The sequence below is a fragment of the Prochlorococcus sp. MIT2302 genome, assembly GCF_059772385.1.
In genome coordinates this window covers 1-454,257 of the sequence record NZ_CM186285.1, presented here as the reverse complement: position 1 = coordinate 454,257, position 454,257 = coordinate 1, and the positions used below count along the sequence as shown (strand labels likewise).

523 protein-coding genes, 6 tRNA genes, 1 other RNA gene and 1 pseudogene are annotated in these 454,257 nt (G+C 33.7%); 256 read left to right on the top strand and 275 right to left on the bottom strand.

Annotated features, from left to right (window positions below; translation table 11 throughout):
* The first annotated feature begins 600 nt into the window (after positions 1-600).
* From AC6EI2_RS02655 to AC6EI2_RS02610, 10 genes are all read left to right on the top strand, one after another.
* Positions 601-771: a DUF4278 domain-containing protein gene (locus tag AC6EI2_RS02655; RefSeq protein WP_498462869.1), complete on the top strand. Its 171-nt coding sequence runs from the start codon at positions 601-603 to the stop codon at positions 769-771.
* A 366-nt stretch (positions 772-1,137) separates the two neighbouring features.
* The gene (locus AC6EI2_RS02650; RefSeq protein ID WP_498462868.1) at positions 1,138-1,314 is read left to right on the top strand and encodes a hypothetical protein; all 177 of its coding nucleotides are present in this window, start codon (positions 1,138-1,140) and stop codon (positions 1,312-1,314) included.
* A gap of 164 nt (positions 1,315-1,478) precedes the next feature.
* Positions 1,479-1,748, top strand: coding sequence for a hypothetical protein (locus AC6EI2_RS02645; RefSeq protein ID WP_498462867.1), 270 nt, complete (start codon positions 1,479-1,481; stop codon positions 1,746-1,748).
* A gap of 153 nt (positions 1,749-1,901) precedes the next feature.
* Complete coding sequence (locus tag AC6EI2_RS02640; protein WP_498462866.1) at positions 1,902-2,453, top strand: nitroreductase family protein; 552 nt, start codon at positions 1,902-1,904, stop codon at positions 2,451-2,453.
* A 263-nt stretch (positions 2,454-2,716) separates the two neighbouring features.
* A complete protein-coding gene (locus AC6EI2_RS02635) occupies positions 2,717-3,049 on the top strand; it encodes a DUF1499 domain-containing protein (RefSeq protein WP_498462865.1) in 333 nt (110 codons plus the stop codon).
* Between the two features lie 78 nt (positions 3,050-3,127).
* Entirely contained in the window at positions 3,128-3,301 is a 174-nt protein-coding gene (locus AC6EI2_RS02630) for a hypothetical protein (RefSeq protein ID WP_498462864.1), read from the top strand.
* 567 nt (positions 3,302-3,868) lie between these two features.
* Entirely contained in the window at positions 3,869-4,072 is a 204-nt protein-coding gene (locus tag AC6EI2_RS02625) for a hypothetical protein (protein WP_498462863.1), read from the top strand.
* A gap of 5 nt (positions 4,073-4,077) precedes the next feature.
* The gene (locus tag AC6EI2_RS02620) at positions 4,078-4,341 is read left to right on the top strand and encodes a hypothetical protein (RefSeq protein ID WP_498462862.1); all 264 of its coding nucleotides are present in this window, start codon (positions 4,078-4,080) and stop codon (positions 4,339-4,341) included.
* A 1-nt stretch (position 4,342) separates the two neighbouring features.
* Positions 4,343-4,522 (top strand): hypothetical protein, encoded by a 180-nt coding sequence (locus AC6EI2_RS02615; RefSeq protein ID WP_498462861.1) that lies wholly within the window; start codon positions 4,343-4,345, stop codon positions 4,520-4,522.
* A gap of 237 nt (positions 4,523-4,759) precedes the next feature.
* A complete protein-coding gene (locus tag AC6EI2_RS02610; RefSeq protein WP_498462860.1) occupies positions 4,760-4,918 on the top strand; it encodes a DUF8642 family protein in 159 nt (52 codons plus the stop codon).
* A gap of 603 nt (positions 4,919-5,521) precedes the next feature.
* Here the strand turns inward: AC6EI2_RS02610 and AC6EI2_RS02605 are convergent.
* The 6 genes from AC6EI2_RS02605 to AC6EI2_RS02580 form a co-directional block, all read right to left on the bottom strand.
* Positions 5,522-5,656 (bottom strand): hypothetical protein, encoded by a 135-nt coding sequence (locus AC6EI2_RS02605; RefSeq protein WP_498462859.1) that lies wholly within the window; start codon positions 5,654-5,656, stop codon positions 5,522-5,524.
* A gap of 45 nt (positions 5,657-5,701) precedes the next feature.
* Positions 5,702-5,893, bottom strand: a complete 192-nt coding sequence (locus AC6EI2_RS02600; protein WP_498462858.1) for a hypothetical protein — start codon at positions 5,891-5,893, stop codon at positions 5,702-5,704.
* A 90-nt stretch (positions 5,894-5,983) separates the two neighbouring features.
* Positions 5,984-7,459: a polysaccharide deacetylase family protein gene (locus AC6EI2_RS02595; RefSeq protein ID WP_498462857.1), complete on the bottom strand. Its 1,476-nt coding sequence runs from the start codon at positions 7,457-7,459 to the stop codon at positions 5,984-5,986.
* A 197-nt stretch (positions 7,460-7,656) separates the two neighbouring features.
* Entirely contained in the window at positions 7,657-8,217 is a 561-nt protein-coding gene (locus AC6EI2_RS02590) for a CIA30 family protein (RefSeq protein ID WP_498462856.1), read from the bottom strand.
* A 518-nt stretch (positions 8,218-8,735) separates the two neighbouring features.
* A complete protein-coding gene (locus tag AC6EI2_RS02585) occupies positions 8,736-8,999 on the bottom strand; it encodes a hypothetical protein (RefSeq protein ID WP_498462855.1) in 264 nt (87 codons plus the stop codon).
* A gap of 375 nt (positions 9,000-9,374) precedes the next feature.
* Complete coding sequence (locus AC6EI2_RS02580) at positions 9,375-9,692, bottom strand: hypothetical protein (RefSeq protein WP_498462854.1); 318 nt, start codon at positions 9,690-9,692, stop codon at positions 9,375-9,377.
* A gap of 217 nt (positions 9,693-9,909) precedes the next feature.
* Here AC6EI2_RS02580 and AC6EI2_RS02575 point away from each other — a divergent pair, with 217 nt between their 5' ends.
* Positions 9,910-10,134, top strand: coding sequence for a hypothetical protein (locus AC6EI2_RS02575; protein ID WP_498462853.1), 225 nt, complete (start codon positions 9,910-9,912; stop codon positions 10,132-10,134).
* On the top strand, positions 10,118-10,348 hold the full coding sequence (locus tag AC6EI2_RS02570) for a hypothetical protein (RefSeq protein WP_498462852.1): 231 nt from the start codon (positions 10,118-10,120) through the stop codon (positions 10,346-10,348). Before AC6EI2_RS02575 ends, AC6EI2_RS02570 begins: the two co-directional genes overlap by 17 nt.
* A 22-nt stretch (positions 10,349-10,370) precedes the next feature.
* Here AC6EI2_RS02570 and AC6EI2_RS02565 read toward each other — a convergent pair whose 3' ends face one another.
* Positions 10,371-11,900, bottom strand: a complete 1,530-nt coding sequence (locus AC6EI2_RS02565; RefSeq protein WP_498462851.1) for a phytoene desaturase family protein — start codon at positions 11,898-11,900, stop codon at positions 10,371-10,373.
* 97 nt (positions 11,901-11,997) lie between these two features.
* Positions 11,998-12,759, bottom strand: a complete 762-nt coding sequence (locus AC6EI2_RS02560; RefSeq protein WP_498462850.1) for a PAP/fibrillin family protein — start codon at positions 12,757-12,759, stop codon at positions 11,998-12,000.
* A 583-nt stretch (positions 12,760-13,342) separates the two neighbouring features.
* On the opposite strand from AC6EI2_RS02560, the gene AC6EI2_RS02555 reads away from it, so the two are divergent.
* Entirely contained in the window at positions 13,343-13,960 is a 618-nt protein-coding gene (locus tag AC6EI2_RS02555; RefSeq protein WP_498462849.1) for a hypothetical protein, read from the top strand.
* A 75-nt stretch (positions 13,961-14,035) separates the two neighbouring features.
* Here AC6EI2_RS02555 and AC6EI2_RS02550 read toward each other — a convergent pair whose 3' ends face one another.
* On the bottom strand, positions 14,036-14,362 hold the full coding sequence (locus AC6EI2_RS02550; RefSeq protein WP_498462848.1) for a hypothetical protein: 327 nt from the start codon (positions 14,360-14,362) through the stop codon (positions 14,036-14,038).
* Between the two features lie 173 nt (positions 14,363-14,535).
* Between AC6EI2_RS02550 and AC6EI2_RS02545 the strand changes: the two genes are divergently transcribed.
* Entirely contained in the window at positions 14,536-15,123 is a 588-nt protein-coding gene (locus AC6EI2_RS02545; protein WP_498462847.1) for a rhomboid family intramembrane serine protease, read from the top strand.
* A gap of 91 nt (positions 15,124-15,214) precedes the next feature.
* Here AC6EI2_RS02545 and AC6EI2_RS02540 read toward each other — a convergent pair whose 3' ends face one another.
* From AC6EI2_RS02540 to AC6EI2_RS02500, 9 genes are all read right to left on the bottom strand, one after another.
* On the bottom strand, positions 15,215-15,475 hold the full coding sequence (locus AC6EI2_RS02540; protein WP_269613056.1) for a hypothetical protein: 261 nt from the start codon (positions 15,473-15,475) through the stop codon (positions 15,215-15,217).
* 135 nt (positions 15,476-15,610) lie between these two features.
* Positions 15,611-15,814, bottom strand: coding sequence for a hypothetical protein (locus AC6EI2_RS02535; protein WP_498462846.1), 204 nt, complete (start codon positions 15,812-15,814; stop codon positions 15,611-15,613).
* 51 nt (positions 15,815-15,865) lie between these two features.
* Positions 15,866-16,078 carry a hypothetical protein gene (locus AC6EI2_RS02530; RefSeq protein WP_498462845.1) on the bottom strand — a complete coding sequence of 71 codons (213 nt, stop codon included), beginning with the start codon at positions 16,076-16,078 and terminating at the stop codon, positions 15,866-15,868.
* A 206-nt stretch (positions 16,079-16,284) separates the two neighbouring features.
* Complete coding sequence (locus AC6EI2_RS02525) at positions 16,285-16,440, bottom strand: hypothetical protein (protein WP_498462844.1); 156 nt, start codon at positions 16,438-16,440, stop codon at positions 16,285-16,287.
* A 29-nt stretch (positions 16,441-16,469) separates the two neighbouring features.
* A complete protein-coding gene (locus AC6EI2_RS02520) occupies positions 16,470-16,661 on the bottom strand; it encodes a DUF8681 family protein (protein WP_498462843.1) in 192 nt (63 codons plus the stop codon).
* A gap of 181 nt (positions 16,662-16,842) precedes the next feature.
* The gene (locus AC6EI2_RS02515; protein WP_498462842.1) at positions 16,843-17,034 is read right to left on the bottom strand and encodes a hypothetical protein; all 192 of its coding nucleotides are present in this window, start codon (positions 17,032-17,034) and stop codon (positions 16,843-16,845) included.
* A 266-nt stretch (positions 17,035-17,300) separates the two neighbouring features.
* A complete protein-coding gene (locus AC6EI2_RS02510; protein ID WP_158466706.1) occupies positions 17,301-17,501 on the bottom strand; it encodes a hypothetical protein in 201 nt (66 codons plus the stop codon).
* Positions 17,502-17,564: 63 nt separating this feature from the next.
* On the bottom strand, positions 17,565-18,482 hold the full coding sequence (locus AC6EI2_RS02505; protein ID WP_498462841.1) for an AEC family transporter: 918 nt from the start codon (positions 18,480-18,482) through the stop codon (positions 17,565-17,567).
* 156 nt (positions 18,483-18,638) lie between these two features.
* The gene (locus tag AC6EI2_RS02500) at positions 18,639-18,860 is read right to left on the bottom strand and encodes a hypothetical protein (protein ID WP_498462840.1); all 222 of its coding nucleotides are present in this window, start codon (positions 18,858-18,860) and stop codon (positions 18,639-18,641) included.
* A gap of 105 nt (positions 18,861-18,965) precedes the next feature.
* On the opposite strand from AC6EI2_RS02500, the gene AC6EI2_RS02495 reads away from it, so the two are divergent.
* Positions 18,966-19,277, top strand: coding sequence for a DUF3764 family protein (locus tag AC6EI2_RS02495; RefSeq protein WP_498462839.1), 312 nt, complete (start codon positions 18,966-18,968; stop codon positions 19,275-19,277).
* A 741-nt stretch (positions 19,278-20,018) separates the two neighbouring features.
* On the top strand, positions 20,019-20,216 hold the full coding sequence (locus tag AC6EI2_RS02490) for a DUF8647 family protein (RefSeq protein WP_498462838.1): 198 nt from the start codon (positions 20,019-20,021) through the stop codon (positions 20,214-20,216).
* 120 nt (positions 20,217-20,336) lie between these two features.
* Here AC6EI2_RS02490 and AC6EI2_RS02485 read toward each other — a convergent pair whose 3' ends face one another.
* The 3 genes from AC6EI2_RS02485 to AC6EI2_RS02475 form a co-directional block, all read right to left on the bottom strand.
* Complete coding sequence (locus tag AC6EI2_RS02485; RefSeq protein WP_498462837.1) at positions 20,337-20,840, bottom strand: hypothetical protein; 504 nt, start codon at positions 20,838-20,840, stop codon at positions 20,337-20,339.
* Between the two features lie 610 nt (positions 20,841-21,450).
* Complete coding sequence (locus AC6EI2_RS02480) at positions 21,451-22,089, bottom strand: SOS response-associated peptidase (RefSeq protein ID WP_498462836.1); 639 nt, start codon at positions 22,087-22,089, stop codon at positions 21,451-21,453.
* A 57-nt stretch (positions 22,090-22,146) separates the two neighbouring features.
* Positions 22,147-23,007 (bottom strand): PD-(D/E)XK nuclease family protein, encoded by an 861-nt coding sequence (locus AC6EI2_RS02475; RefSeq protein WP_498462835.1) that lies wholly within the window; start codon positions 23,005-23,007, stop codon positions 22,147-22,149.
* Between the two features lie 716 nt (positions 23,008-23,723).
* Between AC6EI2_RS02475 and AC6EI2_RS02470 the strand changes: the two genes are divergently transcribed.
* Both AC6EI2_RS02470 and AC6EI2_RS02465 read left to right on the top strand, forming a co-directional pair.
* Positions 23,724-23,924, top strand: a complete 201-nt coding sequence (locus AC6EI2_RS02470) for a hypothetical protein (protein ID WP_498462834.1) — start codon at positions 23,724-23,726, stop codon at positions 23,922-23,924.
* Positions 23,925-24,364: 440 nt separating this feature from the next.
* Positions 24,365-24,883 (top strand): hypothetical protein, encoded by a 519-nt coding sequence (locus AC6EI2_RS02465; RefSeq protein ID WP_498462833.1) that lies wholly within the window; start codon positions 24,365-24,367, stop codon positions 24,881-24,883.
* Positions 24,884-24,996: 113 nt separating this feature from the next.
* Here the strand turns inward: AC6EI2_RS02465 and AC6EI2_RS02460 are convergent, their stop codons facing one another.
* On the bottom strand, positions 24,997-25,293 hold the full coding sequence (locus tag AC6EI2_RS02460) for a hypothetical protein (protein WP_498462832.1): 297 nt from the start codon (positions 25,291-25,293) through the stop codon (positions 24,997-24,999).
* 70 nt (positions 25,294-25,363) lie between these two features.
* Positions 25,364-25,531 carry a hypothetical protein gene (locus tag AC6EI2_RS02455; protein WP_498462831.1) on the bottom strand — a complete coding sequence of 56 codons (168 nt, stop codon included), beginning with the start codon at positions 25,529-25,531 and terminating at the stop codon, positions 25,364-25,366.
* 127 nt (positions 25,532-25,658) lie between these two features.
* Here AC6EI2_RS02455 and AC6EI2_RS02450 point away from each other — a divergent pair, with 127 nt between their 5' ends.
* Both AC6EI2_RS02450 and AC6EI2_RS02445 read left to right on the top strand, forming a co-directional pair.
* Positions 25,659-25,814, top strand: coding sequence for a hypothetical protein (locus AC6EI2_RS02450; protein WP_269605837.1), 156 nt, complete (start codon positions 25,659-25,661; stop codon positions 25,812-25,814).
* Between the two features lie 358 nt (positions 25,815-26,172).
* Positions 26,173-26,418, top strand: a complete 246-nt coding sequence (locus AC6EI2_RS02445) for a hypothetical protein (RefSeq protein WP_498462830.1) — start codon at positions 26,173-26,175, stop codon at positions 26,416-26,418.
* A gap of 143 nt (positions 26,419-26,561) precedes the next feature.
* On the opposite strand, the gene AC6EI2_RS02440 is transcribed toward AC6EI2_RS02445, so the two are convergent.
* Positions 26,562-26,696 carry a hypothetical protein gene (locus AC6EI2_RS02440; protein ID WP_498462829.1) on the bottom strand — a complete coding sequence of 45 codons (135 nt, stop codon included), beginning with the start codon at positions 26,694-26,696 and terminating at the stop codon, positions 26,562-26,564.
* A 194-nt stretch (positions 26,697-26,890) separates the two neighbouring features.
* Here AC6EI2_RS02440 and AC6EI2_RS02435 point away from each other — a divergent pair, with 194 nt between their 5' ends.
* Complete coding sequence (locus AC6EI2_RS02435) at positions 26,891-27,052, top strand: hypothetical protein (protein ID WP_413390657.1); 162 nt, start codon at positions 26,891-26,893, stop codon at positions 27,050-27,052.
* A 62-nt stretch (positions 27,053-27,114) separates the two neighbouring features.
* Positions 27,115-27,375, top strand: a complete 261-nt coding sequence (locus tag AC6EI2_RS02430; protein ID WP_498462828.1) for a hypothetical protein — start codon at positions 27,115-27,117, stop codon at positions 27,373-27,375.
* Between the two features lie 12 nt (positions 27,376-27,387).
* Here the strand turns inward: AC6EI2_RS02430 and AC6EI2_RS02425 are convergent, their stop codons facing one another.
* Both AC6EI2_RS02425 and AC6EI2_RS02420 read right to left on the bottom strand, forming a co-directional pair.
* Positions 27,388-27,585, bottom strand: a complete 198-nt coding sequence (locus tag AC6EI2_RS02425; RefSeq protein ID WP_498462827.1) for a hypothetical protein — start codon at positions 27,583-27,585, stop codon at positions 27,388-27,390.
* Between the two features lie 8 nt (positions 27,586-27,593).
* Positions 27,594-27,758 carry a hypothetical protein gene (locus tag AC6EI2_RS02420; protein WP_269605828.1) on the bottom strand — a complete coding sequence of 55 codons (165 nt, stop codon included), beginning with the start codon at positions 27,756-27,758 and terminating at the stop codon, positions 27,594-27,596.
* 208 nt (positions 27,759-27,966) lie between these two features.
* Here AC6EI2_RS02420 and AC6EI2_RS02415 point away from each other — a divergent pair, with 208 nt between their 5' ends.
* Positions 27,967-28,377 (top strand): MAPEG family protein, encoded by a 411-nt coding sequence (locus tag AC6EI2_RS02415; protein WP_498462826.1) that lies wholly within the window; start codon positions 27,967-27,969, stop codon positions 28,375-28,377.
* Here AC6EI2_RS02415 and AC6EI2_RS02410 read toward each other — a convergent pair.
* The 9 genes from AC6EI2_RS02410 to AC6EI2_RS02370 form a co-directional block, all read right to left on the bottom strand.
* Complete coding sequence (locus AC6EI2_RS02410) at positions 28,354-28,635, bottom strand: hypothetical protein (RefSeq protein WP_498462825.1); 282 nt, start codon at positions 28,633-28,635, stop codon at positions 28,354-28,356. The two genes, AC6EI2_RS02415 and AC6EI2_RS02410, sit on opposite strands and share 24 nt — an antisense overlap.
* A gap of 15 nt (positions 28,636-28,650) precedes the next feature.
* Entirely contained in the window at positions 28,651-29,499 is an 849-nt protein-coding gene (locus tag AC6EI2_RS02405) for an LOG family protein (protein WP_498462824.1), read from the bottom strand.
* Between the two features lie 93 nt (positions 29,500-29,592).
* A complete protein-coding gene (locus tag AC6EI2_RS02400; RefSeq protein WP_498462823.1) occupies positions 29,593-29,934 on the bottom strand; it encodes a DUF1330 domain-containing protein in 342 nt (113 codons plus the stop codon).
* An 88-nt stretch (positions 29,935-30,022) separates the two neighbouring features.
* The gene (locus AC6EI2_RS02395) at positions 30,023-30,433 is read right to left on the bottom strand and encodes a DUP family protein (protein ID WP_498462822.1); all 411 of its coding nucleotides are present in this window, start codon (positions 30,431-30,433) and stop codon (positions 30,023-30,025) included.
* A gap of 68 nt (positions 30,434-30,501) precedes the next feature.
* A complete protein-coding gene (locus AC6EI2_RS02390; protein WP_498462821.1) occupies positions 30,502-30,747 on the bottom strand; it encodes a hypothetical protein in 246 nt (81 codons plus the stop codon).
* Positions 30,748-30,874: 127 nt separating this feature from the next.
* Positions 30,875-31,009, bottom strand: a complete 135-nt coding sequence (locus AC6EI2_RS02385; protein ID WP_011294994.1) for a hypothetical protein — start codon at positions 31,007-31,009, stop codon at positions 30,875-30,877.
* A gap of 33 nt (positions 31,010-31,042) precedes the next feature.
* Positions 31,043-31,219: a hypothetical protein gene (locus AC6EI2_RS02380; RefSeq protein WP_498462820.1), complete on the bottom strand. Its 177-nt coding sequence runs from the start codon at positions 31,217-31,219 to the stop codon at positions 31,043-31,045.
* Complete coding sequence (locus AC6EI2_RS02375) at positions 31,220-31,414, bottom strand: Signal peptidase I (RefSeq protein WP_498462819.1); 195 nt, start codon at positions 31,412-31,414, stop codon at positions 31,220-31,222.
* A 713-nt stretch (positions 31,415-32,127) separates the two neighbouring features.
* Positions 32,128-32,358 (bottom strand): TIGR02450 family Trp-rich protein, encoded by a 231-nt coding sequence (locus AC6EI2_RS02370; RefSeq protein WP_011823827.1) that lies wholly within the window; start codon positions 32,356-32,358, stop codon positions 32,128-32,130.
* A 471-nt stretch (positions 32,359-32,829) separates the two neighbouring features.
* Between AC6EI2_RS02370 and pstS the strand changes: the two genes are divergently transcribed.
* Positions 32,830-33,801: a phosphate ABC transporter substrate-binding protein PstS gene (gene pstS / locus AC6EI2_RS02365; RefSeq protein ID WP_498463451.1), complete on the top strand. Its 972-nt coding sequence runs from the start codon at positions 32,830-32,832 to the stop codon at positions 33,799-33,801.
* A 117-nt stretch (positions 33,802-33,918) separates the two neighbouring features.
* Entirely contained in the window at positions 33,919-34,098 is a 180-nt protein-coding gene (locus AC6EI2_RS02360; RefSeq protein ID WP_498462818.1) for a hypothetical protein, read from the top strand.
* 41 nt (positions 34,099-34,139) lie between these two features.
* On the opposite strand, the gene arsJ is transcribed toward AC6EI2_RS02360, so the two are convergent.
* The gene (gene arsJ / locus AC6EI2_RS02355; RefSeq protein WP_498462817.1) at positions 34,140-35,402 is read right to left on the bottom strand and encodes an organoarsenical effux MFS transporter ArsJ; all 1,263 of its coding nucleotides are present in this window, start codon (positions 35,400-35,402) and stop codon (positions 34,140-34,142) included.
* Positions 35,403-35,411: 9 nt separating this feature from the next.
* Positions 35,412-36,437 carry an ArsJ-associated glyceraldehyde-3-phosphate dehydrogenase gene (locus AC6EI2_RS02350; protein WP_498462816.1) on the bottom strand — a complete coding sequence of 342 codons (1,026 nt, stop codon included), beginning with the start codon at positions 36,435-36,437 and terminating at the stop codon, positions 35,412-35,414.
* Between the two features lie 138 nt (positions 36,438-36,575).
* Here AC6EI2_RS02350 and AC6EI2_RS02345 point away from each other — a divergent pair, with 138 nt between their 5' ends.
* Together AC6EI2_RS02345 and AC6EI2_RS02340 are read left to right on the top strand one after the other, a co-directional pair.
* Positions 36,576-36,905: an ArsR/SmtB family transcription factor gene (locus AC6EI2_RS02345; RefSeq protein ID WP_269617054.1), complete on the top strand. Its 330-nt coding sequence runs from the start codon at positions 36,576-36,578 to the stop codon at positions 36,903-36,905.
* Between the two features lie 149 nt (positions 36,906-37,054).
* A complete protein-coding gene (locus AC6EI2_RS02340) occupies positions 37,055-37,213 on the top strand; it encodes a hypothetical protein (protein WP_498462815.1) in 159 nt (52 codons plus the stop codon).
* Between the two features lie 225 nt (positions 37,214-37,438).
* Here AC6EI2_RS02340 and AC6EI2_RS02335 read toward each other — a convergent pair whose 3' ends face one another.
* The 3 genes from AC6EI2_RS02335 to AC6EI2_RS02325 form a co-directional block, all read right to left on the bottom strand.
* Entirely contained in the window at positions 37,439-37,576 is a 138-nt protein-coding gene (locus AC6EI2_RS02335; RefSeq protein ID WP_011294966.1) for a hypothetical protein, read from the bottom strand.
* Between the two features lie 107 nt (positions 37,577-37,683).
* The gene (locus tag AC6EI2_RS02330) at positions 37,684-37,860 is read right to left on the bottom strand and encodes a hypothetical protein (RefSeq protein WP_498462814.1); all 177 of its coding nucleotides are present in this window, start codon (positions 37,858-37,860) and stop codon (positions 37,684-37,686) included.
* 2 nt (positions 37,861-37,862) lie between these two features.
* Entirely contained in the window at positions 37,863-38,039 is a 177-nt protein-coding gene (locus AC6EI2_RS02325; RefSeq protein ID WP_011295188.1) for a hypothetical protein, read from the bottom strand.
* A 165-nt stretch (positions 38,040-38,204) separates the two neighbouring features.
* On the opposite strand from AC6EI2_RS02325, the gene AC6EI2_RS02320 reads away from it, so the two are divergent.
* The gene (locus tag AC6EI2_RS02320) at positions 38,205-38,312 is read left to right on the top strand and encodes a high light inducible protein (protein ID WP_498462813.1); all 108 of its coding nucleotides are present in this window, start codon (positions 38,205-38,207) and stop codon (positions 38,310-38,312) included.
* A gap of 149 nt (positions 38,313-38,461) precedes the next feature.
* A complete protein-coding gene (locus AC6EI2_RS02315; protein WP_187146463.1) occupies positions 38,462-38,617 on the top strand; it encodes a high light inducible protein in 156 nt (51 codons plus the stop codon).
* 391 nt (positions 38,618-39,008) lie between these two features.
* Here the strand turns inward: AC6EI2_RS02315 and AC6EI2_RS02310 are convergent, their stop codons facing one another.
* Positions 39,009-39,269: a hypothetical protein gene (locus tag AC6EI2_RS02310; RefSeq protein ID WP_498462812.1), complete on the bottom strand. Its 261-nt coding sequence runs from the start codon at positions 39,267-39,269 to the stop codon at positions 39,009-39,011.
* Positions 39,270-39,559: 290 nt separating this feature from the next.
* Entirely contained in the window at positions 39,560-39,772 is a 213-nt protein-coding gene (locus tag AC6EI2_RS02305) for a hypothetical protein (RefSeq protein ID WP_498462811.1), read from the bottom strand.
* 515 nt (positions 39,773-40,287) lie between these two features.
* On the opposite strand from AC6EI2_RS02305, the gene AC6EI2_RS02300 reads away from it, so the two are divergent.
* Entirely contained in the window at positions 40,288-40,464 is a 177-nt protein-coding gene (locus tag AC6EI2_RS02300; RefSeq protein ID WP_269605792.1) for a hypothetical protein, read from the top strand.
* A gap of 117 nt (positions 40,465-40,581) precedes the next feature.
* Entirely contained in the window at positions 40,582-41,085 is a 504-nt protein-coding gene (locus AC6EI2_RS02295) for an alternative oxidase (protein ID WP_498462810.1), read from the top strand.
* A gap of 54 nt (positions 41,086-41,139) precedes the next feature.
* Here the strand turns inward: AC6EI2_RS02295 and AC6EI2_RS02290 are convergent, their stop codons facing one another.
* From AC6EI2_RS02290 to AC6EI2_RS02280, 3 genes are all read right to left on the bottom strand, one after another.
* On the bottom strand, positions 41,140-41,409 hold the full coding sequence (locus AC6EI2_RS02290; RefSeq protein WP_498462809.1) for a hypothetical protein: 270 nt from the start codon (positions 41,407-41,409) through the stop codon (positions 41,140-41,142).
* Positions 41,410-41,504: 95 nt separating this feature from the next.
* Entirely contained in the window at positions 41,505-41,687 is a 183-nt protein-coding gene (locus tag AC6EI2_RS02285; RefSeq protein ID WP_498462808.1) for a DUF3764 family protein, read from the bottom strand.
* A 377-nt stretch (positions 41,688-42,064) separates the two neighbouring features.
* Entirely contained in the window at positions 42,065-42,280 is a 216-nt protein-coding gene (locus AC6EI2_RS02280; protein WP_498462807.1) for a hypothetical protein, read from the bottom strand.
* An 876-nt stretch (positions 42,281-43,156) separates the two neighbouring features.
* Here AC6EI2_RS02280 and AC6EI2_RS02275 point away from each other — a divergent pair.
* Both AC6EI2_RS02275 and AC6EI2_RS02270 read left to right on the top strand, forming a co-directional pair.
* Complete coding sequence (locus tag AC6EI2_RS02275) at positions 43,157-43,297, top strand: hypothetical protein (RefSeq protein ID WP_181414027.1); 141 nt, start codon at positions 43,157-43,159, stop codon at positions 43,295-43,297.
* Positions 43,298-43,561: 264 nt separating this feature from the next.
* Positions 43,562-43,732 carry a hypothetical protein gene (locus AC6EI2_RS02270; RefSeq protein WP_498462806.1) on the top strand — a complete coding sequence of 57 codons (171 nt, stop codon included), beginning with the start codon at positions 43,562-43,564 and terminating at the stop codon, positions 43,730-43,732.
* 36 nt (positions 43,733-43,768) lie between these two features.
* Here the strand turns inward: AC6EI2_RS02270 and AC6EI2_RS02265 are convergent, their stop codons facing one another.
* Positions 43,769-43,906 carry a hypothetical protein gene (locus tag AC6EI2_RS02265; RefSeq protein WP_498462805.1) on the bottom strand — a complete coding sequence of 46 codons (138 nt, stop codon included), beginning with the start codon at positions 43,904-43,906 and terminating at the stop codon, positions 43,769-43,771.
* A 225-nt stretch (positions 43,907-44,131) separates the two neighbouring features.
* Positions 44,132-44,425, bottom strand: a complete 294-nt coding sequence (locus AC6EI2_RS02260; RefSeq protein ID WP_498462804.1) for an MTH1187 family thiamine-binding protein — start codon at positions 44,423-44,425, stop codon at positions 44,132-44,134.
* Positions 44,426-44,751: 326 nt separating this feature from the next.
* Between AC6EI2_RS02260 and AC6EI2_RS02255 the strand changes: the two genes are divergently transcribed.
* Positions 44,752-44,892 (top strand): hypothetical protein, encoded by a 141-nt coding sequence (locus tag AC6EI2_RS02255; protein ID WP_498462803.1) that lies wholly within the window; start codon positions 44,752-44,754, stop codon positions 44,890-44,892.
* A gap of 50 nt (positions 44,893-44,942) precedes the next feature.
* On the opposite strand, the gene AC6EI2_RS02250 is transcribed toward AC6EI2_RS02255, so the two are convergent.
* The 3 genes from AC6EI2_RS02250 to AC6EI2_RS02240 form a co-directional block, all read right to left on the bottom strand.
* On the bottom strand, positions 44,943-45,299 hold the full coding sequence (locus tag AC6EI2_RS02250) for a hypothetical protein (protein ID WP_498462802.1): 357 nt from the start codon (positions 45,297-45,299) through the stop codon (positions 44,943-44,945).
* Positions 45,300-45,493: 194 nt separating this feature from the next.
* Positions 45,494-45,640: a hypothetical protein gene (locus tag AC6EI2_RS02245; protein ID WP_498462801.1), complete on the bottom strand. Its 147-nt coding sequence runs from the start codon at positions 45,638-45,640 to the stop codon at positions 45,494-45,496.
* Positions 45,640-46,326 (bottom strand): hypothetical protein, encoded by a 687-nt coding sequence (locus AC6EI2_RS02240; RefSeq protein WP_498462800.1) that lies wholly within the window; start codon positions 46,324-46,326, stop codon positions 45,640-45,642. The genes AC6EI2_RS02245 and AC6EI2_RS02240 overlap by 1 nt, the downstream gene beginning before the upstream one ends.
* Positions 46,327-46,416: 90 nt before the next feature.
* Between AC6EI2_RS02240 and AC6EI2_RS02235 the strand changes: the two genes are divergently transcribed.
* The 8 genes from AC6EI2_RS02235 (at position 46,417) to AC6EI2_RS02200 (ending at position 48,593) form a co-directional block, all read left to right on the top strand.
* The gene (locus AC6EI2_RS02235; RefSeq protein WP_498462799.1) at positions 46,417-46,692 is read left to right on the top strand and encodes a hypothetical protein; all 276 of its coding nucleotides are present in this window, start codon (positions 46,417-46,419) and stop codon (positions 46,690-46,692) included.
* Entirely contained in the window at positions 46,680-47,312 is a 633-nt protein-coding gene (locus tag AC6EI2_RS02230) for a DUF938 domain-containing protein (RefSeq protein WP_498462798.1), read from the top strand. The genes AC6EI2_RS02235 and AC6EI2_RS02230 overlap by 13 nt, the downstream gene beginning before the upstream one ends.
* An 87-nt stretch (positions 47,313-47,399) precedes the next feature.
* On the top strand, positions 47,400-47,672 hold the full coding sequence (locus AC6EI2_RS02225) for a small RNA NsiR4-regulated ssr1528 family protein (protein ID WP_498462797.1): 273 nt from the start codon (positions 47,400-47,402) through the stop codon (positions 47,670-47,672).
* 253 nt (positions 47,673-47,925) lie between these two features.
* On the top strand, positions 47,926-48,033 hold the full coding sequence (locus AC6EI2_RS02220) for a high light inducible protein (RefSeq protein ID WP_011125327.1): 108 nt from the start codon (positions 47,926-47,928) through the stop codon (positions 48,031-48,033).
* Positions 48,034-48,053: 20 nt separating this feature from the next.
* Positions 48,054-48,173: a high light inducible protein gene (locus AC6EI2_RS02215; protein ID WP_011294968.1), complete on the top strand. Its 120-nt coding sequence runs from the start codon at positions 48,054-48,056 to the stop codon at positions 48,171-48,173.
* On the top strand, positions 48,173-48,319 hold the full coding sequence (locus AC6EI2_RS02210) for a high light inducible protein (protein WP_269615540.1): 147 nt from the start codon (positions 48,173-48,175) through the stop codon (positions 48,317-48,319). Before AC6EI2_RS02215 ends, AC6EI2_RS02210 begins: the two co-directional genes overlap by 1 nt.
* A complete protein-coding gene (locus AC6EI2_RS02205; protein WP_498462796.1) occupies positions 48,319-48,468 on the top strand; it encodes a high light inducible protein in 150 nt (49 codons plus the stop codon). Before AC6EI2_RS02210 ends, AC6EI2_RS02205 begins: the two co-directional genes overlap by 1 nt.
* Positions 48,468-48,593 (top strand): high light inducible protein, encoded by a 126-nt coding sequence (locus AC6EI2_RS02200; protein ID WP_498462795.1) that lies wholly within the window; start codon positions 48,468-48,470, stop codon positions 48,591-48,593. Before AC6EI2_RS02205 ends, AC6EI2_RS02200 begins: the two co-directional genes overlap by 1 nt.
* Before the next feature lie 409 nt (positions 48,594-49,002).
* Here AC6EI2_RS02200 and AC6EI2_RS02195 read toward each other — a convergent pair whose 3' ends face one another.
* Both AC6EI2_RS02195 and AC6EI2_RS02190 read right to left on the bottom strand, forming a co-directional pair.
* Entirely contained in the window at positions 49,003-49,203 is a 201-nt protein-coding gene (locus AC6EI2_RS02195) for a hypothetical protein (RefSeq protein WP_498462794.1), read from the bottom strand.
* Positions 49,204-49,241: 38 nt separating this feature from the next.
* Entirely contained in the window at positions 49,242-49,496 is a 255-nt protein-coding gene (locus AC6EI2_RS02190) for a hypothetical protein (RefSeq protein ID WP_498462793.1), read from the bottom strand.
* A 706-nt stretch (positions 49,497-50,202) separates the two neighbouring features.
* On the opposite strand from AC6EI2_RS02190, the gene AC6EI2_RS02185 reads away from it, so the two are divergent.
* The 4 genes from AC6EI2_RS02185 to AC6EI2_RS02170 all read left to right on the top strand — a co-directional run bounded on the left by AC6EI2_RS02185 (position 50,203) and on the right by AC6EI2_RS02170 (position 53,295).
* Positions 50,203-50,805 (top strand): NAD-dependent DNA ligase, encoded by a 603-nt coding sequence (locus AC6EI2_RS02185; protein WP_498462792.1) that lies wholly within the window; start codon positions 50,203-50,205, stop codon positions 50,803-50,805.
* 140 nt (positions 50,806-50,945) lie between these two features.
* The gene (locus AC6EI2_RS02180) at positions 50,946-51,122 is read left to right on the top strand and encodes a hypothetical protein (protein ID WP_498462791.1); all 177 of its coding nucleotides are present in this window, start codon (positions 50,946-50,948) and stop codon (positions 51,120-51,122) included.
* Positions 51,123-52,182: 1,060 nt separating this feature from the next.
* The gene (locus AC6EI2_RS02175; protein WP_011293945.1) at positions 52,183-52,539 is read left to right on the top strand and encodes an AbrB family transcriptional regulator; all 357 of its coding nucleotides are present in this window, start codon (positions 52,183-52,185) and stop codon (positions 52,537-52,539) included.
* 540 nt (positions 52,540-53,079) lie between these two features.
* On the top strand, positions 53,080-53,295 hold the full coding sequence (locus AC6EI2_RS02170) for a hypothetical protein (protein ID WP_498462790.1): 216 nt from the start codon (positions 53,080-53,082) through the stop codon (positions 53,293-53,295).
* 517 nt (positions 53,296-53,812) lie between these two features.
* On the opposite strand, the gene AC6EI2_RS02165 is transcribed toward AC6EI2_RS02170, so the two are convergent.
* Positions 53,813-54,214, bottom strand: coding sequence for a DCC1-like thiol-disulfide oxidoreductase family protein (locus tag AC6EI2_RS02165; protein ID WP_498462789.1), 402 nt, complete (start codon positions 54,212-54,214; stop codon positions 53,813-53,815).
* Positions 54,215-54,502: 288 nt separating this feature from the next.
* The gene (locus tag AC6EI2_RS02160; protein ID WP_498462788.1) at positions 54,503-54,670 is read right to left on the bottom strand and encodes a hypothetical protein; all 168 of its coding nucleotides are present in this window, start codon (positions 54,668-54,670) and stop codon (positions 54,503-54,505) included.
* A gap of 230 nt (positions 54,671-54,900) precedes the next feature.
* Between AC6EI2_RS02160 and AC6EI2_RS02155 the strand changes: the two genes are divergently transcribed.
* The 3 genes from AC6EI2_RS02155 to AC6EI2_RS02145 all read left to right on the top strand — a co-directional run bounded on the left by AC6EI2_RS02155 (position 54,901) and on the right by AC6EI2_RS02145 (position 57,148).
* Positions 54,901-55,134 (top strand): hypothetical protein, encoded by a 234-nt coding sequence (locus AC6EI2_RS02155; RefSeq protein ID WP_498462787.1) that lies wholly within the window; start codon positions 54,901-54,903, stop codon positions 55,132-55,134.
* 141 nt (positions 55,135-55,275) lie between these two features.
* Positions 55,276-56,568, top strand: coding sequence for a DUF2130 domain-containing protein (locus tag AC6EI2_RS02150; RefSeq protein WP_498462786.1), 1,293 nt, complete (start codon positions 55,276-55,278; stop codon positions 56,566-56,568).
* A gap of 37 nt (positions 56,569-56,605) precedes the next feature.
* Entirely contained in the window at positions 56,606-57,148 is a 543-nt protein-coding gene (locus AC6EI2_RS02145) for a GIY-YIG nuclease family protein (RefSeq protein WP_498462785.1), read from the top strand.
* A 52-nt stretch (positions 57,149-57,200) separates the two neighbouring features.
* Here the strand turns inward: AC6EI2_RS02145 and AC6EI2_RS02140 are convergent, their stop codons facing one another.
* The 5 genes from AC6EI2_RS02140 to AC6EI2_RS02120 form a co-directional block, all read right to left on the bottom strand.
* A complete protein-coding gene (locus tag AC6EI2_RS02140; protein ID WP_498462784.1) occupies positions 57,201-57,560 on the bottom strand; it encodes a DUF7326 family protein in 360 nt (119 codons plus the stop codon).
* 259 nt (positions 57,561-57,819) lie between these two features.
* Positions 57,820-58,125 carry a DUF8620 family protein gene (locus AC6EI2_RS02135; protein WP_498462783.1) on the bottom strand — a complete coding sequence of 102 codons (306 nt, stop codon included), beginning with the start codon at positions 58,123-58,125 and terminating at the stop codon, positions 57,820-57,822.
* Positions 58,122-58,250, bottom strand: coding sequence for a hypothetical protein (locus AC6EI2_RS02130; protein ID WP_498462782.1), 129 nt, complete (start codon positions 58,248-58,250; stop codon positions 58,122-58,124). Before AC6EI2_RS02130 ends, AC6EI2_RS02135 begins: the two co-directional genes overlap by 4 nt.
* Before the next feature lie 74 nt (positions 58,251-58,324).
* Positions 58,325-58,576, bottom strand: coding sequence for a hypothetical protein (locus tag AC6EI2_RS02125; RefSeq protein ID WP_498462781.1), 252 nt, complete (start codon positions 58,574-58,576; stop codon positions 58,325-58,327).
* Between the two features lie 99 nt (positions 58,577-58,675).
* The gene (locus tag AC6EI2_RS02120; RefSeq protein ID WP_498463450.1) at positions 58,676-59,722 is read right to left on the bottom strand and encodes a potassium channel family protein; all 1,047 of its coding nucleotides are present in this window, start codon (positions 59,720-59,722) and stop codon (positions 58,676-58,678) included.
* A gap of 151 nt (positions 59,723-59,873) precedes the next feature.
* On the opposite strand from AC6EI2_RS02120, the gene AC6EI2_RS02115 reads away from it, so the two are divergent.
* Complete coding sequence (locus AC6EI2_RS02115) at positions 59,874-60,095, top strand: hypothetical protein (protein WP_498462780.1); 222 nt, start codon at positions 59,874-59,876, stop codon at positions 60,093-60,095.
* A 131-nt stretch (positions 60,096-60,226) separates the two neighbouring features.
* On the opposite strand, the gene AC6EI2_RS02110 is transcribed toward AC6EI2_RS02115, so the two are convergent.
* Positions 60,227-60,394 (bottom strand): translation initiation factor IF-2 N-terminal domain-containing protein, encoded by a 168-nt coding sequence (locus AC6EI2_RS02110; protein ID WP_498462779.1) that lies wholly within the window; start codon positions 60,392-60,394, stop codon positions 60,227-60,229.
* Positions 60,395-60,490: 96 nt separating this feature from the next.
* Here AC6EI2_RS02110 and AC6EI2_RS02105 point away from each other — a divergent pair, with 96 nt between their 5' ends.
* From AC6EI2_RS02105 to AC6EI2_RS02095, 3 genes are all read left to right on the top strand, one after another.
* Positions 60,491-60,676 carry a hypothetical protein gene (locus AC6EI2_RS02105; RefSeq protein WP_498462778.1) on the top strand — a complete coding sequence of 62 codons (186 nt, stop codon included), beginning with the start codon at positions 60,491-60,493 and terminating at the stop codon, positions 60,674-60,676.
* A 433-nt stretch (positions 60,677-61,109) separates the two neighbouring features.
* A complete protein-coding gene (locus AC6EI2_RS02100; RefSeq protein ID WP_498462777.1) occupies positions 61,110-61,325 on the top strand; it encodes a Nif11-like leader peptide family natural product precursor in 216 nt (71 codons plus the stop codon).
* Positions 61,326-61,640: 315 nt separating this feature from the next.
* A complete protein-coding gene (locus tag AC6EI2_RS02095) occupies positions 61,641-61,973 on the top strand; it encodes a hypothetical protein (protein WP_498462776.1) in 333 nt (110 codons plus the stop codon).
* 257 nt (positions 61,974-62,230) lie between these two features.
* Here the strand turns inward: AC6EI2_RS02095 and AC6EI2_RS02090 are convergent, their stop codons facing one another.
* Complete coding sequence (locus tag AC6EI2_RS02090) at positions 62,231-62,974, bottom strand: MBL fold metallo-hydrolase (RefSeq protein ID WP_498462775.1); 744 nt, start codon at positions 62,972-62,974, stop codon at positions 62,231-62,233.
* Between the two features lie 304 nt (positions 62,975-63,278).
* Between AC6EI2_RS02090 and AC6EI2_RS02085 the strand changes: the two genes are divergently transcribed.
* From AC6EI2_RS02085 to AC6EI2_RS02070, 4 genes are all read left to right on the top strand, one after another.
* The gene (locus AC6EI2_RS02085) at positions 63,279-64,001 is read left to right on the top strand and encodes an SDR family NAD(P)-dependent oxidoreductase (RefSeq protein ID WP_498462774.1); all 723 of its coding nucleotides are present in this window, start codon (positions 63,279-63,281) and stop codon (positions 63,999-64,001) included.
* Between the two features lie 105 nt (positions 64,002-64,106).
* Positions 64,107-64,799, top strand: a complete 693-nt coding sequence (locus AC6EI2_RS02080) for a Type 1 glutamine amidotransferase-like domain-containing protein (RefSeq protein WP_498462773.1) — start codon at positions 64,107-64,109, stop codon at positions 64,797-64,799.
* 514 nt (positions 64,800-65,313) lie between these two features.
* Complete coding sequence (locus AC6EI2_RS02075) at positions 65,314-66,501, top strand: fatty acid desaturase (protein ID WP_498462772.1); 1,188 nt, start codon at positions 65,314-65,316, stop codon at positions 66,499-66,501.
* A 102-nt stretch (positions 66,502-66,603) separates the two neighbouring features.
* Positions 66,604-66,783, top strand: coding sequence for a Nif11 family protein (locus AC6EI2_RS02070; RefSeq protein WP_498462771.1), 180 nt, complete (start codon positions 66,604-66,606; stop codon positions 66,781-66,783).
* 29 nt (positions 66,784-66,812) lie between these two features.
* Here the strand turns inward: AC6EI2_RS02070 and AC6EI2_RS02065 are convergent, their stop codons facing one another.
* Both AC6EI2_RS02065 and AC6EI2_RS02060 read right to left on the bottom strand, forming a co-directional pair.
* Complete coding sequence (locus tag AC6EI2_RS02065) at positions 66,813-67,064, bottom strand: hypothetical protein (protein WP_498462770.1); 252 nt, start codon at positions 67,062-67,064, stop codon at positions 66,813-66,815.
* A gap of 142 nt (positions 67,065-67,206) precedes the next feature.
* Positions 67,207-67,365, bottom strand: coding sequence for a hypothetical protein (locus tag AC6EI2_RS02060; RefSeq protein WP_498462769.1), 159 nt, complete (start codon positions 67,363-67,365; stop codon positions 67,207-67,209).
* An 813-nt stretch (positions 67,366-68,178) separates the two neighbouring features.
* On the opposite strand from AC6EI2_RS02060, the gene AC6EI2_RS02055 reads away from it, so the two are divergent.
* Positions 68,179-68,349 (top strand): hypothetical protein, encoded by a 171-nt coding sequence (locus AC6EI2_RS02055; RefSeq protein WP_498462768.1) that lies wholly within the window; start codon positions 68,179-68,181, stop codon positions 68,347-68,349.
* Between the two features lie 29 nt (positions 68,350-68,378).
* Here AC6EI2_RS02055 and AC6EI2_RS02050 read toward each other — a convergent pair whose 3' ends face one another.
* Positions 68,379-69,416 carry an NmrA/HSCARG family protein gene (locus AC6EI2_RS02050; RefSeq protein ID WP_498462767.1) on the bottom strand — a complete coding sequence of 346 codons (1,038 nt, stop codon included), beginning with the start codon at positions 69,414-69,416 and terminating at the stop codon, positions 68,379-68,381.
* Between the two features lie 225 nt (positions 69,417-69,641).
* Between AC6EI2_RS02050 and AC6EI2_RS02045 the strand changes: the two genes are divergently transcribed.
* Positions 69,642-69,842, top strand: coding sequence for a hypothetical protein (locus tag AC6EI2_RS02045; RefSeq protein WP_498462766.1), 201 nt, complete (start codon positions 69,642-69,644; stop codon positions 69,840-69,842).
* A gap of 30 nt (positions 69,843-69,872) precedes the next feature.
* On the opposite strand, the gene AC6EI2_RS02040 is transcribed toward AC6EI2_RS02045, so the two are convergent.
* Positions 69,873-70,274 (bottom strand): hypothetical protein, encoded by a 402-nt coding sequence (locus AC6EI2_RS02040; RefSeq protein WP_498462765.1) that lies wholly within the window; start codon positions 70,272-70,274, stop codon positions 69,873-69,875.
* A gap of 259 nt (positions 70,275-70,533) precedes the next feature.
* Here AC6EI2_RS02040 and AC6EI2_RS02035 point away from each other — a divergent pair, with 259 nt between their 5' ends.
* A complete protein-coding gene (locus AC6EI2_RS02035; protein ID WP_498462764.1) occupies positions 70,534-70,734 on the top strand; it encodes a hypothetical protein in 201 nt (66 codons plus the stop codon).
* Between the two features lie 287 nt (positions 70,735-71,021).
* The gene (locus AC6EI2_RS02030) at positions 71,022-71,171 is read left to right on the top strand and encodes a hypothetical protein (protein WP_269612944.1); all 150 of its coding nucleotides are present in this window, start codon (positions 71,022-71,024) and stop codon (positions 71,169-71,171) included.
* A gap of 62 nt (positions 71,172-71,233) precedes the next feature.
* Here AC6EI2_RS02030 and AC6EI2_RS02025 read toward each other — a convergent pair whose 3' ends face one another.
* The 6 genes from AC6EI2_RS02025 to AC6EI2_RS02000 all read right to left on the bottom strand — a co-directional run bounded on the left by AC6EI2_RS02025 (position 71,234) and on the right by AC6EI2_RS02000 (position 74,911).
* Positions 71,234-71,839 carry a uridine kinase family protein gene (locus tag AC6EI2_RS02025; RefSeq protein WP_498462763.1) on the bottom strand — a complete coding sequence of 202 codons (606 nt, stop codon included), beginning with the start codon at positions 71,837-71,839 and terminating at the stop codon, positions 71,234-71,236.
* Positions 71,840-71,911: 72 nt separating this feature from the next.
* Positions 71,912-72,052 carry a hypothetical protein gene (locus AC6EI2_RS02020; RefSeq protein ID WP_498462762.1) on the bottom strand — a complete coding sequence of 47 codons (141 nt, stop codon included), beginning with the start codon at positions 72,050-72,052 and terminating at the stop codon, positions 71,912-71,914.
* A 99-nt stretch (positions 72,053-72,151) separates the two neighbouring features.
* Positions 72,152-72,379 carry a DUF2862 domain-containing protein gene (locus AC6EI2_RS02015; protein WP_498462761.1) on the bottom strand — a complete coding sequence of 76 codons (228 nt, stop codon included), beginning with the start codon at positions 72,377-72,379 and terminating at the stop codon, positions 72,152-72,154.
* Positions 72,380-72,420: 41 nt separating this feature from the next.
* Positions 72,421-72,711, bottom strand: coding sequence for a DUF1330 domain-containing protein (locus AC6EI2_RS02010; RefSeq protein ID WP_498462760.1), 291 nt, complete (start codon positions 72,709-72,711; stop codon positions 72,421-72,423).
* A 191-nt stretch (positions 72,712-72,902) separates the two neighbouring features.
* The gene (locus AC6EI2_RS02005; RefSeq protein WP_498462759.1) at positions 72,903-73,130 is read right to left on the bottom strand and encodes a DUF6447 family protein; all 228 of its coding nucleotides are present in this window, start codon (positions 73,128-73,130) and stop codon (positions 72,903-72,905) included.
* Between the two features lie 44 nt (positions 73,131-73,174).
* Positions 73,175-74,911 (bottom strand): ABC transporter ATP-binding protein, encoded by a 1,737-nt coding sequence (locus tag AC6EI2_RS02000; RefSeq protein ID WP_498462758.1) that lies wholly within the window; start codon positions 74,909-74,911, stop codon positions 73,175-73,177.
* Between the two features lie 38 nt (positions 74,912-74,949).
* Here AC6EI2_RS02000 and AC6EI2_RS01995 point away from each other — a divergent pair, with 38 nt between their 5' ends.
* From AC6EI2_RS01995 to folP, 3 genes are read left to right on the top strand one after another with little or no spacing between them, the layout of a single operon-like run.
* Positions 74,950-75,168: an RNA-binding S4 domain-containing protein gene (locus AC6EI2_RS01995; protein WP_498462757.1), complete on the top strand. Its 219-nt coding sequence runs from the start codon at positions 74,950-74,952 to the stop codon at positions 75,166-75,168.
* A gap of 13 nt (positions 75,169-75,181) precedes the next feature.
* A complete protein-coding gene (gene tpiA / locus AC6EI2_RS01990) occupies positions 75,182-75,922 on the top strand; it encodes a triose-phosphate isomerase (protein ID WP_498462756.1) in 741 nt (246 codons plus the stop codon).
* A gap of 40 nt (positions 75,923-75,962) precedes the next feature.
* Positions 75,963-76,742: a dihydropteroate synthase gene (gene folP / locus AC6EI2_RS01985; RefSeq protein ID WP_498463449.1), complete on the top strand. Its 780-nt coding sequence runs from the start codon at positions 75,963-75,965 to the stop codon at positions 76,740-76,742.
* Positions 76,743-76,749: 7 nt separating this feature from the next.
* On the opposite strand, the gene AC6EI2_RS01980 is transcribed toward folP, so the two are convergent.
* On the bottom strand, positions 76,750-80,763 hold the full coding sequence (locus tag AC6EI2_RS01980; protein ID WP_498462755.1) for a magnesium chelatase subunit H: 4,014 nt from the start codon (positions 80,761-80,763) through the stop codon (positions 76,750-76,752).
* 111 nt (positions 80,764-80,874) lie between these two features.
* Between AC6EI2_RS01980 and dapB the strand changes: the two genes are divergently transcribed.
* Genes dapB through AC6EI2_RS01960 form a run of 4 tightly spaced genes read left to right on the top strand, consistent with a single transcriptional unit; the run spans position 80,875 to position 83,753 of the window.
* Positions 80,875-81,723 carry a 4-hydroxy-tetrahydrodipicolinate reductase gene (dapB, locus tag AC6EI2_RS01975; protein WP_498462754.1) on the top strand — a complete coding sequence of 283 codons (849 nt, stop codon included), beginning with the start codon at positions 80,875-80,877 and terminating at the stop codon, positions 81,721-81,723.
* A gap of 12 nt (positions 81,724-81,735) precedes the next feature.
* The gene (locus tag AC6EI2_RS01970; protein ID WP_498462753.1) at positions 81,736-82,383 is read left to right on the top strand and encodes a DUF8619 family protein; all 648 of its coding nucleotides are present in this window, start codon (positions 81,736-81,738) and stop codon (positions 82,381-82,383) included.
* A gap of 33 nt (positions 82,384-82,416) precedes the next feature.
* Positions 82,417-83,529 (top strand): FAD-dependent monooxygenase, encoded by a 1,113-nt coding sequence (locus AC6EI2_RS01965; protein WP_498462752.1) that lies wholly within the window; start codon positions 82,417-82,419, stop codon positions 83,527-83,529.
* Between the two features lie 14 nt (positions 83,530-83,543).
* A complete protein-coding gene (locus AC6EI2_RS01960; RefSeq protein WP_498462751.1) occupies positions 83,544-83,753 on the top strand; it encodes a DUF2949 domain-containing protein in 210 nt (69 codons plus the stop codon).
* Here the strand turns inward: AC6EI2_RS01960 and AC6EI2_RS01955 are convergent.
* Positions 83,750-84,268: an adenine phosphoribosyltransferase gene (locus tag AC6EI2_RS01955; protein WP_498462750.1), complete on the bottom strand. Its 519-nt coding sequence runs from the start codon at positions 84,266-84,268 to the stop codon at positions 83,750-83,752. The two genes, AC6EI2_RS01960 and AC6EI2_RS01955, sit on opposite strands and share 4 nt — an antisense overlap.
* A gap of 81 nt (positions 84,269-84,349) precedes the next feature.
* Here AC6EI2_RS01955 and AC6EI2_RS01950 point away from each other — a divergent pair, with 81 nt between their 5' ends.
* From AC6EI2_RS01950 to AC6EI2_RS01935, 4 genes are all read left to right on the top strand, one after another.
* Complete coding sequence (locus AC6EI2_RS01950) at positions 84,350-84,940, top strand: DUF3038 domain-containing protein (RefSeq protein ID WP_498462749.1); 591 nt, start codon at positions 84,350-84,352, stop codon at positions 84,938-84,940.
* Positions 84,941-84,949: 9 nt separating this feature from the next.
* The gene (locus tag AC6EI2_RS01945; RefSeq protein ID WP_498462748.1) at positions 84,950-85,558 is read left to right on the top strand and encodes a DUF4335 domain-containing protein; all 609 of its coding nucleotides are present in this window, start codon (positions 84,950-84,952) and stop codon (positions 85,556-85,558) included.
* 194 nt (positions 85,559-85,752) lie between these two features.
* Entirely contained in the window at positions 85,753-86,418 is a 666-nt protein-coding gene (locus AC6EI2_RS01940) for a methyltransferase domain-containing protein (protein ID WP_498462747.1), read from the top strand.
* Positions 86,419-86,455: 37 nt separating this feature from the next.
* Entirely contained in the window at positions 86,456-86,764 is a 309-nt protein-coding gene (locus tag AC6EI2_RS01935) for a TlpA family protein disulfide reductase (protein WP_498462746.1), read from the top strand.
* A gap of 7 nt (positions 86,765-86,771) precedes the next feature.
* On the opposite strand, the gene AC6EI2_RS01930 is transcribed toward AC6EI2_RS01935, so the two are convergent.
* The 3 genes from AC6EI2_RS01930 to AC6EI2_RS01920 form a co-directional block, all read right to left on the bottom strand.
* Positions 86,772-87,020 (bottom strand): hypothetical protein, encoded by a 249-nt coding sequence (locus tag AC6EI2_RS01930; RefSeq protein WP_498462745.1) that lies wholly within the window; start codon positions 87,018-87,020, stop codon positions 86,772-86,774.
* A gap of 31 nt (positions 87,021-87,051) precedes the next feature.
* Entirely contained in the window at positions 87,052-90,546 is a 3,495-nt protein-coding gene (gene mfd / locus AC6EI2_RS01925; RefSeq protein WP_498462744.1) for a transcription-repair coupling factor, read from the bottom strand.
* Positions 90,547-90,609: 63 nt separating this feature from the next.
* Positions 90,610-91,278: a hypothetical protein gene (locus AC6EI2_RS01920; protein WP_498462743.1), complete on the bottom strand. Its 669-nt coding sequence runs from the start codon at positions 91,276-91,278 to the stop codon at positions 90,610-90,612.
* Between the two features lie 86 nt (positions 91,279-91,364).
* On the opposite strand from AC6EI2_RS01920, the gene AC6EI2_RS01915 reads away from it, so the two are divergent.
* The gene (locus tag AC6EI2_RS01915) at positions 91,365-92,087 is read left to right on the top strand and encodes a TerC family protein (protein WP_498462742.1); all 723 of its coding nucleotides are present in this window, start codon (positions 91,365-91,367) and stop codon (positions 92,085-92,087) included.
* Here AC6EI2_RS01915 and fmt read toward each other — a convergent pair.
* From fmt to AC6EI2_RS01870, 9 genes are all read right to left on the bottom strand, one after another.
* Positions 92,084-93,094, bottom strand: coding sequence for a methionyl-tRNA formyltransferase (fmt, locus tag AC6EI2_RS01910; RefSeq protein WP_498462741.1), 1,011 nt, complete (start codon positions 93,092-93,094; stop codon positions 92,084-92,086). The genes AC6EI2_RS01915 and fmt overlap by 4 nt on opposite strands.
* Positions 93,091-94,479, bottom strand: a complete 1,389-nt coding sequence (locus AC6EI2_RS01905) for a TldD/PmbA family protein (RefSeq protein ID WP_498462740.1) — start codon at positions 94,477-94,479, stop codon at positions 93,091-93,093. The genes fmt and AC6EI2_RS01905 overlap by 4 nt, the downstream gene beginning before the upstream one ends.
* Positions 94,480-95,889: a TldD/PmbA family protein gene (locus AC6EI2_RS01900; protein ID WP_498463448.1), complete on the bottom strand. Its 1,410-nt coding sequence runs from the start codon at positions 95,887-95,889 to the stop codon at positions 94,480-94,482.
* A gap of 166 nt (positions 95,890-96,055) precedes the next feature.
* Complete coding sequence (locus AC6EI2_RS01895) at positions 96,056-96,535, bottom strand: DUF2996 domain-containing protein (RefSeq protein WP_498462739.1); 480 nt, start codon at positions 96,533-96,535, stop codon at positions 96,056-96,058.
* A 69-nt stretch (positions 96,536-96,604) separates the two neighbouring features.
* On the bottom strand, positions 96,605-97,147 hold the full coding sequence (locus AC6EI2_RS01890; protein WP_498462738.1) for a hypothetical protein: 543 nt from the start codon (positions 97,145-97,147) through the stop codon (positions 96,605-96,607).
* A complete protein-coding gene (locus tag AC6EI2_RS01885) occupies positions 97,144-97,752 on the bottom strand; it encodes a flavin prenyltransferase UbiX (RefSeq protein ID WP_498462737.1) in 609 nt (202 codons plus the stop codon). Before AC6EI2_RS01885 ends, AC6EI2_RS01890 begins: the two co-directional genes overlap by 4 nt.
* 5 nt (positions 97,753-97,757) lie before the next feature.
* The gene (locus AC6EI2_RS01880; protein ID WP_498462736.1) at positions 97,758-100,055 is read right to left on the bottom strand and encodes an RNB domain-containing ribonuclease; all 2,298 of its coding nucleotides are present in this window, start codon (positions 100,053-100,055) and stop codon (positions 97,758-97,760) included.
* 80 nt (positions 100,056-100,135) lie between these two features.
* A complete protein-coding gene (locus AC6EI2_RS01875; RefSeq protein WP_498462735.1) occupies positions 100,136-100,429 on the bottom strand; it encodes a TMEM165/GDT1 family protein in 294 nt (97 codons plus the stop codon).
* On the bottom strand, positions 100,426-100,788 hold the full coding sequence (locus tag AC6EI2_RS01870; protein WP_498462734.1) for a TMEM165/GDT1 family protein: 363 nt from the start codon (positions 100,786-100,788) through the stop codon (positions 100,426-100,428). The genes AC6EI2_RS01875 and AC6EI2_RS01870 overlap by 4 nt, the downstream gene beginning before the upstream one ends.
* A 306-nt stretch (positions 100,789-101,094) precedes the next feature.
* Here AC6EI2_RS01870 and psb30 point away from each other — a divergent pair, with 306 nt between their 5' ends.
* Entirely contained in the window at positions 101,095-101,178 is an 84-nt protein-coding gene (gene psb30 / locus AC6EI2_RS01865; RefSeq protein WP_071813363.1) for a photosystem II reaction center protein Ycf12/Psb30, read from the top strand.
* Between the two features lie 4 nt (positions 101,179-101,182).
* Here psb30 and recJ read toward each other — a convergent pair whose 3' ends face one another.
* Positions 101,183-103,072 (bottom strand): single-stranded-DNA-specific exonuclease RecJ, encoded by a 1,890-nt coding sequence (recJ, locus tag AC6EI2_RS01860; RefSeq protein WP_498462733.1) that lies wholly within the window; start codon positions 103,070-103,072, stop codon positions 101,183-101,185.
* A 61-nt stretch (positions 103,073-103,133) separates the two neighbouring features.
* Here recJ and AC6EI2_RS01855 point away from each other — a divergent pair, with 61 nt between their 5' ends.
* Together AC6EI2_RS01855 and AC6EI2_RS01850 are read left to right on the top strand one after the other, a co-directional pair.
* On the top strand, positions 103,134-103,895 hold the full coding sequence (locus AC6EI2_RS01855) for an HAD-IA family hydrolase (RefSeq protein ID WP_498462732.1): 762 nt from the start codon (positions 103,134-103,136) through the stop codon (positions 103,893-103,895).
* Complete coding sequence (locus tag AC6EI2_RS01850) at positions 103,882-104,211, top strand: DUF565 domain-containing protein (protein WP_498462731.1); 330 nt, start codon at positions 103,882-103,884, stop codon at positions 104,209-104,211. The genes AC6EI2_RS01855 and AC6EI2_RS01850 overlap by 14 nt, the downstream gene beginning before the upstream one ends.
* 5 nt (positions 104,212-104,216) lie before the next feature.
* Here the strand turns inward: AC6EI2_RS01850 and rpmF are convergent, their stop codons facing one another.
* On the bottom strand, positions 104,217-104,396 hold the full coding sequence (gene rpmF / locus AC6EI2_RS01845; RefSeq protein ID WP_498462730.1) for a 50S ribosomal protein L32: 180 nt from the start codon (positions 104,394-104,396) through the stop codon (positions 104,217-104,219).
* A 171-nt stretch (positions 104,397-104,567) separates the two neighbouring features.
* Here rpmF and ftsH (AC6EI2_RS01840) point away from each other — a divergent pair, with 171 nt between their 5' ends.
* On the top strand, positions 104,568-106,304 hold the full coding sequence (gene ftsH / locus AC6EI2_RS01840) for an ATP-dependent zinc metalloprotease FtsH (RefSeq protein ID WP_498462729.1): 1,737 nt from the start codon (positions 104,568-104,570) through the stop codon (positions 106,302-106,304).
* Positions 106,305-106,314: 10 nt separating this feature from the next.
* Here the strand turns inward: ftsH (AC6EI2_RS01840) and AC6EI2_RS01835 are convergent, their stop codons facing one another.
* The gene (locus AC6EI2_RS01835; RefSeq protein WP_498462728.1) at positions 106,315-106,911 is read right to left on the bottom strand and encodes a peroxiredoxin; all 597 of its coding nucleotides are present in this window, start codon (positions 106,909-106,911) and stop codon (positions 106,315-106,317) included.
* Positions 106,912-107,034: 123 nt separating this feature from the next.
* Between AC6EI2_RS01835 and AC6EI2_RS01830 the strand changes: the two genes are divergently transcribed.
* The gene (locus AC6EI2_RS01830) at positions 107,035-107,448 is read left to right on the top strand and encodes a hypothetical protein (RefSeq protein ID WP_498462727.1); all 414 of its coding nucleotides are present in this window, start codon (positions 107,035-107,037) and stop codon (positions 107,446-107,448) included.
* Between the two features lie 119 nt (positions 107,449-107,567).
* On the opposite strand, the gene AC6EI2_RS01825 is transcribed toward AC6EI2_RS01830, so the two are convergent.
* The 4 genes from AC6EI2_RS01825 to AC6EI2_RS01810 form a co-directional block, all read right to left on the bottom strand.
* A tRNA-Met gene (locus AC6EI2_RS01825) sits at positions 107,568-107,641 on the bottom strand.
* Between the two features lie 680 nt (positions 107,642-108,321).
* Positions 108,322-108,864: a pyridoxamine 5'-phosphate oxidase family protein gene (locus AC6EI2_RS01820; protein ID WP_498462726.1), complete on the bottom strand. Its 543-nt coding sequence runs from the start codon at positions 108,862-108,864 to the stop codon at positions 108,322-108,324.
* A 133-nt stretch (positions 108,865-108,997) separates the two neighbouring features.
* The gene (locus tag AC6EI2_RS01815; RefSeq protein WP_498462725.1) at positions 108,998-109,138 is read right to left on the bottom strand and encodes a hypothetical protein; all 141 of its coding nucleotides are present in this window, start codon (positions 109,136-109,138) and stop codon (positions 108,998-109,000) included.
* Positions 109,139-109,153: 15 nt separating this feature from the next.
* Positions 109,154-109,360 (bottom strand): hypothetical protein, encoded by a 207-nt coding sequence (locus AC6EI2_RS01810; protein ID WP_498462724.1) that lies wholly within the window; start codon positions 109,358-109,360, stop codon positions 109,154-109,156.
* Between the two features lie 136 nt (positions 109,361-109,496).
* On the opposite strand from AC6EI2_RS01810, the gene AC6EI2_RS01805 reads away from it, so the two are divergent.
* Together AC6EI2_RS01805 and AC6EI2_RS01800 are read left to right on the top strand one after the other, a co-directional pair.
* A complete protein-coding gene (locus AC6EI2_RS01805) occupies positions 109,497-109,652 on the top strand; it encodes a hypothetical protein (protein WP_498462723.1) in 156 nt (51 codons plus the stop codon).
* A 504-nt stretch (positions 109,653-110,156) separates the two neighbouring features.
* Positions 110,157-110,291, top strand: coding sequence for a hypothetical protein (locus tag AC6EI2_RS01800; protein ID WP_498462722.1), 135 nt, complete (start codon positions 110,157-110,159; stop codon positions 110,289-110,291).
* 1,221 nt (positions 110,292-111,512) lie between these two features.
* Here the strand turns inward: AC6EI2_RS01800 and AC6EI2_RS01795 are convergent.
* Positions 111,513-111,692 carry a hypothetical protein gene (locus AC6EI2_RS01795; RefSeq protein WP_498462721.1) on the bottom strand — a complete coding sequence of 60 codons (180 nt, stop codon included), beginning with the start codon at positions 111,690-111,692 and terminating at the stop codon, positions 111,513-111,515.
* Between the two features lie 249 nt (positions 111,693-111,941).
* Here AC6EI2_RS01795 and AC6EI2_RS01790 point away from each other — a divergent pair, with 249 nt between their 5' ends.
* Positions 111,942-112,118: an RNA-binding protein gene (locus AC6EI2_RS01790; RefSeq protein WP_498462720.1), complete on the top strand. Its 177-nt coding sequence runs from the start codon at positions 111,942-111,944 to the stop codon at positions 112,116-112,118.
* 7 nt (positions 112,119-112,125) lie between these two features.
* Here AC6EI2_RS01790 and AC6EI2_RS01785 read toward each other — a convergent pair whose 3' ends face one another.
* Both AC6EI2_RS01785 and AC6EI2_RS01780 read right to left on the bottom strand, forming a co-directional pair.
* Complete coding sequence (locus AC6EI2_RS01785; protein ID WP_498462719.1) at positions 112,126-112,626, bottom strand: tRNA (cytidine(34)-2'-O)-methyltransferase; 501 nt, start codon at positions 112,624-112,626, stop codon at positions 112,126-112,128.
* Complete coding sequence (locus AC6EI2_RS01780) at positions 112,623-113,180, bottom strand: bifunctional adenosylcobinamide kinase/adenosylcobinamide-phosphate guanylyltransferase (RefSeq protein ID WP_498462718.1); 558 nt, start codon at positions 113,178-113,180, stop codon at positions 112,623-112,625. The genes AC6EI2_RS01785 and AC6EI2_RS01780 overlap by 4 nt, the downstream gene beginning before the upstream one ends.
* Before the next feature lie 133 nt (positions 113,181-113,313).
* On the opposite strand from AC6EI2_RS01780, the gene AC6EI2_RS01775 reads away from it, so the two are divergent.
* Positions 113,314-113,931: a cofactor assembly of complex C subunit B gene (locus AC6EI2_RS01775; RefSeq protein ID WP_498462717.1), complete on the top strand. Its 618-nt coding sequence runs from the start codon at positions 113,314-113,316 to the stop codon at positions 113,929-113,931.
* On the opposite strand, the gene lptC is transcribed toward AC6EI2_RS01775, so the two are convergent.
* The 5 genes from lptC to rpmG are packed head-to-tail and all read right to left on the bottom strand — an operon-like array spanning position 113,917 to position 117,941.
* Positions 113,917-114,576: an LPS export ABC transporter periplasmic protein LptC gene (gene lptC, locus AC6EI2_RS01770; RefSeq protein ID WP_498462716.1), complete on the bottom strand. Its 660-nt coding sequence runs from the start codon at positions 114,574-114,576 to the stop codon at positions 113,917-113,919. The genes AC6EI2_RS01775 and lptC overlap by 15 nt on opposite strands.
* Positions 114,576-116,126: a methionine--tRNA ligase gene (gene metG, locus AC6EI2_RS01765; protein WP_498462715.1), complete on the bottom strand. Its 1,551-nt coding sequence runs from the start codon at positions 116,124-116,126 to the stop codon at positions 114,576-114,578. The genes lptC and metG overlap by 1 nt, the downstream gene beginning before the upstream one ends.
* 58 nt (positions 116,127-116,184) lie before the next feature.
* Positions 116,185-117,471, bottom strand: a complete 1,287-nt coding sequence (locus tag AC6EI2_RS01760; protein ID WP_498462714.1) for a ribonuclease catalytic domain-containing protein — start codon at positions 117,469-117,471, stop codon at positions 116,185-116,187.
* A gap of 23 nt (positions 117,472-117,494) precedes the next feature.
* Entirely contained in the window at positions 117,495-117,716 is a 222-nt protein-coding gene (rpsR, locus tag AC6EI2_RS01755; RefSeq protein ID WP_011293874.1) for a 30S ribosomal protein S18, read from the bottom strand.
* 27 nt (positions 117,717-117,743) lie between these two features.
* Positions 117,744-117,941: a 50S ribosomal protein L33 gene (rpmG, locus tag AC6EI2_RS01750; protein WP_498462713.1), complete on the bottom strand. Its 198-nt coding sequence runs from the start codon at positions 117,939-117,941 to the stop codon at positions 117,744-117,746.
* A 116-nt stretch (positions 117,942-118,057) separates the two neighbouring features.
* On the opposite strand from rpmG, the gene pheT reads away from it, so the two are divergent.
* Positions 118,058-120,532, top strand: coding sequence for a phenylalanine--tRNA ligase subunit beta (pheT, locus tag AC6EI2_RS01745; protein WP_498462712.1), 2,475 nt, complete (start codon positions 118,058-118,060; stop codon positions 120,530-120,532).
* Positions 120,533-121,588: 1,056 nt separating this feature from the next.
* Here pheT and AC6EI2_RS01740 read toward each other — a convergent pair.
* Positions 121,589-122,626, bottom strand: a complete 1,038-nt coding sequence (locus tag AC6EI2_RS01740) for a molecular chaperone DnaJ (RefSeq protein WP_498462711.1) — start codon at positions 122,624-122,626, stop codon at positions 121,589-121,591.
* Between the two features lie 183 nt (positions 122,627-122,809).
* On the opposite strand from AC6EI2_RS01740, the gene AC6EI2_RS01735 reads away from it, so the two are divergent.
* The gene (locus AC6EI2_RS01735; RefSeq protein ID WP_498462710.1) at positions 122,810-122,989 is read left to right on the top strand and encodes a hypothetical protein; all 180 of its coding nucleotides are present in this window, start codon (positions 122,810-122,812) and stop codon (positions 122,987-122,989) included.
* A gap of 16 nt (positions 122,990-123,005) precedes the next feature.
* Here the strand turns inward: AC6EI2_RS01735 and AC6EI2_RS01730 are convergent, their stop codons facing one another.
* Entirely contained in the window at positions 123,006-123,845 is an 840-nt protein-coding gene (locus tag AC6EI2_RS01730) for an ATP adenylyltransferase family protein (RefSeq protein WP_498462709.1), read from the bottom strand.
* Between the two features lie 510 nt (positions 123,846-124,355).
* Here AC6EI2_RS01730 and AC6EI2_RS01725 point away from each other — a divergent pair.
* Positions 124,356-124,583: a DUF8667 family protein gene (locus tag AC6EI2_RS01725; protein ID WP_269625503.1), complete on the top strand. Its 228-nt coding sequence runs from the start codon at positions 124,356-124,358 to the stop codon at positions 124,581-124,583.
* Between the two features lie 43 nt (positions 124,584-124,626).
* On the opposite strand, the gene metH is transcribed toward AC6EI2_RS01725, so the two are convergent.
* Both metH and AC6EI2_RS01715 read right to left on the bottom strand, forming a co-directional pair.
* Entirely contained in the window at positions 124,627-128,175 is a 3,549-nt protein-coding gene (gene metH, locus AC6EI2_RS01720; RefSeq protein WP_498462708.1) for a methionine synthase, read from the bottom strand.
* 68 nt (positions 128,176-128,243) lie between these two features.
* The gene (locus AC6EI2_RS01715; RefSeq protein WP_498462707.1) at positions 128,244-129,158 is read right to left on the bottom strand and encodes a branched-chain amino acid transaminase; all 915 of its coding nucleotides are present in this window, start codon (positions 129,156-129,158) and stop codon (positions 128,244-128,246) included.
* A gap of 72 nt (positions 129,159-129,230) precedes the next feature.
* Here AC6EI2_RS01715 and cobN point away from each other — a divergent pair, with 72 nt between their 5' ends.
* Positions 129,231-133,004, top strand: coding sequence for a cobaltochelatase subunit CobN (gene cobN, locus AC6EI2_RS01710; protein ID WP_498462706.1), 3,774 nt, complete (start codon positions 129,231-129,233; stop codon positions 133,002-133,004).
* Positions 133,005-133,009: 5 nt separating this feature from the next.
* On the opposite strand, the gene AC6EI2_RS01705 is transcribed toward cobN, so the two are convergent.
* From AC6EI2_RS01705 to AC6EI2_RS01690, 4 genes are all read right to left on the bottom strand, one after another.
* Entirely contained in the window at positions 133,010-133,669 is a 660-nt protein-coding gene (locus tag AC6EI2_RS01705) for a PHP domain-containing protein (protein WP_498462705.1), read from the bottom strand.
* A 10-nt stretch (positions 133,670-133,679) separates the two neighbouring features.
* Positions 133,680-134,216 (bottom strand): menaquinone-dependent protoporphyrinogen IX dehydrogenase, encoded by a 537-nt coding sequence (hemG, locus tag AC6EI2_RS01700; protein ID WP_498462704.1) that lies wholly within the window; start codon positions 134,214-134,216, stop codon positions 133,680-133,682.
* Positions 134,217-134,349: 133 nt separating this feature from the next.
* A complete protein-coding gene (gene uvrC, locus AC6EI2_RS01695; RefSeq protein WP_498462703.1) occupies positions 134,350-136,272 on the bottom strand; it encodes an excinuclease ABC subunit UvrC in 1,923 nt (640 codons plus the stop codon).
* Positions 136,273-136,290: 18 nt separating this feature from the next.
* Positions 136,291-136,773 carry a flavin reductase family protein gene (locus AC6EI2_RS01690; RefSeq protein ID WP_498462702.1) on the bottom strand — a complete coding sequence of 161 codons (483 nt, stop codon included), beginning with the start codon at positions 136,771-136,773 and terminating at the stop codon, positions 136,291-136,293.
* 67 nt (positions 136,774-136,840) lie between these two features.
* On the opposite strand from AC6EI2_RS01690, the gene coaD reads away from it, so the two are divergent.
* Positions 136,841-137,317, top strand: a complete 477-nt coding sequence (coaD, locus tag AC6EI2_RS01685; protein WP_498462701.1) for a pantetheine-phosphate adenylyltransferase — start codon at positions 136,841-136,843, stop codon at positions 137,315-137,317.
* On the opposite strand, the gene AC6EI2_RS01680 is transcribed toward coaD, so the two are convergent.
* Genes AC6EI2_RS01680 through dapF form a run of 4 tightly spaced genes read right to left on the bottom strand, consistent with a single transcriptional unit; the run spans position 137,314 to position 141,233 of the window.
* Positions 137,314-138,549 carry a D-alanyl-D-alanine carboxypeptidase gene (locus AC6EI2_RS01680; protein ID WP_498462700.1) on the bottom strand — a complete coding sequence of 412 codons (1,236 nt, stop codon included), beginning with the start codon at positions 138,547-138,549 and terminating at the stop codon, positions 137,314-137,316. The genes coaD and AC6EI2_RS01680 overlap by 4 nt on opposite strands.
* 4 nt (positions 138,550-138,553) lie before the next feature.
* A complete protein-coding gene (locus AC6EI2_RS01675) occupies positions 138,554-139,174 on the bottom strand; it encodes a DUF1995 family protein (RefSeq protein ID WP_498462699.1) in 621 nt (206 codons plus the stop codon).
* Between the two features lie 10 nt (positions 139,175-139,184).
* Complete coding sequence (locus AC6EI2_RS01670) at positions 139,185-140,366, bottom strand: cysteine desulfurase family protein (protein WP_498462698.1); 1,182 nt, start codon at positions 140,364-140,366, stop codon at positions 139,185-139,187.
* A gap of 12 nt (positions 140,367-140,378) precedes the next feature.
* Positions 140,379-141,233 carry a diaminopimelate epimerase gene (dapF, locus tag AC6EI2_RS01665; protein WP_498462697.1) on the bottom strand — a complete coding sequence of 285 codons (855 nt, stop codon included), beginning with the start codon at positions 141,231-141,233 and terminating at the stop codon, positions 140,379-140,381.
* Positions 141,234-141,368: 135 nt separating this feature from the next.
* Here dapF and leuS point away from each other — a divergent pair, with 135 nt between their 5' ends.
* Entirely contained in the window at positions 141,369-143,957 is a 2,589-nt protein-coding gene (gene leuS, locus AC6EI2_RS01660; RefSeq protein ID WP_498462696.1) for a leucine--tRNA ligase, read from the top strand.
* Here leuS and AC6EI2_RS01655 read toward each other — a convergent pair.
* Entirely contained in the window at positions 143,950-145,557 is a 1,608-nt protein-coding gene (locus tag AC6EI2_RS01655; protein WP_498462695.1) for a glucose-6-phosphate isomerase, read from the bottom strand. The two genes, leuS and AC6EI2_RS01655, sit on opposite strands and share 8 nt — an antisense overlap.
* A 283-nt stretch (positions 145,558-145,840) precedes the next feature.
* Here AC6EI2_RS01655 and purN point away from each other — a divergent pair, with 283 nt between their 5' ends.
* A complete protein-coding gene (gene purN / locus AC6EI2_RS01650; RefSeq protein WP_498462694.1) occupies positions 145,841-146,539 on the top strand; it encodes a phosphoribosylglycinamide formyltransferase in 699 nt (232 codons plus the stop codon).
* Here the strand turns inward: purN and argC are convergent.
* On the bottom strand, positions 146,523-147,602 hold the full coding sequence (gene argC, locus AC6EI2_RS01645; protein ID WP_498462693.1) for an N-acetyl-gamma-glutamyl-phosphate reductase: 1,080 nt from the start codon (positions 147,600-147,602) through the stop codon (positions 146,523-146,525). The two genes, purN and argC, sit on opposite strands and share 17 nt — an antisense overlap.
* Positions 147,603-147,689: 87 nt before the next feature.
* Between argC and ribBA the strand changes: the two genes are divergently transcribed.
* Complete coding sequence (gene ribBA / locus AC6EI2_RS01640; protein WP_498462692.1) at positions 147,690-149,375, top strand: bifunctional 3,4-dihydroxy-2-butanone-4-phosphate synthase/GTP cyclohydrolase II; 1,686 nt, start codon at positions 147,690-147,692, stop codon at positions 149,373-149,375.
* 31 nt (positions 149,376-149,406) lie between these two features.
* Here the strand turns inward: ribBA and AC6EI2_RS01635 are convergent, their stop codons facing one another.
* From AC6EI2_RS01635 to dnaK, 5 genes are all read right to left on the bottom strand, one after another.
* Positions 149,407-149,844: a peptidylprolyl isomerase gene (locus tag AC6EI2_RS01635; protein ID WP_498462691.1), complete on the bottom strand. Its 438-nt coding sequence runs from the start codon at positions 149,842-149,844 to the stop codon at positions 149,407-149,409.
* An 84-nt stretch (positions 149,845-149,928) separates the two neighbouring features.
* Positions 149,929-150,861, bottom strand: coding sequence for an N-acetylmuramic acid 6-phosphate etherase (gene murQ / locus AC6EI2_RS01630; protein ID WP_498462690.1), 933 nt, complete (start codon positions 150,859-150,861; stop codon positions 149,929-149,931).
* Positions 150,858-151,250, bottom strand: a complete 393-nt coding sequence (locus tag AC6EI2_RS01625; protein WP_498462689.1) for a DUF3110 domain-containing protein — start codon at positions 151,248-151,250, stop codon at positions 150,858-150,860. Before AC6EI2_RS01625 ends, murQ begins: the two co-directional genes overlap by 4 nt.
* 56 nt (positions 151,251-151,306) lie before the next feature.
* Positions 151,307-152,233 carry a DnaJ domain-containing protein gene (locus AC6EI2_RS01620; protein WP_498462688.1) on the bottom strand — a complete coding sequence of 309 codons (927 nt, stop codon included), beginning with the start codon at positions 152,231-152,233 and terminating at the stop codon, positions 151,307-151,309.
* Positions 152,217-154,217, bottom strand: coding sequence for a molecular chaperone DnaK (dnaK, locus tag AC6EI2_RS01615; protein ID WP_498462687.1), 2,001 nt, complete (start codon positions 154,215-154,217; stop codon positions 152,217-152,219). Before dnaK ends, AC6EI2_RS01620 begins: the two co-directional genes overlap by 17 nt.
* Before the next feature lie 150 nt (positions 154,218-154,367).
* Here dnaK and pstC point away from each other — a divergent pair, with 150 nt between their 5' ends.
* Genes pstC through pstB form a run of 3 tightly spaced genes read left to right on the top strand, consistent with a single transcriptional unit; the run spans position 154,368 to position 157,087 of the window.
* The gene (gene pstC / locus AC6EI2_RS01610; RefSeq protein ID WP_498462686.1) at positions 154,368-155,321 is read left to right on the top strand and encodes a phosphate ABC transporter permease subunit PstC; all 954 of its coding nucleotides are present in this window, start codon (positions 154,368-154,370) and stop codon (positions 155,319-155,321) included.
* Positions 155,322-156,236: a phosphate ABC transporter permease PstA gene (pstA, locus tag AC6EI2_RS01605; protein ID WP_498462685.1), complete on the top strand. Its 915-nt coding sequence runs from the start codon at positions 155,322-155,324 to the stop codon at positions 156,234-156,236.
* A gap of 23 nt (positions 156,237-156,259) precedes the next feature.
* Positions 156,260-157,087, top strand: a complete 828-nt coding sequence (gene pstB / locus AC6EI2_RS01600) for a phosphate ABC transporter ATP-binding protein PstB (RefSeq protein WP_498463447.1) — start codon at positions 156,260-156,262, stop codon at positions 157,085-157,087.
* Positions 157,088-157,126: 39 nt separating this feature from the next.
* On the opposite strand, the gene AC6EI2_RS01595 is transcribed toward pstB, so the two are convergent.
* Positions 157,127-157,213 (bottom strand) — tRNA-Ser (locus tag AC6EI2_RS01595).
* A 214-nt stretch (positions 157,214-157,427) separates the two neighbouring features.
* On the opposite strand from AC6EI2_RS01595, the gene AC6EI2_RS01590 reads away from it, so the two are divergent.
* The 8 genes from AC6EI2_RS01590 to psaK all read left to right on the top strand — a co-directional run bounded on the left by AC6EI2_RS01590 (position 157,428) and on the right by psaK (position 163,371).
* Complete coding sequence (locus tag AC6EI2_RS01590) at positions 157,428-158,294, top strand: inositol monophosphatase family protein (RefSeq protein ID WP_498462684.1); 867 nt, start codon at positions 157,428-157,430, stop codon at positions 158,292-158,294.
* 42 nt (positions 158,295-158,336) lie between these two features.
* Positions 158,337-159,512: an ATP phosphoribosyltransferase regulatory subunit gene (locus AC6EI2_RS01585; protein ID WP_498462683.1), complete on the top strand. Its 1,176-nt coding sequence runs from the start codon at positions 158,337-158,339 to the stop codon at positions 159,510-159,512.
* Between the two features lie 129 nt (positions 159,513-159,641).
* Positions 159,642-161,546 (top strand): molecular chaperone HtpG, encoded by a 1,905-nt coding sequence (gene htpG / locus AC6EI2_RS01580; RefSeq protein ID WP_498462682.1) that lies wholly within the window; start codon positions 159,642-159,644, stop codon positions 161,544-161,546.
* A 45-nt stretch (positions 161,547-161,591) separates the two neighbouring features.
* Complete coding sequence (rpmB, locus tag AC6EI2_RS01575; RefSeq protein ID WP_498462681.1) at positions 161,592-161,828, top strand: 50S ribosomal protein L28; 237 nt, start codon at positions 161,592-161,594, stop codon at positions 161,826-161,828.
* Between the two features lie 18 nt (positions 161,829-161,846).
* The gene (locus AC6EI2_RS01570; RefSeq protein ID WP_498462680.1) at positions 161,847-162,398 is read left to right on the top strand and encodes a peroxiredoxin; all 552 of its coding nucleotides are present in this window, start codon (positions 161,847-161,849) and stop codon (positions 162,396-162,398) included.
* The gene (locus AC6EI2_RS01565) at positions 162,391-162,699 is read left to right on the top strand and encodes a DUF2499 domain-containing protein (protein WP_498462679.1); all 309 of its coding nucleotides are present in this window, start codon (positions 162,391-162,393) and stop codon (positions 162,697-162,699) included. Before AC6EI2_RS01570 ends, AC6EI2_RS01565 begins: the two co-directional genes overlap by 8 nt.
* Positions 162,696-163,040 carry a DUF3593 domain-containing protein gene (locus AC6EI2_RS01560; RefSeq protein ID WP_498462678.1) on the top strand — a complete coding sequence of 115 codons (345 nt, stop codon included), beginning with the start codon at positions 162,696-162,698 and terminating at the stop codon, positions 163,038-163,040. Before AC6EI2_RS01565 ends, AC6EI2_RS01560 begins: the two co-directional genes overlap by 4 nt.
* A 70-nt stretch (positions 163,041-163,110) precedes the next feature.
* On the top strand, positions 163,111-163,371 hold the full coding sequence (gene psaK, locus AC6EI2_RS01555) for a photosystem I reaction center subunit PsaK (protein WP_498462677.1): 261 nt from the start codon (positions 163,111-163,113) through the stop codon (positions 163,369-163,371).
* Between the two features lie 73 nt (positions 163,372-163,444).
* Here psaK and dxs read toward each other — a convergent pair whose 3' ends face one another.
* Positions 163,445-165,331, bottom strand: a complete 1,887-nt coding sequence (dxs, locus tag AC6EI2_RS01550) for a 1-deoxy-D-xylulose-5-phosphate synthase (protein ID WP_498462676.1) — start codon at positions 165,329-165,331, stop codon at positions 163,445-163,447.
* A gap of 119 nt (positions 165,332-165,450) precedes the next feature.
* On the opposite strand from dxs, the gene ilvA reads away from it, so the two are divergent.
* From ilvA to AC6EI2_RS01535, 3 genes are read left to right on the top strand one after another with little or no spacing between them, the layout of a single operon-like run.
* Entirely contained in the window at positions 165,451-166,995 is a 1,545-nt protein-coding gene (gene ilvA, locus AC6EI2_RS01545; protein ID WP_498462675.1) for a threonine ammonia-lyase, biosynthetic, read from the top strand.
* Positions 166,996-167,043: 48 nt separating this feature from the next.
* Positions 167,044-167,550 carry an SMC-Scp complex subunit ScpB gene (scpB, locus tag AC6EI2_RS01540; protein ID WP_498462674.1) on the top strand — a complete coding sequence of 169 codons (507 nt, stop codon included), beginning with the start codon at positions 167,044-167,046 and terminating at the stop codon, positions 167,548-167,550.
* 24 nt (positions 167,551-167,574) lie between these two features.
* Positions 167,575-167,877, top strand: a complete 303-nt coding sequence (locus AC6EI2_RS01535; protein WP_158466549.1) for a YggT family protein — start codon at positions 167,575-167,577, stop codon at positions 167,875-167,877.
* Between the two features lie 8 nt (positions 167,878-167,885).
* Here AC6EI2_RS01535 and AC6EI2_RS01530 read toward each other — a convergent pair whose 3' ends face one another.
* A complete protein-coding gene (locus AC6EI2_RS01530; protein ID WP_498462673.1) occupies positions 167,886-168,215 on the bottom strand; it encodes a nucleoside triphosphate pyrophosphohydrolase family protein in 330 nt (109 codons plus the stop codon).
* A gap of 78 nt (positions 168,216-168,293) precedes the next feature.
* Between AC6EI2_RS01530 and pyk the strand changes: the two are divergent.
* The 3 genes and pseudogenes from pyk to ftsH (AC6EI2_RS01515) form a co-directional block, all read left to right on the top strand.
* A pseudogene (pyk, locus tag AC6EI2_RS01525) lies at positions 168,294-169,718 on the top strand (pyruvate kinase); the annotation flags it as partial.
* Positions 169,719-169,756: 38 nt separating this feature from the next.
* Positions 169,757-170,986 (top strand): ABC transporter permease, encoded by a 1,230-nt coding sequence (locus AC6EI2_RS01520; RefSeq protein ID WP_498462672.1) that lies wholly within the window; start codon positions 169,757-169,759, stop codon positions 170,984-170,986.
* Positions 170,987-171,129: 143 nt separating this feature from the next.
* Complete coding sequence (ftsH, locus tag AC6EI2_RS01515; protein WP_498462671.1) at positions 171,130-173,055, top strand: ATP-dependent zinc metalloprotease FtsH; 1,926 nt, start codon at positions 171,130-171,132, stop codon at positions 173,053-173,055.
* 3 nt (positions 173,056-173,058) lie between these two features.
* On the opposite strand, the gene clpP is transcribed toward ftsH (AC6EI2_RS01515), so the two are convergent.
* Positions 173,059-173,649 carry an ATP-dependent Clp endopeptidase proteolytic subunit ClpP gene (gene clpP, locus AC6EI2_RS01510; RefSeq protein WP_498462670.1) on the bottom strand — a complete coding sequence of 197 codons (591 nt, stop codon included), beginning with the start codon at positions 173,647-173,649 and terminating at the stop codon, positions 173,059-173,061.
* Between the two features lie 83 nt (positions 173,650-173,732).
* Between clpP and psb29 the strand changes: the two genes are divergently transcribed.
* A complete protein-coding gene (gene psb29 / locus AC6EI2_RS01505) occupies positions 173,733-174,332 on the top strand; it encodes a photosystem II biogenesis protein Psp29 (protein ID WP_498463446.1) in 600 nt (199 codons plus the stop codon).
* A gap of 143 nt (positions 174,333-174,475) precedes the next feature.
* Here the strand turns inward: psb29 and petN are convergent, their stop codons facing one another.
* Entirely contained in the window at positions 174,476-174,577 is a 102-nt protein-coding gene (petN, locus tag AC6EI2_RS01500) for a cytochrome b6-f complex subunit PetN (protein ID WP_071841048.1), read from the bottom strand.
* 105 nt (positions 174,578-174,682) lie between these two features.
* Here petN and AC6EI2_RS01495 point away from each other — a divergent pair, with 105 nt between their 5' ends.
* On the top strand, positions 174,683-174,985 hold the full coding sequence (locus tag AC6EI2_RS01495; RefSeq protein ID WP_498462669.1) for a DUF2103 domain-containing protein: 303 nt from the start codon (positions 174,683-174,685) through the stop codon (positions 174,983-174,985).
* A 336-nt stretch (positions 174,986-175,321) separates the two neighbouring features.
* Here the strand turns inward: AC6EI2_RS01495 and AC6EI2_RS01490 are convergent, their stop codons facing one another.
* The gene (locus AC6EI2_RS01490; RefSeq protein ID WP_498462668.1) at positions 175,322-175,591 is read right to left on the bottom strand and encodes a hypothetical protein; all 270 of its coding nucleotides are present in this window, start codon (positions 175,589-175,591) and stop codon (positions 175,322-175,324) included.
* Between the two features lie 224 nt (positions 175,592-175,815).
* Between AC6EI2_RS01490 and AC6EI2_RS01485 the strand changes: the two genes are divergently transcribed.
* Positions 175,816-176,160, top strand: coding sequence for a hypothetical protein (locus tag AC6EI2_RS01485; RefSeq protein WP_498462667.1), 345 nt, complete (start codon positions 175,816-175,818; stop codon positions 176,158-176,160).
* Here the strand turns inward: AC6EI2_RS01485 and AC6EI2_RS01480 are convergent, their stop codons facing one another.
* Both AC6EI2_RS01480 and AC6EI2_RS01475 read right to left on the bottom strand, forming a co-directional pair.
* Positions 176,161-176,310, bottom strand: a complete 150-nt coding sequence (locus AC6EI2_RS01480; RefSeq protein WP_498462666.1) for a hypothetical protein — start codon at positions 176,308-176,310, stop codon at positions 176,161-176,163.
* 34 nt (positions 176,311-176,344) lie between these two features.
* Positions 176,345-177,994: a glycosyltransferase family 39 protein gene (locus AC6EI2_RS01475; RefSeq protein ID WP_498462665.1), complete on the bottom strand. Its 1,650-nt coding sequence runs from the start codon at positions 177,992-177,994 to the stop codon at positions 176,345-176,347.
* A gap of 149 nt (positions 177,995-178,143) precedes the next feature.
* Here AC6EI2_RS01475 and AC6EI2_RS01470 point away from each other — a divergent pair, with 149 nt between their 5' ends.
* Positions 178,144-178,341, top strand: coding sequence for a DUF8635 family protein (locus AC6EI2_RS01470; protein WP_498462664.1), 198 nt, complete (start codon positions 178,144-178,146; stop codon positions 178,339-178,341).
* 300 nt (positions 178,342-178,641) lie between these two features.
* On the opposite strand, the gene secF is transcribed toward AC6EI2_RS01470, so the two are convergent.
* The 6 genes from secF to rsmA all read right to left on the bottom strand — a co-directional run bounded on the left by secF (position 178,642) and on the right by rsmA (position 184,467).
* A complete protein-coding gene (gene secF, locus AC6EI2_RS01465; protein ID WP_498462663.1) occupies positions 178,642-179,607 on the bottom strand; it encodes a protein translocase subunit SecF in 966 nt (321 codons plus the stop codon).
* Between the two features lie 24 nt (positions 179,608-179,631).
* Positions 179,632-181,122: a protein translocase subunit SecD gene (gene secD, locus AC6EI2_RS01460; RefSeq protein ID WP_498462662.1), complete on the bottom strand. Its 1,491-nt coding sequence runs from the start codon at positions 181,120-181,122 to the stop codon at positions 179,632-179,634.
* 2 nt (positions 181,123-181,124) lie between these two features.
* On the bottom strand, positions 181,125-182,063 hold the full coding sequence (locus AC6EI2_RS01455; RefSeq protein ID WP_498463445.1) for a pyruvate dehydrogenase complex E1 component subunit beta: 939 nt from the start codon (positions 182,061-182,063) through the stop codon (positions 181,125-181,127).
* Between the two features lie 245 nt (positions 182,064-182,308).
* A complete protein-coding gene (locus AC6EI2_RS01450; RefSeq protein WP_498462661.1) occupies positions 182,309-182,671 on the bottom strand; it encodes a DUF3082 domain-containing protein in 363 nt (120 codons plus the stop codon).
* The gene (ispE, locus tag AC6EI2_RS01445; protein ID WP_498462660.1) at positions 182,658-183,617 is read right to left on the bottom strand and encodes a 4-(cytidine 5'-diphospho)-2-C-methyl-D-erythritol kinase; all 960 of its coding nucleotides are present in this window, start codon (positions 183,615-183,617) and stop codon (positions 182,658-182,660) included. The genes AC6EI2_RS01450 and ispE overlap by 14 nt, the downstream gene beginning before the upstream one ends.
* Complete coding sequence (rsmA, locus tag AC6EI2_RS01440) at positions 183,595-184,467, bottom strand: 16S rRNA (adenine(1518)-N(6)/adenine(1519)-N(6))-dimethyltransferase RsmA (RefSeq protein WP_498462659.1); 873 nt, start codon at positions 184,465-184,467, stop codon at positions 183,595-183,597. The genes ispE and rsmA overlap by 23 nt, the downstream gene beginning before the upstream one ends.
* A gap of 111 nt (positions 184,468-184,578) precedes the next feature.
* Between rsmA and AC6EI2_RS01435 the strand changes: the two genes are divergently transcribed.
* The 5 genes from AC6EI2_RS01435 to AC6EI2_RS01415 all read left to right on the top strand — a co-directional run bounded on the left by AC6EI2_RS01435 (position 184,579) and on the right by AC6EI2_RS01415 (position 187,749).
* Positions 184,579-184,944, top strand: a complete 366-nt coding sequence (locus tag AC6EI2_RS01435) for a hypothetical protein (protein WP_498462658.1) — start codon at positions 184,579-184,581, stop codon at positions 184,942-184,944.
* 13 nt (positions 184,945-184,957) lie between these two features.
* Positions 184,958-185,395 (top strand): 23S rRNA (pseudouridine(1915)-N(3))-methyltransferase RlmH, encoded by a 438-nt coding sequence (locus AC6EI2_RS01430; RefSeq protein WP_498462657.1) that lies wholly within the window; start codon positions 184,958-184,960, stop codon positions 185,393-185,395.
* 64 nt (positions 185,396-185,459) lie between these two features.
* Positions 185,460-185,906 carry a LexA family protein gene (locus tag AC6EI2_RS01425; RefSeq protein ID WP_498462656.1) on the top strand — a complete coding sequence of 149 codons (447 nt, stop codon included), beginning with the start codon at positions 185,460-185,462 and terminating at the stop codon, positions 185,904-185,906.
* A 2-nt stretch (positions 185,907-185,908) separates the two neighbouring features.
* Complete coding sequence (locus tag AC6EI2_RS01420; protein WP_498462655.1) at positions 185,909-187,186, top strand: Y-family DNA polymerase; 1,278 nt, start codon at positions 185,909-185,911, stop codon at positions 187,184-187,186.
* Between the two features lie 104 nt (positions 187,187-187,290).
* Positions 187,291-187,749 carry a DUF8637 domain-containing protein gene (locus tag AC6EI2_RS01415; protein ID WP_498462654.1) on the top strand — a complete coding sequence of 153 codons (459 nt, stop codon included), beginning with the start codon at positions 187,291-187,293 and terminating at the stop codon, positions 187,747-187,749.
* A 13-nt stretch (positions 187,750-187,762) separates the two neighbouring features.
* On the opposite strand, the gene AC6EI2_RS01410 is transcribed toward AC6EI2_RS01415, so the two are convergent.
* The gene (locus AC6EI2_RS01410; RefSeq protein ID WP_498462653.1) at positions 187,763-188,062 is read right to left on the bottom strand and encodes a hypothetical protein; all 300 of its coding nucleotides are present in this window, start codon (positions 188,060-188,062) and stop codon (positions 187,763-187,765) included.
* A gap of 25 nt (positions 188,063-188,087) precedes the next feature.
* A complete protein-coding gene (gene dnaG, locus AC6EI2_RS01405; RefSeq protein WP_498462652.1) occupies positions 188,088-190,115 on the bottom strand; it encodes a DNA primase in 2,028 nt (675 codons plus the stop codon).
* A 48-nt stretch (positions 190,116-190,163) separates the two neighbouring features.
* Between dnaG and AC6EI2_RS01400 the strand changes: the two genes are divergently transcribed.
* Genes AC6EI2_RS01400 through AC6EI2_RS01380 form a run of 5 tightly spaced genes read left to right on the top strand, consistent with a single transcriptional unit; the run spans position 190,164 to position 192,950 of the window.
* Positions 190,164-191,066 carry a DMT family transporter gene (locus AC6EI2_RS01400; protein WP_498462651.1) on the top strand — a complete coding sequence of 301 codons (903 nt, stop codon included), beginning with the start codon at positions 190,164-190,166 and terminating at the stop codon, positions 191,064-191,066.
* Positions 191,063-191,449: a cAMP phosphodiesterase gene (locus tag AC6EI2_RS01395; protein ID WP_498462650.1), complete on the top strand. Its 387-nt coding sequence runs from the start codon at positions 191,063-191,065 to the stop codon at positions 191,447-191,449. The genes AC6EI2_RS01400 and AC6EI2_RS01395 overlap by 4 nt, the downstream gene beginning before the upstream one ends.
* Before the next feature lie 37 nt (positions 191,450-191,486).
* Positions 191,487-192,161, top strand: a complete 675-nt coding sequence (ruvA, locus tag AC6EI2_RS01390; RefSeq protein WP_498462649.1) for a Holliday junction branch migration protein RuvA — start codon at positions 191,487-191,489, stop codon at positions 192,159-192,161.
* A gap of 51 nt (positions 192,162-192,212) precedes the next feature.
* Positions 192,213-192,482, top strand: a complete 270-nt coding sequence (gene rpsO / locus AC6EI2_RS01385; RefSeq protein ID WP_269610248.1) for a 30S ribosomal protein S15 — start codon at positions 192,213-192,215, stop codon at positions 192,480-192,482.
* 27 nt (positions 192,483-192,509) lie between these two features.
* Positions 192,510-192,950, top strand: coding sequence for a PAM68 family protein (locus tag AC6EI2_RS01380; protein WP_498462648.1), 441 nt, complete (start codon positions 192,510-192,512; stop codon positions 192,948-192,950).
* Between the two features lie 9 nt (positions 192,951-192,959).
* On the opposite strand, the gene AC6EI2_RS01375 is transcribed toward AC6EI2_RS01380, so the two are convergent.
* From AC6EI2_RS01375 to AC6EI2_RS01335, 9 genes are all read right to left on the bottom strand, one after another.
* The gene (locus AC6EI2_RS01375) at positions 192,960-196,478 is read right to left on the bottom strand and encodes a DNA polymerase III subunit alpha (protein ID WP_498462647.1); all 3,519 of its coding nucleotides are present in this window, start codon (positions 196,476-196,478) and stop codon (positions 192,960-192,962) included.
* A 71-nt stretch (positions 196,479-196,549) separates the two neighbouring features.
* Positions 196,550-198,010, bottom strand: coding sequence for an Asp-tRNA(Asn)/Glu-tRNA(Gln) amidotransferase subunit GatA (gatA, locus tag AC6EI2_RS01370; protein WP_498462646.1), 1,461 nt, complete (start codon positions 198,008-198,010; stop codon positions 196,550-196,552).
* Positions 198,011-198,040: 30 nt separating this feature from the next.
* Positions 198,041-198,271, bottom strand: a complete 231-nt coding sequence (locus tag AC6EI2_RS01365) for a DUF1816 domain-containing protein (protein WP_498462645.1) — start codon at positions 198,269-198,271, stop codon at positions 198,041-198,043.
* A 226-nt stretch (positions 198,272-198,497) separates the two neighbouring features.
* Positions 198,498-199,745 (bottom strand): 23S rRNA (guanosine(2251)-2'-O)-methyltransferase RlmB, encoded by a 1,248-nt coding sequence (gene rlmB, locus AC6EI2_RS01360; RefSeq protein WP_498462644.1) that lies wholly within the window; start codon positions 199,743-199,745, stop codon positions 198,498-198,500.
* A gap of 17 nt (positions 199,746-199,762) precedes the next feature.
* On the bottom strand, positions 199,763-200,161 hold the full coding sequence (locus tag AC6EI2_RS01355) for a Mini-ribonuclease 3 (protein WP_498462643.1): 399 nt from the start codon (positions 200,159-200,161) through the stop codon (positions 199,763-199,765).
* Positions 200,158-200,523 carry an STAS domain-containing protein gene (locus AC6EI2_RS01350; RefSeq protein ID WP_498463444.1) on the bottom strand — a complete coding sequence of 122 codons (366 nt, stop codon included), beginning with the start codon at positions 200,521-200,523 and terminating at the stop codon, positions 200,158-200,160. Before AC6EI2_RS01350 ends, AC6EI2_RS01355 begins: the two co-directional genes overlap by 4 nt.
* Positions 200,524-200,574: 51 nt before the next feature.
* Positions 200,575-201,729 carry a glutamine-hydrolyzing carbamoyl-phosphate synthase small subunit gene (gene carA, locus AC6EI2_RS01345; protein ID WP_498462642.1) on the bottom strand — a complete coding sequence of 385 codons (1,155 nt, stop codon included), beginning with the start codon at positions 201,727-201,729 and terminating at the stop codon, positions 200,575-200,577.
* A 29-nt stretch (positions 201,730-201,758) separates the two neighbouring features.
* On the bottom strand, positions 201,759-202,796 hold the full coding sequence (gene trpD, locus AC6EI2_RS01340; RefSeq protein WP_498462641.1) for an anthranilate phosphoribosyltransferase: 1,038 nt from the start codon (positions 202,794-202,796) through the stop codon (positions 201,759-201,761).
* 112 nt (positions 202,797-202,908) lie between these two features.
* Entirely contained in the window at positions 202,909-203,220 is a 312-nt protein-coding gene (locus AC6EI2_RS01335; RefSeq protein ID WP_498462640.1) for a DUF3288 family protein, read from the bottom strand.
* A 74-nt stretch (positions 203,221-203,294) separates the two neighbouring features.
* Here AC6EI2_RS01335 and AC6EI2_RS01330 point away from each other — a divergent pair, with 74 nt between their 5' ends.
* The 6 genes from AC6EI2_RS01330 (at position 203,295) to AC6EI2_RS01305 (ending at position 206,968) form a co-directional block, all read left to right on the top strand.
* Positions 203,295-205,046: an ABC transporter ATP-binding protein gene (locus AC6EI2_RS01330; protein WP_498462639.1), complete on the top strand. Its 1,752-nt coding sequence runs from the start codon at positions 203,295-203,297 to the stop codon at positions 205,044-205,046.
* Between the two features lie 86 nt (positions 205,047-205,132).
* The gene (locus AC6EI2_RS01325; RefSeq protein ID WP_498462638.1) at positions 205,133-205,378 is read left to right on the top strand and encodes a hypothetical protein; all 246 of its coding nucleotides are present in this window, start codon (positions 205,133-205,135) and stop codon (positions 205,376-205,378) included.
* A 4-nt stretch (positions 205,379-205,382) separates the two neighbouring features.
* Positions 205,383-206,132: a peptide-methionine (S)-S-oxide reductase MsrA gene (gene msrA / locus AC6EI2_RS01320; protein ID WP_498462637.1), complete on the top strand. Its 750-nt coding sequence runs from the start codon at positions 205,383-205,385 to the stop codon at positions 206,130-206,132.
* 203 nt (positions 206,133-206,335) lie between these two features.
* Complete coding sequence (locus AC6EI2_RS01315) at positions 206,336-206,689, top strand: hypothetical protein (protein ID WP_498462636.1); 354 nt, start codon at positions 206,336-206,338, stop codon at positions 206,687-206,689.
* Positions 206,690-206,702: 13 nt separating this feature from the next.
* Positions 206,703-206,776 (top strand) — tRNA-Pro (locus AC6EI2_RS01310).
* A gap of 27 nt (positions 206,777-206,803) precedes the next feature.
* On the top strand, positions 206,804-206,968 hold the full coding sequence (locus tag AC6EI2_RS01305) for a hypothetical protein (protein ID WP_498462635.1): 165 nt from the start codon (positions 206,804-206,806) through the stop codon (positions 206,966-206,968).
* Positions 206,969-207,013: 45 nt separating this feature from the next.
* On the opposite strand, the gene AC6EI2_RS01300 is transcribed toward AC6EI2_RS01305, so the two are convergent.
* Positions 207,014-207,853 (bottom strand): undecaprenyl-diphosphate phosphatase, encoded by an 840-nt coding sequence (locus AC6EI2_RS01300; RefSeq protein ID WP_498462634.1) that lies wholly within the window; start codon positions 207,851-207,853, stop codon positions 207,014-207,016.
* Between the two features lie 79 nt (positions 207,854-207,932).
* On the opposite strand from AC6EI2_RS01300, the gene AC6EI2_RS01295 reads away from it, so the two are divergent.
* Positions 207,933-208,214, top strand: a complete 282-nt coding sequence (locus AC6EI2_RS01295) for a hypothetical protein (RefSeq protein WP_498462633.1) — start codon at positions 207,933-207,935, stop codon at positions 208,212-208,214.
* Between the two features lie 39 nt (positions 208,215-208,253).
* On the opposite strand, the gene AC6EI2_RS01290 is transcribed toward AC6EI2_RS01295, so the two are convergent.
* The 5 genes from AC6EI2_RS01290 to AC6EI2_RS01270 all read right to left on the bottom strand — a co-directional run bounded on the left by AC6EI2_RS01290 (position 208,254) and on the right by AC6EI2_RS01270 (position 212,568).
* Positions 208,254-208,388, bottom strand: coding sequence for a DUF8629 family protein (locus tag AC6EI2_RS01290; RefSeq protein WP_498462632.1), 135 nt, complete (start codon positions 208,386-208,388; stop codon positions 208,254-208,256).
* A gap of 101 nt (positions 208,389-208,489) precedes the next feature.
* Positions 208,490-208,867 carry a GIY-YIG nuclease family protein gene (locus AC6EI2_RS01285; protein ID WP_498462631.1) on the bottom strand — a complete coding sequence of 126 codons (378 nt, stop codon included), beginning with the start codon at positions 208,865-208,867 and terminating at the stop codon, positions 208,490-208,492.
* A 137-nt stretch (positions 208,868-209,004) separates the two neighbouring features.
* A complete protein-coding gene (locus tag AC6EI2_RS01280) occupies positions 209,005-210,015 on the bottom strand; it encodes a nucleoside/nucleotide kinase family protein (RefSeq protein WP_498462630.1) in 1,011 nt (336 codons plus the stop codon).
* Entirely contained in the window at positions 210,012-210,812 is an 801-nt protein-coding gene (gene yedP, locus AC6EI2_RS01275; RefSeq protein WP_498462629.1) for a mannosyl-3-phosphoglycerate phosphatase-related protein YedP, read from the bottom strand. The genes AC6EI2_RS01280 and yedP overlap by 4 nt, the downstream gene beginning before the upstream one ends.
* A 4-nt stretch (positions 210,813-210,816) precedes the next feature.
* Positions 210,817-212,568 (bottom strand): sugar phosphorylase, encoded by a 1,752-nt coding sequence (locus tag AC6EI2_RS01270; RefSeq protein ID WP_498462628.1) that lies wholly within the window; start codon positions 212,566-212,568, stop codon positions 210,817-210,819.
* A gap of 71 nt (positions 212,569-212,639) precedes the next feature.
* On the opposite strand from AC6EI2_RS01270, the gene AC6EI2_RS01265 reads away from it, so the two are divergent.
* Positions 212,640-213,827 carry a glycosyl transferase gene (locus tag AC6EI2_RS01265; RefSeq protein ID WP_498462627.1) on the top strand — a complete coding sequence of 396 codons (1,188 nt, stop codon included), beginning with the start codon at positions 212,640-212,642 and terminating at the stop codon, positions 213,825-213,827.
* A 22-nt stretch (positions 213,828-213,849) separates the two neighbouring features.
* Here the strand turns inward: AC6EI2_RS01265 and AC6EI2_RS01260 are convergent, their stop codons facing one another.
* Together AC6EI2_RS01260 and AC6EI2_RS01255 are read right to left on the bottom strand one after the other, a co-directional pair.
* On the bottom strand, positions 213,850-214,623 hold the full coding sequence (locus AC6EI2_RS01260) for a sulfite exporter TauE/SafE family protein (RefSeq protein WP_498462626.1): 774 nt from the start codon (positions 214,621-214,623) through the stop codon (positions 213,850-213,852).
* Positions 214,624-214,671: 48 nt separating this feature from the next.
* Complete coding sequence (locus AC6EI2_RS01255; protein ID WP_498462625.1) at positions 214,672-214,881, bottom strand: DUF8647 family protein; 210 nt, start codon at positions 214,879-214,881, stop codon at positions 214,672-214,674.
* Between the two features lie 153 nt (positions 214,882-215,034).
* Between AC6EI2_RS01255 and AC6EI2_RS01250 the strand changes: the two genes are divergently transcribed.
* Both AC6EI2_RS01250 and AC6EI2_RS01245 read left to right on the top strand, forming a co-directional pair.
* Positions 215,035-215,229, top strand: coding sequence for a hypothetical protein (locus AC6EI2_RS01250; RefSeq protein WP_498462624.1), 195 nt, complete (start codon positions 215,035-215,037; stop codon positions 215,227-215,229).
* 106 nt (positions 215,230-215,335) lie between these two features.
* Positions 215,336-215,734: a DUF2862 domain-containing protein gene (locus tag AC6EI2_RS01245; RefSeq protein ID WP_498462623.1), complete on the top strand. Its 399-nt coding sequence runs from the start codon at positions 215,336-215,338 to the stop codon at positions 215,732-215,734.
* 4 nt (positions 215,735-215,738) lie between these two features.
* Here AC6EI2_RS01245 and AC6EI2_RS01240 read toward each other — a convergent pair whose 3' ends face one another.
* On the bottom strand, positions 215,739-216,026 hold the full coding sequence (locus tag AC6EI2_RS01240) for a hypothetical protein (protein WP_498462622.1): 288 nt from the start codon (positions 216,024-216,026) through the stop codon (positions 215,739-215,741).
* 136 nt (positions 216,027-216,162) lie between these two features.
* Here AC6EI2_RS01240 and AC6EI2_RS01235 point away from each other — a divergent pair, with 136 nt between their 5' ends.
* Positions 216,163-216,327 (top strand): hypothetical protein, encoded by a 165-nt coding sequence (locus AC6EI2_RS01235; protein ID WP_498462621.1) that lies wholly within the window; start codon positions 216,163-216,165, stop codon positions 216,325-216,327.
* Between the two features lie 528 nt (positions 216,328-216,855).
* On the opposite strand, the gene AC6EI2_RS01230 is transcribed toward AC6EI2_RS01235, so the two are convergent.
* Positions 216,856-217,362, bottom strand: a complete 507-nt coding sequence (locus AC6EI2_RS01230) for a josephin (RefSeq protein WP_498462620.1) — start codon at positions 217,360-217,362, stop codon at positions 216,856-216,858.
* A 146-nt stretch (positions 217,363-217,508) separates the two neighbouring features.
* Between AC6EI2_RS01230 and AC6EI2_RS01225 the strand changes: the two genes are divergently transcribed.
* Positions 217,509-218,822 carry an NRAMP family divalent metal transporter gene (locus AC6EI2_RS01225; RefSeq protein WP_498462619.1) on the top strand — a complete coding sequence of 438 codons (1,314 nt, stop codon included), beginning with the start codon at positions 217,509-217,511 and terminating at the stop codon, positions 218,820-218,822.
* A gap of 51 nt (positions 218,823-218,873) precedes the next feature.
* Here the strand turns inward: AC6EI2_RS01225 and AC6EI2_RS01220 are convergent, their stop codons facing one another.
* Genes AC6EI2_RS01220 through AC6EI2_RS01210 form a run of 3 tightly spaced genes read right to left on the bottom strand, consistent with a single transcriptional unit; the run spans position 218,874 to position 221,456 of the window.
* Positions 218,874-219,662 (bottom strand): ABC transporter permease, encoded by a 789-nt coding sequence (locus AC6EI2_RS01220; protein ID WP_498462618.1) that lies wholly within the window; start codon positions 219,660-219,662, stop codon positions 218,874-218,876.
* 1 nt (position 219,663) lies between these two features.
* Positions 219,664-220,461, bottom strand: a complete 798-nt coding sequence (locus AC6EI2_RS01215; RefSeq protein WP_498462617.1) for an ABC transporter permease — start codon at positions 220,459-220,461, stop codon at positions 219,664-219,666.
* Positions 220,458-221,456 carry an ABC transporter ATP-binding protein gene (locus AC6EI2_RS01210; RefSeq protein WP_498462616.1) on the bottom strand — a complete coding sequence of 333 codons (999 nt, stop codon included), beginning with the start codon at positions 221,454-221,456 and terminating at the stop codon, positions 220,458-220,460. Before AC6EI2_RS01210 ends, AC6EI2_RS01215 begins: the two co-directional genes overlap by 4 nt.
* Before the next feature lie 95 nt (positions 221,457-221,551).
* Here AC6EI2_RS01210 and AC6EI2_RS01205 point away from each other — a divergent pair, with 95 nt between their 5' ends.
* The gene (locus tag AC6EI2_RS01205; RefSeq protein WP_498462615.1) at positions 221,552-221,944 is read left to right on the top strand and encodes a DUF8680 family protein; all 393 of its coding nucleotides are present in this window, start codon (positions 221,552-221,554) and stop codon (positions 221,942-221,944) included.
* A gap of 236 nt (positions 221,945-222,180) precedes the next feature.
* On the opposite strand, the gene AC6EI2_RS01200 is transcribed toward AC6EI2_RS01205, so the two are convergent.
* Positions 222,181-223,038, bottom strand: a complete 858-nt coding sequence (locus AC6EI2_RS01200; RefSeq protein ID WP_498462614.1) for an NAD(P)-dependent oxidoreductase — start codon at positions 223,036-223,038, stop codon at positions 222,181-222,183.
* Between the two features lie 135 nt (positions 223,039-223,173).
* On the opposite strand from AC6EI2_RS01200, the gene AC6EI2_RS01195 reads away from it, so the two are divergent.
* The 3 genes from AC6EI2_RS01195 (at position 223,174) to AC6EI2_RS01185 (ending at position 224,312) form a co-directional block, all read left to right on the top strand.
* Positions 223,174-223,392: a hypothetical protein gene (locus AC6EI2_RS01195; RefSeq protein WP_036907367.1), complete on the top strand. Its 219-nt coding sequence runs from the start codon at positions 223,174-223,176 to the stop codon at positions 223,390-223,392.
* A gap of 191 nt (positions 223,393-223,583) precedes the next feature.
* Positions 223,584-223,919 (top strand): hypothetical protein, encoded by a 336-nt coding sequence (locus tag AC6EI2_RS01190; protein ID WP_498462613.1) that lies wholly within the window; start codon positions 223,584-223,586, stop codon positions 223,917-223,919.
* A gap of 6 nt (positions 223,920-223,925) precedes the next feature.
* Entirely contained in the window at positions 223,926-224,312 is a 387-nt protein-coding gene (locus AC6EI2_RS01185; protein ID WP_498462612.1) for a 2Fe-2S iron-sulfur cluster-binding protein, read from the top strand.
* A 14-nt stretch (positions 224,313-224,326) separates the two neighbouring features.
* On the opposite strand, the gene acsF is transcribed toward AC6EI2_RS01185, so the two are convergent.
* Both acsF and carB read right to left on the bottom strand, forming a co-directional pair.
* On the bottom strand, positions 224,327-225,433 hold the full coding sequence (gene acsF / locus AC6EI2_RS01180; protein WP_498462611.1) for a magnesium-protoporphyrin IX monomethyl ester (oxidative) cyclase: 1,107 nt from the start codon (positions 225,431-225,433) through the stop codon (positions 224,327-224,329).
* Positions 225,434-225,659: 226 nt separating this feature from the next.
* A complete protein-coding gene (gene carB, locus AC6EI2_RS01175; RefSeq protein WP_498462610.1) occupies positions 225,660-228,968 on the bottom strand; it encodes a carbamoyl-phosphate synthase large subunit in 3,309 nt (1,102 codons plus the stop codon).
* A 120-nt stretch (positions 228,969-229,088) separates the two neighbouring features.
* Between carB and AC6EI2_RS01170 the strand changes: the two genes are divergently transcribed.
* From AC6EI2_RS01170 to AC6EI2_RS01125, 10 genes are all read left to right on the top strand, one after another.
* Complete coding sequence (locus AC6EI2_RS01170) at positions 229,089-229,724, top strand: DUF3318 domain-containing protein (RefSeq protein WP_498462609.1); 636 nt, start codon at positions 229,089-229,091, stop codon at positions 229,722-229,724.
* Positions 229,717-230,091 carry a ribosome silencing factor gene (gene rsfS / locus AC6EI2_RS01165; protein ID WP_498462608.1) on the top strand — a complete coding sequence of 125 codons (375 nt, stop codon included), beginning with the start codon at positions 229,717-229,719 and terminating at the stop codon, positions 230,089-230,091. Before AC6EI2_RS01170 ends, rsfS begins: the two co-directional genes overlap by 8 nt.
* Entirely contained in the window at positions 230,084-230,584 is a 501-nt protein-coding gene (locus AC6EI2_RS01160) for a CGLD27 family protein (RefSeq protein ID WP_498462607.1), read from the top strand. The genes rsfS and AC6EI2_RS01160 overlap by 8 nt, the downstream gene beginning before the upstream one ends.
* 45 nt (positions 230,585-230,629) lie before the next feature.
* On the top strand, positions 230,630-231,550 hold the full coding sequence (locus tag AC6EI2_RS01155; RefSeq protein ID WP_498462606.1) for an asparaginase: 921 nt from the start codon (positions 230,630-230,632) through the stop codon (positions 231,548-231,550).
* Between the two features lie 52 nt (positions 231,551-231,602).
* A tRNA-Met gene (locus AC6EI2_RS01150) sits at positions 231,603-231,676 on the top strand.
* Positions 231,677-232,366: 690 nt separating this feature from the next.
* Positions 232,367-232,537 (top strand): hypothetical protein, encoded by a 171-nt coding sequence (locus AC6EI2_RS01145; protein WP_498462605.1) that lies wholly within the window; start codon positions 232,367-232,369, stop codon positions 232,535-232,537.
* A 122-nt stretch (positions 232,538-232,659) separates the two neighbouring features.
* Positions 232,660-232,851, top strand: a complete 192-nt coding sequence (locus AC6EI2_RS01140) for a hypothetical protein (RefSeq protein WP_498462604.1) — start codon at positions 232,660-232,662, stop codon at positions 232,849-232,851.
* Between the two features lie 193 nt (positions 232,852-233,044).
* Positions 233,045-234,379: a Rieske 2Fe-2S domain-containing protein gene (locus tag AC6EI2_RS01135; RefSeq protein WP_498462603.1), complete on the top strand. Its 1,335-nt coding sequence runs from the start codon at positions 233,045-233,047 to the stop codon at positions 234,377-234,379.
* A 32-nt stretch (positions 234,380-234,411) separates the two neighbouring features.
* Positions 234,412-235,224, top strand: coding sequence for an ABC transporter ATP-binding protein (locus tag AC6EI2_RS01130; protein ID WP_498462602.1), 813 nt, complete (start codon positions 234,412-234,414; stop codon positions 235,222-235,224).
* The gene (locus tag AC6EI2_RS01125; RefSeq protein ID WP_498462601.1) at positions 235,225-235,404 is read left to right on the top strand and encodes a hypothetical protein; all 180 of its coding nucleotides are present in this window, start codon (positions 235,225-235,227) and stop codon (positions 235,402-235,404) included.
* Positions 235,405-235,445: 41 nt separating this feature from the next.
* Here the strand turns inward: AC6EI2_RS01125 and AC6EI2_RS01120 are convergent, their stop codons facing one another.
* Positions 235,446-236,171, bottom strand: coding sequence for an AhpC/TSA family protein (locus tag AC6EI2_RS01120; RefSeq protein WP_498462600.1), 726 nt, complete (start codon positions 236,169-236,171; stop codon positions 235,446-235,448).
* Positions 236,172-236,420: 249 nt separating this feature from the next.
* Between AC6EI2_RS01120 and AC6EI2_RS01115 the strand changes: the two genes are divergently transcribed.
* Complete coding sequence (locus tag AC6EI2_RS01115) at positions 236,421-237,479, top strand: chlorophyll a/b binding light-harvesting protein (RefSeq protein WP_413390283.1); 1,059 nt, start codon at positions 236,421-236,423, stop codon at positions 237,477-237,479.
* A 284-nt stretch (positions 237,480-237,763) separates the two neighbouring features.
* Positions 237,764-238,360, top strand: a complete 597-nt coding sequence (locus tag AC6EI2_RS01110) for a Crp/Fnr family transcriptional regulator (protein ID WP_498462599.1) — start codon at positions 237,764-237,766, stop codon at positions 238,358-238,360.
* Between the two features lie 312 nt (positions 238,361-238,672).
* On the opposite strand, the gene AC6EI2_RS01105 is transcribed toward AC6EI2_RS01110, so the two are convergent.
* Positions 238,673-239,224 (bottom strand): ferritin, encoded by a 552-nt coding sequence (locus tag AC6EI2_RS01105; protein WP_498462598.1) that lies wholly within the window; start codon positions 239,222-239,224, stop codon positions 238,673-238,675.
* A 169-nt stretch (positions 239,225-239,393) separates the two neighbouring features.
* Positions 239,394-240,452 (bottom strand): ABC transporter ATP-binding protein, encoded by a 1,059-nt coding sequence (locus tag AC6EI2_RS01100; RefSeq protein ID WP_498462597.1) that lies wholly within the window; start codon positions 240,450-240,452, stop codon positions 239,394-239,396.
* A gap of 192 nt (positions 240,453-240,644) precedes the next feature.
* On the opposite strand from AC6EI2_RS01100, the gene nth reads away from it, so the two are divergent.
* The 3 genes from nth to AC6EI2_RS01085 all read left to right on the top strand — a co-directional run bounded on the left by nth (position 240,645) and on the right by AC6EI2_RS01085 (position 242,269).
* Entirely contained in the window at positions 240,645-241,298 is a 654-nt protein-coding gene (nth, locus tag AC6EI2_RS01095) for an endonuclease III (RefSeq protein ID WP_498462596.1), read from the top strand.
* Between the two features lie 77 nt (positions 241,299-241,375).
* Entirely contained in the window at positions 241,376-242,044 is a 669-nt protein-coding gene (locus tag AC6EI2_RS01090) for an SDR family oxidoreductase (protein ID WP_498462595.1), read from the top strand.
* A gap of 21 nt (positions 242,045-242,065) precedes the next feature.
* Positions 242,066-242,269 carry a hypothetical protein gene (locus AC6EI2_RS01085; RefSeq protein ID WP_498462594.1) on the top strand — a complete coding sequence of 68 codons (204 nt, stop codon included), beginning with the start codon at positions 242,066-242,068 and terminating at the stop codon, positions 242,267-242,269.
* Positions 242,270-242,277: 8 nt separating this feature from the next.
* Here AC6EI2_RS01085 and AC6EI2_RS01080 read toward each other — a convergent pair whose 3' ends face one another.
* The gene (locus AC6EI2_RS01080; protein ID WP_498462593.1) at positions 242,278-243,165 is read right to left on the bottom strand and encodes a GNAT family N-acetyltransferase; all 888 of its coding nucleotides are present in this window, start codon (positions 243,163-243,165) and stop codon (positions 242,278-242,280) included.
* A 1,071-nt stretch (positions 243,166-244,236) separates the two neighbouring features.
* Between AC6EI2_RS01080 and pgsA the strand changes: the two genes are divergently transcribed.
* Positions 244,237-244,710, top strand: a complete 474-nt coding sequence (gene pgsA, locus AC6EI2_RS01075; protein ID WP_498462592.1) for a CDP-diacylglycerol--glycerol-3-phosphate 3-phosphatidyltransferase — start codon at positions 244,237-244,239, stop codon at positions 244,708-244,710.
* Here pgsA and AC6EI2_RS01070 read toward each other — a convergent pair.
* Complete coding sequence (locus AC6EI2_RS01070; RefSeq protein ID WP_498462591.1) at positions 244,682-245,599, bottom strand: NAD-dependent epimerase/dehydratase family protein; 918 nt, start codon at positions 245,597-245,599, stop codon at positions 244,682-244,684. The genes pgsA and AC6EI2_RS01070 overlap by 29 nt on opposite strands.
* Positions 245,600-245,692: 93 nt before the next feature.
* Here AC6EI2_RS01070 and hisA point away from each other — a divergent pair, with 93 nt between their 5' ends.
* The 17 genes from hisA (at position 245,693) to AC6EI2_RS00985 (ending at position 261,079) form a co-directional block, all read left to right on the top strand.
* Positions 245,693-246,463: a 1-(5-phosphoribosyl)-5-[(5-phosphoribosylamino)methylideneamino]imidazole-4-carboxamide isomerase gene (gene hisA, locus AC6EI2_RS01065; RefSeq protein WP_498462590.1), complete on the top strand. Its 771-nt coding sequence runs from the start codon at positions 245,693-245,695 to the stop codon at positions 246,461-246,463.
* Positions 246,464-246,589: 126 nt separating this feature from the next.
* Positions 246,590-248,191, top strand: coding sequence for a DUF3685 domain-containing protein (locus AC6EI2_RS01060; protein WP_498462589.1), 1,602 nt, complete (start codon positions 246,590-246,592; stop codon positions 248,189-248,191).
* Between the two features lie 74 nt (positions 248,192-248,265).
* The gene (locus AC6EI2_RS01055) at positions 248,266-248,817 is read left to right on the top strand and encodes a thylakoid membrane photosystem I accumulation factor (RefSeq protein ID WP_498462588.1); all 552 of its coding nucleotides are present in this window, start codon (positions 248,266-248,268) and stop codon (positions 248,815-248,817) included.
* A gap of 57 nt (positions 248,818-248,874) precedes the next feature.
* On the top strand, positions 248,875-250,041 hold the full coding sequence (locus tag AC6EI2_RS01050; protein WP_498462587.1) for a hypothetical protein: 1,167 nt from the start codon (positions 248,875-248,877) through the stop codon (positions 250,039-250,041).
* Positions 250,042-250,061: 20 nt separating this feature from the next.
* Positions 250,062-251,099 carry a hypothetical protein gene (locus tag AC6EI2_RS01045; RefSeq protein ID WP_498462586.1) on the top strand — a complete coding sequence of 346 codons (1,038 nt, stop codon included), beginning with the start codon at positions 250,062-250,064 and terminating at the stop codon, positions 251,097-251,099.
* Positions 251,096-251,530, top strand: a complete 435-nt coding sequence (ruvX, locus tag AC6EI2_RS01040) for a Holliday junction resolvase RuvX (protein ID WP_498462585.1) — start codon at positions 251,096-251,098, stop codon at positions 251,528-251,530. Before AC6EI2_RS01045 ends, ruvX begins: the two co-directional genes overlap by 4 nt.
* Positions 251,531-251,595: 65 nt before the next feature.
* Positions 251,596-252,132 (top strand): DUF3727 domain-containing protein, encoded by a 537-nt coding sequence (locus AC6EI2_RS01035; protein WP_498462584.1) that lies wholly within the window; start codon positions 251,596-251,598, stop codon positions 252,130-252,132.
* Positions 252,120-252,641, top strand: a complete 522-nt coding sequence (locus tag AC6EI2_RS01030) for a YqeG family HAD IIIA-type phosphatase (protein WP_498463443.1) — start codon at positions 252,120-252,122, stop codon at positions 252,639-252,641. Before AC6EI2_RS01035 ends, AC6EI2_RS01030 begins: the two co-directional genes overlap by 13 nt.
* Complete coding sequence (gene proB, locus AC6EI2_RS01025) at positions 252,638-253,720, top strand: glutamate 5-kinase (protein ID WP_498462583.1); 1,083 nt, start codon at positions 252,638-252,640, stop codon at positions 253,718-253,720. The genes AC6EI2_RS01030 and proB overlap by 4 nt, the downstream gene beginning before the upstream one ends.
* 39 nt (positions 253,721-253,759) lie before the next feature.
* A complete protein-coding gene (gene lpxD, locus AC6EI2_RS01020; protein ID WP_498462582.1) occupies positions 253,760-254,812 on the top strand; it encodes a UDP-3-O-(3-hydroxymyristoyl)glucosamine N-acyltransferase in 1,053 nt (350 codons plus the stop codon).
* Positions 254,813-254,838: 26 nt separating this feature from the next.
* Positions 254,839-255,918, top strand: coding sequence for a 3-isopropylmalate dehydrogenase (gene leuB, locus AC6EI2_RS01015; protein ID WP_498462581.1), 1,080 nt, complete (start codon positions 254,839-254,841; stop codon positions 255,916-255,918).
* Between the two features lie 88 nt (positions 255,919-256,006).
* Positions 256,007-256,909 (top strand): phosphoribulokinase, encoded by a 903-nt coding sequence (locus AC6EI2_RS01010; RefSeq protein ID WP_269612712.1) that lies wholly within the window; start codon positions 256,007-256,009, stop codon positions 256,907-256,909.
* Positions 256,910-256,969: 60 nt separating this feature from the next.
* Complete coding sequence (locus AC6EI2_RS01005; RefSeq protein WP_498462580.1) at positions 256,970-257,446, top strand: prepilin peptidase; 477 nt, start codon at positions 256,970-256,972, stop codon at positions 257,444-257,446.
* 60 nt (positions 257,447-257,506) lie between these two features.
* On the top strand, positions 257,507-258,385 hold the full coding sequence (gene accD, locus AC6EI2_RS01000) for an acetyl-CoA carboxylase, carboxyltransferase subunit beta (RefSeq protein WP_498462579.1): 879 nt from the start codon (positions 257,507-257,509) through the stop codon (positions 258,383-258,385).
* Positions 258,385-258,789 (top strand): hypothetical protein, encoded by a 405-nt coding sequence (locus AC6EI2_RS00995; protein WP_498462578.1) that lies wholly within the window; start codon positions 258,385-258,387, stop codon positions 258,787-258,789. The genes accD and AC6EI2_RS00995 overlap by 1 nt, the downstream gene beginning before the upstream one ends.
* A 21-nt stretch (positions 258,790-258,810) precedes the next feature.
* Entirely contained in the window at positions 258,811-259,911 is a 1,101-nt protein-coding gene (locus AC6EI2_RS00990) for a Gfo/Idh/MocA family protein (RefSeq protein ID WP_498462577.1), read from the top strand.
* 100 nt (positions 259,912-260,011) lie between these two features.
* Entirely contained in the window at positions 260,012-261,079 is a 1,068-nt protein-coding gene (locus AC6EI2_RS00985) for a class I fructose-bisphosphate aldolase (RefSeq protein ID WP_158466423.1), read from the top strand.
* A 71-nt stretch (positions 261,080-261,150) separates the two neighbouring features.
* On the opposite strand, the gene purQ is transcribed toward AC6EI2_RS00985, so the two are convergent.
* From purQ to AC6EI2_RS00965, 4 genes are all read right to left on the bottom strand, one after another.
* Complete coding sequence (purQ, locus tag AC6EI2_RS00980; protein ID WP_498462576.1) at positions 261,151-261,804, bottom strand: phosphoribosylformylglycinamidine synthase subunit PurQ; 654 nt, start codon at positions 261,802-261,804, stop codon at positions 261,151-261,153.
* Positions 261,805-261,808: 4 nt separating this feature from the next.
* Positions 261,809-262,081, bottom strand: a complete 273-nt coding sequence (gene purS, locus AC6EI2_RS00975) for a phosphoribosylformylglycinamidine synthase subunit PurS (RefSeq protein WP_498462575.1) — start codon at positions 262,079-262,081, stop codon at positions 261,809-261,811.
* Between the two features lie 406 nt (positions 262,082-262,487).
* Complete coding sequence (gene cobW, locus AC6EI2_RS00970; protein WP_498462574.1) at positions 262,488-263,549, bottom strand: cobalamin biosynthesis protein CobW; 1,062 nt, start codon at positions 263,547-263,549, stop codon at positions 262,488-262,490.
* A gap of 21 nt (positions 263,550-263,570) precedes the next feature.
* A complete protein-coding gene (locus tag AC6EI2_RS00965) occupies positions 263,571-264,083 on the bottom strand; it encodes a pentapeptide repeat-containing protein (protein ID WP_498462573.1) in 513 nt (170 codons plus the stop codon).
* A gap of 71 nt (positions 264,084-264,154) precedes the next feature.
* Between AC6EI2_RS00965 and AC6EI2_RS00960 the strand changes: the two genes are divergently transcribed.
* From AC6EI2_RS00960 to ilvD, 3 genes are read left to right on the top strand one after another with little or no spacing between them, the layout of a single operon-like run.
* Complete coding sequence (locus AC6EI2_RS00960) at positions 264,155-264,772, top strand: uracil phosphoribosyltransferase (protein WP_498462572.1); 618 nt, start codon at positions 264,155-264,157, stop codon at positions 264,770-264,772.
* Positions 264,773-264,796: 24 nt separating this feature from the next.
* Positions 264,797-265,096, top strand: coding sequence for a hypothetical protein (locus AC6EI2_RS00955; protein WP_498462571.1), 300 nt, complete (start codon positions 264,797-264,799; stop codon positions 265,094-265,096).
* Positions 265,097-265,129: 33 nt separating this feature from the next.
* A complete protein-coding gene (gene ilvD / locus AC6EI2_RS00950) occupies positions 265,130-266,800 on the top strand; it encodes a dihydroxy-acid dehydratase (RefSeq protein ID WP_498462570.1) in 1,671 nt (556 codons plus the stop codon).
* A gap of 5 nt (positions 266,801-266,805) precedes the next feature.
* Here the strand turns inward: ilvD and AC6EI2_RS00945 are convergent, their stop codons facing one another.
* From AC6EI2_RS00945 to glpX, 7 genes are all read right to left on the bottom strand, one after another.
* On the bottom strand, positions 266,806-267,201 hold the full coding sequence (locus AC6EI2_RS00945) for a DUF8659 family protein (RefSeq protein ID WP_498462569.1): 396 nt from the start codon (positions 267,199-267,201) through the stop codon (positions 266,806-266,808).
* On the bottom strand, positions 267,188-267,763 hold the full coding sequence (locus AC6EI2_RS00940) for a CIA30 family protein (protein ID WP_498462568.1): 576 nt from the start codon (positions 267,761-267,763) through the stop codon (positions 267,188-267,190). Before AC6EI2_RS00940 ends, AC6EI2_RS00945 begins: the two co-directional genes overlap by 14 nt.
* Before the next feature lie 34 nt (positions 267,764-267,797).
* Complete coding sequence (gene pgl, locus AC6EI2_RS00935; protein WP_498462567.1) at positions 267,798-268,514, bottom strand: 6-phosphogluconolactonase; 717 nt, start codon at positions 268,512-268,514, stop codon at positions 267,798-267,800.
* 5 nt (positions 268,515-268,519) lie between these two features.
* Positions 268,520-269,938: an NADP-dependent phosphogluconate dehydrogenase gene (gene gnd, locus AC6EI2_RS00930; RefSeq protein WP_498462566.1), complete on the bottom strand. Its 1,419-nt coding sequence runs from the start codon at positions 269,936-269,938 to the stop codon at positions 268,520-268,522.
* A 158-nt stretch (positions 269,939-270,096) separates the two neighbouring features.
* Complete coding sequence (locus tag AC6EI2_RS00925) at positions 270,097-271,392, bottom strand: glucose-1-phosphate adenylyltransferase (RefSeq protein WP_498462565.1); 1,296 nt, start codon at positions 271,390-271,392, stop codon at positions 270,097-270,099.
* A 105-nt stretch (positions 271,393-271,497) separates the two neighbouring features.
* On the bottom strand, positions 271,498-272,823 hold the full coding sequence (locus tag AC6EI2_RS00920; RefSeq protein ID WP_498462564.1) for a glutamyl-tRNA reductase: 1,326 nt from the start codon (positions 272,821-272,823) through the stop codon (positions 271,498-271,500).
* 30 nt (positions 272,824-272,853) lie between these two features.
* The gene (gene glpX, locus AC6EI2_RS00915) at positions 272,854-273,858 is read right to left on the bottom strand and encodes a class II fructose-bisphosphatase (protein WP_498462563.1); all 1,005 of its coding nucleotides are present in this window, start codon (positions 273,856-273,858) and stop codon (positions 272,854-272,856) included.
* Positions 273,859-274,057: 199 nt separating this feature from the next.
* Between glpX and rpe the strand changes: the two genes are divergently transcribed.
* Entirely contained in the window at positions 274,058-274,810 is a 753-nt protein-coding gene (rpe, locus tag AC6EI2_RS00910; RefSeq protein WP_498462562.1) for a ribulose-phosphate 3-epimerase, read from the top strand.
* A gap of 18 nt (positions 274,811-274,828) precedes the next feature.
* Here rpe and ccsB read toward each other — a convergent pair whose 3' ends face one another.
* The 7 genes from ccsB to AC6EI2_RS00875 all read right to left on the bottom strand — a co-directional run bounded on the left by ccsB (position 274,829) and on the right by AC6EI2_RS00875 (position 282,547).
* Positions 274,829-275,776, bottom strand: coding sequence for a c-type cytochrome biogenesis protein CcsB (ccsB, locus tag AC6EI2_RS00905; RefSeq protein ID WP_498462561.1), 948 nt, complete (start codon positions 275,774-275,776; stop codon positions 274,829-274,831).
* 38 nt (positions 275,777-275,814) lie between these two features.
* The gene (locus tag AC6EI2_RS00900; protein ID WP_498462560.1) at positions 275,815-277,002 is read right to left on the bottom strand and encodes an LptF/LptG family permease; all 1,188 of its coding nucleotides are present in this window, start codon (positions 277,000-277,002) and stop codon (positions 275,815-275,817) included.
* A 5-nt stretch (positions 277,003-277,007) separates the two neighbouring features.
* Positions 277,008-277,733 carry an LPS export ABC transporter ATP-binding protein gene (lptB, locus tag AC6EI2_RS00895; protein WP_498462559.1) on the bottom strand — a complete coding sequence of 242 codons (726 nt, stop codon included), beginning with the start codon at positions 277,731-277,733 and terminating at the stop codon, positions 277,008-277,010.
* Between the two features lie 76 nt (positions 277,734-277,809).
* Positions 277,810-279,366, bottom strand: coding sequence for a hypothetical protein (locus AC6EI2_RS00890; protein WP_498462558.1), 1,557 nt, complete (start codon positions 279,364-279,366; stop codon positions 277,810-277,812).
* Positions 279,367-279,520: 154 nt separating this feature from the next.
* The gene (locus AC6EI2_RS00885; RefSeq protein WP_498462557.1) at positions 279,521-279,901 is read right to left on the bottom strand and encodes a DUF309 domain-containing protein; all 381 of its coding nucleotides are present in this window, start codon (positions 279,899-279,901) and stop codon (positions 279,521-279,523) included.
* Positions 279,901-281,703, bottom strand: a complete 1,803-nt coding sequence (gene typA, locus AC6EI2_RS00880; RefSeq protein WP_498462556.1) for a translational GTPase TypA — start codon at positions 281,701-281,703, stop codon at positions 279,901-279,903. Before typA ends, AC6EI2_RS00885 begins: the two co-directional genes overlap by 1 nt.
* A gap of 133 nt (positions 281,704-281,836) precedes the next feature.
* Entirely contained in the window at positions 281,837-282,547 is a 711-nt protein-coding gene (locus tag AC6EI2_RS00875) for a M15 family metallopeptidase (RefSeq protein ID WP_498462555.1), read from the bottom strand.
* Between the two features lie 137 nt (positions 282,548-282,684).
* On the opposite strand from AC6EI2_RS00875, the gene chlP reads away from it, so the two are divergent.
* Positions 282,685-284,019 carry a geranylgeranyl reductase gene (gene chlP / locus AC6EI2_RS00870; RefSeq protein ID WP_498462554.1) on the top strand — a complete coding sequence of 445 codons (1,335 nt, stop codon included), beginning with the start codon at positions 282,685-282,687 and terminating at the stop codon, positions 284,017-284,019.
* A 9-nt stretch (positions 284,020-284,028) separates the two neighbouring features.
* Here chlP and glyS read toward each other — a convergent pair whose 3' ends face one another.
* Complete coding sequence (gene glyS / locus AC6EI2_RS00865; RefSeq protein ID WP_498462553.1) at positions 284,029-286,191, bottom strand: glycine--tRNA ligase subunit beta; 2,163 nt, start codon at positions 286,189-286,191, stop codon at positions 284,029-284,031.
* A gap of 519 nt (positions 286,192-286,710) precedes the next feature.
* On the opposite strand from glyS, the gene AC6EI2_RS00860 reads away from it, so the two are divergent.
* A complete protein-coding gene (locus tag AC6EI2_RS00860; RefSeq protein WP_498463442.1) occupies positions 286,711-288,516 on the top strand; it encodes an NADPH-dependent assimilatory sulfite reductase hemoprotein subunit in 1,806 nt (601 codons plus the stop codon).
* On the opposite strand, the gene AC6EI2_RS00855 is transcribed toward AC6EI2_RS00860, so the two are convergent.
* From AC6EI2_RS00855 to AC6EI2_RS00805, 11 genes are all read right to left on the bottom strand, one after another.
* Positions 288,453-289,208: a M15 family metallopeptidase gene (locus tag AC6EI2_RS00855; protein WP_498462552.1), complete on the bottom strand. Its 756-nt coding sequence runs from the start codon at positions 289,206-289,208 to the stop codon at positions 288,453-288,455. The genes AC6EI2_RS00860 and AC6EI2_RS00855 overlap by 64 nt on opposite strands.
* 98 nt (positions 289,209-289,306) lie before the next feature.
* Complete coding sequence (gene recG / locus AC6EI2_RS00850) at positions 289,307-291,847, bottom strand: ATP-dependent DNA helicase RecG (protein ID WP_498462551.1); 2,541 nt, start codon at positions 291,845-291,847, stop codon at positions 289,307-289,309.
* The gene (locus tag AC6EI2_RS00845; RefSeq protein ID WP_498462550.1) at positions 291,820-292,998 is read right to left on the bottom strand and encodes an adenylate cyclase; all 1,179 of its coding nucleotides are present in this window, start codon (positions 292,996-292,998) and stop codon (positions 291,820-291,822) included. The genes recG and AC6EI2_RS00845 overlap by 28 nt, the downstream gene beginning before the upstream one ends.
* 23 nt (positions 292,999-293,021) lie before the next feature.
* Positions 293,022-293,678, bottom strand: a complete 657-nt coding sequence (gene tsf, locus AC6EI2_RS00840) for a translation elongation factor Ts (protein ID WP_498462549.1) — start codon at positions 293,676-293,678, stop codon at positions 293,022-293,024.
* Between the two features lie 60 nt (positions 293,679-293,738).
* The gene (gene rpsB / locus AC6EI2_RS00835; RefSeq protein WP_498462548.1) at positions 293,739-294,431 is read right to left on the bottom strand and encodes a 30S ribosomal protein S2; all 693 of its coding nucleotides are present in this window, start codon (positions 294,429-294,431) and stop codon (positions 293,739-293,741) included.
* 138 nt (positions 294,432-294,569) lie between these two features.
* Positions 294,570-295,502 carry a glycosyltransferase family 2 protein gene (locus tag AC6EI2_RS00830; RefSeq protein WP_498462547.1) on the bottom strand — a complete coding sequence of 311 codons (933 nt, stop codon included), beginning with the start codon at positions 295,500-295,502 and terminating at the stop codon, positions 294,570-294,572.
* A gap of 92 nt (positions 295,503-295,594) precedes the next feature.
* A complete protein-coding gene (locus AC6EI2_RS00825) occupies positions 295,595-295,750 on the bottom strand; it encodes an Asl3888 family RNA-binding protein (protein ID WP_011293689.1) in 156 nt (51 codons plus the stop codon).
* Positions 295,751-295,786: 36 nt separating this feature from the next.
* On the bottom strand, positions 295,787-296,479 hold the full coding sequence (locus AC6EI2_RS00820; protein WP_498462546.1) for a DevA family ABC transporter ATP-binding protein: 693 nt from the start codon (positions 296,477-296,479) through the stop codon (positions 295,787-295,789).
* A 31-nt stretch (positions 296,480-296,510) separates the two neighbouring features.
* On the bottom strand, positions 296,511-297,686 hold the full coding sequence (gene devC / locus AC6EI2_RS00815) for an ABC transporter permease DevC (RefSeq protein ID WP_498462545.1): 1,176 nt from the start codon (positions 297,684-297,686) through the stop codon (positions 296,511-296,513).
* Positions 297,686-298,603, bottom strand: a complete 918-nt coding sequence (locus tag AC6EI2_RS00810) for a lipid ABC transporter permease (RefSeq protein WP_498462544.1) — start codon at positions 298,601-298,603, stop codon at positions 297,686-297,688. The genes devC and AC6EI2_RS00810 overlap by 1 nt, the downstream gene beginning before the upstream one ends.
* Positions 298,594-299,292, bottom strand: a complete 699-nt coding sequence (locus tag AC6EI2_RS00805; protein ID WP_498462543.1) for a phycocyanobilin:ferredoxin oxidoreductase — start codon at positions 299,290-299,292, stop codon at positions 298,594-298,596. The genes AC6EI2_RS00810 and AC6EI2_RS00805 overlap by 10 nt, the downstream gene beginning before the upstream one ends.
* Before the next feature lie 405 nt (positions 299,293-299,697).
* Between AC6EI2_RS00805 and AC6EI2_RS00800 the strand changes: the two genes are divergently transcribed.
* Positions 299,698-300,930: a M16 family metallopeptidase gene (locus AC6EI2_RS00800; RefSeq protein WP_498462542.1), complete on the top strand. Its 1,233-nt coding sequence runs from the start codon at positions 299,698-299,700 to the stop codon at positions 300,928-300,930.
* Positions 300,931-300,971: 41 nt separating this feature from the next.
* The gene (locus tag AC6EI2_RS00795; protein WP_498462541.1) at positions 300,972-302,186 is read left to right on the top strand and encodes a M16 family metallopeptidase; all 1,215 of its coding nucleotides are present in this window, start codon (positions 300,972-300,974) and stop codon (positions 302,184-302,186) included.
* An 8-nt stretch (positions 302,187-302,194) separates the two neighbouring features.
* On the opposite strand, the gene AC6EI2_RS00790 is transcribed toward AC6EI2_RS00795, so the two are convergent.
* Complete coding sequence (locus AC6EI2_RS00790) at positions 302,195-302,416, bottom strand: DUF3148 domain-containing protein (RefSeq protein ID WP_498462540.1); 222 nt, start codon at positions 302,414-302,416, stop codon at positions 302,195-302,197.
* Between the two features lie 148 nt (positions 302,417-302,564).
* Here AC6EI2_RS00790 and AC6EI2_RS00785 point away from each other — a divergent pair, with 148 nt between their 5' ends.
* The 3 genes from AC6EI2_RS00785 (at position 302,565) to AC6EI2_RS00775 (ending at position 305,130) form a co-directional block, all read left to right on the top strand.
* Entirely contained in the window at positions 302,565-303,074 is a 510-nt protein-coding gene (locus tag AC6EI2_RS00785; RefSeq protein WP_498462539.1) for a biotin transporter BioY, read from the top strand.
* Positions 303,071-303,553 (top strand): signal peptidase II, encoded by a 483-nt coding sequence (gene lspA / locus AC6EI2_RS00780; protein WP_498462538.1) that lies wholly within the window; start codon positions 303,071-303,073, stop codon positions 303,551-303,553. The genes AC6EI2_RS00785 and lspA overlap by 4 nt, the downstream gene beginning before the upstream one ends.
* A 95-nt stretch (positions 303,554-303,648) precedes the next feature.
* Positions 303,649-305,130: a DUF697 domain-containing protein gene (locus tag AC6EI2_RS00775; protein ID WP_498462537.1), complete on the top strand. Its 1,482-nt coding sequence runs from the start codon at positions 303,649-303,651 to the stop codon at positions 305,128-305,130.
* A gap of 113 nt (positions 305,131-305,243) precedes the next feature.
* Here the strand turns inward: AC6EI2_RS00775 and AC6EI2_RS00770 are convergent, their stop codons facing one another.
* Positions 305,244-306,614, bottom strand: a complete 1,371-nt coding sequence (locus tag AC6EI2_RS00770) for a pyridoxal phosphate-dependent decarboxylase family protein (RefSeq protein ID WP_498462536.1) — start codon at positions 306,612-306,614, stop codon at positions 305,244-305,246.
* Between the two features lie 152 nt (positions 306,615-306,766).
* Here AC6EI2_RS00770 and AC6EI2_RS00765 point away from each other — a divergent pair, with 152 nt between their 5' ends.
* Positions 306,767-307,231, top strand: coding sequence for a nucleoside deaminase (locus AC6EI2_RS00765; RefSeq protein ID WP_498463441.1), 465 nt, complete (start codon positions 306,767-306,769; stop codon positions 307,229-307,231).
* Here AC6EI2_RS00765 and AC6EI2_RS00760 read toward each other — a convergent pair.
* Entirely contained in the window at positions 307,214-308,374 is a 1,161-nt protein-coding gene (locus tag AC6EI2_RS00760) for a pyridoxal-phosphate-dependent aminotransferase family protein (RefSeq protein ID WP_498462535.1), read from the bottom strand. The genes AC6EI2_RS00765 and AC6EI2_RS00760 overlap by 18 nt on opposite strands.
* A 224-nt stretch (positions 308,375-308,598) precedes the next feature.
* On the opposite strand from AC6EI2_RS00760, the gene glnA reads away from it, so the two are divergent.
* The 3 genes from glnA (at position 308,599) to AC6EI2_RS00745 (ending at position 311,525) form a co-directional block, all read left to right on the top strand.
* Positions 308,599-310,020, top strand: a complete 1,422-nt coding sequence (gene glnA, locus AC6EI2_RS00755) for a type I glutamate--ammonia ligase (protein WP_498462534.1) — start codon at positions 308,599-308,601, stop codon at positions 310,018-310,020.
* Between the two features lie 140 nt (positions 310,021-310,160).
* Positions 310,161-311,222 carry a class I SAM-dependent methyltransferase gene (locus AC6EI2_RS00750; protein ID WP_498462533.1) on the top strand — a complete coding sequence of 354 codons (1,062 nt, stop codon included), beginning with the start codon at positions 310,161-310,163 and terminating at the stop codon, positions 311,220-311,222.
* A 45-nt stretch (positions 311,223-311,267) separates the two neighbouring features.
* Positions 311,268-311,525 carry a DUF6439 family protein gene (locus AC6EI2_RS00745; RefSeq protein ID WP_498462532.1) on the top strand — a complete coding sequence of 86 codons (258 nt, stop codon included), beginning with the start codon at positions 311,268-311,270 and terminating at the stop codon, positions 311,523-311,525.
* Between the two features lie 4 nt (positions 311,526-311,529).
* Here AC6EI2_RS00745 and AC6EI2_RS00740 read toward each other — a convergent pair whose 3' ends face one another.
* Together AC6EI2_RS00740 and AC6EI2_RS00735 are read right to left on the bottom strand one after the other, a co-directional pair.
* Positions 311,530-311,922: an ATP-binding protein gene (locus tag AC6EI2_RS00740; protein ID WP_498462531.1), complete on the bottom strand. Its 393-nt coding sequence runs from the start codon at positions 311,920-311,922 to the stop codon at positions 311,530-311,532.
* Positions 311,923-312,052: 130 nt separating this feature from the next.
* The gene (locus AC6EI2_RS00735; RefSeq protein WP_498462530.1) at positions 312,053-312,769 is read right to left on the bottom strand and encodes a GUN4 domain-containing protein; all 717 of its coding nucleotides are present in this window, start codon (positions 312,767-312,769) and stop codon (positions 312,053-312,055) included.
* 39 nt (positions 312,770-312,808) lie between these two features.
* Between AC6EI2_RS00735 and mnmH the strand changes: the two genes are divergently transcribed.
* The 3 genes from mnmH to AC6EI2_RS00720 are packed head-to-tail and all read left to right on the top strand — an operon-like array spanning position 312,809 to position 315,328.
* Complete coding sequence (gene mnmH, locus AC6EI2_RS00730) at positions 312,809-313,864, top strand: tRNA 2-selenouridine(34) synthase MnmH (RefSeq protein ID WP_498462529.1); 1,056 nt, start codon at positions 312,809-312,811, stop codon at positions 313,862-313,864.
* Positions 313,865-313,906: 42 nt separating this feature from the next.
* Positions 313,907-314,248 (top strand): photosystem II reaction center protein Psb28, encoded by a 342-nt coding sequence (gene psb28 / locus AC6EI2_RS00725; protein WP_498462528.1) that lies wholly within the window; start codon positions 313,907-313,909, stop codon positions 314,246-314,248.
* 9 nt (positions 314,249-314,257) lie between these two features.
* Positions 314,258-315,328 (top strand): AI-2E family transporter, encoded by a 1,071-nt coding sequence (locus AC6EI2_RS00720; RefSeq protein WP_498462527.1) that lies wholly within the window; start codon positions 314,258-314,260, stop codon positions 315,326-315,328.
* 377 nt (positions 315,329-315,705) lie between these two features.
* Here the strand turns inward: AC6EI2_RS00720 and AC6EI2_RS00715 are convergent, their stop codons facing one another.
* Positions 315,706-315,909, bottom strand: a complete 204-nt coding sequence (locus AC6EI2_RS00715; protein WP_011293667.1) for a DUF8635 family protein — start codon at positions 315,907-315,909, stop codon at positions 315,706-315,708.
* A 279-nt stretch (positions 315,910-316,188) separates the two neighbouring features.
* On the opposite strand from AC6EI2_RS00715, the gene AC6EI2_RS00710 reads away from it, so the two are divergent.
* Positions 316,189-316,479: a hypothetical protein gene (locus AC6EI2_RS00710; protein ID WP_498462526.1), complete on the top strand. Its 291-nt coding sequence runs from the start codon at positions 316,189-316,191 to the stop codon at positions 316,477-316,479.
* 17 nt (positions 316,480-316,496) lie between these two features.
* On the opposite strand, the gene AC6EI2_RS00705 is transcribed toward AC6EI2_RS00710, so the two are convergent.
* A complete protein-coding gene (locus tag AC6EI2_RS00705; protein ID WP_498462525.1) occupies positions 316,497-317,054 on the bottom strand; it encodes a DoxX family protein in 558 nt (185 codons plus the stop codon).
* A gap of 429 nt (positions 317,055-317,483) precedes the next feature.
* Positions 317,484-318,704 carry a BaiN/RdsA family NAD(P)/FAD-dependent oxidoreductase gene (locus AC6EI2_RS00700; RefSeq protein ID WP_498462524.1) on the bottom strand — a complete coding sequence of 407 codons (1,221 nt, stop codon included), beginning with the start codon at positions 318,702-318,704 and terminating at the stop codon, positions 317,484-317,486.
* A gap of 180 nt (positions 318,705-318,884) precedes the next feature.
* Between AC6EI2_RS00700 and AC6EI2_RS00695 the strand changes: the two genes are divergently transcribed.
* The 3 genes from AC6EI2_RS00695 to AC6EI2_RS00685 all read left to right on the top strand — a co-directional run bounded on the left by AC6EI2_RS00695 (position 318,885) and on the right by AC6EI2_RS00685 (position 320,233).
* Positions 318,885-319,100 carry a DUF8635 family protein gene (locus AC6EI2_RS00695; RefSeq protein WP_498462523.1) on the top strand — a complete coding sequence of 72 codons (216 nt, stop codon included), beginning with the start codon at positions 318,885-318,887 and terminating at the stop codon, positions 319,098-319,100.
* Positions 319,101-319,272: 172 nt separating this feature from the next.
* A complete protein-coding gene (locus AC6EI2_RS00690; protein WP_498462522.1) occupies positions 319,273-319,449 on the top strand; it encodes a hypothetical protein in 177 nt (58 codons plus the stop codon).
* Positions 319,450-319,969: 520 nt separating this feature from the next.
* Positions 319,970-320,233, top strand: coding sequence for a DUF8674 family protein (locus tag AC6EI2_RS00685; RefSeq protein ID WP_498462521.1), 264 nt, complete (start codon positions 319,970-319,972; stop codon positions 320,231-320,233).
* 52 nt (positions 320,234-320,285) lie between these two features.
* Here AC6EI2_RS00685 and AC6EI2_RS00680 read toward each other — a convergent pair whose 3' ends face one another.
* The 4 genes from AC6EI2_RS00680 to AC6EI2_RS00665 form a co-directional block, all read right to left on the bottom strand.
* On the bottom strand, positions 320,286-320,621 hold the full coding sequence (locus AC6EI2_RS00680; RefSeq protein ID WP_498462520.1) for a hypothetical protein: 336 nt from the start codon (positions 320,619-320,621) through the stop codon (positions 320,286-320,288).
* A 124-nt stretch (positions 320,622-320,745) separates the two neighbouring features.
* A complete protein-coding gene (locus tag AC6EI2_RS00675) occupies positions 320,746-320,949 on the bottom strand; it encodes a hypothetical protein (RefSeq protein WP_498462519.1) in 204 nt (67 codons plus the stop codon).
* A 453-nt stretch (positions 320,950-321,402) separates the two neighbouring features.
* On the bottom strand, positions 321,403-322,254 hold the full coding sequence (locus tag AC6EI2_RS00670; RefSeq protein WP_498462518.1) for a hypothetical protein: 852 nt from the start codon (positions 322,252-322,254) through the stop codon (positions 321,403-321,405).
* Between the two features lie 715 nt (positions 322,255-322,969).
* The gene (locus AC6EI2_RS00665; RefSeq protein WP_498462517.1) at positions 322,970-323,245 is read right to left on the bottom strand and encodes a DUF1651 domain-containing protein; all 276 of its coding nucleotides are present in this window, start codon (positions 323,243-323,245) and stop codon (positions 322,970-322,972) included.
* Between the two features lie 148 nt (positions 323,246-323,393).
* Between AC6EI2_RS00665 and AC6EI2_RS00660 the strand changes: the two genes are divergently transcribed.
* The 4 genes from AC6EI2_RS00660 to AC6EI2_RS00645 all read left to right on the top strand — a co-directional run bounded on the left by AC6EI2_RS00660 (position 323,394) and on the right by AC6EI2_RS00645 (position 325,702).
* On the top strand, positions 323,394-323,585 hold the full coding sequence (locus tag AC6EI2_RS00660) for a hypothetical protein (protein ID WP_498462516.1): 192 nt from the start codon (positions 323,394-323,396) through the stop codon (positions 323,583-323,585).
* Between the two features lie 221 nt (positions 323,586-323,806).
* Complete coding sequence (locus AC6EI2_RS00655; protein ID WP_498462515.1) at positions 323,807-324,208, top strand: DUF1824 family protein; 402 nt, start codon at positions 323,807-323,809, stop codon at positions 324,206-324,208.
* A 231-nt stretch (positions 324,209-324,439) separates the two neighbouring features.
* Positions 324,440-324,895, top strand: coding sequence for a hypothetical protein (locus tag AC6EI2_RS00650; protein ID WP_498462514.1), 456 nt, complete (start codon positions 324,440-324,442; stop codon positions 324,893-324,895).
* Positions 324,896-325,525: 630 nt separating this feature from the next.
* Positions 325,526-325,702, top strand: a complete 177-nt coding sequence (locus tag AC6EI2_RS00645) for a hypothetical protein (protein ID WP_498462513.1) — start codon at positions 325,526-325,528, stop codon at positions 325,700-325,702.
* Between the two features lie 147 nt (positions 325,703-325,849).
* Here the strand turns inward: AC6EI2_RS00645 and AC6EI2_RS00640 are convergent, their stop codons facing one another.
* The 3 genes from AC6EI2_RS00640 to AC6EI2_RS00630 form a co-directional block, all read right to left on the bottom strand.
* Positions 325,850-326,008: a hypothetical protein gene (locus AC6EI2_RS00640; protein WP_498462512.1), complete on the bottom strand. Its 159-nt coding sequence runs from the start codon at positions 326,006-326,008 to the stop codon at positions 325,850-325,852.
* Between the two features lie 167 nt (positions 326,009-326,175).
* On the bottom strand, positions 326,176-326,322 hold the full coding sequence (locus tag AC6EI2_RS00635; protein WP_498462511.1) for a hypothetical protein: 147 nt from the start codon (positions 326,320-326,322) through the stop codon (positions 326,176-326,178).
* 87 nt (positions 326,323-326,409) lie between these two features.
* Complete coding sequence (locus AC6EI2_RS00630) at positions 326,410-326,589, bottom strand: DUF8633 family putative protein (RefSeq protein ID WP_498462510.1); 180 nt, start codon at positions 326,587-326,589, stop codon at positions 326,410-326,412.
* A 971-nt stretch (positions 326,590-327,560) separates the two neighbouring features.
* On the opposite strand from AC6EI2_RS00630, the gene AC6EI2_RS00625 reads away from it, so the two are divergent.
* Both AC6EI2_RS00625 and AC6EI2_RS00620 read left to right on the top strand, forming a co-directional pair.
* On the top strand, positions 327,561-327,773 hold the full coding sequence (locus tag AC6EI2_RS00625; protein WP_498462509.1) for a hypothetical protein: 213 nt from the start codon (positions 327,561-327,563) through the stop codon (positions 327,771-327,773).
* A gap of 315 nt (positions 327,774-328,088) precedes the next feature.
* Entirely contained in the window at positions 328,089-328,439 is a 351-nt protein-coding gene (locus AC6EI2_RS00620; RefSeq protein WP_498462508.1) for a hypothetical protein, read from the top strand.
* A 375-nt stretch (positions 328,440-328,814) separates the two neighbouring features.
* On the opposite strand, the gene ssrS is transcribed toward AC6EI2_RS00620, so the two are convergent.
* Both ssrS and AC6EI2_RS00610 read right to left on the bottom strand, forming a co-directional pair.
* Positions 328,815-328,996: non-coding RNA, 6S RNA (gene ssrS / locus AC6EI2_RS00615), on the bottom strand.
* A 21-nt stretch (positions 328,997-329,017) separates the two neighbouring features.
* Complete coding sequence (locus AC6EI2_RS00610) at positions 329,018-330,163, bottom strand: 5-(carboxyamino)imidazole ribonucleotide synthase (protein WP_498462507.1); 1,146 nt, start codon at positions 330,161-330,163, stop codon at positions 329,018-329,020.
* A 290-nt stretch (positions 330,164-330,453) separates the two neighbouring features.
* Here AC6EI2_RS00610 and aroB point away from each other — a divergent pair, with 290 nt between their 5' ends.
* A complete protein-coding gene (gene aroB, locus AC6EI2_RS00605) occupies positions 330,454-331,560 on the top strand; it encodes a 3-dehydroquinate synthase (RefSeq protein WP_498462506.1) in 1,107 nt (368 codons plus the stop codon).
* On the opposite strand, the gene AC6EI2_RS00600 is transcribed toward aroB, so the two are convergent.
* Positions 331,553-332,755 carry a class I SAM-dependent methyltransferase gene (locus AC6EI2_RS00600; protein ID WP_498462505.1) on the bottom strand — a complete coding sequence of 401 codons (1,203 nt, stop codon included), beginning with the start codon at positions 332,753-332,755 and terminating at the stop codon, positions 331,553-331,555. The genes aroB and AC6EI2_RS00600 overlap by 8 nt on opposite strands.
* Positions 332,756-332,841: 86 nt before the next feature.
* Between AC6EI2_RS00600 and AC6EI2_RS00595 the strand changes: the two genes are divergently transcribed.
* Entirely contained in the window at positions 332,842-333,594 is a 753-nt protein-coding gene (locus AC6EI2_RS00595) for a TPM domain-containing protein (protein WP_498463506.1), read from the top strand.
* Positions 333,595-333,626: 32 nt separating this feature from the next.
* Here AC6EI2_RS00595 and AC6EI2_RS00590 read toward each other — a convergent pair whose 3' ends face one another.
* Positions 333,627-334,469, bottom strand: a complete 843-nt coding sequence (locus AC6EI2_RS00590) for a TIGR04168 family protein (RefSeq protein WP_498463505.1) — start codon at positions 334,467-334,469, stop codon at positions 333,627-333,629.
* 62 nt (positions 334,470-334,531) lie between these two features.
* Here AC6EI2_RS00590 and nadA point away from each other — a divergent pair, with 62 nt between their 5' ends.
* On the top strand, positions 334,532-335,503 hold the full coding sequence (gene nadA / locus AC6EI2_RS00585) for a quinolinate synthase NadA (protein WP_498463504.1): 972 nt from the start codon (positions 334,532-334,534) through the stop codon (positions 335,501-335,503).
* A gap of 8 nt (positions 335,504-335,511) precedes the next feature.
* Positions 335,512-336,066 carry a DUF1543 domain-containing protein gene (locus AC6EI2_RS00580; protein WP_498462504.1) on the top strand — a complete coding sequence of 185 codons (555 nt, stop codon included), beginning with the start codon at positions 335,512-335,514 and terminating at the stop codon, positions 336,064-336,066.
* On the opposite strand, the gene AC6EI2_RS00575 is transcribed toward AC6EI2_RS00580, so the two are convergent.
* The 4 genes from AC6EI2_RS00575 to AC6EI2_RS00560 are packed head-to-tail and all read right to left on the bottom strand — an operon-like array spanning position 336,067 to position 339,664.
* A complete protein-coding gene (locus tag AC6EI2_RS00575) occupies positions 336,067-337,371 on the bottom strand; it encodes a S41 family peptidase (protein ID WP_498462503.1) in 1,305 nt (434 codons plus the stop codon).
* 52 nt (positions 337,372-337,423) lie between these two features.
* The gene (gene ispG / locus AC6EI2_RS00570; RefSeq protein WP_498462502.1) at positions 337,424-338,647 is read right to left on the bottom strand and encodes a (E)-4-hydroxy-3-methylbut-2-enyl-diphosphate synthase; all 1,224 of its coding nucleotides are present in this window, start codon (positions 338,645-338,647) and stop codon (positions 337,424-337,426) included.
* A gap of 49 nt (positions 338,648-338,696) precedes the next feature.
* Positions 338,697-339,203 carry a uracil-DNA glycosylase gene (locus tag AC6EI2_RS00565; protein WP_498463503.1) on the bottom strand — a complete coding sequence of 169 codons (507 nt, stop codon included), beginning with the start codon at positions 339,201-339,203 and terminating at the stop codon, positions 338,697-338,699.
* Between the two features lie 56 nt (positions 339,204-339,259).
* Positions 339,260-339,664, bottom strand: coding sequence for a lactoylglutathione lyase (locus tag AC6EI2_RS00560; RefSeq protein WP_498462501.1), 405 nt, complete (start codon positions 339,662-339,664; stop codon positions 339,260-339,262).
* A gap of 100 nt (positions 339,665-339,764) precedes the next feature.
* On the opposite strand from AC6EI2_RS00560, the gene AC6EI2_RS00555 reads away from it, so the two are divergent.
* The 5 genes from AC6EI2_RS00555 to AC6EI2_RS00535 are packed head-to-tail and all read left to right on the top strand — an operon-like array spanning position 339,765 to position 344,834.
* Positions 339,765-340,943 carry a pyridoxal phosphate-dependent aminotransferase gene (locus AC6EI2_RS00555; RefSeq protein ID WP_498462500.1) on the top strand — a complete coding sequence of 393 codons (1,179 nt, stop codon included), beginning with the start codon at positions 339,765-339,767 and terminating at the stop codon, positions 340,941-340,943.
* A 13-nt stretch (positions 340,944-340,956) separates the two neighbouring features.
* On the top strand, positions 340,957-341,868 hold the full coding sequence (locus tag AC6EI2_RS00550) for a putative selenate ABC transporter substrate-binding protein (protein WP_498462499.1): 912 nt from the start codon (positions 340,957-340,959) through the stop codon (positions 341,866-341,868).
* Entirely contained in the window at positions 341,865-342,599 is a 735-nt protein-coding gene (locus tag AC6EI2_RS00545; RefSeq protein WP_498462498.1) for an ATP-binding cassette domain-containing protein, read from the top strand. Before AC6EI2_RS00550 ends, AC6EI2_RS00545 begins: the two co-directional genes overlap by 4 nt.
* 6 nt (positions 342,600-342,605) lie before the next feature.
* The gene (locus AC6EI2_RS00540) at positions 342,606-344,162 is read left to right on the top strand and encodes a PhnE/PtxC family ABC transporter permease (RefSeq protein ID WP_498462497.1); all 1,557 of its coding nucleotides are present in this window, start codon (positions 342,606-342,608) and stop codon (positions 344,160-344,162) included.
* 24 nt (positions 344,163-344,186) lie between these two features.
* Positions 344,187-344,834 (top strand): GDSL-type esterase/lipase family protein, encoded by a 648-nt coding sequence (locus AC6EI2_RS00535; RefSeq protein WP_498462496.1) that lies wholly within the window; start codon positions 344,187-344,189, stop codon positions 344,832-344,834.
* 4 nt (positions 344,835-344,838) lie between these two features.
* On the opposite strand, the gene AC6EI2_RS00530 is transcribed toward AC6EI2_RS00535, so the two are convergent.
* The 3 genes from AC6EI2_RS00530 to AC6EI2_RS00520 form a co-directional block, all read right to left on the bottom strand.
* Entirely contained in the window at positions 344,839-345,582 is a 744-nt protein-coding gene (locus AC6EI2_RS00530; protein ID WP_498462495.1) for a TIGR00297 family protein, read from the bottom strand.
* 63 nt (positions 345,583-345,645) lie between these two features.
* Positions 345,646-346,410, bottom strand: coding sequence for a 16S rRNA (uracil(1498)-N(3))-methyltransferase (locus AC6EI2_RS00525; RefSeq protein WP_498462494.1), 765 nt, complete (start codon positions 346,408-346,410; stop codon positions 345,646-345,648).
* 6 nt (positions 346,411-346,416) lie between these two features.
* Positions 346,417-346,866, bottom strand: coding sequence for a DUF3531 family protein (locus AC6EI2_RS00520; protein WP_498462493.1), 450 nt, complete (start codon positions 346,864-346,866; stop codon positions 346,417-346,419).
* A 115-nt stretch (positions 346,867-346,981) separates the two neighbouring features.
* Here AC6EI2_RS00520 and AC6EI2_RS00515 point away from each other — a divergent pair, with 115 nt between their 5' ends.
* Together AC6EI2_RS00515 and hslO are read left to right on the top strand one after the other, a co-directional pair.
* Positions 346,982-347,608, top strand: coding sequence for an ABC transporter ATP-binding protein (locus AC6EI2_RS00515; protein ID WP_498462492.1), 627 nt, complete (start codon positions 346,982-346,984; stop codon positions 347,606-347,608).
* Between the two features lie 16 nt (positions 347,609-347,624).
* A complete protein-coding gene (hslO, locus tag AC6EI2_RS00510) occupies positions 347,625-348,524 on the top strand; it encodes an Hsp33 family molecular chaperone HslO (RefSeq protein ID WP_498462491.1) in 900 nt (299 codons plus the stop codon).
* A gap of 4 nt (positions 348,525-348,528) precedes the next feature.
* Here the strand turns inward: hslO and AC6EI2_RS00505 are convergent, their stop codons facing one another.
* The 3 genes from AC6EI2_RS00505 to AC6EI2_RS00495 are packed head-to-tail and all read right to left on the bottom strand — an operon-like array spanning position 348,529 to position 351,659.
* Positions 348,529-349,218 (bottom strand): CPP1-like family protein, encoded by a 690-nt coding sequence (locus AC6EI2_RS00505; protein WP_498462490.1) that lies wholly within the window; start codon positions 349,216-349,218, stop codon positions 348,529-348,531.
* A gap of 54 nt (positions 349,219-349,272) precedes the next feature.
* Complete coding sequence (locus tag AC6EI2_RS00500; RefSeq protein WP_498462489.1) at positions 349,273-350,940, bottom strand: peptide chain release factor 3; 1,668 nt, start codon at positions 350,938-350,940, stop codon at positions 349,273-349,275.
* A gap of 35 nt (positions 350,941-350,975) precedes the next feature.
* Positions 350,976-351,659: a class I SAM-dependent methyltransferase gene (locus AC6EI2_RS00495; protein WP_498462488.1), complete on the bottom strand. Its 684-nt coding sequence runs from the start codon at positions 351,657-351,659 to the stop codon at positions 350,976-350,978.
* 113 nt (positions 351,660-351,772) lie between these two features.
* On the opposite strand from AC6EI2_RS00495, the gene nrdJ reads away from it, so the two are divergent.
* On the top strand, positions 351,773-354,109 hold the full coding sequence (nrdJ, locus tag AC6EI2_RS00490) for a ribonucleoside-triphosphate reductase, adenosylcobalamin-dependent (protein WP_498462487.1): 2,337 nt from the start codon (positions 351,773-351,775) through the stop codon (positions 354,107-354,109).
* Positions 354,110-354,270: 161 nt separating this feature from the next.
* Positions 354,271-354,534, top strand: coding sequence for an RNA recognition motif-containing protein (locus AC6EI2_RS00485; RefSeq protein ID WP_498462486.1), 264 nt, complete (start codon positions 354,271-354,273; stop codon positions 354,532-354,534).
* 48 nt (positions 354,535-354,582) lie between these two features.
* Here AC6EI2_RS00485 and AC6EI2_RS00480 read toward each other — a convergent pair whose 3' ends face one another.
* On the bottom strand, positions 354,583-354,777 hold the full coding sequence (locus AC6EI2_RS00480; RefSeq protein WP_011293625.1) for a hypothetical protein: 195 nt from the start codon (positions 354,775-354,777) through the stop codon (positions 354,583-354,585).
* 199 nt (positions 354,778-354,976) lie between these two features.
* Here AC6EI2_RS00480 and AC6EI2_RS00475 point away from each other — a divergent pair.
* From AC6EI2_RS00475 to AC6EI2_RS00465, 3 genes are all read left to right on the top strand, one after another.
* Positions 354,977-355,063 (top strand) — tRNA-Ser (locus AC6EI2_RS00475).
* Between the two features lie 370 nt (positions 355,064-355,433).
* Positions 355,434-355,604 carry a hypothetical protein gene (locus AC6EI2_RS00470; protein WP_498462485.1) on the top strand — a complete coding sequence of 57 codons (171 nt, stop codon included), beginning with the start codon at positions 355,434-355,436 and terminating at the stop codon, positions 355,602-355,604.
* 331 nt (positions 355,605-355,935) lie between these two features.
* A complete protein-coding gene (locus tag AC6EI2_RS00465; protein ID WP_498462484.1) occupies positions 355,936-357,780 on the top strand; it encodes an ArnT family glycosyltransferase in 1,845 nt (614 codons plus the stop codon).
* Between the two features lie 50 nt (positions 357,781-357,830).
* On the opposite strand, the gene AC6EI2_RS00460 is transcribed toward AC6EI2_RS00465, so the two are convergent.
* A complete protein-coding gene (locus AC6EI2_RS00460; RefSeq protein ID WP_498462483.1) occupies positions 357,831-359,036 on the bottom strand; it encodes a lipid-A-disaccharide synthase-related protein in 1,206 nt (401 codons plus the stop codon).
* Between the two features lie 254 nt (positions 359,037-359,290).
* On the opposite strand from AC6EI2_RS00460, the gene AC6EI2_RS00455 reads away from it, so the two are divergent.
* Positions 359,291-360,001, top strand: coding sequence for a pectate lyase (locus AC6EI2_RS00455; RefSeq protein ID WP_498462482.1), 711 nt, complete (start codon positions 359,291-359,293; stop codon positions 359,999-360,001).
* Between the two features lie 210 nt (positions 360,002-360,211).
* On the opposite strand, the gene AC6EI2_RS00450 is transcribed toward AC6EI2_RS00455, so the two are convergent.
* Positions 360,212-360,682 (bottom strand): pentapeptide repeat-containing protein, encoded by a 471-nt coding sequence (locus tag AC6EI2_RS00450; RefSeq protein ID WP_498462481.1) that lies wholly within the window; start codon positions 360,680-360,682, stop codon positions 360,212-360,214.
* 366 nt (positions 360,683-361,048) lie between these two features.
* Between AC6EI2_RS00450 and AC6EI2_RS00445 the strand changes: the two genes are divergently transcribed.
* Positions 361,049-362,692 carry a GMC oxidoreductase gene (locus tag AC6EI2_RS00445; protein ID WP_498462480.1) on the top strand — a complete coding sequence of 548 codons (1,644 nt, stop codon included), beginning with the start codon at positions 361,049-361,051 and terminating at the stop codon, positions 362,690-362,692.
* On the opposite strand, the gene AC6EI2_RS00440 is transcribed toward AC6EI2_RS00445, so the two are convergent.
* Positions 362,682-362,951 carry a DUF2811 domain-containing protein gene (locus tag AC6EI2_RS00440; protein WP_498462479.1) on the bottom strand — a complete coding sequence of 90 codons (270 nt, stop codon included), beginning with the start codon at positions 362,949-362,951 and terminating at the stop codon, positions 362,682-362,684. The two genes, AC6EI2_RS00445 and AC6EI2_RS00440, sit on opposite strands and share 11 nt — an antisense overlap.
* Positions 362,952-363,337: 386 nt before the next feature.
* Complete coding sequence (locus tag AC6EI2_RS00435) at positions 363,338-364,393, bottom strand: sirohydrochlorin chelatase (RefSeq protein ID WP_498462478.1); 1,056 nt, start codon at positions 364,391-364,393, stop codon at positions 363,338-363,340.
* Positions 364,394-364,478: 85 nt separating this feature from the next.
* On the opposite strand from AC6EI2_RS00435, the gene AC6EI2_RS00430 reads away from it, so the two are divergent.
* On the top strand, positions 364,479-365,747 hold the full coding sequence (locus AC6EI2_RS00430; RefSeq protein WP_498463502.1) for an FAD-binding protein: 1,269 nt from the start codon (positions 364,479-364,481) through the stop codon (positions 365,745-365,747).
* Between the two features lie 49 nt (positions 365,748-365,796).
* On the opposite strand, the gene AC6EI2_RS00425 is transcribed toward AC6EI2_RS00430, so the two are convergent.
* From AC6EI2_RS00425 to AC6EI2_RS00405, 5 genes are read right to left on the bottom strand one after another with little or no spacing between them, the layout of a single operon-like run.
* A complete protein-coding gene (locus AC6EI2_RS00425) occupies positions 365,797-366,690 on the bottom strand; it encodes a homoserine O-succinyltransferase (protein WP_498462477.1) in 894 nt (297 codons plus the stop codon).
* A gap of 21 nt (positions 366,691-366,711) precedes the next feature.
* Positions 366,712-368,037: an O-acetylhomoserine aminocarboxypropyltransferase/cysteine synthase family protein gene (locus tag AC6EI2_RS00420; protein WP_498463501.1), complete on the bottom strand. Its 1,326-nt coding sequence runs from the start codon at positions 368,035-368,037 to the stop codon at positions 366,712-366,714.
* Between the two features lie 53 nt (positions 368,038-368,090).
* Positions 368,091-368,786 carry a hypothetical protein gene (locus AC6EI2_RS00415; RefSeq protein WP_498462476.1) on the bottom strand — a complete coding sequence of 232 codons (696 nt, stop codon included), beginning with the start codon at positions 368,784-368,786 and terminating at the stop codon, positions 368,091-368,093.
* Positions 368,787-368,841: 55 nt separating this feature from the next.
* Positions 368,842-370,005 carry a phosphotransferase gene (locus AC6EI2_RS00410; protein ID WP_498462475.1) on the bottom strand — a complete coding sequence of 388 codons (1,164 nt, stop codon included), beginning with the start codon at positions 370,003-370,005 and terminating at the stop codon, positions 368,842-368,844.
* Between the two features lie 10 nt (positions 370,006-370,015).
* Entirely contained in the window at positions 370,016-371,557 is a 1,542-nt protein-coding gene (locus tag AC6EI2_RS00405) for a DUF8648 domain-containing protein (RefSeq protein ID WP_498462474.1), read from the bottom strand.
* Positions 371,558-371,721: 164 nt separating this feature from the next.
* On the opposite strand from AC6EI2_RS00405, the gene stpA reads away from it, so the two are divergent.
* Positions 371,722-372,921 carry a glucosylglycerol 3-phosphatase gene (gene stpA / locus AC6EI2_RS00400; RefSeq protein WP_498462473.1) on the top strand — a complete coding sequence of 400 codons (1,200 nt, stop codon included), beginning with the start codon at positions 371,722-371,724 and terminating at the stop codon, positions 372,919-372,921.
* A gap of 76 nt (positions 372,922-372,997) precedes the next feature.
* On the top strand, positions 372,998-373,942 hold the full coding sequence (gene arsS / locus AC6EI2_RS00395) for an arsenosugar biosynthesis radical SAM (seleno)protein ArsS (RefSeq protein WP_498462472.1): 945 nt from the start codon (positions 372,998-373,000) through the stop codon (positions 373,940-373,942).
* 7 nt (positions 373,943-373,949) lie between these two features.
* Here arsS and AC6EI2_RS00390 read toward each other — a convergent pair whose 3' ends face one another.
* Positions 373,950-374,405, bottom strand: coding sequence for a Fur family transcriptional regulator (locus AC6EI2_RS00390; protein WP_498463500.1), 456 nt, complete (start codon positions 374,403-374,405; stop codon positions 373,950-373,952).
* 144 nt (positions 374,406-374,549) lie between these two features.
* On the opposite strand from AC6EI2_RS00390, the gene AC6EI2_RS00385 reads away from it, so the two are divergent.
* Together AC6EI2_RS00385 and AC6EI2_RS00380 are read left to right on the top strand one after the other, a co-directional pair.
* The gene (locus AC6EI2_RS00385; RefSeq protein WP_498462471.1) at positions 374,550-375,158 is read left to right on the top strand and encodes an isochorismatase family protein; all 609 of its coding nucleotides are present in this window, start codon (positions 374,550-374,552) and stop codon (positions 375,156-375,158) included.
* Between the two features lie 66 nt (positions 375,159-375,224).
* Positions 375,225-376,241, top strand: coding sequence for a mechanosensitive ion channel family protein (locus AC6EI2_RS00380; RefSeq protein WP_498462470.1), 1,017 nt, complete (start codon positions 375,225-375,227; stop codon positions 376,239-376,241).
* A gap of 7 nt (positions 376,242-376,248) precedes the next feature.
* Here the strand turns inward: AC6EI2_RS00380 and AC6EI2_RS00375 are convergent, their stop codons facing one another.
* The gene (locus AC6EI2_RS00375; RefSeq protein ID WP_498462469.1) at positions 376,249-377,271 is read right to left on the bottom strand and encodes an SDR family NAD(P)-dependent oxidoreductase; all 1,023 of its coding nucleotides are present in this window, start codon (positions 377,269-377,271) and stop codon (positions 376,249-376,251) included.
* A gap of 287 nt (positions 377,272-377,558) precedes the next feature.
* Between AC6EI2_RS00375 and crtL the strand changes: the two genes are divergently transcribed.
* Together crtL and AC6EI2_RS00365 are read left to right on the top strand one after the other, a co-directional pair.
* Positions 377,559-378,845, top strand: coding sequence for a lycopene beta cyclase (gene crtL / locus AC6EI2_RS00370; RefSeq protein ID WP_498462468.1), 1,287 nt, complete (start codon positions 377,559-377,561; stop codon positions 378,843-378,845).
* A complete protein-coding gene (locus AC6EI2_RS00365; protein ID WP_498462467.1) occupies positions 378,842-379,555 on the top strand; it encodes an SDR family NAD(P)-dependent oxidoreductase in 714 nt (237 codons plus the stop codon). The genes crtL and AC6EI2_RS00365 overlap by 4 nt, the downstream gene beginning before the upstream one ends.
* Positions 379,556-379,924: 369 nt before the next feature.
* Here the strand turns inward: AC6EI2_RS00365 and AC6EI2_RS00360 are convergent, their stop codons facing one another.
* A complete protein-coding gene (locus tag AC6EI2_RS00360) occupies positions 379,925-380,491 on the bottom strand; it encodes a GIY-YIG nuclease family protein (RefSeq protein WP_498462466.1) in 567 nt (188 codons plus the stop codon).
* Between the two features lie 184 nt (positions 380,492-380,675).
* On the opposite strand from AC6EI2_RS00360, the gene AC6EI2_RS00355 reads away from it, so the two are divergent.
* A complete protein-coding gene (locus tag AC6EI2_RS00355) occupies positions 380,676-381,344 on the top strand; it encodes a glutathione S-transferase (RefSeq protein ID WP_498462465.1) in 669 nt (222 codons plus the stop codon).
* Positions 381,345-381,353: 9 nt separating this feature from the next.
* On the opposite strand, the gene AC6EI2_RS00350 is transcribed toward AC6EI2_RS00355, so the two are convergent.
* From AC6EI2_RS00350 to AC6EI2_RS00340, 3 genes are all read right to left on the bottom strand, one after another.
* Positions 381,354-381,611 (bottom strand): hypothetical protein, encoded by a 258-nt coding sequence (locus AC6EI2_RS00350; RefSeq protein WP_498462464.1) that lies wholly within the window; start codon positions 381,609-381,611, stop codon positions 381,354-381,356.
* A 75-nt stretch (positions 381,612-381,686) separates the two neighbouring features.
* Positions 381,687-383,072, bottom strand: a complete 1,386-nt coding sequence (locus AC6EI2_RS00345; protein ID WP_498462463.1) for a sodium/glutamate symporter — start codon at positions 383,070-383,072, stop codon at positions 381,687-381,689.
* 441 nt (positions 383,073-383,513) lie between these two features.
* On the bottom strand, positions 383,514-384,563 hold the full coding sequence (locus tag AC6EI2_RS00340) for a chlorophyll a/b binding light-harvesting protein (protein WP_498462462.1): 1,050 nt from the start codon (positions 384,561-384,563) through the stop codon (positions 383,514-383,516).
* Positions 384,564-384,939: 376 nt separating this feature from the next.
* Between AC6EI2_RS00340 and AC6EI2_RS00335 the strand changes: the two genes are divergently transcribed.
* Positions 384,940-385,104: a hypothetical protein gene (locus AC6EI2_RS00335; protein WP_498462461.1), complete on the top strand. Its 165-nt coding sequence runs from the start codon at positions 384,940-384,942 to the stop codon at positions 385,102-385,104.
* A gap of 53 nt (positions 385,105-385,157) precedes the next feature.
* Here AC6EI2_RS00335 and AC6EI2_RS00330 read toward each other — a convergent pair whose 3' ends face one another.
* The 7 genes from AC6EI2_RS00330 to AC6EI2_RS00300 form a co-directional block, all read right to left on the bottom strand.
* Positions 385,158-385,391, bottom strand: coding sequence for a hypothetical protein (locus AC6EI2_RS00330; protein WP_498462460.1), 234 nt, complete (start codon positions 385,389-385,391; stop codon positions 385,158-385,160).
* A gap of 52 nt (positions 385,392-385,443) precedes the next feature.
* Positions 385,444-385,779: a TIGR02450 family Trp-rich protein gene (locus AC6EI2_RS00325; protein ID WP_498462459.1), complete on the bottom strand. Its 336-nt coding sequence runs from the start codon at positions 385,777-385,779 to the stop codon at positions 385,444-385,446.
* 65 nt (positions 385,780-385,844) lie between these two features.
* Positions 385,845-386,054 carry a hypothetical protein gene (locus AC6EI2_RS00320; protein WP_498462458.1) on the bottom strand — a complete coding sequence of 70 codons (210 nt, stop codon included), beginning with the start codon at positions 386,052-386,054 and terminating at the stop codon, positions 385,845-385,847.
* 52 nt (positions 386,055-386,106) lie between these two features.
* Entirely contained in the window at positions 386,107-387,510 is a 1,404-nt protein-coding gene (locus AC6EI2_RS00315) for a nucleotide sugar dehydrogenase (protein ID WP_498462457.1), read from the bottom strand.
* Between the two features lie 21 nt (positions 387,511-387,531).
* Positions 387,532-388,803, bottom strand: a complete 1,272-nt coding sequence (gene hisS / locus AC6EI2_RS00310; protein ID WP_498462456.1) for a histidine--tRNA ligase — start codon at positions 388,801-388,803, stop codon at positions 387,532-387,534.
* Between the two features lie 127 nt (positions 388,804-388,930).
* Positions 388,931-389,218 (bottom strand): hypothetical protein, encoded by a 288-nt coding sequence (locus AC6EI2_RS00305; RefSeq protein ID WP_498462455.1) that lies wholly within the window; start codon positions 389,216-389,218, stop codon positions 388,931-388,933.
* A gap of 95 nt (positions 389,219-389,313) precedes the next feature.
* Positions 389,314-390,159, bottom strand: coding sequence for a 3'-5' exonuclease (locus tag AC6EI2_RS00300; protein WP_498462454.1), 846 nt, complete (start codon positions 390,157-390,159; stop codon positions 389,314-389,316).
* A gap of 138 nt (positions 390,160-390,297) precedes the next feature.
* Between AC6EI2_RS00300 and AC6EI2_RS00295 the strand changes: the two genes are divergently transcribed.
* On the top strand, positions 390,298-391,023 hold the full coding sequence (locus tag AC6EI2_RS00295) for a DUF1350 family protein (RefSeq protein WP_498462453.1): 726 nt from the start codon (positions 390,298-390,300) through the stop codon (positions 391,021-391,023).
* 2 nt (positions 391,024-391,025) lie between these two features.
* Here the strand turns inward: AC6EI2_RS00295 and acs are convergent, their stop codons facing one another.
* A complete protein-coding gene (gene acs, locus AC6EI2_RS00290; protein ID WP_498462452.1) occupies positions 391,026-393,002 on the bottom strand; it encodes an acetate--CoA ligase in 1,977 nt (658 codons plus the stop codon).
* A gap of 92 nt (positions 393,003-393,094) precedes the next feature.
* Between acs and AC6EI2_RS00285 the strand changes: the two genes are divergently transcribed.
* On the top strand, positions 393,095-393,793 hold the full coding sequence (locus AC6EI2_RS00285) for an HAD family hydrolase (RefSeq protein WP_498462451.1): 699 nt from the start codon (positions 393,095-393,097) through the stop codon (positions 393,791-393,793).
* Here AC6EI2_RS00285 and sds read toward each other — a convergent pair.
* From sds to AC6EI2_RS00260, 5 genes are read right to left on the bottom strand one after another with little or no spacing between them, the layout of a single operon-like run.
* Positions 393,777-394,748, bottom strand: coding sequence for a solanesyl diphosphate synthase (sds, locus tag AC6EI2_RS00280; protein WP_498462450.1), 972 nt, complete (start codon positions 394,746-394,748; stop codon positions 393,777-393,779). The genes AC6EI2_RS00285 and sds overlap by 17 nt on opposite strands.
* Before the next feature lie 22 nt (positions 394,749-394,770).
* Positions 394,771-395,568: a glutamate racemase gene (gene murI / locus AC6EI2_RS00275; RefSeq protein ID WP_498462449.1), complete on the bottom strand. Its 798-nt coding sequence runs from the start codon at positions 395,566-395,568 to the stop codon at positions 394,771-394,773.
* 2 nt (positions 395,569-395,570) lie between these two features.
* On the bottom strand, positions 395,571-396,656 hold the full coding sequence (locus AC6EI2_RS00270; protein WP_498462448.1) for an N-acetylmuramoyl-L-alanine amidase: 1,086 nt from the start codon (positions 396,654-396,656) through the stop codon (positions 395,571-395,573).
* Complete coding sequence (locus AC6EI2_RS00265; RefSeq protein WP_498462447.1) at positions 396,656-397,480, bottom strand: carbon-nitrogen hydrolase family protein; 825 nt, start codon at positions 397,478-397,480, stop codon at positions 396,656-396,658. The genes AC6EI2_RS00270 and AC6EI2_RS00265 overlap by 1 nt, the downstream gene beginning before the upstream one ends.
* Positions 397,481-397,506: 26 nt before the next feature.
* Positions 397,507-398,235, bottom strand: coding sequence for a 2-phosphosulfolactate phosphatase family protein (locus AC6EI2_RS00260; RefSeq protein WP_498462446.1), 729 nt, complete (start codon positions 398,233-398,235; stop codon positions 397,507-397,509).
* 64 nt (positions 398,236-398,299) lie between these two features.
* On the opposite strand from AC6EI2_RS00260, the gene AC6EI2_RS00255 reads away from it, so the two are divergent.
* Genes AC6EI2_RS00255 through glmU form a run of 4 tightly spaced genes read left to right on the top strand, consistent with a single transcriptional unit; the run spans position 398,300 to position 403,541 of the window.
* Positions 398,300-399,865, top strand: coding sequence for a UbiD family decarboxylase (locus tag AC6EI2_RS00255; protein WP_498462445.1), 1,566 nt, complete (start codon positions 398,300-398,302; stop codon positions 399,863-399,865).
* 54 nt (positions 399,866-399,919) lie between these two features.
* The gene (aroA, locus tag AC6EI2_RS00250; RefSeq protein WP_498462444.1) at positions 399,920-401,254 is read left to right on the top strand and encodes a 3-phosphoshikimate 1-carboxyvinyltransferase; all 1,335 of its coding nucleotides are present in this window, start codon (positions 399,920-399,922) and stop codon (positions 401,252-401,254) included.
* A 12-nt stretch (positions 401,255-401,266) separates the two neighbouring features.
* Positions 401,267-402,163: an MnmC family methyltransferase gene (locus AC6EI2_RS00245; protein WP_498462443.1), complete on the top strand. Its 897-nt coding sequence runs from the start codon at positions 401,267-401,269 to the stop codon at positions 402,161-402,163.
* A gap of 37 nt (positions 402,164-402,200) precedes the next feature.
* Positions 402,201-403,541, top strand: coding sequence for a bifunctional UDP-N-acetylglucosamine diphosphorylase/glucosamine-1-phosphate N-acetyltransferase GlmU (gene glmU / locus AC6EI2_RS00240; RefSeq protein ID WP_498462442.1), 1,341 nt, complete (start codon positions 402,201-402,203; stop codon positions 403,539-403,541).
* Between the two features lie 14 nt (positions 403,542-403,555).
* Here glmU and AC6EI2_RS00235 read toward each other — a convergent pair whose 3' ends face one another.
* The 4 genes from AC6EI2_RS00235 to menD are packed head-to-tail and all read right to left on the bottom strand — an operon-like array spanning position 403,556 to position 409,217.
* Positions 403,556-404,953, bottom strand: a complete 1,398-nt coding sequence (locus AC6EI2_RS00235; RefSeq protein ID WP_498462441.1) for a UDP-N-acetylmuramoyl-tripeptide--D-alanyl-D-alanine ligase — start codon at positions 404,951-404,953, stop codon at positions 403,556-403,558.
* Positions 404,954-404,996: 43 nt separating this feature from the next.
* Complete coding sequence (gene glgA / locus AC6EI2_RS00230) at positions 404,997-406,460, bottom strand: glycogen synthase GlgA (RefSeq protein ID WP_498462440.1); 1,464 nt, start codon at positions 406,458-406,460, stop codon at positions 404,997-404,999.
* A gap of 49 nt (positions 406,461-406,509) precedes the next feature.
* Positions 406,510-407,409 (bottom strand): 1,4-dihydroxy-2-naphthoyl-CoA synthase, encoded by a 900-nt coding sequence (menB, locus tag AC6EI2_RS00225; protein ID WP_498462439.1) that lies wholly within the window; start codon positions 407,407-407,409, stop codon positions 406,510-406,512.
* A gap of 17 nt (positions 407,410-407,426) precedes the next feature.
* On the bottom strand, positions 407,427-409,217 hold the full coding sequence (menD, locus tag AC6EI2_RS00220) for a 2-succinyl-5-enolpyruvyl-6-hydroxy-3-cyclohexene-1-carboxylic-acid synthase (RefSeq protein ID WP_498462438.1): 1,791 nt from the start codon (positions 409,215-409,217) through the stop codon (positions 407,427-407,429).
* Positions 409,218-409,280: 63 nt separating this feature from the next.
* Here menD and lepB point away from each other — a divergent pair, with 63 nt between their 5' ends.
* Together lepB and AC6EI2_RS00210 are read left to right on the top strand one after the other, a co-directional pair.
* Positions 409,281-409,847, top strand: coding sequence for a signal peptidase I (lepB, locus tag AC6EI2_RS00215; RefSeq protein ID WP_498462437.1), 567 nt, complete (start codon positions 409,281-409,283; stop codon positions 409,845-409,847).
* 61 nt (positions 409,848-409,908) lie between these two features.
* The gene (locus AC6EI2_RS00210; protein WP_498462436.1) at positions 409,909-410,253 is read left to right on the top strand and encodes a DUF760 domain-containing protein; all 345 of its coding nucleotides are present in this window, start codon (positions 409,909-409,911) and stop codon (positions 410,251-410,253) included.
* On the opposite strand, the gene AC6EI2_RS00205 is transcribed toward AC6EI2_RS00210, so the two are convergent.
* The 5 genes from AC6EI2_RS00205 to AC6EI2_RS00185 form a co-directional block, all read right to left on the bottom strand.
* Positions 410,254-411,429 (bottom strand): DUF4336 domain-containing protein, encoded by a 1,176-nt coding sequence (locus AC6EI2_RS00205; RefSeq protein WP_498462435.1) that lies wholly within the window; start codon positions 411,427-411,429, stop codon positions 410,254-410,256.
* Between the two features lie 12 nt (positions 411,430-411,441).
* Entirely contained in the window at positions 411,442-412,314 is an 873-nt protein-coding gene (locus tag AC6EI2_RS00200; protein ID WP_498462434.1) for a metal ABC transporter permease, read from the bottom strand.
* Positions 412,307-413,104, bottom strand: a complete 798-nt coding sequence (locus AC6EI2_RS00195; RefSeq protein WP_498462433.1) for a metal ABC transporter ATP-binding protein — start codon at positions 413,102-413,104, stop codon at positions 412,307-412,309. Before AC6EI2_RS00195 ends, AC6EI2_RS00200 begins: the two co-directional genes overlap by 8 nt.
* Entirely contained in the window at positions 413,104-414,075 is a 972-nt protein-coding gene (locus tag AC6EI2_RS00190) for a metal ABC transporter substrate-binding protein (RefSeq protein ID WP_498462432.1), read from the bottom strand. The genes AC6EI2_RS00195 and AC6EI2_RS00190 overlap by 1 nt, the downstream gene beginning before the upstream one ends.
* Positions 414,076-414,149: 74 nt before the next feature.
* Positions 414,150-415,505, bottom strand: coding sequence for a YcjF family protein (locus AC6EI2_RS00185; RefSeq protein ID WP_498462431.1), 1,356 nt, complete (start codon positions 415,503-415,505; stop codon positions 414,150-414,152).
* A gap of 229 nt (positions 415,506-415,734) precedes the next feature.
* On the opposite strand from AC6EI2_RS00185, the gene AC6EI2_RS00180 reads away from it, so the two are divergent.
* Genes AC6EI2_RS00180 through AC6EI2_RS00150 form a run of 7 tightly spaced genes read left to right on the top strand, consistent with a single transcriptional unit; the run spans position 415,735 to position 424,971 of the window.
* Entirely contained in the window at positions 415,735-416,259 is a 525-nt protein-coding gene (locus AC6EI2_RS00180; protein ID WP_498463499.1) for a DUF8668 family protein, read from the top strand.
* The gene (gene trpS / locus AC6EI2_RS00175; RefSeq protein ID WP_498462430.1) at positions 416,260-417,273 is read left to right on the top strand and encodes a tryptophan--tRNA ligase; all 1,014 of its coding nucleotides are present in this window, start codon (positions 416,260-416,262) and stop codon (positions 417,271-417,273) included.
* 7 nt (positions 417,274-417,280) lie between these two features.
* A complete protein-coding gene (gene thrS, locus AC6EI2_RS00170; RefSeq protein ID WP_498462429.1) occupies positions 417,281-419,206 on the top strand; it encodes a threonine--tRNA ligase in 1,926 nt (641 codons plus the stop codon).
* A 23-nt stretch (positions 419,207-419,229) separates the two neighbouring features.
* Complete coding sequence (locus AC6EI2_RS00165) at positions 419,230-420,273, top strand: glucokinase (protein ID WP_498462428.1); 1,044 nt, start codon at positions 419,230-419,232, stop codon at positions 420,271-420,273.
* 11 nt (positions 420,274-420,284) lie between these two features.
* Entirely contained in the window at positions 420,285-421,232 is a 948-nt protein-coding gene (thrB, locus tag AC6EI2_RS00160) for a homoserine kinase (protein ID WP_498462427.1), read from the top strand.
* Between the two features lie 57 nt (positions 421,233-421,289).
* On the top strand, positions 421,290-422,843 hold the full coding sequence (locus tag AC6EI2_RS00155) for an NAD(P)H-quinone oxidoreductase subunit 4 (RefSeq protein ID WP_498463498.1): 1,554 nt from the start codon (positions 421,290-421,292) through the stop codon (positions 422,841-422,843).
* A gap of 16 nt (positions 422,844-422,859) precedes the next feature.
* On the top strand, positions 422,860-424,971 hold the full coding sequence (locus tag AC6EI2_RS00150) for a M3 family metallopeptidase (RefSeq protein ID WP_498462426.1): 2,112 nt from the start codon (positions 422,860-422,862) through the stop codon (positions 424,969-424,971).
* Here AC6EI2_RS00150 and AC6EI2_RS00145 read toward each other — a convergent pair.
* The 4 genes from AC6EI2_RS00145 to AC6EI2_RS00130 form a co-directional block, all read right to left on the bottom strand.
* The gene (locus tag AC6EI2_RS00145; protein WP_498462425.1) at positions 424,968-425,570 is read right to left on the bottom strand and encodes an esterase/lipase family protein; all 603 of its coding nucleotides are present in this window, start codon (positions 425,568-425,570) and stop codon (positions 424,968-424,970) included. The genes AC6EI2_RS00150 and AC6EI2_RS00145 overlap by 4 nt on opposite strands.
* Complete coding sequence (locus AC6EI2_RS00140) at positions 425,571-425,960, bottom strand: dihydroneopterin aldolase (RefSeq protein ID WP_498462424.1); 390 nt, start codon at positions 425,958-425,960, stop codon at positions 425,571-425,573.
* The gene (locus AC6EI2_RS00135) at positions 425,957-427,273 is read right to left on the bottom strand and encodes a glutamate-5-semialdehyde dehydrogenase (protein ID WP_498462423.1); all 1,317 of its coding nucleotides are present in this window, start codon (positions 427,271-427,273) and stop codon (positions 425,957-425,959) included. The genes AC6EI2_RS00140 and AC6EI2_RS00135 overlap by 4 nt, the downstream gene beginning before the upstream one ends.
* A 147-nt stretch (positions 427,274-427,420) precedes the next feature.
* Positions 427,421-431,380: a translocation/assembly module TamB gene (locus tag AC6EI2_RS00130; RefSeq protein ID WP_498462422.1), complete on the bottom strand. Its 3,960-nt coding sequence runs from the start codon at positions 431,378-431,380 to the stop codon at positions 427,421-427,423.
* Positions 431,381-431,452: 72 nt separating this feature from the next.
* On the opposite strand from AC6EI2_RS00130, the gene AC6EI2_RS00125 reads away from it, so the two are divergent.
* The 9 genes from AC6EI2_RS00125 (at position 431,453) to clpB (ending at position 442,173) form a co-directional block, all read left to right on the top strand.
* On the top strand, positions 431,453-431,986 hold the full coding sequence (locus tag AC6EI2_RS00125) for a Ycf51 family protein (protein ID WP_498462421.1): 534 nt from the start codon (positions 431,453-431,455) through the stop codon (positions 431,984-431,986).
* Entirely contained in the window at positions 431,979-432,407 is a 429-nt protein-coding gene (locus tag AC6EI2_RS00120; RefSeq protein ID WP_498462420.1) for a DUF4332 domain-containing protein, read from the top strand. The genes AC6EI2_RS00125 and AC6EI2_RS00120 overlap by 8 nt, the downstream gene beginning before the upstream one ends.
* Positions 432,408-432,442: 35 nt before the next feature.
* Positions 432,443-432,712: a DUF8664 family protein gene (locus AC6EI2_RS00115; RefSeq protein ID WP_498462419.1), complete on the top strand. Its 270-nt coding sequence runs from the start codon at positions 432,443-432,445 to the stop codon at positions 432,710-432,712.
* Between the two features lie 8 nt (positions 432,713-432,720).
* A complete protein-coding gene (locus AC6EI2_RS00110; protein ID WP_498462418.1) occupies positions 432,721-434,298 on the top strand; it encodes a CocE/NonD family hydrolase in 1,578 nt (525 codons plus the stop codon).
* Between the two features lie 56 nt (positions 434,299-434,354).
* Positions 434,355-436,622, top strand: a complete 2,268-nt coding sequence (glgB, locus tag AC6EI2_RS00105) for a 1,4-alpha-glucan branching protein GlgB (protein WP_498462417.1) — start codon at positions 434,355-434,357, stop codon at positions 436,620-436,622.
* 161 nt (positions 436,623-436,783) lie between these two features.
* Entirely contained in the window at positions 436,784-437,842 is a 1,059-nt protein-coding gene (gene hemE / locus AC6EI2_RS00100; protein ID WP_498462416.1) for a uroporphyrinogen decarboxylase, read from the top strand.
* On the top strand, positions 437,839-438,825 hold the full coding sequence (locus AC6EI2_RS00095; protein ID WP_498462415.1) for an NAD-dependent epimerase/dehydratase family protein: 987 nt from the start codon (positions 437,839-437,841) through the stop codon (positions 438,823-438,825). The genes hemE and AC6EI2_RS00095 overlap by 4 nt, the downstream gene beginning before the upstream one ends.
* 53 nt (positions 438,826-438,878) lie before the next feature.
* Entirely contained in the window at positions 438,879-439,229 is a 351-nt protein-coding gene (gene petE, locus AC6EI2_RS00090) for a plastocyanin (RefSeq protein WP_498462414.1), read from the top strand.
* A 352-nt stretch (positions 439,230-439,581) separates the two neighbouring features.
* A complete protein-coding gene (gene clpB / locus AC6EI2_RS00085) occupies positions 439,582-442,173 on the top strand; it encodes an ATP-dependent chaperone ClpB (RefSeq protein ID WP_498463497.1) in 2,592 nt (863 codons plus the stop codon).
* Positions 442,174-442,204: 31 nt separating this feature from the next.
* On the opposite strand, the gene AC6EI2_RS00080 is transcribed toward clpB, so the two are convergent.
* A complete protein-coding gene (locus AC6EI2_RS00080; protein ID WP_498462413.1) occupies positions 442,205-442,696 on the bottom strand; it encodes a 6-carboxytetrahydropterin synthase in 492 nt (163 codons plus the stop codon).
* Between the two features lie 77 nt (positions 442,697-442,773).
* Between AC6EI2_RS00080 and hisIE the strand changes: the two genes are divergently transcribed.
* The 5 genes from hisIE (at position 442,774) to AC6EI2_RS00055 (ending at position 445,815) form a co-directional block, all read left to right on the top strand.
* Positions 442,774-443,418 carry a bifunctional phosphoribosyl-AMP cyclohydrolase/phosphoribosyl-ATP diphosphatase HisIE gene (gene hisIE, locus AC6EI2_RS00075; RefSeq protein WP_498462412.1) on the top strand — a complete coding sequence of 215 codons (645 nt, stop codon included), beginning with the start codon at positions 442,774-442,776 and terminating at the stop codon, positions 443,416-443,418.
* Positions 443,419-443,830: 412 nt separating this feature from the next.
* Entirely contained in the window at positions 443,831-444,754 is a 924-nt protein-coding gene (locus AC6EI2_RS00070; protein ID WP_498462411.1) for a sigma-70 family RNA polymerase sigma factor, read from the top strand.
* A gap of 2 nt (positions 444,755-444,756) precedes the next feature.
* Positions 444,757-445,122 carry a YkvA family protein gene (locus AC6EI2_RS00065; RefSeq protein WP_498462410.1) on the top strand — a complete coding sequence of 122 codons (366 nt, stop codon included), beginning with the start codon at positions 444,757-444,759 and terminating at the stop codon, positions 445,120-445,122.
* Positions 445,119-445,451, top strand: a complete 333-nt coding sequence (locus tag AC6EI2_RS00060; RefSeq protein WP_498462409.1) for a hypothetical protein — start codon at positions 445,119-445,121, stop codon at positions 445,449-445,451. The genes AC6EI2_RS00065 and AC6EI2_RS00060 overlap by 4 nt, the downstream gene beginning before the upstream one ends.
* 13 nt (positions 445,452-445,464) lie before the next feature.
* Complete coding sequence (locus tag AC6EI2_RS00055; protein ID WP_498462408.1) at positions 445,465-445,815, top strand: c-type cytochrome; 351 nt, start codon at positions 445,465-445,467, stop codon at positions 445,813-445,815.
* Here the strand turns inward: AC6EI2_RS00055 and AC6EI2_RS00050 are convergent.
* The 6 genes from AC6EI2_RS00050 to pyrC form a co-directional block, all read right to left on the bottom strand.
* Positions 445,791-446,060, bottom strand: coding sequence for a YciI family protein (locus AC6EI2_RS00050; protein WP_498462407.1), 270 nt, complete (start codon positions 446,058-446,060; stop codon positions 445,791-445,793). The genes AC6EI2_RS00055 and AC6EI2_RS00050 overlap by 25 nt on opposite strands.
* Positions 446,061-446,149: 89 nt before the next feature.
* Positions 446,150-446,908, bottom strand: a complete 759-nt coding sequence (gene trpA / locus AC6EI2_RS00045; protein ID WP_498462406.1) for a tryptophan synthase subunit alpha — start codon at positions 446,906-446,908, stop codon at positions 446,150-446,152.
* Positions 446,909-447,032: 124 nt separating this feature from the next.
* A complete protein-coding gene (locus AC6EI2_RS00040) occupies positions 447,033-447,365 on the bottom strand; it encodes a DUF3007 family protein (protein ID WP_498462405.1) in 333 nt (110 codons plus the stop codon).
* Positions 447,366-447,368: 3 nt separating this feature from the next.
* Complete coding sequence (gene ndhL, locus AC6EI2_RS00035) at positions 447,369-447,620, bottom strand: NAD(P)H-quinone oxidoreductase subunit L (RefSeq protein ID WP_498462404.1); 252 nt, start codon at positions 447,618-447,620, stop codon at positions 447,369-447,371.
* A gap of 20 nt (positions 447,621-447,640) precedes the next feature.
* Positions 447,641-447,727 (bottom strand) — tRNA-Leu (locus tag AC6EI2_RS00030).
* A 128-nt stretch (positions 447,728-447,855) separates the two neighbouring features.
* Positions 447,856-448,932 carry a dihydroorotase gene (gene pyrC, locus AC6EI2_RS00025; protein ID WP_498462403.1) on the bottom strand — a complete coding sequence of 359 codons (1,077 nt, stop codon included), beginning with the start codon at positions 448,930-448,932 and terminating at the stop codon, positions 447,856-447,858.
* A gap of 147 nt (positions 448,933-449,079) precedes the next feature.
* On the opposite strand from pyrC, the gene AC6EI2_RS00020 reads away from it, so the two are divergent.
* The gene (locus AC6EI2_RS00020; RefSeq protein ID WP_498462402.1) at positions 449,080-450,174 is read left to right on the top strand and encodes a calcium/sodium antiporter; all 1,095 of its coding nucleotides are present in this window, start codon (positions 449,080-449,082) and stop codon (positions 450,172-450,174) included.
* 14 nt (positions 450,175-450,188) lie between these two features.
* Here the strand turns inward: AC6EI2_RS00020 and gorA are convergent, their stop codons facing one another.
* The gene (gene gorA / locus AC6EI2_RS00015; RefSeq protein WP_498462401.1) at positions 450,189-451,550 is read right to left on the bottom strand and encodes a glutathione-disulfide reductase; all 1,362 of its coding nucleotides are present in this window, start codon (positions 451,548-451,550) and stop codon (positions 450,189-450,191) included.
* A gap of 41 nt (positions 451,551-451,591) precedes the next feature.
* Here gorA and AC6EI2_RS00010 point away from each other — a divergent pair, with 41 nt between their 5' ends.
* Entirely contained in the window at positions 451,592-452,833 is a 1,242-nt protein-coding gene (locus AC6EI2_RS00010) for a glutathione S-transferase (RefSeq protein ID WP_498462400.1), read from the top strand.
* Between the two features lie 29 nt (positions 452,834-452,862).
* On the opposite strand, the gene dnaA is transcribed toward AC6EI2_RS00010, so the two are convergent.
* Entirely contained in the window at positions 452,863-454,257 is a 1,395-nt protein-coding gene (dnaA, locus tag AC6EI2_RS00005; protein WP_498462399.1) for a chromosomal replication initiator protein DnaA, read from the bottom strand.

Genomic DNA, 454,257 nt, shown 5'->3' with positions numbered 1-454,257 from the left:
TTAGCTAATTTCAATTTTCTCGTAAACGCAGCACTGTTTATATTTTTTTAATAGGTGTTGCTAAAAAAAATTAAATTCTCATTCACCTAATGGTATAGATGATCCTAAGTTTCGTTTTTTAGCTCTTCTCTTTATAAATCTAATATTTATGTCAGTACTCAGAAACTGGATTTTAAATAATGAAGCTTTTGTGTGGCTCCTAAATGGTTTGCCTTCATGGAGTACTTGGGAGGCATGTTATTTGAAATTTACAATACTGTTTTATCTGGAGTAAACTGTTAATTACATTGACAATTCAGGTATTTATCTGATCATATTTTTATTGAATATCTTATTTAAGAATAGGAACATAGAGATAGGTTATTAAAAATTTAAAAAAGTAAATGATCAGGATAAATTATTTTTTCTTTTTGAGTAAAGGGTTCTTTTTAGTTGGAAACTCAACTATTTCGGTTAATACTACAAAATTCCTTTTTTTATGTATCACTAGGAACATCATTTGGGGATAATTTCTGTTATTTTTAATTTACGTTCAGCTATTTTTAGCTGCAGTAAGACTCGAGACATGGAACGGGGTCTTGAGCACTACGGGAAAGAACAATGACTGTTCTTACTTACAGAGGTAAAGAGTATCTTCAACATAAAGAGGCTACTCCAAAAAAAGTTGTAGAACTTAGTTACAGACGTAACGTCTACACATCTAAACAAGCAGAAGCTAAGAAGCAAATGCAAGCATCCTTGACTTACAGAGGCAATTCATACCAAAAGTAAATTGAGGGTGTTTTTAGGGGGGATTAATCATCCCCTTTTTTTTTTTATTTCTACAATTAATCTTTAAATTAAAGATAGTTTTGCCAATATGTATTTTTGCTTGAGTTCTATTACTCTGGTTTTATGGGTGGTTTCCGATGTAGAAATAGTATTGACTCCGAAATAATCACAATGATTACTGAACAGTCATGGCCAAGTTGTAAGCTTCCAAAAACTCAAAAGGCACTTGAAGCTATTTATTCAATGCTATGGAAGAGGCCAAAAGTGTTTAGGTCGTATTACAGATCAAATTAATAGCTTTCCAGGAAAACACTACACGCACCTCACTAAAAAGTTGTCGAGAATAACTATGTAATTCAATAATAAATGAAAAAATCCTTCAATCTTAACAGTAGATTGTTAGCTCTATTTATGTTTTTACCTATTACACCAAGTATTGCTGCCTTTACTGTTTTTACACAATCAGTATTTAATGACAGGAGTACCGAAGTATCGCCAATTTCTTATCATACGAAGCGGGTGATTGATGCATCTAAAAAATAAGAGTTACATTTTCGCTTTGATCTTGGACAAGTATTTAATTTGATTCTTTTTACGTGAATGATTTTTGTTGTTTTCTTATTAACTTTTTATTCGAACTTAGTTTAAATACTCTTTACGCGGTGAGATTAGTAGGTTAAAAGTCAAAGTAACAGCTATCTGCAAGAATGGTTTTACCGAAAAAGCTTAGGGCCTTTGATGACGCAATCTTCGATAGACATCCTGATTTAATAGAGGCTCTGAAACCTAACGATCATTTTCCAGAACTAGAAAATATCTTAAAATATAAAGCTGAAAATTTACCTGCTGGATCCCTGAATACAAAAGTGATTATCAATGACGGGGAAATAGTTGAACGCGTGTTCAAGACACCTAAGGGCGAAGTAGTCTCTTTGTTCTCCAAACCATCAAATTTGTTTTTTGATCAAGTTGCTTAACTGGTGATATTTTTGCTTATCTTTCTTTTCTATTGAGGTAAAATTTAAGCAAGTGGAAGGATCAAATCATCGTTTATTCTTTGAAGGCTTTAATCAGCTTCCTCTGAGAAGCTCATTATCGGAGCGCCATAGTTAATTACATCAATAAAAATCATGGAAATAACTCAAGCAATTCAAAAACGAAGGACAATTCATATTTTTTCAAAAAAAACTGTTCCTTATGAAGTTGTTGAAAAATCAATAGGTGCAGCTAATCAAGCGCCCTGCCATAGAAGAACTTTTCCATGGCGTTTTACCAACATTGGAATAAAAAAACGAGAACTTCTATATCAACTACAGCTAACTTTGAAGTTTGGTTACGAGCTAACAGATGAATCTAGTTTAAAAAAAATAAGGGACAAAATGTTCAATCCTTCCCATTTGCTTATTGCTACTCAAATATGCACTGATAATCAAGTTCAAAAACTAGAAGATTATGCTGCTTGTGCTTGCGCGATCCAAAACCTATCGCTTTCACTTGTTGCAGATCATGTCGGTTGCAAGTGGTCAACAGGTAAAATCACAAAAGACCCAAATACTTATAAAATTGTAGAAATAAATCCATCTGAGGAGGAAATAATTGGTTTTATATGGATCGGATATGGAGCTGAACCACCTTTGATCAAAAGGCCTCCTGTTAGCACTATCTATAGAGAAAGGGATTAGTAACTTGGGTTAACTCACAGAATAGAGATAATGAAACTGATAAGGAAGTGTTGAGGCCACACTAAATACAATAAGAATCATACTTGTCTTATCTAATCGTTTAATTATTTATAAATACTTTTGAATAATTTAATAGGAGAATCTTTTTCTTATGAGTATTTTATGTAGGGAGAACTAGACATCAACGAGTAAAATTTATGAAAAATATGACCACAGGGGGGATAAACTTTGTGTCATGATCAATAAATAAACTAATGTGAAATATGCCATATCCTAAATCAGGTCTTAGTCCCTGTTTAAATCCACTAAATTGCGTTTTTTTTCAAAAAGAATTTGAAGATGTTGATAAGACATTTGATCAACTTGTCAGGATTGCCCAAAAGATCCCTAGAACAAAAGTTTTAGAGAGTAATCAAATTTATTGGAAAGGTGTTTGTCGTAGTTTGATTTTTAGATTTCCAGATGACTTGGAGATTTTAAAAATTGATAAGAAGATTCAAATCAAATCAGCATCAAGATATGGTGGAGGCGATCTTGGAGTTAATGGAGCTAGAGTGGGAAGATTATTAACTGCTCTAGAAAAATCAAATAGTTAGCTATCAAACGTTTATAAAACAATCAGTAGTTGTCATTGTGGAATATTATAGTAATTTTTAAATAACTATAATAACTAGATGAACAGAGCACAAAAATATTTTCTACATCTTCCAAGGGGGACACATTTTGAAAAAATCATTGATACTGAATATGGGAAGGAGAATATATATGTAAGTCCAGACGGTAAAAAACATTCAATACCTATGACTCCACATACGATTTCTAGTGGAACTTCAACACTTGAAAATTAGCAGTTAGGGCAATTGTTTATCCATCTTATGATTTTTGTTTCATCGTAAGTATGATTATAGGCCTCAACAGTTGTCTTCTGCTCTATAATAATAAATTATTGAAAAAATATTAGTAATAAATATTTACTCGATCAAAAAAGAATCCTAGTAGTTTTGCGTATTGCATCTACAGCCTCTGACGATATAACTATATCAAGTTGCATTGTGACATTGTCGATCTTTAAGCGCTTAAGCGGAAGGTTTTCAATAAAAAAAAATGACATTAACAAATGTTATTCAAGATGCCAAATGGAACCTTTACCTAATGAGATTTATCAAGACATTGTTGATTTTCAATCAGATGTGAATAGACCTATCGATATTTCTATTTATCGGGAATTTTTAAAGGAAGCTGCTTGAGCTCCTAATTTAATTTTTTTAGTTCATATTGTATTTGATTCCACTAATCTATTTATAGCTTCATATTTTACAACTTTGTAATTTTATTGAGTAAGTCGTATTAATTTTTTTTCTTGAGTTAATTAGTGACTGTAAACTAGAAGGAAAGTAGTATTAAATTTTTTATTGATGGATACCTTGAAAGCAAAGACTCTGGCCAATGAATTAAATGAATTAGCATGCAAAGGATGCACTGAGGGTTGGCTAGAGAAACATGATGGACTTTCAGATCCCATTCAAGACATCAATGACTGTGGAGCTCTTGGATTTATTACGCCTGAACGACAAGAGCGATTGATAAATGAAATAAATGAGATTAATGCTGAAAATTAAAGAATATGGATAAAAAAAAGGGAAATAGCCCGAGTAAGTTTTCTGTTCCTCCTTTCGCTTCAGATGATGAGATATGGATTAAAGTTCTTGAAGTCTTAACACCAACTGAACAGTTAGCAGCTTGTCGTTCAAAATCAGAGTTCAATCATCCGTACCTGGGATGTAAAGAAATTATAGTCAAACGTTCTGATCAGTCTGACATAGCGGTTGCTTTACTTTCTGAAGTCACTGCTGATGGTGATGAATGGGCAATATATAGAGAACTTTAAAATGGATATTTATTCATCAATTGCATTGGGAACCGTTGTATTGTCAATTTTGCTTTTGGTTTGGCTTTCCCAATTATTTAGAAATTTAATTAGAAAGCAAATTGATGATCAAATGAAAGATATGATTCCGATAAAAGCTATTAGAGAAAGAATAGGAATCAGAATAAAATTGAGAAAGTAGAACATAAATTATTTAAATTATGATTTAATTGGTCTTGATATTTTCTTCTTTAAAAGCGGTGTTTTTATATAAGCATTATTATGAGCTATAAAATTTAAAATCTATCCTATTACGCCATTGATTTCTTATTTTTGAATTGATAGATTTTCAGTTATCCTTATTCTTCAAGTTAGTAAGTAATACCGATAGTAAAAAATAAAAAGAAAGGATAGATTAAAAAAATAGTAGGGTACTTTTATGAATAAGATTGATGCTAAGAAAATCACTCATGGACAGGTGGATCCAATTGAAGATTATCTTGACTGTGTTACATATTGTTCAATATCTAGCAGTGCGGAAGAGAATGATTGCCAAACAATATGCATGGAAAGGCATTTGAAAAGTTCATATTTTTGACTTTTTTTAAAATACAAAACCAGAAAAGATTTCAGCTCTTTTAGTGCTTAAATCAAATTTCAGAATCATAATTTAATATTAGATGACTAAACAAACTGTCTTATCCTCCGAACAGTAACCTTAGAAAATACTACAAATGATCTAGTGAACAAATTCCTTATGAACCTTGTTGTCTTACTCCTAACAAATTTACCTTTGATTACTTAATACCTATTAAAATCTTAATGATTTCTCTAAAGTTTAAGAACCAGCATAAGGCGTGATATTCATTATTAATTAGCTTTTAAAATCTATTTTTTATGTTGGGGTAAGAATAAAAGGTTTAAATACTTATGAAAAAAACTGCCAAAATTGCCATCTTTAAATTAGATGATATTTAAATGTTTTGGCTCATCCCATATCTTGGTATTGGATTGTTGGTTTTTTTCTATGGATGGTTCACAACGTATTGGTTCTTAATCGTAAAGTCAACATTGATAAAGAACGACAAATATCTAAGCGATTCAATGATATCTCAAGACTCTATCCCGAAGGTACATACATTTCACATAGACAATAATCATTAGTTGATTTTAAATTACCTTCAGCCATTTCTTAGTTGCTTTAATAATGTGGTGGCTTAGATGTCTCTTTAGGGAAATATTCTTCAGTTTCATTTTCATATGTGTCATTTTTCTTTTTGAAGTATTCATCTGATGGATCATAACCATCATTGTCTGGATTTATTTTGTCTTTCATAGTGTAGTATTTTTCTTTTGCAAGATCAGTAACGTGATAAGTGCTTCATCCAGCTATCCCATTACAAATAATTCCTGCTTTGGCCATTGAAAGTAAGACAAAACGATGAAAGCTGGGAACTGCTTTGTCTAATGCTACAAGAAATATAAGCAATGACATTGATGTCATTGAAAGATATTGCATCCAATGAATACCTGCTTTATCAAGTCCATTCTTGTCAAAACTTGTACTAGTCATTTTATTAATGCTTTGGTCGGTGAGGTTAACGCAAAAAATTACTTTTTGCTAGTTATTTCCTTTTCTTGATTGATGCCTTTACAAAATTGATTAGCTTTTCTGTGCTGAGATTTCAAAGTTTCTAATCACCTCTTCACCCTTTGTGAAGATCGTTTTAGCATATTCAGTCCATTTCCCCTGTCCCCAATAACGGAAGCAACTAGTTTCTAAAAGCAAAAGGTACAGGAGTGCTTCTTGATAACTATGGTTTTTTGTTAACGATCGATTTTGAACTATTAAATGATCAAATGTTTCGTGGAAATAGGAACTAAGTTTTGTAATTGGTTCTAAAACATTTTTATATCCATCTTCCCAACTCAAGTCGTTAGTCCAGCTGGCTCCACTCAAAGAAAAGGATTGATCTTCTTCTTTTAATTTACTAATTGCTTGTTTAACCGAAGTGGGAGTTATTGGGCCTGAAATTTTTCTCCATATTTTATCTTGATCGATTGCTTGTATCAATGGATAATTATCTTCATCTATATTTAATGTCGCCAGGAAATCGAGGTATTCAGAACCATTCATAGCAATTGTGGGACTTTTATTCGTTTTTGGACCAATTCTTTTATGCGCTTGAATGAAAGCTTGAGGAAATTCGTTCATCATTACTCCGCCATTTTCTCCATCAGCAATTTGGGACACTAGCGTGGGGATAATATCTTGGCCTAATTTTTGTTTATTTAGCCCTTTTGCCTCGTAATAAGGTTGCATTTGTCCAACAAGTTTTGTATCTGAACCTTGAGTTTTTATTAGTGAAAGAATAGATATGGTCTCTCCATTACTTCCTTGTGCTTTGAGCATATTGGGAATATATTTCTGCTCGTCTCTAAGACTGGAGCCATCTAAATTTTGAACGCTATGTTCTTGAACCAATACCCAACGATATCCACATTCTTTGAGAGCTTTGATTAATTGATAAAGAACATCAGGTTGGTTTGGAAGATGCATCTCAGGAAGAGAGAATCCCTGCACTCGACGCAGTGCATCTTCTCCGAATAATGATAAGAAGTTGTGCTGCCAGGCTGTTATCTGTAATTTAAAGTCAGAGGGTGGAGTTGAGGAGGCTACAGCATGACTCCAAAATGTTCCTAGCCATTCAACGTGCTGATGAACTTTCTTATCACACGTTAGGAGTCTTAACGATGAAAGAATATCCTCCCGACCCATTTGCATGAATCCCCATAGAAGATTTCCTGAGTAATCAAGCATTATCTTGGGATCATATCCACTATCTATAAGTCTTGGAATGATTTCAGCTAGACGTTTGTAGCATTGAGCAAATGGTTCGGCATTGTGATTATCATCTTCTGAACTGTGTTCAAACATAAATTGCAAATGTGAAATTAGTTCCCCATTTCTACCTGCTGGAATTATTGGTTGATGCATATGGAGGGCGCATGCAAAACCTGAGTTGGCATTCTTAAAATTTGACTTTTCATTGAATTGTTTACTATCTCTTTTCTTGTTTGTTAATTCTTTAATTGTATATTCAAAACCACTTATCGGTGGTAAGTCTATATTATTCATATTTCGATATTATATATTTAAAAAAATCAATGTAAAAAGTTAGGTTACTTAATTAATCGGAGTATATACAAAAAAGAATGTTTATCAAAGAAATAATTTGTTTTACAGTTCAATTCATCTGCAAACAATTTTCTTTCCAGGTGGTTTATTATTTATGAATTAAGAAAAGTATAAATATTCTAATTTTTCTATTAGTGCTAATAAACACTAATAGATTGCAGCACAAAATTTATTCTTCCGGGTTTAAAACCAGGATTCAGTTCTCCAGGTCTACCGAATTTGGAATGTAGTAATTGAAATTGACTTATGGAGTCGGGTTTGAACTTAAGTGGAAAAGAAATTTTTTTTGCAAGAACTGTTGGTTCAAGGCTTTCAAAAGGAACTTTGATAATTGTTGTCCCAAATCTTTTTGTTTCTATTTCTGCTACCCATCTGAGCCCACCAGGTGATTTATTTAAGAAGAATTCCCTTAGACCTAAAATTCCGTATTTACATGACACTCCAAATTTTAATGTTCGACCTTTACCTTCAATTCTTAATTCAAAACCTTGATAATTGGATAAATTTAGAAGAGGTGAAAATATTGGAGATTTGCAACTAACAAACCCCCCTTTTTCCTCGACTACAACACCTTCCAGAGAGAGGCCTTTTGAAGACGCTCTACAAACTGCTTTACTTGAGCCTCCCATAACAGTGTCGTTCAATGAAAACCATTCATCAAAGTCAGTTGATGACAGGACTTTTGAAAGCTCCGGCATTTTTTATTAAAAATATTTTTTAACTCTATAAAATTTTTACTTGAATCATGAGTTTAAAAATGTAGATTCACCAGATAGAAAAAAATCTAATATGGCTCATTAGTTGATTCTTATAATCTTTATGTTGATTTTTAATCACTCATAAGGCTTTTAGAGAAGTTTCATATCTGAGGTGATTCACTTGATTTGGCTTAAGGCTGTATCTTTTATTGTTCAATCGTTAAAGAGAAGGCAACTTGGAGATGATGGTTTATAGAGTATTTAGCATCCCAAATGCAACTCATATTCGATAACTTACCAAATGTTTTGTCCTTGTTTCTTAGTCACAATTTTTTCTTTGATAACATCAATCTTTTTTACAGAGATTTGATGAGGTTTTGTCATGGTTTTCCTCGTTATTTTCTTTATTTAACTACTTTATAGCTTTTAAATCTAACAATACAATTACGATTGTATTTATTTCTATTAATATATGAAGAAATCAAATCAGAAGAACTTTTCTATATTGTTATTTAAATCTACCTTTGGTTGAAGTAGAACGAATTACAAAAATTACCAACATTATTTGTCTCAGCTTTAAGACCTGTTTTCTTTGCAATCAAGATAATCTTTGCGTTTTTTTCTCTTAGTGAGTAGTCATTCTGATTAAGGTACATTGTGTAGTATTCCCTGCATAAATTTGATAACTCTTTCTCTCTGGAAAATGGGATACGTGCTACGGCTATGAGTATTAAAGCTAGAGCAATTGCTCCTGTAAAAGCTTTGTTGAGTGAGTTAGTCATTAGGTATGTTTTTTATATTGTCTAGTATGCCGTCTAACGTGAAAATCTACGCTTCTAACGGCAGGACTTCAGCTTTACCGAATTTTATCTACAGATTTATTTATTAATTATAGTGCAGACTTGCCTTGGCCGGATTTTAGGAGGAAAAATGTTGGTAATCCTAGCAAAACGCCTACAGATGTAATTAGTATAAGATTTATAGTGAATGAACTTACACCTAGTTCTGATGAGGCCAAAGCAAAAGTCATTAAGTTGAAGTCGAATTAGTTATTTTTTAATGCATATTTTATAAAAAGCTCAAACTCTTAAAAGCTTGTAAGATTTGTTTTCGCTTTATTCATATAATTTCAGATCAAAGCTGAGTTAAAATTTGAATCAATTTTTTGCTGATTTATTGTCGCTTATAGAAGTTGTTGACTTTTGCATATTCTTTTTTAAGGCGGCTTTTTTTTCCTCAGCTTCTTTCTCTATTGCTTTTTTAGCGTCAGCTTCTTTTTCTGCGGCTATTTTTGCTGCTAATGCTACTGATTCTTCATGAGCTATTTTTGCATCGAGTTGACCAGTTGCCCTCATCCATTCATTAACACTTGCTTCTTTCCCAGCTGCTTCACATTCTTTTTTATATCTTAGAAATGGGAACCAATGATGGTTAGCTGTTTCAGGATTACTTGTATTAAAATTATTTTCGCTCATTTACTTAATTAGACTTCTAAGATTATCCAACAATATTTGTTCTAAGTTCCTTTTAAATTTACTAAAATTCAAGTTATATTTAATAATTACATTGTTATGTAATGTTTTTTACTTATTGATGGTTATATATTAATGACAGGGATAAGAATTATTTCTCAGAATTAAATTGATTTTGAAATATGTATTATTTTTTAATTTCGCTGAATAAATATCCCACATGGATTCTTCCTTGGCATTAGCAATTATTTTGACATTTGTTGGGATAATTATTTTTATATTGATATCAAAAAATGATCTTGGCGTAACTGCTTTAAAGAAAGATCCTGAATCTCATACAACCCTGATCGGGTCCGTTGCTAAGAGTATTCCTGGCTCTAATATTTTAAACTCGGACTCAGTCTCCAATACAAAGGAGTCAACAGAAAATGCAATTCACAGCTAGCAAGGATGCTGATGAAGATTTGATTTGGTCCTTGATTCTAAGCAATCTGGGCTCTCCTCTCTCAAACGAGGTCTCACCGGCTACTTCTGCTTTCTTCAAAACGGAGGACGGCTTAGAATGTTCAGTGAGGAGAAGAAATGGAGATTTGATTGCACATTGTTATTCAGAATCAGATCGAATGGGGCAAAGACGTTGGACTATTGATTTAAAATAATTTTCAATAAATATAGGCGCTTTTATATTCTTAGCTCCTCAATGAGATTTCTTTGGAATTTTGAGCCAAGAATTGTATTGGCTGCCATAGCACCACTAGCGGCTACAGGTGGTATGCCGATTCCTGGGAATGTACTTGATCCGCACAATAATAGATTTTTTATAGGAGTTTTATTTCCTGGGAAAAGCCCTTCTGCTGCTGAGAGGGCTGGACCATAACTTCCGTTTTTTGTATTTAAAAATCTTTGATGAGTAAGTGGTGTCCCTAGCATTTTTATTTCGATTCTTTCCTGAATATCAGGTATTAGTTTTTTTATTGGTTGCCAGAAGACTGAGCAGCGCTCCTCTTTGGTCTTTTCATATTCTTTGGTACCTATTTTGAGATTTTCCCATTTCTCCCAAGGCTCATTAGCAGGTGTATATCCGTGAAGAATATGTTTGTTTGGAGGAGACATTGTTGGATCCAAAGCCGATGGAATAGAGAGAACTACTACATTTCTTTCGGCAGTAATACCTTTCGACCAATCATCAACCCATATTGAATGGAGTGGAATATTCTCTAGACCTTCTGCATTAAACCCAAGATGTAGATGAAGAAATGATTTACATTTTGGAGTCATAGACCTTTCCTCTCTCCATTTTTGAGATACTTCTTTTGGTATTAAATCAATGGTGTTCCAAATATCTGCATTGCTAACAATATGATCTGCAAATATTTTCTCGCCATTTTTTAACTCAACTCCGATTGCTTTGTTCCTTTTTATAATTATCTGACTTACTTTTGAATTAAGTCTAAGATTCCCTCCAAATGAATAAATTCCATTTAATAGAGCCTTAACGATTGATTCACTTCCTCCCTTCGGATATTCCAAGTAGGCATCTGGTTTAAACCAATCATCAAATAGTGTTGACATCGCTGCTGCATTCGTTTCGTCTTTGGATAAACCGCTTATTAGAAAACAAAGTAATTCAACCCAATTTCGTAGGAAAGGATCTTCAAGATGTTTATCAACCAAATTCCCAAAAGCACCTCCTAGGTATTTAAAGGATTTCAAGTGGGTGAGGAGTGATTTACTGCGTTTTAACAGCTGAAAAACGGTTTCTTTGTTTTGATTTAGTGCTATTAGGGGAATTGCATTAGCTGCTGCACCAATTGGCTTAATCACTTGTAGAAAATGTTCCCATTCTTTAATGGCATCATTTCCGCTAATCGAATTGATCTGATCAAGGAATCGTCTATCTCCAACTCCAATCGTGTAATCGCCTTCAGGAATTTGAACATTCCAATCCTGATATTTGATTAATTCAACTTTTTGATTAAGAGCTTTGAGGACTTGTCCTAGTGGATTTGTAGTAGGCCAAGATCCTATTCCACTCCAAAGAGAGGGACCAGATTCAAATTTATATCCATTTTTCTCAAAGCCATGGGCGGCTCCTCCTGGCTTTGAATGAGCCTCAAGAATTAGGACTTTTTTGCCAGCTTTTGCTAGTAATCCTCCACAACATAATCCTCCTATACCACTCCCAATAACTATTACCTCTGGATTTTTCATTTATTTTTGTATTAAAGGGATTTTTCTTCTTTAGTGTTTCTACAACAAATTCTTCAGAACTGCTTCGATAAACTCAATATTCAAAAAAGAAATTTACTTAAATTTTTGTTTGGTCTAAAAGAGGAATTGATGGCCGGATGTAAACAAATAATGCTCCATGCATATCTCTAATGATTCTTAAATCCTCGTCTACATAGAGAACTCTAATCTCACAACTTGGATTTTCTTTGTTCCATGGCAAAAGGTTCCATACTGTCTTTACTGGATACCACTTTTCCATAAGAATATTATCTAAAAAAGGTATTTTCCCTAGTCCATCCACCTCTGATACTTTAGTTTTTTCTAATTCCATTGAAAGAATGTTGTGTGTCAGTTTAAGCCCTTTAGCCAGAGTTATGACTCGACCACCAAAAGTAGGCAAAAGCTTAAACCATCCAAGGATTGGGATCGTTGTGAGTCCAAATATTGTGGTATCAAAGGTGGAGATCATTTCCCCTTTATTAAAGTTTAGATATTGACCGACTCTTCCAACTGTTGATAAACCAAATGATCCAACTTGTAAAAGATGAAGCTTGAAAAATAAATCGCTTTTTGATTTGTCGTTTAAAGCCTTTTCAATGGCTAAAAAAAATGGTGAGCTTCTAAATAATTCAACTGATGAGAAAATAAGCTCCCATTCACCTTCAATAGAACTCTGAGTTATTTCATCTGATAGGGGCAGTAGTTCTTCAACTAATTTATTAATCTCTACTAATTTATTTTTGTACATAGGAGCTATCATCGCGTTCATCCTTTGACCTCTATCAGTAGCTGCTGCTACCTGGTAAATAAGTGCCTTGAGATCCTTCCTGTTGTTCATTTTATTAAATTGGTTAATTCGTTTTTATTCCCTTGACCTTAACGAAAAATTTTTTTTAAAGACCTTGAGTTTATATATATGTTTAACAAAGAATATTTGAGCATTTCTAATTGATTTGGCTTATAACATTCACATGATTACAACCAAAACCATACTTCTGACAATATTTGTTCCCTTGGCGTGTCTTAAATTTTTTGGCTTCTATAAAAAAATACTCATTGTCTCAGAACCGTCTTTAAAGCAGATAAAAGCAAAATTAGAAAAAACATTTTCAATAGATAGCTAGTTTGATTGGTCTTATATCTTTGTTTTGTGTTTTATGCCTTTTATTGCGTACTTTTTAGAGAAAGGATAAAACTTTAATAACTTTTTGATAGTCATTTAAATCGTTAGTGAGACTTTATTGATCACTCTATTTATTCCCATTATGACACGCTTTTTATACCGCTTCTACTTTTTTTAGAATATTTTTTTCATATAAGTCCATCCTATGTAAATGCTATTTACATCTACATGTAAATAGATTGTTCGGTTTGGATACCCACCATGTGCTAGATGTTGTATATAGGTAATTCTTAAATTAATGTCTCAATTAAGTATCAAAGTTAGCGCTAAAGGTGAAGCCATGATCGCTACACTTCAAAAGGAAATTTTTAATCGAAGAAGAAAAAAAGTGACAGCATCACAAGTTGTTGAAACTCTTGTAGAGAGCGCTGCTAAGTCACAATCTGATAAGCGTTATGCTGCTTCTTGGAAAAACTTAATAAAGGATATAGAGAAAGCTGCAAAAGTTTCTGAGATCCATGGTAATAAGCCCGCAAATATAAGTGCTGATGAGTGGGCTTTGATTCTCTCTCACCGTACTCGTAAGACTAAGAATGCTAAGAAGGTATCAGCAAAACCCGCCGCTAAAAAGACAAATGTCAAAAAAACCGTAGCCAAAAAGGCTGCTGTCAAGACAGTCTCAGCTAAAAAAGCAATCGCAAAGAAGGCTTTAACTAAAGCTTCGACAGCCAAGAGCGCTTCAAAAGCAAAAGTTACGACTTCTAAAGTTAAAACAGCAGTTAAAAAAGTAGCTTCTGCTCAAGCCAAAAAAGCAACCTCAAGCGCTAACTCAGTCTCAAAGAGAGCATCTAAGGCCACAGCAAGAAGACCTGCGAAGCGTGCAAGAAAAGTTAGTCTTAAAGCTGTAAAAGCTTAGTCAAAAAGCCAGATCCGTTAAAGCGGCCTGAAAAGTGCAATGCTTTTCTCTGGCTATTTTTGGTGAATGTGTTAATTAGTATCCCAAGCCTACATTTCCTTTTGTGTATCCTTGGCAGTAGTACTTGGCATGATAGTAGTGATTAGTAATATCAGCTTTTTCTCCTTCTAACCCCTCGATTCTTTTTTTTCCTAATTTTAATTTTCTTGCAGCCTCTTCCCCCGTAATTAAATCAGCGCTAAGTCGGCCGCATATATCATTGACTTTGAAGTCTTTTGCTGAAGGACCTCTGACATAGCCGGCAAAAAATGCCAGAAATATCCCAAGGGTTACAAACCTTCGATGGTTTCTCCACCATTCGTAACTATTGAGATTTAGTTTCTTTTTTAAATCAATGTTCATTTATATCAATAATAGATTTGTTCACCCTAGGCTTTAGTACCTTTCTTTATTGATGAAATTCATGATAGGTAAATATTTTAGCTTATTCATATACTTAAAGAATTAACCCTATTTGCTTTTCAATTGATCAAAATCACCAAGTACTATTGAATTATTGGCGTATCTATTTAGGAATGCTTGAGAAAATTTCAAAGGATGATTGGCAATACGTTGTCCCCTTTTTGGCTTGCACTATTTGCTTCTTTGCGACAGATTTCTTAGGAATAATTGATAAGACTTCTATTGCTTATTGGTCTGGACGTTTGTTTTATGAGCCATACAGGATTATTACATCCCATTTTTTTCATGGTAATTTTAATCATTTATTGGCAAATATCTCTGGAATCATCGTAGCTAGATATTTTCTTAAATCTTTAAGTCTTCAAAGTGACTATTTCTTTCTGGCTCTTATTGTATTGATAATGCCTCTACAAGCGTTCATTTGTTGGTGCGTTGATATTTTGGTTTATAGAAATCCTATTTCTCTAGCTATTGGATTTAGTGGAGTTTTATTTGGTATCGACGGGTTTATTCTAATGACTACAATTTATGGAAAGAAAAAATTTGTTTACATTGGATGCGAGTTAAAGAAAGATCCAAGATTACTTAAATCTATTTCAGTACTCACAGGTATTGGAATTATTTGGTCATTCCTACCTGGAATTAGCTTGTTAGGTCATATGTCTGGACTTTTGGCGGGATTTCTATTGTTTTGGCTCTAAGCAAACAATTGATTCGATGTTATTGCTTTTTAGGAAACATGTGATCATCTCAATGGTAAAAATTATAAATTCAATTTTAATTGCGTTGCCTTCATTTCACTTGATAAACTTTTGATCTTCCATTGCATTTACGCACCGCCCATTCGATTGGAGATTTTAAACTTTCTTGTTCAACGCAAATAGTCTGATAATTAGCCCATTTAGCTATTGGCCCTAGCCTTATTGCAATTAGTGCAAGGCTAAACGCACATAAAAATGCACACAAGAGCAGCGCAATTCCAGTAAATAAATCATTAAACTTGAACTTCATTTCTGTCAGATTGAAGTTCTTATTTTTCTTTGTCTCACTCATAGAACTAATGGGGTGGAATAAAATGCCTGAATATTTAAAGTTTCATATACTGTTACCTTTTATGGTGGCATAGAGAATAAAAGCTGAATGAATTTTATAGATCTATTTATTGATAGTTAACAGTTGGAAAATTTTTTAGGTTTCTTTATTTGTCTTTTCCCCATTTAACATCCTTTTCTCCCCGATCACGATGGTTAACCATCCAAGTGCTAGTAGCCCACCAGCTTGATAGTCTTCTTTTAGAAAATCAAATAGAGCGAGGGTGCTTGTAGAGATAGCGAGTGTACGAACAGCAAACCTTGCAAAGGTAATTTTCCTTTTTTTAATAAGCTTATTCATATGCTCATTATGCAGGGACTAACTTCGTAAAATAAATTTTGGTTGGATGAGTTATTGAAATTTATTCTTTTGAAAACATCTTGTTAATAGAATTAAATCTGTCATTTCTTCTTTGTCGTAAGAAGATTGATCCTTTCCACTTACACCGCTTCCCTCTGTTAAACCTTGTAGTTCTAGTTTCTTTCTAATCAACATTTTTCTTTCTGCGCTTGAAAGATTTTTAAAACGTTTTTTCCTTTCTTCGCGACTTTCACTATTTTTCATTGGATTTGTTTAATAATAATTTGTCTATTAATATTGAATTGATAATTGTTTTTACTAGTTTAATTCATTAAATAATTATTATCTAGAAGTGCATCAATGACTTTTGCTCCTCTGGATTTATTCCCAAGAGAAAGGGGATTAGCCTTATCTAGTATTGAAGCAAAGCAGGGGATCCAACTACTGCCTTCGCAAACTTGAGCTGCCTCTCAAATGTGCTTTGGTGTTTTTTCTGTGCAACCTTGAGTGCGAGAATATTTAATAGACTCTAGTTGAGAATCAAGTTCTAACTCTAGTAATGGTATTACGTCTTTATTAATCCCTTCACCAGTAGCGAAGCTTTCGAGCAATATTTGATAGTTCATTATTTAAAGAGTTTTAATAGTATTGAGAACTAAGATCGAAAAAGTTTTTCTAAATCTTGCTTCACTTTCTCCAATTCATTTAGTTTTTTTGGGTTTGTTTTTTGCCCCCATTTATCTACTTCTCCAGTTCGACCGTTTTTAAGTGTCATCCTTATCCACCAAAATTGAAGACTCAAGAAAATCAGAGCAAAAAAAATTAGTTCAAGAGTTCCTTGTTTCATCCCAAACTATTCTAATAAATCGAACCTTTTCTTATCGTTATACTCATTTTTCATGCATTGATTACTCATTAGGATCAACTTCAGTGATTTTTAGATTTAAGCCAACGTAAAGAAGAATACCTCCAATAAGAGGGGTCCAAAGCCCCAATTGGTTTAAATCATGTGATTGCAGAAATTCCATTTATTCTTCATCTCTTCTAATGATGATTTGGTTTGTTTTATATTCAGATACTACCCTATTAGCTATTTCAACAATAAATGAATTTGGACACCGTAAAGCCTCTTGTAACTCAGCTAATTCATCAGAAATAAACTCTATACTCCTTGCAATAACTGCTTGATGTTCTTCTTTTGGTTCCCATCCTTTAGTCATTAATTTTCTTGATAATGATCTGCTATTTCGTTAAGCATATTTAAAATATATTTTTTTTTTACAGTTGTTGCGCTTTTATTTTTTCGCATCCGACCTTGACTTGCATCCATGCACTGCCTATAAATTCAATTTCTTCATTTGTAGGATGCCATTCTTCAGGAATATTAAATATGAGTCAAACCAAACATAATCCCTTTTGATATTGCCCACCCAATACCTAGACATATAGCAACTGTAAAAAGTGTTTTTAAAAGGTCCATATCCTTTTAGTCCCTTCCAAATGCAGTTCTTAACGAACTTGAAAAATCGAATTGAACCCCATCATTAGATGAACCTAGGTTTTGAATTAGCTTTGAACTGGCAAATCTTGATTGGGTTGATGAATAAATTGATTGAGATTTTACTGTTGATGATTTTACTGCCGCTGTTTTCTTTGCTGTCGCTTTTGTTGCTGTAGCTGAGGTCATTAAAAAAATTGTATTTCTTACAACTTAGACAAACTGAGTTAAAAGGCGATAGTTGTTAACTTTTTACAATCTTATAATCATCAACCAAGCAGGGATTGATATGAGCGCGATGATTGTACTTAATACAACAAGCGATGTGGCTTCCTCTTCATCTCTTGACGCTGCTTGGGATATTAGTAAGACAGATATTGCTGTTGGCGCAGCTGATTGAAGTACTAAGGCCTCTCGCATGACGTTGGGTAATCTGATCGCTGAGGAAATGATCAACATAATGACTGGCAATCCAACCAGTTTCATGATTAAAGCATTTTTTATGGATGTTATTTGGATTTTTAATCTTGAGAGATTTGCTTTCCTCAACCAACTTAGACGCATTCCAACGATTACAAGTGCTAAAACAATTACAACTCTTGAAGGTATCCAAAGTAAGGCTGTTATTTGTTCATTCCAAGGCGATGAATGAACAATTAATGCGCCAATCAGTCCTTTTACAGCAGGGCTTCTAAAGATTGCTTTTATGAAATTCTGCCAATATCTATTAGAACTTAAAACTTTTGAAGGATCTGTTAGCAGTATTGGACCGATACTCCAAATTACTAATGTCGCACCAAGGTCAAAACCTATACTGTAAATCAAAGCATGATTTGGAAGCAGTGCTAGTGAAACTGGTATTCCGAAATATCCAGTATTTCCGAATGCACTACCTAATTGAAGAGATCTGTTTGGTATTAAGTTTTTTATACCAGGAAGGCAATTTAATAGAGTCATTAAAAAGCCAATAGCTACTAACGCTAATAGAGCAGATTCAATTAAAGGTAATTCAAGGCCAGACTTTAGTAATATCCCCATCAAGCTGATAGGAATTCCATAGCTCATTAAAGGACGAGATATCGTTAGGGATAAATCTTTTTTAAATCGTCCTAGTAAATAGCCTATTAAAAGACATGGTATTAATTCAGCTAAAAGAAAGATTATTTCCAACTGAGTAAAGCGAATATCATTTTGTTATTTTCGGTGTTCAGGAGTTATTTTATGATTAATTCGTTATCTTAGCTTGAGTTTATCTTTGCAAGTACTTTTCAGTTTAGGGCATGTGTTTCTTTTTACTGATTGAGAAAGTTTTAATTCGTAGTTAGCTTATTTCTCCTTATATATACTTTTTTCTGAACAACCTAATGTTTCTCCAAAAAGAATATCTGTGCACATGGCATTACATAATAGATAAACGACCCAACTGGTAACAGGGACTCCAATTAAATAACTAAATGGGTGTTTTACTTTGATGTACCCAACAATGGCAACGATTAGAACAACAATTAAGTTGATGATTCGTTTTAGGGTTTTTCTTGGTATCTCCATCAGCCATTTCTAGCAGAAAGTTTTCTTATTTATCTAGTTTTTACAACAACTGTTAGTTAGTTTTGTTTTGTTGGGGTATCGTTTGCCCATATTGAAAGATTTTAGATGTCTTCTACTGTCACCTCAGTTTTTACTTTTAAGGTTGAAAGCACCTTTGATGAGTGGGCTGCAATCTTCGACAGCAAAGAAGCTACTAGAAGGCATAGAGAGTTTAATATTCAGCCTTTGTACAGAGGGTGTAGTGATGATGACCCTCAAAAAATAATTGTTATACATCAGCACCCAGAGGGGAATATTGAGAAATTTATAGAAGCCAACGGAGACTGGATGGCGAGCCACAGAGTCGATCTATCTACAATGGAGAAGTCTGCTTGGACATGGACCGACAACACTAGTATTCATTTTAAAGCTGCTTAATCGAACACGTGCCGTGTACTTATCGAATCCCCATAGATCAAATACCAGATTTTTACTATTTCTAGCCATTTAAGGTGTTTAAAGCTAGTGCATATCAAGATTTTAATGGTTACACTTAGAGATTAATTATGTTTCTACCAAAAAGAATTTTTTTTTTTAAAATCTGAGTTGTTAAAAAATTGAAATTGAATCAGATAATTTCATGGGTATTGAGATTATTCCTATAAATAAAATTAGGATTGGTAGATTCCATAATATAATGAGTTGAATAAACTTAAATTTGGTCAATTTAAACATAGTTAATAATCAGTTCGTTTGAGTCCCCATAAATTGCCTTGCTCGGATGCTTTAACAATCGCTTTGTAAATATCTAAATTCATAACTTTAATTAATTGAATAATTTTTTTAAAGTTACCTTTTTATTTAATGTCTGCTTGTAGGAAGAAATACCAAATCTATAAAGTATAAATTATTAATGTAATTAGATTTTCCAATAATTCAATACTTAGGTGGTTTGTAATTTTCAAGTCTTTTAAAATTTATTCTATTTTAAAAGATGCAATTTAGCTAAATTAGGTTGCGACGATCCTCATCAAGAATTTAGTTCAGATATTGTTTCACATCTAATTGTTTAAAAGCATTATGTCTTTTTATATTCGGTTTCCTATCCCAAATTGTTCGGTAGACTTCTTTCAGAACTATTTCGTTGTTTTTAGGATATGGTCAATTGATATTAAAAAATTGTCTTCAAGACCGATTACATCCTGCAAAAGATACGCTGTTAGCTACCGAGATTTAGCTAACAAAAGACATGAATTAGGGTTTTATGCCATTGATGCTTTTGAAGCTAGACAGTTGGCTATTGAGTTCAATAGATTTGTAAGAGAGCATCCAAATTCTATTGAAAGGATTTCTCTAAGAAATAAAGTTATTGCTTAATGTCATTTCGTGTAAGTAACATTTTGCTTTTTAAATTTTGTACCGAGAGTTGTATATTTAAAAATATACTTAGAATAGTTTACTGAACAAAATATAAGAGGTTATTTCAAAGCTAGTAGCTTATTTATCTTTTACCCATAGAGCAAGTCCTCCACCCTTTCCCCTTGCAGACAACCATTTACCATTTGGGTCAATAGCTATTAGTGCAAAAAATGGTCTTTTCTTATGATCCGGTGCAGGTAGGGAACTCTTATAAATAGTTAATGAAGCTATTTTTATTTGAATGGAATCGAAGGAAAAAGGTAGTAATGGCTGCTTCCTTTCTAAATTTGCGTAGCCACTGAATCTCAGAGTTAGTAATCCAAATTTAATTGCGTTGGCGATAGTAAATTTCTTTTCTTCTGGATTCTGTGTCTCTTTCTTCAACTCTAGACTGGCTGAGAGAACCTGTAGCAAAGTGCTTGAAATCGTGTTTTCTTTATCTGATCCCTGTTTCCACACTGAATTAAATTTCCATAGTCCTAATAGAGAGTCAAATTCAATGCCACTCCCATCTACTCTTGCGCTTTTTTCTAATTCTTTAAGTTTGACTAGAGAAGGGAGATCCATTTTATTTCCGTCCATAGCAGATATTATTTAACTAATTTTAATCAGATATCTGACGTCTAGTGGTTTTAGGCTTTATTAATTCTTCAGCCATGAGTAGATTTGAGTTAATTATTGCTTTAATTGTACATTTATTTATTCTTGAGCTTTCTTTCAATATCTAATTTTAGTTATGTATCTTATGAGACTTTTAAATATTTAGGTCATAATTAGAAATCAATAAGAGAGTGAGACCCTAGTATTGGCTGATGAAGTTAAATCTAGTACATCACTCTTAACAGTAGGACTAAATTTATTTATGCCTATTTTTTTGCTTTTTGCTATTTAGTTCATAATATTCAAGCTATGGACGGTGCTTATTCTTTTTGTTTGAATGGAGTGTTATTTAACTTCGCAAATGACTACCCTTAGAGAAAGAATTAATTCACATCTCCCGATAGTGCTTCAGTTGTTAAGCACTGTATCCTTGGTTGTGATCGCTCTGTCTGCTATTTGTGGATCTCAATCATTGAAGAAATTGTCTTCTGCCCATGAAATACCTAGCTCGGCAGAAGTGCATCACGATCATTGAAGTCCTGATCTTATGAAATGTAAAAAGGGCTTGTATAAGCCCTTTTGTGTCTTGATTTTATAGGAAGGATAATTGGTCGGCATTAGGTTTGTTTATTGGCTCGGCTTTCCATTCTTCTGGATCCCATTTAGTCATTAACGGTTTTAAAGCTTTAAGGTCCTCAGCATTTTTAACTGAAGAGATCCATTCATCTTCTAGACCATTTGGAATAATAACGGGCATACGGTTATGAAATTGTTTGACTAAATCATTTGGTTCGGTCGTTAGCACACAACAGCTCTCTAGTTCACAACCTTCTTTAGACATCCATCGATTCCAAAGTCCTCCTAACCAGAAAGTTTGAGAATCTTTTCTACCTATTAGGTGACCTTTTTCTAGAAAACCACTGGCTGGTATCAAACATCTCTTATGCCTCCAGCTTGCACGAAAAAGTTTCTTCTCTTCAACACTTTCTGATCTCGCGTTAAATGGCTTTGGCCTTGTGTTGTCAAAAGGGTCTTTACTCCACTCAGATATAAAACCCCATAGCATTATTGATGTTTGTGTCTTGCCTTCATTCTTAAGAACAAGAATTGGAGAACCTGGTTTGATTAATATTTGTGGTTCATAATTTTGACTCAATCCCCTTGGCACATCTTTTTTTAAAAGATCAGGTAAATTTATAAATTTTGTTAATAGCTGATATCTTCCGCACATCCCATTAATCCTTTAGACGCTTTTTAATCAGAATCATTTTTAAAACTATTAGCATTCTTAAAATAATGGCAAAGTTCCTTGTGTAATTTCTTTTTTACTTGAATTTTCTGAAAATAGTATTTTTGAATATTGATTTGCATAGGCGCAGTTCTTGCATGAAGGATTTGATTCTGGAATCTCTGATTGATTCATTAGTGTGACCATTTCATCTAGTCGACTCTCTATCCAATCATTACTCCATTTGTAGGGAACAAGATATTCATCAAAACGCATGGTCTTATTAAATTCATCTTCATCCCTTTTTGCATTGCAAACTAGAAAATAAGATATTGAATGAACACTAAAACCCATCCCCGAGAGTAAGTAAGCATAAAAGTCCATTTGAATTTTATAGGCCTCATGAAAAGGATCCGCTAAATAATCTTTCTTATCAACTCTTCCGTTTTTTGCTTGTGATTTGTAATCCACAATTATTAGTTGCCTTGTAATAGTGTCTTGCCAAATATCGTCTACACCTCCAGTCAAAATTATTCCGGTATCCTTGTAACGATGCATTAGTCCCCGATGAAGAGAGTTTCTCCAGTTATCCATTTCAGGATGATCAAATGGAACAACATGAGATAGTCCGTTTGATGCAAATATTCTGTGTGGAACCTGCTTTTGTCTGCAATCGTCAAATTCTTTTTTTAGTAATAGGTCAGTGGTTTCATTAAGAGTCCAACCTGGTGTCCCAGGAGGATCAAGACCTCTTACCCTATCGAGATAAAAGCACCTTTGACACGTCAGAAAATTTGAGAAACGACCTCTACTAATTTTGAAATCTTCTTGTTGATTTGGCTTATATAGAGAAGACTTACGACTTCGAAGGCCTGTGGCTTCAATTGGTTCTTTTTTGCTATTTCTTTTGAGATCAATCATTTTGTGTAATCACATAAAGATTTCAACTGGATTTATTCGATTGATTTAAGTTCTTTATCCCAATTGTCTTTTTCCTATCAATTAAAAGATTTAAAACCTTTTTACTTAATTGAGAAGGATTTTTCAATTAATCGTTTTTAAACCTTTATAAGCTACTTTTCGAAGATTTATGTAAGGACATATTTTTTAGCTCGCAAATTCATTCAAATAACAAAAGTTTTCCACAGATCATATGTGCTTGATATTGACGAAATCCCTCTATAAAAGGTTTTCCAATAAAAAAGACCCTAGGTATGGTGTCCTACGGGTCTGGGTGATGGGGATACTATTTCTAACCCTATTTCCCTTATAAATCAACCCCCCCCCTACAGATGGTGTGCATTTAAGTCTGAGATAAAACATATGGTGCTTTAATGTTGCCTAATCTGATTGATTTGATTATTATTTTTGAAATGCTGGGTGATGGGGATCCTTCAGCAGTTCACTTTGCCCTCATGAGATGAGGGCTTTTTTATGTCTCTTTTGTTCGTTGTCGCCCCTATCTGTTTAATTATTTTTATTTAGCATTTATATCCTTGATGCGTTAGCCGTGTTTGAGCATCTTTTTTGTTCGATTGTTGGTATTTATTACAGGCGACATATTTTAGATGTTTTGAAAAATATGTCTTGACATTACCTAATAGCTATCTATAGTACAAGTGTACTGCTAGATGTAAATGACTCTATCTGCTTCCCCGTATGCTGTCTTTAAGGCTGAAGAATGGATATCCTACGTAGCCCAACCTATTGGAAATTGTCAATGTCTACGACTCACCCCAAAGAAACTTGCTCCGATCAGATCTTTGGTCAAGAAGAAGAGTGGTAATTCCTTGAAAAAGCGATTCTCAAAAAAACATGTTCAGCTTGCGTTTGCGTGACATGTAAGCATCTCAATTATTCCAGTGACAAGCATTGCAGAATGATTCTTTCGTGTTATTTTCATCGTCGTCTTATTCCTCATGGAGACCATTTGATTTCACGTTGTCTTCTTTATATGCGGCAACAAGTGAGAGAGATCTGTTGGTGTCCAGAGGTGGCCTGACACTTTGAATAGATCAATTCGCTTATGAGTGTTCCCATTCGATCTTTGATCAGCATATGAGGTCTATTAGCTTTATTGACTTCATTTTTTTTATATTCGTTTTTTGCTTTTGTCTTGCCGACTTGATATGGCTTTATAGTCAAGAACCATTTATTTGAAGGTGTAACTTTAATCTATATTGATAGATATATGAAAATTTAGTAGTCGATTAACCATTGACTATTGAATTTAATACCCTATATGTGATAGATGTATTAAGAAAGTAATTATTGAGTTATGTCTCAGTTATCCATCAAAGTTAGTGCTAAAGGTGATGCCTTGATTGCTACCTTGCAAAAGGAGATCTTTAACAGACGTCGTAAGAAGGTTACTGCTTCTCAAGTCGTTGAAACCCTTGTTGAAAGCGGTGCTAAATCTCAGTCTGATAAACGTTACGCAGCTTCTTGGAAAAACCTAATTAAAGATATCGAAAAAGCAGCAAAAGTTTCTGAGGTTCATGGAAATAAGCCAGCAAATATTAGCGCTGATGAATGGGCTTTAATTCTTTCTCATCGCACACGTAAAGGTTCTGCTCCCAAAGCTGCTGCAGCTAAAAAAACTACAGCTAAAAAAGCAGTAGCTAAAAAGCCTGTAGCTAAAAAGGCAACAGCAAAGAAAGCAGTAGCTAAAAAGCCTGTAGCTAAAAAGGCAGCAGCCAAAGCTAAAGCTGAGGTTTCTGCAGTTGTTAAGCCAAGTGCTGGTAGACCTGCTAGACGTGCACGCAAAGCCAGAAAAGCACCTGAAGCTGCTAAATAAAGCTTACCCAGACCGTCAGGCGGCATGAGAGGTTCAATGCCTCTCACTGGTATTTTTGGTAGATATCTTGCTTGTATTTATTTGGATCTGTTTACTCAGGTAGGCCTCTTTCTTTAATAAGTAACTATTAAACCTGCATTACATAGAGCGTTGAATACCTTTTTTTTGCGCTCCATTCTTTTTTCTGTTGGCTGAAGCATATCAAGTATGGACGCGATACAACTTATTTCATACGAACCCTGGGAAATGAGAGCTGCATCACATATTTCATTACTAGCAATTACAGGTTCGATACCAGTGAATTTCAATTTCTGAATTGATGCTTTTAAAACTTGTTCGAGATATTCTAATTGTTCGTTATTCAGTGTCTTTCTGTCTACATAATCCATTAGAACTAATGAGGGCGTCACTACTAAATCTACAAAAAACCAATTTAACTACTTTTTAGAAATATTTTGATCTCTTTGGATTTTCTATCTTTTAGTTGTTTTTTTTATTCATATCGGCTTTATATGCATTGAGAGCCTCTTTAATTCTTCCTGGTGCAAAAGGATTTTTACCCTTTGCTTCTTTCTTTGCTTCTTGCCATGCATTGTCGATTTCTTTCTTTGCTATCGGATCGTTATTGAAATTTGTGTATAGCTTCATCAGATACCAAGTGCTTAAAACTAATAGTCCAAGACCTAATAAATACATGAGACTGTCTCGATAATTACGACAATCTAACCAATAGAATAGAAATTGCGCCTATAAATAAAAAAATTACGTATTCGCTATGCCACTTATCGTAGATCCTTCTAAAGATACGAGTAATGGAGTTGGGAAGATTTTTAGAACAATCAATATCACACTTGCCATCGCACTACCTTTGTCAGCAATTTTGGTGACTATCTTTTGGGGCTTAAAACATGGCTTTAGTAGTTTCATTTGATTTCAATGTAGACATCATTTTTTATCCAAATAAAGTTTTAATAAGTTGAACAAATAATTTGATACTCCAAAATAAGATGCCACCATAAATAAATCCTGCCAGGCCAGAAGCCCAGTCATTGAAGAATTTCCATGAAATTATTATCACTAGGATCCCAAGTAAGAGTGAATATGTAGCCATTATTTTGTTATCTCTTTCAAGAGACGCTTTGTGAAAAAATTTTAGAGGTCGGTATACCTAACTTTTGAGTAGTAGCAACCGAAGTGAGTTGTATTTACCGAATCAATTTCTACGGTATGCCTCATCCCTAACTTAATTACTTTAGAACAGAGTAGTTGTGTACTCCCAATGAAAAGTTATGTACACTTCACTCTTCGATACTTTTTTCTCTGATTCTTTAATTGCACCTACCACAACTGTTTATGTGGTTTCTGAAAGTCAGCTTGAAGAGCTTAAGCGTAATCAACGTCAAGAGGAACTCGACGACATCGATGGCACCAGAAAAAGACTAGAAGAGAGCTTTAAAGCTCGTATTAAAGTTCTTGATGAACGTCAAAATGAGATAAAAAAGGAACTTAAGGCTTTGTCTCCCACAAAGGTTTAGGCTGCTCTTAATAAGAAGTAACTGTTAGTTGGTCTGAAGAATGTGTTTTTGCACCTGCACTATTTAAGTGGAGGTGCTTTTTTTACTAGATTTTCAAATGATTTTTCTCAACGCATTGCTTTGTATCTAAATCTATGAAAGTGTTAATTGTCTAGATTCTCTTTTTGGCTTTCTTCAAGTGCCTTGTTACCTTCCATTAGGGTGGTTGTGACCCACCAAACTGAAATTCCTATAATAGCGATGCCTAATGTCATTATTGAAATTATTGGTGAAGTCACTTGTTATAACCCTTAATTGCTTGGGTTGATTTCGCTTTTTTTAAGCAATTCATCATATGTCAAAAATTGAGTTCCCCAGATTAAAAATATTTTAATTGATGACTCTAAAATAATTTAAGAGAAAGATGAGGATAAATTCACTTGCCATAGGCATTCTTGATGGTTTATACCGAAATTAATTGAAGAGGAAAACTATGAAACTTCAAACTTCATTTAGCGTCCCCAGAGAGAATATGGGTGATATAGGTAGAAAGCATGAGGCAGTCAAAAGAGGAATGACTGCAATAGCTTCATACTGGGAGAGAGAGTGTGCTTTAAATCCTTCTTCTCCTGCATGTCTTATTTTTGAAGACTAGTAGTTGAAAAGAAATAAGGAAATATACTTTCCTTGAGCAATTAGTTAATCTTTTACTTCTCAATGAACAGTGTTATAAAAACTTGGTTTGGATTATTACTTTCCCTATTTTTAGTAATTAGTATTTGCTTCCAGTCAGTTGAAGCACAGCCGGTGTTAATGACAACGGATGTTGATATTGAAAATGATCAAGGCTCAATGGATACAAAAAGTATTGATGATCTTTTAGGACCAGATACAAATTTTCCATTTGATCCAGCAAATCACAGAGATGGGTCAAATCCGATTAAAAGGATTGGCAAAATTAGCGACGATAATTTGTAAGTATGTATCTTTTTATTTTCTAAGCAAAATTTCTAAGCGTTTTTTTTGTTCTTCAAGAGATTCGGTCTTTTCATTCCTTTTTGCTTCCATTCTATTTTTTATAGACTCATCAGCTTGTCTTGCGATACTTGCTTTCCTAAGGAAGACAAGGATTGAAATCAAAGCAAATATAAGGGCAAGTGAACCCAATGGAACTATTGTTGCGCTCATTTCTTCCATTAGTAATTACAGGCGTTATATAAACGATTAGCTTTCTGTTGATCCTCACATTTTTTTAGTTTCGTTTCTAACTCTTCCATCTCCTTTTGAGCCTGATTGATTAATTCCAATGACCATTGCCAGTTTCTTTCGTTGCAATGTTGTTTTGCAGAATCCCAGTCCATGGTTGGATTGCTTAAATAATTGGTGATTTAGTCGAGCAGAACTCTTTATGACTACCAGAGGATAACAAGTTTATGAGCTAAATATTGTGTTTTTATCTTCTCTTTGAAAATTTTATTTGTATTAACCTTTGGCATATCAATTTAAACCAACCTTTGATCCTCATTTTGACTCTGCCTCACTTAAGCTCGAAATATCATTTTTTATTCCATGGAAACAGCTTTTGCTTGGAGCCTTTGCCTGTCTGCCGTCGTTGTTTTGCTGTCAATTGGGCCACTAACTTATGGCCGAGTCAAAGCTGGATATTCGGCCGAGAATATGAGTGCTCCAAGAGCTTTATTTGATGAGCTCCCCGATTTTGGCAAAAGAGCTGTTTGGTGTCATCAAAATTGCTGGGAGAGCATAACTCTTCACGCTCCTGCATGTTTGCTATGTCTGATTGCTGGTGTTGTCTCTCCTTTGGCCGTAATAGCTGCGTGGGTTCACCCAATTGTTAGGTTTATCTATATCGGTGCTTATGTTGGCGATATTCCTCCTGCTAGAGGACTTTGTTGGGCATCGGGCCTTTTATGTTCAACTCTTTTGTATAAAGAGGGGTTAACTGCTTTGCTTTCTTCTTAATTGATCAACTATTAAACTTCTTGGCTTGCCAGTATTAACAGGATTTAATCGATCAAGTACAACTGCTACTGCTGTAAACCAGGAACTTCCCTCTGGAATGTTGGTTTGATTACAAATATGTTTTGGAGCTAGTTCAAGGGAGATATTCGTATCGATTTCATTGATTACCTGTTGATAATGTTTTTCTAAAAGGTCTAGATCCTCTTTATCGAGAATGTTGCCTGAACAATACCAATCTAGTGATGTTTTCCAATCCATTATCACATCTTACTTCTATTGTTTGATAATGTCCCATGCTTCTGAAGCACTATCGGCGTATTGAAAGAGATTCATGTGATCATCAGAGATAAGTCCGTGATCGGAAAGGAATTGAAAGTTGATCACTTTCGACCAATAATCTCGACCAAATAGAATAATTGGAATTTGTGTTTTCATTCCTGTTTGACGAAGAGTGAGTAATTCGAAGAGTTCATCAAATGTTCCAAATCCTCCAGGGAAAAAGACAGCTGCAACTGATCGCATCACAAAATGAAATTTTCGTAAGGCGAAATAATTAAATTTGAAGCAAAGCCCAGGAGTGATATAAGGATTGGGATGTTGTTCGTTTGGGAGACTTATATTTAAACCTATGGATTTACAGTCGGCATCAAAAGCGCCTCTATTCGCAGCCTCCATAATCCCTGGGCCGCCACCAGTGACAATTACATGTGAATTGCATTGTTCTTTTTGGTTTTGTCTGGAGACAATCTTTGCGAATTCTCTGGCAGAATCGTAATAATGAGATATCGATTGTAAATTCTTTAGACGTGTTATTTCTCTCTGTAAATACGATGAGCTCGGATCTTTGGTGAGAGAGTTCTTCGCTATTTCAAGTCTGTTATCTATAGAGCTTTTACCGGTTAGGCTCGCTCCTCCAAAGACGATAATTGTTGATAAAATATTTTGTTCTTCTAGGATTTTGTCTGGTTTATTAATTTCTAGAAGCATTCGCACTCCTCTCATTTCATCACTATTGAGTAACTCTCTATCTTCATGGGCTAATTGGTAATTGTTCGAACTAATAATTAATTCAAGGTTTTTCCTAACTAGTTCTAGATCGTCACTTCTGTTTTGAGTACTCACCTAAATATGCCTCCTTGAGTTTTAATGCGGTAAGGAATTAGATCAATTCATCCATCCATGTGAAATGAATGATGAAGTGGCTGATGCCATTATCTACATTCCCATTGCTCTTCTAAGTTTTGTCGCCTCGTCCATTCCCTCCATGATTGTGAAAGTAGAATTAACTGTCGCGGCTGTACGTAGCTTTGATAGCTCTTGATACTCTCTGGATTCATAAGCTTCTATTGCTACTCGCATAGAAGGGAATTCGCAAATGACGGCTAGGTTTGAATCTTCAGTTTTTTCTTTTCCTATTGGGTCTGTATCTTTTGCAAATACCTCCCCACCATTTTCTTTGAGCCATGGCCCAACTTTTTCGACATATTCATTAAATAATTCTTGATTAATAACCTTTGCAGTTGAGATCCAGTACCCTTTGGCTCCTTTCTTATCCATTACCATATTAATCAATTATGGATTTAGGATAGATCAGACTTAGCTCAAAAAATAACTTTCAAATCAATGGCCTATAAGTCTCAATAATTTATTTCCATAGACTTCTTTTTTTTATAAGATCTTCGATATTTGGCCATGCTGCAATTAGTTCCTTGAGGGCTTGTCTATTTGGAGTATATAACACACATGAGAAAGCACTGATGACATAAAAGATAAACCACGATTTATTGATTGAGTAAACAGAGACAAAGGAGAAGATAAAACTACCAATGAATACAAAAAAGAGTGATCGATTTATCACTTCAAGTGGAGATCTTCTTAATCGTCTAACCAATCTTTTTGTAGTTTTTGTCTTAGAGAATCTTTGTGCTTCTATTTCTTCTTCTCTGATTAGTTTTTCATTTTCTTGATCCAAGATATCATTTGATCTGACAATATCCTCTATATCTTGACTGGATAAGTTATCTAGAGGCTCTGAGTCTTTTTTTGTTGCTGCCATTAGTTCAACAAACTTAAAAGTTAGAAGGTTATCTGCATCTAGCTTACTAAAGCGAATGTTGCGTTTTATTAATTGCCTAGGCCAGGTGGAAAAGGAAAAACTTGTTCATCCCCAAAAATATCTTCCATACTCAACTCTTCACTTTGAGAATCCATTCCTACAGCTTCTTCTTCGGATTCCATTCCCATTTCATATGAGTCACCTTCTCCATAATCTTCTGGTGGAACCCAGCCTTGTATTACAGCCTCAGCACTATTCAATCCAGAGAAAACAATGAATAGGAATAAAACTAATTTGATTAGAAAATTTTTCATATACACATGCTCGCATTACTTAGGCTAATGCTTGATGAGAAGCTTTATTAGTTTAGGACTTGTAAAAATACCTTTATAATTTTCTTCTTTAGATAGAGGCTTTTTTATTTATTATTAGCAACTGATTTTAATCAGCATTTTGTCTGACAGGTCTCATCATCCCTCCTCCATCATCATCATCATCCCCAAAACCAAAAAATAGCCAGGTAATAGCAAATACAGCTAATGCCCCTGATAGCGTCAATGCTTGTAACTCGTTCAAAGCTTTTCGGCTAATTTTTCACGACCTTAGCCTTTATTTCGTTTTTTTGTTGATGTGGAGGGCTTTCTTTCTGGTTATATTGTCGAAACTTAATTTGATTACTAATGGAAGAATTAGCCAAAAGAGTGGAAGAACTTGAGCGTCGAGTCCAGCATTTAGAAGCAGTGCTGCAATACCAAGCAAGAAAAAACAAATAATCTCTGTTGCCATCTAACCAATACCTGGAATGTCAAAAGGGAGTTTGTCCTCCAGTACTAGTAAGTATTTTTGGACTGCTGGAATACGAAGAAGAGCCAATGGAACAACAATATTTAGAACAATCCATGCTCCTCCAACTAATGGAGCCCATTTACCAGCTTTTTTAATAAAGCTCATGCGCTTTTCTTTCTCTGGAGACTGATTCATGTTTTTTATTAATTAGACCCTACTTTGACCCAAACTTATTATTTTTGATCAGATTAAGTGGAAATGCAATGGGCATTAAGGCTGATTGCGTTGAGGTGCGAATAGAGCAAAGATACATTTGTAGAGCTCAGAGGCACCATTGATGGTCGACACTCCACCTGAGTATTTAAGAGAAGCGAACTGAATTCTGGTTCCTGCTCCAACATTCTCAATGAATAAGTAGGCTATTCGTCTGATGCGACAAGGATCAATGATATAGGTGCGTCAATTCAGTCGAAACTCCTCTGCATCGTTTAGGTGCCCTAACGGAGTACAAAAGCCTTTCTACTAGACACTTGGCCCCAGGCCACCAATATCCAGAAGCTTCTGCAAAGAATCGGTAAAGAAAGGGCCCCCTTAGGCCCTTTTTAAATGTCTGATTAAAAGAGATTTGATATTTCTACGGTTTCCCTACCTAAGACGTACGGTTCTACGGAGCCTTTGAAGATAGGGAAAATTTAAGATAAATTTACGTCAGGCAATCAATTGCATTGGTCAGTAATTGATTGGCTTCTGGGGGGGAGCACTGACGTTTTTTATTCAAAGAAACAACCTTCTAAAGCTCAGTATAAAAAGAAGGTTGTTCTGAGAAGTTCAAAAAATATAAGAACAAACCACTACCAGCCGTGTAGTAATAATTACTTAAATCAACTGTTTTTTATTTTCTCTAAAGATTAGTTGCCATCGCAATCTTCATCTTTTGGCAACTGAAGCCATCCACTCGTCCACTTTGAATATGTTTTTAATTCCGACCATGGAACTCTTATAAGAATTTCGTTGTTGTTAACTGGAAATAGTTCTACCCACCGTTCATCTTTTTTGCCTCCATAGCTTTTCACTTCAAAATGTCGATAACCTTCTCTTTTTACGGCTGAGGTCCAAGCTGCATTCGGTGGCCATCTCATTTAGTTTCCTCTTTTCTTCAAGCCTTCACTCTTATTTTATTTTAGTCTAAATTTATACACATAAACCTTATTTATGTTTTATATTTTTGTAAACATAACATTTTTAATCTAGAAAGATTCCTTTAACTGATAAATCTGTTCTCTCACTAGGATCTGGATATGTGTTTTTGTATTGGCTAATAGATATAGATGTGCCGATCATTAAGACTAGAATTATTAGAAGATCTTTTACTTTGTTTTTCAACTTCTTATTAAATGCTTGATTGATCTAATGATTGGTTTTCATCCAAGCATCAAATCTAATTATCTTATAAATATACCTCTTCGCTCCATCAAACAGATGTGTTTATTTTGAATTAGTTTTTTGCCGTAGGTCCTATATCAAGCTATATTGATTATATCAATATAGCTTGATTAATATCAGTACCTTCGCGTCCTATGCTTTCATTGCTTTTACGTCGCAGACCTTTGATGAGCTTTGCTAAGAAGAGTCTTGTCCTCTCCTCTTTAATTATTCTTGGCTCAGGTGGAAGTGCCTTTGCGGGTGCTCGGCTCAGCGGAGCTGGAGCCTCTTTTCCCGCTAAAATCTACACTCGATGGTTCTCTGACTTAGCTAAAGAGCGTGGACCTCGTGTTAACTATCAAGCTGTTGGTTCAGGTTCTGGCCGTAAAGCTTTCATTGATGAAACCGTTAATTTCGGTGCGTCTGATGATCCGATGAAAGCAACAGATATTGCAAAAGTTACGCGGGGATTAGTTCAAATCCCAATGGTTGGTGGCACTATTGCTTTCGGTTATAACTACGATTGCGATCTTAAACTTACTCAAGAGCAAGCTGTTCGTGTTGCTATGGGTAAAATTACAAACTGGAAAGAGGTTGGTTGCCCTGAAGGAAAACTAACTTGGGCACATCGTTCTGATGGCTCCGGTACTACGAAAGCTTTTACAAATTCGATGCAGGCTTTCTCTAAGACATGGACTCTAGGAACAGGTAAATCTGTCGCCTGGCCTGCTGGTGTTGGTGGTAAGGGTAATGCTGGTGTTGCTGGCGTTATTCGTAACACTCCTGGTGCAATTGGTTATGTAAACCAGTCATATATTAGAGGTGAAATCAAAGCAGCCGCTCTCCAAAATTTATCAGGAGAGTTTTTACAGCCAACTATTAAGGCTGGTGCGATAGCTCTTAATGGAATACAACTAGATAAAAATCTAGCCGGTAATAATCCTAACCCTAATGCCAAGGGTGCATACCCAATCGCAACTCTTACATGGATTCTTGCTTACGAAACTGGTAATGGTAGAAACACTGATGCCATTAGAGATTCACTTAACTACCTACTAAGTGATAAAGCCCAGGCTAAGGCTCCTTCTCTTGGCTTTGTTCCTCTAAAAGGTGATATTCTTTCCAAGTCTCGCGCTGCTGTAAAGCGTATTGGTAAGTGAATTAATTCCTTATAAATTAAAAAGTTGGCAATAGCCTCCTTTTTAATGCCTTTTTTGCTAGCCAGTCACTTCCTAACTTAAGCTGAAAAAAATCTTTAATATGAAAAAAAAGAATCAATGAATAATTGGAAGGAAATAGTTGGATCACCCATTTGGTGGGTTCCAGTTTCACTACTAGTTTTATTTATTTCGATTGAGGGATTACATCTAGCCGAGCATGGTAAAAACTGTAAAACAAAAGCAGTTTGGATGAATGAAGTTGGACTTGAATATGACAGAGAATCAGAGGTTCAGTAGTCCTTCTTTCCCTTGATATTTAATTTTTTTAATTGAAGGTCTTAGGAATTTTTTATAGCTTTTGTATTTGATACTGGAGGTAGTCGTAAACTAGTCAACAATGAGATAAATACAAATAGGCTTGAACACCATAAACATAGTTGCATTCCTGTAGAGGCACTAGCTCCAAGCATGAATAAAACTCCTGATAGGAGAGTACCAATCAGTCTCCCTGCCGCGTTTGCCATGTAATAGAAGCCGACATTTAGACTCACGTTTTCCTTGTCCGTATAAGAAAGAACCATATATGAATGTATTGATGAGTTCATTGCAAAAATGAACCCAAATAATATCAATCCAGTTGTAATTGCTATTTCTGGATTGCTCTGTCGCCATAGTGCTATTGCTATTAGCGCTGGTATTGCAGTTAAGGCAGCGCTCCAGAATTGAACAGAAGAAACTCCTGGGCTTATTTTATTTCCCCATAAATTTCTTAAAGACGGCGCAAACGCTTGAATAAAACCATAACCAATAACCCACAATCCTAGAAATGCTCCAATCTCAGAAAAATTCCAATATAGATACGATTCAAGAAAAACAGGTAGTGCAACGACGAACCATACGTCTCTTGCCCCAAACAGAAAAAAGCGTGCAAAAGAGAGGACATTAATCCCTTGAGATTTAGAAAATAAGTCTTTAAAGATTGGTTTGTTTTTCATCTTTCCAACATCTCCAGGCAAAATTAATGTCATTAGAAATGACAGACCTAAACCGATAGCCATTAATTCAACTGCTTTATTAAATCCAAAATTTTTAAGCAAAAGTCCACCAAGAAAGAAGCCAACTCCTTTGAGTGCATTTTTTGAACCAGTTAAGATGGCTACCCATTTAAATAATTGATTATTTCCACCATCTTCTTCTGAGGAGTCTGGAACGACAGTTTTGATGGCACTTTTAGCACTCATCTTATTGAGATCTTTTGCTATACCACTAATCGCTTGAGCAACCATGACATAAATGACACTCAAAAGTTTCGACCAACCACTCGAAACTGGTATCAACATCAATAAGGCACCGATTTGAAAAAGAGTCCCGACCCATAGTGTTAGACGTAATCCAAATCTTGCTCCAATCCATCCACCATAGAGATTAGTGATAACGCCAAACAACTCGTAAAAAAGGAATAAGAATGCGATTTCTAAGGTTGTATATCCAAGGCTATGAAAGTGAAAAATCACTAGCATCCTTAGAGCACCATCTGTCAGTGTGAATGCCCAATAGTTGGTCGTTACGATTCCATATTGCTGTAATGACGATAATTTCATGCTTTATTTTTATTCTTTTTCTAGCTTTATTACATGTAATACGAGATCTGCCATTCGACAGCTATACCCCAATTCATTGTCATACCAAATATAGACTTTCAGTTGAGTTTTATTGACCACCATGGTTGAGAGAGCATCAATGATTGAACTTCTCGAGTCATTGACATAATCGATTGATACAAGTGGCTTTTCTTCGTAACCAAGTATTCCTTTTAGCTCTCCTTCAGAGGCTTCTTTGAACACATGATTGACTTCTTCTTTCGTGACCTCTTTCTCTAATTCAACTACAGCATCAGTTAAAGATCCATTTAGAAGAGGAACTCGAACTGCATGACCATTTAATTTTCCTTGTAATTCAGGGAATATCATCCCTATCGCTTTTGCTGATCCTGTCGTTGTTGGAATTAAGCTTTGTGATCCGCTTCTGGCTCTTCTTAAATCTGGCTTAAATGAATCAACGATTACCTGTGTATTGGTTAGGTCATGGAGTGTAGAGATGCTTCCATGCTTAATACCAAAGGTTTGATTAACGACCTTCACGACTGGAGCTAAGCAATTAGTTGTGCAGGATGCTGCTGTTACTAAGCGATGTTTATTGGGCTCATATAAATCATGATTAATACCGTAGACGATATTAAGAGCATCCTCTCCCTGTATTTCACCTTTAACAGGGCATGCAACGACAACTCTTTTCATTCCAAGAGTATCGAAATATGGATTTAATGTTTGAGGGGTTTTGAATTTTCCTGAACATTCGAGAATTAGTTCTATTCCTTTTTCCTGCCATGGGACTTTTATAAAATCGCTTTCCTTTGAAAAAGATATTGGTTGATCTTCAATATTCAGGTTGTTTTGGTCGTTGCTTATTTCTTTGTTCCATCGACCATGTACTGAATCAAATTCAAGTAAATGCGCTGCTCCCTTTGCATCACCCAATGGATCGTTGATATGTGTAATCTCGATATTTTCTCTGCCCCAGAGCGCTCTAAGAACAAGTCTTCCTATTCGACCGAAACCATTAATACCGATTCGCATAACGTGTAATTGAGTTGATTGAGTAAATCAACGAAGGGCTGAATTCCTCATATCAATTTATATTGATGTATAGAGGTTTGTCGATGCAAGCCTTTTCTGCGGTTTGTTTTATCATGTGATTATATTTTTTCTTCTGTGATGGCCACAGCGACAAAGAGCGAAGTAGTTCTTGAAAATGCAATGGCCAGGAAATTGCTAAAAGCTTTATCTGATCCATTGCGATTGCAAATCATTGAGTCTCTTTCAGGAGGAGAACGATGTGTTTGTGATTTGATTAATGAAATTGGATTGGCGCAATCGAAAATATCTTTTCATTTAAAAGTTTTAAAAGACGCAGGTTTGATTACCGATAGGCAAACTGGTAGATGGGTTTATTACCAATTGAATATTGACTCATTAAATTCTTTGCAAGATTGGATTGAACTGTTAAAAGAAAGTTCGCAACAACCATCGCAAGCTTGTAAATAAAGCAATCAATTTAAGTCAGGTTTTCAATTGATTTAGCTCTATTCAGAACTGTTCAAATAATTTTTAGGTAATTATTTCTAGTAGGTATCAATGGATACTCTTTATGCTTGGATAGTAATCATATTCTTATTACATCAAGATTTTTTGATATGAGCAAGAAAATCTCTAAAAAAGCAAGTGCTATTAGAACAATTTCTCTAGCAGTTGGTTCTTTAAGCCTTCTCATTATTGCTGTTTCTCAAGTTACGGGCAATGAGGCCTGCACAAGCAATGCTTATTCGATTGAAACTCAAATAAGACTTTCATGATTTTATTTTCAATCTGAATATTTATAGTGCTTGATATTTTTAGGTGAATTTTTCAAGAGATATTTTTATTACTAGTTTGATCATTTTGGGATCCTCTTCGATTGTTGGATATTTTTACCAACTTCAAATTGCTGTTGGATATGCATTGTTTAACGTGTTGGTACTTCTTCTTTGGTCAAAACTCGCATCTCGCTAGAATTTCGTTCATCCCGACTTATACATAAATTATTCTTGGTCTTGTGAAAAATCTGCTAGTTCCATTATTTTTTTAAATTCGTCCATCTCCTCATCTGAAACACCTGTTTTCTCCTGAAGTTCTTTTAATAAAGCATCTATTTTTCTTTTGATATTTTCTTCGCTCAAAATTTTTTATTAATTACATAAGTAAGTATATATTCAAATAACCCTAAACCTGTTTAAAGACGAAAAATTATTGTTGTCAATAAGTAAATATTATTTTGGTAGTCAATTCAGGCCTGTGCTCCATCTGCTACACGCATCGTCATTCCTCCATCCATGTCATCATCATCGTTGTTATCCATTATTGCCTTTCCAACCTCATAAAGAAGATAAGTCCCAACAATGATTAGAACGAAAAGTAAATTAAAATCTCCTGAGTTTGAAGCGTATGTTTGAATTTCACCCATAATTATCCTCTGTTAAACAACCCTCTTCTCTTTTGTTGTGGTTTTGCTGCTCTGGTTCCACGAGACTGCTGCATTTCAGCTTTAGTTATAGGCTTACGATTTTGGAAAGTATCCCAACCAAGTAAAGCCACAGTTCCAATGGCTCCAAAGAAAAGAACTACTCCTGGTATTAAATCCATCTAGTTGAATTAAGTTAAACAAAGTTAGTGGAATTGTTATTTAGACCGTGGATAAAAAATATTGCTTCAGCTAATACCCCTGATAACTTTTGCTGTGTACGGGTGCCCCCTTTACATTCCTTTACTTTTCCTTTACATTCATTGCCATTATTTGAGTTTAATCTCGTGACTCCAGAAGCGGAAAAGTTTAATGGTTGGATGGCGATGATCGGCTTTATTGCTGCTTTCGGTGCTTACTCAACAACAGGTCAAATCATTCCAGGTATTTTTTAGGTTCTTATATGAATTCTAGTAATCCAGTTTCTGATCAATTAATAGATCCAACTGATAATCAATCAGAAGATCAATCCGTTGATCCAACAGAGATCCCTGCATACAGTTCTGCTTCTAACCAGATCATTACTGAATATGGCAAGCAAAATATGTTTGCTACCCAAGTACAAACTCAATTAGTTGAAAACTATTCCAACTACCCTGAGGAAGCAGAAAAGACCAATGGCCGTTGGGCAATGATTGGAATGATTGCTTTACTTGGCGCTTATATCACTACTGGTCAAATTATTCCTGGCATATTTTAAATAGCTTAGACAAATCAATCTTCATATAAATCTAGAGATTTTTCTCTAGTTTTTTTTGTTCCATTCGAGTATTTAATACATTTTTACCAGTTTTTGTACAATAAAAATTTAAATAAGCAAAAAATGCTAAAATAATCATGTTAGGAATAGTTCCGCCAATAATCTCAACTTGTCCAAACAAATTAATTCTTAGGAAATACGATCACTGATCATCCTTATCAATGGCGCTATTGAACCTATTGCAAGCACTGCAAACATAACAAAAATGATTATTTTTGATTCCCATTTTTCCATAAAAAAGGTTTAGCTAATTACCACTTATGTCTGTGGACTTTTTATAGCTTTCGAAAAAAATAGTAATTTATTATCAATCAATACTTTCAAAAAAAAGTTAATCTTTACCAGAATTTTTACCAAAACCTGGAATAAAAGGAAATGCTTGATCATCTCCAAGGTCTGGGGCAGCACTAGTTTTCGAACCATCCAAGGCATCGCTCGACTCTTCGATCACAATACCCATAGAGTCGTCATTATTCATATCAGAACCCATTTGCGTGGCCATTACAGGGTTGATTCCCGAGAAGAAAGTTGTTGAAACTAAAAAAACAGACAAAGCTAAAAAACTAGCAGCCCTAAATATCTTTTTGAGCATGAATACAAATCAGTTATGTATAATCTAACGTCGGTATTCACCTGAACGTGTTAGGTCTGAATACTCAATTAATTAGAATCAATTAGATAATAGGAGTCGTAGCAATTGTTGAAACTTCTGAGAAGATAGCAACAGCCATAAATATGTAAGGAACTAATTTCATTGTTTTTGTAAATCTTTATTAAGCATATATGCTCATCATCTAATCAGTGGTAGCTGATTGTACGGTTCTCGCTCCAACGACCATTAGTAAATTTGTTTGTGGCTATAAGAATATCTGATAACCAATATCAATTGCTATCACTGTTTTGTTGGATAGCTTTTTTTGCAAGATTTTCTAATTGATCAGGTGAAACTGGTGTCGTTTTATCTTTTCCTTCTTCTAATCCTCTTAGTAGAGAAGTAATTATTGCCAGTCCTAAAAATGCACCTAACCCCAACCAAAAAATTCTCTCTACTAAGAGTGCTGTGGGATTACCAATTGCATCAGTTACTTGTTCCATCTTCTCGATTTAAAAAAAATAATGGTCAGAGCAGTTTTTCACTAATTTTGCCTTAATCCATATTAGAAATTATGTGCAAAAAATTCTTGGCATAAAAAAACCCTCAAATTTGAGGGAGAAGATACTGAGAGATCCCCATCACCCAGTAATTTTAAAAATACTACTCGCTGTATACATATTACGCAAGCTAATAATTCCAGATATGGGTCTTTTTTTCTGTTTTTTTAATCTTTCTAACACCAGATATGGTAGGGGTTGCAATTTGGTTGAAAAACAGTTAAAAATAAAGTCCCCATCACCCAGGCCCGTAGGACACCATACCTAGGGTCTTTTTTATTGGAATTGCTTTTTATTTAGATCTTGGAGTTATTTGGTGACTCTGAGGCTGTGGAAAACTTAGACAACTTGAAGTATTTTTTTTACACAAGTTTCGATTAGATAAACATTTACTTCGTGCTAACCGTAACACTAAATATTTTTAGATCAGTTAGGTTTGTGCAAACATTTTCTGATATATGTCTGAGCTTCAGCTAGTTGACTCATTTCCCATCTGGAAAGCTGTTTTATGGTGTTTCTATCCAATGGCTGCTCTAGTTCTGGTAGAACTAATCTCAAGAGCGCTTCCAGATGATGATGACGATTTCGGTGGAGGAAAGATGATTCCTGCTTACCAACCTGTTAGAGCAAGATAGATTCAATCATCCGATTATTTCCATATTCAGCTTCAGTAGCTAACGATAGTTAAATAAATAAGTAAAAATTCACATCTTTTTCTGAGTATTTATACTTAAATGGTTAGCCAATAAATTATGAAAGGTTTTAATTCATTTATTTTAAATATCAGTGTAGGCATACTTGATCGAATTTACGAAGGTAGACCTATTCAACGTTTTTGGGTTCTTGAGGTTATTGCTAGAGCCCCTTATTTTGCATTCTTATCTGTTTTGCATTTACAAGAGTCGCTTGGTCTAAAGACTCCTTTAAGTAACAAGCTTATGAAGGCTCATTTTTACCAAGCAATCAATGAGACGGAGCATTTAGATGAGATGCAATCACGAAGCGGCAATAGATATTGGGTTGATCGATTTCTTGCCAGGCATTTAGTGCTCTTCTATTACTGGGTAATGGTTTTTTATTACTTACTATCGCCATCAAATGCATACGATATCAATATGAAAATTGAAGAGCATGCGTATGAAACCTACGCAAAGTATTTAAGCGTTAATCCAAATGATCAGAGGATACGTGAAATTGCTCAAGATGAGATCAATCACGCGAATGAATTAAAAGAAGCAATTGCTTTGATTAGTTAAGACGCCAACTTTTTGTTGATATTAATAATGATAATTTTCGTTTGTGGTTCAAAATTATCTAAAGCAAGCATCTCCAATAATTCTGAGCTTCTCAATACGAGTAAGGTTCTCTCTCTTTAGCAATGTGTTTGGGGAAACAGCCAAGCCTAATTTGATTCTGTTTGGCAAGGATTCAACTAATGATTCAATATCTGTTAAATCTTCATTAGAAGATGCAATAACATCTTTTGTGCATTCCCAACCTTTGGTCGTAATGATTTGAGGCCATATAAACCAAAGACTGCTAAATGCTCCGAGAATTAAGAAAAACAGATTTCTAATCATTGTTCAAATTTAATTGTGACTAATCTTTTAATTTGATACTTTATTTATACCTAAGCAATTTGGATCCTCAAGACCAGAGACTAGGTTCTGCCGTACTAATGAATGCACCATTTTTTTTCAAATATTTCAATGTTTTTGTATGTGTTTCCCGAGACACCCTCTAAAGCTTGAACTAAAACGATCGCTTTTTCAGGTTTTTCTTTGCTCAGACCTCTGAAAATGACCTTTATACCTTTGGCTGATCTAGCCGGAGCCTCATCGTTGTCAAATTTTTTCACCCACTCTTCTTAAGGTACTTTTACATCAAATGTACGTACAGTTTTTCAACCATTAGGTGAAAAATAGAGTTATTTTTTCAATTTAAAAGCTCGCACCTTGCTTGTAATAACGCATCATATTTGTGGCATGAATTTAATAAATATTTTATCGGATGTCTTTAAATATTCTTTCCTTGAGGAATTTTTCGTATGCCACACCAGCAAATTTTCGCGTTCATTCATTAAGCGGATCGTATTAGAAAATTGCAAGACTACTTTGATTTGGGAAGTATTTTGAATATGCATCACCATTTAAGATGCAAAAATCGAATAAAAATATCTTAAAGTTTTCTGGGTATTCCTTCCATGGAAGACTTTTCAACTCTTCAAGCTCCGTTTCAAAGTTTTTTCATATTTGCGTGTACGTAAAACCCGTCGTCTAAGACATTGGGGATATCTTCATTAACCGAGCTTGTTGCTTCAATTGAATCTGTGAAAAATGCTTCCTTAGATGAATCGAAAAAATCAATTTTTTGATGATCAGTTCTACATCCTTTAGCTATTTCACCGAAAATGCTTATTTGATCTCGTTTGCTTGTTTTTTCTCTCGACATATTGATGTTTTGATTTGAGATAAAATTCTTATACCCCAAACTTATTATTTTTGATCAGATTAAGTGGAAATGCAATGGGCATTAAGGCTGATTGCGTTGAGGTGCGAATAGAGCAAAGATACATTTGTAGAGCTCAGAGGCACCATTGATGGTCGACACTCCACCTGAGTATTTAAGAGAAGCGAACTGAATTCTGGTTCCTGCTCCAACATTCTCAATGAATAAGTAGGCTATTCGTCTGATGCGACAAGGATCAATGATATAGGTGCGTCAATTCAGTCGAAACTCCTCTGCATCGTTTAGGTGCCCTAACGGAGTACAAAAGCCTTTCTACTAGACACTTGGCCCCAGGCCACCAATATCCAGAAGCTTCTGCAAAGAATCGGTAAAGAAAGGGCCCCCTTAGGCCCTTTTTAAATGTCTGATTAAAAGAGATTTGATATTTCTACGGTTTCCCTACCTAAGACGTACGGTTCTACGGAGCCTTTGAAGATAGGGAAAATTTAAGATAAATTTACGTCAGGCAATCAATTGCATTGGTCAGTAATTGATTGGCTTCTGGGGGGGAGCACTGACGTTTTTTATTCAAAGAAACAACCTTCTAAAGCTCAGTATAAAAAGAAGGTTGTTCTGAGAAGTTCAAAAAATATAAGAACAAACCACTACCAGCCGTGTAGTAATAATTACTTAACATCTATTACTCATGGGTATCGTTATTTTCATTGTGGTATTCATTAGAAATTTTAATACAAGCAAACTAATTATTGTCATAATTTCTTTTTATTGAAGTATGCCGAAAGGCAATTACCCCTATCGGTCTTTACGATCTCTGAGACTGATTGGGAGTGGTTAAATTACATCTGATTTATTTTTTTGATGTCTAAAGAAACTTACCAAGAAATTAAACGAATCAGTGGAGAAGAACTTAAAGAGTTGTTATCCAATTTAGATAATGTTTTTGATTTAGGTACTGGTACCTTGTTGGGTGATAGCTATTTGGCTTCAACAGATCATTAGGTTACTGTTTTTTGCTTTTGTGTTGTTGAATTCGTTATTTGATTTTTTTCCTCTACATTTGAAAATATCAAGTCTCCAATGACTCATTTTTTGGCAACCTATATAGATTTTGTTCAAAGTGTTGGCTTTATATTTTTAACATCCATGGCAGTTTTAATCACAAGGAAACTATTTTTAGATGATAAAAAAGACAATTACATTCAAGCTGTGAAGATTAAAGTTGATAGATGAATTTTTTGCTAGAACTTAAAAAAAAAGAGGAAAATGCCAAAAGCTTTTGAGGATTTTAAATTCTCTGATGATCAAAGAACTGGAGCAGTGTCAGTATTTTGGGAGGACGTTCATCTTGCAGCTAAGGCCTTAAAGGAGGATACTAATTGCCCCAACGAAATCATCGCTAGTGGTTTAAGAGCTGTTGCGGCTGAATGGGATTGATTCTTGGTTAGCTATATAACTAGGAGTCTTTAACACCTAATTTTGTTTTGGCTCATCATTTGAATCGGAATTCTTTTTTTTTCCTTCTTCTTCTTCCTTAAATTTCTTCATGGCTTTACTGCCTATAGCATCTTCGATTAATTCAAAAAACCAAGTTTTTATAGGGTTAGCCATTCTTAACGAATTAGATAGTTTGTGAATAACCAAATAGCAATGACAAACATTGCCACTCTTCCGTGAATAACTTCTGATCTGCTTAGACGAGCAAAGATAGTCATTAATTACCGTGCTGGTATTTCTTTTATATCAGTACTTCTATGAGTATGCATAGGTAAATGTTGGGATCTTTCTTTTGTTTTAGGGTTTTAAACTTTTTATTAATGCTTTTAAATTCTTTTGCTATGAGCCTTTTACACTTTCTACTTTTTCTTTAAATAATTGCTTCTTATCTGTACGTGTATTTACTTTTAATGTTGTGTAAACACGTGGAGCACCCTTGCTATGAACTGCCTCATGGCATTTCTTTACGCATTCAAAAACTTGATCCCACTCCCCTTCAATTGCGGTTCCATTTGGACCCAGTTCATACTCAAGCTTATGTCCCTCAATAATTGATAAGCACGCCTTTATGTATGGAGATAATGAGACACCTACCCCTATTGGTACTAAGCAAAGATCTATGCTTACCCACATATCAACTTAAGATTGAAAGCATCATTAAATTCTAGCTAAAAATTTTTATACTTAATGTATTCTTAAATAATAGCTCTTTACAAAATAAATTATTGTAGGCCGGTTATTACTAATATTTTTGAGTATTTATTCGTCTCGTCCTCTTTGTGATTAAATTAAAATGTAACGAAAAAAATGTGCTATGAATAACTACAAAATTCAGGTCCTGCCTTTTTTCATTATTACATTTGCGATACTTATCAGTGGCGTTACTGTTATCTTTACTTAAGTGGTTTTATTGATACATCCTGTTAGATTTAGAGAACAAATTAAATTAATATTTTTTAATGAATTTTGCCACGATTGCAATTATTACTATTGTTTCTACTTTATTTTTCTATATGATTTTCTTGGTGCTTGGGGTTGGAGGTATCGCCAAAAACCGCAGAGCTCAAGGTCTTGATCAAAGTAAAGGAAGTGACAATTAATTGATTTAGGAAATAATTTAAGTAGTATTTTATTTGGTAAATGAATCTTCTTAACCTCTTCCTTTTTGACAAGTACCTATCAAAGTTCTATACCTCTGTGGGGATTCGACTGAGTAGATACCATACTTTCCATTGATTTTGTAGATATTCCTAACGATGTTTCTATTATCTCTTTGGGTTATTATGTATGAATTACGTCTAATCAAAGTCCTTCCTTCTTTTTTTATTCCTTTATCGACAATTGTAGATATTAATCCATCTAGATTAATTGTTAGATAGCTTGTTTCCCAATCTGGTTTGATTAGAGCACCTCTATTTATTTCATATTTACCTACACATTTTAGAAAAAGTTCTTCCGATCTATTTTGTTGCAATGGTATTAAGAGTAATCCAGATAGCAAAAACAAATTGAAATGAAATTTCTTAGTATGTATATACTTAAATAAGTAGTTGATAATATGATTTAGAATTTTTATATCTTTACTCATATCTGTCTTGTTTTGAATTTGATCTTTACGAGTTTAATCTAAATCCTTTTTTTGTAGTTGTTTGTTTAGTTACTTACAATTTTATTCTCCATAAATTTGTAAGTGAAAATAACTTAATCTTTCTTTCCTCTTAAAATCATTGTTAGTGGTATACCTTTTGTAAATAGTATTCCTATGGTTAGGATTGAAAATCCCATTGGGGAAATGATCTCAACTCTTCCAATTACTTGTGATGCTTTTTGAGTTGTAGCAATAATCATTAATTTATGGCGTATGCCCAAGGTATTGATAGGTTATTTTCTTCAAGATACTTTTGCAATTTTCTTGAATTGATTTTCAATACTAGTCCATTTGTTGGATAACTTGTAAATAACTTACCCTCTCTCCAACATTGAAGATAGATTTCTACATCAGAAATGAAGTTTGTAAATTGAGTTTGTGGGATTTCAAAATTTAGATGTTTTAATTCCTGAAGTGATTGAAAATGATTAATATTGCATTGACATATTTGAAAAGCGCAGAATTTAAGTCTTTTAGACTGTGATATAAAATTTTGAATATCTATAAATTCAGTTTCATCTTTTCTAGTTGATAAAATTTTATTGTCGTAAAGAACTCCTTGTATTTCTAGTCTGTTTTTAATCGCTAGGCTTTTAGGAATAGTTTTAAGAGACCTTACACTTTCTGTTATGTCTTGACTATTTTTATTTATTACCTTGTTTAATTCTCCATTGATGTATTGAATGCCAATGATTGATCCAATGATTTTTGGTTCTAGAATTATTCTTGTATTCGGAAGAAATATCTCCAACCATTCACGTATATTTCCTTGTCCTAATGATAAGAAGGAATTTCTTCCAGATTTGTAATTAAAGATAGAATTGTCATGAGATATTCTCTCAAGATTCCTTACAAGGTGATTTGATACCTCAATCTCTTCTCTCATCTTTAAGTCCTACATTTAATCAAATTGGTTGCTTTTTATAATGGTAGGCATATTTAATATAGATAAATTTTGTTTTTTGTAAGATCAGGAATGAGCCGATATTATTGCCCTTTCTGCTCTTCTCGTTATCAATTTCATAAAACTAGTAGTGATGGTGTTTTGATTTGTGGTCTCTGCGGTGACCCATTAGTTAAAAAGACCTTATTCAATTCAAGACGGATTATTGGAGCAGTTGCCGCATCTGCATTTCTAGCTCCTTTACTAATAATGATTATTTTTATTATTAAAGATTTTTCTAAGGAAAAACTTCCAAACAAATCTGATTCCTTCGTCCTATTAACAATTGATAAATCATGGTTAATATAAATCCCGACTATCGCCTAGATTTTCCGGCTACGACAAGGAATCGTGATTCCATCGCCGCAGTTTTAAGCAATTATATTTCTCCTAATTGCTGGCTTTTAGAAATAGCTAGTGGTAGCGGACAACACGGAGTCTTCTTTCAAAAAAAATTCCCATCAATTACTTGGCAAACCAGTGATCCCGAATTTCAACATAGACAAAGTATTAATTCATGGATTAGGCATGAGGGGCTTTATTCAAAAATGCCGGAACCTCTTAATCTTGATGTAGATATTCGTCCTTGGTCAATTACCAATCGACTTGGGGCTTTAATTAAGGGAATTGTGTGCATAAATATGATTCATATCTCACCATGGAGTTGTACAAGATCTTTGTTTGAAGAATCAAAGAAATATCTAGATCAAGGTAATTTTTTGATGCTCTATGGACCTTTCTTAAGAAAAGAGAATCAAACTTCAGAAAGTAATTTGAATTTTGATCAATCCTTAAAAATACAAAACCCGCTCTGGGGGCTTCGCAACTTAGAACACGTTAACGATATTGCTTCTGAGAATGGATTTAATCTTGATAACATCATCGATATGCCAGCCAATAATCTTTCAGTTATTTATCGCCTAAAGTAAAATTTACATATTTTTTATTCTTTCTACTAAGAATTCCAGAAATTCGGTAGATGCGATAGGAGAATAAATTCATTACGCTTTTTTCTTGTGGAGTTCTCTGGCCCAGATGCAATTGATAACGCTATCCAAGCTGGCTTAGATCTAGATGGAAGTCCTATTCCATCAGAAATGCTGACCCTCTACAGGGATGTCATGGATAAAGAAAATGCGCGTAAAAGAAGTGGAGTTAAGAAATCAATGCGAAACCGTATTGTTAAAACTGGATCCAAACATTTTGACCAAGACACTCTAAATACACGATTAATCAATGCTGGTTGGGATGGATTAAAAGCTAAAGAAATTGACTTTTTTTATAACTGAGATCCAAAAAAAATAATTTATATTTAATTTATACACACAGGTGTCACAATATTTTCGGAGCTTTTTGGTTTATTTAAAAAATAATATTTCTTTGAAATTTCAAAATTAGTGTATTCAAAGCTGCTGTAGTTATTTCCTTTTTTGTAGCCTTTTTGACTGAATCTCATTCTTAGGAGGCAAGCCGTACTTTGAAAGCTTTACGTATGTTTACAATTAGTTTACATTTATTTACATACACACCTCGATTTTCATCATGACTCCAGAAGCAGAAAAGTTTAACGGTTGGGCAGCGATGCTTGGCTTCGTAGCAGCATTCGGCGCATACGCAACAACAGGCCAAATCATTCCTGGAATTTTCTAAATCAATAACTACCAATAACAATGCAACCATCTAACAAAACAATTCTAGAAAGAAGTATCGGAAGACCAGCCATGATGGCATTCGTTCTTCTAACAGGTATCTACCTAACAACAGGTCAACTTATCCCAGGTGTCGTTTAATGAAAAATTCAACTGTTGAAACTCCAAGAGTCGAAGAAGGTAAAGTAATTGCCGAAAGACTCAACGGCTACGCAGCATTTGTTGGATGCTGGGCACTCATCGGTGCATATCTTACAACTGGTCAAATCATCCCAGGTGTCGTTTAATGACTACTCAAAACGACAACAACGGTAGGAAAATTGATCCTAAAAAGGTAACTGCTGAAAGACTTAACGGCTATGCAGCATTGTTTGGATGCATTGCTTTAGTCGGTGCATATGCAACAACCGGTCAAATCATTCCAGGATTCGTGTAATGAACAAAGCAACTAATTATTGGAAAACAGCAGAGCAAATGAATGGTCGACTTGCAATGATGGGTCTTCTAGCAGCTGTTATTAATTACGGTTTCACTGGCTGGATAGTTCCAGGCTTTATTTAATTCTATTTCTTATTACAATGTCTCTAAGTTATTGGCTTCGCGCTGAAGTCGACGATCTCTTAAACGAAGATACTTTCTTCGATAGCTCAGATTATTCCAGCCTTTTGGAAGATACTGATTGGGCTTAGAAAACACTTGTTTGACAATGCAAAATTCATTGGTTCATTGTCAACTTTGTAAGGCTGTTTTATCTGAATCTTTTTATAGAAGAAAAGGTTTAATCCTTTGTAAGCAATGTTTTAAAAAACTAAAACAAGGCAATTAAACTTTATTTTTTTTGAACCTTTATCATGGGAAATCCATTGCTTTAATTAATTAATAAAAGACCTGAAGCTAGAATTCATTAAACACATACTTAAATTAACGAAATGTTGATTAGATCATGTTTATGTGAATGTGATTTATTAAATCAAACGTCAGCTAAAATAATTTGTTTCTGATCAAGCTCTATTGTGAGAAGGTGAACTGCATTCTCTAGTTCTTCTTCTGACTGAAAACCTAACACTTCAGCTGGTTCAAGTCCAAGAGAGCTAAAATCTGGTTCAATTCCGAAAGGTTCTATATTTTCTAAGTTTCCAACAATGTCTTCAAGTTCTTCTAATTCAGTCATAATATTTTTTTAGATAATGAGTGGTCTTCTCAATAAATTTATGAGACTTCAAGTTTGAAACCTTTATCTAAAAGTTGTTGATATGTGAGCCTCGCTTGGAACGCGAGAATTTCAATAGGTTCCTTATCGTCTCTTTGCATAATGAAATAGTGATTGTCATCACCTTTTCTAGCAAAAATTACTATTTCAGATCCTCTTACTAATCTCCAATTTTCTAGAGCCTTATGTTCAGATAATGGTCCTAAATCCCAAGGAGCCTTTTCTGGATACTTCTCTCTTTTTACCCTTGGCATTTACTAAAAAGTTTTAATTTCTTTAAGACTACACTTATGATCTGCAACGTCAAGAATTATTTATTAATCAGGAAACGGCAGTCAATGAATATCCCTCGTCAAATAACCTTTGGTATGTAAACCTGGCTTCATATTCATTGATAGCCTTTCTGATACCATCATTCTTCTGGATGTAGATATATTTATCGTTTATACGACTCCTCGTAAACGTATAAACTATGTCTGATTTAGATAGTATCCATTCGATTGATTTGAAGTTGCTTTCCTCGATATTTAAATCCCAGGGGATATCTTCAGGGTATTTTTCCAATATTGTCATATCCATAGAATATTCTCTATAAAATTATGTGATAAAAGCTTTGGCAACATGAGAATAAATACTGACTTTGCTTCAAATATCCTTCTCTTATATTTTTAATATATTTGTGAAAACATATTTTAATATCTTAATGTCACAAACCGGTTTTAATACTCAAGTAATTCAATCTGTAATAGCCCATGTATAAAGTCCATCTATAGCTTATTTTTTTATATTTAATAATTCATGTCTATCTAAGAATATATAAAAGCTAGATATTTTTGAATTTTTTTTTTTTTTTTTTTTTATTGTCCATAATTTAATGTTGTAAAACTAGTACATTTTTGATTCCTTAAGAAAACAGGTTAAAGAAGAGACTTGATATGACATTCTCCTATTGATATAGGTATGAGGTTACTTGGACTGGATAAAAATTGTTTCTCAAGCTGGTGGGCAAAATTACCAGAGGGTTCAACTATGGTGGTCCAACCTAAAATTGTTGGTTTCGCAATAGGTCTTAGATACAAATACGGTCAATTAGTTGATGCTTTTTCTCGAGATGATAGTGAAATTATTGAGAATATCAAAACTATCAATGCTATTCCATTGAATATTGATGACTCTCTAAAGGTTGAAGTTGAGCTGGAGGGAGTTTTATACTCTCATTTTTGTAATTCTAAATTTTCATTTGAGAAGCTGTTATCGACATCAACTTTTGAAAATGCTAGTAACTCCTCATTGTCTTTTTTGGCATTTCAAATCTTTCGATCTAACAGGGATGAATTGTCAGATTTAACACAACTTCAAAATTGGGGTTTTGAAGTACCCATAACCTTAAGAACGCATGATCCAAGGCAAGTCAAAACCTGGCATTCTCAATGGTTAAGAAATGAATTGTTTTCTAATTTTCCTACTAATGGAATAGTCGCTAAATGCAATTCTTCTTTAACCAAAAATATTTTAGGAGATAGCAAATACTCGCCTAATTGGGCTTTGGCCTTAACACGCTAATTCTTTGATTGATTTATCTGAGAATTTAATTGAGGATGTCATTGATTTTGATTTATGGGTTATATTCATTTGTTCTTATCAAGATTGCTAGATAAGCTGAATGAAAATATCCTTGTTTTTTACACCCTGCAATACCAATTATGACCTTTACCGACAAGCAACTGCTTGATGCAATAAAGGGAAATATCGATGTGAAAAATTGTTTTAATAAGATTTCTGACGCATGTAAGGAATTACGAATGAAGACTGGCTGCCCAGATAGTGACATTGATCGTTTTCTTGAGTTTGCAATTGGTAAGTGGGACAATTCAGATTGAAACTTCTAAATTTATAAGTTTTGGCATTATTTGACGTGTTCTATATTTTTATTATTCATCTATTATTCTTTGCAGCATAAGATGATTCACGTATTTTCTTTGTAAATGTGACTTGATGTCTTTTTACCTTTAACTGCTTCAATAGATCTTATTGATTACTTTTCTTGAATTTTCTAAGGAAAGATTTTATCCAGATAATATTTCTAGGACTTTTACCTTTTTGTTTTACTACAATTGCTATTCAGTTAATTCCTCTATCCAGACAGGCTTCAAGCTGGAATAGGTGTATCAAGAAAACATCTGCGACATTGGTTCAGATAAAAGCTGTACAGAAGATGAATGATGAAACATGGATGTTTTATCAGTGATGATATGTAATGGTGCTGTTTTTGAACCATAAATTAAGACAAAATCAAATAAAGCGTTGGAATTATTCCTGACACATTTAATTTTCATAGAGGTTAAAAATATCAGCTTCTAAATGTCTTATTTTGAATAAACGGATAGAATAATTGTTCTCATGGAAAGCTAGATATAATAATTTCTTGTCATACTAGGAATTTAATAGAGTTCCAATTAATCACGCAAATGCTGAAAGGATGAATACAGATACGATACAAATCGCAAGGATTTTAGAGAGATTCATTTTTTGTTGTAATAAGTAATTATATTCTGATTCATCTCTTAGCAAATATTCAAATATAAAGCTTTATATAGCAAACGAACTAATTTTTGGGAAATTTTTATTTGCTCGTACCTGTCTTTAAGAAATTTTAGATTTTTCGTTATTTATAAAATAATCTTGCTATTGCTAGTGATTCAGCGTTTTCTAATAGATAAATGATCCTTCGAATCATTTATTTTTCAGCTTTCCAAACTGGTCGTTTCCTATAAATCAATCCTATTAAGCATGAACAATTTTCAATATAACCTTGGATTCCTGAGTTTAATCTAGATACTTCTCTTCCCATAACTTTTAGCTTTAATGTCTAGGACTAATGTAAATATTGTAAGTTTGTTAATTATAAGTTAGTATTATAAGTACAAACATTTATTTATCATGCTCACTGGTAAGGATTTATTAGCCAAGGTCAAAGACTTGGGAGATGTCTCAAAATCTGATCTTGTTAAAGCTTGTGGATATGTTTCCACTAAGAAAGGAGGCGGAGAGCGTCTTAACTACACAGCCTTTTATGAAGCACTTTTAGAAGCTAAAGGTGTAAACCTAGCAGCTGAAAGTGCTGGTGGTATTGGTAAAGGTGGAAGAAAGCTTAGTTATGTGGCTACTGTCCAAGGAAATGGAAACCTATTGATAGGAAAGGCCTATACAGCTCTTTTAGATCTCAAACCAGGTGATAATTTTGAGATTAAGATGGGACGAAAAGGGTTCCGTTTGGTTCCAGAAGGAGAAGGTTAATTCCTGAATAACTGAATTAATTCATTTAGATTTAGCCGAGATGCATATCTGCAACTCGGCTTTTTTAATTGATAAATTATCTTTGATAGATTTGTCTTATTATTAGTCTATATTTAATTTACCTACTAAGATCTTTAGTCTCTTATTCACACCGTTTTCTGTTTTTCATCAACTGAATTATTTGTTTTTTCATGACCGGTTTTTTTTTTTTTGATCAAATTCGAATTTTTTCCTGAAAAAACTATCATCTATACCTAATCTATTTTTCGAATTTTAAGTTTTTCTTGATTTTCCGCCATTCTTTTTTTAAGTATATTAGATTTGCCTTTTGTCGATTTTCTACTTGGTAAAATCTATGTTTTTAATTCTTGATCATCCTTTGTATTTTAGATAGATGCTTGTCAAGCATTCTTTTTTCTAGTCATTACGCTTTTATTTGATAAGGTGTATACTCTTTTTTTCTCTTGTCTGTAATTATTTATATTCACATCTTGATATCTTAGTTCGTTATCCTTAATAGGTTGTACCAAAAATAGATTCTTGTTTGATCCGCTCTATGAAGAAATTGTTACTAATACAGCAGAATTAACGGTTTATATGGTTAAGCACGTTTTTTTTGAGCTTGTTCTACCTTTGTCTATTTTTGTTGGTGTAATGCTTACTCTTTTTGTGGATTGGAGTTGGATACCTATTTCAAGTATTGATCGTCAAAGGGGTCCTAGTCTTGAGCAATTTAAAAAAGATATCCTTGAATAAGATTTTTTTTTTTTTTTTTTTGAAACCTTACTTGTTCATTAGCCATCAGCGCAATTATGTAAATAACTAAAAGTCATTTGATATTTTTAGCTTTTGCTTGGATTCCGAAATATATTGTCAAACCAATTAAAAGAACAACTAGTAATGAATTGCTATTCCCAAGGATTTCTATAAGCATATCAACCTTAGATGTATGAAGTCTTATCTTTACATATTTAAACTCATCGTTGGTATAGGGTATATTCTCTGATCAAATGATGTTACAAACAAGAATATAAAGATGATATTCTTGTAAAAAAAATATTCTCAGGCTTTAACAAAATGTCATGAACAATTCATTAGTGAATTAAATATAGTTAATGCAGGTGATGAAAATTTGCGCCTTAAACCCATATTAATTAATCTAGGTCTTGAATTTATTCTACAGAAATTAAATAGCTTGTTTGATTTTTCGTAAATATAAAATTTAAATTTTTATATCCAATTAAAAACTTTATCCCTGGTCGTATGAAAATATTCAATAAAATTGCATATTTTCACTTACTGGTTTCCAAACCTTCCCTTTTACTGTCAGTGATAATCTTCTACCCCATACAAGAAAAGGGAATAAAAAATTTGTCCTCTTGTTTGATGTGAAAATAACTCGAAGTATTTCTAGAAGAGAATCGCTTGGTTCTTTAATTTGAGAACAAACCCAATTTATCGCTTCAGCACCATGCATGATATTTTCATTATTTATAAGAATTGCACCATTATTTAAATCGTAGCCTTGATTATAGAGTTGAGATAGGAGCGGGAGATTTTTTCTTCCATCTAATATTTCGACTTCTTGAAGATTGCTTTTTAATTCAAGTAATTGTGCAAAGTGATTGCAAAATGGACATTCACCATCATATATAAATAAGGTTTTTTCTGACATAACTATCAACTATTGGGTATATTGTACATACACTTAGTTTGAAAACGTGTCAAATTTATCAAAAAAAGGTAGTAAAGTTTAAAATTAACAAAAATCTGATCTTGTTATACTAATGCTTAGGCGCTAATAATATTATTATTTATATGGTAATATATTTAAAATATTTTAAACTAAAATCTAGTTTGTCAAAAAATTCTATGATTGGTTATTAGATCAATCATAAAATATATTAAGATATAATTTTAATTGATAAATTGTGTAGTTTATTATTGATACGACTCTATATTATCAGTTTTTGAAAACACTGCTTTTTACATTCTTTTCTTGGATCTGAGGTCTTAATAATGACATAGGAAGTGCTGTTACTATTGCAAAAGATAGAACAAGAATCAAATCTGTTGTGAAATGGCTTATACCTAAGTCAGAATGGGCAAGAGCAAAGTTTAGTAATGACATTTTTTTAATACAATACTTTTTCAGTTTATTTTAGTTTGTATGTTTATAAATATATTATGTAGTAAAAATTATTGCTCTAAAACCATAATTTATTTCATACAATTGCTAAGTATATATTCAGCCATGCGTTCTTATCCTCTGTATAAGGTTTTGCTCAAAACCTCACTTGTATAAAAAAGTCATTATTATCTAATTGTTATTTATAGGAACTATTCGTTCACAAGGAGAATATGTTGGAAATAGTTGGCTATGTGAGATATTCGAGTGCTTCAATAACGCTTGATTGGAATATCTTTCTAGGTGCACTTATATTCTTTATAATTTGTGGGATCTTGATATTTCAAAATCAGATCTGGGAGGAGGAAGATTACTCTAGAAACAAAAAATGGTACAAATGGAAAACTGCTGCTATTAAGTCAAATAAAGGTGATTTGTCTAGAATTTACCCAACATCAAAAAAATAAAATAAAGGCTTCGTAGACTTATCTGCTTTGCTCACTTGAATATTTATTTACTGTAGCCTTTTGGGATTAACATAATTATTGCTTGTCGACAATAAAACAGATAAAAAGGGTAAATATATTGTTTTTTTCTTTTATTTAAATATGAATGAAATCAAATGCCCTGAATGCGGTAGTAAGATTAGCATCGAGCAAGATAATTACTCAAATATCACTAAGCAGGTAAGAGATCAGCAGTTTGAAGAAGAACTGAGCAATAGACTTGAATTGCTTGAAAAGGATAAACAGAATTCAGTTGAGCTAGCTATTCAAAACATCCGATTCAAAATGCAAGAAGCAGCATTTGTAAATGAAAAAAAAGTGCAAGCTCTTGAGTCACAATTGACTGCTGCTGAGACTGACAAACATATAGCTGTCAGCAAGCTTAAGCATTCCTTCGAAAAAGATATAGACACACTTTCTTATTTATTGGAAAAAACGAAAGAAAAGAATGAATATGATAAAAAACTTGCAGTTTCTAATGCAATTACAAAATTAAAAGGTGCTTATGAGCAAATAAAAAATAATTTAGACAAAGTTGAACTACAAAAAGAATTATCAGAAAAATCAATAAAAATGAAATATGAGATTCAGCTAAAAGAACGTGATGATGTAATTCAGAGACTTCGAGATTTGAAAATCAAATTGTCTACGAAAATGGTTGGTGAGTCATTGGAACAACATTGCGAAAATGAGTTTAATAGATTACGTTCAACAGCCTTTCCTAATGCTTATTTCGAAAAAGATAATGATACTAGTTTCGGTAGTAAAGGCGATTATATTTTTCGCGATTTTGACAATGAAGGAAACGAAATAGTCTCTATTATGTTTGAAATGAAAAATGAATCTGATAACACTACTTACAAGAAGAAAAATGAGGACTTCCTTAAGGAGCTAAACAAAGATCGCATTGAAAAAAATTGTGAATATGCTGTATTAGTTTCATTATTAGAGTCTGATAATGACTTGTTTAATTCAGGAATTGTTGATTTTTCATATCGATTTCCCAAGATGTATGTTGTCAGACCTCAATGCTTTTTATCTATTATTTCATTATTGAGAAATGCTTCCCTTAAGGTACTTGAGTATAAGTCGGAATTAGCAGCTATTAAAGAACAAAATATTGATATTACAAATTTTGAAAATAGCCTTGAGCTCTTCAAGGATGCTTTTGGTAAAAACTATGCACTCGCTTCAAAACGTTTTGAATCAGCAATCATGGAGATTGATAAATCTATTAATCATTTGCAAAAAACCAAAGACGCATTGCTTGGTGCCGATAGAAATCTGAGGTTGGCTAACGATAAAGCACAAGAAGTTTCTGTTAAAAGATTGACTAGAAATAATCCTACAATGCGAGATAAATTTAACTCAATAAGAAATTCTGAGGCAGCATAAATTGCATGTATATTGTAAATTATAATATAAAAAGTTAATGAGTGGATGGCTATATTTAATTAGAAATAGAGATATCTACAAGATTGGAATAACTAAAAATTTTAAGAATAGGATGAGGCAACTGAAACCAGATAATGTAATTGCTAAATTGTACACAAGTGATTATATAAAATTAGAAAAAGAGTTACACTATCGCTATAAAGATTATAGGATTCCTCAAACTGAATATTTTCGTTTGGATAATTCTCATCTTAAGGAAATAAAAAAAAGAATTATAAAACTGGATTACAGTATGATTGTTAATTTAATGATTTTAATAAATTCATTGTTAATTTTATCAATCATTTTTTTTCTTAATTTCTTTTTTCTATCTTTAAATATTAATGATCCTAAACATGCAATCATAAGCACATTCTCATCGTGTGAAAAAATTTCATTTTACTTTTCATTTCTTTCATTATTCTTTCCTTCTGGTAAAAATTTTATATTTTTGAATGAATTAAAATACAGATCTGTAAGAAGTTTTTTATATTTAATTTTTGCAATCTTTTTTCGACTTACATATCTATATTTAACTTGAAATACTACTAAATCCCAATATTAGAATATACTCATGAAATTATTATGGATATTCAATCTTCCCACATGTCAATACTCGGTTTCTCCTCTTGCTGTTGTTTTAAAAGTCCAAGTCTTCTATTAAATTCGATCTCTTCTTGAGTTTTTAATTCTAGGTGTGGATTTTTACTGCATTTTTGTTTTACTTCCAGAATCTTTTTAGTTAAATCCTCTGAAAAATGATCTTTAATTTCTTCCCAAACTTCTTTCTCTTCTGCATTACCGACAGTCCCTTTTACTTGATCGATGATGATTTGCTTTACAAATTCCCTTAAATCGCTTTCAGTCATTGAATCAATCTTACTTGATATATAAATATCTTTAAGATTGTCTAATTCAGTTTTAGTTAGATCCTTATAAGTTAATTCTTCCATTTGTTGTTGTTATTAGTAGAAATATTTATATATCTATTTAGCGTCTAACACCTTATTACTTGGATTAAATAACTTAACATTCCTTTTTGCTTCACTCTGATTATTAGAAAGAAAAGTCTCTTCATGAAAATTTCCTAGAACATTAATCATGCTAACTTTTAATCTCATCGTATTTACATAGATATTTTTTATTTTATTCGAATTTATTTTAAATACAATTTATTATTCTAAAGTCTTGAAAGCCTAACTTTTATTTATTTTACTTATTATGTCTATCTATTAGATTATTAAAAATCGCTTCAATCAATATTGCTGTAAAGAAGAGACTTAATGAGGGAATAAAAACTGGGTACCATAATTTTTGAAATAAACTATATAAATATGAGTTACCATTAACACCTACCAAAAAACTTACAGCCAATAATATTGACCCTATTATTAATATATAAAGGTTGTAGATTAACATGTTATCTAAAGCTTTCTTCCATTTGCCTTCATTTTCTTTTTCCATTTTATTTTTGCATCTATTTTTTTGTGTTAAGTCAGCTTCTTCTTGTAAAATCAAGAGCCACCTCTGAAGGAGTATAAATCAATCCCATTTGACTTAAGGTAAATAGCACCACCAATGGCAGCTATGTTTAGACACAAAACAAACATCCAAACCTTCCATGGTTGCTGGTGAGTATCCATATTTCTAAATTATGTTTTTGTATATTAGCTTTTGGGGTCTATTCATAAATTTTATCCTTTGCTGAATAAGTTTTTCAACTCAAAGCATCAAGATCTCTCCTGTAGTGTCTTGAGCAAGAAAAATCTGTATTATTTGATTTCCAGTCTGTGTCTTCTAGCAAATCCGAATAATTATTATTGTTTGAAGGCATTTTTTTTTCTAATCTCCAACCAGCTTCGTTTAAGAAATCTACATAGTCTTTTGTGAATATGCTGCCATTAGCATTTAATGGAGCAATTCTCTGTCTTCTATCGTCAACATTGCTTTCCTTTGTTTGTAACTTCATCCATTAAGTTCGACTAGGAATGTTCTAATGTAAAAAGTCCGATGCTGTCATGAACTCTTTGTAGTGTTTACCCTCGTCTTTAAATAATATTGGCAGCGTTTATGATGTTTTTACTAAAACGTCATTAAAGCGAACTCTTACTCTGTCTAATTGCTCCTTACTTCCTAAAAATATCATAACCATACCTGCTGAGATCGCAAAATTGTCTATCGGGTTACCAGTTAATTTTCCAGAAACTTTAGTTGCCAGTAGCAGTGCCTCTCCTTGTTTTGAGAAATTAATAACTTTATTTTTTTCGCTTGTAAAATTGTTAATTATATCTATATCTTCTGTTACTTTGAATTCTTCTATTTCGCAATCTGAGCCTGCTAGTAAATCTATAAAATCAACAGCTATGGGTCTTAATGCAGAGGCGGCCATAGTCCTTCCTGCCGCAACATATGGACTAACTACTGCATTAGCCCCTGCAAGTTTTAATTTATTTGCGGCTTCTTCGTTCGCAGCCCTAGCGATTAATCTACAATTATCATTAAGTGCTTTTGCACTTAGTACAACATATAAATTAGCTGCATCACTTGGAAGAGTAACAACTAGACTTCGACAATTCTTTACTCCAGCAAGTAAAAGTGATTCGTCCATTGTGGCGTCTGCTAATAAGACGTTGAAACCGTTTTCTTCCGCTTGACTCTTTCTAGCAGGGTCAACTTCTAATATTAAAGTAGATATTTTCTCAGAGCCTAATTGATCAGCTATTTCTTTTCCTGTACGACCATACCCGCAAATGATTACATGATTTTGCATCCTCCTAATAAACCTCTTTAGTCTAAGCTCCTTTAATTTTATAAAATAGCCTAGCTCAGACAATTGTATAAACCTTTGCAGTGTTATTTGAATTACAAATAGACCTCCTCCAATTATTAAAAAAGTTATTATCCTGCCAGCAGAACTTAAAACTTCGACCTCACCAAAACCTATTGTTGTAACAGTTATCAGTACCATCCATAAACAATCTCCCCAATCCCATCCTTCTGTAATTCGATAACCCAATGCCCCAAATAAAAATAAGAAAGTGAGTAATGATATTGGGCCCGCCCATAACTTTAAATAGTTTTTTAATTTATTTGATTTAATAAGATTCAAATTAATCCATTTGTCTTAATTTGATTCTATAGTGATGAATGAATAAAATATTTATTCGTTTTTATTTCTATACGTATAATTTTACCTTAATAATAATCATCTGATACTATCATTAATCATAGTATGATTAAATTAGAGTAACTTGTAATTATCAAATATGGAAGATCTTACATCGGAAGACAAAAAAGAATTATGTAAGGAGGCTTTCCAGGATATATCAGCAATTTTAGCCAATTTGCGAGATCAAGGTTTTTCTGATATGGAAATTTTTGAATTTGGTAAGTCATTAATAGATCATTTTGATCCAATCAAGATGGAAAATTTAAAAAAAGATTCGGATTATCAAGATGCATTGTTCAGAGAAGCTAATGATTTGTAGATAACTTCTTAAATATTCATTATTAATAAATTATCTATTTATAATTAATTAATACCTCTTACATTTTTCACTATTGGGCGTTGTTTTTATATTTTGGGTATAATCATACTTAACAACAACTTATCAATAATTCACTCCTTATATTTTTGAATATGATCAATTATTTTTTTGCATTGCTCTATTGAAAGTGATGATAGAGGTGATGATGCAGGAATTTCTAGAAGAGCACATGATGCAATTATCTCAGAGGAATCAATACTTAGGGCCTCTGCGAGTTCCTTTACTCTCAACTTAGCCACATTAAAAATTAAATTTTTATGATTCTATAATGATTAATGTTTTTATTTCTAGTTTTTATTGCTAAGTCTAAGGTAATTAGATTTGTAATTGATTAAATGAACGATGATAATCAATTGAAATCAACACTCAATGATGTTGTTTCCTATGCTGTGCGGCGAATGGAGTCTGAATCTGATACTAATATCAAAAGATGTATATTTCAAGAATACAGGGAATGGCTAGGACCCTCAATTGATGATTGGGTTTTGGCTTTGCCTTGCGATTGGGGGCACTCTGGCTGAATTTTTATTAGTTTTCTTAAGGAATAGTCGGATGTATTATCTTTTATTTTATCTGGATTGATTAAACTTTATTTTGGCACAAGTATAACCTGATTCTCTAATGTCTGTATTTTTATCATATTTGTTTTGAATGAACAATCGCAATAATTTGTTGTTGCGACTTTTGATATTGTCTTAGTTTATGGATTACTTGAAGCGCATGAAATATATTATCTTTTTGGTCCTATGGATAAGAGTATACTGGCTTAATTTAAATGAAATTATAATTGTTAACACTAAGAAAAATTGATGATTTTATTATTATTTATCAACTATACAATAAGGTTTAATAATTTATGAACTTGGCAATTAATATTTTTGATGTATAATTTTTATATTTAATACTCTAGTTCTGTGTTAATATAAAGAAAATAAATGTATTCAGTTTTCTTAAATGTCATTAGATCAAATAAGAAAATTCTTGAAGGAAATGCAAAATGATGACTCGTTAAAAGAAGAAGTTCTCTCTTCCTCGACTGCAGATGATGTTGCCCTTATTGCATTAAAGAAGGGTTATGAATTTTCAGGAGATGAATTGCTAAGGTTTTCAGGAAAAAAAGTTGGAAGAATTACAGTTCAAAAGAATGATGTACCAGGAGAATATAATTAAAAATCTATTTTCTTCTTCTTAGCTCTCTGACTATTCCATCCCATTTTTTACCAGCTCTAATATAATAATTTCTCCTTTGCCTATTAATTAAATAATTAAAAATACCAATAGTTAATATAAGTATAATTAAGATTAATAGTATAATATACATTTTTACATAATTAAAGTACTTATTTATTATATAGAATTTTATATATTGTGTATTGCTTTCAACTAACTTTTCAATTGAATTAAGTGACGATACTCATTTTATCAATATTATGTTCCATTTTTGATCATTTTCATCTATTATGCAATCTAGTTCTAACTAAATTTATGGATATTACATTTATAGCAATAGCTATTTTTATAATTGTAGCAATAGCATTTCTTACGCTTTATTTGTTTAAAAGTATTAATAAAAAATCTTTTAAGGCCGAAGATGGTTCAGTTTTTGATACTGAAGCAGATTTAGATCTTTATCATAGGTTATATGACAAGACAAATTCTTTATTTAGACCTGATGATGAAAATGGTTCTACTCAGCAAATATTAGGCTTTGAGAAATTATTCATATCTAAACTAACAAAAGAAGGTTTTCCAGATTTAGTTACGCTTATTAAATATCGTAAGCAATTTAAATCATTATCAGATTTAATTAATACTTAGGCTGTTTTGTTTTTGTAAGGTGTGAGTATACTAGTATTAAAAAGGTTTTTCATTAGTCACGATGAGTAAAGCTGAGTATACTGAAGAACAGTTATCTGAAATGAGAGAGGACGCTTTTGTAAACATCAAGGAAGCCTGCATGAGACTTCAAGAAAGAACAAAGTGTAGTAACGAAGTTGTTATAAAAATGTTAAACCAAGTTTCACAATTTTATATTATGCAGGAAGATTAAATTACGAAATTCAAAGCTAATATCTTTATGAATATTCTCTAATTTCATATTTTTTTAATGGTTCAGGATTAATAAAGTTAGTACTAGTATCTTTAAATAAACTTATATCTTCAACTGATCCTTCGACTTTAATAATATTGTTTATTATTCCCGTAAAAGTAATATCTCCACCTGTTGTGCTTGCTAAAATTAATTTTGGGTTAAATAGCTTTAATAATTCGGGTAATACAGTTTTACCTTTTATAAATTTACCTGCAATTGGCAATGAAAAATCTATTACCGGTGTTATGACTAAATCTATATTTCTTGGTTTTATTTTCTTATCAAGAAAGCCATGTGGTTCAATGTAAATTGAATCTCCGCCTGAATCAATAATATAGCCATTCTCAATATTTGGTACTGATGCCCCTGAAGTTGCTTGTATATTTATTCTTCTATCTTTAAAGCTTTCTCCCGGTTTTAGAGAATTTACTTTAGTGAAGCCAATTTGTCGAACAACATTGCTTGCAGCTTCTGATGCAATTACTGAAGTAGCTTTATCTATTTTATGAAGTGTTGGAGGGTGGGCATGATCCGGTTGGCCTTGTGTTAGTAATAAATAATCAATGTCTTTGGGGATATCAATTTGTTTTGTTAATTCACCTTTAATTAGCCAGTCTCCAGGGGGGAATGTCAAATTTCCATTCAACCAAGGATCTATCAAAATTCTTGTTTGATCCAATTCTATAAGCCACCCATTCGCACCATAATAAGTTGCTGTTATCGCCATGTGTTTTTACTATTAATATAACAATTTTTAGTGAATATAGTGGCTTCTAATGTATTTATCTAGTTTATAATCTTAAAATAAGACAATTAAAATTATTATTATTAGAAAAAATAAAATGATTAAAGCTGTAAAATTTTTAATATATTGTTGAAATTCATACAACCAATCATTTTCCATTTTGTCTCTACATTTATTTTATTGTATACTTTTATCCATCATATATGATTTAATCTAGATATTTTGAAAATTTTTAATCCCAATTGAAGTAATACCTCTCTATCATTGATCAAAATTTCTTTATAAGATGACGATTCGAGAATGGGAAGGTGTCGCACTAATAATTGGAGCTGGGGATATAGGTAAATGTATTTTTGATTATTTGTCGACTGAAGCTCCAATGCTTGATGTTTTTATATGTGGCCGAAATCTCAATAATAATAAAAATGCTATTTATTTAGATTTGGAGAATGACAATTCATTTAATTCTTTTGAAAACCAGCTTGAGCTTATTAATAAGCCGCTTCGACTTGTTATAAATACAAGTGGCTTTCTTCATTCAAGCCTTGTAAAACCTGAAAAAAGACTATCTCATATAAATCGTTCTAATATTAGTAAGAATTTTTCTATTAATGCAATTGCTCCTATCTTAATTGCAAAAAGTATTGAAAAATTTATAAGAACAGACTGTCCCTTCTCTTTTGCAAGTCTAAGCGCCAGAGTTGGTAGTATTGGAGATAATAGGCTAGGTGGTTGGTATTCATACAGAGCATCTAAGGCTGCTCAAAATCAATTACTGAAAACACTGAGTATTGAATGGCGTCGAAAATATCCACTTGCAATTGTATCTTTATTGCATCCAGGTACTTGTGACACTAAATTATCAAAACCATTTCAGACTGCAGTACCCAAGGGTAAGCTTTTTACTCCCTCTCAATCTTGTGAGTATTTGATTAATGTTATCGCTGATCAAGAACCATCAGATTCAGGTAAGTTTCTTGCATGGGACGGTAGTATTATTTCCTGGTAGTAATGATTGTTTTATAATTCATATTCAAATTAAAAAACATTTCATTAGTTTATGTCATAAATATTTTATATAGTCGTATTATGTTAAAAGTTATACTACGGCTCTTTGAAAAAAAATATTATCGCAATTGGTGGTGGAGGTTTTGGGAGAAGTAATTCACCTTACTTAATCGAAAAATATATTCTTAATCTTTCAGAAAAAAATTACCCAAAAATCTGTTTTATACCAACTGCAACTGGAGATGATGATTCTTATATTGTTCGCTTCTATTCGATTTTTACACGCTTAAACTGTATACCATCTCATATTGAATTTTTCAAAAGAACTATTGATATCCATAACCATATCTTGAATATGGATGTCGTTTTTGTTGGTGGTGGTAATACAAAGAGCATGCTTGCCGTGTGGAATGATTGGGGTATGAGTTCATTACTTAATGATGCATATAATGAAGGGGTGATAATGAGCGGTGTAAGTGCTGGCGCCATTTGTTGGTTTACTAGTGGAATTACAGATTCTTGGGATAATGAATTAAAGACTTTGCCTTGTTTAGATTTTATTAAAGGCACATGTTGTCCTCATTACGATGAAGAACCTGAACGCATTCCATATGTACAAAAACTATTAATTGAAAAAAAAATAAGAAATTGTATTGCTATAGAAGGTGGTTCTGCTATCCATTTTATTGATGGAAAGCCTTTTAAAAATATAAGTTTTAAAAAAGATAAAAATACATATAATGTATTTCTTAAAAATAAAGATATAGTTGAGTCTCCTTTCGAGAAAATTCAATTGTAAATAATTTTGTAATCATTTACATATGTTTTTTACTTTAAGAGATCGTCTATGATTAAAAAAATCGTTCTATTTATTATTATCTAAAATGTTTTTATTCTTATTATCATTCTCGGAAATGGGCCTTTCTTTACCACTCATAATTGTATTAATAATATTTGGTGGTTTTTTTCTTATTAGCTTTTTCATTACAAGTCCTAATATGGATACCAAAGGTTTATTAAGAGTTCTATATTCAAAACCTATAAGGAGGGAGGATGGATCAGTTGAGTATCCAGAAAGTAGAAATAATAGATCATAGAATATATTAGTATTTTTTATCAATATTCAAGTTATTCTTTTGTCAGGGATTAGATTAAATAAAGGCACTTTAATAACAATTTATTGTTCTTTGAGGAACTATTTTTTGTGAATATTAGAAATTGCTATAGCCTCATAGCACTATAGAGAGTAACGTTGTATAGAGCTAATCATGTTATTAAAGAAATTGGAAAAAAGTTTGCTTACTAAATGCGAGATGAACAAAAAAAAAATATACAAAAGTTCTTTCCTTCCCTCTGGACTTAATGGGAAAGCATTAGAAATTTCACTTGAAGATATTCCATCGAGAAAAGATGTTAGAGAGGCCATCCCTAAGCATTGCTTTACTCGCCAGACGAATAGATCTCTTTTTTATCTTTCAAGGACGATAGGGATTCAGATATTTGTAGTTTTGCTTGGACTATCTATTCCTCTCACTAAAGAAATGATTCCACTGTGGATTTTATATGCAATCATCTCTGGAACAACATCAATGGGGCTTTGGGTCTTAGCTCATGAATGTGGACATGGTGCTTTTTCAGATAATCGTAGATTAGAAACACTTGTCGGATATGCCCTTCATTCTTTTTTACTTGTCCCTTACTTTTCATGGCAAAGATCACACGCAGTTCACCATGCGTTTACTAATCACATAACAGATGGTGAGACGCATGTTCCAGTTGTGATTTCCGGGGATGGTAAATTTGAAAAAAAAGGTGGTGAAAATGAAATGGAGTCATCATTATTTCTTGGGAAAATACTGTATGGCTTTAACCAATTATTCCTTCACTTGATTCTTGGATGGCCAGCGTACTTACTTTTGGGTAAAACCGGTGGACCTAAGTATGGGACAAGCAACCATTTCTGGCCAGCTGCCCCGTTCTCAAAAAAACTATGGCCATCTATATGGGCCAAAAAGGTATGGATCTCAGATTGGGGAATTGTTTTTATGTTGCTTTTACTGACTTCTTGGACTTTATATTTTGGAATAAATTCAATGATTAGTCTTTACCTAGGACCTCTAATCGTCGTCAATATTTGGCTTGTTATTTATACATGGCTTCATCACACAGACACGGATGTTCCACATTTAGGTTCAAGTCAATTTTCGTACATGAGAGGAGCATTCTTATCTATAGATAGGCCTTATGGACGAATTTTAGATTTTCTGCATCACTCAATAGGTTCTACTCACGCTATTCATCATATTGAACCAACAATACCTCACTATCATGCAAGACTTGCAACGAGAATTTTGAAAGAGAAATTTCCAAAAGTATATCTCTACAATCCTACCCCCATCCATAAGTCTCTTTGGCATATAGCTACAAACTGTGTTGCCGTAAAGAAGGAAAAAGCAATCGATAGATATGTTTGGAAACAGCCAAATCACTTACAATCCTAATTATCAATTTTTTAATTTTTATTTTATTAAATTATTTTTCCTTTTTTTAATTTATATATATTTTGATTAATTAACTATTTAAAAGTCAGATATAAATTAAAGATGTCAAAAAAAGATTATGAATATTTCCTATACAAAATTGATCAACTAAATCAGTTGGTTGAACTAATTAAAAGCTCTCCAGACAAATATGAATTAATTATTAGATGTCAAACGCACGAAGATGTCGTAGAACTTGCCAAGCAATGGGGATATGAGATTGGAAAAAGATGGGGGGAGTAATAGGCGTAATTCGGAGCAGTAAAATGGTGCTATTGGCCACCTCCATTACAGCTCCATACCTTTGAAGGAATTCCTTGTGTATTTTTTCCGTCGATACGAAATGTCTTTGTTATGCAGTCATTTTGTGACTCAGCCCATGCTGAAAGAGGTTCTAAATCAATTGAAATTTCATTAACTGATTTTGATAGAGAAATAATTGAGATTGACGTAAAGACAAGAGATACAGTGCTTAGACCTGCAAATATCGTGTATTTGTTATTTTCGAATAATTCTTTTAGCATTTCTAGAAGTGATAAATTACTATCAACATTAGTTATGATTTAGAGAGTTATCAGAATAAGTTAACCTTTGAGAATATTAGAAAGTTACTAGAGTTTCGTTTACTGTAAAAGTTCAGCTTCTAAAATTTTCTTAATAAGGAAATTAATTCTTTTTATCAATAAAATCTAAAATTTTTTTTAATCTGTCTGTGTTTTCAAAGTTAGGACTTGCTGTAAGAAAAATCACTAAAACTATCATTAGTAAGCCTACGCTAGAGACACCTAGTAATAGTTGTTGAAAAGGATCTAAGGATTCGAGCATCTATCTTGTTTTAGACTTTTCTAATTTTATATTAATGATAATCTATCAAAAGGCTTTATATTACGGAGTAAAACTAATGTTTTAGTTCTTAGATAATTTTTTACTTCTTTTTAGTATCTTTAGGCCACCTTGCGCTTAGATTTAGTGGGTTTTTGAGATTAATTTTTATAGGTTTTCCTTGAGCTAATGATATCAAAGCTTTAAAAGTCCACCCACCCAGAATTAATAGTGCTGAGATTAAAAATATATAACTTATATTAGTAAGCATAAATCAAAAAACATTTTTTTTATTTTATGACTTAATTTGCTAGTTTCTTTGCATGTTAATCTAAATTATAAATAACTCTTATATTTTTAATAAATTCAAAATACATTTTAGATATTCCAAATTTATTTTTTTATTACAGTTACTGCTAGGAATGATGCGATCCCTTACTCAGAGACCATTTCGACTAGTAATAAATACTTACCGTGGCTATCTTTAATAATATTCTAATTTTTTGATAACTACTATATTATTATTTTTATAACTTTTATTGATTTTTGTGCGATTTGGTATGAATATATATATGCAATAGATTTTTTTGATGATCAACATTACGTATTTATATTCATTTTTAATATTATTAGTATGTTGCCTTACATTTTATTTTATTCTTAATTTTAGGCCTTTTAAAAGCGAATCAAACAATAAACTCCTTTTAAAGAAATTGTTAGAAGGTTTAGATTTGGAAATACCTGAAGAATTAAAAGCATTAGAAAACTCATCTAATGATGCTCAAAAATATCGTAATTTCTAATCAGATAAAACTAATGCCCGATTTAGACTTTGATGATACTGAAACATCAGGTATATGGTGGTCAACTAATGTTGCTATTAGAGATTTATGTATAGAGCTAAAGGATGATACCCGTTGTGATGACAATGAGATAGTAGAGTTACTTAGATCGATAGCAAAGTCGATTGAGATTAATGGTTTATAGTTTTAATTTAACTGAAAATTCTTACGAAATTATTTATCCCATTGCAACTTCCATTGAGATGATTTCCATTGCCTTGTCCATGTATTTTGTGTTTTATTCTGTTCTTCAAGTTTTCTTTTAAGCCAGTCTTTGAGAGACGTTGGCACAATGTTTAAATCAGCCTGTATCGTTTTAAGTTTTTGCATATCAGCTCCATAACCTGTTCTTTCGATCCAATCAGCCATAACACCTATGTCGTATTCAAGTAACTTCATAGCTACTCTAGGAATCATTACATAATTTGTTTGAAGTCCTTCTGAAGCAACAAGCCTTTGGAGAATCATCGCCATTTCTATTCCTGTTAGCTCCTCTCCTGCAATATTGATAGATTGATTCTTATATTTCTCAGGCTTTGATAGTACACCTCTTACCCATTTACCTACATCTTCAACAGCAATTGTCTGCCACTTAAAGTCCTTATTAACAATTCCAGGGAATATCTTTTTAGAGATAGTGTATCCAGGCAATTTGTTTTCAAAATTTTCAAAATAACTAACTGGCCTTAAGACAGTAGTAATTTCATTAAGTTTACATTTTTGTATATATTCCTCGATATCCCATTTACTCGTAAAATGTCCTGGCGCAGGATCATTTTTTAATGGATCTTTTGCCTTGCTAATTGAGCTGAATATAAAATGATTTAGTTGCCCTTTTTTATAAGCAGCTTTAACTTGATTAATCAAGTTAAAGCCTTGTTCGATTTCATAAGACCTTACAATACTCCCTCTGAATACTTTCCATCCTTTTGTAGGAGTTGTATTACCAAAAACTGCGTCAACTCCATCAAAAGCTCTACTCAAGCTTTCAGGATCCATTAAATCACCTTTGACTAGTTCTACGTTTACAAGACTCCCCAGCTCTAAAGCTTTCGGACTTTTTATGTTTCTTGTTATGGCACGTATTTGATATTTGTTTGTTTTGCTTAATTCTTTAACAACTCCAATACCTTGCCTACTTGTTGCCATAGTTACTGCTATGACAGGAGATCTTCTTGCACTTGCATCAACATTTCCCTCTTGTTCAAGCACGGTCCAAAAGTCTTTAATAAGGAATGTAAAGCATAGGTGAATTTATGTAAAGTTGCAGATTTTTCTCTGATTGATATGGTTCTTTCCTTAGTTGATGAATCGTCTTTGCATCGATTAGAAGTTTCTTTATTTTAACTCTATGAGCTTTTCGTAAAGGAATGTTTTAATTGCTTTTTTAGTTTCAAAGTGTTAGCTATGAATTTGTTAGTACTTAATTTGATCATTATGGCAAATGAGGTTCTTCAGGAAATTGATCGACAAAAAATCATCTTTGACGTTGTCGACGGCATTCCACTATCAGGTGATGAATCCGATGAAATTAGATGCTTCTATTCCCAACTTGAATCTGATAATTTAATGCTTGAATATTCAGCTGAGGAGTTAGGTTTTAATAATGTTTTGTTTGAGTACTTAAGTCAAGGTTAATTGCTTAATTTAGTAATTAATAAAAGAATTTTAATCTAGTCCCTGGAATAATTCTTTATGGACAGCAAAAGTATGGTAAAGACAAGTTCCGTTTTCTGGTGATAGTCGTTCTCCGTCTTTGTCCCATGCTAGTGAGCAGATAAGGTCTCCATCCCATTTTACATTATGCTCATTAATTGCTTTAGACCAAACTCTCACCTCACTAAAGTGTTCAGGCATAAATTTACCAATCTTTCTACATATTTCACACAGCACTGATAATATCGGTGGCTTGGAATCTAATTTAAGTTCTTTAGTTAGAGACGGTTGTGTAAATACCCCAACATATCTTATATGATCAATGATTCTTTGTTCTTTATTATCTAATTTAGCTTTTCTACAAGCTTCTTCAAATTCTTCCACAGGCGTTACTGGACGTAAATGTTTAATCACTTAGATATTTAGAAATTATTTTAATTGTCTTATATTATATATGTAATTTTTGTTATTAATATTATATCCAATAATTTATAGTTCATTATTGATATTTTTGTTATTGTTATACGCGTTTATCAGAAATATTTCAATTATTCCTGTTGCGATGATTTCCTTACATTGAATATTCTATTTACTGATCTACTTCATGATTGTCTTCCTAAAGCCAGTAATAGCTTACTTTTGTTTGAGCCAAATGTTACAAAGTAAAATATCAATGGTCATATCTCCTAATGACTGGTATTTATATTGGGTCTTACTAAAGAACATGCTTCCTTTAACCTTCGCTGGCCTATTAAGTACACCAGCTCCTACTGCACCAATCGTAGGTATCGCATTTATGGCCCTGTTTGGAATTATGGCTGTCGTAGTTGGCCCTGATTACGATGGTTTTAACGATCCAAACACATCTAAATAACTAGATTATTTACTCAGAATCAAGTGGGTTAATGTGCTTTGCATTTTTACCCACTTTTTTTGCTAATCAATACAAAAACAATTATTGAAATTAGTTTCAATAATTGTTTTTATTCTGGTGTTAACGATTAATAAATGATTTTGTATAGAATATTTTATAAGCTTCAAACAATCGTTTCTTATCAATGTATAAAATTTTCTATTTTATATTATTTAATTCAAAACCAGTAACTAATTAATTTATTTATTGCATTTTCTGCTATTTATACTTTGCTTTATTTAACTTTCATGGGCAATTTATTAATCGCTGGTCTTACTAGTACACCAGCGCCAACAGCAGTCTTAGTTGGAGTTGCATCAATTGCATTATTTGCGATTGTTGGTTTAATGGTTGGACCTGACTATGATGGAATGAATGCTCCTGAGGTAAAAAAATAAATACTTAAATTTACTTTTTAAAAATTAATATTAACTAAGGAAAATATTTATTTTTATTTTTCTTAGTTAATTTTATAAAAATGATTGTTTATTTTGTAAATTAAATCATAATAATTAATTTTATCTGATGTATTTATTTTTATTACTTGGTTATAGTTTATATGGGTTTTAAAATTTATATAAAATAAATTCCATGAGCTAGTAAATTTTTTTATAATTTCATCTTGAGATCTACCTCTTTTTGTTTTATCTCTTCTCAATCTTCTTTCTAAACAGATTTCTTTATCTTCCTTACAAAGAATATTTACAGTTTTTCTATAATTTAAATCTAGTCTATGAGCGAATATTCCCTCCAATATTAATATTTGATTTTCACCATTATACCTTATTTTTTTTATTGAATTACTTGATTTTTTTTTTACAAAATCATATTGGAATAATTTAATTTCACTTCTTCTCATATAAATAGCTTCTATTGTTTTTTTTAATTCTTTTTTCCTGATACTAAATGGTCTATCATAAATATCAAATAGAAATTTAGATAAAAAACGGATTAATATATTATCTTTATAATATGAATCTGTTTTTATTAGTATTGAATTTTCAAATAGATTAGATAACTTATTGCTTAAAAAAGATTTACCAGAGCCTGAAGGGCCTGTAATCACAATCGTTTTCACTAGTAATTCAATTCGTCGTTTTATAAAGTCTAACAATAGATTTAAATTTTATATAATGTATTATTGTGCTTTATTGTAATTAAGTTCTTCTTTAGTCCAGCTTCTATTGCTAAATCTATTTTCAATAAATCTTAGAACTAGTATTATCAAAGGAATATGCATTAGTCCACCCATTACAACTGTGACTTGGTTATGAGGCATAATCTTTTTATCCAACTATCATTAATATACTTTATCAATCAATTGTCATCCTGTTATGTATCTTTTAGTCATATAATTATTAATGTAATTAGGTATTAATTACATTAATATTGATAACTCCTTTTCGAAAAACCAATTTATTTGACCATTTTTAAGTTTAACTACTAGGCCAAATTGATTCCCATCTACCATTTTATATCCAACTAATTCTACGGTGGGCTCCTTTTTGATAAATTCTAAAATATTTTGCGGTAAACGATCTTTGACTTCGTTTATTTCAATTCTGAGTATTTGCCCTTTTTGAAGAGTTGATGAATCTTTTATCATAATTAATCATTACTACCTATTCAATCATGAGAATAATGCAATTATCCAATTATTGACAGCGATAACTTCTTATCTATTCCACTATATTTTATGTACTCTTGAAATTCAGATGAATTAAAGGCCTTTTGTGCTGCGGCTTTAGATTCAAATTCAACAATAACTCCTAATTGTCCTCCATCCCATTCGTTTAGATCTGAATTTTGGTTTACATCTTTAGCAATTATTGTTCCACCAACTGATCTTAGCCATGGGACTACGGTTTTAACGTATTCGATAAATTGTTCAGTACTTTCAATTTTAGCCTGTTTTAACCAGTAGCCTTTAGCTCCCATCTCTCCCCTTTATATTTTTTTTAGATTCTCTCATAATTCTCTCCGTTTTTGAAGACAGTCGAAAATTATTTATTGCTTTTAGTTAGAAGAAATATTTACTATAAATTAATTTTTTTAATTATAGATGCCAGCTTTTGTCATATTAGATTTATTTTAATACAATAATTTCTTATTAAGAAATTACTTATTTATTACTTTATTGGTTCAATTGATTCTAGTTTAGATTTTAATTGCATTGCTAGATGTTGGCGTCCAACTGCTAATACTTTAAGTGTATCTTCGTGCATTCTGAGTTGTGCATCAGCCACCTGCATTCCTTTGACAAGCTCTTTTACATCTTGAGATAGGCTTTTTAGATCATATTTTTTATCCTCGAAAGTAAGTATTGCTTCTTTGTTGTTTGAAGGTAAACTAGTCATTAATTTAGTATTAGCTTATTAATAATATAACATTAAATATATTATTAATAAGTCTCAATAAACTGTTTATCGCAAAATTCTTTATATCTACCTTGTTTCTTGATTAAATCATAATGATTACCTACTTCACAAACTCTCCCCTTTTCAATTACTGCTATCTTATTTGCTTTTTGTATCGTCGATAATCTATGAGCAATCACAAGAACTGTTCGATTAGTCATGGCTTGTTGAAGTCCTTTTTGAACTGATTCTTCAGCTTCTGCATCTAGTGCACTTGTTGCTTCGTCAAGCAATAAAATTGTGGGATCGCCTAGCAAAGCTCTCGCTATTGATATTCTCTGTAATTGGCCTCCTGAAAGATTGCTACCTCTTTCCTCTATGTATGTTTCGTAGCCATTAGGAAGTCTTTCAATAAAGTTGTGTGCATTGGCAATTTTTGCAGCATTAACAATATCTTTTCTAGTGGCTGTTCTTCCGAATCTTATAGCTTCAGCTATTGTACCTGAAAAAATAAATGTTTTTTGCGGAACAATAGCAATCAATTTTCTCAAGTAGTCAGTATTGAGTTCATTTAATTTATGGTCGTCAATAAATATAGATCCATTGGTTGGCTCAATGAATTTTAATATCAATGAAAAAATTGTGCTTTTCCCTGCACCTGAGGAGCCAACCAAAGCCATTATTTGTCCGCAATCTACATCTAAATTTATATCGTTTAATACATTATGTTTATCAATATATGAGAAGAATACATTTTTAAATGATAATTTACCACTTATATTATTAGGTTTAATACCCTTCTTGTATGTAGATACTTCAAGTGGATTAGTAGTTATTTCATTTAGTCTTCTTAATGATGCTTGTCCTTGCTTTAACTCGTTGTAGTTCACTGTTATGTGACTTATTGGATCAATTAGCATTATTAATGCTGTAAAATAGCTTCCAAATTCTTCATTTGAAATTCCTCCACTTTGTATTCTGTAGGTTCCTATTGTAAGTATGCTCAAAATACCAATTATTTCTATTAAACCAACTATTGGGTGCTGAAGTGCCACAAGAGTTAGCATTTTATATTTAGCCTCTTTGTGTAATTTAACTTGTTTATCAAAATCTTTTTGCAACCATTCTTCAACTGCAAAAGCTTTAACCATTGGCAAACCTTGTATTGCCTCTGATAGCAAAGAAGCTAAAGAACTTATTTTCTTTTGGCTTTGCTCAGAAGCTTTTAATACTCTTCCTCCAAAATCGCTTACCAATAATGCAATTAACGGAGCTAAAATAATAGTTGAAAGTGATAAATTCCAATCAATAAATATCATATATCCAAATACTGCTAATAATTGAAATGCAGATGGTGTAGTATCTTGAATTGATTTATAAATAACCTCACCAACACGATCAACATCCTCAGTAAGTCTGTAGGCGATATCTCCAGATGAGAGTTTTTCTATAAAAGGAATATTTGTTTTCTGAAGTTTTTTAAAAAGTGTCGTTCTTAGATCTTGACTTAGTGCTAATGCTGGTTTAGCTAAAAGACTATCTTGAAGATATTGAGCTGTTTTTTGAATGATAAAAATAATTAATGCCTGTACAATCACAATTAAAACTTGCTTTGTATTCCCTTGACCTATAGCCGGTATTAACTTACCTGATAGCCTTGCAAGAATGGGCCAACAAAGAACATATACAAGCATGCTGATACCACCAAGTATTAACACCTGCGTATGTCCTTTAAGTCTCCTTAAGAGGTAGTTAAGATCTATTTTGATTTTTTGGTTCATTACATCAAAATATCAATATTTAGTTTAAAAGCTCGTAAATGAAACTAGATCAATACCTAAAATTTGTTGGAATCGTTCAGACTGGAGGAGAAGCGAAAATGGTTATCAGATCAGGGGGAATAAGCGTTAATGGCATAGTAGAGACTAGAAGAGGACGAAAATTAATTGATGGTGATCAAATTATTTTTGCTAATGAAACATACATAGTTCCAAATTCTGATCCTCTAGGCCGTAAGTTGGCAAGAAGCGAAAAATGAGGAGCTAGCAGCCGTGCGTAAACCGGTCATTGCAGGGAATTGGAAGATGAACATGACATGCACCGAGGCTATTGAGTACATGCGTGTGTTTATTCCATTATTGAAAGATATACCAAAGAAAGATAGGGAAGTTGTTATTGCACCTCCCTTTACAGCCCTCTACCCTTTGTCTGAGCTTATTAAAGACAAAAGCGAATTCGTTTCATTGTCTAGTCAGAATGTTCACTGGGAGGACAGTGGAGCCTACACAGCTGAGGTCTCCCCTCTAATGCTTAATGAACTTTCTGTTAAATGTGCAATTGTTGGACATAGTGAGCCAAGAAAATATTTTAGTGAAAGTGATGAACAGATAAATAAGAGAGCTCAATCAGCACAAGATCATCAATTAATCCCAATTGTTTGTGTTGGAGAAACTTATCAACAAAGGGAGCTTGGTGAAGCTGAAAGGGTCATTAAAAGGCAAATTGATCAAGGCCTTGAAGGTATAGATGTAAAAAGGTTAATAGTTGCTTATGAGCCAATATGGGCCATTGGAACAGGTAAAACTTGTGAATCCCATGAAGCTAATAGAATTTGCTCGCTCATTCGTAAATGGATTGGATTCGAAGACGTCATTATTCAATATGGTGGATCAGTTAAATCAAATAACATTGATGAGATAATGTCTATGTCAGACATTGATGGTGTGTTAGTTGGTGGTGCTTCTTTAGATCCTACAAATTTTGCAAGAATTGCTAACTACGAATCAAATTAAAAAATACTGGCCTATGCATTGGGAAAGAGAAACCCATTTAATGGCAATAGTAAATATTACTGAAGATTCATTCAGTGATGGTGGTATGTATTTTGATTTACCATCTGCAATAAATCATTCAACATTATGTGTTAAACAAGGAGCACATATTCTAGATATTGGGGCACAGAGCACGCGACCTGGTGCATCTGAGGTTGGAGCCGAAATTGAGATTAAAAGATTGGCTCCATTAATAAAAGAATTGAAATTATTACATCCGCAGGTTCCTATTTCTGTCGATACATTTCACCATTCAGTTGCTAAGAAAGTATTAGATGCAGGAGCCGATTGGATTAATGATGTCAGTGGTGGACGTCATGATCCTGAAATATTTAATGTTATTGCTGATAAAGGTTGCCCATATGTATTGACTCATAGTCGTGGAAATAGCAAGACAATGGATTCATTAGCTATATATTCAAACGTTGTTGACGATGTGAAAAATGAATTATTAAATCAAATCGATTTAGCAGTATCTAAAGGTATAAAAAATGATCAGATTATTGTTGATCCCGGACTAGGTTTTGCGAAGAATGTAGATCATAACTTAACTTTGCTTAAAAATATAGATGTATTTGTTTCTATGAAATATCCAATATTAGTAGGAGCCTCCAGAAAAAGATTTATCGGGTCAGTTATTAATGAACCTGACGCTACCAAAAGAATATTTGGAACCTCTGCAGTTGCTTCTCGATGCGTGATTGCTGGAGTTGATATTTTAAGAGTTCATGATATTAAAGAAATTTCTCAGGTTATAAAAATGACCAAATCAATAATTTAATACGTAATTAATCCTCTGTATTAACTCCTTCTATACGATCTTCTACTTCTTGATAAAGTTCTTTTAATTGTTCGATATTTTCCTCGGATGTTTCCCAATATCCTCGACCATTAACTTCAAGTAATGTACCAACTATTCTTCTGAAACTATGAGGATTCAATTCCATTAATCTTTTCCTCATCTCTGGATCATTTATAAAAGTTTCGTTTGACTCTTCATATACGAAATTATCGACTTGGCCACTAGTCGCACTCCAGCCTAATGTGTAATTAAGTCTATTAGATACCTCTCTCACTCCTTCATATCCAGACTTGAGCATACCTTCGTACCATTTGGGGTTAAGTAATTTTGTTCTAGAATCTAATCTAATAGTTTCACTTAATGATCTAACCTGAGCATTTGCAGTAGTTGTATCAGCTATATAACTACTTGGTGCTTTACCGTCATCTCTAAGGTTTTTGATTAAATTTGTTGGATCTGAATCAAAGTAATGACTTACATCTGTTAGTGATATTTCTGACGAATCAAGATTTTGGAATGTGACATCTGCAGTTTTCATAACAGATTCAAAAACCTCTCTGTTCTGATTCATTTCACCTGGATTATCAGCATTGAAAGCATAGGTCTTCCTTGATAGGTACATTTCTTGTAACTCATTTTCTTCTTCCCAGGTCGAATTCTCTACTGCCAAATTGACATTTGAACTGTAACTTCCACTCGCATTTGAAAAAACTCTGCTTGCAGATTCCCTAATGCTTTTCCCTTCCTTTTCTGATTGCTCAAGTGTATGTTTCCTTACAAAATTTTGATCAAGTGGTTCATCGGCCTCTGCAGCCATTTTTACTGCTTGATCAATTAATGCCATTTGATTAATAAACAAATCCCTAAATACACCGGAACAGTTAACAACGACGTCGATTCTTGGTCTTCCTAATTCCTCGAGAGAGAGTAGTTCTAATTTGTTTACCCTACCCACTGAATCTGGCTTTGGTTTTACACCTACAAACCAAAGGATCTGTGCTAATGATTCTCCATATGTTTTTATGTTATCAGTACCCCAAAGAACACATGCAATAGTTTCAGGCCATGCGCCTTGTTCCTCTTTTTGCCTTTCGATAAGCTTGTCAACAACTCCTTTAGCTGATGCAACTGCGGCAACAGTTGGAATCGACTGTGGATCTAATGCATGGATATTTTTACCACTTGGTAATACTCCAGGGTTTCTAATAGGATCTCCACCTGGTCCAGGAATTACATAATCTCCATCGAGAGCTTTTAAAAGGCTCTCCATTTCTTTATCAGCACATATTTGTTCTAAACAAAATCTCAAATAGTCAAATAATTTATCAAGTGAACTTGCATTTACATTCACAAAACCTGCTTTTTTTGCTGATGCTTGCCATGGTGATGGGATTGAGAAACCAATACCTCTTAAGAACTCAACAATTAGTGTCCAAATACTCTTCTTCATATTTACTCTCCCATCTCTTCCTGTCAGAGACTTAACCATTGAACCAACTGCATCTCTTGATGTTTCTGTAATTAATTTATTAAGTTCAACATCCTCTAATTTGCCCTTGTTATTACCCTCATAGACCTCTTCAATTGTTTTTCCTTTTGATTCAGCTAGCAAACCTGGTAAGGATCTGATTCCATCATCTTCTCTTTCTATGGATGCAATACTTACTAAGGTTGCAATCGCTTCTTCAGCAGTGGCAGGTTTTCCAATAGTGTGCAAGCCGCAAGGTAATAATCGACTTTCTATTTCCATTAATTGCTTATAAACATTTCCAACTACCAAATCTCTTTCATCTATTTCTAATTCAGAAGCATCTTTTTCAGGTAGTTTTACATCTTCATCAAGATTACATTTTTTTGATGTTTCAACAATTGCATTAACTATTTGAATTCCTCTTCCACTTTCTCTTAATTGCTGATAAGAACCAACTAACTCTCCAAGTTCTTTTAGACCTTTGTACAGTCCAGCATTTTCAGCTGGGGGAGTTAAATAACTAATTGTTGAAGCGTATCCTCTTCTTTTTGCGATTGTTGCTTCCGAAGGATTATTTGCTGCGTAGTAGTAAAGATTAGGCAGACCTCCAATTAATGAATCTGGATAACAAGTCTCACTCATCCCCATTTGTTTACCGGGCATGAATTCAAGAGAACCATGAGTTCCAAAATGAAGGACAGCATCAGCTTTCCAAACTTTTTCTAGATAGGTGTAATAGGCTGCAAAACCATGATGAGGACTAGCACTTCTGGAATAGAGCAATCTCATAGGATCACCTTCATATCCAAAAGTAGGCTGTACTCCAACAAAAACATTCCCAAATTCTTTTCCGTAAATAAGAAGATTTTGTCCGTCACTATTTAAATTTCCTGGGGGTTTTCCCCAGTTCTCTTCAAGGCGGTCAGAGTATGGAGTTAATTTTTCATATTCTTTTACGCTCATTCGATGTGCTATCGATAGCTCAGGGGATCCTTGTAATGCCTCAGGATCATTTATCAATGACTCCATCAGTTCTTTTGGATTCTTAGGTAAATCTTTTATGTAATAGCCTTTTTCCTTCATTTCTTCTAAAACTCTATAAATAGAGCCAAAGACGTCTAAATAAGCAGCTGTTCCAACATTTCCTTTGTCAGGTGGAAAACTAAAAACAGTAATAGCTAATTTCTTCTGCTCACGTTTTTTAATTCTTAATGATGACCATCTAATAGCCCTCTCAGCTATTGCATCTACTCTGTCCTGAAGTGTATGGGCTTTGCCTGTTGCATCATCTCTACCAGACAAAACTATTGGCTCGATAGCACCATCCAATTCAGGAATAGCAATCTGAAGTGCAACTTGAACTGGATGAAGACCTAAATCACTACCTTCCCACTCCTGTGTCGTTTGGAAAACAAGTGGAAGTGCGACCATATAAGGTCTATTGAGTTTCTTTAATGCCTCCACTGCTTTTGGATGATCCTGTCTTGCAGGCCCGCCTACAAGTGCAAAACCGGTAAGAGAAACAACACCATCTACAATTGGTTGATCTGGTTTTATTGGGTCGTAATAAAATTCGTTTACTGGCTTTGAAAAATCTAATCCACCACAAAAAATAGGTATGACTGTTGCTCCGCGATATTCCAGTTCTTGAATTACGGCAACGTAGTGGGCGTCATCTCCAGTAACAATATGACTTCTTTGGAGTACAAGACCAATTACTGGTCCTTCTTTCGCCTTGTCAGATAAGTCATCTCTAGAAGCTATCCAATTTAAATATTCTTTTTTATCCTCAAACATGTTTGGAGCTAATGGATGCCAAATTCCCAAATCTGGAAAAACCTCTGGCTCCGCAACTTCAATTTGTTCTTTTTCTATAGTTAGTTCTGGAAATACATATTTATCTCCAAGCATTAAAAGGAAGTTCCTTAGATTATCTGGAGTACCTCCTAACCAATATTGAAAACTAAGCATAAAACTTCGAGCATCTTGAGCCTTGTCAACCGGGAGATACTTGAGAATTGATGGAAGAGTATTAAGAAGCTTTAACATCGAATCTTGAAAACCAGCCCCGCCTGCTTCTTTTCTCTTCTTCATAAAATCACCAATAATGCTTTTGCTTTGACCTAACTGAGCCATTGAAAAAGTGCCCAATTTGTTCAATCGCATAACCTCAGGCATAGATGGAAATACCACCGCCGCTTTCAGATTTTCCTTATGAGGTTCAACTGCTTCAACAACTTTTTGAGCCAAATCTTCAATAAAAATCAATGAAGCTACGAATAAATCTGCTTTTTCTATATCTTTTTTAAAGCTTTCATAATTGTCTGTATTTCTAAGTTCTTCTATTAAATACCCATTAAGTTCAATACCAATAGGACCATTTTGCTCGTTTAATGAGTTCGCAGCCTGGGTAAGGGCATTTTGATATTGAGGCTCAAGAACCACATAAACAGCCTTCATCACTGCTTTATGGCTGTGATTCTCGACAGGTGAAACTCTGCGATTGGCTGAGCGAACCTGTGTAAACATCTTTTCTGCTATCGGAATTCGACCAAGCCTAGTGTTCAGTGGCCCTTTAGTGTGTTATTTAGTTAATGCGTGTTACAAGCGATATCAAATATGATTGTAAAAAAAAATCCAATGAGTTCTGCTAATCAATCAATACCAGTTTTAGTCGCAGGAGCTTTAGGTCGAATGGGATCTGAAGTTATTAAAGCAATTAATTCATCCAATGATTATCAACTTGTTGGAGCAATTGATACTCAGAAGGATAAAGAGGGTCAAGACATAGGTTCATTAATAGGCTTGGGGCCATTAGATGTTTTCCTCTCAAGCGATTTTGAAGGCTCATTATGTGCTGCTAGTCAAAACTTTCCAAACGATAATTCAAACAAAGCCGCCGTATTAGTCGATTTCACTCATCCAAAAGTTGCTTATATGCACACCCGTACATCCATTGCTTATGGAGTCCATCCTGTAATTGGTACGACAGGAATAACACCAGATCAATTAGATGAGCTTTCTAAATTTGCAGAAAAAGCATCTCTTGGTTCAGCAATTGTTCCAAACTTCTCAGTTGGTATGGTTTTACTTCAGCAAGCAGCAGCAGCAGCTGCTCGTTTTTATGAGTTCGCGGAACTTACCGAAATGCATCACAACAAAAAAGCTGATGCTCCAAGCGGAACCTGTATAAAAACAGCTGAATTGATAGAGGAGCAACGATCAACATTTAACAGATCTTTGGTAAATGAAGAAGAATTTCTCGAAGGATCTCGAGGTGGATCTCGTCCTAGTGGTTTGAGACTTCACTCGGTTCGATTACCCGGACTTGTTGCTCATCAACAAGTCATGTTTGGTTCCAATGGGGAGACTTACGAGTTAGTTCACAATACTATTGATCGATCTGCTTACATGCCTGGAGTGCTATTAGTAGTCAAAAAAATCAGATCATTCGATAAATTAGTTTATGGACTAGAGAAAATCCTCTAGTTATTAACACAAATGTTATTTCCAATTAAGCAAAATGAAATAAATAAAATGATCCCCTCTGTAGCAACAGGGAAACAATTTAATTCAGCCTTGGGTAATCCCCAGAAAATTTTTCAAAGGATTATGATTTCTGCCATTGGAGGTGTAATTACTTTGCTCATAAGCCAAAGTCAAATAACTAGTCAGTTTTACTCTTTATGGTTGGTACTAGGTGTTGTCTTTCTGTTGTACATATTGTGGGGACCAATACTTGAAGCTAGCAGAAAAAATTCTAAGTTTAAAAGTTTCTCATTCTCAGCATTAGTTGATGGCTACATTTCTGATGTTTATGTAGAAGATAGGGTCGAAATTGAACAAGAACAAGCAAATAAAGATGGTAGGCTGGAGGTGTTAAAGAAAAAAAGAAAATGGGTTGTTTTGGATATAGAGGATGAAGATGGATTTATAGGAAATATAAGTTTTCCATTTCAAAATAAGTTCAATATACTTACTAAAGGAATGAGAATTAACTGCGTAGTATTTAGTAATAGAAAAGACTTCGATAGGATTCAAGCAATAAGCGATGCCTGGTGTCCAGAAATTAATTTATGGGTTGGTACTTATCCTTTTCTTCTTAGACCTGCATTTGAGGAATTTGTTAATATGAGAATTTTTAATTAATTTTAAATTGTTATAACTGATATAATAAATGGCATGAATATAGCAATTGTAGGTTCTGGATTAACTGGATCACTAGCAGCAATATCATTAGCAAATGCTGGCTGTAGAGTTGATCTTTATGAAAGATTGTCAGATGATGAACTTGTAAATAGAGATAGAACATACGCGATAACACATTCCTCTAGAAAAATATTATTAAATCTTGGAATATGGAGTCATTTGCAATCTCATCTAGTCCCTTTTCAACATCTAAATGTTATTGATTATGAATTAAATAAAACGGTCCAATTTCTAGTAAATGATTTAGATATATGTAATCAAAAATATTCAGCTGTAGGCTGGATTGCAGAACACAAAAATCTGATGTTATCAATATTAGAAATTATATCAGAGATTGATAATATTAATAAAATACCTACATCGGTTATACCTAATACAAATAATTACGATTTAATCGTTGCAGCAGATGGATCAAATTCAGCTATTAGAAAAAAGCTTAAAACCCCATCCTTTAATTTCAATTATGATCAGATTTGTATTACTGCTAGGGTTTTATTAAGAGGGGCAAAGTCTAATGAAGCATTCGAAATATTAAACTCTGAAGGCCCATTTGCAGTTTTACCTCTTGGAGGGGACTTATTTCAAATCATTTGTAGTCAATCAATAGCAAAAGGTACTCTTAATAAGAGTTTATCTAAATCTTTATTTTTAGATTATATATCTACAATTCTTCCTTATGGTATTGAGCCAGACACAATAATTGACGAGCTAAGTTATTTTCCCATCAAGTTTGTCTTTAACTACTCATTTTTCTCAGGTAAATATATTTATGTTGGAGAGTCTGCTCATAAAGTTCACCCTGCAGGTGGCCAAGGATTAAATCTATGTTGGAGAGATGTCAAGTGCCTCACAGATATCGTGTCGATACCATTTTTTAAAAATAATTTTTCTATTATTCCTTTTTTATACTCAATTTCTAGGTTTCTTGATGTATTCATAATTTCTATTTTGACAGATAGCTTAGTAAGATATTCAAGAAGTAATGTTAATATCTTTTTTATAGCAAGGACATTAATTTTCATGATTTTAAGAAAATCAAGTTTGATCAGAAAGCAAGTACTTAATTTATTGACAAATGGATTATAATTAACATACATAAAATGATTAACATTAATAATGAGATTAATCCAGCTTCTGATGAGCTTTGCAAATTTATAATTGAAAAACTTGGTATAAGTAAGAGTGCCTTGGAACTTGGACTGAAAAGATCTTCTATTAATAATGCTCCACTACCTATTGTTATGTGGAGTTATGGTCTAATCACAATATCTCAACTAAAAATGATACTTTTTTGGTTAAACAATAATTAATACTTAATTATACTTTCAATTAGTAAATTAGAATCTAAATTACACCTACCTCTAAGTTCACTAAGTTCAACAAGAAAAGCATATCCAATTAAATCACCTCCAGCTTTCCTTATCAATTTACCTGCTGCCTTTGCAGTTCCTCCTGTCGCAAGTAAATCATCAATTACAATAATTCTACTATCTTTTGAAAATGAATTCATCTGGATTTCTAATCTATCTTCACCATACTCAAGCTGATAATTAGCACTCAATACCTTACCTGGTAGCTTACTAGCTTTTCTTATTGGAATAAATCCAACCTTTTCTGTAAAAGCTAAAGCAGATGCTGAAATAAATCCTCTAGATTCTATGCCAGCTATAAAATCTGGTTTAATAGAAGATATAAGCCTTTGTAAAGGCAACATTAGTTTGTACCATATCTCTGGCTGTTTATATATGGGGTTTATATCTTTGAAGACTATTCCATCTTTTGGAAAATCTTTTATTTCATTTATATATTCTTTCAATTTGTCCATTGTTTGAAATTATTGGTGTGCAATTTTTTAAAACTAACAACAAAGCTAGCCAATCAACAATCTCCTGTCATTATTTAAGGTATGAAGAAATCCAATTTAAATTCTACGCAGGTCAATAATGGCTCAAAGCAAAAAGATAAAAAAACTATCGGTGACCCTTTTTTTAATTGCGTGCTCGCAAGCGATGCATCAAGAAAAGTTGATTTTTTGATTTTGGTTATTGAGACACTTCAAATCAATGCAACTGATTCCCTTTTACTAAGGGCCAAAAATATTGGCTTGTCAAATGATTTCTCGAATAGAGTTCAATTTTGGAAAATGAGATGTACCAATCCTCTAAGGAATACGCATACATTTTCATCTCTATCTTCTGAGCAAATTGATTCCCTTGTTGAACTTATTTCCTCTATGGCAGAAAATCTCTACCCCCTTATTAGGCAATTACTTTCTTCAAAAGAACCAATGTCACTTAATCAAGAGCGTTGGTCATTATTTAATTCCCGTCTTAAGTCACTTATTCGTGAAAGGATGAATGTAAAACGTAGCTATATTTCTTCATTGTTGAGTGAAGAGAAAAATGATTTTTTCCGAGAGTTATTAGTCATACTTTCATTGTCCTGTGGAAAAGGAGGAGCTAATCGCTTGAAAGCCTCTTTATATCAACAATTATAGAATTTATAAATGATTAATTTATCTTATAGATTTGATCAAAACTCTTCATCCCTTAAAATATCGGGGATGCCAGATGTATCAAATGGTGACTCAGAAAATACAATCGGAATTTTGTCTTCATGGTCATTGAAAATCATAGGATCACCTTTACTGGAGGGTGAGAAGGAACATCTTGACAATTTAATGCAAGTAATATTTCTATACTCAAGATCCTATATATCTGGTATTAGAAAAACATTTGTATCTAACAAAAACATCATCACAATATCTCCATTCGGTATGAGTCATAAATTACTACTTAAAAGTACAAAAGAAGGAGTTATGCCTTTAGAGATTATTTTAGATGACTCTGAATTATCTGACCTAACAAGATGCTTAGATCTTTTAAGATTTGATTCTAGATTTAGTATTAAATGGGATATTGATCAGGAATTACCCTTTAGCAAAAAATATATTGTTAATAACTTATCAAATTCCAATACAAATATCAACTTTCTATTTTCAATCATTATATTTTTATTTTTTTGTTCTATATTAGTATTTGTTCCAACAAATGATAAGTATGAGATAATAGAAACTACTAAAACCGATCAATCCTTATCCAATCAAAATGAGTAAGACATTTACAGTTTATTTCTAATTAACCTTTTTTATTTTTTTCCGTTACTTCAATACTAAATATAATAAATTTTTTGTATTAATTAATTATTAATTAGATATTTTTATAAATTCTTATTTTCTAAATATTTATTACCGTAATAATATTCACTTAAAAAATAAAAATTAGCTAATATAAAAAAAAAATTAGATTAATGAAGCTTTCCTTAAGTGATAGAGAGAAAATTGATAATAGTGATGATCAAATCTTTTATCAACAGCCTAGATATGTTCATCACCTTAGTAATTCATTTAGAACTAGACTTACAACCATTTACTCAGAATATCTTCTTAGTCATCACGTAATTTTAGATTTAATGAGTAGTTGGGTAAGTCATTTACCATTAAAAAGGAGATATAAAAAAGTTATTGGTCATGGTATGAATGAAGATGAATTGCGTTCAAATAACCGACTTGATAAGTTCTGGGTACAAAATTTAAATAAATATCAAAATATTCCAATCGAAGATTCATCTATTGATGCTGGATTAATTGTTGCGGGTTGGCAATATCTTCAATATCCTGAGAAAGTTTCATTAGAACTATCAAGGATAATTAAATCTGATTCATTATTGATAATATCATTCACCAATCGTGCTTTCTGGTCCAAAGCTCCAAATATATGGACATATTCTTCTGAGGAAAATAGAATTGAATATATAAAGAGTGTTCTTACTGATAACGGCTGGAGAATTGATAAAATATATAATGAAAAAACCCATGAAGATAAGCTGTTTGGGTTTTATTCAGCAGAGGGTGATCCTTTCTTTTCTATTATTGCAAGAAACAATAAGACTAATAACTCAACTAGTTGTTATTAATATGTATATTTAGTATTAGATCACAATAAATTTTATTATGTCCTTTTCTCTAATTAAATTTAGTTCCGAAGATTGCGGAACCTGTCACAGGATGAGTTTCTTCGATTCTAAAGTTGCAAATGAATTAGGTATTGAATTTATTAGCGTAAAACTTCAAGATACTGTGGTTTACAGAAAATATAGGCCAATTTTATTAAAACAATATCCTACAAAAGAAGGTATGGGATGGCCAACTTATTTGCTAGTTAATGATCCTGAAGGGGAATTCGAAATAATTGGTGAGCTAAAGGGGGGAATTCCTAAAGCTGATTTTAGAGAAAAACTTACAAACCTGATAACTAAATGAATTTTCGTTAATTAACTGGTTGCATTAATCCACCACTTCCTGAGTCGGAATCATCATCATCGTTACCTGTGTCTACAGTTAAAAGCGTGTATACCCCAATAGCAATGAGACTAATCATTCCACTAAAGAGACTTAGTCCGTATTGGTTAGTACTAATATCTATTACTTCACCCAAGGTAAAAATACTCAAATTTTGGTGACTATAGCAATATTTTCCTTTGAAAACGTTTTTATCAACCAATTGAAAGATTGACATGCCTTATAATTTGGATTGATTAAAGAATTTATTAACTATTTATTTGGGAGTTCATTAATTTTAGCCATTCAATCAATTGGTCTAGAAGTTTGTCACTATCCAATATACCAAGACCTCTTATAGTCACAGTCGAGCACCTATCTCCTTTTTTATAGATAAATCTTCCGTGAAGATGATTAGCTAATCCATTCCTAAGAACCTTAAAAGCTGGCTCATCCATCGTTGTTTCAAGCTCAAGATTTGGTTTTGACAACTTAATTCTCGAAAAACCACACTTTTTAGCGATTATTTTTAACTTCATAACTTCAATTAATGATTCAACAGCCTTTGGTAATGCACCATATCTATCAATCAAGTTGCTAGCGAATTGAAATAAGGCTTCATTGTTTTCACACTGTGTGGCTAACCTATAAGCGTTTATTTTTTCGTCTGGATCTGTTATCCAATCACCAGGGATAAAAGCCGTAACTGGTAAATCAATTTGTGTATCGTCAACTGTAGGTATATCTTGTCCTTGAATTTCAGCGATTGTTTCTTGCAATAATTCCATATACAAATCGAAACCTATTGTTTCCATTTGCCCGCTTTGCTCAATACCTAAAATATTTCCAACGCCTCTTATTTCCATATCCCTCATTGCTAATTGATAACCGCTTCCTAAATCACTAAATTCTTTTATGGCCTTTAGGCGTTGTCTTGAAGCTTCATTTAACTTTTCATTGCTTGGGTAAAACAACCACGCGTGTGCTTGTATACCACTACGGCCGACTCGTCCTCTTAATTGATAAAGTTGTGATAGGCCAAATTTATGTGAATCTTCAATCAAAATAGTATTAACTCTAGGAATATCCAATCCACTTTCAACAATTGTCGTACATAGCAAAATATCAGCTTCTCCAGCATTAAAAGCCAGCATGGAATTCTCTAATGCTCCTTCTTCCATTTGACCGTGAGCTATCAATAATTTCACATTTGGAATCATTATTTTTAATTTTTCTGCTACATCATCTATACCTTTTATTCGAGGAACTATATAAAATATCTGACCACCTCTATCAATCTCTTGTGAAATTGCGCTTCTAATTATTTCATTATCGAGTGGTGCTAAATGAGTTTTAATTGGTCTCCGTAATGGTGGTGGTGTTGTAATTAAACTCATTTCACGTACACCAGAAAGACTCATATAGAGGGTTCGAGGTATTGGCGTTGCCGATAGAGTTAATACATCAACGCTTTTTTTTAACTCTTTGATTTTTTCTTTATGATTAACACCGAATCTTTGTTCTTCATCGATAACTAGAAGACCTAGGTCCTTATATACTAATTTTTTATTTAAGAGCTGATGTGTCCCAACAACAGCATCAATTTGACCATTTTTTAATCCATTTATTATTTGCTTTCTTTCGCTAATTGTTTTAAATCTATTTAATAGTGAAACTCTTATCGGATAAGGTGCAAATCGATCAGATATAGTTCTCCAATGTTGTTGAGATAATACAGTTGTAGGTGCAAGCAAAGCTATTTGTTTACCTGAAGTAATAGCTTTAAATATTGCTCTTATTGCTACCTCTGTCTTGCCAAATCCAACATCTCCACAGACTAATCTATCCATTGGCTTTTCAGCTTCCATGTCAGCTTTTACTTGAGCAGTTGCTTTTGCCTGATCTGGTGTTAACGCGTATGGGAACGAATCCTCTAATTCACTTTGCCAAGGACCATCAATAGGAAACTTAAACCCTTTTTCTTTACTTCTTTCTGCATATAACTTAATTAAATCAAGCGCAACCTTTTTAACAGATCTCTTTGCTTTTTCCTTAATTTTATTCCAATTTGCACCACCTAGTTTGCTGATAGTTGGAGTCTTTGAGTTTGAATTTCTATATCTACCTAAACTACCAAGTTGATCTGCCGCTACACTTAATTTCCCATCCATATATTTTATTACTAAGTAATCTCTAGACTCACCATTAATGCTTAACTTCTGTATTTTCTGAAATAAGCCTATACCATGGTTTCTATGAACGACATAATCTCCAGGCTTCATCTTATTTGGATCAATTTTATTACTTTGAGATTGTTTCCTTCTACGTACATATCCTGTACTAGAAAAATTATTCTGACCAAAAAATTCCTTATCGGTTATTAATGCGATTTTCCATGCTGGGAGATAAAATCCCTCTATATCACCTTCATTATTATTTTTTATAGCTACAGGTATATTGTCTTTTAAAATGCTATTAATACCATTAATATCGTTATTGTTAGCTATAAATTTTGAAATACATTCATGTTCCTCTAGAAGAGAAACTGCACGACTTGGCTGTGCTGAAATTATCCAAACTGCATATTTATTTTTGATGAAATCATTTAATGATAAACTTATTTTTCCATATTGATTTGGTAACCATTGATAAATTTTGCTTGAAATATTAAATACATTAGTTTTAATGTTAGTATTCTCTAACTCTGTTAGATCAATTCCTTTATAATTATTTAGAGATCCAAAAATTTTATTAAGATCATAATGAAGGTTAGGTTTATATATATTACTTATTGATTTTAAACTATTAACTACTTCATTATAACTATCTTCAACTATTTTTATCCATGCATTTCCATGAGATAAACATTGAAGCCTTTCCTCAACAATAATAAATGGATTTTCGTCTAAGTAATCTAGTAATGATGATGGATTGTCAAATGCTACACCTAGATATTTTCTTGCAGAATGTAATTTTTTTGAATTGATTAACTGATTATATTCATCATCGTGAAAAAGTGTTGGTATATCTTTATTATTTATAGAGATAAGTTTATTAATAATTAGTGGTTCAAAACCTCTTGGTGTAATACAAATATTATCAATTTTATCTAATGATCTTTGTGATATTGGATCAAATTCTTTAATCTTATCTATTTGGTCACCAAACAACTCCAATCTAATTGGTAATTCACTACTAACTGGATAAATGTCAATTATATCTCCACGTCTTGCCCAAGTTCCTTCTTGATCTATGTTATTAGTCTTTATATATCCAGACTCACTTAGTCTAGTAGATAGATTATTTAGATTTATTTCATCTCCTATTTTTAATTTAATACACATAGATTTTAGATATTCATATGGTGGAAGATGTGGTTGCAACGATCTTTCTGTAGCAATTATTGCGATATTCTCATGATCTTTTAATTCAAATATGTCGCTAATAACTTGTAATTGACCCCATATTATCTCCGATGTTACTTCTATAGAATCATACGGCGAAGCTTCACTCGTGGGATATAAGCATGTTTTAGTCCAGCCACAATCTTTAACTAATGGGTACCATCTCGTTGCATCTTCTAAAGTTGGTACAATTATTAATAATACTTTTGCATTTTTTTTAGCAAGAGAACTAGTGATTAATGCTTTTGCTGTTCTAGAGGCTCCGGTTAATATTAATCTATCTTTTCTATTTGTTCGTTCAATTAACTCATTTGTTAATGGATGATTTTCTAAAAAACTAGTAACTGACTCTAAAGACATTATTTCTCTTTTACATATCTCTTCAACATCACTTTAACATTTTACCATTCGTGTTGAGAAGGGCTAATGATTTTGAGATTGATTTCTAATTGATTTTAGCTTTTCGACAAATGATAATAATTGTTCTTCATTTAGTTCTTTTCTAGTTGAAACATTAAATTCCCTTAGTAAATATTCTCTTCCCTGTATATGATCCCATGACAAATCTCTAAGTATATTATCAGATTCTCTTATTAAAGCATTAATATTATCTTCAAAAAATTGAGAATTAGAGGGTTTATCTAACTTATTTAATAGATTTCGATACTTTACAATATCATTATAATTAGTTATTTTACTCCGGTTGTTATAACCAAAGGTTTTCTCTAGAAAATTAATTTCATCATCTCTAGACCATTTTAGTCGTACAATTTCAGCATCTATCGCAGTTAGTTCATCACTCCAATCACTTGGTTCTTGAGAGATATTAGTTTTTTCAATTTTATTACTATTAGGCAATTCTACTCTTAATGGAGTACTCATTAGATCTTTATTGTCACCTTTTAATCCTTGGTCATTAGTTCTCTTTGTGTTTAACCTCTTATGAAGCCTTGAGATTGCTTTGTCTTCTGCATCATCTACTGTTAAGCCCTCAGCCAGTGCACTTCCTAGATTTTGGTCATTGACCCAAGCAGATACTTTAACAATGGCTTTATTCTCAGATACGTAACATAGTTTCGATTCAATTCTCATGACCTTTTTGAAATAGCACTAATTAGAAACATTAGAGTTAACATATACGAAACAGATAGTGCTAATAGCTCTTATTTTGTAATTTGATGGATTCAGCATCTCTTAGATCATTAACTCCCATACTTGATGGTATTGATAGATGGGTTGAACTAGCACCCCTTTTGCCAATTATAATTTCATTAGAGCTTGTGCTTTCTGCTGATAATGCTGTGGCTCTAGCCTCCATAACTAAGAATTTAAATAATATTGAACTTCAAAGAAAAGCATTGAATATCGGTATATTTATTGCTTTATTATTAAGAATAATTGTAATCCTAACTGCACAATTCTTTTTAAATTTTTGGCCAGTCAAGTTAATAGGTGGTATATATTTAATATCACTATCATTTTCGAAATTTATTAGTATAAATAACAATACCTCAATTAGTAGTGAAATGGATAACTATCCCAAATCTGTAAGTTCATTATTTAGGGTTATACTTTTATTAGCTGCTACAGATTTGGCATTTTCAATAGACAGTATTACGGCAGCAGTAGCAATAAGCGATCAATTTCTTTTGGTTATTACTGGAGCAATTATTGGAGTTGTAGCACTACGATTTACTTCAGGATTGTTCATAAAGTGGCTAGAAATATATATTAATTTAGAAAAAGCTGGTTATATTGCAGTTGGCATTATAGGGTTAAAGTTAATTATTCAGTTGATTTTATACAAATTAGTCATACCTGAATATTTATTCTTTTTAGTGATGTTATGCCTTTTTCTTTGGGGTTTTTCAAATAAAGAAATTAAAATCGATAATGTTTAGTTTCCTAATATAATTTTTACTCTTAGGTCAGCCTGAATTGATAAAGTATAGCTATCTGTAGCCCTCTTCCCTTCAAGCTGAGCATAAGTTACTTGGATTGCATAATCACTAGACATTATCTTTAGTCCTTTTTGTTTGTTTATCATAATAATTTCTCCTGGTATATTATTTTCCATAGATTCATTATCTGTATTGTTAGAATCGCATTTTTCTTCATTATGAAAAACATTGTTTGCTCTTAATATTTTTATTCTTTTACCATTGTGAAGTGTATAGGCGTTAGGATATAAACCATTTATTTTCTTTATGATTGTTCTAGCTTTTTGATCCCAATCAATTAAGTAATCATCTTTTTCGATTTGTCTTGCATAAGTAGGATTTAGATTTAATTGTGATTGATCAATAGCGTTTAATTGCTCTAGGATTTCTGATTTGTTTAAACAATTTAATAGATTTATCCTTCTTAGAAATTTTACTAATAACTGTGATGAAATTTCGGATAGTTTATTAGTAAGTATTTCAAGATTATCTAATTCATCTATAACCGTGGCCTGTTGTTCAACAATCGGTCCTGTATCTAAGCCCTCTTCCATTAGCATAATACATATACCTGTCTTTTTATCATCATTTAGAATACTCCACTGAATTGGAGCTGCACCTCTCCACAAAGGTAATAAGGAGGCGTGACTATTCCAACAACCAAGTTTAGGAATATCTAAAATTTCTTTTGGAAGAATCTGACCAAAAGCTACAACAATATAAATATCTGCTTTCAAATCTAAGAGAATGTTTCTTATATTCTGATCTTTTCTTATGGATGGTGTTGAAAGGACACGTATACCTAAATCTATTGCTGTTTGTTTTACTGGAGACGGTATTAATTTTTTTCCGCGTCCACGCTTTCTATCTGGTTGTGTAACTACAGCAGTTACTTCGTATCCAGCTTTTACTATATTTATTAAATTTTCGGCAGCATATTTAGGTGTTCCCCAAAAAACTATCTTCACGCTTCGCCGGTTATTGACATGTTTTCAACCCAAACATGCGGGCTGATCCCTTGATGGGTAACGATCTGTTCAGTTTCAATTTTTACAATGCTCTTTAAAACTTTTAAGATATCACCTGCAATAGTTGCAGCTTCAATGGATGTCTTCTTACCATCTTTGACAATCCAACCATCAAATGGCAATGAGAATGAACCCTGACTAGCTTTTACTCCAGAATGTATCGCCGATAATTCATCAATTAATACATACTCTTTGAGTGTATTTTTAACACTTAGACTTTCATCTTTATCAATTGAATATTGACTATTGCTTACAACTAGCCAATCTGGAGAAACCGATACCTTAGCTCCTAATCCCGCATGACCTGTTGGTTTAACACCAAATTTTCTCGCTGTTGCTTCTGAATGAAGTAAATTAGTTAGTACACCATCAGTTACTAATTTAATGTTTTGTGTGGGAGTTCCTTCGCCATCAAAGCTGAATGCACCTACATTTTCAGGATGAAGGCCCTCGTCGCTTATATTTAAATTAGAAACGGAAATTTTATTACCTATTGAATCTTCAGTCATTAAGCTAAGTCCATCAATAATTGATCTTGCATTGAACATTGAACTAAATGCACTGATTAATTGAAGAAAGGCATCAGGAGTGAAACAAATCAGATACTTATTTGTCAATATAGGTTTATATTTCAAATGACTAATTAACTTTTCTGATGTTTCAGTAATACAAGAATCTATATCAAGTTCTTCTAAATTAGAATTAATCCTAATACCACCCGCACTTCTTGGCTTTTTGTTTTCCTCCTCGGCCTTTGCATATAAATATATAGAAGACTGTGTTAGTTTCATATGCCTACTAGCACCCTCACTATTGATATATATTCTTTCCATATAGGTTTCATTTAATCCATTATATGGAACAGAATTTATTGATTTATGAGTATCGATTAATTGTTTTTCTGCATTTTTAAGGATATTAAGTAAGTGGTCGATAGAATGAGAACTCGATACTTTTTGTTCAATTTCATTTAATTCTGTTTTTGATAATGGAGAGAATTCAGGAGATTCTTTTTCGTTACCGAAAAGGCTAGCTTCAATGGCACCTTTCATGGCTTTTTTTATGCCTTCACTCGTCAAGTCAGAAGTGCTTGTAATACCAACCTGATTATTTTTATTCCATACTCTCAAAGTGATTGAGTTTCGTTGAGAGCCTTTCAGCTGTTTTGCATTACCTTGCTGAACTTGCACAGAAATATCTCTACTTAAAGATGCTCCCAAATCCCATTTATCAATTCCTGAGTGTTGAATATATTCTTTTAAAATATTATTTAGTAGTTGAGGGTCTAATTCAGACCTTGGTTGATTAGTTAATGATTCAGTCATTTAACGCCCTCCAACTGTTATTGAATCAACTTTTATATGAGGTTGGCCCACAGTAACGTTGACACTTCCGCTTACAGATCCGCAAAAACCTGCTGCAAGATCAAGATCATTAGCGCACATTGAAATTCTTGGAAGTATCTCTTTTGCCTCACCAATTAAAGTGGCACCCTTAACAGGTTGGTCAAGCTTTCCATCCTTTATTAAATAACCTTCCTCAACTGAGAAGTTGAATTGACCAGTGGGGCCAACACTACCTCCTCCCATAGACTTACAGTAAAGTCCATTATCAACACTTTTAATTAGTTCTTCAGGAGAATAAATGCCTTCTTTAATGTATGTATTTCTCATACGACTTGCAGCAGCAAACGAAAAATTTTGTCTCCGGCCACTACCAGTTCTAGGATGACCAGTCCTCAGAGAACCAGCTCTATCAGAAAGGAATTGTTTTAATATTCCGTTTTCAATTAGTAATGTATTTTGAGGTTCCATGCCTTCATCATCCATAGATATTGAACCAAACGCATGATTTGAAAGTCCTTCGTCTACTGCACTTACTGCCTCGTGAGCAATTAGTTTGTTTATTGAGTTATGAAAAGGGGATGTCCCTCTCTCAAGCTGAGTCGTTTCAAGAAGGTGACCACAAGCTTCATGGAATATGACACCGCCAAATTTATTTGCAAGAACAACAGGCATTTGACCTGCTTCAACATATCCAGCATAGAGCATTTTCTGAGCACTCTCGTTTAATTCATTGGCACTTTGATCGATATTCCAATTTCTTAGATCATCAGGGTTACCTGAGCTTCCATACCTTCTGGCAGAAGTCGATCTATTTTTATCTTGTTGAGCAATTACGTTCATACCTACGTTTTGATGAAGCCGAATATCCCTGGCAAAAACACCATCAGAGGCAGCAACGAGAACTTCTTGCCAATTTCTTGTATAACTAGCTCTTCTTACATTTAGATTTTTATTTTTATGAGAAAGGATTTTAGTAGCATCCAACAGTTTACAAGTTGATTCCTTGAGCCCTGGTGAATGAGTTAACCAATCATTCTTTTTTGCCCCAAAATCCTTAAAATCTGCTAAGCCATCAAAACTACGGTTAGTTACTGATCCAGAGACTAGGCCTAGCATCCCTAAAGCTTGATTTAAAGCAAATAGAAGACCAGCTTTGGATAAATCATTAGTACTAACAAAACCGTCTTTTTTTCCTAGAAAGACCCTAATACCAGCTCCAATTCCAAATGATGGGCTTACATTAGAAATCTCATCTTGTTCAGCTAGAAGCGAAAGATTGTCTGATTTTTCAAGAAATACTTCTACTAGGTCAGCTCCAGCTGATTTTCCTAGAGTTAATAAATCTTCAATTTGTGGTTTTAATGTTGAGTCAAATGTATGAAATAACAAATTTGCATCTTCCTTAGTTAGTAATGAGTTAGTCAATTTTTTTTTTTCTTATTATGGCATTTGATTGGCTTAACTGTGTATTTGAAGATTACATAGAAATATTTTTTTTATTTATTGATCGAACCTATAAAATAAATTAAGAATAAATGATATTAACAATCAAAGATTAGTTCGCTCCAATCCATTTTTGACCATTTAATCTTTGAAGTACTCTAGAAATTAATAATGGTAAAGTAGTCTTCTTTTCATCAATCAGAAAGGATTCTACAACGCTTGGATCTGAATTTGATTCTGCTAATAATATAGTCTTATCTGAAGTTAATATTTCTTTATTAAAACAAAGCCAGAATCTTCTTTGTTCCGATATTTCACAAAAAACCATCCAACAATTACCTCCAACGACTGGTCGACTACCTTGTATTAGTTTTATATCTCTCACTGATACACCTTTATTTTCAATTGATGACTTTAAACCAGGTATTAAATGATTGTTTATAAACTCATCAAAAGGTTTATCCTCAAGTTTAGGAGGTTTGACGGGTTTTTTCGAAATTGGTGATACTTCTACATTTGATGAAGATGCTGATACCCCATTAGTTACTTCTTTTTTGGATTCAATTTTTTCGACTTGTTTGTTGTTTTCCATATGAATTATGTTAGCAAAATTTAAAGACGATTGTAGAGTTATTATTGTTTAAAAATATTTGTTTTTTAACTACCAGCTTGAAAATGAATTATCATTCCAGTCAGAAAAGTTTTTAGTATCTGGATTAAAAGATTCAACTTCCTCATCCCGATCAAAGTTTGACTCTTCATAGTCATTACCAGTATCATATTTAGCTCGATTATCTTTATCAACAGCATCATATCTTCTAATTTTACCAATCACTCTGAATTGTGCATTTACTGTAGGTGACGGATCATTCACATCTCTTTCAATTAAGGTTTTTTCATCAGAGTTTCTTAAATATGAATCACTATACTGACTTCTATCATCATGAGAATGATTATACTTATACCCTAATGATTTATTCTCAAAAGATTTATTGATATTTGCTAGACTAGTTGTTAATAAATATGAGATTATAAATCCAATTCCTGTCGATACTGCAAGATAGGTCCCTAAAGAGTATGACGGAGTATTCCAAATAAGTATTCTTAATTTTGTATTTTCTTTCTGATTACTATTATATAAGAAAAATATTAATACTAAGGTTGATATAAATGGTATAGTTTTGGTTAATAACTTTAATTTCATTTATTTGGACCATTCCATCTTTTTACATAATTTAAGTCCTCTCCAAGGGAATCAAACAATCTAACCACAATAAAATCTATTAAATCATCAATAGTTTGTGGATTTGTGTACCATGCTGGAATTGGTGGCACAATTAATGCACCTGCAGTGGCTAAACGTTTTATATTTTCAATATGAATTAAATTTAATGGAGATTCTCTTGGACAAATAATCAAAGGTCTGTTTTCCTTTAAATGAACATCGGCACATCTCTCAATTAAATCTAATGAAAAACCAGAAGCAATTCTACCCAATGTTCCCATTGAACATGGAACGATTACCATCCCCTTTGTTTTGTGGCTTCCGCTTGCAATTGATGCTGAATGATCATTCCATCTATAACATCTCAACTTGCCTGATTTAACTCTAAATAGATTTCTCCAATAATCAGATTGAGCTTTGGGTTCAACTGGGATATTAATATTACGTTCACTTTTGGCAACTTCATAAGCGCCTTTACTGAGTATTAAATCTACAGAGCGATTATTTTCTAACAATAATTGAATTGAGCGCTCCCCTATTTGCATAGCAGAAGCTCCTGTGATTGCAATTACAATACTATTCATTAATTTTAATTTTCAGAGTCAGAATCAACACTGTTTTCATTTTTATTAATTGACTCGAAATCTTTGGCATTAACAAGCTCTAAGTCAATTTGATTTTTAAGTATATCTACTTTTAAAACCCTGATATTTACTTTTTGGCCAAGTTGATATGTCTTTTTGCTCTTCCTTCCGATTAAAAGGTTTTGTCTTGATCTATATTCATACCAATCGTCACCAAGAGTACTAACGTGAACTAAACCTTCTGCTGTTAAATCTTCTATTTCAGCAAAAAAACCATAACTTTGTACACCAGTTATTATTGCTTCTACTTCTTTGCCGACAATTTTCTGAGCTTCTCTACCTTGGGCAATTGAAATAAGATTATTTCTGAATGTTTTAGATTTTTTTCTGATTTCATTTAAATTATTAATTAAACGTAAATCCGAATAATTATTAATATTTTCATTAATTTTAGATGATAACAGATCCCAATTTAAATCTTTCCAACTATCTTTTTTCCCTAACTCAATGATATCCTTACTTCTACTTGATGCTTTATTCTTACCATCATTTAAAAGTGAAGTTAATATAAATTGATTAAATATATTCCAATAATTTAAGGTTGGGCAACACCAAGGCGATTCAATATTAATTGTGTTTATCTCAGAATTTAAGCCACTTGTTTCAATATGAGAATTAGGTTTATAAAGCTTTAAATGAATTCCAGGAATTATATGTTTAAGAAGCTTATGAAGTATCTTCTTGTCAGGACTAGGTTCGAAGGATTTTATCAATTCAGATGTTGTAACTGAACCATCAATATTAACGTTTATATTATTATCTAAAGCTAGTGCAGATTTGGTAAGTTCGTTAATAGAGGATGAATCTATTTCCTCATGCTCTTTATAGATAAATGGTAATTTATATCCTAATAGATGTTTCGCCAAAATATTATTAGAGAGCCTAATATATATATCAATAATTGATTGGGGGTCAACGCAATTATATGTTCTAGACCATCCGTGAAAGTCTCTTCCAGGAAATGCTTTATGTAATTCATTTAGTCTTTCTAAATGAGGAATTTCTTCGTCTAGTTTGATGGATAATTTGTTATTTGAATTAATTTGTTTTGATGTATGTAAAATTGTATAGATAACCTCTAGATTATCTTTAATGTTTTTAATTGCAATTGGAATTGACTTGGATGTCGCTTTTCTATTAACAATAGTTTTTAGGTGTTTTGTCGTAATAATTTTTATTGGCTTAATAATACTGGCACTAAATTTCCAATCAATTACATGCCCATCACAATTAAGATCAACCATTAACGAAATAGCTTCATTTACCTCATTAGGTTTGAATCTTGATGCTGATCTTAAAGACTCGTTTAGAAAATCAAGCCAATTATTTCCTAAACAAATAATTTCCCCTTTATCTTTGAGAAATTGATCAAGTTTTCCACCTAAATTAATCCTTTCAGAAACTGTAGGAGAATGAATCCAAATTCTATTACCCCCATCATTTGGCTGCGCAAATATAGCTGGTAATGATGGTGAGTTCTCAGATTCCCAACTTTCAAATAATAATGAAGGTTGATTAGTTAGGTCTTCTCTTCCTTTTATGGAAATTTTCTTAGGAGCAACTTTTGGTGGACTTACTTTTCTAGATATGCTGTGTTTTGAAAGTAATAATTCTATGTCACCTTCTACACCGGCATTTATAGGTAATTCTCTAATTATTGATCCTTTTGCATTAAATTGAGCAATAGGATATTTGATTATATTTATTTCATAAATATAATCTTTACTTGGCTCCCTTATCTCTTTTTTATTTTCTAACTCAATAATAACTGGTATCCTATCGTCCAAAGGGAATGCCCTTAAGCTCCCAGAAGATTTATCTAATTCTATCTTTGCAAGCAAAGTATCATTATATCTATTTAATATACATTGGATAGATCCTTCAGGCGCTCTTCTTTTTACACCTTGTTTTGTAATTGATACAATAACAGAATCACCATGCCAGGCATTATTCAAGTTAGCTTCTCTGATGTAAATATCTTCACCTTGATCTTCTCTAACAACAAAACAATAGCCCTTACTGCTACAGCGGACTCTCCCTTTTATCAAGCCAATATCACTATTAACCGTTAGTTTATCATCGTTAATAAATTGAACAATACCGAGCTTTGAAAGAGCCTTGATTGCTATGTGTAATTTATCTCTATCAAGTTTCTTGGTAAGCTTTAAAGACTTTTCTAGCTTAGATACTTCTAATCCACCTTCTCTATCAAGACTTTCTAATATTTGTAAAACTGATGTCATAATAAGATGGCTAATTAATAAATTTAAATTTATTTAAGTCTTTAAAATAAAAGACTTGCTTATTGAAAAGAATTGGTTTACTAGCTATCACAAGTATACTCTTTTTTGCTTTTTGCTAGAAGCTTAAAACCTATAATTAAGAATACTATTCCAGATAGCAGTTTGAGTATGAATGCAGGAACAAGGTTTGCAATAGAGCCACCTGCCAAGGCTCCTAAAAGAGTAGCCAATATGAGGGCTAATGAGGATCCTATAAATACAGCTAATGGCTTATTAGTCGTACTACTTAAAGTTATTGTTGTTAATTGTGTTTTGTCACCCATCTCAGCTAGAAATACAGTAACAAAAGTTGTAAAAAGAAGCGTAAGAATCATAAAATTTTGTATGAATCGTATTTTTGCATAAAGTCAATAAAACCTTGTGTTACCAGGTATATACCCAAACTTAACATAATTACCCCTGAAAGAACTGTAAACCTTTGCCTGGGAAGCTTATTTGCGATCCATCTGCCTATAAGAACTCCAAGAAGACTAGTTGTGATAAGTGCAAGTGCTGCACCAATGAATATAATTAATGGTCTGCCAGACTGAGCAGATAACATTAATGTGGCAAGTTGTGTTTTATCTGCTAACTCAGCAAGAAATATTGTACTAAAAGTAGTTATTAATATACTTAAAAAGGTAGTTGAATCATTTGTGTCGGTCTTTTCGAGTTGAGAATTTGAATTACCCATTACTTTCTATTAAGTGATGTTATCTTTTTTTATGCTTATCATTAATTCTATATTAGATAGATACTGAAAATGATCAAGCTATTAATAAACTCAGTATGATTAATTTTTTTTTCAGGGTCATATATTACTTTACTAAATTTATGAAAAAATCACGATCAATGTTTTTAGTGCCTCTGATTATTGTAGTCGGGGAAGATTCTCAAAATCAGAAAAATACAACCTAATATGAGTTAAGATCAATATTTTTTAATTATTGTGAAGCAAAGTCTGGTTGTTTAGTAAAATATCCACAGTTTTTAAACCATCATGGGAAACCTCTTGCCACTAGTTGCAGTTTTTCTTGCAGGACCAGCAATCATCGCATTGATCTTCTATAGAAGAGGTGTATAAATCCCTAGGAAGCTTTGCCAAGTGCAATTTCAGCAAAAGCAAGAATCTTTTTTGCAAACGATAACTGATTTTTATTAATATTTGTAGAGTTCATAGAAAAGTCTGAACTGATGCATTCTCCTTTGGTATTAGTTATTAAGACTTCGCTATTATCGTTTAATTGACATTTATAAATTCTTTTATGTATTTTTAATTCTATAATTTTACTGTGAGTTTTTATATCAATAATATTTAATTGTAAATTGCTTCTTTGTTTCCATTTGTTTAACTCAATATAAAAAGCAACATCTATTAATTCATTTTTTTTTAGTTTAGTAGTTTCTTTCCATTTTATTGCATTAATTGAACTAGTGCCATCATTTAATGTCATCTTTATATGTCCACCATTAAGTAGCGAGATATTTGTAATTTTACATTTCCTGGTCCAAAAAATTGGGGTTGGATTCATGATTCCAAAGGGGCCCATCAATAATAACTGTCTATAAAAATCATGGTTTATATCAACAAAACGAATGTAAGCGTCAGGCTTTATAGCCTTATTTAAATCAATATTTTTAAATTCATTTTTTGCTATATTGTCGAGTCTAGCCATCAATTTAGCTATATTTTCTTCTTTTATTGAAAATCCTGCGGCTTCAGAATGTCCACCATGAGCTATTAGAAGATCACTACATTCTTCTAATGCTAGATTTACTTTTAATCGGGAATTAGATCTTATAGATCCTCTATATTTTCCATCACTTGCTAACGCGAGTATTGCAGTAGGTAAATTAAACTTGTCAACAATTCGAGCCGCAACGATTCCAATAATACCTGGGTGCCATTCTCTTTTAGTGAGTACAAGAAACTTGGCACCATTAAAATATTGAGTCTTTGCAATTTCAAGCGCCTCTTCTTCTATTAGGGCAGTAAGTCTTTTTCTTTCTTTATTAATATTAAAACACTTATTAGCAATTCTATCTATAGATACTTTAGATTTATTTGTAAGAAGATCTATTATTATCTTTGGGTCATCAATTCTACCAACGGAATTAATTAATGGGGCAATCTTATAACCTATATCTTCTGATGTTATGTCGTTTTGATTAATTGATAGTTTTTTTATAATAGATTTGACTGCTTTATTATTTGTGCTAGATATTTTGGGCAAAAAATCTTTAAGCCATTTTCTATTTGCTCCTTTGAGGGGAGCCATATCAGCAACAGTTCCAATACTAAAAAGAACATTTGCGGTTGTGTTATTGATATCATAATTTAGCTTATTACATATATTTTTACCTAATAGGTATGCAATTCCAACACCAGCAAGATATTTATAGGGAGAGTCATTAGGAGTATTTTCTGGGTGAATTAATGAGTGAATATCTAATTTTTTATCAGGAATTCTATGATGATCTGTAATAATTAAATCAATACCAAGTTCTTTAGCCTTTTTGATTGCATCAAAGGCTGAAATACCGTTATCAACTGTAATAATTAATTTTATTTGTTTACTATTAATATCAGAGATCATATTCACGTTTAAACCATAACCTTCTTCCTGCCTTGAAGGTATATATGGGGTTACCTTAGCGCCATGTAGAGATAATAATTCAACTAACAGGACAGTACTTGTAAGACCATCAGCATCATAGTCTCCGCATATAGCGATTTTATCGTTACTAGCACATGCATCAATTATTCTGTCTGTTGCTTTTTTTAATTCATTGAAGTGAACTTCTGGATTAGGAAGTTCTTTAGGTGTTATGTAGTCATCCAATTCCTTATTTAAATCAAAACCTCGTCTAATTAATACTTTCTGCAAAATGTAGTTTAAAGAGCAATTATCTTTTCCTTTTTCTTTTACTGGTTTTGGTAATATCCATGTTTTAACTTGATTATGGTCAGTTTTCAAAAGCTTAACCTAGTTTGATTCTTTGCTAGTAAGAATTATATTTGTATTATGCACAAATAACATGCAAGAGTTAAAAGCTGTCTTTTGGGATGTAGATGGAACAATCGCCGATACTGAGTTGTGTGGGCATAGAGTTGCATTTAATTTAGCCTTTAAAGATTATGAGTTGGATTGGAACTGGACCGAGAAAGAATATTTGGAACTTCTAAGAATATCAGGTGGTCTAAACAGAATAATCCACTATCGAAACAAAATACACAGCAAATTGACTGATAGCCAATGTTCAAAAATCCAATCAAGAAAGCGCATACATTACGAGAAATTAATTCGATCAGGAGAGATTAAAGTAAGAGAAGGCGTAATAAGACTAATTAATGAATTAGCCAACTTTAATGTAGGGCAATACATTGTTACGACCAGCGGTAGACATTCCTTGGAACCTTTTTTAGAGGCTTCGATGAGTTCACAATTAAAATTTTTTTCCGGAATAATTACTTATGAAGATGTAAGTAAACACAAACCCTTTCCAGATGCATATAATTTAGCAGTTCAATTAAGCAAGAAATCTAAGTTAAATTGCCTAGCTATAGAAGATTCTACAATTGGTGTTAAGGCTGCCAAGGCAGCAAATCTTAGTTGCCTATTGACACTGCCACCTTGGACAAGCTCAATACAGAATATATCTAATAAAGCTAATGCTTGTGTTAATAGCCTTGGAAATATAAAAAATCCTTCTAAATTAATTTACGGTGAACCTTTAATTAGTAATAATGTAGATTATGAATATTTGACCGCTATTATTAATAAAAATGCAGAAAACTAAATTTAGGAAACTGATTAATTTTATTTTTAGATTTATTAATCCTCTAATATCTGATTCTTGGAGTAAAAGAAGTGTTTTTCTTCTATCTTTACTATTTGGTTTTTATTTTACTAACAGTATACTTTCTTATTTATTAGATAAATCTGTCAATACAATATTGCTTGCAATTCTTATATTAATAGTTATGGAGTTTTTTATAAGATCATCACTATTGTCAAAATATGATAAGTTATCTCTGATAATAATCTCAATTAATAATTTCAGAATTGGCTCAACCTATGCTCTTCTTCTTGAAGCCTTTAAACTTGGTTCTTAATTAAATTATTCAGAATCCTCCTCTGATGACTCATCCATAGGATAAACAAAGCCTTGTGCTCTTCCAGTAAGAACTGATTTCCCTATAGATAAAGCCTTTTCTGCAGCCACAGCAGCTTTGCCTTTCCAGGTTGCATGCCTTTGGTTTCTCTTTCCTTTAGAGGTTTTTTTCTTGGGTACCGCCATTTCAACTCAAGATTAACAATTTAATATCTTATAACGTCAAGCACCAATTTAACAAAATACCTTTAAACAAAAACCAACGACTTGTCTTTTTTTCTTTAAAGGCTCTGGTTAGTTTAGAATGTGACTATAGTTATATATAAATACTTTTGAATCTATAAATTTAATAAACAAATGAATAATAGTTATAGTAAATTATTAAAAGATATTGAAAGTGGTGAGATAGTATCTATTATTCTAATCCCAAATAGAAGAGAAGTTATAGTTGAATTTAGAAATTCAGAAAAGAGGGTAATTCCAATATTTTACAATGATCAGAAAATTCTCCGACTATCTGAGGAATATAGTGTTCCACTTACGGTAAAAGATATTAGATCAGAACAGCGCTTAGCTAGTTTTATTACTGGTCTTGGTCTTACATTTATATTTATTTTATCGCTTTCATTTCTAATTAAAAGATCCTCCAAGTTATTAAATAACATGCAGAGTTTTTCTCGCCGATCTTCTCAGGTTAAAGAAGATGATATTAGAAAGATCACTTTTGATGAAGTAGCTGGGTTAAATGAAGAATCTGATGAGTTAAGAGAAATAGTAACATTTTTAAAGAATCCACATAAACTAATTGACCTTGGCGCAAAAGCTCCCAAAGGAGTCTTGTTAGTTGGACCACCCGGTACTGGTAAAACTTTATTAGCTCGCGCAATAGCAGGAGAAGCAAATGTTCCATTCTTCTCCATTTCTGCATCAGAATTTGTTGAAATGTTTGTTGGTGTTGGAGCTGGAAGAGTCAGAGATCTTTTTAATAGTGCAAAATCAAAATCCCCATGCATAATTTTTATTGATGAAATTGACTCAATTGGTCGTCAGAGAGGAGCTGGAATCGGAGGGGGGAATGATGAAAGAGAACAAACACTTAACCAATTATTAACAGAGTTGGATGGTTTCAAAACTAATAATGGAGTTATTGTCATTGCAGCCACAAATAGGCCTGATATTCTTGATCAAGCCCTAACAAGGCCTGGAAGATTTGACCGTCGTATCGACATTTCACTACCTGATAGAAAAGCTAGGCATAAAATCTTGTCTGTTCATGCAAGAACAAAACCTCTATGTGATTCTGTTAATCTCATGGAATGGGCAAATAGGACTCCTGGTTTTTCAGGAGCTGACCTACAAAATCTTTTAAATGAGGCTGCAATATATGCCGCCAGATATAATAAATTAAAAATAAGTTCTATTGATATAGAAAAAGCTTTAGAAAAGGCACGTTTCGGCATTATAGCAAAACCACTTTCAAATAGTGCGAAGAAAAGACAGATTGCATATCAAATTATTGGTAAAACATTAGTAGCTTTATTAATTCCATCTCAGGATAAATTAGAAAAAATATCATTATTTAAGTCTTTTGGCGATATGTATGGAATGACTTATTTCACACCCGATGAAGAGACTATTGATAGTGGACTTCTAACACGACGTTACATTTATAACAAGATTGTAATTTTACTTGGATCGAGAGCTGCCGAAATTGTTGTTTTTGGATCTAAAGAAGTTACACAAGGTTCGCAAAGGGATCTAGAGAATGTTTATTATTGGGCTAACCAAATGGTTACAAGATTTGGTTTCTCAGACCTTGGTCCAATTGCTTATGATTCTGAAAAAGATTCAATATTTCTTGGAAAAGATATTATGAAAAATATAAAAGAATATTCTCAACATACAAGTAAAGCTATTGACAGGCAAATAATATCTATATCCAAAAAAGCTCTGGATCATGCTATTAATCTGTTATCAGATAAAGTCACTTTAATGGATACACTAGTTGATGAACTAATAATTAATGAAACACTTCAATCTGATTATGTTATTAACTCACTCAACTCCTATCTATCTGCAAATAACCAATTATAAAAAATTTATTTTAGAGAGCAGAAAAGTATTCTTTGCTTCCTTTAGGGTCTTCTTTCATAGTCTTGTCACCAGGCGTCCAACCGGCAGGACAAACTTCGTCTGGATGAGATTCAACATATTGGTATGCTTGTAAAATTCTCAGAGTTTCATCAATATTTCTACCAACAGGTGCTTTGTTAATGGTTGAGTGCATGATGACTCCCTTTGGGTTAATTATGAATAAACCCCTGTCAGCCTCTCCATCCTCATTTAATACGTTATATGATTGGGAAATTTCACGCTTTAAATCGGATACTAGAGGATAGTTAATATCGCCAATTCCTCCCTCATTTCTGGGTGTTTGAATCCAAGCAAGGTGAGAAAATTTACTATCAACTGATACACCTAAAACTTCTGTGTTTTTACTGCTGAAATCACTATATCTGTCGCTAAAAGCTGTAATTTCAGTGGGACAGACGAAAGTAAAATCTAAAGGGTAGAAAAATAAAACCACATACTTTCCTCTGTACTGAGAAAGAGTAATGTCCTTAAATTCTTGGTCAAGAACTGCAGTAGCAGCAAAATCTGGTGCTTGCATACCTACCCTTAGGCACTCATTTGTCGTCATGGAACTTGTTGCGTATTTTGATTGGTTTGGAGGGTAGAGAACTTCCCCTTTTCCTCTTTATAATTTATCATGTTAAGACCAAAGAAACTTTGTCACTCTAACTAAAGGAGAATATTTATAAAAATGAATGAACCAGTAAGTTGGGATCCATCCCTTGTTAAAAAATTCAGCTCTTCAAATCATTTTAAGTTATTAAATCAATTAAGAAGTGAAGTTAAAAAGTATCCCTTAAATAATAAAAAGAATTTAAAAGCAGATCAAACTAGGACGAGTATTCAAGATCTCAAAAACAAAACAAATGTTGAGCACCCCAAAAATACAACAATAGCCAACTACTCAAAAAAAAACACCGATAACAACCCCAACAACTCTAATGTTAGTTTTAATAATTCAAAGAATTTTTCTATATATAACCAAAACAATTATAATTCAATGATCCGACAAAGCGATAGTTTCTCAAGTGATAAATCAAATTCAGATGACGGATCTTCATCAATATCCTTCAAAGAACGTCTTAATCAGATAGACATGAAATAGTAACTATTTTTTAATAACTAATAGTAAAACCAATCTTAATAATACAACTAGAAATAAAAATGCTAAACAATGAATCAATCATCATCATTGTTAAATATTTCTTTAATCTAATAATGAAATGTCAGTGGAGAGACTTGAACTCTCGACCTCAGCGTTATGAATGCTGTGCTCTAACCGGCTGAGCTACACTGACTGGGGGATACGCCCATAACAAATATGAGAGTTACCATAGCTTATACAAGAAAAGAATTCCTTGAACCACAGTAATCAAATCCGAAATGATAAGGTAACATGCAATATAATAATTCAGGATGGTCATCTAAGGAAGAAATCTTTAGATCAAAATTTTTTTGAGGTCTATGAATAAAGAAAAACTATTGAAGCTGACGATATTGAATTTATTGATAATCATTTAACCCTTATGCTATTGCCAAGGAGAGTTGATTAAAAAGAAATAACAGAACATATTATAACTACAAAAAATTTATATATAAATTAGTTATATATAAATAAGCAATATCATAAAAGATTAAATTAGGAAAAATAGCTCATATTACTTCTTAGTTTGTAATGCCAAGAGACAAGATATATAAAAAATTTACTCTATGATTACTGTGGAAAGCTAAGAAAAAACATTTTTAGAATGAAAATACAAACCTGAATTGTTTAAGAATACTTTATACAATCAACTAGAAAAATTAATTTATATAGTATTAAAAGCCGAAACTTCATTTCTATTATTACAATACTTTTTTTTTGTTTTTAATGATCTATTACTGTTGCAATTACTAATGAAAATTGCTATGTGTATATTGAGGGTGATCGGAATATAAAGAAGCTTCCCCAACAGCAAGCTTCGTCATCCTCAACTATTTATGGGTTTATACGCTCCTCTATCCAATCGTTTTTTCTTATCCATCTTCTCCTTACATGAACAGGGTTACGAAGAAGCAATTGATCAACTTGGATTATTTCGATTTTCAAAATAGAAAAATTATTTGATATTTCTTGCTTTGCATTAGATGATATCTCATTTAATTGGCCAAAGACAAATTTATCCCCAGGACTTGGCCAGTTCCACATTCGCTTCGATTTATCATTTAGTTGATCCCAATGAATCAGATTTTCACTGCTCAATTCAATTGTTGATTTTCCTCGAAACCTAAATTGGCATTTTGATTTAAAAAACAGCCAACATATTTCAACGTTATTATTCAATGCTAATTCATCAAATTTCTGACTTCTATTGTCACTATATATAAGCATTTCTAAGGATTTAGTCCACCCTCTAAATACTACTGTTCTAACTCTTGGTGTGTTATCTGTTCCTATTGTGGCTAATTGAATCCAATTTGAGGAGCCAGATGTTGATTCTTTCCTCTTAGCAGAGCTAAGCAGTGATAACCATGGAGTCATAACAGAGACGTTAGACACTATAGATAAATAATATAAAAATTATATGTTCAGGTTAAATTTTTAATTGATCCTTCTTAGTTGCATTAAATAATAATAGAAAAGTCTTAATTATTTATTTTTTATAAATTATTTATTATGATTCTTCATCTTCATTTCCAACCCTAACTTCCACACCAACAAAAGTTGCAAATAAAACTATGAATAAACCAATAATTGATTTCCACAAAACAGTATGACTTACTGGATCAGGAGATTGAAAGAAATCTGGAATCATATCTTAATAATACAACTATTTCTCTTCTTCCCAATCCTCTTCTGCTTTATCGAGAAAATCTTCAACAGTATTATCAAATGTTTCAGCTACAGACCTTAACATTTTTGAAATAGTTACATCTGGACAAGCTAGATCTTTTTGGATAGCTTCAGCTAAGTCTTTGATATCTTCCCATGCGTCAACAAGAATTTGAGAATCTTCTGGTTTCCAATCATCTGTCATAAATCAACTTCCCATCAAATAACGACTATAAAATATCTCATCACCTATAAATTATTAGCTTTATAAAAGCTTGTAAATGTCTTGGTTTCTACATATAAATCCAAGGACCAAGCTCAACTGTTAGCTTCTGAGCCATATGAAAAACAAATCAAGTCAAACTCATAAGCTTCGTTCACATGATAAGGCACCATTTACTAGTACTGCTCAAGTACTACAAGCGTTAGCTCAACTAGAGGCTAACCTCTCTAGAGAAGAAAATCAAAAGGTCACAGAAAAATCTCAAGAAAGATAGTTTCCCTTGTGTCAAGAAGTTTCAAACTTATAATTCTTATTTACGAATTTTGAAAAACACCTATAAATAAAATAGACATTAGATTTTTATCATGCTATTGCCTAAGCCAGTAAGACCAGTTGATTCTGAAAAGAAAGGAAAAGACAGTTAGACTTTATTGAAACTGTTTAATTGATTTTTTTAATTAAAGAACATAGGTATGAAAACATCCCTGTGTTCTTTTTTTATGCACAAATAAATATTATTACTATAACTTATATATTATTTGATAAGGAAATCCGTGGATATATTAATTTACACATATCAATCAATCGTTATAGTCAACTATTGAATAATCAACAGATCATGATTCTTACTATTGACATCTAGAAAATCTCTGGCAAATTTGTTTTTGTATTCTTCCTATTAGTTCATTAGTTACTAATCTAATGCTTATTAGGAAAAATTCATATTGTCACTTTGTCTATGAAAACAGCATCGATAGAACTTCAAAAACTTAGAACCATGGCTGAGAACTCATTGAATAGAACAGCTGAACTTCAACAGGTTTTAGCCCAAATAGAAGCGAACCTCTCATTGGCTGAATGCCAAAAAGTTAAAGAAAAGACTAATCAAACTTCAAACATCAATAAATTATGAATTCAATATGGCAAAAACAAAATTTATATGTTTAAAAAATCAGTTCAAACCAATAAAGAAAAAAAATATCAGTGTTTATTAGCAGGACCTAACTCTTCGCTTAATCTATTATGTGAAAATATTACAGCTATTGATGTAAACACTAATTATGACTAGGAATAGAGATTTGGAGTACATTAAATTATTATATATTACAGATTAGTAAATAAACAAAAGAAAGAGACTAAACAAAAATCAAGAAAACCTTGAAATTTAAATAAATTAAGTTAATTTAATAGTAACCACTTTAATACTTCTATTCCAAATAGTTAACAATACAACTATTTATCTAAATTCTAGATTATTCCTTAAAGTTCTACAATAATGACTTGCAACTGTCAGCACTGCGTCGAAATTAAAAAACAGATTATTAGAGCAGAAAAAAGGCAAGAAATATTATTTAAAGAAAAGAGATCTAAAATAAATATTAGGTAGATAATTATTCTCTATATGGAAATACTGGTATGGATATTCTTATTTGTTTTTTATCATCTATCTTTATTTTCTCTTGATTAAGCTGAATATCAGTTTTCTTAATAGATTTATTTTTTTGTTCTTCTATTGTTTCAAGATTTATAAAAAAGAAATACAATACAATTAACAATAAATAGGGTATAAGATTTTTAATTTTTTTTAGTATCAAACCTATTAGCATCATATTTTAATCAATTTTACATATACTATAATTCATTATTAAAATCTATGCACAGTTTTATTTAGCTTCCATACAAAATTGATAAATGGTTTAGGTAATAAGATATAAATTTATTTATTCTTAGAAACTAAATTTAATAAATATTAATGTCTATTAAATTGTGATTGATTTAAAAGAAACAAATTATAATTGCCGATAATAATATCAAAAAAAAATTGTGTCAAAAATATAGTCATTAAATCTCCCTTTTTCTATGTAATAAGTCACGATAGAACTAAAAGTAGTTATGTTAATTATACTTTCATATTTGATATGTTTTCATTGGCAACAGCACTCTTTTTCCCAAATTATGGAAATGACTGTGTGACTTGGGATCTTGTACTTTTCATTTTATTTTTTCGCAATATTCAATCCTTTTGTAATTATAGTTAATGCAGGAAGATTCAGATAGAGAGAATCTAGATAGAATTGAGGATTAGAATACTAGATTTCCAGATTTGCATCCCAAGACCTAGTTCATAACCAAATTATTTAATTTTATTGACAAATAAAACGTCATAATTTTTATTATCGCTTTCAATCGCATCTATCCATTCTTTAAACTCACTTGCTAGAGCTTTCTTATTTTTACCTTCCAGAAGAGAAAGCCTTTTAATTGCTGAATTAAGAGTCACCTCACAGCAACCAATCAAGCTTGCTTTAGACATTTGAGTAGCTTTTACTATTCTTCTATTGTAATAATTTGACTATAAAAGGTTAATTAGTAAATCCCGTAATAAATTAAAATTTATCCTCAATTCAAAATTCACAACTATTGATTTTATTTGAGGCTTTGTAATTTAATTCATGTAATTTATATAATTATTACTATGATTTGGCAATGTGTATTAAATGCAACGGAACAATGCATTTGTATCATTTAAAATGTAAGTAAATAAATTTGATCTCTGCCTTCAATGCAATCTGGAGCTTTACAAGCAGTTGAGGTAATGCTTAACGGATCACTTAAGCGTCTTAATAGTTTAAAAGGTAAGAGTAGGGAGGCACTTTATGATGAATTTAAAGAATGGTTGGAGTTAGACGATAATAATGTAATTAATGATGGGGTCTTATATTGTAACTATCTTGGATAAAACAAAACTATTTACTTAGTAAATCTAATTGCAAACAAGCTGAATAACAAACTATCCCACAAGCAACAGATAAATTCAAACTCCTAACTCCACCAGCTTTTAATTTATTCTCACCGCCAGGCATAGGTATACCCGCAACTATTTCACACATGTTCATGACGTTATCTGGTAAACCTGTGTCCTCTCTTCCAAATAAAAATATATCTGTTTCTTTATAAATAATATTTGAGATTGAGTTGCCACTTTTTTTAGTTAGAGCAATAATTCTTGAGTTTTTAAAAGAATTTTTATAATCTTCAAATGATTCATATAAATGTACATCGACATAAGACCAGTAATCTAAACCAGCTCTTTTTAAATATTTATCTTCAAAGCTAAAGCCAGTTGGCTTAATAATATCTAACGACATATCGAAGGCTAAGCATGATCTGCCAATTGTGCCTGTGTTCTGTGGAATTCTTGGTTCAAATAACGCGACTCTTGGGCGAGAACTATTTAATGAATTCATGGTATTTGATCACCAAATTTATCTAAGTTAATAGCTGTGCCATTGACAGCAAGCCACCTTTGTTTTGAGTGGCGACTTATCAATGAGGTTAGGTTGCTCTGTCGTTCACGAAATAAATGACCTATTGGTGTAGCGGGTACAATTCCCCAGCCAACTTCCTCTGAAACAACAACAATACATAAATTATCTTCTGAAAGGCAGTGAACAAATTTAATTTGAAAATCATCCCATTGATCGTCATCTTTTATCAGGTGATGTTCAACTAAGCCACCTAATGAGTCAATTAATATGGACTGATTTCCTTTAATCGATTCAATTGCATTGCTGATGTCTTTTGGATGCTCAATTAGCGTCCAGCTATTAGGTCTTCTCTTCCTGTGTATGCCGATTCTTTTTTGCCAATCTGAATCATTTGGTCTTGGTTTTGATGTAGCTATGTAAGTGACTTGATCTTGCTCCGAAACTAAGAATTCAGCTAATTTACTTTTTCCACTTCTTGTAGGTCCTGTAATTGATATGAGTCCTTTATAATTTTTGGCTATTGGTTTGATCATATTCTGAGCTATTGGATAAATCTATAAATAGTGTATTTTAATATATTATATCTATATTGATTAGAGAATAAAGGTAGGCATTGATATGTATAATAAAGATTCAATATATTTATTTAAAATATTTAATAGATAAATGTATAAAGTTTCAAGCTTAGTTATTATATTTGGATCTTTTTTACTAATTTTATCAATTGTAAATATTGGCACTGCTAATCAAGTTAATCCGTCACTAGTAAGAGCAGAGACAATATCTGGGATTGCATCAATAGCGTTAATAACAATAGGTTATCTATGGACTGAAATTAAACCAAAACAGCCCTCTAAGGTTAGCTTGGATGGAAAAGAGGGTTTTGAACTTTGTACTAAATTAACTGACGATCAAAGAAATGAACTGGCGTGGGGAAGTCAGCAAATACTTACTGCAACGGCAGCTAGTACAATATTAATATATTGGGACAATAAAGTAATACTTAGAAGAGGCTTAATATCTGAAAAAATATTTGAACCTGGAGAAATATGTAAAAGATCAACCGATCAAAAAAGATTAATCTCACTAGTTAATACTGAATTATTTCCAGGTAGAGATGAGTTTGATGGCGTTCTAAATAATTTACCTGCAGTGATTGTTTATCCTCTTGAAAAAAGAGGCCTTACAATAGTTGGGGGGTGGTCAAAAAGATCATTTACCAATTCTGATGAAAAATGGATATCAGGATGGTCAGATAAGTTATATGTATTACTGAGTAAGTAAGAAGTTAATAGTTGTTTCTACCTGTTTCTCATTAGATGTAAATACTAAAGTATTCTCTTTTTTAAACCATTTTACAAAATCAGAAATAGTTTTGACCTGATACTCCTCTTCACCTTTTGAATTATATATGTATCTATTGAATTCACTATTATCTATTTTAAGTAGGCTTGATTCAATATTATAAATTCCATTAGATGCATTTATTCTAGTATTATCTAAATTAATATAAACTGGATCATTTATATTAATAATAGATGTATTTAAATCCCATTCAAAGGAATTAGTATTTATGTAGTAATCATGATTGTCAAGAAATGATATGTTTACACTATTAAAAACTCTAATAGTATTAGTTAAATTATTTAATGTTGAATTGCCAGAATTAACTCTAAAGTTTTGACCATTATTATTAAGTAATTCAATTGAGCTGTCAAATATATCTATATCATTATTTGATGGATCAATTAAGGCTTTAGGACTAGTGATTCTTAAGCTTAATTGATTATTAGGATTCTCCTGAAGTAATACAAAATCTTTAATGTAGCTTTTATTATCTAACTGAGTAGAAGATTTATTTGATTTTTGGCAACCAAGCAGAGGTAAAGTAGTAATTATTAGCAGAAAATAAATCGTTAAATATTTCACTATACAGAATTCTCATTAAATTCAATTTTATCCATTACAGGACATGGATCTTGTAGTCCATTATGAGGATCTAACAAACCCCATTGTAATGATTTTTCAAAATTTATAGTAGTAGAATCAATATTTAATTGATTTAATATTCTAATACTTAAATTGGGTACAAAAGGATTAAGCAAAATTCCAATAATTCGGCAAGATTCAAGTACAGAATATATATCAAGAGCAACAGTATCTATATTTGTTAGATCTTTAATTAGCTTCCATGGTGCACGATTATTTAAGTAAAGATTGGCGCTATTTGAAAGTTCAATAATAGCATTTGCTGCATTTTTAAAATTGTTATCTTTAAATGATTGCATATATTCATTTATTTTTATCTCTGACTGTACTTTAAGAGGAGATTCAGGTAAAAAAGAATTATCTATAGGAATTTCATCATTAAACCATTTTTTAGACATTGTAATTGTTCTGTTTAACAAATTGCCAATGGTATTACTCAAATCACTATTAACAATATCCACAAATCTTCTCATTTGAAAATCACCATCTTCACCAAATTCAATATCTCTTAAAAGATACCATCTCATCGCATCTATGCCCCCATATTCCAAGAGTTCAACCGGATCGAGAACGTTACCTAATGATTTACCCATTTTTTGGCCTTCGCGTGTTAAAAACCCATGACCAAAAACACTTAAAGGTGGCTTCATACCAGCAGAAAGTAGCATTGCTGGCCAATAAACAGCATGAAATCTGAGTATATCCTTTCCAATTACATGTATATTTGCAGGCCAGTTACATAAAGAATCCTCGGTGAGTTCAGGAGAATTTTGATCGCAAAGAGATCCACTAATATAACCTAATAAGGCATCGAACCATACATAAAATGTGTGATCATTTTTTCCAGGAACATTTATACCCCATTTTAAGTTTACTCTAGAAATTGAGAAATCTCTTAACCCTTTTGAGACAAAATTGATAATTTCATTTTTTCTACTTTTAGGAGAAATAAAACCATCAATTTGAATTAATTTTTCAATTTGTTCTTGATATTTTGATAATTTAAAAAATAAGTTTTCTTCATCTCTCCATTCTAATTCCTTTTTATGAATAGAACACATTGGGCTTTTATCATCCTCATCTACATCTTTATATTCCTCACATCCAACACAATACCAGCCATTTTGTCTACCCATATAAACATCATCAGATTTCAAAACTTTTGAATAAAATTGATAAACTAATGATGAATGGTTTTCAGAAGTTGTTCTAACAAATCGATCATAACTAATATTTAATTTATCCCATAAAAATTTATACTTTTCTGTGATTTCATCACAATGTAGTTGAGGTTGAAGGTTTTTACTTTTTGCGGTACGCTCTATTTTTTGACCATGTTCGTCAACGCCAGTAAGGAAAATTACTGTATTTCCACTTAGTCTTTGAAATCGAGCTATTGCATCACAAGCAATTGTTGTATATGAACTACCTAGATGAGGCTTGTCATTAACATAATATAGTGGTGTTGTAATTGTGTATTTCATTTTCATAATATATTCTAATTATTATATTGGATTTTTAAAACTCTTGCACACTTATGATGAACTCTTATTTGGATAATGAAATTAATTTAAAAAATATTATATCATTATTATTATTATTGAACATATTTTCAACCTTAAAGCATTCGCCGATATTTAAATTTTTTTTTGATTTTAGATTACATATAGTAGAGAAATGATAGTCTTCAAAGTATAAAATACATATGTTTTTATATCTATTAATCCAATTTAATAATATCACATTATGTTCCTTAATAGAGTTATTGTCGAACCATCTTTTTAGCCAATATTTTTGATCTTCTCTAAATCTCATAATATTTTCTCTTCCTTGATTATTAATCCTATGTATAATTTGTTCAATATCCTCTTTAGGTATAAGATCTTTATTATTGAGATATCTATTCAATTGATAGTTAACTAACAAGTCAGCATATCTTCTAATCGGTGAGGTTGCATGAATGTAGGATTTAAGTCCTAAACTTGCGTGAGGCATTGGATTTATTGAATAATATGACTTACCCATTGTTTTCTTAAGTACAAAATTGTATAAAACTTTATTATCAGAATAATGATTATTATCTTTTGAAAATTTATCTATACGTTGTTGGACTCTATATGGAACAGGAATATTATTTACCTTAGTAAAATTTGAAATAAGATTTCCATACAAGATCATTGATTCACTTATTAATTGTCTCGATAACGTTGGATCTATTATCTTAAGGAAGGGCTTGTTATCTTCTACAATAATCTTTCCATATGATTCTAATATTTCCGTAGCACCTGAATTCTGTCTCCAAGATTTTCTTCTTTGTAAAATATGAGAGATAATACTCAAATCTTCTTCTTCTTTTGGCGCATAATCTATTAATTCATCAGCTTCAGAATAATTTAATTTGAAGTCTACTCTGATAATACTCTGGACTATTTCTGTAGATACAATACTACCATCTTCATTAAAAATAACACCTAAACTTAGTGATGCTCTCTTCTCTTTATCACAAAGACTAAACACATCATTTATTAAAATTTGAGGAAGCATATAATAAGTATTAGTTGATAAATAAACAGTTGAAAAAAGCTTCCTTGCCTTCTTATCAATAGCTGACTGATATTCAAAATATGAACTAGGGGAAGCGATGTGGATCCATAACTTATGTTGATAAGATATTCTCTCTAAAGAAATAGCATCATCTATTTCAGAAGTTTGAGGATCATCTATTGAATATGTTTTAAGATATGTAAGATCTTTAATTGAAGTATTTAAATTATTTGTTTGTTCAAATCTGAAAATTATATTTTTAACTTCATTATCTATTATTTTGTTGCACATTCTATTATTAATAGAATATTAACTTATCCTTCAGGATTAACAAAGGGTAGTAAGGCAATAATTCGTGCTCTTTTAACTGCTGTTGTTAAATCTCTTTGTTGCTTAGCTGTTAAACCAGTAAGTCTTCTAGGTAATATTTTTCCTCTGTCTGTAATAAATTTTTTTAATAATTCTACGTCTTTATAGTCAATAGGATCTCCTGGCTTTATGGGAGAGAGCTTTTGTTTGAATAATGAATTAGTCATTTTTAATGTGTGTATAAAAAGAAATGATTATTTGATTTCTCTGTGAATGGTCATTTTATTTAATTCAGGACAGAATTTTTTAAGTTCCAATCTATCTGTAGTGTTCCTACGATTTTTTTCTGTGGTGTATCTAGATACTCCGGCAGAACGCTTTTCTGAGCTAGGTACAGATCTAGACTCAGTACATTCTAAAGTGACCACTATTCTGGTGCCTTTTTTAGCCATATAAACTTAGCTCAGCTTTGGTGAGTCTAGGGGACAAAGTACAATCTTACTAGGCTAAGCACCCTTTTTTATAAATTCATTCGAGCACCTATGTTTAACTCCTGTCAGAGCAAGTCATGAAGGTATCAGTTTCTTGGCTAAAAGATCTTGTTGAATTTAACAATGATATTGATGAATTGGCTGAAAAGCTTTCAATGACAGGCTTTGAAGTTGAATCATTAGAAGACTTATCAGCCCAAGCGAAGAATGTTGTTATTGGTTATGTTGAAGAAATCACACCACATCCAAATGCCGAAAAGCTCAAAGTTTGTTCAGTAGATGTTGGTTTACCCAAAAAGTTAAGTATTGTTTGTGGTGCACCAAACGTAAAAGTGGGATATCACGTGCTTGTGGCGAAGGTTGGAGCCTATTTATCTTCAAAGTCATTAAACATAAAATTATCTAATTTACGTGGGGTAGAAAGCGCAGGAATGATTTGTTCATTGGATGAATTAGGGATTGAAAGTAGTAATGAAGGTATAGAAATTCTTGAAGAAAGTAAAACAAATATCCCCCCAATTGGTACTAATGCTGTCGATTATCTTGGTTTGAATGACACCATTATTGAATTAGCTATAACTGCTAACAGACCTGATGGTATGTCTATGGCTGGTATAGCAAGAGAAATATCAACTATAACAAATTCAAAATTAACATTACCAACTTTAAATTTCAATAAAGAGTTTGAAAAATTTGAGCCACAAATAAGAGAAAAAGAAACAATAGGATCAGACTTTATTTACTCACTTACGTATATAGATAATATAGACAATACTGGAATAATAAATAAATCTATATCTAATAAATTAAATTCATTAAGACAAAATTGTATAAACCCTGTTGTAGACATAACAAATTTTTTAATGCTCGAGCAAGGCCAGCCACTACATGCATTTGATGCAGATCTATTAGATAATATAGTTGGTAGAATAGTTATGCAAGATGATTTTGGTATTAGAAATGGTAGAGAAGGCGAATCATTTATTGCACTCGATAAAAAAGAATATAAATTAAATGAAAATATAAAGATAATTACATGTTGTGATATACCAATTGCAATAGCTGGGGTTATCGGAGGAAACAACAGTTCCGTAAGTGCTAAAACCACTAGAGTTTGGTTGGAGGCAGCTGTATTTACTCCCATATCAGTTAGGAATAGTAGTAGAGAAATAGGGCTCAGAACAGATGCAAGTAGTAGATACGAAAAGGGGATATCACCTAACATGACAATTGCTGTTTCACTTAGAGCTTGTGATCTTATTTCATTAGAATTAGGTGGTAATGTTAAATCGAGTTATGTCAATAATGAATTTATTAGAAAAGATATTAGTCTCAATCTTAGAATAGACAAAATAAACAAAGTTCTAGGTAAATTGAGATACATAGATAATAATGAATTAGATAAAAGTTCTAATACATTCCGTTATCTTAATAAGGATGATATTGAGCCTCTCCTAACAAAACTTGGCTGCCTAATTACGACAACCTCTAGTGGCTGGGATGTTCAGATTCCTCCTTACAGATCATCTGATTTAACTAGAGAAATCGATTTAATAGAAGAGATAGCAAGACTTATTGGGTATGATAATTTTGATTCGAATATGCCAGATCCTCTTGAGCCAGGAGTTTTAAAACCTGCAAATTTGGTTGAAAGACGCTTACGAAATTCATTTATCCACAATGGTTTTCAAGAAGTAGTGACTTCATCACTTGTTGGTCCTGATAACACTGATAAAAATACTGTAATAATAAAAAATCCATTACTATCAGAGACTAGTAGATTAAGAACAAATGTATGGGATGAACATCTTAAAATTCTTCAGAGAAATGTATCGTTTGGTGCTGAAGGTTGTTGGATCTTTGAAATAGCAAAGACATACAAAAAAGAAAACGAAAACTTTATAGAAACAAATTTACTAGCAGGTTCATTAACTGGTAATAAACGAGTCAGTAAGTGGGGCAAAGCATCAAAAAAAATATGTTTAGATTATTTTGAAGCAAGAGGAAAACTTAAACAATCTCTTGAAGTTCTAGGAATTGAAACTGTTGACAAGAAACTTGCGGACAAAGATTTCATGCATCCGGGAAGAACATCAGAATTGTTTGTTGAGGGTAAAAGTATCGGCTTCTTTGGACAAATTCACCCTTCTCTCTCTGATAAATTTGATGTAATTAAAGAAACCTACTTATTTAATCTGGACTTTGATTCTTTAATTAAAGCAGCAACAAGGAAAACAAATTGGACAAGAATTTATAAGGATTACCCCACTGTTCCTTTTATGGAGAGAGATATTGCACTTATTCACTCAAAAAAATATAGCTCATTAGAAATAATTAATCTAATAAAGAAATCTGGAAGACCGCTCTTAGAGAAAGTTGAATTGATAGACCGCTACGAGGGATCTTCAATTCCCGAGGATTCAGTTAGCCAGGCTTTTAGAATAAAATACAGAGATCCTAAGAAAACTCTAATAGAGGAGGATATAAATCCAATACACGAAAAAATAAGAACCGCTCTTAAAGAAAAAATAAACGCGGAACTCAGGAGCTAGTCTCGTCAGTCCAATTATGATCTTACAAATAGTCCAGCGGTGAGACTAATAAGAGACAATTTAGACTTGGCTTGTTCAGCGAAACATCAATTATTTCTATTACCTATTTGTCAAGAAGGAAGTCATCTTTTGATTAAAAACATTCAGCAAACCCTAAAGGCTCAAGGGTTAGCTCGAGGCTAATTCAAAAAACAAATATTTAACTCTTACAAATCTCATAAAAGAATCATACTAGGACTCACATAGAGTCTCATCAATGACTTGCGAGAGGGGTATCGTTCGACGGCGCAACTTAGTTCTCCACTCACCTGAAATCTATAGCGATTTATTATTATAATCATGCATAACTGTCTATTAAGCAGTTATGCATGATTGCAAAACCTGTCATGCCAATGCTATTTAAACAACAAAATCCAAATGGACAGATTATGGACATTTTAAGACAATAAAGACATCAAGAATGGATGAAAACTGCTTCTCAAGAACGCAGAACATTGTTGCATTTTAAAATGTACTAAATGATGTTTAGTACTCTTGATTTGTTTTTTGCACAAAAGAAGGAGTAAATAATTGATGCGCGCGATTCAAATATCCAAAAACTTGATTCAGAAATAAAAAATACAACTCAGGAGTCTATTATGTCTTGCGTGAGTCACATACCTAGACTATAGATAAGTCCAACATGAGACTCCTTGGAATTAATTTTTGTATAAATCTTTTATTAGTTGATAAGACTCCTTTAATTTTCTAATGTTTCGTTTGATCCTCCAGCATCAGGGTAATTGGAGATAAAAAAATGAAATCCAAAAGTCTACAAAGTCTTACACAAGTCGCTTTATTAGACCAGGCTTTAGACCAATACGAGACTCCTTGGAATCAATTTTTGTATAAATCTTTTAGTAGTTGATAAGCCTCGTTTAATTTTCTCATGTTTTCGTTTGATCCTCCAGCATCAGGGTAATTGGAGATAAAAAAAATGAAATCCAAAAGTCTACAAAGTCTTACACAAGTCGCTTTATTAGACTAGGCTTTAGACCAATACGAGACTCCTTGGAATCAATTTTTGTATAAATCTTTTAGTAGTTGATAAGCCTCGTTTAATTTTCTCATGTTTTCGTTTGATCCTCCAGCATCAGGGTGATTGGAGAGAGCTTTTTCTTTGTATGCGTCACGGATGAATGAGAGAGTTAGAGATGATCCCGCCTTTGTTGGTAAACCCAGTAACTTCAGAGCACCGTGAACAGTCATGGTTGATTCAAGTGTTTGAAACGAAGTAACATTATGACTTCGTTTGAATTTATTCACAAACCTTCGAATAAGAGTGGGAATTCTATTTCTTAAGTTTTTAGTTGAAAAAGGGTCTTCGAGAGCACCTGCCATGATGACAACATGATCAAAGGTTACTGAATCGATATTCCAATCACGACAATATGAATTAAGCATTTTACAAGCGGCATTCCATGTAAAAGGTATGTTTTCTGTACCATCGACATGGGGCCAGATATCTCTTGCAAGCCAAATCATTGATGCCTCAATAACACTATCAGTCGGTTTTTGCCCATAAAGGTATATCCAATGTTTTTCAGCAGCGTCTTTCGCTTTTATTAAATCATCAATATTAATTGTGGTTATTGAAGTATCTTCCATATTTTTATAAGTTTTATCTTTACTCAAACTTTTTTTCAGGTTTGTCGCTTGCTTTCTGATAAAACCTGGTAATTCAATTCCTGTAGAGACAGTTAGCTTTTGATTAGTTTTTGCATTATTAGTTTTGACATCATTTACAATTACATTTTTTATTTCAATATTTTTATTACCTACTATTACTAATGCTTTTTCTTCCTTTTTCCTATTTTCAATTCCACCTTGATCGCTTATAGAGTCATGAGTATCATTATGAGTTAAATCTAATTGTTCATTTTCAATTATTTCTTCATCTAGATCCTTTGGTAAAATAACTTGTAATAGTCTCTCGAAAACCTGTCCTCTTCTTCTAAATCCCCACTCTTTACGAAGGCGATCGACACCTTCAATAAGATCAATTGGTAAATCAATTGAAATTCTCTTAATATCTTTTCCTTCACCTTCCGTCACAAGAACCTAAAAACTATTTATATATTAATGCTCTTTTTATTTTCAACACACCTTTAGCTTTGAATTTATAAAATCAAAATAATTATGAAATGAATATAATCTTGAATACATTGTTTAAAAACTAGGAAATAGCCACATCGATCAACTCTATTAAGTATTATTTTAAAAAATCAGTAACTTTAGATGGCCTTCTGTACAACCTCCCAAAAATGGAGCGAAAGAAAAAAATTTTTTCAAGAGAGGAAATTAAATTTTTTAGTCTCTGTGAAAGAATCCTATGAAAGAAAACTTGCAGCTATTACTGCATCAATATCAAAGCTGGAAGAACAAATGAATTCAAGCACTCCAGGTATTGAAAGTTAAATTAACTCCAATTTAGTTATTCAATTACATCTTTTAATATTTGCTCTGGACCAAACTTAATAAGTTGATCTACATCAGATCTTTTCGTTCCAAGAAAATATCCAGCAAAACCAAGAGCATTTATACTAAATCCATATGCCCTATCTGTTTTACGCGTTATAAGCGCAATCCACTCTGAAGTAATAATTAAATTATATGGTTTTAAAGGTTTACTATCTAAATCAATATCACCTAAATTCATCTCGTAAATCAAAGATTTATAAGAACTATATAAGTCATTTGAATTTGAAACTGAGTTTTTATTTCTTCGTTTAATTGAAACAGAAGGAGTAATCAAAGATTTTTTATTATTATTACTATTCAATAATGAGCAAAACCAATCGTATCTGGGACAAATACTCTCATTGCTATGTCTGGGTAACAATTGAAAATGTCGATGAGGCTGACTTGCACCAGCTTCCTTACTGCTATTAAAGAACCATAAACCAGTAGTATCATCGTCAACATTTTTTATAGCATCGAAATCATCATTATCAAGCCATCCATTTTGCGGTTTCCATTTATTTGTTATTAACAACATATGTCCAATTTGAACTGGATATTTATTAAGAATTAATGTATGTTTACTATTTATAGATTTAATTTCAAGTCTGGTATCCCAAGGAATAAAAGGGTTTCTTTTTGGACCATATTCAATTAAATACCTTGGAATATTACTTAAAAGAAAACGTAGCTCATAATCACAATATAATTTATTTGTTTTATATTTTTGGGTTTCTAGAGGAATTACAGCCCCAGAATAAACAGCTTTTCTACTAATCTGAAGAGCTTTAGCCCATATAAGTTGGCTCTTCACTTCAAATAGTCCTTTGATAAATAATCTTGTTTAATTATATTATTAATATTCAAAAACATAAAGATTAAATAAAAAGCTTAGTAACTACCCACTAATGATCAATTTCAAAATACTTGAGAAATAACATAAACTTCTTTAAATCAGGTAATTTATGCTTATAAAGGCTTCAAAGGTTTGAAAGCTGGGATTTTATCTGGCTGAATGGTTTGGTGCTCTAGAGACGATTTATGGGCATCTACAGGTCGATTTATTGCTTATAAGATCTTTTTGAAAAATTGTTGTATGAAAGTTTATAAAATCAAATTTCCAAAAACAAAAGAAAAAAGTCATGAATAATGAATTGCTAATTAAATGAGCATAATCCCGAGATCTATTGTACTGGAGTCGTTTTGGGATAAACAAAGAAAATTCAAATTTATCAATTTGCAAAATAGTTTCAGATTATTAGCAAATAAGGTTGACGAAAGCAGGGGGGAAAGAGGTAAAACCTCTTTCAGTAATGTGTCCTCGATGGATTGGGACTTTTCTGAAGACGAAGCTTTTTTGGCTCTTTGCGATGCCTTTCGCGAGAGCGGAGAAACATCTGCCATGGAATTTTTGGCAACAGGTGAAGGTGCTTTTCACTTTCAGGAATTAACTCAAAATGCTGCCGGGGAGGGGATTGATTTGAGTGACTCAGAATCAATGGCTGAGTTTCAGATGGAAGTATTAGAAACTATCGATGAAATGAATAACTAATTTTCTAAATTAGTTAATAAATAGAAGAAAATATCTAAATAATTTAAACACCAAAGTATTTGGCTACTGGATGTAATGCAACAATAGCTGTTGTACTTTGTTCAGGATGGAGTTGCTCACTTTCATCCATAGAGATATTAATTTTTTCAGCATCAAGCCATAACAATTGTTTTCTAGAATCAGAAACTTCAGGACAAGCTGGGTAGCCAAAAGAATAACGACATCCTCGATATTTAAGATCTAAGATATCCTTTATATTATTTGGTTCACAGTCTTTAAATCCACATTCAATCCTAATTACAGAATGTATATATTCAGCAAGCGCTTCCGCTAGCTGGACTGTCAAACCATGAAAGAATAGATAATCTGAGTATGAATCCTGACTAAATAATTTATGGGAATATTCACTAGCTGATTCTCCCATTGTTACAGCTTGCATTGGCAAATAATCTCCAGGCTTATTGTTATTTAAATCATTATAAAAATCTGCTATGCAAAATCTTTTTCCGGATCTTTGCCTAGGTAATAAAAAATTACCCAACAGACTTTGGTGATCTTTATCATATATATTTAAAGAATTACCATCTCTACCACAAGGGAAATACCCATAGACTAGTGAGGGTTTAATAAGCTTTTCATTGATTATTTTATTCATCCAGTAATCCAATTTCGGTTCTGCCTTCTCTAGTAAAAAATTCTTATATTCGGATGAAGACATCTCCTTGGAACGTTTCATTTGCCATTGGCCTGCAAATAAAGCATTACGATCTAGGAAATTATAAACCTTAGTTATATCTATATCTTTTTCTAATAAAAACTTTGGGCCTATGAATGGTGGTTTAATAGGATCTATTTGAGGAATATTTTTTGATCTTGATTTATCTTCAATAGGATTTTCTTTTAATTTATTGATATTAATTTCTTGATGAGTATTTTTATTTTTATAATTACCAATAGTAATCCCCTCGGGAGCACCTTCTTTAAAACCTGAGAAATTATCCCAATTATTTAATTCCTTTGCCTTCATATATGAATCCATAAATTTTAAATCTGTAAAAGCATCTTTACCGTAAATAACTTTCCCTTTATAAACTCCTGCACAATCTTGATTAACAAATTTTGGAGTCAGTGCTGCTCCTCCAAGAATAATAGGAACAGATATATCTTCTTCATTTAATGCTTTAAGATTATCTTTCATAAATGCAGTGGATTTAACTAGTAGTCCACTCATGGCAATACAATCAGCGTTATGCTCTTTCTGAGCATTAATTATTGAATTGACTTCTTGCTTAATTCCTAAATTAATAACTTCATAACCGTTATTAGATAAAATTATATCTACTAGATTTTTACCAATATCATGAACATCACCCTTAACTGTAGCGATAATAAATTTTCCTTTTGATTGATTAACCTCAGATTTATCCATAAAATCCTCTAAATATGAAACAGCAAATTTCATTGTTTCCGCAGATTGGAGAACAAAGGGTAATTGCATTTGACCCGACCCAAATAATTCACCAACTACTTTCATACCATCCAATAAATATTCATTAATTATTATCAAAGGTTTATATTTCTTTAATGCGAAATCAAGATTTGAATGTAAATTAGTTTTTTCACCATCAATAATATGATTCTTTAGTTTTTCTTCTATTGGTAATTTAATATCATCATTATTTGTACTTTTATTTAAAAGTGTCTTTGAATCATCGAAATAACTAGTTAAGGTTGTTAAAGGATCATATGTGCATACTTTATTTTCAAATATTCTTCTATCATAAATAAGATCCATACAGATTTTTATCTCTTCTTCACTTATTTTGTTTAGAGGTAAAATCTTGGACGGAGAAACAATTGCAGAATCAAGACCGGCCTTAATTGCTTCATTAAGAAAGATAGAATTAAGAACAATTCTTGCACTAGAAGATAAACCAAAACTTACATTTGAAATTCCAAGGATTAAATGAACTTCTGGATATTTATCTTTTATTAACTTAATTGCATTTATAGTTTCTAAACCATTCTTTCTATCTTCTTCTAATCCAGTTGAGATAGGTAATGCTAACGGATCATAAAAAAGTTCATAAGATTTTAATCCAGAATCAGTCGCATCCTTATAGGCTCTTGTTGCTATTTCTGCTTTTTTATCAGCAGATCTAGCCATTCCATCTTCGTCAATTGTTCCAATTACGACCGCTGAACCGTATCTTTTAGCAAGATCAATTACTTTATAGAATCTATCTGGTCCATCCTCATAATTAGTAGAATTTAAAATACATTTTCCGCCAGCATGCTTTAACCCACTCTCCATTTTTTCGTAATCTGTTGAATCAAGCATTAAAGGCAAATTAATATTATTAACAAGTCTTTTGACTAACATAGACATATCTTCGATCCCATTTCTTCCAACAAAATCTACATTTACATCTAAAACATGAGCATTTTCCTTTAGTTGAGATTTTGCTATTCCAACAAGTCCGTCCCAATCCTCATCGTTTAGTAGTTCTCTTACTTTTTTAGATCCACTAGCATTTAATCTCTCACCTACGATCAAGAAAGAGTTATCTTGCTTATAGGGAATAGACTCATATATTGATGATGCAGCTGGAATTATAGATCTTTCTTTTGAAAGAGAATCCAATCTTTGCTCAGAAGATAAAAGCTCTTTAGATAAATCTGAAAGTTGCTTAATATGTTCTGGTCTGGTTCCACAACAACCTCCAATTAGTTGAACTCCTAAATCATTAATAAAATGACTAAGTTGGAACTTAAGTTCCATTGGAGTTAATCGATAATGAGCCTTACCACCAACATTCTCTGGAAGTCCTGCATTTGGTATACAACTTATATGAAATGGTGAATGTTGCGATAAATATTTAATATGATCTTTCATTTCTTCCGGGCCAGTTGCACAATTAAGGCCCAAAATATCAATGTTAAATGGCTCCAGTATTGTTGTAATAGAAGAAATATCACTACCAATAAGCATCTGGCCGGTGGTCTCCATGGTTACCGACACCATTAATGGAATTTTCTTTCCAGAACCAATAGCTTCATTTACGCTTTGCAGAGCAGCCTTGATTTGAAGGACATCTTGGCAAGTTTCAATAATAAAAAGATCAATTCCACCTTCAATTAGTGCTTTAGCTTGCTCAAGATAAGAATTTTTTAGCTCTTCAAAACTGATATGACCTAGGGTTGGTAGCTTGGTTGTTGGTCCAATAGATCCAGCTACAAATCGTGGCTTTTCATCTGATTGATATTTATTTGCAACATTCCTTGCTATTTGTGCTGCTTTTAAATTGATCTCATAAGCTTTATTACCAATTCCATATTCATCTAGAACAATTGAAGTAGCACCAAATGTATTTGTTTCGATTACATCACAACCTGCATTTAAAAATGATTCATGTACTTTTTCTACGCTGGAGACTGATGTCAGTACAAGGTTTTCATTACAACCTTCTAATGAAGCTCCGCCATAGTCTTCTGCATTAAGTTGTTGATCTTGCAGAGACGTGCCTGTAGCGCCATCAAAGACTAATATCGGTCTCTTTTCAGAGTTGAGATAACCTAAAAAATCAGTCATAAATTATATATTTAACTTATTAGAATGAAAATCATCAATTTAAATAAGTTATATTATATTATCTTATTTTAATCTATATGTACACGTTTGACCCAATTTTCATATTCAGGAACTAAACCTTCTGTAATTTTAGTCAACTTCGTTCTTAATGAATTCATTATTGGCATCTCTTTGCTCATTGTTGTAGTTTCAATCATTTTTATAGGGGTAATTTTTGCCGCCGTTCCTGTAAGGAATACTTCATCAGATATAAACAATTCTGTTTTATCTACTGGTCTTTCAATAACTTTTAAACCATCATTTTTTGCCAGTTCTATAACACTTGAACGAGTTATTCCTTCAAGAATATCTTGATCAACACCAGGTGTAATTAATTCACCATTACGTACTATAAAAATGTTCATGCCACTTGCCTCACTGATTTTTCCTTGACTATTTAATAATAGTGCTTCATCAAATCCACTTTTTACTGCTTCAGTTTTAGCTAAGGAGCTAGTGATATAAGCTCCACTAATTTTACCTCTTAATGGAAGTGAGTTGTCTTGCTGACGAGTCCAGCTACTAACGCGACAAGTAACCCCATCTGGTGACAGATAATCACCTAGTTCTATTCCATAAATAAAGAAATTAGTTTCTATATTATGTAACCTTGGTGCAATTCCTAAGTCACTAGTATATACAAATGGTCTGATGTAAACAGGTTGAGTCGGTTTGTTTCTAACAAGAAAAGTTTCAAGAGACTTTAATACAAAACCCTCATCTAATTCAGTCATCAAAAATCTAGCACTTTGACATAATCTTTTTGCGTGTTTGTCTGCTCTAAATAATAAAAATGATTTACTATTTTTTGGATCAGGAATAGCCCGCATTCCTCCAAAAGCTGCAGTTCCATAATGAAGTGCATGAGTAGCTATAGATAGCTTCGCCTCTTCAAATGGTATACATTGCCCTTCAAACCAAGCAAATGGAAGAAAATTATGCATTATTAGTTCCAGCTAAGATGAAAACAATCAGCATTTCAGATTTTTACTGCTCTTAGTACACATAATAAATGAATGCATAGAATTTCCACCCTTCCTGGGAATGAACCTCAAGAAGAAAATACATTTATCGATCAGCCATCAGCTCCAGTTGTCTTCCTAACTAGCGCTACATCTGATATAACCTGTTTATCTACTGTATTAAAGCTCCCTGACAATAATAAGTGGAAAAATAAAATAAAAGCATTACCAATAGCTTATTTATCATCAAATGCATCAATTGATCATTATATAACTAATACATGTAATACAACTGAAATTATTCTTGTTAGATTTTTAGGGTCAAGATCATACTGGTCTTATGGCTTTGAACAATTAGGTTTATGGCAATTAGAGAAACCAAATAGACATCTGATAGTAGTCTCTGGAATTGAAAGTACAGCAAATGATGTTCAAGAAATTAGTAGCCTAAATCAAGAGAAAGTTGATTTAATTCAAACACTTTTAAATCAAGGAGGTATAAAAAACTATAATTATATGCTTCAAACCATAGAGAAAATAATTAATTTTAAAGAAATTAATTTAAATTCAGATTTAATTGAATATCATCAAGAGTTAATAAAATGGAAATGGAAAAATAATGGTAATCCATCTATTGCCGTATTTCTCTATAAATCACTCTTACAATCGGGTAATACAGAGTTAGCTGATAAAATAAATTATATAGCTAATAAATATAACTTAAATGCCAAAATAATATGGATTACAAGCTTTAAATCTAAAAATATAGAGAATCAAATAATAAGTTTATTAGAGAAAGAGAACATAAAAGCAATAATAACTACAACCTCATTTTCATCAGTTGAATATAAGCATGATGATGTGAAGAAAAACTTGTGGGATAGATTAGATATACCTGTATATCAATTACTAATATCTAGCTCATCTATAACTGAGTGGAAAGAATCTACAGTAGGTCTTAACCCCATTGACTTATCAATTCAAGTTGTTTTACCAGAAGTTGATGGTCGAATATGTACAATTCCAGTTGCATTTAAAAACCTTGCTTATACAGATAATGAATTATCAATTGCTGTATATAAAACAGAGCCATATGATAAACATATTGAATGGTGCATAAAATATATAAAAAATCTAACTTATCTACAACAAACGAATAATTCAAATAAAAAGATAGCTCTCGTGATAGCAAACTACCCAGTAAAAGACTCAAGAATTGCGAATGGAGTTGGTTTAGATACACCCGAAAGCCTATTAAATATTTTGAACTGGCTTAAAGACGAGGGATATAATCTAGGAAAGGAAGATATTCCTGATAATAGTAAAGAATTAATTAACCTTCTATTAAGTCATAGGACAAATTCTGAAGAGACAATCTCAAATGAACCTCAATCATATTTAAATATTCAAGATTATTTAAATTATTGGACAGATCTCAACTCTAACGTTAAAGAAAAAATATCAAATCGATGGGGAGACCCACTTGATTCATTTCAATTAGAAAAGTCTGGATTTCCTATTAATGGAATAAACTTTGGAAATATAACAATTTTAATTCAGTCAAATAGGGGTTATGAGAGCGATAATTTATCTGATTTACACTCGCCCGACTTACCTCCTACACATAAATATATTGCACAATATTGTTGGCTATATAATACATTTAAAGCGAATGCAATTGTACATCTGGGTAAGCATGGAAGTTTGGAATGGTTACCAGGAAAAGGGGTTGGTTTAGGTCATAATTGTTTCCCATTTATTCTTTGTCCTCCTATTCCAAATATATATCCATTTATTGTAAATGATCCTGGCGAAGGCTCCCAAGCAAAAAGGAGAACACATGCAATCATTATAGATCATTTAACCCCACCACTATCTCATGCCGGTAGTTTTAATGACCTACTAATAATTGAAAATTTAATTGATGAATATTATGAATCTAAATTAATTAACGATAATAGAAATGAATTATTAGAAAAAAAGATACTAGATCTTTTAATTAAAAATTCATGGCCAGGCATTGAATCAAATAAATTAAAAGCAGAAAAAGATGTATTAAATATACAAGATCTAATAGATAATGCAGAGAGTTATTTATGTGAAATTAAGAATTCTCAGATAAGAACTGGTCTTCATGTGTTTGGAGTTAATCAGAGTATAGATAAATTATTAGAATTAACACTCACAATTTCTAATGTACCTACAGGAAAAATTCTCGGTCTTACACAAGGTTTAGCAGAAGATTTAGGTTTTACGTTCGACCCTTGGAGTGACGAAGAGGGTAAAAACTTGAACCAAGTTGACATTGATTTATTTAAAGAATATACAGATATTAATGCTAGGAAAGTCGGTAAAGTAGTTGAATGGTTGAATGATATCGGTAAATATATAATAGAGTTTCATTGTTTTAAAATACTTAATTACAAGATTAAATCAAACAAGAAGATAAAACTTAATAGTAAAATTTTAAATTACCTAGATCTTGAAAAACCTAATATTTTTATAAATCATTTACAAAATAATATTTTACCCAAACTATTAAATAGTTCAGTTAACGAAAAAATAAATTTTCTCGAGGCTTTAGACGGTAAAAGAATTTCTAGCGGTCCTTCTGGGGCGCCTACAAGAGGGAAATTAGAAGTTTTACCCACAGGCAAGAATTTCTTTTCTGTTGATATAAGAGCAATACCAACTGAAACAGCTTGGGACTTAGGCAAAAGAAGTGCTGAACAAATAATGGAACTTTACCTACAAGAAAATGGTGAACACCTTTCACACCTTGCTATTTCAATTTGGGGTACTTCAACAATGAGAAATGGTGGAGAAGATATTTGTCAGCTTTTTGCTCTCATGGGTTTAAGACCAATATGGGACGGAACTTTGAGAAGAGTAGTTGACGTTGAGGTCATTCCCCTCAGTGTATTGAACAGACCAAGAGTAGACGTAACATTAAGAATTTCTGGTTTATTCAGGGATGCATTTCCACAGATAATTGAATTGATTCGAAGAGGTCAAAATCTTATTGGAAATTTAGAAGAATCCTCTTCTAATAATCCACTTGCTGAGTCATATAGAAATGGAAATACAAAATCAAGAATATATGGATCTGCCCCCGGATCATACGGAGCAGGATTACAAGAAATAATCAATAGTGGATCTTGGGAGAATCAATCAGAACTCGCTGAAGCTTTTATCGAATGGAGTAAATGGAGATATGAAGGTTCAAATAAAATCATAAAAGACAAAGATGGATTAGAAAGTAATTTATCAAAAGTAAAAGTAGTACTACATAGTCAGGACAATAGAGAACACGATATACTTGATTCAGATGATTACTATCAATTTCAGGGTGGGTTAATTTCCGCGATTAAAAAAACTAGTGGAACAAATCCTCAAGCCTATTTTGCGGATAATTCAAGGTATCAACGGCCAAGAATTCACAAACTCTCAAAAGAAATTGATAAAGTCGTTCGTAGCAGATTATTAAACCCTAAATGGATAGAGGGGATTAAGAAACATGGATATAAAGGAGCTTTTGAAATGTCAGCTAGCCTTGACTATTTATTCTCTTATGATGCAACAACAAACTTAGTTCCTAATTGGTGTTATCAATCTATAGTGAATAATTGGTTAATGAATAATAATACGAAAAATTTTATTAGTGAAAACAATCCTTGGGCCTTAAGAGATATCGCTGAAAGATTACTAGAGGCCTCTAACAGAAAACTTTGGACAAACGCAACTATTGAAGAAATATCATCTATAAAAAAAATTCTATCAAATATAGATAGTAAAATTGAAACCTATTCGTCTAGTAATAATTTATAAATTATTTAACGCCTAAGAAGAGATAGTCCGTGGCTATCGGTACCACAAGTTGATAATAATGAATAGGAGTTTGCACAATCAAATATTTTATCGCAGACAAATTCCGATGGGATCCAATTATGTGCTCTTTCGTAGTTATACCATGTTTCAACACCATCAAAATTTAGTTTTGATGCTTCGTTAATCAGTAGATCAAATGGAAGCCGATATCTAGCAGGATGAGCTAACACAGCAATTCCATTAGCTTTATGAATCGAATCAACTACAGTCGAAGCTAATAATTCATTTCCAATAGCAGACTTATGGTCAACATAAGGTAATAAGTATTTTGATTTATGATCAAAACCAAGACCTAAAACATGAACTAAACACCCCCTTAACAGACAAGTAATTTCAATTCCAGTCCAAAGTTTAGGGAAATTAGATCCACCTTTATTTATAGAATCGTTAGTTTTACTTAATTCAATATATGCATCAACTGAATGATGATCTGTAATTGCATAATGATCAATATTTAGTTCAATTGCTTGTTTATAAATTTCTATAGCAGTTAAGCTTCCATCACTATATGTTGAATGCAAATGAAAGTTAATTGACTTTGGACAACTATATTTAGTAATTGATTTAATTATTTTAATTAACTTATGATTATCAAAATTAGACATATTAACTAAATTAAAATTTGGATACTGATTCAATTAATTCATCAACCTTTTTAAAATCTGTTAATTCATAAACTTGTGAGATATCCTTAGGCCCATTTGTAATAACCATTATGAATAATATTGCTAATTTATTTGCACAATCAAGACTAGGGTAATCTAGTCTCCCAGCAAAAACACCTTTTATTGTTGGTTCCCATTGTACTTTTTTAAGAAATTTTATAATATAAGGATTAGTTTCTGGTGTGTTTTTTTCGGGTTTCCGGGCAGTAAGATTTAATGAAAAGAAGGCAGTCTTTTTTTTCTCTAATGTTTCTTTATTGGTATTAATAAACTCATAAACATTCTTGCGATGATAACCATATCTTACACTCGCTCCAAGAACGATTTCGCTAAAATCTGACAAGTTAAATTTATTGGATTCCTCAAGAGAAGAAATTGTTATATCCTTATCTTTATTAAGTTTTTCTGACATATATTCACATATGTGTTTTGTATGTCCGTCAACGGTTGAATATAAAATTAAAAGTTTAGACTTTTCTTCAGTCACAGTTAGTTTTTGATACTTGCATATATTTTACTTCTAATTTTCAATAAAAACCTGAATTATCAATTTCTATGAATTATTAATAGTATATCAATAATGATTAACTATCTCTGATTCGTTATAATTTATCAATAAATTAATCATTTTCGTCTGGATGAAAATATTTTCGGATAACACCAGCAGTAGATGACCCTAATCCTGGTGTTGATGAAAGTTCGGAAAGAGATGCCATTTGTATAGCCTCTATTGATCTAAAATGCTCCAATAATAATTTGATTCTTTGTGGTCCCAATCCTGGGATCTCATTTAATTGAGAACGTTTCATACGTTGACTTCTTTTTTGTCTGTGAAAGGTAATTGCAAACCTATGAGCTTCATCTCTAATTCTTCTTAACAAAAGCATTCCAGGTTGATTAGGGTCAGTGTCTAATGATTGTTTAACATTTGGAATAAATATCTCTTCTTTCTTCTTGGCTAAAGATATGAGATTTATATTTTGATCTAGATTCAAATCTTCTAAAGCCTCTAATACCGAACTTAATTGCCCTTTACCTCCATCTATTACAACTAAATCAGGCCAATCATTTAAATTATCCTTGTCTAAAACACTAGATTCATTACTTGATAGCTTATTCATATCACCTCCAACCTCTTTATAACGAGCCCATCTTTTAAATCTCCTAGTAATAACTTCAGCCATTGATTCGAAATCGTCACTATGTCCTAGTTTTATATTTGAACTTTTAATTTTATATTTTCTGTAATGTTGCCTAGCCGCAATACCATCAATAAATACTACCTGAGAAGCGACAGCATCGCTACCTTGTATATGACTAATATCGTAACATTCAATTCTGTTTGGAATTTTTACTAACTCAAGAATATTGGTCAAATCGTCAAGCTCAAGTAAATTTTTATCATGAGATTGTCTAATTCTTTGCAACTCCATATTTGCATTCTTTTCTACTAATTTTATAATTTCCGCCTTCTTAGATCTTTTTGGGATTGTTATATTAACTTTTTGCTTTTTTAATTCACTTAGCCAATCCGATATTATATCTGTATTTTGTAATTGATGTTGAACTAATATTTCAGAAGGTATTTCAATCGGATCAACATTTGAGTAATGATTTTCTACAATTTTTTGAAGTATTTGAGAAGTATTGAGATTATTATTATCTGAGAAATATCCAAGTCTTCCAATTAATTTTCCTGAGCGCATTTGAAAAATTTGAATAGAGGATATATTCTCTTCTGATGCCAATGCGATTATATCTCTGCATACAGAAGAATCAGGAATAATCATCTTTTGAGATTCATACAATCTATCTATACCTTTTAGCTGATCTCTGACAGATCCAGCTTCTTCAAACTTCAATGACTCTGAAAAAGAATGCATCTGTTTTTCTAATAATAGTCTCAATTCTTCAGTTCTCCCTTGAAATATCATTTCAACACGTTTTAGTGTATTTTTATAATCTTCTGAACTTATTTCTTCTTGACAAACGCCTGGACATCTTCCAATTGAATAGTTAAGACACGTTCTATCTTTGTAAAGCGGTATTCTTCTTTGTCTAAGAGGAAACAGTTTTTTTATACTAAAAAGGGTCTGTCTAAGTAAATAAACATCAACGTATGGACCATAATATTTATCTTTTTTCTGTCTTTCCCTTCTTTTCCTAGTTAAAAAGATTCTTGGATACTTATCACCCCAGGTTATACAAATATAGGGATATTTCTTATCATCTTTTAATAGAACATTAAAATAAGGTTGATTAGATTTTATTAAATTTGATTCAAGAGTTAAGGCTTCACTTTCGGTATCAGTAACTATCAACTCAATATCTACAACTTGCCTAACCATTAAAGAGATTCTTGGACTCAATTCATCACTAGCTCGAAAATAACTTCTAACTCTATTTCTTAACTTTTTTGACTTACCAACATATAACAATCTATCCTCACGATCTTTCATCAAATAACAACCAGGATCGTTTGGTATATCCTTCAAAAAATTAGATAGTCTTGACTTGTCCTTAATTAACGGCGTTAATTCCACCGATCTTGTCTCGTTAAATTAGCCGCCATAGTTCCAACCTGTACTCGCTAAATTTAATGCAGTTCCATCTTTATTCAATACTGCATTCTTTACTTCAGCGACAAAGACTGTATGGTCGCCGTGTTCAACACCTGAAATAACTTCACATTCAACGCCCCCTATTGCATCTTCGATTAAAGGCATACCAAACTCTCCATAAGTGAATTTACAAGCTTCAAATCGTCCCCCTAATCCTTTTTGAGGCTTAAAGAACACAGCTGCTAGATCCTTTTGATCTTCTCTCAAAACATTTAAAGAAAACATCTTCGTTCTTTGAATAATTCCATGACTAGATCCATCGGCGCGAACAGCCATTACAACTAAAGGAGGCGTAAATGAACCTTGGGTTACCCAGCTAGCGGTAAAACCATTTATTTCATCTCCTTCTCTTACCGCACATATAAATAATCCATGAGGGATTTTGCGCAAAAGAACTTTTTTGGCATCCTGATTAAGAGTCATGCGCTTTGATACGTTTATAGATATGAGATTCTAAGAAAGAAATGGACTTTTTTAAAGTTAAAAAACCATGAAGGCGCTTTATCCCGGTAGTTTCGACCCTTTAACCTTTGGGCACCTTGATCTAATTCAAAGAGGAAGTGATTTATTTGGAGAAGTTCTCATTGCGGTTTTGGAAAATCCTTCAAAAAAGGCAACCTTTTCATGCGAGAGGAGAATAGAGCAGATTAATGATGCCACCAAAGATATACCAGGTTGTAGAACAATAGCTTTTAAAGGTCTAACTGTGGATTGTGCTAAAGAACATAATGCTCACCTTATTTTAAGAGGCTTAAGAGCTATGAGTGATTTTGAATATGAATTACAGGTAGCTCATACAAATAGGTCTTTAAATAATAAATACGAAACAATTTTCCTCGCGACAGAAACACATCATAGTTTTTTAAGTAGCTCTGTAGTCAAAGAAGTAGCAAGATTTGGTGGCGAGATTCGCCACATGGTACCTGAGTTTATAGCCAAAGATCTGATGGCATTAAATACTAATTAATTACAATTATTAGTATTTTTTACTATTGATAATATTTTCATTATATGTTTTGTCGAATCATCCATATTATTAACAATAATACTAAAAATTGTGCCCTCTCCTAATATAATACCAGAAACGGATCTAACTTTATTTAGTCTTCCAGATTTTGCAAGAATTCTACCCTTAAGGCTTACTGGAGCACTTACATTAGCTAATGAGCCCCTAACACCTAATATTGAAAAAGACGAGAAATAATAGTCAGAAAATCTATTAAGCTTCATTCTTCTCAAAAACTGAGATAAACCATAGGTGGTTACTCTATTCTTTCTCGATAAGCCACTAGCATCTGCAAAGATAAAATTGTCAGAATTAAAGTTTTGATCTTTTATCCAATTATTATATTTTAGATTAGGGAAATCATGAGACCAGTCACTTATTGAATGTCTGAAAATAACTTCAGCAGTAAAATTGTGGCTCTCAGAATTAACAAGGTTTAGTAAAATATATAAAGGAGCAGAATTTATAACTTTAATTGTCGAAATATAATCAATAGGATAATTTTCGTAAACAGATTTTACAAAATATTTTTTTGATAAATTCTTTTTTCTTAGAGCAGTTTCTAGCTCATATATAAAATTATCAATTGGATTATTTAAAGCATTAATACTTGCATTACTAGCTATTGCATATTTAGTAATAGGTGCACCATATTCTTCGCTTCTATCGGCATAAGACCAGCTTGAAGGCCACCAATGTTTTGGATTGCTTTTTTTAACGATTATTGGCGTATTTAAACGTAAATTATAATTAGTATTATTAAGATTACTAATTAACTCTTCTAAATGTCTTTGATCAAAATCAGGATCACCTGATCCATCTATATATAAGCTTCCATCATTTATCCTTTTAATAGATGTATTAAGAGTGTAATAAGGTCCTAGAATATCTAAAGAGAAAGCACTGGAAAGGATCTTCTGATTAGAGGCAGGAATCCTAGGGATTTGACCATTAATATCTGCAATGAAGTCACCAGAATCATCTAAGATGCTAACACTTATATTAGAATTGAAATTATAAGTATAATCTTCAATTTTATTTTGCAAAGGCTGACATATATTAAATTTTTCAGGACCTATTGTATTAATATTAATTCTTTGACTTAAATATGAATATAATTTGTATAAATTACTATTTAATAAATTTATTGATAGTAAAATTATGCCAATGTATAAATAATATTTTTTACTCATAAACTTATAAGTTTAGAATTATAGTTTCATCATCAGGACGTTTATCAAATGATTTAACAAAAGAATATCCATCAGAGTTTAATTTAAAAAGTTCCCAGTCATTAGGAAATCTTTTCAATAATGCACCCATAGATAATGGTTGAACAAAGTAAAGTACCTTCCATTTTTCAGCAAATCTTTTTCTCATTTCCCTACCGACACTTCCGATTCCTACTATTGGATCTTCCAACTTACCGTTAACCATAATTACCGTTGAATTAGTATGAGAACATACTTGCTCAAACATCTCAATATCATACGGTTGAGGGGAACAGACTAGTAATAGAGAATTCAACGAATCTGTAGAATTAATAAAATCCTTAAATGTAAAAATCTTATTAGCCAATTCAGGGTTATCTCTTTTAGCAAGAGCCGCTCCACCAGCATCAGCCCATAATAAAACATTATCTAATTTAATTTCAGTTAGTTTGTTAGATAAACGACAAATTATTGGATTAATTCGTAATCCTTCAAATTTAAGGTTGATAGAAAGAAAAGATTGTTCAGAATTACTTAAGAAATAACTTTGAATTGATTCAAATATATTTTTTTCAGCTTCTCTAAGATCTGAGGGTAGGATATTCATAATTTGATGATCATTGTTTTTTGAGTTCTAAAGATTGCAATAATTCATATATTATATTTGAAACTGAATTAATATCATCATTTGAAATCCATGGACCAATAGTTATTCTTAATCCAGATTCTTGGAGTGATTTATCAATATTAATCGCTACCAGAATAGGATTTGGTCCTTGATTAGACGATGAGCAAGCACTACCACTGCTTACATGGACACCATGTTGTGACAATAATCGCACAATTTCTCTACCATTAATTGGAATCATTGATTTTGTGTGACAGAGAAATGATAGATTATTTGGTAATCGTTCTTTAGGATGACCAGTAAATGTAAGTTGTTTATTCTTAACTAGATTATTTTTTAATATAGAAGTCATTTTAGAAACATTATTCTTAGGAAATAAAGTTTCATTAGCACTAACCTCTATATATTCATTTAGTAGGTCAATTGCTGTCGAAAAACCTGCAATAAGGGGAACTGACTCAGTACCAGATCTTATAGAGCCATTCTTAAATCCATAGGAAGGATCATTTGTCAATAAATCACGAACGCCTTTTCGCAACATTAATAAGCCAATTCCTTTAGGGCCTTGAAGTTTATGCGCAGAGGCACTGAGCATATCAACATTTAAATTACTCCAATTAATAAGACCGTTAGGGAGGACCTGTGTCGCATCAGTATGAAAAAGTATATTTCGATTTTTACATTCCATTCCTATAAGATTTATGGGCTGAATGGACCCAATCTCACTTTGCCCCCAGATTATCGAAACAATTTTTGTCGGAGGAGATAACATTTCATCCAACAGATCTAAGTCAATAATTCCATAATTATCTACAGGCCAGCATTTAATATCCCAGCCATCATTACGCAATTGATCAGCTATTAATTTGATAGAAGGGTGTTCAACGCTACTTATAACAAGTCTTCCTTTATCAAGATTTTTAGATACAGATTTAAGAGCAAGATAATTCGATTCAGTTGCTCCAGAAGTGAAAAATATTTCGTCAGATGAAGCTATAAATTTATTAGCTATTGATAATCTAGATCTTTCTAAAACATCTCTTGCAAAAACTCCAACTTTATGAATACTTGATGGATTCCCCCAGCATTCAGATTGTACATCCTTTAATTTATTAATTACATCAATATGTGGCGGAGTAGTTGCTGATGCATCGAGATAAATATTTTTCATAAAGAAGACTAATTAAATATCTATCTCTCCACTAAATACTTTTAATGCAGGGCCCTGCATTAAAACTGGACCTTCTTGATCAGGCCATTCAATTTCTAACTTTCCGCCTGGTAAATAGACATTAGCTTTGTTTAAAGTTTTACCTAGATTAGCTGATACTACTAGACATGCGCAAGCTCCAGTTCCACAAGCCATTGTGGGGCCACATCCTCTCTCCCATACCTTAACTTTAATATTTGATTTATCAATTAATTCTACAAAGTGAACATTGGTATCATTGGGGAATGTATTGTGTTTCTCAAGATATCTTCCCCAATCTTCGAAAGGTATATTTTCAATTTTATCAACAAATATGATCATATGAGGATTTCCCATACTAGCAGCATAAACATTTAAAGTATGATCATTTATTGTAATCTTTCCGTTAGGAATAGTTAAATTATTCATTAATAATTTAGTAGGTATATCTTCAGGAGAAAGTATAGGTTCACCCATATTTACTTTGATATCTTTATTACCATCAATAGAGGTAATAATCACACCAGCTTTAGTTTCAATTAGAATCTCAGACTTATCTTTAATTTCAAAATTATCATTTAAGAAAGCAATCAAACACCTTATTCCATTGCCACACATTTCAGGCTCAGAACCATCAGAATTAAATATCCTCATTCTCACAAAACATTTATTTTTGGACTCTAATAAAAGAATAATTCCATCAGCTCCTATGCCAAAATTTCTACTACATAGATGCTCAATAAAATTATCTTTATTTTCAGTAAACAAATTATCTAAGTTATTCCCACGAGCATCAAAGATAATAAAGTCGTTACCAAGTCCTTGATATTTTGAAAAATTAATTTTCATGATTTAATGTTTCTTTTACTATGTTGTTAGTAAATTAAGCTTTGTTGGTAGTAATTTCAAAACTATTTGCATATTGGGCATGAATTTATGAGAACATTATCTGATTGGTAAATCAACAACTGAAGGAGATCTTCCTTGAATAATACTACTTCAGAGATTATTGACCAGCGTTACGAGCCAGGTAATGTGGAGGCCTATTGGCAAAAAGAGTGGGCTAAACAAGAGCTTTATAGAACAAAAACGGATGTAAACAAAAACAATACCTTTTACGCTTTGTCGATGTTTCCATATCCTTCAGGTTCTTTACATATGGGGCATGTGAGAAATTATGTCATTACAGATGTACTGGCTAGATATAAAAGGATGCAAGGTTATAACGTTCTTCATCCTATGGGATGGGATGCATTCGGCCTACCTGCTGAAAATGCAGCAATAGAAAGAGAAACAAGTCCATCTACTTGGACAGATAAAAATATTTCACAAATGAAAGATCAATTAGATCGACTTGGATTGTCGATAGATTGGTCTAAAGAAGTTACTACCTGCAAAGAAAATTATTATAAATGGACTCAATATATATTTAATCAATTACATAAAAATAATCTTGTCTATCAAAAAAAAGCGACGGTAAATTGGGATCCAATTGATCAAACCGTGCTTGCTAATGAACAAGTTGATGGTGATGGTAAATCATGGAGATCTGGAGCAAAAGTTGAAAAAAAAGAATTAAATCAGTGGTTTTTAAGAATTACTAGTTTTGCCGAAGATTTAAATAAGGATTTAGCCAAACTTAATGAGTGGCCAGAAAGAGTCCGGGTTATGCAAAAAAACTGGATTGGCAAATCAATTGGTGCGGAAATAACATTTGATATAAAAAATCATGAACAAAAAATAACCGCTTTTACTACAAGGATCGATACTCTATATGGAGTAAGTTATCTTGTCTTAGCATCAAACCATCCATTAATTGATCAATTAATAAGTGATAAAGATATTGATAAATTAATAGAATTCAGAAAAAATCAAGAAAAGTTAAGTGAGTTAGAGCGTAATTCAGATAGTAGACAAAAAATTGGAATGTACTTAGGAAAAAATGCAGTCAATCCAGCGAATAATAAAGAGATACCTATTTGGATTGGCGATTATGTGATTATGGAATATGGCACTGGAGCTGTCATGGGTGTTCCAGCTCATGATAGTAGAGATTATCAGTTTGCTAAAGCATATGATTTACCAATTAATTATGTAATAAAACCCAACAATGATAAAGATGATAATTATTTAAATGCTGAGTATTTAGATAAGGGAATAATGATAAATTCTGATATATTCAATGGAATTGAATCTGATATTGCAAAAGCAAAAATACTTCAATTAGGATCAAATGCAAATTGGGCAAAACCCAAAATTACTTATAAATTAAGGGATTGGCTTATATCTAGACAAAGATACTGGGGTTGCCCAATTCCAATTATTAATTGTAAGAAGTGTGGTCAAGTAAGAGTCCCAGACGAGGATCTCCCTGTTTCTCTTCCTGTTGATATTAAATTAACTGGTAAAGGCAAGTCACCTTTAACTACAAAAACAGAATGGATAAATACTTGTTGTCCTAAATGTGGACTTGAAGCAAAAAGAGAAACTGATACGATGGACACCTTTATGTGTTCATCATGGTACTTTCTTAGATATATAAACCCTGAGAATGTAGAAAATCCATTTATAAAAAGTGAAATAGATAAATGGCTACCAGTTAAACAATACGTTGGTGGTATTGAACACGCAATACTTCATTTACTTTATTCAAGATTTTTAACCAAAGCTCTAAAAAGCTGTGGATTATTAAATATTGATGAACCTTTTAAGAAACTATTAACTCAGGGTATGGTCCAAGCTATTACTTTTAAAAACCCAAAAACTAATCAATATTTTTCTAAAGATCAAATCAAAGATATTAATAATCCTAAAGATCCAATTACCGGAGAAAATATTGAAATTATCTATGAAAAGATGTCAAAGTCTAAATATAATGGTGTGGACCCATCATTGGTCATTGATAAATACGGTGCTGACACAGCCAGAATGTTTATTCTTTTTAAAGCTCCTCCTGAAAAAGATTTAGAATGGGACGATTCAGATGTAGAAGGACAATATCGATTTATACAGAGACTCTGGAAATTTGTTATTAATACTTTAGAACTAACAAAGAGTAATTCAAGATTAAAGATAGAAAAAGAAAAGTCAAAAGATAATGAGGCTTTACGTTTAATTAATATTGCTATTAAAGAAATTACTGATGATCTGGATAATCTTCAATTTAATACAGCAATATCTGAACTTATGAAAGCTGTGAACGGGCTAAGTTCAATAGTTAATCACTGTAGTAATGACACTCTAAATAATGTTATTTCAATGTTAGTTAAAATAACGTCTCCATTTTCTCCTCATATTGCAGAGGAACTTTGGAAGATAATCGGAAATCCTCAAAGTATTCATCTTCAGTCATGGCCAAAATTCGATGCAGGTGCAATTGAACAAGATACTTTTAAACTTATGATTCAAATTAATGGAAAAGTTAGAGGATCAATCGATGCAAGTAAAAATCTATCTAACGACGAATTAGGGGATTTAGCTATTAAAAGTGAGGCCGCGCAAAAATGGATAGATGGAAATGAACCAAAACGAATAATTGTTGTTCCGAATAAACTAGTGAATATAGTTATTTAGAAAAATTTTTTGAAATAATTAATTGATCTGGATTTGATTGATTGCCGTTAATTATATAAAGATCAGAATTTTCCGAAAGTTTTCTCAGAATTAAATAAATAGACTCAATTGAATCAGTTGACAAAGCATCATTAATTTGACTTACAGTTCTTTCCTTTCCATCTTCCAAAAGCTCCTCGATTTCTTTTTGAAGATTAATTATGCTTGTAGCGGCTTTTTTCCCAGCTTCAACACCTGGTTGATTGTAAGCATTAACATTAATCAATTCTGCATATAAACTCACTGCCCGCTCAAATAAAGCAATTAAAGCCCCAAGACTTGATTCATCAAATGATTTAAATGTGATTGTCAAATTCTGTCTACCGCCTTCAGTCAAAGCTGATCGAGTTCCTTGTAGAAAGCCTGATAAATAGTCTCCTGGTTGTTTATTATTTACTTCTACAATCTCAGATGGATCTTGAAGAATCTCAATAAAATTAACAAAGAAATTATCAACACCATCTCTTAATTGCTGCACATATGCATGCTGATCTGTAGAACCTTTATTTCCATAAACTGCGATACCTTGATTAACTTGATTTCCATTTCTATCTAACTTCTTTCCTAATGATTCCATTACTAATTGTTGAAGATATCTACTGAAAACTTCTAATCTATCTCTATATGGAAGTACAACCATATCTCTTAACCCCTTTCCATTTCCGGATTTATACCAAGCTAAGGATAAAAGTCCTGCTGGATTGTTTTTAATGTCTTTTTCTCTTGTTAGAGCATCCATTTGAGATGCACCATCTAAAAACTTGTTTATGTCAGCGCCAATTAGGACGGCAGGCAATAATCCAACGGCACCAGTAATACTTGTCCTTCCACCGACCCAATCAGGCAAATCAAAAACATTTAACCATTTTTCATTTACTGCTAAATCATCTAATTTACTACCTTTTGATGTAATTGCTATAGCTCGAGATGACCAAATCTGATTGTTATCTTGAACAAACTTCATTGCTTGCTCCATTCCTATCAAAGGTTCAGGAGTGCCACCTGATTTACTAACAACTACAAACAAAGTTGATTCAATATTGGGAAGAATGGAATTTAATTTATGTGAAATCCCCTCGGGATCAACATTGTCTAGGAAATGAAGATTCAATCCGATTGATTCTCTCTTAAATGACTCTTTAATAAGTAAGGGACCCAAACCACTACCACCTATTCCTATCCAAAAAACATCGGTGTATTTTTTCCCATCGTTGTTAGTTATTTCTCCATTCAATATTGATGCACCAAAAGTTGATATATCTTGAATTTCTTTGGTAATAGAGTCAGAAATTTGTTGAGTTGGAGCAATCTTGGGATTACGAAGCCAATAATGACCAACTTGTCTATCTTCGTCGATGTTCGCAATCGATCCATTCTCAAGACTTTCTAAAGAATCAAACGCTTGGGAATAAATGTCCTTAAATTTTTCAAAATCGCTCTTCTCTACATCCATTCTGCTTATATCTAGCCAAAAACCTAATGAATCATCGCAAAATAAAAAATCACAGTACCTTAACCATTTATCGTTGTTATTCAACTGGAAGATGTCAGTTATTTCCATTATTGATAAGAGAATAATCCTTAATGAGTTCTGTTAGCAGGTATTCTCAAATGAGAACCGCTAAGCAAATTGATTTAATTTATATTAGTCAAGATTGGTTTTCAAGTGGCGAATGTTTAGTAATTGACAAATAGGAATAAATTAAGCTTGATAATTATAATTATCTAAGTTTGGGATATCTAAGTATTTATTTTAATTTTATTACTATTAAATATGTCTTTATATTTAGATATTGTAATTTCTTCTAAAGGTCATATATTAAGTTGTAAATAATCATTATTTGATGACAAAGTATAATAGAGACTATAGTGAGAACTATATGTCTTATAATTTAAGTGAGCAGAGTATAATTAGTCCATTAGTTAAATCAAACCCTTTATTTGCTCCAAAGATAAGATTAGGTATATTAGCTTCTGGTAATGGCTCTAATTTTGAGTACATTGTTAAATCAATAAAAAATAAAGAACTTAATGCGGAAATTTCTATATTAATAGTGAACAATCCTAATTGTTTAGCGATAAAAAGAGCAATCAAATACAAAATACCTTATGTAGTTTTAAATCATAGAGACTGTAATTCGAGATCAGAACACGACATGCTGGTATTAAAAAAACTAGAGGAATTATCGGTAGAACTAGTTGTTATGGCTGGATGGATGAGAATTGCTGGTGAAGAAATAATTAATAGGTTTGAGAAAAGAATGATTAATATACATCCATCACTTTTGCCATCTTTTAAAGGCGTTGATGCAATACAACAAGCAATGGACAAAAGAGTAACTATTACTGGATGCACTGTTCACTATGTTCAAAAGGAAGTTGATTCCGGGTCAATAATAATTCAAGCCGCAGTTCCCATTAAGGAAAAAGATAGTAAAGAGACCTTAAAAAATAGAATTCAAAATATGGAACATATAATATTACCAATAGCTATTGCAAAAGTAGCAATGGAAATAAGAGCTAGTTTCAGGGAAAAAAAGTAATCTTGGGTAAACCAATATCTGATTCAAGTCCTTGCATAATATTTAAATTTTGTATCGCTTGTCCAGCTTGACCTTTTAAGAGGTTATCAATAACACTCATAAGAACTATTCTTCCATTACGCTTATCAACTTCAACTGAAATCATGACTTTGTTAGTATTTTTAACCCATTTAGTAGCTGGATATGTTCCGACAGGCAAAATATCAATAAATGGTTGATTTTTATAAAAAGCTTCAATTACAATTTTGCAATCATCTGCCGTTAATCCAGGATCTCTTAAGCGAGCATAAACAGTAGATAAAATCCCTCTAACCATTGGCACTAAATGAGGCGTAAATTGTAAATTCACCTCATGACCAGCAAATTGACTAGCGATACTTTCTATCTCTGCCGTATGCCTATGTCCAATGACTCCATAGGGCTTAATTGATTCAGAACATTCAGACAATAAAAGTTGCTCACTTGGATTTCTCCCGCCGCCTGATGTACCAGATTTTGCATCAATAATAATTCCTTCACTTTCTATTAAGCCTTGTTTTAAGAATGGAATAAGGACACTAAGAGTTGATGTTGGATAGCAACCTGGACAAGCTATTAATCTAGATTTTGAGATTTGACTACTAAATTCTTCTGAAAAGCCATAAACAGCCTCCTCACATAATTCATAGTCATATCTTTGATATTTTGCAGCTTCTTTAGAATATACTTCCTTCCATTTATCTAATGATTTAAATCTATAATCAGCTGATAAATCAATTACTTTAATGCCCTTTTCTAATAATAAAGGGGTTAGTTGTGAAGACAAACCGTTAGGCAGACTCAATATTGCATAATCTGAATCTTGAGCGATTTCATCAATATTGCTTTTTTTTATTTCTTTATTCACCAAAAGTTTCATAAAAGGATTTATTTCATTCCAGCTTTTACCTGCTGATCGCTCTCCATTTAAAATTGATATCTCAAAGCTTGGATGCTCATTAATTAACTTAACGAGTTGAAGTCCTCCATATCCAGATGCTCCAATAATTGCGATCCTCCCAGTTTTCGATGTGCTAATTGCCATAACATCAAGGTTATTTCGTAGAATGATGAGATATTCATTTGAGAATAATTAGCAAAGAACCATTTCACCACAAACACGAGGAATAAGTTGAAATCAGAAGATTGCTATGAAATTGAATTTGATGATATAGCGGATGCTCTTGCTGCTATTAGGAACGGTGAGTGTGTTGTTGTAGTTGATGATGAAAAAAGAGAAAACGAAGGAGATTTAATCTGTGCTGCTCAATTTGCGACTCCTCAGCAAATAAATTTTATGGCAACAGAAGCTAGAGGTTTAATATGTCTAGCAATGCAAGGGGAACGATTAGACCAGTTAGATCTTCCTTTAATGGTAGATAGAAATACTGATTCAAACCAAACAGCCTTCACAGTAAGCATTGATGCAGGTCCTGAATTTGGTGTATCAACTGGTATATCGGCTGAAGATAGAGCTAAGACAATTCAAGTTGCTCTTAATAGTCAAACAAGACCAATAGATTTGAGAAGACCAGGACATATTTTTCCTTTAAGAGCCAAAATAGGTGGGGTATTAAAAAGAGCTGGACACACAGAAGCAGCAGTAGATTTATCGTTGTTATCTGGCCTATCTCCTGCAGGCGTTATTTGTGAAATCCAAAATCAAGATGGATCAATGGCAAGACTGCCAGAATTAAAAACATACGCTAAGCGACGAAATTTAAAACTGATCAGTATTGCAGATTTAATTCATTACAGACTTGAAAATGAGAGGTTTGTATACAGACAAGCAGTAGCTAAGTTGCCAAGCCTATTTGGAGATTTCAAAGCTATAGGTTACAAGAATGAATTGGATGGATCAGAGCACGTAGCAATAATAAAGGGAGATCCAGAACATTTAAAAGAGCCAGTATTGGTCCGTATGCATTCGGAGTGTCTAACGGGAGATGCTTTTGGCTCATTAAGGTGCGATTGCAGACCTCAATTGGAAGCTGCCTTATCAAGAATATCTGAAGAAGGAGAAGGAGTTGTTGTATATCTAAGGCAGGAAGGCAGAGGAATAGGCTTAGTTAACAAATTAAAAGCCTATAATTTACAAGACGGGGGATTAGATACTGTTGAAGCTAATGAGAAGTTAGGTTTTCCAGCAGATCTAAGAAATTATGGGGTTGGTGCACAAATTTTAACTGATTTAGGAATAAACAGGCTTAAGTTACTAACTAATAACCCAAGAAAAATAGCAGGACTTGGAGGTTACGGATTACAGGTTGAATCAAGAGTACCTCTAGTGATTTGCCCTGGAGATCATAATGCTGCTTATCTTGAGGTAAAAAGAGAAAAACTTGGCCACTTATTTGATAATAATCTTAAAGCAAACTTAACAAATGAAAGACAAAATATTGTTGTTTATTGGGATGGTAAAGTCAACAATAATGAATTAAAACATCTAGAAGATAAGGCAAATAAATGGTCAAAAAATCATTTTTTAAATATTTCTATTCAGAACTCTCAAAGGTTGGTAGCTCTTTGTAAAAACCCATTATTCATTTGGAATGTACGTCATAGAGATATTAAAACTCATTTAGAGGGCAACTTGATAGACAAAAGGTTGCTGGAATCACTCCTTAAAGAACTAAGTAATTGGAAAAATACAGAAAGAATTGGAATAATTAAAACTGATAATTATGAAAAGCTTATGCACCCTTCATCAAACTTACTATGTGAAGAAAAAAATATTATTGAACTAGCAAGTTTTGAAAATTCACCATTATTTGATTGGGATTTTAAAGATAAAACAAGTAATATTGAATGGAGCTAAATGTAGTAACTAAAATTATATAAAGCTTCTATTAAAGAATAGTTACGCTATTGATTTTGGTACCATTAGTTATAGATAGAAGGATTTTCATGTCATCTGTTTTACCAAAAACTGTATGTACTCCATCCAAATGAGGCTGGGGAGCATGTACTAAAAAGAATTGACTACCTCCAGTATTTTTTCCTGCATGGGCCATAGAAAGAGATCCAGCTACGTGTTTATTTGAATTAATTTCACAATCAATAGAATAGCCAGGGCCTCCTGTGCCAGGCATCCCCTTTGATCCTTCTCTTGTATTGGGACATCCGCCCTGAGCCATAAAACCATTAATTACTCTGTGAAAAGAAAGTCCATCATAGAAACCTTCTTTTACTAGCTTCAAAAAATTTTGTACGGTTTTTGGTGCATCATTATCAAACAGGTCAATAGTCAATTGGCCTTTATCTGTGTTCATCAATACTTTGGACATAACTCAAATTTATTTTTTTTATATTAACTGCTTTTAAAATTAAATGCAGAATGATTATTCTGTATGTCTAAATGTAAATTTAATTCAATCACGACAAACTTTACTTAATGCTGTTCTTAAGTTGCCTTGTGAATCTTCAAGAATTTTCTTTGCATTTATAACATCCTTACCAGACAAAGCCATTAATAAAGAAAGTTTGACAGATCCATTTGTTTTGTTTAATAATTCAATACCTTCTTCTCTATCAACTGAGCCAATATCTAATAGAATACCGAGAGCTCTATCTAATAATTTATTATTAGTTACAGATAAATCAATCATCCTGTTGCCATAAACCTTACCTAATTGAATCATCACAGATGTAGAAATAATGTTGAGAGCCATCTTCGTTGCTGTTCCTGCTTTTAATCTTGTAGAGCCTGCAAGAATCTCTGGTCCCGTAATCAGTCTTATATCAATATCAGTTGATATAGCTGAATCACGTAAGGGAACAGATGAAATAGAAATTGATAGTGCATTTATGCTTTTAGAATAATTTAATGCGGCAAGAACATAAGGAGTACGACCACTCGCAGTTATTCCAATTAAGACATCTTTATTAGAAAACTTTTTATCTTTAAGATCAAAAATAGCAGGCTGAGATAAATCTTCTAGAGATTCAGAACTTCTTGTTAGTGAGGGTTCACCCCCAGCGATTAATCCTTGAATAAGATCTGGTTCTGTACAAAATGTGGGAGGACATTCAGAAGCATCAAGAACACCCAATCTTCCGGATGTACCAGTGCCAATATAAAATAATCTTCCATTTGATTTTAGTCTTAAAGTAATTTCATCAATAGCTTTAACTATCTCTGGAATAGCTTTCTCAACTGCCTTTTGAGGCTCTTTATCAGCGGCGGAAAAAATATTGACTATCTCATAGGTCGATTTAGTATCTAAATCTGATGAAGACAAATTAATCTGCTCAGTTAATATTCGATAATTATTATTATTTGACTTGTTATTTAAATTTCTCATAAGAGATTTTCTAATCTTTTTTTTATCTCTTCGAGTTGATCATTAGTTGATAACTTATCATCTGTTTTATCCTGATCCTTCCAATTTCCTACCTCTAGATTTGAAAGAGGTGGAGAAATCATTAAACGTTCCTCATCGTTACTTGGAATAAAACCTTTTTCGACATAACGAGCTTCATAACCTGCTTCAACACAAAAAGCCTCTATATCGATCTTCGTCAACAGTTCAACGGATGGTGTAGGAAAATCTTGAGCTTCTAAAAGGCCACAATATCTTTCAGCATCGTCTTTATCTTCGAACATAAGGATTACCGTTTTGCCTTTGAGCTCAAGGGAATGTATGCCCTCATTTTCAGTCCCCGCATCATATAAAAGGACATTAACTAACATAGGAATTAAACAATCAAATACATTATAAATAGATAAAATAAATACACAATATGTTTCTAATAAGACTCTAGTGATATTTCATTTAAACGTTGATACAATGCAATTTCAGAATCACTTAAATTATCTGGTAATACAATAATTATTTCAACAATTTGATCACCTCGATATTCTTCATACTTCAATCCACGACCTCTAAGTCTTAACAACCTTCCTGTGGAAGAATTAGGGGGAACTTGTAATGTTACTGATCCATTTAGAGTTGGTATATCAACTGCACAACCCAACAAAGCATCATGAGGGAATAATTCAAGACGATACATAACTCTTAATCCATCAATTCTTAAACCATCATCGGTTTGAACTTTTAATTGTACAAAATGATCTCGGCAACCAATTGCAGCACCTTCTATTCTTAATCTCCAACCATCTCCAGCAAAAGGAGGAGTTAAGACTTCTACAAGAGTCCCGTCTTGTAACTCAATTTCAACTGTTGAACCATAAAGAGCTTGATCTGGCGTGATTTCTACAACTGATTCTTGGTCTTCATAAATTAATGTTGGTGGTGGTGAAGGATAACTTTTAGTAGGAACATATTCATTAAAATTAGATTCTTCATAGTCTTCGTATTCATCGTCAGAAAGGTCGGAATATCGATCATTAATATCATCTTTATCATTTTTAAAATTTGTTTTTATACCCAAAACAACATCTAAATATTCCTCATAAGATGGAAATCTATTTTCGAAGATATCTTGACTTGTATTATGTAACTTTTCCCATTCTTTTCTCTTTGTTGGATCACTTAAAATTGCATAGGCTTCATTAATTAATTTGAATCTTTCTTCAGCATTGGTATCATTTTTATTTAAATCAGGGTGCCATTTTCTAGCCTCTTTCCTAAAGGCCAATTTAAGTTCAGTAGCATCACATTCAGGTGAGACACCTAGTAAAGACCAATAGTTAGGATCAACGGTAGTAGTCATTATCCCAAGGATCTATATCCCTTCTTCCATAGTTATTTTCACCACTTCTATTTTGACCTCTTTGAGAATAATCCCAAGGATCATCATCCCAGTAATCATCAGAAAATAATTCATCCTTTAAAGATCCAAAAGTATTTTTAATCCCTTGAATTGGATTAGATTCTGTTTTTCTTTCTGCTGATAAACGACGATTCAAACCAAATAATGCCTCTTGAAGAGCACCAACGGCGTATTCAAGTTCTTGTAAATCATCATCTTCTAGCAAATCCTCAACGTCCCTCATTGCAACTTCAACTGATCTTTGTTGTCTTTCAGCGCCATAAGGTCCTAATTCAAGAGAAGCATCTCTTAATCGTCTTTCAGCTTGGGCAACAATTGTTAAAGCATTATTCTTTTGATCAATAGAGGCACGCTTCTTTCTATCCTCAGATGCTTTTATTTTTGACTCTTCAATCAATTTATTAACTTCATTTTGATTAAGGTTTGAACCACCAGTAACACTTACCGATTGTTTTCTTCCAGTAGTTCTATCAGTTGCACTAACTTCTAATAGGCCATTGGCATCGATATCAAAAGCAACCTGAACTTGAGGCACTCCTCTAGGGGCTGGAGGTATACCAGACAATCTGAATTTACCCAATGATTTGTTATCTGAAGCCATTTGTCTCTCGCCTTGCCATATATGAATTTCTACTGATGATTGGTTGGAGGCCGATGTACTAAAAACATCGGATTGTCTAACTGGTATTGAGGTATTACGAGGAATTAAAACTTTCATTAAACCTCCGACTGTTTCAAGCCCTAATGAAAGAGGAGTTACATCATTTAATAGAAGGTCTCTTAACTCTCCTGAAAGGATCCCGCCTTGTATTGCGGCCCCTATAGCGACTACTTCATCAGGGTTAACAGATTGACAAGGTGGATTTGGGACTAAAGTCTTAACTAATTGCTTTACCATTGGCATACGAGTGCTGCCTCCTACAAGCACTACTTCATCAATTTCTTCAGGATTCCATCCTGAATCATCAATAACAGTATTAACAGGATCAAACAATCTATCTAAAAGATCACTGCAAAGACTCTCGTACCGTTTTCTTGTGAGAGTCGTCTCTATGTGTAACGGACCGTCCTTGCCTGTAGAAATAAAAGGTAGTGATATTGGTGTTGTTTGCACACCAGAAAGTTCTTGTTTAGCTTTTTCAGCTGCTTCAGTAAGTCTTTGTAATGATTGCCTATCTCTTCTTAGATCAATTTTATTTTTTTCTAAAAAATCTTCAGCGAGCCAATCAACAATTCTTTGATCAAAATCATTACCACCTAATTGCGTATCGCCTGAAGTTGCCTTTACGTCAAAGACACCATTTGAAATAGACATTAAAGAGACATCAAATGTTCCACCGCCTAAATCAAAAACCAATACTTTTCTAGAAGAACTCTTGTCAAATCCATAAGCAAGAGCAGCTGAGGTTGGCTCATTCAGAATCCTTTCAACGGAAATACCAGCCAATACTGCAGAATCTCGAGTTGCTTGTCTTTGTGAATCGTTGAAGTAGGCGGGAACAGTGATAACAGCAGAATCAACATTTTCGCCTAAATAGGTTTCTGCGTCATCTATTAACTTCCTAATAATGTTGCCAATCAATTCTTCTGGGGCATATTCTCTTTTTGTCACTGGGGAGGTAATTCGAACATTACCCTGATCATTTGAGCGAACGCTATAAGGAACAGAGAGACTTGTGTCTTCGAGCTCATCCCAGGCTCTACCAACAAATCTTTTTAAATTTGAGAAAGTATTTTTTGGATTAAGAACTAATTGTCTTCTGGCTAGTTGACCCACCAATAATTCAGATTCCTTAGTAAAGCCAACAACTGATGGAGTGGTTCTGGCACCTTCAGCATTAGAAATTACTACTGGCCTACCAGCCTCTAACACCGCAACAACGGAATTAGTAGTTCCCAAGTCAATGCCAACGATTCTCCCCATGGCAATACTTATTTAAGCCCCACAGTAAATAACATTCAATGGTTTTCAATACTTATTATGTACCCTTCAACACTTAAAGCCAATCATTAACCCCCTGTTAATGAAAAATTTGAAATTAGATATAGATTCATAATGTAAATGCTTTTGCAAGTGGACAAAGCTACTACATCAAAATTTTTGCTAAGAAGAAGGCCAACCTCAGAAAAGTTGGTAGATATAAGCTTTAAAAATTTTGTTGTAGCTATGGCTTCAATGGTAGCTATCATACTTTTTTCGATATTTGCAGTTGTTTACTATGAATCAACCGAATCAATTTCAAGATATGGATTGAAGTTTCTTTTTAGCTCAGCGTGGAATCCTGTTACAGATGAGTATGGAGCATTCACTGCAATATATGGAACTCTTTTTACATCAATAGCTTCTTTATTAATCGCTATTCCATTAGGCGTAGGCACTGCAATATTTATAACTGAAAATATAATCCCTAAAAATATAAGAGATGTTATCGGAATAATGGTTGAGCTTTTAGCTGCTATTCCATCAGTAGTTTTAGGGCTCTGGGCAGTGTTTATTATGGAGCCATTTATAAGACCATTTTTGAACATGGTCCACGAAATACTTGGTTTTATACCTTTTTTTGGAACTCAACCTCTGGGAGCTGGAATGATGCCTGCAATATTAATTTTAGTTGTAATGATATTACCTATAATTACATCTATTTCAAAAGACTCATTAAACCAAGTTCCATCTAATCTTAGACAAGCAGCCTACGGAATTGGAGCAACAAGATGGACGACAATTTTAAAAGTAATTATTCCAGCAGCAATCTCTGGAATAACTGGAGGTGTTTTACTAGCTCTCGGTAGAGCCATGGGTGAGACAATGGCAGTAACTATGATTATTGGCAATTCAAATAACTTTAGCTGGTCAATCTTTGCACCTTCATACACAATTTCATCAATGTTAGCCAATCAATTTGGAGAGGCAGATGGCAGCCAGGTCTCTTCTCTGATGTATGCAGCATTAATCCTAATGATATTAACATTAATGGTAAATGTATTTGCTCAGTGGATCGTTAAAAAACTGAGCTTAAAATATAAATAAATGAAATATAATTCACAAAAAGTTCTAACTTATAATCCCTCTCTAAATAGAAATATTGGGAACAAAGCCTTAAGTATTATTTCTGCTCTTTTTGCCATAATTTCTGTACTTCCTTTAATATTAGTCATAAGCTATGTCTTAATCAAAGGCGGAAGCTATATAAATTTTGAGACATTAATACTTGAACCAGAACCTCCTGGCGATGATCTTCTATCTGCAGGAGGAATAGGACCCGCAATTACTGGAACTTTTATAATGACATTAATTGCTTCAATAATATCAATCCCTATAGGAGTAGGTGGTGGAATTTATCTTGCTGAATATTCTAAGTCTGGAAAATTTGCAAGCTTTGTTAGGTTTGGATCAAATGTACTTGCAGGAGTTCCATCTATAATTGCTGGAGTATTTATATACGCAATAATTGTTTCTACAAAATTATTATTTGGTTCAATGTTTAGTGGTATTGCAGGTGGTATTGCTTTGTCTATTTTAATGTTGCCAACAATAATTAAGACAACTGATGAAGCGTTAAAATTAGTTCCAGACAATCTAAGAAGTGCTGCCTTTGGAGTTGGTGCAACAAAATTTACGATGATATACAATATTACACTGCCAGCAGCATTTAGTTCTATTTCTACGGGTATACTTTTAGCACTTGCCAGGGCCGCAGGTGAGACAGCTCCATTAATTTTTACAGCATTATTTTCTAGATATTACATAACAGGTTTTGACGATCTTTTTTATGAAATGGGTTCATTATCGGTGCTAATTTATAATTTTGCACTTGAACCATATGAATCACAAAATCAACTAGCTTGGGCGGCATCTTTTATTTTAGTTGTTGTACTATTAAGTTTAAATATTCTCTCAAGATGGATCAATAAACGTGGTGCTTTTTCAAAAAATAAAGTATAATCATGAACATAGTAAATAATAAAATGCTTGACAAAATAAATCCAAAAAACAAAAAAATTAAAAACAACTCCTCTATCTCTATTTCCTTAGACAATGTTTCGATAAAATATGGAAATTCAGTAGCTGTAAAAAATATCTTTTGTGATATAAAAAAACATCAAGTTACATCTTTCATCGGTCCATCAGGATGTGGTAAATCAACGGTTATTAGAGCAATAAATCGTATGAACGATTTAATTGAAGGCTGTGAATTATCAGGAAGTGTCATTTTTGAAGGTACAGATATATATGCAAAAGACATAGATCCAGTAGAAGTTAGAAGAAGAATTGGAATGGTATTTCAGCAACCTAATCCTTTTCCAAAAAGCATTTACGAGAATATTGCATTCGGAGCGAGGGTAAATGGTTTTAGAGGTGACATGGATCAATTAGTAGAGGAATCTCTTATCAAGGCAGCTGTTTGGGATGAATGCAAGGATAAATTAAACGAAAGTGGTTATTCATTATCTGGAGGACAACAACAAAGATTATGTATAGCAAGGACAATTGCAATAGAACCTGACGTGATTTTAATGGACGAGCCTTGTTCAGCACTTGATCCGTTATCTACATTAAAAATTGAAGAGACAATACATGAATTGAAAAGGAATTTTACAATCATTATTGTCACTCACAATATGCAACAGGCTAATAGAGTAAGTGATTTTACAGCCTTTTTTAATACAGAAAAAAAAGGAAATGATCTGGGAGGAAAAGTGGGATTCTTAGTAGAGTTTAGTAAAACCAAAAATATGTTCAATTCACCAAAGCAAAAATCAACTCAAGACTACATCTCTGGAAAATTTGGATAAAAACTCAAGATTTTCATCAATACGCAACATAAGTAAGCACGGAGAGAGAGGGATTCGAACCCTCGATAGGGTTGCCCCTATACAGCATTTCCAGTGCTGCGCCTTCAACCACTCGGCCACCTCTCCTTAAATTCAGCAATGAAATCCTTTTTCGATTGCTGAATTTAAATATATACCACAATAGAGCTCTTGTTAAAAAATTAAATGTTGGTTTATTTATTAAATATTTTAATAATAAAATTGGCTCCAGATATCAGTAATCTATTAGTGAAAATAAATTGGTTTAAAGATAATTAGACTCCTCTAATAAGCGACGATTATTATAAATAAAACAAAATTTATGATTATACCTAGCTGTAAAAGCGCAGCCTTGGATGCAGGGCTAACTAAAGCTGAAATCAATAAATTTTTAAAAATTGCGAAAGAGGCCGCTGAGAAAGGCGGGGCATCGCTAATGAATAATTATGGCAGGATTAAAACGATAAAATGTAAGGGGACTACTGGAGATCTTGTAACTAATGCAGATATAGAATGTGAAAAGATAGTAATAGATTATTTAGAAAAAGAGACTCCAAACATTTCTATTCTTGCCGAAGAAAGTGGATATAAGTTAAAAGAAGGAGAATTAAAATGGTGTATAGACCCTCTTGATGGAACAACAAACTATGCACATGGATATCCATTTTTCGCGACTTCAATAGGTTTAATTTGGAATAGCAATCCAATATTGGGAGCTATATCAATACCTTCTTTAAATGAAATTTATTATGCCTCTCCAGAGCATGGATCATTTTGTAATGGCGAGAAGATAAATGTTACGGACACAAATTCCTTATCAGATTCGCTATTAGTTACTGGTTTCGCATATGACAGACGAGAAGTATTAGATAATAATTATTCCGAATTTTGCTGGCTGACACATCGGACTCATGGCGTCAGGAGAGGAGGAGCAGCCGCAGTAGATCTAGCATTTGTAGCCTCAGGCAAGGTAGATGGTTTTTGGGAACGCGGGCTTGCGAAGTGGGATATTGCCGCTGGGGTACCAATAGTTGAAATGGCAGGTGGAATAGTTTCCAATTATCCCTCCGGAGATTTTGATCTTAATACAGGGAGAATTCTTGCTTCTAACCCAGAGATACGAAATCAGCTTCTAACAGAACTTGAAAAAATTAGACCATTAACACCTAACTCTTATGGTGGAAAATAGTCCTAATTTATGTGATCCTTAGGTAATAAAAAGATTCAAATAATGACATTGCAACCTGCCTCGGGTGCGCGCGACTTAAATCCTCAGCAAGTAAGAAAAAACCATCTCATTGCATCAAAACTTTCATCTTTATATCAATTATGGGGATATGAGCGAATATCACCACCACATATTGAACGTCTAGACACACTTATGGCAGCTGGTGGAATTTCGAACAATGAAATACTAAAAATCGTTTCCGATGAACCACTCGGATTAAGGCCTGAAATAACAGCATCAATTGTTCGTGCCGCTTCAACTAGATTTAATGAATATGAAAGGCCACTTCGTTTTTGGTCAACAGGAACTTCATTTAAATGCAATCAAAGCATTGATGGTGGTATTAATATTGAAGAGTCATTTCAAAGCGGAGTTGAGTTAATAGGAGCTAAAGCTATTAATGCAGAGATAGAACTTTTATCTCTGCTGATAGAATCATTAGAAATAATTGAAATAGATCAGAAATATAAATTGACATTACTTATTGGAAATACATATCTATTGGAACTTATTTTAAGCTCATTTGATTCAACCAGAATAGAACAAATAAAAAATATACTTTGCGATCTTGATTACATAGCTTTGAGTATGCTTGATATAAAAGATGAACAAAGAAAGTTTATAAAAAATATAATGAATATGAGAGGAAAACCAGAAAATGTATTAACTAATCTAAAGAAAATTTATGGCTCGAATTCCTACATTGATAACCTAAAGGAATTATTTACAATTATTGAACCATTAGCTAAAGATAAAAGGATAGAAGTACAACTAGACCCTACATTAGGAACAAAATATAAATTATATAGTGGATTAACATTTTCTCTTGTTTCTTCATCATCAAGTGCTCCTGTTATCCTAGCTAAAGGAGGCAGATATGATGATTTAGTGAAGAAATTTAGTTCAAGCGATCATAATTGCTTCGGAATTGGATTTAGTATTAGCATTGATAAAGTTAGGGAATTAGTATCCTCAAGCGAGGAAATGAAAACTAATAAAGAGAAAGTATTAATAGCATATAAGCAAAGTGCAAGTTTATATAAAGCTTTAAAACGCCAGAAAGAATTTCATGTTAAAGGAATTGTTTCCTTAATTTCACATGAACCCTTAAAGACAAATGATGAAACAGATCAACTTTTAAAATCCAACAGATGTAATAAAATTGAATGGATTGATTGATATCAATCAATCATATATTTTTAATAATTGTCAGGGATCGAAAACTATTGGGCTTAATTAATAACACTTTTGCTCTCAACACCTAAATATAAATATGTATCGCTATGATGATAAAAATTTAGTTAAGTCATGCCTGTAAAAGAAGAAGGAACTATCCTAATTCACACAGAAAATATATTTCCAATAATAAAGAAAGCAGTCTACTCAGATCATGAAATATTCATTAGAGAACTTATAAGTAACTCCGTTGATGCAATCAAGAAGAGAAAAATGGCCGCCTTTGCAGGAGATTGCGTCGCATCTGAAGATGAAAAAATAAAAATCACAATTGACAGAGAGCTTAAGACTTTGACAATTAGTGACAATGGAATAGGAATGACTAGCGATGAAATCAAAAAATATATTAATCAAGTAGCTTTTTCAAGTGCAGAAGAATTTCTTGAAAAATATAAACAACCTGATGATGGCTTCATTGGTCATTTTGGACTCGGTTTTTATTCAAGTTTTATGGTGGCAGAAGAAGTTGAAATAATAACTAAATCGGCAAAGAATGATTCACAAGCTATTCAATGGAAATGTAATGGTTCTCCTCAATATTCTCTTGATGTATCAGATAAAGAAGAAATAGGTACAGATATAATTTTACATCTAATGGAAGAAGAAATTGAATACATTGAACCAAGCAGGATTAAAACATTAATAAAAAAATATTGTGATTTTATGCCTATTGAAATCTCTCTTGAAGAAGAAGTTATCAACAAAATGAACCCACCATGGAGAGAAAATAAACAAAATCTAAAAGATGAAGATTATATTGAACTTTATAAGTACCTCTACCCTTTTCAAGGCGATCCTCTTTTGTGGGTTCATCTAAACACAGACTATCCCTATAATTTGCAAGGCATATTATATTTTCCAAAGATAAGTGGAAGAGCCGATTGGGAGAATGGTGAAATCAAACTTTTCTGTAATCAGGTATTTGTAAGTGACTCAATTAAAGAAATTGTTCCTAGATACCTATTACCTTTGAGGGGAGTAATTGATTCAACGGACATACCATTAAATGTAAGCAGAAGCGCATTACAATCAGACAGAAGAGTTAAATCTATTGGCAACTTTATAGCAAAGAAGTTAGCCGATAAACTTAAAACATTAAAGAAAGACGAAAGCCAATTTTATGCTGATATTTGGGACTCCATATCTCCTTTTATAAAAATAGGTGCTATGGAAGATGAGAAATTTTCCGAGCAAGTAAAAGAAATAATTTTATATTCCACAACTAAAAACATTTCAGAAGATAATGAAGGCGCTGAAGAACTATTAAAATCTGGTCCCAAGACTTTTACCACCCTTGATGGTTACAAGAATAGGCTCACTGATGAGAACAAAAAGGTATTGTATTCAACGGATGAAGTCTCTCAATCGACTGCACTCAATATGTGGACTTCACAAGGGAAAGAAGTTTTAAAACTTGATACTGTAATTGATACCCAATTTATTCCTTGGTTGGAAGAAAAAAACAAAGACATAAATTTTGTCAGAGTCGATTCAGAACTTGATGAAAGTCTTAAAGATGATTCGCCTGAAATTGCAGATAAAGATGGAAAGACAAAGTCAGAAACCCTCAAAAAGATTATTAGTTCAGCCCTAAACAATGAAAAAGTGACGGTAAAAGTTCAAAGCCTTAAAGGTGAAAATTCACCCCCTTCATTAATATTATTACCAGAGCAAATGAGAAGAATTAATGACATAACAGCATTAATGGAACAGAAACTACCTGGTTTACCTGAATATCACAATTTAATCGTCAATTCTAATCATCCTCTTATTCAAGGATTACTAAAGTTAAATTCCAACCCAATAATTATTGATGGATCCACTAATTCTGAAGAAGGTCAGTTAGCTAATGATATCGCTATCCATGTTTATGAGATGGCAAAACTGTCAATTGGAGGTCTCGAGAATAAAGATATAGCAGCTTTTCAAACCAGAAATGCTGAGGTTTTAGGAAAATTAATGCAAAAATTCCTTTAAACACAACCTCATTTGATAGAATGCAAAAACGATAAAGCTTGAAAAATGTCCAGGGTTTGCCAACTTACAGGTACTAGAGCTAACAACGGAATGTCAGTAAGTCATTCCCATATTAGAACCAAGAAATTGCAGCAAGCAAATTTGCAGCAACGTAGATTATGGTGGGAAGAAGAAAACAAATGGGTCAATATAAGACTAACCACAAGAGCACTAAAAACTATTCAGAAGAAGGGATTAGGAAACTATGCCAAATCATTAGGGGTGGATTTAAACAAACTTTAAATTTGATTTGTTAATCAAATGAAAAGAAGACAATTTATAAAATCTTTTGTTTTATTTTCCAGTGTTTTTTTTAAACCTTCAAGACTCTTAGCAAGTATAAATTCTATTAGGATTGGTCAAAGAGCTCCTGTTTTCTTATTAAATGGTTATAACAAAAACAATCCCAATAAAAAGCAATGGTCTTTAGATGACTTTTCTGGTCAATGGTTAATTTTATATTTTTATCCTAAGGATTTCTCTAGCGGTTGTACATTGCAAGCTAAAAATTTTCAAGAAAATCTTTCTAAGTTTAAGAAACTTAATTCCTCCATAGTTGGAATCTCTGCTGACAATGAAGAAGAACATGAATCATTTTGTACATCCGAAAAACTTGGATACACCTTACTTTCAGATACAACAGCAGAAATAAGTAAATCATATGATTCATGGTTGGATCCCTATTCAAAAAGAAATACATTTATGATCAATCCAAAGGGTATAGTTGTATATAAATGGATAGGAGTAAGACCCATAGGACATTCTCAAGAAGTTTTGGAAGAGCTTATTAAACAAAAGAAAATATATGCATGAACTTTCCTTAGGAACATGGTTTATCCACATTGCAACTCTATTTGAATGGGGGATTGCAATAATAATAATTGACTATATTTCATCAATATCGAATAACAAGGCATTAGGTTATTTTGCTTTAGCAATGTTGCCAAATTTAGCTAGCGCTATGGCTGCAATCACCTGGCATGTATTTGACAATAGTATTGAATTAAAAGGATTAGTTGTATTACAGGCAGCTCTTACAACACTAGGGAATATATGTCTCGCTTTTGCTGCATGGAACTTATTTAAATCTGAGTCATCACAACCCAACCAATGAATATTTCAATTCTTAGTCTTGAATCAATTGCACGAATTGATCCTAGTCCATTCTTCATCCTTTCTCTAATTCCTTATCTCGTATTCCTGCGTTACGCTGGCAAATCAAAAGCAATACCAAAAATATCATTTTTAGGTTTTAAGTTAACTCTCTTATTTGTATTCATGACGATAGTTTTTGCAATAATCGCACAAATTTATATTGGAGATGAATTAACAAATGTAGATGTACTGCACGGACTAGCAGAATCGTTTTTAACGGTTAGCGATGCATTTGTTGTTTACGGTTTTGTTTTGATGCTGCAGTCAATAAAAACTAAAAAGGAAGTAAAAAACTCTTAAGAGGTGAGTAACATTTGACGCAAAAGCATTGTTTATGGTCGATAATGGAAGTATTCAATATGTATAAAAGATGTTCACAACATTACTAGCTGCTGCTGATCCTGTGACATTTCAGTGGTCTCCAAAATGTGCCGTTGTGATGATCATTTGCAATTTACTTGCTTATGCAATAGCTAGATCAAATATTGAAAAACCAAACGAAGGTTTTCCTATGCCTAATGCTCAGTTCTTTGGCGGACTAAGTCATGGCTCTTTTGTTGCTGCAAATTGCTTAGGTCATGTTTTAGGAATAGGTTCAATTTTGGGTCTAGCAGCTAGAGGCGTTCTATAAAAAATATAAAGTGTTAAATTAAAAAATAAAAAAAGGATTATTAACTAATAATCCTTTTTTTATTTTTAGTTAATTAATTAAAATTAAATTTATTTCTAATTTGATCAGCCATCATATCAGGTGTTAAACCAAGAGATTCTTTACTTTGCTGTGGAGTTGCATGATCAACTAATTTATCTGGTATTCCAATTCTTAAAGTGGGAATAAAAATATCATTGTCATTAAATGATTCAACAACTGCTGAACCAAAACCACCCAACAATGTGCCTTCTTCCATTGTTACGACTTTACCAATCTTTTTAGCAGCCTTGTGAATAGTTTCCTCATCTAATGGTCTTATAAAGCGAGCGTTAATTACAGTGCTATTTACACCAAATTCTTTAAGTATTTCTGCTGTTTTTATTGCTGGGCAAACCATAGAACCATAACCAATAATCAATAAATTATCGCCCTCTTCTATTATCTCAGCCTTACCAATTTCTAAAGTCTCCCATCCTTCCTCCATTAATGCGGCCCCTTCTCCAGAACCTCGGGGTATTCTTAAAGCTGACGGACCATTGTGATTAATACATGTAACTAACATTCTCTGTAATTCTGACTCATCTTTTGGTGCCATCACGGTAAAATTAGGTACACATCTTAAATAACTAATGTCATATTGTCCTTGATGAGTAGGCCCATCAGCACCAACTATTCCAGCTCTATCTAATACAAAAGTTACAGGTAAATTCTGTATTCCGATATCGTGTATCAACTGATCATATGCACGTTGTAAAAAAGTGCTGTAAATAGCTACCACTGGCTTCAAACCCTCGCAAGCCATTCCTCCAGCAAGAGTTACAGCATGTTGTTCAGCTATTCCAACATCTACATATTGATCAGGAATAGCTTTCTGCAAGAGATTTAAAGCAGTACCTTCAGCCATCGCTGCTGTAATACCTACAATCTTGCTGTCTTGCTCGCAAAGCTTTACTAAAGTTTGACCAAAAACCTTGCTAAAACTTGGAGGTTTAGGAGTTTTAGAAGGGATAGATTTACCTGTAGTTAAATCAAAAGATGACTGAGCATGGTAACCAACCTGGTCAGCCTCAGCATAGGGATAGCCCTTCCCCTTAGTAGTAACCACATGAACCATTACTGGTCCGCCAACTTTATGCGCTGCATTAAATGTCCTAATTAATTCAGCAATATCATGACCATCCACAGGGCCCATATAAGTAAAACCCAATTCTTCAAAAACAGCTCCAACCTTAGGAACTGCTAATCGTCTAACACTACCAGTAAGAGATTTAAATTCTTCTTGGATAGCATCTCCCATAAAAGGGAGATTTTTAACACTTTCTTGAACACTATCCGAAATAAATTGGACAGGTGGGCTATGCCGCATACGATTTAAATAAGTGGATAATGCACCAACTGGAGGAGAGATTGACATGTCATTGTCATTTAAAACAACCAAAAGTGGGGTTTTGGGTAGATGTCCAGCATGATTTATTGCCTCTAAAGCCATTCCACCAGTCAATGCACCATCACCAATTACAGCTACACACTTATAATCTTCCCCTTTTCGATCTCTAGCGATCGCCATACCAAGAGCAGCAGAAATGGATGTGCTCGCATGCCCCGCTCCAAAATGATCAAACTTACTTTCTGTTCTTTTTAGGTAACCAGCTACTCCTTTTTGCTGCCTAAGCGAATCAAATCGCTCATATCTTCCTGTGAGTAACTTGTGAGGATAAGCTTGATGTCCAACATCCCAAATAACTTTATCGACATCTAAATCTAAAGTCTGATAAAGAGCAATTGTTAACTCAACAACACCAAGACCTGGACCTAAGTGCCCACCACTAGTAGAAACAACTTGAAGATGCCTTTCTCTAATTTGACAAGCAACATCTTCCAATTCACTAATGGCTAAGCCATGAAGCTCATTCGGATGACTCAACTGGCTCAGACGCATACAACTCTGAGATTTAATCTCTCCAATCTACGAGGTCTACCCTACATTTTGATAAAACTTGCACAAGAACAAATGGAATGTAGAAAAAACATAAACCAAAAATCGGTAAAAAACTAGATATGGAGGACTATCTACAGAAAATACTAAGAGCTCGTGTTTATGACGTTGCTGAAGAAACACCCCTAGAAAGAGCAAAAAACTTAAGCAAAAAATTTAAAAATGACATCTGGTTAAAGAGAGAAGACCTTCAACCAGTCTTTTCATTCAAATTAAGAGGTGCATTTAATCGCATGTCTCAGTTGTCTAAAGATGAGCTTTCCAAGGGTGTAATTGCATCAAGCGCTGGGAACCATGCGCAGGGAGTTGCTTTAAGTGCATCATTCCTTAATTGCAGGTCCGTGATTGTAATGCCTTTAACAACTCCCATAATGAAGGTAAAAGCAGTTGAATCACTTAAAGCAGAAGTTATTCTTTTTGGTGAAACATATGATGAATGTTATGAAAAAGCTTTAGAAATATCCAAAAAAGAAAATCTAACTTTTATTCATCCTTTTGATGACCCTGAGGTAATAGCTGGACAGGGAACAATAGGTCTTGAAATACTTAGACAAAGTCATACACCACCTGACGCAATTTACATAGCAGTAGGAGGAGGAGGACTCATAGCAGGAGTAAGTGCATATGTAAAAGCAATTTGGCCAGGCACAAAGATTATTGGTGTTGAACCTGAAGATGCTTGCGCAATGACACTTTCAATAAAAGAAAACAAACCCGTTGAGCTTGAAAGTGTTGGCCTTTTTGCAGACGGTGTTGCTGTAAGGAAGGTAGGAGAAAAGACTTTCTCAATATGCAAAAAGAATGTTGATGAAATGATTACAGTAAATACTGACGAAATATGCGCAGCTATAAAAGATGTTTTTGAGGATACTCGATCAATTCTAGAACCAGCAGGTGCATTATCTATAGCTGGTTTAAAAAAGCATGTTATTAACAATAAGTTAAAGAATAGCAATCTAATTGCCATTGCTTGTGGTGCGAATATGAACTTTGAAAGACTAAGATTCGTAGCAGAAAGAGCTGAATTAGGAGAAGAAAAGGAAGCAATGATTGCAGTCGGTATTCCTGAAAAAGCAGGAAGTTTAAAACTTTTATGTCAAACACTTGGATCAAGAAGTTTAACTGAATTTAGTTACAGAATGTCAGAAGGTAAAACAGCACAAATATTTATGGGTGTTGAAGTGTCGAACATAAATGACAGAGAACTATTAATAAGTGAAATAAAAAGAAAGGGTTTTGATTGTTGTGATTTAAGTCATGATGAATTGTCTAAAGTTCATCTCAGGCACATGGTTGGGGGCAGGCTACCAAGATCAATAAATCAACTATCAAATGGAGAATGTAGAGAATTACTATACAGATTTGAATTTCCGGAAAGACCTGGAGCCTTAATGAGATTTGTCAATTCAATGAGACCAGAATGGACAATAAGCATTTTCCATTATCGAAACCATGGCGCTGATACTGGAAGAATAGTAATAGGAGTGCTTGTTAATGATTCCGACATTCCAGATTGGAATGAATTTGTTGAAAAAATAGGTTATAAAAGTTGGAAAGAGACAGATAATCCAGCATATAAATTATTTTTAGGTGCACACATCAATTAGACGCGTTAATTTTGGATATCAAAAAAAATAATTTTTAATTTCAAAGTTATGAGTGAGAACATACAAATTTCTTTACCCGCGAAGATTGAAGCAATCCTTTACCTAAAAGGAAGACCCACATCATCAAAAGAGATGGCTGAATTACTTGAAAAAGATATAGCTGAAATTGAAAAAGCACTCTGGGAACTTAAGGCTGGATATGCTCAGCGCGACACTTCTTTAGAAATAATTGAAAACAAAAATTATTACAGCTTGGAATTAAAACAAGGATTAGGTGAGTTGGTTCAGGATCTTCTCCCAGCAGATTTATCGATTGCGACCCTTAGAACACTAGCTACTGTTGCGCTAAAGAAGAAGATACTCCAATCAGATTTGGTTGATCTTAGAGGATCTGGAGCATACGATCACATTAAAGAACTTGTAGATAAAAATTTCGTGGAGAGAAGACGACAAAAAGATGGTCGTTCTTTCTGGCTAACTCTCTCAGAAAAATTTCATCAAACATTTTCCGTATTACCTGAACCAGATCAAGCAGAAGACAAAAATGCAGCGTAATATAGTATAAAAAATTAATTGCCAATGGGTTACGAAATTATTCCTACAATTCTGCTTGTACTTTTAAAAACACTTGGAATTTATTCAACAATATTGATCATTAGAGTTTTACTGACCTGGTTCCCAAATCTTGATATGAGTAATCCCATACTTCTAAATTTATGCGCCATTACCGATCCTTATTTGAATTTTTTCAGAGGAATAATTCCTCCATTAGGCGGCTTAGATTTATCTCCTATTTTAGCCTTTGTAGTAATTAGAGTTGTTCAAGGAATACTTGGAAATGCAGCAGCACTCGCAATGGGAGGGTTTCAAATGTATGGATAATTTAAAATTTAACGATTATCGCCGCTGCCTTGAATTTTCCCTCTAGATTTTCGACTGTTCAGCTTCTGCAAGTTTGCATGAGCAACCTCTTCCAATTCATATCCCAATTCGCTAGAAAGTTGTGATATGTACCAAAGAACATCACCTAGTTCAAATTTAATCGCATCCTTACTATCATTATCAAATACACCTTTTTTATCTCTTATAATTTTCTTAACTTTATCAGCGACCTCACCGGCCTCACCAACCAGACCTAATGTTGGATAAACAGCATTGCTACCGACATCAGGATAAAGAGCAGTCTTGCGAGATTCTCTTTGATAATCATTTAATTCCATTTTTATTTACTTGAAAAAGCAAAGTTGACAAATAAAACACAACTAGATGTTAGTTTTTTGTTATCACAAGCCAAATAAATGACGATACTCGACCTAGCCAGGAGGACCAAAATCGTTGCCACCATAGGCCCAGCGACTGAAAGTGCGAGTCAAATAACAAAATTAGTAGAAGCAGGTGCTACTACATTTCGTCTAAATTTTAGTCATGGTGACCATGATGAACATGCTGAAAGGATAAAAACAATAAGACAAGTCTCAAATGATCTAGGCATTCACATTGGAATACTCCAAGATCTTCAGGGACCTAAGATTAGACTTGGAAGGTTTAAGAACGGTCCTGTTAATATCAAAAATGGTGATAAGTTTATTCTTACATCAAAAAATATTGAATGTAATAAAGATCAGGCAAATGTCACTTATGACAAATTAGCTCAAGAAGTAAATATAGGAAATAGGATTCTTTTGGACGACGGAAGAGTAGAAATGAAAGTTGAAAAAGTTGAACTAAAAGAACAAAGATTAATTTGCAAAGTAACTGTTGGCGGAGTGCTCTCTAATAACAAAGGAGTTAATTTTCCAGATGTTCAATTATCAATTAGGGCCTTGACAGAAAAAGATAAAAAAGATTTAGCATTTGGTCTAAAACAAGGTGTTGATTGGGTAGCACTCAGTTTTGTAAGAAATCCATCAGATCTAATTGAAGTAAAAGATTTAATTAGAAATCATGGTTTTGATACACCTGTAGTAGCAAAGATTGAAAAATTTGAAGCAATTGATCAAATAGACGCTGTTTTAAAACTTTGTGATGGAGTGATGGTTGCCAGAGGTGATCTCGGTGTTGAGATGCCTGCAGAAGAAGTTCCATTGCTACAAAAACAACTTATCAAAAAGGCCAATAGCCTTGGGATTCCAATCATAACTGCCACACAAATGCTTGATTCAATGGCATCAAGCCCTAGGCCTACAAGAGCCGAGGTTAGTGATGTTGCAAACGCGATACTTGATGGTACAGATGCTGTGATGCTTTCCAATGAGACTGCTGTTGGCGATTATCCAATTGAAGCTGTAGCGACCATGGCCACTATTGCAAAAAGAATCGAAAGAGATTATCCACAAAAAGCATTAGAAAGTCATCTTCCAAGCACTATCCCAAATGCAATAAGTGCAGCTGTAAGCAGTATTGCCAGACAAATCAACGCAGCCGCAATTATTCCACTAACAAAAAGCGGCGCCACAGCAAAAAATGTAAGTAAATTTAGACCTGCTACGCCTGTGTTAGCGGTAACGAATGAAAGGAGTGTAGCGAGCACACTTCAACTTGTCTGGGGAGTTACACCACTTTTGATTGAAAATCAAACAAGCACATCAAAAACATTTGACGATGCCATGGCTATGGCAAAAAAAATGAATATTTTAAAACAAGGTGATCTTGTAGTAGAGACAGCAGGGACCTTGTCTGGAGTGAGTGGGTCAACTGACCTAGTAAAAGTCGGAATAGTTAGTTCAGAACAAGAAGCTGACAATTTATTTATCTAAAAAATATGAAAAGGAAACTCCCGCTAAAAGAAACATCGGGAATGGCAATAAAAAATCTTAAATCTAATAAGTTTAGATCCCTATTAACAATGCTAGGAATAGTTATTGGTAATGCCTCTGTAATAACGCTTGTTGGGGTGGGCAGAGGCGCTCAAAATCTTGCAGAGAATCAGCTAAGCAACTTGGGAGCAAATGTTTTATTTGTCGTACCAGGCAATAATGACACCAGAAGAAGAGGTGTCGCTTTCCCTAAAAATCTTGTTCTCAAAGATGCAAAAGCCATAGAGCAACAAGTTCCAACTGTTAGAAGAGTAGCTCCTCAAATCACAACAAATGAAGTCATACAAAGTGGTTCCAAAAGTACAAGCAGCTCGATTTCAGGGATAACAAGTGATTTTTTAATTGTTCGAAGCTTTGAAATTGCTAAAGGTCGTTTTATTAATGATCAAGATACAAAAGGGGCAAAGAATGTAGTAGTTATTGGGCCAGACCTTGAAGAGAAGCTATTTAATGAAAGAGAAGGCTTAGGGGAAAAAATAAGAATAAAAGATCAGTCTTTTGAAATTGTTGGAGTCATGAAACCTAAAGGTGCTGTATTTGGAAGCAATCAAGATGAGAATGCATATATTCCTCTTTCAACAATGGTCAGCAGAATTACTGGTAAGGATCCAACTTACGGAATTAGTCTCAGTTTCATAAGTGTTGAAGCCATAAATGAAAACTCAACAAAGGCTGCAAAATTTCAAATAACAAACTTATTGAGACAAAGACACAAAATCATTAGAGATGATGACTTTGCTGTTAGATCTCAAAAAGATGCTTTGCAAATAGTATCGACAATTACAGGTGGTTTAACATTAATGCTTGCCGCGATAGGAGGGATATCATTACTAGTTGGAGGAATAGGTATTATGAATATTATGCTGGTATCTGTTAGCGAAAGAACTGAAGAGATAGGGCTTAGGAAAGCACTAGGAGCAAGAAGATTAGATATTTCAACCCAATTCTTAATAGAATCATTGATTCTTTCCAGTTTAGGTGGAATAGCTGGAACAGGCTTAGGACTAACTACTGTAAAGATAGTAGGTTTATTAACACCTTTACCAGCAACAATTGGATTTGGAACTGTATTTATAACAGTTATCATTTCTGGCACAATAGGATTAACATTTGGTGTTCTTCCAGCCAAAAGAGCTGCAAAACTAGATCCAATTACGGCATTAAGAAGTTTGTAATAACTAAATCTTTAGTAAAAAATAATTTTTCTAAATTTCAACAGCCAAGAATATTTTTTGAATATTTACTTGAAACTGTTGGAATCATCCAACAGAAAGGGTCATTAAACTACTAGAATCTTTGCAAAAAAGTTTTAAGCTTTATGGATAAGAAATGGAAAGTTATAGCACTTTGGGTTCTCCCCATAACAATAGTAGTTCTGATTACATGGCAAATACTTGGTTCAGCAACAAATAATCAAGTAAATCAAACCACTTCAACTTCTGCATCAAGAACTGCACCAGTTGGAAAAATTAGTTATGGAAGGTTTCTCGATTATGTCCAAGCTGGAAGAGTCACATCAGTTGACATTTACGAAGGTGGTAGAAATGCAATCGTCGAATCAGTAGATCCTGAAATAGATAACAGAGTTCAAAGATTTAGAGTTGATCTTCCTGGATTAGCTCCTGAATTAGTTTCATCTTTAAAAGACGAAGGAATAAGTTTTGATATTCATCCACCTAAAACAGCTCCTGCTGGCATTGGAATACTTGGTAATCTCCTATTCCCATTAATTTTAATTGGGGGTCTCATCTTGCTTTCTAGGAGATCAAATTCAATGCCAGGTGGGCCAGGACAAGCGATGCAATTTGGTAAAACAAAGGCAAGATTTGCTATGGAAGCCGAAACAGGTGTCAAATTCGATGATGTAGCAGGTGTAAATGAAGCTAAGCAAGATTTAGAAGAAGTAGTTACATTTTTAAAGCAGCCTGAGAGATTTACCTCTGTTGGGGCTCAAATTCCAAGAGGGGTTCTACTAGTTGGACCTCCAGGTACTGGAAAAACATTATTAGCTAAAGCAATCGCTGGTGAGGCTGGTGTTCCTTTTTTCTCACTTTCAGGATCAGAATTTGTAGAAATGTTTGTTGGTGTGGGAGCTAGCAGAGTTAGGGATTTATTTAAAAGAGCTAAAGAAAACAGCCCTTGCTTAATTTTTATTGATGAAATTGATGCAGTCGGAAGACAGAGGGGCGCTGGAATTGGAGGTGGCAACGATGAAAGAGAACAAACTCTTAATCAACTACTAACCGAAATGGATGGTTTTGAGGGGAATAGTGGAATTATTATCATTGCAGCAACAAATAGACCTGATGTTCTTGACTCAGCATTGATGAGACCAGGAAGATTCGATAGACAGGTGACTGTTGACGCTCCTGACATATCAGGAAGATTATCAATACTCAAAGTTCACTCCAGAAATAAAAAATTAGAAAAAGACTTAACTTTAGAAAGCATCGCAAGAAGAACTCCTGGTTTTACAGGAGCAGATCTAGCAAATTTATTAAATGAAGCTGCGATTCTTACTGCAAGGAGAAGGAAAAATCAGATAGGTCTCTCAGAAATAGATGACGCAGTTGATAGAATTATCGCTGGAATGGAGGGAACTCCTCTTGTTGATGGAAGAAGCAAAAGACTGATTGCATATCACGAAGTTGGTCACGCTTTAATTGGTTCTCTAGTCAAAGATCATGATCCTGTTCAAAAAGTCACCGTTATTCCTAGAGGACAGGCGCAAGGGTTAACATGGTTCTCTCCTGATGATGATCAAACATTAATTAGTAGAGCGCAATTAAAAGCAAGAATCATGGGAGCGCTAGGCGGACGTGCTGCTGAAGATATCATTTTCGGAAGAGAAGAAGTTACAACTGGTGCGGGAGGGGACGTTCAAATGGTCGCATCAATGGCCAGACAAATGGTTACTAGATTTGGAATGAGTAGTCTTGGACCCGTTTCATTAGAGGGTGATAGTCAAGAAGTATTTGTTGGAAGAAGCTTAATGAATACATCTGATATATCAGACGAAATCTCAAAACAAATTGATGAACAAGTTAGGTCAATAGTTAAAAAATGCTATGACGAAACACTGGAACTGGTAGCAAAAAATAGATCGGCTATGGATAAACTAGTTGAAATTTTAATCGAGAAAGAAACTATGGATGGAGACGAGTTTTGCAAAATATTATCAAATTATACTGACATACCTGAAAAAGACAGGTTCATTCCAGTATTGCCAGACCCAAAAAAGTAAGGCCTAAACTGAATTAATTGGCCTTTTATTAAAAACGTTATCAATAATGCCATATTCGACAGCTTCAGATGGAGACATGTAAAAATCTCTGTCTGTGTCCTCCCTAATTCTCTCAAGGGGTTGTCCAGTCCTTTCTGATAATTCCTTATTCAACTTGTCCTTAATAAATAATATTTCATCTGCTTGAATCCTAATGTCACTAGCCTGTCCTCTCGCCCCTCCAAGGGGTTGGTGAATCATTATTCTTGAATGAAGCAAACTGCTTCTCTTCCCTTTCGAGCCAGCGCATAGCAAAAAAGCCCCCATACTGGCTGCCAGACCAACGCAAACTGTATGTACATCAGGCTTTACATGTTGCATGGTGTCAAAGATACCAAGGCCGTCATAAACAGATCCACCTGGTGAGTTGATATAGAGAAAAATATCTTTGTCGGGATCATCCGCTTCTAAGAAAAGCAGTTGAGCGACAATGCGGTTTGCAGAATCACTAGTTACTGGTTCACCCAAAAAAACTATTCTCTCCCTTAGAAGCCTTGAATAAATATCAAAGGCTCTTTCTCCTCTTCCAGATTCTTCAATAACTATTGGAATCATCGAACGATGTGATGGTCGGTTTTCATGATCCTAGCTAAGTCACGGGGTAAGCTATGGTTCTTAAGAATTATCTAGGTTTGGCATTGAGCGTTAGAGCAACAATTTCAGACAGCAAATCTGATTTCCATAAGGAGTTTCCTTATGTCATTCCCTCAATTTATAGAAAACTCGCAGACGAACTGCTTGTAGAACTTCATTTATTAAGTCATCAAAAAAATTTTAAAAATGATGCCATTTTTGCGACTGGATTAAGAGAAATATTCAGTAAGTTCACGAATGGATACAAGCCTAGCGAACACATAGAGAAACTTTTCGACGCAATTTGCAACTGCAATGGCTTTAACCCTATAGAAATCAAAAATTCTTCTGAACAATTAATAAATAAATCAAAAGAATTCACAAAAGAAGATCTAATAAAATTTGTATCAACAAATGAAATTGAACCAAAAGAAGTAAATTACTATAGTCGAATAAATGCAATTGGTATATACAAGTTGGTTAATGAGATGCCTTCACTTAAGGACTTAAAAGAAGAAGATATAAACAAAGAAATAACAAGTATTTCTAATTCACTTGGTTACCAATGCTCAAGAGTTGATAAAGATATAAGTATGTATAAATCAAACATTGAAAAGATGAAACAAGCATTAGAAATTATCGCATTAAACTTAAAATCAAAATAATAATTCTATTAATTATTTTCTTCTCTTATCCTTCCAATCAATATAACTAATGTAAATAACACTTATTGTTATGAATGTAAGTAGGAAAATAGAAGAAAAAGATAGAAAGCTATAGAAATTAAAGTCTATAGGCATCACAATAATTAAATATCAATAGAGCCATCACCATTTCTACCCCAAACTACCATTGCTATGGAAAAAGTGAAAATAGCTGCCAATGAGGCCCAACCCAATGTGAAGATCATTACATTTATAAATTTATTCAATTATAACTTATTAAATAGGTTTGAATTGTATACCTATAAAAAAAATATAACCAATTAAGAAATTATACGAAAATCATTAAATCTATGGGAAGACTTGTTCAAAACCACAGCACGCACATAAAAGGCTTAATCAAATGGTTAAAAAAGATATCAGAAAGAAATGAGATTAAGACAGTTACGCCTGCTTCGCTGTCAAAAACAAACGGAAGAGGTGAAAAGCTTGTGCTAAAAGTTACTGTTAAAACAAGTGAAGGATATAAGCTTTTAGCAAGAAAAGGTAAGCTCGTACAAGAGGTATTTCTTGTAACAAGCTTAGACGAGAGTAAAGTTAAAGAAATAATAGAAGAAACTAATCCGAAGCCTTCTCGGAAAAAGAAAGGTTATTAGATGAAGATGGGTGAAAATAGGAGTTTTTATTTTGCTTAGAAACAGATTCAGAAAGTTCTCGTATTATTTCTTCTTTGATCATATTCATAGCTGAATCAATTTCGTAAAGGTTATCTGCCATGGAAACAATAATTTTCTTTAATTTAATTGCATAAACAAAAGAAGCTCTATTAATTAATAAAAAAATTAGATTTATAAAAACTAAACTATATTACAATCAAAAAAAATTACATGACACATAATAAATCAGATTCACAAGAACTCTATAACTACCTAAATTGTTATCTACTTATCGACAGATAATGTTAAAAGAAAAAAGCAGTCAAAAGTTATAAACTATAGCTCATATTCGTTTTTAAATTTATCCAAATTAGTCAAATAGAGTTGATGAAGGTTAGTAGTTTCATCATTAAAACCAACTTCCTTATACATTTGATCAAGAGACATATAGGCACTCATTACAGGTAAAAAAGCAGATTTATATTCTTCTTGAATATCATCCTCATCTATATCATGAATTATTGCTGTAATCAATTCAATTTCCTTCTTGGCTAATGAAATGTTTTTCTCTAATTCAGGACTAAGTTTACGTCTTCTTTTTGCCATGAATACAATTCATATTAAAAAAAATAATACACTATTTATATTCGAAAAATCAATGAGAGAAGTCATGGAATGTTAAAACAAGATAAATAAGAGTAAATACTCATAAAAGCAATAGAAGAGTGTTCCATTTTTATAAAAATGGTATATATTTTAGTTGGTATATTATAAATGTGATATTAGCCCAAAACATTGTTAGTAAAGGGCTATCTAATCTTACTATCACTATGAAAAGTAATTCAGATAAAAATCAAACTAAACTGCCATGGTGGGTGGAACTTTTGTTTGTTCAAATCGGGTTACCTGATTCATGGCTTTCAAAATATCTCAAGAAGAAAAAACAAACATTAAATTTTATTGATCTAAATAAGAAATATATAGCTTATTCTGCCTTATTAATTGCAGGTGTATTGTATATATACCCAATAGTAAGATACACATCATCCAGTGCTTCATGCATAGATAAAACCACAAAATATCTAAAATCAAGCAGAGTAAATAAATCTCAAAATGAAATGGATATAAATTCTATAGCAGTTGGATATTGTCATGGTGGTTCCTTACCAGAATAATTAGTTTTTAATTTTCTTTTCACCGTCAATATCATATGTTGGCTTATTATCAGGAGTTTTTCCTTCAAGTAAAGGTATTAAACCCGAAATCAACCTACCAAATACTGGCACCCAAATGTTCTTGTAAGCATTTTTTAGTAGCTTATTCATTTTTGCTTTTTTTAATGTTATAGATAATAGAATATTATTTACGAACATTTATCAATAAGAACTGATTGTCAAATTTTTTAATAGATTTGAATAAAGGTTTAATATTTAAAGCATTTAAACTATTGATATCTGAAGTAATTAAATATTTATAATTACTAATATCATCAAGCTTTTTAACGACTTGGGAGGAAGGCAAATAAAATGACAACAAAGTCTCGATTTTGCTTTCAACTTCAAATAAATAAATAGTGTTTGAGCTGATAATCGAAGATACAAGCTTATCTCTTAAAAATAATTTTGCACTTAAGTTTGGACTACCAAGTATACCAAAGTTAAAAAGCAACAAGAGAGAAATATATTGAGGTATAGTTATACTATGAAAGAAATTAATTAAGCCTTGTCGTAAATCATCTATATTAATAAGAAGTTGAATTGATCTAATATAAGATAGTATTAAAAATAAAGATACTAAATATATTAACATCTTATTTTCATTATACTGCTCTGCTATAAAAGCATTGTAATTAAAAATGAAGATTATTATAATAGAAGTTATTAATATAATTAGTAAGGATAATAGATATTTAATGCTAGTTTTAGAAAATGAGTATCTTAATGCATTTGATGTGAGGGAGATGGCAAACAAAATTGATAAAGACGGGAGTAAAAAAAGGTAATAATGTGGATATGTGGTCGACATGAACAATAAAATCAATAAAGATATAAGAGGGTAAAAATAGATTAATAATGGATATTTTAATTTTTTCCTTGGTCTTGTAAAAACAAAAAGAAGAACAAATAATATTCCTACTGGAAAAGTCAAATAAAGAAATTTAAAAGGTACAAGTAAAAAATTGCTTAAGTCAAAGTCTCCTATGGCTTGTTTCTTTGCAAAATCAAAGAGAGATGTAATTCCATTGATTCCGAACTTTCGAAATGAAAAAAATAGATTAAGGTAAGTAGGGATTGAGCCAATTAATATTCCTATAGCATAAATTATTTTTAAAAAATTTTTCTCTTTATTTAAATAATAAAAAATAAAAGGTGAGAGTCCTATCAAAGGAACAAATGTCATATAACTTCTAAGAAAAAAAGAGCTAGAAATAAAAAAACCAGAAAGGAATATATAAAAACACCGTCTTGTGTATTGCGAAGAATCTAGAAATTCAAGAAAAAATAGGATCGCCAATAGGATACATAAAACAAATGGAATATCTGGACTCGCATATCTTGAATATTGAATCCATAATGGCATTGATGAAAGTGAAAATAATGAAATCAATGCAGACTTTTTATCTGTAATTTTTAATGCAATTAGGTACCAGCTAATCAAGCAAAGAAATGAAGAAATGATACTTGGAATTCTTAGAGCTATTTCACTATTTCCAAATAACCTAATGGCTAATGCTATAAACCAATAGCTTCCTAATGTCTTATGGTGGGGAGATGGGAATGGAGGAGAAAACCAGTTGCCAGAGTTTTCAATCAACCTTGCTCTTCTAGCGTAAAGCCCTTCATCATGAGCAACGAGGCTTTGAGTAGAAGGATCAATAAGAAAATAAAGTAAAATACAAGAAATAACAACAAGTATTGGTAAAATAATATTCTTATTCTTTGAGAAAAAGTTAATAACTCCCTTTTTAATATTGATATAGCTTCTAACATTATGAGGAAGAAATTGCATTTTCGAATATGATTAAAAATTCATACGTTCAATTTTAATGAACCATACTTTAAATTAAATTATATCCTTAGTAATTTGATTTGGGAATCTATGATGCTGTGAATTAATAACATCATGTATAATAATAGATATTTTAAAACATAAGAAAGATGGCAACCGCAAAGGAGAAGAAGGAAGAAGTAAAAGCGTCTCTGAAGATTTTACGCTCAGAACTTAGAAAAATGCATTTAGGCGTTACAGAAGAGTTATCACTCCCCGAGCCAACAGAAGTTAAAAAATTAATGACTCAAATGGAAGAGCTATTATTAGTGATTGAACCTAAGTCATCTAGGAAGGCAAAAAAGTAAGATAACAGTCAAATTATTATTACAAGTTAGAACTGACTGTATATAGCTTGAATAAAAAAATTATTTTTTATTCAAGCTTTTTTGATTCTTAGTAAAAAGAATAGGGCTAGAAATTAATATTGTGATAGCAAGAGGATGTTCAAAAATAGTATAAAAGAAAGTAGAGAAAGTGAAAAAATCAAATAATATCCTAAGGTCTGTTCTTAAATCATAAATTGAAAGTAAAATCAGAATAATTTGTAAACAATTATATTTTATATAAACAAATAGTTTATCTATAGAAATGAAGCACATATTCAATCATTCAGGCTGTTTGTTGCTGGTTATTGATAACAATGAAGGTGCCAAAGCTATACTCGACCAAGAACCAGCTATAACACCTATAAATAAAGCAAATGCGAACCAATATAATGTTGATCCGCCCCAAATCAATATACATATTAGAGGAAGTAGTGTGGTAAGACTTGTATATAGAGTCCTTGTTAATGTTTCACTAACAGCTTTATCAATTTGATACTTAAAACTTAATTGTTTTTCTACTAAACTTTTTTCTCTGATCCTATCAAAGACAACAACTGTATTGTTTACTGAATAACCTGCAATTGTCAAAAGAGAAACAGCGAACAAAGAGTCGACCTCTACATTAAAGAAATAACCCAGCCATGCAAATACACCGCAAACAATAATTATGTCATGAAAAAGAGCAAATAAAGCTAGGACTGAGTATCTTCGATCATATCTAAAGTTAATATATAAAGCTATTCCGAGAAAAGCAAAGAGAAGAGAAATTAAACTACTTTTAAGTAACTGCTTTCCAAGACTTGGACCAATAATTTCAACTGAAGTATTTTGATTGTTAAACGGGCCAAAAGATTTATTAATCACTGCCACTACAGACTCAGATTGAGCTGCAGATAAAAATGGAAGCCTGATAGATATTAACTTTGAATTATCGAGTAATTGTATTTGTGATCTACTTAAATTAGGAGATGTATTTGAAATAAAGTTTTTATCTAGATTTTTTATATCTTTTATCTTATTAGATATGTCACTTGTATTTAAAGTAATACATTCATATGTACAACTCCTCTCTAAGGTTATTTGAGTTCCACCGGTATAATCTAAACCAAGATTTAAAGGTGCCTTAATAGAAGTAGTTTTAAGGCAAATTAGCATCCCGATTATTGATATTAAACATAAAGAAAATGAAACAAGCCAAACATTTTTTCTATTTTTATAGAGTTGAACATTAAAATTAGCTTTCATAATTTAGTTGATTTGAATTAGTTGTTATTGAACGTTGGTAGATGGTAATGAAATCTGATTAAGGTTAATAAAGTTAGAAATTTTTCTAAGGCCTTGATAACTCATTAGGAACTTCAATATTGCTTTTGTACATGTTAAGGCCGTAAACAAGCTCAAGACAACACCAATACCCAAGGTAGCTGCAAAACCTTTTACAAATCCAGTTCCCAAATAAAATAATGTTATACAGCTTATTAAAGTGGTTAAATGACCATCAATTATTGATGAAAAAGCGTTTTTAAAACTTGCGTCTATTGAGCGTATCAAAGTATTTCCATTGCGTAATTCTTCCTTTAATCTCTCAAAAATAAGAACATTAGCGTCAACAGCCATTCCTATGCTTAGGATAAACCCGGCTATACCTGGAAGAGTGAGAGTCACTGGTAGTAGTGCATAAATAGAGAGGGTGAATAGCGAGTAAAAAGACAATGCCAAGACGGCAACAAATCCAGCTAGTTTATAGATAAAGATCATAAAAATACCTACAAAAAACAAGCCAGTGAGGGCAGCAAAAAGACTAAGACGGATATTTTGAGTCCCGAGAGAAGGACCTATAGTTCTTATCTGAATAATCTCAATAGGTAGAGGCAGAGCTCCTCCCCTTAATTGAACTTCTAAATTTCTAGCATCATCAGCAGTAAAATTACCGCTTATTGTTGCTGCACCACCAGTAATGCCGGCAGTTTCAAATTGCTTACCAACACTTGCTTCGCTATATGAAATACCATCAATAATAATTCCAAGCAATCTAGGGGTGCCCGCGATAGATTTTGTGAGATCTGCAAATAATTCACCTCCTTCATTATTGAAGCTTAAAGTAACTTCCCATTTATTAGTATTTTGATCTTGTCGTCTGCCTGCATTTGTAAGATATTGTCCAGTTAATGATGTTGGTTCAAACAGAGCTGCAATGTCAGTACTTATTTTATCCCTTAAAAGATTAAACTGATCTAAATCTAGTATCTGATCGGATTGAATATTATATTTTTCGAATAATTGATTAATTTCCTTATTAATATTGATCTCCTTTATTAATTGGGCTGAAGTATTATTCTCTTCTAATAATTTAATAATAGATTCAACGCTATTTCGTTGATTTTGTAAGTCTCTTAACAGCTCATCTGTCCCATTTTTCTGAATTCTGAATTCCAATAGAGCAGTTTCTCCTAATACCTTCGCTGCCCCGGAAGGATCTTGCTCACCAGGAAGTTCTAATAATAATTGGTTTGTTCCTACAGTTTGAAGTTGTGAATCTGAAACTCCTAATCCGTTTACCCTCTTATCAAGAACAGCTTTAACTCCTTCAATTTCGTTGGGGGTTATTTTTGTGATTTCCTCAGTAGGTTGAACCTCTAGAGTAAGTTGACTACCTCCGCGTAGATCCAATCCTAATTGGAAAGGTATATTGCTGCATATAAAAATACTTAATATTGCAAAAATGATAACTATAAAAAACCAATAGTTCTTTCTACCCATTATTAATCAACTCCACCATTATTAATAATTTTTTCTGCAGCATCTACTATTTGATGAGGTTGAATAATAGTTAAGTTTTCTAAGTTTCCATTATAAGGAGTTGGAATATCCTGACTGCTTAAACGAACAGGAGGAGAATCTAAATCATCGAAGCAATTCTCAGTAATCAATGACATTAACTCAGCGGCGATACCACCTGTTTTCATACACTCTTCAACAATAATTACTCTATGAGTTTTTCTTATAGATTTAGATATGGTTTCCATATCAAAAGGCTTAAGGCTAATTAAATCAATCAATTCAACATCAATTCCTCTCCCTTCAAGAAGCTCAACCGCTTTCAAGCAGTGGTGACGCATTCTCGAATAAGTCAAAATCGTAATGTCTCTTCCTTGCTTTACAAGATCAGCTTGATCTAAGGCACAGACATAATCACCCTCAGGAAGCTCTTCAGTAAGGTTGTAAAGAAGAACATGCTCAAAGAAAAGAACAGGATTATTGTCTCTAATAGCAGCCTTCATTAGACCTTTAGCATTCGTGGGAGTACTACAAGCCACAATTTTGATACCAGGAACTGCATGAAAATAGGCCTCAAGTCGTTGACTATGTTCAGCACCTAATTGTCTTCCAACGCCACCAGGACCTCTAACAACTGTTGGAATAGTAAAATTTCCACCGCTCGTATATCTAAGCATTCCCATATTGTTGGATATTTGGTTAAACGCAAGCAACAAAAATCCCATATTCATCCCTTCCACAATTGGTCTTAACCCTGTCATAGCAGCACCAACAGCCATACCAGTAAAACTATTTTCAGCAATTGGTGTATCTAAGACTCTGAACTCTCCGTATTTTTCATACAGATCTTTCGTAACTTTATATGAGCCGCCATATTGTCCAACATCCTCGCCCATTACACAGACCAAAGGATCTCTGTCCATTTCTTCATCAATTGCTTCACGAAGAGCATTAAATAAAAGAGTCCCTTTCACAGAATTAACAGATCGTCCGGATTACCGGTTTGTTATTCCAAACTATCTCAATCAGTGCCTAATTACCCACCTGCTGCAAAAGTCGATAACAGCAATATGGAGAGCAACATTCCAGGAGAGAGTAATAAAACGAGAAGTCCTAAATCATGAAGAGTCATAGAAACATCTAAATATGACAATTTAATAGTTAAATGCTAGTCAGTTTTGTCCTTGTTGCCTTCAATCAAACTTCGAATAAATACTAAAAACAAACCAAGTCCAATGAAACCAAAGGTAAAAGTTGCAAGAAAACTAATTCCAATGATTAGTGTTTTAAAACCAGAAGCAATACTCTGGGCAATTGGCGAAGAATAATTCGGTGTATGAATCGAAAAATATAAAACTATTTTTTTACTAATAAAGAGGCTTAACAAGCTAAAAGATAAGCTAGTAATAGAACCTGAGAGAAAGCTTAAGGGACCTTTCTTTGGTTCAGAACTAGCGGAAGCTATTGAACTTGCTGATGAATTAGCTAAATCATCAGATTCATTTTTAAACCCATTACTAGGTGAATTCATCTCTTAATTGAACTCCATTAGATTTCATTGAACATGCCCAAGCGGATAAACCAGCTTTTTCAAATTCATTAACATGTTCTTTTAGTACTTTATTTGCTTGCTTATAATTTTCAAACAATGCAAAACAACTTGGACCAGAACCACTCATTGAAACAAGACGGGAATCAGGTAACCGAGACAATATATTTAAAGACTTTTCAACCTCTGGTGTCATGGGGCAGACAACTTTTTGCAAATCATTTTGTACTTCTTTTCGATTATCTAAAAGCGACTGATCCGACCAGTTAATTGATCTGATAATGTTTCTCTTGATTTTAAAATCCCTATCATTTTCAAGATATCTATTCCCAAACTCTTCTTTATATTTTTTATATGCAACTGGTGTAGAAACTTGTATAGAAGGATCTTTAACTAAAATGAGACCCAAATCAAAATGATCTAGATTTAGTCTTTCTAAGATTTCTCCTCGACCAAAACATATCTGTCTACCTCCTGATACGCAAAAAGGTATATCAGATCCAATTTCTTTTGATAACTTCTCTAATTCAGAAATCTCAAGATTTAACTTCCAGAGCTTATTTAATCCAACTAATGTTGCAGCCGCATCAGCAGATCCACCTGCTAATCCTGCTCCAATAGGAATATTTTTTACAAGTTCAATATCAACACCTAATTGAGTATTTCCAACTTTATTTCTCAACAGACTTGCAGCTTTTATTATTAAATTATCTTCACCATTACTAATCTCGTTAGTATTTGTTTTTAGAGTAATATTATTATCTTCATTCTTTATCATCCTCAACTGATCACTTAAATTAATACTTTGCATAACCATTGCCAATTCATGAAAACCATCGTCCCTAATCCCTAAAACCTCTAAATGTAGATTAATTTTTGCATGTGCTTCTGCAATAAGAACATCTTCATTTGCTTTGGGAGGAACCATTTTCAATAACACAAGTTTCTTTTAAAGCTTTTGCCAAGGCGAACCAATTGGAAGGTGAAATTTCCTGTGGTCTTTGATCAAGACTAATACCTCTATAGGCGAAAAATTCCTTTATCTGATCATTGGGAGTAACAAAACTTCCAATCGTGTTTCGTAATTTCTTTCTTCTACCACTAAATGCATGTTTCAAAAGTTTCTCTAATAAATTTCCTATCTCATAAAAATCTGGCTCACTAGAGACAAAGGGCTTAATCATGACTACTTTGGAATCCACTTTTGGTGGCGGTTGAAAACATTTAGAGGGCACATCGCAAACGTTCTGACATTTTGCTAGAAGCTGAATACGTACGCTTAAAGCGCTAAAATTACTACTTCCTGGCAAAGCGACAAGTCTTTGCGCAACTTCTTTTTGCATAAGTAAAACTAAAGTTTCAAAACGATTGTCAGGGGCTTTTCTTAATTCACCAATCAATCTTTTTAATAGTGGGCCCGTAATGTTGTATGGAATATTAGCGACCACTTTGTTAATATTCAGTCCATTTTCAGCTTCTAGAGGAACAGATAGAACATCCCCCTCTCTCAAGCCAAATTTATTTTGATGACTAAAACGTTTTTTCAAACCAAAGACCAAATCTCTATCTAACTCAATTGCTTGGATGAATTTTGCTTGGGATTCAATTAATTTTTCAGTTAAAGCACCTTTACCTGGACCAACCTCTAATACGCAATCTTCGGAATTCAATTCAGCAGCCTTAACTATTTGATCCAAGACATCTTGATCATTCAACCAATGCTGCCCAAAACGTTTTCTAGGAATATGCCTAAAATTATTCAAAGAGTTATTACCCATACGAATAATCCCAAAACCTTATTAGAAAAGATCACATATTTTACTCAAGTAAAAATAAATTACTTAAAATATACTTATAAAAAGATCTCCAATCAATATACATTTTCCAAAATGACTTTTGATAGCCATAGCCTTGAACGCTTAAAACAACTTGGACGAAAACTTCCTAAAGAGATATCAAAACCTGAATCAAATGAATTAAAAAGTCAAAAAGAAGCAAAAAACCAAAAGTTACACCCAGTTGAAATCGAAACCAACCCTGAACAACTCTTTCGAGAATTGATGGAAATAAGTCCAGATGGAAACGTACCGCCTCATTTACTAGAAAGGCTGAAAAAACTTGAATCAAAAAATCTGAATATTTCTGCCTATGCAGATCCAGATATTAATAAAAATTCTAAAGATCTTTCCAGCGAAGATTCACTAAATCTTTATACTCAATTTCGACAATTTCTACTCGAAGATGATATCGATTAGCAATATCTATTTTATGATTAATATTTCACGCTACAAAATCATTGCTGTTGGAAAAATAAAGAAAAAGTGGATTCAAGAAGGTATAGATATTTACTTAAAAAGGTTACCTGGATTAGAAATTATAGAAATTAAAGACAATAACCAAACAAAAGAAGAAAATACGATCAGAGAAATCATTAGCAAAAACGAAATTCTCGTAACTCTCAATGAAAATGGTCAATCTTTCACATCAAAGCAACTAGCAACAAAACTTCTAAACTCTCATAATCAAAATATTAGTTTTGTTGTTGGAGGCGCATCAGGTCTTGCACCTTCCCTAAATAATTTTGCCTCTTGGCAACTAAGCCTTTCACCTTTAACTTTTCCGCATGAAATAGCTCGTCTTTTACTAATAGAACAACTCTACCGCGCAAAAACAATAGTCCAAGGCGGGCCATACCATAAAGAATGAAAGGAAAACAAGCACACTCAATATAGTTCATATGTACTATATTGAGTGTGCTTGTTTTAGGCCTATGTATTCAAAGAATTCGTACTATCCCTCAAAGGAAGGCTTATCGACACTATTAATTCCATTTGCAACAGAAACTATTTCTGCAGGTTTCCCTTCTCCTGCGGAAGACTACATAGAACTGGGAATCGATCTCAATAAATACTTAATCAAAAATCCAATAAGTACTTTCTTTCTACGTGTAAGCGGTAGTTCAATGAATAACGCAGGAATTTATAACAATGATTTATTAATAATAGATCGCAGTATAAATCCAAAGCCTGGACATATTGTAGTTGCTCTCTTGGATGGAGAATTTACTTTAAAAAGACTTATAAAAAAGCAAGATAATTATTATCTAAGAGCAGATAAAGAAAATTATCCAGCAATAAACTTATATGAATATACAGATATACAAATATGGGGAATAGCCACTTATTCGATACATGAATTACAAAAAACAAAAGTCTAATTATGTCCAAAGTAATACTTCAGGTTGATGGGAATAATTTCTATGCCTCGTGTGAACAATTAGTCGATCCATCTACAAGAGGAAAAGGCTTAGTTGTACTTTCAAATAATGATGGATGCATAATAGCTCGAAATTCAGAGGCTAGAAAAATGGGAATTCCTATGGGACAACCTTATTTCAAATTAAAGAATAAGCTAAATCAATTAAATATAAATGTGAGAAGTTCGAATTACGAGCTTTACGGTGATATAAGTAATCGATTAATGCAGTTACTAAGAAAAAATTGTGAAGAACTGGAAATCTACTCTATAGATGAAGCATTTGGAACGATAAAACGTCCTAAAGAAAAGTGCTTATATCAATGGGGAAAGGATTTAAGAGCTATAGTTTACCAAAATATCGGAATACCAATAACTATCGGTATTGGGGAGACAAAAGTTTTATCAAAAATTTCTAATCATCTAGCAAAAAAAATAGAAAGTAATTCAGGTATATTTGATATAGGTATCATTGAAAACAAAGACCCTTATCTTAATCTAATTAAAGTAAATCAAGTTTGGGGGATAGGTAAAAGAATGTCCATATGGCTAAAAGAAAAAGGGATCTCTAATGCCCTAGAACTTAGAGATATGTCAAGTAGCCAAATCAAAGAAAAATATGGTGTGGTTGGTCTACGTATTCAAAATGAATTAAAAGGAAACCTCTGTATCCCAATAAAAGAAACATCATCAAATAGAAAACAAATCTGTGTAAGTAGGAGTCTTTCATATCCAATAGATAGCTTAGAAGAGTTGAGGCAGATAATCATTAAATATGTTTTAATCGCATGCGCAAAACTTCGAAAATATAATCAATTGTCTTCAGCTATTACAATATTCACGAATACAAATGTTCATTCAAAAGACTTTTATAAAAGCGAAGCAACAGAAAAAATAAATGTCCCAACATCTGATTCAAGAATCATACTTAAAACAAGTTTAGACTTAACACGGAAAATATTTAGACCATATAAAAGATTAACAAAAGCAGGTGTAATATTACATAAACTACAAAGTAATCGATATGAACAAAAACAGTTATTAGATCAACAATCTATTGAAAAAGAGTTATCTCAACAAAGACTAAATTATGTAATAGATGAAATCAACAATAGAAATGGTAAAGATACAATAAATTGGGGATCATCTATCATTGAAAAGGAATGGAGACCGCGCAGGGAAAAAGTATCTCTTATAAAGACAACAAACATAGAAAATATTCCAACAATATATGCTAATTAATATTTAATATTATACTTAAACTAAGAATGATCATTATCACAATAAATGGATTAGAAAGTCATGGTAGAGTAGGATAAGTAAAAATCATAAGCATTAAAAGAATAATGGAATTCGTAGATTTTCTAGATAGAACAGAACTAGAAATAGTAAAATTAGTTGAACAATCTGGTTATAAAACAACAGAGAACACACCACTATGCTTAGCAAGTAATAACTATGTAGGTTTCTTAAATAAGAGGGAGAAAGTGCTTATAATTTGCACCAATAATGCCAAGAAAAGAGAAGGCTATACGAATTTAAGAAAGAAAGATAAGGATACTTTTGAAAGGACAGCATTACATATAAAAAAAGCTTTAAGACATGAAGCTGTTCATGTTGCACAAGAATGCAATGATGGAAAGTTATTAAACATAGATCAAAAGTTATCAATAAGTCCCTCAAAGATAAAAGCTTTAAAGGAATCTATAAAAATATCCGGGGAGGAAGAGAAAGAAAGACAAGCGTATATATTAGAAAATAAACCAAAATTAGTAGTAAAAGAATTGAAAAAATATTGTTTCTAGTAGTTGAAAAAAATTAATTTTCTCTAAGGAGTTGAAGAGCTTTTGTTTTACCACTGAAAATCAAAACCATTCCTGGTTCCAAATAAGAAAAACCAATATAAGTCTTAACAGCATTGGCATCAACCAGGGCCGATCCACATGTATCAAGAAAAAGGACAGGTATAGTTAAATTAGATCCCTGCATTCTCTGAAGATCGAGAGACTGACGTATGGCTAAGTTTGCTTTTATGAAACCAATTTTATTAATAAAATCTGGCCATAGATCATTAGATAAAGAACATTCATCTAAATTAAAAGAGGAGGAATTTAGCACAGTTATATATAACTACTATAGAAAATTATTTGTAACATCGCTGTTGATCTAAACTTAATATATGCTTCCTTTCAGCGTAATAAAGTTGCTGAAAATTTAAAGCGTCATTATTTAACTCTTCAAACATGCTAATCACTTTCTTTTCCATATCAGATGAATTACTAGGCTTAGAAGATTCCTGAACAATAAGAGAGGCAATACAGTTCTCAAGAGTTTGTAATCGTTGAGAACTCCAGGCTTCAATTAGATGTCTACAACGTTTTAAAGATTTTTGCTTTTCAAGAACAGCTAGTGATCCACGAATGAGTGATTCGGGATCAGTTAGTGTTGCCAAACGAAGTTCATCAGCCTCTAGTAAGGGAGTAAGTTTGGGAAGATGTTCATTGTTACTAACGAGGAAGTTATCTAACAAGTTTTTAATTAAATCGACATCGGCTAGAATATTATTTGAATCATTAGAGCGATTTATCTTCTCAACAGTTTCAGAACCGAACTTATTCTCCTCAATATTACATATAGTTGACCATATCGCTCGATGATGATTAATTGCAAAATCATCTAATTCTCTTAATCGCAATTCATAACGAATATAAGATCGATAATTAGGACAGTGAATATAAGTAAAGAGTATATCTGCTTCACTTCTTTCTCTTAGACTAACTTCTTGTGGTTTTTCATACTTTTTAGAACGTCCGTGCCATCTTTGACCACTAATTTGATTACGTAAATCTTCCTCTAGTTGTAGAGCGAATCTAGCTTGACCTCCACTAAGTCGCTGAGCGACCTTCTGTAGATAATGGGTTCTGATCGCTGTTTGAGGTAGTTTGCCAAGAAGACTTACTAAAGTACTAACAGCTTCCTGAAATTGATCAGATTTGTTTAAATCTAAATCGTTCAATGATTGATCTATTTGCCAATCCATCCAAAGAGGTGATTTAGCTGCTAATGCTTCATACTCAGAGGGTGAATTATCCTTAAGAAACTCATCTGGATCTTTACCTAAAGGTAATTGAAGAACTCTTAAATCTAGCTGACCTTGAATAGCAAGGTTTTCAACCTCACTAATAGCGCGATTAGCCGCTCGAATTCCAGCATTGTCTGAATCAAAATTTAAAAGAATTTTTTTACTATCGGTAGAACGAGATAGCAGCGTTATTTGATTGCGACTTAATGCGGTTCCCAGCGAGGCGACAACATTTGTAATACCAGAATCATGAAGTGCCATCACATCAAAATATCCTTCAACTACAACTGCATAATCTTGTTTCCTAATTGAAATAGCTGATTTATCTAAACCAAAAAGATTTTTACCTTTTTCAAAGATTTCAGTCTCAGGTGAATTTAAATACTTAGGCTCGGACCCATCAAGACTTCTTCCTCCAAAACCAATAACTCTTTTTTGCCTATCATGTATGGGAATAATAATACGATTACGAAATCGATCATAAAAACCATTACCACCCTTTCGAGGTACGATTAAACCAGCAGATTCAAGGATCTCAACACTGACTTTTTCTATATCTACAAAATATTGGAGTAATGAATCCCAATTGTCTGGGGCAAAACCAAGCTCAAAATTGATTAAAGTACCATCACTCAAGTGACGTTTATTTTTAAGATAATTAAGAGCATTTTCCCCATTAGTAGAATTTAATTGATTTCTAAACCAACCTGTAGCCAGTTTCAAAACACGATATAGCGTATCTCTTCGTGAGATCTGTTGCTTTAGTCTTTCTTGTTGCGGTCCTTCAACTGTATCGATTGGCACTTGATATTTTTTAGCCAGCTCAAGAACAACATCACTAAAACTTTGTCTCTGAAACTCCATCAAAAATTTAATGGCATTTCCACCAGCTCCACATGAAAAGCAATAATAAAATTGCTTACCAGGTATTACTGACATTGAAGGCTTACTATCATCGTGAAAAGGACATATTCCAACATATTCTTTACCTTTTTTCTTTAAAACAACATGTTCACCAACTACATCAACGATATCTACACGCTCTTTTACAGACTCAATTGTTCTAGGATGTAGTCGAGCAGTAGCCATATGATAATTTTAATTGATGTTGAAATATTTAGTTAAGAGATTTAGGAATTGAGAGAAAAAAAACTTACAAGTGAATTTAATATTGGAAAAAATCTAGAAGGGATCAAATTTTTAATAGGAAGTGGCTTAGCATTTAGCCTTATGAGTGTATGCGTTAAATCGATTGGAGGAAGGATCCCTATTTCAGAACTTGTTTTTGCTAGGGCTAGCATAAGTATAGTAATAACAAGATTTTTCTTATATAAAAAGAAAATCAACCCCTGGGGATATCAGAAAAGACTACTAATTATAAGGGGTTTGTTAGGAACAGTAGCATTATTTTGTATATTCAAGGCCTTAACAATATTACCAATAGCAACAGCAACAGTAATTCAATACACTTACCCCACATTTACAGTGATATGTGCATACATATTTTTAAAAGAATTTATATTAAAGAGAATAGTTTATTCAGTCATTATTGGTTGGATAGGAATTCTTTTAGTTAGTCAACCAGAATTCAACTCCAATAGTAATATTCAAGAAACAATATTAGCAGTAATAATTGCAATATTAGGCGCTTTGATGACATCATTAGCGTATATATGTGTAAGAAAACTTTCTTATAAAGAACACCCACTTGTAATTATTTACTACTTTCCTTTGGTTTCTATACCCTTATCTATTCCTTTTATCATTAATGATTTTGTATTACCAACCGGAGCAGAATGGCTTTGGATAGCAGGTATTGGTATTTTCACACAAATTGGTCAAATCTGTATTACGGAGGGTTTAAGACTACTACCAGCTGGCCAAGCAACCTCATTAAATTATTCACAGGTTATCTTTGCAAGCATATGGGGAATATTAATTTTCCAAGAATCAATAACAAGTTCAATTTACTTGGGTGGTTTTTGTGTACTAATTTCCACTATTATTAGTGCATCCAAAACCTCGCAAACAAAAATATGAAATATAAATCAATGATTCTTTCGATAGTTCTTATTTGCACTGGATCAACATCGATTCTTGCAGATAATTATCAACGAGGTTACTCCTCAAGTAGAACTTGTACGAGAAACGAATATAGAGAAGAATATGTTCCAGGAACAAGAAAGGATCCTGGGTATGTAAAGAAATGGGAGGAAACGGTTGAAGTTCCCTGTCCAGGTATTGGCTCAACAAACAAAAACAGTGAATTTGATAACAATGATTGCTCTGAAGGCAAAGTCGCAGGTGGTATTTTAGGTGCTGGCTTCGCTACAGCAATATCCAGAGGTAAAGATCGTTGGTGGGCAATCCCTGCTGGTTTGGTAGGTGGATCAATGGTTGGATGTCAAATTGATGGTGGTTGAGTTTTAAACTTTTGCAGGAAATTAATTAGAATAAATAATGATTAGTTGGTTGAGAGGTGAAATAGTACATAAGTGGAAAACATCCACCAAAAAAGGGCTTGTACTAAATGTTAGTGGCATTGGTTATGAAATACAAGTATTACCAAAACACTTAGAAGAGGTTGAAGTCTTTAATGAGATTGAATTATGGATTCACCAAATAGATCGTGAAGATGGTACAAGCTTATATGGTTTTATAGAGGTTGATCAAAGAGATTTATTTAGAGAAATCATCAGTGTAAATGGTATAGGTCCGCAAATTGGCATAGCTATGTTAGAAGACTTTGAAGTTGCTCAATTAGTTAATGCAATAGAAAATAAAGAATCTAATTTATTAACAAAAACTCAAGGAATAGGTAGACGTATCGCAGAGAGATTAATAATTGAGCTAAGGAACAAACTTCAAAGATTTATAGATAGTAATGAAACAAATCATAACAATAAAAAAGACAAAGAGCCTAATCAGTTTTCCAAATATATTGATGAAATATATCTAATTCTGAATTCACTTGGTTATGTTGATAATGAAATAAAAGATTCAATAAAAATCATAACAACCAACGAAAAAGAAAATTCTTTATTACTCAACTCTCTATCATCAGAAGAGAAAGCTAAGCTAATGGATAAACATCTCAAAGAGATTCTTATGAAATTGAGTGAAAAGAGTACTTGATAGAAGGCTAGGGATTAAATTAGACTTTTAAAGCTAGAAGAGCTAAATCAAATGTCACTAGGCACAGAAGAGAAACAAAAGCTAATCAACACACATCAAGTACACCCAACTGATACGGGTTCAGTAGAAGTCCAAGTGGCGATGCTTACTACAAGAATCTCAAAATTAAGCAAACATCTTCAGGGGAACATACATGATTTCTCCTCAAGACAAGGATTGCTTAAAATGATTGGTCAGCGTAAAAGACTTTTAGGTTATGTACGGACTAAAAGTGAAAAAAGATATACAGAGCTTATTGAAAAATTAGCAATTAGAGGATAATGACTTGTATTGAATTGCTAGAAGCTAATGAAAGGTAAAAAAAAAAACAAAAAGGAACAACCTAAAGAAGCAAAAATAGGATTCTCCAGTAATAACTCAGCTCCAAAAATAGTTTCAAAGAAATCTTCAAAAAGTACTAATAAGAATTCAGGTATTCCAAGCTATGTTGCAAATAGAATGGCAAGGAGAATAGCTTTTACTACAGGTATTCCAACATTAAGTGGTATGGGAGTTTTTATTGGAAGTTATTTTTTAATAAGCAAAGGTATTGCTGATATATCTCCAACACTCACTCTAGTCAGTTCAGCGATATGTTTTCTCATTGGCTTATTAGGATTAAGTTATGGAATACTCTCTGCGAGTTGGGATTTTAATCCAGGAAGTTTTCTTGGTTTTGAAAATATAAAACCAAACATCAATAGGATGAAAGACGCATTCAAAACAAGTCAAAAAGATATTACTAGTTAAAAATAAAATTTAAATTACAAGACTTTGACTTGTTCTCCCCTTAAAGGAATTCTTAGACAAAGAATCTAAAGCCAAGTCAGTATCTTTTACACAGAATTGATCGCCTAACCTTACATACCTAGTATTATCATTGTCCTTAAGGCAGGCTACGACAGGTATACGAACGCCTAATTCATTTCTAGCGGGTCTAATATTTGAAAGACATTCTCTTAATTTATGCTGAATATTGATATCAGCAGCTTGTTCAGGACGTAGATCTATCAAAAGAAATCTTAAATCATCAATTTCACGACAATCATCAATAATCAATTGAACATTTTCATCTCTCCTATCGACGCTGCCCCAAATCAATAATCTAGTTTCAATTATCAAATGATCAGACAATCTTTCATAACTTTTGGGGAAGACAACCGCTTCACAAGAACCAGTTAAATCCTCTAGTTGAATAATCGCCATTCTGTCACCTTTTCTAGTTGTGACTTGTCTCATCTCTGGAATCATTGCTATTACACTAACCTTTGACTTATCCTTCTGTTCTTCTAAAGAGCCAAGGCTGATTGGAGCAATCAATTTCGCAGGTTCTGAAAGTTGCTTCAAAGGATGATCCGATAGATAGAAGCCAACATGCTCTTTTTCTAATTTAAGCTTCTCTGAGGGAGGGTACTCTTTTACTGGATTTGCCTTTGGAGCAGATGAATAATCATCAGTCGATGATGATTCATTACTAATCGAAGATGAGAGATCAAAAAGGTTTCCTTGGCCGCTAATTCTATCTTTTGCCCTTGAAGAAGCCCATTCAATAGTTAAATCCAAATCAGCAATAAGCTGACAGCGATTTGCATTTTCTTCAAGACAATCAAGAGCTCCTGAATGTATCAAAGCCTCAAGACCTCTTCGGTTAATAGCACTCAGTGAAATTCGGTCACAGAATTCTGCTAATGAATTAAATTCGCCATCTTCATCTCTAGAGGTAATAATTTTTCTAATTGCACCATCACCCAAATTTTTGACCGCTGAAAAACCAAAAAGAATTGAATTGTCATTTGGAGTAAAATCAACCCCAGAGGTATTTATATTTGGGGGCATTACGTTTATGCCCATTGAATTACAGTTAGAAATGTATCTTTGAACTTTGTCAGCCGAGCCAGCATTAACAGTAAGTAATGCCGCCATGTAGGCGACAGGATAATGTGCTTTCAAATAAGCAGTTTGGTAAGTAACCGCTCCATAAGCAGTTGAATGACTTTTGTTAAAGCAATATTCAGCAAATAAAACCATTTGATCAAATAACTGTTCAGCAACAATGGCAGTAACGCCATTCTTAACTGCCCCATCAACAAATAGAGTTCTATGACGCTGCATTTCGGATACTTTTTTCTTACCCATTGCCCTTCTTAATAAATCTGCTTGACCAAGCGAATATCCTGCTAAATCCTGAGCTATCTTCATGATCTGCTCTTGATAGACCATGATTCCATAAGTTTCACTTAAAATAGGCTCAAGTGATTGATGCTGAAAATCAATACTTTCCTTACCATGTTTTCTATTTATAAATTTCGGAATTAATCCTGCATCAAGAGGACCAGGACGGTAAAGCGCAAGAATTGAAGAAATATCCTCCAGAGATGATGGCTTTAGATCTTTTACTATTTGTCTCATTCCACTAGATTCAAGTTGAAAGATTCCTTCTAAATCGCCCCTAGAAAGTAATTCAAATGTTTTTTCATCTGTAAAAGGCAATGAATCAGGATCTAATCTCTCACCAATTGATTTCTCAACTAAATTAATTGTCTTTTCTATCATTGTAAGATTTCTAAGTCCTAAAAAGTCCATCTTCAAAAGGCCAAGTGATTCAATATCTTCCATAAAATATTGAGTGATTATTTGTCCATCATTATTTCGTTGAAGAGGAACTAAATTATCAAGTGAATTAGCTGCAATAACAACACCTGCTGCATGCACACCAAAAGTCTTATTTGTTCCTTCTATTCTCATTGCCATATCAACCCATTTCTTTACTTTTGAATCATTGTTGTATTTTTCATAGAATTCCTTATTTGGCGATTCCTTTGAAATCATTGATGATAATTTTGCAGGTTTACCCCTTACAACTGGAATTAATTTCGCCAAACGATCTGCATCTCCATAGGGAATATCAAGTACACGAGCAACATCTTTCAAAACAGCCTTAGATGTCATTCTGTTAAATGTAATTATCTGTGCAACTTTGTCTTCACCATATTTATTAGTAACATAATCAATAACTTCTCCACGTCTTTCAATACAAAAGTCGGTATCAATATCAGGCATAGACTTCCTCTCAGGATTGAGAAATCTTTCAAATAACAACCCATTTTCAACTGGATCAATATTAGTTATGTGAAGAGAAAAAGCTACTAGAGAACCTGCTGCTGAACCTCTACCAGGACCTACAGGAATATTTTGTTCTCTTGCAAATCTTATATAATCCCAGACAACAAGAAAATATGTAGGGAAACCCATTTGTTCAATCACTTTTAGCTCATACTCAAGTCTTTCCTTATAAACATTTGGGAAATTATCAAATTCTGCAATATCTAATATCTCTCTCAAACCATTGATTGTTATCTCTTTAAGATATTCGATTGGTTTATATCCATTAGGTATAGGAAAATTTGGCATCTTATAAGTTCCTAATATCGTATATCTTTCAACCTTATCTGATAGTTTAACTGTATTTTCTATTGCACTATTAATTACTTTCTTGTCTAAATGATCAGTAAATAAACATCTCATTTCCTCCTCAGATTTAATATATTCTGTACCTGTATATCTTAATCTTTTTTGATCACTAATTAATTTTCCAGTCAAAACACAAATCAGTGCGTCATGCGCTTCAATATCATTTTTTGATACATAATGTGCGTCATTGGTAGCAATAATTTGGATATCAAGTTCTTTAGATATTCTGACTATTTCACTATTAACAATTCTATCCTCAATAGATCCATGGTCTTGAATTTCAAGGTAAAAATCATCACCCAAAATTTCTTTATACCAAGAAGCTACTTCCCTAGCTACATCATTTCTACCTTTTAATATCGCCTGTGGAATTTCACCTCCTAGACAAGCTGTTGAACAAATTAAACCCTCACTATATTTTTTAAATAAAGCCTTATCTATGCATGGCCTTGAAAATATACCTCTTCCCCTTACACCATTCAAATGACTGAGCGTTGTTAATTTTACTAGATTTTCATAACCTATCTGGTTTTTCGCAACAACCACAAGATGATATCTTTTCTCTTTTTTGGGTTGAGGGTCATCAATTGAACCGTTAATGACATACATCTCATTGCCAATAATTGGCTTTATATTTGCTGCATTACATAACTTCAATAATTCAATGGCTCCATACATTACCCCATGATCGGTAAGGGCTAAAGCTGGCATACCCAATTCCTTTGCCCTTTGTACCATCAAAGGGAGTTGGCTAGCTCCATCAAGAAGGCTGTAATCACTATGATTATGTATTGGAACAAAAGCCATTAATATCCTACAAAGCTACGCTGCATGTAGTGTAGCGACAATTATATACTCCACATAAAGTGGTTTAATCTTTATAACGTGAAATCCGTCTTGGGTCTAAATTTATAAACCGCAGCAGCGTCTTCAAATTGACTGGCGACTTGAAGCAGCTTCGCTTCTTCAAAAACATTACCTATTAACTGTAAGCCTATTGGAAGACCAGATTTATCAAACCCGCATGGCAAGCTAATAGCTGGTAACCCAGCCAGATTTGCTGGAATAGTTAATAAATCTGATAAATACATTGCCATCGGGTTGTCAATATTTTCTCCAGAGTCAAAAGCAGTAGTGGGGGCCGTGGGAGCCAACAAAATATCTACTTTTTTGAAAGCATCATCAAAGTCTCTACGTATCAAAGTTCGAACTTGCTGAGCTTTCTTGTAGTAAGCATCGACATAACCTGCAGAAAGAGCATAAGTTCCGATTAGAATTCTTCGTTTAACTTCACTTCCGAAACCAAGCGCTCGACTTTTGGAGGTCATTTCTATAAGAGATTGTTCATCATCAGCGCGGAATCCATATTTGACACCGTCATATCTAGCTAAATTCGCTGAAGCTTCTGATGGGGCAATAACGTAATAGGTGGAGATTCCATCATTAAAACGAGGGCAAGAAACACTAATAATCTCGGCACCTAAGTTTTCAAGCAGCGAGGCAGATGCAAGAACAGATTCCTTAACATCAGTCGCCAAACCTTCATGATCAAAGCAGTTGTCAATCAAACCTATTTTTAGACCCTTAATTGACTTAGAAAGGGTTTCTAAATAATTGGGAACAGGAATATCAACAGTAGTTGAATCAAACTCATCTTTACCAGAAATTACTTGCAAAATTTCAGCTGCATCTGCAACGTTATTTGCAAATGGACCAATCTGATCTAAAGAGCTTGCAAAAGCTATTAATCCCCATCGACTCACGCGCCCATAAGTTGGTTTCATTCCAACCACCCCGCAAAATGCTGCTGGTTGTCGAATAGAACCACCAGTATCTGAACCAAGTGATCCATAACAAAATCCAGCAGCAACAGAAGCCGCGCTACCACCAGAGCTACCTCCAGGAACTTTTGTTATGTTCCATGGATTTAAAGTAGGACCAAATGCAGAGGTTTCTGTAGAACTCCCCATAGCAAATTCATCCATATTTGTCTTGCCTATCATTATTGCTCCAGCTTTCAAAAGCCTTTTGGTGACTGTTGATTCATATGGGGGAACAAAATTACCAAGAATCTTGCTTGCGCAAGTTGTTTTAATGCCTTTAGTACAAAGGTTATCTTTAATGGCCAATGGTATACCAGATAAAATCGGGAGAGAATCGCCAGAGGCAATTTGTTTATCTACATGGTCAGCATTACTTAATGCCTGATCGACATTAACCATTAGAAAGGAATTCAGAGTTGTATCTAATTTCTTTATTCGATTTATTTTTTCTTGAACAAGCTCTTTGCAAGAAACTTCACCACTTTTCAATTTCTGGCGTAAGTCTGCAAAAGTCATTATTAAATTATGAAAAAAATATTTTTAAGCTTATGACGTTAGAGGCTCATTACGGCGACACCTAATTAAACTATGACTTATTTTCTGAGGTGACTCTGCAGAAAGATCTTCGACAAATCCATTTAATCTGACTTTCAAGCTACGACGAGTAAGAAATGGACCAAACCAATAAGTTACCTCAGGTTGAATTGTCTCAACCTTGGCCCACCAGGCCAAGCCAAAACTATTACCTAAGCTTCGAAGAGCCCTAATGGGACCCATAAGTAGACTGCGTTTAAATTATTATAGTTTCTTAACGTGATTTTTATCAAAGAAAAAAGGGATATTATGTTCACTTGATGATGAAACATTTATTAGTAGCAAAAAAAATATTGATTATAAAAAGCTGTCAGTAATGTAATCGTATATATTATTTGAAAATAAAGTTTTATATTATAGTAAAACTATAAAAAATACTTTCTCCTTTTCAAGATTAAAATAAAAGCTATTAGTTATTAGTTTCAATAGAAATCTGAGGTTTTTGTAATCTAGGTGATGGGTCTTGTCCTGATAATGTTCGCATCCATCTTGATCTAGCTACTTCATATAAGAAAATAGAAGTGGCGACTGATGCATTGAGGCTTGTAGTTACTCCTTTAAGGGGAATCCTTACCAACTGATCACACAACCTTCTGGTTATTAAGGAAATTCCTTTATCTTCAGACCCAACTACTACTACTAATGGCCCTTGATATTTAATTTCAGACAAAGTTGAAGGTCCTTCCTCTGCAAGGCCCACTACGGTATAACCTGCATCTTTCAATTTCTCCAAAGCCCTATTTAAATTTACAACTCTTGCCACAGGAAGATGTTCCAAAGCTCCGGCAGCAACTTTTGCCACTGATCCAGTTAAACCAGCACTTCGTCTTTGTGGAAGTATTAAACCTTGAGCACCTAAGGCTTCTGCAGATCGAATTATTGCCCCAAGATTCTGAGGATCAGTTAACCCATCCAAAGCTAGAAGCAATGATGAATCTCCAAAAGCTTTGCATGCATCAATTAAATTTTTCAAATCATGTGTTTTTGATGCGGCAATTTGTAAAACTATCCCTTGATGAACTGCTCCATTAGTAAGTTGACCAAGCCTGGACCAAGAAACTTCTTCAACCAAGACCCCAGATGCTTTTGAATCTTTGAGAAGCTGAAAAAACTTTGGAGAAATACGTAATTCTGAGGTACACCAAATTCTATGAATTGCTCTGCCAGCCAAAAGAGCTGCCTCAGTTGAATGACGACCCCAAATCAAATCATCACTTAAAGTTTTGGTAAAACTTTCCGAATATGAGAGAGGGTCTTGATTTTCGACTCTTCTGGAATTATTAGTTCCACGAGTATTTTGATTTCCATATGAGGGGTTAGCAGATTTTCTCTCGAATCTGTTAGATCCCCGGTAACTGTTATTTTCTTGAGTATTTTGATTTCTGTATGAAGAGTTGGTCGATTTTCTCTCAAATCGATTGGGTCCTTTAAATGTATAGCTTGACTGATGACTACTTCTTGATCGTTCAGAAGATTCTTTATCTGTTGAATATTGATTTACTTGATCAGAGGAAAGAGGATTAATTTTATTATTTGTTCTTCTGCGATATTTAAAGTTTGCTTTCGTAGCATCATTATCCTGACGATATTTACCACTTCGTTTATCAGATGAAGTGTTTTTGGAATTCCTTGTGTCTTTATTGAAACGATAACTCATTTTATAAGAACTATTTTCTAGTTAATAGGTCGATCAAGAAGATCAAATAAATCTGCAAGCCGGTTTGGATTTTTTAAAAACAACCATCCAACAATAGTCTCAAATCCGGTAGCAATTGCATATGTGGCTGCATCTACATTTTTAGGACCTCTTCCAGCCTTATTTCTGCCTTTTCTAAGAAAATCCTTTTCAATATCAGTAAGGAATGGCTCTATTTCTCTAATTGCCCTGGCTTGACTGGATGCATTTACCTCTTTCACGACAGCATTATGAAGATCCTTTGATCGCATTGGACTACTGCAATATCGCAACCTTTGATGCATCTCCCATACTGCATCCCCTAGCCAGGCAAGTTGCAAAGGGCCCAATCCATCAGGAGAAATGGATGATTTGAAAGAGCGAATCCAATCAGTCAAGTTGATAACTTACTAATTGCCGTATTCAAATCTGGTTCTAAATGAAGGAATTCTTCTAGGCGAACAAGTTTAATCGTTTGAATAACTCGCGGGTTCCCTACAACATTAAAGGCTCTTTTCGATTGTGAACATTTTTTAGCAGCTTGAACCATTGCCCCTAGTCCACAAGAATCAATGAAATCAATATTGGTTAAATCAATAACTACTGATAGTTGATTTGAACCTAAAACTTCATTGATATATGTAGTGAATTGCTTCTCTGAATAGGCATCCAGTTGACCAGTGAAATTTAACACCAAACAACCATTTTGCTGGTTGTGACCACCTCTAAGAGAAACAGTAAGTCGTTGTAATTCAGCTATGGGATTAGTCCCCTATGACTTCATGATGGAAGTGTAGTGATAGAAACCAAATTAATCCACGATTCTTCGTCGTTCTTCTATTAAGGTTACGAAATGATTAAAATGGTGATCAGCGTCATGAGGGCCTGGGCTTGCCTCAGGATGATATTGCACACCAAAGAAAGGCATATCTATTACTGAAATAGCGGCAACTGTTTGGTCATTTAAATTGAATCGGGAAATTTTTACTTTTTCGGAATTTAAAGATTCTGAATTAAGCGCAAAGCCATGATTTTGACTTGTAATTTCAACTTTTCCATTCAGTCCACATGGGTGATTCAATCCTCTGTGTCCATAAGAAAGTTTAAAAGTTTTGCCACCAAGAGCCAATCCCAAAATTTGATGGCCTAAGCAGATTCCAAAAACAGGAAGTTTTTCGTATTCAATTAAATTCTTAGCAAGTTCGATACCACAATCAACTGCGGATGGATCACCAGGGCCATTGGAAAGGAAAACACCCTCAGGAGACAAAGATAAAACGTCGGAAATTGAAGAATTATATGGCAACACAGTCACTTCACATCCGTGAGCTACTAATCGATCCAAAATCGATTGCTTTATTCCAAAATCTATAGCTACAACATTATATGGGTTATTTTTTATATTTTTAATCCTCTTATCGAATGGAACAAGACAAGATGAATTAACCTTATAACTGTTCTTAGTTGTTACTTTATCTACAAGATTTAAACCACTCATAGAGGGTGATTTTTTTAAAATTGAAAACAACTGAGCAATCGAAAGGTGGGACTCTGATGAGATGATTCCATTCAAAGAACCAGACTCTCTGAGATGCCTTACTAATGCTCTTGTATCTACTCCATGAATTCCAACAACATTTTCGTCCTTCAACCATTTCTCAAACAAATTTTTATGCCTCCAGTTACTAGAAGTAGTTGATATTTGTCTAGTAATGACACCTTTGACAGAAGGATGTGCTGATTCATTATCCTCAGAATTAACTCCTGTATTGCCGATCTCTGGGTAAGTAAATGTGATTAGTTGTCCGTAATAGCTCGGATCGGTTATAACCTCTTGATATCCTGTCATACCAGTATTGAATACCACCTCTCCAGAAATAGTTCCTACTGCACCAAAAGATATTCCTTCAAAATAGGTACCATCCTCTAATAATAATATTGCAGAGCAATTAGTATCAATAAACATAAGTAATAGATTTTATAAGGTTAAAAGAATTAGGTGGCTAAAAAATCTTTTAACTTATTAAAGAGAAGCCATGATTTATCAGTATTCAAGCAATCTAAAGATCGTTTTACACCTAAAAGCAAATCATCTTCAGCTCCAGAGACCCATAAAACGAGAGCTGTATTTAATGCTACGACTTCTTTATGATATTTATTTCCTTCTCCTTTAAGTAAAGAAATTAAAATTTTAGAATTGGTTTCCAAATCATCACCTTTTAAAGTTTCATTAGAAACTTCAGTAAGCCCTAGAGCACTAGGATTTATAGTTTCAGATCTAATAATATCTTTATCTAGGAAACGAAATTGATTAGGCCCAGCTAGTGAAGCCTCATCAAGCCCACCTGCACCATGTACTACTACAGCTCGCTTGAGTCCCAGACCTTTTAAAGCTATAGATATAGGATCAAGCAAATCAGCTTTAGCTACTCCTAATACTTGTGACTTAGGCCTAAACGGGTTAACTAACGGGCCCAACAGATTAAAGACGGTTCTAACTCCTAAGCTTTTCCTCAAAGGAGCAAGGTTTACCAATGAGGGATGCCAAGAAGGAGCAAAAAGAAATGTAATTCCAAAATTATTTAAAGCTTCAACGACTTTTTCCGAGGAGACATTTAGAGGTAATCCCAATTTTTCTAATACGTCAGCTGATCCAACTTTTCCACTTGCACTACGATTTCCGTGTTTTGCAATTTTCACTCCTAAAGCAGCTGAGACAAAAGCAACCGCTGTGGAAATATTGAATGTATTAGCCCCATCACCGCCAGTTCCACATGTATCAACCAAAGCAAAAGAAGGGAGCTCTGATGGGGTTATTGATGCATTTCGAAGGATTTTTGCCATTGCCGAAAGTTCATCACCAGAAACCCCCTTTGCTCTAAATGCAGCTAATAATGCACCTGTTTGAACTGGTTCAATTTTATTTTCAAGCCAAGAATTCATTAAATAATTAGATTGCTCTTCATTTAAATCATTGGCTGAGAGCAGTGATTCAAGAATCACTGAAAAAGTTATTGGATTTAATGCGTTCATTTATTTGAAAAATGCCAGGGCGCTATTCAATCCAGGCAAAATATTTTTTATAACTTAATCATTAATATATCCATTATCGAAGTTATTTGAATAAAAAAATAATTTCCTAACATTAAGATTGGGAGGAATCTGAAGTATCAAAGCCAGACCCAACGTTATCAGGACTTGAGTGACTTGTAGGACGAAATCCTTCCGACCAGATTTTTCTTGTTATTTCTTCTAATTCATCTCGTTTAATACTCCATTTTTTTAATAATTTATCCATGTCAGAATTAAGATCTTCGGCACCTATGAAATCTTGATAGCGAATTAATAGTCTTGCCAACTCAATATAGTTATTAGAAGTTGGGGAATCTATGGCACATAAACGATCAAGATTTTCACGGTCTGTTGTATACAGCGGATGATTTTGAGCCTCGTTCATAAATTAGTTAAATTCAATTTTGCTCACGTCCATAGGCTTATATTGCCTAGGCTACTGAGTATATCAATAAAAGAATGGCTGCATTGAGACTAGATCTAGTAAAAAACTACTTAAGACCACATAAGAAGAAACTAATACTAGGCGCTTTTTGTCTGATTTTTGTAAATATTTTAAGTGTTGCCATACCTATGGAAGTTAGAAATATTGTTGATGATCTAAAGGAAGGATTTACATTTTCATATGTTTTCAATAAGTCGACATGGTTAATACTGTTAGCGACAGTAATGGGAGGAGCAAGGTTATTATCACGGCAACTCGTATTTGGAGTTGGTAGACAAGTAGAAGTTTCATTAAGACAAAAATTATTTGATCGCATGCTGGAACAAGATCCAGGATGGGTTCAAACTATTGGGACTGGAGAAGTAATAACAAGAGCCACCAGTGATCTAGAAAACATTCGAAGATTGCTTGGGTTTACGGTTCTTAGTCTTACAAACACTTTTTTGGCATACACTTTCACATTGCCAGCAATGTTGAGCATAGATCCGCTTTTAACCTTTTTTGCAATATCTGTCTATCCAGTTTTGCTTGGCACCGTAGGATTATTCGGTGGAAGGATGGTTAAGCAAAGAAAGAAGCAACAAGAAGCTTTATCAGAATTAAGTGAATTAATCCAAGAAGATCTATCTGGGATTAGCGCCATCAAAATTTATGGTCAAGAAGAAGCTGAACAAAAAGAATTTAATAAATTAAATACTAGATATAGAGATGCTGCAATTAACCTAGCAAGAACTGCAAGTACTTTATTTCCACTTCTTCAAGGTTTATCCTCAATCTCGTTGCTTTTACTGATTGCGATTGGGAGCGGTCGATTAAACAGCGGAAGTCTAACAGTAGGAGGGTTAGTAGCTTTAATTCTCTATGTAGAAAGACTAGTTTTCCCAACGGCCCTACTAGGTTTTACACTTAATACTTTTCAATTGGGGCAAGTAAGTTTAGAAAGAGTAGAAGAACTTTTAAAGCATGAACCAACAATTAAAGACAAAGATAACTCGGTCAATGTATCTAAACCTATTTTAGGCAAATTAGAAGCTAGAAATCTATCAATAAATTATGAAGATTCTCCTAGGAAAATACTAAATGAAATTTCATTCAAAATAAGTCCAGGAGAAATAGTTGCATTAGTAGGACCTGTAGGTTGCGGAAAAACCACCTTGGCAAGAGCTTTAGGAAGAATGATAAACATTAAAGAAGGGACATTATTTTTGGATGACAATGATGTCACTGATTTAAAGCTAAAGCAACTAAGAAGCAATATTGCCTTGGTGCCTCAAGAGGGATATCTATTTACAGAAACACTTACAGAAAATATTAGATACGGAAATCCAAATGCTTCAATATCGAGAGTACAGGAATCAGCTTATGAAGCACGAATGACAGAGGACATAAAAGGTTTTCCTGATGGTTTTAAAACTCTTGTAGGTGAAAGGGGGATAACTCTCAGCGGTGGGCAAAGACAACGAACAGCACTAAGTAGAGCATTACTGGTAAATTCAAAAATAATCGTTCTTGATGATGCCTTAGCAAGTGTCGACAACAAAACTGCCTCAGCAATACTTCAAACAATAAAAAACCAGTACAATAAAACTGTCCTAATGATTAGTCATCAACTTTCAGCTGCGGCATCGTGTGATCGTATATTAGTAATGCAGGAAGGAAGAATTGTTCAGGAAGGCACTCATAAAGACTTAATTATGAAAGAGGGTCTATATAAAAGCATGTGGGAAAGAGAAAAAGCTAAAGAGCAACTTCAGTCAGATGATTAATCATTACTTATTATATTTTTTTAATTAATCTATATTAATTTAGATATAAGATATTAGAAATATTTCATAGAAATAATTATTTAATCATGAGCGCGTTAACAAAATATAAACTTATTTGCGATCTTGCATTTGGTGATATTTACATACAAGTCCTCGCATGGATGGGTGTGATTTTTGTAAGTCTTGCTGCAGGCCTTGCATTAATGGGTTCATCAAGACCTGTTTTTGCTCTCCTAGGTGTTGGTTTAATCCTAGTATTAAGCCTTCCTTTCTTATTATTTGCATTTGTTACTACATTAATTAATCATATAAAAATAGAAACTATAAATTAAGATTATGATTAAAAAAATCGGTGAATATTTAACATTAATAATAGGGAAGCTGTATTCTAAAAGAAGTACAGAAATACAAAATAAGAAAGTGCTTCATACAATATTAAAAGCTGAACTACACTCACAGCCAAAAGAAACTGAGGAAGAAATACTTTTTGGATGCGGCTGTTTTTGGGGAGCAGAGAAAGGTTTCTGGAGGCTGCCAGGTGTAGTAAATACTGCCGTTGGCTATGCTGGGGGAGAGAGGGAAAATCCGAACTATAGAGAAGTATGTTCTGGCCTAACAGGTCACACTGAAGTCGTAAGAGTTGTTTGGAATAATAATAAAATTGATCTAAGCGATCTATTAAAATTATTCTGGGAATGCCATGATCCAACACAAGGCAATCGTCAGGGTAATGATTGTGGAAGCCAATATAGATCTGCGATTTATACAACAAGCAAAGAACAACTAGCTAAAGTAACAGAAAGCAAAAAGAGTTATCAAAAAGAGTTATCAAATAATGGATTTGGAGAAATCACTACAGAGATTCAGAATGGAATTAAGTTTTATTTTGCTGAGGATTATCATCAACAATATCTAGCAAAGCCTGGTAGCAGACCATACTGCTCAGCCATGCCAACCAAGGTGAAATTTAAAGACTTTAGTGGGGCAAACTTTAAACTAAATGAAAAAGTTTGGACCAACTATAATTGGGATATAAGTCATTGTATTCTTAGAGGCGATAATGCACAGATCGAATCAAATTTATAATGAATGATCAATTACCTGATAAAACGGTTTTGCTAATAATATTAGCTACGTTGTTACTAGTATTTTTCTTAGTGTTTAGCTTCAAATCTCAAAAAATTGAACAAGAAAACACAATTCAATGGATGGATAGTTCACTAAATACTGAATTGGCTTATCCAAGCTAAAGAAAACTATATTTAACTTTAATTATATTATAAAGAAATATGAAAAATAATAAATTAGAAAAAAATTTAGAAAGAGCCAGGATAAATATATACAATATTCTTGCAATTTTAATTGTAATTATTCCAGAATACTTTGCAGAGTTAATCTATTCAATCGAAGCATCGCAACATAAAGATATTTTGCCAAATGAGGGGGATGCCTGGGAAAACGATACTGAATTAATATTCTCAAAAATGAATATCTACGAGTTAAGATTAATGGCTAAAAGACTATCTATTTATGGATATTCTAATGAAAATAGGAATTCACTCATTAGACGAATAAATAGAAAGACTAAAAATAGAATTAAATGGAAATCATTAAAAAATGGAACTATCAGCAAGACCTTGTGATAATTTAAAAAAACGGGACGTAGCGCAGCTTGGTAGCGCACCACTTTGGGGTAGTGGGGGTCGTGGGTTCAAATCCCGCCGTTCCGATAGACTAGAAAAATGTATTACTAATCAGTGTCGTTGACTAAAGATTGGATTAATTTCGTTGTACTAATCAAAACTGCAAGAAAAACAAAAAAACTTAAAAAAATAATTAATGCAAAGAGATATGGTGGTATATCAATCTCCCCAAAAGAAACAATGAATAAATTAGTTAAAGACTTCATCAAGAACAAATAAATATCATAAATCAATATTAAACCAAGGAATATAGAGAATTTAAATTTATAAAGCTGATAATATAAAGAAACCAAAAGCTAAACGATAATAGACAAAAATAAAAGTATTATTTTTAGCTAAGAACTTCAGAAGCAGGTCCATAGCAAATAATGAAGAAAAGAAGGATGAAATAATCCCAAGAACTGTAGGTAAAATATCTGTTGCAGATAATGTTCTAAATAGAGTAAAAAATTCAACTAGCCCTGAAATTGAAATAGCTGGGATCCCAACCAGAAAAGAAAGTCGAGCTGCAGTTTTTCTTTCAATTCCAGAAAATAAAGCTGAGGTCAAAGTAATACCAGATCTTGATACTCCAGGGATTAAAGCAAGTGATTGAGCAAGGCCTAACAACATAATATCTTTTAAATTAATATCATTAATTAGTTTTTTTCTTGTACCATAAATTTCCGAAAGTGCTAAGAATGATCCCATTAAAATAGATGTAATAGCTATGGCAAATAAACCTCTTAAGTTCGAATCAGAAAAATAGGGCCAATATAATTTGATAAAAAACCCAAAAATACATATTGGAATGTTGGCGATAAAAATAAAAGTGGCAAGTCTAGTATTATCGTCCTTTAAAACTTTACGCTGATTAAAATTCAAAAGAAAGGAAACAATAATTGAACTAATCTGATGTCGAAAATAATAAATAATAGCAACTGCACTTCCTAATTGTATTGAAGCTGAGAAAGAGACGCCAGGATCATTCCATCCCAAAAAATAAGGAACAACTTTTAAATGAGCTGTACTACTAATGGGAAGAAACTCAGTAAGACCTTGAACAATTCCTAAGAAAATTGATTTAAGGTAAACAAATAAATAAGGACTAATGTCTTCGTGCATATTTTCAAAATAAAAAAATAGGAACTCGCTAATTTCTTCTAATTTTCAATTAGTATAGATATAATTTCATGAATAAATCATGGGTAAAAAATTTATATTCTCATTAATTCTTGTTCTAACATCATTGGCTGGATTACAAGGAAAGGCTAAAGCAGATTACTGGTTAGTAATAGGCAGCTATAGACAAGGTCCTGGAGGAAAACCACAAGTAAGTGGGATCACAAGTCCATCATTATTTGCTATTCCTATTGGGTCTGAAAGGATGTGTATGGAAGCTGGAAAGAAAATCGAGAATGATATCTACAAACCTGTATGGCAATTTGACAGCAAATGGACATGCATCAAAAATTCGAGTAATTAAAGGAAATCGTAAAAATTGCTATGAATTGAGTAAAAATTATCATCTCTGTACATCATGAGCACATCCATCTCCTTCATAATCATCACTATTGTAATATCCATTCTTAGTGCCAAAAAAAACGGCAGAGACAACGAAAGGTACTGCTACAAAAATTAAAAAATTAGATAAATTCAAATCAATCTAAACAATTTATTTGAAGTCAATCTAACAAGAAAATCAATTTTTTTTACATTAAAAATCTTTATAAATAATTAATCTATTAAAAAAAGTACCTATCAGCTAAATCTACTAAGTATTGGATCTACTGCAAACTCAATAATGATAAACGTTAGTGTCAGCCAAGAAAGGATAAAGAATATAACTAAACTTGGACCTTTGAGAAAAGGTTGAAAATAATTATTAGATCCATCTCCATCAAGGAGAGACTTGCATTCTTTTACCTGTGAATTAGCAAGTCGATAGTAATCTGAACCAGGTAATCTGTAATCAATATATGTTTTCCTAAGATTTTTAATAATCGGTTCAGGTTTTTCGGTAATTAAGAAAGCTATCAATTCTCCAGGTCTTAAATCAATTCTTGTGCGTTCAAGGTTGTTAGTAAAACCAATATTGAATAAATCGCCGTTTTGAATCAAATAGATATATGAAGCCATTTTATAGGCATGTGTAAGATTTATATTTAATGATAATAGTGTGTAAGTAGATTAAAAGATAAAAGTTTAACAAAAGATAAAACGAGTAAACAAAATAATAAAAATCAAATCAAACACTAATTAATATATATTAATTACTAAAAATGATATTTAGTTGAATTTAATTTTTTAATGCGACGATTTTGATTGATTTCGACAGACGTATCTGAGTTAATAAGTGATAAAGATTGCTGTGGAATTGCGGTTTGAATCATACGTATAAAATTTGATAAATTATTACCATTTAAACCTGATCCTGTTAATTTAATCATTTCATTTTCTTGATTAGATTTCCACAAGACTGTATTATTAAATTCTGAAGATTTAAGGTGCCATATTTTATGAAATTTTTTCCAAATTTCACTATATTCTACTAATGATTCTTGTATCAAAGCACGATAATCCTTTTCAGACTGGCTCAAGGACAAATTAAATTCATCCTGATCCAAATAATCAATTTTAAATAAATCTGAAACGGGAACGCAACCAACAAACCATCCTTCTAAGATTAAAACTTTAGGTTGATAGTCACACCAACCTGATCTATCCCCTTTTCCGTCTCTTAAAGACTTATCAAAAGCAGGACTGCTTAAAACACCTGTTTCTAAAAAAGTGTCTAATGATTGATGCAATAAATCTAAAGAATGACTACCTGGAAAACCTCTAGGAACATTCCATGGATTACCCTTAATTGCAATATCCATTTCTTGAGAAGGCAAATAAAAATCATCTAAAGATATAACTTTAATATCTAAAGACAGTTCTCTAGCTACATTATCAATCCAAAATCCGAGAGTGGTCTTTCCAGATCCAGGTAGCCCAGAAAAACCTATTATTATTGGCTTATTAATAGTATTTGTATAATTTTCTAAAAGAGAAAAAAATGGAAAAGTTAGAGACCATTTCCAATCTGATTTTTGATTTGGTTTCCAATATTTATCAATATTGGATTGAACATTAAGATCAGACCATTTCTTATAAAAGAGTGAAGGATTAATAGAAAGTGCTTCAAGAAACAAACCATAAGTATCTAGGGAAAAAAGAAAGTCTTTCGTTAAATCCCTAGGAAAGATATAATTTAGATCATAATTAATACCGTTTTCTTTCATAAAACCTTAAATTCATTAATTACATCCTCAACACTATTTGACCATCCCTGTGCGTGAGGAGCATTTGCTAATCGAAAAGAACCATTATCAATACCATTCTGTAAATACTTATTTGGTCCATTTTTACCAGGAATAACAATAGAAATATCAGCATATTCAAGCAAAGGGAGATCATTTTGCGAATCACCAAGTGCAATAATCTTTACATCCTTGTTCTTTAGATAAACTTTTAGTTTATTAACGGCCTGGCCTTTGTGACTTTCACTGGAAAGCAAATGACTCATCCTATTACCTTTAAAAACATGAACGTTATAAGAATCACAAATAAGTTTTACTTTTTCAAAAATATCATCAGGAGGATTTAAGAAAGGAACACTCCAATGCCTATCAAGAGCTCTGGTAATACCTTGATCAGACAAACCAGTGAGTTCAAATATTTGTTTTATACTTAAATCATTTAATGGGGTTAAGTGGTAGTTAACTTTCCTAGATATATTAAATAATATAATTTTTAATTCCTTATAGCTTTTTCCTAAGATCAATTCCCATTCTGATGTATTTTGTTCATAATATCCATAAATAGCCGCTCCATTTTCTACAATAAAAGGGTCTATCAATGCATTCTCTTTTCTAAAATATCTAACTTCAGAAGCAGTTTTACTTGTACAAGGTATTACAGGAATATTCAATTCAGCCAACATTTTCAATGTTTTGTTTGCAGGAGAAATATCGTAGTCTTCATCCATTAATGTCCCATCCAGATCTGTAACTATCCAATATTTAGAATTATTTTTCATAAGGCTAATCAGCTAATGTAAGCCAAACTACTTGATATGGATTAAGAGTGAAAGTATCAGTACTCAAATAAGAACCTGTAATATTATCTAGTAAACGCTTTTGAGGACCTAAATCTATTAAATTAAATTCAGTTAATGGAGAAATACTTAAAAATTCGCGAGACATATTACAGATAATATAAACACTGTCTTCAGCCAAACCTCTTTGAAGAATTACACAATTAGCTGTTTTTGTAGAGATAGATTTCATACTCGACTCCGGATGAAAAGCTTTAAGCCTTGACCTGACCTTAACTATATGAGTGAGGTATGAAATATTTTTACTAGCTGGAGAATCAAAGTTTTTAAGTGTCAGAAGTAATTTGCTTGCTTCAAATTTTTCTCGATTTAAATCTCTTCTTTGACCAGTTTTCCTAAAAGAATCAAGATCATTAGGGGAGGCTAAAACAGCTGGAAGATAAAAGGCTGGAACACCTTTTATAGATAAAGTAAAAAGCTGACTTAACAAAAAACGTTCAAATTGAAATACCGTATTATCAGGGCCTTCGTTAGACATCGCGCTCCACCAACTAATATTTAATTCATAAGGTTGATCTTGTCCATTTGACAGCCGGCGATGACTAACTAATCCTCCGCGTTTCTCTGATTCAACCAATAGATTATGAATTCTATTATCGTCCATAATTCCCTCTAATGCTCTCAATCCAATCCCATCATGTGAAGAAGTGAAGTTGAGTAGAGATGTATCCCTGGGCAACTCATTCCAATTAGATAACCAATTATTCAATAAATCAGTTTTACCAGTATAAATAGCTTCTAATAATAAAGGAGGCAACGTAAAATTATAAGCAAGGTTGGCTTCATTACCATCAACCAAATAAGAAAGATTTTCTTTTTCTGGAACATTAGTCTCGGTAATTAATACAGCTGAAGGTTTAATAATTTTTAAGCATTTATTTAAAAGCTTAACTATTGAATGTACTGGATCTAAATGTAAACAAGTCGTATATGGCTCCTTCCAAACGAATGCAATTGCATCAAGCCGAATCCATTCAACCCCATTTGATATATATCTAACTAATAGTTTCAGAAACTCAAGAAAAACATGTGGATTTCTCCAATCAACATCAATTTGATCTGGTCCAAATGTTGTCCAAACCTTCCTAAGGCCTTTTCTAGTATTGACGTTAGTGAAGAGAGATGAATTTCTAGGCCTTATAACTTTCTCCCAAATATCAGTCTCAGAAGGAGCAACTATGTACGACTTATCAGGATCCTCAGATTTTATAAATTGATGCACCCATGGATGAGAAGAAGAGACATGATTTAAAACAAGATCTGCCATTATTTTGTGCTTATTTGATAAATTCTTTAAATCATTCCAATTACCAAAAGCATCTTCAATTTTTTCATGATTTGAGACAGCAAATCCTCCATCACTTGTTGAAGGAAGAAATGGTAAAACATGTATGACTGAGAAAAGACCACTTAATCTATTTTTTACGAATTCAGTTAATGTTTTTAAAGTTGATTCATCTTTCCTATAAATTGAATCTGGGTAAGTAATCAAAACTACACTTGAAGAATCCCAAATTGATTTGATCTCTAATTCTTTAATCTCCTGGTTAACACAAAATGGATCGAGTATCTGCAACAATTGTGACCACACTGAATTGATTTCTTGTTCAGAGTGGTCAGGATAAATTTCCCTGAGAGACAATTTCAGCTCAGCTAATTCACTATCCAACACAGACACTCTTTAAAGGAAAACAATCTTCTCTACCTCATCGTAGCTCCCACCTTGAATCTGTAAAACTTTTATCTTGAATGGACTTTCAGCAGGGATTAATCACAACTATTCATGAGTACGGATTAGCAAAAGATCCAGTAACTCAACTAAATAAAGACCTCTTAAAACGACCAACATCAATTCTTATTCCATGCCTATTCGAAGAGTTCAGTAGGCCAGCATTAAAGCTTATAAGATCTACGCTAAACGAGTTAAAAAATTTAAATCAACTTGTCATAGCCCTATCTGCTAGTAATCGCGACGAGGTCGAGAAGGCAAGAGATTTCTTTAAAGAAATGCCATATCCAGTTCACGTCCAATGGACAAATAGCCCATTGGTTATTGAATTACTAAAAGACCAAGAAAAAAACGGATTAGATCTATTAGGTGTTCCAGGAAAAGGATGGGCCGTATGGCAAGGAGTTGGTGTTGCCACGAAAAGTTCAGAAGTCGTAGCACTTTTCGATGCTGATATCAGAACATTCAACTCCAATTATCCAGCAAGAATGTTGGGTCCTTTACTGGAAAAATCCAATGGGATTTCATATGTAAAAGCTTTTTACAGCCGCCTATCTCTTGAGACAAATGCACTACAGGGGAGAGCTACGAGATTATTTGTAGGTCCACTTCTATCAAGTTTGGAGCAATTGATGGGCAATGCTCCATTCCTTCAATATTTACAATCATTTAGATATCCGCTGGCTGGAGAGTTTGCTTTTACTACAGACTTAGCAATGAATTTAAGAATTCCTTGTGATTGGGGGTTAGAGATAGGGCTTCTATCAGAGGTTTATAAAAACGTACGTATATCACGAATCGCACAAGTTGATCTGGGTATTTTCGACCACAAACACAAAGAAATAGGTACAAAGGCTAACGAAGGTCTCCAAAAAATGTCTACGGAAATTCTTTCCAGTGTTTTAAGGGGATTGATGGAACATGAAGCAAGAACACTTACAAGTTCTCAATTAGCAAACTTGGAGGTTTTATATCGAAGAGCAGGTGAAGATAGAGTTAAACAATTTAGTTTAGATTCCTCAGTAAACCAATTGCCTTACAGTCGACATAAAGAAGAACTAGCAGTTCATACTTTTGGAAAACTATTAAGACCCGCAATCAATAAATTCCTTGAATCACCTGTTAAGCAGCAATTGCCTTGCTGGGCAAGAGTTTTAGACTGTGAAAGTAAATTGCAAGATGATTTAAAAAAGGCTGGGTGCGCTTAAAAAAACATGAACAAATTAATACTTATACAAAAGCTTTAATTAGTAATGAAATTCCTACAGAAAAAGAAACTAATTCAAAAATAACTTTAATAAATTTGGACCCTTTAATTATTGACAAATAAGCTCCAAAATAACCACCTAAAAGCGAACCTAAAATCAAGGTAGGTATATAGCTCCAAATAATATTCCCCTTTAAACCCAAAGAAAGTGCGCCAATACCATTCCAAAAAATTCCAACAAATACTAAGGTATAAGCAACCGCGATAGGAAAATTTAAATCAAATATTATTATCATCCAAATCGTCACGAATAGTCCAGTACCAGAAGAAAGATAGCCATTGAAGAAGCCAATTATAAAAAGGCCTAATATTCCAATTAGTATCTTTAACTTATTAATTCGTTTTTTTGTATTTGAACTGCCAAGATTTTTCTGTTTTATTGAATAAAAGCTAAGAAACAAAGTTAAAAAACCTAATAAGGTAGTAGAAAAGTTATTAGGTAAAATGGAAGAAGTATACGCCCCTAATAAAACGCCAGGTATACCGGGAATTAATATCAAAAACGCATATTTTATTTGTAAACTATTTTTTTTCAAGTGTGGGACTGAAGCCCCAATGCCTAGCGCAACACTAGCAACTTTATGAGTTGCCAAAGCTTTTGAGAAAGGTAAACCAAAAAATATGAGAGCTGGTAGTTGTATTAAGCCTGCGCCTCCTCCAGATAACGCGGAAATGAAATTAGATAAAAATGATATTAATCCCAAGAAGATTTGAGAAACAACATCATTATTTAACATACAAATCTAAATGTAATATTTTATACAAAAAAATCTTTTTTGAATGATCTAAATATTCGTAATCATTTCCCTTCTAATAAGATCAATACAGTTTGGATGCTCATGAATATACCTATTAAATTCCATCGCAAGTAATCTTGCTTCATATGCATCGCATGCATAAAAGCAATTCTCAAGACGTTGATTATCACAGTTTCTATAATGAACTGTGTAAGGCCTTAAGCTTGAAAGTGGGATTTTAAATTGAGTTTGATTCATTTTCAATTTATATTCCTATTTCAGTTATGCATCCATTAGAAAAATTTTTCTACGGATGTCTTGTAACCAATATAAATTAAAATTTATTTAGAATTTATATTTGAATAAAAATATGTTTTATAAAAGATTAAATAAATTAGTAGAGTTATTCACATGTTCGAATTATCTGAAATAGATCTAGGATCTGCACTCTTATCAACTTTTGTCTTAATAGGATTCATAGCAACGGCTTTTGTCTTTATAAGACTTACAATAATTGGAATTAACTATATCAAAATAAATTATTCAAATAAAGAAGAAGCTGAAAGCTTGAAAAAGGAAGACAAAAGCGAAAGGAAAGGTTTTTAAAGACAAGAAGAGGCTTTCCAACACACAAAGGGCTTATTAGTAAATGGAATGTTAACTCATTGATTCAAAAAATATGTTAATTTAGTAAAATCTAAAGTTATTCATAATGGAAGTAAATCCACTAATACCAATTGGGGCAAAGATAAAAGTAGACAAGTCAAAAATAGAAAATCTAGTGCCAAGCAAATTATTGGATAAATTACCTCAAATGATTAATGGAGAAATTGTTGATTATAAAATGACAGATGGGATGGGTATTGGATATGTATTAATGACTGAAAATAATCAAAAAATTTGGATTTTCAACACCGAATTAAATGAACAAACAAGACAAGAATATAGCTTGAAAGAGACTAATAAATACAATAATACCAAAAATAGTGATCTTATACTAGGAAAGTATAAAGTGACTTATATGATAAATGGAAATAGAAATATTAAAACAATAACAAATCCAATAAATCTAATTAACTGGATAATATTTACGATGAAAGATATTTTATAAACTACTAATCAACTTGCCTTTTCATAATAAGAAATAACATATTCCCAATTTTAATTGTTTCTGAAAGTTCCCATCTATCCAACCCCTTTTTATTTAGAAATTTACTTAGTTGAATAGCAGGATGCTCGGAACTTTCATTTTCTTGGAACTGTTCTGGGAATTGATCCTTAAGAAAGTCTGCACTCAGTGAACCTTTAAGTTTTTCGCTTGCAGCCTCAGGGTTGCTCGCTTCCTCATTTTTACTTGATGAAGAATCTACATTTAGATGAACTACATGATATTCCCACTTCATAAATATAATTAAAGATAATATTTATTATACATAATTCAACTATAAGCTAATTTGATATATTCAGATTTAAAAAAGTTAAAATTCAGGATTTGAGTCAAAAAAAATATTAATATGTAGAAAATCAATTAAAATTATAGTGGAAGGATTTGACCCAGCGATAAATTATGGTCCAAATGACGCAGGCATATCAGCCGTAACAATAATTCTAGGTATTATTAGCTTAATTGTTATTTCATGGTTATTTGGAAAAATATATGCACAAGTTGTCAAAATATTCGAGAGCAATCATAAAAATAATTAGTGGATAAAATCAAATTAAAAATATTTATATCTAAAGAATAAACGCAATAAAAAAAATAATCTTAAATTAAATCAATACAGTTGTGAATTATTGCAAACTAAAATTACAAATCAATATTAGATGTAGTATTTTAACATTTATCTATTAATACTTAATTATGTTGGCTTCATTGATGGTTCATGAATGGGCGACCCCATTAAATTTGTCAGCTCCAATAGCTGGAATAATAACTATAGGTGGCTTTATGGGTTATTACAGTTTATCTAGGAAGTTTTAGAGCTAACACCTTAAGGTTAAATAGTAGATACAAATAAAAAATAAGTTTACAGTATTTAGTTTTTGAATTATGGATATTTTATATATATATTCGCTGAAAAAATAAAAAAATTTCATGGAGTTTATTGATTTCCAGGGAAAGGTTTATTTCATGTTGTTTCACTAAGTCATTCTTCTGAACTTCCCTTATTAAAAAAGTCAAAAATAAACATCTTATAGTTCAAGATATTTACGAAAATGGATATTAAATTTTTACCACATTAATTCATTATTTCTATCTTTTCTATATGATGAATTATAAGGTTTAAAATTTAGTAATTCTTCTAATTTAATAGCAAAGTCATAAGTATCTCCTTTTAATCCTATATTAATATAATTATTTTTTGTTTTAATTTTTTTTCTAAAGTTCAATATACCAATGTATTTTTTCCATATAATTTGATTATTATAATTATATGCCCATAGATCAAAGATATCCTCCATAAGATAAATAGGAATCTCAGAAGAATAAGCTGTATTTGAACCATCTAATTTAAATCGATCTAATTGTGAATAGTAAGAGAGAATATCTAAGGTTGTATTAATTGCTTCCTTAACTTCAACTGCTCCTTCAAGACCAAATAACTCCTTTCTATAGCACTCAAGAAATTTAGTCCCAAGAGAATTGTAAATATCTTCCTCATCAGTAAAGTTAACTAGCCAAAAGCCTTTACCCTCACTTACACCTGACGCTAAATATAGATTTACTGATTTAGTCATTACGAAAAGTCTATAGAACCTTGGCAATAAATAGAATTTAGAAAGGCTAGTTTAATAAAATGATATCTTGCTATAAATAATAACCTTTATGTACTTAAATTGAAAAAATTATTTTTATTGCGAAAATAAAATGACTTCTAAAAAATATGGAAAAAGTAGTTCCAAGTAAATACAATGGTTATAGAAAAAGTCTTGGCCCTGGAATCCTTTTAGCTGCAGCATGCATAGGCGGATCTCACCTGATGTCATCTACTACAGCGGGAGCTAAATTTGGATTTACGCTTATTGGACTAATCTTATTAACAAATTTAGTCAAATATCCATTTTTACTTGTCGGTACAAGATTTACAGCTGTTACTGGACTATCGCTTTTAGAGGGCTTTCAAAAACGTAATAAATTTTATTTGCCATTATATTTAATAGTTGGATTAATTACTGGTACATTTACTATTTCCGCAGTTAGTTTTGTAACGGGTCTTCTATTAAAAAATATAGTAATTTTTTCATCCTTCCCTACTTTAGATTTAGCAATAGGTATTTTAATAGTATGTTCATTAATATTATTTATAGGTCAATATAAAGCCCTTGATAGGATTTCCAAGATTCTTGTATTTTTGCTTACATTATTAACATTTTTTGCTGTTATATCCTTATTAATAAAAGGACCTGCAGGAGATATCAATCTCTCATTATTAAATAGCAATCCCTCTCCATGGACCCTCTCAAACTTAGGATTTTTAATTCCCTTGATGGGTTGGATGCCTGGTCCAGTAGAACTTTGTATATGGCCATCACTATGGATGTTTTCTAGAGCTAAAGAGACAGAACATACCGCTAGTTTGGGAGAGGCAGAATTTGATTTCAATCTTGGATATTTCATCACAGTTATAACTGCTATTTTCTTTCTAACTCTTGGTGCCTACACAATGTACGGCACTGGCGATGAGATGCTTACAGGTTCAGGTGTTAGTTTTGCTCAGAATTTAATAAGTTTATACACAGAATCTATTGGTGGGTGGGCAAAGTGGATAATTGTTCCTGCAGCCTTTGCAGCTATGTTTAGTACCACGCTTACATGTCTAGACGCATATCCAAGAAGCATTTCATCAGCTCATGGCTTGATAACTCGCTCAGACAAAGGAAATAGCACTACTTTGACAGAAAAGAAACGTCTAAAAAAATGGATCATATTTCATGTGTTTGCATCGCTTTGTGCACTTTTGATTGCCAAATCTGGCGGGATTGGAGTTAAAGACTATGTATTTGGGGCTATGACCGGTAGTTTTCTATCAGCTCCTCTCTTTGCCTGGATGGCTATGGATACAATGAATAGTCCACTAGTAAAAAGTCAATTTCGTTATGGCCTTGTTCTAAAAACAATTTGTTGGTTTGGAATTTCATTCCTCACAATCTTTAGTTTATTATTCGTAATCAATACATTCTTTGGTATTGGGCAATAAATCAATCCATAAATTATAAATACAATTAAAAATAAAAAATATTTATTTTAATTAACTTGAAGCAGAAGTATAGTGTTTAAGAGCAAACTTCCAGAATAATCTACTAAGAATAAAAAACAAACTACTTAATAATAAACCAAATAATAATATATTAAATTTAAGATCACCTAAAATTGCTTCAGCCGGAAAAGTGGTTAAAAAAGCTACAGGTAAAACCAAAGTAAATATGAATCTCAAAATAACTGGGTAAGCTGAAATGGGATATCTACCTGCAGCCAACAAAGCTCTAAGTACCTCTGTTGCATTCCATGTCTTAACAAACCAGATACTACTTGCAGCAATTAGGAACCAGACTGAATAAAGAATAACAAAACCGATGAATAAGGAAATAATGAATACAGATAGGGAGTAAATTGAAAAAGAGGAGCCAGTTTCGATAGACGCCCAGAAAACAATAGAAAGTCCCAAAATGATTTCAGGTAACCCTGCAAAAGAAAACTTTTTAACTGATAACCAAAATTGACTATCAATAGGTTTTAGCAATACATAATCTAAAGTACCCTCTCTAACGTAATTGACTATTTCGGTTAAATTTGGTCGTAAAATAGCATTTGTTAAACCATCTAAAAAGGTATAAACACCTTGAATAACTAAAGCCGATTCCCAAGTCCAATCTCCTAATTGTCTTCCTCCAGTAAAGAAAAGAGATAATATAAACACACTTCCCAAGAGTGTACCCAACATAGCTAGCAACTCAATTAAAAAATTTAATTGATATTCAAGTTGAGATGCAAAAGCTGTAGACCAAAATAATCTAATTGTTTTAAAATAACGATACATATTATGCTCCCATAGCTGTATATCTTTTTACACCAAGTTTCCAAAGAATATTAACTGAAGGAATGAGAATTGAGATCCACAATATTTGAGCTAAAAAACCATTAAATATATTAACTGGCATGCCTGATAAAATCTTTGCTGGAAAATTAATTAGATAAGGAAAAGGCGTTAGCATTGCAACTTTTAGAACATTAGAAGGAAAGGCTGATAAGGGTACTAATAAACCAGAGAGAAAAAGATAAGGAACAAATATTAATCTCTCTAGAGAACTGGATTTTTCAGTCCAAAAACAAAGAGCAGCAACTAAACTTTGCAGAAGAAATGCAATAGAAAAAGCCAAATGAGTTGATAAGTATGCAAGAAACACTTGAGATAATGGAGGGATCCAAAAAGATGAAGGATTTAGTATGAAAAAAGTTATGGCGATAGCTATTGCGAAAGGTAGTCTTGTTGCCTGCTCTGCTAAGTGAGCCGCTACATATCTCAAAAGAGGATGCAGAGGCTGAAGTAAATACGGTGATAATCGACCGGAGAGTGAGTCTTCTTCAAAAGAAAAAACAACCCATACGACAGAAAACTGCCTAACCAAAAAAGCACTCAGAAAATATCTTGCCAAGCCAATATCATTTAGACCAAATGTATTACCAACTTCATTTTGACTCCAAAGGGAAAACATTATAAAAGGAAGCACCCCCGAAAGAGCCCACAAAGCTATTTCGATGCGATATTCCAACATGTATGCATATTGTGTTGTAAGTAAAGTCTTAATAACCTTGAAAGACAATCCAAATATTCTCAATTGACTTCTCCTTTTTTAAATAATTCTCCGATCAATTGATCAATAGGAGGGTCACTAATCTCTAAATCTATAATATCAAAATCAGTTAAAAGATTACTTACTACTTCTGTTAACTTATCCCTTGAAACTAACAAAGATATAAAACGATCATTCAAATCTTGAATCTCACCATATTTAACAAATTGATCTCTTATACATGGATTTTTCAATTCAACTTTTACCTCTCGTGAGGGTGATAATGAATTAGCAAGCGAATCAAGATCGCCATCGTAAAAAAGCTTGCCTTTGTGAATACAAATTACTCTTGGACATAACGCTGTAATATCAGCCATGTAATGACTAGTTAGTAAAATTGTCGCGCCAGTTCTTTTATTGTATTCAGATAAAAAGCTACGAACTCTTGCCTGTGCATTGACGTCAAGTCCTAGAGTAGGCTCATCTAGAAAAAGAACAGATGGCTTATGTAATAAGGCCACAAGTATTTCAGCTTTCATTCTTTGTCCTAAAGATAACTTTCTGACTGGTCTTGTAAGTTCTTCTCCAAGTTCAAGCATATCGGCCAATTCATTTATTCTTTCTTTTGCTTCGTAGTCAGACAAACCATACACAGCAGCATTTACATACAAAGAGTCCATTGGAGGAAGGTCCCAAATCAACTGTTGCTTTTGACCCATCACCAAAGTTATCTCATTCAGAAAAGCGGTTTGCCTTCGTTGAGGAGAAAAACCACAGACATCAACCAAGCCTCTCGAAGGATGAATAAGACCACACATCATTTTTAATAATGTGGTTTTACCTGCCCCATTGGCTCCAAGAAAGCCAACTATTTCTCCTCGAGTGATTTTGAAACTTATATCAGTAACAGCCGGAACATCATTAGTCTTTCGATCAAAAAAATGCTTAAGAGTGCCTTTAAACCCCGGCTGTTTATTTGCAACTCGATAATATTTACTCAGCTGATCTACAAGGATCAAGTTACTTGGATTCTTAGGCAATTAAATGTCAAATGCATCAACATTAAGATAAAACATTTTTGCGTTAATAGCAGATAAAATCAAATCATAGAAAAATTGATAGGTTTTAAAACTAAATGGAAGAACAAAAATATTTAATAGCGATTGCTCTTGCTGAACAAAATAATAAAAGGTTAATGCCTATTGGAGGAAAAACTTTTACTGGAGTAGATTCTGAAAATCAACCTCCAATAAAAGAAGCTGAAAAGATACTACTTGATTTATTGCTTAGGTTATTTAAAAGAACTAATGAAGGTAATTTAAAAATCTCAAATGATGAAACAGGCATATTATTAGCAGAAATTAGTTTTGAAAGTATGCAAAATAAACTCCCGTTAATCAAATCAGATTGGATTAACACAGGGAATACAGATACTTTAATAGACAAATTAAAAAAAATATCCTCAAATCTTTGGAGTATTAAATATAAAAAACATGAAGGAATAATATTTGATGACTTAATAAATTAAGCAATTATCCAGAGATTTTTGATTGAGCTTTTTCAGCCTTACGAATAATCTTCTTCGCTTCATCACGAGACAAGCAAGATTCGGCTTTAGTTTGTAACCTTATTAGTTTTGCGTGCTGTTTTCCCAAATTCATAACCTAGCTCTAACATATCAATAATCAAATTTACTATAACATGCTTCACTAAGATTGTAAACAAATAAGCAATCAAAGTCTATCTATTACAGTTATCCTTGTCTTATTTTTTTATTAATGAGATGTATCTATGAAGAACAGCAACATCAAGTTCACCTAGGCCGACTTGAATTAGCTTTTGCTCCATTTCTTTTACTCTAGATGCAATTGGTAGATCAATGTTAATAGATTTCGCTAGATCAATAGCAATAGATAAATCTTTATTATGCAGCTCTAATTTAAATCCTAAGGGATGTTTATTAATCAACATAGCTTTTGATCTATTTTCTAATGGCCAGGAATTAGCTGCCCCAACTTTTAAAGCATCAATTACATCATCCATTGGCAAATCAAGCAATTTACCTAATTCCATTGCTTCAGCAACTGCTGCATATGTTCCTGCAACCAGTATCTGGTTAAGAGCTTTGACTTGTTGGCCTTTACCAACGCCATTAAAGTAATTTATTGATTTACCTAGCACTTGAAATATATGTTCAAAAGATAAACATTCTTCTTTACTTGCACCAATGAACAAAGACAATGAACCCTCAGAAGCTCCCTCTGTACCACCAGAAACAGGGCAGTCAACATAAAGTATATTTTGTTGAGCTAATCTTTTATGTATTGAGATAGATTTATTAGGACTTATTGTAGAGAAATCGATAACAAATGAATTAGGCTTTAATGAGCCTGAAACACCATTAGCGCCAAATAAAACAGATTCAACTGCATCGTCATCAGTAACGCAAATCAAAAGGCCATCACAGTTAAAAACAGCTTCTGCAGGATCAATAAAATATTTTCTTTCATCGTCATTATTAAATTTTTTTCTCTGATATAAATTCAAATCATAGCCGTTATCCATTAAGCGCTGAGACATGGGCTTCCCCATAGACCCAAGACCAATAAAAGCTAGTTTCATAAAATAAGATTTTCATACAAAACGAACTAAGAGTAATAATTACGAGAAAGATTTGAACTATTACTATAAAAAATTAATATGATGCCAAATTAAGAAAATATGATGCGATAATCTATTCATTGAATACTTAAGAAATTGACTAATTTTACAGATTCCAAGAATGCGACTCACCATTGGTATCCATTCTTGAAGTATCAAGAGGAATGTGAAGCCGCTGGGAAGGAAGCTAGTGTAAATGATTGGATGAGAGCTTCAGGGCAACTACAAAACAGAATTGATTTTGAAGAAGCAAAAAAAGCAGCTGAAGCTGAAGCTCTTAAAGCGAAGGCTGAGGCACCTAAAAAAGAGGCTTAGATAATTAATTATCAATTAAGGAACTATATTTACTCCTTTTAAATAATTTGAAAGCTAATCAAGGAAACAAGGAAATCTTGTGAAGATCTATCAAACCATTTGCATCAATGTAGGTCATTTTACTAAGGTTATTTAGTTAAGGTCCTAGGAAATACATAACCTAAGATCAAACTTTTTCTGATCCTCAATTAATGTCAGAGATCAAAGCCCTAAACGTACTACTTGCACCAGAGGGTCAGTTGCAGGGTAATGGACAACTAAGAGAATCTTTTCACGAGAGAAGGGATCGCAAAGGATCTGATTATCCTATGTGGTTTTTAAATTCATCATTGGTTATTAAATTCAATATCTCAGACAAAGAAGGATATGAGGCTGTTGTTGCAGAAGAATCATCAACAATAGCTTGGCTAAAGCTTCGTTTTGGTGGAGAGAAGTTCACAAAAACACTTAATACTGAAGAGCTTTGGGAACATGCAAGCTTGCCACCTGAACCACCAGAAATAAAAGACATATCGACACAAGAGTAAATATTTATGAAACCAGTTCACAAAATAACAATTCACCATAAGCAAGAAGGTAAAACATATACCTTTGAGGTTCCTGAAGGGGAATATATTTTGAGAAATTTCGAGTCAAAAGATGAAAATGGTCAAATAATCGGTGATAAACTCCCATTCTCATGCAGAAACGGTTGTTGCTCAGAATGCGCAGTTAAAATAATTTCAGGTGAAATGGATCAACAAGCTTGCATTGGCTTGTCTAAAGAGTTGCGAGAGAAGGGATTTGGATTATTATGTGTTTCCAAAGCAATAGGCCCATTGGAATGCGAAACGCAAGAAGAGGACGAAGTTTATAACGCTCAATTTGGGAAATACTTCAAAGGATTGGATACACAAGCAGGAAATCCCTTTGATATTTAAATTCCCAAAAAATCTTACTTATCAGTCCAGAAATTCAAAATATCTCCACCAGTAAAATTAACATCCTTGTCGTATCTTAATGCATTAGTTTTTTCCATCGGCAATGCAAATTGCCTAAAAATTAAAGATACAAATTTCACGAACTTGACTGGCTTTGTTAACCCTTTTGTCGACACAAATGCCCTAAAAGATTCAATAATTTTGTTTCTCAAGTCCCAAAACTTTTCGTCTTCAAGATTAAATACCCAAGGGAAAGCATTTTTAGAGGTGTGATTTGTTCTTTTTATAACTTCCTCATCAAATTCTTTAGGCTCAATGCCCAATAATTCGTAAAATTCACCTCTCTCACAAACTGTCAAAGTATGAGTTAGAAATACACTCCAAAGGAAAAAACGACTTAATAACTTACCTCTCCAACCTTTAGTAATTCCAGGCCAACATCTCATCATTACAGTAAAACAGTCTCCATGCCTGTTCTCGTCTTGACACCATGGTTCAAAGAAGTCAAACAAAGGAGCAAAGGCTTCTCCTGGATTTGCTTTAAGGTGCCTATCCATCAAGATATATCTCCAATAACCAATTTTTTCTGACAGGTATACAGAGTAAATAACCCAACTTATTGGGAACCAAGTTGCTGCTCTTTTCCCACCTAAATGAGGTAGATCAACCTCAATCCCCTCAGCGACAAGAGCTCTACTGAGAAATCCTGCATGCCTAGCTTCATCTCTGGCTAAAAACTGAAATAGTTTTCCAAGATCTCTATTTCCTTCTTTCTTTAAGCGATTAGAAATTTCCTTAAAAAGTAAGAAACCTGAAAACTCAGAGATAACAGATCTTACTAAATAACTTTCATAGACCTCTTTTGACTTCTGCGGTAATTCTTGCAGCCTATCTAAACTTGCTTTTCTATCGAAATGAGTGCAATTATAATCAGCCTTCATCTCTGAAAGCATCGCTTCAAACTCTTCACGAGCATCAGTTAATTCTGTCTTGGCAGCTTTCTTAAATTCGGTTACATAAAAACGAGGTGTTAAAAGGTTCTCATCTAAATGTGGCGGCAACTCGTTAGTTCCGCGTGTATCAACTCTTAGTTTTGGGGAAGAAGAAGCTGTAGCGGTCATTCAAATTATCAAGCAAGAAGATAATTGTATGTCTTAATTAGAAAAAAAGGTGAATTTTTAATGAGGTAGTAATAGAGCTTTGCGTAAAACGACAAAAAAAGGAACTAAAAAAACATATACAAAATTACTATTTAGGGATTTACAGAAAAAAAAACACAACAGGGTTAATAATATTTAGAATAGAAATATTACTATTAATTAAATAACCTTTCAAGCGAAATATCGCTTAGGAATGAATATCTTGTAAGGCTGAAACGGATAAGACTTGATTCTGCAATGCTTCAATTCCCTTCACTGCAGCACTAGCTCCTTTTAATGTCGTCAAAGTTGGAACTGAATAGTCAAGAGCTGCTTTCCTAAGATATTTATCATCATAAATTGCTTGACGTCCAATTGGCGTATTTATTACCAACTGAACCTTTCCAGATCGAATCATATCCTCGATATTTGGTCTTCCTTCATGAACTTTAAGAACTCTTTCAACCTTTAAACCAAATTTCTCGAGATACTTAGAAGTGCCAGATGTTGCCAAAACTGAAAAACCTAATTCAATTAATTTTTTTGCTACGGGAATCAATGCTGGTTTGTCTCGATCATGCGTAGATAAGAAAACAAAACCAGAAGTAGGTAATCCCTCACCGGCAGCGAGTTCGGATTTTGCATAGGCCATTCCAAAAGTATTAGCAGATCCCATCACCTCACCTGTTGAACGCATTTCTGGTCCTAAAACACTGTCTGAGCCAGGAAAACGTCTAAACGGCATAACCGCCTCTTTTATTGATTGAAGAGGTGGAATTGGTTCTTGATTTAAACCAATATCCTTGAGGTTTTTACTTAAAAGCAGCTGAGTAGCAATTTTTGCAAGAGGGATTCCCGTGGCTTTTGAAACGAAAGGAACAGTTCTTGAAGCCCTTGGATTAGCCTCAATAATGTAAACAATCTCATTACCTTCAACATCTCTTTTAACAGCAAATTGAAGATTAATTAGACCTACGACATTTAGCTCAATAGCTAAAGATTTTGTCCAACGCTTGATTGTTTTAATTGAGTCACTAGATAGCGTTATGGAGGGGAGGCAGCAGGCTGAATCGCCAGAATGAATTCCAGCAGGCTCAATATGCTCCATCAATCCTCCAATTACAACATCGTTGCTGACATCACATAAAGCATCAACATCGACCTCAATGGCATTCTCTAAATATTGATCAATAAGAATTGGATGTTCAGGTTCAACGTTTACTGCTTCCTTGATGTATCTTTCCAACTCATCTTGCTCATAAACAATTTCCATAGCTCTACCACCTAGAACATATGAGGGCCTGACGACTAAGGGATAGCCAACTTTATTAGCGACATCCAAAGATTCTACGAAAGTTCTAGCGATTCCATTCTTAGGTTGCCTAATATTTAATTTTCTCAAAACCTTATCAAATTGCTCTCTATCCTCAGCCAAGTCAATTGAAAACGGGGATGTTCCTAATACTTTTGTTCTTAACTTTGTGTTTTCGGGTTTCTTCAACCAATTGACTATTGGTAAAGAAAGTTTTAAAGGGGTTTGTCCTCCAAATTGAACAACTATCCCATAGGGTTCCTCAAATTCAATAACATTCAGAACATCTTCTAGGGTTAAAGGCTCAAAATAAAGTATGTCGCTTGTGTCATAATCAGTTGAGACCGTTTCGGGGTTACTATTTATCATTATTGTTGTATATTCTTCCTCTTGAGCTTGATAAGAAGCATGGCAACAACAATAATCAAATTCAATGCCTTGACCAATACGATTTGGTCCTCCACCGAGAATTAAAATTTTATTTTTATTATCTTTTTTAATTTCACTTAGATTAATATTTTTGATTATATTTCCATCTTTATCAATGGTGCAAACTGGTCTTTCATATGTAGAATAATGATATGGTGTTTTTGAGGAAAATTCGGAGGCGCATGTGTCTACTGTTTTATAAACAGGTAATATTTTAAGAGAAGTTCTTATAGATCTAATTGATAGTTCATCAGTATTTAGAGCAAATGCAATCTGACGATCAGAGAAACCAATTTGTTTAAGCTTGAATAAGAAATTAGGCTCTAAATCGTTAATATTTTTATACTGAAGTAATTTTTCCTCTGCATTTACTATATTCCTCAATTTTGACAAAAACCAAGGATCTATTTTAGAGAAAGAAAATATATCATTATCAGTGCGACCGTTCTTCATAGCTAATCTTATATACATTATTCTTTCAGGAGAAGGGGTCCTTAATTGTCTTTCTAATTCAACAGATGAAAGCTTTTCATCATCACGATCGCACCCCCAACCACTCAATCCAGTCTCAAGAGATCTTATTGCCTTTTGAAAAGATTCTTCAAAACATCTTCCTATTGCCATAGCCTCTCCAACTGACTTCATCGAGGTAGTAAGTATTGAGGAACTTCCTGAGAATTTTTCGAATGCAAAACGAGGAATTTTAGTAACCACATAATCAATTGAAGGTTCAAAACATGCGGGGGTTTTACCAGTAATATCATTAATAATCTCATCTAATCTATAACCAACGGCCAAAAGAGCAGCAATTTTTGCTATTGGAAAACCTGTAGCTTTACTTGCTAAAGCAGATGATCTGCTAACACGAGGATTCATTTCAATTACTATAACTTCACCATCAATTGGATTGATTGCGAATTGGATATTGCTTCCACCAGTAGCAACACCAATTTCTCTAATTATTGATATTGAATAATCTCGTAAACGTTGATATTCTCTGTCAGTTAGAGTTTGAGCAGGGGCTACTGTAATAGAATCTCCAGTATGAACTCCCATAGGATCAACATTCTCAATACTGCATATAATTACAACATTATCTGATAAGTCTCTCATAACTTCCAGCTCAAATTCTTTCCAACCTAAAAGAGATTTTTCAATAAGTATTTGAGAAACAGGGCTAGCATCTAAACCTGTTTTGCATAATTCTAAAAATTCATCCTGGTTATAAGCAATACCTCCTCCACTTCCGCCTAATGTGAAAGCAGGTCTGATAATTTTGGGAAATGAAGAGATTTTATTTCCTACTATTTCAGCTTCTTGAAGATCAGAAGCAATGCCAGATGGGCATACGTTAACCCCAATATTATTCATCGCTATTTTAAATAAATTCCTATCCTCCGCTTTCTTAATTGCATTTAGATCAGCACCAATTAATTCAATGTTGTACTTATCTAAAATTCCAGACTCTGCTAATTCAACTGAAATATTCAATGCAGTTTGGCCTCCCATCGTGGGCAAAAGAGCATCAGGTCGTTCTGTTTCTATGATTTGTTCAACAACTGAGGCTGTCAGAGGCTCTACATAAGTCCTATTTGCCGTTTCGGGGTCGGTCATTATTGAAGCTGGATTTGAATTAACTAAAATGACTTCAAAGCCCTCGCTTCTTAGGGCTTTACATGCCTGGGTACCGGAATAATCGAATTCACAGGCCTGACCAATAACAATAGGTCCAGAGCCTAGTATCAAAATCCGACGTATATCTTTACGCCGTGGCATTTGAATCTCTTGTAAACTTCATTTATGTCATGCATTCTAGGTATCTGTTTATCATCTACTGTCTAGATCGGCAAACTACCACTAAAGTTTAACTAACTATCCGAACAAGAAACAAAGAGTATGAGCGAACTACAGCGCCTAAAAGGGCTGCTGCCACCAGAAAACCAAAGCTGGGTATTTATTGAAGCCGCGGCAGCAATAGATCCTCCCTTAATCACGCTCGAAGAAATTGGGCGAGATGAAGTGGAAATCCAAGTTGATCTCGAGCAATGGGATTACTTAGCTCAAGATCATAGAAATTTATTGTTTTGGCATGAGGTGGGACGCATTCAGAATGACACCATCCCTAGAGATGGTTGGGAAATGGCAGCTCTAGCAATAGGTTTAGGTGGTGCAATTGGAGAATTATGGGTACAAGATGGACTGCTTCTTCTAATGGCTCTTGGATTGTCAGGATTTGCGGGCTACAGATTATATCTAAAGAACAATTCAGAGAAACGCTTACAAGACGCAATCGCAGCTGATGAGAGAGCTATTGACTTAGCTTGTCGATTCGGGTATAGCGTTCCAAATGCATATAAAAGTCTTGGTGGTGCATTAAAAGATTTAGTAGAAAAATCTAGAAAGAAAAAAAAGAGAACATTTTACGAAGACAGATTAGAAGCCTTGAGAAAAAGTGCTGAGAGAGCAAGAGCAGAAATGGCATCTCAAGAAGGTTCTAATAAGTCAGTTACAAGTGAAAATGTTTATGGATAATAATAGGTTAATTGAACTAGCTGCAGGAGCTTGCGATGATAGAAAAGCTGGGGATATAAAACTTTTAAAGGTTGATCAAGTTTCTAGTATTGCCGATTGGATATTAATTACAGAAGGTCTTTCCGACGTTCAAGTAAGGGCAATAGTTAACAATGTGGAAAAGACTTTAAAAGAAGAAGCAGATCTACTCCCTCTCAGAAAGGAAGGAATTAATGAAGCAAAATGGGCATTATTAGATTACGGAGATTTAATAATTAATGTTTTTCAACCTTATGAAAGAAAATTCTATGATTTAGAATCATTTTGGAGCAATGGAATCTTTCATGGTTTTACTAATAATCAATTGATCGTATTAAAAGATGGATAATACAATATGTCCTGTTCCTTCAAATCAAAGGCCATTAAACGAATTTAATAGTATTAGGAATTCTTGGATAATCTCCTGGCCTTTTTTAAAAAGAAGTATTTTCTATAGGAAACTAGCACTAAGTTGGTTTTTTATTACACCAATTAGCTATACAATATCTTATGGAAGCGATTACCTGAAAAATAATATTTTTGACCTTACTTTTGTAAGTTTAACTTCCTCTCTTCTTGTCCCTTTATTATTATTAATTAGGCAATGGTTAAGTTGGGTATATATATATAATAGACTAAATTCTGAGACCATTGAATATGAAGAATCTGGTTGGTATGATGGTCAAGTTTGGGAAAAACCAATTGAGTGGAGATCGAAGGATTTACTTATAGCTCAGCACCAAGTTAAACCTATCCTAAATCATCTAGAAATAATAATAATAATACTACTCTTCTCAATTACTTTATTTTCATTGTTATTTATAGTTTTAGAAATGAATTAACACATGAATATACAAAGAAAATTAGAAAGTAACAGCTTAAATTCTATGAAAGTCCTCGTAAAAAGAGGTTCAAGTGTTGAATCAATTCATAGAGCTCACGCGTCAATTTGTGATACGAAAGGCAGGACATTAATGAAAGCTGGTTCGAGTGAATATGAAACTTTTATAAGGTCAGCATTGAAACCTTTCCAGGCATTACCATTTCTTACGAGTGGAACTTTAGAAAAATTCAATTTAGACAATAGAACCTTAGCTCTCGCATGTGGTTCACATTGTGGTTCTGCGAATCAAGCTAGAACAGCTTTCAAACTCTTATGGAATGCTGACATAGATATAGAAGAACTCAAATGCCCCATCCCTCAAGATAAAAAAAGCAGGCTTCAACACAACTGTTCTGGGAAACATTCGGCATTTCTGGCAACTTGCAAGAAAATGAACTGGGATCTAGATAGCTATTTAATGGGACATCATCCCCTTCAGAAAGAAATATTCAGAAGAGTTTCTGATTTATTGAAAATACCAGTTGAGGAATTAATTGCGGAAAGAGATGATTGTGGAGCGCCAACATTACTTTTGCGTTTGTCACAGATGGCTATTTTATACGCACATTTATCCAGATCAGACCAGCCAGAATTTGAAAAAATAACTCGCGCAATGACTCAGCACCCAGACCTAGTAGCTGGGGAAGGGTATTTTGATTCTGAATTAATAAAAAGAGGTCATAAGCAAATAATAAGCAAAGGAGGGAGTGAGGGTATTCAATGTATAGGCCTATTGGGTGAAGGAATTGGACTCTCAATAAAGGTAGAAGATGGGTCGAAAAGAGCAAAGCATGCAGTAGCCATTCATCTCCTTCGTCAGCTTGAATGGATCACCCCATCAGCAATAGAGGAACTTGATGAGATCACTCTCCAAAAAAAACCTGGAATCTATTTCGAAGTTGAAGGAAAATTAAAGATCCCTTAACTCAAACAAATCGATCTTTTTAGTCGCATAAAGATGTATGCTTTGAAAGCTTCGCGGGGTAGAGCAGTCTGGTAGCTCGTCGGGCTCATAACCCGAAGGTCGGAAGTTCAAATCTTCCCCCCGCCATTTTCAAAACACAAAGCCCTCAGGGGCTTTTTTAATGCCTGACAGGGGTTTTAGAGAAATAAGCTGTTCCCCTTTTACTAAATAGTTGGGCATTCTTAGGATAAGCAAGGTGAGTGGGGGAATTTTTGGAATGTTGTTTGGAGTGTTATGGCAAGACTACAACAAGTAAAAGGGTGGAAAGAATACTCTAAAGATAAAAAAAAAAGCTGGAACTAGGTGGACAATCAGAAAAAATAGGAATTGAATATGGAAGTTGCCCAGTCCTGAAAGCTTTTAGGACAATGTCTGATTTACCTCTAGAAAGCGAGCATGTTCAATTAGTTCGAGAAGCTGAACTGTACATAGCTAATATTGCAGTGCAAAATAATAAGTCATTCGAAATGTCAGAGGTGGTTGCATGAAGGAAGAAAAACTGAAAGAAGAGGGTTACGCTAATTTCAGCAGACTCTTAAATATTCAATTCGTAGACTACGCAAGAAGTGAAGTTATTTACATAGATTATTAAAATTAAATTTTTTATTGTTTGATTTAACATCAAAATTATTACTCTTAATAAACTATAAATGATATATATTCAATAACAGGAATTATACAATTATTTATTTTTGATAAATTTATAAATAAAGTTAACCAATCAATCAGAAAAATTACTTACAATATTATAAAAAAGTCTAAACCCAATCTATATTTATGAAAAAAGATAATCTAAAGAGAATCATCAGACAGCTCGAGACTTTGCTAGAAGAGTTGAAAAGTGAGGTCTACTCTGACAAAGATTCATATGTTCATCCCTGGGATGAACATATGAAAAACACCCCTAGAATTATCAATACAGAAGACGATGACGGTTACGCGGATTAGTCGCAAAAAACAGGCAAAAATAAAAAAAATATAAAAAATAATCTGTTTTACCTTTTTTGGTACAACTACCTATTGCTCTAGAGGAATTTCAAAAGCAAATTATGGGAAAGTGAGAAGATTTTATGCCTAATTTACCTCAACTTGTAAAAGCCACCCCGCAGGGAGGCACTATTCATAAATATCAACTTTCTGGCGGAAAAACTTCTTTCATGAGATATCTAGGTTGCTACCTTGGCACATGTAAATTCTGCAATGATATTGAAGAAGCATCTGAATTTGTATCTAGCATAGAGCTTTCTCCCAAAACCCTTTAAACAATAGATTTTTATAAAACAGAAATGGTCCAACCGTACATGCTTGAACGTTGAAAATACGTTCAAGTTTTTTTATGTAAATTTAATCGATACTCGAAGGCATTAGGTGCTATTTTTTTTGAGTCTTTAAACACATAAGGAGAATACTCTTTTAATGAGACAATTTTCATCTCACTAGAAGATCTACTCGGTTATGAAAGAAGAAAAAGGAAAAGATAATAATTCATTTGAATATGAGACTAATAATCTCATTAGATCTACTTTGAATGAGAAAGAAAATGTTAATGAATTAGAAAATATTGCTTCAAAACCTTCCAATCAACTAACGAATGGACTTTTAGGTTGGTATTCAGTATCTAGTAGCGAGTCGATAAAAGATGGAAAATTAAATCACTTCACGATTTATAACGAGCCACTTGTTTTGTATCGTGATAGAGAGGGTATTGTTAGATGTGTAAAGGATGTATGCCCTCACAGAGGAGCTTCTTTTTTAGGCGGTGAAGTTATAAACGGTCAACTTGTTTGCCCTTATCATGGTGCTAGATTCTCTTCTCAAGGGAGTTGTACAAATTTAGACAGAATAACTTGTCAGCATATTATTGACTCTAATTATGATAACTATGCAAAAAGCATAAAACTTTTTCAATATCCATGTGTAGAAAAAGAAGGTTATATCTACATTTATTATACGGGAACACCACTTGCTAACATTGAAGACTTCGAAATAAAATATTCAATAAATAGTTTACTTCCTGATTCTTATGGATTTCCTTCTTTGGAATATGAATATGAAGAGGTATATGTAGATTTTAAAGCGGATTGGGCTAGAATTATTGAAAATCACTTAGATATATTACATGTATTCTGGATGCACGGAGACACAATCCCCGACAAAAATGTAAACAGAGATACTATAACCAGTTTTAATCAAAAAATTAAACGTGATAATAGGCAAATAGAAAGTATCTACTCATATAAAACAAATGGTCAAGAAGAGTTTATAAGAATAAAGTTTGTGCCTCCAGGAAGAATTTTTATATATAAGGGGTCGCCAGAAAGCACAAGATATATTCAAGTTCTTGATCATATTCCACTAGGAAATAATAAAGCGAGAGTGATAGTTAGACATTACAGGAAATTTTTAAAAAACAAACTATTTACAACTTTAGTTTTATTTAGCAATCTACAAAGAAGGACATTTTATAAGATTTTTTCAGAAGATTATCTAGTATTGAAAACCCAAACATTTAACGAGCAAATGGGTTATATACAAAAAGATAATGTTAAGTTATTAGGTGAGGATAAGATGGTTCAATATTACTGGGATTGGCTTCAAAACGCATTAAACAAGGAAAAGCCATGGGATTTACATCCAACTAATTCATTAACTAATTCAGTTCATGAAGACAGAGGCATGCTATATCCACCAGAAAATCCTAATATGGCTATAAAGAATAATAGAAAAATAAATATCAAGCTTTTAACTAGATTATTATTCCCCATAAGTTTTATTCTCTTATTCATTTAATAGAATTAAATTGTAACTTTAAATACATATAAATGAGAGTTGATTCTCAAAAAGATTTATTAGCCTGGGCTAGTTTTAAAAATATAAATGTAAATATTGATCAGACAGAAATACTGTCGAATATAAATCTTAATTTAAACTATGGTGAAAATACACTAATCTTAGGTCCAAATGGTTCCGGTAAATCAACTTTTTTAAAGTTATTAAATAGATCCATATATCCAATTTCCAAAAAAGATAGCTCATTAAAACTTTTCAGCATGGAAAATATAAATATTTGGGATGTAAGAAAAAGGATTGGATTTCTGTTCAAAGAAATGGAGCAAAGAGTAAATATCGGAGTTAGTCTTTATGATGTAATTATATCAGGATTTTCTGGGACATTTAATTCAAGATATTCCAAATTTCTCACAAAAACACAAAGATTTAAAGTGGAAAATCTAATAAACGAATGGGAACTAGATAATATTATTAAAAATGATTTTAATACATTATCTGATGGACAGAAAAGAAGAGCTTTACTTGCTAGAGCTCTTGTTTACGAACCAAGTATACTAGTCCTAGATGAGCCATTTTGTAATTTAGATATAAAGTCAAATTACATATTAAATAAAAATTTAAATAAATTAATGAATAACTCAGTAAATATAGTTTATGTGACACATAACATAGAATCAATTCTTCCTAAAACTAATAAGGTTATTCTGTTAAAAAAAGGGAAGATCATCAAAGAAGGTGACCCAAATGACATAATAAATTCAAAAATAATTAGTGAACTTTTTGAAATATCAATAAATATTGTAAACCAGAATGGATACTGGAGAGCCCTTCCTCTAGATAACTAAATGATCACAAGAATAAAAGAAACAATTAATATGCAAATAAAGAAAAAATATTTATTGTTAAAGAAAGAAATATCAAAATTATTTATTTTATTATTTCCTAATCTTCTAACACCAAAGGGGGTTCCACATGAATTACATACCAATCTTCCAGACAATGAACGGTCGGCCCTCAAATTATAACTTCCACAAACTAAGCATTTATTTGAAATCATTAGATTAAATTAAATCAAATTTTCTTCTAAAAATGATAATGGTGAAGTCATATTATTTGAGTAACCTAATAAACTTTCAGGCATAAAATTATATAAAACCTCGTGTTTTTCATTAAAAAGTATTGTCGCCCCTCTCTGTGTTAAAAAAGATGGATCAGGAACATATATATTCCAATTGCTAAGAATTTCAACCATATTCATAAGTCGCCTGGTGGCAAGCTCAAAAGGACGTAAATCTTGTTTTTTAGAAAAAACGCCAAACATTTTGCCTTTAAATAAAGAAAAAGGTCCTATTTTTATTTCCTCATCATAGTCAAATAAGCTCTTAGAATTTCTATCCCCCAAATAACCTCTTAAAACCTCCTTAATTGTACCTCTGGAATTTATACCAGCACACATGATCAATAAATTAATTATTGATGGAAGTTGCGAGACAAATCCAACATTGAGATTTAGTTTTTTATGAAGGTCTGCATTCCTTAAGGCAATAACATTTTCAATATTTATTTTATTGAACCTACAAAAAAACTCTTTAGATTTTTCACTACCAATACCAACCAACTTTAAATCAACCGAATTCTCATTCAGTCTCTTTACTTGACCAGATAATTGTTGCGCATATTCAAAGCTATCAAAATCAGCAAAAGAGCCCAGCAAAACTATTAGGGTTTTTCTTTTATCGAGAAATATATTTTCACTTCCAAGAAACTCTTCGATGATATTTTTGTAATTCATAGATTTGTCTTTGTTTTCAAAATAACAAAGTTTGAACGTAAAAAAAGAAATTTTATCTTCACCATAATCAAAAATCATAGTGACTATAGGGACTTTGCATACAAAAATGGCCTATAACACGAAGATCATGATTAGTAACAGATGTTCGTGAAATATGTACAAAACCTACAATTTCAATAAGCAATGTGAAGGGATATGGAACTTAATGAGCTCTAAATATATCCTCTTACTGTTCTTTGTTTATTTCTCGTGCAGACCTACGGGAATCCTAGCGTTACCTATGACTGGTACGCAGGTAATTCAGGGACGGCCAATCGCTCCGGAAAATTCATCGCTGCGCATGCTGCCCATGCTGGGTTGATGATGTTCTGGGCAGGTGCGTTCACTTTATTTGAGCTTGCTCGTTACGACTCATCCGTTGCGATGGGGAATCAAAACTTAATCTGCTTGCCTCACCTTGCACAACTTGGAATAGGTGGAATTGAAAACGGAGTAATAACTGAACCTTACGGTTGCACCGTTATTGCTGTACTTCACCTAATTTTCTCTGGTGTTCTTGGTGCTGGTGGAATTCTTCACTCAACCAGATATGACGGAGATCTTGGAAATTATCCAGAAGGAAGTCGTCCTAAAAAGTTTGACTTCGAATGGGATGATCCAGATAAACTTACATTCATTCTTGGACACCACCTTATTTTCCTTGGATTAGCCAATATTCAATTCGTTGAATGGGCAAGAATTCATGGAATTTGGGATAGTGCACAAGGCGTTACAAGAACAGTAGATTACAATCTTGATCTTGGAATGATTTGGAACCATCAAGCTGATTTCTTACAAATCAGCAGTCTTGAAGATGTAATGGGAGGTCACGCTTTCCTTGCTTTCTTCTTGATTATTGGAGGTGTTTTTCACATCATCACTAAGCAATTTGGTGAGTACACAGAATTTAAAGGTAAAGGACTTCTTTCAGCAGAAGCAGTTCTTTCTTATTCATTAGCTGGTGTTGGCTACTGTGCACTTGTTGCAGCTTTCTATAGTTCAACAAACACAACTGTTTACGCAGAAGAATTCTTCGGAGCTCCACTTGCACTGAAGTTTGATTTTGCTCCATACTTTATTGACACTGACGCATCACTTGCAACTGGGGCTCATACAGCAAGAGCTTGGTTGGCAAACGTACACTTCTATCTTGGTTTCTTCTTCATACAGGGACATCTCTGGCATGCATTAAGAGCTATGGGATTTGACTTCAGACGTGTTGGTAAAGCGTTCGACAATATGGAAAACGCAAAAATCACTAATGGTTAATCATTAATTTGATTTCATTAATGAGAAAAAAAAAAAAAAAAAGACCCGCTTGCGGGTCTTTTTTTTATGCATTCTGTTAGTAGAAATAAATACAAGCCTCATCACACTTATGTCACAATTATCTAACTCAAAACTAAAAAAACGAACAATAAACTTCGTTTTGATGTGACTTTTTATACATACAGTCACAAAAACTCGCAAGAGCTTGTTGCTATTGAGAATCGGTTGCAAAAAGCATCTTTTCCTGTGTAAATTAGGAATTAATTTAAGCTCCTTTAAATTCAATGAGCTTTAGAAGCTACTCAGAGCCACCTTCATCAGCGGTTAGGATGGCTACCGGTCAATCGGTGCTCATAGACCCATCCTCGAGAAGAGGAGATACATGCCTAGAAGTTATAGACGGTATAGCTCGTGTTTACTGTCCATGTGAGGAAACAGAAGGAATGACTCTGGCCTTCTTGCAGTCAGGTGACCAACTAAGAACTGACCGTTTATGCAGCGAAGGAGTATGCGTGGAAGCTTTAACCCCTCTATGCTTTATTAGCGACGCTGAAACATCAACAGAATCAGGAGGTTATGATCCAGTTAATGAGTGGACTCTGCAACTACTCAGAATTAGACACTTAGGTAATGCTGAACAAAGACTTCAAGCCTTGTTTGCTTTACTAGTTAATCGACTTGGAAGAAGATGTGGAGACTGGTGCAAATTACCCTTCAGGCTTACACATGAAAGAATTGGAGAATTAATTGGATCTACCAGAGTCACTTCTACTCGTTTAATTTCAAGACTGAGAACTGCTGAATTACTAAAAGCGCCATCAGGTGATCCAACACTAAGTCTCTCGCCAGAATTTATTGAGACAGCACCTTTGACTGCTTAGATATAATGAATCAATATTTATACTCTTATTCTGAATCTATTGTTCTATCACTTTGCAAAGAGATAGAGTACATTAGAAGTAGATCAAAGAATATAAACAATTCTCTAAAAACTTGTCACAACAAAATTCTCTCAAGAAGGTTAATTTTGGAACTTGAGAAGTTGAACAAAAATAGATTGAAAATTTTAGAAATTTCTGAAAATATGTTCAAAAAAAATTCAAATGATTTATCTTTTCAATTTTTGTTAGAAATAACAAAAAGGTCAAATTTGATTCAAAAAATATAAAATTAGAAGATAGTATTTATTAAATTTATTTCACATTTAATTCATTATCAATAATGAATAATGCAGAAGGATCATTATTAGAAAATTTGACTTTACCTAGCAAATAAGCCATTTCATCTTCTGATTTAATTTGTTCATCGATTACTGGATCAAGGAATACAGTTGTGCGTGTATCATTAGATCTCTCTGCTAAAGAATAAAGTTGTTGAACAGAGGTTGTTACGTCAGCCTCCATTTGGAAAGACAAAGTTACTAATTCTTCAACAGTGTTCCATTTTTGTATTGGTTTAGTCACTTCTTCAAGTTCAACAGTTTGACCACGAGCAATCATATATTTAGCGAAGTTAAATCCATGCTCTTGCTCAGATAGAGACTCTCTTTTAAAAAATGAAGCAAACCCTCTAAGTTCTCTTTCAAGGAACCAAAGGGACATAGCAAGATATTGTGCACTTGAGACCCTTTCAAGAGAGGTATGTTGACAAAGAGCCTCAAGCAGATCAACATCCATCGGCTGCGCAATGGCACGACCGGAAGGACCCACGCGAAGACCTACTGAACTGGATGTGGCTGCTTGCATCACAAAAAAAGCAAAGTCAAGTAACAAAAAAGTAATTTTGTCAATATAAATGATAGCCCCTTTTGTATCATTTTGTTGCCACTAAACTAAAATTTAATTTTTTTTAATTTGATAATGAATCTCAATTGCGAAAAAAGTTTGAATATAATCATCAAAATATTAAATCTATTTAGAAATTAGATTTAATATTTTCTGGAAGAATTAAATATTTTTTTTCATGAATTGTTTCAACTTTGCATTTGTCTCCAATAGATAAATATACATCCAAGCTCATTTCCGACCTTAACTTTAGCCCATTACTAATCACAGTATAGACAAAACAATTGATACGATATTCTCTTGATATAACTGTAAAAACACCATTGATACAAGCTTTAATTCTGATAGAGTTTTTATCGAACATACAAACTGACTTTAATGATATTGATGTATCTGAAGGAATATTCAATTTACCAATACATGTAGAATAGGAATCATCAAAGTATCGAATTGGCAAGATATTTTTTTGCAACACAAATTGTGCTACAAAATCATTTGATGGGGTTGAAACCATCTCAAGGGGTGTTGCGTATTGTTGAATTTCACCAGTTCTTAATACAGCAACACGATCACAAATAGCCAATGCTTCATGTGGGTCATGAGTTACTAAAAGCGCAGATGCTGAGCAGGATTTTAAAACAGAGGATAGTTCTGACCTCAATCTAGATCTAACTTCAACATCCAAGGAACAAAAAGGTTCATCCAACAAAACCAACGAGTTACCAGGAGCTAGGGCACGAGCCAACGCAACTCTTTGACTCTGCCCACCAGAGAGTTCGTGTGGATATCTTTTTTTAAACTCATAAATATCCAATAAATTTAATAGCCAGTTGGCCCTTTTAATAGATTGTTCTTTCTTGTTAATGCCAAAGCAAACATTATCCCAAACATTCAAATGAGGGAAAAGCGCATAGTCTTGAAAAACCATACCTATTTGTCTTCTCTCAGGAGAAAGGACATAATGGTTACTTGAGATTGTTTGCCCATTTTTTTTTATTGATCCTCGTCTAGGCTTATCAAAACCTGCTATCAATCTAAGAAGGGTAGTTTTTCCACAGCCCGAGGGACCTAACAATCCAATCAATTCTCCAGGTCTTAGAGATAAATTAATATCTTTTAAAACCCAATTATCATTTTTATTAGGTTTAAACTCATGCCATAAATTTTGAATTTCTAATTCAGTATTCACCAAAACTATTTTTGCCTATTCTATTCATAACAAAACCTTTGAAAACAAACTGACCGCAAAAGGAAAAGTCATTCAACAAAAAATACAGGGATAAGTATAAAATGATGCTCATCTTGTCTTATCAAAGTCTTCGACTTCGATTCAGAGGTTTTTAATTAGTTAACTTTAAAACACAATTTTATTAATACTGCCATGAGAAAAGATGAAAGGGTAAAAATAATAATTAAGAGACTTGAAGAATTATATCCTGAAACACCTATACCCTTAGATCATCTAAATGGTTTCACACTACTCGTAGCAGTTGTATTAAGTGCACAATCAACCGACAAGAAAGTCAATGAATTAACTAAAGATCTTTTCAAGGTTGCCAGCTCTGCTGAAGAAATGTATAAATTAGGTGAACAGAAAATATATAATTATATAAAACAACTAGGTCTTGCAAAAACAAAAGCAAAAAATACTTATAACTTATCAAAGATTATTTATGAAAACTTCGATAATATAGTTCCAAATTCATTTAAGGAACTTGAATCACTACCTGGAGTTGGCCATAAGACAGCTAGTGTTGTTATGTCTCAAGTTTTTAATGTCCCATCATTTCCTGTAGATACACACATACACAGATTATCTCAGCGCTGGGGATTAACCTCAGGTAAAAATGTTACCCAAACGGAAATGGATCTTAAAAAATTATTTCCAAAGAATCTTTGGAATAAGTTACATTTACAAATTATTTTTTACGGAAGAGAATATTGCTCAGCGAGAGGATGTAACGGTAAAATCTGTAACTTGTGCAGGGAACTTTACCCAAATAGAAAGAAACCAATTATTTGTTCAAAGGCTTAATAATATCTATTAATTTTTACCATCTCAACAAAAAGGACTATTTCTTGCTAGAAACATATCAAAGAAATTCAATTCAAATGAAATTAGCCATAACAGGAGCTTCAGGAAAAACAGGTCTTAGAGTGGCAGAGGAAGCAATATCATCTGGATATGAGGTGAGATTAATAGTCAGACCTCAATCTGAAATACCTGAATCCATAAAAGCCTGTGAAAGGTACGTTTTATCTGACACTAATGGAACCACACTTGATTATGCCTTACAAGGTTGTGAAAGTCTTGTCATCGCAACAGGCGCAAGACCATCTATAGATTTAACAGGTCCAGCAAAAGTAGATTACTTAAATATCAAAAAACAAATTGAAAGCTGCAAGAGGCAAAAGTTAAGACGGGTTGTTCTTGTTAGTTCACTTTGTGCCGGCAAATTGATACATCCTCTAAATTTATTTGGTCTCATACTTATATGGAAAAAATTAGGTGAAAGATCTCTACAAAAAAGTGGTCTAGATTGGACTGTTATACGACCTGGAGGTTTGAATGAGAATGAAACTAATTTAAAAAATCAGAACATTTTGTTTTCTGGAGAAAAAACTCAAGAAGAAGGCTCAATTCCTAGAAGACTAGTTGCCAAAGTATGTATTGAAGCTTTAAAAACAAAAGATTCAATAGAAAAAATCATAGAGGTTACTAGTAGCGAAGAGAATCCCAAAACAAATATGAGTAAGGCAATAAAGACGTTTAATATTTAACTATCAAAAGCTAAATTCACCATGAACACCAACGCTAAAATTGATGCGTTGCAGCTAATGCTTACTGATCTAAGAACAAGGAACGAATCAATAAGACATAAAGCTGCTTTCAGAGGATGCCAACCAGAATTCCAATCATTAGTTACGGCACTTATTGATCAATTGGAAACACAATTGAATGAAGAGAAGCAAATTCACAGAGGAAAATCAAATACTTTTGGATAAAAAAAGTATTAACCTAACTCCAAACAAGCTAAACCATACACATCGCTCATTGAAACAGGAGGTTGAGAACCTCTATACATCCTGAAAGTTTCAGATTCAGATTTAAAACCTAATTTTTCAAATACTTCAGAAGCTGACATGTTTAGGCCAGGTGAATCGATAATTACTAAACCAGGATGACTCTCTATTAATTTCTTCAACAAAATTTTTAAAAGGTCAGGAGTATCAGCCATTAAAGGACCAATTCTCCATCCATCTCCGTTTTTCAAAAGACATGGTCTGATTCGACCAAAACCATGACATTGTTTTTCTTTATCAATAACTGCTATTACTTTTCCAGCTGGATGATTAAGCCAATTTGATAAAAAATGAGGTCTAGGAGTTGTTTCTCTTTTTTCGTCAAATTTCTCTACGGCATCTTTTGGAATTGAGGAACCTTCAACAAAACTAAAATGATCTAAATCACCATTCATATAACTATCTTGAAGTAATTTACCGTCACCAAACCATTGCCATCTTGTTGTTTTCGAGGAAATTGTAAAGCCCCATTTTGAGTAATCAGAGATTCTCTCTGGAGCCGCCTCTAGACCAACACAAGGTAAATCACTTAAATGACTTAAAGCCTTTTTCCAAAGCTGGACACCAAAACCTCTACCCCTATACTTCTCAATTACCAAAAACAATCCAAGGAATCCATAATCTTGATTGTAACGAACACCAGCAATGCACCCAATAGGATTTCCATTCAACCAACCAACCCAAAGTCCCTGTTTGTCTGTATTTTGATAAATACCTAAATCACCAACTCCTGGTGCAAAACCTTCCTTTCTAGATATTTCAGTAACAAAATCAATATCTGAATTACATAAAGGTTTAATAGATAAAAGATCACCCATAAAATATATTATTTCTAATAATAATAAATCTAATGTAATTAGATAATAAATCTATAAATATGAGCAAAAAAACATCTATTAGAAATTTATATAATATCTATAAATAAAAAGAATCTTTAATATAATTAAGAAATATTGAATATAGATTAACAATAAGTTGGGAAATAATTTTCAACAAATCGCCTATTAAAGACATATTTCAAAGTTCAGAATAACTACAAATAAACTGATTATAAATAAATATTTCTGGGAAAGTTGAAACAGATGTTTTATTACTATACTTATGTGTTGTTCTTTGTTGGTAATTACATAAGAGTTATATTTTATAATAAAAAAGTCTAGAAGCTTAAGAGCTCTTTTGACCAAGGACAATCAGGAAGGACGTAAATATTAACTCTTTCAGGATTATATTTTGAACTACTAATTGATGTCTTGCTAAGATCAGACATGCCTCCAATCAATACATCTAAAGATTTGAGAACAATTTTTCCTGACAGAAGGTGTCCACCAAATACACTACAATTTTAATCAGATACACTTATATGAAGATGAAACTTGGAAGATCTTACATAACCTTAAAGTTATTATCTATAACTTCTTTTCAAAAATTATCGGTTTATCATTTAAAGGACATTTTAATGAAAATCTTGAAAGATCACAAACTGCGCTTATTAAAAAGAATGTATGATAATCTCTTCTATGCAACTCAATTAATGAATTTTAAATATCTACTTCTTTAGAAAAACTATAAAAATAATGTTCCATAATATTTATGTTTTTAGCAACTAAAATATTTAAGTTATTCTTGATCTAATTTTCTTACGATAAATGCCATTGCCCCTAATGATAAAAAAAACATGAAAATAAGAAATGTAGTCATGGATTTACTATATTGATAGTTAGTATAATATAATAGATTCTTAGCAGGCTATACTTAAAGATTTTTAAATAAACCTAATTCCCTATATTCAAAATAGAATGAAAATTATTAATCCCAAAAGATTTATCTCTTGGCCCATGATTATAAATGGACTGACAATTTCAAGGATATTGCTAGGATTACCGATAATTATGTCACTTAAAAGTGGTAATAATTATATCTTTATTTTTCTAATTCTTATAGCTGGTCTCACTGATTTTCTCGACGGTTATTTTGCACGTAAATATGATCACAAATCTGTTCTTGGCGCGAAGTTAGATCCTCTAGCAGACAAGATACTTCTAATTGGACCAATGATATGGTTGGTCCATGAAGATCTAGTACCATTATGGTCTATATGGTTAATAATATCTAGAGAACTTTTAATAACTAGTTGGCGTTCCGATAAAACCTCAGGTGCTCCAGCCTCAATTCAAGGTAAATATAAAACCACATTTCAATTTACCAGTATAATCCTATTACTATGGCCAAAAAGTTGGGGCACATCTTATATCCTATATATTATTAATACAATTGGCTATATTTCATTTTGGATAGCATTATTTCTTACTTTAAGCTCTGCCACAAAGTATGTTGTCAATCAAAAAGAAGTTCATCAGAAGTAAAATCAACTTTTTCATGATTAGCTAATAGATAATCATTCTTATAGCTATCAATTAAACCATTTAACAAATCGAATTTAGGCTCCCAAGATAAATCTTTTTTTATTTTAGAAGTGTCCGTAAAGAAATTAGTCAATCTTAGAGGAAAAAGTTTTCTCGCCTTAGGATCAAGTTTTGAAGGATCAAAAGAACGTAAATGAAAATCATCGACATTATTTCCGGTAGCTTTAATTGCTGTTTCAATTAAACCTTTGAAAGTTACGGCCCTACATCCTGAACAATTATAAATTTGATTAATCGCTTTATCTGTCTCAAGAGATTTAGAAATAGCTTCGGCCAAATCAGAGACATGTCCTAATTGCGTGATGGTTTGACCATCAAAAGGAACAGGAATAGATCGGCCATTAGTTATTCGATCAAAAAACCATTTTTCAATAGGGTTGTAGTTACCAGGGCCATATATATATGTTGGACGAAAACTGGTAAAAGGAATTCCTTCAGTCTTAAGCCAATGCTCTGTTTTTGCTTTACCTATATGACGGCTTTCAAGATCTATTAAACTATCTTCACTAACAGGAAATAATTGTGTGTTGTCATATACTCCTGCAGAACTTATATAGATAAATCTAAAACCAGGAAGGCCAGAAAATTTAAGAAATCTACGTGTATCCTCCAACTTGCGTCCAGAACTATCAACAATAATGTCAAAAGAATGACCAGATAGTTTTTTTAAATCCTCATCATCTGATCTGTCCCCTTTAACGTGATTTATATTTTTAGGTACTGGTAGATTCCCACGCGTGAAAACAAATATCTCATGTCCTTTTGTTAGAAGGCTAGAGACAAGAGCTTTTCCAACAAACCTAGTTCCACCGAAAAAAAGAACTTTCAAGATAAATTATTAAAAAAATTATATTAAAGCCTATAGATAATCTCCCAGAGCTACATAAATGATGTTAGATGAATAGTAATAATTTTATTCTTGATGGAAATCATACCTGCAATAGATCTACTGAATGGAAAATGTGTTCGGTTAAATCAAGGAAATTACAATCAAGTTACTAAGTTCAATAGTGATCCAGTAAGACAAGCTCAGGCTTGGGAAAGCCAGGGAGCAAAACGACTACATCTTGTAGATCTTGATGGGGCCAGAACTGGTGAACCCATAAATGATCGAACAATTAAAGACATAAAAAAATCCATTACGATACCTATTCAGCTTGGTGGTGGTATCAGGAGCATTAATAGAGCAAAAGAATTATTTGGGATAGGAATAGACAGAGTTATTTTGGGTACAATTGCGATAGAGAATTTTAAATTAGTTAAAGATTTATCTAGAGAATATCCAAGGAAAGTTGCAGTAGGGATTGATGCTAAAGAGGGATTGGTAGCTACTCGAGGTTGGCTAAAACAAAGTGAAATATCCTCTTTAGACTTAGCTAAACAACTTAACGATCTTGAATTAGCAGCAATCATATCAACCGATATTGCAACTGATGGCACTTTAGAAGGACCAAATATAAAAGCCTTAAGTGAAATAGCTGAGGCAAGTATTAATCCAGTAATTGCATCAGGAGGGGTAGGTTCAATAGCTGATTTAATTTCCCTTGCAGATTTAGGGGATGAAGGTATTGAAGGAATAATCGTAGGCAGAGCACTATATGACGGCTCAATAGATTTAAAAGAGGCGATACTAACATTAAAAAATCTTCTTATTAAAGATTCATTAAATGATAAAGATAAATTTCTTGTCTAAAATTAAAAAAATGATTGTTCCTTTCGATTTATTGAATAGGACTGGAACTATTCTTAAATCAAGTTATCTTAAAAAGGCTATGTTCTTAAATTTAAATTGATCGAAGGAAGACCAAAACAAATTTTAATGATAGCGCCTTCACTTCTAGGTGAATCTTTGGCCTTGCAACTAACATCACAGGATAATAATTTAGAAATAATTCTAGACAAAAAAGATATAATTGGATTCCCAAAACTTATTCTATTTTGCCTTGAAGAAGTAGAACTCTCAAACTCAATCAAACTAGAAATCTTTAAGTTAAAAGAAAAATGGGATCAAGCTCCTATTTTAATTGTAATACCAAAAAGCATTAAATTATCATCTGCAGATTTGATGACTTTTGGTAGTGAAGGAATTATTCAAGATCCTACTATTGAACTTTTAAAAGATACAATTAATATTTTACTTGGAGGAGGCAGAGTATTTAAAATCAATAATGAATCGAATTACAATGCCGACTCAATTTCTAATTCATATGGATTAGGACATTGGTTATTAACTAGTGGTATATCACAAATAAATAAAGATCTACACACTATAAACCAACTGATAGCTAAGAAATCAATAAATACATTTTATCTTTTAATATTAATAGGTAGAAGAAGGGAACTATTAACAGCGAAGAGATTAATCATCTGGTTATGGGGGCCTTTAGAAGTATTAATAGAGTCTCCAGTTAAAACTTATAGTAAGAAAAACGTAAATCTAATTAACAAATATAGTACTGACATAACAATTAAAAACCCCTCATCGAATGAGTTATGGAATGCAATACACAAGCGGGTAAAGGAGAGACTTCAAGTTGACCTAACTAATTCTACAGATGAACTAACAGCTCTTTATTCATTAAATAAAAGTAAAAGAACTAATCTTTTGAAAACTCTTTTACAAGAATTTTCAATTGTTATCAAAAAACTTGATTCTAAAAATAATCTAAAAGAAGAACTTGAAGAGATTTTACAATCTATCACTCCTGAATTACGCTCTAATACATTACGCAATTTCATAGATTCATATGATCGTCTTCATAAGAATGGTGATGATGTTTTCATTTCGGACTTTCTAGTAAACAATGCAGAGCTTGGAATACTTGATGATGAACTACCTTCAATTGCTTTAATAATAGATCCAATATTAAATAATAAGCCGATCCTCATCGATGGAGAGTATTTATCAATAGAGGACCCTAGATCTATTATTCAACTAGAAACTTTGATTCTAAATTGGATATTCAGGACAGCTGAAATAGTTAGTGAAGAAATTATATCTTCATGTTCTGAATGGCCAGAATTGCGTAAATACTTTCTAAATAAGGAATTGATTTCAACAAGGGAACTTGAACGTAAAAGAAATCAAATCAATACAAATAATCAACTTCAAAGTCTATTCAAAAAGCCAGTTAGATTATACGAAAGCAAAAGATTATATTATACAGTAAAAAATAATAAAATTGAAAAGATTATCATCCTTGAACCCAGAGATGATGAATTAAAGAAATTAGACTGGCCCCAAAGACAAATAGCATTTATAATAGAGCTAAGAGATGCATTGGCTCCACAAGTACAAACAATAATTCAATACTTAGGTGATTTAATAGTTCTAATTCTTACAAAAGTTGTTGGAAGATCTATTGGATTAATTGGTAGAGGTATAGCTCAGGGTATGGGGAGAAACCTATCTAAAGGATAATTTATTTATTAATAAATATAGCTATATTAGCTTTAAGACTTTAGAATTTAAACAAATAGTACTTTAAATTTACATTGTTAAGAATATTCTACTCACTACTAATACTTTTTTTTCTATTTGTAAATCCAGTATATTCTGCGAGGGATACTGATAGTTATGATGGAAATATATATCCAATTTATGCTGGTAACGGTTCATTAGTTCCACCACCAAGCACATTATCAGAATCATTAAAGAACGAAAGAACCAGTGTTTTAGTTTTCTATCTAGACGATAGTGCTGTTAGCAAACAATATGCACCAGTAGTCTCAGGTATTAAGTTATTGTGGAGTTCATCTGTCGATTTAATTCCTCTATCAATTGACGAATTAGACAATGATGATCAAAAAACTTTCAAGGATCCTGGTTATTACTGGCATGGAAAGATACCTCAAACTGTGATTATTGACGGAAAAGGTAATGTTCTCCTAGACGAAGAAGGGCAAGTTTCGTTCGAAGACATTAACGATGCAATAACCAGAGGTACAGGTCTAAAGAAACCTGATTTTGATCTAACAGTCAAAAGCTTTAACGAATATAATAGCGAGCCTTCTAAAGATGGTTACACCAATCCTAGAGGCAGCTAAAATGAAATAGGGTAACTAAATATTTTAATTTAAATTATCAAATATCTTTATTAAAAAATGTTATCAAACTATCTTTTTCTCATAATAATAACGTTTCTTTTGATCGAAATAAATCATTATTTCAGACAAAATTCGCCCTTAGTTCTGAAGCCCAAGAAATTCAAAAGAATCATACAAGCTTCCACACAGAAATATATTGCCTGGGTTGAGATTAAGAATTTGCATAAAAGAATGGAGGTTATGATTCCTTCTTTAAAAGTTAATCCTCAGTTAATAGGTATATCAAAAACAGAGATACTAAAGATTAATACAAGTATCACACCTCTTCACCCTGATATAGAATATGAGCAAAAAAATGACTACTGGTCTGCATATATAATAAAAAGTCAAAAATCAACATTTATCAGAATTGAAGTTGAATTTGAGATTGAGGATTCTGCAATAGAGAATCTCAAATGTTTATGGATTGATATTGAATGGGGTAATTATGGACCATTTGGTTTTTTAAAAAAATTTGATGGTTTCGTCTTGCCTAATTATATAGACTCACATAAAGAAATTTCCTCTAATAGTAATTTAGTTGATCCAATTAAAACTCATATCCTTGGTACTTTAGATGATCCTATTAGCATATTAAAATCCTATATACCTAAAAATTACCTAGCTACAGACATTCTTACAATTGGAGAGTCACCCTTAGCGATTATGCAGGGGAAATATATAGACTATAGGAACGTCAATGAAAGTCTACTTTCAAGGTTACTTTGCAAAGGATTTCATCCAACTAGCAGCTTAGCAAGTGCATGCGGAATGCAAACCCTAATAAATATTTCTAGTCCAAGTCGGATAATAATTTCGTGGTTAATAGCAGGAATATTAAAACTTTTTGGAGTTAAAGGTATGTTTTATCGTTTAGCAGGTGAACAAGCAAGATTGATTGATGACATTACTGGTACTACACCACCCTATGATAAAAGTATAGTTTTAGGACCTAAAGATACAAAGACCTTTTGTATCGAAGCCTCAAAAGAATTAAGCATTGATGTGGCTGTTGTAGATGTAAATGATCTAGGAAGAGTTAAAATCTTATCAACAAATAATATTGAAAATACTAAAATAATCAAAAAAGCACTAACATCAAATCCAGCTGGCAATGCTAACCAACAAACTCCAATAGTAATGATCAGAACAAATGAAATAATTTCGAAGTCACATGATAATTAAAAATATAATAAAATAGTTAAATGCAAAAAGATGAAGCTTTACCTTCAGATTTATTAATCGAGCCACTTCAGCTCAAGCATTTATCAATGCTTAAGGCAGAGAATAATTCTAAGTACCTCGGTGTATTTCAAATACTATTGTGCAAAAAATGGTTTTCTTTATTAGAATCAAATCTCACAAATTTAATACCAACCAGAAACTCAAAATGCATTGTTGCGGTTGAAAGAAACAATATAATTGCATATATTTTAGCAACTCCAATCAACAGAAGAGGTACATGTTGGTCTATTTCAGAACCATACTTTATTGGAGAATCAATATCATATAGCCGTTATAATTTATTGCAGAATCTACTACGAAAAGTTCTCTATGAATGCAATATTAATACACAAAGTTTTTTAATTTCTATAAATACAAATGATAATCAGAATTTATCAGTAATAAGACAATCGGGATTTCAGCCCTTAAGAATAATAAATTATTGGAAGAAAAAAGAAAGTATAAAATACCAAAAGAACGAAACCATAGATAATTTTATCTGGGAAAAACTAACCGAAGAGAATAGTCAACTAATATGGAGACTTGAACAAGCCAGAGAGTCAATCAACTTTCGTTCAATATTTGATAGGCAATGGCAAGATATTTACGAAAAAAGGAATAATTTAACTTGTGTTATTAAGTCTAAAGAAAATAATGTTGTCGCGGGATTAATACCATCTATTTGCCCTAAATATGAATACACACTAGAATTGATTAGAGGGTTGGCATGGGATGAAAGACTCAATCAATCAATTCCACAAAGAATTAATAATATAAAAATTGGCAAAACTAAATGTTATATAGAAACAACAAGTGAAGATAAAAAGTTAATTGAATTATTAAGTAGAAGCAATTGGGAAATAACAGAAGAGCGAGTCCTTCTTGGAAGAAGTGTATGGAAGAGACAAAATGGATACAAATTAAAGTCTCTAGAAACTGAGCTAATAAATAGTCTTGTTGGAAATTTACAACAACAACCTGAACTTCCCTCAACAATTCAAATTGGAAAAAACAAATGATTCAGCCAAATCCTTGTTCGGTTTTAAGTCTTGATATTGGAAATAAAAGAATAGGTGTTGCGGGTTGTGATTCACTTGGTATATCAATAACTCATCTCCCTGCAATTTTCAGAAGAAGCTTTGAAGAAGATCTTAGAGAATTCTCCAAGATATGCTCCAACCGAAAAGTTGAAGGTCTTATTATTGGGAATCCTCTTGATATGCACGGCAAAGAGACTGATCAATCTTTTCGATGTAAAAAATATGGGATTAAATTAGCGAAATGCCTAAAACTTCCTGTGGCTTTTATAAATGAACATTGCTCAACCGTCGAGGCTAAAGAGAAGTTCTCTATAAAATCAGACAAGACAGGAAGGATAGACAGTGCTGCTGCCGCTATACTTTTACAACAATGGCTTATTGAGGGACCTGATCTAGATGACTCAAATTAAATTTTGAATATGATGTAAAAAACACTATCAAATAAAACTAAATATTAACTAATAAAAACTCACCTATGTCAACCACAAATAAAAACGACGAAGTACCTACACTTTTAGTTAAAGATTCTCAAGGTTCGGATCTCTTATGTTTTCTTGAACAAGTAGTTCCTCTAGAAGGTAATGAATATGCACTGTTAACACCTGTAGACACTCCAGTATCTCTTTTTCAATTAATTGATGATCAAGATCCAAAGCTAATCGAGACAATTGAAAAGAATGAACCAATACTCGAGGTGGCTGATGTTGTCCTTCAAGAACATGATCTTAGACTTGTTCGCTCAGCTATCACCCTTACAGTCTCAGGCGAACTAGATGAGCCAGAACCTGAAGAAATTGAAGAAGAGGACATTGATGATGAGTCAGAAACCTATGAACTTCTTGTAAATTTTAGAGTGGACAACAATGAATATGGTCTATACATACCGCTTGATCCTTTTTTCATAGTTGGGAAACTAGAAGAGGGTGAAATAAAGCTTGTTGAAGGCGAAGAGTTTGACAAGATACAATCTGGAATTGAAGCTGAACTTGAGGAGAGGGGATTATCAGAATAAAAATACAAAAATTACTTAAACCCCATTGGAAAGTAAACGATAAAATTTCAAAAATTTCGATAAATGAATTGTTATCGAAAAATGTAAAAGCATTAATACTTGATGTAGATGGAACATTAACTTCTGGGAAAACACCAGTAATTTCAAATGATATAAAAAATTGGGTGATCAACTCTAAGAAACTATTTTATACGTATTTATTCAGCAATAACCCCTCTAGAAGTAGAATCAAACAAATTGCTGATCAATTAGATTTAGAATTCACACATTCAGGAGGGAAACCAAGTAAAAAAAGATTAAAGAAGATTTTAGATACAATCCCTTATTCAACAAATGAAATAGCAATTATTGGAGATAGAGTTTTTACAGATATTTTGGTAGGCAACAGATTAGGAATGTATACAATATTGGTAGATTCAGTAGATTATTATGGAAAAAAAATTGAGAGAAATAAATTTCAATCAATAGAAAGATTTTTGGCTAAAATTATAACTGGAGATTTGATATGAAAACTTGGGTAATAAAGATTGGCACAAGCCTTTTGAGAGGAGACGATAAATATACAACTTTTGAGATCATTAATGATTATTGTTCATACATTTCAAGAGCACAAAAAAATGGGGATAAAATTATATTAGTCTCAAGTGGTGCTGTAGGACTCGGATGTCATAAAATGAACTTCAAGTTAAGACCTAAAGAAATTATTTCTCTCCAGGCTTCTGCGGCAATAGGACAACTTCATTTAATGGCTTTGTATGAGAAGGCCATGAGTAGGTTTGGATATAAAGTTGCACAAATACTATTAACCAGGTCAGAATTGGGTTCAAGAAATAGTTATAAGTCTGCCTCGCACACACTAAAAAGATTGATTGAATGGGATGTTATACCAATAGTAAATGAAAATGATATTACCTCAGATGAAGAATTAAAATATGGAGATAATGACACTTTATCTGCATTAGTGGCAACAGCGATATCTGCCGATCAACTAATATTATTAACTGATATCGATCATCTTTACTCCTCTGATCCAAAAACAAATAGCAAAGCCAAGCCTATTAAAGATATTAATAATTCAATTGAATTAAATAAATTAGATCTAGCAAATGAACTAACATCTTGGGGAACCGGAGGAATAAAAACCAAGCTAACTGCGGCAAAGATAGCCACTGAAAGCGGGATAAAAGTTCAATTAGCAGATGGTAGAGATCCAAAAACATTAGGTAAATTACTTAATGGAAAAAAAATAGGAACAGTTTTCCACCCTCATCCCAATCCAATAGGAAATAGAAAAAGTTGGTTATCACATGCGATCAAACCAGTAGGGGAAATTCATCTAGATGATGGTGCAAGTGAAGCCATCAAAAATAAAGGAGCTTCACTGCTACTAGTTGGAGTAAAAAAAGTTAATGGGAATTTTATTTCTAATCAACCCGTAAAAGTTATCAACACCAAAGGAGAAGAAATTGCTAAGGGGATTTGCTCAATGAGCAGTGATGCTATAAAAATAGGAATCAAATCTAAATCCAAAGCAACAGGATCTCCCCTTGTTATTCACAGAGATGTTCTGGTTCTGACAAGTGAATAACTCAAATAAAAATAGTAACTTTCTCTCCCCAATTAAATCATGCAATTCAAGGAAATTGTCGAAAATCTGAAGCAAGGTCAATCCGGTGTGGTTGACTTTAATATTCAAAACAATCCAGTTATTTTAAATGCAGCCTCTTTAGAAAAAGCCAAGAAAAATGAAATCAGTTTTCTAGACAAAAATAGTCCAATAAATCTTAGAAATCTGATCAAGACTTCAAAAGCCTCTGCTCTATTACTACCAGCAAACGATACTTATATTGTTGAAATAGCAAAGAAGATTTCAGTTGATTGGATAATACTTAAAGATCCCAAGATTGCTTTTGCTGAAACATTAGACTTTCTTTATCCTTCTGAGATAAAAAGTGAAGGCATCCATCAAAGTGCAATTATCGGAGAAAATGTAAAAATCGGTGTAGATGTTTCAATCGGAGCTAATACTTACATTGGAGATAATACAGAAATTGGGGACGAGACTTATATTCATCCAGGCGTTGTTGTCTATAAAAACGTAAGCATTGGTGCTAAGAATTTAATTCACGCAAATAGTGTTATTCATTCTGGATCTAAAATTGGAAACGAATGTGTAATTAATGCTAATGCCGTTATTGGTGGTGAAGGTTTTGGATTCGTGCCTACAAAAAATGGATGGAAAAAAATGCCTCAAGTGGGCATAGTTATTTTAAGAAACAAAGTAGAAGTTGGTAGTGGGTCAACAATTGATAGACCTTCCGTAGGAGAAACCATAATTGGTGAAGATACAAAAATTGATAACTTAGTTCAAATTGGTCACGGAGTATCAACCGGTAAGGGATGTGCTATGGCTGCCCAAGTAGGTATTGCTGGAGGAGCTCAGATTGGAGACGCAGTAATCCTTGCTGGACAGGTAGGGGTAGGAAATAAAGTCAAAATCGGAGACAGAGTTATAGCCAGCTCAAAAACAGGAATCGTATCTGATATTGAGACTGGAAAAGTTGTTAGTGGATTCCCAGCTATTCCCAATAAACTATGGCTAAGGTGCTCTGCTAATTTCAAAAAACTACCTGAGATAGCAAAAACCATTCGTAAATTAGATCGAAAAAATTCCAGGTAAGTTTTTCCTTTAATTAACATGAAAAAATGAATTCTTACAAAATAACATTATTGCCAGGCGATGGAATTGGTCCAGAGATAACTAACGTCACTCATAAAATCCTTGACCTTGTCTCAAGGAAATTTGGTTTTGGGCTCAAATTCAAAGAAATGCCTTTTGGTGGATCGGCTATAAGTTCAGAGGGTGTTGCCTTTCCAGATAGAACCCTTCAAGAATGTAAAAACTCTGATGCTGTTTTATTAGCAGCTATAGGAGACCCAAAGTATGACAAATTGCCAAGGGAGAAAAGACCTGAGACAGGTTTACTTAACCTCAGATCTTCTTTAGATCTTTTCGCAAATATAAGACCAGTGAAAATAATTCCCTCCTTAACAAAAGCAAGTAGCTTAAAAGAGGAGTTTGTTAAAGAAGTTGATCTAGTAGTAGTTAGAGAACTTACCAGCGGTATTTACTTTGGTGAACCAAAAGGAAGGATAAAAACAGAAAAGGGAGAAAGGGCATTTAATACGATGACCTACACCTCAGAGGAGGTCAATCGAATAGCAGAAATTGCTTTTAAATTGGCCAAACAAAGAAATCATAAAGTTTGCTCAGTCGATAAAGCTAATGTTCTAGACGTAAGTCAGTTATGGAGAGATGAAACAATATTGGTATCTAAAAATTACAAAGAAGTAGAGCTAACTCATCAATATGTGGATAATGCAGCGATGCAACTTGTTAGGAATCCAAGCCAATTTGATGTGATACTTACAAGCAATTTATTTGGAGACATTCTTAGCGATATTGCAGCCATGCTTACTGGATCAATTGGCATGCTTCCCTCTGCGTCGTTAACCACTAATGGTCCAGGTGTCTTTGAACCTGTTCATGGTTCAGCTCCTGACATAGCAGGGAAAGACATAGCTAATCCAATAGCAATGCTTTTATCTGCTGCAATGATGTTAAAAATTGCCTTTAATGAAACACAAGCAGGGAATTATTTAGAAAATGCAATTAACGAGCTTCTGACTGAGGGTTATAGAACTTCCGACTTGATGAGAAATGAGACAGCGAAGCAGGTCAGTTGTTCCCAAATGGGTGAACTTTTAGCAAAAAAATTAAAATAATTAATTCACAAATTTAAAAACTCTTTGAATAGATTCCCTTTGATGGTCAGTCGACCTGTAAAAATAAAAAGTCAATACATAAGCGTCGATGTCAAAGCTTCACCCAGTAGTAGCTGTAACTGGTTCGTCAGGTGCAGGAACAAGCACAGTTAAAAGAGCTTTTGAGCATATATTTGCTCGCGAAAAGATTGTTCCTGCAGTTGTTGAAGGAGATAGTTATCACCGTTTCGAAAGAATGCCTATGAAGAAGGCAATGTCTGAAGCACTTTCAAGGGGTGAAAACTTTTCACATTTTGGACCAGAGGCAAATTTATTCGATAAATTGGAAGATCTCTTTAGTCAATATGGCAAAACTGGTGGTGGCCAGAAAAGATATTATTTGCATAGCCCTGAAGAAGCAGAAGAGCATAACACTCGTTTAGGAACCAAATTAGATCCAGGCCAATTCACTCCCTGGGAAGACATTCCAACAGGAACAGACCTATTATTTTACGAGGGTCTCCATGGTGGCGTTGTAGGAAAAGATTATGACGTAGCATCATTTGCTGATTTACTTGTTGGTGTAGTACCAATTACAAATCTAGAGTGGATACAAAAAATTCACCGAGATAATGCAGAAAGGGGTTACTCAGCCGAGACGATCGTTGACACGATTCTGAGAAGAATGCCTGATTACATTAATCACATATGCCCCCAATTTAGTCGTACAGATATTAACTTCCAAAGAGTTCCGACAATTGATACGTCAAACCCATTTATTTGCAGAAACATTCCAACACCTGACGAAAGTTTTGTAATTATTCATTTCAGAAAAGGTTCAAGAGAAAAATGGGGAATTGACTTCCAATACTTATTAGGAATGATACACGATTCATTCATGTCAAGTCCCACAAGTATTGTTGTTAACGGAGGAAAAATGGGATTTGCGATGGAACTTATTCTTACACCTATTATTCATAAAATGATAGAAGAGAAAAAAGCTGCAGGATAACAAATCAAATCAATTAAAGCTTATTAAATAAAGTATAATAGATAAAGCTAATAAATAATCTTGATTAGTATATTATTTACTTTGATACTTTTATATTTCCTGTCTTCTATTTCTATAGAAGACAAAAACACACTACTAATAAGTGAAAATAAATTAATATTATTCTCTATTTCAGGTTTTCTTTATTTGTTATGCATTGGCATAACAAATAAAGGGATAGATATTAAATGGTTATTAATAAATAATTCTTTATCAATGATTATTATCTTTCTAATTATGTATTTTATCAGTTGTATAAGTTATAAAATTTTAGGAGTAAATTCATTAGGGATGGGTGACATAAAACTCTCATCTTTTAGTACAATATGGCTTGGTATTGAATTGAGTTTTTTATCATTATGCATTTCATTCCTACTCTCAGCTATATATAGTTTAAGTGGAAAACTTACAAAAAGATTTAAGCCATTACAACAGTATCCTTTCGCACCATTCCTCTCAATTGGGATATTTTGTTCTTGGATTATAGATAAGATTTAAACTTTCTAACACCTTTAATGGGACTTAGGGTACTAAATTAAATTCAATCACTAAATAGCTGTGTCATTATTCGACTGGTTTGCTGATAGAAGAAAAGAGCAATTTGTTGGCAAAGTAACTCAGGAATCTGAAGAAAGTGATGGACTATGGGAAAAATGTCCAGAATGTGGCCAAGTTGTTTATAGAAAAGATTTAATAGATAATTGCAGTGTCTGTAGCAACTGCAATCACCACAATCGGATAGATAGCGAAGAGAGAATAAGACTAATCACTGATCCAAGCACATTTAAATCAATCAATAATCATATAACTCCCGTTGATCCTCTCGGGTTCAAAGATCGAAGAGCTTACGCAGATAGACTGAGAGAAAGTCAAGCAAGTACTGGACTCAAAGATGGTGTGCTGACAGGTACATGCGAGGTAGATTCTATTCCCATGGCATTAGCCGTAATGGATTTCAGGTTCATGGGTGGTTCAATGGGATCTGTTGTGGGAGAGAAAATTACACGGCTCATAGAACATTCAACCAAAGAAAAATTACCATTACTAATTGTTTGTGCATCTGGTGGTGCTCGAATGCAAGAAGGGATGCTAAGCCTGATGCAAATGGCAAAGATTTCAGGAGCACTAGAAAGACATAGAGATGCTCAATTGCTTTATATGCCTTTACTTACCCATCCCACCACTGGGGGAGTTACCGCTAGTTTTGCCATGCTTGGAGATTTAATCCTTGCTGAGCCAAAAGCACTGATTGGATTTGCAGGGAGAAGAGTAATTGAACAAACATTGAGAGAAAAACTGCCAGATAATTTCCAAACCGCAGAATATCTTCAAGATCATGGCTTCGTAGATACCATCGTACCTAGAACAGAACTTAAAGAAACTTTGGCAAAGATACTTCGGCTACATAAGACAAAAAAAAGCAATGTGACAAACTAATGATTAAAATACATCAAAAGATAAAAAATAAAATTGAAATTCTCTTAAAAACATTAGTGGTAATGTTAATAATTTTATTCAATAAAACAAATATAGTATATGGAGCCAATATTAATTGGATTGAAGTGAGTAAAACGCCTACAGGGATGCAATATTTAGACAGAGAAAATATTCATATTAAAGAAAAAGGAATAATAGAATTAACCACAAAATACCTAAAAATCGATCCTTCTACGTCAAAGAAAATAGAAGAGAATGTTTATATAATGAACATCAATTGTTTAACCAATAAATTTAAAGATATTTCAGTTAATGGTAAAAAGAAATTAACCACAAAATGGGAAGACCCTAACGGAGATAAACTACTTGATGATGTGATTTCATATGGATGCGAAAATGCTTAAACTCATTAATTATTCAAAAGAATGATCAATTCAGATCATCCTCTCCGCATAGCCATTGCAGGACTAGGTTTCGGTGAAAGTGTTCATATTCCTGCATCATTGTCAAATAAGAATATAGAGCTAGTGGGTTTGTGGCATCCTCGGCCAGAAAGGCTTAAAGAAGCATGCAATAAGAACAATCTTCGTGCTTATGAGACCTGGGAAGATCTAGTCAATGATTCCGAAATAGATGGAATAATAATAGCTACGCCACCAGCCCCCAGATATGAACTGGCACTTGAGGCAATTAAAGCTGGAAAACATCTTTTACTAGAAAAGCCAACTTGCTTAAACTCTGACGAGGTAAAAGAGCTTCAAAGAAATGCGCTCCAAAGAAATCTAAAAATAGCTGTCGATTACGAATATCGAGCGGTTCCTCTGTTCATGCAAGCAAAGCGAATGATTAACGATAAGAAATTAGATGAACCTTATCTTGTAAAACTAGATTGGCTAATGAGTAGCAGAGCAAACCCCGATAGGCCATGGAATTGGTATTCAGATAAAGATTCTGGTGGAGGGGTCTTGGGCGCTTTAGGTACACATGCTTTTGACATGATTCATTGGCTAATTGGTCCAACTCATTCTTTGAGCGCAATAAATTCAACTTCAATCAAAGAGAGAGTTTGTACACAATCAAAAACCACTAGGAAAGTGACAAGTGAAGATGTAAGTATTTCTCAACTACAAATAAAAAGTATTAATAACAATTTGATTCCAGTCCAGGTAAATCTCTCTGCAGTTACAAAACAAAGCAGGGGTTTTAGTCTGGAAATATATGGGAGTAATGGAACTCTTGTGCTTAGCAGCGACAACCAGAACGATTATGTCCATGGATTTGGTTTGTGGTACTCAAACAAAGGAGAGGTGCTTAAAAATATTCAACCAGATTCAGATCTTTCCTTTTCAAAAACTTGGACTGATGGACGAATTGCTCCAGTAGCAAGAATACAAAGCTGGTGGGCTCAAAGCATAAAAGACGGTACACCTGTTATCCCAGGCTTAGCTGAGGGATTAGCCAGCCAAAAAGTTTGCGACAAGGTCCATGAATCAAACTCAATAGGTATGAAGCTTGAAATCAATTAAAGAAATTCACCAAAAAAACAAAAAACAATTTTTTAGGTGTAACAAGCCACAAAAAGGGCCGTTGATATGGAATAATCTTAAGGAAATTTTTGTTGCATAAATGGCACTCTCGTACTACGCAGAAGAACTAAAGAAAACAGCAAGTGCCATAGCCCAGCCAGGCAAAGGGATTCTTGCTGTTGACGAATCAACCAAAACAGTAGGAAAAAGACTTGCTTCAATAGGTGTTGAGAACACTGAGGACAATAGAAAAGCCTATAGAGGTATGCTTTTCACCACAGAAGGTCTAGGAAACTTCATAAGTGGAGCAATTCTTTTTGAAGAGACTCTTTTCCAGAACCATCCAGATGGTGAGCCAATGGTTAAAAAACTTGAGAAGCTTGGAATAATCCCAGGAATCAAGGTTGATAAAGGTCTAAGACCATTAGCTGGTGGACACGATGTAGAAACTTTTTGTTCAGGTTTAGACGGCCTTGTTGAAAGAGCTGCTGATTATTACGAGCAAGGTGCAAGATTTGCTAAGTGGAGAGCAGTACTTCAAATTACAGATGATGGTTGTCCTTCTAAACTTTCCATAAGAGAAAATGCTTGGGGGTTAGCAAGATACGCTAGATCAGTACAAGAATCTGGATTGGTCCCAATTATTGAACCAGAAATCCTTATGGATGGTTCGCATTCAATCGAAAAGACAGCAGCAGTTCAAGAAGAAGTAATTAAAGAGGTTTATCTGGCTTGCCAGGTTAATGGTGTACTTCTAGAAGGAACTCTTCTAAAGCCATCCATGACAGTACAGGGTGCTGACAGCTCTACAAAAGCTGATCCACAGCAAGTTGCTGAAATGACAATCCGCACAATGGAACGCTGTGTACCAGCGAGTGTTCCTGGGATTACTTTCCTTTCAGGTGGCTTGAGCGAGGAAGCTGCGTCAGTTTATTTAAATCTGATGAATAAAATCGACAGAAAAGCTAAGTGGAATGTTTCATTCTCATATGGTCGTGCTCTACAACATTCATGTCTAAAAGCATGGAAAGGCTCAAATACTGCTGATGGACAAAAAGCACTTATAGCAAGAGCTCAAGCAAACTCTGAAGCATCAAAAGGATTATATGTTGCTGGTTCTCAACCTTCTTCTGACGAACAACTATTTGTAGCGGGATACAAGTACTAAGCAAAATGCTAATAAAAAGCTGCTATCACTCGTTTTGATAGCAGCTTTTTTTAATGCCTTGATTTATAAGTTCAAGAAAGAAGCGTACCAAGAATTGATTTGCCATCAATATTCCCTAAAACATCATCACAAGCTCTTTCAGGGTGTGGCATCATCCCCAAAACATTTCCCTTTTTATTTGTAATTCCAGCAATATCATAGATTGATCCATTTGGATTTTTAGCGTATCTAAGAGCCACCGAATCATCATCCTGCAATTTTTTCAACACGTCTGAGCTACATTGATATCTCCCTTCTCCATGAGCTATAGGTAGTGAAATAGAATCATGTTTTTTATAATTTTTCATCCAAGTTGATTTTGTGCTTTCAATAGATAGATTTGCTCTATCACAAATAAAATGAAGATTTTTATTTCTTGTCAAAGCTCCTTGTAGGAGACCAAGTTCAGTAAGTATTTGAAAACCATTACAAATACCAAGAACTTTTCCTCCTTTGTCAACAAAAGGTATTAAAGAATTTAAAACAGGTGCAAATCTTGCTATTGCTCCACAACGTAAATAATCTCCATAACTAAACCCCCCTGGAATGACAATTGCGTCATAACCGTTCAAATCAGTAGTTTCATGCCATAAAAAACTTGTAGAAATCCCAAGACAACCTTCAGTAGCCCATCTGACATCCCTGTCGCAGTTAGAGCCAGGGAAAACAATTATTCCGATATTCATTTTTTTAGTTAGTAGCTAATTTCTGTTCATCCTTAAACTCCAACGTCCAATCCTCAATTACGGGATTTGCAAGCAATCGATCACTCATTAATTCAATCTTCGATCGTGCATCTTCCTTATTTGCAGCTTCGATTTCAAGTTCAATAGATTTACCAATTCTTAGCTGCGTAACACCATCAATTCCTAATCTCTTAGTAGCTGACCTAGTAGCCTCTCCCGCGGGATCTAAAACTGAAGGTCTTAAATGAACAAAAACTCTTGCTTTAAATAGAGACACTTTTAAAAATTAATCGAATTTTTTCCTTCTTCTTGGTTAACCCAAGGGAAAAGGCTAGAAATTTATTGTAGAGAATATCTGAAAAATTTTCTAATTGATATTTTCTTTTTGTTCACTTATTAGTCCCTTGCCTAAGCATGTCAGACAAGTGTGATAACAATTTGGGCTAGATTTCATATAACCATTACCACCACATTTATTGCAGTTACTTATCTTCAAAGTATTGGGAAGACTCTGAACATGATTATTCTGGGTGGTGGATACTGCATTACTCACAACAAAAAGTCGGGTTAGAAACTCTTAAAATTTGATATAAGAGAATTATCTCTTAACTCTCAAAGAATCGCGGAAATACACAAAAAAACAACCTATTTTTAATATAAATATAATAATTTGAACCGACTGATTAAAAGGAACGCTCAATAGCTTTTTTAACTCCGCCTTTAAGACTCAGACAGACCAAATCAAGCCCAGACCTAGAAGGTCTCCAAGAATCATCATTCGAGCTTTCAAACCATGAATTAAATCTAGATCCAACCATTTGGATCTGAAGAGGCAAAGCTTTACCCTCTATCCAGCATCTCCCTTTTAATCGAAGGATTTGATATTCCGGAACAAGTTTAACAAGTAGTTTTTTTAATACATCATGCTCAATTGGGAGTTCAAATCTTAAATGCTCACTGATTACATCAACGTGGTCATGGCCGTGGCCGTGGTCGTGGTCGTGGTCGTGGTCGTGGTCGTGGTCATTTTGATTAAGACCATAAATATCATATTGATCACTGCTAAGGCCGAGAATCAATGAAGGTTCAATTTCCCCATTAGATATTGGCAGGATATTAGTAAAATGATTTCCCTGCTTTTTAACCTCATTCCTAACCGAAGAAAAATCTTTTGCAGAGAGCAAATCATACCTACTAATCAGAACGAGATCAGCAGAAATCAATTGGTCCCTAAAAAGCTCATTTATTGGAGTTAAGTGGTCAACACTATTATCATTCAATATTTGTTCATTAATACTTTTTATATCAGCTACGGGATTACCCTTTGAGAGTGCATATCCATCAACTAATGTTACAACTCCGTTGATAAAAACCTTACCTCTTATTGCAGGCCAATTTAGAGCCTGCAATAAAGGCTTTGGCAATGCAAGACCACTGGTTTCAATAATGATTCCATCAAGCTGATTTGATCTAAGGAGCAAAGCTTCCATTGCAGGAAGGAAGTCCTCTTGAACAGTGCAACATAAACAACCATTATTCAATTCAACTATTCTTTCATCTACTTCATCATTAGTGCAAAAACCACAGTTTTTAAGAAGGTCTCCATCTAAACCTACTGTCCCGAATTCATTAACAACTACTGCTAGACGTTGATTACCTTCACTTAAAAGATGTCTCAAGAGTGTTGTTTTACCAGAGCCTAAGAATCCTGTAACTACCGTAACTGGTAGACGACTACCACTCATTTTTATTTTTTTTTGAAAATATCAACAACCAAGACTATAGCTGGTATCCTCGCCAGTCTTTGAATTTGCTCCGGAAGCCATAGAACATAATTCTTTTTGCTGTATTCGACTGATTACTGCATCAGTAAAATCAGCTCCGTCTATAAGTGCATCTGTGAAGGTGCTTTCCATCAATAATGCACCATTGAAGTCGACATCCCTTAAGTCAGCACCCTCAAAATCAGTTGCATACGCCAATGCGTCATTAAGCTGCGCACCATGCAAATCTGCTCCATTTAATTTACTATTATTAAAAACTGCTCCAGTAAGATTGGATTCACTAAAGTTTATTCCTTTCAGATCTAGTTTTACGAAATCATTCCCACTTAAGTCCTGGCTAGACATATCTTGAGAAATATTGAGTTCTTCTTGATTGCGAATCTCAGCAGGCGTTCTAGCAAAGACACTTTCAACAGGGAATATAAAAACAAAGATAAGTAATACAGAAAAAACAATTGTTTTAAAATCAGAGATGAAAGAAGTTTTTTTGTTCATTGGAGCTTAAAAGGACTTTTAACAGGTAATTTAATTATTCACGTTATGGCAAATAAGGCCAAGAATGAATCATGTCAATGAGCTTAAGAGTAATAGTTCCTCCTCACCCACTCTTATCACATTGGTTAACTGTTTTAAGGAACCCTACTACCCCAGAAATTCTTTATGCAACAGGCCTAGAACAAATTGGCACCTGGCTCACTTATGAAGCTCTGAGAGATTGGATCCCTAGCAAAAAAGAGCAGATCACTACTTCAAAAGGAACCACTGAATGCTCGATTATTGATCCAGACATCCCAATTTTAGCAATTCCATACTTGCCTGCGGGGCTTGAGCTCTTTAGAGGTGCTAGGAATTTAATTCCGAATTCAAATTTATGTATTGGCGGGCTACCTATAGAAATCGAGGAAAATGCAGGAATTATATTTTATATAGATCAAATAACAACCGGTAAACAACTTTTAGAAGATTTAAATCATCTTAAAAAAAATAAAATTGATTCAAGAAGGATAAGAGTGATTACAGTATTAGCCGCTAATCAAGGTCTTAAAGAAATCGGCGAAAATATTCAAGATTTAAATATTTATTGTGCTTGTATAGATCCTGAATTAATATCGGAAAGTGAACTATCGCCTGGAATTGGTGATCCATCATTACGTATCAAAACCAGAGTCACCTCATCGGACTAGCATTTAAAGAAGTTATTCAAAGTTATGAGCCAATACCGAGACTCAAATTCAGGAAGTTTGGCATCATTAATTAGTGGTGCCGTACTAGGAGCTGCAGGCCTGGCTTGGTGGTTACTTTCTGAAGCCGAAAAAAGGCAAGAAACTAGAAAGCAAAAAGCAATGCTTTATGCACCAAGAATTCAAGATGGATCTGAGGCAACTGAATTAGAATCAAATACTCTAGGGAATCAAAGTAATGAGCACCTTGAGCAACGTGTTGAACAGCTTAATTCGGCCATAGCAGACGTACGTAAACAATTAGAGGAGCTGGGATCTTCTAATTAATTCTAATTTTTAAACAATTAATATAAAAATCAAATGCTTCGATCAAATGCGATAACACAGGGTATTCAACGGTCACCAAACAGAGCAATGCTCAGAGCGGTTGGGTTTGACGATAATGACTTTAACAAGCCAATCATTGGAATAGCTAATGGTCACAGCACAATAACCCCATGCAATATGGGATTAATGGATCTTGCTAATAGAGCAGAAGCAGCTTTAAAAGAGGCTGGTGCAATGCCTCAAACATTCGGGACCATAACTGTTAGTGACGGCATCTCTATGGGAACAGAAGGAATGAAATATTCATTGGTTTCAAGAGAAGTTATTGCAGATGCAATCGAGACAGCTTGCAATGCTCAAAGCATGGATGGTGTATTGGCAATTGGTGGATGTGACAAAAATATGCCAGGCGCAATGTTGTCAATGGCAAGAATGAACATACCTTCAATTTTTGTATACGGCGGAACAATTAAGCCTGGGAAATTAGACGGTTGCGACCTAACCGTAGTTAGTTCTTTTGAAGCTGTCGGTCAATTAACAAGTGGAAAAATAGATGAAGAACGGTTAATAGCAGTTGAAAAGAATGCCATCCCAGGCCCAGGTAGTTGTGGTGGCATGTTTACTGCAAACACCATGTCTGCGGCAATTGAAACGATGGGTTTTAGTTTGCCATTCAGCTCTACTATGGCAGCTGTAGATGATGAAAAAGCAGAAAGCGCTGCTAAAAGTGCTCAGGTACTTGTCAATGCAGTTAAGGACAACATAAGACCATTAGATTTACTCACAAAAAAAGCCTTTGAGAATGCAATCAGTGTCATCATGGCTGTTGGTGGCTCAACAAATTCTGTCCTTCACTTACTTGCTATTGCGAAAACTGCAGGAGTTAATTTAACAATCGATGACTTTGAACGTATAAGACAAATTGTTCCTGTAATTTGCGACCTCAAGCCAAGCGGTAAATACGTAACTGTAGATCTACATCAAGCTGGGGGGATACCTCAAGTAATGAAATTACTTCTCGAGGCAGGAATGCTCCATGGAGAATGCAAAACTATTGAAGGTAAAACAATTGAAGAAATACTTTCAAATATCCCCTCAAAGCCCAAAGAGAATCAAGATGTTATTAGACCAATATCAAACCCTATTTATAAAAAAGGACATTTAGCTATTCTTAAAGGAAATTTAGCTAGTGAAGGAAGTGTCGCGAAAATAAGTGGAGTAAAGACTCCTGTCTTAACAGGTCCCGCAAGGGTTTTTGAGAGTGAAGAAGAATGCTTAAGTGCAATCCTAGACAATAAAGTTAAAGCTGGAGATGTAGTAGTCGTTAGATATGAAGGGCCTGTGGGAGGGCCAGGAATGAGGGAAATGCTCTCTCCAACTTCAGCAATTGTGGGTCAAGGCTTGGGAGAGAAAGTTGCACTAATTACTGACGGCCGATTTAGTGGCGGATCATATGGATTAGTGGTTGGCCACGTTGCTCCAGAAGCAGCCGTTGGGGGAACAATTGGATTAGTAGAGGAAGGAGACAGTATTACCGTTGACGCTAATAAATTGTTAATTCAATTGAATGTCGAAGAGAGAGAACTAGCTAGGAGGAGAGAGAATTGGGAGAAACCAAAGCCTAGATATAAGACAGGCATTCTTGGAAAGTATTCGAGATTAGTAAGTTCATCAAGCCAAGGAGCCACAACCGATCAAATATAGTTAGTTCAAGTCAATGAAGTCTTAAAAACCGTCCTAAGTCTTCTTGCAAGGGCCTCAAAAAGTTTTCCATATGAAGGCGTTTCGCATTGAACACCAGAAGAACTGTCCATCCAAATAGCATGCTTACCTTGCCATAGTATTGGCCTATCAATTAGAGATTTCCAAGCAATAGTCATATTTACCTCATTACCGCTTTTATACACTTCAAGTTCAATATCCATAGATTCTTCTCTTTCGCCGTCAATATTTCTACATTGAATTTTAAAAATCAATTCATCAAGCTCATTATCATCATTTAATTGATTTTCTAAAAAGACAGAATGAACATATGGCTTCATGCAAAGGTCTGCCGCTTTGGCGACTTCAGATATCCAGTTATCTTTCAAATCAGGAGTATGCACTAATTGACTTAATTAAGACTTTGATAGGACCAGCAAAAAATCCTGAGTTAATTTTGCCTGGCTGGCCAAATTTTGAATGAAGTATTTGAAATCGATTAATACATGTTGAATCAAAAATAAGAGGTAGTCGAACGGGCTTTGCTCGACGAGCCGGTTCCAGATCTTTGAAAGGTATTTTAACTGTACTGGCTCCAGTTTTCTTTGTAGGTATTGATGCAACCCAGCGGATATCACCTTTTAAAAAATTTGATAGTGATAAAGGTTTCTTTTCACAAGCAATCGCAAGTTTCAACGTTCTCCCTTCTCCTTCAACATCAAGAATTAATCCAGAATATTTGGAAAGATCCAAAGGTTTATCAAAAATTGGAGAGCGGCAACTAACAAAGCCTCCACCCTCTTCAACCAAGTTCCCCTCAAGAAATAAGCCTTTATCTGATGAACGACAATTTGCAAGACTTGAGCCACCCATAATTGTGTCATTCAGAGATTCCCAATCTGAAAATTCTGAACCCTGTATGAGATGGGTTATTGAAATTGCAGTCGGTGGTAAATCAGAAATCAATTCTAAAGTACTTCTTTAATCATTTACAATCTAGCTAGAAAGATGGGTAAGCATCTTTATCAGCCAAAATAATGATTTCAGAATGTGGTGAGACTAATTTTGCAGGAGTACGTTCCCATGATTCTGACTGATCAAGCAAACGCTTAAGAGCCGTTTGTTTAGCAGATCCGCTGATTAGGAAGACAACATTATTTGCTGAACTAAGCAATTTACTGGTAAAGGTAATTCTTTTATGACCTTTACCCTCGCCAACAGTTATCAGGCTATCTCTTTCAAACAATGCATCCGAGCCAGGGAAGAGGGAGGCTGTATGACCATCATCTCCCAAGCCCAATAAAATCAAATCAAATTTTGGTGGATACACATCAAAATTGTTTTTCAAAATCTTTTCATAATCTTTAGCGCTATCTTCTGGCGTGGCTAATTCAACAGTTGAGACACTAAAAAATGATGCCTCCAGAGAAGGATTACCTTCTATAAACAAAGAATTTTTCAATAAAAAGCAATTACTATCTTCCGATAAACTGTCAACCCATCTTTCATCACCTAGAAACAAATCGACTTTCTTCCAATCAATATTTTTTTTACCCAATAAAGAATAAGCAGCTTTTGGGGTGGATCCGCCACAAAGAGCAATTTTAGCCCTAGTTTTATTTTTCAAGGTTGAGTCAATGACCTGAGCAATCAAATCAGAAGCGGCAAGAGCAAGAGCGATTTTGTCTTCTGAAACTTGGATTTCATATTTAGTCATTGATATCAGTCAATCCATTCAGTATGGAAAGATCCCGCTTTGTCTACACGCTCATAGGTATGGGAGCCAAAGCAGTCTCTCATAGCCTGGACCAAGTTCTGAGGGAGCCTAGAAGTTCTAAAACTGTTTAAATAATCAAGCGTACTACTAAGACAAGGCACTGGAATGCCCTCATTAGCAGCCGCAGAAACCACCTGTGTTAAACCAGAGAGACGTTTATTCACCTGATCAGCAAACCAACTATCTAGAATAAGATTGCTTAACTTAGGATCCTTTTTAAATGCAAACTGTATACGACTCAAAAGGGTAGATCTTATTATGCAACCACCTTTCCATATTTGAGCTATAGAGGGCATATCAAGATGGTAATCATATTCGTCAGAAGCGAGTCGTAAAATGTCCATACCTTGTGCATAGCTCGCTATTGTAGCCAATACAACTGAATCCATTAGCAAAGGCATACCATCAGAAGGCTTTCCAAAATCAACAAAAGAAGGCTTATTCCCAATCAAAATTGTTTCTGCATAATTTCGTTGATCTTTCATCGAGCTCATAACCCTTCCATTCAAAGAGGCATAGATAGTTGGCACAGAAGCTCCAAGTTCAAGTGCGCTAACGACTGTCCATAAGCCAGTACCTTTTTGACCCGCCTTATCCATTATCTTTTCGACAAGATCTGAACTGTCTTCCGGATCCTTAACTCGTAAACAGGCCTCAGTAATTTCAACAAGATAGGAGGAAAGTTCTTCGGTTTTATTCCAATAGCCCATAACAGATGCCATCTCATCACCGTTCATACCACATGCTCTCTTCATCAAGTCATATGCCTCAGCCAAAATCTGCTCGATACCATATTCAATTCCATTGTGAACTGTCTTGACAAAATGTCCTGAGCCCCCTGGGCCGATATAAGTCACGCAAGCTCCATCGTCGACCTGAGCCGCCATTTTGTTCAACAAACTCTCTATTGCGTCGTAAGACGTCTTTGTCCCACCAGGCATCATGCTAGGTCCTTCCAATGCTCCTTTTGCTCCACCTGAAACACCCATCCCGATATATCCAAAACTCTTGCTCTCAAGTTCTTTTACTCTTCTTTCGGTATCCATAAATTGGGCATTTCCACCATCAATGAGTAAATCACCTTCTTCGAGGAAAGGCGAAATTTGATTAATGACAGCATCAGTAGCTCCACCCGCTTTGACCATCATTAGTACCCTCCTGGGACGTTCAAGTTTTGATACAAATTCTTGAAGATCCTTCGCTCCTTGAATTGCTTTATTTAAGCCTCTACCTCGAAGAAAATCTTCAGTTTTTTGATAAGTACGGTTATAGACCACACTAGAAAAACCGTTTCGCTCTGCATTCAGGACAAGGTTCTCACCCATTACTCCAAGACCGACTAATCCAAAATGTGCCTTGGTCATTAAGTTAATAAATTTCTACTTGAGTTAGTGTGACGACTGTGGAATCATTTCGCTGCATTAAAGAGCTTAATGTCAGGGATGAAGGATTCTTTAAAAAAAATTTGATAATAGAATATTAAAAACTAGGCTGATTGAATTTCTAGGACATTAAATAAAAATCAAATTATGGTTCCATCTGGAATTGTTGCATTTTTAACGATAACAACAATTCCATTACGAATATAAAAACCTTGATCTGCCCGATCAGCTTCTTCAACGTTGTCTTTGTTGACTATTGTCACATTGTCACCTATCCGAGCGTTTTTATCGAGAATTGCTCTTTTAACAGTTGTTCCTTGTCCTACACCTAGGGGTATCCCACCCCCCTTTCTTAAAGCTATTCTCTCTTCATAAGACTCATAAAAATCAGATCCCATTACCAGAGTTTCATTTAGCACAACGTCACTTTCAATTCGACTCCTTACTCCTAAGACACAATGATGAATGCTACATGATTTAAGTATTGATCCCTCGGAAACTATTGAATCGGTTATTTGGGTATCTACAATTTTTGAAGGTGGCAAATATCTTGGCCTTGTATATATAGGAAACTTTTCATCATAAAAACTAAATGGCGGGGTTGGCTGCTGTGTTAAAGCTAAATTCGATTCAAAGAATGCACCAATAGTCCCTATATCTTCCCAGTAATCATTAAAAACATAACTTTTAAGTTTGTCTCCTCTACCTAAAGCCTCAGGAATAATTTCTTTTCCAAAGTCTGTATAAGAAGGAAATTTATTTAACAAATCAAACAGAGTGGCACGACTAAAAACATATATTCCCATTGAAGCCAAATAAGGTTTTTCCTTTGCCTCCGTTTGTTCCAATCCAAACCTTGAAGTATCTACAGCCATTGCTTTCAATGAATCACCAGTGGGCTTTTCACGAAATTCTTTAATATTTCCAGATTCATCAGTACGCATCAAACCAAATGCCTCAGCTTGCGCGGAGTCAACTGGCAAAGCTGCAACAGTTAAATCAGCTCCTGTTTTTCTATGCTGTTCAACAAATAAGCTGTAATCCATTCGATAAAGCTGATCTCCAGAAAGAATCAAATATTCATCAACATCCCACTCTTGAAAAAGCCATTGATATTTTCTAACAGCATCAGCAGTGCCCTCAAACCAAGATGGTGTTTCAGGTGTTTGCTGAGCGGCTAAAACTTCAACAAAACCTTGACCAAAAGGTCCGCTCAGATTATACGTCTGTGCAATATGCCTGTTAAGTGATGCACTATTGAATTGCGTAAGAACATACATTTTACTGATGTCCGAATTAATGCAATTACTTATGGGAATATCTATTAGTCGATATTTACCCGCTAGTGGGACGGCGGGTTTTGCTCTCATTTTTGTTAATGGATATAGGCGTGACCCTTTTCCACCGCCAAGAATGATGGCAAGTACTCTCTTCATGAAGGCACTATTAGTAGGCTATTCGGAGCAAACCTACTGGATAGAGTGCTCATTAATCTAGTAAAAAGTGATATGTAGTAAGAATTTCAAAAGTAAATAACAATATCAGTTGTTTTTGGGCTTGTTTAAAGAACTAGAAACATCAAGATTAAAAAGTTTTTCAATCACGTCAAGAGAATCTCTACGATCACTCCTTGATTGAGGTGCTCTTAATTTGGTTACAGGAGTATGAAGTATTTTGTTAATAATACCCTTGCTTAATGCCTCAACAACTTTTCGTTCTCTAGCGGAGAAATCAGGACCCATTCGGCTTAATGCTTTCTGAAGTTCTTCTTTTCTGATTGACTCCAAACCAGACCTAAGGCAGTTAATAGTAGGAACAGCAGCTAAAGAATCCCACCATTCTAAGAAGATACGACATTCCTCATCTATTAATCCTTCTGCTTCTAAAGCGAGCTTTTGTCTTGCTTCTTGATTTCTTGAAACCACTTCTTGAAGGTCATCTACATCATGAGATTCAATCCCAGAAACTAATTTTGCATCAGAAGAAATATTTCTTGGAACTCCTATATCAATAAGTCTGAGTAAAGGTTTTCTATCAATTTTAGTCAATTTCTCAGCATCAATAATTGGCTCATTAGCAGCTGTACTTGTAAAAACAAGTGTACTTAGAGAAAGACAAGTATCAAGTTGATCTATTAATTGACAATCAATTTGAATATCGGGAAATGCCGCTGATAGCTCCTCAGCCCTTTTTTTTGTTCTGTTTAGAAGAGTCAGGGAACAACATCCTTTTGATTGGAGATGCTGAAGCAATAGACGGCTCATTCTACCGGCTCCAACAACTGCAACCTTTTCAGTTTCTAAACTCATTAATTGATCTCTTCCATGTGCTTGCCCAAGTTTTAACTGGGCTAGTTCTACAGCCGCAGAACTTATAGAAACTGCTCCAGTGCCTAGATTTGTTTCGCTTCTTACTCTTTTACCAGTACTAACTGCCTGTGTTAATAATCTATTTAAAATAGGACCTAAACTTTGATGGTCTTGGCCAAGTCGGACCATTTTCTTTACCTGAGAAAGAATTTGTCCCTCTCCTAAAACCAAACTATCCAAACCGGCAGAGACCCTCATCACATGAGAAACAGCCTTCTCTTGGACAAAGTTGAATAAATGTGGTGAAAGAATTTCATCTTCAAGACCCGAAAATTCTAGGAGAAAAGATTTGATTGCTTCTATTCCCAATTTCGGGTCCTTAACTAAGCTATAAATTTCAAGTCTGTTGCATGTGCTCAAGATAGAAACTTCTAATATTTGATCAATTTTCTTTAAATTATCAAATGATTTTTCGACTAGTTCTTCTGGGATACTTAGCTTTTCACGCACTTCGACTGGGGCCGTGCGATGGCTAAGACCGACGACAGCAATATGCATAAATAGCCCCTTAGATCATTTACTTAAATCTCACTTCAAAGAGATGCTTTGAGCACCATCTTTGATGTGAACTGTATTGGTAAATCTTGCTGTTTGATCAAGCGTACTAATCACAAGACTACTAGTTCTGATGCAATCTTTTTCAAATTTAACTCCATCAAAAAGCAATCCATCTGTGATTCCACTACCAGCAAAAGCAACATTTTCTCCGGAGGCAAGTTCATTTGCTTCATAGATCTTGTCAATATCAGTTATGCCCATTTCGTTCAATCTTTTTATATTTCCCTCTTTTGTATAGTCTGCCCATTCTGATGTTTGAGCTATTGCAGGATCATAAACAAGTTGCCCCTGAAAATGCCCACCAAGTGCTCTCATTGCTGCAGCTGAAATAACCCCCTCAGGAGCAGCACCAATACCCATCAAACAATGCGTGCCAGTCCCCTCAAATCCACATGCTATGGCTGCCTGGACATCTCCATCGGAGATTGGCTGAATCCTGGCACCAGTAGACCTGATCTCGGAAACTAAATTTTTGTGCCTAGCTCTATCCATAACAACAATAGTTAATTCGCTAATTGCGATACCAAGGCAATCACTCAAGATTTTTATGTTTTCTGTAGGAGTTTTCCTGATATCAACTTTCCCCTTAGCTGCTGGAGGAGCAGCTAATTTATTCATATAAAAATCTGGAGCATTAAACAAACCACCCCTATCTGAGGCTGCCAAAACAGCCATCGATCCACGCTGGCTGTTTGCACATAAATTTGTTCCTTCGCAGGGATCTACAGCGAAATCAACTCCAGGGCCTGAGCCTGATCCAACTTCTTCTCCTATGTAAAGCATCGGAGCTTCATCTCTTTCTCCTTCTCCAATAACGATCCTTCCTTGCATCTGAATGGTTCCCATTCTCTTTCGCATTGCCTCAACGGCTGCGGCATCAGCCTCATCTTTTTGACCCAAACCAGTCAATTGAGCCGAAGCAATTGCAGCTTGCTCAACTACTTCAAGAATTTCTTGGACGAGAGTACGATCCACTTTTTGCAGCTAGGTAAAGAAATTTACGCCTTAAGGCAGACAATATTGTAAGTAATTGAGGGCATTGAAAAATGCTCAGAAAAAAGTACTCACAAAAAACTTATTATCTGTTGATAAGCAATAATTACTGTATCAGTGCATGGTCACACTAGAACTTGGGACCATGAATTAATAGAATCTTTGCCAAAAGACAAAAACAATGATCCAATCCATTTCGTCAGCAATTTTTTCTGAGCACCGTCCAGTTCAAATAATCCCTTCGGTCCTGCCAGCAGACTGGGCAAATATGGGGCAATGCGTAAAAGACCTTGAATTAGCAGGTGTAGACAGAATTCAATTTGATGTAATGGATGGAAACTTTGTTCCAAATCTCACATTCGGACCAGATATGATCTCCGCCTGCCGAAAATATTGCAAAGTTCCATTTGAGACTCAGTTAATGGTTAGTCAATACAATTGTGAAACCATGCTTGAGGGATATGTAGAAGCCAGTAAGGGTGCAAAAGGAGAACCAGGTGTTGTAATTGCACATGCTGAAGCAAATGTTCATCTTCATCGAATTCTCGGAAAAATTCGTCAACTAGGAGGGTCACCCTCAGTAGCACTTAATCCTCATACTCCGATGGATATGGTGAAGGATGTTCTTGACATGGTTGATCACGTATTAGTAATGACTGTTAACCCTGGGTTTGGTGGACAAGCTTACATACCAACAATGCTCAACAAAATAACTCAATTAAGAAAAATGATTTTAGAAAATGGATTCAACGTAGATATAGAAGTTGATGGAGGTATAAAAGCAGATTGGTCATTATCTCAATGCTGCGCTGCAGGGGCAAATTGTTTTATTGCAGGTAGTGGTATGTTTGCTTATCCATCACTCAAAGAAGGATGTGATGCTCTAAGAAAAGTTGCTAATGATGCACAAAATGGAATAATCATAGAGAAATAATTAAGTAATTATCAACCACTACGCATCAAAGAACCATCCATAGCTGTGCAAGCCGACTCCTAGAAGATTGACTCCAATATAACAAATAATAATAACAAAAAAGCCTGCAATAGCAACCAATGCAGGCTTTTTCCCCTCCCATCCTCTTGTTATTCTTGTATGCAAATAAGCCGCGTAGACCAACCAACATATTAAAGCCCAAGTCTCTTTAGGATCCCAACTCCACCAACTACCCCAAGCCTCGTTAGCCCAAACAGCACCACTAATAAGACCAACTGTAAGTAATAAAAATCCAGCAGTTATTGACCTGTAACTTAAAGAATCAAGTTGCTCAGCTTTTGTAAATTCAACCGGTTGTATTGAATTTAAGTTTTCATTTTTTTCATTTAAATATAATTCAGAACTTTTCCTAAATGAACCCGACCCAAAAGAGCTATTTCGCATATTAAATTGCTTATTCCAGTCAACAATAAATACACCAAAAGACAAAATCGAACCTACTAGTAATGCCGCATATGAACACATAATTACACTGACATGCATTACCAACCAACTAGAACGTAGTGCTGGAACTAAAGGAGCCGAAGATTGCAAATTCTCTGGCAAAACAAAGCTAGCAAAACCTATTGAAAGCAATGAGATAGGGGTCGCAACCGCAGAGACAATTGGAGACTTCCATGCCCTTTCGAGAAAAAGTTGAGTCAACGTACAACCCCAAGTCAAAAAGCAAAGTGATTCATAGAGATTACTAATTGGGAAATGTCCTGACTGCCACCATCTAAGTATCAATTGACTAGTTAGAAAAAGATTTGCTACTGCAACTAAAAATTTAGATTTGGTGGAATTACTGCTCCCAGCAACTGACCAAAAAGAAATAGGCAAAGCAATTAATAAAGAAAAGAAAGCTACAAATCCAAGCAGTATAACAGGATCAAAAGAAAAAATATTTAGAAGAAAATCAAGCATTTATAAAAGCTACTAGAGTTTATTTGATAGTGACCAGATCATTTGCTTGCTTGTTTTAACAAAAAACCTCCACCTAGCATAGACAAAAAAACAGGGGTCCAAGCAGCAAGGAAAGGATTTATTATTCCTTTGACTCCGAGTGAGCTAAAACTAAAACTTAGGATGTAATAAGTAAGGATCAAAATAATACTTAATCCAAAACTTTGACTCCTGCCTCCTCCGCTCTTTTGCATTACCCCAAAGCTACAGCCGATCAAAGCAAAAACCGTGCAAGCAATTGGCAAAGTAAATTTTTCTTGAATTCTTACCCTCATTTTTCTTGCTTCTTTGATATTGCCACTTCTTTGATATAGCTTCATGGCAGTATTAGCCTCTCCAAGGTTCATATCATTAGCATCTTTAGGCAATTGTGCAATATTCGTAAGTTCAGAGCCTAATGGATACAAAAAGCTCATAAATTTAGTTCTTGTGTTACTACCATCTGGAATTAAAGTCAAAATATCTCCATCAAAAAATTCCCAATTTTTTTTGTCACTATTCCAGGTTCCTTTTTTCGCCTTAAGCATTTGAGTAAAACCTCGTTTAGAGAAATCAATTACTGTTACATCCAACATCTGTCCGTCAAAAAACCTTCTAGCATAAAAAAGATGAGTAACTCCTCTTTTTTTGTAGCTTGAATATGGATCTATAATTTCGCCTTTCTTTGAAAAAATAATATCCTCTCCCTGTTCATTTGCAAAAGATCTTCCTAAAGAATTAGATAAGACTATTTCAGCATTTTTATTTGCAATTGGAACAATATTGTTATTAAATATAAAAGTCATGTATGACATAAATATTGATAAAATTATCCCTGGTAATACAAGTCTATAAATTGATATACCAATACTTTTTAAAGCCTTAATTTCACTATTATCATTTAGACTTCCATAAGCTAACAATGTTGAAAGTAGCATTGCCATTGGGAAAGAGATAACAATAAAGCTAGGGAGCCTTAGCATTAAAATCTTAATAGCAATAGATATCGGGAGTCCAATCTCAACTATTTTCCTTATTAAATCGAAAATAACGCCTAAAGAAAGAGAAACAACCGTAAACGCAGCAATCGAAAAAAACAAAGGTGGTAATAATTCAAAAAAAATCCATCTATCTAACAACGGAATTACTTTCAACTTTCTTTTTAATAAGTTATGAAATCTAGTTAAAAAAAATGTTTTTTTAAGCATAGTAATTATTCAAATGAATTGCCAAGATAATTATCTTTTACTACTTGATTCCTCTTGAGCTTTTCAGAAGATCCATCAGCAAGGATTTTCCCTTTGTTAAGAATATAAGAGCGGTTTGTTATCGCCAAAGTTGCTCTAACATTGTGATCAGTAATTAATATTCCTATGTTTTTATTTTTTAATTTCCCAATTAAATTCTGTAGATCATTAATAGCAATAGGATCTACTCCCGCAAAAGGCTCATCTAAAAGTAAGTATTTGGGACCTAATCTTCCTACTGCTAAAGCTCTGGCTACTTCACATCTGCGTCTTTCTCCACCTGAAAGTTGATGGCCGAAACGATAAAGAAAAGATACTAAATTAAATTCTTCGATCAATTCTTCACGTTTTTTCCTATGCAAAGATATGGGTAAGTTAGCTTGAGAAAGAGCAATATCCAAATTCTCAATAACTGTAAGGTTTCTGAAAACACTTGGTTCTTGGGGTAAATAGCCAATACCAAATTGAACTCTTTTTGTCATTGAGAAGTTTTTTATACTCTTTCCCTCCAAATAAATATTGCCTTTGTTTGGCTTAATCAACCCCACAATCATATTAAAAGTACTTGTCTTACCTGCGCCATTCGGACCCAAAAGACCAACTACCTCACCACGATTAACATCCAAAGTGACGTCTTTTACAATATTTCTCTTGGACAAGGTTAAATCCAAACTCTCAATAACTAGAGTCATTTCATTAAAACCTATCAGGGAAAAGTTTATACATTAAGAATTATCTGATAATAAATTATACCTATTATCTACAAAATTAATCAATAATCCTCTCAACCCAATACAAGTAGAATCTCTCTGAATCATGAAAGGAATTTTCAAATTTAGAATCGGCAATTACACTAAATTCATCAAAATAAAGAGATTCACCTGGCTCCAGATTACTGATAGCTGATTCCTTACTTAAAAGTAATAATAATTTATTTACATTGGGGAATTTATCTAAATAAACTTGAACTGCATCTAATGTCTTATTTCTTTCTAATTTAACTCTATTAGCCCACTGTGCATAACTACCTAATCCATTCAACTCAGGCAAATAGAATTCTCTAGAAAGGTATCCTGATACAGTCGCCACTTCAACATCTCTCGTAGCAAATATTGGGAAATCCTGCCATCCTTTAGCTTCTATATATTCAGCGGTTGCCTTTCCAGCTGAATAAGGCAAAAGAAAATCATTTAAGACCATATGCACACCAACAACCATATGAATGGTTAAACAAAAAGTTAGCAACCTTGGAAAATACAATAAATTACTTTTAGTGAAAAGATTTTGATTACTTGAAGAGTTAAATTTTTGCTCTTGATTAGATTGTGATAACCAGACTGATGAGATAATCAGAAGGAAGTAATATCCATAATGTCTTGATCCAATACCAAAATATAAAAAATAGTTAAAAAGAAATAAAAAAACTAAACCACTAAAAAAATAAATCAAAGCCTGAGGATAATGTTTAACAAAGGCAATTGTGCTTACCAATAAGAACAAAGTAATTAAGGCACAGATAACTAGATCCAAAAACCTACTTGAATCAGGGATAATAAGTACATACCCACCAAAAAGCTGTCCTATTACTCTTAGAAAATGACGAAAATCAATTACAGAAGAAACTAATTTAATGGAATCTTTTACTTGGAAAAGACTAAAAGCTCCAAAACACAATAAAGCGAAAGAAATAGCGGCACTTGAAATCAAATCATACATCCATTTTTTATTTCTCATATAATTTTCTCTTTGAATTGGATTTACCAACCAATCAAATACAAGAGTCATTCCAATTGCAAATGCTAATGACCAGGAAAAAGCTTGTGTATTAGCCAAAAGGCCAATACATAAAGCAAATGGAATATAGGTTTTTTGTTTTAAATGATAAATAGAACAAAAAATAAATATTATTAATTCTGCAATTACATAATGACGACATACAAAGAAATATTCCCAAAAAGGAAAATATCCAAAAGTAAATAAAGATTTAGTCAATAAATTAAAAGGGCTAAATCTCCAAAAAACTAAAATCGCTAAACTACCTAAAACCCAATGCAAAAGTTGCATACTTATAGGTGTACCAGTAATATTTTTCGAAAAATAAACTAATAATGACCAGAGGATAGGATGCCCAGATGGTGCGTTATTTCTCCATAAATCTATCAAAGTATCGCTTTGCCAAGCCACCAGCCATCCTTGCATCTCATCTCTCCAAAGTGCATGATTAAATGCACCGAATAGACCTATTATTATAAACAAACAAGGTAAAAATATCTCATAAAATTTCTTACCAGTTAATTGTATTTCATTGATTCTTTTAAATTCCATTTTAATTAACGAGGGATGCGTTCTATATATTTAAATTAATCAAAATTAAATTTTTTATTTTTTTAATTAAAATAAAGCTAAAAAATATAGCAATAAAATTATATTAACTCATCTCACTTTTAATAGCAAAAGAGTAAGAGGCTTAACATGGTTTTTATAGAAAATAGAGAACTGGCAAGCTGCAACTAGCCAAGTCATTACCAATTTGAAGAAATTCCAATCTCCTGCTAATGCATTTACAAAGTCCCACAATATCTAATCCTAAATTATTTAATTGATATCTTTTTAACCTACCCAATGCTTCTCCATAAAGTATTGTTGCACCATTGGTATTACTATTTTCTAAATGCACTTGTGCAACAGCAACTTGCAATATTCCCTGTAGCAACTGTCTTTCAGGTCCGCCAGTCTCATGCCATATCTCTTCAAAGACATCATGAGCTTGATACCATTGACAAGAATTAAATAATTTCATTCCTATTTCAAAACGAGAATCATTTATAAATAAATCATCCTGTTTATCTATTAGGATCATTATTTTTTCAAATTTTTCTTTGCATTAATTTTTCTCAACCTTATAGATTCTGGTGTAACTTCCAACATTTCTCCTGGTCCAATATATTCAAGTGCTCTTTCTAATGTCATCTCAATTGGGGATTGCAATTGATCTAACTCATCTGCACCAGCTGATCTCATATTGGTAAGCTGTTTAGCCTTGCAAATATTTAATTCAAGATCTTGTGGGCGATTATTCTCCCCAATAATCATTCCTTTATAAACTTTAGCTCCAGGAGTAATAAAAAATTGTCCACGGTCTTCTGCATTTTTTAAGGAATAAAAAGTAGCTACACCCTCCTCAAATGAAATAAGTACTCCATTTCTCCTTTGTTCAAAATCTCCAACAGATGGCCTGTATTCAAAAAATGAATGGCTCATAATCCCTTCACCCCTGGTTGCACGAATGAATTCACCCCTAAATCCAATTAAGCCTCTTGATGGAATAACAAATTCAAGTTGGGTTCTATGATCAGTGCCCGTTTCCATATTTTGCATTTCACCTTTTCTGACACCAAGGCTTTCAATACAAGCGCCAACGGAAGCTTCTGGGACATCAAGAACTAGGGTCTCAACAGGTTCGCATTTGATTTCATCAATGGTCCGAAAAATTACTTGTGGTTGAGAAACTTGAAATTCATACCCCTCTCTTCTCATGGTCTCGATCAGAATTCCTAGATGTAACTCTCCTCTTCCGCTTACAGAAAAGCGATCAGGTGAATCTGTATCCTCTACTCTTAATGCAACATTAGTAAGAAGTTCTTTGTTTAAACGATCCCTTAGCTGACGACTGGTAACAAACTTGCCCTCTTTCCCTGCAAATGGAGAATCATTTACAACAAAAGTCATCTGCAATGTTGGCTCATCTACCTTTATTAGAGGTAAAGGCTTCGGTTCATCAGGACAAGCTACAGTCTCTCCAATAGAAACATCCTCAAATCCAGCCAATGCAACTATATCTCCAGCATTTGCTTCGTCTATTTCAATTCTTTTTAATCCTTTAAATCCCAATAGTTTGTTAATCCTTCCTTTTTTTAGGCTCCCATCTTCTTTTATCAAGCATGTCCTTTGACCATTTTTAATTACACCATTATGTACTCTCCCAATAATAATTGTTCCTAAAAAATCTGAGTAATCAAGAGTGGTGACTTGTAATTGTAAAGGCTTATTCTGATCCCCAACAGGAGGAGGGACTTGCCTAATAATTGCATCAAATAAAGGTTTCATATTATCGCTTTCACTTTTTACTTCAGTCTTTGCAAAACCACCCAATCCACTCCCAAACAAATAAGGAAAATCACACTGATCATCATCCGCTCCTAATTCCAAAAATAGATCTAAAACTTTATCTACCGCGGTTTCAGGCTCTACTCTTGCACGATCAATTTTATTCACAAAAACAATAGGTCTTAAGCCCTGCTCTAAAGCTTTTTTCAGAACGAATCGGGTTTGCGGCATTGGTCCCTCGTTCGCATCAACAACAAGAAGACAGCCATCTACCATGCCCAAAACCCTCTCGACTTCTCCTCCAAAATCAGCGTGACCTGGTGTGTCGACAATGTTTATACGGGTATCGTTGTATGTGACAGCTGTGTTTTTTGAAAGAATAGTTATTCCCCTTTCACGTTCCAAATCGTTTGAATCCATAGCACAAGTGGGGACTTCCTCATTATCTCGAAAAGTTCCAGATTGATTTAAAAGTGCATCAACCAAAGTTGTCTTACCGTGATCAACATGAGCAATTATTGCGATATTCCTTATGGCTTGTATATCAAAACTCATAATTTAAAAAAATTAAAAATTCTTTGATTAATAGAGACATAAAGAATATCTCACCGTGACTTCATTTAGCTGTTTTAAATGCCAATTAAAATATCGAATATAAAATTTGGAAGTAAAAAAAATTAAGTCAAAGTTATTTGAATTTTGTAATTTTATTGGCAGCCTCAAATTTCCTCAAAGCATTAACAGTCCCTTCAAATCTCCAATGCCATGGCTCATAAGTTACTCCTTGTTTGTTGTCGGGTGGAAAAGAAAGAACGAAATGATATTTAGGAGCAAACCTCTTCATCCATTTAAAAGCAGGCGTTTGTTCAAATTCAACCTCAAAATGAGTCTCTGGGAAATTCCCATCACCAACATCAATTGCATACCCTGTGCTGTGTTCAGAATAGCCTGGAGGAGCTGAATCCATTGAGCGCTCAACTGCAGTTTGATTTCTAATAGATTTATTTTCATAAAAAATTTTTCTTTGCAAATCTATTGATCGAAAACCACTTAATAGTTGTAGAGAAATCCCTCTTTGGGCCGCCATAAATTGCATTTCCTTAAAATTTTCATAAATTTCTTTATGTACGTAAATACCTGAAGAGAGAAGAATTAAATCATTTTTTGAAGCCTCAGGATAGGGAAGATGGCCCAATAAACTTTTATTTTGATTTGTCTCAGTAGAGTTAATCGAATCATCCAAAGATTTTGTTTGGCTTAAAAATGATTTATCAGCTAAAAACGTTAAGGATATGCCAAGTCCTACGAATAGAAGTCCGAAACGCAAAAAAGACTTACTAGTAATGGTTTTGATGGATCTAATCCTTTTAGCGAGCGGGATTTCATCTTGATAATTCATATGATCTTCTTATGGTCAAAACAATTGGAATTCACAAAAATGATGTTTCGATAGTAACGAGTATCCCCAATCTTTATACTTTCTATGAGATAAGGATGTAAGTTTTATATGTAGAGAACTAAATTTTTCATCCAAAGATGTTAAGAGTTGCTGTTATTGGTGGTGGTCCAAGTGGATCATGCGCTGCAGAGATTTTAGCTAAAGCGGGAATTAAAACTTGGATTTTCGAGAGAAAGCTTGATAATGCAAAACCATGTGGAGGGGCGATTCCATTGTGCATGGTTTCTGAATTTGACCTTCCTGAATCAATTATTGATAGGAAAGTCAGGAACATGAAAATGATATCCCCATCAAACAGAGAGGTAGATATTATCTTGGATGATATTTATCCAGGAAGTGATAAAGAGTATATAGGCATGTTGAGGCGTGAAGTAATGGATTCATTTATGAGAAATCGCGCCGCAGAACTTGGCGCAACATTAGTAAATGGATTGGTATCAAAAATAGAAACTGGTACAAACAAACAAGGTCCATATACCCTTCATTACACCGAAATCCTTAAAGACCAAACCGAAGAGAAAGGTAAGCAACTTGAGGTGGATTTAATTATTGGGGCAGATGGTGCAACAAGCAGAGTTGCAAAAGCAATGGATGCTGGTGATTATAACTATGCTGTAGCAATTCAAGAAAGAATAAAACTTCCTAAAGAGGAAATGAAGTATTACGAAGATAGGGCTGAAATGTATGTAGGCACTGATGTATCGCCAGATTTCTATGGTTGGGTCTTCCCAAAATACGATCATGTTGCTGCTGGAACAGGAACAATGAAACAAAATGGTGGTTTAATAAAAAGCCTTCAGATTGGTGTCAGAGAAAGAGCAAAGAAGAGACTCGTAAACGGAGAAGTAATCAAAGTAGAAGCTCATCCAATCCCTGAACATCCCAGGCCAAGAAGAGTTGTGGGAAGGATGGCTCTAGTTGGTGATGCCGCAGGTTATGTAACAAAAAGCTCAGGAGAGGGGATTTATTTTGCTGCCAAAAGCGGAAGAATGTGTGCCGAGCAGATCGTTGAATCAAGTCAAAATGGAAAAATTATACCCACAGAAAATGATCTCAAAAAATATTTAAAGAAATGGGATAAAAAGTATGGAACTACTTATACAGTTTTAGATATTCTCCAAAGAATTTTCTACACAAGTGATGGAGCAAGGGAAGCCTTTGTTGAAATGTGTGGTGACATGGATGTTCAAAGACTTACATTTGATAGTTATCTATACAAAACTGTAGTTGCAATGAAGCCGCTTCAACAATTAAAACTCACTCTATTAACAATTGGTTCCGTTTTAAGAGGAAAGGCCTTAGCACCAAGCACATACAAGCCAGTGCCTAGTGCAGTTAGAGATGATAAAGAAGTTAATAAAATGTTAGCAGTAAGTTCAATTAAAGGTGGTATAAAAACCAGTAATAAATAATATACATAATTAACTAAGCTTGTTAAAGTCAGCAAGCTTCAAAGACTGATTTCGAAGGATCGTTAATAGATTAAGCCTATTATTTCTTAAATTAATATCCTCGGTCATAACCATTACACTTTCATCTCCATCAAAAAAGTTAGCCAAGGTTTCAGTGCTTGATACTAGACCTTCAGCTAACAATTTATATTTTAAACGATCACAATTAGTGGCTAAAGGTTTTAATTTCTCTAATACATTTAACATTTCGCTTTCACAACCCTTTTCAAATAATGACTTATCGACAAACCCTAAAGGATCTATCACATCATTGGCTATTGAACTTCTTTCTGCCAACTTAGAAGCCCTAGACACTACAGCTTGCAACAAATTAAGTGTATTACTTTTTCGCATATCCATTAATAATGAGGCACGAAAATCAACATCTGTTGGATCATCTAATAATTTTGATGTTGAAGTTGTATCACCTGAAATTGCCTGAATAATATCAAAGTCTATATCTTTCTCTTCTAATAAACTAACTATTCTTTGACGAAAGAATTCCTTTAGCTCACACGTAAGACTATTTATTTCAAAAGAAAGAGAGGGGAAAACCTGCTTCCAATATATTAGTGAATCATTTATTATTTCATTAATATTTAATTGCCAATCTTTATTCCATAAAATCAAAAATATTCCATTAGCTGCCCTTCGCAAAGCATATGGATCAGATGATCCAGAAGGCCTTTCGCCTTTAGCATAAATGCTGAAAAGCAATTCAAAACGTTCAGCCAATGAAACGGCATTCCCAAGATTATTTGATGGAAGAGAGTCTGAACTACCTTTAGGTTTGTAATGTTCTAAAACTCCAAGGCACACATCTCTAGGTTCACCCTCATGAAGTAAGTACTTAGATCCAATAATTCCCTGCAACTCGGGAAATTCGTCAACCATGTTACTAACTAAATCATGTTTACAAAAATGTGCAACTTTAACAGATTTATCAATATCCTCTTGAACAAATCTAAGTTTTGATGTCAATAATTTAGCAAGCCATTTAATCCGATTTACACGGTCATATAAAGAACCTAATCCTTGAGCAAAAGTTACATCTTTTAATTTATCAATACGCGACAAGCTATTCATTAATAAATCTGATTTTATAAAGAATGATGCATCAGAAAACCTTGCTTTTAATACTTTTTCATTTCCTAATATAATATTTTCTTTTGCTGAAGATAATCCATTGCTAATACAAAAAAAGCTAGGCAATAAAACGTCTCTAGAGTCAAGTGACAATGGATCAGAATCAACATTTTCTTTATATATTGGTATATATCTTTGATGAACCTTCATCACTGTGGACAAAACTTCAGGAGGCAAATCTAGGTAAGACTCATCAAACCCCCCAGTCACAAGCAAAGGAGATTCAACTAAATCTGTAAGCTCTTTTAAAAGAGGTTCAGTAAGATCTGCCTTAACTTTTTTAAATATTTCTTGATTGAGAATTAAATCATTGATTTGGGAAAGACGAGTATTCCTATCAACTGTGACTCCAACATCCTTCAATTGATCAAAATAAGTTTTCGCATTCTTTATGGTTAATTCTGATCCATGTAATCTATGTGGTCTTGTGGTATTGCTAACTTGAATTTCCGGATCGCAACCAGAAAGATTAAAAGGTAAAACCTCTGAATCAATCAAAGAAACAATCCAACGTATAGGTCTGGAAAAGCGGAAATCACCTTTTCCCCATCTCATAAACCTTCTTCCCTGAATTTTAGTGATCCAACCAGGTAAAGATTCAGCCAACAATCTCTCAACAGGCTTGCCTTTTTCAATTAAATTAGCGAAAACGAATGAACCCTTTGGCGTTTCTCGAATCTCTAAGTTTTCAGGCGCCAGACCATATCTTTTAGCAAAACCAATAGCTGCTTTTGTAGGTTTACCATCATGAAAAGCTTGAGAAAAAGGGGGACCTTTTCGTTCTGCAATATTATCCTCAGAGAATGGAGCAATCCCTTCAATTGTTAATGCGATTCTTCTTGGAGTAGTAGTAACTCTTATTTCACTAAATTTTATTGGATAAGAATTCAAGTCATTATTTACATTTAATTCAAGTTGAGAAATAACAGATTCAGCCAAATCTGCTGGCAATTCCTCAGTACCGATTTCTAAAAGGTAAGTAGACAAAAAATTTTCCTTATATTCATAATAAGATTAGATCTAAATCCGAATTACTTCTACATTCTGTGTCTTGGAAAAAATTTAATATTCAATAAATGGAGCTTTGAACACTAATAGCTTTATTTGAACAATTAGGCACTAATCAACACGAAAAATGATACACTGTAGGTACCGCTGTAGGTACCATTGCCTAAGATAATACAAATACCTGGAAGATCGGGTTTTTACCTCAGGGTTGCTGTACCAAGAGGTAAATTAAGGGATGCCTTTGGAACATGTGATGTAGTAAAAAAAATTGGTAACACAAAAGAGGAAGCCGAAGAGAACATAAGCTCAGCAATAAACGCTATTCAAGAAAAATTTGATGAAAAGCTCAGAGAAGAAGAAGCAAAACAGATAAACAAATCCTTACCCAATGGAATAATATTAGAGGCTGTCAAAAAAAATAATTCAAATGAATCTCCAAAAAACATAGAAAAAGACTTAAAAGAGGCTGGATTTAGTAATGCAGCTATAGAAGCTCTGATGAATTTTGAAGAACAGGAAAGTAAACATAATCAAGGAATAGAAGAAACTGTTCCTTCTCCCTGCATAGCAAATAATTCTCCCCGAGCGAAATTTGAACAATTTAAAGCCGATAGTAATTACTTACAAGAACCTCTACAAAGTGAATTAGCAAACGACAGCGATCACTTTACGAACGACGCAGTACAACTTTTAAAATTTCATGGTAGTTATCAACAAGACGATCGGGAACATAGAAAGAAAGGAGGCACAGGCAAAGACTGGCAAATGATGCTAAGGCTAAGAAATCCAGCTGGTTTAGTCCCAGGTCCACTTTTTGTTGCCTTAGATGATCTTTCTGATCGACTAGGTAACAAAACGCTTAGAGCTACTACTCGGCAATGCTTTCAAATGCATGGAATAAAAAAAGGGAATATTAAAGAAGTAATAGGAACGATAGTAAAGTCAATGGGATCTACCCTAGCTGCCTGTGGAGACGTCAACAGAAATGTAATGGCTCCAGCAGCACCGTACGAAAAGGGATCTTATCCTGCTGCTAGAAAATTAGCTAATGATATTGCCGATATTTTGTCGCCTCAAAAAGCCGAGAAAACATACCTTGATTTATGGGTTGATGGCGAGATGAAATATGCTATTAAGCCATCTTCTGAAGTCAAAGAAAAAAGGAAGCTACAACGAAATTCGGGCGTTTTTAGTGGGGACAAAAATGAACCTTTATATGGTGCAACCTACTTACCAAGAAAATTCAAATGTGCAACCACAGTACCAGGAGATAACTCTGTGGATATACTTACCCATGATATAGGTCTAGTGACGTTCACGAATTCAAAAGGAATCCTAGAAGGATGTAATGTCTACGTAGGAGGTGGTATGGGTAGAACACACAATTTAGATACGACATTTGCGAGGATAGCAGATCCAATTGGTTTTGTTGAAGGGGAATACATACTAGAACTTGTTCAATCTATTCTCGCACTTCAAAGAGATTATGGAGATAGAAAAACAAGAAGACATTCTAGACTTAAATATGTGCTGCATGACATGGGTGTCGATTGGTTTAAGAAACAGTTAACAAAAAAATATTTCACAAAAAAGATTGATACCTTAAGGAACGAAGGGGATACAAAACTTGAAGATTATCTAGGCTGGCATAGACAATCTGAGAAATTATGGTTTGTTGGTCTACCACTATTATCAGGTAGGCTTAACGGAGTAACGAAGAAAGAGTTAAGAAATATAGTTGAAAAATATGCATTGGATGTACGTTTAACTCCCAACCAAGATTTACTATTGTGTAATATTGGTAATTATCAAAAAGTCAGTGTAAATAATGATCTGATTAATATTGGTTTTAATAATCCAAAAAGCCCTGACCCAATAGCTAGACATGCAATGGCTTGTCCCGCTCTACCATTATGTGGACTTGCGATGACTGAAGCAGAGAGATTTTTACCAGATCTCTTAGAGCGATTAAACAATCAATTAAAAAGATTAGAGATCAGCAAGTCAATACTAGTAAGAGTTACAGGCTGTCCAAATGGATGTGCTCGCCCATACATGGCAGAATTAGCTCTGGTTGGTAGTGGTTTAAATCAATATCAACTATGGCTTGGTGGTAGTACAAATTTACGAAGATTGGCGACTCCTTATCTACAAAAAATGCCTATCAATGAATTAGAGAAGACATTAGAGCCTTTATTCCTTAGCTGGAGAGATACTGGCACCTCATCAAGTCTTGGAGATCATGTGACCAAACTTGGTTCTGAAGCGGTAATGTCTTTACTAACTTCAAGTGCAGCTCCATAAATAGCATACCCTTTCTTGCTTAACCAAGACCACAATTGATCTCCATAGCTAAAATGCCACCATTCGTTCGGATGTTGAACAAATCCAGCTCTTTCCATAACTGCAAGTAAAAGAGACCTTCTATATTGAAAAACTTGATGTTTTGAACAAGGTCTCTTGGAATAGTCTTTCTTATAAAAGTCAGGTGATGATTCAGCCCCAATTAAATCAATTTCACCGCCAAGATCTAGTGTTTTTCCTGTCATATCAGCTAGAGTCAAATCAATCGCGCCACCAGTACTATGAGGTGGAGGCGTAAGGGGATTAGAAGACGGTTTCGCCCAGAACTGAGCTACTTCAGCAACCACATTAGTTATGTCTACATTATCAGAGATATTATTTATATCAATTCCTCTTGACCTACAAATTTCTTGCATGGTGTAATCAAACATAAATTTTTGAACAGAAATAGGCCTCCAAGCATCAAACAAAGCCAACTGTAATTGAGGATTAATCTCTGAAAGATATTGTTGTGCTTGTATCAATCTTCTTAAAACACTACTACGTAAAACCCATGGATCTGCGCCAGTCAAGTATGGAGCACCTAAAGACATATAAGGATGAGGTGTTAATCGAAATATAGATTGTGGAATAGAAATTAAAGGCTCTTTACATTCATTTATTTTTAAATTGCTCCAAGGTTTCATCTTCATAATTTATAGAAAATGTAAATAAAAATCTCATTCTTGTACAAATTTATTGAATTTTAGCTTTAAATTTAAATGAATTCAATAGTTATTTAACCAAAATATTAATTTAGTTTATTATCAATTTTAAGTTTATCCCACTGTTCTTTTATTAACAACCGAAGTATAGAGTTGTTTTTAAGCTCAGAATCGTTATCTAAAATCTGACGAGCCTCATTGCGCGCAAGTTCAAGCACGTCAGCATCATCAGCTAATGATGCCAGTGCAAAATCAGGTAAACCTGATTGTTTTGTACCTAAGACTTGTCCAGGTCCGCGAAAACGCAAGTCAATTTCTGAAATTTCAAATCCGTCATTGGAATTAGCAAGAACTTCCAATCTTTGTCGAGATGTTTTATTTTTATTTTGATGACTCAGGAGACAGTATGACTTGGAGGCTCCCCTTCCAACTCGACCCCTTAATTGATGCAATTGAGCAAGACCAAAACGATCAGAATCCTCAATTAGCATTACACTTGCATTTGGTACGTCAACACCTACTTCTATAACTGTAGTAGAGACCAGTATGTCACATTTTTTGTTGATAAAATTCTGTATGACCTCTTGCTTTTCAACACTCTTCATTTTGCCATGAAGTAAGTCAACAACAAAATCTGGAAAAACCTCTGTAGACAACTGATAATGTACATCAATTGCCGAACTAATTTCTAGTTTCTCAGATTCTTCAATCAAAGGTAGCACAACATAAATCTGATGTCCTTTATTAATTTCAGTCCTGATTAATTCATATGCATAATTCTTTTCCTTTGGTGTAATCAGCTTAGTATCTATCGGAGTTCGACCAGGTGGAAGCTCATCTAATTGACTAACATCGAGATCTCCATGCAAAGTAAGTGCAAGTGTTCTCGGAATGGGCGTAGCCGTCATCGTAAGTAAGTGAGGTTGCAAACCTTTATTCAAAAGTTTGTTCCTCTGTTTGACTCCAAAGCGATGCTGCTCATCTACAACTACAAGACCAAGTCGTTCAAAGATGACTTTGTCTTCAAATATTGCATGAGTTCCTACCAGAATCTTAGTAGAACCATTTACTAAATCTGTAATAATTTGTTTACGTCGAGACTTGGCTGTAGAACCAGTTAACAAATCTACGTTCACCTCAAGTTGAGGGATCCATTTACTTAGTGTTTGATAGTGTTGAGTGGCAAGCACCTCGGTGGGTGCCATAAGAGCACCTTGCCATCCAGATTGGACAGCACTGAGTAGTGCTGCTATGGCGATGACGGTCTTTCCACTACCAACATCGCCTTGTAATAGGCGAGACATTGGCTCGGCTTTGACTATGTCTGATTCAATTTCCTTCAAAACTCTTGTTTGAGCATTTGTTAGAGAGAAAGGAAGAATACTTAAGAATTTTCTTACAAGGCTATTACTACTGAGTTCAATACTTAGTTGAGGAGAATTACGTTTCTTATGCAGATCACGTCTTAAAAGCAGACTTAACTGCAATAACAAAAACTCTTCGAATACAATTCTTCTCTTTGCTTTAGCTAAAATTTTTGCATTCTCAGGGTTGTGGATATGAAAAAAAGCTTCTTTCTTAGTTAGTAGATCTAGTCTATTTACAGTATCTTTCGGAAGTGGGTCCTTAATATCAGATGTTAAATAAAGAATAGACTGGATTAGATCTCTGAATTTGTCTGCAGTAACACCTTCAGTTAAAGAATAAATAGGGAATATCTGACCAATAGTTCTAGATTTCAAATAACTGGTAGGACTATCGATAATTTCTATCAAAGGATCGTTTAATGATTTACCATATTTACTTTCTTTAACTAGCCCACTTACCGCAACAGTCGAACCAACAGTATACAAACTTTGTTGAGATTTTACATAGGCAATACTCCTACCACGACTACCTGCAAAAAATCTTGTAACTTTAATCCCTCCAGTCCTATCTTTTAAGAAGAGTTCAAGAATAGAAAGATTTGGATTTTTAGGACTCTTAAATGAACTGCATCGTCTGACTTTAGCAACGATCGTTACATTCTGACCTGCATGAGTTTTATCTATAGTTTTCAATGAGGTGTAATCAACATAATCACGAGGGAAATAATTTAAGAGATCACGTATTAAAAAAAGGCCCAGTCTTGATAATCTTTCTGCTTGTTTTGGTCCAACACCCTTAACGGCTGAAATCGAACTTCTTAAATTTATTAACTCAGTCGAAGAACTTTTCGTAGACCCAATAGATTCATACACACTTCTTATTTTTAATTTTTTTAGTTCTGTTTTCTCTTTATTTTCTTGATATGTATATAGATTATGAAGAGTCTGTCTTGTCTTGACTATTATTCTTCGCCTATCATCAATGGACAAAGATGGATATTTTTCATAATCCAGAGCTAATTTCTTTAATTTAGAAAGCTCAGAATCTGGAAAAATTATAGAAGGGAAGTTTAATAAATACCCACTTACAAAAGAAGAAAATTTATTAGTTCTACCTTGAATATTATTACAACCGTGATCAACTTCAACTGTTAATGCTTGTTGTAAAGGTCGTACCCATGTTACTAGTTCAGCTGATTGGCTATCAGGATTAGGTATTGGATCATTACTACTTAAATTTTGGTTGTGTCCTTCCACCATTCTTTATTAACCTCTTCTGCTAATGAGCGACCTTGCCAATAACGTTGCTGTTTAATCATACCCAAAAGTACATTTTGATAATGTTTAATGTTAGTTCTATTTTTTCTAAGTCTTGGATTATCAAATTCCATATCCGAGGGAGTAATTAGCAAGCAATCAATATCTAACCCTCCAGAAGGAACTAATGGATTATTGGTTGGCAATTTAAAAGTAAGAATATTGGATACAGATTTAGAAGAAATTAATTGACCAGACAAGGCCGCATCTAAAATATTTATTGGAATCAGAGTATTTACAATACCAGATTTTAAAAGCTCAGTGTTAATGGAATCTGATAGGTCACGCAATCTTCGAATCAAAGCTGTATCTATGGAAATAATCCACTCATATAGTCCAATTGGGGATTGTGGAAGAAATCTATTGTTTGTGACATCATCACTAAAGGAGGACACATGAGTAGAATCCTCACTGCTGGAATCGAAATCTGTTGAATTAGATTCCTCGGTCAATGCAAATATTGACTGCAAAACCTCAATATCTTTACTTTTTAAATTAAAAGTATCGGTAATCTTTTCATCTTCATTTAATTGCTCATACTCTTTATTTTTTTTAATTCGCGACTCATTTTCAGATTTTGTACTTTTCTTATAAATTTCTTTATTATCTATAGAGTATGGAGCTTTTAATTCACCATTCCAACCTTCAATAATTGATAAATTTTCCAAGGGCGGTATTGAACTTATATGAATTGAATTAACAGTGCCAGATGATTCGGATTTTTCAGAATCATTTTTCAAATTTAGTGCATTTGACATTTCATCTTTAACATTATTTAAATGACGAATATTTTCTTGATCAATTTTCTTAGCCAAATCAATTAAATGTTCAATTGTTATGAGAGAAATATTATCTGAAACTAATTTGTCAATTTTCAACTGAAATAGCTTTCTTGAACTAAATGTTGAGAAACCAAAATCATCTCCAGGCCGATCAGTGATTAGAGAGAATAATGTGGTTCTTATGGTTTGAGGTAGCAAATATCTCAGTTCCTCAAGATAAACAGAAGTAACTCTATAGATAATAGGGGATATTTTATTACATTTTTCCTTTAACAAACCTATTTGATCTAAAGGATCAAACTTAGAATCCAAAAAATACTTATTTTTAGACAAAATTAATCGGAGGTCATTGATGCAACCTCTTCTGCAAAATCAGTCTCTTTGACATCAATCCCCTCGCCAAGAATATATCTAGTAAATCTACGAACTTTTATGTTCTCTCCTATTTTACCAGCAACTTGTTTTACAAGCTCTTCAACATTTATTGAACTATCCTTTATGAATGGTTGTTCTAAAAGAGCCATCTCTTTTAATCTCTTTCCTATTCGTCCTTCTACAATTTTTTCTTTTATTTGATCGGGCTTACCTGAGAGATCATCTCTTCCCATCTCAATTTCCTTCTCCTTGCTTGCAATAGCTTCTGGAATTTGATCAACGCTTACATACTCAACACTTGGACAAGCGGCGACTTGCATTGAAAGATCTCTCAAAAGTCCTTGAAATAAATCTCCTCTAGCTACGAAGTCTGTCTCGCAGTTCAACTCTAAGAGGACACCGACTCGAGAACCTGTGTGTATATAACTGCCGACAGCTCCCTCAGCGGCGACTCTACCTGATTTCTTTTCAGCACTGGCTATACCTTTTTGTCTTAACCATTCAATAGATTTTTCCATATCACCCTTGTTCTCAATTAGGGCTTTCTTGCAATCCATCATTCCAGCAGATGTTTTGTCTCGAAGTTCTTTGACGAGTTTGGCTGTTATCTCCGGCATTTTATGTAGGTGTAGTAAAGAATTAGATTAAATTAAGAATTTATAATACAAGTATACTAGCTAGTCGTTAGTGCCATGTCTCCCTTCATTTATGGCATCAGCTAATCTGCCCAAAACGAGTTGAACAGATCGAACTGCATCATCATTACATGGTATGGGGATTTCGCATAGATCGGGATCGCAATTAGTATCAAGCATTGATACCAGTGGAATATCAAGCTTTCTAGCCTCTAGAACAGCATTTGTTTCCCGCCTCTGATCTACCAAAACTACAACATCAGGTAGACGTCTCATTCCTTTTAGTCCACCAAGATATTTTTGCAATCGTTCTAATTCTCTACGTAATACGGCACCTTCTTTCTTTGGGCGCATTGCAATAGCACCACTAGATTCCATTCTTTCAAGATCTTTTAGTCGATCGATTCTCGCTTTCATTGTTGTCCAATTTGTAAGCATCCCTCCAAGCCATCTTTGATTAACGTAGGATGCTCCGCATCTAATGGCTTCTTGAGCAACGACTTCGGAGGCTTGTTTTTTAGTTCCTACAAAAAGGAATCTTTTACCACTTCTTGCCGCTCCTCTTGTCCATTTATAAGCGCTATTCATACAAACAGCGGTCTTGACTAGATCAATAATATGAACCCCATTCCGAGCGGAGTAGATGTAGCGGGACATCTTGGGATTCCATCTTCTTGTCTGATGCCCGAAGTGAGCACCAGCTTCCATCATCTCTGAAAGAGAAACTACAGCCATTTTTTTAGTAAGTTCCGGGTTCGCCTCCACCCAACAGGGATGAATTAAATAGTGATTAATAAATCATTATTTATTCATCACCCGAAACAGTCAGGTGTGCGGTTTTGAATTTGCATGAGAATTCTAACAAACGATTGCTCACCGAATTCCCAATAATGATGCTTCTCTAAAAATTTGTCTCACTCCAATCAAATTAAGAGGAAGTCTTAACAATTCCATAGCTAAACCAGATCGACCATTCTTGATTAGAAAAGCCAAGAGAGGTCTGAGTGTCTTTGTATTAATAAGTCCGCCAAAAGTTAAAAGTTCCCACAGGCAACGATGAAAGAAAGTGTATTGAATTATAAATTTCACTCTCAAAGTTGGATGCTTACGATAAAAAACTAATCCCATTTTTGATCTTTCTTTTTCAATTCGAATCAAATGAGGAATTTGATCAAGAGCTAATGCTGGATGCCAATGAAATCCAATAGCTCTTGGACATCTGATAAGTTTAACGCCCATATTTCTTAATCTTTCTCCTAATTCCAAATCTTCCCAACCATATAACCGAAAAGATGTGTCAAAAAGGCCTGATTTTTCTAAAACATTTTTATCAATAGCAACATTTCCAGTAGCAAAGTAGGCCCAGGACAAGTCTTGAAATTTAAAAGGCTCAGAATTTGGATTATTAAAATTAGAAGTATTTATGACAGATCCATAGGTAAAACATCTTCTGTTACCAAGTTTTTTCCAAGCTTTGAGCAGAGCATCAACATGGTTAATTAGAAAATATCTATCAACAACAAGATCACTGTCTATAAAAACAATTAGTTCTCCTTTTGACTTTTCAACTCCAAGATTTCTTCCTAAAGCTGGCCCTCCATGAGATTGTTCAAAAAGTCTTAAATGAGGATAAATATCAGCATTATTTCTGAGCCAATCAACCGTCCCATCTGTTGATCCATCATCGACTGTAACAATTTCAAAATTTTGAATTTCATTATTTAAAAATTGTTTTTCTAATGCATCTAGACACTTTTTTAGTATCGGAAGTCTGTTGTAAGTGGGTATGACAACGCTTACTAACATCTTTAATTAAAAAATAAAATCAAAAAAATTGTCTTTAAACACTTTAAAATAAATGATTAAAAAAAAAATTATCTGATTTGAATAGCGGCTTATTAATCAGCAGCCCCACCGTTATTTGCAGTTCCAGTAACACCATTACCTGCTCCTTCTCCTCTGCCATCATTACGAAGCTTACGTTTCTTAAATTTCCTGGCATAAGCTCGATTTCTCTCTTGCTTCTCTTTCTTAAGATTTCGTCTTTTGGACATACTAAGTTCCTAGATTTTTTATATATAACCAATTTACTAAACTGAGGGCAATATTTGGCCATCTTCCATTCGCAAGAGACGATCTGCTACATCCAATATTCTGGGATCATGAGTAACCATCAACACCGAGCACGATTGTTCTGAAGCTAATTTTTTCAACAAATCAACTATTTCTCTACCAGTTGAACTATCCAAAGCAGATGTTGGTTCATCCGCTAAAAGTAATTTTGGTCTAGCCGCAAGAGCTCTGGCAATTGCTACTCGTTGTTTTTGCCCACCTGATAAGTCATGAGGCAGCTTGGATAAATGGTCTTCTAATCCAACAGCTCTCAGCCACTCTCTAGCCTGAGCTCTACGAGCCTTGTACGAAAATCCATTTAAAAGGTCAGCTCCCATTTGAACATTTTGCTCAGCGGTAAGACATCGCAAAAGATTATGCCCCTGAAAAATCATTCCAATATTTTTTCTAAGATTCTGCCTAGTTTTTCTGCTCGCTCCAAAAAGTTGTTTACCAAGCACTTTAAGGTCACCATCTTGAACTTTACGAAGAGCTCCAATCAAAGTTAAAAGAGTAGTCTTTCCACATCCTGAAGGTCCTGTCAGTAAAACAACCTCACCAGGAGAAATTTCCATTGAGACAGACTGAAGAACATGCCTTCTCATTTCTTCATGACCATACCAATGATTCAAAGAAACAATCTTTAAAGTATTTTTGTTTATATTTTTCATAAATTATTTAAATTAAGCATTAGATTATTCATTAAAATATTTCAGCAGGATCGGCATCTGCCAATTTCTTCATAGCTGCCAATGCTGATCCCATACACATAAAAAGTATTAAGCAAAATATAATTGATGCTCTGCTAAAACTCATCTCAACAGGTAATTTAGTTGATGATCTAACTAAAGCATATAAAGCTTGTCCTGAAACATAAGCAGGAATATATCCAATTATTGATAAGATTAATCCTTCTCTAGCTACAACTCCTAAAAGGCTTCTTAAGTTATAACCCATAGCCATTAAGGTTGCATATTCAGGCAAATGATCACTAACATCACTATAAAGAATTTGATAAACAATTACACAACCAACAATAAATCCCATTGCGGCACCTAATGTAAAAATAAATCCAATCGATGTACTACTTTTCCAATAATTCTTTTCAAAATCTATAAATGATTTTAAAGACATAACTTTAACGTCGCTAGGTAAACTTAAATTCAATGAGCGAACCACATTTTCAATATTAGATCCCTTCTTTATCCTTACTAAACCAATTTCAATACTTCCTTTGGGATTACCTGGAGATAGTTCTAAGTATGTCTCACTGCTTGTTATTAAATTTCCATCTGCACCAAAGGAAGGACCTAAACTAACTATTCCAGAAACTCTAACTCTTTTACCTGCGACTTCAGTTTCAACTAAACGCCCTGCTTTAAACCATTTAGAGATTGGGCCAAACTCATCCCTGGAAAGATCATCAAATAAAACTCTTCCTTTATTCTTTAAAGTTTCTGCCTTCCTTTCAAAATCAGACTCAATTAATAATGGCTTACTTGGCTCAAAACCTAAAGCAAGAATGGATCTTGTGGATAAATTTTGAGGATTTCGCCAAAGGAGAAAATTCCAATTAACAGCAGTTGTTCCAATGACGTCTCTATGGGCCATGGCTTGAATTAATCTTCTTCGAGGAAACCCACTCATACTTATTGAACTTTTTGAGCGAGGACTAATTAATACCAGATCTGCATCAAATAACTTATGAACAGTAACACTTGCGTCGAACAATCCATCTCTAAAGCCTAGTTGCATAAACATCAAAATCCCAGCAAATGCTATTCCTGCAATAGCCACCAATATCCTTAAAGGTTGTCTTGTCAGCAAAAGCCAGGCAAGAGGTATTTTCCTGTTTTTTAAAAAATTATTTATTTCCACTAGGGCTGAAACCGAGCAATAACTTTCATCCCAGTTAAATGAGAAACCTTTTGAGCAGATGCAGTATCAAGTTTGACTCTGACCTCGATAATTCTTGAGTCAGCATCGCCGGTTGGATCAGTAGCAAGCACTCTTCTTTGCCTGACTTGTGGGCTGATCAAACTAACTTGACCTCTTAAAGACCCATTAAACCCTCCATTCTCACTAATTAAATCAGCAGACTGACCCACTTGTACTCTGTCTATATCGGATTCATAGACTTCAATAAGAGCTTCCATTAATTGATTAGCGCCCACACTAATTACACCAGACGAATTCGGCCTCTCTCCCTCACGAGTCAAGATTTGAAGAACAATCCCATCAATTGGACTTTTTAATTGTGTTTGCTCTAGATCGACGTTAATTGCATCTATGGCAGATTGAAGCTTTGAAATCCTGGTCTCAGAAATGAACAAATCATCTTTCATTTTGTCTAAAACAATTAACGCAACTGCGCCTTTATCTACAAGAGATTGATATCTATTAATTTCCCTATTTTTTATCCTGATTTCACTGATTAATATATTTAAATTTGCTTGTGCAGATTTTAAGTCGGCTTCAAGTTTCGGACGATTATCAAAAACAGCTAAGATTTGATCCTTAACAATAGAGTCACCCTCTCGAACTAATAATTTAGATAATCTTGGAGTACCACCTTTTCCACTGGTTGGAGCTGCTAATTTTCTTATTTCTCCAAGAGGATTTAATTGACCTAATGCTGCCACACCTTCAATCCTATCAACTACTTTGTTATTTATAAGAGTTTGATTTACTTCTAAATCTTTATTATTACATCCGCTAATCAAAAGAATGCATAAGGGTGTTATGCCTATAAAATAAAAGAATTTAAAATATACGTATTTAAACATTACGAACATTCAAAAAGGATTTTGTTAATGTATTCATCTGCCCAAGATGAACCAAAAAATTTAGTTAGGATAGCCCTGGTCTTATCATTAAGTTTTTGATTAGAGCAATATCTTTTTTGATAATTAAGTCTGTTCATTGTATCTGAAGAATTAATTTCGTCTTCCTTGCCCCTAACCAATAAAGATAAGAGTAGTGACAAATATTGGTCAATGAGTTTTAAAAATAGTTTTTCTTCGAACAAATCAACTGGACGGATAAAGCAAGCATATGGAGAGAAGATAGATCCCCATTTAGGAAGCTTCCCGGGTTCGTTAAATTTAGGAATTTGTAATGATCTCATTTGAGAAACGAGGTAATCAGGCAGGTGCTCTCCAACAGGTGATAAGTCAACAATGGCAGCAGAAATATTATTTGAATTAACTACCAAATCAGCGCCAAATATTGGAAGTTCAAAGCATGGGTCAGGGAAAAAAACACAATGTAGTATTTCAAATTTTTTGCCAAGCTTTGCAACCTCCAAATGAATTTTTCTAAATCCTTTTGCTTGATAAAACTCGTTACTGATAAATAATTCCTCCTTATTAAGATTGGAATAAATCCTTTTGGACTTAGAATCAATATTTAGAGGTTCAACATCGGTCAATGAAATGATTTTGTTCTTGATAAGTTCGAAAGCTTCAAACAAAAGAGGATTCAATTTTCTTTGAGTGCAAAAAACTGACTTCAAAACTAATAACTCAAACTAAAAGGAATGGCAAAGGATCATAGAGAAGGTCTATTTAAAAAATATTCTCAAACAATATTATATGATTATTAAGAAAAAAAAAAGGACTGACAAGAGATTTTTTTGCAAAGTAGAGTTAAATAAGGAACAAGGGTTCAATGATTGAATTTAGAAAAAGAAAAAAAGCAATAACAAATAAATAAACAAGGATAATTTAATTATAAATAAAATTTATACATATAAAATAGATAACTATTAAAAAAATCTTTTATAATTTAAAAGATTTGAGCCATCTTGAACCATCTTACTTAAAACCGTAAATATTTCATGCTTGGATTGAGATAGCATAAAGATTTAGCGTATTATAAGATATTAAGAATGAAAGTAAATCATTGGTCATTGCCTAATGGTGCTACCTGTGTCGTAGCTGATATAGAACAATCAACATTGACTTGTATTGACTTTTGGTGCAAAGGAGGAAGTCTTTATGAAAAGAAAGATGAAGAAGGAATTGCACATTTCTTAGAGCATATGATATTTAAAGGGAGTAAAAACCTTAAAGAAGGCGAATTCGATTTAAGAATTGAATCTCTTGGTGGAAGTAGTAATGCCGCGACTGGGTTGGACGATGTTCATTATCACGTTCTAGTACCACCAGAGAAGATCGAACAAGGACTAAATCTGATATTAGAATTATTATTATTTCCTAAAATTGAAAAAGAAGCATTTGAGGTTGAGAAAGAAGTAGTTTTAGAGGAAATCGCACAAAATATTGAACAACCAGATGAAATTATCTATATGAAATTATTAAAGGGATGCTTAACACCACATAGATACTCAAAGCCAATATTGGGTGACGAAAAAACTGTAAAAAGTCTAAATACTAGACAAATGAAACAATTTCATAAAAATCATTATGTAGGTAAAAACTGTACACTTTCCATAGCAGGAGAATTACCAAAAGAAATTATTTCAATCGTTAGCAATAGTAAACTTAATGAATTAAAAAAAATTACAAAGGAAACAAATATTTGTACAAAAACCGCTTTTAATACGGGCTACAAGAAAGAAACTATTCCTAGGCTTGAGGGAGGAAGAATATTGAAAGCCTGGAAACTTCCCCCTGCAAAAGAACAAATATTAATTTTAGGAGCAGAAATTGCTGCCACAATTTTATGCGAAGGTAAAAGTAGTATTATTGTTAAAAAATTAAGAGAAGAAAAAAGAATTATAGAATCAATAGACATAGATTTACAAATTCTGGAAGAAGGTGGATTAATTCTTCTAGACGTCAGTTGTCAAAAGGAAAATCTTAAACTTGCTGAAAGTGAAATCAATAGTATTCTCAAAAAATTAAACAGGGATTTAGTTGCTGATAAAGATTTAGAACGTGCAAAAAAATTAGTTGTAAATAATATTTATTTTGGTCTTGAGTTGAGCACTCATATTGCCTCAACTTTAGGAAATCAAGCTCTATGGGGACGACACCAATCAGTATTAAAGTCGATAGATGATATTTCATATTGGACAACTTCACGTTTAAATGAATTAATTTTTCCATTATTTAATCCAGAAAATGCATTTACATTAATTGCCGAACCAGAGAAATAAATATGAACATAGTCCTAGACGAACTTAATAGCAAAAAAATAATGTCTGCGAAATTATGGATAGAAAATGGTAGCAGAAATGATCCAAAAAACCAAAAGGGTATTCATCAAATTTTAAGCTCAACAATGCTTAGAGGGTGTGGGCCATACAACAATAATCAAATTGCTGAAATCGTAGAAAGTTCTGGTGCAAATTTAAACTGTGATACATTTGAAGATGGTCTTCTAATAAGTCTTAAATGTATCGAGAGTGATGCTTATAAACTTCTTCCTTTGATTGGTTGGATGATTACGAAACCTAAACTTCAGCTAGATCAGATTCAATTAGAAAAAGATTTAACCATAAAAGCAATTAAGAGACAAAAAGAAAGTACTTATCAATTAGCTTTTGATGGCTGGAGAAAGATGGTATACCGTGACGGACCATATGGACATGACCCACTAGGATCAATAAATGATATAAATAAAATCAATAAAGAACATATATTGCCAATTTCAAGCTCATTAATTCATAGAAAAAAAAACTTAGTAATTTCAGGAAAGTTTCCTATTAATGTAGAAAATTATATAAAAAATTCAATTGCTTTTAACGGGATTAGTGAAAATTTTACTAATCAAAATGAAATATCAAAAATAATTAATTATACTAGAGATCAAACCCTAGATAACAAAAAAACTAGCCTTTATGCACGCTCATTAAATACAAATCAAGTTATTTTACTATTAGGCAAAGCAACAATTAGATATGATAATGAATCTGACATTTTGCTCAGATTATTATCATGTTACTTAGGCTATGGAATGTCGAGTTTATTATTTAAGGTTCTCAGAGAAAAGCATGGAGTAGTTTATGAAGCTGGAGTTTATCACCCTATTAGAGAGAATCAAACACCCTTTATTATGCACGCCTCTACAACTGAAGACAAGGCAATTCTAACTCTCCAGTTACTGAAAGAATGTTGGGGTAAAGTTCTAAATAGTGAAATATCACCAGAAGAATTAGATCTTGTAAAGGTAAAATATCGAGGGCAAGTGGCCCATTCATTGCAAAGTGTTAGTCAAAGAGCTGAGCATAAAGCACATCTTTTAGGAATTGGTTTAACAAAAGATCACGATAAAGAAGTACTACTAAGCCTTGATAGTATTAGCAGTAAAGAAATCAAAGATGCTGCCAATAAATATTTAAAGGAACCAATGCTTAGTGTTTGCAGTAACAAAGAAGTTATACGTAAAATCAGTAAAGACTGGCAAGCGTAATTTAATTTTCAGTTACCATCATTTAGAATTTTAAGTCTTTCAGAAGGAATCAAGAAATTGCCCCTTCTAAATTTTACTTCTAATACATCTTTTGACCTTATACCAATAATTACGCCAACCTCATCAAGAGATACTAGATCTGGAGGCCTTAACATTGAAATAGAATCTGCTGTCTTCAAATAGGGAAGAGGAACTTGTAAGGATACTTTTTCTCCAATTGAAAATTTCATTATAAATATGTAGCCCTAAATTATCCTATTGACATATCAAGCAATTTGTAAATAATTAATGTATGAGATCTGCTCATTAAATTCATTGCAAAAATTTAGCAGCGGGTTAAAAGCAATAACAGGCGTAATGTTAATTATAATATTAGCAATGTTACCATCATCTATAGTTCTTCTTCAAGAAGACCTATCTCTCTCAATTATTCCACTTCATAGCAATTGGCAAATTCAAGGGCCTCTATTAACTTCATTGCTTTGCGGACCTCAAATAGGAACAATTTCTGCAATTTCCTATCTGATTATAGGTTTATTCTATTTACCTGTATTTCATGGAGGGGGGAGTGTTGGTTATATATTAACTCATGAATTTGGTTACTTGTTGGGATTGATTCCTGCTGCTTGGATATCTGGTTTTTTAGCAAAAAAAAATTCTAAAGCTAATTTAATTAATTATTCACTTTATACAACACTATCATTGTGCATTTTGCATTTTATAGGTATTATTTATTTAATTTTTGGTAAAATTATTGGGAATTGGTCAGATAAATTATCCGATCTTATTTTAATAAATACTATTTTACCTTTCCCAACTCAATTATTACTATGCATATCAATTAGTCTATTATCAATATTACTAAAACGTATATTAATAGTAAGATGAATCAATTAAAGAGTAGAAGCATGAAAATCATAATATACTCTTTTTTCATTGTTTTATTAGATCAAGTTAGTAAGTTTTTAATATTAAGTATATTAGGCTTTGAAAGATCAAAAAATATTATTCCTAATTTATTAAATTTCACACTCGTAAAAAACAAAGGCGCTGCATTTAGTCTTTTCAGCAATTCAACAAATATTCTTACTATCATAAGTATTTTAGCCACTTTAATATTAATTATTTTTATATTAAAATTTCCACCAAATTCTTTTTGGAATTTTATTGGACTTACATACCTTTTAGGTGGGACTGTAGGTAATGGAATTGATAGATTATTCAAAGGCTATGTTCTAGATTTTTTCGAGTTAGTTCCAATCAATTTTCCTATTTTCAATGTAGCAGATATATCAATAAACATTGCTATATTATGTTTTTTAATTGATATAATTAAAACCAAAGATAAATCAAGTCCAAAATATTAAAAAAAATAAATGATATTTATCATATGAAAATCTATAATTCAAAAAAAATAATATTTTATATATTCATAGTATTTATTAGCTTGATACTTGTAGGCTTGATCGGGGCAATAATTAGATTAATAAATATTCCTGCAATATTTATTACAGTTTTCATAATAGGTGGTTTAATTTATACAAAAAAAATAGATAAGTTTAAAAACATTCTTAAACCTATCTTCAAAAATAATAAGGAGGTGCAATCATTAGACTTATCAGTCATAAGTAAGAAAGAGGCTGCAGGAAAGTCACTAAAGACACTTGATCAGTTAATCATGTTAATTAACGACAAAGTAAAGGCAAAGGCACTAATGGATGAAAAAAATAGAGTTTCATTAGAATTAGATAGAGGCGATATTATTTTAGTAGTTTTTGGAATCGGCTCCAGTGGCAAAACATCATTAATAAGAGCTCTGCTAAAAAGAATAGTAGGTAAAGTTAGTCCTGAAATGGGCTCAACAAAAGCACAAGAGACCTATAGGCTCAAGCTCAAAGGGCTTAAAAGAGGAATAAAAATAATTGATACTCCAGGGATACTAGAAGCAGGGGAAAGAGGAAGAGAAAGGGAAAAGAGTGCGTTAATAGAAGCACGTAAATCTGATTTAATGTTAGTAGTAATAGAGGGTGATTTACGTTCTACCGAAACAAGAACAATTAGAACTTTATCTAAATTAGGGAAAAGACTTGTACTAGTATTGAATAAAATAGACTTAAGAGGAGAAAATGAGGAAAAAAGATTAATTGAAATTCTTAATTCTAGATGTTGTGATTTTATTGAATCAAAAGATATTATTTGCACATCAGCATCACCTCAGACAATTGCAATCCCTGGAGAAAAACCTTATCAGCCAGAGCCTGAAGTAAGTAGTTTAATTAGAAGACTAGCAAATATATTACATGAAGAAGGTGAAGATTTGATAGCAGATAATATATTAATTCAATGCAGTAATCTTGGTAAAGAAGGGAAAAGGTTATTAGTTAAGCAGAGAAGTCAATCAGCTAAAAAATGTATTGATAAGTATGGTTGGCTTAGTAGCGGTGTATTAATATTAACACCATTACCATTTATCGATATGATCGCTGCTGCTGCGGTGAATGCACAAATGGTTATTGAAATTGCAAAAATTTATGGTGTTGAAATCACAAAAGAGAAAGCAAAAAACTTAGCATTTTCAGTCGGTAAAATACTTGCAACTATGGGCTTAGTTAAAGGGGGAGTTTCTCTAATAAGCTCAACATTGAGTTTATCACTCCCAACATTAGTTGTTAGTAAAGTGATTCAAGGAGTAAGTGTCTCCTGGCTAACAAGGGTTGCTGGAGCAAGTTTTATAACTTATTTCCAGCAAGACCAAAACTGGGGAGATGGTGGGATCCAAGAAGTTGTTGAATATCATTACAAATTAAACAAAAGAGATGAGTATTTCAAAAGTTTTATTCGCAAAGCTTATGAGAGAGTTATTGATCCTTTAGTTGAAAAAAAATTCAAAAAACTGCCACCGCGATCAAGGCCTCCGAGGGGGGAGGACTCATTGGACCTCTAAAGTCCAAAGCAAAAACGATTGCCAAATAAATCAGGCCAATCAAAATTGATATAAATGCTGTTGTTAAAGCTAAAATATTTTTTTTATTAAAAAAATCATTATTCATTTTAAAATCAAATAATCGAATGATTAATAAGATTAGCTAAAAGTTTTAAATCATCAAATTTAGTATTAGGGTTACCCATAACAGCCTTTAAATAATATGTATCCTCGTACATTGGTCTAGAAAGCATAAACTTATTGGCTAACAAAGAGTTTCTAGTTTTTATAGACCATTTGGACGCTTCAGAAGAAGTATGATTTAACGGTGTAAATGCCATAAGATGAAGAGGTCCTGATATTATTTTAAATTTTGACGAATCAATTATTGATTCTAAATAACATCTTTTTTTAATAGACTCCAAAAGTATTTTATCAATACCATCTTCGCCCAATTGTCTTAAACCAATCCACAATTTCAATGACTCGGCGGATCTGGTTCCTTGAATTCCAAGTTCTCCTCCATGAAAGTCATTACCGATACTTGGTTCGGCATAAGGTAATCCAGTTGAAAATGTAGAAGAAAGATGGTTTTTATTAGCAACAAGTAACAGAGAAGACGTTTTTGCGATTCCCAATAATTTTTGTGGGTTAACGGTTAAGGAGTCGGCGGAACCTAACCCTCTAACAATTTCTGAGGTAATTGGAGATAGACCAAAAATTCCACCTATTGCGGCATCAACATGAAGCCAAACTTTCTCTTTTTGACAAAATTGAGAAATTTCAGACAGTGGATCAATAGCTCCTCTTACAGTAGTTCCTGCTGTAGCGACTACAGCAAAGCATTTCTTCCCTTGAGATTTAATTTTATTTAAACTTGTACGTAAACAAGAAATTTTTAATTCACCATTTTCATCTGTAGGAATTCTTTGTAGAGATTCCTTTTTTAAACCCATAATCTTTAGAGCTTTCAAGAATGAAATATGACAATCATCACTAGCAAAAAAGACTGCACTTGGATCGCTTTCTAAACCAGCAATATTTCTTGCCATTACTAAAGCCATTAAATTACTTAAACTTCCTCCGCTGGCTGCTACACCTCCAGACGAATCACCCAAACCCAATCTCTGACAAAACCATTTGCAAAGGTTTCTTTCCAAGAATGACAAGCTGGGCGATAGTTCTTCTGCTAAAAGATTATTGTTTAAACCTGCGCAAATCAGTTCTCCTACTATTGAAGCTGATAAAGGGGGTGGGTCCAAATGAGCAAGCGATCCTGGATGGGATGGTCGATAGGAACCATTCATTAACAATTTAAGTTCGCTCAACAAAACATTATTAGAGACGCCTTCTCTCCCTGGATAAACATCAGGCAATTCAACGGAGTCAGGAAATGGAGATTGACTAGCGGACTCAGCAAACCAATCACAAAGATTACTTGAGGCTTGTGCAAGTAAAGATTGCAATTCTCTATCTAAATTGTGAGGAGATGCGAAAGGGTCCAAAGAAAATAAGTCTCTATTTGTGGTATTGGATAATCAAGTTCAAACCAAAAAAATGATTAATCTGTAGATAAACATTTTATTTGATAATTCTCCAAAGACCTAAAAAATTGTCAAACCCAATCGCTCTGAGTCAGGAAGAAAAAATAAAGTGGATGACAAGATTGCTTACCAAAGCAAACCTTGTAGGAGAGAGAGGTGAAGTCCCTATTGCTGCAGTTATTCTCGACAAAAGAGGAAGATGTATTGGCTATGGGGGCAATAGAAGGGAAAAAATGAAAGATCCTTTGGGTCATGCTGAGTTAGTAGCCCTCCGACAAGCTTCTTGGATAAATAGTGATTGGAGATTTAATGACTGTACATTGATAGTAAATCTAGAGCCATGTCCAATGTGCGCAGGCGCTTTAATACAAGCAAGAATGGGAAAGATAATCTATGGATCGGAAGACCCAAAAAGAGGAGCATTAGGTGGAACTATAAATCTCGCGGAACATAAAAGTGCCCATCACAAAATGATTATCGAGAGAGGTCTAATGGAAGAAGAATCAAGAAAGATTATCGTGGATTGGTTCAAAGATAAAAGAATCTATCAAAAAAATATATTATCTAAACTTAGGTAGTTCAGTTTCAAAAATATTTAATATTCTATCTACATTTGTAGAAGTCGAGTTGTATCCCATTAATCCTATTCTCCATACTTTTCCAGCCAGATCACCAAGACCACCTCCTATCTCAACACCAAAGTTACTTAATAAATGATTAGTAAAAGCCTTGCCATCAATACCATTAGGTATTTTCACAGTAGTAAGAGTAGGTAAGCGTAATTCTTCTTCAACATGTAACTCTAAGCCAATATTTTCCAAAGAATTCCAAAGCGATTTTGCATTCTTTCTATGTCTATCCCATGAAACTTCCAATCCTTCTTTAGCTAACAATCTAAGCGCTTCACGAATACCAAAATTCATGTTTACTGGAGCAGTGTGATGATATACACGATCACTACCCCAATATTTATTAAGTAAAGATACATCTAAATACCAGTTAGGAACCTTATCTTTTCTGTTGCTCATTTTATTTTCAGCCCTCTCATTCATTGAGAAAGGTCCTAATCCTGGCGGGCAACTTAATCCTTTTTGACTGCAACTGTAAGCCAGATCAATTTTCCACTTATCCAAATAAAGAGGAACGCCTCCCAAAGAAGTTACAGTATCTACAAGAAGTAAACAATTATATTTTCTGCATAAATCACCAATTCCATCCATGGGTTGACAAACACCTGTTGAAGTTTCGGCATGAACAATTGCTAAAACTGCAGGATTATGTTTTTTCAGTGCATCTTCTATTTCATCAAGTGAAAAAGCATTACCCCAATCTTTATGAATGGTTTCTACATTTGCCTTATATCTGCCTGCCATATCAGCAAGACGATGGCCAAAATATCCTTTTATGGCTACTAAAACCGTATCCTCTGGTTCGACAACATTTGCCAATGTTGCTTCCATCGCGGCGCTTCCTGTCCCACTCATAGGGAGTGTTAATCGATTGCTGGTTTGCCACGCATATCTAAGTAACTCTTGCACCTCACTCATCAAGGCCACATAAAAAGGATCTAAATGACCAATTGGTGGCTGAGAGAGCGCTTTCAAAACAGCAGGATCTGCATTTGATGGGCCCGGCCCAAGTAATAACCTTTCAGGGGAAACAGTTGGACCAAAATCTTTACGATGTTGATTATCAACAGAAGGAAGAATTTGAGTGGCCAAGAAAACAGATCGGTTTATATACCTTTGAGCCTAAAAGGCGATAGGCAAAGTCGGGGTGTTTTTTTTAGGGATTGCAATAGGAATTTGCTAGATGTGCCCTAGAAGCCAAAAAACAATCATATTTTTCTGTTAAAAATCTAAAAAAAGTGCTTCTTGATACAAAAAAAGATGCAAGCGCTTATTACGTTCATAATTGATTAACTATGTTGTAAATCAAATTCATCATGAGCAAGACCTCTCAAGATGTTCTTCGTCAAATAAAGGATGAAGGCATTGAGCTAATAGATCTAAAATTCACTGACTTGCATGGCAAATGGCAACATTTAACCGTAACCTCAGATCTTATTGAAGAGAGCTCTTTCTCAGAAGGTCTAGCTTTTGATGGTTCTTCTATTCGCGGATGGAAAGCCATAAACGAATCAGATATGGCAATGGTTCCAGATCCATCGACAAGCTGGATAGACCCTTTCTACCATCACAAAACTCTTAGCTTAATTTGCTCAATTCAGGAGCCAAGAAGTGGAGAACCATATTCCAGGTGTCCAAGAGCTTTGGCACAAAAAGCATTGGATTATTTAGGAAGCACTAGTGTCGCAGATGCTGCATTCTTTGGCCCTGAACCAGAATTCTTTATTTTTGATGACGTTCGATATAATTCAGGTGAAGGCGGGAGTTTTTATAGCGTAGACACCATTGAAGCTCCATGGAACACAGGTAGAGTTGAGGAGGGTGGCAACCTTGGATACAAGATTCAACTCAAAGAAGGATATTTCCCTGTCTCTCCAAATGACACCGCTCAAGACATGAGGTCTGAAATGCTTCTTTTGATGGGTGAACTAGGAATACCTATTGAAAAACATCACCATGAAGTAGCAGGAGCTGGGCAGCATGAACTAGGGATGAAATTCGCACCCTTAATCAACGCTGCAGACAATGTGATGATTTATAAATATATAGTCAGAAATGTAGCCAAGAAATATGGCAAGACCGCAACTTTCATGCCTAAGCCAGTTTTCAATGACAATGGAACAGGAATGCATGTTCATCAAAGTTTATGGAAAAGTGGTCAGCCTTTATTCTTCGGAGAAGGTACTTATGCAAATTTATCTCAAACAGCTAAATGGTACATAGGAGGGATCCTGAAACATGCGCCTTCATTCCTTGCATTCACAAACCCAACTACCAACAGTTATAAAAGATTAGTTCCTGGTTTTGAAGCACCTGTTAATTTAGTTTATTCACAGGGCAATAGATCAGCGGCTGTCAGAATTCCTTTGACTGGGCCAAGTCCAAAAGCAAAGAGACTTGAATTCCGATCCGGTGATGCATTAGCCAACCCTTATATTGCTTTCTCTGCAATGATGATGGCAGGTATTGATGGGATCAAAAATCAAATCGATCCTGGTGATGGAGTTGATGTTGATCTTTTCGAACTTCCTTCAGAAGAATTATCAAAAATAGATACTGTTCCATCCTCGTTGAATGATGCATTGGAGGCATTGAAAAGTGACAACAAATATTTAACTGAAGGAGGAGTATTTACTAATGATTTCATTGACAATTGGATAGATCTTAAATACGAAGAAGTTCAACAGTTAAGACAAAGACCTCACCCTCATGAATTCACTATGTACTACGACGCCTAAAACAAACTCTTGACTATAAAATTAGAGCTAAAAAATTAGGGCCAAAGCAAGAATTTTGCATTGTCCTTAATTTTTTTTTTAGTTAGCTGGTCACTAATCAATCGAATCTGTTAGATAATAAAAAAAATATACAACGGTTTATGGCAACGCCAAGCCTTAAGAAATTTGCTTATCACACTCTTCAACAGGGGAAAACACTGGCTGGCTTAGCTCATAAAGAGTTGAGTAATAAATTAATGGAAGTTTTTGCACCGGAAGTTGTTCCCGATAATTTTTCAATCGATCAAGAGTTATTAAAAGAAGTTAGAAGATCGATGGAAAGACTTGAAAAAGTTGATTGGCAAGAAGCAGAGGCAGGCATTTATCCAAAATCTCAACTTTTCGAAGCACCTTGGTTGGAATGGGCAAAAAAATATCCTTTAATTTGGCTTGATATGCCCAAAACTTGGGAAAGACGTAAAAAGAACAAAACGAGAGAAATTCCGCGAAATGTTAATGAAGAAGATTACCCAAGTTACTATTTACAAAATTTTCATCATCAAACAGATGGATATTTAAGTGATCATTCCGCTGAAATTTACGACTTACAAGTTGAAATACTTTTTAACGGAACAGCCGATGCTATGCGAAGAAGAATTTTATCTCCTTTAAAAAGTGGTCTAAAAAAATATTTATCTGAAAGCTCAAAAAAAGTAAAAGTTTTAGATATTGCTACTGGGACAGGAAGAACTCTCCAGCAAATACAAAGTGCTTTACCTGAAGTAGAACTGTATGGTCTGGACTTATCAGGTTCATACCTAAAACAGGCTAGTAAATATCTAAGTTCGAGAAGTGGTGATCTCGTCCAACTTACAAAAGGAAATGCAGAAAATATGCCTTACTCATCAAGCAGTTTTCAAGCATTGACTTGTGTTTTCCTTTTTCATGAGCTTCCTAGAGATGCACGACAGAATGTTTTGAATGAATGCTTTAGGTTGCTAGAGCCTGGAGGAACTCTTGTTCTTGCTGACTCCATACAGATAGAGGATTCTCCAAAATTTACTTCAATTATGGAAAACTTTCATAAAATATTTCATGAACCTTATTACAGGGACTACATAATAGACGATATAAATTTAAGATTAAATGAAACTGGGTTTTCATCAATAACTTCTGAATCGCATTTCATGACTAAAGTATGGAAAGCGAACAAACCATTTTAATTTTATAAAATAGTATCTGAAAACGCCTTAAACAAACTTAGTATTATGGTCAAAAAAAATAAATGCATCTGGTCAGAGAAAGCCAAATCTTTAACTAAAGATCTTCACAGGGAAATTAGTATTAATAACTATAATTGGCATGAACTCAGGGGAAATAAAAGAAGAAGAAGCGCTGAGTTAATTATTTCTGCAATATCACAATTAATTAATGATGGAGACGAAATAGAAATAGAAAACTTACTCAATCAAGCAATCTTATGGATAAAAGAAGAGGTAAGAGATACAGGATGTAAAAACCACTAGAGCATTACTTTTTTAGTGATAGTTGCAATCTATTTCCTTTATTACTCCATCTAACATCATCAAAACATTTATGAATTAAATATATTCCTCTTCCACTATTTGCATCAATTTCTTGAGGTAAAGAATTTAGCCTTTTGTTTTTAACTATGCCAATTCCTTCGTCTTGAATTTGCCATACAAACCATTTGGGAGTAAGGATTCTTCTAACTCGAACGACTTTATTAGGATTAGATAAGTTTCCGTGAACAACAGCGTTAACAAGAGCCTCATGCAAACCCAATTCAACTTTTTTTGCAGTTTCTTTGCATATCACAGGCTCTAAAAGAGTCTCAACAAATGATGCTAGTTGTAAAGTAGAGGGTTGAATAAATACAGCCCAGTTTTTAGAAGGCTCCACAATTAATTAAAACATCTTTAGTAAATTAATTTTCTGAACAAAGAATTAGTATATAAATAAAATTCATAAATTAAATTTAGGTCATAAATAGTATTATGTGATGAAAAATTAAACATTCATAATTAAATGGTTAGGTTTTATCTTTTAATGCTTGATGATTTAGCAAGGCATCCATCAATCGAACTCCTCTAAGCTGGTTAACTAATGGCATATGACCGTTTGGTGCTTCAATGGACCAATTAAATGCTTTGGGATATCTAGTCCAAACCCCATCTTTTTTCCATCCTATTCGAGGCCAAAGTTTGTCATATCTTCCACCTACGGAATCTAGTATTCTTGCTTGAACTGTAAAACCAAATTTCCCTCTAGAATAGATTATCCACAATTTATTCAAAGTTGATAAATCAATTGTAGGTATTAATTCGACCTCAGAAAAATAAACATATCCTCTTTTTACTGCCTTTTCCCCTGCAAGCTCTCTAAGTTTTGAGCTTGTAAAACGGTCAGCATCCTCAAAACTTTCATTTAATAAATATTGCTGTAAAGGTGAATAATCAAACCCAACTTCTGAAGATGCTGTGAACCAAGAAAAATCCTCGCAATTAAGAGTATTTTTTATAAAATCCTTATCCGTTTTATGAATTAGTTGCAAAATAAAACCAGCAACCCAGTCACAGGCACAGGGATCGAATCTAGACATTAAAGACGATCCTAGGGAAAGAAGCTCCTCAACCCGTTCTTCTAAAACATTCAATAAGCCAAGCTGCTTCCTTTCTGAAGCCATTATGAAAGACTCCAAGAACTCCTCTATGCTTTCTTTATTTGGATGTGATTTTTCTTCAGTCATAATCTACTGCCGGCCTAAAATGACCTAAGCACTAATACTATGTCAGAGAAACCTACCAATTCAGGTTATCCCGTAACGGATTTTCGAAATTTAACCAGCCCAATAGTTGATGTAAGAAGTCCTAACGAATTTTCTCAAGGTCATTGGCCAGGCGCTATCAATATTCCTTTGTTTTCTGATTTGGAAAGAGAGACGATAGGGAAAAGCTATAAAAGAGAGAGTCGCTTAAAAGCAGTCCTTAATGGTTTAAAAGTGACACTCCCAAGTACTTCAAAACTACTGGACATAATGATAAAAACAATTTCAGAAAAGAAGGGGGGAGATAACTCATTAAGAATTTATTGCTGGAGAGGTGGAATGAGATCTGGAGCTTTTGCATGGCTTGCAAGAACAATTGGAATTAAGACCTATTTATTAGAAGGTGGATATAAAAGTTATAGGAAATGGGTTTTAAATCAGTTTGAGGCTGATTTACCAATAAGACTAATAGGAGGTAAAACAGGTACAAGAAAAACAGATTTACTCAATTACATCAATAAAGAAGATATACATGTCATTGATTTAGAAGGAATTGCCAATCATAGAGGAAGTAGTTTTGGTTCATTAGGGATGAAGAAGCAACCTACAACTCAACAATTTGAAAACATCCTCGCAGAGTCTCTTGATGAATTTCACAAAAATAACAAAGCTGTTGAGATATGGATAGAGGCTGAAAGTTCTAATTTAGGTAAATGTCGCATACCAAATATGTTGTATTTAAAAATGAAGAAAGCACCAATTCTTGAAATAATAAAAACTAAGAATGAGCGTATAGAAAATTTAGTCAATCTTTATAGTCAAAACTCTCAAAATGAATTAGAAGAAGCTGTAGAGAGAATACAAAAAAGATTAGGTCCACAAAGAACAAAAGAAGCACTACTTTCGATTAAGCGAAAAGAATGGCCAAAAGCCTGTGAAGCAATGCTGGATTATTACGATAGATGCTATGAATACGAACTTAAAAAAACAAAAAATATAGACTCTATTGATCTAAGCGGCCTAAGTTTAAAATCATCTTTAACTAAAATCTTAAAGATGAACCTCAATCCCTTATAGTTTCATACAAGAGGATATCTATCTATAGCATCTAAAGGAGAGATGAAAGAAATCCAAGAGACTGTTTCAATTCAATTTGTGAAAGGAGAAAGGGAAAAAGATCATCCTGAAATACGTATGTTCAGAGACTTGGATGGCAAAAAAGGTAAAGCGGTATATAAATTTTTCACCCCTAAAACAATCACACTAGAAAACTTCAAATCGATAAAAAAAATGTATTTAATTGATCAAGAAGGTGAGCTTCTAACAAAAAAAATTGATTTGTATATTTCAGGAAATTATATTAAAGAAGTAACATCAACATACAGCTGGAATACAGAAAAAGAATTTGAAAGATTCATGCGATTTTCTATAAGATATGCAAATTCATTGACTAATAATTAAACTCCAAAATTGAAACTAACTAACTTATTATCTTTTACATCTTTAATCATTTCTTTATTAATTTTATGGAGCTTAAGAGAAATAATTATACTATTTTTTGCTTCGATAGTTATAGCAATGGCGCTATGCACTATTACTGGCAAGATTCGTGAATTTTTTCATATACCAAGATGGATTTCTTTAGGAATAACACTAATATCTATAGTAATAATATCAAGTGTTTTAATAGTTTTAATAATACCTCAGTTCACCAGTGAATTTCAGGAGCTAATAAATCAGATACCATCAGCAGCAAGCAAGCTATGGGAGCTTATAATAAATTCATTTTTTAATTTTGCAGAAATCATATATAAAGATAGTATTCCAAACCTAACTGATAGGACATTATTATCGAATCAGTTTAGTATTATCCCAGACAGTGCAACCCTTGCCAGTGGTGTAACAGATAGCATTACAAAATTAATAAATTTAGCAAGTAATGTTGGCATAGGAATTATTCAACTATTATTTATAGTGTCTGTTGGATTAATGATAGCTTTACAGCCAAATTCATATAGAGAAGTTTCTATATTGTTAGTCCCTTCATTTTATAGAAGGCGAGCAAGAACAATTTTATCCACGTGTGGTAATGCCTTAAGTAGTTGGATGGCCGGTGTTGTACTTAGCTCAATATGTGTAGCGATACTTGCTTCTATTGGACTGTATTTATTGGGAATAAAATTAGTAATAGCTAATGCTTTAATCGCGGGTATTTTAAATGTTATCCCAAATGTAGGGCCAACAATTAGTACCATTTTCCCTCTTTCTGTTGCTTTACTAGATACCCCATGGAAATCATTTGCTGTTTTAGGCCTATACATCGTAATTCAAAATATTGAAAGCTATGTAATAACACCTTCAATAATGCACAAACAAGTTAAATTACTTCCTGGACTAACAATTACCGCGCAATTTATATTTACTATCCTTTTTGGCCCAATAGGTTTGTTATTAGCAATTCCAATGGCTGTTGTAATCCAAGTATTTGTGAAAGAAGTAATTGTTCATGACATTTTAGAAAGAAATTATCCTTCTAACTAAGCCTAAAAAAGATAGAAACGATTGTTATGCTTCCCAAATATCAGTCCCTAAAGAAATTTCTTTTACTGAATTTTCAGATACATTTCTTTTCTCAAATCCATCAATTCACACCACCTTGAGTTCAAAAGACATGCCTGTGATTGAATTTTAAGGACCTCGTCAATCAATATGATTTATTTTCAATCATTCCACTCGTTATAATGATTTATCCAAGTTTCTACAGTCATTTGCTTGGTTGATTATCTTGTTTTTATGTTGTTAGTCTTTCTTTTTTTTGCAAGCACAAATATATAATATTAATTATATAAAATTTAAAATTAATCTATTAATCCACTAAGAAATAATTCAAAATACTAATTGTTAACTAGTTAATTTTATTAATCATCAAATTCAGGCTTGGGTTTCTTTTTAACTTTACCTGAAAGCAATTGATGTAAAGCATCCAAGGAATTATATACCTCTTTAAGCTCTGATAACTCAGGCAACAAGCCGTATTGACCAAGCATTTGATCTAAGTCTCGAAGTTCCTGCCTGATATAACGCAAATGAGAACTAACTTCCTCTCTCTTACTAGTAGACATTATAAAATAGATTAAATTGCTTCAATATTTTATTTTAGCTTAAGATAAGTATGATAAGCGTCTGGATTTTTACAAAGTTTATAAAGTTCGACTAAATCAAAATTTTTCAAAAACACTTAATTATTTATAAAATAATGATTATGAAAAATTAACCAGAATCAACTTCTCTATATGCGAGCCCGATTAATTCAAAACACTTTTAAGAAAGCTTAATTCCTATTTTGTAAAAAAATAAGAACTATACTGGGCTATACCTAATAGATGGTTAAGAATATATACATGGATTATAAAAAAAGAAAAGAACTCAACCTGAGAATAGGCAATTTAATAATTGCAATATTCCTAGCTACTGTACCCACTGCCATAACTTATGGAACTCTGAGCATTCATGGACTTAATATTTGTAGAACCTTGAGCTCAAAAGTTACAAGCACTAGAGAGATCAAAGAAAGTTGTTATGAAGCTTCGTGGGCAACTACAAAAAGTTATATATTTTTAATTGGCTTTTTTATTACTTTACCTACTTGGATGTGGTTTTACCTATCAATGAAAAAAAGAGAAACTAGCTGAAAACAATAAATATGTACTCAAGATGACAAGAAACTAGAGAAAGGAAATTCAAAGAATTTGTCTTGCTTTGTTTTTTTCATAGTATCTTTCGTATTACTGAGCTCTTTATTCTGAGTTGTTTTCTTGTTGGACGTCAATGAGACAGGGTTTGATTTGTTAATAAAAACTTCATTAATGAGATAATCAGCTGAGAACCTTCCAGGTCCTAAGCAAATTATTGAGATAGCAGAAGAAAAATACAGAGCAAGTAGCTCTAATAAATAAATATTAAAACCTGAAGTAACTAAAGCATGATAGATGGCCACACTCATTGTACCTAAAATTGCAGTAGCCCCTAGCCTTGTACCAAGGCCAATTATCAATGACCAACTTCCAACGATCTCGGAAGCAGCAGCCAAGTAAGAAAGAGTAATAGGGAAAGGCAAGTGAAGAGGACGCACAAAAGCCTCAGCAAAATTATTTATATCATTTAATTTTTCAAATCCATGGTGGATAAGCAACGCACCAGTAAAAACTCTCAAAATAAGGATTGCCAAATCCTTAAATATGGTTTTATAGATGATGGAACTAAGCAATTTGACCTAAATTCACTAACATGAACTTTAATTGCAGACGCATGCAAAGTGTGGATACAAGGTGCGTCAAAGAGGATGATAAGTATTAATACTTATCGAACGGCTGATGTACTTGTGTCCAAAACCATAATAATTTGAGAACCAATGAACAAATTAATTCAGGATTGAAATTTTTAAAAAGTTTAAACAAAGAATTGTTTTATCAAGAGTTCAAAGTCTCTCAAGTAGAGTAAATAATTACCTTAAAAAGTATTAATACTCACAACAAGATTTCAAGTGGGGTATTAAAATTTTGAAAAATTTATAAGTACTCGTGAGCACATCTCTTCTTGCGGCTACAGCATCCATAGGAATTATAATAATTGCTATACCTGCTTTGATTGCTTCGCTTGGTTAAACTTATCGTATAAAATCAAATAACGTTTTTATTCATTTAACCGGAATTCCATTTCCTGCTACCCAAGCACTTGTCCAACAATGCTGAAAGTTAAAACCACCCGTAACACCATCAATATCTAACACCTCGCCTGCAAAAAATAAACCCTCACAAATTTTACTTTCCATGGTTTTAAAATTAATTTCATCAAGAGATACCCCACCAGCAGTTACAAATTCTTCTCCATAAGGACCACGACTATTTATTAAATAACTATTCATAATTAAACATTTTACTATCGAATATATTTGGCTTTTAGATAAATCTGCCCATTTTAATTTACTCTCAATGTTTAAGGTTAAAAGAAGTGATCTCCATAGGCTTCTTGGAAAATTATGAAATGGTTTATTATTAATTACCACCTTCTTACCATTTTCTAATTTATACAAATCAAGTTTTTTCCTAACCTGACTTTCACTCATACAAAGCCAATTTATTCTTAGTTCACCCTTATATTTATTTGAATATAAATTTCTAGCACTAAATGCAGAAAGGCGTAAAACGACAGGGCCACTAAAGCCTTTATGGGTAATAAGGATAGAACCTTTTTCAGCATACTTTTTATTGTTAACGGTAAGTTCAGCGTGAACATTTAAAGTTATGCCTGAACAAGAAGTTAATGATTTTTCAGAGGTTGATAATGAAAAAAGAGATGGCACAGGCTGAACAATTGAGTGACCAAGGCTTAAAGCCAGTCTACGCCCACTGGGATGGCTCCCAGTACAAATTAAAATATTTTTAGCCTCAAAGTAATTATCACCTTTAACTAATAAATTAAAACAATTTTTTTTTTTTGTTATTTTCTTCACATGAGAATTAGTAATTATCTTTACGCCAGATTTTTTTGCAACAGCTTTTAAACATTTTATTACGTCTTCAGAAGAATCAGAACGAGGAAATACACGTCCATCCTTCTCTATCTTAAGACTAAGTCCTTTTTTTTGAAACCAATCAAATGCTTCGACTGTAGAAAATCTATTAAACAAGCCTATAAGTTGTTTTTCCCCTCTAGGATAATTATTTACCAAATTATAAATATCCCAACATGAGTTCGTTAAATTACATCTACCTCCACCACTAATTCTAACTTTCTCAAGAACTTTTGAGGTACCTTCTAGTACAACAACAGAACCAATGCCGTTATTAATAGCTGTAATTGCTCCCATAAAGCCAGAAGCACCACCACCAATAATGACAAGATCTGATACGTCCAAGCGATAGACTCCAGTAAATTATAGTTTAAATAAATAATATACATTTTATTTAAATTATAAAAGAAGTTGACTTCATTTAAATTAAACAGAAGATTTTACCAACAAACACATTGTCTTGATACGCAGTTGAAATCTTAATTCAGTTCTTTTTTGTTGTATCTTTTCAAAAAATTAAAAAATATGGCTGGCCCTAAAAGAGATGAAGCAAAATCTATTCTCTCGTATGTAAGACAAGAGCTTAGATACATGGATGAAGACCTGAGGAACGATGGTCTACTTCCTGAGTTATCATCCCTAAGATCAGTATACGAGCAACTTTCAACTTTACTAGAGCTTTCAGACGGTAGGAGAAAAAAGAAAGAGAAGCCTGAATTTCCTGAAGACAAAAAACTTTAAAAAGCCAAACAAATTAATAAATTCAGAAATCCATTGCTTGACCATAAAAACTTAAAAAATATATTCACCTCTTTTTTGTTTTTCCATATAAGTGACCCTGGTAGACTATTCTAATAATGAAAGTACTAACTATATAGCTCAAACATAAAAATACCTATTTTTTGTTGAACTAATGCCAAAAAATCATACAACCTCTAGTGGTGAATCTAATCTTCTAAACCCTATGAGTGGGTTTACTATTTGGGAAAAAGGAGAGATGGCATTTACAGCGCTAAGAAGAATTAATGAGCATAAAGCTAATAATGAACTGGAAAAAGCCCAAATAATGATAGATGAATGGATTTTATAAAAAATAATAAGTAAAAATAAATAAGATATTTTAAATTCACGGATAAGTAAAGTAAATCAAATTTTTTGTACTAAATAAATGTAATCTCCCTTCATAAAAAAAGGAATGGCTATCTTCCCTAAAGAATTATAATGAGATGATAACTATAATTTAATAATAAAAAACTTTTTAAGTGAAAAATAATCTAAATAGATCATCTTTCAACTATAGGGATCATTATGAATTGATATCAGACAAAGATTTCATTATTTGACCAAGAGAAAACTATATTCAATAGGTATTTCAACAGTTTCAGCAGTTCATTATGTTTCAAAAAATATTCAAAATAAATAATAAGAATAATCTAAAATTATTGATAAAATTAAGCCGATTAAAAAAAGAAAACAGGAAGGTATTCTAAAGAGTGCAGAGATCAACAAAAATCACGCATAAATCAAATCAATGGATTAGAAAGTAGTTGTATTAGTTCTTCTAAGGATCACCCAAAAAGTTTTTTTTATAAGAAATTTTAAATATAAACATGACAACAACAACTCGCCCAAAATCAAACTCATCGAGTCTCCTTGAAGAAGCATTAAATCAGCCTCCAATTGGAGAGACAGCTAATTTCGCATGGAATGCAACTCCACTAGGAATTGCAGCGATTTATAAAGGAATTTCTCCTTCAAAACCTCCATATGAGCTAGCAATTAAAGAAGGGGAGGAATTATCTATGGATTTAAGTCGTGAAGAAAGAGAATTTCATCTCACCCAAAAAGGACTTGCGCTTATTTTCTATTCTTAGAAGTAAATCAAAAATTTATCAAATCATATCTAAAAATGTTGCACTCAAAAGCTCAGTTATCTTCAACTGATGAGTCTATGACCCATTCTTCAGGCAATCCAAGCAGAACAAGAGCTTTATCCTCCCAATCTGTATCGATTGACCAATCGTAAGGGACTTCAAAAGACAACTTTATCTCATTTTTATTTTTAATGTATGTTTTACTTTTAGGGAAAGCTTTGTTAGCAATATTTTGTTCATGTATGTACAAATCGTCTGAATTAACGTATTCAACATAACCTAAGCTCTTTATGTTCTCTTCAAATTTCAGTTCCAGTCTTACATTAAAGCAATGAGCCTGATCCCAGTCAGAATAGTGAGAAAAATATTTGTCCCAAGAATTTGACATTCAAAAAACACAGACTCCAAACTAGACTACAAGATAAAAACTGATATGAATCAGAAATTTAAATAGAACTATTAAATATTCAAAGTGCTTGAATTAGACAGTAGATATAGAAAACTATAAATTATTAGTTGGTGAAGGTTAGAAAATTAAAATCATTGAGTACCCATGTACCTAAAGTAAGCAATCCAAATCCAGCAATGAACATCATCAATGCAACAGCCTTATAGCGAGTAGCCTCGGAGCCTCTCCGTAATAAAAAGGTCTCAGCTGCAAAAGAATTTGTTTGAGGAACGATCTTTTGTACTTGTTTTTTTCGTGATGAAAACATTTTTTCATATCGCCTTCTATTAAATTAATGGAATTTTGCTTCGACCGCGAAGAGTGTCTGAACTTAAAAAAAATACAAGGCAATTAAAAGAGGTAATGGGTATTACAAGAACAACCATAAAGACTTAGATAAATTCGACAATAAATAAAAAAACGCAGGTACACTCATATTGAAATAACTAAAGGAAGCATCGAAATCAACTGTTGTCAAAGAAAAAATATTATCTAACAACAAAAAGATAAGAGTAATGAAAAAGACAAAAGGATTTATTACTTTGAATCAATAATACAATTTTTTAAAAAATCTAAGAGAAAAAGATCTCTTCATCCAATCAAAGGACTTAATACAAAAATAAAAGGAAATATATAATTTGAACAACGAGAACAATAGGAAAAGATAAATTTTTTTAATAAATGAAAATGACCAACATATTTTTGTGTTTTTAAGTTATTATTACGATTTATTTAGAAAATTATTATTTAATGTTTTAAGCTGATCATCCGAAAGAATCATAGTTTCAATTATTGGATAGATCATATTCTGTTCATAGATTAATAATATATCTTTCACTACGCTGTTGGCAAAGTCTAATGATTCTAAGAATTCATTAGAACAATATACTCCTTTCCATGGCCTGTACTTAAATCTAGCTAGAAATTGCTTTGAAGGAATTAAAATACTCCCAAAAAACTTAATATTTGAATTATTAAATTTATTTTTAATAGTATTATTTATAATATTTTTTAATATTTTAATTCTGCTTTGTAGAAGATTATGATCTGTACCAAATTGGATCCAAACTGAGCCCACTAAACCGGATTCAAGTTTCTTTTCCAGTCTAATAATCTCTTCTTCAAACAAAAAGGCAGGCAAATAAGGATTAAATGCTACTCCAATAGATAAGTCTTTAGTATGAGATACTGGATTATCCTTAAGAAAGGATAAAGCAGAAACAGAATCTAAAGTCGACCTTTTTTGAGAACCAGATACAAGAAGTATTTGGTTACAGCCCAAATATTTTACAATCTGTAGAAATTTAATAAACGAATCCTGAGTATTTTGTCTATTTCTTCTGAATTCATGGAGAATACTAAAATGAGGGACAATATCAACATTCGGAAACTCTTCTTTTGCTATTTTAATGGACTTTAATAGAAAATCTTTTTTTAAATTGTTTTTACAAGGTATATTAATTTTATTCAGATTATTTCTTTGATAAAAAGATAAAATTCGGCGAAGTTCATCAAATGATTTAAAAGATATTTCTGTCCTTATATTATTAAAGTTAGATAATATATCATTCATTCGCTGTACATGCAAATAGATAGTTTTGTACAATTTAACATAATTATTAAAAAAAGTGGATTAAATCTTGATTAATTAGTAAGTGTATATTTAAGATGTACTTAATTAGTTGAAATATTATTAATAGATTTTTAAAATTCAACCACATCTAGAGAGCTGGCATGGATATCATTGAAAAGTAAGATTGAGTAGTCAGAGCAGCCATTTCTCATAGTCGAGATTTGAAGGGAACAGAAAAATGCAAAGAAAAAATACTTGAATATAATTCCAGAAAGTGCAAGGTAAATTCTTTATCATTTTATAAATTGACGAAAAAAAATAGGTACTTGGAAATGAATAGTGTTTTTTTCATTTATCCATGAAATTTGAAGGATCTAAATTATTTATCTATTTTTGTTGATTTATTTATTAAATAAGTCTTTATCATTCTCAGAAAAACGTTGCTTGGCATCTTTCAACAATAAAATAGACAAATCATTTACATTGTAAATAAAATTCTTTTGATTAAGGTAAATTTTATTTATTAATTCCTTAATTTCTAAATTAAATGTTGAATTAGACAACAAAATAATTGATGTCCACGAGGAAATTACAGCTGAAAATATGATACATAGCTTGAAAAATTTGTTTAACGTATATAGCAATTTTAAAACCCATAAAATAAACAAATTGATAATAACTAGTAAATAGAAGAATGTAAAATCTTAATTTTGTTTCATGCTGTCATGGTCGTTTTGCAATCAAATTCAACCCAATTGGAATCAATCAATTGCTGCCATGTCTTTTGAGAGTCCTGTTTTGTGACCTTTCTTCTGCTTTTAAACTTCATCGGTTTTCCGTTTGGAACAACTCCCCACATATCTATAGTGAAATCTGTAGTATTAATTTCCTTTTCATTTGATCCCTTTTTAAAATCAAAATGAATGGCCCATTTATTGTGAGGATCTATGAGCCAACCAATAGGAGCTTCTAAGTTTTCTACTTTTGCCATCAAAAAATAAAGTCTTATTTGTGTTTTTAAATAAAAAAATAGGTTTCGTCAAGCCTCAGAATCTAAAGTGAAGATGAAGAAGTAAAAAAATAAATATTTAAAAAGGTTGTAAAATAGATATAATAATCTTTAGGATCAACATAATAAGATGTCCTCCGAAGCTGGCAGCCCCCAATGTAGAGGTTTGATAGAAGCTAAAGAAAGCCTTCTAAAAGCAATGAACTCACTTGGAGCGATAGAGAAGACAGAGCAAATACAACAAACATTACGTGATATCTATAATGAACTGGAAATACTCCATGAATCTAGAAGGAGAAAAGAATCGAACAATCTTAATTGAATAGGTGGCTATATATATTCCAATAATTAATTGAAGAACATCCTTATAGAAAGAATTTATAATTTTTTCATGGATACAATATTGATGTATTTTAGACTAGATACTATTAATAAATCTAATTAGAAATACCTTGAATTAAATAAACATAAAATTAGTATTAAACAATTAAACAAAAGCAAATGTGAGATGTAGCTGATAAAATATCTAAAATCTAAATATAAATGTCAAATCAAGACCTTAAAATATGCAAATTAGAAGATCTTGATAAATTGAGATCAGCCCCTACATTAAATAAAAAACAATCAACAAAACTTCTTAATGAACTTAGGAATCTTGTTAAAAAATCAAATTGGATAACTATCGGAATTATGGCACCTTCGTTACAACAAGGACTTAATGCAATTAGAAGCTTAGAAGAAAAATTTAAATACAAAGCTATGAAATGCATCACATTACCAAATTCTGAAGGGCCAGTCTTCTTAAAAGCGAATCAAAAAACAGGTGAAATTCACGCAAGAATTGAATATGGATTGGGAGAAGGGATATTAATTAGCTGTCAATATGATGATAATTTATTGAGTTCAAAAACTATTGGTCCCTTTCCATTAGATTTCTTTGAATAAAAAAATTATAATTAATCAGTCAGAATACAATGTGAATACTTCAAAGAATTGAATCTAAAAACAAACAAAAATAGATTCCTGACAAAAGAAATGCTATTGTAATTATGATAATTCAAAAATAATTTTTTATACATTACAAAGCACTAAAATTCAATGCTAAGTTAATGAAGCAAATGTTTTGCCACTTAAAACCTATTGGAGAAGGTTTAATAGAATCTTTTTTCAGTATAAATGGATAAAGAAAGAGTAAAATTCTATCAGTCTGGTGATGGCTCTTATTTTTATTCCGCTGATGATGCCTCCAAATGGGATCTTCTTGACAGGATTGGGCAACTAAATCTATTACACGTATTAAAAAAAGAATGGGAACCTGAGGAAACAAGTCAAAGTAAATTGAGGAAAGTACTTCAAGAAATAAATATCGATGAGTTCGAGGATTTCATGGCAGATATACTAGGAATATGCGAGTCATTCGAAGAAATGGTATATGAATTCGAGGGCAATATAAATCTAAGTCCCGAATATTTAGAAAGGTTTTACCCAGAAGAAAAAGAAAGTCTAGAGAAGTTAAAAAAGCAGATAAAAGAACACAAAGAATGGAAGGAAAAGCATCAAGCTTCATATCCATTTCTTACTAGAAAACTATTAGAGAAGCATGAAAAAGACAATAACGAAAATAATTCTTAACTTTTTATAAATAGATAATCCACTCTTAAACAACAACTAGCAAGTTAGTCTTTAAATAGCATTACAGGATTGATTTAACGATTTTATATTTTAATATTATTTAATAACTCATGAAATAACCATACACTGGTACATGTTAGCTAAGATTTGGCCTTCAATAAGTCACTTTATTTCCTATATTTACTCTTTAAAATTAACTTCAAAACCTGATTAATATATTTAAGCTTCAAAGCAAAAGCAGTGAGCCAATAAGACAGCATTTAGAACACTTCTTTAAACATAACAGTTGAACACTAATATCTCCTGCATAAGCTGGCTATTAATCATTTCAGAATTAACGGAGAAAATCGGGCTTTCTTGAAAATACAATTAAATTCTCGATACGCACAAAATTTCTGCTGCAAAAAAAAAGAACTTTGATGAAAATCATAATCAAGTGATTTTACCTACACGATCAGCAAAAAAATCTATTATGATCTTTACAAATGTTTACACAAGTTTCTTTCTTCTTTAACTCATCGTACTTGAGATTATTTACGACTTCTTTCCCACAAGCAAATTCCTTTTTGAATGGAATTTTTTAGGCAAGATTTCAAATCTAATCTAAAAGCATCAAATTTACATAAAACTATGACTTCTACCAATCCAAAATCTACAAGTTTGATTAACAGAGAAGATGTAAATGAAATGATCGAAAGCGCCATAAGAAGGCATAACAGAAGATCTACTATTATTTCGGCAATATTAGGTTGGATTCTTATTGGTGGATACTCATTTGGCTTGTTTCACGTAGTTCAGAACATTTAACCTTACACAGTTTATTAAGGTCTACTATAGCAACAATATCTATTTAAATACATTAATTAAGTGAATATGCCAAAAAGATTTTAATGATTTATTCCTAGTTTTATTATTTATAAAAAAATCATATGAAGAATATTCTGAAGTAAATTCTTACCCAATACGGCTCCATTTATCTTGATAAGGTAGTTGATAATCTTCCTTATTCATTGGGATCCAACTCCAATCGGTGCATATAGATATTTGATAACCAATTACGTACAAAGCTAGACTTGCATTCAATAGATTGATATGTGAAATAGGTGTATCCATGATCTATAAATTTGTCATACAATTATAGCCATAACAATTTAATAATTAAACTACCAATCAAAAAAGTGGCCATTAACGTATTAATTATTATGAATTAATAATTAACTATTTAAATATTCAATTGTATTTAATTAAGACTAGAAATTTAATATTCCCGAAATAAGTATTTACTTACTATTGATAATTGGAACTGTAGGATGATCATATGGATCATCATTCAAAATAGGTGCACATACTTGACGACAAGACTTTCCTTGCTCATCCTCAATACAAACTTCTAAACATTCAAAATATCTGTCTTGTGCCGTTTTCATATTTTTTAATCAGAAGTAACTAAGAATACTATTGAACGATTAAATTTCTCGATAAGTTAACAAAACTTCTTTAGGTAAATGCACTTATCAACTTTCTTTTAAGTGAAATAATATCTCTGAAGATCTGTTATTAGCATCACATGCTAATGCACATTCTGTTAATTCCTTGTTAGCAAGAAGTTGAATTATTCTAGTCATATCAATAGAAGATAATTCTCCATCAGGACTCCACTTAAGCGTAGTTTTTCTTTGAATGGGTTTGGTCATTTCACTTAAATGAAACTAAGTTATATTTGCATAGTTTTTAAAATCCTAATATTTTTTTAGATTTTTTTTATTTTTCAAATAAAAAAAATCTAAAAATAATGATCACGTATAAAACACTAAGTTGGTTTTTATGTGAAAGATTTTAGTTTAATAATTATCTTAAATAGGAATGGTCTTTAATTAAAAAAGTGTTTGCCTAATTTTGAACCAAAAAAATGCTGGAAACCCCAGATACAAAAAATTGTATCTGAATTGAGGAAAAAAGATAAATTGTTAACTAGACTATGAAGAACTTAGTTCAGAGATTTGAGATTTTTCACTCTGATATTTGTGTGTTTTAACTTTTAGGTCTTTAATAAAGAACTTAGCAAATTGTTGAGTTTGTTTTTTTTGCATCGAAGATAAACTCAATAGAAGTTTTTTAAACTAAATAATAGTAATAGTTTTAAACAATATAGCGAAAAGAAGTGAATACCGTGTGTGAAAACCGAACAAAGATATATTAGTGATTTGATTTATTTTTTACCTCTAAGCTTTATGGACTTCTTATAAACCTTTACAAGGGTAGAAAAAAATAAATTAAGAGTCGAAAAATATAATATATACAATTTAAATCAGTCTAATAAAAAAATTTAATCTTATCGTTTAATTTTAGTTGGTAGATCTTGTCCAATTTTTTTTAACCTTAGTTTTTTTATCGCCTCTAAGTACAAAAAGCATTAGCAGTGGCGCAATTCCCATCAATGGTACTACGAGATTCATAGCATAGTTATGGGTATCTTCCATTTTAAAATATTAATAATAATAAATTCTAGTAAAGTTTTAAAATGTGTTAATGCGTAGAAATCCTCATTAGGGTTAACAAACCATTTAAATACAGTGCAATAAATTTAGATTTTAAAAATCAATGATATTCCTGTTTTTTATATTTTTGTAGATAGAATAAAATAACTGATTTTTGCGTAATAGAAATGAGCATTAATTCTTTTAATATTAACTATTTATCTCCTACAGGATTTATTGGTTTTTGGATCTTATTCATAGGATTAATCTTTACAGGTTTTTTGTTTTATTTTGTCTTCTTTAGGCTTAATGAAGATGAAGATTCATACAAGGATAAGGAAAGGGAAAAACTAGAAATAGAAAATCAAAGACAAAGGATAGCTAGGCTTTACCCAAAATAAAATACTATCAATTGAAATATATTAAGCCATAAAGTTTAGCCCTGTTTAAACAAAATAGATTAATATTGAGAACCTAAAACTACATAATTAACTTTTAAATTTTTGATCTCTTTTTAAAAGGTTATAAGGCTTAAATCTCATGAAAAGTCGAAAAGAGCTCAAAAGATGAGAAATAAGTTTTAAAGCAGACTGATCAAGCTTCTATTACATCTCGTTTTTCTTCTGAAGATTTTGGTTTTTTGGGCTAATAAAAAGAGATAATGGGATGATAAAAATAAGGCTTCTGATTAATGGGAGGCTATTTTGATTAAATCTATGGCTTCGAATCAAGGAAACACTGGTATTGGTATGAATGAAAAATCACCATTTTCATCAGCCGAGAAGCAGGTTCCCGCAGCTTTAACAATGATGGTCGACTCAATGACGAGCATGGTAGAAAGAGCAAAAATTGATTTAGAGAATGCTGATCAACGAGCCAGAGCCGATCTGGAAAACATAGATCAAAGGGCAAGAAAAGACGTTGCACTTCTCGATCAAAGAGCAAGAGAGGATATACAAAAAGTTGATCAAAAAGCCAGAAGGGACATTGCCATTCTTGATAAAAGGGCACGAGAAGATCATGAGTTACTTAGAAAGGTTCGCCAAGCTAAAGGATTGGCCTCTTGATATCAATTGTTCATATTGTCCCAAACGCAAGATAAAAAATAAAAAATATTTTTGTACATTTGATTAATTTTTTACTAATAACATTTGGACTAGGGCAGGGGAAATAAAACCTAATTTTAATTAAAAAAAAACATAAGGAGCAAACATCATATAGAGCTAAATCGATGAAGGAGAAAAGGGGCTCAGACTAAAGAATGACTTATGCCTTTATTGATCAATCTTTTATGTATTGGATCGCTTCAATCTGTCTGTTGATCAATTCTGTTACTGAAAGTAAATACTTGGTAATGCAAATAGACCTGCAGTTTGGTAGTGCACCCAGGTATACCGATAACGTTAAGTTACCATTATCGCTGTGATAACAGTTGATTAAGGGTTAGTACCGCTTTGCCGTAAAGCCCAAGAAGCATCGACCTGGAAGAACCAGAGGGGGAATCAAAGTGAGGCTTCGTTTCCAGAACTAGCTGGTATACGTCGCTTTCACGACAGCGTCCCCAAATCGAAAGAGAGTCAGATCAGAGCACTTTAGAAGGCTTTTACCAACAAAGCAGTACTGGAACAATCTAAACCAAATCTCATCAAGAAGAAGGCCATATTGATCTTATGGTTTTTAAAACATCTAATGCTTCTTTTTTTCTAGACAAGGCATCTTTATGATTCAAGAGATAAGTAACGTGTCCAAGCTTCCTTCCTTTTTTTTCTTCTTCTTTTTCATACCAATGAAGATAAACACCAGGAATAGCCCTTAAATTATTCAACCTCTGAGCTAATGTCATTGGATAGTCAGCTTGCAAACCAAGCAAGTTTGCCATTAAGGCGCCATTAACAAGCATTTCAGGCGTAGGCACATCAATACCAGAAGTGACACATATTTGCTGATCAAACTGGCTGCTAGAACAAGCATCTATCGAAAAATGACCTGAGTTATGAGTCCTCGGTGCTATTTCATTTACAAGTAATCCTTCAGATCCATAGAAAAATTCAATAGCAAGAACTCCAACATAATCCAACTCAGCCAACAAGGAAGATACGATATTTTTCACCATAAGATCAACGTCATGATTTATATCTGCTGGAGCTAGGACCCAGTCACATACTTGTTTAGATTGGTATGTCTCTACGATTGGCAAACTCCGAACAATTCCTTTTGAATCCCTACTAGAAACAATTGATAATTCTTTATCGAAAGAGACCCATTTTTCTAGCATCCATTGCTCCTCCTTATGAACCAGAAAAAATTCTTGAAGTTGTTTTAAATTTTTAATAATTTTAGTTCCTTTCCCGTCATATCCGCCTTTGGCAGCTTTTGCCATCACTGGAAATTCCCAATCGGAAGGGATTTCCAGTTTCGATGATTTTTCTAAAGGTATAGGAAACCAATCAGGACAGGGAATATCAAGACTGTTTAACAACTCTCTTTGAGTTATTTTATTTATTAAAGGTTTTATTGATTGAAGTCTGGGGACAAAAGAAACTCCATTATTTTGAAGAGAAAGTAAACTTGGTATATCAATCCACTCATTTTCAAAAGTAATCAAGCGAGTCTTTTCCGCAAGAAGTTTTGTACCCTCTGCATTAGTAGGATTAAGAAGAACTACTTGATTTGTCTTTTTGGCAGCAGGATCAGTTTTAGCTGCCGTCTGAACAACGACATCAACATCTCTTCTTTTTCCAGCCTCAACAAGAAGCATTGCCAATTGTCCTCCACCCACAACCCCAATCATTAGTTCAAGACCTCATTTTTAAAGCTTTGTGCATTTGTAGACAAACATCAAAAATTTCGTACTATCAAAAACAAATAAGTACGATTTTTGATTTTAATAAAAACATCCTTTATTCACAACCTAAAGAATATTCCACTGTGTGATTATTATGATCCCGAAATAAATACTTAACGCATACGAACATATATCATTGATTTATGAATTATGTTCATCAACTATAAAGTTACTTCCATCTTTTGGTGGTTTAGCCTAAATAAGTCATCAAAAAAGAATCTTACATCCTTACAATTGTGAATAAAGACAACCTCCATATAAAAGTCACTTTAACTAGCAACCCATACGAGATAGTTATAGGAAAAAATAGTCTTGAATGCATAGGAGATGAGCTGCGTAAAATTGGTTTTAATGATGGGCTAAAAATATTAGTCGTTTCTAATCAGGAAGTCTCAGATCATTACAGTGATTGCATAATTAAAAGTCTAATTAAAAATAAATTCAAACCAAGACTTTTAATATTAAAAGCAGGCGAAGAGCAAAAAAATCAACTTTCTATAGATTTAATCCACGATACAGCTTATGAAGCCAGGTTAGAGAGAGGATCATTAATGATTGCGCTTGGAGGTGGTGTAATTGGAGACATGACTGGATTTGCAGCTGCTACTTGGTTGCGTGGAATACATGTAGTCCAAATCCCTACAACTTTACTTGCCATGGTTGATGCATCAATTGGCGGTAAAACAGGCATAAATCATTCAAAGGGTAAAAATCTTATAGGTGCTTTTCATCAACCTAAATTGGTGTTGATAGACCCCAAGACATTATTTACTCTCCCAGCCAGAGAATTCAAAGCAGGTATGGCCGAAATAATAAAGTACGGAATCATATCAGACCTAGAACTATTCGAACTTCTAGAGAAGGAAGACAATATATCTGATCTTTCAAGAATAAATGAGAGGCTGCTAATAGAGATAATTAAGCGTTCTGCAAAATCCAAGGCAGAAATTGTTGTAAAAGATGAAAAGGAAAGTGGAGTTAGAGCATTCTTAAATTATGGACATACATTTGGCCACGTAATAGAAAATCTATGTGGTTATGGGAAATGGCTTCATGGTGAGGCTGTAGCAATGGGAATGGTTGCAGTGGGTCAACTAGCTCTTCAAAGGGGACTATGGGAAAAGATTGACGCAAACAGGCAAAAAAGATTAATAGAGAAAGTAGGTTTACCAACAAAGTGGCCTGGGCTTGAACTAGAAAGTGTTCTAAGTTCACTTCAAGGAGATAAGAAAGTCAAAAACGGCAAAGTGAGTTTCGTTATGCCCTTAAAAATTGGTGAAGTAAGTTTATTTAATGATATCTCTAATCAAGAAATACATGAATGCTTGCAAAACCTTAGTTAATTGGCTCTACAAGAAAACGATTACTTAAAGTCAGATTATAACTATTCTCCTTTTGGAAAGCTAACCACCTAAATTCCCCCAGTCCCGTTGGATCAACGAGCCTCAACAATGACTCCCTTCGATTTAAAGCGGCCGATAAATCTTGACTACTCATATTTTGAAGAGAAAAAAGAAATTTTGAAAGTCCTAATGCCAATAGGGCCTGTCCCTGCCTAGTCTCACCCATAAACTTCCATCCGTTGGTCATGGCATAATTAATAGTTGATTCAATACATAAATGAGCTGTTAAATCACTTAAACCAGGGTCTTTCAAAATATCTGAATTTGCTTTTTGATTCCTGTAAGAAATAAGAGTACCGTCCTTTCTAATTGCGCTGTAATATCGCCTCGATTCCATCGCATAATCGACAACTAGTAAAGAGCCATTGATTAATATCTTAGACAATCTTTCAAACAAATTCGGCAAATCACAATGCCATTCAGTAATCCATCTGTCACAAATACCCTTTGGTGGGAACTCAATATTTAAAAGACTTTTCGAATTCTGCAAAAATTTCATAATTTCTGAAGTCGGTCTGAGGTCAACAAACTCCAAAAAATATTCATCATTTACTTTTCTCAAAGAAACTCCTTGTCTAAATACATTATTTTCGGTAAAGACTAATCTCTCTACTGGTAAAGCATCTAAAACCTCATTTGCAATAACTACACCTGTCACTGGCCTTAAGATAAGATCTTCTATGTTGCTCCAGCGAAGATTAATTCCCTCTAAGTTATTAACTACTTTTTCTTGTCGTTCTTTCATACCTAAATTTAATTCAATTAAAACAAGCTCAATTCTACTGATTAAAGCAGGTGAAATTTCAGCAATAGCGACTATTAAATCTCTTGATAAAGTTCCTTCTCCTGGTCCAATCTCAACAAGAGAAAGTAATTCGACTTTGGTTTCTGATTTTTCTAAATCTAAAAACCAATCAACAATTTGAATAGCCAATAAACGTGCAAAATCATTACCCAATGATGGTGAGGTGCAAAAATCTCCATCCCTTCCAATATTCAATCTCCCAGTTGAATAAAATCCATTTTCAGGATCATTTAAAACTAAATCCATATATTTGTGGAAACTTATTGAGCCACCACAATCAACAATCCGTTCGATCAACCACTTTGGGCATCTCGCAGTCGGGTCAATCATGATGGAGAATATGTTTAAAGAGAATTAAGCACATGCTAAAAAAATCATTTAAGAAAGTCATAATTTTCTGCCTGGGACTAGTGATAATGTTTTCAATGGGAGAAGGCACATTTGCTTACGATAATCCTGAACTCTTACCAAAAGAACAAACACCAATAATCGATCTTGCAAAGGCTCTCAGTAAGAAACAAAGATTAGATTTAGAAAACTCACTTAATACTTATGAACAAGAAACTGGATGGAAAATAAGAGTTTTGTCGCAATATGAACAAACTCCTGGCTTGGCTGTCAAAGACTATTGGGATCTTGATGAGACAAGCTTACTCATAATTGCCGACCCTAGAGGAGGGAATTTGCTTAGTTTTAATGTTGGCGATGCATATTTTGCTCTAATGCCCAGAATTTTTTGGGTAGAACTACAAACAAGATTTGGAAACCAATTTTATGTAAGAGATAACGGTGAGGATGGGGCAATATTAGCTTCAATTAAAGCAGTAGAAACCTGTTTAGATCGTGGTGGTTGCGAAGTGGTACCTGGCTTACCTCAGGAACAATGGCAATGGACATTGTTAACCTCTCTATTAGGTGGAATCATTGCAGGTTTCGCTGCTTCTCCAAGAAAAAGTGATGAATCATTTTCATTAGGCTGGCTATTGCTCCTCTCACCTCTTTGGATAATGCTATTTGGAATTTTTGGCATTGCTCCTGTAGTAACAAGAACTAATGATGTTTTGCCTTTAATAAGAAATATTCTGGGATTTATAGGTTCTGCTGTTGGTGCATATTTGATTGCAGAAAAAAAATTTAAAGATCCTGATTTAAATGAGCAAATTAAATGAAAATCGTTAGCCACAATTTAATTAAATCAACACTAATTGTTTTGATTCAACAAAATCTCTTTATAGGCCAATGATGCATCATTCCTGAACCATCTATGGGATGCATGCATCAGCTTGCCGTTGGAAAACTCAACCCAAGAGAAATGACATAAATTTTCTCCTGCAGAATCAATACCTCTTCTGGGAACACAAGCTGCATTTAAATATGATGTACCCCATAGATCTTGAGTAAAAGTTTTTCTTGTACGATTTCCCCCAATTCTTAATTGATGATGAGTGTGACCGAACACGACTAATTCTGGGACCCTAAATTTACGAATTTGATCTATTGCGATACCGAGATCTTTATCGCCCCAATCCATTGATGGCAATTTCCAATCTCTGCCACAAAGGCTTGATGACTCTGACCCAAGCCCAACTGGTCCTGAATGAGCAAGTATTAATAAAGGGAAATCTAATGGTGCAGACTTAGCAGCAGAAACGATCCTAAAGACAGATTGATCAAGGCTTACCTCCCCGAACACAGACTTAACTTCTTGTGTTAAGAAAAAACCACCACCCCCACTGCAAGGTCTGGCTCCAACGACTGACAACTCATTTAATTTCCATTTAGACAATTTCCAGGCACAATTCTTATCACCTAACAAATCCAGTTGTGCTTTTAAAATTTCGCCAGACCCGTCTTTCCCTCTATCGTGATTTCCAAGTATTACTGATGTGGGAATAGAAATTTTACTTATTGCCCGAACAATTCTTAAATCACCATCTGACAAGTCGCCAACAAATAAAACCCCATCAGGATTTAACGCCAAAAGCAAATCCAGATCATCCTGACTCCATGACCCATGCAAATCCCCGGCGATAGCAATTCGGATATCTGACAGATTATTTAGGAAATTAACCTCTATACTGCCCCAACACGTTCATTTGGAAACTAATTACCACTGTTTCCTATTACAAGACTGATAAATCAGTCTCAAATAAAAGCAATAATCTCATTGATGAGATCAATTCTTTGCGTAAAAAAAGAAATGCAATAATTCTTGCTCATTACTATCAAGAGCCTGAGATACAAGACATAGCCGATTTCATCGGAGATTCTCTTGAGTTATCCAGAAAAGCCTCGGAGACAAATGCTGATGTAATTGTTTTTTGTGGCGTTCATTTCATGGCTGAAACAGCAAAAATCTTATGTCCAAATAAAACTGTTCTTCTTCCTGACTTTGATGCTGGGTGCACACTTGCAGACGACTGCCAGCCAGATGACTTTCAGAAATTCTTAGATAAACATCCAAATCATTTTGCAATTAGTTACATAAATTGCAGCGCCGCTGTAAAAGCAAAAAGCGATTTAATTTGTACAAGCAGTAACGCTGTTGATCTTGTAAAACAATTACCCAAAAATTTACCAATTTTATTTTCCCCAGACAGGAATCTTGGTAGATGGGTTGAACGTCAAAGTGGCCGAAAGTTAACCTTATGGCCTGGAAGATGTCTTGTTCATGAAACTTTTAACGAAGAATCTCTTTTAAAGTTAAAAATAAAGAACCCAACAGCAGAAGTACTTGCCCACCCAGAATGTCAAGAGAACTTGTTAGATTTGGCAGATTTCATAGGTTCAACAAGCAAATTACTGAATTACTCTAAAGACAGCGAGAATGATAAATTTATCGTTCTCACTGAGCCAGGAATAATTCATCAAATGAGATTAACAGACCCTTTAAAGACCTACATAGAAGTACCTGGACTAGATGGGTGTAGTTGCAATGAATGTCCATACATGAGAATGAATACATTAGAAAAAGTATTAAATTGTCTAAAAGAAATGAAACCAGAATTACACATGGACGAACAAATCAGATCAATGGCCTTCAAGCCACTGAAAAAGATGCTGGATATGAGTAATTAAATTATCTTATGAATTTATCCTTTTTTATTGTTGTATTAGGAGGAAGATGCTTAAAAAGCAATATAGAAATACACGATGTAAGGTGGGTTCTAGGTGAAACAATAGAGGATACATTTCCTGAACTTAGAAAACAATGGGTGGGGAAGAGAAGTGGACTTCACATTGATAGTTATAAGTGTGTTAAATATGTTGATGGATATGAAATAGTCATATCTAAATCCAATAAAAGTAATTTAATTCGTCAACGAATAGATGATTTTTCACTTTGGTTTGTTAATTTAGGCGGATACAATCCAAAAAAGATGTATGAAGAACATGAATTTAATTTAATTGTCGCAAAAAAAGCTATTGAGGCAAAAAGAAAAGCCAAAAAAATTTGGGTATCAAATTTAGATTTAAAACATAATGATGATTACTCAGGTATACATTATTTAGAAAAAATTGACGATTTACATCCTATAAAAATAAAGAATTGGGTAATTAATTTAATCCCAGATCCAGAAAAAAGAAGTGAAAAGCTTTTTCCAGACTGGTATGGATACAAAAGAATTGATAAGTTTTAGCTATTTTTTCAGGGCGAATTCTAAATTAGATTTTAAGGGTTTATAAGAATTTTTATCACCTTCAAACTTATACTTTTTAAGCAATATATCCTCAGCCGCAACATATTGACTATCTTTTAAAGTTCCTAGATCTGAATTTGTTAATTTATTTTTATCATTCAACAAAAGATCTACCCTAATATCAGGTTCAATTCCATTTTTATTAATATCTTTACCACTTGGTGTTAAATATTTAGCGACTGTAACTGTTAGCCCAGAGCCATCAGATAGAGATCTGACAGACTGAACTAGTCCCTTACCAAAAGTCTTCTTCCCAACCAATACTCCTCTTTTGTTATCTTTAATCGCTCCAGAAAGAATCTCGCTGGCACTCGCAGATCCTTCATCGATTAAAACTACCACTGGTCTTTTAGTTAGAGCTCTACTTTTTGCTTTTCTAATATCAGTAATGCCATCTTTTGTTTTAGTACTAACAATAATTCCTGTGTTTATCCATTGTCTAGCTATTTCAATGCTTGCCTCAAGTAAACCACCAGGGTTACTTCTAAGATCTAATACATAACCAAAAGGTTGTTGTTTTTCTAATTTATTAATCGATAAACTCATTTCTTTTGGAGATTTTGCATTAAATTGTTTCAACCTTAGATAACCAATTTTTGCACCTATAACTGTATTGTTAATTCGACTATCAACCACATTAATTTCAATTCTATCTCTTATTAATGAGAAATTTAATAACTCTTCGTCTCTAATAATACCTAGTTCAACTTTGGTTCCTTTTTTACCTCGAATAAGTTTAACGGTACCATCTATACTCAGACCTTCGATAGGATTACCGTCGATAGATACAATAATATCCTTTGGTTTAATTCCTGCTTGAAAAGCTGGAGTTCCCTCTATTGGCGATACAACAACAATTTGATTAGTAACTTCATCTAGAGAAATTTGAATACCTACTCCCATCAACTCACCCGTTGTATCTATTCTCATTTCATTGAATTCTTTAGGATCTAAAAATCTTGTATAAGGATCATCTAATCCCTTCAACATTTCTTTTATGGCAATATATGCATCTTCATTATCAAAATATTTAGTTGTTAGTATTTCCTTTCTTAATTTAATCCAATCTTCTGGATTATATTTTCCTGAATAGTCCAAAAAGTCGCGATATATAATTTGCCATACCTGATCAATAATCTCCTTTGGATTATTAGTAATCAAAGTAGAAGAATTAGCCTGGAAGGGAAAAGATGGCGAAGGGAAAATAGCTATTAATAAAAATATTTTTAAAAATCTATTCAACATAATTATTAAATAATTTTTCTATGATAAAACAATTAAAATATATTTTCTATTTTTATGGGTCTACCCATTTACCATCTTCTTTAATTAAATCAACCAAGGCCTGAACACCTTCATCCTCAGGTACTCTCTTTATTTCATCTCTATTTCTATAAAGGGCAATGGTTCCAACCCCCTTACCTACATAACCATAGTCAGCATCTGCCATCTCTCCAGGTCCATTAACTATACAACCCATAACTGCTATATCTAGTCCTGTCAAATGAACAGTAGCTGCTCTTACTTTCGCTACAACTTCTTCTAAGTTAAACAATGTTCTACCGCAGCTAGGACAACTAATATATTCAACCATAGTTTTTCTAAGTCCAACCGCTTGCAAAATTGAATAAGCAACCGGTATTTCCTTCTCAGGTGCCTCAGTAAGGGAAACTCTTATTGTGTCGCCAATCCCCTCAGATAATAACGTTCCTATTCCAGCTGTACTTTTTATTCTTCCATAATCTCCATCACCAGCTTCAGTTACACCCAAATGCAAAGGATAATTAAATCCCTCTTTATCCATAGTGTCGGCCATCATTCTATAAGCAGCGAGCATGACTGGAGGTCGCGAAGCCTTCATTGAAACTACAATGTTGTGAAAATCTAATGAATCACAAATTCTTATAAATTCCATTGCTGATTCAACCATCCCATAAGGTGTATCTCCATACGCAAATAACATTCTCTCTGCTAATGATCCATGATTAACTCCTATTCTAAGTGCCTTGTTTTGCTCTTTTAAAGTATTAACAATTGGTTCAAATTTTTGAATAATCTTCTTTTTAATTGCTTTTATTTCATCATCTGTAAATTCAGTTCTATTTGGATCAGGTCTTTCAAAGACAAATAATCCTGGATTAATACGAACTTTATCAACATGCTTTGCAACCTCTAAAGCTATTTTCATTCCATTATGGTGAACATCCGCTACCAATGGAACTGGTTGATAAGTACTAGCTAAGAGTTTCTTGATTTCTCCAACAGCTTTTGCGCTTGCAAGAGTGGGGACGGTTAATCTGACAATCTCACATCCTATTTCATGCAATCTTCTGATAGCAGCAGTAGAACCCTCAATATCCATCGTATCTTCATTAATCATTGACTGAACACGAACTGGATTATCCCCTCCGATGCCAATATCTCCAACCATTACAGGTCTAGTATCTCTACGAATAATTCTGGTGCTATAACGCTGTGAAACATTATTTTCTTTCTTATCTTTTTCCAGGGTCGCAATCATGAGTTAACAATTGAGCCTCTTTAATAAACAAGAATGACATATCTGAGGGCTATTTAAAAGTATCAATTTTTTCTTTGATTTTAAAAAAATCCGATTTAGTTAACGTCATTGGAGAACGATCATCTTTTGATTGATTTCTGAGTAAATAAGCTGGATGAAAAATAGGCATAACAAGTCTTCCATCCCAACTAATCCATTTACCCCTGAGAATGCTTATTGGGGACTTATTTTTTAAAATTGCTTCTAATGCTGTAGAACCAACAAGAGCTATGATTTCTGGATTTATAAGTTTGATTTGTTGATACAACCAGGGAAGGTTTTCTTGAATTTCAACCTTTGTTGGGCGTCTATTTTTTGGCGGTCTACATTTGACCACGTTGCAAAAATAAACATCTTGGCTGATATCAATCCCCGCATTTTGAAGCAATTGATCTAGTAACTTTCCAGATCTTCCGACAAAAGGCTCTCCTAACTCCTCCTCCTTTGCGCCCGGAGCCTCTCCCACAATCATCAACTTAGCTAAGGGGGTTCCTCTTGATACAACGATTTTGTTAATCGGAATGCCTAAATTAAGAACATCAGAAATATCCTTTTCAGGGGGGATGTTATTGCTCAAAGTAAAGCCTCCATACCTGATCTACTTGAACGATATGGCACCAAAATTAAGAATTGATTTTTTTCTGGATCAAGCATCCATTGCTCAGAACCAAAGTTTGTCAATTTTGCTATTCCCTTAGCACTACCTCCTATTTTCAAGATCTCAGATGTCCAGCTTTCTATGATTTTTGAAGGATCTTCGCAAGGTTCGCGTTGAAAACACAGTGAAGTTGAATTTCCTTTCCTTTGCCATTCGTGATTTTCATTAGGTAGATAAAAATGTATTTTGGATCGATTACTTAATGAAATAAAATAATGAGTTTCATTTAAACCTTTATTCACCTTGTCAGAGTTGATCTTGGCATAAAATCCCGACAATTCTTTTGGATTTTTAGAAGCGATTACAAAGTTTATGTTCATCAAAAGCATGCAAGTATCTGATTAAGTAGTAAATTTATAATTACATCAATTCACTTTAAAAGTGAATCTAAGAAATACATTTTGAAGTTATGCTTCGAAGATGACTGAAAAATCACAGATATCTAAAAGAGCTCTCTCAATAAAACCTTCTCTAACTCTTGAGATCAGCGCAAAAGCTAAGGCTTTAAAAGCTGAAGGAAAAGACATTTGCAGTTTAAGCGCTGGAGAACCTGATTTCGATACCCCAGAATTTATTATCGATGCCACTTTAAAAGCATTAAAAGATGGAAAAACTCGATATGGACCTGCTGCTGGAGATCCAGAATTAAGAGAAGCAATTGCCCAAAAGCAATCAGATATTAATAAAGTTCCAACAAAAACAGACAATGTTTTGGTAACAAATGGAGGGAAGCAAGCAATATACAATTTATTTCAAGTAGTACTTAATCCTGGAGATGAAGTCCTTATACCTGCACCTTATTGGCTTAGTTATCCAGAGATAACCCTTTTAGCTGGTGCCAAGCCAATTAAAATTAAATCTTCAACTAAAGATAATTTCAAAATAGATATCAATTCTCTAGAAGAAAACGTAACTGAAAAAACAAGGTTATTAATTATTAACTCTCCAAGTAATCCAACAGGCTGCGTTTTAACCGAGCAAGAAATAAATATTATTTCTGAGTTTTTAAGAAGACATCCAAGAATTTTTTTAATGAGTGATGAAATTTATGAATTTCTTATTTCTCCAAATCAAGTTCATCACAGTTTCGCAAAAATAGCACCAGACTTAAAAAATAGAATTTTCACAGTCAACGGTTTTGCCAAGGCTTGGGCAATGACTGGCTGGAGGATTGGATACCTAACAGGAAATACAGAGGTAATAAAGAAAGCCATTGCTTTACAAAGTCAAAGTACAAGCAATGTATGTAGTTTTGCTCAAAAAGGAGCTATTGCCGCACTTAAGGGCTCAAAAGATTGCGTTCATGAAATGGCAGAAATTTATAACAAAAGGAGGTTATTCATAACAGAAAGACTAAAAAAAATAAAAAATATTTCTTTTGTCCCTCCCACTGGAGCCTTCTATGTTTTCCCAGAAATTAATCTAGAGAGAATAGATTCAATAAGTTTCTGTAAATTGGCTCTAGAGAAGGTTGGCCTAGCGATAGTTCCAGGGATTGCTTTCGGAGATGACAAATGCATAAGAATCTCATATGCATCTTCAATTAAAATGATCGACGATGGAGTTGATAGGTTAGAAAAACTATTAAATGATTTTTAATTAACTAAAAAAAATGAATCAAGAACCAAGAACAATAAAGTTCAATAGAATAGCTATTTCACTTTTATCAATACTGAATCTATCTAATATTGGTTCATTAAAAGCAGAGGAAATACTTCGCATTGGGGCGATACCAGATCAAAACCCAGAGCACCTGAATCGTTTATTTAAAGTATTATCCTCTGAATTAAGCGAGCAGCTCAATGTTCAAGTCCGTTATATACCAGTTATTAACTATGCTGCAGCTGTAACAGCTTTTAGAACCGGGAATTTGGATTTGGTATGGTTTGGTGCTTTAACAGGTGTACAAGCAAGACTTCAAAGCAAAGGATCCAAGGTAATAGCACAAAGAGATATTGATAAAAAATTCCATAGTGTTTTTATTGCAAACAGTAAAAGGTCAATCAAAAAAATAAATAACATAAATGACTTAAAAACACTGAAAGGCAAGCGTTTTACTTTTGGCTCTGAAAGTTCAACATCAGGAAGATTGATGCCACAATATTTTTTAACCAAAGCAGGAGTTGAACTTAAAGATTTTAAAGGTGAAAGCCCTGGCTTCAGTGGTAGCCACGATGCAACATTAATGCTCGTGCAAAGTGGTTCATATGAGGCAGGTGCTCTTAGCGAAGAAGTGTGGAAGAGAAATCTTGAGGGAGGACGCGTGGATCCCTCAAAAGTCTTTGTAATTTGGAAGACTCCTGCTTATCATAATTATCATTGGCTCGCACAAAGAAACCTAGATAAAAAGTTCAACAGAGGTTTTACGAAACAGCTAACAAATGTATTTTTAGGTTTCAATGAAAAGTCAAAAAAACAAAAACAAATTCTTGAATTATTTAGCGCAAAAAAATTTATAATATCAAAAAACGAGAATTATAATAAAATAGAAAAGGTAGGTAGAGAAATTGGAAAGATTAAGTGACTAAGTTACTAGAATTAAAGAATATAAGCCATAGCAGTAAAGAAATTATTAGATTAAAAGATATTAATTTAACAATAAATCAAGGTGAGAAGATTGCGCTTATTGGCAAGAGTGGCTCTGGCAAAAGTACATTAATCTCAATTGCGAATGGATCACTAATACCAAACGAAGGTGATGTAATATGGAAAGGTTCTCACATTAACAGTATCTCAGATATTGAGTCGTCAAAAATAGGAACTATATGGCAGGATTTATCTTTGATAGATGAGCTAAATGTCGCACAGAATATAAACTGTGGTGCACTAGGTAAACACAATCTCATATGGGCTTTTAAAAATCTCCTAGGAGTCTTAGATAAAGGTTTATGCCAAGAGTGCCTAGAAGCAGTCTCTCTGCCTAAAGAAACTATTTATTCCTATATAAATAAACTTTCTGGTGGGCAAAAAAAAAGAATAGCAATTGCACGTCTTTTAAGACAAGAACCAGAGATTCTTCTTGGAGACGAACCTTTCTCAAATTTAGACCCTCTATTATCAAAAAATATATTAAATTTATTTATTAATCAAAAAAATTATCTTAGAATTAAAATCCCTGAGACCATACTTATAAGTCTTCATCAAATAAATTTAATAAATAATTTCAATAGAGTTATTGCGTTAAAAGATGGAGAGATTGTAATAGATAGAGAAATTCATAATATTAATCAATCAGAATTTAATTGGCTATTTTAATTCACGATGAAATTAATAAAACCAGTATCAACCTTATTAACATTAATCCCATCAATCGCTTACATTCCCATTCTAATAGAAATCATAAAAGGGTTTCATTTTGGGGGACTAAATATCATATTTCTCTTCTTAAGATCAGCAATAAAACCATCGTTAAATCAAGAAGTAGTTAAAAGCGCATTGGAAGGACTTCAAATAACAATTGCTACTGCTTTAACTAGCTGGGTTATCAGCATGCTTTTTGGAATTCTTTTAGGTGTACTATCTACAGATTTATTTTGGAAAAATATTCCTAAATTTTCTCTTTTAGGTAAATTTATAAAATACTCATTAGCAATTCCAAGATCAATACATGAAGTAGTTTGGGGCTTGCTATTTATACAAATTTTAGGTTTGAATATTTGGGTGGCAATTATATCTATAGTCATTCCCTATTCAGCCTTAACCGCAAGAGTAATTTCAGAGCAACTAGATAGTTTTGACATGGAAACTCTAGTAGCAATTAAGCAAACCGGATCTAATTTTATGAGCTCATTTATAACTATTCTACTACCAAAGTTAATACCTATCGTATTTATATATGGAAGTTACAGATTTGAATGTGCAATTAGAGGTGTAACATTACTTGGGATATTTGGATTAGGAGGTATAGGAACAGAAATATATTTAACCTTGAAGTCCCTTGAGTTCAATGAAATGTGGACTTGTTTGTGGATGCTTTGGTTAATAATAATTTCATTAGAAAAATGTACAAGATTTTTAAGAAGTTATATATCTAAATCTAAAAATATTAGTTTTAAGGATTATTTCTTAATTTCACTCTCAATATTTTTACTATCTCTATCTTTAGGCATTAGTTTGCTTTATAATCTAAATTTTGAGATATTTACTCCATTAAGGTTTTCTTATTTGAATTTACCTTCATTCGTAGAAATAAAGAATGGATTTAACACCTTACCTCTATTTAAACTAATCATTACAACAATTTTAATAACTTTTTTTGCGTCTGGTATTGCAATAGGAACACCTCCACTTTTACTAGTATTATTCCCAGGTAAATTCTCTCTAAAATTTCAAAATCTTATTTGGATCATCTTTAGATTGATACCTCCTCCATTGACCACTATACTTATTCTTCTTTTTACTAATCCTAATATATCTGTAGCCGCATTATCACTAGGAATTACACATATGGGTGTCATGGGAAGATTACTTACAGATAACATACTAAATCAAGAAAAAAGTATTTATCGAGCAATTAAAAGCAATGGTTCAAAAAAGAAATCTGCAACACTTTATGGAATATTAGCCCCCCAAAGTAATAGTTACTTAGCTTATGGAGCATATAGAAGTGACGTAATTCTAAAAGAAACAGCAATTATAGGTGCAGTTGGAGGAGTAGGATTAGGTTGGCAATTACAGGAATCACTAAGCTCATTCGATTGGGCTCAGGTCATTATAATAACTGCTACTTTTTCTTTATTAACAATGTCAGGAGAGTTTTTATTTAACACTTCTCAAAATTATTGGTTAAAGAATTCAACCAACAATTTCATTAATTAGTTATTTTATTCAACATATCGACTTATGAATAAATATCAGAAAAAATTAATCATAATTGGAGATAGTGGGGTCTACGGATGGGGAGATCTAGAGGGAGGGGGATGGTCTGAGAGATTAAGACAAAACTGGTTAAATTTAGATGGTGCTCCAATAATTTATTCTCTTGGAGTAAGAGGAGATGGATTAGAGAAAGTTGCTATTAGATATAAGAATGAGTGGGCAACAAGGGGAGAGTTAAGGAGAAAACTTCCTGAAGGTATTTTGTTATCAATTGGATTAAATGATACAGCTAGAATTGGAAGAAAAGATGGCAGGCCACAACTTTCCGAAGATGCTTTTAAATTTGGTTTAAAACAATTAGTAAACGAAATTAAGAATGAAGTACATATAATGGTTACTGGATTAACACCTGTTAATGAAGACTCAATGCCTTTTGCAGAATGTCTTTGGTATTCAAACAAAGCTTGTTCTAAGTATGAAAATAAAATTGAAGAAACTTGCTTAGAATTAAATGTTCCATTTTTATCTATTCATGAAAAAATGATCAAGTTATTATTTTATAAAGAACTACTCTCATCAGATGGAATACATCTGAATACTAAAGGTCATAAATGGATTTACGAACAAATTAGTGAATGGCCAGAATTAAAGAGTTGGGCTGATTTAAGGTGAATATTTAAACAAAATTCAAGTATAAAAAGATAGAAATAATAGCGGCTATAGATGTTTGTATTGAGTTCACTAATTCATTAGTCATCCAATCAATCTGATTTTGTACCACTGCTCCAATATAACTCTCCAGAAAAGTTGCCAAATAGCCAGATAAGAAAACTATAAAAGCAACAGATAATCCAGAAATGATGGATAGATTAAGCATAAACAGGGTCATGATAAGACTTCCCAGTAACCCTGCCATCGAACCTTCGATGCTTATTGCCCCTTCTGTCCCTGGTGATACAGGTTTTAAGGTCGTAATGAGAAAAGTTCTTTTACCAAATCTTTTGCCAATTTCACTTGAAAACGTATCTGAAAGTTTTGCACTAAAACTGGAAGCAAAACCTACCATGAATAAATTTAAAAAATTTGGCCAAAGACAACTTAATAAGGCGAGCGAGCAACCTGTGGCTGCAGACCCCCATACATTTTCAGGCCCACGTTGACCACCTCTTGCTTCAGCAATCCCTCGGGAAGCTTTATTTTTGTAACCAATTTTTGTAACTAAAGTTCCCAACAAGAGATAGACACAAACTGATATCCAACCATTCCAACCAACAGATCCTAGTAAAAGTGTTCCAAGTATTCCAGCATGAATCCAACCTTTCTTAGTTAAAAATGGAAGCCTATGCCCTAAAAATATCAACAAGAAATTTACCAAAAAAGCATTAAACCAAATACCGCTAATAACAGAGAAGTTGGCCATAGTTTCTAATCAGCATGCCTATTTCTAAACAATAGACGGTTTTATGTTCAGAAATTTTCAATCTTAAAGGGATGATTTAACTCTTCTCCATGAAGTCATTAACTGACAGGCACTTACTGCAGCTGTTGATGTCCTCAAAATAGTTTCTCCCATAGAAACTTTAGATAAGCCAGATTCAAAAGCTAATGCCTCTTCATCTTTATTCCAGCCTCCCTCTGGGCCAACTACCACCCAAACTTGATTGGCTTTATTTGGTGTTTCTTTTAACCAATTCACACATTCTTGTAAGTTTTGAATACGTGTTGTGGCAAATCCGATTTGTGCTTCGGAGGGCATGTCATTTATCCAATGGGGAAATGTCAATGCCTGCATTAGTTCTGGACTCCAGAGTCTTTCAGATTGCTCAACGGCTTCATGAATAATTTTTTGAAATCTAATAAATTTTTCGTTGTTGCATTCTTTAACTACTGATCGTTTTGAAAATAATGGTTGAATAATGTCAACACCTATCTCACAACTCATTTGCAAAAAGTTTTCAAACCCTTTTTTAGGAATAACTACAGCAATGCCTATTAATGGAATCTCTCTTGAAACGACTTGAATAGGTTTATCAAAACCATTAGTAAGTTTTATAGTTTTTTTTTCAACAATTTTTGCGTTCCAAAGATGACCTTTTCCATCAATAACTTCTAAAAGATCTTCCGATCTCATCCTCATAACCCTAGATAAATAATGTGATTCATTGGAGGTCAATATCAACTCTCCATTTGAATCGATTTCATCACTTAATCGATTTGGATTTATAAATAATCTTCTTTTCTCAGCCATAGAAATCTAATCTGTTGAGGAAAAAATTGCATCAGGATGTTCTTCTACTGGCCAATCTTCATTTACTCCTCCGATAATTAGTTCCTCTATTTTTACAACATCAACATCCATTTGTTTAAGTACATTTATCAAAACATCTATTGCGATTAAGTCAGAAGTACCTAAATCGACCCAACATCTAGCCCAACACTCGTTAAATTCAAATTCTCCAAGATTATGCATTAATGCTGGAAGACTAGAAGATGTATCTTCATTTTCATAGCTCATCCAACTGACATCAGAACCAATTTCATGCGTTTGCAAATTTTCAGAATTAAATCCCCCAAGTCTGCCTAGCACATACCAAGAATCAAAAATACCATCAACGTATTCTTTTTCTCCCTTACTTGGGACCTCTGAATATCTAAGCCATATCCAACAATTGAAAGGATCAACTTCACGAAATCGAACTTCCATAAACAATAAATCTTAAAAAAGAAAAACTAAAAGATATCAAACATAATCTAATGTAAATTGATTAAAGAAAATCAAAAAATCTTTATTTAATTGATCAAAACCTCAATAAAAAAGAATGCTTTGTTTAAAAAATATTTATTACCATCCCTCAACAGCAGAGAAACCAATCCTTAGAGATTTGTGTTTAAAATCAAATACTGGAAAAATAACAATAGTTAGAGGACCCAGTGGAAGTGGAAAAACTACACTAGTAGAAATCATTAGCGGTCTATCTGGATATCGAAAAGGAGAAATAACATGGTTCAACAAAACTCTAAATGCACGTCAGCGAAGGTCATTATGTGGATTAGTTTTTCAATTTCCAGAAAGATATTTTCTTGGATTATCGGTAGCTCAAGAATTACGACTTGGACATAAGAGGTTAACGACAGAAGAACAAATTTCAGCTCTCACAAAAGTGGGTTTAATCAATTTAGATTTAAAGAAGCCGCCAGAATCTCTTAGTGGAGGACAACAACGCCGACTAGCTATTGCTGTTCAATTATTAAGGAGTCCAAAAGTACTTTTATTGGACGAGCCAACAGCAGGTTTAGATTGGTCAGTAAAAAACGGAATTATAGAATTACTCGCAAAGCTTAAAAACAAGCAAACTATTCTAATAGTTACACATGAACCAGAACTTTTTAAAAATTTGATTACCGAAAATTATGAGTTGCACAATGGTCAACTTATCCCCGAGTAAACAATTCAATTAATCAATGACAGATTCACTAGTTAGAGCTACCGCTGCGAAAGGAGGGATCAGGCTAGTCGCCGTATCAACAACTGAATCAACAAGAGAAGCAAAAGAAAGACATTCTCTTTCATATTTAACTTCTGCAATTGTAGGAAGGGCCATGAGTGCAAGCCTCTTACTTGCAAGCTCAATGAAGGTGAATCATGGAAGGGTGACTTTGAGAGTAAGCTCAAATGGACCACTAAAAGGATTAACTATTGATGCGGGTAGAGATGGAAGTGTTAGAGGTTACGTTGGTAACCCAAGTCTGGAATTAGACCTAATTAAAAATAAAAGCAATCAACATACATTTGATTTTAAAAAAGCCACAGGAATTGGCTATCTTCACGTTATTAGAGATGATGGTAAAGGTGAACCGCACAACAGCACAGTTGAATTAATTAATGGAGGTATAGGTGAAGACATAGCTTCCTATTTACTTCATTCTGAACAAACTCCATCAGCTGTTTTCGTTGGAGAAAGAATTAATCAGGATGGAATAGTTTGTAGCGGAGGACTTTTAGCGCAAATACTACCAAAAGCAGAACGAGACTATTCATTAATAGCCCTACTCGAAGATAGATGTAAAGAAATCAATTCTTTTAGTGAATTATTAAACAAAAAAGGGACAAACCTTATTTCCCTAATTGAAGAAATTTTTCCTGATCTTGATCAATCACATTCAGATATTATTAGCACATCTCAAGAAGTTCATTTTAAATGTAGATGCTCAAGAGAAAGAAGCCTATCAGCATTGAAGATATTGGGGAAAAAAGAGCTTCAAGAAATGATAAAACAGGATGGGAAAGCAGAACTTACATGTCAATTCTGCAAAAAAATTTATCTTATTAACGAAGATGAATTGTTATCTTTAATCGATTAGAGGGTTAATCAAGGAAAATCACTCCTAACCAAAGTAAAAATACTGCGGGTATCGCCTCAAATTTATCTGAAGACAATGATCCAGAGTTGTCAATAAATGATTCCGCACCACCCAAAAGTAATGCACCAGATAGAAGTCCAATACTAAGAAGAAGAATGCACCAGAGGATAGAGGAAAAGAAAGGCCTACCTCTGCGAGACTGACTAATGAATAAGCCTATTGTTGAGAATGAAAGTATTAATTCAACGCCTTCAGAAGGCACAATTAAAACAAGTAAAAAAGCCAATATTCCAAAAGAAATTCTTATATTTAATTCTTGTCCAGAGGGCAACTCTAAGCTTGGTAAAAAATTAGATGTTGACGCCTCATATTTAGGAAGATTGAAATTTTTCAATCTAGTGAGAAGAGAACCAGGTCCTATGTCACCAACTTTCTTTGCTTCATTTTCTTTCTTTGATGCAGTTATTGCCTCGTTACTTGCATTACCAAGTTGTCTTGACTTAAGACTTACCATTAGCAATGAATCATAAGCAGCTTCTATTTTTGCCTTAGTCATTTGGTCTTGTCCTGCCTCTATTAATTTTTTGTCCCTTGCTTCTTGAATAGCATCAAAACTTGCACCCTCATTTATTCCAAGTATCAAATATGGATCTTGTGAATTTGAATTTGATTGTGAATTAGTGCCAGGATCCATAGATTTTGAAAAAAGATTTATGAATTCTCTTTACTAATTAGATATTAATCCATTTTAAAGGGAAACAGGATCAACACCACTGACAACCGGAGCAACTGAATTTAATTCCATTTCAGGATGATCTTCCTTTAACTGATTTAAATTCCATTCATTTTTAAAAAGCAGTACTGGTCTAAGCCAAGCATCCTGAACAGTTTTGCAATTAAAAATTCTACCAACCTCCTCTAAAACAGGCCATCCTCCTTTTACCCATCTAGCAACTTGGAAACCCATTGGCTCAAGCCTAGTTTCCACTCCATATTCACTAGCAAGTCGATGTTGTACTACCTCAAGCTGAAGCTGACCAACTGCAGCCAAAATTGGATCTCTTTTGCTTTGATCTTTATCGTAAAGAATTTGGACTGCTCCCTCCTCTCTCAATTCATTAACACCTTTTCTAAAGTTCTTAAAAGCTGAAGGATTTGGATTTCGTAGCCAGCTAAATATCTCGGGGCTAAAACAAGGAATTCCCTCAAATTCAACTCTAGATCCAATAAATAATGTATCTCCAATAGAAAACATCCCTGGATTATTCAAACCAATAACATCACCAGGGTAAGCATCATCAACAACGGCTCTATCTTGTCCAAAAATCTTTTGGGGCCTTGAAAGTCTGATTTGTTTACCCGTCCTAGCGTGTTGAACTGTCATATCTTTTTTAAACCTCCCACTACATACGCGCACGAAGGCAACTCTATCTCTATGTTTTGGATCCATATTGGCTTGTAATTTAAATACAAATCCACTAAATGATTCTCTTGTAGGAGAGATTGGTCCATCAAAGCTATTTCGAGCAACGGGTCCCTGAGATAGCTCAAGAAAATTATCTAAAAAAGGCCTAACTCCGAAGTTGGTCATTGCAGATCCAAAAAATACAGGAGTTAAGTCACCAGATAATATTAATTCTTTGTCTAGGTCACAACCAGCCTCATCAAGTATCTCAATCTCTTCAAGTGCTTTTGTCAATAGTTCTTCTTCAACTAAATTTTTAAGTTCAGGATCATTAACTTTCAACCTTATTTCACTAGATTGCTTTCCTCTTTCCGCTCGAGAGAATAAAACAACCTCGTTTGTTGCACGCTCCACAACACCTCTAAAAAGCTCACCACTTCCTATTGGCCAATTGACTGCAAAGGTTGATAATCCTAATTCAGACTCAATCTCATCTAATAATTCCAGCGGTTCTTGACCTGGCCTATCCATCTTATTGATAAAGGTAAAAATTGGAATTTGTCGCATTCTGCAAACCTCAAAAAGCTTTCTTGTTTGAGGTTCAAGTCCTTTCGCTGCATCCTCAAGCATCACAGCATTATCAGCAGCAGCAAGTGTCCTATACGTATCTTCCGAAAAATCTTGGTGACCAGGGGTATCTAATAAATTAATAGTCTTATCCTTATATGCAAATTGTAAAACAGTTGATGTAATTGATATGCCTCTTTGTTTTTCAAGCTCCATCCAATCAGAAGTGACTTTTCTCTGCTCTCCTCTAGCTTTTACTGCTCCTGCTTGTTGAATAGCTCCGCCATAAAGTAAAAGTTTTTCTGTCAAAGTGGTTTTCCCTGCATCAGGGTGGGAAATAATCGCAAAATTTCTTCTTTTAGCAACCTCCGTACTTAAAGGTATAGTTCCTTCTTCTTCTAAAATTTGATCTAAATTAGTTTTGTCTTGAGGAGTTGATTTCATTATTGTTTTGGTTGTTCAATTGTTCAGGGAAAAGATTAAATACACCCAATAATCTCAAAATAAAGCTCATCAATTTGAAAAACCTCTAAATGAGACAACCCTGCATCAACCAGCTGTTGAGATACTTCTTCAACTGTAAATGATGCCTTGAGAGATGCATAAAAATCCTTTTTTAGAATTTCTGGAGAATTTGAAAGATGTTTTTCTTTTAGCTCAAATGCTTTTTCCAGAGAAGCAGGCCTTATTAAATCACGATGAATATGAATAGACTTTGTTTTCCCAAGTTTTTTTAATGCATACCAAAAACAATAAGGATCGTGAAAATGATGCAGAGCACTATTACTGACCAAGGCATCAGCTTTGTAAGGAAGATTTATATCACCTGAGGCTATCGAATTGATGTCAATCAATTTATAAGAAAGATTCTTCATAAGATTGCCGCAAAGTCTCTTTTCTGCTTCATTCAACATTTCCTTTGAGCCATCAATCCCAACAACATTTACAAAAGGCCAATTTTTGGCAACTCTCTCTGCAATATTTCCTGGCCCACATGCAATATCTAAAATCAAATCATTTTTGTTAAGAGTTTTTCCTGCTTTTTTTAAATATTCTTCAAGCGATTTAACAACCATAGAATCACTCCTAGAGAAGTCCGCATCCGCATAAGCCCTTACCTGCGAAGGGATTTGCATGAGTTCTGGTTCCGGTGTTCTCTTCATTACTAAAAGAATAAATTTGTTTTTCCCCTTGGAGCCCTGTAGATGGTGTTAAAAATACTTGCTAACGCTATACATGGCGTTACCGTAGTACTTACCCAAGGGATACAAAGATTTTGACAATCGCAACAAGCCAGCCCGAAACCAATAATTCAGAATCGGGTAAAAAAAATGTCACAACTGATTTTCCAATAACTGCACCTGCAGCCAATCCTGTCTTTTACAGAACTTATAGCAGGAAACTTCCAGCAGGTCGCGAAAGCTGGGAACAAGTAAATACACGAAATCTCGATGGTCTAAAGAAACTTGGAGGATTAAACGAAGCAGAAATAAATTTAATGCAAAGAATGCAACAGGAGAAAAAAGCTCTTCCCTCTGGCCGATGGCTTTGGATAGGCGGAACAGAATGGATTGAGAAAGAGAAGAATTTTTCTGGAGCCTACAATTGCACCTCCACAAATCTTGTTGATTGGCAAGCCTTCGGACTTATGATGGATTTAGCGATGATGGGTTGTGGGACGGGTGCAATAATTGAGCCTCACTTGATTGATCAACTGCCAGAGGTTAAAAATACAATTAATATTAAAAATGTTTCAGATATTGGGTTAACCCCTTCTGAAGAGAGAAATGAAAACACTACATTCTCCATTCAAGACAATGATGTACTTATCAAAGTTGGTGACAGTAGACGTGGATGGGTGGATAGCTATCAAAAGATCCTAGAACTGAGCAGTGACATTAGTTTCAATTCTAAAATTATTAACATATCTATTGATTTAAAAGATATAAGGCCAGCGGGTGAATCACTGAAAGGTTTTGGAGGCATGGCAAACCCTGTAAAACTGAAAGATTTATACCCTCGTGTAGCAAATCTTTTAAATAAAGCCGTAGGCAGGAAATTAACTTCAATTGAATGTTGTCTACTAATCGACGAAGCAGCGGTCACAATAGTTGCTGGCAATATCAGAAGAAGTGCAGGTATGCGTCAATTTTCATCGAACGATTTAGAAGCTGCTGGCGCTAAAGAAAATTTATGGAAGCAAGACTCAGATGGGAATTGGAGCATAGACCCAGAAAAGGATGCCTTAAGGATGGCTAATCATACTCGTGTTTACCACACCAAACCCGAATTAAGTGTTCTTATCGAAGCCGTTACTAAGCAATTTCATTCAGGAGAAGGTGCCATTCAATTTGCACCAGAAGCAATTGCTCGCTCTAATGCAGACATCCTTTCAACAGTTGAACTAAGGAATGAATTTATAAATATCTATTGCGATCAAGGCAAAGAAGAGGCCTCTAAATGGATTCAATCAAATTACGGTCCATTTGATGAAAAAGAACTCTTTCACAGACTCAGTAGATATGGTCTTAATCCATGCGGTGAAATTTTAGGGTCAGATTTCCACTGTAATCTTGCGGAGATCCATCTTAATCAAATTGATCCATTAGATATAAATCAACAAGAAGATGCCTTCAAAGCAGCAGCTTTGTCAGTTGCATGTCTTCTTAACCATCGATTTGAAGTAGAGCGATACAGAAAAAGTCGTGAATGGGATCCAATTGTTGGGGTAAGCTTCACAGGACTTTTTGACTTTTTTGTTCATGCATTTGGGACACCCTGGTTGAAATGGTGGGAAGCCGGACGACCTGAGACAAAAGAAGGTAAAGATTTTAAAATTAAAGAAGCTACTTTTTTGAGTCGATGGAGAAAAATCGTCAACGATACAGTATTTGATTATTGTGATAGACATAATATACGTCGTCCAAGTCGTTGCACAACAGTTCAACCAGCTGGTACAAAGAGCCTTCTAACTGGGGCTTCCCCAGGATGGCATCCTCCAAAAGCGCAGCGTTTTATAAGAAGAATCACTTTTCGGAAGAACGATCCAGTCGCACTAGCTTGTATGGATTATGGATACACGATTGTTCCTTCTCAGTCAGATAAAGATAAGAATGGAAAGCTACTAGACAACCCATTTGATCCAAAATGTACTGAGTGGCTAGTTGAAATTCCAACTGAGGTAAGTTGGGCAAATATACCTGGCGCAGATCAAATAGACATAAATAACTTCTCAGCTCTTGCACAATTTGATTTTTATATGCAAGTTCAAACCAACTACACTGACCACAACACTTCCGCCACAATTGAATTCAGAGAAAATGAGATAGGGGATTTAGCTAAAGCTCTTCATAGCTCTATAAATGAAAACAAAGGTTATATTTCAGCAGCTTTGTTGGCAAGATTTGATGCGAATGCAACCTTCCCTAGACTTCCTTTTGAGCCTATTGATGAAGAATGCTACACAAAGCTGCAAGCAGAGGTAATAGAAAGAAGAGAAGATTGTGATTTCTTTGATGCTCTTAGTAGATATGATCAAGGTGAGCTTACCGAGGCAGGTCCAGCTGGGTGCGATTCTGATAAGTGCTTACTTCCACTTGCTAAACCTTCTTAAGACCAGTTCCTCAATCGTTCATGCGGCCGATGCCTTTATCTAAACCAAATTAATCACTTGATTAAATAAAATAATTTTTATCATAGAAGTTTTAAAGACAATTGTCCAAATGAAAAATTGTGGCTAACTATTAGATAGGTCTTGTCTCTCTTAAAATTTAAATGACTACGATCAATAAACCATTAAATACAAGTAACAAAAGGTCTAATGATGTACTTATCGACCAACTGAGAGCTTGTCAAAACCCTGAGGAAATTCTTAAATTCGAAAAATGGTTTAATTCAAATATCGAATCTGAAAAACTTTATAAAAGGATATGCCAACTACTGAAAAGCAGAAGTATCTCTAGAGCACTAGGTTCAAAATGGCTACTGACGCTTATTGAAGATCGAGAAAATACAATAAGTAGGTTGTCAGTTAAATAACCTTTAATTTAATCTAAAACTAAAAAAAAAGTACTGTATCTCTTTCTTCTAGAAAGGGAATGGTCCTGATGCACCGCTAGAAGCAGTAAATCCTGACAATGCCCAAATACCAAACGAAAACAGAGCGCATCCAATAAAGAACATCAAGTGAGCCACATAGCGATATTTCTCTTTTTGACTAATTCCACCTTCCATAGGAAGGTCTCCAAGAAAACGAGATTGCGGGCTCTTGTTGCTTGCCATGAATGTTATTTACCAATGTCTGAAATTATGGCACAAATAAGATCATTGATATTTATGCATGTAGAGAATCTATAGGTTCTGAAATTTTTTTTAGAAAAAAAGGATTACTTTAAAAATGAACAAACTGCTTAAAGGGAGGAAGATGTTATTTGAGTAATTTATTTAAATTTTCAGAAGTTAATAAGGTAATATTCTAAGTGGAGAGTTGGTCGAGTGGTTTATGGCTCTAGTCTTGAAAACTAGCATGGGGGCAACTCCATCGGGGGTTCGAATCCCCCACTCTCCGTTCTTACTTTGGAGAGTGGGGAATCCGTAAATATATAATTGCCTATTAATACATTGCAAAAGATACCAAAAATTTTTTATTTAAAAAGCAATCTCCAAGCCTCGAAGAAATGGTTAAAAGCCAAATCTTATTAAATTTTATTTGTTTTTAAGTCTACTAATATAAGAAAATCAAATATCTGATTTAGACAAGAATCATGAAATTTCCATGTTTTTTTTATTTTTTCGTTAATGTGTTTTTGAATTTGGTTTTTTTGATTTTTAAGAAACTGATCTAATATCACTGAAGCAAATAAATAAATCTCAAAGAGTAATTTATTTGTTTTTTCTAAAAAAATTCAGAAAGCCATACATTACTCAATTAAATCAAAATGAGAGAAGAGCGCTACCTAAAAGACAGAGAAGCTATTGTAAGAGCTGACATTTGGAAAGAGATCACGTCATCATGCAAAGGACTAAGAACTGAGCTGGGCTATACAAACATTCAAATAGTAGAATTTTTAAAAGAAATAACAAAGACATTTGAAAGAGATCAACTTTAAATTCGACAATATGTATCTACATTATTGAGTTTTTAATTATTTTTTACTTACTCATCATTTCATAAGCTTCAAAAAAAACATTTTTGTATTTATTTATAAGTTTTGTCAGCCGTTAAGCATAATTCTCAATCATTACTAATCCATACATTAACAACATCCCAACATGCGCTAATGGTGAGGCCTTTTCTAAAGCAATGATTCCAAATTTTCTTACTAGCTAAATGATCTATAGAAACTATTTGATAAAATTTATAGAAGATGTAATCAAGTTTTTCACTCTAAGAATATGAATCTAAAATTATTTAATAACATAAAAGAGGACCAGTAAGTAGTGTTTTCTTTTAGTAAACGTGACTTCGCAAGTCTAGTTTTTATAGCATTTGTTGGAATAATCCTTTTCTTTTGGGGGCTTGGAGCTACTGGATTGATAGACGAAACACCCGCAAAATTTGCTGCGGCAGGACGTTCAATGAGTGTATCCGGAAATTGGCTAACACCCATTTCCAATGGAATACCGAGATTTGATAAACCACCTCTAATTTATTGGTTAATGGGATTGATTTATTCAATACCTAATCAATCTTCCTGGGATCCTTTAGGATCTTTTGCAGCTCGATTTCCCTCGGCTGTTTCTTCACTCTTATTGATGACAATCTTAGGAGAGACATTGTTGAGATGGCCTCAAAAGAAAAATATTAATCAAAGAAGAACTGCTGTATTAACTGCTCTTGCATTTGCTCTTTCTCCATTTGTAATGATATGGAGTCGTACGGCAGTATCAGATGCTTTACTCTGCGGGACATTTGGTTTGAGCATGCTTTTGCAATGGCGTTGTTATGTAAAACCTAGACAAAATTCATGGGTTTATGGATGGATAATTTTAGGTTTATCGATACTTGCCAAAGGTCCAGTAGCAATAGTACTAATGATGTTTTCACTATTTCTCTTTGGACTCTTTCAAAATGATTTTAGTCGATTAAGAAGTCATATAAAGCCTGGCTATGGACTTTTAGTTGCGATTATTATAAGTATGCCATGGTTCATTATTGAATATATTTTAGAAGGGAATAAATTTCTCAAAAGTTTTTTTGGATATCACAATTTTCAAAGATACACAAGCATTGTAAATTCACATCAAGAAGGAATTTTCTTTTTTGTTTTAATGTTAATCATAGCCTCCTTACCTTTTACTCCTCTTTTAATTCTGGGGATTATCCAAGGCACAAAAGAGATAAAAAGAAATTTCCTCAAGCAGACTCTTCAACCATCTAATTCCTTATTGATTTTCTCCATATCTTGGCTTTTATCTGTCTTTATATTCTTTACTTTATCCGGCACGAAACTTCCAAGTTATTGGCTACCTGCAATACCAGCAGCTGCAATAATTATAGGACAGGCTGAAAATTTCGAGATTAATCAAGGCAACAATAAAAGTAAATTATTTAATACTTGTTGGTGGCTATCTATTTTATTATTGTTTTTGATCTCTATTGTATTTTTATTGCCAGTATTGATACCTAATTTGAGTTTTCTAAATAAGATAAATGATAATGAAATGAATAATTTATCAACCCAACTTATTAACAGTGGAATATTAACAAGAGGGGGAATATCTTTATTGGTTTCCGGGATCCTAGGGATTATCTCGAAAAAATCATTAAAAATTAATTTATTAAGCCTTCAAATTCCAATTATATTCTTTCAATTACTAGCTATTAATCCTTTATTTAAATTAATCGATTTTAATAGGCAGTTACCATTAAGAGAAGCATCTAAGTTTATAACTAGTTCAAGAAAGACTAATGAGGCAATTGCAATGGTTGGAATCAAAAAACCATCTATTCACTTTTATACAAATGAGGTAATTTTATATGAATCCAATACAAATGTTAATGTAATAAATTTATCAGAAAGGTTATATCTTGAAAAAAGAATCGGATGGGAAAGATATCAAATGGGGGATCCTAAAGCCTCAGAAAGCCTATTAATTCTAATAGACAATGCGACTTCAAAATTAAGTCATTGGGAATTGCTTGATCCAGAAAAATTGGGTAGATTTGGAATTTATAATGTATGGCGTGTTGACATATCAAGGCTGCAATATATAGCTGATAAGTTTAAAAGAGAAAATAATCTAAAATCCTCATGGACAGAATACGATCCTGAAAGATATTAGCCATGATTAGCTAAATCAACAATTAAAGTATTAAAAAGATTTATTAGATTTTAATATTTTAAAAAAGAATTTGTTATTGATTTAGCCATGATTTCTGATATTCCTTCAACAGTCCTACTTCCATAAATTTGTTGGTTTTCATTTTCATTTAAAAATTCAACTTGACGATTTCTCTCTAACAAATTAAGAATCAATTTGCAGGTTGAAAGCATATATTTGTCCTCTTGAACTGACCCATCAGCACAAAACACACTAGGACCTAGTAACCTTCTCTGTGCTTCAGCAAAGGATGCATTAAACTGCGGGCCTTTTCCTTCTATCTGAACAATTAACTTGCCAAGAAGCGCTGCTTGTTCACTAGCAGTTCCAGCCATACTAATTAAAACATTACTGCTTTGAACAACTTTGACAAATGAATCCCTATAAACATTAACGATTGAATGATTTTTTATTATTTTCAATGGATGGTCTTTGTTAGTTGGAAAACACAATCTCCATCCATCCAAAGTTATTATATTTTTTAAAGAATAGTCATCCAATGCGTGGACCAATGCAACATCAAAACTTATATCAGTATTTTCACCCTTTAAATTCGTGACATTTTCAATAACTTTAAGGATTAGACATAAATTCTCACCTACTTCAGGCATTCTGCTGCCAGGCAATATTCCCAAACGCTTATTATGTTTTGGTAAACTTTGATGTCTAGTCAAAAATGGGTCCATAAAAGGGTTGCCAATAAATTCAACTTTGCCAAATATTTTTTTTTTCAAATCATCTGCAGTAAGTTTATCTCTCGTATAAACTTTTAAAAATTTATCGCTAGACAAACAATCTAAACAAGGCCAAGGTAACTTTAACTTTCCTTCATAATAACTTGAATAAGCGACCAGATAAGTTATCACCGGCAATCTTGTCAACCATGCTACCGTAACGGGGAGCACATCCCCTACGACAACCAACAAATCATATTTAGATGAAATCAAAAATAAAAGGTAAATTCGCTTTATTAAATAAATGATCTGCCCTTGGATTAATTCAAGAATTCGACCTTTCAGACTTGTATATCCCATTCCACCTGTACTAAATGTTTTAGTCTTTCCAAGGACTTTTATCCCTGCCTTCAAGTAAGATTCACCATTGCCAACAAGGGGTAAGGCCTTTACTTCATGTCCAAGCTTCTTAAATGCCTCTCCCATAAGAGACCCTGAAAGGTCTTCTCCGTGCCCATTACTAAGGAAAAGGATTTTTGACAATTAAAAACTAAAATGTCTGATAAACTAGTAAATCAATATTAGACTCAAAACAACTAAACTGAAGTAAAGAAACTATTTGGTACTAGAATTTTGAAATAAAGTATTATTCTTCTAAATTTAATATTAGACAAAAAAAATTAAGCTATATTAGTATAATAACATATTTAATGTAGCTTTATAAATTACTAATAAGTTAAATACTCTATGAAAGGTAGTAAGAATTTATAATAAGGTTAAAATATTAAAAGCCTAATATGATCTCAATTCTTAAGTACCTAAATCCATTTACAAACAGCAAGCCGAAAATCATTTACACAAGTTGGGGAAATATTGAGCCTAATGTAGATATTTTCCCTATCGTTTATCTATTATTTATTTACGGTTTTATATATATATTTCCTTATGGCAGAGACGTCGTAGGTATGAGCTGGTTTGATTGGTTTAGAAGCGAAGATGGACCTTTAGAGTGGATCCAGTTTATAGGATATTTTGTAGGTTTTTTATGTTCAAGTCTCATCCTTTTTAAACGCAGAAGAATAGGAATTAATAAAAGATGGATAGCTTGGATGATTTTAGCTTTGGTTTGTTTTTTTGTCGCTGGAGAAGAAATAAGCTGGGGAGAGCGTATAACCGGGATAGGAATAGATTCTATTAGAGCAATAAATAGTCAAGGTGAGACCAGCATTCATAATATTCACTTTTTTCATCATTATCTATTAGATCCATCTTTCGAGATTTCTTGTCTCTTTCTTGGATGGATTGGTTGGAGAGCATGGCCCTCAATTGATGCTTTCCCTTCAAAAAGATATAGTCTTTATTTCCTATTTGTAGCTTTATTTTATTTCTATTTTGACATCTCTCAGGCATCGACAATAAGTCAAATTCGCAATGATCAGGAAATTTTTGAGGTACTAATGTCTCTTGGTCTAGCTTCTCATTGCTGGAATAAAGCATTTCAAAAATGACAGAAAGAGACTAAGAATCTATCTTTATAATGAGTAGATAATTAAAATGAAAATACAAATTTAATATTATGATTTAATTTACAACTCTTTTAAATAATATAGGAATAAAATATATATATATAAATATATAAAAAGAATTAGTAAATTATTAAAACAACTATATCGTGTCTTTAAGAGCATTATGACACGTGCTATAAAGCGTGATTTTCACTAACAATCCAATGATTCACTTGTTTTTTTATTAGTAACGCTATTTGTCCCATCTGCGATAACACACAAGTTTTTCTTAACATCATTAGCAATTAAAACATCAGTAAAATCGGCGCCATCAATAATAACGTTTTCGAATTTAGCATTATAAGCAAAAGCACCTTCTAACACACTATTGGAAAGGTTTGCGCCATTAAGGATGGCCGCATCCATTGTCACATCTCTCATATTTGTATTACTTAAGTTAGCGTTTTCAAGCTTTGCATCAAAAAAGCTAGCTCCTTGAAGATCACTGCCTGAAAAGTCAGCATCTTGGAGATCACTTAAATAAAAAGTGGCCCCTTTTAGATCAATGTTGGAAAAATCAGCGCCTATCAAGGTTTGCTTTCCATAGTCCAAAGCTGCAAAAACTGGAAGAGAACAATAGAAAACCAAGAATGAGCTTACAAAAACAAGAAGAAGTTTAAACATAAATTTCTTAAAACTACTGTTGATTATATTTTAATTCCAAATGGATATAAAAGATATCAATATTGAATTTAATATTTATTAGATAAAAAAATAATTCTACACTCTCTCTTAAACCTTAGCAAGAAATATTTACTTTGCATTTATTTGAAGTCAATCTAATCATCTTAATCCCTATATTATATAATTTTTAAATTATATAATAAAAATATTACATACTAGAGTTGTTATAGTGCCAACAAAAAAGATATAACTTAATAAAAATTTCTTACTATCTAGCAAAATTTATTTATTTTAATATATATTTTCTATATAAAGAAAAATTTATTAGCTAAATTTACCAAATCTAAAATATCAAATTCCCCATAAATGATTAACAATCCATATGAAGTCGTAATTATTGGTTCTGGTGCAACCGGAGGTATGGCTGCTTTAACAATGGCTAAGGCAGGAATAAGAGTATTAGTAATTGAAAGAGGGCCTGAACTTGAAATAAAGAGAGCAAACGGAACAGAGCCTTGCAATATGATTCGGAGACTAATAGGAGTTACAACCGGCAATTATCAAAACCAACCTCAACATCCAGGTTTTTGGAAATCAAATCCATTGTTATATGCCAACAAAAAAGCAAACCCATACACCCACCCACCGAGAGCTCCTTTCATGTGGACTCAAGGAAATCAAGTGGGAGGAAGAAGTCTTACATGGGGAGGAATAACTTTAAGATTAGCCAAAGAAGATTTTGAAGCCTCAAAAGAGAAAGAATACAATCTTGAGTGGCCTATTAGTTATAAAGATCTTGAGAAACATTACTCAGATGTAGAGAATTTTCTAGGGGTATTTGGAAATAAAGACGATCTAAATCAACTGCCTAATGGTGAATATATTGGCAAACTTCCATTCACAAAAAGCGAAGAACGATTCGCTTCCAATATAAAAGAAAAATTAAATCTTCCTTTTATACATTCTAGAGGGTTTGGGGCCAATGAAGATAAAACGAAATGGCCCAAATATAGTAGTCTAGGTAGTACATTAAAAGAAGCAATTAAATTAGAAAAAGTAGAATTACTATCAAATCATATTGTAGAGAAATTAGTATTAAATAAGGATAGAAAGTCTGCAAAGAGTGTTATTGTTGTCAACCAAAGGAATGGAGAAAGAAGTGAAATAGAAAGTAAATTAATCATATTATGTTCATCAACAATCCAAACAATTAGAATTCTACTAAGTTCCGAAGAGAGCAATAATCACAATGGTCTAATAGATCCATCTCAATCATTGGGAAAGAACTTAATGGATCACATATCAACTTGTAGATTTTTTACTGTCCCAATTGATAAGAATTTAAAAAATTATCCTAACAAACATCACAAAGATCTTTTAACAGGCGCTGGTAGCTTCTTTATTCCAATAGGCAGAGGAAAATCAATAAAAAAAAGCTTTGTTGGAGGATATGGGATCTGGGGAGGAATCGATAGATTTGAACCACCAGAATTCTTAAAAAAATACAATAATACCAAAACAGGATTTCTTATTGGTCACGGTGAAGTACTACCTAATATTAATAACACTGTTTCTCTTTCAAAAAGCACAGATCAATACGATATTGCTATTCCACACATATCCATAGTTTGGCGTGAAAATGAAAAACAAATGGTCAAAGAAATGAATAGAATGATTGAACTAATTATCAATTCTGGCAATGGAACCATTATCCCAGCAAATGAAATAGTAAATATTCCTTTTGCTAAACAAATTTTAAATAAATCTGTTGCCGTTAATAAGGATGCACCACCTCCGGGTTACTACATCCATGAGGTAGGAGGTGCACCGATGGGAGATAACAAAGAGAAGAGTGTTGTAGACAATTGGAATCGTCTCTGGGAATGCCGAAATGTATTAGTAGTTGACGGAGCTTGCTGGCCAACTTCTTCTTGGCAAAGCCCAACCTTAACTATGATGGCAATAACTAAAAGAGCTTGTGAACAGGCAATTTTTGATTTCAAAGGTTAAAAATATCATTTAAGTATTTTTCAGTAACAGCCCTATCTTCAGAACCATTTTGAAAAAGAAAATTTGCGATGGCTGAGCTAATTAGCTTGGACTGATCCCACTTCTCATTTCCATTAATAAAATCCTTCATGCCAATATATAGAGCTTCAGGCACTTCAGCCTCAAGACTTATAGACATAAGGTCCAATTCATTTTCACAACATTTAACCTTATCTGTTTTTATTTCTTCTACACGGGTTTCAATTTGATTAAACTCCATTTCCTTTTAAAAAATTCAACATATATGAGATAAGGATCTTAAATTTTCAATAAAACGTCAAAGATAAAGAAAAGCTATACAAAGAAAACGAGACAGAGTTAGACTCATTTATCAAAAAGGTTTTTCGAGGAATAATCTCAAAACAAATAGGTTTATCTATTTAACGTATCTAAGTGTAAATGACTATTAAAATTTTCAATGAATCCCACAAGTCCTTCATTAAAGCTAGGGTCTTAGTATTTTGCAGTGGAAAACTACACACTTGCTGTGGAAATTACTTGGGGAAAAGAGCTGAAAGTAAACATTAAAAAAACATATAGATAACGAGTCCATTGCGTCGCAGCTAAGAAAGAGACAAATGAGTCTTCAATTTAAACCTATTTTTTTTATATTTGGCTTTTATTTAAAGAGCGAAGCGTGACAGGGCCTAAAGGATGCTGAGCGTGTGGATAAGGAAAATGTTCGTGTGAGTGCTCGTGTGTTTTATTCTCTGAGAAATTTATTTTCTTATTTTTGCCCTCATCACCGAAATTAGGTTGCATATCTAGACAGCCTTCAACATGATCATGATGACTTTTCTGCTCATATCCAACCTCACTCTCAAAGCCTAGTAAATTCGAACGGTATTTACATAAGGCGCAATTCATAGAATTTTCTCCACTCAAAACTTCTTGAATTCTCTCTATGAAGGTATCAATAACCAAATCTTGATCTGATAGGTAACTTGCATTTAGAAACTGTACGTCAGGATTATCATTTGAAACTTTTAGAGAGTGAACTCTAACTCGACTTACCAAAACTCCAGAAAAAAGGAAATAAGGTAAAAGAATTACTCTTTTAAAACCCAATTTAAGAGCATGTCTCAAACCAGGTTCAACAAGAGGAAATGTTACTCCTGAAAAAACGGTTTCACCCCATCCAAACCCAAAACCTTCCACAAGCATCCTTGTGATTTTACAAACATTTGAATTAGCATCTGGATCCGAGGAACCTCTCCCGGCTACAACAAGCAATGTTTGAGAAAGAGGGAAAATTGGATTACTGTCAATTGTTTCTCTAAGTCTTGCGCCTGCTGCTCCAATCATTAACGAATTTAGGCCAAGCTCCCTGCCGTATTGAATAGGAATTCCACTTTCAGCAGAATATCTATTTAAGACTGCAGGGATATCATTTTTAGTATGTCCAGCAGCAAATAACATTGCTGGCAAAGCAATTATTCTTTTTATTCCCATATTTCTAAGTTGATCTAACGCTTCACTGATGATCGGACGATTAAACTCTAGGAAACCAAAAACAACAGGGATATCAGGTATTCTGGCTTTTATTTTGTCTACAACATTAATAAACTCTTTTATTGCTTGAGAATCTCTACTCCCATGCCCGCATAAAACAATCCCAATATCAGATGGATATTGGTATTTAATTAAAGCTGAGGAAACCAAAATGAATTAGCAAAAGACTACTTAAATTGATTATGTTTTATAAAATATAATCAATTTAAGAAACTCATTATAGAAAAAGGAGAAAATTATTAAAGATTTAATATCACTACAAAATCAAAATTCCAATGACAGTGATGTCCTTGGCGTTTTTGAAACTGTCAACGCAGAATTATTCCAATCCCTAAAAGGATTTGAACAAAAGTCCAATCCTTTTTTAGTTTCTAGTGGAGGTACTACAAGTAGAGCTGCAGCAGATAAACATTGGATATTAGATCTAAGGAAGAACTACCAAAACATTTCTTTCGATCTAGATAAAAAGCATGTAGAAATTGAAGCTGGAGTAACTATGGGCGAGTTATCCGGTTTTTTAAAAAATCATAGTAGAAGTTTTCCAATTGGTTTATCAGGGAAGACAGGAATAGGATATGTTTTGACAGGTGGAATAAGTCCACTTAGTAGAAGCAGAGGATTAGCAATTGATCAGATCGTTGAAATTAAAGGGTTTTGGGGAAATGGGAAGGAGTTTCATTTATTTCAACCAAACACACAAAAAGAATCATTCTTCGAATGGAAAGCCCTTTGCGGAGCCGCTATATTTCTTGGAATAATCACAAAAGTCAAACTAAAGACTCAGCCATTAAGACCACTATTAAGTTGGACAGCAAATCTTTCATTTGCTCAGCTATCAGAATGTATTAATCAAGCCGAGAGTTGGCCTAATTCACTTAGCTTTCAATGGATTTGTGGAGATGACATTTTTGCTCATGCAATTGGTGAAGTTATAAATGCTGATGATGAGTTCATCTTAATTAAGCTATTAGAGAAATTGCCATACTCGCGAAATAGAATAATTAATAAAGTAAACGATATGAATTCTTTACCAAATCTAAGCTTAGGAGAGACTAAAAATAATAATTCAAAGCACTCTGAAGTATTAGGTTTACTTGGTCCTGCTTGGCAAAAGAATAATTCAAAAGTATTAAAAATTATTCGTGACATAATAAATAAAAGGCCTAACAAAAGTTGTTATTTAGCTTCTCAACAATTGGGAGGCATCACACATATTAATAATAAAGATACTTCATTTATTCATCGTGAAGCGACATGGAAACCTTGGATTAATGGAGCTTGGGATGCCTTCGATAAATCAAAAAGAAAAAGAACGCTCGAATGGATGGAGGAGGCTTGGAATAACCTAGAATTCATATGCCCTGGTGTCCATCTTGCTCAAATACACCCTCACTTAGATTGGCATCAAAGAGAATTATCCTCAGCATTCAAAGAATGGCTTCCGACATTACAAGAAATTAAAGGGATTTATGATCCAAGAAATTTAATGCCCCCTTTAAAATAGTTCACTATGTTTATCGAATATAATCACTTACCTAACAAAGTTAATAAAGTCAAATACTTAGGCTTACACGTTGATAACAGAACCACAACCATTGTTGAAATAATAAGTTTCTATGTGATCGCCACGAAGTGTTTGATTTAGTCAAATCAAAGTTTTCTGGAGGAGGGACATCACCTCTTTTTTTATCTCTTTCCATCTCAGATTTCAATCGATCAACATTATATTCTGGATGCCCTAAATGCATTAATTGCCTTTGGTCAGGTGTTTCAAAAATTGTATAACCTACTTTTTCCCCATGGGCCAATAATCTAAGCTTGCCATTCTTTTCTGCTTTTTCCATTTCAATATCTGACAAGCCAGCATGTCTACTTTGTGGGCAAAGGAACTCATCATCTTGTGTACCCATTAAAGAATGGCCAGGCACAAGACTCCTCATTGGATATACACCAAATAGCTTTTTATTAAAATTATTTTTCTCAACTCCAGCCATATATGCCATTGCGAAACCAGCCCAACATAAACCTAGGGTACTTGCACATTTTAATTTTGATTCCTCGATTAGACTTACTAATTCTTTCCAATAATTAACCTTTTCGAAAGGGAGATGCTCCACAGGAGCTCCAGTAATAATCAAGCCATCGAGAGGCATTGGAGACATTGCCTCCTCCCAATAGACGTATAAGTTTTTTAGATGTTCTAAATCCCATGTTTTATATGAATGGGATTTTAACCTTATCCAAATAGGTTCTATTTGCAGAGGAGACAGTCCCAAGGGGTGCAATAAATTAAATTCATATTGTTTTCCCAATGGCATAATATTTAATATCCCAATCCTAAGAGGTCTAATATCCTGCCTTTCTGCTAGTTCGGGCTCAATCCATGAAATATGATTTTTTTCAATTGAGGATATTTTATGATAACTACGTGGAAGTATTAAAGCCATATCTATATAACCACTTTGAAGTCAAATTAAATTTAAGGCCTGCTCAAAGTCATCTAAAATATCGTCAATGTGTTCAATTCCAACTGATACTCTTACCATAGTAGGAGTAACACCTGCAGACAACTGTTCCTCAGGAGATAATTGTTGATGAGTTGTTGAAGCAGGATGAATTACTAATGTTTTAGCATCGCCTACATTTGCTAAATGACTAGAAAGTTTCAAAGAATTTATAAAAGTTACAGCATCATCAAAGCCACCTTTCAGAGAGAAAACCAACATGGAACCTTTTCCTCTATTAGTCGTATAAGTAGAAGCTCTTGAATGGTATTTGTCGGTAGGTAATCCTGGATAACTAACATTATCAACTTTTGAATGATCATCTAACCACTTAGCCAATGAAAGAGCATTAGAACAATGTCTTTCTATTCTTAAACTTAAAGTTTCTAATCCTTGAAGTAATAAAAAAGAATTAAAAGGACTAATTGCAGGCCCCCAATCTCTTAACCCCTCAAGCCGGGCTCTTAAAGCAAAAGCAATATTTCGATCGGCAGGGACTCCAAGCATTCCGCAAATATCACTACCAAATCCAAAAGCATCCCAATGAACTAAACCATGATAAGCCGCACTGGGTTGACTCATTAAAGGGTATTTTCCATTTCCCCAATCAAAAGTTCCTGCGTCAACAATTACGCCTCCAAGGCTAGTGCCATGACCTCCTATCCATTTTGTAGCACTTTGAACAACCACATCAGCCCCATGCTCAATTGGACGGATCAAAGCCCCAGCAGCTCCAAGTGTGTTATCAACAATTAAAGGTATGTTTTTCGATTTTGCTAATTTCGAAAGTCCCTCAAAATCAGGGATGTTAAATCTAGGATTCCCCATTGATTCCACATAAATTGCTTTTGTAGATGAATCAATTTGCTCTTCAAAGCTCTGGGCATCATCCCCATCAGCAAACTTGACATTAATTCCTAAGCGTGGGAATTGGACTTTAAATTGGTTATAACTACCTCCATACAAAAACGAAGTTGATACAAAACTATCTCCAGCAGTGAGAAAATTGGTAATTGCGATAAATTGTGCAGACTGTCCCGATGCTGTAGCTAAAGCAGCTACTCCTCCCTCAAGAGCAGCAATTCTTTTCTCAAAAACATCAGTTGTAGGATTCATCAAACGGGTATAAATATTTCCGAATTCCTTTAAGCCGAATAAGTTCGCACCATGATCAACATCGTTAAAAACATATGAACTTGTCTGATAGATAGGAACCGCCCTTGAGTTGGTAGCAGGATCTGGCACTTGACCTGCATGCAATTGAAGCGTTTCAAAACGTTGGGAAGTCAAAGAATTAATAATCTCTTTTTTCTTTTTAGCCACATAAGTCGAAAAATGCCTACTTAATTAATCCAATCATTAGGAGGTAAAGATTTATCCGAGTCAGCTAGTGACGGTAAATTATCTTTAATAAATGTCAAAAGTTTTTCATTCACTATTTTACGAAATTCAAGAACACTTGCTCTATCAAGAATTTGATAATCTTGATTGCCTTCATAATCACCATCTCGAAGAGATCTCCAACTAGCATTTTCACCACTTGATTTTGCACTAGCCAAAGCACCTTGAAAATCAAATTGTTTGGTGATAAATGAGTCTTTATATATTTCCAAAGCTGTTTTGACTAAATCCTCTCTAATAGGACCTATTAATTTAGCTTTTATAGTATCTGGTAAGCCTAGTACTGGCTCAAAATAATCAATAACACGGAGTTCCTCTTCTAGAAAAATTGGCCAAATCCCTCTCATACCCTCATCAAGATCTTCATTTAACTCAAAATTATTCATTTCATTCAAGAAAAACTGAATCCAACAATAATATGACTTTTCCTTGAGAGGTTTTTTAACTGAAACTTTGTTTTTAGAAATTTCAGGTAATAAAGATTCTGCTTTTCTCAGAAACAATCTATCTTCTCTCTCTAAATTGATAGAGCCCCACCTTTGTCTGTAATCCCATAATTCAATATATTTATACAAATCTTCCTGATTCCAACCTAACTGTTTAAGCTCATCAGCCCTATGGGTTAATTCCTTTGTCACAAGAAAAAATAGATATCAATTTTACTTTAGTGACAAGATGGGGTATGTGAAAACCCTAAACAATTTTTTGTACATCTGAGACAAAAGTTTGGTTTGAGAAAATCCCAATTTCATGAAGTAAATTTGACAAAATAGGAATTTGAGCAACGAAACTTGAAAGTAATCTGTATTGAACCTCTGCTCTATATAGATTTTGAGTTTGGTATTTTATTTTAAAGTAGGTATTTGATTGCAAAAAGTCGTTCAAGAATCTAATTGTTAGTTCAATTATGATCAAATAAATAAATTCAGGAAGGAATTCAAAATAGTGATTACCGTTTTGATTTGATACTGAGAAATATCCTTCAAGAAAATACTCACAAGCATTAATATCAAAGCATACATTCTCTATATTTTCTGGATCTCCGCCTGCTAGATTACAAATTGACCGAACACAGTCAGCCAAATCAGTAAGAAGATAACCAGAAGAGACAGTATCTAGATCAATCAAAGAAACAACATATTTTGAGTTAATATCAAAAAGAAAATTACTAAGTTTAGGATCACCATGTATAACGGTAGGGTCTATTGATTTTTTCTCTATAGATCTTAGGATTGAACTAGCATATAATATGTGATTAGATAGACTAAAAACTAATCTTTGAACCCTTTTATTTACTTTATAATCTAACTTGAGAAAGTTATAATCTTTAAGACTTATCATATACTGATCTATATAGTACTTAGTATTATGGAAATTTTTTATACTCATTCCTAATTTTGAAGAATCCAGATCAGAGCAATTTATATGAAACTTAGCAAGACCAAGACCAGCTTGATAAGCCATTTTTTTATCTTCTAAAGTATCTAAGCTATAAGTATCATCTATATATAACATTGCTCGCCAAAATTCAGAACCAAATTGGAACGCTAGAAGGTTATTAGCTCTACAACTAATCAAGGCTGGAACTTCCCATCTTTGACAATCAAAGTCAAGATGATTTTTATTAATACTTTTTCTAATGTGATCTGTTATTAATTTATGATTCATATTAACTATCTCATGCGATTCAAATATATTACTTAGGCACTGCAAAATAAATTTAGACTTTACCCCATCTATAGAATGATGAATAATATAGGTTTTATTGATAAGACCAAAATCTATCAAATCTATCTTTAACACTTTACTATTATTAAAAAAATTATTTGTAATCAGTTTTATTTTTTGAAAATCCATAGAATTTAGTTTATAAATCTTTTTCAATTAAGTTTGTTTGAATATAATCAATGACCTTGTTATAAGTCGCCTTATTTTGTACCTTAAATGGATCATAAAAATCAATCGAATTCAAATCAGAAAATAGTCGACTCTCATCATTAAGGGACTTATTTATAAAATCAATAGAAGTTTTCAAATGGAAATTATCTAGAGAATCAGATATCTTCTTACTATGAAATGACTTAACGGATTCTTGACAATAGTTAGTTAATTCAGGACTCTTTGTCATGACAGTAAAAATATCTTTTTTAATCCCAGGAGGTCCCATAATACACATATATAAAAGATTTATCATTGAAGAATTACTTAAAGGTATTTCATATTTCCTCAAGATATGTGGCCAATAATTTAAAGAATTTATTCCTTCTAAAGCTCCGCGTTTAAGACCAGATTTTTCGCACCATTCTATAAACTCATCTACCCCGTTTGGACATCTTTTTAACTCAATCATCCTCTCAGCAAGGACCTCACCAGCCTGAAAGTTCCTTGTTGGATTACCACTTACAGGCAACATCATGCTCCCTCTGACATCAGCGACCATGGCTGTCAACTGACTAAAAGTATGATCTCTTACCGGGACGAAGTCTCCATCCTTAAGGAAGGATGCATCTATACGTTGGACGATATATCCAAGCTCTGTAATTGGAAAAGGTTGTTTTGTATATAACTTCTCTCTATCAGCGCGACGCATAGAAACATAAGCACCCTGATCTAGGCATTGATCTAATAAAAGGGTTAATAAAGTTGGAAGCAATCCAGGATTATTTTTATGAAAAACATGACCGAAACCCGCTAAAATAGAAGATATATTTTTAGCAGCTTTTATATATTGACCTTCGACGTTATGAACACCTGCAGAAACTTGGATATTTGGGGAAATTTTATTTAATAATTTTGAACCTAATATTGCATTCATAGCATCTGGATGACAAAAATTAGCAGTAAAACTATCTAATGGGTTTCGAAGAGCGCCGTGTCGATGGAAGCCAGAAAAGAAAGCTAAATTGTTGATTTTTTCACACAATACAAAAGATTCATTCTTTTCTTCATCGTGACAAAATGATCCCACCAGGCATGCAATTAAAACATTATCTCGATTAAGCTTTTTTCTAAGCTTAAATGCTAAGTCAACATCGTTTATTATATGCTTACTATTTGAGCCTAAAACAACCAATTCACAGTTAATTATTAAATCTTCAAGTGTATTATATTTTCCAGAATTATCAACATTGGAAACTGCCATATATTCAATTTTAGATTTTATACCGTTATCCATTTCTGAAAGATCAACATCAGAAAAAGCCCCAAAGAGCTCTCTTCCTTCTCTAGGAGCCAAAAGAATGTTTAATCCTTGATTATGCAATGCACAGTTATAGGCAAGAGAGGCAGGATATAAACCAACGCTATAAAATCCAACTTTTCCGTTCAAAACCTCACTAATTCTTTTAGCTATTGGCTCACTTGAATAAGGTTCAGTAAAGAAGCTATTAGTTAAATTCTTCTCAAACACAGTTTATTTGCATTCAATTGCATTATATACAAAAAAAAGAATTTTTTTTTTTAAAAAGTTTTTATAATACTAAATATATATCTATATACTTATTTAAGGATAAGAACTACAAGAAAGAGTATATTTATTTGAAATATACTAAATAAGATTTTAAAGCTTCTTTTATGAATATTCGTAAAACAAAAGAAGAAATTATCAACACAATAACAAATGAAGAAAATATTCTAATAGTTCAGGATCTGGACGGGGTATGTATACCCCTTGTTCAAGACCCTCTAAAAAGAGAGATCGAAAAAGAATATGTGGAGGACGTTTCAAAATTAAGAGAGAAGTTTTCAGTACTTACTTGTGGCGAGCATGGAGGTAGAAGAGGTGTTAATCGTCTAGTAGAAAAGGCACTTAATTCAAGAACAGAAGCAAAAGCAAATGGCTTATACTTACCAGGACTTGCGGCCTGTGGAGTTGAGTTTCAAGATAGATTTAGCAATTCATCCTATCCAGGGCTTAATGATAATGAGATTGATTTTTTAACAAAAGTGCCAAAGATTATGCGATTAATGTTAACTAATGAACTAAATAAATTTTTACCAAATCTTTCAAATGACTTAAGAACTAAATTAATTGATGTAGCTGTATGTGATACACGTTTCACTCCCACTCTTAATTTCAACGAAATCTTTACCTTGGTTAAAAATGATTTAAAAAAAGTAAAAAGTTTGCAATTTGTTATGGAGAAAATAATGAATAGTTTACTAGAAGATTCTAAAAGTATTGGATTAGAAAACTCTTTTCATCTGCATTTAATGCCAAACTTAGGGGTAAAAAATGGAAAAGAAATTATGAAATATGCGTCTCAAAATGATTTCGGAACTACAGATATACAATTTATTATCAAGGGTGCAATAAAAGAGGCAGGTCTTTTATTGTTATTAAATAAATATATTTCAAACAAAACAGGTGTCTATCCTTTTGGCGCAAGTTTCAATGTTAGAAAGGCTCCAAAGACACTTAATAAATTAATAGACCTATGCAGAGATAAAATTCCTCGTGATCAAATGCCTCTGCTAGTAGGTGTTGGCGATACAGTTACTTCCTTTAAAGATGTTAAAAAAAATTCATGGCTAAGAGGTGGAAGTGACAGAGGCTTCTTAACCTTGATACAACGGCTAGGAGAATCATATAAGAAAGATAATCAAGTTATATTTGTCAACAGCTGTAATGATCAAGTATCAAGACCAAGAGTTAATGGAACTGACATGAAAGGCATCAGTGACCCTAATGATGATTTAAAATTTAATATGGTTATCAATGATGGGCCACAGGAATATATAAAATGGTTTAGACAATTAGCTAGCAAATTCTAGATTATTAATAAAATATTTTCACAAAATAAAAATTTAAACTATAATGTAAATAGATATTAATCATATATATATATTTATGGAAATAATTAAAACAAAGTTCCCAAAAATCAAAAGAGATAATCTCGATACTTTACAAATAAATATAGGATATAAATGTAATCAAGCTTGTAGTCATTGTCACGTTGATGCCAGCCCAAGCAGGACAGAAATGATGAGTGATGATATCATAGAACTTATACCGAAAGTTATAAAAGCTAATAACATTAAGCTATTAGACATTACCGGAGGAGCGCCCGAGCTGCATCCTAAATTTAAACAATTAGTAAAAGAAGTTCGTAGTCTTAATGTTGAAATAATGGACAGATGTAATTTAACAATACTTACAGAACCAGGCCATGAAAACTTAGCAAGTTTTTTAGCATCAAATAAAGTTCAAATAACAGCATCCCTTCCTTGTTATCTCGAAGAAAATGTTGACAAACAAAGGGGAAAAGGTGTTTTTAAAAAAAGTATATTAGGTCTTAAACAACTTAATTCTTATGGATACGGTATTAAAGATAGTGATCTAGTTTTGAATCTTGTTTATAATCCCAGCGGCCCACAACTTCCACCATCACAAATAGAACTAGAAGATACTTATAGAAGAGAACTTAAAGAAAGGTACGGTATTTATTTTTCAAATTTATTTGTTTTAGCGAATATGCCAATTAATAGATACGAAAAATACTTACAACTAATTGGGAAACTAAACGAATATAATAAATTACTTAAAGATAATCATAACCCCGTCAACCTTGGTTCAGTAATGTGTAGGACAACATTGAGTGTTGATTGGGAAGGTTATCTATATGATTGTGATTTCAACCAACAACTTGGGATGAAAAGAGATGGTGAAATAAAGCACTTGGTTGATCTATTAATTCCATTGGTTTCCTTGAAGAACAATCCTATTTCAATAGGAAATCATTGTTTTGGCTGTACTGCTGGAGCTGGTTCTAGTTGTGGAGGAGAATTAACTTAAAAAAGGTTTATTTGTTATGACATATCGGACATAATGCTCTTACATTTAGCGATGATTCTAATAATTTAAATCCAAATTTTTTAGCTGCTGCTTTACCAGCATTAATAACTTCATTATTTTCAAACTCTTCTGTCCTGCCACAGCGAATACAAATCAAATGATGATGATCGGGATGATCGTGACTAAGCAATTCAAACCTATTTCCTCCCTCACTTAAATCAAGTTCATTAAGAAAAGTCATCTTGACTAAGAGTCTTAAAGTTCTGTAAATAGTCGCAAGAGAAACTTTTTCCCCAGAAATTGTCAGTTTGGAATGCACCTCCTCCGCGCTGAGATGTATTCCGGAGCCGATCTCCTCAAATAAAGAAAGAACTTTTTTCCTTTGAGGAGTCATTCTTTTACCATCTGATCGAAGACCCGATTCAAAAGGAGAAGGATGAGTACGATAAGAAGAAGGTGAAATCAATATAAGCTTTAGTTTCTCAATAGCTTAGCGTAATGAGAACCGCCTGCAACACAGATGATATGCAACAAAGTGTTTTAGTTGTAAATGATGTCTATTTTTTATTAAATGATTTATATTTAATTTATACAAAAATATCCTAAAATGGATCAGTTTTCAAGAAAGACTCCTCCCTTAAATAGATTAAATAATAATAGGCAGATAATCTTAGAGGATGAAACATTACTACTTATTATGGATATGCAAGAAAAGCTTATTAATAATATTAAAGGGAATCAACTACTAATATTTAACATAAAAAAACTTATAGATGCATGCAATCTACTAAATGTTCGTATCGCCATTACGGAACAAAATCCATTAAAGCTAGGCATGACTTTAGAATCAGTTTTAGAAAATAATAAATATCCTAAATTTGAAAAAATGGAATTCAGTTGTAGCAAGAACGATCGGTTTATAAATTACATTAAAAAACATGATTTTAAAAATATAATTGTTTGTGGAATTGAGAGTCATATATGTATTCTGCAAACATCGATTGATCTTTTAACAAAAGGGTTTAACATACTTATTCCAAGAGATGCTATCGGGAGTAGAAGTGCTATAGATAATGATACTGCTTTTTTACGCCTCATAACTTCTGGAGCAGTTGCATCAACGACTGAAAGTCTAATATGTGAATTATGTAAGAGCTCTAATAGAAAAGAATTTAGGGAGATTAGTAAAATTTTAAAAAATTCATTTTCAAATTAAATAATAAGAAAATAGCTAGACAAATTTTTTTTTTCAGGCAATCTGAAATAAAAGTAATCTGACATCATGGATGATTTTTATAAAAACATAATTATCTCATTACTTACTTTTAGTGTAGGTTGCATTATTTCCCTAGTAAGTCCAAAAGTCCTAAAAAAGGTTTTAAGGAGAATAACCTCTGCGACACAAAGCAAAACAGATGACTACATAGCTACTCTTTTAATTGAAACTATTAAGCCTTTAGGCTTTATCTTAAGTTTCATTGTCGCATGGAAAGTTTTACTCATTGGTGGAATAGTAGACAAGACATTGATTGGAATAAGCAAGTTTTTATGCCTTATATATATAGTCAGATTTGTAAATAGAGTCTTCTTAAAAATAATTCAAAGATGGGCGTCCAAAATCAATGATCAATCTATCAGTGAAATGATTCGTTCTCTCAGTCCAATGGTTGGTGCATCTGTTTGGAGTCTAGGAGTAATTTTTTATCTTCAAAATATGGGAGTACAAATGGCAGCTATTTGGGCTCTATTAAGTGCAGGGGGTATAGGAGCCGGACTCGCCTTAAAGGAACCCGTTCAAGAATTCTTCGAATACATAACTATCCTCCTTGACAAACCATTTCAAAGTGGGCAGTTTATACATATTGATGGAATTTGGGCAAAAGTTGAGAGTGTAGGTGTTAGATCAACACGTTTAAGGAGTATTAATGGAGAAGCAATAGTTATGAGTAATAGCAGACTCACGAATGGAGTAATCTCAAATTATGCTGAGATGAAGAAAAGAAGACTGGTTCATAAACTGGGGGTGGTCTATGAAACCACATACGAACAAACAAAAAACATACCTGAAATGATCAAAAGTATCGTTGACAATACTGAAAATGCAATCTTCGATCGGTGTCATTTTATCGAATTCGCTAATAGCAGTCTTGATTTTGAACTTGTTTATCACATTCCCACAAGTGATTATCTTCAAGCAATGTCAGCTCAACAAGAGATTAATCTAGAAATTATGAAGAAGTTCCAACATGAAAATATTAGCTTTGCATACCCAACCCAAACAATTCATGTTAATAAATAAATTGTATTTATCTAAGTTTTTTATCAATTATTAATTTAGATAATTCCCATAATTTATTAGCTAGATCTTCTCTCTGAGCATCATTACTTATATTCGTTTTCTCAAAAATAAATTTACCTGATGAAATAATTTTATTACTATAGTAATTAAAACCAGGTTTATTATATTTAGTTGAACAAGCCAAATCACACAGAAGTAACCCTGCTTGTTTATTTGAGGTAGTTATTCTTAAAATATCTCTGGCTAAAAAAGCAAATAATATCTGACCTAATTGATTATATTTTCTACTATACCTAAAAAAACCTTGACTATCTCTAGAGATAACTAAGCCTGGCGCCCAAGCAATTACTGGGATTGATAAGTTTTTCTTTCTCAAATTACTACTTAATTTTTTTGCAAAAAGAATATTGCACAATTTACTATCCTTGTATGCTTTATCAGCATTAAATTTACCTCCATCAATCATCTCAAATCCGGCACCTAATGCTAATCCTTCTAAGTTTCCTAAGCTGGCCCTAGCTCCTACTCTCCCTCCACCACTATTAGGATTATGAACCTCTGATGAGGTAATAATTATTTTTGAATTATTACTTTTATCTATCAATGGTAAAATCTTTTGTATGAGATAGAAATGTGATAAATGATTAACGGCAAAAGTTAATTCCACTCCCTGATTTGACCATCTAGGTTTTTTTGATCCTGTATATTGAAGGCCCGCATTCATAATTAGAATATCTATCTTCAATCGTCTTTTCTTAATTTCTAAACATAGAGAGTCAATACTTTTCAAATCAGAAAGATCCATTACAGGAGTATAGATTTCTCCTTTTCTAGATAATTTAGCTGGAAATTGATTGCAAATATTAGTTAATAATTCATTCGCTCTATAAATATTTTTGCATGGTAAAATTAGATTATGGCCAAGAGAAATTAATTTTAAAGCTGCTTGATAACCAATACCTGATGAGCCACCGGTTATGAAAATAGTTAAAGGTTTATACTTTTTCAAATCATCTGATTTACTTGTCATAAATTTGTAGTTATTTAAATGATTTTAGATTTAAATTAAATTGTTTACTCGTTGAATTTTTAATCAAAAAGTCTTCATATATACTTAAAAACAAAATAAAATCATTAAGTTGATAAAAAACATTAATACTATTCATTGTTAATGCCATCACCAGCTATTGTTGATTCTATAGGCAAGGTGATTAAAGTGGAAATTCAAGGAGGCAAACAAATAACTAAATATTATTACAAGAATTTAACCTCTATCTTTCGACTCCAACCAAACGGCAATGTTCCCCAAGAGGAACCATGAAGACTAGTGCATTAAAAGATGCTCTAATACTAGGTTCAGGCCCAGGTGCACTATCAATTGCGGCAGCATTAGCAAATGAAAACTTAAATGTTGATATCTTATCGGAACAATCTCCAAAGGAGCCATGGCCCTTCACGTATGGTATTTGGGGTGAGGAGGTTGACGAGCTTGGACTAAGTCATTTGCTAGAACATCGATGGATTAACACCATTAGTTATTTTGGAGAGGGCGACAAGGATCCAAATTCGAAGAAAAATGAAGTTACAAAGCACAATCGAGATTATGGTCTTTTTGATAAAAATAAATTACAAGCGTATTGGTTACAACAATGCAATAAAGCTGAAATAGAATGGCATAAAGGATCAGCAATCAACTTAGAAACCAATCATTTAATTAGCACAGTTAAGACTTCTAATGGTAAAGAACTAAATGCTCGATTAGTAATTGACGCAACGGGTTACAAACCAGTTTTTATTAAAGCTCCTAACCAAGGGCCAGTAGCAGTTCAAACTTGTTATGGAATTGTAGGAGAATTCAATACCCCACCCGTTGAAAAAGGTCAATTTGTACTAATGGATTATCGATGTGACCATTTGGATCCAGAAGAAAGAAAAGAAGCTCCAACATTTTTGTACGCTATGGACATGGGGGATGGAAAGTTTTTCTTAGAAGAAACATCCCTAGGCCTTTTCCCACCAGTCTCACTTGATGAGTTAAAAAGAAGACTGGAAAAAAGATTAGAGACCAGAGGTATAAAAATAAAAAGTCTTGAGCATGAAGAGCACGGATCATATTTGCCAATGAACATGCCTATCCCTGACTTAACGCAACCGGTACTTGGCTTTGGTGGTTCTGCTGGAATGGTTCATCCTGCATCGGGATATATGGTCGGCAGTCTATTAAGAAGGGCTCCTAAAGTTGCTAAAGCCCTTTCATTGGCAATGAAAGATCAAAAAGCATCCTCAGCCTCACTTGCTAAGAAAGGATGGCAAGTATTATGGCCATCGGAACTTAGAAGAAAGCAAGCTATTTATAAATTTGGATTAGAAAAATTAATGCGATTTGAAGAGAAGTTACTTAGAGGATTTTTTGTTGAGTTTTTTAGCTTGCCTAATAAACAATGGTATGGATTCCTTACAAATACACTTAGCCTTAAAGAGTTAATATCTGCTATGTGGAAAATGTTTAGAAAATCACCTTGGTCTATCAAACAAGGCTTGATGAACATGCATGGTAGAGAATTAAGTTTATTATTTAAAGCATTACTAATTAATATTAAATGAGAAAGATTCTTATAAGTGGATCAAGTAGAGGAATAGGTAAAGCAATAGCTTTAAAATTACTTAAGGAAGGACATTACATAAGCTTAGGAGTAAGAAAGAAAGAGGATTTAATCAATACAACTTTAGACCCAAAGTTAAATAACTCAAATAGATTAATTATAAACAACTACGATGCAACGAATGAAAATTCATCAAAGAAATGGATAGAAAGAACGGTAAAAGCTTTTAAAAATATTGACACTATAATTCATTGTGCAGGAATTTTTAAAAGAACAAATCTTATTTTTAATGATAATGATATGCAAGATATTGAAAATTTATGGAAAGTTAATGTAATGGGACCTTGGATATTAACAAAAGATGCATGGAAGTACTTATCAAGCAATAATTCAGGACGAATAATTGTATTGGTCTCGATGAGTGGAAAACGATCAAAAGGCAACTTAGCCGGTTATTCAATGAGCAAATTCGCTTTAATGAGTCTTTGCCAAACCATGCGAAATGAAGGATGGGAAAAAGGTATTAGAGTTACTGCTATTTGCCCAGGATGGGTAAATACAGATATGGCTAAAGAAATAAATCATTTTCCAAAAAAAGACATGACCCAAGCAAATGATATTGCAAATATATGTTCAAATTTACTTAATTTACCAAACAGTGCTATTCCCTTTGAAATCGCCATAAATTGTCAACTTGAAAAAGCAGTTTAGAGCAAAAGATTTCTTTCCCTAAATAGGATTAGTAGTTTTCTTGAATGTGTTCAAGACTCCCAGAATTGCCTTACGGAGATACTTATGAAAGTAATTTCTATAAAAACTTCCAATGGCTTTACCAACAGAATATGTTCGTTGTATGAGACCAACTATGAAATTAAAAAGCCACAAACATATCAAAACAGTAATAGTCAAAGAAGCGATAGAGTAGACCTTATTAAGCTGTTCTTGTATTGGTTCTAAAAATTGGAGGTAATCAGAAAAGTTCATATTTTCTAAAGAACCTTAGCTATTAAATATCTTTATAGCCATAATTCAATTATCAAGCAAGAAATTATAAATTATATGTATGGAAACAAAAAGAGACTAAGACCAAAATGCAATTGAGAAATGGGAAAGAGTATATAGTACATATGCAGATGAAGTCATCGAAATAGCAATCAAAAAGCCTTTTAATCTATTAGAAACTGTCGAGAAAAGCGGAAGATCATCAACATCGTAGCCTCCAAAGCTACCAAAAATTGCAAGTGACCACATAGGAAGAGAGGAAAATAATATTGAAAGAAAAAAACTAAAAATCAACATATCACTTATTAGAAATGAAATAAAAAAAGCTATGGTTGCAAATAATAAAGACCCATTTAAACCTATTCTTAACTCATCATTTAAACTTTTTGGAAATTTACTTTTACCTTCTAAATGTTTTCTACAATTATTAACTTCTGATTCGGACAAACGAAAATAGTTCGTATCTGGGATTCTTTTTTTCTTATAAAGTCTTAGCAATCTCACCTGAAAAGATTTGGGATCATTAGTTTTGAAAGAAGATATTATTTCACAAGATTTCATTTTTCTAGCCTCACTTTTCAAATCAGAAGTACATCCGAGTTTATATAAATCACCATTTTTCATTAAATAAACAAATTCTGACATAATTTAATTTTCTTGAGAAATGATGCGATTAAAATATAAAAACAATGGATTATATTTTTATAGTAAAATATAATTTCCAAGGGAAAACATAAAGGATATGCTTATGAAGCATATCCTTTATGTTTTATGGGATTGACTAAACATATATTGGAATAGATCACAGGATGATTTTAACAGGAAAATTATGAAGCACAATATTCTATATAGCTTTAGACGATGTCCTTATGCCATTAGAGCCAGATGGGCTTTAGTAAATACAAATCAGATAGTGGAGTTAAGAGAGGTCATACTAAAGAATAAACCTATTGAATTAATTCAAATCTCAAAGAAAGCAACTGTACCTGTATTGAAAACCAGTTTAAATAAAGTAATTGATGAGAGTCTAGACATAATGATCTGGAGTATTGAAAGATCAAACATGCATGCACTGCTTGGTAAAAATAGTGCTAAATCACAAGAAATATTTAATCTCATAGAGACGAATGACAAAATATTTAAATATCATTTGGATCGATATAAATATGCATCTAGATTCAATTTAGAGGAATCAGAAACACATCGAACTGCTGGCATGAAAATACTTTTATCTTTAAACAATAGATTAAAGGAATTTTCAAATAAAGGTAAACCGCTATTTCTTGTTGATGCAAAAGAAACCCTAGCCGATTGGGCTATATGGCCATTTGTAAGGCAATTTAGAATTGCGGAAATCAAAAAGTTTGATCAAAACCATGAAATCAAGTTCTTAAGAAGTTGGTTAAATTATTATTTAACTCACAAAAAGTATGCAGTAGTCATGAAAAAGAATGAACCTTGGAGCAAGCAAAATGATCCCATTATCTTTGGAGAATAAAGTAGAAAGTCATTCTGAAGACCTTCTTTTATCAATGATTCTTGATAGTTCTAAGAAATAGCCAGCTGTGCAAAATTTACCTAAATTTCTATCTCTGTTTCCTATATCGCTCCTAAACTCAGCAGTCTCTGCCATAACTAAATCTAACTGATCTTGAGGCAACTCATAGAGTTCTCTTAATTCAACCTCTTTTCCTAAAAGATGACTTTTAAACCATTTTTCTTTTAATTCTTGTGGGGGAATATCTTTGTAAATTTGTCGGTTCATATAAAATGGGGTAGAAATAGTTTATTAAAACTAACATTTTTCATAAGTTATAACTACTCTTAAGTGTATTAATTGTCATGCTGAGGCCTTAGTGTATTTAGACTGCAAAGATATTGCGACTGCACATAAAGATAATGAAATTACTCCACAAAATTCCGTCCACTCCCTAAGCCCAAAATTACTAATAAACAAAGGTGCTATTACAGTAATTAATCCTCCAGAAAGAAGTGGTTGAAGAAATAATTGCTTAATAGAAAATACAGGTAAAGTATTAGTAGAATTTCTTGGATCAGCCAATCTCAAAAGCAATAGTCCACTGGCTGCAACCCCAGTTGAATTTCCAAACTCTGCTATCGCTCTTTCAAACCATTCTTCTTTAAAAAATAATTTAGAAAAAATCAACATCCCTGCAAGATTCCAGACTAACCCCCCAATAGCCAAAATAGTTATGGGTAACCAATAGTCAACCAATAAAGGTAAATTCAATCCCGCCATCGCAGTAATGATAAGCAAATCTGTTGAGAGTATTCCAATCTCACGTTGAAAAAGTGATGAAACAAATTTTGTATTACCAGTTTTTTCCAATGATAATCTTATAAGAAATGAACCAATTAAAGCCAATGGGAATACAGGGAAAGCTAATATCACCTGCTTACTTATATCTCCTAAGTATTGAGAAGATAGTCTTAAACAATAGAGTAAAAAGATACCAACTAATACCGCTAATCCTGCCAGAGCAAAGTTATACAGAAGCAACTTAAATTGTTCAATTGGTTTAAATTCTAAATTTATATCATTTAAATCATTTCTGATCTCTTGTTCAGCAGGTACAAGCCATCCAAAGAACCTACCCAGCACAACCAGACCACTCCCTAATAAAGTTGAAGATAGTAAGCCTACAGTTGCCATAGCAAAACCTAGATCTAATCCCTCTGGGAAACCTAACTTCCTAAAACTGTCTCCCATTATTGCGGCAGCCCCATGTCCTCCTTCAAAACCAACCTCAATAATGCATCCCATAAGTGGATCAACCCCTAAATAAGGAAGTAGAAATGACAACACAATTATCCCGCCAACAACATATTGGCCAAAACCCAGAACAAGTCCCAACAATGCCTGCGAGGCAACTGGTTTCCATAAAACGCTGATTCTCGGAATAGGTCTCCCTAGCATTAAAGTCGCAAAAACCAAGGTAAGCAAAGGAGTTGGCAATTGCATCCATGTACTCAAAACCCTTTCTGGCAACAATGAAAAAGGTCCATAAGGACCAATTAAAAAGCCTAATGCTCCAACTAAAAGGGCTACTGGAATACCAAATCTTTCTAACTTCATCGCAGAATCCAATCGTCTACCCAGAGTTAAAAGAATCCCTATGATTCCAAGCAATCCCAAGGAAAGGACTAATGTTGGGATTGCATTAATTTTATATAGGTCATCAAAACCAAAAATCAACTGGTTCATCTATTAATTCACTTACGAAATAAATAAAACCTAAAAAAATAATATCCCATATGAATATTTAATATTCAAATCAAATTTTGTTCTTATTATATCTCAACCAACTCTTTTACTTTCCCTAACTTTAAGTAAATATCTGATTAAGCATGAATTAGCTCATGATTAAATAAATTTATTTAAAATAAAAATAAAAGTCCAAATATACATAAGTGATAAAAAAATATCTGCATTTGAAATTAGCTCAGCCAAAACATTTTTTAATATTAAATCTAACTAATTGGATTTTTCCATATTTAGGAATTATAACTCTCTGATTATAAGTTTAAATAAATAATTCATTTAACATTGTCCGTCACTAAAAACATCAAGCAATAAAAACTAACACTAGTCAATAAAAAAGCCCCACATGAAGAGGGGCTTTTTTATTGAGTTAATTTTATTTAACTACTTTAATGATACAGAAGCAGTATCAAGATTACTCAAAGCATTTGTTACTCGCTTGAAATCGAATCCCATTGCCCTTAGAGCATGCCAAAGATGACCTTGGATAAAGAAGAACCCAAAGTAATAATGAACATTAGCAAGCCAAGCTCTAGAAGTATGCTCAGCACCCAAATCAACAGTATCTACCCAATAAGGTGAGATCCCAAATTTAAGGGTTAATGGTTCTCCAAACCATTCAACAGGATAAACAGTTGTATTTGTTGCGCTCCAAAATGCTGCAACAACCGCCATCCAACCAATACCAGCTAGAGACCAAGAGAGAACAGCCTCTGCAGATAGCAAGCCAGCTCCTTTAAATTTGGTGTATTCTCCAACTTGCTTAGTAGCAATATGGAAAGCACCACCGCTTATTTGCAAGAAAGCTAAAAATGCATGTCCACCAAGCACATCTTCCAAACTATCAATAGTTAAAAAATCGAACTGATGGTCCCAAATCATTGAAAGATTGAGATTGTATTCAACTGGCCTAATCAAACCAGCAGCAGCATCGTAAACGCCATGAGTTCTTGCCCACTCAACAAACATTATGTTAGCTACACCAAAGAATATTAAATGGTGGCCAAGTATGAAAGTTAAGTTGTCGGGGTTATCCCATTCAAGTTTAAATTTTCTGGCCTGTGGCACAGAGGATTCCTGCATGTCACTTGAAAAAAGAAGAGAGTGCATCAAACCACCTGCCCCATAAGCCATGGATCCAACTAGATGAAACACAGCAACAGCAACAACAGCACTACCACCAACAAAGGTTCCAGTTTCATCGAAACCAATACCCAAAGTAGCCAAATGAGGTAAAGCTATTAAAGGCTGATGACCCATTGGTACAGATGGGTCAAAACGAGCCAATTCAAATAACGTGAAGGCACCAGCCCAGAAAGCAATCAAGCCGGTATGAGCGGCGTGTGCAGCAATAAATTTGCCAGAGCGGTTGGTGACCCCTGAGTTGCCAGCCCACCACCCGTAGGTGACACCTGGATTTCCATAGGTCTGCATTAGAAGAGCAATTATTTCAAAACCGATCGGAGATTACTGCAAATTCACGAAATAAACATGCAAGAGAAAGAATCTGTAAATTTTTTTTATTATTTAAATCCCAAAGAACTAAAAAAATTATCAGAAAAATAATTTTTGAAATAGAAAAAACCGAACGCAGAGTATTAATTACATATGAAACCATGCATTCCTTCAAACTAAGAATCTTTTAATTAAAAAATTATTTGATACATAAAAAACATTTATATCAGGCATTCGAAACCAATCAAGGGGAAAAATCAATACAAACACACTCAAATATGTAATTAATATAAAAGATCAATTTGCTGTCTTTATTTGCAACTATTAAATAATTAAATACATTTATGTTAACGCCATGGCATTGAAACAATTTAATGGCCTAGAGATGGAGACAGAGGATCACTATAGAGAAAAAGCGAATTCCTATAGAACTTCCCCTCAATACGGGAAAATGATTTCTCTTTATCCAGTTCTTGAGTCGACTATCAAAGAATGTAAAGGAGAAAATCTAGTAGCTTAGAATACAATATTTTTGTAAAATCTACTCATTGAAATCTTTTATAGGTTAAGCAGCTATTTGCTGAACCGAAACATGTTTTCTTTCCAATTTTCAACAACTTCTTTACATAGATTTATACAATAAAAAGGTATTGGTTTCCATGGCAATTGATCTGGATCAGTCGAACTTCTCCAATGAAAGCCAGATTTCAAATATCCTTTTTCTCTCAAAGACTCTAACTTTTCCTCATTAACTTTAAAAAAAGCACTAGCTTCTTTTTTTGATAACCTATTAAAAGGCTCTATCATCTTTAGTTAATCTATCTCTTTTTTTTAACGTAAAGATCTCAAAAAAGAAAGATTATGTATTGCGAAACCAGGGTCTAATGAAATCCTTGGTTATGGGTATTGTTAAGCCAGAATCAATAGATAGATGCGTAAAAGTATCAGTTATTTTCTCAATGCCATTAATACCCTCAAAATTCTTTAAACAATTTCTTTCATTCCATCCACATTCCCAATAAGACGAATCAATTAATTGTGACCAAGAAACTTTAACAACCAAACTCGATTTAAGAACAGAAATCAAGATGACCCATCTATCCTCGAGTGTGCCTCCATAACTAATAGCGACAAAATGTGTCTGCCCTTCAATTAAAAATTTACTAGTCCATGCTTTTAAAGGAGGCCAAATCATAAAAAAAGGTAAATTTTTTATTGCAATTTTTAAAGTATCAATCTTTTAGATTTAATAAGTCAAAATTATTTTTTCTTATTCTTTAATTTGATATATTCTTTTCTAATTGATTTCAATAATTCTTTTTTCTTTTTCATTGATTCGTCTTTTTCTCTAGAATCTATTTCCAGCCTTTGTTCTTTGGATAGATCCATCCATCTATATATATTGGAAGTAGATTTAATTTCTTTCTGATTTTTTTTTCTCTGTCTTTTAAAAATAAATTGAAGGATCATCTTTTTATAAAGATAAATTAAATAAAACAAATACAGTTTGTGTCAACTAATCTTAACTCCCTTCACCTAGCTTCCAGAGATTTATGTCTGTATTCTCGATTTCTTGTCGATTGACAACAGATCTTGTATCAAAAATCCAAGCTGGTGATCTCATTAAAGAAGCTAAATAATTCCAATCAAGTCCAAAGAATTCATCCCATGCTGTAAGAATTAAAACAGCATCAACATTTTTCAATGCTTCTGGAATGGAATTGGCCATTTTCCAAATCCCTTGATTATTTAGTGAAAACTTTTCTAAATCTTCCTCTATTCTCTCAAATGAGACCTTTGGGTCATAAATTGATAAAACAGCCCCTTCTTCGAGCAAATCGCCAGAAATACTTATTGCAGGTGACTCTCTAGTGTCGTTTGTATTTGCTTTAAAGGAAAAGCCTAGTATGGCTATGTTCTTTCCATTAACTGTACCGAAAAGCTTCTCAAGAACAATTTTGTAGATCCTATCTTGCTGCCAAGTATTTAGTTCCACAACTTGACTCCAGTATTTTGCGACCTCTGGTAATCCAAAATATCCACTTAAATAAACTAAATTCAAAATGTCCTTTTTAAAGCAACTTCCTCCAAAACCTGGGCCTGCACTAAGAAACTGATTACCTATCCTTTTATCTGTTCCTATTGCTTTTGCAACCTCAGTAACATCAGCCCCAGTAGCTTCACAAAAAGCGGAAATAGAATTTATGGAACTAATTCTTTGAGCAAGAAATGCATTAGCAGCTAATTTTGAAAGCTCACTACTCCATAAATTCGTACAAATAATCTTTTCATTAGGAACCCAATTCAAATAAATATTAACTAGCGCATTCACAGCATCAGGATCTTCTCCTCCAATTAAAACCCTATCTGGATTTTCCAAGTCATTAATAGCTGTTCCCTCAGCCAAAAATTCAGGGTTCGATAAGACAGAGAAAGTTTTTGATATTTCATTTTTTTTATCATCTCTATTTGTTGTCTTAAGTATCTCTTTTATTGCTTGTGCAGTACGGACTGGAAGAGTACTTTTTTCTATTACTATTGTGTGCCCTTTTGAATATTTAGCTACTTGCCTGGCGCTAGCTTCTACCCAACTAAGATCACTAGCTTGTCCAGCCCCAAGACCTTTTGTTTTTGTTGGAGTGTTAACTGAAATAAAAACCATATCAGCATCAGATATTGCCTTTGCCATTTCCGAACTAAAGAAAAGATTTCGTCCTCTCGTTCGTGAAATTATTCGATCTAATCCAGGTTCAAATATTGGCAATTTATTGAGATCTGAATCATTCCATGCATCAATTCGTTCTTCATTGATATCAACAACCCTAACTTCTAAATCGGTACATTTATCTGCAATAACAGACATAGTTGGCCCCCCTACATAACCAGCACCAATACAACATATTTTTTGAATTTTAATAGAGCTCATTTAAAACTATCCTTCATTTTATTAATCAATCAATTTTTTAATTAAGTAATCTAGATCCTCCTTTAAAACAATATATTCATTATTCTCGACATCCTTTGATTTATCTCTTAATTTCTTCATCAAAAATTGACCTTTTGATGCTTCATCCTCCCCTATAGTTAATGCCCATTTTGCCCCGCTCTTATCTGCACGCTTAAATTGTTTAGAGAAAGATGAGCCTGAGTAGTCCAATTCAATTTTCAAATTGGATGACCTTAACTGACAAGTAATTTCCAAAGCAAGTTGCGCAGCTTTTTCACCTCTATGAATGACATAAATATCTGGTGATTTGGATTCTAAAATTTTTTCTTCAGCAAGAATTATGAGCCTTTCCATCCCAATAGCCCATCCAATTGAGGGAGCCTGAGGACCTCCTAATTCACTTACTAGCCCATCGTAACGACCTCCACCACAGACAGTCGCTTGAGAGCCTAAGTGATCGCTTGTGATTTCAAAGGCTGTATGAGAATAATAATCAAGTCCCCTTACCAAATTATTGTTGATTTTGAATGGGATCTTTAGCTTATCGAGTAGATCCAGTAAAGAATCAAATCTAATTTTACTCTTTTTCGATAAAAAGTCATTTAAAGAAGGAGCTTCAAATAAAAGTTCTTTCGTGGAATTATTTTTACTATCTAATATTCTCAAAGGATTAACATTTATTCTTTTCTGGGAATCTTCATCCAATAAATCAAATCTCTGACTAAGCCAATTCTTTAACTCTTCTTTGAAAATATTTCGGTCTTCATTACTTCCAAGACTATTAATTTCTAAAGTCAAATCAACTAGACCAACGTCTTTTAAAAAGTCCCAAGCAATTGAAATAACCTCAGCGTCACTCATGACAGAAGACAATCCAACAAATTCAACTCCAATCTGATGGAACTGCCTTTGTCTTCCTGCTTGAGGTCGCTCGTATCGAAACATTGGACCTCTGTACCAAAGTCTTTGAGGCCCATTATTCAATAATCCATGTTGAACTATTGACCTCGCAACAGAGGCTGTTCCTTCAGGTCTCAAAGTGCAAGAACGACCACCTCTATCGTCAAAGCTGTACATTTCTTTGCCCACAACATCAGTATTTTCTCCAATTCCCCTTGAAAACAATTCTGTTTGCTCGATAATCGGTGTTCTAATTTCATTAATCCCAGCTCGACTAAAATGTTTTAGTGCAATTGATTCGACCTTTTGCCAACCCTGACTCTGAGCAGGCAAAAGATCTACCATTCCTCTTAAATTTTTGAAATTGGTCAAAGTAGCTTCAGCAAAATTATTTGTTGTTTGTTCAATAGTAATTGAATACCTAAACTATTAAATAATATTTAATAAGTGATTTTGCTAAACCAAATGGGTAAGACTTAATTTCGAAAGGGCTTTGAGTCTAATCCTCAAGTCGGGTAGCGCCTGAGTATTTAACCAACCAATAATTAACTCTTCTTCTCACATTAAAAGGCATTTCATTTTGGAGTTGAATTAACTCAATAGCTCCAAGTCGTTTTAGTTCTTTTGACTCAAGACTCCACATTTTTTCCGCTTCACAAATCAAACGAGCCCAACTTCTTGAATGCTGCCATTGCCTGAGACGCTTTTTTAATTCATTACCGTCAGTCTTACTTTTAACAAGACGAAACTGACCTACTATATTTTCCTTAGTGAAATATTTTCTCATAAATCAATCATGGAGAAAACTCTAAAAAAACTCATTTATCAATACATTAAACATATAGCAAAGATTTGAAATGAGTACTTTATGAAAAATCCGCTTCAATCATAAAAATCAACCACCTGTACGGGGAATTCTAATTTTTCCATATCCCTACGACTCATTTTTCTCGACCAAGCACCCTTAATTGCATCATTCCATCTAAAGCCAGCGTTTTTTGCTAGATGCCTTTTCTCATAGGAGATCTCAGCACGAAGCAAAACTTTTGGTTCTAGTGCTCTAATCAACAATTTTTCAAGTTCACCACATCTTTTGAAGACCTCTGCCAAATATATGCAATCTGTCAAAGCTCTGTGTGCATTCCAAACTGGTACACCATAAGCCAATGCAAGATCTCTTACTGATGGGCGAGCCTTCAATTGTCTATCAGCTGGCCAAGTTATATCATCCATAGAGCAAATCCATTTTTTTTCAATTTGAGGCAATTTTTTAAAACCAAACCATTTCATATCAAATTCTGCATTGTGAGCAACAACTACATCTGATACTTGAACTAAAGATTCGAAATATTTAATCGCTTCAGATACAGGTTGAGGCAATCTAGTAATTTCAGCAGGAATATTATTTATTTTTTCTGCTTTGTTGATTTCAACGGGTAAGAGGAAGGATTGCTGCGCTAACACAGATCTACTTTTGACATTAAAAAGGATCGAACCTACTTCAAGACAATCATCTTTTTCATTATCGAGGCCTGTGGTTTCTGTGTCCAAAATCAGGATATTTTCAAGTGAACTCTCTTTCTCTAAAATTCCAAGCCGTTCTTCGTTTAATTTCGAAGACTTTTTTTCTCCTAGATCTTTCTCTTTCTTATTGGCAATTTTTTTTGTTTTTCCATTTAGAAAGTCAAGCTGCTCACTCTCTTTCTGATGATTTTGCTCTTCTTTCACATTAAAATTAATTAGTCATGCTTCTATTATTATCCAAAAAGTAGAGTTGAATAAAAACTTAGCAGAACATTAAAAGAAAAAATACTTATATTTAATTTATAATCGTTGTCTATATTTCTTTAAAAAGTGATTACATCGATGAGAACAATTAGACGTATAAATAATATTTCATGTCATTGGCCATATAGGCCTGTTGGTCTTATAGAAATAATTGGAGGTAGCTATATTTCAATAAAGCCAGAAGTTACATATAAAAAACTTATTTCTGGTTTTTTGCAAAGAAATTTTGCAGTACATTTATGGAGCTATTTACCTAACTTCGACCATCAACTTCAATCGAATCAAGCCTGGAAACAATTCCGTAAAGTTCAAAAAGTTCTTGAGAGAAGAGTCGGCTTGATACCAAAATCAATAAGGTTGGGTCATAGTCTTGGTTGCAAATTACATTTACTAGCCCCTGATGGAGGGAGGAATTGCGATGGTTTAGTCGCTATAAGCTTTAATAATTTCAAGGCAGCTAAATCTATCCCTATGCTTAGGGAAGTATCACAAAGGATAAATTTCCAGACTGAATTCAGTCCAAGTCCTGCCGAGACATTCAATCTTATTAGAGAACACTATGAACAAAAAAATAATCTATTAATAAAATTCAAAAATGATAATCTAGATCAAAATAATTTATTACTTAAATTACTAAAGGATAGAAATTCAGATAAGTCTGAACTAATTCGACTTGAGGGTAATCATTTAACCCCAGTAAGCCTAGGTCTTAGAGAAAAGTTTCTAAAAACTAATTCCCAGAAATTTTCAAAATACGAAAAAATTAATTTCATAGTCGATCAAATAGCAAATTGGGAAATTTAATATTAACTTCTTAATTTGTCTAAAACTGATCTATCTTCAAGAGTACTTGTATCGCCGCTTATTTCATCTCCCGAAGCCAGTGCCCTCAAAATTCTGCGCATTATTTTTCCACTTCTTGTTTTAGGAAGAGAATCAGTGAATTTGATTTCATCAGGTTTGGCAATGGGTCCTATTTCGTTAACGACGTGCTTTTTTAATTGTGCATCAATATTTTTATTTCCTTCTACTCCTGTTTTCAACGTGACAAAGGCTACTATTGATTCCCCTTTTAAATCATCGGGTCTACCAACAACTGCAGCTTCTGAGACGAACTCATGACTAACCAAGGCTGATTCTATTTCCATTGTTCCAAGCCTGTGACCAGAGACATTTATAACATCATCAACTCGACCCATAACCCAAAAATAACCTTCTTCATCTTTACGAGCGCCATCTCCAGCAAAATATATATAGCTATTGTCTGAAGGCTTTAAATACTCCCAGTAACTCTCTCTGAATCTTTTTTCATCTCCATAAACATTTCTCATCATTCCAGGCCATGGTCTTTTAACTACTAAATATCCACCCTCATTATTAGCCACAGAATCCCCGTCTGAATTGACTACATCGGCTTCAATCCCAGGCAAAGGGAAAGTTGCTGATCCAGGCTTGGTTGAAGTCGCTCCGGGAAGAGGACTAATCATTACTCCACCAGTTTCTGTTTGCCACCATGTATCAACTATGGGGCACCTTCCTCCTCCTATGACATCTCTATACCAAATCCAAGCCTCAGGATTGATGGGTTCTCCAACAGTTCCTAAAAGTCTCAAACTTGATAAATCGTATTGATTAGGAATCTTTTCTCCCGCTTTCATAAAGGCTCTTATAGCGGTTGGAGCAGTATAAAATATCGAAATTTTATGCTTTTGAATTACATCCCAAAAAGCCCCTGGATTAGATGGCCTAGGAACTCCTTCATACATAACAGTAGTTGCTGCATTAGATAGTGGGCCATAAACGATATAACTATGTCCAGTTATCCATCCCACATCAGCTGTGCACCAATAAACATCATTTTCACGAATATCAAAAATCCATTTAAAGGTTAAATGAGCCCAAAGGTTATACCCAGCAGTTGTATGAACCACTCCCTTTGGCTTGCCTGTAGAACCTGAGGTATATAGAACAAACAAGCAATCTTCACTATTCATATGCTCAGGCAAACACTCTTCAGATTGACTATCTACAATTTCATGCCACCAATGATCTCTGACATCATCCATGACAATATTTTTTTTAGTGCGTTGAACAACAATTACTGATTCGACCTTTGGACAGAGACCACCTTCCAATGCTGAGTCAACAGCATCTTTAAGAGGAATTACCTTATCTTTTCTAAAGCCGCCATCAGCTGTAATTATTGCTTTTGCCTCTCCATTAATTAGTCGGTCTCTGAGTGCCTCAGAAGAAAAGCCTCCAAATACCACTGAATGTGGAGCTCCAATTCTCGCACAAGCAAGCATTGCAATTGCGGCTTCAGGCACCATAGGCATATACAAAGCCACAAGATCTCCTTTACCTATACCTATAGATTTGAGTGCATTAGCGGCTTTGCAAACTTCCTTGTGTAGCTGTTTATAAGTATATTTTCTTTGATCACCTGGCTCGCCCTCCCAAATCAATGCGACTTTGTCTGCTGTTGGAGTATTTAAATGGCGATCTAAGCAATTAAAAGAAATATTAATCTTGCCTCCATCGAACCATTTTGCGAATGGTGGTTTAGACCAATCGAGTACCTTATCAAAAGGTTTAAACCAATTTAATTCTTCTTTAGCCGCATCACCCCAAAACTTATTTGGATCTGATTTAGCCATCTGCGACATTTTTAAATACTGAGAAAAAGATGAGATTCTACTTTTACTGGCAAAGTCTTCAGAAGGAGGGAACAATCTCTGTTCCTGAAGAACAGACTCAATAGAGTTAGAATTGTCTGAATTCATGAAAGATAAAAACAACTTTTCATTTATTGCATTCAAGCTATTTCTGAGCAAAAGGCTTGGATAGTGAAACTCTTATTTAAAACAAATTCACAATGAAGAAAGATTGGAATTTTCCTAAAGCATTTTTATTTGATCTTGATGGAGTTTTAATTAATTCAGAACCCTTACATGGACAGGCATGGAAAGAAACCGCTGCGTTTTTTGATCTAAATCTAACTCAAAGCCAATTAAAACTCCTAAGAGGCCGAAGAAGAATTGATTGTGCGAATGAATTGCTTAAATTGATTCCCAAGAAAGTCAAAGTAGAAGATTTACTGAAACTACATAAACCCATTTCAAAGAAACTCATTCTTACAGCGCAAGCAATGCCTGGCGGAGAGAGTTTAGTCAAAAGGTGTTATGAACACAATATCCCAATGGCATTAGTGACAAGTAGCAGCAATGAATCTGTCAACATTAAAACTTCCCCACATAAATGGATGAATCTATTTTCTATAAGGGTTCTTGGTGATGACGAACAACTATACAAAGGGAAACCTGCTCCTGATCCATATCTTTTAGCTGCTGAAAAATTAAATATTGCGCCTCAAGAATGCTGGGCTATTGAAGATTCAATTTCCGGAGTATCTTCAGCACTTGGGGCAGGATGTTTTGTTTTCTTTTTAAAAGAAAAAAATAATGACCTTCCGAAACAAGAAATTTTTGAACAAAACAAAAATTTATGCGAAATAAATCATCTAAAAGAAATTGAGAAAATATTAAATGACTTTCTAATTAATAAAGCCTGCTAATAACGAATTCAGGCAATTCAAGCAATGCTTTTTTTGATGGTGATTCTGGCAACCAAGAAATTGAATCTTTAGACTCCGAAGCAAATTTCTCTGCTAATTCTCTTGATTTCCTAATCGCACTTGAATCTCTTACTAGAGAAAGAGCCTTATCAAGATCATCTTTTTGGGAGAATTTAGCATTAATAAGTTCGCCAAGAGTTGGATTTTCCTCCAAAGCATAGAAAACAGGCGCAGTAAGGTAGCCACTTTGCAGATCACTTGCCGCTGGTTTCCCTAGCTGTTCATCATTACCTGTAAAATCGAGAATATCATCAACGACTTGAAAAGCTAAACCTAATTGTCTTCCATAGAAATAGAGCGAATCTAAGCTCTTCTGATCTACATCGGATAAAACACCAATCGCCCTTGAGCTATTAGCAATAAGGGAAGCAGTTTTACAATAACTTTTCTCTAAATAACCCTCAAATGATTGACTAGAGTCAAATCTATTTAGGCCCTGTTTTATTTCTCCTTCAGCTAGATCCATAATTACCCTGCTTAACAATTTAACAACATCTAAATTCTCAAGATTTGCTAAATGCCAACTCGCTTGTGCAAACAGAAAATCCCCTGCAAGTACAGCTATCCTTGGATCAAATCGGCTATGCACGGTTTCAACACCTCTTCGGATATCTGCTTCATCAACAACGTCATCATGCACAAGGGAAGCGGTATGAATCATCTCCGTGATTTGGGCTAATTTTCTATGCTTCAAAGGAAGATCCTTTTCAGAAGTCAAGGCTCTAGAGATCAATAGGACAATTCCAGGTCTTAAACGTTTTCCCCCTGCGCTGAAAAGGTGTTCTGCAGCCGCCTGCAAAATAGGGTGTCCTGCACCTATAAGGCTGCGTAGATCCAAAAGCAAAGCTTCTAGATCAAGTTCTACAGGTTGAAGAATTTCCGTGGCTGTGGTCATAGAAGCGCTCTGCTTTTTGATATTAAGAGACACAACCCTTCTTCTGCAGTGAAACGAGATTAACTTCAGGAAACACGTTTAACCAATGCTTGGCTTTAAGAGGAAAATGCTTTTGATCGGAGGTCACATAAAACTTTGATTCAACTAAAAATTTTTTCTTTGAAAAATTACCTATTTTTGAATCCATAAACAACTTTAATCTCAAAGAAAGAGCTTCAGCAGGGTCTATCAATTTAACACTAGAAGGTAATATCTTAGTGAGTAACGGGGTTATTAGAGGATAATGACTACATCCAAGAATTAAAGTATCAATTTTCTGATTTAAGAGAGGTTGTAAATATCTAATTGCAACATTAGTAATACCATCTGAATTAATATTATCCATTTCAATCATTGGCACAAATTCCGGACATGGTTGTTCAATCACAAAAGTTTTTGGCTTATGTTTTAAAATCGCATTTGTATAAGCCTTTGTTCTTACCGTAGAAGGGGTAGCGATAACACCCACTCTTGATTCTTGGATAGTTGAGGCTGCAGAGCCAATCAAGTCAAAAACAGGAACATCTAAATTCTTCTTGAGCAAATCCAATGCTATTGCATTAGTTGTGTTGCAAGCAACCAAAAAAGCATCGATATTTTGCTGACTAAACCAAGACGATATTTCTTCAGCAATTTGTTTGATCTCATCAGTTGTCTTCAATCCATAAGGAAGTCTTGCCGTATCAGCCAAATATACAAATGAAGAATTTGGACATAATTGAATCACCTTTTTTAAAACCGTGAAGCCCCCAACACCACTATCGAATAATCCAAGACGCATACCTAATTCGAAACTTTGAGATAATTCAGTATCCCCTTCGCAATGGCAAAAGACATTTTATCTCTGTAAACTTTTTGACGTAACAAATCTGCATCATACATACCAGTAACAAATCCAATCTCTACTAAAGCTGCAGGCATAGAAGTTTTTCTAATCACATAAAAGCGAGATCTACGCACCCCCCTATCAGGGCTTTGTGGAGAAAAAATTAAAATCTGTTTTTGAATATTTTTTGCTAGAGAATAGCCTCTAAAACCAGAGTAATAATAAGTCTCTAGACCATTTACATCTTTCCGCCTTCCTCTTGTTGCGTTTGCATGAATACTTACAAAAGCATCTGCTTTTGAATTATTGGCTTTAGCAACTCTTGGTTGCAAATCTAATGTTCTCTCATAGTTCCTAGTGAGTAATGTTTTAACCCCTTTCTTTGAAAGTAATACTGAAACACTCTTCGAGACCTCTAAAACAATATCAGTCTCTCGTAACCCATTTATTCCAACAGCTCCAGGGTCTTTTCCACCATGACCTGGATCTAAAACAACTTTATACTTTCCATACGGAACATCAGGCAAGTAGGAAATATCTAAATCTTCATTCTTTATTACTTCATAAGTTCTCTTTATGGAATTTCTTAAGATATTTCCCTCTTCTATAGAACGGAAAGAATTACTTTCTAAACCAATTAATTTCAACTCCCAATTGTTTGGGGAAGTACCAATTAATTGTAATTTTGAGTGTTCTAATTCAACTGATGGTGTAAATTCTATAACAAGCCTTGTTTTACCCTTTGAAGGCTTACCTAGTCTGATTTCCTTAACTGATCCATTACCTTTAATAGTTCTAGGTCTGCTTAATTCTCCGGGAAAGTCAATCCATACTCTTTCACCTACATCTGTAGTTGATGATTGATAAAAAGCATCTAAGTTAGTTCCAGAAGAAGTTCTTAATTTCAGGCTTCCATTACTGGACAAAGCCCAAGCTGCAAGAGCACTAGCAGATCTTATGGGTAAAGGTATAAAAAGATTGGAACAAAAAACAAATCCTGTAAAAAATACTAATTTTGACTTTAAAGAGTGATCTTTAAACATCAAATAAAAAGCTCTGTTTTTCGATGTTTTAGGCTAGGCATCTGTCCTCTAATTCTCTCAACTCTTTTTTGGTCAGCAGATGCTATTGCAGCTCCCTGAACCACCCCTGCATCTGCAAGGACTGTCCCCCATGGATCAATGACCATCGCATGTCCATGACTTTGTCTTCTGCCATAATGGCGACCAGTTTGGGCTGGTGCAACAACATAAGCAGTATTTTCTATAGCTCTTGCTTGAAGTAATACTTGCCAGTGATCTTTACCAGTAAAAGCAGTAAAAGCAGCGGGAATCATTAATAAATCTGCACCCTTATTGACCAAATCTCGATATAGCTCTGGGAATCTTACGTCATAACAAATAGACAATCCTATTTTGCAAAGACCTGGAACATCTACAACAGGTGGAGATTGACCTCCAGACACAATTGTTTCAGATTCTCTGTATGTATTACCTTCAGGAAGATCAACGTCAAACAAATGAATCTTGTCATATCTAGCCAAGGATTGACCATCTTTTCCAAATAATTCTGCTCTGTTTAAAGTTCTTTCTCCATCACCGGCAGGGACAGGAAAACCACCTCCAAGCAAAACAACTTGATATCTTCTAGCCATTGTGACTAAAAAGCTATTACATTTTTCATAAATTGATGATGCAATTTTTAGTTTTTTGTGATCCTCACCCAAAAAAGCAAAGTTTTCAGGAAGCCCAACAAGATCGGCCCCACGCCTCGACGCTAACTCAATTTGTTCTTCTGCCGCATTGAGGTTTGCATCTATATCTGAGGTACTGGTTAGCTGTAGGGCCGCAGCCAAAAAATCTGACACTGAGTTAAAAAAAAATAATTTAAAAGTTAGTTTGAGCGAAGTACGCCCATCTCAGTCTGTTTTGGAATAACAGAAAGATTGTCCAAAGAAGCACAACAAGCGAAATCATCATCATGATTACCTATTCCTGCAAGTCTTTGTCCATGACTTGCAATACGTAAACATCCTTCAACATCACTCTCCCAAGTTTTCCACAATGCGATAGAGGCCATTAGTTCATCATTCAATACTTGTACGGACTCTAATTGATCGATTAAAAGAGAGGCTAAAGCTCCGGCGGCTAAGGAATCTTCAAGAGAGTAAGAGCCTTCCCATCCACTACCCACAATCCAAACTTCATTTGGATTGTCACTTTTCAATCTTTCAGCAATAGCTTTTCTGTTCGGAAGTGCCATTGTGTACAAACTTTTGGATTCCCTAACACGATGAAGTGATCTTGTTCCATTAGTAGTGCTCATAAAAACTCTTTTTCCTTTTACATTTTCAGTTGAAACTCCCAATGGAGAATTTCCCAAGTCAAACCCCTCTAATTTTTTTCCTCCTCTCTCGCCTACAAGAATTTTATCCTTTTCCGAGAAAGACTTTGCCTCATTTTTAAGTTCATCAACATCTGCAAATACTTGTACTGAATCAGCACCATTCTCTAGAGCCCATGCAATTGTTGTTGTTGCTCTGAGCACATCGATTACTACAGAAGATTCAGGGATAATTCCACTTGGCACATCTGCTGCTACAAAAAAATAAGAAAGTTTCATTTCCACGAACGCTGAGAACTTGCGTCACAGTAACTAGATAATTAGATTAATCGTGCAGACCTTCATGAAATTATTTCGTCAAGAACCTCTTACACGTGACATCAGAGATTTTCTCTCTCTTTTGGAAAGCAAAGGTCAATTAAAGAGAATAAGCAGTGAAGTTGATAGTGATTTGGAAATAGCGGCAATAAGTGATCGAGTCCTGGGGATGGGAGGACCTGCTCTTCTTTTTGAAAACGTAAAAGGTTCATCAATGCCTGTTGCTGTCAATCTACTTGGGACGATGGAGCGTGTTGTATGGAGTATGGGATTAGAAAAGCAAGAAGAATTGGAGGATTTAGGAAAAAAATTAGCACTTCTTCAACAGCCAAAGCCTCCAAAAGGATTTAAAGAAACCAAAGCTTTTGCCTCAGTTGCTTGGGATCTACTCAAAGCACGTCCTGATATTGATCTCTTACCACCATGTCATCAAAAAGTCATAGGTGAAAAAGATTTGGATCTAAATCATTTACCACTTTTACGACCATGGCCTGAGGATGCAGGAGGAGCTATTACATTGGGCCTGGTCATAACCAAAGATCCTGAGACAGGCGTCCCTAACGTTGGCGTTTACCGGCTCCAAAGACAATCAGGTAAGAGCATGACAGTTCATTGGTTAAGTGTAAGAGGAGGAGCCAGGCATCTTCGCAAAGCTGCTGCCATGAACAAGAAACTAGAAGTTGCAGTTGCTATTGGAGTACATCCACTTCTTGTTATGGCTGCAGCCACTCCAATTCCAGTGCAGCTTAGTGAATGGCTTTTTGCGGGTTTATATGCAGGAGAGGGTGTTCGATTAACGAAATGCAAAACCATCGATCTTCAGGTACCAAGTCACAGTGAGATAGTTTTAGAAGGATCAATATCTCCTGGAGAAGAAATGATAGATGGTCCTTTTGGGGACCATATGGGATTCTATGGAGGAGCTGAGTCTTCACCCTTAATAAGATTCCACTGCATGACCCAAAGAAAAAAACCAATATTTTTAACAACGTTCAGTGGTAGGCCTCCAAAAGAAGAGGCGATGCTGGCAATAGCCTTAAATCGAATTTATACACCAATACTTAAGCAACAAATCCCTGAAATTGTTGATTTCTTCCTCCCAATGGAAGCCTTGAGTTATAAATTAGCCGTTATCTCAATTGATAAGGCGTATCCAGGACAAGCTAAAAGAGCTGCAATGGCTTTTTGGAGTGCATTACCCCAATTCACTTATACAAAATTTGTCGTTGTTGTCGACTCAACTATTAATGTAAGAGATCCTAGACAAGTTGTTTGGGTCTTATCCAGTCAGGTGGATCCTCAAAGAGATTTATTCATTCTCGAAAATACTCCTTTTGATTCCCTTGACTTCGCAAGTGAGAACATTGGCCTAGGAGGAAGATTAGCAATTGATGCAACGACAAAGATTGGGCCAGAAAAAAATCATGAGTGGGGCAAACCATTAACAAGACCGAAAGAACTTGAAGACAAAGTTGATGAAAGATGGGCGGAGCTAGGATTATCCGAGATAGAAAACACCCAACCCAGTCCTGAATTATTTGGTTACGTCATCGATGAACTAATGCGTCAAAAACAAATAAACAATTCATAAACAGGAAATTAAGCATATCGATAAATAAAATAAAGAATATTGATAATTTTTTAATTGAAAGTTCCCACGAAAGATCAGTCTTCAAGAAATCTTCAGAGAGGAGGGGAACTCTTTGGGAAAGTAAAAGTGCCTGGAGATAAATCCATATCACATCGTGCTCTTTTATTTGGTGCTATTGCTAAAGGGAAAACAATAATTGAGGGCCTATTACCTGCAGAAGATCCCATCAGCACCGCTGAATGCTTGAGGTCAATGGGTGTAAATATTACTCAAATTAAAAAAGGAGAAATTGTTGAAGTCAATGGTGTTGGATTAAATGGTTTTAAAGAACCACAAGATATTTTGAATTGTGGAAACTCAGGAACAACCATGAGATTAATAATGGGATTATTAGCTGGCCAAGAAAATCATCATTTCATTCTTACAGGAGATAAATCGCTCCGAAACAGGCCAATGAAAAGGGTAGGACAACCGTTAAAAATGATGGGAGCCAATATTTCTGGAAGACGTGGTGGAGACCTCGCTCCTCTATCAATTATTGGAAGGAAATTAAGAGGTGCCGTAATTGGCACTCCAGTAGCAAGTGCTCAGATAAAATCTGCAATCCTACTTGCTGCTCTTAATGCAGAAGGTTCAACTACTGTTATTGAACCTGCCAGATCAAGAGATCATAGCGAAAGAATGTTAAAAGCCTTTGGAGCCAATCTAGAAGTAGGTGGTGAAATGGGTAGACATATAACTGTTTTTCCGGGGAAAGATCTAAAAGGTCAATCAATTATAGTTCCAGGTGATATTAGCTCTGCCGCGTTTTGGCTGGTTGCAGCTAGCATCGTACCCGGATCAGAATTAGTCATTGAAAATGTTGGTCTAAATCCAACAAGAACTGGAATACTTGACGTATTAGAAACAATGGGAGCAAATATCAATGTAATAAACAAAAGAGATGTTGCCGGTGAACCTGTAGGAGACATTGAAGTTTACTATAAAGAAAACTTGAAACCATTTAAAATTGATGGAGAGATAATGCCTCGACTAGTAGACGAAATACCTATATTATCTGTAGCAGCATGTTTTTGTAACGGTATTAGTCAAATCAAAGGAGCAAGTGAATTGAGAGTCAAAGAGACTGATCGTTTAGCAGTAATGGCCGGGCAATTACAAAGAATGGGAGCAAAAATAGATGAACATCAAGACGGGCTTACTATTTATGGAGGGAATAATTTAAAAGGGTGCGAGCTTGATAGCGAAGATGATCACCGTATTGCCATGAGTCTAGCTATTGCATCGATAATGGCTAATTCTAATTCGACATTAAGACGTAGTGACGCTGCAGCAATCTCATACCCTGATTTTTGGAATGATCTTATGAGACTTCAACAAAAAAATTAGCATTTCTTAGAATTGAATGATTTTAAATTACATACGACAAAAGATGGTAGTTTAAGTCTTTATAGCTTGAACTATGAAGAAGGGTTTCATGATAAAGACGGAGCGCTGAGAGAGTCAATCGCCAAATATTTATTACCATCTCAATTAGAAAATTTTTCCACCACAAAAAAGATAGTTGTTTTAGATGTTTGCTTGGGATTGGGGTATAACACTGGATGTATTCTCGAAAAATTATTTCAAAGTAACATACAGACTGAATGGCATGGGCTCGAGATTGATCAAAGGCCTCTAAGTCTTGCTCTTAATGAAAAAAAATTTCAGAGAATTTGGTCTCCAAAAGTATTGCATTTTTTTAATTGCCTAAAAAAATCAGGTAAATGGACTGACGGTTCTAGCGAAGGACGTATTCATTGGGGAGATGCAAGACAAAAGATTTATGAAATACGAGATTCTTTAAGGTTTGATTTAATTCTTCTTGATCCTTTTTCTCCACAAAAATGTCCCGAGCTATGGAGTGAGGAATTCATCTCTTTATTAACCCAAAGGTTATCTGCAAAAGGACGCTTGATCACATATTCAACTGCTGCCTCCATTAGAGCGAGCTTCATAAGAGCTGGTTTAAAAATCTATTCAATAGCTCCCTCAATCGATGACAAACACAAATGGAGCTCAGGGACAGTTGCTATGAAAAGGAAAATAGAACAACATAATATTTCAGGAAATTTTCAGTTTAAAGACTTAAGTAATAGGGAAATAGAACACCTTGCCACTCGTTCGTCAATTCCTTATAGAGATCCAACAGGGAAAGGAAGCTGTAAAGAAATTATTTCAACAAGAGAAATAGAACAATCTAAAAGTCAATTAACAAGCACTTCCTTATGGAGAAAACGGTGGAATACTGCGCAATAGTTATAAAGCGATTAGATTTCTTCAAAAAAGGAGTCTAATGCTTGCCATCGCAATTTTAGCGGCTGGGAAAGGTACGCGAATGAAAAGTAATCTGCCTAAAGTTCTTCACCCTTTAGCTGGGAAATCACTTATTGATAGGGTTTTGTCTTGCACTCAAGGGCTCAAGCCAAACCACAAGTTAGTAGTTGTAGGACATCAGGCTAACTTAGTGGAGGACTCCTTAAAAAATCATAAGGAGTTAGATTTTGTTCTGCAGCAACCTCAAAATGGTACTGGACACGCGATCCAACAATTAAGACCTAGTTTAGAAGGATTTAATGGAGAACTTTTAGTATTGAATGGCGATGTTCCACTGCTAAAAGAAAAAACTCTAAGTTCTCTCTTAAAATTTCACAAAGAGTCTAATGCGAGTGTAACTTTTTTATCTGCAAATTTAGACTCTCCAAAAGGATATGGGCGAGTGTTCACAGATGAGTCTGGACTGGTGAAACGAATCATCGAAGAGAGAGATTGCACTAATGAACAGCGAAAAAATAAATTAATAAATGCGGGTATTTATTGTTTTAATTGGCGGGAATTATTAGATGTTTTAAACTCATTATCTAACAAAAACAGTCAAAATGAAATATACCTGACTGACACAATAAGTTTACTGAAAAAAGCATTGCATTTTGAGGTAGATAATCCATTTGAAATCAAGGGGATTAATGATAGAATTCAATTATCTGAATGCGAACACTTCATCCAAAAAAAACTTAAATCCTCATGGATGAGAAAAGGAGTTACATTCATTGATCCTATTAGCTGTTCGCTGAGCGAGGATACGACCTTTGGTACAGACGTAATTATTGAGCCACAAACACATCTTCGTGGTAAATGTAATATTGGCGATGGATGTCATTTAGGACCAGGTAGTGTCATAACAAATTCAACACTTGCGCAAAATGTTTTAGCCATTCACTCATGCATCAATGAAGCCAAGATTGGGAACAATACATCTATAGGTCCTTTCGCTAACATAAGGCCAGAATCAAAAATAAGTGATAATTCTAAAATAGGGAACTTTGTAGAAATAAAAAAAAGTTTGATTGGTGAAGGAACAAAAATCAATCATTTAAGCTATTTAGGTGATTCAGCTCTTGGAAAGAATATTAATATTGGAGCAGGGACTATTACAGCTAATTTTGATGGCAAGAATAAACATAAAACAATTATTGATGATTATTCAAAAACCGGTGCTAATTCAGTCCTAGTTGCACCAATCAAGATAGGATCACACGTAACCATAGGTGCAGGATCAACCATAAGCAAAGATGTTCCTGATAAAAGCTTAGTCGTTGAAAGGTCAAAAGCAATTATTAGAACTAAGCCTAATTAACCACAACAACTACATTATTGATGTAAAAATGGTAATACTTTTTCCAATTCTAACTTACGACTACCTTTAATTAAAATATTGTCTCCCGGTAAAAGCCACGATAATAGTGAGTTAGCGGCATCTCTTGGCGTTCTAACAACACTATGATTTGGTAATTCTTTGATTGTATTTTCTATCATAGTAGTTTCCTCATCACAAGAGACAAAAACAATTCCCGTAAGACCTAATTCAATAGCTCTTTTAAGAACTTTCTGATGAAGTAAAGCACTCTCAGAGCCCAGTTCAAGCATCGTACCCAAAACTGCAAAATGTCTACCAGGCTTGCTTACTAATAACTCTAAAGAAGCCAGAACAGATTCAGGAGATGCATTATAAGTCTCATCTAAAACTAAATATTGACCACAATCAACCAAGCTATTTCTTCCCATGGGCATATTTAATTTTAATTGATCAAGATTCTTTATCGATAGCCCTAATTCTCTTGCAACGGTCAATGCCATAAAAAAATTCATAGCATTGTGTCTTCCTTCAAGGGGCAATTTAAATTTACTTCCTTCAAAAAGCATGAAATTATTTTGCATATCCACTTGAGCAATATAATCTGGCTCAATATCTTGAACATGTAAATAATCATCATTACTATCCAACCAATTCAGAGAAAAGCCCTCTATTGCTAATCGAACAATACGTCCTGACCATTTTTCTAATAAAGATTTTTCTAAAAGTTTGTCACCGAAAGGAATAATCACAACGCCATCAGGACTTAGGCTTGAAGTGATTTCCGACTTCGCTTTTGCAATATTTTCTCTACTTCCAAGAATACCAATATGAGCTTGTCCTATATTTGTAATTACAGCAATATCAGGTTCAGAAGCACGAGACAGACGTTGAATTTGACCGAAACCACGCATACCCATTTCAAGAACAAATGCAGCATCTGTTGCAGAACCTCTAAGCAGTGTTTTTGGAACGCCTACATCATTATTTTCATTTCCTCTGCTTGAAACAATGTCACCAAGAGGAGACAGTATTGCCCTAATCAATTCTCTTGTAGTTGTTTTACCAACAGAACCAGTAACAGCAACTACAGGAAGATTTAAATTCCTTCGATGCAGCAATGCAATCTGTTGATAGGCGTACAGAGTATCTGGGACTACCCAGTGAGGCAGGTCATTTGGAATCAAACCATGAAATTGTTCTGAAACTACAGCTCCCTGTATACCAATATCAAAAGCCATATCTAAGTAATCATGGCCATCAAATGAAGTCCCTACTAAAGGGACAAAGAAATCACCTTTTTCAGTTGTCCTCGAATCAGTAGATATACGACCAACTGGCAAATCAAGATCTGTTTCTTTTTGATTAGCTGGCATCCCCCATAGTTCTGTTAAGTCCTTAAAAGTAATATGCATGCAAATATGAACAGAAGAAAAATAATCTAAATCCTCAAAATTACTATAATTTTATTTTTTTTCCTTTTCTTGAAGGATCAGCTTCTTGGCCATAAGAAAACTTTTCAACCTCTGCTGCATCTGGAGAAGGCTCCTTAATTCCACAAACATCTTTATACATTAATTCATATTCTTTCGCCGATCTATCCCAACTATATTTATTTGACATTGCTCTAACTTGTAACTCCTTCCAACTTTTTTGATGCCTATATGCTTCCCAGGAACGAACTAATGCCGTATAGAAGTCAATTGGTTCATACCTATCAAAGCAAAATCCGGAACCTGTTTCGTTCATCGGATTGTAAGGCTCTACTGTATCAACCAAACCACCTACTTTTCTAACGATCGGAATAGCACCATAACGCATAGCTAACAATTGACTAATTCCACACGGCTCAAAACGACTAGGCATTAGGAATGCATCAGCGCCTCCATAAATTAGCCGTGATAATGCATCATCATAAGTAAGAAAAACAGAAAAACGACCGGGATACTCAATTGCAAGTTGCCACAAAGCTGATTCTAAATATCGATCACCTGTGCCAAGAACAACGACCTGAGAGTCAGTATAAGAAAGAAGCCTATTAGCCACCTGTAGTAAAAGGTCAATACCTTTTTGATCAACAAGTCTGCCAACCATTCCCATAAGATATTTATCTGGGTTCACTTCGAGTCCCATTCTTTCTTGAAGGACTTTTTTATTAATTGCTCTACCAGAAAGATTATCTACACTAAATTTAGCTGGGAGTGAATTATCCGTTTCTGGATTCCACTCATCTAAATCAACTCCGTTTAATATTCCACGTAATTTTCCAGAAATATAATTTAAAAGTCCCTCTAATTTTTCTCCATATTCAGATGTTCTTATTTCCCTTGAATAAGTTGGAGAAACCGCATTCACCCTATCGGCATACAACATGGCTGATGCCATGGTGTGGTCACCATGCATATACCAAGGGCACCAAGTTATCTGATCAAGTTTCCATCTCCATGGTCCTTGATACTTGAGATTATGAATAGTAAATACCGTGCTGATTTCAGGGTCTTGATGCATCCAAACTGGAATCATTCCAGTATGCCAATCATGGCAATGGAGGACTTGTGGTTTCCATGAATTCCAAGAAAATTCGGATACTGCACTGGCAAAAAAAGTAAATCTCCAATCTTCATCTTCTCCTCCGTAAATACGCTCAGAATCAAAACATGGGTGTCCAACTAAATAAATTGGCAACCCATTAGAGGGATGACTTGTTTCAAAAACAGCGAAGTCAACACCCATTGTGTTGGCCCGAAAAATAGGTTCTGGGGCAATATCCATCAAAGCCCATAGTTTTCCATACCCTGGGATTATTAATCGAACATCATGTCCAAGTTTTTTAAGCGCAGGAGGCAATGAACCAACAACATCACCCATACCTCCAACCTTTATCATTGGAGCGCATTCAGCAGCAGCAAAAAGTATTCGCATTTAATTCATGAAAAAAGAAAGATTTATCCTTTGGATAAACCAAATAAAATCATGGAAGCCATTTTGATTCGGAGAAATCAGGATCCCTCTTCTCCATAAAAGCATTTCTACCCTCCTTTGACTCATCAGTAGTATAAAAAAGATGTGTTGCCTGGCCAGCAAGCTCTTGGATACCTGCTAATCCATCAGTATCAGCATTAAAAGAAAATTTCAAACACTTTATAGCGGTTGGACTGTTTTGAAGTATTTCTCTAGCCCATTTAACCCCTTCTGACTCGAGTAAATTAATTGGCGAAATGGAATTTATCAACCCCATATCTAATGCTTCCTTCGCCCCATATTTCCTACATAGAAACCAAATTTCTCTAGCCTTCTTTTGACCTACAACCCTTGCTAAGTAACTTGAACCAAACCCTGCGTCAAAGCTTCCAACTCTAGGTCCTGTTTGGCCGAATATTGCATTATCTGCAGCCAAACTCAAGTCACAAATCAAATGTAAAACATGTCCCCCCCCGATTGCGAAGCCAGGAACAAGCGCAATAACTACTTTAGGAAGGCTCCTAATTATACGTTGCAAATCAAGAACATTTAAACGCGGGATTCCATCATCGCCGAGGTACCCTCCACTTCCGCGTATAGCCTGATCTCCGCCAGAACAAAAAGCAAACTTTCCATCTTTGGAAGGCCCTGCCCCTGTGAATAAAACCACTCCTATTTTTGGATCTTCTCTTATTCTTATAAATGCTTCACAAAGTTCTGAAATTGTTTGAGGTCGAAAAGCATTTCTTTTGTCAGGACGATTTATCGCAACGCGAGCAATTCCCTCAGGACTAATGTCTAACAGGATATCTTTATATTCACCAACAGCTTTCCATGAGGTAATAATTTCACCAGGGAGAACTCTTCTAGAGATAGAGATATTTTTAGGGGTAGCAGGTTCTAAAGTCATTGTTTGAATAAAAATAGTCAAAAATTGATAATTTCAGATAATGTTTTTTTTAGATCATCTCGTAAACTTACTCTCAATTTATGGTCTTCAACAGAGTTAGTACAAACTCTTATTAATACATTTGTTGACAAAGAAAAACTCCATTCAATTGCTTGTTCTAAATCATCCAAGCAAGCAACTTGTTTATATTTCAATCCATAGGCTTTAGCAAGTGTAAGATGACAAACTTGCTGAGGCATAAGAAAAATTTCTTCAAAATCTCCTTCTTGAATTTTTTCTATATTTAGTTGATTAAATATTCCTCCACCACCATTATCAATCATGATTACGATTAAACTAATATTCTTATCCCTTGAGAACAACCAACCATTTGTATCATGAAGAAGTGCTAAATCGCCTGTTACCAATACCATTCTTCCCATTATTATCGATAATCCCATACCCATTGAGAGTGTCCCATCAATTCCTGATGCCCCTCTAAATCCAAAGCACCTTCTCAGGAAAGCCCCTTCTCCCGAATAACTTAACCAATCTCTTATGGGACTACTTGAAGCAAGCATCACGGGTATAGAAGTTGGCAACAAGCGAGGCAGTAATCTCGCCAATGCTGGTTCAGTAATTAACCCATTCCTGAATAACCTTTTATCAAGCCAATCATGAATGAATAAATCATATTTTATAAGCTCTTTAGTAAACTTTTGGCTAACATTTTTTTTATCTATTGGTGACTTTGTCTGAATACTCTGAAGTAATTTATCAACCCAATAAGAAAAACCTTCACTAAATTGAGTTGATACACCTATTGGATCAAGGTTTCGAGAATCTCCCTCAGTAATGAGTAGTTGAACTTTTCCAGGTTTTTCAAGCCAAGTTTGTAATTGTCTACTTGGTGGTATTGGACCCAAGCGTAAAACTTGAATATCTTTAATTTTTTCACATAAACCTGTTGAGAAAAAAAGATCCCAGTGATTTATTAAGCCCTCTTGATCATTTTCAACACCAGAAAGCGGGTCAGCAAGAATTGGCCATCCAGTTAATTTTTGCCATTTCTTTAGTGCGCACCTAAAGGAAACAAGTTGTTCTTCTTTACCTCTCCATGGTCCAATAATAATTATTCCCAAAGAAAACGGGTCTAAAGTTGGTAATGCAAAAGAGGGAAATTTTTTAACATCCACTATCTTCTGTGAAGTAACTTTATCCTCTACAAATCCTTCAATAACCCATCCATCAAGAACTTTTTTCTGATCAATTTCGGACGGATGCAAAGGTTCTTCATAAGCAAGGTTAATGTGAACTGGGCCAGGCTTATTGGTAGACATTTTGAATGCATTTTCTATTAGAGAGTTAAGTCTTTGCCTAGAAATCAAATGTATTCCTTCTTTTGGAGATTCATCAAAATGTCTACAAACAGGTCTCAAAAAATCCTGTTGATTAACTGCTTGATTCGCTCCACATTCTTTTAAACGAAGAGGCCTATCTGCAGTCAAAAATAAAAGAGGATGACATGATCTATCTGCCTCAACAGCAGCCGGCAAAAGATTTGCAACAGCACTACCAGAAGTTGTAACAACAGCACTTACTTTTCCACTTGCGGCACTAATTCCCAAGGCAAGAAATGCCGCAGACCTTTCATCAACTGATGTTATGAGAGTCAATTCTTTTCTTTTAGAGAGACTTGCTGCTGCCAAGGCAAGAGGGCCTGATCTACTACCAGGGCAAAGGACAAAATACTTCACTCCCTTTGCTACAAGAGTTTTAAGGAGCTCTAAACTAATAAAAAAGTTGTAACGTGCTATTGAAATTGCCAAAAGAAAAGCTACTTAGATTTTTGTAAACTACTTTCCAACGAGAAACTAAAAACAAAAAAATTCATGACCTCAACAGGATCAAAAAAGGATAAGAACCAAAATAGTTGGAAAGGATTGTTAGTTTGGATATTAATTGCGTTTTTATTAAGATGGCAAGCAGTTGAACCTAGGTGGATCCCCTCTGGATCAATGATTCCAACCTTACAAATTCAGGACCGAATTTTGGTAGAAAAAATAACTCCAAGAATTAATCATAAACTGAATAAACATCTAAATTTAAATACTATTGTTATTTTTAAACCCCCGAAAATTCTTACGGAGACAGGATATAGTGATGGCTCAGCGCTTATAAAAAGAGTTGTTGGATTACCTGGTGACAAAATAGAAGTTACAAATGGAAAGCTCTATAGAAATGAAAAGGAAATCAATGAACCTTGGATTCAAGAACCTATCCAATATGAAATGAAGGCGATATACGTACCTAACTATTCACTTTGGGTGTTAGGAGACAACCGAAATAACAGTCTAGACTCACACATATGGGGAGCTCTCCCAGAAAAAAATCTCATAGGTACTGCACTCGCAAGGTACTGGCCATTAAAAAAAATAGGACCTATTCGGTTCCCATAACCTAAATTAAATTTTATCGGAGTACTTTTTGCGATAATGTGTAATTAATTGAAAAAGCTGGATGTTTAATCCTGAATTTTTAGCTACCGACAATAATGAGGGTCATGAGGCAAACGCTCTAATACAGTACTTACAAGATCAACCTGCAGACGTTCTTCAAAGAGTTGCTAAATCTGCCAGCCCTGAAATCCAAGAAATTATAAGACACAACGTTCAAGGCTTACTTGGAATGCTTCCTGGAGAGCAGTTTGAGGTAAAAGTAACTTCAAGCAAGGACAATTTGGCAAGTTTATTAGCTTCTGCCATGATGACTGGCTATTTCTTAAGACAAATGGAGCAAAGAAAACAGTTAGAGGAAACACTCTTATCAGACGAAGAGATGTCTGTTGACCCAGATACAGTTTAATCACTGAAATTTTTTAAGAGGGTCTTTAGGTACAACGCCTACTTTCAATAAAAATTGATCTAGCGAACTTAAGAATTCAAAATCTCCCTCATTATTAGCCCATTGATATTGATTAATTTTATTTTTCAACTCTTTTATTTCATTTCTTGAGAATCTAACTTTCCCACTGTAATGAGCAGATATCAACCATGAAATACCTTTTAAAGATTCAACTTTATTTAACCAAATCATAAAAGCTTTTTTTGCTCTAGGAAAAACCAGTCTTTCTATTACTGGAGCAATTTGTATTAAAGGAATGTTTTTCCCAACAAGTTTTTTTGCAGACAACTCCCAGCCTTTCTGCCAAGAAAAAGGATATATTCCAAAATGTGCCCTTTTGTTTCTTAAATTTCGCTTGAAAGAATTTCCAAAAATTTCTTTTATCTTGGGGATCTCCAATTTTTCAGGTCTTAGGTAAGAGGCAAAAAGGACCAAACGAAGCCATCCTTTTTTTCTTGCACTTGGCGTATCAATAAGCTCTTCAGAACCTTTCTCTCTTGAATGAAACAACAAAGGGGTAGGATCTAAATCAAAAAGCTTTGGAGGGGTCTCTTCAATACCTACAAGTGCATCAGTGACTAATAAAGATTTTGATGGCTTATGAAAGCAACAAATTTCTTGAAAACGTGCAAGTCCAATATCAATAGGGCCTAACGAAATCCATTCACAGTCATCAGCATAAGGGGATCCATCTGCTAATAAAATATTTGTTCTATCAGTTGGAATTCCCAGCCAATCAAAAGGAAGTTGAAAAGGAAAACTGAATTGTCCAGGACATACCCATAATTTTGCATTAGGAAAAGCTCTAGCTAAAGCTGGAAGACCAATTTTATGCTCTAAGCCCGAAGCAGTAGGTAATACAATTGTTTTTACAGGTCCTATTTTTTTTTCAAGCAAATCTATATCCCTTAGCAATTCTTTTGTAGGAGGAAGAGGATTAATTATCATCAATTCATTCTTTACCCTTACAACTAATAACCTCACGGGGACAGCAACATAATAAATACCCTGAAGTTGTTCAAAGCTCCAAATCTGGTTAGGAACTAATTCACGGAATAATGTTCTTTTTCTTCCGTAAGGATACAGCGGTAAAAGTGGCCACCAACTCCATTTTTGATCAGAAGAGATGTTATTCATAATTGTAAAAAATCAATCAGTATTAATTAAAGATTGGTTTTTAAATATTCCATATCTTGGAGCAAATAAGAACGCAATTAGAAAGATTAATGTTTGCACTAAAACAATAGATCCTCCTGTTTCAATATCTGACCAATAACTAATATAAACGCCTAAAACGCTTGAGAAAGAGCTGCTAATTACTGCTAATAAAGTCATCCTGTCAAAACGATCGGTCAACAAATATGCCGTTGCACCAGGAGTAATAAGCATTGCTACTACTAGAATAATACCAACAGTTTGCAATCCTACTACTGCGGATAAAGATAATAAAGTTAATAATAAATAATGAAGAATGCCTGTATTTATTCCTATAGAACGAGCGTGCTTAGCATCAAAACAATACAACATTAAATCTTTTCTAAAGATAAGCAAAATACTTATGACTATAAAGGAAATTATCAAAGTCTGATTAACATCTGAACGAGAAATCCCTAAAGGACTCCCAAAAAGAATCTGCATAAGGTCAATATTACTTTTTATTTTAGATACTAATACAATGCCTAATGCAAAAAAACCAGTAAAGACAAGACCTATCACTGTGTCTTCTTTAATCCTAGATTTCTGTTTAACAAATCCAATAAGAGCAACTGAACCCACACCAAAAACAAACGCACCTAAAGAGAAAGGAAGACCTAAGGCATACGCAACCACTACTCCTGGCATAACAGCATGAGAGACAGCATCACCCATTAAGGCCCAACCTTTTAAGGTCATGTAACAAGATAGGAGGCCGCAAACACCTCCAACTAGGGCACTGACCATTAACGCTCTTCTCATGAAGTCATGAGCTAGTGGATCCAAAAGCCAATTGGTTGGCGTGATGGATATCAAAAGTTCATTCATTTACAAAATCTTTATTCGACTGCGGACCTGATAAAGGATTTGGCGGCGTTCCTCCAAATGTTTTTTGAATGTTCTCCGATGTAAAGACTTCCGAGGTTTTTCCATACGCAAGTACTGTCTTATTTATTAGTACTACAAAATCACAAAAATCTCTGACGTGATTCAAATCATGAGTAGATATCAAAATAGTGTGTCCTTCTTGACGAAACTGAAGAAATAACTCAGCCATAAGCTTTTCAGTGGGTACATCAACTCCAGAGAAAGGCTCATCTAAAAGAAGTACTGATGCCCGTTGAGCAATTGCCCTTGCGAGAAAAGCTCTTTTGCGTTGTCCTCCAGATAAAGATCCAATTGGTCTATCCATAAGATCCAAAAGATCAACTCTTTCAAGAGCATGTAGAACTGCTCTTTTATCAGACTCTCGAGGTATTCGAAAAATATTCATCGAGCCATATCTCCCCATCATCACGACATCCCAAACACTTACAGGAAATGAATAATCTATTCCTTCGTTTTGTGGAACATAAGCAACTGTTTGCTCCTTCTGTGCTTGATTAACCTTGATTCCATTAATCCTTATTTTTCCCCTTGATGGCCTAATAAAACCCATAAGGGCTTTGAAGAAAGTTGATTTACCTGCGCCATTCATCCCCACAAGGCCACAAATTGATCCTGCTTTTAAGCTCAAACTTGCGTCATAAAGAGCAACTGTACCGTTGTAGTCAACGCAAACTTGTTCTGCCTCAATACGCATAAAATCCTTCTCGTTACTTTTAAAAATTGGATTCATTATTTTTTCTCACCGGATAGAGATAGACCCTCAGTAATCAATTCAACATTGTGCCTAAGTAAATCTACATAAGTTGGAGCAGGTCCATTTAAGTCTGAGAGGGAATCGACGTAGAAGGTACCTCCAAAAACAGCTCCACTTGATTTTGCAACTTCCATTTGTGCTTTTGAACTCACAGTACTCTCACAAAAAATTGTTGGAACCTTATTCTCTTTTATTTTTTTTATTAGCTTAACCATGCGTCTAGGGGTTACTTGACTTTCAGAATTAACGGGCCACAAATAGCCCTCCTCCATTCCGTAATCCCTGGCCAAATAAGTAAAGGCTCCTTCACATGTCACCAGAAATCTTCTCTCTTTAGGAATTAAGGATAAAGAATCTCTTAGCTCTTTATCAAGCGACTCAAGTTTAGATTTATAGGTTGTAGCGTTCGATTTATATTCGAGACCTCCGCTCGGATCGATCTTGGTAAAAGCATCCGCTATGTTATCTACATAAGTCATAGCTCTTTTGGGTGACATCCAAGCATGTGGATTTGGTTTCCCCGCATAAGCATCCTCTTCTATAAAAAATGGCTTCATTCCATCTGTTAATTTGACTTTAGGAATATCTCCCGCACTCATCATGAATTTCGAAATCCAAGCTTCAAGTCCTAAACCATTTTGAATAATCAGATTTGCTCCTTTCGTTTTAACAATATCACTGGGTGTAAATTGATAACTATGAATTTCTGCTCCTGGTTTTGTAATTGATTCAACTAAAATTCTATCCCCGGCGACATTTCTTGCGAGATCTGCCAAAATTGTAAAAGTAGTCAATACATAAGGCTTTTCGTAATTGGGTTTAGACGTTTTTTTATTCTCACATGCTGTCAAGAATAAAATATTGAAAGTAAGTAAGATAAAGAAACTGATAAACTTATTTTTCTTGTAAATCAAATCAGAAAAAGTCTTTATTTTTTTATCAATCATGTATTGAAAATTTGATAATATTTATATTTTTTCAAATTATAAATCAGAAATACACTTTAGAGAAAGTTAAACTATCAAACTGATTTAACTTTGTAATTATTAGATTGAGACTTTATCCACTCTTTTGATTGCTTTAAAAAAGCCACCCAATCGACTCTTTCTAGCTCAGCAGCTTTTGATACTAGTTGAGGAGCTTGTTGTTTAATAAGCTCTAAATCAGGCTTAGTGACTCCATTATTGAGAGCCATCCAATCGGCCATCGACCTTCCAACTACTCTTGTTAAGTAAGCAGCACTCAAGGCCTGAATTGTTCCAGCTGCCACCCAAGAGGAGCCATCAAGCTTTGCCAAGCTCAACAAGGACTGTCCACTCCATTCGACCACTCCCTGAGCAATTGCAGCCATTGCTAGTTGACGTGAGATTGCCTCAAGTAATTCTGGCTTCATTTTGGATGACCATATTTTCGACATTTCTTTGATCATCAAGCCATTAACCACTGCAACTGCAAGCAAATCAGTTGAGGCGACAGGGGAGGCAAAAACGATACCAGCAACTATCCACTGAGATCTTGCTTGAATAACCTTGAATTTATCTCTTCTTAATTTTTCTAAATCTTTTTGCCAAGAAGTATGCAATCGAGACAAAAGTCTTTGCTTAGTAATGTCTGTATTCTTTTTTGGATTTTCAAGAAGTTTCTTAATTGGAGAAAAAACCGTTGCCATTTCTGTTTGAGATCCATCCCATTTCAGTACTCTGTTTGTCCACCTGTCGGGTAATTGAGCCTCTAATGCATTTCTCTCGTCAGACCAATCAGTAGATTCTTTACTGGCAACCATTAGCCATGCTGGTTGATCTGAAGGGATATTTTTAATCCACAAAAGATCAGCTGCGCTCATTGGAAGTGCCAAAGAATAAACAATAAAATCTTGCTCTTGGATTAAATCTGACAAAATCCAATTTCGATCTCTTACAGGAAGAGCTGGTGGGAAAGAAACTTTTATTTGATTATTTATTCCTAAAACTTTTTCTAATTGCTCTTTATCAGGTAATTTTACGCCTTTTGTTTTCAAGAAACCAATGCTTTGATCTTCGCTTCTATCAATAATTTTTTGCAAGGAATTTATTCTTTCTTTTTTTACTTCACTTTGCTCCCCATCTTCAAGCAAGTACTCAAAATTCTCTAAAACGTCATAGCATCTTCTTACCCATCCATGAACAGTGGAGGGAGCATCAAATGAAACCTTCCCTGGTTTTAAGAAATAAAAAATCAAACCAAGTCCTAATAGCAGACCCAATCCACCTCCAGGTATGTGGGCCACATCACTCAAAACCCATTGACCAGTGATTGTTAGTCCAATAAAAAGACTAATTTTAGGAATAGAAAAAGAAGTCAAGGAAAAAGGCGATTTTGTTAATGAATGATTTTCCATATTTCAATAATTACAGTTTCTTCTTAGCTAACTTTTATTTTAAAGCAAACTTTCCCTTAATAACCTCAAAGAAAGAAGGGTTTACGTTTTTAAAAAGAGAAATTTATACCTAAAAAAATCGAGTTTTTTTATTGGTATCGATTTTATAAGATGTGAAAGTGCTAATCAAGATATTCAAATTTGTCGCAAAAGTACCGGCTATGCGTCACACTTGCCCCTATTGACAAATATGTTCATGGGTGACTCTTACACCAATAATCAGTCAGGTGGTGGCGATTTCCAAAACCAAAGACAAAATGGCCGTAATAATTTCAGAGGTGGCCGAGGTCCTAACAATAGGGACGGAGGCTTTCGCATTCGCTTAAGTGATAATGAAATGCGCGCAGCCAGATCATTGCAAGAAGCCTTCAATCTTCGTTCCACTGTCGCAGTGCTTGGTTTTGCAGTAAGAACTCTTGCGCAAATGCTTGAAGATGGAAGTCTTGAAAATTTAGTAAACGAATACAGGTCTCAAGCGCCCGCCAATAACCAAAGAAGAGGCAGGGGAAACTATAACGGTGAAAATAACAATTCATTCAACTCAAAGCCCAACCCTTTTGCAAGACCAGAAAAACCAGTTAAAGAACAACAGGTCGCTGATACTGATCAGGAAAACAATGTTACACAAGATCCTGAAGAAGAAAAAAATAACGATCAAGCTAGGGAAGCAAGTTCCAATGAAGATGATTCCACAAATACAAGCGAGCAAGGATAAGTGAATCAGAAGCGAGTCTTATCTGGTGTTCAACCCACTGGAGACGTTCATATTGGTAATTGGCTTGGAGCAATAAGAAATTGGGTTGAATTACAACAAAATTACGAAACATTTGTCTGCGTTGTTGATCTTCATGCGATAACCACTCCGCATGACCCAAAATCTCTTCATCAAAATTCTCTATCTACAGCGGCTTTATATATCGCTTGTGGGATGAATCCTGATAAATGCTCAATATTCATTCAAAGTCAGATAAGCGCCCATAGCGAGCTTTGCTGGATATTAAATTGCTTAACTCCTTTAAACTGGATGGAGAGAATGATTCAGTTTAAGGAAAAGTCAATTAAACAAGGTGACAATGTATCTATTGGATTATTAGATTATCCAGTCCTTATGGCAGCGGATATTCTTCTATATGACGCTGATTTGGTTCCTGTTGGAGAAGATCAAAAGCAGCATCTAGAGCTTGCGAGAGATATTGCTTCTCAAAGAGTTAATTCAAAATTCGGAACAAAAGAGAATCCAATACTTAAAGTTCCAAATCCCTTAATTTTGAAAGAGTGTTCCAAAGTAATGAGCCTGACAGACGGAACAAAAAAAATGAGTAAAAGCGACCCAAATGAAAATAGTAGGATTACTTTATTAGACAATCCAGAAGTAATTACTAAAAAAATAAAACGAGCAAAAACCGACTCAGAATTAGGACTAGAATTTGGAAATCCCTCAAGACCTGAAGCTGATAATCTTTTAACAATTTATTCAATAATTTCTGGCCTAGGGAGAGAAAAAGCAGCTAAGTATTGCGCAGGAATGGGCTGGGGTAAATTCAAACCAGAATTTACAGAGGCAATGATTAACGTTCTCAAACCTATTCAAGAAAAGTATAAAGAACTAATGAATGATCCAGAAGAGTTAAAAAGAATACTAAATAAAGGCAAACTTACTGCCGAGGAGGTTTCTAAGTTAACATTAAATAGAGTTAAAGAAGCTCTAGGATTTTATTCAAATTTGTAGAAAAATTATGCCAATAATTACATTACCTGATGGAACTGAAAAAAAATATGATTCCGCTGTAACAATTGACCAAATAGCATCAGAAATTGGTCCTGGTTTAGCCAAAGCAGCGCTAGCTGGGAGAGTGAATGGGGAATTAATTGATACTTGTATTCCTATAACTCAAAATTCTCATATACAGATTATTACATCTAAAGATGATGAAGGACTAGAAATTATAAGACATTCATTCGCTCATCTTCTTGGACATGCTGTAAAGCAATTATACCCCGAAGCAAAAATGGCAATAGGGCCTGTAATTGAAGATGGTTTTTATTATGATATTTCTTATACAGATACCTTTACTCCTGATGATCTTATAAAAATTGAGAAAAGGATGAAAGAGTTAGTTAACAGAGATTATAATGTAGGTGTTGAAATAGTTAGTCCAGAAAAAGCAACGGAAGTTTTTACTGATAGAGGTGAAATTTTCAAGCTAGATATAGTTAAAAATATTCCTGAGAATGAAATCATAAAGTTATACAAACATCAAGAATATATTGATATGTGCAGAGGTCCTCATGTGCCAAACACAAGGCATCTAAGAGTATTTAAGCTAATGAAAGTATCCGGGGCTTATTGGCGCGGAGACTCTAACAATGAAATGCTACAAAGAATATATGGAACAGCCTGGAAAAGCTCTAAAGAATTAAAAGAATATATCTCAAGAATTGAAGAAGCTGAGAAAAGAGATCATAGAAAATTAGGGAAAAAGTATTCACTTTTTCACTCACAAGAAGAAGCACCCGGTATGGTTTTTTGGCACCCTAAAGGGTGGACTATTTATAGAATTTTAGAAGATTTTATTCGGGAAACGATTACAAAATATGATTATCAAGAAGTTAAATCTCCGCAAGTAGTAGATAGAAGTCTTTGGGAGAAATCAGGCCATTGGGATAAATTTAAAGAAGATATGTTTACTACAACTTCAGAGAACAGGGAATACGCAATAAAACCTATGAATTGTCCATGCCACATACAAATATTCAATCAAGGTTTAAAAAGCTATCGAGATCTTCCTATTAGACTTTCTGAATTTGGTTCTTGTCATCGCAATGAGCCTTCTGGTGCACTGCATGGCTTAATGAGGGTAAGAAATTTTGTTCAAGATGATGCACACATATTTTGTACCGATGAACAAATCCAAGAAGAAGTCCAAAATTTTATTGATTTGGTATTTGAGGTTTATAAAACCTTTGGCTTTGATTCAATTCTTATTAAGCTCTCAACAAGACCAGAGAAAAGAGTTGGGAGTGATGATATCTGGGACAAATCTGAAAAAGCCTTATCTGAGGCACTTGATTCAAAAGGATTAGACTGGTCGCTACTCCCTGGAGAAGGCGCCTTCTATGGTCCAAAAATTGAATTCTCCTTAAAAGATTGCCTCAATAGAGTATGGCAGTGCGGAACAATTCAAGTAGATTTCTCCATGCCTCAAAGGCTCAATGCAAGTTATATCGATATTACAGGAAGGAAACAAACACCTGTAATGCTTCACAGAGCTATTTTAGGTTCTTTTGAGAGATTTATTGGGATATTAATTGAGAATTATTCAGGAAATTTCCCTACATGGTTATCACCTGTTCAAATAATGATTATGGGCATAACTGATAGAAATAATGAAGCATGTTTTAGTGCTAAAGATAAATTAGTTGACTTTGGATTCAGAACTGAAATTGATATTAGAAATGAAAAAGTTGGTTTTAAAATACGAGAACATACTATGCAAAGAATACCTTTCTTGATAATTATTGGAGATAAAGAAGAAGAGAATAATGAAATCTCAGTAAGGACAAGAGAAGGTAAAGATCTTGGAAATATGAGTATAGATAAGTTTAAATTAATAATCGACGAATCAATTAGCAAAAAAGGTATACAAATTAATCAATCCTAAATCAAAAACGATTTCAATAACTAATGAATTTACTTGCTGGAGATCTTGGAGGGACAAAAACTATATTAGCTGTTTATTCAAACGAGAACTATCCAAAAAAATTATTTGAAAAATACTATATTTCTTCAAGATGGAAATCTTTATACTTAATATTTGAAGATTTTATTAAACATTTACCAGAGCATATATCACTCCCTGAATATGGTTGTATTGGAGTAGCAGGACAAATAAAAGGCGAAAAAGTGAAGGTTACAAATCTAGGATGGGATATAGAAACAGAAAAATTATCTCACCTTTCAAAAATAAATAATATTGAATTAATAAATGATTTCTCAGTTTTGATATGTGGAATACCATTTTTTAAAAAATCCCAATATGAAGTAATCCAAGGAACATTAAATTCTGAGTACAAAACCAATCAGAAATTAATTGCAATTATTGGAGCTGGTACTGGCTTAGGAATGTCTAGAGGATTAATTACACCTAAAAGCATTTTTATATTTCCAAGTGAAGGGGGGCACCGAGAATTTTCCCCAAGAACAGAAAACGAATGGGAATTAGTTAAATGGCTAAAAAAGAAGTTAAATATTCAAAGAATATCAATTGAAAAAATAGTTAGTGGGACGGGCCTTGGGATGATTGCTAGATGGAAATTGGATGATTCCAAAAATGAAAACCATCCACTTCAAAGAACTTTAAAAAAAATGGATAATGACAAATCAGATTTCATAGATTTACCTGCACTTGTTTGGGAAGAAGCAAATAAAGGCGACAAATTAATGTCTGAAGCTTTGCAACTATGGCTGAATGCATATGGATCTGCAGCTGGAGATCTTGCTTTACAAGAACTTTGCTCTTCAGGCTTATGGATTTCAGGTGGAACAGCTGCAAAAAACCTCGATGGAATAAACTCTTCTAACTTCCTTAATGCATTTAGTAATAAGGGTCGCTTCCAATCTTATTTAAAGGAAATCCCATTGATTGTTCTTAAAGATCCAGAAGCGACATTATTCAGTTCAGCTTGCAGAGCACGCTTAAGTGCCGAATCAAATGGGAGACTTAGCTAAAGGATAAAAACATGGGGCCGCCAAAAATAGGACAAACTGTCGTGGTAGAGGTTCCTTCTACTACTGCCAATATTGGACCAGGGTTTGATTGCCTGGGTGCAGCATTAGATCTTTCCAATCAGTTCACAATTAAAAGAATTGAAGGTAATGCTGAAAGGTTTGAATTAATAATGGAAAGTACTGAGGGCAATCATTTAAGAGGCGGCCCTGAGAATCTTTTTTATCGAGCCGCGCAACGAGTTTGGAGAACTGCAGGTGTTGAACCTGTCGCACTTGAGGCAAGAGTAAAATTAGCCGTTCCTCCTGCAAGAGGCCTTGGAAGCAGTGCTACTGCGATCGTTGCAGGCCTGGTTGGAGCGAATGCACTTGCTGGCTACCCTTTGCCAAAGGAAAAATTATTAGAACTAGCAATAGATATAGAAGGGCATCCAGACAATGTTGTTCCATCATTAATAGGAGGTCTTTGCGTAACAGCTAAAACCGCAAACGACAGGTGGCGCATAGTCCGCTGTGATTGGGATCAATCAATAAAAGCGGTAGTAGCAATTCCATCCATTCGCCTTAGTACAAGTGAAGCAAGACGTGTAATGCCTGAGAACATTCCAATTAATGATGCAGTAATCAATTTAGGTGCCCTCACGCTTCTACTTCAAGGGCTGAGAACAGGTAATGAGGATTTAATTGCGGATGGTATGCATGACAAGCTTCATGAACCCTACAGATGGGGATTAATCAAAGGGGGGTTAGAGGTAAGAGAAGCAGCAAAGGCTGCTGGAGCTCTAGGATGTGCAATTAGTGGAGCAGGCCCAAGCATTCTTGCCTTGTGCAAAGCGACTAAAGGCCGAGAAGTCAGTGTCGCAATGGTCAAAGCCTGGGAAGCTGCTGGTGTAGCAAGTCGTGCCCCTTTGATGAGCCTTCAACTCAGAGGTAGTGAATGCATTTCAAACACCTTTGTCTAGTTCTTTTCATGAAAACAAACAAAAACTGATAGCTTTATGGCTGACTTGCCCCAAATTATGGATGCCAATGTGCCTATGAGTATTGATTCTCAGACAGTATTTCCATGGCTTTCACTCATTGTGCTCCTACCCATAGTTGGAGCGTTGATAATGCCTTTCCTCCCAAAAGAAGAAAGTAAAAATTCTAATCTGCCAAGAAACATAGCTCTAGTTATTTTATTAGCCGATTTTCTAATTATTGTTTTGGCTTTTGCCAACTTGTTTGATCCAAGCAGCGAAAATTTGCAGTTAGTAGAAAGACTTCAGTGGCTCCCTTCCATAGGACTTGAATGGTCATTAGGAGTAGATGGAATATCTGCACCGCTAGTAGTTCTTAGCGGGCTAATTACTTTTTTGTCTGCAGCTGCAAGTTGGAAAGTAAAACAAAAAACAAGGCTTTACTTTGCTTTATTATTGATTCAAGCATCAGCCCAAGCTTTAGTTTTCCTATCACAAGATTTTCTACTATTCTTTTTAGCTTGGGAACTTGAGCTTGTTCCTGTTTATCTACTAATTGCTATTTGGGGAGGCAAAAGAAAACTTTATGCAGCGACAAAATTCATTCTTTACACCGCACTCGCTTCCCTTTTGATACTACTTAGTGGTCTTGCACTAGCTCTTTCCGGAGATCAATTCACCTTCAATTTAAGTGAAATCGCAGCCAAATCTTTTTCTGGTAATTTCGGCATATTTTGTTATTTAGGTTTCTTAATTGGTTTTGGAGTAAAGCTTCCTATCTTTCCGCTTCATACCTGGCTGCCCGATGCTCATGGAGAGGCAAATGCACCAGTCTCAATGTTGCTAGCTGGTGTTTTATTAAAAATGGGAGGTTACGCTCTAATAAGATTTAATGTACAAATTTTACCGGATGCTCATCTAATACTCGCTCCAGCTCTGATCATCATTGGAATAGTAAATATTATTTATGGAGCTCTAAATGCTTTTGCCCAAGACAATGTAAAAAGGCGCATTGCCTGCAGTTCTGTAAGTCATATGGGTTTTGTACTTGTTGGAATTGGTGCTGTTAATGCACTTGGTATAAGTGGAGCGATGCTCCAGATGATTAGCCATGGACTTATTGCTGCTGCAATGTTCTTTGTTACTGGAAGTTTTTATGAAAGAACCAACACTCTTTCAATCCCAAACATGGGCGGGCTAGCGAAGGCTTTGCCAATTACTTTTGCATTTTTCTTAGCCAGTTCTTTAGCTTCACTTGCCTTGCCAGGAATGAGTGGATTTATAAGTGAAATCACAGTTTTTCTAGGCATAACTAGTCAAGAAGGATTCACTTCTTTATTTAGAGCAATAACAATTCTTTTAGCAGCCATTGGACTGGTTTTAACTCCCATATACCTTCTTTCAATGTGCAGAAGAGTATTCTTTGGCCCTAGAATACCCGCTCTATCGATAGTAAAAGAAATGGATGCTAGAGAGCTTTCTATAGGTTTAAGTCTCTTAGTCCCTACATTAGTAATAGGTTTTTGGCCAAGAATAGCTATTGATTTATATGAGGTATCAACAAATGCTCTCGCACAATCATTAATTACCAATAACCTTGTACCAATAAGTTAGTTTTTGAATCTAAAAAATGACTTCAATTAAGCCATCAGCACTATTAAAAGGTCAAGGTCTTCCTGATTACGATAAAATCACCCCTGATGAGATCAATAAAAATATTCCAAAACTTATGAGAGAACTAAATGAAAAATTAAACAAGCTAGAAGAACAACTCGATAAACAGTTAACAACCAATAAATCCTTGAGCTGGGAAGATGTAATGCCTCAGCTTTATGAAATAGGCGAAAAGCTTCGTTGGAGTTGGGGGGTTGTAAGTCATCTGAATGCTGTATGCAATACAACTGAATTGCGTGAGGTTCATTCAAATCAACAACCTAGAATCGTTAGATTTAGTAATCAGATTGCTCAAAGCGAAGTAATTTTTAAGGCACTCTTAAATTTAAAAGAGCATGGAAACATAAAAGATGAAACTCAAATAAGAATACTTGAGACTGAACTGATAACAATGAAGAACAAAGGAATTGGTCTGGAAAATGATGAAAAAGCTTTATTTAATGCTCGCAGTGAAAGATTAGCTGAATTATCAACGACATTTAGCAACAATGTATTAGATGCCACCAAGAACTGGAGTCTTTTATTAAAAAACAAGTCAGAAATCGAGGGCCTACCTGAAAGAGCCCGAGAAACATTGTCTCTTGCTGCAAAGGAGGCTGGTGACAAAGATGAAGAAGGTAATGATCCTTCACCATCAAACGGACCATGGAGAGTTGGCTTGGATTTACCTAGCTACATTCCTTTCCAAACTTATGCAAAAGATAGACGTATCAGAGAAAAAGTTTATAGAGCCTTTGTAAGCAGAGCTAGCGATGGGAAGATGAATAACAAAAGAATAATTGAAGAAATTCTAACCATCAGAAACAAGCAGGCAAAACTGTTGGGATATAAAAACTGGTGTGAAATTAGTTTGGCAACAAAGATGGCCGATAATGAAGAAGCTGTCGAGATATTACTAGAAGAACTACGATCAGCTGCAATGCCTCATGCTGAAAAAGAAGTTATACATCTTCGTGAGTGTGCCATAAGAAATGGAGAAAGCGAAGATTTTAAGCTATCTCCATGGGATATTAGCTTTTGGGCTGAAGTTCTACGCAAAGAGAAATTCGATCTTGACCAAGAGAAACTAAGGCCATGGTTTCCTTTAGATCAAGTTCTTAATGGTCTATTTAACTTGTGCAAAAGACTTTTTGAAATTGAAATTGAAGAAGCGAGTAATACAGCACCTTTATGGCATGAAGATGTCCGTTTCTTCAATGTTAAAAATTTAGATGGCCAGAAAATTGCATCTTTCTATCTAGATCCATTCAGTCGTCCTGCGACAAAAAGAGGAGGTGCTTGGATGGATGAATGTTTGTGCCGAAATCAAAAAACGAAAGATGATATTGTTCTCCCTGTTGCTTACTTAGTCTGCAATCAAACGCCTCCTATTGCTGACAAACCCAGTTTGATGAGCTTCGAAGAGGTAGAAACCCTTTTCCATGAATTTGGTCATGGTCTACAACACATGCTGACAACTGTAAGCTACCCACAAGCAGCGGGAATTAATAACGTTGAATGGGATGCTGTCGAATTAGCAAGTCAATTTATGGAAAATTGGTGCTTAGAAGATCAAACAATTTCTGAAATAGCAATTCATTGGAAAACCAAAGAGTCATTACCAGAATCCGAAATCAATAAATTGAGATTGAGCAGAACATTTAATACTGGTCTTGCGACTTTAAGGCAAATACATTTTGCTCTTACTGATCTAAAACTCCATAGTCAATGGGATGAAAATTCAGAAATTTCCCCAGATGAATTGCGGAGACAAATCGCAGAGAATACAACGGTGATGACTCCCATTCCAGAAGATCAATTCCTATGTGCCTTCAGTCATATTTTTGCTGGTGGCTATGCTGCAGGATACTACTCTTATAAATGGGCTGAGGTGCTCAGTTCTGATGCCTTTGCCGCTTTTGAGGAGGCAGGACTTAGTAATATTGCTGAAGTTAGAAAAATTGGCAAAAAATATCGGGATTCAATTCTAAGTCTTGGGGGTAGTCGTTCCCCCAGCAAGGTCTTCGAACAATTTAGAGGTAGACTTCCCTCTACTAAAGCCTTAATACGACATAGTGGGCTTAATTAGCGATCATTAAAAATCTTTTTGACTAAAATATCTATAGAACTAGAATTGGTAATCAATTCTTTATGTGTTAATACAGGTAAGTGATAAGATTCACCCATAGAGAGTTTTGATTGCCAGCCTGGGAATGACATCAAGTCCCATTTTGTAAAAAAACTAGTACATTCAACTTTTTCTAAAGAAGACTGATCGTTATTTAATTGAGATAAAAAACTACTTCCTCTTTTCATCTCTGCAATACCCGGCATCATAAAAGAAGGGATCATTTGAGCTGTGTAAGTACCAAAATGCGGTGTACCAATACTAAAGAAACGTTTGGTTCTTAAAAAACCGTCATGATTCTGCAACCAACACCTACTAATTAATCCACCCATTGAAAAACCAACTATGTCTATTTCAATTTCAGACCCAACTAGTTCCTCTATCTTAGAATCAAGATCTTGAGCTAGACGCCTAAGAGATGTTTTTCCATACTTATGTGGCAAATGTGGTCTGTACAATTCATAATCATCTTCATTTATTTTTTTAATTAATTTTTCAAATAATTTAGGATTGTTCCATAAACCATGAATAAAAAAAATTGGTCTTGCGTTTGTTTCCAATTAATTAATAGGCAATGAGAAATTTCTTTTTTTTTCGACAATAACACTTCCACTAAATCCATGTATTGGTGGAGAGCATTTTGTCAGAAGAATATGAATTGGAACTGGACCATATAGAGACTCAAGAATATTCAAAATTTGATCACTATAATATTCTATCGTTAAGCATTTGATCTCAAATGAAAGTTTTTTAATTGCTTGAATTGCTTCGCTATAGTCAATTGATTTATCTAATTGATCAAGCTTAGATGGCTCATCCAAATCCAACCAAAAACTTATATCAAGAAGAAAGCTTTGACCATGTATTCGCTCACTTTCTAAAACACCTACATGAGCCCAAAGATCTAAGTCTTTTATATGAATTGCGCTTAAATTATTAAATTGGCTCATAATGGTAGATCAGCATGAGAAAAGCTTCTATCTCCAGAAGCGAAATCCTTAACAAGATCGCCATCACCTCTGAGATAATAGCGATAGGTAACTAAACCTTCTAATCCAACTGGTCCTCTTGGTGGAAGAGTCTGAGTACTTATACCAACTTCAGCTCCAAACCCATATCGAAAACCATCAGCAAATCGAGTAGAGCAATTATGATAAACACCTGCACTATCAACCGAACTTAAAAATTTCTCAGCAACTTCCTTATTATCAGTAACTATCGCCTCTGTATGACGAGAGCTATATTTACGAATATGTTCAATAGCTTCATCTGAATTACAAACAATTTTTATTGAAAGAATTAAATCAAGATATTCAGTAGACCAGTCTACTTCATCAGCCTTATTTTTTACCCCTAAAGATTGACTCCTTGCATCACCCTTAAGAGTTACTCCTGCATTGGAAAAAATTGGCAAGGCTTTTTTCAAAAATATCTCAGCAACATCTTCATGAATTAATAATGTCTCAATTGCATTACAGGCAGCCGGATATTGAATCTTACTATCTAAAGCTATGCTTATAGCTTTATCAATATCTATAGATTTATCCACATATAAATGACAAATCCCATCCGCGTGCCCTAGGACAGGAATACGTGTGTTTTCTTGTATAAATTGGACTAACTCATTACTACCTCTAGGTATTATCAAATTTACAAACCGATCTAAACGAAGTAAGCCTAAGCTTTCTTGACGTGTAGTGAGTAAAGACAACGCACCTGAACCAACAGCTGATTTTTTTAACCCCTTGTTGAGAGAATTCATTATTGCTTGATTTGTTGCTTTTGCTTCACTTCCTCCTTTTAATAAGGCTCCATTTCCAGAACGAACAGCAAGGGATGCTATTTGAATTAATGCATCTGGCCTCGATTCAAATATCACTCCTAATACTCCTAATGGAACTGTTACTCTCTCAAGAATAAGATTTTCATCCAATTTCCTATGAAGTTGTCTTTTACCTATTGGATCTGCAAGATTTGAAACTTTTAAGACCCCTTCAATACACCCTTTGAGTTTCGTTTTTGTTAACTGCAGTCTTGATAAAAGTGAATTATTCAACCCTTCTTTTTCTGATCTTTCAAGATCTTGACTATTAGCTCTCAATATATCCTCGGCATTATTATTCAAAGCATTTGCCATTTCAGTCAAAGCCTCACACCTCTTTTCGTTAGTGGATTGACCAAGCAAGATAGAAGCTTCTTTTGCACTCTCAGCTACTTTTATTAGCTGAGGAGTAGGTTCAGGAACTAAAAAGTTTGTACTCATTTGATTTGGATAAACTATTTAATCGAAGATAAATTTTAACTATCTTTAAAATATTCCTTTAATGGTGAATCAAGCAATAAAAGAAGATAAAAATCTATCGAATTCAAAAAATTTAGTTAAGTCATTTGTATTCAACTATTCATTTATTTAATATCTAAAATAGAGTTGGAGCTGACTTTGCCAATTCCCATCCTTATCAAACGAGCCAAGTAGACCTACATTAGGATTCATTTGAAAAGTAATATTTCCTTTTGGTGGAATATCCTGTCGGTTAGGAGCAGCCTGAACTGAAAAATTAATCTTATCATTAATGTCGACTCCTATTTCTGTCACCCATGCCTGTTGACCTGGCAAATTTGTATCTTCCTGATCACTACTTGAAGAACTGCTTTCACTGGTATCACTCTCTGAATCTGATCCACCTACATATGCAGGGTACAAAGATATTTGAAGCCTATCACTTAAAAAACCATTAATATTACCTTGAAGATAGGAAGCAAAAGATCTGTTCAGAAAACTAGTGAGAGCATCTCCATTACCTCCACTACTTATTAAAGTTGCAAGAGAATTACCTCCTATGAGTCCTAACAATTCACTTCTTCCCAATGATGGATTACTTCTTAATTGAAAGTTTTCACTAATTCGATCTGCAGGTCCAGAAGCTGTCACTTCGACATTTACGAAACGAGATCCTCCAATTCCAAATGATGCCATGCCATTGGAGGAAAAATTACTGACATCTCTAACATTATCTGGGACACGGCTCTTCAAAGTCACGTCAACGTATGGAATCAATCCCATAGAGGGAACAAACACGGCTACATTAGGTTCACTTTGATCTAGGTTAAAAGTAGTCGTAAAGAGGTTAACGTAACCACTAACAAGTTTAATGACTCCACTAACTTCAAGTGTCTCGTCAAAAGCGCCATTCAAGAAAAGAAATCCATTCGTTTCAAAACTTGCCAAGGGTTGAGAAACTAATCTCAATGAAGGGCCAAGTACAAGCTTAAAATCTTCAAAGCTAATGGCTTCCAATCCACTAGGCAAACCAGCACTCACTATTCGGCTTGCAGGAGCATCTTCATCTTGAATGAATAAAACCAGAGGTTCTACCTGGCTCCAGTTTTGTTCAGGGAAGCTAGGAATACTTTTAACCTTAGAATCTTTAGGGCTATCAGATTTATCAGATGCGTTCTTGTTAGGATTATTAGCTCTTTTAGCAAAAATAGAGCCCTCTGAAACAAAGACTTCGCCTGCCAATTTAGGTTTAATAATAGAACCTTTAACAATAATCTTGGATGAAGCTATGAAATCAGTAAATGCTGTTTTGATACGTGTTTTCTCTATAGAAAACGCCAATGGTTCAATTTCTCTTAATTGAGAATCAATTAACGAAATTCCTCCTTTACTCTTAACAAGACCGTTTGGTCCAATATTTGCTGTTAGTTCACGGACTTCAAGTCTATTAAAATCGAAAACTACTGTGCTATTCAAATTATTAATTTCTCTATTTTGAAAAAGTAGATCACTGTTGTTTAAAACAAAAAAACCATTTGATACTGGTTTTTTTGGCGTTCCACTAATTAGCAAGCTCAGATCAGCAGAACCAGAAGTCCAAGATACATTTCCTTTTGTTAGACCTGTTAAAAAAATCAATCCATCTCCATGACTTTCAACTTTTAGATCGATAGGATAAGAATTATTTAATGGATAGATTCCACTTAATTCAACTGGGTTTATCGTAGATTGATCCCTCAGAGCTATATCAAATTCAAGATAATTATCTTTATAGAAAATACTACCTTTATCTAAAATAATTTTTCTATCATCAATTTTTGTGTCCTTGATAGATAGATCAGAAGTTACTTCTGGGGTACCATTAGTCAAACTATATTTACCACTTAGACCAAAATATCCATTAACTGTCGATGGAATTGGCGCAAGTAAAGACAATAATGAAAAATTGAAGTCAAGTAATGAAAAGTTTCCATTGCCTGATCCTAGATTTCCATTAAAAAATGCTTTAAAAGGTCTTATATCTTTTGAATTTATAACTTTCAGCTTGTTTGTCCAAACCCTTCCAAATGCTTTAGCTTCTAACTTTAAATCAGATAGGCTTGGACCGCTTAATTTAATATCCGCATCAACATTTCCATTTAGATCATAAGGATTAATAATACTCTTATTATTTATCTTATTAATCTCTTCTTTATATAAATCCTTAGATTTAGATAAAGCTTCTAATTGAGTATCTAAAGAACTATTATTATTACCAATCTTCAATCTCCCTAAATCTTCTGCTTCACCCAATGCCTCTGAGTACTTCAACCCTAACTTAGGAAACTCTAAAGCAGTAGCAGCGATCCAACTAGAGCTAACATCTTTAACTTGAGCTAACAAAGAAAATTCAGATCCATTATTAATATCAAACTTAATCTTTCCATTTTTAGATGTAATTAATTCACCTTTTAGATAAGTTTCTGAATTTTTAATTTTTCCATTAATACGTGCCTTTTTTAATTTGAGACCTAACAATCTAAAATAATCTAAATTTACATAACCATTAAGAAATAGTGGATCAAGAGAAAATATTCCATTCCCTGACACTTCCCCAAATATTCGTTTAAAACTCTTCTCTGGGGGGAAAGCAACTTCTATTCTATCTAATCTAAACTTATCAGCATCCCATTCAAAAGCATTTAATTTAGAGTTTATACTTATTTTACCTCCCAATCTATTTAAGCTTAAATCATTGAAATTACCATTTCTATTGAAGTTAATTTGAAGATTAGCCGGGGTGGAAGCCCCTTCTGATTGAATTCTCAAACTACCCCATTTCTTTTCATCTGGTATTCGAGTAAAGGAACCTCTCCACTTTTCTCTTAAGCGAATACCATTAGCCTGTGGGTTATCCAAAGAAAGGTCAATAGAAGAATTTAATGATGTCAGAGGCCCATAGAAGTCACCAGTAGTATTTAATTTCCCAGATAATGATGCATTTAATATTGGATTTAATGCACCTAAAGGAAAAGATTCTAAATTAAAATTTGCTTTTAAATCTCCAGGTATAAGGCGTCTTTCAACTATTGAAATTGGCAGTTTAAATTTCAATTCAAGAGGTTTATGCTCATAGTCTTTAATTTTTACATAGGCTAGAGATTTTATATGTGTTAAATCTTTTTTATAAAATGGTATTTCAGCTAACGTAGATATATCCCAATAACCATATTGCCAATTTGTTTCTGTTATTTTTAACCTTTTATTATCACATTTTATTCTTGAATGGTTAGTAGATAGCGTATCATTTAAAATCCCTACTCTTAAGCTTAGATCATCTGCAGTTAAACCACCTTTGCATTTTATAAAACCTTTATCTATTTCTAAATTAATTTTACCATTAATATTGCCCTTGGAAATAATATTTGAATCATTCCCTAAGATCCCCTGCAAAAAGCCAAGTCTAAGTTTATCAACTCTTGCTTTAGCTTGAAACTCTAATCCATCCCAATGGCCCTTACCAGAAAGATAGAGGCTTCCCTGCTTTTTAGAGTGTAAGTTAACAGCACCATAAATCTTTTTCTTAGCAAGGTTAAGGCCAAGATTGCCTCTAGCAAATAATATCTTTTCTCCAGGATTAAATACAATTTTGGTTGAGCCTTTTAGATTAAATCTTAGATGTAAGTTATTTGACTTAGAATTATCAGTCGAGGGCAAGACCCAAAAAGAACCTTGATTATTTTTGGCTAGTATAATTTCAGTTCCCTTTGGATTAAATATTGCAACAGGTTGCCAATTAAATAAACTTGCAAAAGGCGCAAATTTAACGGTTAAAGTTGAAATATTGACAGATGAAGAATCTTTTTCACCTGGAAGCAACTTCGTTCGTCCCAACGCAACGCCCCATGGTCTAAGCCCTCTGTAGGCTCCTATTTTTAAAGGATGGCCTAAGGAGTTGGATAATGTTTTTTCTATTTGAGGTGAAAAACGGCTTATAGTGCTGCCTACCAAGAGATCTGCCCCACTCCAAATCAAAACACCACCTAAAGCCACAAGGGTTCCAGCAAGTCCCCAGCGCTTTAATCTTTTAGAACTCCTCTCATCTCCCATGAAACATCATTCTCAAACTTGGGGAGCCAACAAACTATAAAGAATCAATTAAGGAGAAACCAGCCTATGTCTATGAGTGAAGTTATCCAAGTTGGAACAAAATGGCTAGCCTGGGGAGGATCAGGACTTGGCATCTTAACAATTCTGGCTTATCTATTAAATTGGGGAATTAAATTCCGGCTCACTGGCACAACAATTTTCACACTTTTATTATCAGCTAGTTGCTGGGCCTTCGATCAAAGTTATACACCTCCGTTTAATGTAGAAGGGTACAAATATGCTCCCATTGTTTATGACAATGGCTTTGATTTGGTTGTTGCTCAAGCCTCAAACGATTTTCCTAAAGAAGCGATCAAGCCAACATTGCTACAAATAGCTGGCAATTTGAAAGGGGGAGGAAGAAATGGTGCTCAGGTAAAGGTCAGACTAAGAAAGATAGAATCAGTTGGAGATGGGATAAGTAGACCAATTGTTCTTGGTGAAATAATAAATGATTTAAAAGAATCAAAGATAATAGAATTGCCAAATAGGAATTATTCTCCAAGCGAAGATTTTTCGATCCCGGCTGATTCTGAAGAAATAAGCTCATTAGAGACATATGAATAAAAAGTTATTATTAAAAAACCTTCCTAAAAGCTTTTATCAAGAAGAAAAAATACTCTTATCAAATGATATTAAAACATGGAATTCTTTATTATCTATCAGCGATGAAGAAATTAATATTCTAATTAGTGGAAGTCTGGGTAGTGTTCGTAATCTAAAAAGACTTAAATGCATAGCATATTTTATATGTTCGTTAGATATTGAACTTAACGAAGCAGCCTTGCTAATGCACTCAGGATTGATTTCTAACAAGGCACTCTCTAGACTCACTCCTCAAGAGCTAGTTCAAAAGACTGGTCGTTTTGAAAGAATTTTAAGAACAGAACGAATTCCATTAATAGATCTAAGCAAAGCTCACTTTTTAATCGAGAAAGCAAAAAAAACATTATTTAATTCACCCAAGAACAATAAGGTAATAGAATAAAAATAATTAAATATAAACTAAGTAAAATTGAGAAAATGAATAGTTTAATAATCACTTTAATATTTTCATCATTTGCCATTAATCAAGAGGCAATGGCTCAATCAAGACTACTTGAGGGTGTAAAAAGAAATCCTGATGAAGCAAAATCCATATGCAGAAGTTTTAGGGAACTAAATAAAGAAAACATCTCGGCTGGTTCATCACAATCTATTCAGAAAATCTCAATTCAGAAGAATATAAGCGAAGTTGATGCTGAGATCCTTTCGATGTATGTAAGAGGTCTTTATTGCCCTGAAACTTTTTAAAGCAACAAATGAATTCAATAAAATTCAGGGACGAAGTATTACAACTTAGAGACGGAACATTACTCAAATCTCGAATCTGGTTACCGCCAGGGGAGGGCCCATGGCCTGTATTGCTCATGCGTCAACCATATGGAAGAGAAATTGCTTCTACAGTTACATATGCTCATCCCTCCTGGTGGGCTAATAATGGCTATCTAGTCGTAGTACAGGATGTTCGAGGTCAAGGTGGATCTGAAGGTGAATTCAAGGGGTTTAGCCAAGAAGCCGCAGATACCAGTCAAACTCATAACTGGGTTCGATCCTTACCTGAATGCAATGGCCTACTAGGTACATACGGTTTTTCTTATCAAGGGTTAACACAGCTCATTGCAGAGGAAGGAACTTCTCCACCTGATTGCATCATACCTGCAATGACAGGGCTTTCAGAACAGGAACATTGGAGTTGTGAAGGAGGAGCCTTTTGGTGGTACTTAGGAATTGGATGGGGTTTGCAATTAGCAGCTCAAAAGGCCCAAAGAGAAAAGAATTGGGCAGCCTGGCATGAAATCCGTGAGAGTCTTGAATCAAAAAAATATTTATTTAATGGTCATGAATTACTTAAAAAGAATGACCCGCGAGGGATGGCTTATAAATGGCTAAATTTTTCTTCTAGCAACAATCTTCAATGGAAAAATCATGAGCCTTTAGACAGCTGGTTAAAAAAGCCATTGCTACTAATTGGGGGATGGTGGGATCCTCATTTGAGAGGGATTTTAGATATTTTTGAAAAATCTACTAAAGCAGGAGGCAGCCCAAAATTACTCATTGGTCCTGCCACTCATCTTCAATGGTGGGAGGGTGCACAACTCACCCAGTTAAATTTTTTCGATTCTCATTTAAAAGAAAAAAACAAAGAAATCTTTTTCCCTACAATCAATCTTTGGAATCTTACGAAAAATAGTTGGGAGCTTTCAATTCAAAATAAAACTCCTACATGGAATCTTCGTAGTGAAGGTTTGGCTGCGATAAGTCATTGCGAGGGTAGCTTAGTCCCTAATTTTGATTTGGAAGCAAATTGTGAGGTGAATTTAGTACACGACCCATGGAGACCCGTACCAGCCATCGGAGGACATCTCAGTGATACGCCTGGGAAAGCTAACAGATTCAATATTGATACTCGTTCTGATGTCGCAGTATTTACGACACCTCCAATGTCAAAAGAGATAAGGATAGAAGGTATTCCAACTCTTAACTTAGAAACCAAATGTGACAGGGAAGGCTTTGATCTGTTCGTTGCGTTATCAATAATTCCTAGTGAAATCAAAAACACTGCAACTCAACTTTCAACTGGTGTTCTCAGAATTACCAATTCTGAGAAAAACAGACAAGCCGCCAGAGAGATAAGATTACAACCAATTCTTGCCACATTTAAAGAAGGAGATCGTTTGAGAATTTCAATATCAGGATCTGGATGGCCAGCTATTGGAATAAATCCTGGGCAGAGTCAATATCTATGCGAAGGGCCAAGTCCTCACTGCCTAGTGACTACAATCACACTCTTACTATTAAATTCAAAACTTAAATTTGAATCACTTATTTCCTCTTAGGGGTTCAATATTTACTGTCATAGGATTAAGCTAGCTAGCTATTTAAGCCATAAGTCATGCCCGTCTCTATTATTCTAGATTCCTTGAAAGTTGACGGACAAAGACTTTCTGAATGCAGACATGAAAGTCCTTTTTCTATTCTTGGTCCTCAACCGTTTAAAGATAAATGGATAATTCGAATATGGATGCCTGAAGCAAGTGCAGTTGAACTAATAACTAAAGTAAAGAATATTCAGCTAGAAAATCCCAACCATGAATGGATATTTGAAGGAGTTGTAGAAAAAGATCCTGGCACTGACTATCAAATAAAAGTTAAAAGAGGAGGAATTGAACATGTTCAACATGATCCCTGGAGCTTCCGAAAAGAGTGGATGGGTGAAATTGATAGACATCTTTTCGCAGAAGGAAATCACCATCATATTTGGCGAAAGATGGGTGCCCACATTACTGCGATAGATAAAAAAGAAGGCGTTATGTTTTGCTTGTGGGCACCTCATGCAAAAAGTGTCTCTGTTATTGGTGATCTCAATTCATGGGATGGCAGACATCACCCTATGCAAAAACGTCTAGGTGGTATCTGGGAATTATTCATACCAGGTCTTAAGGATGGTGATTTATACAAATATGAAATTAGAACTGAGGAAGGACATTGCTATGAGAAAGCTGATCCATATGGTTTTCAACATGAAGTAAGGCCAGCAAAAAGCTCAGTCATATCAAAGATCGATTCCTTTCAATGGAATGATCAATCTTGGATATCCAATCGGGACAATAGAAATCCTTTAGAGCAACCGATATCCGTTTATGAGATGCATTTAGGCAGTTGGATGCATGCTTCCTCAGACGAACCATTTATCAACTCTAACGGAGAACATCGCCCTCCTGTCCCGGCAGCAGACATGAAGCCTGGCTCAAGATTGCTTACATACAAAGAGCTTGCAAACAAGCTCATTCCTTATGTCAAAGAGAGAGGTTTCACTCACGTAGAGCTTATGCCAGTTTCTGAGCACCCTTTTGATGGCTCATGGGGTTATCAAGTCACTGGTTGGTATGCACCTACAAGTAGATATGGATCACCAGACGAATTTCGTGCCTTCGTTGATGCATGCCATAAAGAGGGCATAGGAATTATTCTCGATTGGGTCCCTGGGCACTTCCCTAAAGATCAACATGGACTTGCATATTTTGATGGCAGCCATCTATACGAACATTCAGATCCCAGAATTGGAGAGCACAAAGAATGGGGAACATTAATTTTCAATTACAGTCGAAATGAAGTTCGCAATTTTCTAGTTGCAAATCTAATTTTCTGGTTTGATCAATTTCATATAGATGGCATACGTGTTGATGCAGTTGCATCAATGCTTTACAAAGACTATCTTCGTCCAGAGGGTGAATGGATACCTAACGAAGATGGAGGAAATGAAAATTTTGAAGCAGTTAGATTTCTACAACAGGCTAATCACGTCCTTTTTCAACATTTTCCGGGCGCACTTTCGATTGCCGAAGAATCAACCACATGGGCTGGTGTAACTAAACCAACTGATATGAATGGACTTGGTTTCAATCTAAAATGGAACATGGGTTGGATGCACGATATGCTTGATTATTTTGAAATTGACCCATGGTTTAGACAATTCAATCAAAACAACATCACTTTCTCAATTTGTTATAACTTTACCGAAAATTTCATGCTTGCTTTAAGCCACGATGAAGTTGTTCATGGGAAAAGTCATCTTCTGCATAAAATGCCTGGTGATGACTGGCAGAAGTACGCAAACACACGAGCCTTACTAGCGTACATGTGGACACATCCAGGTAAAAAAACAATATTTATGGGAATGGAATTCGGACAACGTCAAGAATGGAATGTTTGGGATGATTTACAATGGGATCTTCTAAATTATGAACCACACAAGGGAATACTGAAATTAGTAGATGATTTGAATACTTTATATAAAAAAGAACCTGCTTTATGGAGAGATGATTTTGACGAATATGGTTTCCAGTGGATTGATTGCGACGATAAAAAAAATTCAGTAATTAGTTTTATGAGAAGAGAAAAAACTGATGGAGAATGGTTAGTAATAGTTGCAAACTTTACCCCTCAAAACCACTCTAATTACAGAATAGGTGTACCTATTGATGGGTTCTATGAAGAAATTTTCAATACAGATTCGAATAAATATGGAGGTTCAAACATAGGAAATATGGGAGGTAAAGTAACAGATTCTTACAACATACATGGATATGAGAATTCAATAGATCTTTGCCTTCCTCCTCTTAGCGTTCTAGTTCTCAAGCATAAATCCAAAGAGAATTAACCCTCCTCGAATAGAAATGTTTCAACCTTGCCTCAAAATCTAATTTCAACTGTAGTCCGGATGTAAAAATTCAAAAGGTATGACGAACTTTTGCAGAGAACTTATTTCATGATTTTCAAGTTACTGCTTCATGTAAATTTTTGGCTTAAAAGGACAAAATAATGAACGAAACTACTCCTCTACTACTTCGTGCGGCTCGCGGAGAAACTGTTGAAAGAACCCCAGTTTGGATGATGAGACAAGCGGGGAGATACATGAAGGTTTATCGCGATCTGCGCGACAACCATCCAAGTTTTAGGGAAAGATCTGAAAACCCCGATCTTTCTTATGAAATTTCCATGCAACCTTTTAAAGCTTTTCAACCTGATGGAGTAATACTTTTTTCAGATATCTTGACTCCTCTTCCTGGTATGGGAATTGACTTTGACATCGTTGAGAGCAAAGGCCCCTTGATAAATGACCCAATAAGAAGCCTCAAACAGATTAAGAACCTAAAGCCACTTCAACCAAAAAAAAGTATGTCTTTTGTTGGTGAAGTCCTTGGAAGACTCAGAGAAAGTGTTGGCAACAAGGCTGCCGTTTTAGGTTTTGTGGGCGCTCCTTGGACCCTTGCTGCTTATGTCGTAGAGGGGAAAAGCAGCAAAAATTATGCAATCATAAAAGCAATGGCATTCCAAGAGCCAGAGCTACTGCATCAACTTTTAAATCACTTTGCAGAATCTATTGCAAACTATTTGTCTTACCAAATTGAATCTGGGGCTCAAGTAGTTCAAATGTTTGATTCATGGGCAGGACAATTAAGTCCACAAGATTATGACGAATTCGCTGCACCTTATCAACAAAAAGTAGTCAATTTAGTAAAAGAGAAACATCCAGATACCCCAATGATTTTATACATCTCGGGCAGTGCAGGAGTTCTCGAAAGAATGGGACAAACTGGTGTAGATATAGTTTCTCTAGATTGGACAGTTGACATGCTAGATGGATTAAAAAGGCTACCTCAACATGTGGGAGTTCAAGGTAATGTTGATCCAGGACTCTTATTTGGAACTCCTGATGCGATCAGATCAAGAATTGTTGATGTAGTAAAAAAAGCAAAAGGCAGAAAACATATTCTTAACCTTGGTCATGGAATACTTCCTGGAACGCCAGAAGAAAATGCAAGAGTATTTTTTGAGGCTGGCAAGAATGTCAATGAACTTATAAAAGTTTCATCTTGAAAAACGAAATAATTCTGATCACTGGAGCAAGTGGATGTGTTGGGCAATACTTAGCAAATTGGCTAATCGAAAACTCCAGCTCAGAATTATTTTTATGGGTTAGAGATCCTAAAAAGATAACCTCAGTAAACTTAGAGAATCCAAGGATTAAGGTTTTAGTAGGAGATTTGAGACAAACAAATAAGTTCAAAAAAGAAATTTCACAAGTAAACAGAGTTATTCACACAGCAACTGCTTGGGGTGATCCCAAAAGAGCGAAAGAAGTAAATATTGATGCAGTAAAAAATCTGCTCAATTTATTAAATCCTTCAAATATTAAACAAATTATTTATTTCTCAACCGCAAGTGTTCTTGACAGAAACTTAAATTTATTACCCGAATCTTTTAGCTATGGAACAGAATACATACAAACAAAAGCACAATGTCTTCAAGAACTTGAGTCTCATATTCTATCAAAAAAGATCATAGCTGTTTTCCCAACTCTCGTATTTGGAGGACGCTTAGACGGTAAAAGTAAATTTCCAACTAGCTATCTTACGGAAGGTCTCAAAGATGCATTGAGATGGATCTGGCTGGCAAGATGGATAAAACTATTCTCAAGGTTTCATTTTATTCACGCAGCAGATATTGCTTTTATCTGTGGACATCTAGCTACCTCTGATTTCGAGCATACACAACCTGTTAATGCCACTAAAATAAGAAAATTGGTTTTAGGGCAACCCCACACAAGTTTTAATGAAGTAATTCAGACGCTTCTACGATGGAAAGGAATGAAAAAAGTCCCTCAAATACCTCTTTGGAATTGGCTGATTGAACTTTTAATTAGATTACTCCCAATTCAAATTACAAACTGGGATAGATTTAGTCTTAGACAAAAACACTTTATACATGACCCAGTAACCTCTCCTGAAACCTTTGGAGGTATAAGCTATGCCAAAACTCTAAGTCAAGTTTTACATAATTCTGGTTTAACTAAACACTAAAAGGGCTAATAGAAGCTAAAGTAGTGAAATTACAAAAGAAAAGAATTAATTTCATGATTCGTTCTATTTCAACAGCTTTATTCGCTTTCTTTGCTTTCCTAGTAATTGGAGTATCCAATGTGAACGCTTCAACTGTTGAAGTTAAGCTTGGTACCGATGCAGGCATGCTTGCTTTCGAGCCAAGCACAGTAAACATAAATGCTGGTGACACAGTAAAGTTTGTCAACAACAAATTAGCTCCTCACAATGCTGTTTTTGATGGGAATGATGATCTAAGTCACCCAGATTTAGCTTTTGCTCCAGGTGAGTCTTGGGAGAGAACTTTTAGCACAGCTGGAACATACGACTTTTACTGTGAGCCTCATAGAGGTGCAGGAATGGTTGGGAAAATAGTTGTAAACTAAATCTCCAAAAAAATTTTAAAGATGGGGGTGTAGCTCCCATCTTTTTTTTTGAAATAAACTATTAATAAGGGAAACCTTACTATTTAAGGCGTCAAAGAAATTATGCTCCATAACGAAAAAGGATTAATAAATGGTGAGGTTAAACATTTTTCATTAAAAAAAAGCTACGACTAAACATTATCAATATGGTTTAAATAAGATAAAATGAAGTTATCATTAGGCTTGAGTAATTTTTTTTTAAATTATCAAAGCAATCTCAGTAGTGTTCTTCTAAAAAAAGGATATGGTCGGTTTTCTTATATTTAAATAAGAAAAAATCATCATAATATAAATTTCAGAATGAATTTGAATGATGAATATTAATTCTGATAATTTCACCAACAGTGCTTGGCAAGCAATCATTGATGCCAAAGATATTGCATTAAATAAAAAACATCAGACTTTGGAAACAGAGCACCTTTTTTTTTCTCTTCTCAATAAAAATGAAATTGCCATAAAAATAATAGAAAGATCGGGAGGTTCAATAAAAAATCTGCTAAAAGAATTACAAAATTTCATAAAGAACCAACCAAAAATGCAAAAGGCCCAAGAATCAATTTTCTTTGGCAAAAATTTATCTTTTTCAATTTCAAGAGCAGAAAGTATTAAACAATCCTTCAAGGATGATTTTATTTCTAGTGAACATTTAGTGATTTCCCTATTTGATGATGAGAGAATTTGTCATAGGTTATTGGAACAAAATCAAATAAATAAAAACAGCCTTCTCGAGGCTATACATGCAATCAGAGGTGACAAAAAAGTGACCCAAAAAAATGCTGAAAATAGCTATGAAGCTCTTCAGAAGTATGGTCAAGACCTTACTTCTGCCGCCAGAGAAGGGAAATTAGATCCTGTAATTGGAAGAGATGAGGAAATCCGAAGAACGATTCAAATACTTAGCCGTAGAACAAAAAATAATCCAGTGTTGATTGGTGAAGCTGGCGTAGGGAAAACAGCAATTATTGAAGGATTAGCACAAAGGATTATCAACGGAGATGTACCCACAGCACTTGAGAATCGTCAACTAATTTCTCTCGATATGGGGGCTTTAATAGCAGGTGCAAAATTTCGGGGCGAATTTGAAGAGAGACTAAAGTCAGTTCTTAAGAATGTCACAGATTCAGAAGGAAGAATAATTTTGTTCATCGATGAAATACATACTGTCGTGGGAGCAGGAGCAAGTGGCGGGTCAATGGATGCTAGTAATCTGCTAAAACCAATGCTTGCAAGAGGTGAATTGAGATGTATTGGAGCAACAACCATCAACGAACACAGAGAAAATTTTGAGAAAGACCCTGCTCTGGAAAGAAGATTTCAGCAAATACTTGTAAAACAACCCTCAGTCCAAGATACAATTTCGATCCTGCGTGGACTAAAAGAAAGGTATGAAGTCCATCATGGTGTTCGAATCTCTGATAACGCTCTAATAGCTTCGGCGATATTGAGTGACAGATATATACCAGAAAGGTTTTTACCTGATAAAGCTATAGACCTAATAGATGAATCAGCTTCTCGTTTAAAGATGGAAATAACATCAAAACCAGAAGAAATTGATGAGATTGATAGAAAAATCATCCAACTTGAAATGGAGAAATTATCTTTGGAAGGTGAATCGGATACTTCAAGTAAGGATAGACTTGAGTTAATTAAAACAGAGTTAGCTTCTTTAACAAAAAGCCAAATCCAAGTAAATAAAAAATGGAAGCAAGAAAAAGAGTCAATAGAGGAAATTTCAACACTAAAAGAAGAAATTGAAAAAATACAACTAGAAATTGAAAAAGCGAAAAGGAATTATGACCTCAACAGAGCGGCTGAACTTGAATACGGCACTCTTGTAAATTATCAAAACAATTTGCAAGCTAAAGAACTTAATTTAAAAAACTCCTCACAAAATGCCGAGAAATCACTTTTGAGAGAAGAGGTCATAGCCGATGATGTAGCTGAAATAATTTCAAAGTGGACATCCATCCCAGTTAAAAGACTTGCTCAAACTGAAATTGAAAAGTTGCTTAACCTTGAATCTGAGCTTCATAAAAAAGTGATTGGTCAAAACAAAGCCGTTCAATCGATATCTTCTGCAATACAAAGATCAAGGACAGGCCTAAGTGATCCAAGCAAACCAATCGCAAGTTTCTTATTTTTAGGCCCGACAGGCGTTGGCAAAACAGAATTATCGAAGGCTTTGGCTTCTCAACTTTTTGATAGTGAAAACGCGCTGATTAGAATAGACATGTCTGAATATATGGAAAAGCACTCTATAAGTCGCTTAATAGGTGCCCCCCCTGGTTACGTTGGTTACGAAGCAGGTGGGCAATTAACAGAAGCAATCAGGCGAAAACCTTATTGCGTTTTGCTCTTTGATGAAATTGAAAAAGCACATAAAGATGTTTTCAATGTATTACTACAAATCCTTGACGAAGGCCGGGTAACTGACGGGCAGGGTAGAACAACAAACTTCAAAAATTCCATTATCATACTTACCAGTAATATAGGAAGCGAGTTAATCACTAATAACGATATAATTAACAATCTGACGTCTACTGTAGATGAACTAATCAATCAAGAACTTAAATCAAATTTCAGGCCTGAGTTTCTAAACAGACTTGATGAAATAATTAGTTTTGAACCACTTAAAGAAGAAACTCTCCTAAAAGTAGTCGATTTACAGTTAAATCGATTAAGAGAAAGATTGAAATCGAAAGGAATCGAGCTTGAAATCCATAATGATGTTCTATCATTAATAACTGAAATTGGCTATAATCCAAGTTATGGAGCGAGACCTTTAAAAAGAGTCATTCAAAAAGAATTGGAAAGTCAAATAGCGAAACACATTCTTAAAGGCAAATACAGAGAAGGAAGCACCATAAAAATAGAAAGGAAAGAATCTAAATTAATTTTCAATTAAAAAAATAAAACATGATCAAGCCAATTGCGTATCAACTAAAAGTTATAGATTGTCGTACTTTAAACCACTCAGGGAAAAATGTATAACTAGCAGAATTAATTTCATTTTCGTGTGCTATCACTTTCCAACAACAAGATCTACCTTTCTCTCGTGAAAATAATAAATCATTGGCCCATCCCCAAATCAATTCAGCAGTTGATTCCATAGAAACATTATTCATGACTCTTAGATCAAGTACTTCTTCAGCGTGAAGCTTTCTCCATGTTTCAAGAAAAGGATCATCAAAATTTACAAGAAAAGTATGATCAAAATACTCACTTAACTTGTCTTCCAAAGGCCTCAGACTTGAAAAGTCTACAACGAAGCCATTTTCATCAAGTTCATTTGAAGCAAAATGAAAGGTAAAACTGCGACTATATCCATGAACATAACGACAATGTCCTTTATGTTTCCATTGACGGTGAGAACATGGGTAATTTTTAAATTGCTTAGAGCAATTAAATGGAATATCTTTAATCGTCATAAAAAGATGAATAAAAAACCAATAGAGGATTAAATTTGAATAATTAGAATCTTAAAGCCAAATTGGCTTACTTAAAAATGCTTTTTATAGATAATCTACGTTTTGATCAAAACGGTTTGATCCCAGCCATAGCCCAGGATTGGGTTGATGGCTCAATATTAATGATGGCATGGATGAACAGAGAATCTATTATAAAAACATTAGAATGTGGTGAGGTTCACTACTGGAGTCGTTCAAGAAAAGAACTTTGGCACAAAGGAAAAACGAGCGGTCATTTTCAAAAATTGAAAGGAATCAGAACTGATTGCGATTCAGATACAATACTTTTATCCATTGAGCAAATTGGTTCAATCGCATGCCATACAGGTCAAAGAAGTTGTTTCTTTAAGGATTTAGAAACAAATGAAGACGTTCTACCCCCTCCATCTGATGCTTGTAGTGAATTGTTCAAAGTAATAAATAATCGAAAAAACAATCCTGAAGAAGGAAGTTATACAAATAGTCTTTTGAAGGAAGGCGACAATAAAATCCTAAAAAAGATTGGCGAAGAAACAGCGGAATTCATAATGGCTTGTAAGGATAAAGATCCGATTTCAGTTGCCAATGAAGCTGCCGATCTGCTTTTCCATCTGCAAGTTTCTTTAGCTCATCAAAATGTTTCATGGCAAGACGTTCTCAAAGTTTTAGTTAGGAGAAGAAATGCTCCAAGAAGAAATCAATAGCAAATAAACCAACTCTTTTATTTTTAATACACTTCTTAGACTCTCTTTGTTAGAAAGACAAGTGATTAAATTCATAGAAAGTCTTGAAAGAGAAAAAAATCATCTGATTTTTCTTAAATCCTTGGTGATATATCGATTCCAAGAAATCAAAGGGAACAAAAAACTCTAATTATTAGAGACTAAAAAAGCTTTAAAAAGTCTCATTGATCAAAAAATAATTTAAAGATATCAATCATATCATAGGGTTTGAGATATTCCTATTGAAAAACAATGGAGTCATCTTATTAGTTAATTGACCTAGTAAAGATCTCAAATACAGATAAAGGATAAATAATAAATTCCGAACACTTTATTACGCCTATTGAAAGTAAACAATTTGTCTCTAGGTTAATAATACAAGGAGGAATAAATCGTGAGTTCTTTAAGCGACTTTCTTGGAGAAATAGGAAGACACGAATTGCTCACACCCGAGCAAGAACTCACGATGGGAAGAGAAGTGCAAGCCATGGTTGCACTAAATGAACGCTGCCAACAATCTGGGGGTAATGGGCCAGAGTGCGAATATTCAAGCGCAGAGAAGAAAACACTTAAAGCAGGTGAACGAGCAAAGAATCAAATGATCACAGCAAATTTGAGACTTGTTGTAAATTTAGCCAAGCGCTACCAAGGAAAAGGTCTTGACCTTCTTGATTTAATTCAAGAGGGTACTTTAGGTTTAACAAGAGCTGTTGAGAAATATGATCCCAAAAGAGGGCATCGATTTTCAACTTACGCTTACTGGTGGATTAGACAAGGATTAAATAGAGCTCTTTCAACACAAAGTAGAACAATAAGAATCCCCGTAAACATCAATGAAAAACTAACTAAACTTCGTGCTGCCAAGTCCCGACTTATGCAAGAACTTGGGGTTCATCCATCAACCAACCAAATAGCAATACAAATGAAACTGCCTTTAGAGGAGGTAGAAGAATTGCTTGAATGCGAGTTGAGAAGTATCACTGTAAGTTTGCAAGGTGCAGTCAAATCAAAAGCAGATCCTTCAGAGCTTGTCGATATTCTTCCAAGTGAGGAAGTAGCTCCAATGGAACTAGCTGAATTAGCTGAAAGAAGTGCATCAGCTTGGTCCTTATTGGATAAATCAAATCTCACACCAAAAGAACGAACTATCCTAAGTCTTAGATTTGGTCTAGATGGATCGAATGAATGGAGGACACTAGCGGAGGTAGCTAGACAAATGAATTGCAGCAGGGAATATTGCAGACAAGTAGTTCAACGAGCATTAAGGAAATTGAGAAAGACAGGTATTCAAAGTGGCCTTTTAGAGACAAGTGTTTAATTGTGGTTAGTTCAAGGGACTCAAATAAAGAAGTTTTCGAAGCAGAAGTACTTGAAAGTTCTGTTATAAACGAGGGTATACTCAAAAAAATCTTATTAAGTGCAGGCAGAGTAATTGCCCAGCCTGCTTTAGAAGGATTTGAACTTCTCATGGATAATTCAACTCCTCCCCAAGTGAGGATATCCATTATGGGAGCACTTACTTATTTAATTGTTCCTGTTGATTTAATTCCCGACTTTATTCCTGCCTCAGGTTTTAGCGATGATCTGGTGGCCCTTACAGCTGTAATTAGTCTTTGGCAACATCACATTACTCCAGAAATAAAATACAGAGCAAAATCTAAGCTGGATAAATGGTTTCCCCTATGAGCAAAGCGCGCTGGTCAAAAGATATTGAGGAAGATCTAATACTTCTCATAAAAGATTGGTTGAGGCAAACAGGAAGAACACAATCAGAACTTTGCCAAAGTCTTAATTTACCTTCAGCGAGAATGCCTACTTTGATTGAATCTTTGAAAAAAGATTTTAGCTCTGGTGGTATTCCAAAAATCGCAAGTAGACTATGTCAGGTTGAAGAGTTATGGAGAAACAATGAAGGAGGGCAAACAAGTATGAGCCTTGAATCAACTTCTACTGAACAACTTGATCTTCTTGACGAAATTTGTGAGGACCTTTCTAAAATTAATTTCGATAAATAAGGTTTATAAGACCATGAAAAAAAAATTAAGAGGTTTCTTTTTTATAAGCTTATGTTGCACATTTTTTTATTTAAGTTTAGCGAGAGAGCTAAATGCTTTAGAGGCAAATTTAGGAGAAAATCTTTTCAAGCAAAACTGTGCTGGATGTCACATCAATGGCGGGAACATAATCAGAAGATCAAAGAATTTGAGGATTTCATCATTAAAGCGTAATGGAATTGACAGTCCAGGAGCAATAGCGAAGATAGCAAGACAAGGAATCGGAATAATGAGTGGGTATGAAGACAATCTAGGAGAAGATGGCGATCAAATAGTAGCTAATTGGGTCTGGGAACAAGCTCAAAAAGCTTGGGTCCATGAATAGATTTCAAAATCGGTCCATATTCCCTCTCTCCAGTAAACGTCATCTTTAATAAGAGTTCTTATATAATTAATGTTCTCAGATTTAAATATCCCAAAAACATATCTATTACATTTTGTCGGTCCTAATGTAATTAAGGTACCTTCTTCCTTAAGAGATGAAAGTCTGTGAAGATGCTCTTGCCTAAAAGGTGTTCTCTTTATCAAAGCATCTTCACAGTAAGACCCCCAAAGGACAAATTGATCCATAATTTTAAGTAAAATAAAAAACATTTCTCAAGATAAAACATAGAAAAGAATTCAATATTCCGCTTGATCTGTTGATATTGAAAAAGATATTAATTGGTTGCGGCTCTAAGTTCTTTACAAAAAGACCCAGCTTCTTCGACTTTCATTCCGATAGGGGCATTAGCAATTCTTTTAACTAAAGCACTGCCAACAATTGCGCCATCAGCACCCCATTCTCTAACTTGTTGAATATGTTTGACCTCCGAGATTCCAAAACCCACAGCAATTGGACTATGTGAGGAGTGTTTTAATTGTTTAACAAGAGTTCCAACATTTTCCTCTAGTGACGACCTTTCTCCGGTTACTCCAGTAACACTAACAAGATAAGTAAATCCATTAGAAGTCGCAGCAATTTTTTTCATGCGATCCTGGGGTGTTGTAGGAGCAACAAGTAACACCAAATCAATTTCTTTAGATTCAGCTATCTTTGAGAGTTTTTCTGCTTCCTCTAAAGGAAGATCAGGTACGACCAGTCCTGAAACACCTACTTTCGAAGCTTGTAAGCAAAATTCTTCCAAACCTCTATTAATAAGAGGATTGGAGTAAGTAAATAAAATTATTGGAATTGTCAATTGATCTCTCAATTCGGATAACATATTGAAAACTCTGTCAGGAGAGGTTCCTGCAGAGAGAGCTCGTGAAGCTGCTAATTGAATAATCGGTCCATCTGCCAAAGGATCACTATATGGAATTCCTAGCTCAATCATGTCAGCGCCATTTTCTTGAAGTTTTAACAAAATCTTTGCTGTTGTTTCCAAATCAGGATCACCTGCCATAAGGAAAGGCATTAGTGCAATTCTTTTCTCCATTTTTATTTTGGAAAAAGACCCACTAATATTTGTACTTTTCAATGTTCTAACCTTGGGTATATATCTTTTTTATCATTTTTGTCTCCCTAAGAGTAAAAAATTATTGAGACTTCGTAATTAAAACTTAAGTTTGTTCATAACTTTCTTTTTCAACGGTTTTTAATAATTCATTTTTTTCTTCATCTGTCATAGCCTCAAATTTTTCTCTAATTCTTTCATCAGTCAATTTTTCATAAGCTTGTCTATATCGTTTACGTTGTTCCATAAAAGTCATATTCCCAGAGAAAACCCTGAAGAGATAAGAAACTGTCCATGCAAAAATAATTAAAATTAATATTGACTGTGTCGCAATACCAGCTGATATTGATTCAAATCCAAACAGTTGAAATGCTTCATATCCCAATCCTCCAAACAAAAAAACAACCAGTCCTATTTGAAAAACCTGTGCTCTTGTCAAAGTTCAAGACTCCTCTTTTCCATTCATTCTTAAATTAAGAAACGGTGCGAATAAAACCATTCCAGGAAAGAAAAGAAAAACAAGACCATATATAAACAGGCGTTCAAACTTTCCCATAACATTCCAACGATTATTCATCCAATAAAAAAGGAATAAAGGAACTACCAACAAATACATCCCGCCCAATAACGCATAAGCAGATAATGTAATCATCGGACTAATAGTTCCTGCCAATCCAATAGGGCTTAAACACACAATCAAAAGACAAAACGTCATGGGAGTGGGGGGACTTGAACCCCCACGGCCAAAAAGCGGCCAACAGATTTTAAGTCTGGTGCGTCTACCAATTCCGCCACACTCCCCAGTAATAGCAAGGGTTGTTACAATGCCAGAAATTAACTCTAAGGCATTTACATATTAGCGTAAACGTATGTGCTTAAATCAGTACTCTTAATTATATCCAGATTTAAATAACCATGGAAAGAATCATTCACCAATCTAGCTGAGCATCTCGCACAACCCAGCCAAGAGTTTCTCCTGAATGAAATGGTTTTACAAAATCATTGGGATCACCATCTAATCCAACATCAACAAGTTGTGGTACGTAAATATCTTCTTTAACCAAAGTTATCCTCTCTGTATTTAAAGGTAATCCATAAAAAGTAGCTCCATTAATACTTGAAAAAGCTTCAAACCTTTCCAGAGCATTTTCTTCTTCAAATACTTTCAAATAACTTTCCAAAGCGAAAGGAGCATTAAAGATTCCTGCACATCCACATGAACTTTCCTTAAACTTACGTGTATGAGGTGCTGAATCAGTTCCAAGGAAAAAGCAGGATTTAGCACTAGTAGCCGCTTTTCTAAGGGCAATACGATGTATTTCACGCTTAGCTGTTGGCAAGCAATAAAAATCACTCCTTAATCCACCATTGAACATTGCATTTCGATTGATATGTAAATGATGAGGTGTGATTGTAGCTGCTATATCAAATTGACTGCTTTCTACAAAGTCAATTGCATCGATTGTCGTGATGTGCTCTAAAACAACTTTAAGTGATGAAAATCTTCTTAATAATGGTTCAAGGTGTCGCTCAATAAAAACAGCTTCTCTATCAAACACATCAACATTGAGATCGGTCACTTCTCCATGAATCAATAATGGCATGCCAATTCTTTCCATCGTCTCAAATAGATTGTCGATTTTTCTAATATCTGTAACCCCGTACGAAGAATTAGTTGTCACATTCGCTGGATAGAGCTTTGCCCCATGGAAGACACCTTCTCCAAAGCCTCTTTCTAAAACCTCTGGAGGCATATCATCCGTGAGGTATGCTGTCATCAATGGAGTAAAAGAGACACCTTCAGGGATAGACTGTATAATTCTTTTTTTGTATCCTATTGCTTGGTCTAAAGTAGTTATTGGCGGATCAAGATTAGGCATGACTATAGCACGGCAAAATACATTTGCTGTGTGCCTTAAAACACCTTTCAAAATCTTTCCATCTCTCAAATGCAGATGCCAATCATCCGGCTTTAATAATGAGATTTGATTTACAGAAGCAATCACAGGATTAAAGCTTTTTAATGTATATCTTATGCAACCTTGATCAATAAGTCTTCAAGTATCTAAAAAGAGCTAAGATATTAAGATAATACCAAATAGAAATAATATAAATTAATTCACTAATTTAGTTTCTCAATAAATCACTCAACTATGCCGTCAATGTTATTGTCATTTTTTGAGCTTATTACTGGAATACTTTTACTTTTTAGCGGTGGGGAGTTCTTTATACAAGGGTCTGTAGCTTTAGCTTTAATCCTTGGGATCCCTCAACTAGTTATTGGTTTAACAATAGTATCTCTCGGGACAAGTGCACCTGAACTATTTGTTAGTGTCAACTCCTCCCTTACTGGATCAGATAGTCTTGCTTTGAGCAACATTGTTGGCAGCAATATTTTCAATGTGATGGTGGTTCTCGGAGGAAGTGCACTAATACGACCTTTAAGAGTTGGAAGTCGTCTTGTAAGAAGAGACATTCCTCTTCTTTTAGGAATATCAACTGCAGTCTGGGGAATGGCTGCTTCGGAGCTAATAACTTGGCAATTTGGCGTAGCTTTAATAGTCGCACTAATAATAAATACCACTTGGGAAATTCGCACAGCAAGAGAGGAACCGCAAAGAACTCAAGAAGCAGAACCAGAAATCAATATAGAAAAAGACTCTACAAGTTTATTAAATGCATGCGTAAAATTAATAGGTGGCATTTTCCTGCTTACTCTTGGATCACGACTGCTAATAGAAGGCGCATCAACAATTGCAGAACTACTAGGTGTTAGTGAAGCAATAATTGGGTTAACGATTGTATCTCTGGGCACCTCTTTACCAGAGTTAATCACGTCATTAGTTGCCGCTTTTCGTGCTCAAACTGATCTAGCGATAGGCAACGTAATTGGAAGTTGTTTGTTAAATCAACTACTAGTTTTAGGTAGCTGTTCTGTATTATCTGGTGACAGTGGTTTAGTTGTTGAGAAGATACTAATAACTAAAGATATTCCTATTATGGTAATCACGACACTTGCTTGCATGCCAATTTTTTGGACAAAAGGGATTATCAGCAGAGGTGAAGGTGGGGTTCTATTAGGATTATATATGCTTTATATTGCAGATAAAATAATACCATTAACTCTACCAACTTTACATTCATCATTCAAAGAGTTAGTTTTTATAGCCATATCATTTTCAATAGTAACAATCATATATAAGACAATTACTTACTGGTTAAAAATAAGAAAAAATACTAATGAATGACACCTTCTAATAATTCATCTCATCGTAACAAATTCCTCTGCTATCGTAGGATGCAATGCCATTGTATTATCAAAATCAGACTTTTTAGCTCCTAGCATTAGTGATATTGATGCCATTTGAATAATCTCAGATGCATTATCTCCAATCATATGACATCCCAAAACTTTATTATTATTTTTGTTAACTATTAGCTTTAAAATACATTTAGAGCCAGTCTTTGGTAATGATTTAGATAAGGGCCTAAATATTGATCTATATACTTTAATGTTATCTTTCCCAACCGATTGGATAGCCTTCTCTTCAGTCATACCCACAGAAGCTATTTCAGGCTGACTAAACACAGCATATGGAACAAAATCGTAGTTAACCTTACGATCCGATTTTCCATAATTTCTATCTGCAAACTTTCTACCCTCATCAATTGCGACAGGTGTCAAGTTGATCCTGTCAGTTACATCTCCAATAGCAAAGATATTAGAAACATTTGTTTTGTTTTCACTATCAACTTTAATTTTGTTTTCAAAAATTTCAATGCCCACTTTCTCTAACTCCAACCCCTCTAAAAATGGCTCTCTACCAGTAGCGAAAAGTAATCCATTCGATTCAAGCTCTTTACCTGTATTTGTTTTTATAATTAAAGATCCGGGGGTTCCTTTTATTGAAGAAAGATTCTCTCCGAAAATTATGTTAATGCCTTTATTCCTCATAGCCTCGGTTAATGATGAAGAAAGCTCGAGGTCAAACCCTCTTAAGATTCGTTCACCTCTTACTAGTTGAGTAACCTCAACACCTAATCCCTGTAATATGCATGCAAATTCGCAAGCAATATAACCTGCGCCAACAATTGTAATTTTATTTGGAAAACTTTTGAGAATAAACATATCATCACTTGTCCAACCTAAAGATGCCCCTTCGATACTTGGTCTTTTAGGTCTGCCTCCCACTGCAAGAAGAATTCTTTCACCACAGAGTTCATGTAATATCTCTCCATTTTTTCGATTTTTTATGGCAATACAATTTGAATTTCTAAACTCACCCCAACCTTTAAAAAGCTGAACATTTGCCTTACTTAGAAAAGCCTCATGCAATTCATTCAGCCTTTGCACTTCCTGTCGAATATTAGCCAATAAACGCTCAGACTTGATCTGTAAATTATCGAAATCAAAACCATAAGATGGTGCAGACAACAAACTCTCTGAGAGAGAGGAGCCGAATACTAATAATTTTTTTGGGACACAACCTCTTATTACACATGTTCCTCCAACAAGATCACCTTCGATGATCGCCACTGATGCTCCATAGCTAGCAGCTTTCTTTGCAGCAGCAAGTCCACCGGATCCTGCACCTATGACAATTAAATCAAAAGACCTTTTCAATTTTGAAACCTAGTATTATTTCCCTATTCTCGTTGAAATAAATGAATCCAACAAGAAATGCAATGAGTTGGGAAGAATTAGCAACATATGCGGCTGATCCAATTGATCAAATCAACGGGTTAAATAACCCATATTCCTCACTTCGTCTTTTTAATAAAATTGAGTCCGAAGCAATTGTTACTCTTTATAGGGATAATCATGCATGGTGTCCTTATTGCCAAAAAGTTTGGATTTGGTTAGAGCTCAAGAAAATTCCTTACCGAGTAAAAAAAATCACAATGCGTTGCTATGGAGACAAAGAAAGATGGTATCTAAGAAAAGTACCGTCAGGTATGCTCCCTGCAATAGAAATTAAAAATCATGTAGTAACAGAAAGCGATGAGATTCTATTTGTGTTAGAGCAAATATATGGTCCTCTAGGTCAATCACTAAATTCGAAGGAAGTCATAGGTCATAGGAGACTTGAAAGAGAATTATTCTCATCATGGTGTAATTGGTTATGTCGTAACTCTCTTTTCCAAGGCCAAGAAGAACAAAAGAAAGAGAGTTTTAAACTTGTTGCGAAAAAATTTGAAGAAGAACTACAAAAAGACCCTTTCGGATGGCTTACACCAATCTCAAAAGATGATGGGAACAAGCCTGGATCAGCAGATGTTATTTTTATTCCATATGTTGAGAGAATGAATGCCTCATTGGCTTACTACAAGGGATATTCATTAAGAGATGAGCACCCTCTCATAAATACATGGCTTAGCAATCTTGAAAACCTTGACGAATATAGAGGAACTCAAGGAGATTTTCATACTCATGCCCATGATTTACCTCCACAAATGGGAGGTTGCTTTACTTATTCAAATGAAGCCCAGAAATTATTTGCCCAAGAAATTGATAAAGGTTCTGGACTAGGAAAATTGGAACTAGTAGATTTAAAAGTTGATCAAAAATCAAAAAACCATTATGAGGCATTGGCTTTAGGAAGAGTTATCAAACATAAAGAGAGAATCATTGCTGTTAGCCCAATGAAAAATAAATTGTTTGATCAGCCATTGAGAGCAGCCTTAACTTCTATGATTTCAAAAAAAGATTGTACTCCAGAAAAATATAGTGCCTATGCGTTACGCTACCTCCGAGATAGAATCTCAGTTCCAAGAGATATGCCCTTATTATCAGGAAGATTGCTTAGGCAAGCTCTTGAACGCACAGCAAGTATTGATGGTGTTGACCTAGGTCCTAAAATACCTACTAAGAATAGGCTTGATCAAAATCCAAGACTATTCGATTAAAATTAAATTTTTCTATCTACATTATTTAATCAACGGCGTTTTCGTGAATCAATTTGAAGTAGATCCTTAACTTTTTGAACCTGGCTAGCCAGTTGTGGCTCACTTGAAAGTTTCTTTTCCACTTGTTCAATAGCATACATAACTGTTGTATGATCTTTTCCCCCAAAAGATTCTCCAATACGAGGGAGACTTAAGTCTGTACCATGGCGCATTAAATACATACCAACCTGTCTTGCTTGACTAACAGGTCTACGTCTACTGGGGCTACGCATTTCCTCTTCAGTAACTCCAAATACCTCAGCTACTTTTTCCAAGACTTGCTTAGGTTTAACTTCAACTCCTTGTCCAGTAGGATCAAGCATAGGTGCTACTGATTCGACTGTCATTGGCAGCCCAGTTATAGAGGCAAAGGCCACAGCTCGAGTAAAGGCCCCTTCCAATTCTCTAATATTCGAAGTGAATCTTCCAGCTATGAACTGAATCAAATCTCTTGGTAAACGCATTCTTTCATGTTCAGCTTTTTTTTGTAATATTGCCATTCTCGTTTCTAAATCTGGCGCTTGAATATCAGCGATTAGTCCCATTGAGAATCTTGAAATCAATCTTTCTTGTAAACGAGGTATTTGACTTGGTGGCCTGTCACTTGTAAGAACAATTTGCCTCCCTGCCTCATGCAAAGCATTAAAAGTATGAAAAAACTCTTCCTGTGTATATTCTTTCCCCTCTATGAATTGTATATCGTCAACCAATATCAAATCAGCTTCTCTATACCTATTTCTAAAAGCTTGCATTCCATCTTTTCTGATAGCAACAATTAAATCATTGGTAAAAGTCTCAGTGGAAACATATGCAACCTTTGCTTGTGGGTCGATTTCCAATCTGTAATGGCCAATAGATTGCATAAGATGAGTTTTACCTAGACCAACACCTCCACAAATAAATAATGGGTTGAACTCTCTACCTGGGGCTTCCGCTACTGCCATTGCAGCGGCATGAGCCATCCGACTATTAGGACCTACAACGAATCTATTGAACACGTACCGAAGATTCAAACTAGGTAAAAATTTTTTTGTTTGGGCTTGCTTCGATTTAGCTTTTGAATTATCTCTAGCGGGAATTGCATTATTTTCTAAATCAGAAAAAGTCTTTTTCTTATCGCTTTTATTTGACGAAAATTCTTCTTTAACCTGGATGTAAACCTTAACTTCATGTCCATGTATCTCTGTTGCAATCTCTTCGATTTTTTGAGAATAATTTTTTCTTAACCAATCACTTGAGAAGCTATTTGGAGCAAGTAAGGTCAAACGCCCATCTTTGAAGTCAAAGTATTCAGCTGGGCGTATCCATGTTTCGTATGAAGGCTTACTTAAATTCTTTTGCAGTAATTGCTGCACTTTCGTCCATAGCTCATTGCGAGTGGGCAC

Coding starts and splice junctions, on each gene's coding strand:
- AC6EI2_RS00050 (WP_498462407.1), bottom strand. CDS start 446,060: ATGGATCAATTTGTCCTTTGGGGGTCTTACTGTGAAGATGCTTTGATA.
- coaD (WP_498462701.1), top strand. CDS start 136,841: ATGAAGGCGCTTTATCCCGGTAGTTTCGACCCTTTAACCTTTGGGCAC.
- AC6EI2_RS00660 (WP_498462516.1), top strand. CDS start 323,394: ATGTCCTCCGAAGCTGGCAGCCCCCAATGTAGAGGTTTGATAGAAGCT.
- AC6EI2_RS01205 (WP_498462615.1), top strand. CDS start 221,552: ATGGAAGAACAAAAATATTTAATAGCGATTGCTCTTGCTGAACAAAAT.
- AC6EI2_RS00505 (WP_498462490.1), bottom strand. CDS start 349,218: ATGGATCCTGGCACTAATTCACAATCAAATTCAAATTCACAAGATCCA.
- AC6EI2_RS02420 (WP_269605828.1), bottom strand. CDS start 27,758: ATGGACTGGGATTCTGCAAAACAACATTGCAACGAAAGAAACTGGCAA.
- secD (WP_498462662.1), bottom strand. CDS start 181,122: ATGGGTAGAAAGAACTATTGGTTTTTTATAGTTATCATTTTTGCAATA.
- rpsO (WP_269610248.1), top strand. CDS start 192,213: ATGTCACTAGGCACAGAAGAGAAACAAAAGCTAATCAACACACATCAA.
- AC6EI2_RS00320 (WP_498462458.1), bottom strand. CDS start 386,054: ATGATCCTTCAATTTATTTTTAAAAGACAGAGAAAAAAAAATCAGAAA.
- AC6EI2_RS02085 (WP_498462774.1), top strand. CDS start 63,279: ATGACGATTCGAGAATGGGAAGGTGTCGCACTAATAATTGGAGCTGGG.
- mfd (WP_498462744.1), bottom strand. CDS start 90,546: ATGTCTTTAGAGTCAGTTACTAGTTTTTTAGAAAATCATCCATTAACA.
- AC6EI2_RS00555 (WP_498462500.1), top strand. CDS start 339,765: ATGACTGAAAAATCACAGATATCTAAAAGAGCTCTCTCAATAAAACCT.
- AC6EI2_RS02545 (WP_498462847.1), top strand. CDS start 14,536: ATGCTTGAGAAAATTTCAAAGGATGATTGGCAATACGTTGTCCCCTTT.
- purN (WP_498462694.1), top strand. CDS start 145,841: ATGACAAAGTATAATAGAGACTATAGTGAGAACTATATGTCTTATAAT.
- mnmH (WP_498462529.1), top strand. CDS start 312,809: ATGTCAGAGAAACCTACCAATTCAGGTTATCCCGTAACGGATTTTCGA.
- AC6EI2_RS00750 (WP_498462533.1), top strand. CDS start 310,161: ATGGCAACGCCAAGCCTTAAGAAATTTGCTTATCACACTCTTCAACAG.
- AC6EI2_RS02015 (WP_498462761.1), bottom strand. CDS start 72,379: ATGATAAAAGATTCATCAACTCTTCAAAAAGGGCAAATACTCAGAATT.
- AC6EI2_RS00155 (WP_498463498.1), top strand. CDS start 421,290: ATGGATGCCAATGTGCCTATGAGTATTGATTCTCAGACAGTATTTCCA.
- AC6EI2_RS01170 (WP_498462609.1), top strand. CDS start 229,089: ATGAGCGAACTACAGCGCCTAAAAGGGCTGCTGCCACCAGAAAACCAA.
- crtL (WP_498462468.1), top strand. CDS start 377,559: ATGAAGACTAGTGCATTAAAAGATGCTCTAATACTAGGTTCAGGCCCA.
- metG (WP_498462715.1), bottom strand. CDS start 116,126: ATGAAAATGAAATACACAATTACAACACCACTATATTATGTTAATGAC.
- AC6EI2_RS00795 (WP_498462541.1), top strand. CDS start 300,972: ATGTCTGCGAAATTATGGATAGAAAATGGTAGCAGAAATGATCCAAAA.
- AC6EI2_RS02535 (WP_498462846.1), bottom strand. CDS start 15,814: ATGAATAAGCTTATTAAAAAAAGGAAAATTACCTTTGCAAGGTTTGCT.
- AC6EI2_RS00675 (WP_498462519.1), bottom strand. CDS start 320,949: ATGTTTTCATCACGAAAAAAACAAGTACAAAAGATCGTTCCTCAAACA.
- AC6EI2_RS02485 (WP_498462837.1), bottom strand. CDS start 20,840: ATGGACGGAAATAAAATGGATCTCCCTTCTCTAGTCAAACTTAAAGAA.
- AC6EI2_RS00165 (WP_498462428.1), top strand. CDS start 419,230: ATGAATTTACTTGCTGGAGATCTTGGAGGGACAAAAACTATATTAGCT.
- AC6EI2_RS02590 (WP_498462856.1), bottom strand. CDS start 8,217: ATGCCGGAGCTTTCAAAAGTCCTGTCATCAACTGACTTTGATGAATGG.
- AC6EI2_RS02000 (WP_498462758.1), bottom strand. CDS start 74,911: ATGAACCAAAAAATCAAAATAGATCTTAACTACCTCTTAAGGAGACTT.
- pgl (WP_498462567.1), bottom strand. CDS start 268,514: ATGACTAAATATGAAATCCAAGTTTCAGAAGACAAAATCGCTCTTGCT.
- AC6EI2_RS01295 (WP_498462633.1), top strand. CDS start 207,933: ATGGGTAAAAAATTTATATTCTCATTAATTCTTGTTCTAACATCATTG.
- AC6EI2_RS01895 (WP_498462739.1), bottom strand. CDS start 96,535: ATGGAAAACAACAAACAAGTCGAAAAAATTGAATCCAAAAAAGAAGTA.
- AC6EI2_RS01240 (WP_498462622.1), bottom strand. CDS start 216,026: ATGAAGTGGGAATATCATGTAGTTCATCTAAATGTAGATTCTTCATCA.
- AC6EI2_RS02230 (WP_498462798.1), top strand. CDS start 46,680: ATGGTTAATATAAATCCCGACTATCGCCTAGATTTTCCGGCTACGACA.
- AC6EI2_RS02205 (WP_498462796.1), top strand. CDS start 48,319: ATGACTACTCAAAACGACAACAACGGTAGGAAAATTGATCCTAAAAAG.
- AC6EI2_RS01230 (WP_498462620.1), bottom strand. CDS start 217,362: ATGACTAAATCAGTAAATCTATATTTAGCGTCAGGTGTAAGTGAGGGT.
- AC6EI2_RS01470 (WP_498462664.1), top strand. CDS start 178,144: ATGGCAACCGCAAAGGAGAAGAAGGAAGAAGTAAAAGCGTCTCTGAAG.
- AC6EI2_RS01085 (WP_498462594.1), top strand. CDS start 242,066: ATGAACACCAACGCTAAAATTGATGCGTTGCAGCTAATGCTTACTGAT.
- AC6EI2_RS01970 (WP_498462753.1), top strand. CDS start 81,736: ATGTTATTTCCAATTAAGCAAAATGAAATAAATAAAATGATCCCCTCT.
- AC6EI2_RS02105 (WP_498462778.1), top strand. CDS start 60,491: ATGAACGATGATAATCAATTGAAATCAACACTCAATGATGTTGTTTCC.
- AC6EI2_RS02480 (WP_498462836.1), bottom strand. CDS start 22,089: ATGTGCGGAAGATATCAGCTATTAACAAAATTTATAAATTTACCTGAT.
- AC6EI2_RS02495 (WP_498462839.1), top strand. CDS start 18,966: ATGTCTTCTACTGTCACCTCAGTTTTTACTTTTAAGGTTGAAAGCACC.
- folP (WP_498463449.1), top strand. CDS start 75,963: ATGGCAATAGTAAATATTACTGAAGATTCATTCAGTGATGGTGGTATG.
- AC6EI2_RS01110 (WP_498462599.1), top strand. CDS start 237,764: ATGAGCTTTAGAAGCTACTCAGAGCCACCTTCATCAGCGGTTAGGATG.
- AC6EI2_RS00375 (WP_498462469.1), bottom strand. CDS start 377,271: ATGACAAGTAAATCAGATGATTTGAAAAAGTATAAACCTTTAACTATT.
- petN (WP_071841048.1), bottom strand. CDS start 174,577: ATGATCTTCACATTGGGTTGGGCCTCATTGGCAGCTATTTTCACTTTT.
- tsf (WP_498462549.1), bottom strand. CDS start 293,678: ATGCCGGAGATAACAGCCAAACTCGTCAAAGAACTTCGAGACAAAACA.
- hisIE (WP_498462412.1), top strand. CDS start 442,774: ATGCTTTTTATAGATAATCTACGTTTTGATCAAAACGGTTTGATCCCA.
- dxs (WP_498462676.1), bottom strand. CDS start 165,331: ATGCGTCTGAGCCAGTTGAGTCATCCGAATGAGCTTCATGGCTTAGCC.
- AC6EI2_RS01415 (WP_498462654.1), top strand. CDS start 187,291: ATGGAATTCGTAGATTTTCTAGATAGAACAGAACTAGAAATAGTAAAA.
- AC6EI2_RS02650 (WP_498462868.1), top strand. CDS start 1,138: ATGAAAAAATCCTTCAATCTTAACAGTAGATTGTTAGCTCTATTTATG.
- rpsR (WP_011293874.1), bottom strand. CDS start 117,716: ATGACTAATTCATTATTCAAACAAAAGCTCTCTCCCATAAAGCCAGGA.
- menB (WP_498462439.1), bottom strand. CDS start 407,409: ATGACTTTAGAACCTGCTACCCCTAAAAATATCTCTATCTCTAGAAGA.
- AC6EI2_RS01300 (WP_498462634.1), bottom strand. CDS start 207,853: ATGCACGAAGACATTAGTCCTTATTTATTTGTTTACCTTAAATCAATT.
- AC6EI2_RS00140 (WP_498462424.1), bottom strand. CDS start 425,960: ATGAGCCAATTTAATAATTTAAGCGCAATTCATATAAAAGACTTAGAT.
- AC6EI2_RS00995 (WP_498462578.1), top strand. CDS start 258,385: ATGATTAAAATACATCAAAAGATAAAAAATAAAATTGAAATTCTCTTA.
- dapB (WP_498462754.1), top strand. CDS start 80,875: ATGAGTTCTGCTAATCAATCAATACCAGTTTTAGTCGCAGGAGCTTTA.
- AC6EI2_RS01485 (WP_498462667.1), top strand. CDS start 175,816: ATGAAAAGTAATTCAGATAAAAATCAAACTAAACTGCCATGGTGGGTG.
- AC6EI2_RS02645 (WP_498462867.1), top strand. CDS start 1,479: ATGGTTTTACCGAAAAAGCTTAGGGCCTTTGATGACGCAATCTTCGAT.
- AC6EI2_RS00010 (WP_498462400.1), top strand. CDS start 451,592: ATGAATCCAACAAGAAATGCAATGAGTTGGGAAGAATTAGCAACATAT.
- AC6EI2_RS02445 (WP_498462830.1), top strand. CDS start 26,173: ATGTACACTTCACTCTTCGATACTTTTTTCTCTGATTCTTTAATTGCA.
- AC6EI2_RS02520 (WP_498462843.1), bottom strand. CDS start 16,661: ATGAAACAAGGAACTCTTGAACTAATTTTTTTTGCTCTGATTTTCTTG.
- AC6EI2_RS02310 (WP_498462812.1), bottom strand. CDS start 39,269: ATGCTCAAAAAGATATTTAGGGCTGCTAGTTTTTTAGCTTTGTCTGTT.
- petE (WP_498462414.1), top strand. CDS start 438,879: ATGATTCGTTCTATTTCAACAGCTTTATTCGCTTTCTTTGCTTTCCTA.
- AC6EI2_RS02430 (WP_498462828.1), top strand. CDS start 27,115: ATGAACAGTGTTATAAAAACTTGGTTTGGATTATTACTTTCCCTATTT.
- AC6EI2_RS00885 (WP_498462557.1), bottom strand. CDS start 279,901: ATGATCCTAATAGATAAACAGGATGATTTATTTATAAATGATTCTCGT.
- trpD (WP_498462641.1), bottom strand. CDS start 202,796: ATGAACGCATTAAATCCAATAACTTTTTCAGTGATTCTTGAATCACTG.
- AC6EI2_RS00540 (WP_498462497.1), top strand. CDS start 342,606: ATGAAATTAATAAAACCAGTATCAACCTTATTAACATTAATCCCATCA.
- AC6EI2_RS02305 (WP_498462811.1), bottom strand. CDS start 39,772: ATGGAACAAGTAACTGATGCAATTGGTAATCCCACAGCACTCTTAGTA.
- AC6EI2_RS00020 (WP_498462402.1), top strand. CDS start 449,080: ATGCCGTCAATGTTATTGTCATTTTTTGAGCTTATTACTGGAATACTT.
- AC6EI2_RS02125 (WP_498462781.1), bottom strand. CDS start 58,576: ATGAAGTTACAAACAAAGGAAAGCAATGTTGACGATAGAAGACAGAGA.
- AC6EI2_RS00055 (WP_498462408.1), top strand. CDS start 445,465: ATGAAAAAAAAATTAAGAGGTTTCTTTTTTATAAGCTTATGTTGCACA.
- AC6EI2_RS00340 (WP_498462462.1), bottom strand. CDS start 384,563: ATGCAGACCTATGGAAATCCAGGTGTCACCTACGGGTGGTGGGCTGGC.
- AC6EI2_RS02415 (WP_498462826.1), top strand. CDS start 27,967: ATGGAAACAGCTTTTGCTTGGAGCCTTTGCCTGTCTGCCGTCGTTGTT.
- AC6EI2_RS01090 (WP_498462595.1), top strand. CDS start 241,376: ATGAAATTAGCCATAACAGGAGCTTCAGGAAAAACAGGTCTTAGAGTG.
- AC6EI2_RS00655 (WP_498462515.1), top strand. CDS start 323,807: ATGTCAAATCAAGACCTTAAAATATGCAAATTAGAAGATCTTGATAAA.
- AC6EI2_RS01795 (WP_498462721.1), bottom strand. CDS start 111,692: ATGTCTAAAGCAAGCTTGATTGGTTGCTGTGAGGTGACTCTTAATTCA.
- AC6EI2_RS02525 (WP_498462844.1), bottom strand. CDS start 16,440: ATGAACTATCAAATATTGCTCGAAAGCTTCGCTACTGGTGAAGGGATT.
- AC6EI2_RS00535 (WP_498462496.1), top strand. CDS start 344,187: ATGAATAAATATCAGAAAAAATTAATCATAATTGGAGATAGTGGGGTC.
- AC6EI2_RS01775 (WP_498462717.1), top strand. CDS start 113,314: ATGTATAAAGTTTCAAGCTTAGTTATTATATTTGGATCTTTTTTACTA.
- AC6EI2_RS00445 (WP_498462480.1), top strand. CDS start 361,049: ATGATTAACAATCCATATGAAGTCGTAATTATTGGTTCTGGTGCAACC.
- argC (WP_498462693.1), bottom strand. CDS start 147,602: ATGGCAATTAGCACATCGAAAACTGGGAGGATCGCAATTATTGGAGCA.
- rpmG (WP_498462713.1), bottom strand. CDS start 117,941: ATGGCTAAAAAAGGCACCAGAATAGTGGTCACTTTAGAATGTACTGAG.
- AC6EI2_RS00410 (WP_498462475.1), bottom strand. CDS start 370,005: ATGGATTTTCAAAAAATAAAACTGATTACAAATAATTTTTTTAATAAT.
- AC6EI2_RS02540 (WP_269613056.1), bottom strand. CDS start 15,475: ATGAGTGAGACAAAGAAAAATAAGAACTTCAATCTGACAGAAATGAAG.
- AC6EI2_RS02380 (WP_498462820.1), bottom strand. CDS start 31,219: ATGGCAACAGAGATTATTTGTTTTTTCTTGCTTGGTATTGCAGCACTG.
- AC6EI2_RS01785 (WP_498462719.1), bottom strand. CDS start 112,626: ATGAATTCATTAAATAGTTCTCGCCCAAGAGTCGCGTTATTTGAACCA.
- AC6EI2_RS02200 (WP_498462795.1), top strand. CDS start 48,468: ATGAACAAAGCAACTAATTATTGGAAAACAGCAGAGCAAATGAATGGT.
- AC6EI2_RS02100 (WP_498462777.1), top strand. CDS start 61,110: ATGTCATTAGATCAAATAAGAAAATTCTTGAAGGAAATGCAAAATGAT.
- pgsA (WP_498462592.1), top strand. CDS start 244,237: ATGTCACTTAAAAGTGGTAATAATTATATCTTTATTTTTCTAATTCTT.
- AC6EI2_RS01335 (WP_498462640.1), bottom strand. CDS start 203,220: ATGAACGAGGCTCAAAATCATCCGCTGTATACAACAGACCGTGAAAAT.
- AC6EI2_RS02150 (WP_498462786.1), top strand. CDS start 55,276: ATGAATGAAATCAAATGCCCTGAATGCGGTAGTAAGATTAGCATCGAG.
- AC6EI2_RS01380 (WP_498462648.1), top strand. CDS start 192,510: ATGAAAGGTAAAAAAAAAAACAAAAAGGAACAACCTAAAGAAGCAAAA.
- nth (WP_498462596.1), top strand. CDS start 240,645: ATGAGAAAAGATGAAAGGGTAAAAATAATAATTAAGAGACTTGAAGAA.
- AC6EI2_RS00765 (WP_498463441.1), top strand. CDS start 306,767: ATGACAAGATTGCTTACCAAAGCAAACCTTGTAGGAGAGAGAGGTGAA.
- AC6EI2_RS00515 (WP_498462492.1), top strand. CDS start 346,982: ATGCTTTGTTTAAAAAATATTTATTACCATCCCTCAACAGCAGAGAAA.
- AC6EI2_RS01585 (WP_498462683.1), top strand. CDS start 158,337: ATGACATTGCAACCTGCCTCGGGTGCGCGCGACTTAAATCCTCAGCAA.
- proB (WP_498462583.1), top strand. CDS start 252,638: ATGAAAACTTGGGTAATAAAGATTGGCACAAGCCTTTTGAGAGGAGAC.
- AC6EI2_RS02500 (WP_498462840.1), bottom strand. CDS start 18,860: ATGGAGATACCAAGAAAAACCCTAAAACGAATCATCAACTTAATTGTT.
- murQ (WP_498462690.1), bottom strand. CDS start 150,861: ATGAGAAATTTAAATAACAAGTCAAATAATAATAATTATCGAATATTA.
- AC6EI2_RS02065 (WP_498462770.1), bottom strand. CDS start 67,064: ATGCTAAAAGAATTATTCGAAAATAACAAATACACGATATTTGCAGGT.
- AC6EI2_RS01800 (WP_498462722.1), top strand. CDS start 110,157: ATGGCTGAGAACTCATTGAATAGAACAGCTGAACTTCAACAGGTTTTA.
- arsJ (WP_498462817.1), bottom strand. CDS start 35,402: ATGAAATTATCGTCATTACAGCAATATGGAATCGTAACGACCAACTAT.
- clpP (WP_498462670.1), bottom strand. CDS start 173,649: ATGATTCCAATAGTTATTGAAGAATCTGGAAGAGGAGAAAGAGCCTTT.
- AC6EI2_RS02510 (WP_158466706.1), bottom strand. CDS start 17,501: ATGACCTCAGCTACAGCAACAAAAGCGACAGCAAAGAAAACAGCGGCA.
- AC6EI2_RS01815 (WP_498462725.1), bottom strand. CDS start 109,138: ATGATTCCAGATTTCTTTCAATCTCCTGATCCAGTAAGTCATACTGTT.
- glmU (WP_498462442.1), top strand. CDS start 402,201: ATGCTTGCCATCGCAATTTTAGCGGCTGGGAAAGGTACGCGAATGAAA.
- rpmB (WP_498462681.1), top strand. CDS start 161,592: ATGTCCAGGGTTTGCCAACTTACAGGTACTAGAGCTAACAACGGAATG.
- cobW (WP_498462574.1), bottom strand. CDS start 263,549: ATGAGTGGTAGTCGTCTACCAGTTACGGTAGTTACAGGATTCTTAGGC.
- AC6EI2_RS00470 (WP_498462485.1), top strand. CDS start 355,434: ATGAGAGAAGAGCGCTACCTAAAAGACAGAGAAGCTATTGTAAGAGCT.
- AC6EI2_RS01245 (WP_498462623.1), top strand. CDS start 215,336: ATGGAAGTAAATCCACTAATACCAATTGGGGCAAAGATAAAAGTAGAC.
- AC6EI2_RS01885 (WP_498462737.1), bottom strand. CDS start 97,752: ATGAATAGTATTGTAATTGCAATCACAGGAGCTTCTGCTATGCAAATA.
- AC6EI2_RS02070 (WP_498462771.1), top strand. CDS start 66,604: ATGTCAAAAAAAGATTATGAATATTTCCTATACAAAATTGATCAACTA.
- AC6EI2_RS01560 (WP_498462678.1), top strand. CDS start 162,696: ATGAATATTTCAATTCTTAGTCTTGAATCAATTGCACGAATTGATCCT.
- cobN (WP_498462706.1), top strand. CDS start 129,231: ATGCATAGAATTTCCACCCTTCCTGGGAATGAACCTCAAGAAGAAAAT.
- AC6EI2_RS01570 (WP_498462680.1), top strand. CDS start 161,847: ATGAAAAGAAGACAATTTATAAAATCTTTTGTTTTATTTTCCAGTGTT.
- AC6EI2_RS02010 (WP_498462760.1), bottom strand. CDS start 72,711: ATGGGAGCTAAAGGCTACTGGTTAAAACAGGCTAAAATTGAAAGTACT.
- AC6EI2_RS00315 (WP_498462457.1), bottom strand. CDS start 387,510: ATGAGCTCTATTAAAATTCAAAAAATATGTTGTATTGGTGCTGGTTAT.
- AC6EI2_RS00635 (WP_498462511.1), bottom strand. CDS start 326,322: ATGAAAACGGCACAAGACAGATATTTTGAATGTTTAGAAGTTTGTATT.
- AC6EI2_RS01450 (WP_498462661.1), bottom strand. CDS start 182,671: ATGAATTCACCTAGTAATGGGTTTAAAAATGAATCTGATGATTTAGCT.
- chlP (WP_498462554.1), top strand. CDS start 282,685: ATGTTAAGAGTTGCTGTTATTGGTGGTGGTCCAAGTGGATCATGCGCT.
- AC6EI2_RS02370 (WP_011823827.1), bottom strand. CDS start 32,358: ATGAGATGGCCACCGAATGCAGCTTGGACCTCAGCCGTAAAAAGAGAA.
- AC6EI2_RS02190 (WP_498462793.1), bottom strand. CDS start 49,496: ATGCCAAGGGTAAAAAGAGAGAAGTATCCAGAAAAGGCTCCTTGGGAT.
- AC6EI2_RS01220 (WP_498462618.1), bottom strand. CDS start 219,662: ATGTATCGTTATTTTAAAACAATTAGATTATTTTGGTCTACAGCTTTT.
- AC6EI2_RS02565 (WP_498462851.1), bottom strand. CDS start 11,900: ATGAAAAATCCAGAGGTAATAGTTATTGGGAGTGGTATAGGAGGATTA.
- AC6EI2_RS00235 (WP_498462441.1), bottom strand. CDS start 404,953: ATGCATATTACTTTTAAGGACTTAACAGAACTATGGGGGATGCCAGCT.
- lpxD (WP_498462582.1), top strand. CDS start 253,760: ATGCAATTCAAGGAAATTGTCGAAAATCTGAAGCAAGGTCAATCCGGT.
- AC6EI2_RS00715 (WP_011293667.1), bottom strand. CDS start 315,909: ATGTCTACTAGTAAGAGAGAGGAAGTTAGTTCTCATTTGCGTTATATC.
- AC6EI2_RS02630 (WP_498462864.1), top strand. CDS start 3,128: ATGAACAGAGCACAAAAATATTTTCTACATCTTCCAAGGGGGACACAT.
- AC6EI2_RS00625 (WP_498462509.1), top strand. CDS start 327,561: ATGAGCATTAATTCTTTTAATATTAACTATTTATCTCCTACAGGATTT.
- AC6EI2_RS00350 (WP_498462464.1), bottom strand. CDS start 381,611: ATGAACCGACAAATTTACAAAGATATTCCCCCACAAGAATTAAAAGAA.
- AC6EI2_RS00520 (WP_498462493.1), bottom strand. CDS start 346,866: ATGGAAGTTCGATTTCGTGAAGTTGATCCTTTCAATTGTTGGATATGG.
- AC6EI2_RS00485 (WP_498462486.1), top strand. CDS start 354,271: ATGACTACGATCAATAAACCATTAAATACAAGTAACAAAAGGTCTAAT.
- AC6EI2_RS01125 (WP_498462601.1), top strand. CDS start 235,225: ATGATCACAAGAATAAAAGAAACAATTAATATGCAAATAAAGAAAAAA.
- AC6EI2_RS02375 (WP_498462819.1), bottom strand. CDS start 31,414: ATGAATCAGTCTCCAGAGAAAGAAAAGCGCATGAGCTTTATTAAAAAA.
- AC6EI2_RS01375 (WP_498462647.1), bottom strand. CDS start 196,478: ATGGCTTTTGTTCCAATACATAATCATAGTGATTACAGCCTTCTTGAT.
- AC6EI2_RS02620 (WP_498462862.1), top strand. CDS start 4,078: ATGGATAAAAAAAAGGGAAATAGCCCGAGTAAGTTTTCTGTTCCTCCT.
- AC6EI2_RS02470 (WP_498462834.1), top strand. CDS start 23,724: ATGACTCTATCTGCTTCCCCGTATGCTGTCTTTAAGGCTGAAGAATGG.
- rlmB (WP_498462644.1), bottom strand. CDS start 199,745: ATGAGTTATCGTTTCAATAAAGACACAAGGAATTCCAAAAACACTTCA.
- AC6EI2_RS00960 (WP_498462572.1), top strand. CDS start 264,155: ATGTCAATGAGCTTAAGAGTAATAGTTCCTCCTCACCCACTCTTATCA.
- pstA (WP_498462685.1), top strand. CDS start 155,322: ATGAAATATAATTCACAAAAAGTTCTAACTTATAATCCCTCTCTAAAT.
- AC6EI2_RS00530 (WP_498462495.1), bottom strand. CDS start 345,582: ATGGCCAACTTCTCTGTTATTAGCGGTATTTGGTTTAATGCTTTTTTG.
- AC6EI2_RS01705 (WP_498462705.1), bottom strand. CDS start 133,669: ATGTCTAATTTTGATAATCATAAGTTAATTAAAATAATTAAATCAATT.
- rsmA (WP_498462659.1), bottom strand. CDS start 184,467: ATGGGTAATAACTCTTTGAATAATTTTAGGCATATTCCTAGAAAACGT.
- AC6EI2_RS02455 (WP_498462831.1), bottom strand. CDS start 25,531: ATGAAGCTATACACAAATTTCAATAACGATCCGATAGCAAAGAAAGAA.
- typA (WP_498462556.1), bottom strand. CDS start 281,703: ATGAGTTTTGATATACAAGCCATAAGGAATATCGCAATAATTGCTCAT.
- AC6EI2_RS01050 (WP_498462587.1), top strand. CDS start 248,875: ATGTTATCAAACTATCTTTTTCTCATAATAATAACGTTTCTTTTGATC.
- AC6EI2_RS00180 (WP_498463499.1), top strand. CDS start 415,735: ATGTTCATGGGTGACTCTTACACCAATAATCAGTCAGGTGGTGGCGAT.
- ispE (WP_498462660.1), bottom strand. CDS start 183,617: ATGGTTCCTCCCAAAGCAAATGAAGATGTTCTTATTGCAGAAGCACAT.
- AC6EI2_RS02595 (WP_498462857.1), bottom strand. CDS start 7,459: ATGAATAATATAGACTTACCACCGATAAGTGGTTTTGAATATACAATT.
- AC6EI2_RS02315 (WP_187146463.1), top strand. CDS start 38,462: ATGTTTGCTACCCAAGTACAAACTCAATTAGTTGAAAACTATTCCAAC.
- AC6EI2_RS00745 (WP_498462532.1), top strand. CDS start 311,268: ATGGTCAAAAAAAATAAATGCATCTGGTCAGAGAAAGCCAAATCTTTA.
- AC6EI2_RS02145 (WP_498462785.1), top strand. CDS start 56,606: ATGAGTGGATGGCTATATTTAATTAGAAATAGAGATATCTACAAGATT.
- AC6EI2_RS02625 (WP_498462863.1), top strand. CDS start 3,869: ATGGATACCTTGAAAGCAAAGACTCTGGCCAATGAATTAAATGAATTA.
- AC6EI2_RS01155 (WP_498462606.1), top strand. CDS start 230,630: ATGAAAGTCCTCGTAAAAAGAGGTTCAAGTGTTGAATCAATTCATAGA.
- AC6EI2_RS00680 (WP_498462520.1), bottom strand. CDS start 320,621: ATGTCAAATTCTTGGGACAAATATTTTTCTCACTATTCTGACTGGGAT.
- AC6EI2_RS02585 (WP_498462855.1), bottom strand. CDS start 8,999: ATGACTAACTCACTCAACAAAGCTTTTACAGGAGCAATTGCTCTAGCT.
- AC6EI2_RS01455 (WP_498463445.1), bottom strand. CDS start 182,063: ATGGACAGAGATCCTTTGGTCTGTGTAATGGGCGAGGATGTTGGACAA.
- ruvX (WP_498462585.1), top strand. CDS start 251,096: ATGATTCAGCCAAATCCTTGTTCGGTTTTAAGTCTTGATATTGGAAAT.
- AC6EI2_RS02300 (WP_269605792.1), top strand. CDS start 40,288: ATGTCTGAGCTTCAGCTAGTTGACTCATTTCCCATCTGGAAAGCTGTT.
- AC6EI2_RS02270 (WP_498462806.1), top strand. CDS start 43,562: ATGCCAAAAGCTTTTGAGGATTTTAAATTCTCTGATGATCAAAGAACT.
- AC6EI2_RS00495 (WP_498462488.1), bottom strand. CDS start 351,659: ATGAAGAGAACACCGGAACCAGAACTCATGCAAATCCCTTCGCAGGTA.
- AC6EI2_RS01690 (WP_498462702.1), bottom strand. CDS start 136,773: ATGACTCTTAATCAGGATGCCAAAAAAGTTCTTTTGCGCAAAATCCCT.
- AC6EI2_RS02155 (WP_498462787.1), top strand. CDS start 54,901: ATGTTGGAAATAGTTGGCTATGTGAGATATTCGAGTGCTTCAATAACG.
- pstB (WP_498463447.1), top strand. CDS start 156,260: ATGCTTGACAAAATAAATCCAAAAAACAAAAAAATTAAAAACAACTCC.
- lspA (WP_498462538.1), top strand. CDS start 303,071: ATGAATCAATTAAAGAGTAGAAGCATGAAAATCATAATATACTCTTTT.
- hisA (WP_498462590.1), top strand. CDS start 245,693: ATGGAAATCATACCTGCAATAGATCTACTGAATGGAAAATGTGTTCGG.
- pheT (WP_498462712.1), top strand. CDS start 118,058: ATGAAGGTATCAGTTTCTTGGCTAAAAGATCTTGTTGAATTTAACAAT.
- AC6EI2_RS01850 (WP_498462731.1), top strand. CDS start 103,882: ATGCAGAAAACTAAATTTAGGAAACTGATTAATTTTATTTTTAGATTT.
- AC6EI2_RS00800 (WP_498462542.1), top strand. CDS start 299,698: ATGAAAGTAAATCATTGGTCATTGCCTAATGGTGCTACCTGTGTCGTA.
- AC6EI2_RS00965 (WP_498462573.1), bottom strand. CDS start 264,083: ATGAACAAAAAAACTTCTTTCATCTCTGATTTTAAAACAATTGTTTTT.
- psb28 (WP_498462528.1), top strand. CDS start 313,907: ATGAAAGAAATCCAAGAGACTGTTTCAATTCAATTTGTGAAAGGAGAA.
- AC6EI2_RS00425 (WP_498462477.1), bottom strand. CDS start 366,690: ATGGCTTTAATACTTCCACGTAGTTATCATAAAATATCCTCAATTGAA.
- AC6EI2_RS01620 (WP_498462688.1), bottom strand. CDS start 152,233: ATGACTACTACCGTTGATCCTAACTATTGGTCTTTACTAGGTGTCTCA.
- ilvD (WP_498462570.1), top strand. CDS start 265,130: ATGCTTCGATCAAATGCGATAACACAGGGTATTCAACGGTCACCAAAC.
- ruvA (WP_498462649.1), top strand. CDS start 191,487: ATGATTAGTTGGTTGAGAGGTGAAATAGTACATAAGTGGAAAACATCC.
- AC6EI2_RS02600 (WP_498462858.1), bottom strand. CDS start 5,893: ATGACTAGTACAAGTTTTGACAAGAATGGACTTGATAAAGCAGGTATT.
- ispG (WP_498462502.1), bottom strand. CDS start 338,647: ATGATTGCGACCCTGGAAAAAGATAAGAAAGAAAATAATGTTTCACAG.
- AC6EI2_RS01950 (WP_498462749.1), top strand. CDS start 84,350: ATGAAGAAATCCAATTTAAATTCTACGCAGGTCAATAATGGCTCAAAG.
- AC6EI2_RS02160 (WP_498462788.1), bottom strand. CDS start 54,670: ATGTCATTACTAAACTTTGCTCTTGCCCATTCTGACTTAGGTATAAGC.
- ccsB (WP_498462561.1), bottom strand. CDS start 275,776: ATGCTTGATTTTCTTCTAAATATTTTTTCTTTTGATCCTGTTATACTG.
- AC6EI2_RS00890 (WP_498462558.1), bottom strand. CDS start 279,366: ATGGAATTTAAAAGAATCAATGAAATACAATTAACTGGTAAGAAATTT.
- carB (WP_498462610.1), bottom strand. CDS start 228,968: ATGCCACGGCGTAAAGATATACGTCGGATTTTGATACTAGGCTCTGGA.
- AC6EI2_RS02350 (WP_498462816.1), bottom strand. CDS start 36,437: ATGCGAATCGGTATTAATGGTTTCGGTCGAATAGGAAGACTTGTTCTT.
- AC6EI2_RS02580 (WP_498462854.1), bottom strand. CDS start 9,692: ATGAGCGAAAATAATTTTAATACAAGTAATCCTGAAACAGCTAACCAT.
- AC6EI2_RS02220 (WP_011125327.1), top strand. CDS start 47,926: ATGACTCCAGAAGCAGAAAAGTTTAACGGTTGGGCAGCGATGCTTGGC.
- rpe (WP_498462562.1), top strand. CDS start 274,058: ATGATCCAATCCATTTCGTCAGCAATTTTTTCTGAGCACCGTCCAGTT.
- AC6EI2_RS02605 (WP_498462859.1), bottom strand. CDS start 5,656: ATGAAAGACAAAATAAATCCAGACAATGATGGTTATGATCCATCAGAT.
- AC6EI2_RS02640 (WP_498462866.1), top strand. CDS start 1,902: ATGGAAATAACTCAAGCAATTCAAAAACGAAGGACAATTCATATTTTT.
- AC6EI2_RS00335 (WP_498462461.1), top strand. CDS start 384,940: ATGGCATTGAAACAATTTAATGGCCTAGAGATGGAGACAGAGGATCAC.
- AC6EI2_RS01315 (WP_498462636.1), top strand. CDS start 206,336: ATGAAAAATAATAAATTAGAAAAAAATTTAGAAAGAGCCAGGATAAAT.
- AC6EI2_RS00270 (WP_498462448.1), bottom strand. CDS start 396,656: ATGTTTAAAGATCACTCTTTAAAGTCAAAATTAGTATTTTTTACAGGA.
- AC6EI2_RS02235 (WP_498462799.1), top strand. CDS start 46,417: ATGAGCCGATATTATTGCCCTTTCTGCTCTTCTCGTTATCAATTTCAT.
- AC6EI2_RS00150 (WP_498462426.1), top strand. CDS start 422,860: ATGACTTCAATTAAGCCATCAGCACTATTAAAAGGTCAAGGTCTTCCT.
- AC6EI2_RS01190 (WP_498462613.1), top strand. CDS start 223,584: ATGTCAGAGATCAAAGCCCTAAACGTACTACTTGCACCAGAGGGTCAG.
- AC6EI2_RS01160 (WP_498462607.1), top strand. CDS start 230,084: ATGGATAATACAATATGTCCTGTTCCTTCAAATCAAAGGCCATTAAAC.
- glgB (WP_498462417.1), top strand. CDS start 434,355: ATGCCCGTCTCTATTATTCTAGATTCCTTGAAAGTTGACGGACAAAGA.
- AC6EI2_RS00610 (WP_498462507.1), bottom strand. CDS start 330,163: ATGATTGGGGTTGTGGGTGGAGGACAATTGGCAATGCTTCTTGTTGAG.
- sds (WP_498462450.1), bottom strand. CDS start 394,748: ATGACCACAGCCACGGAAATTCTTCAACCTGTAGAACTTGATCTAGAA.
- glgA (WP_498462440.1), bottom strand. CDS start 406,460: ATGCGAATACTTTTTGCTGCTGCTGAATGCGCTCCAATGATAAAGGTT.
- AC6EI2_RS01365 (WP_498462645.1), bottom strand. CDS start 198,271: ATGGGTCCCATTAGGGCTCTTCGAAGCTTAGGTAATAGTTTTGGCTTG.
- AC6EI2_RS00550 (WP_498462499.1), top strand. CDS start 340,957: ATGAATCAAGAACCAAGAACAATAAAGTTCAATAGAATAGCTATTTCA.
- AC6EI2_RS02475 (WP_498462835.1), bottom strand. CDS start 23,007: ATGATTGATCTCAAAAGAAATAGCAAAAAAGAACCAATTGAAGCCACA.
- AC6EI2_RS01185 (WP_498462612.1), top strand. CDS start 223,926: ATGAAACCAGTTCACAAAATAACAATTCACCATAAGCAAGAAGGTAAA.
- AC6EI2_RS00355 (WP_498462465.1), top strand. CDS start 380,676: ATGAAGCACAATATTCTATATAGCTTTAGACGATGTCCTTATGCCATT.
- dapF (WP_498462697.1), bottom strand. CDS start 141,233: ATGAAAATTAATTTTTCAAAATATCAAGGACTTGGTAACGACTTTATT.
- AC6EI2_RS00790 (WP_498462540.1), bottom strand. CDS start 302,416: ATGAAATTTTCAATTGGAGAAAAAGTATCCTTACAAGTTCCTCTTCCC.
- AC6EI2_RS01725 (WP_269625503.1), top strand. CDS start 124,356: ATGGATTGGGACTTTTCTGAAGACGAAGCTTTTTTGGCTCTTTGCGAT.
- AC6EI2_RS01835 (WP_498462728.1), bottom strand. CDS start 106,911: ATGACGACAAATGAGTGCCTAAGGGTAGGTATGCAAGCACCAGATTTT.
- AC6EI2_RS02185 (WP_498462792.1), top strand. CDS start 50,203: ATGAGGTTACTTGGACTGGATAAAAATTGTTTCTCAAGCTGGTGGGCA.
- psb30 (WP_071813363.1), top strand. CDS start 101,095: ATGGGAAACCTCTTGCCACTAGTTGCAGTTTTTCTTGCAGGACCAGCA.
- AC6EI2_RS00190 (WP_498462432.1), bottom strand. CDS start 414,075: ATGATTGATAAAAAAATAAAGACTTTTTCTGATTTGATTTACAAGAAA.
- AC6EI2_RS01830 (WP_498462727.1), top strand. CDS start 107,035: ATGAATGAACCAGTAAGTTGGGATCCATCCCTTGTTAAAAAATTCAGC.
- AC6EI2_RS00295 (WP_498462453.1), top strand. CDS start 390,298: ATGAGAACAATTAGACGTATAAATAATATTTCATGTCATTGGCCATAT.
- AC6EI2_RS01590 (WP_498462684.1), top strand. CDS start 157,428: ATGATTATACCTAGCTGTAAAAGCGCAGCCTTGGATGCAGGGCTAACT.
- AC6EI2_RS00305 (WP_498462455.1), bottom strand. CDS start 389,218: ATGAGAAAATATTTCACTAAGGAAAATATAGTAGGTCAGTTTCGTCTT.
- AC6EI2_RS02175 (WP_011293945.1), top strand. CDS start 52,183: ATGCTCACTGGTAAGGATTTATTAGCCAAGGTCAAAGACTTGGGAGAT.
- AC6EI2_RS02280 (WP_498462807.1), bottom strand. CDS start 42,280: ATGTCGAGAGAAAAAACAAGCAAACGAGATCAAATAAGCATTTTCGGT.
- AC6EI2_RS01435 (WP_498462658.1), top strand. CDS start 184,579: ATGACTTTTGATAGCCATAGCCTTGAACGCTTAAAACAACTTGGACGA.
- AC6EI2_RS01810 (WP_498462724.1), bottom strand. CDS start 109,360: ATGACAGATGATTGGAAACCAGAAGATTCTCAAATTCTTGTTGACGCA.
- AC6EI2_RS00710 (WP_498462526.1), top strand. CDS start 316,189: ATGGATTATAAAAAAAGAAAAGAACTCAACCTGAGAATAGGCAATTTA.
- AC6EI2_RS01920 (WP_498462743.1), bottom strand. CDS start 91,278: ATGAGAATTGAATCGAAACTATGTTACGTATCTGAGAATAAAGCCATT.
- AC6EI2_RS00325 (WP_498462459.1), bottom strand. CDS start 385,779: ATGATTTGGCCTCCTTTAAAAGCATGGACTAGTAAATTTTTAATTGAA.
- arsS (WP_498462472.1), top strand. CDS start 372,998: ATGGAAATAATTAAAACAAAGTTCCCAAAAATCAAAAGAGATAATCTC.
- htpG (WP_498462682.1), top strand. CDS start 159,642: ATGCCTGTAAAAGAAGAAGGAACTATCCTAATTCACACAGAAAATATA.
- dnaK (WP_498462687.1), bottom strand. CDS start 154,217: ATGGGGAGAATCGTTGGCATTGACTTGGGAACTACTAATTCCGTTGTT.
- AC6EI2_RS02515 (WP_498462842.1), bottom strand. CDS start 17,034: ATGACTAAAGGATGGGAACCAAAAGAAGAACATCAAGCAGTTATTGCA.
- AC6EI2_RS01635 (WP_498462691.1), bottom strand. CDS start 149,844: ATGTCCAAAGTATTGATGAACACAGATAAAGGCCAATTGACTATTGAC.
- AC6EI2_RS00855 (WP_498462552.1), bottom strand. CDS start 289,208: ATGAAGATGAAACCTTGGAGCAATTTAAAAATAAATGAATGTAAAGAG.
- AC6EI2_RS02345 (WP_269617054.1), top strand. CDS start 36,576: ATGGCCACAGCGACAAAGAGCGAAGTAGTTCTTGAAAATGCAATGGCC.
- AC6EI2_RS00480 (WP_011293625.1), bottom strand. CDS start 354,777: ATGGCAAGCAACAAGAGCCCGCAATCTCGTTTTCTTGGAGACCTTCCT.
- AC6EI2_RS01930 (WP_498462745.1), bottom strand. CDS start 87,020: ATGTCAATCTTTCAATTGGTTGATAAAAACGTTTTCAAAGGAAAATAT.
- AC6EI2_RS02245 (WP_498462801.1), bottom strand. CDS start 45,640: ATGATTATTGCTACAACTCAAAAAGCATCACAAGTAATTGGAAGAGTT.
- leuB (WP_498462581.1), top strand. CDS start 254,839: ATGAATTCTTACAAAATAACATTATTGCCAGGCGATGGAATTGGTCCA.
- AC6EI2_RS02035 (WP_498462764.1), top strand. CDS start 70,534: ATGGTCATATCTCCTAATGACTGGTATTTATATTGGGTCTTACTAAAG.
- AC6EI2_RS01420 (WP_498462655.1), top strand. CDS start 185,909: ATGTCCAAAGTAATACTTCAGGTTGATGGGAATAATTTCTATGCCTCG.
- AC6EI2_RS01675 (WP_498462699.1), bottom strand. CDS start 139,174: ATGAATATCCTACCCTCAGATCTTAGAGAAGCTGAAAAAAATATATTT.
- AC6EI2_RS01035 (WP_498462584.1), top strand. CDS start 251,596: ATGTCAACCACAAATAAAAACGACGAAGTACCTACACTTTTAGTTAAA.
- AC6EI2_RS00640 (WP_498462512.1), bottom strand. CDS start 326,008: ATGGATACACCTATTTCACATATCAATCTATTGAATGCAAGTCTAGCT.
- AC6EI2_RS01265 (WP_498462627.1), top strand. CDS start 212,640: ATGGACTTTCAGCAGGGATTAATCACAACTATTCATGAGTACGGATTA.
- stpA (WP_498462473.1), top strand. CDS start 371,722: ATGAATATTCGTAAAACAAAAGAAGAAATTATCAACACAATAACAAAT.
- AC6EI2_RS01805 (WP_498462723.1), top strand. CDS start 109,497: ATGAAAAACAAATCAAGTCAAACTCATAAGCTTCGTTCACATGATAAG.
- AC6EI2_RS01255 (WP_498462625.1), bottom strand. CDS start 214,881: ATGAATCAAACTCAATTTAAAATCCCACTTTCAAGCTTAAGGCCTTAC.
- AC6EI2_RS02290 (WP_498462809.1), bottom strand. CDS start 41,409: ATGATTAGAAATCTGTTTTTCTTAATTCTCGGAGCATTTAGCAGTCTT.
- AC6EI2_RS01735 (WP_498462710.1), top strand. CDS start 122,810: ATGGCCTTCTGTACAACCTCCCAAAAATGGAGCGAAAGAAAAAAATTT.
- AC6EI2_RS00650 (WP_498462514.1), top strand. CDS start 324,440: ATGGATAAAGAAAGAGTAAAATTCTATCAGTCTGGTGATGGCTCTTAT.
- AC6EI2_RS01820 (WP_498462726.1), bottom strand. CDS start 108,864: ATGACTCCATGGTTATCACTGCTTAGCTCTGCTAAGAGGAAAGAATCA.
- AC6EI2_RS02325 (WP_011295188.1), bottom strand. CDS start 38,039: ATGGATTTAATACCAGGAGTAGTTCTTTTCTTTGGAGCCATTGGAACT.
- AC6EI2_RS02130 (WP_498462782.1), bottom strand. CDS start 58,250: ATGGATACTCACCAGCAACCATGGAAGGTTTGGATGTTTGTTTTGTGT.
- AC6EI2_RS00330 (WP_498462460.1), bottom strand. CDS start 385,391: ATGATAGAGCCTTTTAATAGGTTATCAAAAAAAGAAGCTAGTGCTTTT.
- dnaG (WP_498462652.1), bottom strand. CDS start 190,115: ATGGCTACTGCTCGACTACATCCTAGAACAATTGAGTCTGTAAAAGAG.
- AC6EI2_RS02060 (WP_498462769.1), bottom strand. CDS start 67,365: ATGCTCGAATCCTTAGATCCTTTTCAACAACTATTACTAGGTGTCTCT.
- AC6EI2_RS01130 (WP_498462602.1), top strand. CDS start 234,412: ATGAGAGTTGATTCTCAAAAAGATTTATTAGCCTGGGCTAGTTTTAAA.
- AC6EI2_RS00560 (WP_498462501.1), bottom strand. CDS start 339,664: ATGAACATAAACTTTGTAATCGCTTCTAAAAATCCAAAAGAATTGTCG.
- AC6EI2_RS02435 (WP_413390657.1), top strand. CDS start 26,891: ATGAAACTTCAAACTTCATTTAGCGTCCCCAGAGAGAATATGGGTGAT.
- AC6EI2_RS02165 (WP_498462789.1), bottom strand. CDS start 54,214: ATGTCAGAAAAAACCTTATTTATATATGATGGTGAATGTCCATTTTGC.
- AC6EI2_RS00580 (WP_498462504.1), top strand. CDS start 335,512: ATGAATTTATCCTTTTTTATTGTTGTATTAGGAGGAAGATGCTTAAAA.
- AC6EI2_RS02295 (WP_498462810.1), top strand. CDS start 40,582: ATGAAAGGTTTTAATTCATTTATTTTAAATATCAGTGTAGGCATACTT.
- AC6EI2_RS02275 (WP_181414027.1), top strand. CDS start 43,157: ATGTCTAAAGAAACTTACCAAGAAATTAAACGAATCAGTGGAGAAGAA.
- AC6EI2_RS01875 (WP_498462735.1), bottom strand. CDS start 100,429: ATGATTCTTACGCTTCTTTTTACAACTTTTGTTACTGTATTTCTAGCT.
- AC6EI2_RS02095 (WP_498462776.1), top strand. CDS start 61,641: ATGGATATTACATTTATAGCAATAGCTATTTTTATAATTGTAGCAATA.
- AC6EI2_RS00645 (WP_498462513.1), top strand. CDS start 325,526: ATGACTTCTACCAATCCAAAATCTACAAGTTTGATTAACAGAGAAGAT.
- AC6EI2_RS01880 (WP_498462736.1), bottom strand. CDS start 100,055: ATGACATCAGTTTTACAAATATTAGAAAGTCTTGATAGAGAAGGTGGA.
- AC6EI2_RS01625 (WP_498462689.1), bottom strand. CDS start 151,250: ATGTTAGTTAATGTCCTTTTATATGATGCGGGGACTGAAAATGAGGGC.
- AC6EI2_RS01495 (WP_498462669.1), top strand. CDS start 174,683: ATGGGAAGACTTGTTCAAAACCACAGCACGCACATAAAAGGCTTAATC.
- AC6EI2_RS01565 (WP_498462679.1), top strand. CDS start 162,391: ATGCATGAACTTTCCTTAGGAACATGGTTTATCCACATTGCAACTCTA.
- AC6EI2_RS02030 (WP_269612944.1), top strand. CDS start 71,022: ATGGGCAATTTATTAATCGCTGGTCTTACTAGTACACCAGCGCCAACA.
- AC6EI2_RS02140 (WP_498462784.1), bottom strand. CDS start 57,560: ATGGAAGAATTAACTTATAAGGATCTAACTAAAACTGAATTAGACAAT.
- AC6EI2_RS00620 (WP_498462508.1), top strand. CDS start 328,089: ATGGCTTCGAATCAAGGAAACACTGGTATTGGTATGAATGAAAAATCA.
- AC6EI2_RS00285 (WP_498462451.1), top strand. CDS start 393,095: ATGAAGAAAGATTGGAATTTTCCTAAAGCATTTTTATTTGATCTTGAT.
- AC6EI2_RS00690 (WP_498462522.1), top strand. CDS start 319,273: ATGCCAAAAAATCATACAACCTCTAGTGGTGAATCTAATCTTCTAAAC.
- AC6EI2_RS02635 (WP_498462865.1), top strand. CDS start 2,717: ATGCCATATCCTAAATCAGGTCTTAGTCCCTGTTTAAATCCACTAAAT.
- AC6EI2_RS00260 (WP_498462446.1), bottom strand. CDS start 398,235: ATGAAACTTTCTTATTTTTTTGTAGCAGCAGATGTGCCAAGTGGAATT.
- yedP (WP_498462629.1), bottom strand. CDS start 210,812: ATGAAAAATAATTCTAAATATTGGATAGTTACAGATCTGGATGGGACA.
- AC6EI2_RS02255 (WP_498462803.1), top strand. CDS start 44,752: ATGAATTTTGCCACGATTGCAATTATTACTATTGTTTCTACTTTATTT.
- AC6EI2_RS02020 (WP_498462762.1), bottom strand. CDS start 72,052: ATGCCTCATAACCAAGTCACAGTTGTAATGGGTGGACTAATGCATATT.
- rpsB (WP_498462548.1), bottom strand. CDS start 294,431: ATGGCTGTAGTTTCTCTTTCAGAGATGATGGAAGCTGGTGCTCACTTC.
- AC6EI2_RS01010 (WP_269612712.1), top strand. CDS start 256,007: ATGTCAAAGCTTCACCCAGTAGTAGCTGTAACTGGTTCGTCAGGTGCA.
- psaK (WP_498462677.1), top strand. CDS start 163,111: ATGTTCACAACATTACTAGCTGCTGCTGATCCTGTGACATTTCAGTGG.
- AC6EI2_RS01670 (WP_498462698.1), bottom strand. CDS start 140,366: ATGAAAAATATTTATCTCGATGCATCAGCAACTACTCCGCCACATATT.
- AC6EI2_RS00360 (WP_498462466.1), bottom strand. CDS start 380,491: ATGTCAGAATTTGTTTATTTAATGAAAAATGGTGATTTATATAAACTC.
- thrB (WP_498462427.1), top strand. CDS start 420,285: ATGGGGCCGCCAAAAATAGGACAAACTGTCGTGGTAGAGGTTCCTTCT.
- msrA (WP_498462637.1), top strand. CDS start 205,383: ATGATTAAAAAAATCGGTGAATATTTAACATTAATAATAGGGAAGCTG.
- AC6EI2_RS00205 (WP_498462435.1), bottom strand. CDS start 411,429: ATGAATAACATCTCTTCTGATCAAAAATGGAGTTGGTGGCCACTTTTA.
- AC6EI2_RS00860 (WP_498463442.1), top strand. CDS start 286,711: ATGAATTTTGAAGAACAGGAAAGTAAACATAATCAAGGAATAGAAGAA.
- AC6EI2_RS00810 (WP_498462544.1), bottom strand. CDS start 298,603: ATGTTCGTAATGTTTAAATACGTATATTTTAAATTCTTTTATTTTATA.
- AC6EI2_RS01395 (WP_498462650.1), top strand. CDS start 191,063: ATGAAATATAAATCAATGATTCTTTCGATAGTTCTTATTTGCACTGGA.
- AC6EI2_RS01940 (WP_498462747.1), top strand. CDS start 85,753: ATGAAGCTTTCCTTAAGTGATAGAGAGAAAATTGATAATAGTGATGAT.
- AC6EI2_RS00665 (WP_498462517.1), bottom strand. CDS start 323,245: ATGGCAAAAGTAGAAAACTTAGAAGCTCCTATTGGTTGGCTCATAGAT.
- thrS (WP_498462429.1), top strand. CDS start 417,281: ATGCCAATAATTACATTACCTGATGGAACTGAAAAAAAATATGATTCC.
- AC6EI2_RS02465 (WP_498462833.1), top strand. CDS start 24,365: ATGTCTCAGTTATCCATCAAAGTTAGTGCTAAAGGTGATGCCTTGATT.
- AC6EI2_RS00525 (WP_498462494.1), bottom strand. CDS start 346,410: ATGGCTGAGAAAAGAAGATTATTTATAAATCCAAATCGATTAAGTGAT.
- AC6EI2_RS01680 (WP_498462700.1), bottom strand. CDS start 138,549: ATGAGTAAAAAATATTATTTATACATTGGCATAATTTTACTATCAATA.
- hslO (WP_498462491.1), top strand. CDS start 347,625: ATGACAGATTCACTAGTTAGAGCTACCGCTGCGAAAGGAGGGATCAGG.
- AC6EI2_RS02575 (WP_498462853.1), top strand. CDS start 9,910: ATGGATTCTTCCTTGGCATTAGCAATTATTTTGACATTTGTTGGGATA.
- AC6EI2_RS01965 (WP_498462752.1), top strand. CDS start 82,417: ATGAATATAGCAATTGTAGGTTCTGGATTAACTGGATCACTAGCAGCA.
- AC6EI2_RS02330 (WP_498462814.1), bottom strand. CDS start 37,860: ATGGGTGAAATTCAAACATACGCTTCAAACTCAGGAGATTTTAATTTA.
- AC6EI2_RS00255 (WP_498462445.1), top strand. CDS start 398,300: ATGAAATTATTTCGTCAAGAACCTCTTACACGTGACATCAGAGATTTT.
- rsfS (WP_498462608.1), top strand. CDS start 229,717: ATGGATAATAATAGGTTAATTGAACTAGCTGCAGGAGCTTGCGATGAT.
- AC6EI2_RS00600 (WP_498462505.1), bottom strand. CDS start 332,755: ATGATTGACCCGACTGCGAGATGCCCAAAGTGGTTGATCGAACGGATT.
- AC6EI2_RS01475 (WP_498462665.1), bottom strand. CDS start 177,994: ATGCAATTTCTTCCTCATAATGTTAGAAGCTATATCAATATTAAAAAG.
- AC6EI2_RS02400 (WP_498462823.1), bottom strand. CDS start 29,934: ATGGATAAGAAAGGAGCCAAAGGGTACTGGATCTCAACTGCAAAGGTT.
- AC6EI2_RS01935 (WP_498462746.1), top strand. CDS start 86,456: ATGTCCTTTTCTCTAATTAAATTTAGTTCCGAAGATTGCGGAACCTGT.
- AC6EI2_RS02075 (WP_498462772.1), top strand. CDS start 65,314: ATGAACAAAAAAAAAATATACAAAAGTTCTTTCCTTCCCTCTGGACTT.
- AC6EI2_RS00125 (WP_498462421.1), top strand. CDS start 431,453: ATGAGTGAAGTTATCCAAGTTGGAACAAAATGGCTAGCCTGGGGAGGA.
- AC6EI2_RS00920 (WP_498462564.1), bottom strand. CDS start 272,823: ATGCATATTGCTGTCGTCGGTCTTAGCCATCGCACGGCCCCAGTCGAA.
- AC6EI2_RS01980 (WP_498462755.1), bottom strand. CDS start 80,763: ATGTTTACACAGGTTCGCTCAGCCAATCGCAGAGTTTCACCTGTCGAG.
- AC6EI2_RS01425 (WP_498462656.1), top strand. CDS start 185,460: ATGTATTCAAAGAATTCGTACTATCCCTCAAAGGAAGGCTTATCGACA.
- lptB (WP_498462559.1), bottom strand. CDS start 277,733: ATGACTCTAGTTATTGAGAGTTTGGATTTAACCTTGTCCAAGAGAAAT.
- AC6EI2_RS02610 (WP_498462860.1), top strand. CDS start 4,760: ATGAATAAGATTGATGCTAAGAAAATCACTCATGGACAGGTGGATCCA.
- recG (WP_498462551.1), bottom strand. CDS start 291,847: ATGGTGGAAGGACACAACCAAAATTTAAGTAGTAATGATCCAATACCT.
- AC6EI2_RS00735 (WP_498462530.1), bottom strand. CDS start 312,769: ATGACTGAAGAAAAATCACATCCAAATAAAGAAAGCATAGAGGAGTTC.
- acsF (WP_498462611.1), bottom strand. CDS start 225,433: ATGACCGCTACAGCTTCTTCTTCCCCAAAACTAAGAGTTGATACACGC.
- AC6EI2_RS00925 (WP_498462565.1), bottom strand. CDS start 271,392: ATGAAGAGAGTACTTGCCATCATTCTTGGCGGTGGAAAAGGGTCACGC.
- AC6EI2_RS01080 (WP_498462593.1), bottom strand. CDS start 243,165: ATGGGTGATCTTTTATCTATTAAACCTTTATGTAATTCAGATATTGAT.
- AC6EI2_RS02560 (WP_498462850.1), bottom strand. CDS start 12,759: ATGAACAACAGGAAGGATCTCAAGGCACTTATTTACCAGGTAGCAGCA.
- AC6EI2_RS00575 (WP_498462503.1), bottom strand. CDS start 337,371: ATGTTGAATAGATTTTTAAAAATATTTTTATTAATAGCTATTTTCCCT.
- AC6EI2_RS00135 (WP_498462423.1), bottom strand. CDS start 427,273: ATGAGTACAAACTTTTTAGTTCCTGAACCTACTCCTCAGCTAATAAAA.
- AC6EI2_RS00685 (WP_498462521.1), top strand. CDS start 319,970: ATGACAACAACAACTCGCCCAAAATCAAACTCATCGAGTCTCCTTGAA.
- AC6EI2_RS01045 (WP_498462586.1), top strand. CDS start 250,062: ATGCAAAAAGATGAAGCTTTACCTTCAGATTTATTAATCGAGCCACTT.
- AC6EI2_RS01325 (WP_498462638.1), top strand. CDS start 205,133: ATGAGCGCGTTAACAAAATATAAACTTATTTGCGATCTTGCATTTGGT.
- AC6EI2_RS02210 (WP_269615540.1), top strand. CDS start 48,173: ATGAAAAATTCAACTGTTGAAACTCCAAGAGTCGAAGAAGGTAAAGTA.
- trpA (WP_498462406.1), bottom strand. CDS start 446,908: ATGGAGAAAAGAATTGCACTAATGCCTTTCCTTATGGCAGGTGATCCT.
- AC6EI2_RS02550 (WP_498462848.1), bottom strand. CDS start 14,362: ATGAACATTGATTTAAAAAAGAAACTAAATCTCAATAGTTACGAATGG.
- AC6EI2_RS00060 (WP_498462409.1), top strand. CDS start 445,119: ATGAGCAAAGCGCGCTGGTCAAAAGATATTGAGGAAGATCTAATACTT.
- AC6EI2_RS01915 (WP_498462742.1), top strand. CDS start 91,365: ATGGATTCAGCATCTCTTAGATCATTAACTCCCATACTTGATGGTATT.
- AC6EI2_RS00695 (WP_498462523.1), top strand. CDS start 318,885: ATGGCTGGCCCTAAAAGAGATGAAGCAAAATCTATTCTCTCGTATGTA.
- AC6EI2_RS02195 (WP_498462794.1), bottom strand. CDS start 49,203: ATGACTGAATTAGAAGAACTTGAAGACATTGTTGGAAACTTAGAAAAT.
- AC6EI2_RS00115 (WP_498462419.1), top strand. CDS start 432,443: ATGAATAGTTTAATAATCACTTTAATATTTTCATCATTTGCCATTAAT.
- AC6EI2_RS01330 (WP_498462639.1), top strand. CDS start 203,295: ATGGCTGCATTGAGACTAGATCTAGTAAAAAACTACTTAAGACCACAT.
- AC6EI2_RS01530 (WP_498462673.1), bottom strand. CDS start 168,215: ATGGAATTAAATGATTATCAAAGAGAATCTCGCAAGACTGCTCTTTAT.
- gnd (WP_498462566.1), bottom strand. CDS start 269,938: ATGACCAAGGCACATTTTGGATTAGTCGGTCTTGGAGTAATGGGTGAG.
- AC6EI2_RS01225 (WP_498462619.1), top strand. CDS start 217,509: ATGGAAAAAGTAGTTCCAAGTAAATACAATGGTTATAGAAAAAGTCTT.
- murI (WP_498462449.1), bottom strand. CDS start 395,568: ATGCGTCTTGGATTATTCGATAGTGGTGTTGGGGGCTTCACGGTTTTA.
- AC6EI2_RS01430 (WP_498462657.1), top strand. CDS start 184,958: ATGATTAATATTTCACGCTACAAAATCATTGCTGTTGGAAAAATAAAG.
- AC6EI2_RS01145 (WP_498462605.1), top strand. CDS start 232,367: ATGAAAAAAGATAATCTAAAGAGAATCATCAGACAGCTCGAGACTTTG.
- AC6EI2_RS01250 (WP_498462624.1), top strand. CDS start 215,035: ATGTTCGAATTATCTGAAATAGATCTAGGATCTGCACTCTTATCAACT.
- AC6EI2_RS01200 (WP_498462614.1), bottom strand. CDS start 223,038: ATGAAACTAGCTTTTATTGGTCTTGGGTCTATGGGGAAGCCCATGTCT.
- AC6EI2_RS00440 (WP_498462479.1), bottom strand. CDS start 362,951: ATGGAGTTTAATCAAATTGAAACCCGTGTAGAAGAAATAAAAACAGAT.
- AC6EI2_RS01715 (WP_498462707.1), bottom strand. CDS start 129,158: ATGCATAATTTTCTTCCATTTGCTTGGTTTGAAGGGCAATGTATACCA.
- ilvA (WP_498462675.1), top strand. CDS start 165,451: ATGGAGGACTATCTACAGAAAATACTAAGAGCTCGTGTTTATGACGTT.
- AC6EI2_RS00130 (WP_498462422.1), bottom strand. CDS start 431,380: ATGGGAGATGAGAGGAGTTCTAAAAGATTAAAGCGCTGGGGACTTGCT.
- AC6EI2_RS00990 (WP_498462577.1), top strand. CDS start 258,811: ATGATCAATTCAGATCATCCTCTCCGCATAGCCATTGCAGGACTAGGT.
- AC6EI2_RS01280 (WP_498462630.1), bottom strand. CDS start 210,015: ATGAAAGAAAACGGTATTAATTATGATCTAAATTATATCTTTCCTAGG.
- AC6EI2_RS02115 (WP_498462780.1), top strand. CDS start 59,874: ATGGAAGATCTTACATCGGAAGACAAAAAAGAATTATGTAAGGAGGCT.
- AC6EI2_RS00670 (WP_498462518.1), bottom strand. CDS start 322,254: ATGAATGATATATTATCTAACTTTAATAATATAAGGACAGAAATATCT.
- AC6EI2_RS00195 (WP_498462433.1), bottom strand. CDS start 413,104: ATGAATCCAATTTTTAAAAGTAACGAGAAGGATTTTATGCGTATTGAG.
- AC6EI2_RS00380 (WP_498462470.1), top strand. CDS start 375,225: ATGGATGATTTTTATAAAAACATAATTATCTCATTACTTACTTTTAGT.
- AC6EI2_RS02240 (WP_498462800.1), bottom strand. CDS start 46,326: ATGAGAGAAGAGATTGAGGTATCAAATCACCTTGTAAGGAATCTTGAG.
- AC6EI2_RS00200 (WP_498462434.1), bottom strand. CDS start 412,314: ATGAATGAACTTTTGATATCCATCACGCCAACCAATTGGCTTTTGGAT.
- AC6EI2_RS00985 (WP_158466423.1), top strand. CDS start 260,012: ATGGCACTCTCGTACTACGCAGAAGAACTAAAGAAAACAGCAAGTGCC.
- AC6EI2_RS01120 (WP_498462600.1), bottom strand. CDS start 236,171: ATGAATTACAAAAATATCATCGAAGAGTTTCTTGGAAGTGAAAATATA.
- AC6EI2_RS01105 (WP_498462598.1), bottom strand. CDS start 239,224: ATGCAAGCAGCCACATCCAGTTCAGTAGGTCTTCGCGTGGGTCCTTCC.
- lepB (WP_498462437.1), top strand. CDS start 409,281: ATGACCTCAACAGGATCAAAAAAGGATAAGAACCAAAATAGTTGGAAA.
- AC6EI2_RS00455 (WP_498462482.1), top strand. CDS start 359,291: ATGATCTCAATTCTTAAGTACCTAAATCCATTTACAAACAGCAAGCCG.
- AC6EI2_RS00630 (WP_498462510.1), bottom strand. CDS start 326,589: ATGACCAAACCCATTCAAAGAAAAACTACGCTTAAGTGGAGTCCTGAT.
- AC6EI2_RS01140 (WP_498462604.1), top strand. CDS start 232,660: ATGCCTAATTTACCTCAACTTGTAAAAGCCACCCCGCAGGGAGGCACT.
- acs (WP_498462452.1), bottom strand. CDS start 393,002: ATGAATTCAGACAATTCTAACTCTATTGAGTCTGTTCTTCAGGAACAG.
- AC6EI2_RS01760 (WP_498462714.1), bottom strand. CDS start 117,471: ATGTGCAACAAAATAATAGATAATGAAGTTAAAAATATAATTTTCAGA.
- AC6EI2_RS02260 (WP_498462804.1), bottom strand. CDS start 44,425: ATGTGGGTAAGCATAGATCTTTGCTTAGTACCAATAGGGGTAGGTGTC.
- AC6EI2_RS01135 (WP_498462603.1), top strand. CDS start 233,045: ATGAAAGAAGAAAAAGGAAAAGATAATAATTCATTTGAATATGAGACT.
- AC6EI2_RS01955 (WP_498462750.1), bottom strand. CDS start 84,268: ATGGACAAATTGAAAGAATATATAAATGAAATAAAAGATTTTCCAAAA.
- AC6EI2_RS00955 (WP_498462571.1), top strand. CDS start 264,797: ATGAGCCAATACCGAGACTCAAATTCAGGAAGTTTGGCATCATTAATT.
- AC6EI2_RS02005 (WP_498462759.1), bottom strand. CDS start 73,130: ATGACTAGTTTACCTTCAAACAACAAAGAAGCAATACTTACTTTCGAG.
- AC6EI2_RS00785 (WP_498462539.1), top strand. CDS start 302,565: ATGTTACCATCATCTATAGTTCTTCTTCAAGAAGACCTATCTCTCTCA.
- AC6EI2_RS00385 (WP_498462471.1), top strand. CDS start 374,550: ATGGATCAGTTTTCAAGAAAGACTCCTCCCTTAAATAGATTAAATAAT.
- AC6EI2_RS02450 (WP_269605837.1), top strand. CDS start 25,659: ATGCCACTTATCGTAGATCCTTCTAAAGATACGAGTAATGGAGTTGGG.
- AC6EI2_RS00825 (WP_011293689.1), bottom strand. CDS start 295,750: ATGTCCAAAAGACGAAATCTTAAGAAAGAGAAGCAAGAGAGAAATCGA.
- AC6EI2_RS01960 (WP_498462751.1), top strand. CDS start 83,544: ATGATTAACATTAATAATGAGATTAATCCAGCTTCTGATGAGCTTTGC.
- AC6EI2_RS00110 (WP_498462418.1), top strand. CDS start 432,721: ATGAATTCAATAAAATTCAGGGACGAAGTATTACAACTTAGAGACGGA.
- purQ (WP_498462576.1), bottom strand. CDS start 261,804: ATGAATATCGGAATAATTGTTTTCCCTGGCTCTAACTGCGACAGGGAT.
- AC6EI2_RS02045 (WP_498462766.1), top strand. CDS start 69,642: ATGGCAAATGAGGTTCTTCAGGAAATTGATCGACAAAAAATCATCTTT.
- AC6EI2_RS01655 (WP_498462695.1), bottom strand. CDS start 145,557: ATGGAAATAACTGACATCTTCCAGTTGAATAACAACGATAAATGGTTA.
- AC6EI2_RS01480 (WP_498462666.1), bottom strand. CDS start 176,310: ATGAATAAGCTACTAAAAAATGCTTACAAGAACATTTGGGTGCCAGTA.
- AC6EI2_RS02570 (WP_498462852.1), top strand. CDS start 10,118: ATGCAATTCACAGCTAGCAAGGATGCTGATGAAGATTTGATTTGGTCC.
- AC6EI2_RS00820 (WP_498462546.1), bottom strand. CDS start 296,479: ATGAAAAATATAAACAAAAATACTTTAAAGATTGTTTCTTTGAATCAT.
- AC6EI2_RS00830 (WP_498462547.1), bottom strand. CDS start 295,502: ATGTTAGTAAGCGTTGTCATACCCACTTACAACAGACTTCCGATACTA.
- AC6EI2_RS02655 (WP_498462869.1), top strand. CDS start 601: ATGACTGTTCTTACTTACAGAGGTAAAGAGTATCTTCAACATAAAGAG.
- AC6EI2_RS00500 (WP_498462489.1), bottom strand. CDS start 350,940: ATGAAATCAACTCCTCAAGACAAAACTAATTTAGATCAAATTTTAGAA.
- AC6EI2_RS01260 (WP_498462626.1), bottom strand. CDS start 214,623: ATGTTAAATAATGATGTTGTTTCTCAAATCTTCTTGGGATTAATATCA.
- gatA (WP_498462646.1), bottom strand. CDS start 198,010: ATGACTTTTGCAGACTTACGCCAGAAATTGAAAAGTGGTGAAGTTTCT.
- AC6EI2_RS01285 (WP_498462631.1), bottom strand. CDS start 208,867: ATGGCTTCATATATCTATTTGATTCAAAACGGCGATTTATTCAATATT.
- AC6EI2_RS01535 (WP_158466549.1), top strand. CDS start 167,575: ATGGGTTACGAAATTATTCCTACAATTCTGCTTGTACTTTTAAAAACA.
- hemE (WP_498462416.1), top strand. CDS start 436,784: ATGAACGAAACTACTCCTCTACTACTTCGTGCGGCTCGCGGAGAAACT.
- AC6EI2_RS01870 (WP_498462734.1), bottom strand. CDS start 100,788: ATGGGTAATTCAAATTCTCAACTCGAAAAGACCGACACAAATGATTCA.
- ftsH (WP_498462729.1), top strand. CDS start 104,568: ATGAATAATAGTTATAGTAAATTATTAAAAGATATTGAAAGTGGTGAG.
- AC6EI2_RS01945 (WP_498462748.1), top strand. CDS start 84,950: ATGATTAATTTATCTTATAGATTTGATCAAAACTCTTCATCCCTTAAA.
- clpB (WP_498463497.1), top strand. CDS start 439,582: ATGAATATTAATTCTGATAATTTCACCAACAGTGCTTGGCAAGCAATC.
- AC6EI2_RS00120 (WP_498462420.1), top strand. CDS start 431,979: ATGAATAAAAAGTTATTATTAAAAAACCTTCCTAAAAGCTTTTATCAA.
- rpmF (WP_498462730.1), bottom strand. CDS start 104,396: ATGGCGGTACCCAAGAAAAAAACCTCTAAAGGAAAGAGAAACCAAAGG.
- AC6EI2_RS01995 (WP_498462757.1), top strand. CDS start 74,950: ATGAAACTAGATCAATACCTAAAATTTGTTGGAATCGTTCAGACTGGA.
- AC6EI2_RS01855 (WP_498462732.1), top strand. CDS start 103,134: ATGCAAGAGTTAAAAGCTGTCTTTTGGGATGTAGATGGAACAATCGCC.
- AC6EI2_RS00450 (WP_498462481.1), bottom strand. CDS start 360,682: ATGTTTAAACTTCTTCTTGTTTTTGTAAGCTCATTCTTGGTTTTCTAT.
- AC6EI2_RS02055 (WP_498462768.1), top strand. CDS start 68,179: ATGCCCGATTTAGACTTTGATGATACTGAAACATCAGGTATATGGTGG.
- AC6EI2_RS02410 (WP_498462825.1), bottom strand. CDS start 28,635: ATGGATTGGAAAACATCACTAGATTGGTATTGTTCAGGCAACATTCTC.
- AC6EI2_RS00365 (WP_498462467.1), top strand. CDS start 378,842: ATGAGAAAGATTCTTATAAGTGGATCAAGTAGAGGAATAGGTAAAGCA.
- AC6EI2_RS00595 (WP_498463506.1), top strand. CDS start 332,842: ATGTTTTCAATGGGAGAAGGCACATTTGCTTACGATAATCCTGAACTC.
- AC6EI2_RS02265 (WP_498462805.1), bottom strand. CDS start 43,906: ATGGCTAACCCTATAAAAACTTGGTTTTTTGAATTAATCGAAGATGCT.
- AC6EI2_RS00080 (WP_498462413.1), bottom strand. CDS start 442,696: ATGACGATTAAAGATATTCCATTTAATTGCTCTAAGCAATTTAAAAAT.
- AC6EI2_RS02615 (WP_498462861.1), top strand. CDS start 4,343: ATGGATATTTATTCATCAATTGCATTGGGAACCGTTGTATTGTCAATT.
- AC6EI2_RS02090 (WP_498462775.1), bottom strand. CDS start 62,974: ATGGCGATAACAGCAACTTATTATGGTGCGAATGGGTGGCTTATAGAA.
- AC6EI2_RS01890 (WP_498462738.1), bottom strand. CDS start 97,147: ATGAAATTAAAGTTATTAACCAAAACTATACCATTTATATCAACCTTA.
- AC6EI2_RS01520 (WP_498462672.1), top strand. CDS start 169,757: ATGAAAAGGAAACTCCCGCTAAAAGAAACATCGGGAATGGCAATAAAA.
- AC6EI2_RS02530 (WP_498462845.1), bottom strand. CDS start 16,078: ATGAAAAATAGTGAAAGTCGCGAAGAAAGGAAAAAACGTTTTAAAAAT.
- AC6EI2_RS00210 (WP_498462436.1), top strand. CDS start 409,909: ATGTTTAATCCTGAATTTTTAGCTACCGACAATAATGAGGGTCATGAG.
- glnA (WP_498462534.1), top strand. CDS start 308,599: ATGAGCAAGACCTCTCAAGATGTTCTTCGTCAAATAAAGGATGAAGGC.
- pstS (WP_498463451.1), top strand. CDS start 32,830: ATGAGCTTTGCTAAGAAGAGTCTTGTCCTCTCCTCTTTAATTATTCTT.
- AC6EI2_RS01490 (WP_498462668.1), bottom strand. CDS start 175,591: ATGGCAAAAAGAAGACGTAAACTTAGTCCTGAATTAGAGAAAAACATT.
- scpB (WP_498462674.1), top strand. CDS start 167,044: ATGAGTGAGAACATACAAATTTCTTTACCCGCGAAGATTGAAGCAATC.
- AC6EI2_RS02425 (WP_498462827.1), bottom strand. CDS start 27,585: ATGAGCGCAACAATAGTTCCATTGGGTTCACTTGCCCTTATATTTGCT.
- AC6EI2_RS02395 (WP_498462822.1), bottom strand. CDS start 30,433: ATGGCAGCAACAAAAAAAGACTCAGAGCCTCTAGATAACTTATCCAGT.
- AC6EI2_RS02215 (WP_011294968.1), top strand. CDS start 48,054: ATGCAACCATCTAACAAAACAATTCTAGAAAGAAGTATCGGAAGACCA.
- AC6EI2_RS00875 (WP_498462555.1), bottom strand. CDS start 282,547: ATGAATTATCAAGATGAAATCCCGCTCGCTAAAAGGATTAGATCCATC.
- AC6EI2_RS01060 (WP_498462589.1), top strand. CDS start 246,590: ATGATAGCGCCTTCACTTCTAGGTGAATCTTTGGCCTTGCAACTAACA.
- AC6EI2_RS00900 (WP_498462560.1), bottom strand. CDS start 277,002: ATGCTTAAAAAAACATTTTTTTTAACTAGATTTCATAACTTATTAAAA.
- carA (WP_498462642.1), bottom strand. CDS start 201,729: ATGTTTATTGATACTAATTGCTCTGCAATATTATTATTAGAGGATGGT.
- AC6EI2_RS02555 (WP_498462849.1), top strand. CDS start 13,343: ATGTCTCAATTAAGTATCAAAGTTAGCGCTAAAGGTGAAGCCATGATC.
- AC6EI2_RS01780 (WP_498462718.1), bottom strand. CDS start 113,180: ATGATCAAACCAATAGCCAAAAATTATAAAGGACTCATATCAATTACA.
- AC6EI2_RS02340 (WP_498462815.1), top strand. CDS start 37,055: ATGAGCAAGAAAATCTCTAAAAAAGCAAGTGCTATTAGAACAATTTCT.
- AC6EI2_RS02180 (WP_498462791.1), top strand. CDS start 50,946: ATGACCTTTACCGACAAGCAACTGCTTGATGCAATAAAGGGAAATATC.
- AC6EI2_RS00345 (WP_498462463.1), bottom strand. CDS start 383,072: ATGAACCAGTTGATTTTTGGTTTTGATGACCTATATAAAATTAATGCA.
- AC6EI2_RS01790 (WP_498462720.1), top strand. CDS start 111,942: ATGCAATCTGGAGCTTTACAAGCAGTTGAGGTAATGCTTAACGGATCA.
- secF (WP_498462663.1), bottom strand. CDS start 179,607: ATGAAAGCTAATTTTAATGTTCAACTCTATAAAAATAGAAAAAATGTT.
- AC6EI2_RS01905 (WP_498462740.1), bottom strand. CDS start 94,479: ATGACTGAATCATTAACTAATCAACCAAGGTCTGAATTAGACCCTCAA.
- AC6EI2_RS02360 (WP_498462818.1), top strand. CDS start 33,919: ATGAATAATTGGAAGGAAATAGTTGGATCACCCATTTGGTGGGTTCCA.
- AC6EI2_RS00185 (WP_498462431.1), bottom strand. CDS start 415,505: ATGGAAAATCATTCATTAACAAAATCGCCTTTTTCCTTGACTTCTTTT.
- metH (WP_498462708.1), bottom strand. CDS start 128,175: ATGACTGATTTTTTAGGTTATCTCAACTCTGAAAAGAGACCGATATTA.
- ftsH (WP_498462671.1), top strand. CDS start 171,130: ATGGATAAGAAATGGAAAGTTATAGCACTTTGGGTTCTCCCCATAACA.
- AC6EI2_RS02390 (WP_498462821.1), bottom strand. CDS start 30,747: ATGAAAAATTTTCTAATCAAATTAGTTTTATTCCTATTCATTGTTTTC.